Annotated in this window: 426 protein-coding genes, 17 pseudogenes and 1 other annotated feature (2 of these 444 running past the window's edge); of the genes and pseudogenes, 233 read left to right on the top strand and 210 right to left on the bottom strand. The window is 58.3% G+C overall.

Annotation, left to right across the window (positions count from 1 at the left end; genetic code table 11):
• The 5 genes and pseudogenes from gpJ to LPQ25_RS15715 all read left to right on the top strand — a co-directional run.
• Positions 1-9382 carry the 3' portion of a TipJ family phage tail tip protein gene (gene gpJ, locus LPQ25_RS15735; protein ID WP_060184316.1) on the top strand. 3323 nt of this gene lie to the left of the window's left edge, so only the last 9382 of its 12705 coding nucleotides appear in the window; its start codon lies beyond the left edge, outside the window; its stop codon occupies positions 9380-9382.
• A gap of 68 nt (positions 9383-9450) precedes the next feature.
• A complete protein-coding gene (locus LPQ25_RS15730; RefSeq protein WP_014907806.1) occupies positions 9451-10878 on the top strand; it encodes a tail fiber domain-containing protein in 1428 nt (475 codons plus the stop codon).
• A 422-nt stretch (positions 10879-11300) separates the two neighbouring features.
• On the top strand, positions 11301-12359 hold the full coding sequence (locus tag LPQ25_RS15725) for a sensor domain-containing diguanylate cyclase (RefSeq protein WP_004224164.1): 1059 nt from the start codon (positions 11301-11303) through the stop codon (positions 12357-12359).
• A gap of 354 nt (positions 12360-12713) precedes the next feature.
• Positions 12714-13406: an EAL domain-containing protein gene (locus tag LPQ25_RS15720; protein ID WP_014228923.1), complete on the top strand. Its 693-nt coding sequence runs from the start codon at positions 12714-12716 to the stop codon at positions 13404-13406.
• 633 nt (positions 13407-14039) lie between these two features.
• Positions 14040-14207: pseudogene (locus tag LPQ25_RS15715) on the top strand (isocitrate/isopropylmalate family dehydrogenase); the annotation flags it as partial.
• Positions 14208-14479: 272 nt separating this feature from the next.
• Here LPQ25_RS15715 and LPQ25_RS15710 read toward each other — a convergent pair.
• The 4 genes from LPQ25_RS15710 to LPQ25_RS15695 form a co-directional block, all read right to left on the bottom strand.
• Positions 14480-15193: an ArsR/SmtB family transcription factor gene (locus LPQ25_RS15710; RefSeq protein WP_004213085.1), complete on the bottom strand. Its 714-nt coding sequence runs from the start codon at positions 15191-15193 to the stop codon at positions 14480-14482.
• Positions 15190-15582, bottom strand: a complete 393-nt coding sequence (locus LPQ25_RS15705) for an amino acid-binding protein (RefSeq protein WP_004150798.1) — start codon at positions 15580-15582, stop codon at positions 15190-15192. The genes LPQ25_RS15710 and LPQ25_RS15705 overlap by 4 nt, the downstream gene beginning before the upstream one ends.
• A complete protein-coding gene (locus LPQ25_RS15700; protein WP_014907803.1) occupies positions 15575-15898 on the bottom strand; it encodes an antibiotic biosynthesis monooxygenase family protein in 324 nt (107 codons plus the stop codon). Before LPQ25_RS15700 ends, LPQ25_RS15705 begins: the two co-directional genes overlap by 8 nt.
• Before the next feature lie 119 nt (positions 15899-16017).
• A complete protein-coding gene (locus LPQ25_RS15695) occupies positions 16018-16194 on the bottom strand; it encodes a hypothetical protein (RefSeq protein WP_032415655.1) in 177 nt (58 codons plus the stop codon).
• Between LPQ25_RS15695 and LPQ25_RS27310 the strand changes: the two genes are divergently transcribed.
• Positions 16142-16327 (top strand): hypothetical protein, encoded by a 186-nt coding sequence (locus LPQ25_RS27310; protein ID WP_040244743.1) that lies wholly within the window; start codon positions 16142-16144, stop codon positions 16325-16327. The genes LPQ25_RS15695 and LPQ25_RS27310 overlap by 53 nt on opposite strands.
• A gap of 20 nt (positions 16328-16347) precedes the next feature.
• On the opposite strand, the gene LPQ25_RS15690 is transcribed toward LPQ25_RS27310, so the two are convergent.
• The 3 genes from LPQ25_RS15690 to LPQ25_RS15680 form a co-directional block, all read right to left on the bottom strand.
• A complete protein-coding gene (locus LPQ25_RS15690) occupies positions 16348-16575 on the bottom strand; it encodes a DUF1272 domain-containing protein (protein ID WP_004140530.1) in 228 nt (75 codons plus the stop codon).
• A 112-nt stretch (positions 16576-16687) separates the two neighbouring features.
• Positions 16688-17881, bottom strand: a complete 1194-nt coding sequence (locus tag LPQ25_RS15685) for a zinc-dependent alcohol dehydrogenase (protein WP_004140529.1) — start codon at positions 17879-17881, stop codon at positions 16688-16690.
• 67 nt (positions 17882-17948) lie between these two features.
• Positions 17949-18284: a hypothetical protein gene (locus LPQ25_RS15680; protein WP_032421220.1), complete on the bottom strand. Its 336-nt coding sequence runs from the start codon at positions 18282-18284 to the stop codon at positions 17949-17951.
• A gap of 219 nt (positions 18285-18503) precedes the next feature.
• Between LPQ25_RS15680 and LPQ25_RS15675 the strand changes: the two genes are divergently transcribed.
• The 6 genes from LPQ25_RS15675 (at position 18504) to cydB (ending at position 23180) form a co-directional block, all read left to right on the top strand.
• The gene (locus LPQ25_RS15675) at positions 18504-18689 is read left to right on the top strand and encodes a con-10 family general stress protein (protein WP_004150795.1); all 186 of its coding nucleotides are present in this window, start codon (positions 18504-18506) and stop codon (positions 18687-18689) included.
• 90 nt (positions 18690-18779) lie between these two features.
• Positions 18780-19274: a YciE/YciF ferroxidase family protein gene (locus LPQ25_RS15670; RefSeq protein WP_004148027.1), complete on the top strand. Its 495-nt coding sequence runs from the start codon at positions 18780-18782 to the stop codon at positions 19272-19274.
• 26 nt (positions 19275-19300) lie between these two features.
• Positions 19301-19807 carry a ferritin-like domain-containing protein gene (locus LPQ25_RS15665; RefSeq protein ID WP_004140514.1) on the top strand — a complete coding sequence of 169 codons (507 nt, stop codon included), beginning with the start codon at positions 19301-19303 and terminating at the stop codon, positions 19805-19807.
• Positions 19808-19823: 16 nt separating this feature from the next.
• Positions 19824-20711 carry a manganese catalase family protein gene (locus LPQ25_RS15660; RefSeq protein ID WP_004140512.1) on the top strand — a complete coding sequence of 296 codons (888 nt, stop codon included), beginning with the start codon at positions 19824-19826 and terminating at the stop codon, positions 20709-20711.
• Positions 20712-20766: 55 nt separating this feature from the next.
• The gene (locus tag LPQ25_RS15655) at positions 20767-22173 is read left to right on the top strand and encodes a cytochrome ubiquinol oxidase subunit I (RefSeq protein WP_004140511.1); all 1407 of its coding nucleotides are present in this window, start codon (positions 20767-20769) and stop codon (positions 22171-22173) included.
• Positions 22170-23180, top strand: a complete 1011-nt coding sequence (gene cydB, locus LPQ25_RS15650; RefSeq protein ID WP_226340371.1) for a cytochrome d ubiquinol oxidase subunit II — start codon at positions 22170-22172, stop codon at positions 23178-23180. Before LPQ25_RS15655 ends, cydB begins: the two co-directional genes overlap by 4 nt.
• Before the next feature lie 115 nt (positions 23181-23295).
• Here cydB and LPQ25_RS15645 read toward each other — a convergent pair whose 3' ends face one another.
• The gene (locus LPQ25_RS15645; RefSeq protein WP_004140506.1) at positions 23296-23493 is read right to left on the bottom strand and encodes a hypothetical protein; all 198 of its coding nucleotides are present in this window, start codon (positions 23491-23493) and stop codon (positions 23296-23298) included.
• A 565-nt stretch (positions 23494-24058) separates the two neighbouring features.
• Here LPQ25_RS15645 and LPQ25_RS15640 point away from each other — a divergent pair.
• The 3 genes from LPQ25_RS15640 (at position 24059) to LPQ25_RS15630 (ending at position 25994) form a co-directional block, all read left to right on the top strand.
• Positions 24059-24691: an ECs1377 family protein gene (locus LPQ25_RS15640; protein ID WP_004150791.1), complete on the top strand. Its 633-nt coding sequence runs from the start codon at positions 24059-24061 to the stop codon at positions 24689-24691.
• A 39-nt stretch (positions 24692-24730) separates the two neighbouring features.
• Positions 24731-24910 (top strand): hypothetical protein, encoded by a 180-nt coding sequence (locus tag LPQ25_RS15635; RefSeq protein ID WP_004140501.1) that lies wholly within the window; start codon positions 24731-24733, stop codon positions 24908-24910.
• Positions 24911-25307: 397 nt separating this feature from the next.
• A complete protein-coding gene (locus tag LPQ25_RS15630) occupies positions 25308-25994 on the top strand; it encodes a KPN_01159 family EAL domain c-di-GMP phosphodiesterase (protein ID WP_004150790.1) in 687 nt (228 codons plus the stop codon).
• A gap of 112 nt (positions 25995-26106) precedes the next feature.
• Here LPQ25_RS15630 and LPQ25_RS15625 read toward each other — a convergent pair whose 3' ends face one another.
• Positions 26107-26271, bottom strand: coding sequence for a hypothetical protein (locus LPQ25_RS15625; protein ID WP_020804938.1), 165 nt, complete (start codon positions 26269-26271; stop codon positions 26107-26109).
• Positions 26272-26304: 33 nt separating this feature from the next.
• Entirely contained in the window at positions 26305-27813 is a 1509-nt protein-coding gene (locus tag LPQ25_RS15620; RefSeq protein ID WP_004140497.1) for a UbiD family decarboxylase, read from the bottom strand.
• Positions 27814-27933: 120 nt separating this feature from the next.
• Between LPQ25_RS15620 and LPQ25_RS15615 the strand changes: the two genes are divergently transcribed.
• Positions 27934-28824, top strand: a complete 891-nt coding sequence (locus tag LPQ25_RS15615; RefSeq protein WP_004150788.1) for a LysR substrate-binding domain-containing protein — start codon at positions 27934-27936, stop codon at positions 28822-28824.
• A 6-nt stretch (positions 28825-28830) separates the two neighbouring features.
• Here the strand turns inward: LPQ25_RS15615 and LPQ25_RS15610 are convergent, their stop codons facing one another.
• Both LPQ25_RS15610 and LPQ25_RS15605 read right to left on the bottom strand, forming a co-directional pair.
• Positions 28831-30615: a sensor domain-containing diguanylate cyclase gene (locus LPQ25_RS15610; protein WP_014907801.1), complete on the bottom strand. Its 1785-nt coding sequence runs from the start codon at positions 30613-30615 to the stop codon at positions 28831-28833.
• A gap of 73 nt (positions 30616-30688) precedes the next feature.
• Positions 30689-31897, bottom strand: coding sequence for an HD-GYP domain-containing protein (locus LPQ25_RS15605; protein ID WP_004140494.1), 1209 nt, complete (start codon positions 31895-31897; stop codon positions 30689-30691).
• Positions 31898-32199: 302 nt separating this feature from the next.
• On the opposite strand from LPQ25_RS15605, the gene fraE reads away from it, so the two are divergent.
• The 4 genes from fraE to LPQ25_RS15585 all read left to right on the top strand — a co-directional run bounded on the left by fraE (position 32200) and on the right by LPQ25_RS15585 (position 35941).
• Entirely contained in the window at positions 32200-33243 is a 1044-nt protein-coding gene (fraE, locus tag LPQ25_RS15600) for a fructose-asparagine asparaginase (protein WP_014907800.1), read from the top strand.
• Between the two features lie 661 nt (positions 33244-33904).
• Entirely contained in the window at positions 33905-34819 is a 915-nt protein-coding gene (gene lpxP / locus LPQ25_RS15595) for a kdo(2)-lipid IV(A) palmitoleoyltransferase (protein ID WP_004148038.1), read from the top strand.
• 89 nt (positions 34820-34908) lie between these two features.
• Complete coding sequence (leuE, locus tag LPQ25_RS15590; RefSeq protein ID WP_004150783.1) at positions 34909-35547, top strand: leucine efflux protein LeuE; 639 nt, start codon at positions 34909-34911, stop codon at positions 35545-35547.
• Between the two features lie 130 nt (positions 35548-35677).
• A complete protein-coding gene (locus tag LPQ25_RS15585; RefSeq protein ID WP_004140489.1) occupies positions 35678-35941 on the top strand; it encodes a DUF2534 family protein in 264 nt (87 codons plus the stop codon).
• A gap of 58 nt (positions 35942-35999) precedes the next feature.
• Here LPQ25_RS15585 and LPQ25_RS15580 read toward each other — a convergent pair whose 3' ends face one another.
• The 4 genes from LPQ25_RS15580 to LPQ25_RS15570 all read right to left on the bottom strand — a co-directional run bounded on the left by LPQ25_RS15580 (position 36000) and on the right by LPQ25_RS15570 (position 37489).
• The gene (locus tag LPQ25_RS15580) at positions 36000-36125 is read right to left on the bottom strand and encodes a hypothetical protein (protein ID WP_004140488.1); all 126 of its coding nucleotides are present in this window, start codon (positions 36123-36125) and stop codon (positions 36000-36002) included.
• A gap of 117 nt (positions 36126-36242) precedes the next feature.
• Positions 36243-36296 carry a hypothetical protein gene (locus LPQ25_RS27430; RefSeq protein ID WP_139155684.1) on the bottom strand — a complete coding sequence of 18 codons (54 nt, stop codon included), beginning with the start codon at positions 36294-36296 and terminating at the stop codon, positions 36243-36245.
• Positions 36297-36316: 20 nt separating this feature from the next.
• On the bottom strand, positions 36317-36418 hold the full coding sequence (locus LPQ25_RS15575) for a YoaK family small membrane protein (RefSeq protein WP_004150782.1): 102 nt from the start codon (positions 36416-36418) through the stop codon (positions 36317-36319).
• Positions 36419-36475: 57 nt separating this feature from the next.
• Positions 36476-37489 carry a sensor domain-containing diguanylate cyclase gene (locus LPQ25_RS15570; protein ID WP_004176549.1) on the bottom strand — a complete coding sequence of 338 codons (1014 nt, stop codon included), beginning with the start codon at positions 37487-37489 and terminating at the stop codon, positions 36476-36478.
• A 300-nt stretch (positions 37490-37789) separates the two neighbouring features.
• Here LPQ25_RS15570 and LPQ25_RS15565 point away from each other — a divergent pair, with 300 nt between their 5' ends.
• Positions 37790-38029: a putative hemolysin gene (locus tag LPQ25_RS15565; protein ID WP_004176548.1), complete on the top strand. Its 240-nt coding sequence runs from the start codon at positions 37790-37792 to the stop codon at positions 38027-38029.
• Here the strand turns inward: LPQ25_RS15565 and LPQ25_RS15560 are convergent.
• Together LPQ25_RS15560 and LPQ25_RS15555 are read right to left on the bottom strand one after the other, a co-directional pair.
• Positions 38019-38375, bottom strand: coding sequence for a DUF488 domain-containing protein (locus tag LPQ25_RS15560; protein ID WP_004150779.1), 357 nt, complete (start codon positions 38373-38375; stop codon positions 38019-38021). The genes LPQ25_RS15565 and LPQ25_RS15560 overlap by 11 nt on opposite strands.
• A complete protein-coding gene (locus LPQ25_RS15555; RefSeq protein WP_004150778.1) occupies positions 38362-38871 on the bottom strand; it encodes a 2-thiouracil desulfurase family protein in 510 nt (169 codons plus the stop codon). Before LPQ25_RS15555 ends, LPQ25_RS15560 begins: the two co-directional genes overlap by 14 nt.
• A 145-nt stretch (positions 38872-39016) precedes the next feature.
• Here LPQ25_RS15555 and LPQ25_RS15550 point away from each other — a divergent pair, with 145 nt between their 5' ends.
• A complete protein-coding gene (locus LPQ25_RS15550; RefSeq protein WP_014907799.1) occupies positions 39017-39709 on the top strand; it encodes a CTP synthase C-terminal region-related (seleno)protein in 693 nt (230 codons plus the stop codon).
• A gap of 31 nt (positions 39710-39740) precedes the next feature.
• On the opposite strand, the gene LPQ25_RS15545 is transcribed toward LPQ25_RS15550, so the two are convergent.
• Positions 39741-40916: a CynX/NimT family MFS transporter gene (locus tag LPQ25_RS15545; protein ID WP_014907798.1), complete on the bottom strand. Its 1176-nt coding sequence runs from the start codon at positions 40914-40916 to the stop codon at positions 39741-39743.
• A gap of 107 nt (positions 40917-41023) precedes the next feature.
• On the opposite strand from LPQ25_RS15545, the gene LPQ25_RS15540 reads away from it, so the two are divergent.
• Positions 41024-41818, top strand: a complete 795-nt coding sequence (locus tag LPQ25_RS15540) for an AraC family transcriptional regulator (RefSeq protein ID WP_004140469.1) — start codon at positions 41024-41026, stop codon at positions 41816-41818.
• Here the strand turns inward: LPQ25_RS15540 and LPQ25_RS15535 are convergent.
• The 3 genes and pseudogenes from LPQ25_RS15535 to LPQ25_RS15525 form a co-directional block, all read right to left on the bottom strand.
• Positions 41802-42248, bottom strand: coding sequence for a DUF441 domain-containing protein (locus LPQ25_RS15535; RefSeq protein ID WP_002901080.1), 447 nt, complete (start codon positions 42246-42248; stop codon positions 41802-41804). The two genes, LPQ25_RS15540 and LPQ25_RS15535, sit on opposite strands and share 17 nt — an antisense overlap.
• A gap of 117 nt (positions 42249-42365) precedes the next feature.
• Complete coding sequence (locus tag LPQ25_RS15530) at positions 42366-42866, bottom strand: YbaK/prolyl-tRNA synthetase associated domain-containing protein (RefSeq protein ID WP_002901088.1); 501 nt, start codon at positions 42864-42866, stop codon at positions 42366-42368.
• 95 nt (positions 42867-42961) lie between these two features.
• Positions 42962-43118, bottom strand: a pseudogene (locus LPQ25_RS15525) (hypothetical protein).
• On the opposite strand from LPQ25_RS15525, the gene LPQ25_RS15520 reads away from it, so the two are divergent.
• Positions 43113-44249, top strand: a complete 1137-nt coding sequence (locus LPQ25_RS15520; RefSeq protein ID WP_014907796.1) for a glycosyltransferase family 9 protein — start codon at positions 43113-43115, stop codon at positions 44247-44249. The pseudogene LPQ25_RS15525 and the gene LPQ25_RS15520 sit on opposite strands and share 6 nt — an antisense overlap.
• A gap of 170 nt (positions 44250-44419) precedes the next feature.
• Here the strand turns inward: LPQ25_RS15520 and LPQ25_RS15515 are convergent, their stop codons facing one another.
• A complete protein-coding gene (locus tag LPQ25_RS15515; RefSeq protein WP_002901096.1) occupies positions 44420-44662 on the bottom strand; it encodes a DinI family protein in 243 nt (80 codons plus the stop codon).
• Positions 44663-44932: 270 nt separating this feature from the next.
• On the opposite strand from LPQ25_RS15515, the gene LPQ25_RS15510 reads away from it, so the two are divergent.
• Both LPQ25_RS15510 and LPQ25_RS15505 read left to right on the top strand, forming a co-directional pair.
• Positions 44933-45352, top strand: a complete 420-nt coding sequence (locus LPQ25_RS15510; protein ID WP_002901192.1) for a translesion error-prone DNA polymerase V autoproteolytic subunit — start codon at positions 44933-44935, stop codon at positions 45350-45352.
• A 2-nt stretch (positions 45353-45354) separates the two neighbouring features.
• Positions 45355-46620 (top strand): Y-family DNA polymerase, encoded by a 1266-nt coding sequence (locus LPQ25_RS15505; RefSeq protein WP_004183665.1) that lies wholly within the window; start codon positions 45355-45357, stop codon positions 46618-46620.
• A gap of 6 nt (positions 46621-46626) precedes the next feature.
• Here the strand turns inward: LPQ25_RS15505 and LPQ25_RS15500 are convergent, their stop codons facing one another.
• Complete coding sequence (locus LPQ25_RS15500) at positions 46627-47532, bottom strand: LysR family transcriptional regulator (protein ID WP_004140447.1); 906 nt, start codon at positions 47530-47532, stop codon at positions 46627-46629.
• Between the two features lie 166 nt (positions 47533-47698).
• On the opposite strand from LPQ25_RS15500, the gene LPQ25_RS15495 reads away from it, so the two are divergent.
• Positions 47699-48448, top strand: a complete 750-nt coding sequence (locus LPQ25_RS15495; RefSeq protein ID WP_014907795.1) for an SDR family oxidoreductase — start codon at positions 47699-47701, stop codon at positions 48446-48448.
• Here LPQ25_RS15495 and LPQ25_RS15490 read toward each other — a convergent pair.
• Positions 48445-49659, bottom strand: a complete 1215-nt coding sequence (locus LPQ25_RS15490; RefSeq protein ID WP_014907794.1) for an MFS transporter — start codon at positions 49657-49659, stop codon at positions 48445-48447. The genes LPQ25_RS15495 and LPQ25_RS15490 overlap by 4 nt on opposite strands.
• A 175-nt stretch (positions 49660-49834) precedes the next feature.
• On the opposite strand from LPQ25_RS15490, the gene LPQ25_RS15485 reads away from it, so the two are divergent.
• Positions 49835-50716 (top strand): LysR family transcriptional regulator, encoded by an 882-nt coding sequence (locus LPQ25_RS15485; protein WP_014907793.1) that lies wholly within the window; start codon positions 49835-49837, stop codon positions 50714-50716.
• Between the two features lie 70 nt (positions 50717-50786).
• On the opposite strand, the gene LPQ25_RS15480 is transcribed toward LPQ25_RS15485, so the two are convergent.
• A complete protein-coding gene (locus LPQ25_RS15480; RefSeq protein WP_014907792.1) occupies positions 50787-50906 on the bottom strand; it encodes a hypothetical protein in 120 nt (39 codons plus the stop codon).
• 67 nt (positions 50907-50973) lie between these two features.
• On the opposite strand from LPQ25_RS15480, the gene LPQ25_RS15475 reads away from it, so the two are divergent.
• A complete protein-coding gene (locus tag LPQ25_RS15475; protein WP_004179388.1) occupies positions 50974-51285 on the top strand; it encodes a hypothetical protein in 312 nt (103 codons plus the stop codon).
• Positions 51286-51406: 121 nt separating this feature from the next.
• On the opposite strand, the gene LPQ25_RS15470 is transcribed toward LPQ25_RS15475, so the two are convergent.
• Complete coding sequence (locus LPQ25_RS15470; RefSeq protein ID WP_002901230.1) at positions 51407-51889, bottom strand: glutathione peroxidase; 483 nt, start codon at positions 51887-51889, stop codon at positions 51407-51409.
• Positions 51890-52047: 158 nt separating this feature from the next.
• Here LPQ25_RS15470 and LPQ25_RS15465 point away from each other — a divergent pair, with 158 nt between their 5' ends.
• Positions 52048-52611, top strand: coding sequence for a hypothetical protein (locus LPQ25_RS15465; RefSeq protein WP_004190861.1), 564 nt, complete (start codon positions 52048-52050; stop codon positions 52609-52611).
• A 45-nt stretch (positions 52612-52656) separates the two neighbouring features.
• Here the strand turns inward: LPQ25_RS15465 and LPQ25_RS15460 are convergent, their stop codons facing one another.
• Positions 52657-53940 carry a YeaH/YhbH family protein gene (locus LPQ25_RS15460; protein ID WP_004152363.1) on the bottom strand — a complete coding sequence of 428 codons (1284 nt, stop codon included), beginning with the start codon at positions 53938-53940 and terminating at the stop codon, positions 52657-52659.
• A gap of 85 nt (positions 53941-54025) precedes the next feature.
• Positions 54026-55960: a protein kinase YeaG gene (gene yeaG / locus LPQ25_RS15455; protein ID WP_002901234.1), complete on the bottom strand. Its 1935-nt coding sequence runs from the start codon at positions 55958-55960 to the stop codon at positions 54026-54028.
• A gap of 416 nt (positions 55961-56376) precedes the next feature.
• Between yeaG and LPQ25_RS15450 the strand changes: the two genes are divergently transcribed.
• Complete coding sequence (locus LPQ25_RS15450) at positions 56377-57123, top strand: MipA/OmpV family protein (RefSeq protein ID WP_002901236.1); 747 nt, start codon at positions 56377-56379, stop codon at positions 57121-57123.
• A gap of 91 nt (positions 57124-57214) precedes the next feature.
• A complete protein-coding gene (locus LPQ25_RS15445) occupies positions 57215-58069 on the top strand; it encodes an aldo/keto reductase (protein ID WP_004213141.1) in 855 nt (284 codons plus the stop codon).
• Positions 58070-58125: 56 nt separating this feature from the next.
• Here the strand turns inward: LPQ25_RS15445 and LPQ25_RS15440 are convergent, their stop codons facing one another.
• Both LPQ25_RS15440 and gapA read right to left on the bottom strand, forming a co-directional pair.
• Positions 58126-59010, bottom strand: coding sequence for a D-hexose-6-phosphate mutarotase (locus LPQ25_RS15440; protein ID WP_002901240.1), 885 nt, complete (start codon positions 59008-59010; stop codon positions 58126-58128).
• A gap of 74 nt (positions 59011-59084) precedes the next feature.
• Entirely contained in the window at positions 59085-60080 is a 996-nt protein-coding gene (gene gapA / locus LPQ25_RS15435; RefSeq protein WP_002901243.1) for a glyceraldehyde-3-phosphate dehydrogenase, read from the bottom strand.
• Between the two features lie 338 nt (positions 60081-60418).
• Here gapA and msrB point away from each other — a divergent pair, with 338 nt between their 5' ends.
• Entirely contained in the window at positions 60419-60832 is a 414-nt protein-coding gene (gene msrB / locus LPQ25_RS15430; RefSeq protein ID WP_002901246.1) for a peptide-methionine (R)-S-oxide reductase MsrB, read from the top strand.
• 43 nt (positions 60833-60875) lie between these two features.
• Entirely contained in the window at positions 60876-61154 is a 279-nt protein-coding gene (locus tag LPQ25_RS15425; protein ID WP_002901249.1) for a YeaC family protein, read from the top strand.
• A gap of 94 nt (positions 61155-61248) precedes the next feature.
• Here the strand turns inward: LPQ25_RS15425 and yajD are convergent, their stop codons facing one another.
• The 5 genes from yajD to sppA form a co-directional block, all read right to left on the bottom strand.
• A complete protein-coding gene (gene yajD, locus LPQ25_RS15420; RefSeq protein ID WP_002901254.1) occupies positions 61249-61593 on the bottom strand; it encodes an HNH nuclease YajD in 345 nt (114 codons plus the stop codon).
• 160 nt (positions 61594-61753) lie between these two features.
• On the bottom strand, positions 61754-63007 hold the full coding sequence (locus LPQ25_RS15415) for a chitinase ChiD (protein ID WP_002901255.1): 1254 nt from the start codon (positions 63005-63007) through the stop codon (positions 61754-61756).
• Positions 63008-63177: 170 nt separating this feature from the next.
• Positions 63178-63819, bottom strand: a complete 642-nt coding sequence (gene pncA / locus LPQ25_RS15410) for a bifunctional nicotinamidase/pyrazinamidase (RefSeq protein ID WP_004892853.1) — start codon at positions 63817-63819, stop codon at positions 63178-63180.
• Positions 63820-63828: 9 nt separating this feature from the next.
• Positions 63829-64848 (bottom strand): asparaginase, encoded by a 1020-nt coding sequence (gene ansA, locus LPQ25_RS15405; protein WP_004176535.1) that lies wholly within the window; start codon positions 64846-64848, stop codon positions 63829-63831.
• Between the two features lie 138 nt (positions 64849-64986).
• Positions 64987-66840: a signal peptide peptidase SppA gene (gene sppA, locus LPQ25_RS15400; RefSeq protein ID WP_014907790.1), complete on the bottom strand. Its 1854-nt coding sequence runs from the start codon at positions 66838-66840 to the stop codon at positions 64987-64989.
• Positions 66841-67005: 165 nt separating this feature from the next.
• Between sppA and LPQ25_RS15395 the strand changes: the two genes are divergently transcribed.
• The gene (locus LPQ25_RS15395) at positions 67006-67557 is read left to right on the top strand and encodes an NAD(P)H nitroreductase (protein WP_014907789.1); all 552 of its coding nucleotides are present in this window, start codon (positions 67006-67008) and stop codon (positions 67555-67557) included.
• A 735-nt stretch (positions 67558-68292) separates the two neighbouring features.
• On the opposite strand, the gene phoC is transcribed toward LPQ25_RS15395, so the two are convergent.
• Positions 68293-69039: an acid phosphatase PhoC gene (gene phoC, locus LPQ25_RS15390; RefSeq protein ID WP_004214265.1), complete on the bottom strand. Its 747-nt coding sequence runs from the start codon at positions 69037-69039 to the stop codon at positions 68293-68295.
• A 225-nt stretch (positions 69040-69264) separates the two neighbouring features.
• Between phoC and selD the strand changes: the two genes are divergently transcribed.
• The 3 genes from selD to LPQ25_RS15375 all read left to right on the top strand — a co-directional run bounded on the left by selD (position 69265) and on the right by LPQ25_RS15375 (position 73419).
• The gene (gene selD, locus LPQ25_RS15385) at positions 69265-70308 is read left to right on the top strand and encodes a selenide, water dikinase SelD (RefSeq protein WP_004176528.1); all 1044 of its coding nucleotides are present in this window, start codon (positions 69265-69267) and stop codon (positions 70306-70308) included.
• Between the two features lie 4 nt (positions 70309-70312).
• Positions 70313-72259, top strand: coding sequence for a DNA topoisomerase III (locus tag LPQ25_RS15380; RefSeq protein WP_004148065.1), 1947 nt, complete (start codon positions 70313-70315; stop codon positions 72257-72259).
• A 179-nt stretch (positions 72260-72438) separates the two neighbouring features.
• Positions 72439-73419, top strand: coding sequence for an NAD(P)H-quinone oxidoreductase (locus LPQ25_RS15375; protein ID WP_014907788.1), 981 nt, complete (start codon positions 72439-72441; stop codon positions 73417-73419).
• Positions 73420-73462: 43 nt separating this feature from the next.
• On the opposite strand, the gene gdhA is transcribed toward LPQ25_RS15375, so the two are convergent.
• Together gdhA and LPQ25_RS15365 are read right to left on the bottom strand one after the other, a co-directional pair.
• Positions 73463-74806 carry an NADP-specific glutamate dehydrogenase gene (gene gdhA, locus LPQ25_RS15370; RefSeq protein WP_004176526.1) on the bottom strand — a complete coding sequence of 448 codons (1344 nt, stop codon included), beginning with the start codon at positions 74804-74806 and terminating at the stop codon, positions 73463-73465.
• Between the two features lie 182 nt (positions 74807-74988).
• Positions 74989-75399, bottom strand: a complete 411-nt coding sequence (locus LPQ25_RS15365; RefSeq protein ID WP_004183673.1) for a pyrimidine (deoxy)nucleoside triphosphate diphosphatase — start codon at positions 75397-75399, stop codon at positions 74989-74991.
• An 86-nt stretch (positions 75400-75485) separates the two neighbouring features.
• Here LPQ25_RS15365 and LPQ25_RS15360 point away from each other — a divergent pair, with 86 nt between their 5' ends.
• Positions 75486-76109 carry a CDP-alcohol phosphatidyltransferase family protein gene (locus LPQ25_RS15360; protein ID WP_002901398.1) on the top strand — a complete coding sequence of 208 codons (624 nt, stop codon included), beginning with the start codon at positions 75486-75488 and terminating at the stop codon, positions 76107-76109.
• A gap of 51 nt (positions 76110-76160) precedes the next feature.
• On the opposite strand, the gene LPQ25_RS15355 is transcribed toward LPQ25_RS15360, so the two are convergent.
• The 8 genes and pseudogenes from LPQ25_RS15355 to xthA form a co-directional block, all read right to left on the bottom strand.
• A complete protein-coding gene (locus tag LPQ25_RS15355; RefSeq protein WP_014907787.1) occupies positions 76161-77468 on the bottom strand; it encodes a sulfurtransferase in 1308 nt (435 codons plus the stop codon).
• A 93-nt stretch (positions 77469-77561) separates the two neighbouring features.
• Positions 77562-78194, bottom strand: a pseudogene (locus LPQ25_RS15350) (ATP-binding cassette domain-containing protein).
• Positions 78194-79729 carry an ABC transporter permease subunit gene (locus LPQ25_RS15345; RefSeq protein WP_015874684.1) on the bottom strand — a complete coding sequence of 512 codons (1536 nt, stop codon included), beginning with the start codon at positions 79727-79729 and terminating at the stop codon, positions 78194-78196. The pseudogene LPQ25_RS15350 and the gene LPQ25_RS15345 overlap by 1 nt, the downstream one beginning before the upstream one ends.
• Positions 79702-80880, bottom strand: coding sequence for an ABC transporter substrate-binding protein (locus LPQ25_RS15340; RefSeq protein WP_014907785.1), 1179 nt, complete (start codon positions 80878-80880; stop codon positions 79702-79704). The genes LPQ25_RS15345 and LPQ25_RS15340 overlap by 28 nt, the downstream gene beginning before the upstream one ends.
• 2 nt (positions 80881-80882) lie before the next feature.
• Positions 80883-81443 (bottom strand): carboxymuconolactone decarboxylase family protein, encoded by a 561-nt coding sequence (locus LPQ25_RS15335; protein ID WP_004140393.1) that lies wholly within the window; start codon positions 81441-81443, stop codon positions 80883-80885.
• Positions 81440-82150 (bottom strand): TVP38/TMEM64 family protein, encoded by a 711-nt coding sequence (locus tag LPQ25_RS15330; protein ID WP_004151923.1) that lies wholly within the window; start codon positions 82148-82150, stop codon positions 81440-81442. Before LPQ25_RS15330 ends, LPQ25_RS15335 begins: the two co-directional genes overlap by 4 nt.
• Positions 82137-82793 carry a TVP38/TMEM64 family protein gene (locus LPQ25_RS15325; protein ID WP_014907784.1) on the bottom strand — a complete coding sequence of 219 codons (657 nt, stop codon included), beginning with the start codon at positions 82791-82793 and terminating at the stop codon, positions 82137-82139. The genes LPQ25_RS15330 and LPQ25_RS15325 overlap by 14 nt, the downstream gene beginning before the upstream one ends.
• Before the next feature lie 213 nt (positions 82794-83006).
• Positions 83007-83813: an exodeoxyribonuclease III gene (gene xthA, locus LPQ25_RS15320; RefSeq protein WP_002901486.1), complete on the bottom strand. Its 807-nt coding sequence runs from the start codon at positions 83811-83813 to the stop codon at positions 83007-83009.
• 438 nt (positions 83814-84251) lie between these two features.
• On the opposite strand from xthA, the gene astC reads away from it, so the two are divergent.
• The 6 genes from astC (at position 84252) to spy (ending at position 91104) form a co-directional block, all read left to right on the top strand.
• Positions 84252-85472 carry a succinylornithine/acetylornithine transaminase gene (gene astC / locus LPQ25_RS15315; protein ID WP_002901489.1) on the top strand — a complete coding sequence of 407 codons (1221 nt, stop codon included), beginning with the start codon at positions 84252-84254 and terminating at the stop codon, positions 85470-85472.
• Positions 85469-86503: an arginine N-succinyltransferase gene (astA, locus tag LPQ25_RS15310; protein WP_226340337.1), complete on the top strand. Its 1035-nt coding sequence runs from the start codon at positions 85469-85471 to the stop codon at positions 86501-86503. Before astC ends, astA (LPQ25_RS15310) begins: the two co-directional genes overlap by 4 nt.
• Complete coding sequence (gene astD, locus LPQ25_RS15305) at positions 86500-87978, top strand: succinylglutamate-semialdehyde dehydrogenase (protein ID WP_004151922.1); 1479 nt, start codon at positions 86500-86502, stop codon at positions 87976-87978. Before astA (LPQ25_RS15310) ends, astD (LPQ25_RS15305) begins: the two co-directional genes overlap by 4 nt.
• Positions 87975-89300: an N-succinylarginine dihydrolase gene (gene astB, locus LPQ25_RS15300; RefSeq protein ID WP_004179412.1), complete on the top strand. Its 1326-nt coding sequence runs from the start codon at positions 87975-87977 to the stop codon at positions 89298-89300. Before astD (LPQ25_RS15305) ends, astB (LPQ25_RS15300) begins: the two co-directional genes overlap by 4 nt.
• A 9-nt stretch (positions 89301-89309) precedes the next feature.
• A complete protein-coding gene (astE, locus tag LPQ25_RS15295; RefSeq protein ID WP_014907782.1) occupies positions 89310-90275 on the top strand; it encodes a succinylglutamate desuccinylase in 966 nt (321 codons plus the stop codon).
• Positions 90276-90618: 343 nt separating this feature from the next.
• Complete coding sequence (gene spy / locus LPQ25_RS15290) at positions 90619-91104, top strand: ATP-independent periplasmic protein-refolding chaperone Spy (RefSeq protein ID WP_014907781.1); 486 nt, start codon at positions 90619-90621, stop codon at positions 91102-91104.
• A gap of 87 nt (positions 91105-91191) precedes the next feature.
• On the opposite strand, the gene cho is transcribed toward spy, so the two are convergent.
• Positions 91192-92055 carry an excinuclease Cho gene (gene cho, locus LPQ25_RS15285; protein ID WP_014907780.1) on the bottom strand — a complete coding sequence of 288 codons (864 nt, stop codon included), beginning with the start codon at positions 92053-92055 and terminating at the stop codon, positions 91192-91194.
• Between the two features lie 100 nt (positions 92056-92155).
• Positions 92156-92983, bottom strand: a complete 828-nt coding sequence (gene nadE / locus LPQ25_RS15280; RefSeq protein ID WP_004151921.1) for an ammonia-dependent NAD(+) synthetase — start codon at positions 92981-92983, stop codon at positions 92156-92158.
• 282 nt (positions 92984-93265) lie between these two features.
• Here nadE and osmE point away from each other — a divergent pair, with 282 nt between their 5' ends.
• From osmE to chbG, 8 genes are all read left to right on the top strand, one after another.
• Complete coding sequence (gene osmE, locus LPQ25_RS15275; protein ID WP_002901544.1) at positions 93266-93604, top strand: osmotically-inducible lipoprotein OsmE; 339 nt, start codon at positions 93266-93268, stop codon at positions 93602-93604.
• Between the two features lie 278 nt (positions 93605-93882).
• Positions 93883-94203, top strand: coding sequence for a PTS N,N'-diacetylchitobiose transporter subunit IIB (gene chbB, locus LPQ25_RS15270; RefSeq protein ID WP_002901547.1), 321 nt, complete (start codon positions 93883-93885; stop codon positions 94201-94203).
• A 19-nt stretch (positions 94204-94222) separates the two neighbouring features.
• Positions 94223-94339, top strand: a complete 117-nt coding sequence (locus tag LPQ25_RS15265) for a hypothetical protein (RefSeq protein WP_014907779.1) — start codon at positions 94223-94225, stop codon at positions 94337-94339.
• Positions 94340-94350: 11 nt separating this feature from the next.
• Positions 94351-95709, top strand: a complete 1359-nt coding sequence (chbC, locus tag LPQ25_RS15260; RefSeq protein ID WP_004148091.1) for a PTS N,N'-diacetylchitobiose transporter subunit IIC — start codon at positions 94351-94353, stop codon at positions 95707-95709.
• Between the two features lie 53 nt (positions 95710-95762).
• Positions 95763-96110: a PTS N,N'-diacetylchitobiose transporter subunit IIA gene (gene chbA / locus LPQ25_RS15255; RefSeq protein ID WP_004140356.1), complete on the top strand. Its 348-nt coding sequence runs from the start codon at positions 95763-95765 to the stop codon at positions 96108-96110.
• A gap of 27 nt (positions 96111-96137) precedes the next feature.
• On the top strand, positions 96138-96962 hold the full coding sequence (chbR, locus tag LPQ25_RS15250) for a transcriptional regulator ChbR (RefSeq protein ID WP_002901552.1): 825 nt from the start codon (positions 96138-96140) through the stop codon (positions 96960-96962).
• A 110-nt stretch (positions 96963-97072) separates the two neighbouring features.
• Positions 97073-98419 carry a 6-phospho-beta-glucosidase gene (locus LPQ25_RS15245; protein ID WP_004148093.1) on the top strand — a complete coding sequence of 449 codons (1347 nt, stop codon included), beginning with the start codon at positions 97073-97075 and terminating at the stop codon, positions 98417-98419.
• 12 nt (positions 98420-98431) lie between these two features.
• Positions 98432-99190: a chitin disaccharide deacetylase gene (chbG, locus tag LPQ25_RS15240; RefSeq protein ID WP_004179430.1), complete on the top strand. Its 759-nt coding sequence runs from the start codon at positions 98432-98434 to the stop codon at positions 99188-99190.
• A 57-nt stretch (positions 99191-99247) separates the two neighbouring features.
• Here chbG and katE read toward each other — a convergent pair whose 3' ends face one another.
• Positions 99248-101506: a catalase HPII gene (gene katE, locus LPQ25_RS15235; RefSeq protein ID WP_014907778.1), complete on the bottom strand. Its 2259-nt coding sequence runs from the start codon at positions 101504-101506 to the stop codon at positions 99248-99250.
• 205 nt (positions 101507-101711) lie between these two features.
• On the opposite strand from katE, the gene cedA reads away from it, so the two are divergent.
• Positions 101712-101951, top strand: coding sequence for a cell division activator CedA (gene cedA, locus LPQ25_RS15230; RefSeq protein ID WP_004151919.1), 240 nt, complete (start codon positions 101712-101714; stop codon positions 101949-101951).
• A 58-nt stretch (positions 101952-102009) separates the two neighbouring features.
• Here cedA and LPQ25_RS15225 read toward each other — a convergent pair whose 3' ends face one another.
• From LPQ25_RS15225 to hxpB, 4 genes are all read right to left on the bottom strand, one after another.
• A complete protein-coding gene (locus tag LPQ25_RS15225) occupies positions 102010-103401 on the bottom strand; it encodes an L-cystine transporter (protein ID WP_015874688.1) in 1392 nt (463 codons plus the stop codon).
• 135 nt (positions 103402-103536) lie between these two features.
• A complete protein-coding gene (locus LPQ25_RS15220) occupies positions 103537-104127 on the bottom strand; it encodes a metal-dependent hydrolase (protein ID WP_002901611.1) in 591 nt (196 codons plus the stop codon).
• Positions 104128-104218: 91 nt separating this feature from the next.
• Positions 104219-104980 carry a 2-dehydro-3-deoxy-D-gluconate 5-dehydrogenase KduD gene (kduD, locus tag LPQ25_RS15215; protein WP_014907776.1) on the bottom strand — a complete coding sequence of 254 codons (762 nt, stop codon included), beginning with the start codon at positions 104978-104980 and terminating at the stop codon, positions 104219-104221.
• A 149-nt stretch (positions 104981-105129) separates the two neighbouring features.
• Positions 105130-105798, bottom strand: coding sequence for a hexitol phosphatase HxpB (hxpB, locus tag LPQ25_RS15210; protein ID WP_004140335.1), 669 nt, complete (start codon positions 105796-105798; stop codon positions 105130-105132).
• Positions 105799-105986: 188 nt separating this feature from the next.
• Between hxpB and LPQ25_RS15205 the strand changes: the two genes are divergently transcribed.
• Positions 105987-106523 (top strand): YniB family protein, encoded by a 537-nt coding sequence (locus tag LPQ25_RS15205; protein WP_002901627.1) that lies wholly within the window; start codon positions 105987-105989, stop codon positions 106521-106523.
• A gap of 29 nt (positions 106524-106552) precedes the next feature.
• On the opposite strand, the gene yciA is transcribed toward LPQ25_RS15205, so the two are convergent.
• The 5 genes from yciA to LPQ25_RS15180 form a co-directional block, all read right to left on the bottom strand.
• On the bottom strand, positions 106553-106951 hold the full coding sequence (gene yciA / locus LPQ25_RS15200; RefSeq protein ID WP_002901629.1) for an acyl-CoA thioester hydrolase YciA: 399 nt from the start codon (positions 106949-106951) through the stop codon (positions 106553-106555).
• A gap of 99 nt (positions 106952-107050) precedes the next feature.
• Positions 107051-109234, bottom strand: a complete 2184-nt coding sequence (locus LPQ25_RS15195) for a TonB-dependent siderophore receptor (RefSeq protein WP_041169040.1) — start codon at positions 109232-109234, stop codon at positions 107051-107053.
• A 271-nt stretch (positions 109235-109505) separates the two neighbouring features.
• Positions 109506-110045: a septation protein A gene (locus tag LPQ25_RS15190; RefSeq protein ID WP_002901631.1), complete on the bottom strand. Its 540-nt coding sequence runs from the start codon at positions 110043-110045 to the stop codon at positions 109506-109508.
• A gap of 54 nt (positions 110046-110099) precedes the next feature.
• Positions 110100-110843, bottom strand: coding sequence for a YciC family protein (locus tag LPQ25_RS15185; protein WP_014907774.1), 744 nt, complete (start codon positions 110841-110843; stop codon positions 110100-110102).
• Positions 110844-110868: 25 nt separating this feature from the next.
• On the bottom strand, positions 110869-111282 hold the full coding sequence (locus LPQ25_RS15180; protein ID WP_002901633.1) for a YkgJ family cysteine cluster protein: 414 nt from the start codon (positions 111280-111282) through the stop codon (positions 110869-110871).
• 269 nt (positions 111283-111551) lie between these two features.
• On the opposite strand from LPQ25_RS15180, the gene ompW reads away from it, so the two are divergent.
• A complete protein-coding gene (ompW, locus tag LPQ25_RS15175) occupies positions 111552-112190 on the top strand; it encodes an outer membrane protein OmpW (RefSeq protein ID WP_002901634.1) in 639 nt (212 codons plus the stop codon).
• 84 nt (positions 112191-112274) lie between these two features.
• Here ompW and ybiX read toward each other — a convergent pair whose 3' ends face one another.
• The 3 genes from ybiX to LPQ25_RS15160 form a co-directional block, all read right to left on the bottom strand.
• Positions 112275-112952 (bottom strand): PKHD-type hydroxylase YbiX, encoded by a 678-nt coding sequence (gene ybiX, locus LPQ25_RS15170; RefSeq protein ID WP_004140326.1) that lies wholly within the window; start codon positions 112950-112952, stop codon positions 112275-112277.
• A 48-nt stretch (positions 112953-113000) separates the two neighbouring features.
• Positions 113001-115286, bottom strand: coding sequence for a catecholate siderophore receptor Fiu (locus tag LPQ25_RS15165; RefSeq protein ID WP_004176501.1), 2286 nt, complete (start codon positions 115284-115286; stop codon positions 113001-113003).
• A gap of 309 nt (positions 115287-115595) precedes the next feature.
• Positions 115596-116303, bottom strand: coding sequence for an SDR family NAD(P)-dependent oxidoreductase (locus tag LPQ25_RS15160; protein WP_226340338.1), 708 nt, complete (start codon positions 116301-116303; stop codon positions 115596-115598).
• A gap of 118 nt (positions 116304-116421) precedes the next feature.
• Here LPQ25_RS15160 and LPQ25_RS15155 point away from each other — a divergent pair, with 118 nt between their 5' ends.
• Positions 116422-116694 (top strand): hypothetical protein, encoded by a 273-nt coding sequence (locus LPQ25_RS15155; protein WP_041168973.1) that lies wholly within the window; start codon positions 116422-116424, stop codon positions 116692-116694.
• 35 nt (positions 116695-116729) lie between these two features.
• On the opposite strand, the gene LPQ25_RS15150 is transcribed toward LPQ25_RS15155, so the two are convergent.
• Positions 116730-117677, bottom strand: coding sequence for a quinone oxidoreductase family protein (locus LPQ25_RS15150; protein ID WP_004190773.1), 948 nt, complete (start codon positions 117675-117677; stop codon positions 116730-116732).
• Positions 117678-117751: 74 nt separating this feature from the next.
• On the opposite strand from LPQ25_RS15150, the gene LPQ25_RS15145 reads away from it, so the two are divergent.
• The gene (locus tag LPQ25_RS15145) at positions 117752-118210 is read left to right on the top strand and encodes a MarR family winged helix-turn-helix transcriptional regulator (RefSeq protein ID WP_002901718.1); all 459 of its coding nucleotides are present in this window, start codon (positions 117752-117754) and stop codon (positions 118208-118210) included.
• 42 nt (positions 118211-118252) lie between these two features.
• Here the strand turns inward: LPQ25_RS15145 and LPQ25_RS15140 are convergent, their stop codons facing one another.
• Positions 118253-119161: a LysR family transcriptional regulator gene (locus LPQ25_RS15140; protein WP_004179448.1), complete on the bottom strand. Its 909-nt coding sequence runs from the start codon at positions 119159-119161 to the stop codon at positions 118253-118255.
• Between the two features lie 128 nt (positions 119162-119289).
• On the opposite strand from LPQ25_RS15140, the gene LPQ25_RS15135 reads away from it, so the two are divergent.
• From LPQ25_RS15135 to LPQ25_RS15125, 3 genes are read left to right on the top strand one after another with little or no spacing between them, the layout of a single operon-like run.
• Positions 119290-120600, top strand: a complete 1311-nt coding sequence (locus LPQ25_RS15135; RefSeq protein WP_009309106.1) for an MFS transporter — start codon at positions 119290-119292, stop codon at positions 120598-120600.
• A gap of 14 nt (positions 120601-120614) precedes the next feature.
• Positions 120615-121703, top strand: a complete 1089-nt coding sequence (locus tag LPQ25_RS15130) for a tartrate dehydrogenase (RefSeq protein ID WP_002901724.1) — start codon at positions 120615-120617, stop codon at positions 121701-121703.
• 2 nt (positions 121704-121705) lie between these two features.
• Positions 121706-122965, top strand: coding sequence for a glycerate kinase type-2 family protein (locus tag LPQ25_RS15125; protein WP_004892790.1), 1260 nt, complete (start codon positions 121706-121708; stop codon positions 122963-122965).
• Positions 122966-123181: 216 nt separating this feature from the next.
• Here LPQ25_RS15125 and trpA read toward each other — a convergent pair whose 3' ends face one another.
• The 5 genes from trpA to LPQ25_RS15100 are packed head-to-tail and all read right to left on the bottom strand — an operon-like array spanning position 123182 to position 129713.
• Positions 123182-123991, bottom strand: a complete 810-nt coding sequence (gene trpA, locus LPQ25_RS15120) for a tryptophan synthase subunit alpha (protein WP_002901728.1) — start codon at positions 123989-123991, stop codon at positions 123182-123184.
• Positions 123991-125184 (bottom strand): tryptophan synthase subunit beta, encoded by a 1194-nt coding sequence (trpB, locus tag LPQ25_RS15115; RefSeq protein WP_004148107.1) that lies wholly within the window; start codon positions 125182-125184, stop codon positions 123991-123993. The genes trpA and trpB overlap by 1 nt, the downstream gene beginning before the upstream one ends.
• A 9-nt stretch (positions 125185-125193) precedes the next feature.
• Positions 125194-126552 (bottom strand): bifunctional indole-3-glycerol-phosphate synthase TrpC/phosphoribosylanthranilate isomerase TrpF, encoded by a 1359-nt coding sequence (gene trpCF / locus LPQ25_RS15110; RefSeq protein ID WP_234599472.1) that lies wholly within the window; start codon positions 126550-126552, stop codon positions 125194-125196.
• A 3-nt stretch (positions 126553-126555) separates the two neighbouring features.
• A complete protein-coding gene (gene trpD / locus LPQ25_RS15105) occupies positions 126556-128151 on the bottom strand; it encodes a bifunctional anthranilate synthase glutamate amidotransferase component TrpG/anthranilate phosphoribosyltransferase TrpD (protein ID WP_014907769.1) in 1596 nt (531 codons plus the stop codon).
• Positions 128151-129713: an anthranilate synthase component 1 gene (locus LPQ25_RS15100; protein WP_004190758.1), complete on the bottom strand. Its 1563-nt coding sequence runs from the start codon at positions 129711-129713 to the stop codon at positions 128151-128153. Before LPQ25_RS15100 ends, trpD begins: the two co-directional genes overlap by 1 nt.
• A gap of 33 nt (positions 129714-129746) precedes the next feature.
• Positions 129747-129842, bottom strand: a sequence feature (Trp leader region).
• 159 nt (positions 129843-130001) lie between these two features.
• Between LPQ25_RS15100 and rnm the strand changes: the two genes are divergently transcribed.
• A complete protein-coding gene (rnm, locus tag LPQ25_RS15095) occupies positions 130002-130865 on the top strand; it encodes an RNase RNM (RefSeq protein WP_014907768.1) in 864 nt (287 codons plus the stop codon).
• Between the two features lie 16 nt (positions 130866-130881).
• Positions 130882-131501 (top strand): annotated as a pseudogene (locus LPQ25_RS15090) (L-threonylcarbamoyladenylate synthase).
• Positions 131502-131522: 21 nt separating this feature from the next.
• Here the strand turns inward: LPQ25_RS15090 and LPQ25_RS15085 are convergent.
• Positions 131523-132431, bottom strand: a complete 909-nt coding sequence (locus LPQ25_RS15085; protein ID WP_004179459.1) for a DMT family transporter — start codon at positions 132429-132431, stop codon at positions 131523-131525.
• 111 nt (positions 132432-132542) lie between these two features.
• On the opposite strand from LPQ25_RS15085, the gene gcvA reads away from it, so the two are divergent.
• Complete coding sequence (gcvA, locus tag LPQ25_RS15080; protein ID WP_004176482.1) at positions 132543-133439, top strand: transcriptional regulator GcvA; 897 nt, start codon at positions 132543-132545, stop codon at positions 133437-133439.
• Positions 133440-133720: 281 nt separating this feature from the next.
• Positions 133721-134623 carry a 23S rRNA pseudouridine(2605) synthase RluB gene (gene rluB, locus LPQ25_RS15075; RefSeq protein ID WP_002901746.1) on the top strand — a complete coding sequence of 301 codons (903 nt, stop codon included), beginning with the start codon at positions 133721-133723 and terminating at the stop codon, positions 134621-134623.
• A 60-nt stretch (positions 134624-134683) separates the two neighbouring features.
• Here the strand turns inward: rluB and cobO are convergent, their stop codons facing one another.
• Together cobO and LPQ25_RS15065 are read right to left on the bottom strand one after the other, a co-directional pair.
• Positions 134684-135274: a cob(I)yrinic acid a,c-diamide adenosyltransferase gene (gene cobO / locus LPQ25_RS15070; protein WP_002901749.1), complete on the bottom strand. Its 591-nt coding sequence runs from the start codon at positions 135272-135274 to the stop codon at positions 134684-134686.
• On the bottom strand, positions 135271-136032 hold the full coding sequence (locus LPQ25_RS15065; RefSeq protein WP_004196459.1) for a YciK family oxidoreductase: 762 nt from the start codon (positions 136030-136032) through the stop codon (positions 135271-135273). The genes cobO and LPQ25_RS15065 overlap by 4 nt, the downstream gene beginning before the upstream one ends.
• On the opposite strand from LPQ25_RS15065, the gene LPQ25_RS15060 reads away from it, so the two are divergent.
• Together LPQ25_RS15060 and sohB are read left to right on the top strand one after the other, a co-directional pair.
• Complete coding sequence (locus LPQ25_RS15060; protein ID WP_004148112.1) at positions 136027-136242, top strand: hypothetical protein; 216 nt, start codon at positions 136027-136029, stop codon at positions 136240-136242. The genes LPQ25_RS15065 and LPQ25_RS15060 overlap by 6 nt on opposite strands.
• Positions 136243-136286: 44 nt before the next feature.
• On the top strand, positions 136287-137333 hold the full coding sequence (gene sohB, locus LPQ25_RS15055) for a protease SohB (protein WP_015874691.1): 1047 nt from the start codon (positions 136287-136289) through the stop codon (positions 137331-137333).
• Between the two features lie 47 nt (positions 137334-137380).
• On the opposite strand, the gene LPQ25_RS15050 is transcribed toward sohB, so the two are convergent.
• Positions 137381-137632, bottom strand: a complete 252-nt coding sequence (locus tag LPQ25_RS15050) for a YciN family protein (RefSeq protein ID WP_002901761.1) — start codon at positions 137630-137632, stop codon at positions 137381-137383.
• A 406-nt stretch (positions 137633-138038) separates the two neighbouring features.
• On the opposite strand from LPQ25_RS15050, the gene topA reads away from it, so the two are divergent.
• From topA to LPQ25_RS27425, 5 genes and pseudogenes are all read left to right on the top strand, one after another.
• Entirely contained in the window at positions 138039-140636 is a 2598-nt protein-coding gene (gene topA, locus LPQ25_RS15045; protein WP_002901763.1) for a type I DNA topoisomerase, read from the top strand.
• 345 nt (positions 140637-140981) lie between these two features.
• The gene (cysB, locus tag LPQ25_RS15040) at positions 140982-141956 is read left to right on the top strand and encodes an HTH-type transcriptional regulator CysB (RefSeq protein ID WP_002901772.1); all 975 of its coding nucleotides are present in this window, start codon (positions 140982-140984) and stop codon (positions 141954-141956) included.
• 245 nt (positions 141957-142201) lie between these two features.
• Positions 142202-142369, top strand: a complete 168-nt coding sequence (locus tag LPQ25_RS15035) for a YmiA family putative membrane protein (RefSeq protein ID WP_002901776.1) — start codon at positions 142202-142204, stop codon at positions 142367-142369.
• 388 nt (positions 142370-142757) lie between these two features.
• Positions 142758-145303 (top strand): annotated as a pseudogene (gene acnA / locus LPQ25_RS15030) (aconitate hydratase AcnA).
• Entirely contained in the window at positions 145294-145428 is a 135-nt protein-coding gene (locus LPQ25_RS27425) for a hypothetical protein (protein WP_442788040.1), read from the top strand. The pseudogene acnA and the gene LPQ25_RS27425 overlap by 10 nt, the downstream one beginning before the upstream one ends.
• Positions 145429-145474: 46 nt before the next feature.
• On the opposite strand, the gene ribA is transcribed toward LPQ25_RS27425, so the two are convergent.
• Complete coding sequence (gene ribA / locus LPQ25_RS15025) at positions 145475-146077, bottom strand: GTP cyclohydrolase II (RefSeq protein WP_002901778.1); 603 nt, start codon at positions 146075-146077, stop codon at positions 145475-145477.
• 163 nt (positions 146078-146240) lie between these two features.
• On the opposite strand from ribA, the gene pgpB reads away from it, so the two are divergent.
• The 5 genes from pgpB to yciH all read left to right on the top strand — a co-directional run bounded on the left by pgpB (position 146241) and on the right by yciH (position 149883).
• Positions 146241-147008, top strand: a complete 768-nt coding sequence (gene pgpB, locus LPQ25_RS15020; protein ID WP_002901779.1) for a phosphatidylglycerophosphatase B — start codon at positions 146241-146243, stop codon at positions 147006-147008.
• 135 nt (positions 147009-147143) lie between these two features.
• Complete coding sequence (locus LPQ25_RS15015) at positions 147144-147452, top strand: LapA family protein (protein ID WP_002901780.1); 309 nt, start codon at positions 147144-147146, stop codon at positions 147450-147452.
• Positions 147453-147458: 6 nt separating this feature from the next.
• On the top strand, positions 147459-148628 hold the full coding sequence (gene lapB / locus LPQ25_RS15010; RefSeq protein ID WP_004140292.1) for a lipopolysaccharide assembly protein LapB: 1170 nt from the start codon (positions 147459-147461) through the stop codon (positions 148626-148628).
• A 191-nt stretch (positions 148629-148819) separates the two neighbouring features.
• Positions 148820-149557, top strand: coding sequence for an orotidine-5'-phosphate decarboxylase (gene pyrF, locus LPQ25_RS15005; RefSeq protein ID WP_014907762.1), 738 nt, complete (start codon positions 148820-148822; stop codon positions 149555-149557).
• Complete coding sequence (gene yciH / locus LPQ25_RS15000; RefSeq protein WP_002901782.1) at positions 149557-149883, top strand: stress response translation initiation inhibitor YciH; 327 nt, start codon at positions 149557-149559, stop codon at positions 149881-149883. Before pyrF ends, yciH begins: the two co-directional genes overlap by 1 nt.
• 131 nt (positions 149884-150014) lie before the next feature.
• On the opposite strand, the gene osmB is transcribed toward yciH, so the two are convergent.
• From osmB to LPQ25_RS14965, 7 genes and pseudogenes are all read right to left on the bottom strand, one after another.
• Positions 150015-150233 carry an osmotically-inducible lipoprotein OsmB gene (gene osmB, locus LPQ25_RS14995; RefSeq protein WP_002901783.1) on the bottom strand — a complete coding sequence of 73 codons (219 nt, stop codon included), beginning with the start codon at positions 150231-150233 and terminating at the stop codon, positions 150015-150017.
• Between the two features lie 275 nt (positions 150234-150508).
• Positions 150509-151258 (bottom strand): DNA-binding transcriptional regulator YciT, encoded by a 750-nt coding sequence (yciT, locus tag LPQ25_RS14990; RefSeq protein ID WP_002901785.1) that lies wholly within the window; start codon positions 151256-151258, stop codon positions 150509-150511.
• Positions 151259-151329: 71 nt separating this feature from the next.
• The gene (locus LPQ25_RS14985) at positions 151330-151509 is read right to left on the bottom strand and encodes a YciZ family protein (RefSeq protein ID WP_002901786.1); all 180 of its coding nucleotides are present in this window, start codon (positions 151507-151509) and stop codon (positions 151330-151332) included.
• A gap of 158 nt (positions 151510-151667) precedes the next feature.
• On the bottom strand, positions 151668-153602 hold the full coding sequence (locus LPQ25_RS14980) for an exoribonuclease II (RefSeq protein ID WP_002901787.1): 1935 nt from the start codon (positions 153600-153602) through the stop codon (positions 151668-151670).
• Positions 153603-153683: 81 nt separating this feature from the next.
• Positions 153684-154841, bottom strand: coding sequence for a carboxymuconolactone decarboxylase family protein (locus LPQ25_RS14975; protein WP_014907761.1), 1158 nt, complete (start codon positions 154839-154841; stop codon positions 153684-153686).
• Positions 154842-155031: 190 nt separating this feature from the next.
• Positions 155032-155820, bottom strand: coding sequence for an enoyl-ACP reductase FabI (fabI, locus tag LPQ25_RS14970; protein ID WP_004140277.1), 789 nt, complete (start codon positions 155818-155820; stop codon positions 155032-155034).
• Positions 155821-156018: 198 nt separating this feature from the next.
• A pseudogene (locus LPQ25_RS14965) lies at positions 156019-156560 on the bottom strand (HutD/Ves family protein).
• Positions 156561-156807: 247 nt separating this feature from the next.
• Here LPQ25_RS14965 and LPQ25_RS14960 point away from each other — a divergent pair.
• Entirely contained in the window at positions 156808-158187 is a 1380-nt protein-coding gene (locus LPQ25_RS14960) for a purine-cytosine permease family protein (RefSeq protein WP_014907759.1), read from the top strand.
• A gap of 44 nt (positions 158188-158231) precedes the next feature.
• On the opposite strand, the gene sapF is transcribed toward LPQ25_RS14960, so the two are convergent.
• The 6 genes from sapF to LPQ25_RS14930 all read right to left on the bottom strand — a co-directional run bounded on the left by sapF (position 158232) and on the right by LPQ25_RS14930 (position 164759).
• Complete coding sequence (gene sapF, locus LPQ25_RS14955) at positions 158232-159041, bottom strand: putrescine export ABC transporter ATP-binding protein SapF (protein ID WP_004140269.1); 810 nt, start codon at positions 159039-159041, stop codon at positions 158232-158234.
• Between the two features lies 1 nt (position 159042).
• The gene (sapD, locus tag LPQ25_RS14950) at positions 159043-160035 is read right to left on the bottom strand and encodes a putrescine export ABC transporter ATP-binding protein SapD (protein ID WP_004140266.1); all 993 of its coding nucleotides are present in this window, start codon (positions 160033-160035) and stop codon (positions 159043-159045) included.
• On the bottom strand, positions 160035-160925 hold the full coding sequence (sapC, locus tag LPQ25_RS14945; protein WP_004151901.1) for a putrescine export ABC transporter permease SapC: 891 nt from the start codon (positions 160923-160925) through the stop codon (positions 160035-160037). The genes sapD and sapC overlap by 1 nt, the downstream gene beginning before the upstream one ends.
• On the bottom strand, positions 160912-161877 hold the full coding sequence (gene sapB / locus LPQ25_RS14940) for a putrescine export ABC transporter permease SapB (RefSeq protein WP_002901816.1): 966 nt from the start codon (positions 161875-161877) through the stop codon (positions 160912-160914). The genes sapC and sapB overlap by 14 nt, the downstream gene beginning before the upstream one ends.
• A complete protein-coding gene (gene sapA / locus LPQ25_RS14935; RefSeq protein ID WP_015874697.1) occupies positions 161874-163517 on the bottom strand; it encodes an ABC transporter substrate-binding protein SapA in 1644 nt (547 codons plus the stop codon). The genes sapB and sapA overlap by 4 nt, the downstream gene beginning before the upstream one ends.
• Positions 163518-163850: 333 nt before the next feature.
• Positions 163851-164759, bottom strand: a complete 909-nt coding sequence (locus tag LPQ25_RS14930) for an SDR family oxidoreductase (RefSeq protein WP_014907757.1) — start codon at positions 164757-164759, stop codon at positions 163851-163853.
• 107 nt (positions 164760-164866) lie between these two features.
• Between LPQ25_RS14930 and LPQ25_RS14925 the strand changes: the two genes are divergently transcribed.
• A complete protein-coding gene (locus LPQ25_RS14925) occupies positions 164867-165709 on the top strand; it encodes a helix-turn-helix transcriptional regulator (protein WP_014907756.1) in 843 nt (280 codons plus the stop codon).
• Here LPQ25_RS14925 and LPQ25_RS14920 read toward each other — a convergent pair.
• Positions 165676-167997: a helix-turn-helix domain-containing protein gene (locus tag LPQ25_RS14920; RefSeq protein ID WP_014907755.1), complete on the bottom strand. Its 2322-nt coding sequence runs from the start codon at positions 167995-167997 to the stop codon at positions 165676-165678. The genes LPQ25_RS14925 and LPQ25_RS14920 overlap by 34 nt on opposite strands.
• Before the next feature lie 171 nt (positions 167998-168168).
• On the opposite strand from LPQ25_RS14920, the gene LPQ25_RS14915 reads away from it, so the two are divergent.
• Both LPQ25_RS14915 and LPQ25_RS14910 read left to right on the top strand, forming a co-directional pair.
• A complete protein-coding gene (locus LPQ25_RS14915; protein ID WP_002901900.1) occupies positions 168169-169338 on the top strand; it encodes a M20 aminoacylase family protein in 1170 nt (389 codons plus the stop codon).
• Between the two features lie 25 nt (positions 169339-169363).
• The gene (locus LPQ25_RS14910) at positions 169364-170755 is read left to right on the top strand and encodes an MFS transporter (protein WP_014907754.1); all 1392 of its coding nucleotides are present in this window, start codon (positions 169364-169366) and stop codon (positions 170753-170755) included.
• On the opposite strand, the gene pspF is transcribed toward LPQ25_RS14910, so the two are convergent.
• Positions 170746-171735 (bottom strand): phage shock protein operon transcriptional activator, encoded by a 990-nt coding sequence (gene pspF / locus LPQ25_RS14905; RefSeq protein WP_009309090.1) that lies wholly within the window; start codon positions 171733-171735, stop codon positions 170746-170748. The two genes, LPQ25_RS14910 and pspF, sit on opposite strands and share 10 nt — an antisense overlap.
• A 152-nt stretch (positions 171736-171887) precedes the next feature.
• On the opposite strand from pspF, the gene pspA reads away from it, so the two are divergent.
• From pspA to LPQ25_RS14875, 6 genes are all read left to right on the top strand, one after another.
• Positions 171888-172556, top strand: a complete 669-nt coding sequence (gene pspA, locus LPQ25_RS14900; RefSeq protein WP_002901908.1) for a phage shock protein PspA — start codon at positions 171888-171890, stop codon at positions 172554-172556.
• Between the two features lie 55 nt (positions 172557-172611).
• Positions 172612-172836: an envelope stress response membrane protein PspB gene (gene pspB / locus LPQ25_RS14895; RefSeq protein ID WP_002901911.1), complete on the top strand. Its 225-nt coding sequence runs from the start codon at positions 172612-172614 to the stop codon at positions 172834-172836.
• A complete protein-coding gene (gene pspC / locus LPQ25_RS14890) occupies positions 172836-173195 on the top strand; it encodes an envelope stress response membrane protein PspC (RefSeq protein WP_002901913.1) in 360 nt (119 codons plus the stop codon). Before pspB ends, pspC begins: the two co-directional genes overlap by 1 nt.
• 28 nt (positions 173196-173223) lie before the next feature.
• Positions 173224-173442, top strand: a complete 219-nt coding sequence (pspD, locus tag LPQ25_RS14885) for a phage shock protein PspD (protein WP_002901915.1) — start codon at positions 173224-173226, stop codon at positions 173440-173442.
• A 102-nt stretch (positions 173443-173544) separates the two neighbouring features.
• Positions 173545-174942: a YcjX family GTP-binding protein gene (locus LPQ25_RS14880; protein WP_002901917.1), complete on the top strand. Its 1398-nt coding sequence runs from the start codon at positions 173545-173547 to the stop codon at positions 174940-174942.
• Positions 174939-176000: a TIGR01620 family protein gene (locus LPQ25_RS14875; RefSeq protein ID WP_014907753.1), complete on the top strand. Its 1062-nt coding sequence runs from the start codon at positions 174939-174941 to the stop codon at positions 175998-176000. Before LPQ25_RS14880 ends, LPQ25_RS14875 begins: the two co-directional genes overlap by 4 nt.
• 89 nt (positions 176001-176089) lie before the next feature.
• Here LPQ25_RS14875 and LPQ25_RS14870 read toward each other — a convergent pair whose 3' ends face one another.
• Entirely contained in the window at positions 176090-176944 is an 855-nt protein-coding gene (locus LPQ25_RS14870; RefSeq protein ID WP_002901974.1) for a LysR substrate-binding domain-containing protein, read from the bottom strand.
• Positions 176945-177102: 158 nt separating this feature from the next.
• On the opposite strand from LPQ25_RS14870, the gene LPQ25_RS14865 reads away from it, so the two are divergent.
• The 3 genes from LPQ25_RS14865 (at position 177103) to LPQ25_RS14855 (ending at position 181284) form a co-directional block, all read left to right on the top strand.
• Complete coding sequence (locus tag LPQ25_RS14865; protein WP_014907752.1) at positions 177103-178416, top strand: 6-phospho-beta-glucosidase; 1314 nt, start codon at positions 177103-177105, stop codon at positions 178414-178416.
• A 172-nt stretch (positions 178417-178588) separates the two neighbouring features.
• Complete coding sequence (tyrR, locus tag LPQ25_RS14860) at positions 178589-180130, top strand: transcriptional regulator TyrR (protein ID WP_002901979.1); 1542 nt, start codon at positions 178589-178591, stop codon at positions 180128-180130.
• A 101-nt stretch (positions 180131-180231) separates the two neighbouring features.
• Positions 180232-181284, top strand: a complete 1053-nt coding sequence (locus tag LPQ25_RS14855) for an AbrB family transcriptional regulator (RefSeq protein WP_004176450.1) — start codon at positions 180232-180234, stop codon at positions 181282-181284.
• A gap of 70 nt (positions 181285-181354) precedes the next feature.
• Here the strand turns inward: LPQ25_RS14855 and tpx are convergent, their stop codons facing one another.
• Positions 181355-181861 carry a thiol peroxidase gene (tpx, locus tag LPQ25_RS14850; protein ID WP_004152131.1) on the bottom strand — a complete coding sequence of 169 codons (507 nt, stop codon included), beginning with the start codon at positions 181859-181861 and terminating at the stop codon, positions 181355-181357.
• Between the two features lie 102 nt (positions 181862-181963).
• Between tpx and ycjG the strand changes: the two genes are divergently transcribed.
• Positions 181964-182929: an L-Ala-D/L-Glu epimerase gene (ycjG, locus tag LPQ25_RS14845; protein WP_014907750.1), complete on the top strand. Its 966-nt coding sequence runs from the start codon at positions 181964-181966 to the stop codon at positions 182927-182929.
• Here the strand turns inward: ycjG and mpaA are convergent.
• Entirely contained in the window at positions 182926-183633 is a 708-nt protein-coding gene (gene mpaA / locus LPQ25_RS14840) for a murein tripeptide amidase MpaA (protein ID WP_004152134.1), read from the bottom strand. The two genes, ycjG and mpaA, sit on opposite strands and share 4 nt — an antisense overlap.
• 72 nt (positions 183634-183705) lie before the next feature.
• Between mpaA and LPQ25_RS14835 the strand changes: the two genes are divergently transcribed.
• Positions 183706-183822, top strand: coding sequence for a hypothetical protein (locus tag LPQ25_RS14835; protein ID WP_004148146.1), 117 nt, complete (start codon positions 183706-183708; stop codon positions 183820-183822).
• Complete coding sequence (locus LPQ25_RS14830; protein WP_004176446.1) at positions 183819-185435, top strand: peptide ABC transporter substrate-binding protein; 1617 nt, start codon at positions 183819-183821, stop codon at positions 185433-185435. Before LPQ25_RS14835 ends, LPQ25_RS14830 begins: the two co-directional genes overlap by 4 nt.
• Before the next feature lie 250 nt (positions 185436-185685).
• Here LPQ25_RS14830 and LPQ25_RS14825 read toward each other — a convergent pair whose 3' ends face one another.
• Entirely contained in the window at positions 185686-185865 is a 180-nt protein-coding gene (locus LPQ25_RS14825) for a hypothetical protein (protein WP_014907748.1), read from the bottom strand.
• Positions 185866-186544: 679 nt separating this feature from the next.
• Positions 186545-187084: pseudogene (locus tag LPQ25_RS14820) on the bottom strand (DUF3577 domain-containing protein).
• A gap of 633 nt (positions 187085-187717) precedes the next feature.
• On the opposite strand from LPQ25_RS14820, the gene tssB (LPQ25_RS14815) reads away from it, so the two are divergent.
• The 8 genes and pseudogenes from tssB (LPQ25_RS14815) to LPQ25_RS14785 form a co-directional block, all read left to right on the top strand.
• Positions 187718-188209: a type VI secretion system contractile sheath small subunit gene (tssB, locus tag LPQ25_RS14815; RefSeq protein WP_014907745.1), complete on the top strand. Its 492-nt coding sequence runs from the start codon at positions 187718-187720 to the stop codon at positions 188207-188209.
• Between the two features lie 41 nt (positions 188210-188250).
• Positions 188251-188328 (top strand): annotated as a pseudogene (locus LPQ25_RS27420) (hypothetical protein); the annotation flags it as partial.
• Positions 188316-188927, top strand: a pseudogene (locus LPQ25_RS14810) (DUF2345 domain-containing protein); the annotation flags it as partial. The pseudogenes LPQ25_RS27420 and LPQ25_RS14810, both read left to right, overlap by 13 nt.
• 1 nt (position 188928) lies before the next feature.
• Complete coding sequence (locus LPQ25_RS14805; RefSeq protein WP_014907743.1) at positions 188929-189978, top strand: T6SS immunity protein Tli3 family protein; 1050 nt, start codon at positions 188929-188931, stop codon at positions 189976-189978.
• The gene (locus tag LPQ25_RS14800; protein ID WP_223274112.1) at positions 189968-190450 is read left to right on the top strand and encodes a T6SS effector phospholipase Tle3 domain-containing protein; all 483 of its coding nucleotides are present in this window, start codon (positions 189968-189970) and stop codon (positions 190448-190450) included. The genes LPQ25_RS14805 and LPQ25_RS14800 overlap by 11 nt, the downstream gene beginning before the upstream one ends.
• Positions 190362-190610, top strand: a complete 249-nt coding sequence (locus LPQ25_RS14795) for a PAAR domain-containing protein (protein WP_015874708.1) — start codon at positions 190362-190364, stop codon at positions 190608-190610. The genes LPQ25_RS14800 and LPQ25_RS14795 overlap by 89 nt, the downstream gene beginning before the upstream one ends.
• Complete coding sequence (locus LPQ25_RS14790) at positions 190610-191050, top strand: hypothetical protein (protein WP_015874709.1); 441 nt, start codon at positions 190610-190612, stop codon at positions 191048-191050. The genes LPQ25_RS14795 and LPQ25_RS14790 overlap by 1 nt, the downstream gene beginning before the upstream one ends.
• 131 nt (positions 191051-191181) lie before the next feature.
• A pseudogene (locus LPQ25_RS14785) lies at positions 191182-191478 on the top strand (IS21 family transposase); the annotation flags it as partial.
• 81 nt (positions 191479-191559) lie between these two features.
• Here the strand turns inward: LPQ25_RS14785 and LPQ25_RS14780 are convergent.
• Positions 191560-192444: a LysR family transcriptional regulator gene (locus tag LPQ25_RS14780; protein ID WP_015874710.1), complete on the bottom strand. Its 885-nt coding sequence runs from the start codon at positions 192442-192444 to the stop codon at positions 191560-191562.
• 172 nt (positions 192445-192616) lie between these two features.
• On the opposite strand from LPQ25_RS14780, the gene LPQ25_RS14775 reads away from it, so the two are divergent.
• From LPQ25_RS14775 to LPQ25_RS14765, 3 genes are all read left to right on the top strand, one after another.
• A complete protein-coding gene (locus tag LPQ25_RS14775) occupies positions 192617-193753 on the top strand; it encodes an alpha/beta hydrolase (RefSeq protein ID WP_014907741.1) in 1137 nt (378 codons plus the stop codon).
• 72 nt (positions 193754-193825) lie between these two features.
• Complete coding sequence (locus tag LPQ25_RS14770; protein WP_004179500.1) at positions 193826-195028, top strand: MFS transporter; 1203 nt, start codon at positions 193826-193828, stop codon at positions 195026-195028.
• Between the two features lie 78 nt (positions 195029-195106).
• Positions 195107-195976 (top strand): aldo/keto reductase, encoded by an 870-nt coding sequence (locus tag LPQ25_RS14765; protein ID WP_226340340.1) that lies wholly within the window; start codon positions 195107-195109, stop codon positions 195974-195976.
• Between the two features lie 24 nt (positions 195977-196000).
• Here LPQ25_RS14765 and LPQ25_RS14760 read toward each other — a convergent pair whose 3' ends face one another.
• The 7 genes and pseudogenes from LPQ25_RS14760 to LPQ25_RS14730 form a co-directional block, all read right to left on the bottom strand.
• Entirely contained in the window at positions 196001-198199 is a 2199-nt protein-coding gene (locus tag LPQ25_RS14760; protein WP_004183743.1) for a glycoside hydrolase family 2 protein, read from the bottom strand.
• Positions 198189-200882 carry a hybrid sensor histidine kinase/response regulator gene (locus LPQ25_RS14755; RefSeq protein ID WP_234599471.1) on the bottom strand — a complete coding sequence of 898 codons (2694 nt, stop codon included), beginning with the start codon at positions 200880-200882 and terminating at the stop codon, positions 198189-198191. The genes LPQ25_RS14760 and LPQ25_RS14755 overlap by 11 nt, the downstream gene beginning before the upstream one ends.
• Before the next feature lie 2 nt (positions 200883-200884).
• Entirely contained in the window at positions 200885-201319 is a 435-nt protein-coding gene (locus tag LPQ25_RS14750; RefSeq protein WP_004179506.1) for a globin, read from the bottom strand.
• Positions 201316-202710 (bottom strand): DUF3131 domain-containing protein, encoded by a 1395-nt coding sequence (locus LPQ25_RS14745; RefSeq protein ID WP_014907738.1) that lies wholly within the window; start codon positions 202708-202710, stop codon positions 201316-201318. The genes LPQ25_RS14750 and LPQ25_RS14745 overlap by 4 nt, the downstream gene beginning before the upstream one ends.
• Complete coding sequence (locus LPQ25_RS14740; RefSeq protein WP_004203929.1) at positions 202695-204242, bottom strand: DUF3131 domain-containing protein; 1548 nt, start codon at positions 204240-204242, stop codon at positions 202695-202697. Before LPQ25_RS14740 ends, LPQ25_RS14745 begins: the two co-directional genes overlap by 16 nt.
• The gene (locus tag LPQ25_RS14735) at positions 204239-205570 is read right to left on the bottom strand and encodes a DUF3131 domain-containing protein (protein WP_014907737.1); all 1332 of its coding nucleotides are present in this window, start codon (positions 205568-205570) and stop codon (positions 204239-204241) included. The genes LPQ25_RS14740 and LPQ25_RS14735 overlap by 4 nt, the downstream gene beginning before the upstream one ends.
• Positions 205567-207382: pseudogene (locus LPQ25_RS14730) on the bottom strand (glycosyltransferase). Before LPQ25_RS14730 ends, LPQ25_RS14735 begins: the two are co-directional and overlap by 4 nt.
• Positions 207383-207657: 275 nt before the next feature.
• Between LPQ25_RS14730 and opgC the strand changes: the two are divergent.
• From opgC to LPQ25_RS14705, 5 genes are read left to right on the top strand one after another with little or no spacing between them, the layout of a single operon-like run.
• Positions 207658-208875 (top strand): OpgC domain-containing protein, encoded by a 1218-nt coding sequence (gene opgC, locus LPQ25_RS14725; RefSeq protein WP_014907735.1) that lies wholly within the window; start codon positions 207658-207660, stop codon positions 208873-208875.
• Between the two features lie 10 nt (positions 208876-208885).
• On the top strand, positions 208886-209785 hold the full coding sequence (locus LPQ25_RS14720) for a hypothetical protein (RefSeq protein WP_015874714.1): 900 nt from the start codon (positions 208886-208888) through the stop codon (positions 209783-209785).
• Positions 209786-209793: 8 nt separating this feature from the next.
• Positions 209794-211008, top strand: coding sequence for a PP2C family protein-serine/threonine phosphatase (locus tag LPQ25_RS14715; protein ID WP_014907733.1), 1215 nt, complete (start codon positions 209794-209796; stop codon positions 211006-211008).
• Positions 210998-211336: an STAS domain-containing protein gene (locus tag LPQ25_RS14710; protein WP_004183770.1), complete on the top strand. Its 339-nt coding sequence runs from the start codon at positions 210998-211000 to the stop codon at positions 211334-211336. The genes LPQ25_RS14715 and LPQ25_RS14710 overlap by 11 nt, the downstream gene beginning before the upstream one ends.
• Positions 211337-211355: 19 nt before the next feature.
• Positions 211356-211799: an ATP-binding protein gene (locus LPQ25_RS14705; RefSeq protein WP_014907732.1), complete on the top strand. Its 444-nt coding sequence runs from the start codon at positions 211356-211358 to the stop codon at positions 211797-211799.
• 71 nt (positions 211800-211870) lie between these two features.
• Here the strand turns inward: LPQ25_RS14705 and ymcF are convergent, their stop codons facing one another.
• Positions 211871-212059 (bottom strand): cold shock small protein YmcF, encoded by a 189-nt coding sequence (gene ymcF / locus LPQ25_RS14700; RefSeq protein WP_004183775.1) that lies wholly within the window; start codon positions 212057-212059, stop codon positions 211871-211873.
• Between the two features lie 301 nt (positions 212060-212360).
• Positions 212361-213275, bottom strand: coding sequence for a LysR family transcriptional regulator (locus LPQ25_RS14695; protein WP_015874717.1), 915 nt, complete (start codon positions 213273-213275; stop codon positions 212361-212363).
• A 108-nt stretch (positions 213276-213383) separates the two neighbouring features.
• On the opposite strand from LPQ25_RS14695, the gene LPQ25_RS14690 reads away from it, so the two are divergent.
• Positions 213384-214145: an SDR family NAD(P)-dependent oxidoreductase gene (locus LPQ25_RS14690; protein WP_040146303.1), complete on the top strand. Its 762-nt coding sequence runs from the start codon at positions 213384-213386 to the stop codon at positions 214143-214145.
• Positions 214146-214361: 216 nt separating this feature from the next.
• The gene (locus LPQ25_RS14685; protein WP_004224331.1) at positions 214362-215894 is read left to right on the top strand and encodes an HD domain-containing protein; all 1533 of its coding nucleotides are present in this window, start codon (positions 214362-214364) and stop codon (positions 215892-215894) included.
• Between the two features lie 198 nt (positions 215895-216092).
• Here LPQ25_RS14685 and LPQ25_RS14680 read toward each other — a convergent pair whose 3' ends face one another.
• Positions 216093-216659: a DJ-1/PfpI family protein gene (locus LPQ25_RS14680; protein WP_014907729.1), complete on the bottom strand. Its 567-nt coding sequence runs from the start codon at positions 216657-216659 to the stop codon at positions 216093-216095.
• A gap of 640 nt (positions 216660-217299) precedes the next feature.
• Between LPQ25_RS14680 and tssB (LPQ25_RS14675) the strand changes: the two genes are divergently transcribed.
• The 23 genes and pseudogenes from tssB (LPQ25_RS14675) to LPQ25_RS14560 all read left to right on the top strand — a co-directional run bounded on the left by tssB (LPQ25_RS14675) (position 217300) and on the right by LPQ25_RS14560 (position 247529).
• Complete coding sequence (gene tssB / locus LPQ25_RS14675; protein WP_004176434.1) at positions 217300-217791, top strand: type VI secretion system contractile sheath small subunit; 492 nt, start codon at positions 217300-217302, stop codon at positions 217789-217791.
• Positions 217792-217833: 42 nt separating this feature from the next.
• Positions 217834-219378, top strand: coding sequence for a type VI secretion system contractile sheath large subunit (tssC, locus tag LPQ25_RS14670; RefSeq protein ID WP_014907727.1), 1545 nt, complete (start codon positions 217834-217836; stop codon positions 219376-219378).
• Positions 219379-219387: 9 nt separating this feature from the next.
• A pseudogene (gene tssK, locus LPQ25_RS14665) lies at positions 219388-220729 on the top strand (type VI secretion system baseplate subunit TssK).
• A pseudogene (tssL, locus tag LPQ25_RS14660) lies at positions 220726-221407 on the top strand (type VI secretion system protein TssL, short form). The pseudogenes tssK and tssL overlap by 4 nt, the downstream one beginning before the upstream one ends.
• A gap of 24 nt (positions 221408-221431) precedes the next feature.
• On the top strand, positions 221432-223114 hold the full coding sequence (locus LPQ25_RS14655; RefSeq protein ID WP_234599515.1) for an OmpA family protein: 1683 nt from the start codon (positions 221432-221434) through the stop codon (positions 223112-223114).
• Between the two features lie 4 nt (positions 223115-223118).
• Complete coding sequence (gene hcp / locus LPQ25_RS14650) at positions 223119-223610, top strand: type VI secretion system effector Hcp (protein WP_002902160.1); 492 nt, start codon at positions 223119-223121, stop codon at positions 223608-223610.
• A 263-nt stretch (positions 223611-223873) separates the two neighbouring features.
• Positions 223874-226528, top strand: a complete 2655-nt coding sequence (gene tssH / locus LPQ25_RS14645) for a type VI secretion system ATPase TssH (RefSeq protein ID WP_015874721.1) — start codon at positions 223874-223876, stop codon at positions 226526-226528.
• 1 nt (position 226529) lies between these two features.
• Positions 226530-229220 carry a type VI secretion system Vgr family protein gene (locus LPQ25_RS14640; protein WP_014907723.1) on the top strand — a complete coding sequence of 897 codons (2691 nt, stop codon included), beginning with the start codon at positions 226530-226532 and terminating at the stop codon, positions 229218-229220.
• An 11-nt stretch (positions 229221-229231) separates the two neighbouring features.
• Entirely contained in the window at positions 229232-229633 is a 402-nt protein-coding gene (locus LPQ25_RS14635; RefSeq protein ID WP_223170026.1) for a DUF4431 domain-containing protein, read from the top strand.
• A gap of 17 nt (positions 229634-229650) precedes the next feature.
• A complete protein-coding gene (locus LPQ25_RS14630; protein WP_015874724.1) occupies positions 229651-231573 on the top strand; it encodes a LysM peptidoglycan-binding domain-containing protein in 1923 nt (640 codons plus the stop codon).
• Positions 231570-232091, top strand: a complete 522-nt coding sequence (locus tag LPQ25_RS14625; RefSeq protein ID WP_023157869.1) for a hypothetical protein — start codon at positions 231570-231572, stop codon at positions 232089-232091. The genes LPQ25_RS14630 and LPQ25_RS14625 overlap by 4 nt, the downstream gene beginning before the upstream one ends.
• A gap of 168 nt (positions 232092-232259) precedes the next feature.
• Positions 232260-233372 (top strand): annotated as a pseudogene (locus LPQ25_RS14620) (IS3 family transposase).
• Positions 233359-234429, top strand: a complete 1071-nt coding sequence (locus LPQ25_RS14615; protein WP_014907718.1) for a TIGR02594 family protein — start codon at positions 233359-233361, stop codon at positions 234427-234429. The pseudogene LPQ25_RS14620 and the gene LPQ25_RS14615 overlap by 14 nt, the downstream one beginning before the upstream one ends.
• Before the next feature lie 186 nt (positions 234430-234615).
• A complete protein-coding gene (locus LPQ25_RS14610) occupies positions 234616-234951 on the top strand; it encodes a hypothetical protein (protein WP_015874730.1) in 336 nt (111 codons plus the stop codon).
• 747 nt (positions 234952-235698) lie between these two features.
• Positions 235699-236907, top strand: coding sequence for a hypothetical protein (locus LPQ25_RS14605; RefSeq protein ID WP_032430730.1), 1209 nt, complete (start codon positions 235699-235701; stop codon positions 236905-236907).
• Positions 236904-240357 (top strand): annotated as a pseudogene (locus tag LPQ25_RS14600) (ImcF-related family protein). Before LPQ25_RS14605 ends, LPQ25_RS14600 begins: the two are co-directional and overlap by 4 nt.
• On the top strand, positions 240357-241955 hold the full coding sequence (gene tssA, locus LPQ25_RS14590; RefSeq protein WP_015874732.1) for a type VI secretion system protein TssA: 1599 nt from the start codon (positions 240357-240359) through the stop codon (positions 241953-241955). The pseudogene LPQ25_RS14600 and the gene tssA overlap by 1 nt, the downstream one beginning before the upstream one ends.
• Positions 241956-241985: 30 nt before the next feature.
• Positions 241986-243041 carry a polymorphic toxin type 44 domain-containing protein gene (locus tag LPQ25_RS14585; RefSeq protein ID WP_014907714.1) on the top strand — a complete coding sequence of 352 codons (1056 nt, stop codon included), beginning with the start codon at positions 241986-241988 and terminating at the stop codon, positions 243039-243041.
• Positions 243038-243508: a hypothetical protein gene (locus LPQ25_RS14580; RefSeq protein ID WP_015874733.1), complete on the top strand. Its 471-nt coding sequence runs from the start codon at positions 243038-243040 to the stop codon at positions 243506-243508. Before LPQ25_RS14585 ends, LPQ25_RS14580 begins: the two co-directional genes overlap by 4 nt.
• Before the next feature lie 76 nt (positions 243509-243584).
• Positions 243585-245339 carry a type VI secretion system baseplate subunit TssF gene (tssF, locus tag LPQ25_RS14575; RefSeq protein ID WP_004190505.1) on the top strand — a complete coding sequence of 585 codons (1755 nt, stop codon included), beginning with the start codon at positions 243585-243587 and terminating at the stop codon, positions 245337-245339.
• On the top strand, positions 245303-246388 hold the full coding sequence (tssG, locus tag LPQ25_RS14570; protein ID WP_004190503.1) for a type VI secretion system baseplate subunit TssG: 1086 nt from the start codon (positions 245303-245305) through the stop codon (positions 246386-246388). The genes tssF and tssG overlap by 37 nt, the downstream gene beginning before the upstream one ends.
• A complete protein-coding gene (gene tssJ / locus LPQ25_RS14565; protein WP_004176417.1) occupies positions 246366-246908 on the top strand; it encodes a type VI secretion system lipoprotein TssJ in 543 nt (180 codons plus the stop codon). Before tssG ends, tssJ begins: the two co-directional genes overlap by 23 nt.
• Positions 246909-247034: 126 nt before the next feature.
• The gene (locus LPQ25_RS14560; protein ID WP_014907712.1) at positions 247035-247529 is read left to right on the top strand and encodes a hypothetical protein; all 495 of its coding nucleotides are present in this window, start codon (positions 247035-247037) and stop codon (positions 247527-247529) included.
• 66 nt (positions 247530-247595) lie between these two features.
• Here LPQ25_RS14560 and bdcA read toward each other — a convergent pair whose 3' ends face one another.
• Positions 247596-248309 carry an SDR family oxidoreductase gene (gene bdcA, locus LPQ25_RS14555; RefSeq protein ID WP_014907711.1) on the bottom strand — a complete coding sequence of 238 codons (714 nt, stop codon included), beginning with the start codon at positions 248307-248309 and terminating at the stop codon, positions 247596-247598.
• 73 nt (positions 248310-248382) lie between these two features.
• Between bdcA and LPQ25_RS14550 the strand changes: the two genes are divergently transcribed.
• Positions 248383-248976 carry a TetR/AcrR family transcriptional regulator gene (locus tag LPQ25_RS14550; protein WP_014907710.1) on the top strand — a complete coding sequence of 198 codons (594 nt, stop codon included), beginning with the start codon at positions 248383-248385 and terminating at the stop codon, positions 248974-248976.
• A 4-nt stretch (positions 248977-248980) separates the two neighbouring features.
• Here the strand turns inward: LPQ25_RS14550 and LPQ25_RS14545 are convergent, their stop codons facing one another.
• Complete coding sequence (locus tag LPQ25_RS14545) at positions 248981-249736, bottom strand: SDR family NAD(P)-dependent oxidoreductase (protein ID WP_004151596.1); 756 nt, start codon at positions 249734-249736, stop codon at positions 248981-248983.
• A 158-nt stretch (positions 249737-249894) separates the two neighbouring features.
• On the opposite strand from LPQ25_RS14545, the gene LPQ25_RS14540 reads away from it, so the two are divergent.
• The gene (locus LPQ25_RS14540; RefSeq protein ID WP_015874735.1) at positions 249895-250773 is read left to right on the top strand and encodes an AraC family transcriptional regulator; all 879 of its coding nucleotides are present in this window, start codon (positions 249895-249897) and stop codon (positions 250771-250773) included.
• A gap of 50 nt (positions 250774-250823) precedes the next feature.
• Here LPQ25_RS14540 and LPQ25_RS14535 read toward each other — a convergent pair whose 3' ends face one another.
• Positions 250824-251030 (bottom strand): YdgH/BhsA/McbA-like domain containing protein, encoded by a 207-nt coding sequence (locus LPQ25_RS14535; protein ID WP_004212334.1) that lies wholly within the window; start codon positions 251028-251030, stop codon positions 250824-250826.
• 25 nt (positions 251031-251055) lie between these two features.
• Positions 251056-251985, bottom strand: coding sequence for an aromatic alcohol reductase (locus tag LPQ25_RS14530; protein ID WP_014907708.1), 930 nt, complete (start codon positions 251983-251985; stop codon positions 251056-251058).
• Positions 251986-252123: 138 nt separating this feature from the next.
• On the opposite strand from LPQ25_RS14530, the gene LPQ25_RS14525 reads away from it, so the two are divergent.
• On the top strand, positions 252124-253029 hold the full coding sequence (locus LPQ25_RS14525; RefSeq protein ID WP_004190483.1) for a LysR family transcriptional regulator: 906 nt from the start codon (positions 252124-252126) through the stop codon (positions 253027-253029).
• A 19-nt stretch (positions 253030-253048) separates the two neighbouring features.
• Here LPQ25_RS14525 and LPQ25_RS14520 read toward each other — a convergent pair whose 3' ends face one another.
• Positions 253049-253972 carry a LysR family transcriptional regulator gene (locus LPQ25_RS14520; RefSeq protein ID WP_014907707.1) on the bottom strand — a complete coding sequence of 308 codons (924 nt, stop codon included), beginning with the start codon at positions 253970-253972 and terminating at the stop codon, positions 253049-253051.
• Between the two features lie 87 nt (positions 253973-254059).
• Here LPQ25_RS14520 and LPQ25_RS14515 point away from each other — a divergent pair, with 87 nt between their 5' ends.
• Together LPQ25_RS14515 and LPQ25_RS14510 are read left to right on the top strand one after the other, a co-directional pair.
• Positions 254060-254929, top strand: a complete 870-nt coding sequence (locus LPQ25_RS14515) for an MBL fold metallo-hydrolase (protein WP_014907706.1) — start codon at positions 254060-254062, stop codon at positions 254927-254929.
• Positions 254922-255833, top strand: coding sequence for an NmrA/HSCARG family protein (locus LPQ25_RS14510; protein WP_014907705.1), 912 nt, complete (start codon positions 254922-254924; stop codon positions 255831-255833). Before LPQ25_RS14515 ends, LPQ25_RS14510 begins: the two co-directional genes overlap by 8 nt.
• A 56-nt stretch (positions 255834-255889) precedes the next feature.
• Here the strand turns inward: LPQ25_RS14510 and LPQ25_RS14505 are convergent, their stop codons facing one another.
• The gene (locus tag LPQ25_RS14505) at positions 255890-256438 is read right to left on the bottom strand and encodes a TetR/AcrR family transcriptional regulator (RefSeq protein WP_004179582.1); all 549 of its coding nucleotides are present in this window, start codon (positions 256436-256438) and stop codon (positions 255890-255892) included.
• 88 nt (positions 256439-256526) lie between these two features.
• On the opposite strand from LPQ25_RS14505, the gene LPQ25_RS14500 reads away from it, so the two are divergent.
• Positions 256527-257561, top strand: a complete 1035-nt coding sequence (locus LPQ25_RS14500) for an NADP-dependent oxidoreductase (RefSeq protein ID WP_014907704.1) — start codon at positions 256527-256529, stop codon at positions 257559-257561.
• 44 nt (positions 257562-257605) lie between these two features.
• Here the strand turns inward: LPQ25_RS14500 and LPQ25_RS14495 are convergent, their stop codons facing one another.
• Positions 257606-258781 carry an aminotransferase class I/II-fold pyridoxal phosphate-dependent enzyme gene (locus LPQ25_RS14495; RefSeq protein WP_234599468.1) on the bottom strand — a complete coding sequence of 392 codons (1176 nt, stop codon included), beginning with the start codon at positions 258779-258781 and terminating at the stop codon, positions 257606-257608.
• A 220-nt stretch (positions 258782-259001) separates the two neighbouring features.
• Here LPQ25_RS14495 and LPQ25_RS14490 point away from each other — a divergent pair, with 220 nt between their 5' ends.
• From LPQ25_RS14490 to LPQ25_RS14480, 3 genes are read left to right on the top strand one after another with little or no spacing between them, the layout of a single operon-like run.
• Positions 259002-259808, top strand: coding sequence for a MetQ/NlpA family ABC transporter substrate-binding protein (locus tag LPQ25_RS14490; RefSeq protein WP_014907702.1), 807 nt, complete (start codon positions 259002-259004; stop codon positions 259806-259808).
• 8 nt (positions 259809-259816) lie between these two features.
• A complete protein-coding gene (locus tag LPQ25_RS14485) occupies positions 259817-260830 on the top strand; it encodes a methionine ABC transporter ATP-binding protein (protein ID WP_014907701.1) in 1014 nt (337 codons plus the stop codon).
• Positions 260823-261491 (top strand): methionine ABC transporter permease, encoded by a 669-nt coding sequence (locus LPQ25_RS14480; protein WP_014907700.1) that lies wholly within the window; start codon positions 260823-260825, stop codon positions 261489-261491. Before LPQ25_RS14485 ends, LPQ25_RS14480 begins: the two co-directional genes overlap by 8 nt.
• A 28-nt stretch (positions 261492-261519) precedes the next feature.
• Here LPQ25_RS14480 and LPQ25_RS14475 read toward each other — a convergent pair whose 3' ends face one another.
• From LPQ25_RS14475 to LPQ25_RS14465, 3 genes are all read right to left on the bottom strand, one after another.
• The gene (locus LPQ25_RS14475) at positions 261520-262719 is read right to left on the bottom strand and encodes an amino acid aminotransferase (protein WP_014907699.1); all 1200 of its coding nucleotides are present in this window, start codon (positions 262717-262719) and stop codon (positions 261520-261522) included.
• Positions 262720-262757: 38 nt separating this feature from the next.
• On the bottom strand, positions 262758-263372 hold the full coding sequence (locus LPQ25_RS14470) for a YitT family protein (RefSeq protein WP_234599467.1): 615 nt from the start codon (positions 263370-263372) through the stop codon (positions 262758-262760).
• A 251-nt stretch (positions 263373-263623) separates the two neighbouring features.
• Complete coding sequence (locus LPQ25_RS14465; RefSeq protein WP_002902405.1) at positions 263624-264103, bottom strand: Lrp/AsnC family transcriptional regulator; 480 nt, start codon at positions 264101-264103, stop codon at positions 263624-263626.
• Between the two features lie 334 nt (positions 264104-264437).
• On the opposite strand from LPQ25_RS14465, the gene LPQ25_RS14460 reads away from it, so the two are divergent.
• Positions 264438-265817 carry an amino acid permease gene (locus LPQ25_RS14460; protein ID WP_014907698.1) on the top strand — a complete coding sequence of 460 codons (1380 nt, stop codon included), beginning with the start codon at positions 264438-264440 and terminating at the stop codon, positions 265815-265817.
• A gap of 250 nt (positions 265818-266067) precedes the next feature.
• Positions 266068-266814 (top strand): hypothetical protein, encoded by a 747-nt coding sequence (locus LPQ25_RS14455; protein WP_014907697.1) that lies wholly within the window; start codon positions 266068-266070, stop codon positions 266812-266814.
• A gap of 112 nt (positions 266815-266926) precedes the next feature.
• Here the strand turns inward: LPQ25_RS14455 and LPQ25_RS14450 are convergent, their stop codons facing one another.
• The 3 genes from LPQ25_RS14450 to LPQ25_RS14440 all read right to left on the bottom strand — a co-directional run bounded on the left by LPQ25_RS14450 (position 266927) and on the right by LPQ25_RS14440 (position 269182).
• Complete coding sequence (locus LPQ25_RS14450; RefSeq protein ID WP_004176404.1) at positions 266927-267121, bottom strand: hypothetical protein; 195 nt, start codon at positions 267119-267121, stop codon at positions 266927-266929.
• 236 nt (positions 267122-267357) lie between these two features.
• Complete coding sequence (locus LPQ25_RS14445; RefSeq protein ID WP_014907696.1) at positions 267358-268476, bottom strand: oxidoreductase; 1119 nt, start codon at positions 268474-268476, stop codon at positions 267358-267360.
• Entirely contained in the window at positions 268439-269182 is a 744-nt protein-coding gene (locus LPQ25_RS14440) for a DeoR/GlpR family DNA-binding transcription regulator (RefSeq protein ID WP_014907695.1), read from the bottom strand. Before LPQ25_RS14440 ends, LPQ25_RS14445 begins: the two co-directional genes overlap by 38 nt.
• Before the next feature lie 279 nt (positions 269183-269461).
• Between LPQ25_RS14440 and zntB the strand changes: the two genes are divergently transcribed.
• From zntB to dbpA, 3 genes are all read left to right on the top strand, one after another.
• Positions 269462-270445 (top strand): zinc transporter ZntB, encoded by a 984-nt coding sequence (zntB, locus tag LPQ25_RS14435; protein ID WP_004148192.1) that lies wholly within the window; start codon positions 269462-269464, stop codon positions 270443-270445.
• A 316-nt stretch (positions 270446-270761) separates the two neighbouring features.
• Complete coding sequence (gene ynaL, locus LPQ25_RS27305) at positions 270762-270956, top strand: proline-rich small protein YnaL (protein ID WP_049245346.1); 195 nt, start codon at positions 270762-270764, stop codon at positions 270954-270956.
• A gap of 14 nt (positions 270957-270970) precedes the next feature.
• Positions 270971-272344: an ATP-dependent RNA helicase DbpA gene (gene dbpA, locus LPQ25_RS14430; RefSeq protein WP_014907694.1), complete on the top strand. Its 1374-nt coding sequence runs from the start codon at positions 270971-270973 to the stop codon at positions 272342-272344.
• A gap of 45 nt (positions 272345-272389) precedes the next feature.
• On the opposite strand, the gene ttcA is transcribed toward dbpA, so the two are convergent.
• The 5 genes from ttcA to nifJ form a co-directional block, all read right to left on the bottom strand.
• Complete coding sequence (ttcA, locus tag LPQ25_RS14425; protein ID WP_002902422.1) at positions 272390-273325, bottom strand: tRNA 2-thiocytidine(32) synthetase TtcA; 936 nt, start codon at positions 273323-273325, stop codon at positions 272390-272392.
• 233 nt (positions 273326-273558) lie between these two features.
• Positions 273559-273993, bottom strand: a complete 435-nt coding sequence (gene uspF, locus LPQ25_RS14420) for a universal stress protein UspF (protein WP_004140161.1) — start codon at positions 273991-273993, stop codon at positions 273559-273561.
• Between the two features lie 81 nt (positions 273994-274074).
• Positions 274075-274287: a KTSC domain-containing protein gene (locus LPQ25_RS14415; protein ID WP_002902432.1), complete on the bottom strand. Its 213-nt coding sequence runs from the start codon at positions 274285-274287 to the stop codon at positions 274075-274077.
• A 143-nt stretch (positions 274288-274430) separates the two neighbouring features.
• On the bottom strand, positions 274431-275555 hold the full coding sequence (gene ompK37 / locus LPQ25_RS14410) for a porin OmpK37 (RefSeq protein WP_014907693.1): 1125 nt from the start codon (positions 275553-275555) through the stop codon (positions 274431-274433).
• Positions 275556-275911: 356 nt separating this feature from the next.
• Positions 275912-279439 (bottom strand): pyruvate:ferredoxin (flavodoxin) oxidoreductase, encoded by a 3528-nt coding sequence (gene nifJ / locus LPQ25_RS14405; protein WP_014907692.1) that lies wholly within the window; start codon positions 279437-279439, stop codon positions 275912-275914.
• 362 nt (positions 279440-279801) lie between these two features.
• Here nifJ and LPQ25_RS14400 point away from each other — a divergent pair, with 362 nt between their 5' ends.
• Positions 279802-280065, top strand: coding sequence for a putative hemolysin (locus tag LPQ25_RS14400; RefSeq protein WP_004140155.1), 264 nt, complete (start codon positions 279802-279804; stop codon positions 280063-280065).
• A 45-nt stretch (positions 280066-280110) separates the two neighbouring features.
• Here LPQ25_RS14400 and hslJ read toward each other — a convergent pair whose 3' ends face one another.
• From hslJ to LPQ25_RS14385, 3 genes are all read right to left on the bottom strand, one after another.
• Positions 280111-280551, bottom strand: a complete 441-nt coding sequence (gene hslJ, locus LPQ25_RS14395) for a heat shock protein HslJ (RefSeq protein ID WP_002902513.1) — start codon at positions 280549-280551, stop codon at positions 280111-280113.
• A gap of 122 nt (positions 280552-280673) precedes the next feature.
• A complete protein-coding gene (locus LPQ25_RS14390) occupies positions 280674-281663 on the bottom strand; it encodes a 2-hydroxyacid dehydrogenase (RefSeq protein WP_002902515.1) in 990 nt (329 codons plus the stop codon).
• A 147-nt stretch (positions 281664-281810) separates the two neighbouring features.
• Complete coding sequence (locus LPQ25_RS14385) at positions 281811-282311, bottom strand: DedA family protein (RefSeq protein WP_002902516.1); 501 nt, start codon at positions 282309-282311, stop codon at positions 281811-281813.
• Positions 282312-282517: 206 nt separating this feature from the next.
• Here LPQ25_RS14385 and LPQ25_RS14380 point away from each other — a divergent pair, with 206 nt between their 5' ends.
• Genes LPQ25_RS14380 through LPQ25_RS14370 form a run of 3 tightly spaced genes read left to right on the top strand, consistent with a single transcriptional unit; the run spans position 282518 to position 285670 of the window.
• Positions 282518-285157 carry a YdbH family protein gene (locus LPQ25_RS14380; RefSeq protein WP_004151589.1) on the top strand — a complete coding sequence of 880 codons (2640 nt, stop codon included), beginning with the start codon at positions 282518-282520 and terminating at the stop codon, positions 285155-285157.
• A complete protein-coding gene (locus LPQ25_RS14375) occupies positions 285154-285339 on the top strand; it encodes a YnbE family lipoprotein (RefSeq protein WP_004140145.1) in 186 nt (61 codons plus the stop codon). The genes LPQ25_RS14380 and LPQ25_RS14375 overlap by 4 nt, the downstream gene beginning before the upstream one ends.
• A gap of 7 nt (positions 285340-285346) precedes the next feature.
• Positions 285347-285670, top strand: a complete 324-nt coding sequence (locus LPQ25_RS14370; protein ID WP_002902522.1) for a YdbL family probable chaperone protein — start codon at positions 285347-285349, stop codon at positions 285668-285670.
• Here the strand turns inward: LPQ25_RS14370 and feaR are convergent, their stop codons facing one another.
• Positions 285671-286573, bottom strand: coding sequence for a transcriptional regulator FeaR (gene feaR, locus LPQ25_RS14365; protein WP_014907691.1), 903 nt, complete (start codon positions 286571-286573; stop codon positions 285671-285673).
• A 235-nt stretch (positions 286574-286808) separates the two neighbouring features.
• On the opposite strand from feaR, the gene LPQ25_RS14360 reads away from it, so the two are divergent.
• The 3 genes from LPQ25_RS14360 (at position 286809) to LPQ25_RS14350 (ending at position 290350) form a co-directional block, all read left to right on the top strand.
• A complete protein-coding gene (locus LPQ25_RS14360) occupies positions 286809-288308 on the top strand; it encodes an aldehyde dehydrogenase family protein (RefSeq protein WP_014907690.1) in 1500 nt (499 codons plus the stop codon).
• Between the two features lie 124 nt (positions 288309-288432).
• Entirely contained in the window at positions 288433-289323 is an 891-nt protein-coding gene (locus LPQ25_RS14355; protein ID WP_004183840.1) for an oxidoreductase, read from the top strand.
• 43 nt (positions 289324-289366) lie between these two features.
• The gene (locus tag LPQ25_RS14350) at positions 289367-290350 is read left to right on the top strand and encodes a zinc-dependent alcohol dehydrogenase family protein (RefSeq protein ID WP_004173216.1); all 984 of its coding nucleotides are present in this window, start codon (positions 289367-289369) and stop codon (positions 290348-290350) included.
• 2 nt (positions 290351-290352) lie between these two features.
• On the opposite strand, the gene tynA is transcribed toward LPQ25_RS14350, so the two are convergent.
• Both tynA and paaZ read right to left on the bottom strand, forming a co-directional pair.
• On the bottom strand, positions 290353-292620 hold the full coding sequence (gene tynA / locus LPQ25_RS14345; RefSeq protein WP_004190410.1) for a primary-amine oxidase: 2268 nt from the start codon (positions 292618-292620) through the stop codon (positions 290353-290355).
• A 473-nt stretch (positions 292621-293093) separates the two neighbouring features.
• Positions 293094-295139, bottom strand: coding sequence for a phenylacetic acid degradation bifunctional protein PaaZ (gene paaZ, locus LPQ25_RS14340; RefSeq protein WP_014907688.1), 2046 nt, complete (start codon positions 295137-295139; stop codon positions 293094-293096).
• Between the two features lie 286 nt (positions 295140-295425).
• On the opposite strand from paaZ, the gene paaA reads away from it, so the two are divergent.
• The 14 genes from paaA to LPQ25_RS14270 all read left to right on the top strand — a co-directional run bounded on the left by paaA (position 295426) and on the right by LPQ25_RS14270 (position 307015).
• The gene (paaA, locus tag LPQ25_RS14335) at positions 295426-296355 is read left to right on the top strand and encodes a 1,2-phenylacetyl-CoA epoxidase subunit PaaA (RefSeq protein ID WP_002902764.1); all 930 of its coding nucleotides are present in this window, start codon (positions 295426-295428) and stop codon (positions 296353-296355) included.
• 11 nt (positions 296356-296366) lie between these two features.
• Complete coding sequence (gene paaB, locus LPQ25_RS14330) at positions 296367-296654, top strand: 1,2-phenylacetyl-CoA epoxidase subunit PaaB (RefSeq protein ID WP_002902768.1); 288 nt, start codon at positions 296367-296369, stop codon at positions 296652-296654.
• Between the two features lie 7 nt (positions 296655-296661).
• Entirely contained in the window at positions 296662-297417 is a 756-nt protein-coding gene (paaC, locus tag LPQ25_RS14325) for a 1,2-phenylacetyl-CoA epoxidase subunit PaaC (RefSeq protein WP_002902769.1), read from the top strand.
• 11 nt (positions 297418-297428) lie between these two features.
• Positions 297429-297926, top strand: a complete 498-nt coding sequence (gene paaD, locus LPQ25_RS14320; protein WP_004183846.1) for a 1,2-phenylacetyl-CoA epoxidase subunit PaaD — start codon at positions 297429-297431, stop codon at positions 297924-297926.
• A 7-nt stretch (positions 297927-297933) separates the two neighbouring features.
• Positions 297934-299004, top strand: coding sequence for a 1,2-phenylacetyl-CoA epoxidase subunit PaaE (paaE, locus tag LPQ25_RS14315; protein WP_014907686.1), 1071 nt, complete (start codon positions 297934-297936; stop codon positions 299002-299004).
• Complete coding sequence (gene paaF, locus LPQ25_RS14310; RefSeq protein WP_014907685.1) at positions 299001-299768, top strand: 2,3-dehydroadipyl-CoA hydratase PaaF; 768 nt, start codon at positions 299001-299003, stop codon at positions 299766-299768. Before paaE ends, paaF begins: the two co-directional genes overlap by 4 nt.
• Before the next feature lie 2 nt (positions 299769-299770).
• Positions 299771-300559, top strand: a complete 789-nt coding sequence (gene paaG / locus LPQ25_RS14305) for a 2-(1,2-epoxy-1,2-dihydrophenyl)acetyl-CoA isomerase PaaG (protein ID WP_114507465.1) — start codon at positions 299771-299773, stop codon at positions 300557-300559.
• Entirely contained in the window at positions 300560-301984 is a 1425-nt protein-coding gene (gene paaH / locus LPQ25_RS14300; RefSeq protein WP_014907684.1) for a 3-hydroxyacyl-CoA dehydrogenase PaaH, read from the top strand.
• On the top strand, positions 301974-302396 hold the full coding sequence (gene paaI / locus LPQ25_RS14295; protein WP_002902876.1) for a hydroxyphenylacetyl-CoA thioesterase PaaI: 423 nt from the start codon (positions 301974-301976) through the stop codon (positions 302394-302396). The genes paaH and paaI overlap by 11 nt, the downstream gene beginning before the upstream one ends.
• Positions 302396-303601 carry a 3-oxoadipyl-CoA thiolase gene (pcaF, locus tag LPQ25_RS14290; RefSeq protein WP_048336754.1) on the top strand — a complete coding sequence of 402 codons (1206 nt, stop codon included), beginning with the start codon at positions 302396-302398 and terminating at the stop codon, positions 303599-303601. The genes paaI and pcaF (LPQ25_RS14290) overlap by 1 nt, the downstream gene beginning before the upstream one ends.
• A gap of 26 nt (positions 303602-303627) precedes the next feature.
• Complete coding sequence (gene paaK, locus LPQ25_RS14285) at positions 303628-304944, top strand: phenylacetate--CoA ligase PaaK (protein ID WP_004148224.1); 1317 nt, start codon at positions 303628-303630, stop codon at positions 304942-304944.
• A 119-nt stretch (positions 304945-305063) separates the two neighbouring features.
• Complete coding sequence (gene paaX, locus LPQ25_RS14280) at positions 305064-305990, top strand: phenylacetic acid degradation operon negative regulatory protein PaaX (protein ID WP_014907682.1); 927 nt, start codon at positions 305064-305066, stop codon at positions 305988-305990.
• 9 nt (positions 305991-305999) lie between these two features.
• Positions 306000-306596, top strand: a complete 597-nt coding sequence (gene paaY / locus LPQ25_RS14275; protein WP_002902883.1) for a phenylacetic acid degradation protein PaaY — start codon at positions 306000-306002, stop codon at positions 306594-306596.
• Positions 306597-306604: 8 nt separating this feature from the next.
• Positions 306605-307015: a GFA family protein gene (locus LPQ25_RS14270; protein WP_024940864.1), complete on the top strand. Its 411-nt coding sequence runs from the start codon at positions 306605-306607 to the stop codon at positions 307013-307015.
• Positions 307016-307051: 36 nt separating this feature from the next.
• Here LPQ25_RS14270 and azoR read toward each other — a convergent pair whose 3' ends face one another.
• Positions 307052-307657: an FMN-dependent NADH-azoreductase gene (azoR, locus tag LPQ25_RS14265; protein WP_002902889.1), complete on the bottom strand. Its 606-nt coding sequence runs from the start codon at positions 307655-307657 to the stop codon at positions 307052-307054.
• Between the two features lie 261 nt (positions 307658-307918).
• Here azoR and hrpA point away from each other — a divergent pair, with 261 nt between their 5' ends.
• The gene (hrpA, locus tag LPQ25_RS14260) at positions 307919-311764 is read left to right on the top strand and encodes an ATP-dependent RNA helicase HrpA (RefSeq protein ID WP_228975730.1); all 3846 of its coding nucleotides are present in this window, start codon (positions 307919-307921) and stop codon (positions 311762-311764) included.
• Positions 311765-311811: 47 nt separating this feature from the next.
• On the opposite strand, the gene LPQ25_RS14255 is transcribed toward hrpA, so the two are convergent.
• The 6 genes and pseudogenes from LPQ25_RS14255 to LPQ25_RS14230 all read right to left on the bottom strand — a co-directional run bounded on the left by LPQ25_RS14255 (position 311812) and on the right by LPQ25_RS14230 (position 318115).
• Entirely contained in the window at positions 311812-312486 is a 675-nt protein-coding gene (locus tag LPQ25_RS14255; RefSeq protein ID WP_004151576.1) for an O-methyltransferase, read from the bottom strand.
• Positions 312487-313866 carry an efflux transporter outer membrane subunit gene (locus LPQ25_RS14250; RefSeq protein WP_014907680.1) on the bottom strand — a complete coding sequence of 460 codons (1380 nt, stop codon included), beginning with the start codon at positions 313864-313866 and terminating at the stop codon, positions 312487-312489.
• Complete coding sequence (locus tag LPQ25_RS14245; protein WP_002902965.1) at positions 313863-314948, bottom strand: HlyD family secretion protein; 1086 nt, start codon at positions 314946-314948, stop codon at positions 313863-313865. Before LPQ25_RS14245 ends, LPQ25_RS14250 begins: the two co-directional genes overlap by 4 nt.
• A gap of 28 nt (positions 314949-314976) precedes the next feature.
• Positions 314977-316629, bottom strand: a pseudogene (locus LPQ25_RS14240) (MFS transporter).
• Positions 316629-317060, bottom strand: coding sequence for a MarR family winged helix-turn-helix transcriptional regulator (locus LPQ25_RS14235; RefSeq protein ID WP_014907679.1), 432 nt, complete (start codon positions 317058-317060; stop codon positions 316629-316631). The pseudogene LPQ25_RS14240 and the gene LPQ25_RS14235 overlap by 1 nt, the downstream one beginning before the upstream one ends.
• A gap of 107 nt (positions 317061-317167) precedes the next feature.
• Positions 317168-318115: a LysR family transcriptional regulator gene (locus LPQ25_RS14230; protein WP_009308991.1), complete on the bottom strand. Its 948-nt coding sequence runs from the start codon at positions 318113-318115 to the stop codon at positions 317168-317170.
• 100 nt (positions 318116-318215) lie between these two features.
• On the opposite strand from LPQ25_RS14230, the gene LPQ25_RS14225 reads away from it, so the two are divergent.
• Positions 318216-319214, top strand: coding sequence for an aldo/keto reductase (locus tag LPQ25_RS14225; protein WP_014907678.1), 999 nt, complete (start codon positions 318216-318218; stop codon positions 319212-319214).
• Between the two features lie 155 nt (positions 319215-319369).
• On the opposite strand, the gene LPQ25_RS14220 is transcribed toward LPQ25_RS14225, so the two are convergent.
• Both LPQ25_RS14220 and LPQ25_RS14215 read right to left on the bottom strand, forming a co-directional pair.
• Entirely contained in the window at positions 319370-320644 is a 1275-nt protein-coding gene (locus LPQ25_RS14220; RefSeq protein WP_004151574.1) for a Glu/Leu/Phe/Val family dehydrogenase, read from the bottom strand.
• A gap of 212 nt (positions 320645-320856) precedes the next feature.
• A complete protein-coding gene (locus LPQ25_RS14215) occupies positions 320857-321003 on the bottom strand; it encodes a hypothetical protein (RefSeq protein ID WP_004224524.1) in 147 nt (48 codons plus the stop codon).
• Positions 321004-321172: 169 nt separating this feature from the next.
• Between LPQ25_RS14215 and LPQ25_RS14210 the strand changes: the two genes are divergently transcribed.
• Genes LPQ25_RS14210 through LPQ25_RS14185 form a run of 6 tightly spaced genes read left to right on the top strand, consistent with a single transcriptional unit; the run spans position 321173 to position 328684 of the window.
• Positions 321173-322378, top strand: coding sequence for an aspartate aminotransferase family protein (locus LPQ25_RS14210; RefSeq protein WP_004176366.1), 1206 nt, complete (start codon positions 321173-321175; stop codon positions 322376-322378).
• A gap of 18 nt (positions 322379-322396) precedes the next feature.
• Complete coding sequence (gene astA, locus LPQ25_RS14205) at positions 322397-323419, top strand: arginine N-succinyltransferase (RefSeq protein WP_074424911.1); 1023 nt, start codon at positions 322397-322399, stop codon at positions 323417-323419.
• Positions 323410-324876 carry a succinylglutamate-semialdehyde dehydrogenase gene (astD, locus tag LPQ25_RS14200; protein ID WP_004210329.1) on the top strand — a complete coding sequence of 489 codons (1467 nt, stop codon included), beginning with the start codon at positions 323410-323412 and terminating at the stop codon, positions 324874-324876. Before astA (LPQ25_RS14205) ends, astD (LPQ25_RS14200) begins: the two co-directional genes overlap by 10 nt.
• A gap of 21 nt (positions 324877-324897) precedes the next feature.
• Complete coding sequence (gene astB / locus LPQ25_RS14195) at positions 324898-326238, top strand: N-succinylarginine dihydrolase (RefSeq protein ID WP_014907674.1); 1341 nt, start codon at positions 324898-324900, stop codon at positions 326236-326238.
• A gap of 10 nt (positions 326239-326248) precedes the next feature.
• Positions 326249-327244 carry a succinylglutamate desuccinylase gene (gene astE / locus LPQ25_RS14190; protein ID WP_032410294.1) on the top strand — a complete coding sequence of 332 codons (996 nt, stop codon included), beginning with the start codon at positions 326249-326251 and terminating at the stop codon, positions 327242-327244.
• 9 nt (positions 327245-327253) lie between these two features.
• Entirely contained in the window at positions 327254-328684 is a 1431-nt protein-coding gene (locus LPQ25_RS14185) for an amino acid permease (protein WP_002903059.1), read from the top strand.
• Positions 328685-328892: 208 nt separating this feature from the next.
• Here the strand turns inward: LPQ25_RS14185 and LPQ25_RS14180 are convergent, their stop codons facing one another.
• Positions 328893-330218: an MFS transporter gene (locus LPQ25_RS14180; protein WP_004176354.1), complete on the bottom strand. Its 1326-nt coding sequence runs from the start codon at positions 330216-330218 to the stop codon at positions 328893-328895.
• A gap of 380 nt (positions 330219-330598) precedes the next feature.
• Here LPQ25_RS14180 and LPQ25_RS14175 point away from each other — a divergent pair, with 380 nt between their 5' ends.
• The gene (locus LPQ25_RS14175; protein ID WP_014907672.1) at positions 330599-331399 is read left to right on the top strand and encodes a YdcF family protein; all 801 of its coding nucleotides are present in this window, start codon (positions 330599-330601) and stop codon (positions 331397-331399) included.
• A 61-nt stretch (positions 331400-331460) separates the two neighbouring features.
• Here the strand turns inward: LPQ25_RS14175 and LPQ25_RS14170 are convergent, their stop codons facing one another.
• Positions 331461-331598 (bottom strand): hypothetical protein, encoded by a 138-nt coding sequence (locus LPQ25_RS14170; RefSeq protein WP_014907671.1) that lies wholly within the window; start codon positions 331596-331598, stop codon positions 331461-331463.
• Here LPQ25_RS14170 and aldA point away from each other — a divergent pair.
• Positions 331597-333036, top strand: a complete 1440-nt coding sequence (gene aldA, locus LPQ25_RS14165; RefSeq protein ID WP_004151568.1) for an aldehyde dehydrogenase — start codon at positions 331597-331599, stop codon at positions 333034-333036. The two genes, LPQ25_RS14170 and aldA, sit on opposite strands and share 2 nt — an antisense overlap.
• A 48-nt stretch (positions 333037-333084) precedes the next feature.
• Here the strand turns inward: aldA and gap are convergent, their stop codons facing one another.
• Positions 333085-334083, bottom strand: a complete 999-nt coding sequence (gene gap / locus LPQ25_RS14160; RefSeq protein WP_002903227.1) for a type I glyceraldehyde-3-phosphate dehydrogenase — start codon at positions 334081-334083, stop codon at positions 333085-333087.
• Positions 334084-334365: 282 nt separating this feature from the next.
• Here gap and LPQ25_RS14155 point away from each other — a divergent pair, with 282 nt between their 5' ends.
• Positions 334366-334524, top strand: coding sequence for a YqaE/Pmp3 family membrane protein (locus LPQ25_RS14155; protein WP_002903230.1), 159 nt, complete (start codon positions 334366-334368; stop codon positions 334522-334524).
• 34 nt (positions 334525-334558) lie between these two features.
• Here LPQ25_RS14155 and LPQ25_RS14150 read toward each other — a convergent pair whose 3' ends face one another.
• The 4 genes from LPQ25_RS14150 to LPQ25_RS14135 all read right to left on the bottom strand — a co-directional run bounded on the left by LPQ25_RS14150 (position 334559) and on the right by LPQ25_RS14135 (position 337097).
• Positions 334559-334951 carry a DUF1398 domain-containing protein gene (locus tag LPQ25_RS14150; RefSeq protein WP_004224558.1) on the bottom strand — a complete coding sequence of 131 codons (393 nt, stop codon included), beginning with the start codon at positions 334949-334951 and terminating at the stop codon, positions 334559-334561.
• Between the two features lie 250 nt (positions 334952-335201).
• A complete protein-coding gene (yedF, locus tag LPQ25_RS14145) occupies positions 335202-335435 on the bottom strand; it encodes a sulfurtransferase-like selenium metabolism protein YedF (RefSeq protein ID WP_002903233.1) in 234 nt (77 codons plus the stop codon).
• Entirely contained in the window at positions 335432-336640 is a 1209-nt protein-coding gene (gene yedE, locus LPQ25_RS14140; RefSeq protein WP_014907670.1) for a selenium metabolism membrane protein YedE/FdhT, read from the bottom strand. The genes yedF and yedE overlap by 4 nt, the downstream gene beginning before the upstream one ends.
• A gap of 103 nt (positions 336641-336743) precedes the next feature.
• Complete coding sequence (locus LPQ25_RS14135; RefSeq protein WP_004179665.1) at positions 336744-337097, bottom strand: DUF1304 domain-containing protein; 354 nt, start codon at positions 337095-337097, stop codon at positions 336744-336746.
• A 236-nt stretch (positions 337098-337333) separates the two neighbouring features.
• Here LPQ25_RS14135 and LPQ25_RS14130 point away from each other — a divergent pair, with 236 nt between their 5' ends.
• A complete protein-coding gene (locus LPQ25_RS14130; RefSeq protein WP_004179667.1) occupies positions 337334-337813 on the top strand; it encodes a hypothetical protein in 480 nt (159 codons plus the stop codon).
• 69 nt (positions 337814-337882) lie between these two features.
• On the opposite strand, the gene ydfZ is transcribed toward LPQ25_RS14130, so the two are convergent.
• Positions 337883-338086 carry a putative selenium delivery protein YdfZ gene (ydfZ, locus tag LPQ25_RS14125; protein WP_004151566.1) on the bottom strand — a complete coding sequence of 68 codons (204 nt, stop codon included), beginning with the start codon at positions 338084-338086 and terminating at the stop codon, positions 337883-337885.
• A 311-nt stretch (positions 338087-338397) separates the two neighbouring features.
• On the opposite strand from ydfZ, the gene LPQ25_RS14120 reads away from it, so the two are divergent.
• On the top strand, positions 338398-339426 hold the full coding sequence (locus LPQ25_RS14120; RefSeq protein WP_004179669.1) for a CorA family divalent cation transporter: 1029 nt from the start codon (positions 338398-338400) through the stop codon (positions 339424-339426).
• A 13-nt stretch (positions 339427-339439) separates the two neighbouring features.
• Here LPQ25_RS14120 and LPQ25_RS14115 read toward each other — a convergent pair whose 3' ends face one another.
• Positions 339440-340612, bottom strand: a complete 1173-nt coding sequence (locus tag LPQ25_RS14115; RefSeq protein WP_014907668.1) for a MalY/PatB family protein — start codon at positions 340610-340612, stop codon at positions 339440-339442.
• A gap of 51 nt (positions 340613-340663) precedes the next feature.
• Positions 340664-342256, bottom strand: coding sequence for a maltose/glucose-specific PTS transporter subunit IIBC (gene malX, locus LPQ25_RS14110; protein ID WP_048336755.1), 1593 nt, complete (start codon positions 342254-342256; stop codon positions 340664-340666).
• A gap of 172 nt (positions 342257-342428) precedes the next feature.
• Between malX and LPQ25_RS14105 the strand changes: the two genes are divergently transcribed.
• Positions 342429-343457, top strand: coding sequence for a Mal regulon transcriptional regulator MalI (locus LPQ25_RS14105; protein ID WP_004148253.1), 1029 nt, complete (start codon positions 342429-342431; stop codon positions 343455-343457).
• Between the two features lie 39 nt (positions 343458-343496).
• On the opposite strand, the gene LPQ25_RS14100 is transcribed toward LPQ25_RS14105, so the two are convergent.
• Both LPQ25_RS14100 and manA read right to left on the bottom strand, forming a co-directional pair.
• A complete protein-coding gene (locus LPQ25_RS14100) occupies positions 343497-345056 on the bottom strand; it encodes a YdgA family protein (protein ID WP_004190339.1) in 1560 nt (519 codons plus the stop codon).
• Between the two features lie 86 nt (positions 345057-345142).
• The gene (gene manA, locus LPQ25_RS14095) at positions 345143-346321 is read right to left on the bottom strand and encodes a mannose-6-phosphate isomerase (protein ID WP_002903312.1); all 1179 of its coding nucleotides are present in this window, start codon (positions 346319-346321) and stop codon (positions 345143-345145) included.
• Positions 346322-346522: 201 nt separating this feature from the next.
• On the opposite strand from manA, the gene fumA (LPQ25_RS14090) reads away from it, so the two are divergent.
• Together fumA (LPQ25_RS14090) and fumC are read left to right on the top strand one after the other, a co-directional pair.
• Entirely contained in the window at positions 346523-348169 is a 1647-nt protein-coding gene (gene fumA / locus LPQ25_RS14090; protein ID WP_002903313.1) for a class I fumarate hydratase FumA, read from the top strand.
• A 339-nt stretch (positions 348170-348508) separates the two neighbouring features.
• Positions 348509-349909 carry a class II fumarate hydratase gene (fumC, locus tag LPQ25_RS14085; RefSeq protein ID WP_002903315.1) on the top strand — a complete coding sequence of 467 codons (1401 nt, stop codon included), beginning with the start codon at positions 348509-348511 and terminating at the stop codon, positions 349907-349909.
• Here fumC and tus read toward each other — a convergent pair.
• The 4 genes and pseudogenes from tus to rstA form a co-directional block, all read right to left on the bottom strand.
• Positions 349899-350829, bottom strand: a pseudogene (tus, locus tag LPQ25_RS14080) (DNA replication terminus site-binding protein). The gene fumC and the pseudogene tus overlap by 11 nt on opposite strands.
• Before the next feature lie 75 nt (positions 350830-350904).
• Positions 350905-352206 carry a two-component system sensor histidine kinase RstB gene (gene rstB / locus LPQ25_RS14075; RefSeq protein ID WP_004140030.1) on the bottom strand — a complete coding sequence of 434 codons (1302 nt, stop codon included), beginning with the start codon at positions 352204-352206 and terminating at the stop codon, positions 350905-350907.
• A 256-nt stretch (positions 352207-352462) separates the two neighbouring features.
• Positions 352463-352825, bottom strand: a complete 363-nt coding sequence (locus tag LPQ25_RS14070) for a hypothetical protein (RefSeq protein ID WP_002903374.1) — start codon at positions 352823-352825, stop codon at positions 352463-352465.
• Positions 352826-353067: 242 nt separating this feature from the next.
• A complete protein-coding gene (gene rstA, locus LPQ25_RS14065) occupies positions 353068-353787 on the bottom strand; it encodes a two-component system response regulator RstA (protein WP_002903377.1) in 720 nt (239 codons plus the stop codon).
• A 128-nt stretch (positions 353788-353915) separates the two neighbouring features.
• Between rstA and LPQ25_RS14060 the strand changes: the two genes are divergently transcribed.
• On the top strand, positions 353916-354251 hold the full coding sequence (locus tag LPQ25_RS14060) for a GlpM family protein (RefSeq protein ID WP_002903379.1): 336 nt from the start codon (positions 353916-353918) through the stop codon (positions 354249-354251).
• On the opposite strand, the gene folM is transcribed toward LPQ25_RS14060, so the two are convergent.
• From folM to ydgH, 3 genes are all read right to left on the bottom strand, one after another.
• Positions 354248-354970, bottom strand: coding sequence for a dihydromonapterin reductase (folM, locus tag LPQ25_RS14055; RefSeq protein ID WP_015874751.1), 723 nt, complete (start codon positions 354968-354970; stop codon positions 354248-354250). The genes LPQ25_RS14060 and folM overlap by 4 nt on opposite strands.
• 36 nt (positions 354971-355006) lie before the next feature.
• Positions 355007-356389, bottom strand: a complete 1383-nt coding sequence (locus tag LPQ25_RS14050; RefSeq protein WP_014907665.1) for an amino acid permease — start codon at positions 356387-356389, stop codon at positions 355007-355009.
• A 177-nt stretch (positions 356390-356566) separates the two neighbouring features.
• Positions 356567-357517, bottom strand: a complete 951-nt coding sequence (gene ydgH / locus LPQ25_RS14045) for a DUF1471 family protein YdgH (protein ID WP_002903384.1) — start codon at positions 357515-357517, stop codon at positions 356567-356569.
• A gap of 521 nt (positions 357518-358038) precedes the next feature.
• Between ydgH and pntA the strand changes: the two genes are divergently transcribed.
• The 3 genes from pntA (at position 358039) to LPQ25_RS14025 (ending at position 361304) form a co-directional block, all read left to right on the top strand.
• Positions 358039-359568: a Re/Si-specific NAD(P)(+) transhydrogenase subunit alpha gene (gene pntA / locus LPQ25_RS14035; RefSeq protein WP_004148265.1), complete on the top strand. Its 1530-nt coding sequence runs from the start codon at positions 358039-358041 to the stop codon at positions 359566-359568.
• A 10-nt stretch (positions 359569-359578) separates the two neighbouring features.
• The gene (gene pntB / locus LPQ25_RS14030) at positions 359579-360967 is read left to right on the top strand and encodes a Re/Si-specific NAD(P)(+) transhydrogenase subunit beta (protein ID WP_002903386.1); all 1389 of its coding nucleotides are present in this window, start codon (positions 359579-359581) and stop codon (positions 360965-360967) included.
• Positions 360968-361115: 148 nt separating this feature from the next.
• Positions 361116-361304 carry a YdiH family protein gene (locus LPQ25_RS14025; protein WP_002903388.1) on the top strand — a complete coding sequence of 63 codons (189 nt, stop codon included), beginning with the start codon at positions 361116-361118 and terminating at the stop codon, positions 361302-361304.
• 109 nt (positions 361305-361413) lie between these two features.
• On the opposite strand, the gene uspE is transcribed toward LPQ25_RS14025, so the two are convergent.
• The 3 genes from uspE to ogt form a co-directional block, all read right to left on the bottom strand.
• Positions 361414-362364: a universal stress protein UspE gene (uspE, locus tag LPQ25_RS14020; RefSeq protein ID WP_002903391.1), complete on the bottom strand. Its 951-nt coding sequence runs from the start codon at positions 362362-362364 to the stop codon at positions 361414-361416.
• Between the two features lie 138 nt (positions 362365-362502).
• On the bottom strand, positions 362503-363255 hold the full coding sequence (gene fnr, locus LPQ25_RS14015; protein WP_002903394.1) for a fumarate/nitrate reduction transcriptional regulator Fnr: 753 nt from the start codon (positions 363253-363255) through the stop codon (positions 362503-362505).
• Positions 363256-363449: 194 nt separating this feature from the next.
• Positions 363450-363965 carry a methylated-DNA--[protein]-cysteine S-methyltransferase gene (gene ogt / locus LPQ25_RS14010; RefSeq protein WP_004224598.1) on the bottom strand — a complete coding sequence of 172 codons (516 nt, stop codon included), beginning with the start codon at positions 363963-363965 and terminating at the stop codon, positions 363450-363452.
• A gap of 292 nt (positions 363966-364257) precedes the next feature.
• On the opposite strand from ogt, the gene LPQ25_RS14005 reads away from it, so the two are divergent.
• A complete protein-coding gene (locus tag LPQ25_RS14005; RefSeq protein ID WP_002903398.1) occupies positions 364258-364416 on the top strand; it encodes a hypothetical protein in 159 nt (52 codons plus the stop codon).
• Between the two features lie 32 nt (positions 364417-364448).
• On the opposite strand, the gene abgT is transcribed toward LPQ25_RS14005, so the two are convergent.
• The 3 genes from abgT to LPQ25_RS13990 all read right to left on the bottom strand — a co-directional run bounded on the left by abgT (position 364449) and on the right by LPQ25_RS13990 (position 368850).
• Positions 364449-365975 (bottom strand): p-aminobenzoyl-glutamate transporter, encoded by a 1527-nt coding sequence (gene abgT / locus LPQ25_RS14000; RefSeq protein ID WP_014907663.1) that lies wholly within the window; start codon positions 365973-365975, stop codon positions 364449-364451.
• 119 nt (positions 365976-366094) lie between these two features.
• Positions 366095-367540 carry a M20 family metallopeptidase gene (locus LPQ25_RS13995; protein WP_004176321.1) on the bottom strand — a complete coding sequence of 482 codons (1446 nt, stop codon included), beginning with the start codon at positions 367538-367540 and terminating at the stop codon, positions 366095-366097.
• Positions 367540-368850: a M20 family metallo-hydrolase gene (locus LPQ25_RS13990; protein WP_009760675.1), complete on the bottom strand. Its 1311-nt coding sequence runs from the start codon at positions 368848-368850 to the stop codon at positions 367540-367542. Before LPQ25_RS13990 ends, LPQ25_RS13995 begins: the two co-directional genes overlap by 1 nt.
• Positions 368851-369016: 166 nt before the next feature.
• Here LPQ25_RS13990 and LPQ25_RS13985 point away from each other — a divergent pair, with 166 nt between their 5' ends.
• Positions 369017-369925: a LysR family transcriptional regulator gene (locus LPQ25_RS13985; protein ID WP_014907661.1), complete on the top strand. Its 909-nt coding sequence runs from the start codon at positions 369017-369019 to the stop codon at positions 369923-369925.
• Between the two features lie 101 nt (positions 369926-370026).
• Positions 370027-370590 carry a DNA endonuclease SmrA gene (gene smrA, locus LPQ25_RS13980; protein ID WP_004143055.1) on the top strand — a complete coding sequence of 188 codons (564 nt, stop codon included), beginning with the start codon at positions 370027-370029 and terminating at the stop codon, positions 370588-370590.
• Here the strand turns inward: smrA and LPQ25_RS13975 are convergent.
• A complete protein-coding gene (locus LPQ25_RS13975) occupies positions 370587-371393 on the bottom strand; it encodes an IclR family transcriptional regulator domain-containing protein (protein ID WP_004151560.1) in 807 nt (268 codons plus the stop codon). The genes smrA and LPQ25_RS13975 overlap by 4 nt on opposite strands.
• A 169-nt stretch (positions 371394-371562) precedes the next feature.
• Between LPQ25_RS13975 and LPQ25_RS13970 the strand changes: the two genes are divergently transcribed.
• Genes LPQ25_RS13970 through pcaC form a run of 6 tightly spaced genes read left to right on the top strand, consistent with a single transcriptional unit; the run spans position 371563 to position 376627 of the window.
• A complete protein-coding gene (locus LPQ25_RS13970; protein ID WP_002903522.1) occupies positions 371563-372249 on the top strand; it encodes a 3-oxoacid CoA-transferase subunit A in 687 nt (228 codons plus the stop codon).
• Positions 372250-372259: 10 nt separating this feature from the next.
• Entirely contained in the window at positions 372260-372916 is a 657-nt protein-coding gene (locus LPQ25_RS13965; protein WP_004151559.1) for a 3-oxoacid CoA-transferase subunit B, read from the top strand.
• 10 nt (positions 372917-372926) lie between these two features.
• Complete coding sequence (pcaF, locus tag LPQ25_RS13960; RefSeq protein WP_004179693.1) at positions 372927-374129, top strand: 3-oxoadipyl-CoA thiolase; 1203 nt, start codon at positions 372927-372929, stop codon at positions 374127-374129.
• A 9-nt stretch (positions 374130-374138) separates the two neighbouring features.
• A complete protein-coding gene (locus LPQ25_RS13955) occupies positions 374139-375491 on the top strand; it encodes a 3-carboxy-cis,cis-muconate cycloisomerase (protein WP_014907660.1) in 1353 nt (450 codons plus the stop codon).
• Positions 375481-376245 carry a 3-oxoadipate enol-lactonase gene (pcaD, locus tag LPQ25_RS13950; protein ID WP_004151556.1) on the top strand — a complete coding sequence of 255 codons (765 nt, stop codon included), beginning with the start codon at positions 375481-375483 and terminating at the stop codon, positions 376243-376245. The genes LPQ25_RS13955 and pcaD overlap by 11 nt, the downstream gene beginning before the upstream one ends.
• Complete coding sequence (gene pcaC, locus LPQ25_RS13945) at positions 376238-376627, top strand: 4-carboxymuconolactone decarboxylase (protein WP_004143067.1); 390 nt, start codon at positions 376238-376240, stop codon at positions 376625-376627. The genes pcaD and pcaC overlap by 8 nt, the downstream gene beginning before the upstream one ends.
• Positions 376628-377216: 589 nt before the next feature.
• Here pcaC and LPQ25_RS13940 read toward each other — a convergent pair.
• From LPQ25_RS13940 to LPQ25_RS13930, 3 genes are all read right to left on the bottom strand, one after another.
• Positions 377217-378833: a mechanosensitive ion channel family protein gene (locus LPQ25_RS13940; protein WP_014907659.1), complete on the bottom strand. Its 1617-nt coding sequence runs from the start codon at positions 378831-378833 to the stop codon at positions 377217-377219.
• Between the two features lie 163 nt (positions 378834-378996).
• Positions 378997-380649: a class I fumarate hydratase FumA gene (gene fumA / locus LPQ25_RS13935; RefSeq protein WP_015874758.1), complete on the bottom strand. Its 1653-nt coding sequence runs from the start codon at positions 380647-380649 to the stop codon at positions 378997-378999.
• Between the two features lie 54 nt (positions 380650-380703).
• Positions 380704-382215, bottom strand: a complete 1512-nt coding sequence (locus LPQ25_RS13930; protein WP_004148278.1) for an anion permease — start codon at positions 382213-382215, stop codon at positions 380704-380706.
• 641 nt (positions 382216-382856) lie between these two features.
• On the opposite strand from LPQ25_RS13930, the gene LPQ25_RS13925 reads away from it, so the two are divergent.
• The gene (locus LPQ25_RS13925) at positions 382857-385634 is read left to right on the top strand and encodes a flavocytochrome c (RefSeq protein ID WP_004892288.1); all 2778 of its coding nucleotides are present in this window, start codon (positions 382857-382859) and stop codon (positions 385632-385634) included.
• A 67-nt stretch (positions 385635-385701) separates the two neighbouring features.
• Positions 385702-386652: an FAD:protein FMN transferase gene (locus LPQ25_RS13920; RefSeq protein ID WP_004179712.1), complete on the top strand. Its 951-nt coding sequence runs from the start codon at positions 385702-385704 to the stop codon at positions 386650-386652.
• On the opposite strand, the gene dcuR is transcribed toward LPQ25_RS13920, so the two are convergent.
• Positions 386633-387352: a two-component system response regulator DcuR gene (gene dcuR / locus LPQ25_RS13915; protein ID WP_004176303.1), complete on the bottom strand. Its 720-nt coding sequence runs from the start codon at positions 387350-387352 to the stop codon at positions 386633-386635. The genes LPQ25_RS13920 and dcuR overlap by 20 nt on opposite strands.
• Positions 387349-388965 carry a sensor histidine kinase gene (locus tag LPQ25_RS13910; protein ID WP_004179714.1) on the bottom strand — a complete coding sequence of 539 codons (1617 nt, stop codon included), beginning with the start codon at positions 388963-388965 and terminating at the stop codon, positions 387349-387351. Before LPQ25_RS13910 ends, dcuR begins: the two co-directional genes overlap by 4 nt.
• 155 nt (positions 388966-389120) lie before the next feature.
• Here LPQ25_RS13910 and LPQ25_RS13905 point away from each other — a divergent pair, with 155 nt between their 5' ends.
• The 4 genes from LPQ25_RS13905 to LPQ25_RS13890 all read left to right on the top strand — a co-directional run bounded on the left by LPQ25_RS13905 (position 389121) and on the right by LPQ25_RS13890 (position 393565).
• Positions 389121-389477: a hypothetical protein gene (locus LPQ25_RS13905; protein ID WP_004176301.1), complete on the top strand. Its 357-nt coding sequence runs from the start codon at positions 389121-389123 to the stop codon at positions 389475-389477.
• A 163-nt stretch (positions 389478-389640) separates the two neighbouring features.
• Entirely contained in the window at positions 389641-390561 is a 921-nt protein-coding gene (locus LPQ25_RS13900) for an N-acetylmuramic acid 6-phosphate etherase (RefSeq protein ID WP_004183912.1), read from the top strand.
• 309 nt (positions 390562-390870) lie between these two features.
• Positions 390871-392481 carry a malate dehydrogenase (quinone) gene (mqo, locus tag LPQ25_RS13895; RefSeq protein WP_228975728.1) on the top strand — a complete coding sequence of 537 codons (1611 nt, stop codon included), beginning with the start codon at positions 390871-390873 and terminating at the stop codon, positions 392479-392481.
• A gap of 157 nt (positions 392482-392638) precedes the next feature.
• On the top strand, positions 392639-393565 hold the full coding sequence (locus LPQ25_RS13890) for a LysR family transcriptional regulator (RefSeq protein ID WP_002903632.1): 927 nt from the start codon (positions 392639-392641) through the stop codon (positions 393563-393565).
• Here the strand turns inward: LPQ25_RS13890 and mdcH are convergent.
• From mdcH to LPQ25_RS13845, 9 genes are all read right to left on the bottom strand, one after another.
• Positions 393555-394457: a malonate decarboxylase subunit epsilon gene (gene mdcH / locus LPQ25_RS13885; RefSeq protein WP_015874762.1), complete on the bottom strand. Its 903-nt coding sequence runs from the start codon at positions 394455-394457 to the stop codon at positions 393555-393557. The genes LPQ25_RS13890 and mdcH overlap by 11 nt on opposite strands.
• The gene (locus LPQ25_RS13880) at positions 394457-395074 is read right to left on the bottom strand and encodes a malonate decarboxylase holo-ACP synthase (protein ID WP_004183919.1); all 618 of its coding nucleotides are present in this window, start codon (positions 395072-395074) and stop codon (positions 394457-394459) included. Before LPQ25_RS13880 ends, mdcH begins: the two co-directional genes overlap by 1 nt.
• A 3-nt stretch (positions 395075-395077) precedes the next feature.
• Positions 395078-396037 (bottom strand): AEC family transporter, encoded by a 960-nt coding sequence (locus LPQ25_RS13875; RefSeq protein ID WP_004148291.1) that lies wholly within the window; start codon positions 396035-396037, stop codon positions 395078-395080.
• Between the two features lie 136 nt (positions 396038-396173).
• The gene (mdcE, locus tag LPQ25_RS13870) at positions 396174-396974 is read right to left on the bottom strand and encodes a biotin-independent malonate decarboxylase subunit gamma (RefSeq protein WP_009308934.1); all 801 of its coding nucleotides are present in this window, start codon (positions 396972-396974) and stop codon (positions 396174-396176) included.
• On the bottom strand, positions 396974-397807 hold the full coding sequence (locus LPQ25_RS13865; RefSeq protein WP_004143105.1) for a biotin-independent malonate decarboxylase subunit beta: 834 nt from the start codon (positions 397805-397807) through the stop codon (positions 396974-396976). Before LPQ25_RS13865 ends, mdcE begins: the two co-directional genes overlap by 1 nt.
• Positions 397800-398099 (bottom strand): malonate decarboxylase acyl carrier protein, encoded by a 300-nt coding sequence (gene mdcC, locus LPQ25_RS13860; protein ID WP_004143106.1) that lies wholly within the window; start codon positions 398097-398099, stop codon positions 397800-397802. Before mdcC ends, LPQ25_RS13865 begins: the two co-directional genes overlap by 8 nt.
• A gap of 17 nt (positions 398100-398116) precedes the next feature.
• Positions 398117-398959, bottom strand: a complete 843-nt coding sequence (locus LPQ25_RS13855; RefSeq protein ID WP_004143107.1) for a triphosphoribosyl-dephospho-CoA synthase — start codon at positions 398957-398959, stop codon at positions 398117-398119.
• The gene (gene mdcA / locus LPQ25_RS13850) at positions 398959-400614 is read right to left on the bottom strand and encodes a malonate decarboxylase subunit alpha (RefSeq protein ID WP_004176297.1); all 1656 of its coding nucleotides are present in this window, start codon (positions 400612-400614) and stop codon (positions 398959-398961) included. Before mdcA ends, LPQ25_RS13855 begins: the two co-directional genes overlap by 1 nt.
• A 224-nt stretch (positions 400615-400838) precedes the next feature.
• Positions 400839-401873 carry an AI-2E family transporter gene (locus LPQ25_RS13845; protein WP_234599466.1) on the bottom strand — a complete coding sequence of 345 codons (1035 nt, stop codon included), beginning with the start codon at positions 401871-401873 and terminating at the stop codon, positions 400839-400841.
• A 442-nt stretch (positions 401874-402315) separates the two neighbouring features.
• Between LPQ25_RS13845 and kpnE the strand changes: the two genes are divergently transcribed.
• Together kpnE and kpnF are read left to right on the top strand one after the other, a co-directional pair.
• Positions 402316-402678, top strand: a complete 363-nt coding sequence (gene kpnE / locus LPQ25_RS13840; RefSeq protein ID WP_004179723.1) for a multidrug efflux SMR transporter subunit KpnE — start codon at positions 402316-402318, stop codon at positions 402676-402678.
• Positions 402665-402994: a multidrug efflux SMR transporter subunit KpnF gene (kpnF, locus tag LPQ25_RS13835; protein ID WP_002903683.1), complete on the top strand. Its 330-nt coding sequence runs from the start codon at positions 402665-402667 to the stop codon at positions 402992-402994. Before kpnE ends, kpnF begins: the two co-directional genes overlap by 14 nt.
• A gap of 43 nt (positions 402995-403037) precedes the next feature.
• Here kpnF and LPQ25_RS13830 read toward each other — a convergent pair whose 3' ends face one another.
• The 4 genes from LPQ25_RS13830 to LPQ25_RS13815 all read right to left on the bottom strand — a co-directional run bounded on the left by LPQ25_RS13830 (position 403038) and on the right by LPQ25_RS13815 (position 406990).
• Positions 403038-403154 (bottom strand): hypothetical protein, encoded by a 117-nt coding sequence (locus tag LPQ25_RS13830; protein ID WP_004224649.1) that lies wholly within the window; start codon positions 403152-403154, stop codon positions 403038-403040.
• A 13-nt stretch (positions 403155-403167) separates the two neighbouring features.
• Positions 403168-403980 carry a trypsin-like serine peptidase gene (locus tag LPQ25_RS13825; protein WP_002903687.1) on the bottom strand — a complete coding sequence of 271 codons (813 nt, stop codon included), beginning with the start codon at positions 403978-403980 and terminating at the stop codon, positions 403168-403170.
• 938 nt (positions 403981-404918) lie between these two features.
• The gene (gene asr, locus LPQ25_RS13820; protein WP_014907653.1) at positions 404919-405338 is read right to left on the bottom strand and encodes an acid resistance repetitive basic protein Asr; all 420 of its coding nucleotides are present in this window, start codon (positions 405336-405338) and stop codon (positions 404919-404921) included.
• Positions 405339-405502: 164 nt separating this feature from the next.
• Positions 405503-406990: a carboxypeptidase M32 gene (locus LPQ25_RS13815; protein ID WP_002903695.1), complete on the bottom strand. Its 1488-nt coding sequence runs from the start codon at positions 406988-406990 to the stop codon at positions 405503-405505.
• 216 nt (positions 406991-407206) lie between these two features.
• Between LPQ25_RS13815 and LPQ25_RS13810 the strand changes: the two genes are divergently transcribed.
• Positions 407207-407299: a KPN_01571 family protein gene (locus LPQ25_RS13810; RefSeq protein ID WP_004206050.1), complete on the top strand. Its 93-nt coding sequence runs from the start codon at positions 407207-407209 to the stop codon at positions 407297-407299.
• Positions 407300-407329: 30 nt separating this feature from the next.
• On the opposite strand, the gene LPQ25_RS13805 is transcribed toward LPQ25_RS13810, so the two are convergent.
• Entirely contained in the window at positions 407330-408580 is a 1251-nt protein-coding gene (locus tag LPQ25_RS13805) for an MFS transporter (protein ID WP_004190291.1), read from the bottom strand.
• A gap of 130 nt (positions 408581-408710) precedes the next feature.
• Here LPQ25_RS13805 and LPQ25_RS13800 point away from each other — a divergent pair, with 130 nt between their 5' ends.
• From LPQ25_RS13800 to bioD, 3 genes are all read left to right on the top strand, one after another.
• On the top strand, positions 408711-409613 hold the full coding sequence (locus LPQ25_RS13800) for a LysR family transcriptional regulator (RefSeq protein WP_014907652.1): 903 nt from the start codon (positions 408711-408713) through the stop codon (positions 409611-409613).
• A 123-nt stretch (positions 409614-409736) separates the two neighbouring features.
• Positions 409737-410957: a sugar metabolism global transcriptional regulator Mlc gene (mlc, locus tag LPQ25_RS13795; RefSeq protein ID WP_002903701.1), complete on the top strand. Its 1221-nt coding sequence runs from the start codon at positions 409737-409739 to the stop codon at positions 410955-410957.
• A 127-nt stretch (positions 410958-411084) separates the two neighbouring features.
• Positions 411085-411780: a dethiobiotin synthase gene (gene bioD / locus LPQ25_RS13790; protein WP_002903703.1), complete on the top strand. Its 696-nt coding sequence runs from the start codon at positions 411085-411087 to the stop codon at positions 411778-411780.
• On the opposite strand, the gene clcB is transcribed toward bioD, so the two are convergent.
• The 6 genes from clcB to LPQ25_RS13760 all read right to left on the bottom strand — a co-directional run bounded on the left by clcB (position 411733) and on the right by LPQ25_RS13760 (position 418154).
• Positions 411733-413028 carry a voltage-gated ClC-type chloride channel ClcB gene (gene clcB / locus LPQ25_RS13785; RefSeq protein ID WP_015874769.1) on the bottom strand — a complete coding sequence of 432 codons (1296 nt, stop codon included), beginning with the start codon at positions 413026-413028 and terminating at the stop codon, positions 411733-411735. The two genes, bioD and clcB, sit on opposite strands and share 48 nt — an antisense overlap.
• Positions 413029-413161: 133 nt before the next feature.
• Positions 413162-413770, bottom strand: coding sequence for a Tat proofreading chaperone DmsD (gene dmsD / locus LPQ25_RS13780; protein WP_004209765.1), 609 nt, complete (start codon positions 413768-413770; stop codon positions 413162-413164).
• Positions 413771-413811: 41 nt separating this feature from the next.
• Positions 413812-414669 (bottom strand): DmsC/YnfH family molybdoenzyme membrane anchor subunit, encoded by an 858-nt coding sequence (locus tag LPQ25_RS13775; protein ID WP_014907651.1) that lies wholly within the window; start codon positions 414667-414669, stop codon positions 413812-413814.
• Between the two features lies 1 nt (position 414670).
• Complete coding sequence (locus LPQ25_RS13770) at positions 414671-415288, bottom strand: DMSO/selenate family reductase complex B subunit (protein WP_004152235.1); 618 nt, start codon at positions 415286-415288, stop codon at positions 414671-414673.
• A 10-nt stretch (positions 415289-415298) separates the two neighbouring features.
• Positions 415299-417734, bottom strand: a complete 2436-nt coding sequence (gene ynfE / locus LPQ25_RS13765; protein ID WP_014907650.1) for a selenate/tellurate reductase subunit YnfE — start codon at positions 417732-417734, stop codon at positions 415299-415301.
• Between the two features lie 150 nt (positions 417735-417884).
• Positions 417885-418154, bottom strand: coding sequence for a DUF1161 domain-containing protein (locus LPQ25_RS13760; RefSeq protein WP_002903714.1), 270 nt, complete (start codon positions 418152-418154; stop codon positions 417885-417887).
• Between the two features lie 101 nt (positions 418155-418255).
• Here LPQ25_RS13760 and LPQ25_RS13755 point away from each other — a divergent pair, with 101 nt between their 5' ends.
• Positions 418256-418966, top strand: a complete 711-nt coding sequence (locus tag LPQ25_RS13755) for a YnfC family lipoprotein (protein ID WP_014907649.1) — start codon at positions 418256-418258, stop codon at positions 418964-418966.
• On the opposite strand, the gene speG is transcribed toward LPQ25_RS13755, so the two are convergent.
• Both speG and LPQ25_RS13745 read right to left on the bottom strand, forming a co-directional pair.
• Complete coding sequence (gene speG / locus LPQ25_RS13750; RefSeq protein WP_002903719.1) at positions 418960-419520, bottom strand: spermidine N1-acetyltransferase; 561 nt, start codon at positions 419518-419520, stop codon at positions 418960-418962. The two genes, LPQ25_RS13755 and speG, sit on opposite strands and share 7 nt — an antisense overlap.
• Positions 419521-419598: 78 nt before the next feature.
• On the bottom strand, positions 419599-419940 hold the full coding sequence (locus LPQ25_RS13745) for a DUF1283 family protein (RefSeq protein ID WP_002903720.1): 342 nt from the start codon (positions 419938-419940) through the stop codon (positions 419599-419601).
• 118 nt (positions 419941-420058) lie between these two features.
• Between LPQ25_RS13745 and LPQ25_RS13740 the strand changes: the two genes are divergently transcribed.
• The 4 genes from LPQ25_RS13740 (at position 420059) to LPQ25_RS13725 (ending at position 424242) form a co-directional block, all read left to right on the top strand.
• On the top strand, positions 420059-420421 hold the full coding sequence (locus tag LPQ25_RS13740) for a YnfA family protein (RefSeq protein WP_004219442.1): 363 nt from the start codon (positions 420059-420061) through the stop codon (positions 420419-420421).
• Positions 420422-420534: 113 nt separating this feature from the next.
• Positions 420535-421818 (top strand): MFS transporter, encoded by a 1284-nt coding sequence (locus LPQ25_RS13735; RefSeq protein ID WP_002903724.1) that lies wholly within the window; start codon positions 420535-420537, stop codon positions 421816-421818.
• A gap of 263 nt (positions 421819-422081) precedes the next feature.
• Positions 422082-423545 carry a mannitol dehydrogenase family protein gene (locus LPQ25_RS13730; RefSeq protein WP_014907648.1) on the top strand — a complete coding sequence of 488 codons (1464 nt, stop codon included), beginning with the start codon at positions 422082-422084 and terminating at the stop codon, positions 423543-423545.
• A gap of 265 nt (positions 423546-423810) precedes the next feature.
• On the top strand, positions 423811-424242 hold the full coding sequence (locus LPQ25_RS13725; protein ID WP_196534511.1) for a universal stress protein: 432 nt from the start codon (positions 423811-423813) through the stop codon (positions 424240-424242).
• A 50-nt stretch (positions 424243-424292) separates the two neighbouring features.
• On the opposite strand, the gene LPQ25_RS13720 is transcribed toward LPQ25_RS13725, so the two are convergent.
• The gene (locus LPQ25_RS13720; protein ID WP_002903730.1) at positions 424293-424979 is read right to left on the bottom strand and encodes a GntR family transcriptional regulator; all 687 of its coding nucleotides are present in this window, start codon (positions 424977-424979) and stop codon (positions 424293-424295) included.
• Between the two features lie 91 nt (positions 424980-425070).
• On the bottom strand, positions 425071-425820 hold the full coding sequence (gene ydfG, locus LPQ25_RS13715) for a bifunctional NADP-dependent 3-hydroxy acid dehydrogenase/3-hydroxypropionate dehydrogenase YdfG (protein ID WP_002903733.1): 750 nt from the start codon (positions 425818-425820) through the stop codon (positions 425071-425073).
• A gap of 130 nt (positions 425821-425950) precedes the next feature.
• On the opposite strand from ydfG, the gene dcp reads away from it, so the two are divergent.
• The gene (gene dcp, locus LPQ25_RS13710) at positions 425951-427996 is read left to right on the top strand and encodes a peptidyl-dipeptidase Dcp (RefSeq protein WP_014907647.1); all 2046 of its coding nucleotides are present in this window, start codon (positions 425951-425953) and stop codon (positions 427994-427996) included.
• A 77-nt stretch (positions 427997-428073) separates the two neighbouring features.
• On the opposite strand, the gene LPQ25_RS13705 is transcribed toward dcp, so the two are convergent.
• Entirely contained in the window at positions 428074-428460 is a 387-nt protein-coding gene (locus LPQ25_RS13705; RefSeq protein WP_002903735.1) for a nuclear transport factor 2 family protein, read from the bottom strand.
• Positions 428461-428487: 27 nt separating this feature from the next.
• Here LPQ25_RS13705 and LPQ25_RS13700 point away from each other — a divergent pair, with 27 nt between their 5' ends.
• Entirely contained in the window at positions 428488-429330 is an 843-nt protein-coding gene (locus tag LPQ25_RS13700; protein WP_071888826.1) for an AraC family transcriptional regulator, read from the top strand.
• 50 nt (positions 429331-429380) lie between these two features.
• Here LPQ25_RS13700 and LPQ25_RS13695 read toward each other — a convergent pair whose 3' ends face one another.
• Positions 429381-430055 (bottom strand): SOS response-associated peptidase, encoded by a 675-nt coding sequence (locus LPQ25_RS13695; protein WP_014907646.1) that lies wholly within the window; start codon positions 430053-430055, stop codon positions 429381-429383.
• Between the two features lie 171 nt (positions 430056-430226).
• On the opposite strand from LPQ25_RS13695, the gene LPQ25_RS13690 reads away from it, so the two are divergent.
• A complete protein-coding gene (locus LPQ25_RS13690; RefSeq protein WP_004219446.1) occupies positions 430227-430355 on the top strand; it encodes a hypothetical protein in 129 nt (42 codons plus the stop codon).
• 54 nt (positions 430356-430409) lie between these two features.
• A complete protein-coding gene (locus LPQ25_RS13685) occupies positions 430410-430532 on the top strand; it encodes a small membrane protein (RefSeq protein WP_004143611.1) in 123 nt (40 codons plus the stop codon).
• Here the strand turns inward: LPQ25_RS13685 and LPQ25_RS13680 are convergent.
• The 3 genes from LPQ25_RS13680 to LPQ25_RS27300 all read right to left on the bottom strand — a co-directional run bounded on the left by LPQ25_RS13680 (position 430529) and on the right by LPQ25_RS27300 (position 431669).
• Entirely contained in the window at positions 430529-431164 is a 636-nt protein-coding gene (locus tag LPQ25_RS13680) for a helix-turn-helix transcriptional regulator (protein WP_014907645.1), read from the bottom strand. The two genes, LPQ25_RS13685 and LPQ25_RS13680, sit on opposite strands and share 4 nt — an antisense overlap.
• Before the next feature lie 67 nt (positions 431165-431231).
• Positions 431232-431354 (bottom strand): hypothetical protein, encoded by a 123-nt coding sequence (locus LPQ25_RS13675; RefSeq protein WP_004148318.1) that lies wholly within the window; start codon positions 431352-431354, stop codon positions 431232-431234.
• Between the two features lie 219 nt (positions 431355-431573).
• On the bottom strand, positions 431574-431669 hold the full coding sequence (locus LPQ25_RS27300) for a YnaM/YnfT family protein (RefSeq protein ID WP_271229884.1): 96 nt from the start codon (positions 431667-431669) through the stop codon (positions 431574-431576).
• Here LPQ25_RS27300 and LPQ25_RS13670 point away from each other — a divergent pair.
• The 3 genes from LPQ25_RS13670 to LPQ25_RS13660 all read left to right on the top strand — a co-directional run bounded on the left by LPQ25_RS13670 (position 431629) and on the right by LPQ25_RS13660 (position 433324).
• Positions 431629-431730 carry a hypothetical protein gene (locus LPQ25_RS13670; RefSeq protein ID WP_223174880.1) on the top strand — a complete coding sequence of 34 codons (102 nt, stop codon included), beginning with the start codon at positions 431629-431631 and terminating at the stop codon, positions 431728-431730. The two genes, LPQ25_RS27300 and LPQ25_RS13670, sit on opposite strands and share 41 nt — an antisense overlap.
• 442 nt (positions 431731-432172) lie before the next feature.
• Entirely contained in the window at positions 432173-432646 is a 474-nt protein-coding gene (locus LPQ25_RS13665; protein WP_004183942.1) for an Hsp20 family protein, read from the top strand.
• Positions 432647-432811: 165 nt separating this feature from the next.
• Complete coding sequence (locus LPQ25_RS13660; RefSeq protein WP_014907644.1) at positions 432812-433324, top strand: 2-oxo-tetronate isomerase; 513 nt, start codon at positions 432812-432814, stop codon at positions 433322-433324.
• A gap of 20 nt (positions 433325-433344) precedes the next feature.
• On the opposite strand, the gene LPQ25_RS13655 is transcribed toward LPQ25_RS13660, so the two are convergent.
• A complete protein-coding gene (locus LPQ25_RS13655) occupies positions 433345-434562 on the bottom strand; it encodes a diguanylate phosphodiesterase (RefSeq protein WP_004892184.1) in 1218 nt (405 codons plus the stop codon).
• A gap of 400 nt (positions 434563-434962) precedes the next feature.
• On the opposite strand from LPQ25_RS13655, the gene LPQ25_RS27415 reads away from it, so the two are divergent.
• On the top strand, positions 434963-435082 hold the full coding sequence (locus LPQ25_RS27415) for a small membrane protein (RefSeq protein ID WP_004195995.1): 120 nt from the start codon (positions 434963-434965) through the stop codon (positions 435080-435082).
• Positions 435083-435112: 30 nt separating this feature from the next.
• Here LPQ25_RS27415 and kbvR read toward each other — a convergent pair whose 3' ends face one another.
• Positions 435113-435724 (bottom strand): LuxR family transcriptional regulator KbvR, encoded by a 612-nt coding sequence (gene kbvR, locus LPQ25_RS13650; RefSeq protein WP_002903816.1) that lies wholly within the window; start codon positions 435722-435724, stop codon positions 435113-435115.
• A 310-nt stretch (positions 435725-436034) separates the two neighbouring features.
• Between kbvR and LPQ25_RS13645 the strand changes: the two genes are divergently transcribed.
• The gene (locus LPQ25_RS13645; protein ID WP_014907643.1) at positions 436035-436970 is read left to right on the top strand and encodes a helix-turn-helix domain-containing protein; all 936 of its coding nucleotides are present in this window, start codon (positions 436035-436037) and stop codon (positions 436968-436970) included.
• A 26-nt stretch (positions 436971-436996) separates the two neighbouring features.
• On the opposite strand, the gene LPQ25_RS13640 is transcribed toward LPQ25_RS13645, so the two are convergent.
• Genes LPQ25_RS13640 through ltnD form a run of 5 tightly spaced genes read right to left on the bottom strand, consistent with a single transcriptional unit; the run spans position 436997 to position 441998 of the window.
• Positions 436997-438361 (bottom strand): GntP family transporter, encoded by a 1365-nt coding sequence (locus tag LPQ25_RS13640; RefSeq protein ID WP_014907642.1) that lies wholly within the window; start codon positions 438359-438361, stop codon positions 436997-436999.
• A 57-nt stretch (positions 438362-438418) separates the two neighbouring features.
• Complete coding sequence (locus LPQ25_RS13635; RefSeq protein WP_004183945.1) at positions 438419-439201, bottom strand: HPr family phosphocarrier protein; 783 nt, start codon at positions 439199-439201, stop codon at positions 438419-438421.
• Positions 439202-439205: 4 nt separating this feature from the next.
• Complete coding sequence (gene otnC / locus LPQ25_RS13630; RefSeq protein ID WP_002210516.1) at positions 439206-439826, bottom strand: 3-oxo-tetronate 4-phosphate decarboxylase; 621 nt, start codon at positions 439824-439826, stop codon at positions 439206-439208.
• Positions 439819-441084 carry a 3-oxo-tetronate kinase gene (gene otnK / locus LPQ25_RS13625; protein WP_004224682.1) on the bottom strand — a complete coding sequence of 422 codons (1266 nt, stop codon included), beginning with the start codon at positions 441082-441084 and terminating at the stop codon, positions 439819-439821. The genes otnC and otnK overlap by 8 nt, the downstream gene beginning before the upstream one ends.
• An 11-nt stretch (positions 441085-441095) precedes the next feature.
• A complete protein-coding gene (gene ltnD, locus LPQ25_RS13620) occupies positions 441096-441998 on the bottom strand; it encodes an L-threonate dehydrogenase (RefSeq protein ID WP_002903955.1) in 903 nt (300 codons plus the stop codon).
• Positions 441999-442258: 260 nt separating this feature from the next.
• Here ltnD and LPQ25_RS13615 point away from each other — a divergent pair, with 260 nt between their 5' ends.
• The gene (locus LPQ25_RS13615) at positions 442259-443020 is read left to right on the top strand and encodes a DeoR/GlpR family DNA-binding transcription regulator (RefSeq protein WP_002210513.1); all 762 of its coding nucleotides are present in this window, start codon (positions 442259-442261) and stop codon (positions 443018-443020) included.
• 20 nt (positions 443021-443040) lie between these two features.
• Here LPQ25_RS13615 and LPQ25_RS13610 read toward each other — a convergent pair whose 3' ends face one another.
• Positions 443041-443901 carry a broad-spectrum class A beta-lactamase SHV-11 gene (locus tag LPQ25_RS13610; protein ID WP_004176269.1) on the bottom strand — a complete coding sequence of 287 codons (861 nt, stop codon included), beginning with the start codon at positions 443899-443901 and terminating at the stop codon, positions 443041-443043.
• 297 nt (positions 443902-444198) lie between these two features.
• Between LPQ25_RS13610 and LPQ25_RS13605 the strand changes: the two genes are divergently transcribed.
• Complete coding sequence (locus tag LPQ25_RS13605; protein ID WP_014907641.1) at positions 444199-444459, top strand: hypothetical protein; 261 nt, start codon at positions 444199-444201, stop codon at positions 444457-444459.
• Between the two features lie 86 nt (positions 444460-444545).
• Positions 444546-445634 carry an AAA family ATPase gene (locus tag LPQ25_RS13600; RefSeq protein ID WP_014907640.1) on the top strand — a complete coding sequence of 363 codons (1089 nt, stop codon included), beginning with the start codon at positions 444546-444548 and terminating at the stop codon, positions 445632-445634.
• 30 nt (positions 445635-445664) lie between these two features.
• Here LPQ25_RS13600 and LPQ25_RS13595 read toward each other — a convergent pair whose 3' ends face one another.
• Together LPQ25_RS13595 and LPQ25_RS13590 are read right to left on the bottom strand one after the other, a co-directional pair.
• On the bottom strand, positions 445665-446930 hold the full coding sequence (locus LPQ25_RS13595; protein WP_014907639.1) for an MFS transporter: 1266 nt from the start codon (positions 446928-446930) through the stop codon (positions 445665-445667).
• Positions 446931-446984: 54 nt separating this feature from the next.
• Complete coding sequence (locus LPQ25_RS13590) at positions 446985-450092, bottom strand: beta-galactosidase (RefSeq protein ID WP_014907638.1); 3108 nt, start codon at positions 450090-450092, stop codon at positions 446985-446987.
• A 196-nt stretch (positions 450093-450288) separates the two neighbouring features.
• On the opposite strand from LPQ25_RS13590, the gene LPQ25_RS13585 reads away from it, so the two are divergent.
• Positions 450289-451353: a LacI family DNA-binding transcriptional regulator gene (locus LPQ25_RS13585; protein ID WP_004176254.1), complete on the top strand. Its 1065-nt coding sequence runs from the start codon at positions 450289-450291 to the stop codon at positions 451351-451353.
• Between the two features lie 254 nt (positions 451354-451607).
• Positions 451608-452048: a GNAT family N-acetyltransferase gene (locus LPQ25_RS13580; protein WP_004176252.1), complete on the top strand. Its 441-nt coding sequence runs from the start codon at positions 451608-451610 to the stop codon at positions 452046-452048.
• A 52-nt stretch (positions 452049-452100) separates the two neighbouring features.
• Here LPQ25_RS13580 and LPQ25_RS13575 read toward each other — a convergent pair whose 3' ends face one another.
• Together LPQ25_RS13575 and ftrA are read right to left on the bottom strand one after the other, a co-directional pair.
• Positions 452101-452316: a DUF4177 domain-containing protein gene (locus LPQ25_RS13575; RefSeq protein WP_004205985.1), complete on the bottom strand. Its 216-nt coding sequence runs from the start codon at positions 452314-452316 to the stop codon at positions 452101-452103.
• A complete protein-coding gene (gene ftrA, locus LPQ25_RS13570; protein ID WP_014907637.1) occupies positions 452285-453382 on the bottom strand; it encodes a transcriptional regulator FtrA in 1098 nt (365 codons plus the stop codon). Before ftrA ends, LPQ25_RS13575 begins: the two co-directional genes overlap by 32 nt.
• 67 nt (positions 453383-453449) lie before the next feature.
• On the opposite strand from ftrA, the gene LPQ25_RS13565 reads away from it, so the two are divergent.
• From LPQ25_RS13565 to urtB, 4 genes are all read left to right on the top strand, one after another.
• On the top strand, positions 453450-453848 hold the full coding sequence (locus LPQ25_RS13565) for a rhodanese-like domain-containing protein (protein ID WP_002904247.1): 399 nt from the start codon (positions 453450-453452) through the stop codon (positions 453846-453848).
• 148 nt (positions 453849-453996) lie between these two features.
• Positions 453997-455100: a cobalamin-independent methionine synthase II family protein gene (locus LPQ25_RS13560; protein WP_004148338.1), complete on the top strand. Its 1104-nt coding sequence runs from the start codon at positions 453997-453999 to the stop codon at positions 455098-455100.
• A 171-nt stretch (positions 455101-455271) separates the two neighbouring features.
• Positions 455272-456543 (top strand): urea ABC transporter substrate-binding protein, encoded by a 1272-nt coding sequence (urtA, locus tag LPQ25_RS13555; RefSeq protein WP_234599465.1) that lies wholly within the window; start codon positions 455272-455274, stop codon positions 456541-456543.
• Positions 456544-456604: 61 nt separating this feature from the next.
• Positions 456605-457340 carry the start of an urea ABC transporter permease subunit UrtB gene (gene urtB / locus LPQ25_RS13550; protein ID WP_234599464.1) on the top strand. It continues 839 nt past the right edge of the window, so the window shows 736 of its 1575 coding nt (coding positions 1-736); it begins with the start codon at positions 456605-456607; its stop codon lies off the right edge, out of view.

Here is a 457340-nt window from a genome sequence, read left to right as displayed (position 1 = left end):
GTACATTACCTCTCCTGGCGGGCTGGCTGTCGATGGTGCGGCGTACCGTTTCATCATGCTGCGCTTTCGTAAAACCGGCAAACCAGTTTGGGCAGGTGAGATCCGCTGGGTGTCTGCCGGCGAAAACTTCAATAATACGAAGCGATACATTGTTGCTGAGCCGGAATATGCCGATGGGGTGGCAACCCTGACGGTGCGTGATATTCCGTGGACAGGGAACATTGATCGTATTCGCCTGGACCTGACGAACCAGCAGGATGCCAGCAACTTTATCGAATTCGACTGGATCGCCGTTGGCCGGCCAGCACCCGGCGCCAGTACGGCGGCTCTGCAGGATGTGCGCAGTACGCTGAGTAACGCGCTGACCGCCGAAGCACAGGCACGCAGCACGCTGGCGGCGCAGATGCGTGGCTCCTATGATGGGAGCGATCTGGAGAAAGTCACCTCCGGGCTGCTGTACCAGGAAAAAACCGCGCGCGTTACCGCCATCTCGGCGGAAGTTAAGGCCAGAGAGTCCCTGCAGACGCAGTTTAACGACAACAAAGCTGCTGTTTCTGGTGAACTGAGTTCTCTGACGACAGAGCAGAGCGCGCAGGCGAGCCGTATCGGTGGCCTGGAAACCAGCCTCGGGAAAAAAGCCGATGCGGCCGCGCTGACGTCCCTGACGCAGAAAGTTGAGCAACAGGGCGCCACGCTGACATCTCAGGGCGCCGCGTTAACATCGCTCACTAACCGGGTTGGCCAGACGGAAACGGGCCTGGCTGGTACGAATGAGGCACTGAGCGGGCTGCAGTCTGTTGTTACCCAGCAGGGCGACAGGATAACCAGCCAGGGTCAGTCCATCACGAAACTGACGAGCGATTTGGGCACGACAAATGCCGCGCTGGCGAAGAAAGCCGAAGCGGCTGCGGTCACTGCCTTAACGCAGCAGGTAGAGCAAAACGGACGGGATATTCGCAGCAATACTGACAGCATCACCAGCCTGTCGAATCAACTGGTCAATGGCCAGCCGAATCGCTGGTCCCGTCGACTCTATCCGGTGCAGCTGGCTAACGCCGGGACAGTCCCGTCATTCAGCGATGTTCGCGCTGTGGCACCAACGGTAGTGGATGAGGTGGCCGACGCGGCCAAACTGGACTTTACGTCCGCCGGCAGCTATCTGATCGCGCTGTATTCCTGCCAGGTGAAAGTGGCCGCAGATACCACCATCACACTGGCGCCCGGCGCCAGGGTTTTTGATGATACCGGCGCCATATTTGTGAATGGGGTTCAGGTCGCCTGGGGTAACGCCAGCTGGAATACCGTCAGTTTTGAACTGAAAGCCGGCTGGAACACCGTTGAGTTTCTGGTGAATCAGTGGACCGGCCAGGCGTATATCAACCTGGGCCTGAAGCTGTCAGACAAGGTTGCCGAGATGTACTCCGGTCTCGGGGTTTCCGCGCTGGCAAACGCAGCCGGCGTGCTCAGCTCGAATGTCAGCCAGATTGGCAACGAGGTGGTCAGCAATTCGCAGAGCATCACCCAACTCCGGAATGCGCTGACGCAGACAGACGCGAACGTGGCCAGCAAAGCGGATCAGACGGCGATGAACTCGCTAACCGGACGAGTGGAGAAGACGGAATCCGGGCTGACGGCTGCTAACGCCAACATTACCTCGCTGAAATCCGCTGTACGGGCCGGAAACGCATCAGGCGGAGATTTAATTCCCAACCCGACATTTGACCCGGCTTACGACCAGATGGGGTTTAGCGTCGTATCCACGACGGCTGAGGAGGTCCCTCCTGGCTGCCCGTATGGTTATGCGGCCAGAATTGCCAGCCGGGATCACCATCCTAACTTTGCCGCGTTCCCGGCCACGCTTAACGATGTGATTGAGATCAGCGCACTGGTTGCCTGCGGCGCCGGCACGGCGAATTTTAATCTGTATGTTGGCACCGCCGTTCGGCCAGATACGAGCACCGGTGCGCCACTCATGGCGGGGGGCGGAAAATCACCTTCCGCGACCTGGCAGAGAACCACCTGGCGCTTCAAGGTCACGCAGGCGATGGTAGACAGGGGTTATATCCGCCCGTTCCTGCAGATCTCGCAGAACAGCCCGTATGGCACCGTATGGTTCGTTACGGACTGGCATATGCGAAATGTGACAGCGGCGCAAAAGGTTCAGGATACTGCGGATGCCACGGCGGCGGCGGTTGACTCGCTGACCACCACCGTGACGCAACAGGGTAATCTGCTGACCTCGACCGGCAACCGGACAACCCAGCTGGAAAACGGGCTGGCCACCACCAATGCCGCAGTGGCCAAAAAGGCTGATGCGACAGCGGTGCAGGATTTGACCAATACCGTCACACAGCTGGGCAACGATCTGACTGCTGCGAACAGCGCCATCACGAAACTGACCGGAAATCTGGCGAATACCGATAAAGCGCTGGCGCAGAAAGCCGATGCGACTGCGCTGGCCACGCTCGACACGAAAGTGACGCAGCAGGGTAAAACGCTGGAGAGCCAGAGCAATTCGCTGACGAATCTGTCGAACAGTCTCTCGCAAGTTGCGGCAGATATCGATGCCAGCGGTCAGATACCGGGTAACCTGGTCGTGAATCCCTCATTTGAACGCGGGCTGGATGGTTATACCGGGCGGTCAACCGCGACCAGTGTGGTGGAGGTTTCCGCTCCTCACAGCGGGACGCGGGCGCTGAAGGTTGATCCGGGGAGCGTGTCTCCGGGGCAATACATCCCGTTTGTTCAGGGGCGAACCTATGAAATCGGGGTGTGGGTCAAGGAACCCGGAGCGACGACGGATAATGGCGCGGGGAACAACAAGTTGCGGATCGGTAACTCTGCCGGCCAGCCGGTCTTTGAGCGTCCGTACAACAGCGGCACGGTGGGGACAAACTGGACCCTGGTTTCCGGTCGCTGGAAAGCGACGGAGACAGCCAGCCTGCCGGTGACGCTGAGCAACTATCTGATTAGTGGCAGCCGCTACTTCGATGATTTTTACGTCACTGACGTTACCGACCGGGTAGACATCGATGCCACCGCCGGCGCCGTTACCGGACTGACGAGCCGGGTCAGCACAGCGGAAGGGGCTATCACCTCGCAAAGCCAGCAGCTGACGAACCTGCAGAACAGCCTGAACACGACCAACAGCAATGTGTCGAAGAAGGCCGATGCAACGGCACTGACTTCGGTCGATAACCGGGTGACAGAGGCGGAAGGGAAACTGACCACACAGAGCCAGCAGCTGACAAATCTGGCGAATGTGCTGACGGCCACCCGCAACGCTGGCGACAACCTGATCCCGAACTTTGATTTTCTACAGGGCAGCACTGCCTGGGATATTCAGTATCCAGCCGGTGTGACTTTTGGCGATTTCGGGGACGGGAAAGCGGGGGTCCGGCTGAACCGGACGACTAACACCAGTCCGGGGATCTTCTCCAACAACAACAAGCCGGTGCCGCTGAATGGCCAGCGCAAGTACCGCGTGGTGGTGAAGGCCAAAGGTGTTTCCGGCGCGATGAGTCTGCTGATCCGTCGCCAGAACAAAATCGGCCAGACGGACAGTACGTATGAGGATAAAACGGTCACGCTGACCACTGACTGGCAAACCATCACCTGGGAAACCGGATTGACGGCTGCCGGCGCGGACGGGCAGAACTTCAAACTTTATTCTCATCCGACAAACGGTGAAATCTGGCTCGATTCCGTCCGGGTTTTTGATATCACCGATGAAACCAACATCAAGGCGACCAGCGATGCTGTTTCGTCTCTGACCGGGACGGTGACGAACCAGGGGAACACCCTGACATCACAGGGGCAATCCATCACGGCGCTGAATAACGCGCTGGAAGGGGTCAAAGGCGATGTGGCGAAGAAGGCTGATGCGTCGGCGGTCAGTTCACTGACCAACCGGGTTACCCAGACTGAAAAGGATATCCGTAGCCAGGCCGACAGCCTGACCAGGCTGAATACATCGCTGAAGCAACAGGCAACACGGGGAGCCAATGTACTGCCGGACGGCAGTTTTGAATCCTATGCCGTCGGCGATGTTCTCAGTAATGCCCGCGCTGTTATCACCAGTGAAGCTGCGCACAGCGGGACCAAAAGCCTGCGTGTTACGCGCAGTACGGAGTACAACCCGAACGCGACGGATAATAACGATACCCATATCTTTTCTGGTATGCAGGTTCGCGATAATGCGGTCTATTACGTGGAGGCGTGGGTTAAGTTGCCGGCTGGCTCGACCGCCGATCCGACCGTTTATATGGTGCTAGGATTTTCCTTCCAGGATTCTGCCAATGGCTGGTCGTGGCCTGGCCTGAACGTGAAAGTCTCCGAGTTGTCGGTGGACAACTGGACAAAGGTCAGTGGCTATCTGACCAACAACCGAACCGCACTGAAACAGGCAATGGTGAGGATCTCCATCCCGAATACACCAAAAGTTCGCCTGGGTGACGCCTTCCTGATTGATGATCTGATCATCACTGACGTGACCGATGCGAAAGCGGCGCTCGATGCCGCCGATGCGAATGCGCAGGCGCTTTCCAGTCTGTCCGCGTCAGTCACGCAGAACGGGAAGAATATTACGTCTCAGGGCAGCGCGATCACGAAGCTGCAGTCGGATGTGACGCAACTTGGTAAGGATATCAGCGGCAAGGCCGATGCCAGCGCGCTGACGAATCTGACGACCCGCGTGACGGCTACCGAAGGCAGCCTGAAATCGCAGGGAGACAGCCTGACCAACCTGCAGAACAGCCTGAACACGACTAACAGCAATGTGGCGAAGAAGGCTGATGCAACGGCGCTGCAGAGCCTGCAGAACACCGTTGAACAGCATGGCAGGGATCTGACCACGCAAAGCAGCGCGCTGACGAACCTGGAAAACAACTTTTCCTCCCTGGCCGTTGGCGGGACCAACCTTATCCGCAATGCGGACACACTGGAGGGTTGGAGCAGCCGCCACGCCACAGAGACGTATCTGGGCGACCGCGTGGCATACACCCGGCTGGCGAAAGGTGCATCCGGTTATATCCAGCTGGATGAACAGACGCTGGATGTTACCGGGCGTACTGAATTTGTATTCAGCTTCTATGCGAAAGGTGCCTATAACGGACAGGAAATGGCGAGTTATTTTTATAACCCGTCGAACACTACCACCACGGAAACCAGCCAGGGGGTTAAAGGCGGGGCCGGTGACGGCAAGGCGGTCACGAAACTGACCACCGCATGGGCGCGTTACTGGGTGAAATGGGTTATTCCTGCCACCAGTGGCACCAAACGGCTGATTGCCGCGCGTCTGGAAAGCGCGACGTCTGCCGACAAAGAAGTCTGGCTCTGTCGCCCTCAGCTGGAAACCGGGACCGTGATGACTGACTGGTCACCGAGTCCGGATGATGCGGCCAGCGGTATTACCGCGAACACATCGGCCATTAACAGCCTCACCAGTCGGGTGACGAATGCCGAGGGGCAACTGACCGCGCAGTCTCAGAGCATCACGAATCTGCAGAACAGCCTGAACACCACCAACAACAACGTGGCACAAAAGGCCAGCGCGCAGTCGGTGAGTGATCTCACCAGCCGGGTCACCAGTGCGGAAGGCAAAATCACCTCCCAGGGGCAGGCTATCACGAAGCTGCAGGGCGATTTGAGCAGCACCACCGATAAGGTCAACACCAAAGCGGATCAGACGGCGCTTAACGCGCTGACTGGCCGGGTGGAGAAAACCGAGGCAGGCCTCACGGCAGCCAACAGCAACATCGTCAGCCTGACGGCGGCGGTGAACGCCGGGAATGCTGCCGGGGATGATTACATCCCAAACCCGTCATTTGATCCGGCGTATGACCGCATGGGTTATGACGTGGTGGAGACCACTGCTGCAGGTGTGCCGGCTGACTGCCCGTTCAGGTATGCCGTCCGGCTGGCCGGGCGAGACCATGTGCCAAAAATCAACAACATCGCTGTGACGCCGGGCGACGTTTACGAAATGTCTGCTCTGGTAGCGTGTGGTACCGGCAGCGCTGACTTTAATTTCTACATCGGTCGGGCCACCACTGCTACTGGTGGTATTGGGGCGAGAGCGTCCGGGGGAAACACCAAGACCACCACCGCGTGGAAACGAGCCACCTGGCGCTTTACTGTGCCGGCAGACACGAACTTCCTGCGACCGTTCCTGCAGGTTAATCAGAGCAGCCCGTTCGGCACTGTCTGGTACGCTGCCGACTGGCATATGCGTAACGTGACGGCGGCGAACAGTGCGCAGAAAACCGCAGATGCGACCGCAAAAGCGGTGGATTCACTGACCACCACGGTTAGCCAGCAGGGCGATACGCTCAGCAGCATCGGCACGCGGACCACCTCGCTGGAGAACAGCCTCCGGTCGACAAACGATACGGTGAGTAAAAAGGCTGACACGACAGCGGTGACGCAGCTGCAGGGCACGGTGACGCAGCAGGGGAATGACATCGCGGCAGCCAACAGCGCGCTGACAAAACTCAGCAGCGATCTGGCCACGACGAATGCGAATGTGAACAAAAAAGCGGACGCAAGCGCGATGAACACCCTGCAGAACCAGGTCACTGAGCAGGGCAAAACACTCAGTGCGCAAGGGGATTCTCTAACGCAACTTAGTAACAGCCTGAGCCAGACGGCAGCGGATATTGACGCCAGCGGGAAAATGCCGGGCAACCTCATTGTCAACGGCAGTTTTGAGCGCGGCGCGGCGGGCTTTACCGGCTGGAGCAGTACCGCGACGGTGGCCGATTTACAGGTTCCGCATTCGGGTAACAAGGCGCTGAAAATGTCCGCCGGCCAGTCGAACCTGGTCGGGCAGGAAATCAGTATCACGCAGGGTCGTACCTACCGCATGGGGGTATGGGCGAAGCAGGACCCGGGAACCACGATTAAAGATGCGGGTAACACGAAGTTTCGTGTGGCCGACAGCACTGGCCTGCTGGTCGGCTCAAACTACGGACCGTTTAGTTCTGGCTGGCAACTGGTAACGTTTGACTGGAAAGCCACGAAGACCACGACGGCCAGTTTCCAGCTGACGACCTTCCTCAGCGCGGGGGCAATGTATTTCGATGATTTCCATGTCCTCGATGTTACGGATGAAAAGGATATCGCAGCTAATGCCGGGGCCATTTCTCAGATGAATACCCGCGTCACCGCTGCTGAAGGGGCTATCACCACCCAGGCGCAGCAGCTGACGAAACTCAGCGGCGATCTGGCCGTCACGAATGCGGCGGTCAGTAAGAAGGCCGAGCAAAGCGCTGTCACCGGGTTGACCACCCGGATGACGTCTGCCGAGGGTAAACTGGATTCGCAGTCGCAGCAGCTCACCAGTCTGCAGAACAGCCTGACCACGATGAATACTGAGCTGGGTAAAAAGGCTGACACGTCCGCGGTGAGTTCACTGACCGGTCGCGTAAGCCAGGTGGAAAACACCATCACCAGCCAGTCGCAGAGCATCACGTCGCTGACCAGCACCATCAATACCATCCGCACTCAGGGAGCTAATCCGTGGGTTGACGGTACGTTTGAAAGCTACAGCGATGGCCAGGTGCTGGGCGGGAACGGCACAGCCGTTGTGGTGGCGTCTCAGAAATTCACCGGCAATAAGAGCCTGCAGGTGAGTCGAGGAGCGAACAATAACGGCAACAGCGATAAACAGCTTGGGAGCTGGCAGTCAGTCCGTGAGGATGCGAAGTTCCGGTTTGAGTTCTGGGCTATGATGCCGGCGGATCAGGCGCCATCCTCCGGGTGGACAACGCTGGTCGGCATTAACTCACTGAATGCTGCCGGTCAAAACTCCTGGCAGTCGGCGGTCACTGTCAGCGAAGCCGCTCTTGGTGCGCGTGATAAGTGGGTGAAATTGACGGGTATTGCCAGTAACAACGGGGGTGGGAGAACACGCGCAGTGGTCTGGATCTCTACCCGTGGCGCCTCCGGCAGCGGCACCCCCGGTTATTCGCTGTATATCGACGATCTGGTTATCACGGATGTTACCGATGCGAAAGCTGCACAGGATGCCTCTGACGCGACGGCGAGTGCCGTGAGCGGTCTGACGGCTCGCGTAACGGATGCTGAAGGGAAAATCACCGCCCAGGCGCAGCAGCAGACGGCACTGGCCACGAAAGTGGATAATGCCAACTCCCGCGTCGATAACATGGCGAAGACGCTAAGCGACAGCCAGAGCACACAGGCCAGCCTGAATACCTCGCTTCAGTCGCAGATTGACGCGCAGGCGGCCGCCAACATCAAAAACCAGACGACGCTGGACAACACGATTAAATCGGTGGCCAGTATCACCAGTACCCAGCAGACGCATGCAACGGCACTGGAGGCGCTGGCAACGCAGCAGACGACCCTGACATCCAGTGTCGGGGATCTCAGCGCTTCCGTTCAGAACACCGCCAAAACCGTGGCGGATGTGAATGGTACGGTGAGTTCGCTGTGGTCGATGAAGGTTGAGACGGTTAACGGGAAGAATGTTGGCGCGGGGATTACGCTGGGCAGCAATGGTGAAACGAGCGACATGATCCTCTACGCTGACCGCTTCTCGCTGTTTAACCGTAATAATGCGACGGCTGTTCCGGTGATGGTTGCCGAAGGCAATGAGCTGTATATCGATACGGCACGTATCAAAAACAGTTCCCTGACCTCAACCAAAATCGCGGACGGTTCCATCACGAACGCGAAGATCGGCAACGAGATCCGCTCGAATGACTTTGTTGACGGGTCACGCGGCTGGCGTATCGCCAAGGATGGCTCTTCGCAGTTCAACAACGTGATCGTTCGCGGTGCGGTTTATGCGACTGACGGCTGGTTCCAGGGGACGGTATATGCGAACCACATCGAGGGCGACATCGGGTCATTTGCGATCAACATCGCTCAGCACCGCACGCGCAAGGTGCCGAAGGCTACATGGCAGTGGTTTGAGCTGGCCCGGTTCCGGCGGCAGAATTTCGACCAGGTGATCAATATTCGCGGTGGACTCCTCCAGACGGATAGCATCACTATCGACGGCGGCGCGAAACTCAGAGCGGGGATGTCCTACGCGCCAGGGGCTGACGGCGGACTGAATCCTGGCTATCTGTCGTATGCAATGCTTCTTCGTGGCACAGGCGCTACGTCTGGTGGCGGCAGTATGGAGCTAGGCATTGAGCTTATGTATGAAACAGGTGGAGCAACACGCCTGTTAACGGCGCAAGAGTCAATGAACGTAGACAACATGTCATTTGTCGTCCCTGCCGGTACTGGCGACGCTGTTCTGCGATATGGCTGTTACCTGGACCGTAACGGACAGATGGTATTAACCATCCTCTCAAGATTCGACGCCTTCGCCGCGCGCAATAACAACGTAATTCGCGGTTCATCAACCTGATAACAATATATGGCCCCGCAAGGGGCCTTTTCTTTTTCCAGGGAAAACCATCCAGGAGGAACTTTATTATGGCGATGTATGAAGTCGGTACCGTCACGGGTGCCGCGTCGCAGGCACGGGTGACAGGTGCGACAACAAAATGGTCACAGGAGGCGCTGGGGATACTGCCCGGGTCGATTCTAGTGGTCTACCGCAGCGGTAGTGCTGACCTGTATGCGATCAAATCCGTGGACAGCGACACGCAACTGACGCTGACCCGGAATATCACCACCGCATTTTCCGGTGCCAGTTACGGCATTATTACCGCTGAAACCGCCAGCACCTCGTCGTTTGCTAACCAGCTGGCCAGCGCGTTTGCATTCTGGCGTAGTGTAGTGGAGGGCTGGTCGATGGCCCTGACCGGCAGCGGCAATATCACCCTGACTGACCCGATCACAGGAAAGCAGGTGACCGTGCCGGCGATAGCCGGGATGGCGAAGGCCTCGGATCTTAACGCGCTGGCAAAACTCACCGGAGGAAACAAACTCGACGGCTCGCAGGTTATAACCAGCGATAATGCCGGTTTTATACTCGGTAAGAACTCAGATCTGGCTCTGCTCAAAAAACAGGGGCAAGGCGGGACAATTGCCGTTGGCTCGGGAACACCGTTTAGGGTTCAGCGTTCAAGAGCGACCACTGTATCACCGGCAGACACCTTTGATGACATCCTCGTTATTGGCACCAATAACCAGACGACGTTGCCCGGAGATTTGGTTGTCGGTGGTGGTTTCGATAATACGGCAAAGGGCAAGCTGTATTCCCAGGCGTTAGAGCTATCGATGAGCACGCCATACATCGACTTTCATTTCAACGGCAGCATCGCCGACTTTACCGCCCGCATTATCCAGGACCGGCAAAACAGACTAAATATTCAGGGCAATGCCAGCTTGTTAGTTACCGATGGCAATTTAACCGCTGGCTCAACAATGCCCGGCAATATCGCAGTCGGCCAGCAGGTCACCGCCGCACCTGTGCGGTCTCAGATGTTGGGAAGAGGCGCTTACGGCGACCCGGACGGCGCATACGTGCAAATGTACATGGAGGAGAAGGTCGGCACTGAGCACCGGATCGTGCTGTACTCTGACGGTTTCGGAAGAACCGATGCCTGGCTATTTCGGCCTGGCGGCACAATCACCACCGGCAAAGGTGACGTCATGACTACCGGTTCTGACGTTCGTCTGAAAGACGGGTTTACAGAACCTCAGGAAGGGGCCTCCAGGCGCATTAATGCGCTGGGGGTATGCGAGTTCAATATGAAAGGCGAAACGCGCCGGAGGCGTGGTTTTATCGCTCAGCAGGCTGAAAAAGCTGATGATCTGTATACTTTCCTCGGCATCGAGCAGGAGATCGATGGCGAAAAATTCAGGGTGATGAATGTTGATTACACGGCCATCATCGCCGATTTGGTAACAGTGGTGCAGGATTTGATTAGGCGAGTTGACGCACTAGAAAGTTGAGGAGCATAAAAAATCCCCCGGAGGCACTTGCCGGGGGCAACTGTAACGACATTAATTGCTGTGTACATCACAGAATAATTTGGAGTAAACGATAAGTAAGTTCAAGTAAATTTTTACTGGTCAGATGTTGTGTCGTTGTTTAATAATCTACCAAAATTAATAATGCAATAGTGATAAATCCTGTTGGGTTTTTATGTTTAAGGATATAATCCTAAAGTATTGCCTTTCATTAGATTTAAAACGTACAGATAGATTCAAGAAAATGGATGCAAAATGTTATTATTGATACGTTTATCAATAATTGAAGTGCAATCTTGTAATTTTCACATCCATGTTATAACTTTGTAATGCAGGGCGGTTTTATCTTGTAATTTAGTGGTTTAAAGTGATAGCGGCTCTTAGTGATTTATAATAGGCTTTCTATGTTAACAAAATTCCCAGATGAAAAATACATATCTGACAGAAATTCATCGTTTATTAAAAGAGTATATTTCTTACGTCAGATAGGTGTCGTTCTTTGCTTTCTTCCTATATATTCAGTCCTCCAGGAACAGTCACATCAAAAAATAACGATAGCCCTGTTAATTTTGAATGCACTCATCTGGCCATCGGTTGCTTATCTGGCAAGCATGATGTCGAAGGATATGCTGAGTACTGAAAAAAAGAATATGGTACTCGATTCATTCTGGGCTGGTATCTGGATAGCCGTAATGCAAGCTAGCCCAATTCCATCATTATTCATAATCTCCGTTCAAATAGCTGATCGCTATGCTGCTGGTGGATGGAAAATTTTAAAACCAGCATTAACGTGGATGATGATTAGTTTCGTGATAGTTTGGTTAGCAAATGATTTCAGATATACTATAGAATTCAGCACCCGAACGGTATTGCTTTCTTTACCGTTGGCAACCTGTTATCCCATAGTGTTGAGTGTTGTTTCAAGGCACTTATCTATAAAGTTGAGGAAAAGAAGGGAGTTACTGGAAAAACAGGCGCTGATGGATCCTGGCTTAGATCTGCCAAATCGCCGATTTTTTGAGCAAAAAATGGAAAGTGCTTTTCGTGCGACGCGTAAAAAGAGAATTCATTCTTATCTTATGCTCATTGATGTTGATAATTTTAAAAAAATTAATGATACATATGGTCATGAAGTAGGTGATGCGGTGTTATCTCGTATATCAACAATATTACGAGAGTGCGCTGGCGAGAAGGATGTGCCAGCAAGATTTGGTGGCGATGAGTTGGCTATTATTGTTAACAACAGTAATAGCAAGCTTGTTATAGCCATGGTTGATATAATTCAGGAAAAAATTAAAGATCTTTCATTGCCTTCTCATAAAGATATGTACTGTACTGTCAGTATCGGTATTTCTTGTGCAGAAAATAAAGAATCAATTATCGAGTGGATCAAAGAGGCTGATCAAATGCTATATGAAGTTAAACGTAATGGGAAGAATGGATATTGCATGCCGAATAATTGAAGATGAAATGATTTATTTTCTTATGATGTTATACCTATAAATGTTTAAGATGGTTTATTATCGGCATTATCATCGCAGATAAATTTCTTCGGAACCTCAGACACCTTCTCAACTAACGTTTGATATCTGGCACTAAATTATTAGTATTTAATAACACATTGATTTTATTGTGATTTATAATGAAATCATGTTTCTATTTTTACCTTTCACTTCATTTGATTTGAATTACCGATCAATTTGTGGCGTGTGATAGGTTTTGCCTATTGTTCGATCATGATCGATCATTTTAAACTATTTCTCTTTCATTTATAATTATGACACGATTAGGAATATTCTTAGTTCCGGTGTTTTTTTATGTTAAAGAACAGTGTGGAAATAGAATCCTGCAGGTTTGTTTTAGAACCATCTTACAAAAAAGATGGTTCTATTCATTCTTGGGAAATTCTCACGAAAAGTGTTAAAAAAAAGAACGCTAATGATTATCATGCTAATGAAGGTCTTTTTTGCTTCAGTTCGCTAAGCGATAAAGAAAAAATCGATGTGTTTAAGAGACAGATATTGACAATTGAAAAGCTTGATGCATCAAAATTGAAGTTCAAGCCAGTTTCGTTGAATGTTGACAGTCTTATTAGCGATTGTATTTTGAACGATAAATATATTGGTGATTACTTAAAAAACCAAAAAAACATTGCTTTTGAGATTAACGAGTATTTTCATGAATTCAATACTAAATGCTGTATGGTTGACTTAAAGTGTCTTTCAAAATTGTGTCCAGTATGGCTGGATGATTTTGGAAGGGGCTTAACAAGTTTAACAATTATTGATATGTTTAATTTTGAATGTATAAAAATTGATAAAGATTATTTCTGGGAAATACAGAGTGAGAGCGAATTCTTTAAAAGAATAAATAAAATAAAATCATACTGCAATTTCGTGATTGTTGAGGGAGTTGAGACAATAGAACAAAAAAATAAAGTACATTCTGTTGTTGATTGCGCTTGCCAGGGAAGGTTGTGGATGAGTGATTACTATTATGTTGAGATTTAAAATAAATGACAACAAAAGATGATAAATGTCCATTTTGTGGTGCAGTTTTAATTAATGAGGACCACTGCCACAGCTGCCATGCATTTAAGATTAAAGGCTATGTATCAAGAGACGCACGCAAGACAATTAATTTGATATCTATCTGCACATCTTTACTGGTAGCGCTCTTTGGGATCTTGGTTGTGTTTCTGGTATCTTTCGGTATCGGGACATATATTGCTATCATTGCGTTTTCTCTTATTTTATATTTTATTATGAAAAGGATTCTGCATATAAAAGAAGAACAAAAAGGGAAGATGGTTTGGAAAAGAGCAATCATTACATGGTAGGTAGTAATTAAATAATATAATGGCGCTGCTTGTTCCAATGCAAGCCTCGGATTCCGAGGCTTTTTTATTTTCTTTTCAAATCATGAGTTATAACACCGGAGATATTTAACCCGACTCACAGGGAGTAAGTATTATTGGCTAATAATTCACTATCCAGATGAGCTGAAAAACTCAAAGCCAGTTATCAAAACTGAAAATATACTAATGAATTTCAATAGGTTAGGGCTTAGGTTAAACACATTAATAACGTATCAAAAATACCTATTTTCTATTTAAATCAACAAGTAATGATGTTATTGGTTAACTACTGCTGCGCCACATGCAGTGGTTCGAAGCCGCAGACCTGATCGTTAAAGGCATGGAAGGCGCTATCGCCGCCAAGACAGTGACCTATGACTTCGAACGTCTGATGGAAGGCGCTAAACTGCTGAAATGCTCAGAGTTTGGCGACGCGATTATCGCGAACATGTAATCCCGTTGGTGGATTAAGTAAAAGCGGGAGCCGATGGGCTCCCGTTTTTTTTCGCCTTCAGGCAATTATTCTGCCGGACGCATGAAGCATTAGGCGATGGCGAATGTCCCGCAGCGCAACGTTCAACAAAGCTATATACCTCATGACAGGGAGAGATCCATTTGCCGTAAGAGCTCGCATGAAAACGGATTGCACGCCAGGCGTCATACTGATGGCCCGACCGGCTTAAACCGGTGCCGTTCGGCGAAAATGTGCTGTAGCCTAAACTCAGGCTATCCGCTCACTTTCAGATTAAACAGCCGGGACAGCGCCGCTTTGCCGCTATCCGTCACTTGTACTTCCCGATATCCCGGCGCGCGGGTTATCCATCCTTTTTGCAGGAACAGCGTCATTAGCGCCGAGCCAGCATCGCCGCCCAGATGAAAACGTCTTTCGCTCCAGTCGAGACAGGGGCAGCAAGGCTTACGCCGTGGGCGGGCGTTAAACACTGCGCCAAGGCGTTCAAGCTGGGTTTTACCGGCTGACGTCAGGGCCAGGCCATCTGCCGCCAGCCATTTTTCCCTCAGCATAAATTCATAAATATTGACCGCCAGCTCGCCCGCCAGATGATCGTAGCAGGTCCGGGCGTAGCGAAGATTAACCGGCGTGCTGGGGAGAAGCGTCTTATGCGCTTGCATAGAGACGCCCATCAGGTTTTCCAGCAGCCCGGCAATATGCGAGCCCGCCAGGCGGTAATAGCGGTGGCGCCCCTGCGCGAGACACACCACCAGTCCGTTGCTGAGCAGCCGGGCAAGATGGCCGCTGGTGGTGGAGGCGGACACCTCGGCGACCGTACTGAGTTCGGTTGCCGTCCATGCGCGCCCGTCCATCAGCGCGCAGAGAATACTGACCCTTGACGAGTCAGAGAGGGCGGAGGCCACCATCGCCATAGCGGTTTCCAGCGCCTCCTCTGGCTCACTGTCTTGCTGCGGTTTCAGGAGATTCATTCAGAAAGTATGGCCCATTTTTTGGTCACTTCCGCTGCCCGGGCGTCATCATCGGTAAGGAGAATGAGCCGGTTACGGTGGTCGCTGTACTGTACCAGAATATTAATACCATTATGGGCCAGGGTGTCCGCGATGTCTCCCAGTTCCCCAGGACGTTCCTGAGGTAACTTTCGTATCAGAGGACGGCATACATTGCTGACCGTAAAGCCGGCCTCGGTCAGCACCCTGCGGGCTGTCTCACCGTCTTCCACCAGAAAATGCGCATGTCCGGCATCAGGCGTGGTGAATACGCCGCCGCCTTCGAGCCCCACGCCGTTGTTACCCAGCGCCATACCCATTGCGCCAAGCGAGCCCGGCGAGTTGCTGAGAATCACGTGAATGTCATACATCTGACTGTGCTCCCCGATCCGATGTGTAATCCCGGAACACGCGGGCGACGCGTATTCTGTAGTATGAAAAAATCGATGCTTTGCCTTCGCGCTGGGCAGCCAGATGCCGCTCATTTTGCTGCCAGTTGGCCACCGATGCTTCATCTTCCCACCAGGATAGCGAGAGGATTTTGCCGGGCGTACTCAGGCTCTGAAAGCGCTCAATGGCAATAAACCCCGGCGTGTCTGAAAGCAAAGGCGTCAGCCCGGCCGCCAGCTGAAGATATCTTTCCTGTGCTTGTGGTAAGGCGTCGGCCTCAAAAAGTACCGCAATCATAAGTCTGCTCCGTGGTGAATTTCCCTGCAGTCTACTGACGGTCAGAGCAGGAAGCTTCGGTGTGCAGCGAAATATGCCTGGCAGGAGATCAACGATTGCAACGGAAATGCTCCCAGGCGTTATTGCGATGGTGAATAAAAAAGAACGCCAGCCATGCGATACGGCAGCCTGAGCGCACAGGGCTGGCTGAGTTTTAGTGAAATCGCGATGTGGGGGGATAAACCCTGACGGCTGCGGCTATCGATGAAAGCGATCGCCGACGGGCAGTACGGGCGGGGAAGACGTTTTACTGACATGCAGAATATGAACCCGGAAACGCTCGCCCGGACTAGCGAAGCGCCGCCGGGCAATAATCGAAAGAGCACGTTGTCTGCCACCGGTCACGCCTTCAGGCTCCGCGCTCTCCTCGGGCGTGGATTTTTACCTTAGCCGGGAGACCTGCGTCTCGCCTACTGTGCATGGCGGCGCAGGGTGGAGGCGGGGTGGCGCCGCAGCGCCTCTTCGGGACGCACAGGGCGCCGCACCAGTTCGCCGCCGCAGTTCGGGCAATGTCCGTTCAGTCGCGTCGTCATGCAGTCCCGGCAAAAGGTGCACTCGAACGAGCAGATAAACGCCTCGGGTGAGTCTGGCGGCAGATCTTTATCACAGCATTCGCAATTCGGACGTAACTCGAGCATCAACTTCTCCTCTGGTGAACGGCTATATCAGCGACGGCGGGCCAAAGCACGCTATGTTTATATCATGCCGCGATCGGTCCGCCGAGAATTTCCTTGCGCGGTAATCGCCTTGTCAGAGGGTCGCCTTCCCGGGCTGCATTCCCGGTACGAGGATCACTTTGCGGCACGCCTCTTCACGTTTCTCAAAGATCTGATAGCCGCGCGCGGCCTCCTCCAGCGGCATATGGTGAGTGACAATCTCCTCCGGGGTAAGCAGCCCTTGCTCAATAAGCGCCAGCAGATCCGGCAGCCAGGCGTGGACGTGGGTTTGTCCCATCCTGAAGGTCAGTCCTTTATCAAAGGCATCGCCAAACATAAAGCCGTGGATGAAACCGGCGTAAACCCCGGGTACGCTGACGATGCCGCCGCGGCGCACGGCGGCGATGCACTGGCGCAGGGCTTTTCCGCTGCTCCCCTCGATTTTCAGGGTGCTGAGGACGGTTTCCGTAAGGCTACCTTTCGCCTCGAAGCCCACGGCGTCGATCACCGCGTCGACGCCGCGATGGCCCGGCGTGTTATCGATAATCCACTGCGCAGGATCGTCATGGTGGTCAAAGTTTATCGGGATCGCGCCATAGCGTTGTTGCGCGAAATCGAGTCGGTAATCGTTATGATCGATGATAAATATCTGTTCTGCGCCATTGAGCCTGGCGCAGGAGGCGCAGAGCAGTCCTACCGGGCCGGCGCCAAAAATAGCCACGCTACTGCCGGGTTTGACCTCGGCGTTTTTAACCGCCTGCCAGGCGGTGGGCAGAATATCTGACAGAAACAGCACCTTTTCATCGGGTAAGGTGTCTGGCACTTTAAACGGTCCGGTATTGGCTTTGGGGACCCGTACATATTCCGCCTGGCCGCCCGGGATCCCGCCGTACAAATCGCTATAGCCAAACAGCGCCGCCGGTGGCGAAATGCCTTTTCGATTGAGCGTCGCTCCCTGGCCGCTATTGGTGCTTTCGCAGGCGGCATACTGCTGCAAGCGACAAAAGAAGCAGTCTCCGCAGGCGATGACAAACGGGATAACCACCCGGTCGCCTTTGCGGACCGCGGTGACCTCGGAACCGGCTTCCACCACTTCCCCCATAAATTCATGGCCGAAAATATCACCATGGTGCGTGCCGGGGATCTTTCCGCGGTACAGATGCAGATCGGAACCGCAAATCGCTGTCGCGGTGACGCGCAGAATAATATCGTCCGCTGCCTCAAGAGCCGGGTCAGGCATGGTGTCGACGCTGACATGATGCGGGCCGTGATAAGTGAGTGCTTTCATAGAATATTCTCCTCGAGAGAAAGGTTGACAGCATGCGGTTCTTCGGCCTGGTGAACGGCTGCTATCGTCACCGATAAATCATCGTAAAAAATAAAGCGTAGAGTACTAATAATGGAACTGCGTGATATTCCAGGAGCTGAATATATTCCACGCTTCGCTTATTTAGCAGCTGGTTTGTTGAGGTTATTTGCCTATTGCCCTTATGTGTGCCAGTATTAATCGGGCATGATATTCGCTCCATTTTGTTTGCTAGCCGCTTCCCCAGCGGCTTTTTTTTATCCGTAAAATCAGGGAAAATTCTTAATTTCCGTCTGGCAAAGGGCAATGCTGCCGCTTCGTTATATAACCCAACGGTAGTAATCCTCCGGTATAGATAATTCTTTGCCGCAGAGGTGATCTGCATACATTATTTCCCTGAACACAGTGAGTTAGCGGCAAGGTGCCGTTTGGTTATTTTTGAGGTGTCTTGTAGAATTATTCCGAATTACTGCTAAAAGGTGTCGAAAAAACGGAATAATAATTTGACTAACCAGCATTACCCGCTAGATTTAAATATCGAACGACGAGTGATACGGAATATTTTCGTATCGTACTGACATAACCGATATACATGAGGTGAAATATGGCAGAGCATCGTGGTGGTTCCGGTAATTTTGCTGAAGACCGTGAAAAAGCTTCTGAAGCAGGTCGTAAAGGTGGTCAGCACAGCGGCGGGAACTTTAAAAATGATCCGCAGCGTGCGTCCGAAGCGGGTAAAAAAGGCGGACAGAATAGCCACGGCGGTGGCCGCAAGTCCGATAATTCCTGATTATCCTTTTCCTTGCACCCTGAAGTGAAAGTATCTCCTGCGAGTCTGTCACAGACTCGCAGTTATTTTCTGACTCCAGAAGGTATTTCTATGAATATGAAAAGCATTGAAGATGTATTTATACACCTGCTCTCAGATACCTACAGCGCAGAGAAACAATTAACCCGCGGGCTGGCTAAACTAGCCAGAGCGGCGTCCAGTGAAAAACTCAGCGCGGCGTTCAATGCTCATCTTGAAGAAACCCAGGGCCAGATCGAACGTATCGACCAGATTATTGAACAGGAATCCAACCTGAAAATCAAACGCATGAAATGCGTGGCCATGGAAGGATTAATCGAAGAAGCTAATGAAGTCGTTGAGAGCACGGAAAAAAATGAGGTACGTGATGCTGCATTAATTGCCGCTGCGCAAAAGGTCGAGCATTACGAAATTGCCAGTTACGGTACTCTGGTCACCCTGGCAGAGCAGTTGGGCTATAAAAAAGCAGCCAAACTGCTTGCCGAAACCCTGGAAGAAGAAAAACAAACCGATGTGAAATTAACCGATCTGGCGGTAGGTAATATTAATAAGAAAGCGGAAAAATAAACTCTCCCTGACACGAGGAAATCACGATGAATCACGTTGAACATTACCATGACTGGCTACGAGATGCGCATGCCATGGAAAAACAGGCAGAGTCCATGCTGGAATCAATGGCTGGCCGTATCGATAATTATCCGGATCTCCGTGCCAGAATCGAACAGCATGTTAACGAGACCAAACGGCAAATTACCGTGCTGGAAGAGATCCTCGACCGCAATGAGATTTCGCGCTCGGTGATTAAAGATTCGATGAGTAAAATGGCGGCTCTCGGCCAGTCCATCGGCGGGATGTTTCCTTCCGATGAAATCGTCAAAGGCTCGATCAGCGGGTACGTTTTCGAGCAGTTTGAAATCGCCTGCTATACCTCTCTGCTGGCGGCCGCTGAAAAAGCGGGCGATACCGCCTCCATCCCAGCCATTGAAGCCATCCTGGCGGAAGAGCGGGAAATGGCCGACTGGCTGATTAAACATATTCCTCAGACTACGGAGCAGTTTCTCCTGCGTTCAGATGCTGACGGCGTAGAAGCGAAAAAATAACCCAGGAGGCAGGCCTATGTTTCGTCATGTGAAACAACTGCAGTATACCGTACGCGTTGCTGAACCGAATCCGGGGCTCGCGAATTTACTGCTCGAACAGTTTGGCGGCCCTCAGGGCGAGCTGGCCGCCGCGTGTCGTTATTTCACCCAGGGATTAAGCGATGACGATCCCGGCCGCAAAGATATGCTGATGGATATCGCGACAGAGGAGTTGAGCCATCTGGAGATCATTGGCACTTTGGTCGGCATGCTGAATAAAGGCGCCAAAGGAGCCCTGGCGGAGGGCACCGAGAGCGAGGCGGAACTCTATCGTTCGCTCACCGCCAACGGCAATGACAGCCATATTACATCCCTGCTGTACGGCGGCGGTACCCCGCTGACCAACTCGGCGGGCGTGCCGTGGACGGCGGCCTACATTGATACTATCGGCGAACCCACCGCCGACCTGCGGTCGAATGTCGCGGCGGAGGCGAGGGCGAAGATCGTCTATGAACGCCTGATCAACGTGACCGACGATCCTGGCGTGAAAGACGCGCTGGCCTTCCTGATGACCCGCGAAGCGGCGCATCAGCTCTCTTTTGAGAAGGCCCTGCAGTCGATTCGCAACAACTATCCACCGGGCAAACTGCCGCCCATTAGCGAGTACGCTAACACCTACTACAATATGTCTGAAGGTGGAGAAGTACGCGGCAGCTGGAACAGTGACAAACACTTCGATTATGTCAAGGATCCACAGCCGGCCGTAGATGGCGGAGATGGCAGTGCTTCTGTCGGCCTGACGCCAGAGCAGGAAGCGCTGTGCAAAGCGATGCTGAAGCGAACGCAGTCTGACCCGCAGGGCGATCCTTTGACTGGCGCCGAACTCGGCGCCGGGAAGCAAAACACTTCATCATCGGCTAAGTGATGTTCGCATGAGCCCCGGCTGCGGCCGGGGCGATTCACAATGATGGGTGTGGAATATGTTTGAATTCGACGCGTTTCATCTGGCCCGATTGCAATTCGCCTTTACCGTATCCTTCCATATCCTCTTTCCGGCCATCACCATCGGCCTTGCCAGCTACCTTGTGGTGCTTGAGGGGATGTGGCTGCGAACCCGGGATAATGTCTGGCGTTCACTCTACAATTTCTGGCTGAAAATCTTTGCCGTCAATTTTGGCATGGGCGTAGTCTCCGGATTAGTCATGTCCTATCAGTTCGGCACCAACTGGAGCGGATTTTCCCAGTTCGCTGGCAGTATTACCGGCCCGCTGCTGCTGTACGAAGTGCTGACCGCCTTCTTCCTTGAAGCGGGATTCCTCGGGGTGATGCTGTTTGGCTGGAATAAAGTGCCGCCAGCGCTGCATTTTTTTACCACCTGCATGGTGGCGCTTGGCACGTTGGTTTCTACCTTCTGGATCCTTGCCTCCAATAGCTGGATGCAGACGCCGCAGGGTTTTATCATCGAAAATGGCCATCTCATCCCGCAGGACTGGCTGGCGATTATCTTTAACCCCTCTTTTCCGTATCGCTTGTTCCATATGGCGATAGCCGCGTTTCTCAGCAGCGCCATGTTCGTCGGGGCGTCTGCCGCGTGGCATCTTCTGCGCGGCAACGACTCGCCGGCCATCCGCAAAATGCTGTCGATGGCGATGTGGATGGCGCTGCTGGTGGCGCCGATCCAGGCGGTGGTGGGGGATATGCATGGTCTTAACACCCTTGAGCATCAGCCGGCGAAGATCGCGGCCATCGAAGGGCACTGGGAAAATCGCCCCGGCGAGGCCACGCCGCTGCTGCTGTTTGGCCTGCCGGACATGGAGCAGGAGCGGACCCGCTATGGTCTTGAGATCCCCGCTCTCGGTAGCCTGATCCTTACCCACAGCCTGCATAAGCAGGTGCCGGCCCTGAAAGACTTCCCGAAAGAGGACCGACCCTATTCGCCCGCCGTCTTCTGGTCGTTTCGCATCATGGTCGGGATGGGCGTGTTGATGATCGCCTTAGGGATCTGCAGCGCCTGGCTGCGCTATCGGCGGCGGCTGTACCACTCGCGTCCCTTCCAGTGGTTTGCGCTCTGTATGGGGCCCGCCGGTCTTATTGCCCTGGTCGCCGGGTGGGTGACCACCGAGATGGGCCGCCAGCCGTGGGTGATATACGGGTTGCTGCGCACGCGGGATGCGGTGTCGTTGCACAGCACCCTGCAGATGGCCATCAGCCTGCTGGTATTTATCGTGGTTTACTGCGCCGTGTTTGGCGTGGGGTATTACTACATTTTCCGGCTTATCAAAAAAGGGCCGCAGCCGGTGACGGAGCTGACCTCGCAAACCGCAGGCACCCCGGCGCGTCCGCTCTCAGCGGCTGAGCCGGTGCGTGATGAGGAGAACGCATCATGAGCATCGATATCTCGGTGATTTGGTTTGTCATCATTGTCTTCGCCACGCTGATGTATATCGTGATGGATGGTTTCGATTTAGGTATTGGGATGCTGTTCAGCGTGGTGCATGATGGCGAAGAGCGCGATGTGATGGTCAACAGCGTCGCCCCCGTCTGGGATGGTAACGAAACCTGGCTGGTGCTCGGCGGGGCAGGGCTGTTCGGCGCCTTTCCGCTGGCCTATGCGGTGATCACCGATGCGCTGGTTATCCCGCTGACGGCGATGCTCATCGGCCTGATTTTTCGCGGCGTGGCCTTTGAATTTCGTTTTAAAGCGGTTCCCACGCATCGCATCTTCTGGGACTATGCCTTTGCCGGCGGCTCGCTGTTGGCGACCTTCAGCCAGGGGATTGTCGTCGGCGCGTTTATCAACGGCTTTGCGGTGGCTGACCGCCGCTTCGCCGGTTCGACGCTGGACTGGCTTACCCCTTTCAATCTGTTCTGCGGTCTGGGGCTGGTGGTGGCCTATCTGCTGCTGGGCACCACGTGGTTGATTATGAAAAGCGAAGGCGCGCTGCAGCAGCGGATGCGCGAGCTGACCCGCAAGGTACTGCTGGCGCTGATGGTGGTGATTGCGGTGGTCAGCGTCTGGACGCCGTTGGGCTGGCGCTACGTGGCGGAACGCTGGTTTACGCTGCCCAATTTCTTCTGGTTCGTGCCGGTGCCAATTCTGGTGTTGGCTCTGAGCCTGTGGATCTGGCGCCTGAGCGCGCGCCCCGCCAGCCACGCCCGTCCCTTTATCCTGACGCTGGGCCTGATATTCCTCGGCTTCAGCGGGCTGGGGATCAGCGTCTGGCCGAACATTATTCCACCGCATATCTCCCTGTGGGATGCCGCTGCGCCGCTCTCCAGCCAGGTATTTATGCTGCCGGGGGCGCTGCTCATTATCCCGGTGATCCTGATGTATACCGCCTGGAGCTACTACGTCTTTCGCGGCAAAGTCTCCGGCAGCGAGGGCTATCACTGAGCCTGATTCGCGCCGGCAGGTGAGGATTTGCTGGCGCGTCGCGCCGTCCGGTCAGGGATGACCGAGAGGGATGCGCACAAACCGATGATCTGCTGCAACGACTCGGGCCGGGTGTTTATGCCTTCGGCGGCTTGATCTTAATAATAAATCGTTCGTTAACCCGGGTGATCCTCGCGCCAATATCGCCAAACTCGGTGGCGATTTTAAAAAAATCGTCCGCGGCGACATCAAAATCGAGCTCAATCTTCGGGTGTTGTCCTGTCGCCAGTAATTCATAGAAATGGTCAAGGCTGCGGGCTTTTTCGCTAGGCATCTTATTTCTCCATGGTAAACCAATCTGCAGGGGTTTTATTGCTTACGGCGCTTTTACGGATTATTCAGCAGGATGACAAACGTGCCTGATATAAAATTATGCAATGACAGTAAGAATGAGGCAGGGCGAGGTTATTCCGTGTTGTTAAACCGCGTGGCGACGCGTTGTCCGCCATACCATGACGGCAGAGACGACCCTGCGGCGCCGGTTGATGATAGACATTTTTTGATGACAAATTAATGACAATAAAATGAATCTGTCCGGGCTCGGGATGGCATCGTGCTAAATAATTTTATTCTGTGGCTGGTAAGGTGGTTGTTAACTACTTTATGGTGATGGAGCGTCTTTTTTAGGGCCAACGGCGAGGGAACAACGATGCAATTACTTGATTTATTCGCAGGCTTATTATGGTTAAGCAGCGTTATCTTCCTGCTGTTTGTTCTTGATGTGATCATCACCCGTTATCTTTATCGTAAATAATCGACAACGACAGCGGCGTTGGGCATAGGGACGGCGTCGGAGGATGATAATATAACCCGCGGACTGATTCAGAAAGGAATGCGCGGTGGCCGGGAGAATTGATTACGATATTGAAAAATACCAGTTTACCGAAGCCGGTGAGACGCCACGGCTCCGGGAGCAGTGGCGCGAAGTATACCTGGAGTGTCGTCAGCTGCGGGCCGGGGCAGAGGAGCGCCTGCGCATTGCGTTACTGAACGTCGACTATGTCACCAGCTTCGAGCTGCCTTTTCGCCTGCTGCTGGTGCGCGCGCCGCAGCTAATCGCCGATGTTCGCGAGACGTTGCAGCTTAGCCGTAAAGCCGCCGTTTTCAACGGCAAACGTTACGGCTGCGTCTATAGTTTGAAACAGGATTTACAGGCTGTCCCGGAAGCCTTTCATTACCGCCTGGCAAACCGCATTCGTCGCGTCGATGCAACCGGGCTGACGGCGGCCCCGTACCAGCAGATTGCCCGGGAGATAAAGCCGGCCCGGGAGCGGCTCCGCCAGGCGCTGAACGCCGGCCTGCCGGTCACCGCTCTCGACGCCTTGTTCTGGTTCGGCAGTCAGCGAGTGGCGGCGGACATCGCGCAGTTGCGCCGGTCCGGCATGGCGATTGTCACGACGGAGGTGGAGGTCAGCGACAATTTGTTCAATACCACCCGACGAGTGCCCGTTTACCGCCTGGCCAGCGAGTGAATCGGCAACCTTTCGCCCAGCCGTTGCCTCTGCAGACAGTTGACCATTGCCCCGTCGAACCAGACGCACAGCCCTCTGGCGACAGGCCGCGGGGCCGGTTCCAGCCATGCGCTGGCGATGAGCATGAGGAGCATTAGCGCCAGCGGAACCATGTATTTTCTTTTCACTGCCCTTTATCCGCTGCGCCTGTTCTGCCAGCAAGGTAGCGGTAAAGTATGACGTTTCGTTGACCGGGGCAGCGTTTTTATTATTGGCAAGCGGTTGCGTTGGGCCAGAGATTATTCATCTTTTGGCATACGAGAGGACGAAAACTGGCGGCTTGTATTTTTGATTTTTATTACACCACGCTTTTTTTTGCCGCCGGGGAAAAGCGTAATGTGGCTACGACTGGATGCGGCTCGTCATGTAACTGGCTGGTTTGAAACAATATTTTAATTGTTGTCTAAACGCATGCGACAGCGGTGGCTAATTTATATTAATTCACTTTACCGATCAATAAATTATATGTTGATAGTTTTTAGCTATCGAATGTTTCTTATCGATCATTTTAAACTATTTTTGTTGGCGGGAAATATATGACATGCTTTAACCCTTTCTTATTTTTGGTATTTTTTAAATGGTTGAAGAAAACGCGAAAAATACCTCCTATCGCTTCGTACTGGAGCCCGCTATTAGCGATGATGGCAGCTGCCACTCGTGGGAATTGCTCACTAAAGATATTATAGCACCCGCACGAAATAACGCCTCAGCGCCCGCGTTTTCTTTCTCCACGCTTACCGAAAGCGATAAGCTTGCACTATTTACCCGACAAATCGAGTTGCTTTCCGTATTTGATTTTTCCCTGGTCGATAATAAGCCGATCTCGCTCAATATCGATGATTTATTAAGCCATTTTATTCTGACGGACCGCTATCTCTGCGATTTTCTGCGCTCGTGTAAGCATATTGCTTTGGAGATAAATGAGAATTTTCATGAGTTTATCGCCGGCCGCGAGCTGACGGCGCTAAGCACGCTGGCGGCGCTTTGTCCGGTCTGGCTGGATGATTTTGGTCGCGGGCGAACCTCCTTCCCGCTGCTGGAGAGATTCCGCTTCGATTGCGTCAAAGTGGATAAGGATTACTTCTGGGATAAAGAAAACGACCCCGCTTTGCCCGGTCTGTTGCAGTCTATTCATACCCTGACCGGCCATGTGATCGTTGAGGGTATCGAAACCGAAAAGCAAAAACGGTTAATCACTTCTGCCGGGGACATCATAGGTCAGGGCCGCTACTGGAAGGAAGAATATATTTTTCTTTGCGGTTGAGGGTCGACCGGGGGCTGGTTTCGGTTACCTGCTATTCTTTTATTATCCAGTTTTAAATACCCCCTTTGCTACAGATAGTCTTTATTAGCGCAGTGATAAGCGCCTCTCTTTTTTATGAAGGATCATTCCCTGTAAATACCCCCATGCGTAACGCCCCGATCGCCATTTCGACGTAAGCCAGGTGCTGATTTCTGAGCTGCGCGAGCTGGTGAAAAAAGATCTCGCCGCTGCGATCAATTAATCCTGCCTGCGCCATCCGCTCAGGATCGCGCGGCAGGGAAAAATGCCGCCGTTTACCGGCGGCTATTGCTTATTTTGCGCTACCCTGGTTTTTTTCCAGCCGGGCGAAATACTCCGGTGCAAACGGGCGCGGATCGACGTCGGCAAACGGCGCGCGCTCAAAGTGCGATTTCAGCGCCCAGGGAACCGTGCAGTCAAAAATGGTCTTGCAGCTGATGCCATTTCCACGGATCGACGGGCTGTATTCCGGCGTCTGGGACGGATCCAGCTGGTGACCGCGAATGCCGGGGATTGTCGTAATGCTGACGTCCCCCTGCATGCGGGTGGTCATCGCCCACAGGATATCGTCGCTGTCAAAGATGTCGACATCTTCATCAACCAGAATAATATTTTTTAGCTCGGAATAGGTCGCCAGCGCCAGCAGCGCGGCCTGCCCCTGCCGGCCTTCATCGGCGGGTTGACGTTTTTTCACCTGCAGGATCCCGAGGAACTTACCGCCACCCGCGGTGTGGGCGTAGACATTTTGTAAAAAGCCCGGAATGGCGGCCTCGACGGCATTCCAGATACTGGCTTCCGTTGGCAGGCCGGCGAGGGTGGTATGCTCTTCCCCCGGTCCCACCAGGGTCTGCAGAATCGCATTGTTTCGCATGGTCACTGCTTTGACTTTGATTACCGGCAGCGACGGATTAGCGCCGCCGCAGTAGCCAGGAAATTCCGGCATCGCGTGGCCGCTATTGGTGTGCTGATCCTCTCTGACGCGCACGCCAGGCAACAGCTCACCTTCGATAACGATCTCGGCGCGGGCGATGGCTTTCTCCGGGACGCTGACGCCCTGAACCAGCTCCACCGGACGTTGACGCAGCGCGCCGGCGACGCCCAGCTCGTTATAGCCGAACGGCGTGGTAGGGGCTTCGAAGCAGGCGCCAATATAGATGGCCGGATCGAGACCCATATTGATGGTTATCGGCAGCGGTTTGCCGGCGGCCTCGGCCTTCTGGCGAAACACTTCGATATGGCGGCCGGCGGCAAGAAACATCGACAGCTCATCCCGGCCCTGAACGCACAAGCGGTGGATGGTGACGTCGGTCAGCGAGGCGTCGTCGGGATCGCTGGCCAGCGCCAGGCCCAGGCAGAAGAAGGGGCCGGCGTCGATAGGGGTGTTGGTGGGCGCCGGAAGCAGGGTGCGCAAATCAAAATCCGGATCGTCGGCCAGAAAGATCTGTTCCTGGCAGGGGGCGCTGCTGGCCGGGACGACCACCGGCGCGACCGGTTTTTTCACCGCCTTACCCACTTCAAGGGCCAGCTGCGAGGCTTCGCAGCCCAGCAGCAGCGCGGCCCGCTGGCGGCTGGCGTGCATACCCACCAGAATGCGCGAGTGTGGATAACCCTTAATATTGTTAAACATCATCGCCGGCCCGATGCGAGTGGGGCGCTTCACGGTGCCGCCCGCGCCGATATGGCGATAAACACCGGCCAGCTCGGCGTTAGGGTCAACCGGATGATCGGTTTCGAGATACTGATTGTCATGCTGTTGCAGCAGCGCGATGGCGTCGCGCAGATCCTGAATCGGTGCGGTCATGATGTTCTCCTTAGCGTATCGATGCGCACAGTATGCTTCGCAGGCTAATGGTTATCAATTGCATCATTTATGCTTTATTGATAAGCTTTTTCTTATCAATTTGTAGGGAGGAGTCCTACCATGTCCTTGCGAGCGTTACGCCATTTTGTGGTCGTTGCCGAAGAGTTGCATATGCACCGGGCGGCGGAGCGGTTACATATCGCCCAGCCCGCCCTCAGTCAGCAGATTAAGCAGCTTGAGCAGCGCCTGGGCGTGGTGCTCTTTTCCCGCGCTAACCGCCGTCTGACTCTGACCGCCGCGGGCGAGGCCTTTTTACACAAGACGCGGCTGGCGCTGGAAATGGCCGATCAGGCGGTGCTGGACGCCCAGCGCACCGCGCGGGGCGAGCAGGGGAGGCTGCATTTGGGGTATGTCTCCAGCGCGATGTACGACAGTAAACTGCCGGGGCTCCTGCGCCGGCTGCGCGCCGACTGGCCGGGGATTGAGCTGTCGCTGGTGCAGGGGGATGTGCAAATGCTCTACGAAGCGCTGTTGGATCTGCGTCTGGATATCGCCATCATCCGCGCGCCGCTGGCCTCGCCGCCGGACGCGCTGGTGGTCAGGCCGTTTGTACGTGAAAAGCTCTGCCTGGCGCTCTATCAACAGCATCCGCTGGCCGGCGTGGGCGCGCTTAATCTGGCCTCATTGCGCACTGACAACTGGATCTCGCTTGACGATCCGCAGGGCACCGGACTGGAGCAGGTTTTTATGGATGCCTGTCGCGTCGCAGGCTTTACGCCGCAGGTGGCGCAGCGGATTAACGACGTTACCTCGATGATTAGCCTGGTCTCCGCCGGGGTGGGAGTGGCGTTGGTTCCGCTCTCGGCGCGGGCCTTACGCCTTGATAACGTGGTGTATATCGATCTCCAGGATCGGCTGGCGGAGAGTGAGCTGAGCATGGTTTACCACCGCCATATTCGTTCGGCGGTGGTAAGGAAAGTTATCTCGCTGCTTAATACCGCTGAGCGATAGTCCCGGTTAGCTGGTCTTCAGGCGGCCAAAGCTGACAATCCTTGAGCGGCCCAGCTCTTTCGCCCGGTACAGCGCGGCATCCGCCGCGCGCAGCAGACTATCGCTTTGGGTGTGCTGCGGGTAGCTGGCGATGCCAATCGACACATCCACTTGGCCTATCTCGGTCAGACCATCGCGCAGCGTCATATTGCGCACCTGGGTGTAGATCTCGCTGGCGCACTGGTGCGCCCCGGCTTCGTCAATCCCGGGGAGCAGCACTAAAAACTCCTCGCCCCCGTAGCGGAAAGCCATGCCGATATCGCGCACCGCGCGCTGCACAATGGTCGCAACGCTCTTAATCACCAGATCCCCAGCCTCATGGCCATAGCGATCATTGATGGTTTTAAAATGATCGATGTCGATCATCAGACAGCTCAGCGGAGTATGGGTATGGACCGACAGCGCCATCTGCGAATGCAGCGCTTCGTCAAGATGATGGCGGTTACGCAGGCCGGTCAGGGAATCGAACAGCGCTTTTTCCAGCAGGGCGCTGCGCAAACGCTGATTGGCCAGCGCCAGGCCCAACGCTTCCGCCATCAGCTCGAGATAGGCCCGGGAAGGAGCGTCACTGGCGGTGACGTTCTGGAAGGTCAGCAGGCCAATGGCTTCGCCCTGGGCGATGAGCGGTACGCAGAGCGACTGGCCGGCGTGCGTCTCCGGCAGATGATAGCAGGTGATATCGGGCTCGCCCTGCACCGGCGGATGGCTGAGTCCCCGCCGTATCGCCCAGCAGTCGTCGGGAGAAAAGGGCGTCGTCTCACCGGCGGGCGACAGCCACTGCGCTACGCAGCGCATCTGCCAGGGGTCGGTATCCAGAACATACAGTTTACCGGGGATCGTCGGGGCGATATTCGGCGCAAACCGCTCCGCCACCTTAATCACATCCTCAATGGTTTCACAGCCCTGCAGCCGTTGAGTCATACGCGCCAGCAGCTCGCGGATCGCCCAGTCGGCGTCGCGCTGCTGCTCCAGCCGCTGACGGGCCAGGCCGTTCTCGCGAAAAATGCGGATCGCCTGAGCCATGTCACCAATCTCATCCACCTGGGTAAAGTGCGGCGTCTCTACCGCATAATCCTGGGAGGCGAGACGCTGGACCACGTCGCTCAGGCGAACCACCGGGTAGAGCACCCGGCGTTTGAGAATGAAGCCGAGGACGAACAAAAACATCATGGCGGTCAGGCCGACCATGATTTCCGACAGCGTACGCCAGATCCGCGAGCGCTCGGTGGCCTGGTCGATAGCGACGGCGGCGCGATGCTCAAGCATCTGGCGGAAGCGATCGATCTGCGTCTGCATGCGCTCCAGTTCAGTCTCGTACGCGGTGCCGTACAGCACCGCGATGGCCGCTGGCGCATCGCCGCGAGCGACATGCGCCAGGGCCGCCTGCTGTTCATCCTGTAGCTCATCGGCGATCCGCAGGCCATCCTGGAGCAGCGCCAGCTCCTCGCGGCTGGCGCCGTTATCTTTCAGGCCGCCCAGCCGCTGCTCTATGCTCTTGTCGGTCTGCTGCAGCTGCTGATATTGCGTAAGCGTCTCCGGCGAAGGCTTTATCACGTACAGCCGGGCGAGGTCAGACAGCGCCCAGGCGTCGTTTTCCATCTCGTCGGAGAGGGTATCAAAGACCTGGCGCTGCTGTACCGCCTGGCGTTCGACGCGGTCGGCGCTGGAGGCCATGAGCATAGCGCTCCCGGAAGCCAGCGTCAGGCCAACGGTGATCCCGTAAGCCCAGTTAGTGATGGTGGCGATTCTCACCGTGAATTTCCTTGCATGCAGATGAAGCTGTTTTGATTATAGAACTCCGCCCCCGCCACGACGGCGGCCCGCTTCAGAGGCGGCGCTCGCTATGCAGAGGGGCAAGGGTCTGAAGAATGATGGCGTGTAGCGTTTCCGCATGGTGGCGCAAAACGAGGAAGACATCGCTATCCAGAGCGCCATTTATAACATCCGCTTCCATAATCTGTAAGGCTTCCTGCCAGGCCATCCCTTTACGATAAGGGCGATCTTCGGTCAGCGCGGTGAAAATATCGGCGATGGAGATAATCCGGTCGGCGAGGGTCAGGTGCTCCTTTTCGAGATGCAGAGGGTAGCCGCTGCCGTCCATTTTTTCATGATGATTCGAGGCCCAGTTAATGATGTCGCCGAGCTCGCTATAGTCGCTGAGAAGTTCGCCGGTCATGTAGCTGTGCTCCCGCACCTGACTCAGCTCCTCATCATCCAGCTCGCCCTCTTTTTCGAGAATGGAGAGTGGGATATAGACCTTGCCAATATCGTGTAGATAGCCGGCTATCTGAATTTGCTGGCAGGTGGGCTCCGGCAGCTGCATCCAGCGGGCAAGCTGGCGGGCGATTTCCCCCACCATGATGCTATGGGTGGCGGTAAAGCTGCTGTAGGTGTCGACGATTTTGGCAATCAGCAGGCAGACATCCTTCAGACCGTGAATATCCAGATAGCGCGTGTTGATGGGGCCAATAATCTCCAGCAGCCGCTGAATATGGCCGGGGTGAAGGTGCTGCCAGAAGTTCGCATTTTCAGCGACCTCGCACAGGATATCGCAGAGCGGCGGATCGATCTCCCGATGCAAAGCGACGAACTGTTCCACCACCGCCCGCGTGGGCCAGGCGGCAACGTGGCTATCGGCCGGCAGCAGCCGTTCAAAGGCATCAGCGAAATAGACAATGTGCTGTTCGCGGGAGCCCCGGTGGTTCGGGCTAAAATGGTGATCGCGAATAAAGGGAACGATGGGCTGGAAGGTCGCTAATCCCTCCAGCATCGCCACACCCTGGCGCTGATGCGGGTCGTGGATATTATCGATAGCATCCAGCGAATGAATGGTGCGTTTATCCCCCAGCACGCCGATATCGTGCAGCAGCGCGGCGCAAAAAATGGTCTGCTGCCGTTCGTCAGGCAGTTCCAGCCTTTGCGCCAGCGTCAGGGCGATTAAGGCCGTTCGTTGCATATGCCGGTGCAGTTCAGGGTTAATGATCTGGATGACTCTGGTGGTCAGCATCAGGGCCGACTTCAGGGCAATACGCATCTCTGTTCTCCGTTCGCGTGACCTGGCGGGCAAAAATGCTCTCGCCGGTGACGGAAGTGTCGATAATCTGATCGCAATGCGTGTTGTGTGTTGCTGAACAGGTAAATCCTCAGAATGTTTTGGTTCATAGCTCTGCCCGTTTCAGATCCAGTGGTGCACCAGAGTTGGGCGATATCGTCCTAAGAACCTTATTATTGTCTGATAGTTAACCATTTCCCCCCCAGAAAAGAAATGAATTCTGGCAAGCCCTTTGCATTAAGCAAGCGTAAGTTTGATTAATGTCTATGAAGGGAGTGACCTGTATGAATTTTAGAGCATTACTTGCCATTGCGTTATTGACGATGAGCAGCCTGGCGTTTAGCGAGACGCGTCTTCCGCATATTGTTATTTTAGCCACCGGCGGAACGATTGCTGGTTCGGCGGCCAGCAATACCCAAACAACCGGCTATAAAGCCGGGGCGATTGGGGTGCAGACGCTGATTAACGCCGTGCCGGAAATGAGTAAAATCGCTCACGTCGAGGGCGAGCAGGTGGCCAATATTGGCAGTGAGAATATGACCAGCGATATTATTCTCCAGCTCTCGAAGCGGGTGAATGCGCTATTGGCTCGGGGCGATGTCGATGGCGTGGTGATCACCCATGGCACGGACACGCTGGATGAAACCCCGTATTTCCTCAATCTGACGGTGAAAAACAACAAGCCGGTGGTCTTTACCGCGGCGATGCGCCCGGCGACGGCGATCAGCGCCGACGGGCCGATGAACCTGCTGGAAGCGGTCACGGTCGCCGCCGATCCTGATGCCCGGGGACGCGGGGTAATGGTGGTGCTTAACGACCGCATCGGCGCGGCGCGCTTTGTCACCAAAACTAATGCCACTTCGCTGGATACCTTCCGGGCGCCCGAGGAGGGCTATCTTGGTGTCGTGGTGGGCGGAAAACCCCAGTTCGAGACGCGGGTGGATAAAATTCACACGCTGCGCTCGGTGTTCGATGTGCGTCAGCTGAAGGTTCTGCCGAAGGTGGTGATTATTTATGGTTACCAGGACGATCCGGAGTATATGTACGATGCGGCGATCGCCCATCATGCCGACGGTATTATCTACGCCGGAACCGGGGCGGGGTCGGTGTCGGTACGTAGCGCCGCCGGTATCAAAAAAGCGCAGCAGGCGGGCATCGTGGTGGTGCGAGCCTCTCGTACCGGCAGCGGCGTCGTACCGCCGGATGACAGCCAGCCCGGGCTGGTGGCCGACTCCCTCAACCCGGCAAAAGCGCGTATACTGCTGATGACCGCGCTGACGCAGACTAAAGATCCGCAGCTGATTCAGCAATATTTCCATACCTACTGATCCTCTGCGGCGAGGGCGGTGTTCACACCCTCGCCGTGCTTTCTTCTCAATGACCTGGCTTCCATGCAAATCGATGGCGGATGATTGCCCATCATTCACTCCACCTGTGTTTCCCACGAGGCGTAAAGAAATATTTTTTATTGTCCGGCGGGCACAGTATTTCAATGCACCGCGCTTATTTTAAAAGCAGGTTTAAATAAGTCTATTCTTAATTGTTGTCTTAAAGTCGTTTTAATCTTTCTTATGCTGACGGATTAAAAAAGATGCATTTCGCAGTGGGACGCGTTTAATACTCGCTTTGACAGACTACGATGCATCCCAACGCGGTCAGACCGCCGATCGCGCGGCTCAGCGGACGCCTGCCACCGGCGGCCAGGGCCGCACTGCGGCAGCTTTCGGTTGTTTTCGTTAGTAACGCTGATGATTAGCGTGAAAATGATATGCATGATGAATATATTAAGCGTGGTTCAAGATTTAAGTTTACATTTAGTAACATATGTGCCGCAATTATGTTTTTTTGTCAGCTTGCTGTTTTTTACTTGCCGGAGGGAATTTCAGCGGATTAGTATTGTCGAACTTGCTGTACGTACCGCCTAATGATGATAAATGGATTCTGTTTTCCTTAAGCGTTACCACATAATTAATGTTTACAGGAAAAATCATGGCCTGCGTATTTAATAAACAACTTTTACACCCGCGTAACTGGCTGACCTGGTTCGGGCTCGGCATCCTCTGGTTAATCGTGCAACTGCCTTATCCGCTGCTGCATTTTATCGGCACCAGCGCTGGTCGCCTTTCCCGTCGCTTTCTTAAACGCCGCGAACATATCGCCCGGCGTAATATCGAACTCTGCTTCCCGGACATGTCGCCAGCGGCGCGCGAGACGCTGATCGATCAAAACTTTATGTCGCTGGGAATGGGGCTTATCGAAACCGGCATGGCCTGGTTCTGGAGCGACGAGCGGGTCAAAAAATGGTTTGATGTCGAGGGGTTCGCCAACCTTAATCACGCGCTTAGCGGTGGGAAAGGGGTAATGGTCGTCGGCGTGCACTTTATGTCGCTGGAGCTGGGCGGGCGCGCGATGGGGCTGTGTCGGCCAATGATGGCCACCTACCGGCCGCACAACAGCCCGCTGATGGAGTGGGTGCAAACCCGCGGTCGCCTGCGTTCGAACAAAGCGATGATCGATCGCAACAATCTGACCGGTCTGGTGCATGCCTTGAAATCCGGTGAAGCGGTGTGGTTCGCGCCCGATCAGGATTACGGTCCCAAGGGCAGCGTCTTTGCACCTTTTTTCTCCGTCCCGCAGGCGGCGACCACCAACGGCACCTATGTCCTGTCCCGCTTATCGGGCGCGAAAATGTTGAGCATCAGCATGGTACGTAAGCTGGATCGCCGGGGCTATAGCCTGCATATCAGCGAGGTGATGAATGACTATCCGGGTGAGGATAAGCAGATCGCCGCCGGCTATATCAACAAGGTTATTGAGCGCGAGATCCTGCGCGCTCCCGAGCAGTATCTGTGGGTACACCGTCGTTTTAAAACCCGACCGCTGGGCGAACCTTCCGTCTATTAACCTTCCCGCACAGGCTGCGCTTTCAAAATCCCGACAGTTGGGGTAACGTGAGCCGGATCATGTTTTAGTCGTGCGCGAAGGAGTGCAGAGTGTTCGCTGAGTTTGGTGTTCTGAATTATTTAACCTATCTGGTCGGGGCGGTGTTTATCATCCTCGTTCCTGGCCCTAATACGTTTTTCGTGCTGAAAACGGGCATTGCCCACGGGGTGAAGAAAGGCTATCTGGCGGCGGCGGGCGTCTTTATTGGCGACGCAGTGCTGATGTTTCTGGCCTTCGCCGGGGTGGCGACGCTGATTAAAACCACGCCAGTGTTGTTTAACGTCGTGCGCTATCTCGGGGCAATTTACCTGCTGTGGCTCGGGGGCAAAATGCTCTATGCGGTGCTGACCCAGCGCGACGGCCAGTCCGACGCCAGCGCGGAGCCGGCGAGCGCGATCCTCAAGCGCTCCCTGACCCTGAGCCTGACCAATCCGAAAGCGATTCTGTTCTATGTGTCGTTTTTCGTGCAGTTTATCGATGTCAACGCCAAAACCCCCGGCGTGGCGTTCTTTATCCTGGCGCTGACCCTCGAGGTGATTAGCTTCTGCTATATGAGCTTTTTGATCCTCTCCGGCTCGTTTGTCACCCGCTACGTCAAAACCCGCAAGAAGCTGGCTAAACTTGGCAACAGCCTGATTGGTCTGGTTTTCGTCGGGTTCGCCGCGCGCCTGGCTACCCTGCAGTCCTGATCCCCACGGGCCGGTTACCCGCTGACCGGCCCGCCGTCTCTTATTCTGCCCTGTAACAAAAACCCTTCATTTTTTATTGCATTGGTGTTACATATACAGCCGTTTATCGCTCAGCAAAAAGGAAGCCCCGATGATTCTGCAAAAACTCCTCAGCAATAAAAACTGCAAAAAATACTGTCTGTCGCTCGCGGTGGTGTTTGCTATCGCGCTGGCGGTAGTGGGGCGGGCGACCTTCGGGGGCGTGGTGAGCGAGTACAATATGCCGTACTCAGAGTGGACGACGTCCATGTTCTTCCTGCAGGGGGCGATGGTAACGGTTTACAGCATTGTCTTTACCGCGCTCTTTGCTATCCCCCTCGGCTTTATTTTCCTCGGCGCCGATCGTCAGGATTAAGCGTCAACGGGCGAACCGCGGTTCGCCCTGTCTTATCGGCTATCAACAGCGTGAAGCATTAGTCGTCGTCATGATAGTGATGATGGTGGTGGTGGCGATGGGGATGATATCCATCGTCAATAATGCATCCCGATAACAGCGTGCACAGCGCAATAATCAACGGTAACACGATCGGTTTTTTCATCCTTACTTCTCCCGCTATTCTTATTCCCCGGGGCCGAGAATGCCGCGGCGGATAACGTGAGTGTAAAGGGTTAACTTATTGATGGGATAGGATAAATCCGCAATATCGCCGCGGCGATCACCACCAGCCAAACTGGGTGCCGGCCACCGCCACGATGGCGACGACCAGCATGATAATGGTGCTTTTTTTCATTATGCCCCACCCGGCGCCGCATAGCCGCCGACAAAAAACCAGCCGAGAAAGACGACGGCGATGATAAAGATCGCCACCGGGAAAAGAATACCCAATTTCATGATTGTGTCCCTGTGCCCACGAATGATGCCCTGCATGATACTGGATATCGCGGTACTTTAGTCAATATGAATGAAATTCTCCTGGCGGCGGGACTTCTTATCCTGGTACATCGCCTCATCGGCAGCGCGTAAGGCCGCTTCAACATCGATACTCTGCGGATCGCAGGTGACCACCCCGAAGCTGGCGCCCTCATAGTCGATACGCTGTTCGCCGAGGAAGTAGACGCCGCACAGAGCCTGACGCAGGGACGTGACATACGCCTGCTGTGCGGCAGGCTGCTGGGCGCTACCGACGATCAAAAACTCATCGCCGCCAAGGCGGCCAACGATATCTTCCCGGCGCGCGACAGCGGTGAGTCGTTTGCCGACCTGCACCAGAAAGCTGTCGCCGCACGGATGGCCGAACCGATCGTTAATGGCTTTGAAACCATCGAGATCGATAAAAATAAGCGAGACCTGCTGCTGCTGGGCACGGGCGGAGGCAAAGCGTAACGCCAGCTGCTTAAACAGCGCGCGGCGATTGGGAAGCTGGGTGAGCTCATCGGTAGACGAGTGCAGCTCCAGCGCGACGTTTGCCGCCTGCAGCTGTTGCACCAGGGTGTCTTTTTCCACGTAGTGGGAAATGAGCTTCGCAAACAGGCCCATGACCTGTTCGCCTTCGAGGTTATAAGGCTGTTGTTGCCGGCTGGTGGCGCAGAGGGTGCCGAACAGAGAGCCGTCGGCCAGGCGGACGGGAATGCTTAAAAAAGTAGCGATTCCCAGCTCCTGGGCGGCGATGCAGGAGTGCCAGCGGTTGGCAACGTCATTGCTAAACGTACACTGATCCTCAAGGGCGCGTTTGCACAGGGATTCATCCCAGGGGACGGAAAATCCTTCCGGGATCTGCATTTCGCTGCTGTTGTGGGCGAACATGATCTGCTGCCGCTGGGCGTTGGTATCAATGCGGGTGAGGTAGGTGGACTCCATTCGCGTCACCGCCTCCAGCATCTCCAGCAGCTGGCGCACCAGGGTTTCCAGGGACTGTTCCGCAGCGAGGGTTTGCGACACCCGGGCAAGAATAAAATCTGACATGAATAATACAGCTCCAGCACGCCAAACGTCACCCCAGCATATTGGGCTGCAAACGGACATCAGCGTCAAATAAACAGTGATATTTTTAAATTTATCACATCTGTCTGGGGAATACTTGTCCACGCGGTGGGAAAAAAAGCCCCGTCGGGGGCGACGGGGAAAAACTCATTGATTATGGAATGATCTGTTCTCTGGTCAGTTCGAGAACAGGGCTACTCTACGGGGGAAAAGTGCAGGCAAGATGGAGAAAACGTGGAGATTCAGGCTAAAATCCCCGGGCATTCAGGAAAGGGAGGAACAATGAAAAAGTTACTGGCTATTCTGCCACTGGTATTAGCCGGCTGTGCCCAGCCGCAGCCCACTGCGCCGACGAAAACCATCGGCATGCCCAACCCCGCGGCGGTATACTGTCAGCAATCCGGCGGCACCCGGGTGCCGGTGCAAACGCCGCAGGGCGTCAGCACCCAGTGCAAACTACCCAGCGGCGAAACCCTCGACGAGTGGGCGCTGTGGCGCCGGGATCATCCGGCTAAATCGTAACCGGCAGGGCCGCCAGCCAGGCGGCCAACACCCGGGCATGATTCTGCTCGGTGTTCTTCGCAGCGTACAGCAGCGTCAGCGGCTGGCGTTGCGCCAGCGCCGCCAGCCGCAGGCCCGTTTCGCGATGGGCGTCGAGCTCCTGACGATAGCGCTGGCTGAAGTGGGCGAAATCGATCGCCTCGCCGTGAAAGGCTTTGCGCAGCTCAGCGGAAGGCGTTAACTCCTTACACCACTCATCACAGGCCAGCGCCTCTTTTTTAATCCCCCGCGGCCAGAGACGGTCGACCAGCACCCGATAGCCGTCGCTGCTTTCCTGCGGGTCATACACCCGTTTACACTGAATCATCATCCTGCTCCTTCTGTGCCATCCAGGCGAGCAACTGCGGGATTTGCCCGTCGGAAAATACCGTGATGCCGTGTGCGCGGAGTAGGTCGGCGGCCACGCCGGCGCCCGCTTTGCGCCGTCCGCGAAAGGAACCGTCATAGACAAACTGGCTGCCGCAGGTAGGGCTGCCGTCGGTGAGTAACGCTGCCTGACAGCCCGCTTCCCGGGCGGCGCTGAGCGCCAGCCAGGCGGCCAGCTGATAATGTTCGGTGACGTCGCGGCCGTCGCTTTCCACGATCCGCGCCCGTCCGGCAAGCACATCGCCGCCCGTGCCGCCGAGGATCTCCGCCGGCAGTCGGGGCGTAGGCAGACCGGCCGCCAGCTCCGGGCAGTGGATCACCAGCCGCCCCGCCTGCTGCCAGCGGGACAGCGTCGCCGCCAGCTGTGCCTTCTCACTACCGTTATACCGCACCTGGAATCCCATCAGGCAGGCGCTGACCAAAAGCTTATTTTTCATTCTCTCTCCCCTACGCGCTTTTTCCAGTATACCTCACCCGTCGGCCACGGCGGTGGGGTGAAAATAAGGATTGTGTTCCACAGGCGGGATCGCTATTCTGACGTGCCTTGTGCTGTCCGTCTCGTCCAGACATAAGGAACCTGCTATGAAAACTCCTTTACGCCTCGCCCTTGTCGGCGATTATCACCCCGATATTGTTGCCCATCAGGCCATTCCCCTGGCGATAGACGATGCCGCCGCCGTGCTGGAGCAGCCGGTGAAATATGACTGGCTCGTCACCCCGTCGATCGCCTCCGGCGAGGCGCTGGCGGAGTACGATGCCATCTGGGTCGTTCCCGGCAGCCCGTATCGTCACCCGGAAGGCGTGTTTACCGCGATCCGCTATGCCCGGGAAAACAGCATTCCTTTCCTCGGCACCTGCGGCGGCTTTCAGCACGCGGTGATTGAATACGCCCGCAACGTGCTCGGCTGGCAGGACGCCGGACATGCGGAAACCGACAGCGAAGGGCGGATGGTGATCGCTCCCCTCAGCTGCTCGCTGGTGGAGACCTCTGCCGTCGTCGAGCTGCGGGCGAATACGCTGATTGCCCGCGCCTATGGCCGGGAGAGCATTGAAGAGGGCTACCACTGCCGGTACGGCGTGAGCAGCGCGTTTGCGGCGGAGCTGGAGCAGGGCGATCTGCGCGTCACCGGCTGGGATGAAGAGGGTGAGATCCGCGCCGTCGAGCTGGTGACGCACCCGTTTTTTGTCGCCACCTTGTTCCAGCATGAGCGTCACGCGCTGGACGGGCGTCCCGCGCCGCTGGTGCAGGCGTTTCTCCGCGCCGCGGCACAATAATTCCACCGGCAGCGGGCGCTGCCGGTCATCTTCAGGGGTGAATTTCCCGGTCACGTCCGGCGAGCGCGCCGCAGAACGCCATCACCAGCGAAATCAGCGCCACCGCCAGCAGCGGAATATGCCAGTCGCCATTGGCATCATGGATCCTGCCCATCAGCGGCGGCCCGCAGGCGGCCAGCAGATAGCCGACGCTCTGCGCCATCCCTGACAGCGCCGCGGCCTGATGCGCCGAGCTGGCGCGCAGGCCGATAAACGTCAGGCCGAGGATCATGGTGGCTCCGGAGCCAAAGCCGAACAGCAGCGTCCAGCCGATCGCCAGCTCAGGCAACAGCCACAGCCCGGCGGCGCTGATGGCGCACATCAGGGCGACCAGCACCGCGATCCCGCGCTGGTCGCGCAGCCGATGCAGGATCAGCGGTATCGCCAGGCCGGGCGCGGCGGTCGCCAGCTGCAGCAGGCCATGCAGCGAGCCGGCCTGCGCTTCGCTATAGCCCATACTCTGCAGAATCGACGGCAGCCAGCCGATAATCACGTAATAGACCAGCGAGTTGATGCCGAGGAACAGCGTCACCTGCCAGGCCAGCGCCGACCGCCAGATCCCCCGGTTATGCATAGCGCCTGAGCCGGTCAATGGCGTCTCCGCCCGGCGCCGGGACTGCGGCAGCCAGCTGAGGAGCGCCAGTAGCGGGAAGACCATCAGCAGCAGCAGCGCCCCGCGCCAGCCGAATCCGGCCATCGCCACGGGGACCACCAGCGCCGAACCAAGCGCCGCCGCGCCGCCCATCGTCAGGGAATAGGCGCCGGTCATCCGCGCGACATGTTGCGAGAAATCCCGTTTAATCAGCCCGGGCAGCAGCACGTTACCCAGCGCAATGCCGCAGCCGATTACCGCCGTGCCGATAAACAGCAGCGCAGCGGAGGGCAGGGAGCGCAGGGCAATGCCGGCGCAGATCAGCAGCATCGCCAGCAGCAGGCTGCGTTCCATGCCGAACCGGCGGGCAACCCCTGCCGCCAGCGGCGAGACAAGGCCAAAGGCCAGCAGCGGCAGGGTAGTGAGCAGCCCGGTCTGCGCGGTGGTCAGGCCATAGTCGCTACGAATCGCGTCCAGCAGCGGCGCCGCGCCGGTGAAGACCACGCGCAGGGTGGTGGCGATGAGCAGGATACCGGCAATCAGCAGCGCGGGGCGGCGGCCGGTAGAGGAGATCACAGAAGACATATCATTCTCAAGGTAACTAACGAGGGGGGTTACGATAGCGGCTTTGTCCCTCGTTTAAATCAAGCTAAAATGACAGATTATCGCTAATATCGGACAATATGATGATTGGACTGGGGCTGGATGGCTATGAACCGGACAGTGGCCACGAATCGGCCATTGCCTTTCGTATCCGGGTGGTGGAGGCGGAGCAGTATATTCCGGCGCATTCCCACCGTAAGGGGCAGCTGATCCTTGCCCTGCACGGCGCCTTAACCTGCGAGGTGGAGAACGCAATGTGGATGGTGCCGCCGCAGTATGCGGTGTGGGTTCCGGGGCAGCTGTCCCACAGTAACCGCGCTACCCCCGGCGCCCAGGTATGCTTCCTGTTCATCGAGCCGGGCGCCGCGCCGATGCCGGATCGCTGCTGTACGTTAAAGATTTCCCCGCTGGTGCGAGAGCTGATCCTTACTCTGGCGGAGCGCGGCGGAGAGTCGCTGGCCGCCCCCGCCACGGCCCGGCTGGTGCAGGTTCTGTTTGATGAGCTGCCCCGCCAGCCGCAGGAGCACCTGCAGCTGCCGGTATCAAACCACCCGAAAATTCGTCAAATGGTGACGATGATGGCCGAGGATCCGGCGCGCTGGCAGACCCTGAGCCAGTGGGCGGCGGTGTTTGCGATGAGCGAGCGGAATCTGGCCCGCCTGGTAGTGCGCGAAACGGGGCTGAGCTTTCGCCGCTGGCGCCATCAGCTGCAGCTGATCCTCGCGCTGCAGCTGCTGATTCGCGGGCAGACGGTGCAGCAGACGGCTCAGGCGCTGGGCTACGATTCCACCACCGCCTTCATCACCATGTTTAAAAAAGGGCTCGGGCAGACACCGGGCCGCTATCACGGTAGCCTGGCTACGACTTCCCAATAAACAATGAGATGATCCCGGCGGCAATCAGCGGCCCGACCGGGACGCCGCGAAACAGGGCGACGCCGAGTACTGTACCGACCAGCAGCCCGGCCACCAGATGCGGCTGGGAGCCCATCAGGGAGACGCCGCGCCCGCCGAGCCACGAAACAAACACCCCGACCGCAATCGCCAGCAGCGATTTCCAGTTCATAAAGGAGTGGATCAGCGTCGAGGGCGGCAGCGTGCCGCTGGCGATAGGCGCCATCACGCCGATGGTCAGAATAATGATCCCGACGGTCAGTCCCTGTTTCTCAACCCAGGGAAAGAAGGCGTTCAGCGGCGTGACGCGCACGATAATCAGCACGAGGATGGAGATCGCCACGGTGGTGTTATGACTGATAAAGCCGAGCGCCGCCAGACCCAGCAGGATCAACAGGGTGGTATCAAACATGTACAGAGGTCCTTGCCAAAATAAGAATGCCAAAAAATATCCCGCTTACTCTACGCATCGTGGCGTGAATAAACAGGATTTTTACGCCATGCGGCGGAAATCTGGGCGGATGCCCGGTTAGCTAAGACGGCGAAAGGTCGCGATCTCTGGTCGGGCGATATGTAAATAGTCTTCGGTGTCGAGAATGATCGACCGGTCCAGGCGCCCGGCGTTAAAGGCGATTTGTGGAAAGCGTTCAAACAGCAGCGGGTCCGCCACCAGCCGCAGCGCCGGATGGAAACTGAAGGGGGGAATGGCGCCGAACACGCAGGCGGTGAGGGCCTCCACCTCCGCCGGGCTGGCCAGCGAGGCTTTGCTGCCGCCGATATGCCGGGCCAGGCTGGCGAGGTCGGCCTGCCGATCGGCGGCGAGGATCGCCAGCACATGCTGGTTGACGCCGTTTCCTTTCACTTTACAGACTAACGCTTTCGCGCCCTGGCCAAGCGCGGTGCCGCGGATTGCCGAGACGGCTTCGCACTGACCGACCGCCTCGTGCGCCATCACCCGGTAGCGGGCCCGGTGCTCGTCGAGCAGCGCGCACAGCCGCTGGTGGATATTACCTTCTACTGCTTCAAGCATAGCGTCCTCCTGACATCATAAAGCAGCCAGCTTAGCGCTGTTGCGCCGGCCTGCCAACGGTGGGCCGGGAAATTCACCATTCGCTCATTATTACTTCACAGTGCTGTGGTGCAATCCCGCAGGCGCAGATGAGTTTTGTAAATAAAAAAAAGAATGATTTTCATTTTCAATCGAACTTTTTTTATTTCGCTCAGTCTCTATCGGACGACACAGAATATTAATAATTGCCGTAATGAGGTTAGGATGATGCACGATGCAACCATGCAGGGTTCCCCACGCAAGAAATTTAATAAAATAAGGGAGCTCAACAGACGGCGGAATTACTTTACTAAGAAAGTACGTAATGCCCTGCGGGTGGGGGTGGCGAAAGCACTCTGGGATCGCCGACGCCGTCAGCCGGTAGATTTGTCGTCTGCGAAAACCGTCCTGTTGATGCGCAATGAGGGGGCGGTCGGCGATGTAGTGGTGGATTCCGCGCTGGTGAAATGCCTGCATCAGTCAGGCTATATCGTTGATTTTTTGCTGACGACCTCTAACAGCCAGGTGATGCGTTATAACCCGCGGATCCGCCATATTTATGAAGCTGACCCGGTCACGTCCGCCGATTTTTTGCGTAAATTTAATCATAACGTTCCTCGCGACGTTATTAATGAACTGGCTAATAATAAGTACGATATTATTATTGATCCTTCGCTGTTCGATATTCCCGTGCATCGCCTGCGGCTTTTCCGACAAATAAAAGCCAAATCAGTGCTCGGGTTTAATAAATGGCCATCGATTAAGCACTACTCCCACTCTTTTGATTTTGACTGCCAGCGCTGGCACGTGACGAAAACGTTCGAGCTGATCGCCGATTATCTCCAACTGGACACCCGCGGGCTGGACGCTTACGACCTGGCGGTGCCCGGGCCGATTATGCAGGAGGTGGCGCAGTATCTGGCGTCGCTAAGCGGAAAAGCGGTGGTGATTAATATTTTTGCCGGCCATGCCGACCGCAGTCTCTCGCAGACGCAGCTGGCGGAACTGCTCGACAAACTGCTGGCCCGCCATCCGGGGAGCGCGGTTATTCTGCTCGATCACCGGCGCGAGATCCGCATCCCGCTACCGCCGGAGGTGGTGATTAACCCATTTAACACGTTACACCATGCGATGGCGCTGATCGCCCAGGCGGAGCTGATTATCTCCCCGGACACCTCGGTGGTGCACATGGCGGCGGCGTGGAACAAACCGCTGATCGCGGTCTATAAGGACGTTCTGCTTAATAACCGGCTGTGGGCCCCGGGCTATGACAACGCCAGGCAGATCATTGTTAAATGCGGGAAGGTCCATCAGCATCGCGGGCTAGTGGATAGAATTATAGCGGCGCTACCGGAGACGCTGTGAGGCGATGAGGGGAGACAGGTAGGGCTCACCTGCTGGCCGTATGCAAGAGCCAGCAGGTGAGCGAAGGTTGCATTGCCAGTCTGCAACCGCCGCTATTGTACTGTTGCCCGCGGCTCTGCCACATCCGGGAAAGCTCTTAAAGAGGTGGTCGCCGCGACTGACGGGCGGGATCACTCTTCAGTGAGCCACATATCCGCCTCTTCAAACATCTCCTGCACCGTGCGGCTGATCAGCTCTTTTTCATGCTTGCTGGCGTCGGTGTTGATCGCCGGCAGCGTCATCATCGGCTTCACCCGCACTTCCGCCTCCGGGAAAATGCGCTGCATGCGTTTGGTCAGCTCGTTAAGAATGGCCTCTCTGGCGCCCGGCAGCCCGGCAAAATTGCGCTTGTCATAAATCAGTTCCACAAACATCTTCTGTCCTCTGTATGCTGATCGCGGGCGATAGTTTTACTGTATTAATGTACAGTGTCAAGCGAATGCCGCGGCGCTGCGCATCTACCACCTCGCGCGGCGGGCGGGCTGCGCGCAAAAGCAGCAAACGGTTCGCTGGCGCTGAAGAAGACCCCTATTGACATCAAGGAGTTATTTCAGTGCTGGCGATTGATAGCTGGAGCCGATATTGACCGGTAAAACTGGCAAAACTACTGTATATATATTCAGTATTGTGTGGTGGGTTGAAAAATGAACGTTTACACGCCGGTTGAGCTACGTCAGATTGTCTCCTTTCCCTTTTTTGCCGACCTGGTGCAGTGCGGCTTTCCCAGCCCGGCTCAGGACTATGTTGAAAAGCGAATCGACCTCAACGAGCTGCTGGTGCAGCATCCCAGCGCGACCTATTTTGTCAAAGCCGCTGGCGACAGCATGATCGATGCCGGCATTGACGAAGGCGATCTGCTGGTGGTGGACAGCGCGCGTAAAGCGGAGCATGGCGATATCGTGATTGCCGCCGTCGGCGGCGAGTTTACGGTAAAGAAGCTGCAGCTTCTGCCGCGGGTGCAGCTTAATCCGATGAACCCGGCCTATTCGCCCATCGTGGTCGGCCGCGAGGAGACGCTCGATATTTTCGGCGTCGTAACCTACATCATCAAGGCGGCGGGCTGATCATGTTCGCGCATTGTGATGTGAACGCCTTCTATGCCAGCTGTCAGACCGCCTTCCGGCCAGACCTGAAGGGGCGGCCGGTGGTGGTGCTGTCGAACAACGACGGCTGCGTGATCGCCCGCTCGGCGGAGGCGAAGCCGTTTGTGAAAATGGGCGAACCCTACTTTAAGCAGAAGGCTGCGTTTCTTCGCCACGGCGTCGTGGCGTTTAGCAGTAATTATGAGCTGTATGCCGACATGTCCAGCCGGGTGATGGCCACCCTGGAAGAGCTCACCCCGCGCTGCGAAATTTACAGTATCGATGAGGCCTTTTGCGATGTCAGCGGTGTGCGTCATTGCAGAGATCTGACCGATTTTGGCCGCGAAATCCGCGCCACGGTGCTGCAGCGTACCCATCTGACGCTGGGCGTTGGCATCGCCCCGACCAAAACCCTGGCGAAGCTGGCCAACCACGCGGCGAAGCAGTGGCCGCGGCAGACGGGCGGGGTAGTGGACTTGTCCTGCCCGCAGCGGCAGCGAAAGCTGATGGCGCTGCTGCCGGTGAGCGAGGTCTGGGGCATCGGGCGGCGGATCGGCAAAAAGCTTGAAGCGATGGGGATCGGCACGGTACTCCAGCTGGCGGAGAGCGATATCCGCTTTATCCGCAAGCACTTCACGGTGGTGCTCGAACGAACGGTACGGGAGCTGCGCGGCGAGCCTTGCCTGGCGCTGGAGGAGTTTGCCCCCGCTAAGCAGGAAATTATCTGCAGCCGCTCGTTCGGGGATCGGATTACGGCCTATGAGGATATGCGCCAGGCGATCTGCAGCTATGCCGCGCGGGCAGCAGAAAAGCTGCGCGGTGAGCATCAGTACTGCCGGTTCGTCTCCGCCTTTGTCAAAACCAGCCCCTTCGCGCTGAATGAACCCTATTACGGCAACAGCGCCTCGCTAAAGCTGCTGACGCCGACCCAGGACTCCCGAGATATTATCGCCGCGGCGACGAGCTGTCTGGATGCCATCTGGAAAGCGGGGCATCGCTATCAGAAGGCCGGCGTGATGCTCGGCGATTTCTACAGCCAGGGCGTCGCCCAGCTGAATCTGTTCGACGAGCTTGCTCCGCGGCACAACAGCGCCAGACTGATGCAGGTTCTCGATCAGCTGAATGCGAAAAACGGCAGGGGGGCGCTCTATTTTGCCGGCCAGGGGATCCAGCAGCAGTGGCAGATGAAGCGAGAGATGCTCTCGCCGCGCTACACCACGCGATACGGCGACCTGCTCCGCGTCAGATAACGCGCGCTATCCCTGCACCGCGGCCGGAAAAACCGCCGCCAGCCAGTCAATAAAGACGCGGAGCCGGGGCGGGACGTGCCGGTGCCGGGCATAGACAACGTGAAAAGGATAGGGGGCCGGGCGCCAGGCGCTGAGGATCTCCACCAGTTCGCCGCTCGCCAGCGCCGGTTTCAGCGAATAGGTAAAGGTCTGCACAATGCCTAAGCCGGCCTCGCCGGCGGCAATATGCGCGTTGCTCTCATTGATGCCGAGATGGGGCTCTGTCTTCAGCTCGGTGCTGACGCCGTGACGCGTAAAGCGAAACGGAAACGCTCTGCCGCTGGCCGGCGACAGATAGCTGATGAGCCGGTGGCCATGATGTAGTTCATCCGGCGAGGCGGGGGTGCCGTAGCGCTGAAGATAGCCAGGGGTGGCGCAGGTGACCAGCGTCGCCTCGCCGATTTTACGGGCGATCAGCGTCGAGTCTTCCATCGGACCGCCGCGGATGGCGCAGTCAATATTGCCGCTGATGAGGTCCGCGGGCTTATCGGCCACCTGCAAATCGATACGGATATCCGGCCAGGAGGTCATAAAGTCCGCCAGCAGCGGGATCAGCACATCGCACGCGGTCGACCCGCCGATGGCGATCCGTAGATGGCCCTTCGGCTTATTGCGGGCGGTATTGAAAGACGCGTCGATCTCTTCCAGGTCTTCCAGCAGACAGCGGGCTTTTTCATAGTACTCCCGTCCTTCCGGCGTCACGGTAATACGCCGCGTGGTGCGCTGCAGGAGGGAAACCCCAAGATGCGCCTCCAGTTGCTGAATGGTTTTGCTGAGGGTGGCGTTGGGCATATTCAGCGAGTCCGCGGCGCGGGTAAAGCTGCCGGCTTCGACAACGCGAGTGAAGGCTTTGAGAGCTGAAAACCGGTCCATTATTCGCTTTATCCTGGTTACTGGAGGTCATTATCCACCGAGGGGAAGAGTGTTTTTCAGATTAGGCCATTTTTCCGCCTCGCCGGGACGATTACAGTGCTTTCCATACCCGGCGGGGCGCTTTCGCGAGCCTGGCCTGTTTATACTCTAACCAAGGAAATGCACCATGAGCAAAAAACTTGCGGATAAAGTGGCGTTAGTCACCGGCGGCAGCGCCGGGATTGGCCTGGCGTCGGCGAAAGCGCTGGCGGAGCAGGGCGCGAAGGTGTACATCACCGGCCGCCGTCAGGAGGAGCTGGATGCGGCGGTAAGATTCATCGGACCCGCCGCCCGCGGGATCCGCGCCGACGCCGCCGTGTTAAGCGACCTTGACGCGGTATTTGCGACCATTGCCGAAGAGGCCGGCCGGCTGGATGTGCTGTTCGCCAATGCCGGCGGCGGGGATATGCTGCCGCTGAGCGCCATCACCGAAGCGCACGTCGACCGAATTTTCGCCACCAACGTGCGCGGGGTGGTGTTCACCGTGCAAAAAGCGCTGCCGCTGCTCACCGACGGCGCCTCGGTGATTTTGACCGGCTCTACGGCGGCGGTAAAAGGGACGGCTAACTTCAGCATCTATAGCGCCAGTAAGGCCGCGGTACGCAGCCTGGCGCGCTCCTGGGCGCTGGAGGTTAGCGACCGCGGGATCCGCATCAATGTGGTCAGCCCGGGGCCGGTACGTACCCCGGGTCTGGGAGGGCTGGTGGCGGAGGCGGACCGCCAGGGCTTGTTCGATGCTCTGGCGGCCGGCGTACCGCTCGGGCGGCTGGGCGAGCCGGAGGAGATTGGCCGGACGGTGATATTTTTAGCGTCGGATGAGTCGAGCTTTATTAACGCCGCGGAGATCTATGTCGACGGCGGGCTGGCGCAAATCTAAGCGCCTGCCGTCGCCGCACTGACCTGACCGGGCAGAGGCGCTTTCAGCAGGGCGATCAGCAGCGTACTGCCCACCATGATCCCCGCCGCCAGCCACACCATTCCCGACAGGCCAGCTGAGGCGATCAGCTGGCCGCCGACAAACGCCCCGGTGCCGATGGCGGCATTAAAAATGGCCACATAAATGGCTGACGCCGGCTGGGCGACAGCGCCCGCGCTGCGCAGCAGCCAGGTCTGTAAGCCGACGAACACAATCGCGATGCCGGCGCCCCACAGGGCTAACAGTAGCCCGCTAAAACAGAACGGCAGTGGCGCAAGACGGGCGGCGCCAAGGAGCGCCAGCGCGCCCCCGCTCAGCAGCAGCGCAGCGAAAATCAGCCCCTTCAGATGACGATCGATAAGCTTACCCGCGATAACGTTACCCAGCAGCCCGGAAACCCCTGACAGCAGCAGGCCGGAGAGAGCGGTCGCCGGGACTCCCTGCAGATTTATCAGCAGTGGTTCAATGTAGGTGAAGGCGGCAAAGTGAGCGGTAATGATGCAGGCCGTGGCGCCATACAGGCCACCGAGCAGCGGATTGCGGAAGATATCGCGATAAACACGCAGCCTGACGGGGGCAGGGGCGGCCAGCGGGGGCAGCGTCGAGCACAGCACCGCAGCGGCGGCTAGTGACAGCAAGGCCATCGACATAAACGCGAGTCGCCAGCCCGCCAGGGTGGCGATAAAGCTCGCCAGCGGCACCCCCACTACGCTTGCCGCTGACACGCCGCCAAAAATCATCGCCGTGGCCAGCCCCAGCCGGTGCGGCGGCACCAGCTGCGCGGCGACAATGCCAATTAAGGCCCAGAAGGCGCCATGCGCCAGGGCGCCAATCATGCGGGCGCTCATCAGGGCGAACATCGAATAAGACCGGGTTGCGGCGAGGCAGGAAAGCGCGAGGATCAGCATCAGCCCGACCAGCAGCGCCTTGCGGGAAATACGCACCGGCATTGCGCCGGAAAGCAGAGCCGCCAGGGCGCCTACCCAGCTATAGGCGGTGACGGCGAGGCCCACGCCGGATTCCGTCTGGTGAAAATCCGCCGCCAGGGCGCTGAGCATGCCCACCGGCGCCAGTTCGCTGGTGACGATCGAAAAGGCGCAGATCCCGAGCGCAACGACGGCAATCCAGACGCGCGCCGGCGCCGGGTGGAGGGGTAAAGCAATCTCTTTCATATCAGGCGTATCCTTAGGAAAGGAGCGTTCCGCGCGGTGCACGGACGTTCAGGTGAGGAGAGAGCAGGCGACCGGATGGCCTGGTTGTCTCCGCGAATGGCGTGCAGTATCATCCCTGCGAAAATGATAAAAAAGAGCGGAAAACGGAGAGCCGTTTTCCATATATGGAAAATAGATGACCGCAGAATTCCACTGGGATGATGCGCGCATATTCCTCGCCATCGCCCGGGCGGGAACGCTGAGCGGCGCCGCCGACAAGATGAACATGGGGATTGCCACGCTCTCCCGCCGGCTGGATCGGCTGGAGCAGGCGTTGAACGTTCCGCTCTTCAGCCGCCATCAGAGCGGCTACCGCCTGACCGACGATGGCGAAGCCCTGCTCGCGCGGGCGGAGGCGCTGGAATACGCTGGCCTGGCGTTCGGCGAAGCGGCGCAACTGCAGGGGCATGTCGCCGGGGTTGTTCGCCTGGCCACCTCGGATAACCTGGCCACGCATTTTATTCTGCCCTCCCTGAAAGGGCTCCTGGACCATTATCCCGAGCTGCGGGTGGAGGTGCTGAGCGGCGTGCAGCCGGTGAACCTGCACCGTCGGGATGCCGATCTGGCGATCCGCATGGTCAAGCCTGAGGCCGGGCATCTGACGTTAAAGCGGCTGGGGACGGTGGGGTTTGGCGTCTATGGCGCCGCCGACTGTCTGGTCGGCGCGGACGGCCTGTCGCTGAGCGAGGCGGACTTTGTGGGGTGGCCGGAAACTCACCAGCACCTGCCGGCCGCCCAATGGATCACGCGCACCCTGCGCGGCCGGCCGTGTAAAGTCGAAGCCAATACGCTCGTGGCCCAGGTTTCCGCAGTATCCGCGGGACTCGGATTGGGCGTCCTGCCGCACTTTATGGCGCGGGCCAGCGGCCTGCAGTGCCTGCAGCCGGAGATCGGCGCGGATCAGACCCTCTGGCTGGTGATGCATTCTGACCTGGCCGGATCCAGACGCGTGCGGGTTCTCGCCGACCATCTCATCGCTCTCTTTGCGGACCATCAAGATCGGCTGGCGATGCCCTGAAGGGGCGCGGCTTGGGCGTGTATCGATAAGACTGCCCGAGGCTGACGAGCCACGATTTTTTCCGCGCCAGCTAACAGTGATACTCGCCGCGCAATATTCGGCCCAATGCTGCCCCGCAGTCGAAAATACTGCAGAGTGAGAGGATATCCCCGTCCGGCAAAATAATTTTGTGTTGTTGCCAGCGCGGCATTGTTGCGCTCCCCCAGAAATGCCTGTCGATGTTAGGGTGAGACGTTTATCACTACAGGAGAACGCAAATGATTGTCAGGACCTGGCACGGCTGTGTGCCATTGCAACATGCTGAGGGGTTTGCCCGCCACCTTGAGCGGACCGGCGTGGAACACGCTCAGAGCATCGCCGGCAACCGGGGGGCGCTGGTGCGCCAGGAAAACCAGGGCGAATGGGCGCATTTCTTTCTTGCCACCTACTGGCAGGATCTCGCGGCGGTCAAAGCCTTCGCTGGCGAAGACTATCACGTCGCGGTCACCTATCCGGACGACGAAGCATTCGAACTCCTCTCCGACCCCTATGTGTTTCAGCATGAAGTCGAGGTCGTGTCGCCGCTGTAGGCTGATGACCGGGCAGGTGGAAGTTTGGCCAGCAGCAGGCGGTTGCTGGCTGCGCGAGAGCGACGTCTACCTTGTATGGGCAGCCAGCCGCCGCTGGGTGAACGTGGCATGATGGGAACACTCAGCGCGTGAGGGCCGCGACAATGGAGGCTTCCATTTTCTCCGGCGTCGTGAACGGCGCAAAACGCGTGAGGGGTGTGCCGTCGCGACCGATGAGGAACTTGGTGAAATTCCACTTGATCCGTCCGCCGAGCACGCCGGGCAACGCTTGTTTCAGATAACGAAACAGCGGGTGTGCGGCGGGGCCGTTGACGTCCACTTTCTCAAACATCGGGAAGCTCACGCCGTAGTTAACGTGACAAGTCTGCTCGATTTCATCCGCACCGCCGGGTTCCTGCTTACCAAACTGGTTGCACGGGAAACCAAGCACTACCAGCCCCTGAGCCGCGTACTTTTTGTAGAGCGCTTCCAGGCCAGCGTATTGCGGTGTGAAGCCACAATGGCTGGCCGTATTCACCACCAGAACCACCTTGCCAGCATAGTCAGCCATGGAGAGGGGCTGGCCGCGCAGGCGGGTAGCCGTCAATTGATAAAAAGGGGTCATAGCAGGCTCCTGAGAGTAGAAACAGTTCAACGCTGACGATCGCGCGAATGTTTGAAGCAGATTAGGCAGTTATGATACACAGGGTTAGGGATTTGTACCTGGAGTGTTAAAAAAACGCCAGATGTCATAGAGAAAATCGCGAACAGGAACGGCTGAAAATGATGAAATATGTCTTATCGCTGGTGGTGGTGGCGATACTCGCAGGATGTACCAGCACGCCAAACTTGCCGCCTCGGGATACCATTGTGGCGATGAAACCCACAGAGTCCGGTATTGTCGCCAGCTCAGCGAAATACAGTTACCGCTTTGTCCGTGACGGTGTGCCTCAGGAATATCAGCGTTATAAGACCTTTTATGAACGCTTTCACCAACAGGCTTCCGGCGTGCGGGTTAACTTTGTCGTGGTACAACATGAGGTGACGGCGGAATATCTGGTGGTGATGGATCAGCGCAAATTGGATGCCGGGCAGCATAGCGAGCTGGTGAATCAGTATCATGCGGTGCAAATTGATAACGATCGCCTCGGGGTGTTGTTTAAAGCGACAGGATTTTGGACTGCATCGGACGCGTCAGATCTGGCCGCCGCCTACCAGTTAGCGCACCCCGTTGTGGTATCAATCAATGATAAGACCAAAACGATTAGCTCGCTTGGCGCCGTTGCCCTGGCCCCGTTGTTTCCGTTTTACATGATGTATGGATGTGCCACCGGGCCTTGTGTCTGAGGAAAACAGCCAGCAAGTCACTCGACTCACTGGCTGAGTATTTAATTAAGCTTCACTTTTAGATGACTGCTTATGAAACAGTTCGCGGAATACCGGGTAGATATCCTCCTGGTCGCGAATATGCTGCATGGCGAAATTATCAAAGGTCGCCTGCAGGTGTTCATACTCGCGCCACAGGGTCTGATGCGCCCGGCGGGTAATTTCGATATAGCTGTAATAACGCACCACCGGCAGAATTTTCTTCGCCAGCAGTTCGTGGCACAGCGGGGAGTCATCGGCCCAGTTGTCGCCATCCGACGCCTGGGCGGCGTAGATGTTCCACTGCGCCGGATCATAGCGGGCCTGCACTACTTCATCCATCAGCTTCAGGGCGCTGGAGACAATGGTGCCGCCGGTTTCCTGAGAATAGAAGAATTCGTGCTCATCCACCTCTTTTGCCTGGGTATGGTGGCGGATATAGACCACGTCGACGTTTTTATAAGTCCGGCTGAGGAACAGATACAGCAGGATATAAAAGCGCTTGGCCATGTCTTTGGTGGCCTGGTCCATCGAGCCTGAGACGTCCATCAGACAGAACATCACCGCCTGGCTGGAAGGCTCCGGCCGTTTTTCGTAATTTTTGTAGCGTAAATCAAAGGTGTCGATAAACGGCACCCGCTCTATTTTAGCCCGCAGTTCGGCAATCTCTTTGCGCAGGCGCTCCTCCTCCAGTAGCTGCACCGGTTCGCTGCGGCTGATGGCTTCCAGATCCTCCTCCAGGGCGCGCAGTTCACGACGCTTGCCGGCGGTCATCGCCGTACGGCGGGCCAGCGAGTTCTGCAGTGAACGTACCACGCTGATGTTGGCTGGCACCCCATTGGAGGTAAAACCCGCGCGATGGGTTTTAAACTCATTCAGCTGCCGGTGCTGGTTTTTCTTCAGGTTCGGCAGGGCCAGATCTTCAAATAACAGATCCAGGTATTCATCTTTCGAGATCTGGAAGACAAACTCATCCTTTCCTTCACCATCGGCGCTGGCTTGCCCCTGACCGCTACCGCCGCCGCCGCCACCGCCCTGCGGGCGCTCAATGCGGTCGTTTTGCACAAAATGGTCGTTGCCCGGGTGGACGCGGTTGCGCAGGCCGCCGCGACCCTGATGAAACATCGGCTCGTTGATATCGTCCGTCGGGATCGAGACGGATTCTCCGCTCTCAATATCGGTCACCGAGCGCTTGTTGATGGCCTCGGAGATCGACTGTTTAATCTGCGCCTTATAACGGCGCAAAAAGCGCTGGCGGTTGACGGCGCTTTTGTTTTTCCCGTTCAGGCGTCGGTCTATGAACCAGGTCATATGCCCTCCTGTACTGCATTAGCCAACTTTACTTATCATCATTCAGCTGCAGTTGACCCGGCGGCGTGCCGCCGGGTTGGACGCATCAGGACGATTTACGAACCCGCAGGTACCACTCGCACAGCAGGCGAACCTGTTTGCGGGTGTAGCCTTTCTCCATCATGCGGTCGACAAAGTCGTCATGTTTTTTCTGCTCATCGGTTGAGGTTTTGGCATTAAACGAAATGACCGGCAACAGCTCTTCGGTATTGGAGAACATTTTCTTCTCAATAACCGTGCGCAGTTTCTCATAGCTGGTCCAGTTCGGATTACGTCCGCTGTTGTTGGCTCTGGCACGCAGCACAAAGTTGACGATTTCGTTACGGAAGTCTTTCGGGTTGCTAATCCCGGCTGGCTTCTCAATTTTCTCCAGCTCGGCATTCAACGATTCACGGTCAAACAGCTGCCCGGTGTCCGGATCGCGGTATTCCTGATCCTGGATCCAGAAGTCAGCGTAGGTGACATAGCGATCGAAAATGTTCTGTCCATACTCGGAGTAGGATTCCAGATAAGCGGTCTGGATCTCTTTGCCGATAAACTCGGCGTATTTCGGGATCAGATAGCCTTTGAGGAATTCCAGATAGCGCTCGGCCTGCTCCTGTGGGAACTGTTCGCGCTCAATCTGCTGCTCCAGCACATAGAACAGATGCACCGGGTTAGCGGCCACCTCGACGTGGTCGAAGTTAAATACCCGAGACAGGATCTTAAAGGCAAAGCGGGTGGAGAGCCCGTTCATCCCTTCATCAACCCCGGCGTAATCGCGATACTCCTGATAGGACTTCGCTTTCGGGTCGGTATCTTTCAGACTTTCGCCGTCATAGACCCGCATCTTCGAGTAGATGCTCGAGTTTTCCGGCTCTTTCAGGCGCGACAGAATCGAAAAGCGCGCCAGGGTTTCCAGGGTGCCCGGGGCGCAGGGCGCATGGGTCAGCTCACTGTTGTTGAGCAGTTTTTCATAAATGCGGATCTCTTCGGAGATACGCAGGCAATAAGGCACCTTGACGATATAGACTCGGTCGAGGAAGGCCTCATTGTTCTTGTTATTACGGAAGGTCACCCATTCCGATTCGTTGGAGTGAGCAAGGATGATCCCGTTAAACGGCAGGGCGGAGATCCCTTCGGTGCCGTTATAGTTACCTTCCTGGGTGGCGGTCAGCAGCGGATGCAGCACCTTAATCGGCGCTTTAAACATCTCGACGAACTCCATAATCCCCTGGTTGGCGCGGCATAGCGCACCGGAGTAGCCGTAGGCGTCCGGGTCGTTCTGCGCATAGTGTTCCAGCTTACGGATATCCACCTTACCGACCAGCGCTGAAATATCCTGGTTGTTTTCATCACCCGGTTCGGTTTTGGCGATGGCAACCTGCTCGAGAATCGATGGCCAGACTTTAACCACGCGGAATTTAGTGATATCGCCGCCAAACTCGTGCAGGCGCTTGGCCGCCCACGGCGACATAATGGTGCCGAGATAGCGGGTCGGGATGCCATACTCTTTCTGGAGGATCTGCGCATCTTCCTGCGGATTGAACAGGCACAGCGGGTGATCGTTGACTGGACTGCGTTCGCCGTTGGCGCTCAGCACATAGATGGGCACGCGCTGCATCAGCGCTTTCAGCCGTTCAGCCAGCGACGATTTACCACCGCCCACCGGCCCCAGCAGATAGAGGATCTGTTTCTTCTCTTCCAGCCCCTGGGCGGCATGCTTGAGGTAGGAAACGATCTGCTCAATGGCGTCTTCCATACCGTAAAACTCTTCAAATGCCGGATAGCGTGCGATAACCCGGTTTGAAAAGAGACGGGATAGCCGCGGCTCGAGAGCCGTATCAACCATGACGGGTTCACCAATGGCCATCAACAGACGTTCTGCCGCATTGGCATAGGCACTGCGATCTTGCCGGCAGATGGTAAGAAACTCCTGCAGTGTGAACTCTTCGTCCTTGGCAGCTTCGTAGCGCTGGCGATAGTGATCGAATATATTCATGGCATGCCGTCCTTTCGTTTTTTAGCACAGGTTGAGAGCCGTTCATATGAATAGTGGGGGCCCCCGGAAGACATAAGCTGAACATCGCTCTCCTGGTATCCAGCAACCCTTATGCCAGGTTGCGGGTGGGGTAGCGTGAATGTGCCCGGCAATTACACCTTCTAAATTTAAGCGTAGATGCATTTAGAAATCTTGCATGGCGCAGAAAATCAATTTCAATGACATATCAATAACTCATCCTGAACATGACGCTTTTTGATTCGTTGGGACGTAAAGTTGTCATCGGGCTGTCACCGGATGGTAAGAGAAGGGTGGCAAAGTGAACGATTTGTGTCATATCGGGTAAAGAATTTGAGGCATGAGACCTACGACGGTACACTGCACGGGCTGATTATTTGACAACGGGAATATGGATTGTGACTAAAATCAAACTTCTGGCACTCGGCGTGCTGATAGCGACGTCCGCCAGCGCGGCGCATGCCGACGGGAAGTTCACTCTTGGGGCTGGCGTAGGGGTCGTTGAGCATCCGTATAAGCAATATGATGCGGATGTCTATCCGGTGCCGGTCATTAGTTATGAGAGCGAAAACTTCTGGTTCCACGGTCTGGGCGGGGGTTACTACCTGTGGAATGACACCAACGATAAACTGTCGATTACGGCCTACTGGTCGCCAATGTACTTCAAGCCGGGCGACAGCGACAGCGAGCAGATGCGTCGACTGGATAAACGTAAATCGACCGTGATGGCCGGTCTTTCTTATGTCCACAACACGCCCTATGGCTTCCTGCGCACGACGATTGCCGGCGATACGCTGGATAACAGCAACGGTATTAACTGGGATCTCGCCTGGCTGTACCGTTACACCAACGGTAACCTGACGCTGACGCCGGGTATTGGCGTGGAGTGGAACAGCGACAATCAGAACGAATACTACTATGGTGTCTCCCGGCACGAGTCGCGCCGCAGCGGCATGCGCAGTTATGACCCGGACAGTAGCTGGAACCCGTATCTGGAACTGTCGGCTAACTATCGCTTCCTTGGTGACTGGAGCGTTTACGGCGTGGCGCGCTACACGCGTCTGTCGGATGAAATTACCGACAGTCCGATGGTGGATAAATCCTGGAGCGGTCTGATCTCCACCGGGATCACCTACACCTTCTGATTGTGCATTCTTACAGTGCGCTTCATGCATCAAAACAGGGCCTTGCGCCCTGTTTTGCTTTATGGTGGTGCATACGGTTAAGGAGGAGAAGATGGTGAAAAAAACAGTACGCTTCGGCGAGCAGGCGGCAGTGCCGGCCATCGGGCTGGGCACCTGGTATATGGGCGAACATGCGGCGCAGCGTCAGCAGGAAGTGGCTGCACTGCGGGCGGGCATCGACCATGGACTGACGGTGATCGATACGGCGGAAATGTACGCCGACGGCGGGGCGGAGGAAGTGGTGGGCCAGGCGATCCGCGGTCTGCGCGACCGGGTAGTGCTGGTCTCCAAAGTCTATCCCTGGCATGCCGGCAAAGCGGCGATGCACCGCGCCTGTGAAAACAGCCTGCGCCGGCTGCAGACCGACTATCTCGATATGTATCTCCTGCACTGGCGCGGGGATATCCCGCTGCAGGAGACGGTTGAGGCGATGGAGAAGCTGGTGGCCGAGGGCAAGATCCGCCGCTGGGGCGTCTCTAATCTGGACACCGAGGATATGCAGGCGCTGTGGCGGACGGCGGATGGCGAGCACTGTGCAACCAACCAGGTGCTCTACCATCTCGCATCGCGGGGCATTGAATACGATCTCCTGCCCTGGTGCCAGCAGCACAGTCTGCCGGTGATGGCCTACTGCCCGCTGGCGCAGGCGGGGCGCTTACGCGATGGACTTTTTCAGCATAGCGATATCATTAATATGGCTAACGCGCGGGGGATTACGGTAGCGCAACTGCTGCTCGCCTGGGTGATTCGTCATCCGGGAGTGCTGGCGATCCCGAAAGCGGCCAGTATTGAGCATGTGGTGCAGAATGCCGCAGCGCTCGATATCGCCCTCAGTGGGGAAGAGCTCGCGCAACTGGACCGCCTCTATCCGCCGCCGCAGCGAAAAACCCGGCTGGATATGGTTTAACCCATCGTTCACGGCAAAGAAAAACAAAAGCCCCGTTACCAACGGGGCTTTTGCTATTAGCGTTTTTTCACGCTGATGGTTTGCGCCAGGCGAGAGGGCGTCTCTTCGCTGGCTTTCTGCGGCTGGGTTACGCAGCAGGTTTCGACGCAAACGAAGGTTTTGTAGCCATCGTCCGGCATATCGCCCATGCTGACGGACAGCGCCGGGCCCGGGTTCCAGGCCACCACATTGTGCTGATGATGATGCACCACGTCGATAGTGCGGTTTAGCGCGTCGTCATGGATCACGCTGCAGCTGTCGGCGTTGAGATAGACGCGATCGGTGCGGTCCGGGAAGGTCTGCACGCCGTTGCTCAGAACGCCTTCTTCGGCATTGTTCACTTTATCGATATAGCGCTCGCCAAGACCGCTCACCTTCACCGCCGCGATATCGCCGACGTTGAAATAGCTGTGCAGGGCAGAGGTGGTCTCGAATTCACCGTGGGCTTCCAGCTCGATTTCACAGGTCTTGCCCAGCTTAAAGCGGGCATAGAGGGTGAACTCGTGCGGCCAGAGCTTCATGGTTTCAGCGCTGTGCTGGAGCGCAAAGGTCAACATTACGCCGCTGTCGTCTTCGTCATGACCTTCCAGGGTCCATGGCAGATTGCGGGCAAAGCCGTGCGACGGCAGACCTTGCTGCGCAGAAGGACCAAACCAGGGCCAGCAAATCGGCACGCCGCCGCGCAGGGCGACGCCCTGTTTAAACGGGGTGTTGTTGCTCAGCCACAGAACTTCTTCTTCACCGGCGGGTTTCCAGGAGAGCAGGTGCGCCCCCTGCAGCGCCACAGAGGCTTTCACCTGCGGATGGTCGATGACAATCAGCTCCAGGTCGTCCAGCTGGCGACGGGAGATCACGGGAGAAATGGTTTCATTCACCGGGAGAGCAAAAATTTTATTTATCATTGTGCAATCCTATCTCTGCAGACAAAAAAAAGAGCGACCGAAGTCGCTCTTACAGATTACTTTTTCATCTCAACTTATTTGGAGATGTGGGCAATCAGATCCAGAACTTTGTTGGAGTAGCCGGTTTCGTTGTCGTACCAGGAAACCAGTTTCACGAAGTTGTCGTTCAGTGCGATACCCGCTTTAGCATCGAACACGGAAGTGCAAACTTCGCCGTTGAAGTCGGTAGAAACAACGTCGTCTTCGGTGTAACCCAGAACGCCTTTCATAGCGCCTTCAGAAGCGGCTTTGATGGCTTTCTTGATTTCTTCGTAGGACGCTGCTTTTTCCAGACGAACGGTCAGGTCAACAACAGATACGTTCGGAGTTGGAACGCGGAACGCCATACCGGTCAGTTTGCCGTTCAGTTCTGGCAGTACTTTACCTACTGCTTTAGCAGCGCCGGTAGAGGACGGGATGATGTTCTGAGCTGCGCCGCGGCCGCCGCGCCAGTCTTTGTGAGACGGGCCATCAACGGTTTTCTGAGTAGCGGTGGTAGCGTGGACGGTGGTCATCAGGCCTTCAACGATACCGAAGTTGTCGTTGATAACTTTAGCCAGCGGCGCCAGGCAGTTGGTGGTGCAGGAAGCGTTGGAAACGATGTCCTGGCCAGCGTAAGCGTCGAAGTTAGCGCCGCGAACGAACATCGGAGTGTTGTCTTTGGACGGGCCAGTCAGAACGACTTTTTTCGCGCCAGCGGTGATGTGTTTACGAGCGGTTTCGTCGGTCAGGAAGATACCGGTTGCTTCAGCAACAACGTCAACACCAACTTCGTCCCACTTCAGGTTAGCCGGGTCACGTTCAGCGGTAACACGGATTTTTTTACCGTTAACGACCAGATGACCGTCTTTCACTTCAACGGTACCGTCGAAACGACCGTGAGTGGAGTCATACTTCAGCATGTAAGCCATGTACTCTGCGTCTAACAGGTCGTTGATTGCAACGATCTCGATGTCAGAACGTTTCTGAGCAGCACGGAAAACAATGCGACCGATACGGCCAAAACCGTTGATACCTACTTTGATAGTCATATATTCCACCAGCTATTTGTTAGTGAATAAAAGGTTGCCTGTAAAATTACAAAAACCTTACGCAGCGTCAAGCGGAATCGTGTCAATCATTGCGACAAATCAATCCTGAGCAGACCTTTGCGCGATTGATTTGCCTCACTTTCCCTTTGAGCCCAATTCCATGTGGGGGCTGCGCGCGGAATTTTAAAGGGCATTTAAGATAAAAACGTGATTTAAGTCACAATTATCTGGCTGCCTGTGGGCACCGGATAAGTTTAGAACAAAAGTGTACGCTTCATTGTTAATGTTTTGTTAGAATTGGAGCGAAAGTAGTCCATTGCAAAGCGAGATGTAAGCCCATGGCGAATAAACCCACCCCGGAAGAGCTGAAAAATGGCTTGAGCGAAATGCAGTTTTACGTGACGCAGCATCATGGCACCGAACCGCCTTTCACCGGACGGCTGTTGCACAACAAGAAAAATGGCGTGTACCACTGCCTGGTGTGCGATGCGCCGCTGTTTAACTCCCAGACTAAATACGACTCCGGCTGCGGCTGGCCGAGCTTCTACGAGCCGGTAAGCGCGGAGGCCATTCGCTATCTGACCGACAATTCGCACGGCATGCAGCGCATTGAGATCCGTTGCGGAAACTGTGATGCCCATCTCGGCCACGTGTTTCCGGATGGTCCGCAGCCGACCGGCGAGCGCTATTGTGTCAACTCGGCATCGCTGAGCTTCACCGATGAGCAAAATGGCGAGCAAATCAAGGGTTGAAGAAACGATTCAGCAAATTATTCCAGGCGGAGGTGAGCGGAAGATGGATATTGAGCAAATTATCGACAGTATGACGCCGGAAGTGTATCAGCGTCTGGCGACGGCGGTAGAGCTGGGAAAATGGCCGGATGGCGTCGCGCTGACGCCGGAGCAGAAGGAAAATAGCCTGCAGCTGGTGATGCTCTGGCAGGCCCGGTATAACACCGACGCCCAGCACATGACCATCGACACCAGCGGGCAGATGGTAATGAAGAGCAAACAGCAGCTGAAAGAGGATTTTGGCATCGTGCCGAAGCCGATCGCCACCGTTAAACTGCAATAAACCGCCGGCCGGCGGTGAGACGTTCCGGCGTCGGGTAACCGCGCGCCGGATGGCGTCATGTCGAATGACCGCGTCCGGCGGTCAGCCGCTTCGCTTACTTTTTGTTCATCATCGCTTTCAGATCGGCAAACGGGTTGTAGGTGGCCTCGCCGACGCTCTTTTGCGCATCTTCTCCTGCCACCACCGTGGAGCCATACTGATCGGCTTCGGTGTACTTGGAATGTTCGTGATCGTGACAGTACAGGCACAACATCTCCCAGTTGCTGCCATCTTCCGGGTTATTGGAGTGGTCGTGATCGATGTGGTGCACCGTCAGCTCGCGCAGATTGGAGTAGACAAACTCCCGTGAGCAGCGTCCGCACACCCAGGGAAAAAGCTTGAGCGCCTTTTCGCGGTAACCCACTTCCAGACGTGCGTAATTTTTGGGGATATAGGCCATGGCCCCCTGCCTCCTGTCAAACGGTTAAGCTGCGCCAACCCCTGGCGCAGCGGATAACAGGCATCATAACCTATCCCGGGCGGCGCGATATACCTGCATTGCAGGCGATGCTGCCTGCGTCACGCCTCCCGGTGCCGACGATGCGGCGGAACAGCCATGATTAGTGTTTGATCCCCAGCGATTCCGCCAGCTGACGGGCCAGCTGATTCTGGTCATCGGCGCCATATTCCCAGAACATGGCCCCGGCGAGGCCCTTCGCCTTGATATAGTCCGCCTTAATGGCTACCGAGCGCGGGTTCTCATAGGAGAGGGCGAACAGCGGCTTGCCCTCTGCGGACTGCACCGACAGCCACGGAACCTTCGCCTCATCGTCCCAGTGCTCGGTAAAACGCTTTTGCGGATCGTTGAGCAGTTTGCCCACGATATCATTGTATTTCACATAGGTGTCTTTGCTCAGGTCATAGCCCAGCGAGGCAAACAGCGCGATCTGTTGTGGCCCAAAATAGGGCTGGGTGACCGGATTGTTTTGCGCATCCGCTTTCGTCCAGTCAATCCCCGGCTCGACCGCCCGTTTCGGTACCCGGCCATAAAAACCAATCCCGAGGTTCATCTGGCTGGGTTTAAGCCCGGCGGCCAGGTAATTGTTGACCACAAAATCGGCGCTGTATTTATCCGCTGCGGCGACCGTCGGCCAGTGGCTGGAGTCATACAGATTCGAGTTGAAGTACTGCGTGCCGTAGGCCATGTCGTAGGTCATCAGGTTGATGTAGTTCAGCACCGGGGCCACCGCTTTGACGTCCACCCAGCTTTTCGGGCTCTCAGCATTGGCGCCCACGGCGATAGTCACCAGCTTTTGCTCACCGACTGCCTCACGCAGCGATTTCAGCAGGGCAGTGAAGTTGTCGCGGTCAGCCGGCTGGCTGGCCACCAGTCCCCAGGCGCCGTTGACCGGAAACTCCCAGTCGAGGTCAATGCCGTCCAGACCATATTGCTGGATGATTTTCTGCGCGGAACGAATAAAGACGGCGCGACTTTCTGCGGTCGCCGCCGCGCCGGAGAAACCACGCGCGCCCCAGCCGCCGACCGACAGCAGGACTTTGAGGTCCGGATTCTGTTTACGCAGGGCGGGGAGCTTTTGCAGATCCGCCTGCACCTTCGGCGACAGCCAGATCTCGTGCAGATGAGCAGGATCCTTCAGGGCCGCATTGGTCTCGTCTTTTTCATCGTTATAGATAAGGCCAAACGAGTAGTTGAGATGGGTGATCTGCCGGACGTCCAGCTTATCGATATCACCGCCCGGCCCGGCGGTGACGTCGCCGCCGCCGTTAAAATAGCCGACGGACATCAGCGGTTGGGCAGAGAGCGCGGAAGCGCAAAGCAAGGGCAAAGCTGCCAGCAAGGGCAAACGTTTCATAGTGGTTCCTCTTTGACATAAAAATAACCACGCCACGGAAATGGCGTGGCGAAAAAACAGCCTTGCCAGACTAGCAGCAATAACCTGTTGAAACTGCGAGAGAGTTCAATTTATGGACAATAGCGAGGCGGCAGAAGAAGACCCGGCGCGAGGGCGCCGGGGGGAAGGGATCAGGCCTGAGTTTCCCGCCAGTCGTCGAGGGTATAGAGCGTGGCGCCCGCGGCGGCCATCTCCATAAACGCCTGGCTGCTGTCCTGCGGCTGCAGATTTACGCCGCGACAGCCGTCGGTGATGACGTTGACCGCGTAGCCCAGCGCCAGGGCATCCAGCACGGTGAACTTAACGCAGTAATCGGTGGCGAGGCCGAGAACGGTCAGCTCCACGATCCCCTGACCACGCAGCCAGCCGTCCAGTTCGGTTTTCTGCCGGTGACCGTTGTCAAAGAAAGCGCTATAGCTGTCGATGATCCGGTTTTGCCCTTTGTGGAACACAGCGGCGATCGCCTGCTGCTTGAGCAGCGGATGCAGCGCCGCGCCTTCGCTGTGCTGCACGCAGTGATCCGGCCAGAAAGTTTGCGCCAGGCCGTCCAGCTCGCCCTCGGTGTAGGGTTCCACCTGGTGCTGGCTGGCGAAACTGCCGTGATCCGCCGGATGCCAGTCCTGGCTGGCGACGATGGGCTCGCCGCGCGCCAGGCTCCAGTCGATAAGCGCATTGGCTACGTCGACGGTACTGTCGCCTTCAGGAACGGCCAGCGCGCCGCCGGCGCAAAAGTCGTTCTGCAAATCAACCAGTAACAGCGCTCGATGTGCCATACGTCCTCCTTAAGCCTCGTCGGGGGTGAGTTCGCCACGCAGATTTTGCTGCATCGCCGCGCGAATGGCGTCAACGTCCAGCTGCTGGCTAAGCAGATAGTGTAGCTTGGTCAGCGTCGCTTCCACCGTCATATCGAAACCACTGATGACCCCCGCCTGGGCGAGGGCGTTGCCGGTGGCATAGCCGCCCATGTTCACCTTTCCGGACATGCACTGCGTCAGATTGACCACCACAATACCGCGCTGGCTGGCTTCCGCCAGCACCTGAATAAATTCGCCATTCTGTGGGGCATTGCCGACGCCATAGGAGCGGAGGATCAGCGCTTTCACCGGTTGGCGCAGAAAATTACGCACCACGTCGGCGGAGATGCCGGGGTAAATCGTCACCACGCCAATCGGCTGCGGAGTGATGGGGTGCACGATAAGCTCTCCGCTACCCTGCGGCGCCGGCGGAGTACCGAGACGGCGAATATGGATCCCGGCCTCCAGCAGCGGGGCAAGGTTTGGCGAGGCGAAAGCGTCGAAGCCGTCGGCATGGGCTTTGGTGGTGCGGTTGCCGCGGAACAGTCGATTGTTGAAGAACAGCGCCACTTCGTTAATCGGATAGTTGGCGGCGACGTACAGGGCGTTGAGCAGGTTAATCTGACCATCGGAACGCAGCTCGGCCAGCGGGATTTGTGACCCTGTCACAATGACCGGCTTACCAAGGTTTTCCAGCATGAACGACAGCGCCGAGGCGGTAAACGCCATGGTGTCGGTTCCGTGGAGGATCACAAAGCCATCATACTCCTCATAATGGCTGCGGATATCGTCGGCGATATGCTGCCAGTCCTCGGGGGTCATATCGGATGAATCCATCAGCGGATGGTATTCATGGATCGTGAAGTCCGGCATCTCCGGACGATGGAACTCCGGCATCAGCGCCAGCTGACGCTGCAGATGGCCGGAAACGGGTACATAGCCGTGTTCAGAGCGCTGCATACCGATGGTCCCACCGGTGTAGGCAACGTAAATCGATTTTTTTTGCATAGCATCGCTTAGGTTGGTCGTAGACAGGCGCAGTATAAAGAGACGCAGGAAAAAATACAGCGTCGGTCGCGGGCTTTGTGGCAGTGTTGGCAGGAGAGGGAAAAAGGCTGCCCCGGGAGACGGGGCAGCCGCTGCGTATTAACGGATGTTAGCGCAGGTCAGGCAGAAGGCATAGCGATTCTGCGGGTCGTTAAACGCCGCCAGCTTGTCGCTCTCCGCTTTCACCGTCTCGGCCGCCGCGGCGACCGGCGCAGGCAGCCAGGCCTGAATGGCCGCCGGCAGCGAGGCGCGTACCGAGCCGGTCAGGCTGTCCAGCACCATCGAGAAGAAGGTCGGCTCTTCCTGATAGTAGTTGAGGTGCCAGGTTTTCAGCTTCGCCAGCTCGGCGGCTTTGGCCACCGCGTCGTCGAAGTCGCCGAGGCTGTCGACCAGGCCGTTGGCTTTGGCATCTTCCCCGGTCCAGACGTGGCCCTGGGCAATCTGATCGATTTTCTCCGGCGTGCTCTTGCGGGCGTTAGCCACCAGGGTGATAAAGCGCTGATAGCCATTCTCAATGCTCAACTGCATCAGCTGCTGCACTTCCGGCGGCAGCGCTTTGGTGCTGGAGACATCCGCCAGCGGCGACGTGGCGACGCCGTCGGTGTGGACGCCAATCGACCCGAGGGTATTTTCCACGGTGTTGATCACCCCAAAGATGCCAATGGAGCCGGTGAGGGTGCTTGGGTTCGCCACGATGTAATCCGCTGGGGTGGAGATCCAGTAGCCGCCGGACGCCGCCATGCCGCCCATCGAGACCACTACCGGTTTACCGGCGGCTTTGGCTGCCGCCAGCTCTTCACGAATGATTTCCGAAGCGGTTACGCTGCCGCCCGGGCTGTTTACGCGCAGAACGATGGCCTTAATTTTCGGATCGAGGCGCGCATCGCGAATTTGCGCTGCGGTGGTGTCGCCGCCGACGTTGCCCGGGGTCTCTTCACCGTCCATGATGGCGCCGTTGGCGAAGATTACCGCGATGGCGGAACCCTGATCAGACGGCGTCTTCACGTTGTAGTCGTAATAGCTGATTGCCCGGTAATTGTTATCCGCTTTGCTCCAGCCAAACTGTTTGGTCAGCGCCTTTTCCACTTCCGTGGAGGTCGCCAGCTCATCCACCAGCTTATTGTCCAGCGCATATTTCGCCGTATCGCCGCCCACCTTACGCAGGCCATCGATAATGCCCTGGGCGCCCGGGAAGAGCTGCTGGGCGGTGATCTGGCGGTTGGCGGCAATGGTGTTGAGGTAGTTCTGCCACAGTTCGCCAATCCAGCGGCTATCCGCTTCGCGGGCGGCAGGGGACATATCATCGCGGATGAATGGTTCGACGGCGGATTTATAGGTGCCGACGCGGAAGACATGGGTGGAGACCTTCAGCTTATCCAGCAGCGATTTGTAATATAGCCCGTTGGTAGCGAAGCCGTGCAGGTCTACCTCGCCCTGCGGCGAGAGCCAGATTTTGTTGGCGAAGCTCGCCAGGTAGTACTGGCCCTGGCTGTAGCTGCTGCCGACGGCATACACCGGTTTGCCGCTATCGCGGAATTCGCGCAGCGCTTTGCCGATGTACTGCATGGATGGCTGGTCGCCGCCGACGAAGTTTTTCAAATCCAGCACAATACCGGTGATATTGCGGTCATCCTTCGCCTGGCGAATGGTCTGCACGATATCGAACAGGGAATTCTCCTGCAGACGGTCCGAGCTGGCGCCAAACAGCTGGCGGCCAATCACGCCGAGCTTGCTGCTGGCGGATGGTTTATCCACCACCACGCCGGTAATATCCAGCAACAGCGCGCCGCGCACGGCATGTTCGCTGGTGGTACTGCTGAACTGGCTCCAGATGCCGATACACACCAGCACCAGCACCAGGAAGATCGCATTGAGGGCCAGTTTGCGAATAAAGTTGAGTATCCGCCACGTCCATTTAAAAAAGCTGGCAATCAGTCGCCAAAGGGTTCGCATGTCTTCTCCCTAACGTTATCTAAAAAGGGCAGGCCGCAGGGGCCGCCGCGTCTGGCTATCCTAAAGAGTGAGCCGTCGGTTGTCAGCAGGAATCACCGACCGCGCTGTAACAAAATCCTTGTGCATGTTAATTTTATGAAAAATGACATCACAGGAGTTATACAGATGGATGCTCTCGATCTACTGCTTAATCGCCGCAGCGCTTCCCGCCTGGCGGAACCTGCCCCGGCGGGCGAACAGCTGGAAAACATTCTGCGCGCCGGGCTGCGCGCCCCGGATCATGGCACCCTGCAGCCGTGGCGCTTCTTTATTATCGCCGATGACGGCCGCGAGCGCTTCAGCCAGTTGCTGGAAAAAGGGGCCAGAGAGGCCGGCCAGGATGAGAAGGGAATTGAGAAAGCCCGCAATGCGCCGTTCCGCGCGCCGCTGATTATTACCGTGGTCGCGCGCTGTGAAGACCACCCTAAGGTGCCGCGCTGGGAGCAGGAGATGTCCGCTGGCTGCGCGGTGATGGCGATGCAGATGGCGGCCCTGGCTCAGGGATTCAACGGTATCTGGCGCAGCGGAGCATTGACCGAGAGTCCGGTGGTGCGGGCCGGCTTCGAGTGCCGCGAACAGGATAAAATTGTCGGCTTCCTCTATCTGGGGACGCCGCAGCTAAAAGCCTCAACCGCCATTGCCCTGCCGGATACTGCGCCGTTTGTGACGCGATTCTGAGTCGGTGCTTATTATGCCGGGTGGCGGCTGCGCCTTACCCGGCCAACGCATCCGGCTCTGATTGTCTGTAGGCCCGCGCAAGCGCAGCGCCGCCGGGCAAGGACAGCGGGCACAGAGCCGATTTTGTGCCGGGCGGCGGCTGTCGCCTTACCCGGCCTACGTTCGTACGACCTGTCGTTAATTTATTCACTTTTCTTGCTGAAACTGCCGGTGCTGACGGCCTCAACATCGCTGAGACGTTCCCGGCAGGCCGGGGCAGCCCGCATGGATGCGGGCTGAGGGCCGTGTTTTGCAGGGACGCTGCCTCGGCCCGACCCGAAGCCTGCAGGGATAAGTCGAAGGGACCGCGCAGCGGCGATTTTGCTGGCCGGAGCCCGGGGGTACAGGGGGCGGCGGCGACTGGCCGCCCCCTGTGCGCTCCCGGCGCCATGAGTGACATAACGCAGACGATTAACCGGGAGCGCAAACTACGCTGAAGCCACAGATAACATAAACAACCACACTGCAGTGCTTCCCCTCACCCTGGCCCTCTCCCGGAGGGAGAGGGGACCGTCCTGCTGGCCGCGCAAGCGCAGCGCCGCCGGGCGATGGCAGCAGGCTCGGAGCCGCATCTATGTCGGGTGGCGGCTCGCGCCTGACCCGGCCTACAACCCCTACCATTCGAATCAATCGCGGTTTTTGTAGCCCGGACAAGGCGCGCCAGGCGCCGCATCCGGGAATGCAACGGCGATGACGTTACTTCTCCCTTTTCGCGAATTCATCTTTGGCTTTCTGCAACTGCTGCTGGAAGGCCGGGTTGGTGTGCAGCGTAGCGACCACCGCGGAGCCGACGATGCGCGCCGCATCGACATCGCTCTGCCAGTGATAGCCGCAGATCACCCGGCTCTCGCCGAGCTCATAGCCGCGCTTCAAAATTTCGTTTTGCCGCTGCGGGTTGATCTCCGCCAGCACCAGGGCGGTGGCCCAGCCGATAGAGGTATGCCCGGACGGGTAAGAGCCGTTTTTCGCCAGCTTGTCCTGTTCGGTGGTGTTGCAGGTGGAGACGCCATAGAACGCAAACGGGCGAATGCGCATGTATTTCTCTTTCGCGCTGCGGGTCGCCAGGTCGCCGGCGTCTTCAATCATATTGGTCAGCAGTTTGTGAAGCTGCGGCGCGTCTTTCTCGGTAATCGGCGAACCAAAGGCGCTGGAGAAGGCGTTGGCCACGCCGCCCGCGCTGAGGTTGGCATCCTCTGCCGCCAGCTTCCCGCGCTCGGTATTGCGCAGCAGACGTCCTTGCTCATACATCGCCTGATCGTTTAAAAATGCGATACTGCCCACCGCCGGCGGTGGTGGCAACAGCGCCAGGCTGTCGATGGCCTGGGCATTGGTCAGATAGTAGAGATCGGGCTTGGTGGTGACATCGTTCCCGGGGGGAACCAGAGCAAAGGCGTTAACGGAGAAGAAACTGGCCAGGCAAAGGGCAAGAACACGCTTTTTCATTAGAATTTCCTTACGTCATAATCATTCCAGAGAAGACAGTCCTGTGCTGTCACATTTCTGTCATCTTTAAGTAAAAGTGAAAATGGTCGGGAAAAAATTGCCGTGTCTCGCAAAAACGGCTTTTTGTCTGCTTAATGAGCAACCATACGCGATTTCAGACTGTCGTACTTACCACCCTGGCGTTTGGGCGCTAACATAGCGGGATTGCAATGACAGGAGATGTCCATGAGCGAGCAAGCCATTCGTTTAACGCAATACAGCCACGGAGCCGGTTGTGGTTGTAAAATTTCCCCGAAAGTGCTGGAAACTATCCTGCATAGCGAGCAGGCGAAGTTTGTCGACCCAAACCTGCTTGTCGGCAACGAAACCAGCGATGATGCCGCCGTTTACGATCTCGGTAATGGCACCTCGATCGTCAGCACCACCGATTTCTTTATGCCGATTGTCGATAACCCGTTCGACTTTGGCCGTATCGCCGCCACCAACGCCATCAGCGATATTTTCGCTATGGGCGGGAAACCGATTATGGCGATTGCCATCCTCGGCTGGCCGATCAACACCCTGGCGCCGGAAATCGCTCGCGAAGTGGTGGAGGGCGGGCGCTTTGCCTGCCAGCAGGCGGGGATCGCGCTGGCGGGCGGCCACTCCATTGACGCCCCGGAGCCGATCTTCGGTCTGGCGGTCACCGGCGTGGTGCCCACCGAGCGCATCAAGAAAAACAGCACCGCCCAGGCGGGTTGCAAACTGTATCTTACTAAACCGCTGGGGATCGGCGTACTGACCACCGCGGAGAAAAAATCGCTGCTCAAGCCAGAGCATCAGGGACTGGCGACGGAGACCATGTGCCAGATGAACCTCGCCGGCGCCGCGTTTGCCGCCATCGACGGGGTGAAGGCGATGACCGACGTCACCGGCTTTGGCCTGCTCGGCCACCTCAGCGAGGTGTGCCGCGGGGCCGGCGTGCAGGCGCAGCTGCGCTATGCCGATATCCCGAAACTGCCGGGGGTGGAGGACTATATCGCCGCCGGCGCGGTGCCGGGCGGCACCGGGCGCAACTTTGCCAGCTACGGCCATCTCATGGGCGAGATGCCGACGGAGTGGCGGGATCTGCTGTGCGATCCGCAGACCTCCGGCGGTCTGCTGCTGGCGGTGACCCCGGAGGCGGAGGCGGAAGTTCAGGCCGCCGCGGCGGAGTTCGGCATTAAGCTGGCCGCCATCGGCGAGCTGGTGACCGCCCGCGGCGGGCGACCCATGATCGAGATCCGTTGATTCGATGCGGTTGTTTATTGCAGAAAAACCGAGTCTCGGTCGGGCTATCGCCGATGTGTTGCCTAAACCGCACCGCAAAGGCGATGGCTATATTGAGTGCGGCAACGGGCAGGTGGTCACCTGGTGTATCGGCCACCTGCTGGAGCAGGCGCAGCCGGACATCTACGACAGCCGCTATGCCCGGTGGAATCTCAACGATCTGCCGATTGTGCCGGAGAAATGGCAGCTGCAGCCAAAGCCCTCGGTCACCAAACAGCTGAATGTCATCAAGCGCCTGCTCGGCGACGCCGAGGAGGTTATCCACGCCGGCGACCCGGACAGAGAAGGGCAGCTGCTGGTGGACGAAGTACTCGACTACCTGCAGCTGGCGCCGGAGAAGCGTCAGCAGGTGCAGCGCTGTCTGATTAACGATCTCAACCCGCAGGCGGTGGAGCGGGCGATCAACCGTCTGCGCGCCAACAGCGAGTTCGTGCCGCTCTGCGTGTCGGCGCTGGCGCGGGCCCGCGCCGACTGGCTGTACGGCATCAATATGACCCGCGCCTACACCCTGCTGGGGCGCAACGCCGGCTATCAGGGGGTGCTCTCGGTGGGGCGGGTGCAGACCCCGGTACTTGGCCTGGTGGTCCGTCGCGATGAAGAGATTGAAAATTTCGTCGCCAAAGATTTCTTCGACGTGAAGGCGCATATCGTCACGCCGCAGGAGGAGCGTTTTGTCGCCACCTGGGTGCCGAGCGAAGCCTGCGAACCTTACCAGGATGAAGAAGGGCGCCTGCTGCATCGTCCGCTGGCCGAGCATGTGGTTAAGCGCATCGAAGGCCAGCCGGCAATCGTGACCGGCTATAACGATAAGCGCGATTCCGAACCCGCGCCGCTGCCGTTCTCGCTGTCGGCGCTGCAGATTGAGGCGGCCAAACGTTTCGGCTTCAGCGCGCAGAACGTGCTGGATATCTGCCAGAAGCTGTACGAAACCCACAAACTCATCACCTATCCGCGTTCGGACAGCCGCTATCTGCCGGAAGAGCACTTCGCTGGCCGCCATGCGGTGTTGAATGCGATTGCCGTCCATGCGGCGGACCTGCTGCCGCAGCCGGTAGTGGATCCGGAGATCCGCAACCGCTGCTGGGATGATAAAAAGGTCGACGCGCACCATGCGATTATCCCAACCGCCCGCAGCAGCCAGGTGAAGCTCACCGATAACGAAGCGAAGGTGTACACCCTGATCGCCCGCCAGTATCTGATGCAGTTCTGCCCTGACGCAGTGTTCCGCAAATGCCAGATTGATCTTGAGATCGCCAACGGCAAGTTTGTCGCCAAGGCGCGTTTTCTGGCCGAGGCGGGCTGGCGGACGCTGCTTGGCAGCAAAGAGCGCGATGAAGAGAACGACGGCACGCCGCTGCCGGTGGTGGCCAAAGGCGATGAACTGCTGTGCGAGAGGGGCGAGGTGGTGGAGCGTCAGACCCAGCCGCCGCGCCACTTTACCGACGCCACGCTGCTGTCGGCGATGACCGGGATTGCCCGCTTCGTGCAGGATAAAGATCTGAAGAAGATCCTCCGCGCCACCGACGGCCTCGGCACGGAAGCTACCCGCGCAGGGATTATCGAGCTGCTGTTCAAGCGTGGTTTCCTGAGCAAAAAGGGGCGCTATATCCACTCCTCGGAGGCCGGCAGGGCGCTCATTCATTCCCTGCCGGAGATGGCCGGGCGACCGGACATGACCGCCCACTGGGAGTCGGTGTTGACGCAGATCAGCGAGAAACAGTGCCGCTATCAGGACTTTATGCAGCCGCTGGTGGGGACGCTGTATCAACTGATCGATCAGGCGCGCAGCACGCCGGTGCGTCAGTTCCGCGGCCTGGTGGCGCCGGGCGGGGCGAAGAAGTCGTTCAGCAAAGGTAAAGGGAAGCCGAAAGGCAAAAAAGCGGCAGACGATACCGCGCCGCCGCCGCAGTAACCCGCCGGTGGTCGCGAGGATGCGTTACCCCGCGGCCACCGCTTCTCCGCCAGTCAGGCCAATGGTCTACACTAAACAGCCGGGAAGAGCCTGGACGCGGGGCCCCTGAGCAGGGGATGCCCGCTGCGCTTTTCCTGATGCCGATGCCCCATTTCTCTCACAGGCGATAAGGAGGACCCGTGAAATATATTGCTATCAGCCAACCGGGCGGCCCGGAGGTATTGCAGATCCGCGAAGGGGAGATCCCCACCATCGGGGAGCATGAGGTGCTCATTGAGGTGAAGGCGGCGGGCGTCAACCGGCCGGATATTCTGCAGCGCCAGGGTCTGTATCCCATGCCTGAGGGCGTCACCCCCGTGCCCGGCCTGGAGGTGGCGGGCGTGGTTGTTAAGGTCGGCGCGCAGGTCACAGCGTTTATGCCCGGCGATCGCGTTTGCGCGCTGACCAACGGCGGCGGCTATGCCGAATACTGCGCCGTGCCGGCAGGCCAGACGTTGCCGATCCCGGCGGGCCTCAGCTTTAGCGAAGCGGCCGCCATTCCGGAAACCTTCTTCACCGTCTGGGCGAACGTCTTCCAGCTGGGTAAGCTGCAGCCTGGCGAAAGCATTCTGGTCCACGGCGGCGCCAGCGGGATTGGCACCACCGCGGTCCAGCTGTGCCACGCGCTGGGGATGACCGTCTATGCCACCGTCGGCCAGGACGAAAAAATTGCTGCGCTACGTCCCTATGCTACGGCGATTAACTACAAAACAGATGATTTTGCCGAGAAAATCGGCCAGCTGACCAACGATGAAGGGGTGGACGTCATTCTGGATATTGTTGGCGGCCCTTACTTTAACCGCAACCTTGGGCTACTGAAAAAGGATGGACGACTGGTCATCATCGGCTTTATGGGCGGGCGAATCGCTCATGAGGTTGATATTCAGACTCTGATGCTCAAGCGAGCCACCGTCACCGGCTCGACCATGCGCGGCCGGACGGCGGCGGAGAAACAGCAGATTGCCGAGGCGCTGCGCCGCCACGTCTGGCCGCTGCTTGAGGCAGGGAAATGCAAGCCGCTGATCTACGCCAGCTACCCGATGGCGGAGATTGCCGAGGCCCATGCCTGTCTGGACAGTGGTCAGCATCTGGGGAAAGTTGTGATCACGATGACGTCGTGAGACGCATCCCGGCGGGCTGCCGCCGGGATGGAGTTAGGGGTGGTTAAATCACGCCCTGGGCCAGCATGGCATCCGCAACCTTCACGAAACCGGCGATATTCGCGCCGCGCACGTAGTTGGTCTGCTTCGCTTCGCCGCCGTACTGCACGCAAGCGTGGTGGATATCCAGCATGATGTGATGCAGACGGGCATCCACTTTTTCCGCTTTCCAGCCCATGCGCGCGGCGTTCTGCGCCATCTCCAGACCGGAAGTCGCCACGCCGCCGGCGTTGGCCGCTTTGCCCGGGGCAAACAGCACGCCAGCTTCCAGGAACAGGTCGGTTGCGGCGATGGTGGTCGGCATGTTGGCGCCTTCCGCCACGGCCTTGACGCCATTGGCAATCAGCTGGCGGGCGGCATCGACGTCCAGTTCGTTCTGGGTCGCGCAAGGCAGGGCAATATCCACCGGCACTGACCACGGCTGCTGGCCTTCAAGATAGGTGAGGCCAAATTCGCGGGCGTAATCGGCCACGCGGCCGTGGGCACGCTCTTTAATGTCGATCAGGCGGGCCAGTTTTTCTTTGGTGAAGCCCGCTTCGTCAACGACGGTGCCGTTGGAGTCGGAGGCCGTCACCACCCGCGCGCCAAGCTCCATCGCTTTCTCAATGGCGTATTGCGCGACGTTGCCGGAGCCGGAAACCGCCACGCGAGCGCCTTCGAAGCCGAGGCCGTGACGTTTGAGCATCGCTTCGGTGAAGTAGATCAGGCCGTAACCAGTGGCTTCCGGACGGATCAAGCTGCCGCCAAAGGAGAGTCCTTTACCGGTGAAGACGCAGGCGCTGTTGTTGGAGAGCTTGCGCATCATTCCGGCCATAAAGCCGACTTCGCGACCGCCGACGCCGATATCGCCCGCCGGTACGTCGGTATCCGGGCCAAGGTGGCGATAGAGTTCGGTCATCAGCGCCTGGCAGAAACGCATCACTTCGCCATCGCTCTTGCCTTTAGGGTCGAAATCGCTGCCGCCTTTCCCGCCGCCCATCGGCAGAGTGGTCAGGGCGTTTTTGAAGGTCTGCTCGAAGCCAAGGAATTTGAGAATCGACAGGTTAACCGACGGGTGAAAACGCATCCCGCCTTTATACGGGCCGATGGCCGAGTTGAACTGCACGCGCCAAGCGCGGTTGACCTGGACCTGATTGCGGTCGTCCACCCACACCACGCGGAACTGGATCACGCGCTCCGGTTCCACCAGACGTTCCAGCAAAGCAAGCTGACGATAGCGCGGATTTTCCTCAAGGAAAGGCCACAGGGTGGTCATCACCTCCCGGACGGCTTGAGCAAATTCGGTTTGATGAGGATCGCGCTGTTGAACGCGGGTGAGAAAGCCTTCCAGAGTGCACGTCTGATCCATAGATATCAGTTCCCCTTATGGTTGTGGTTGCATGTATTTATTATGATTCGGTCCTTGAAAAAACCGATTTTCCGACTATAACACCGCTAATCCTTAGGCAAGCAAGGAAAAATTGAGCCGACAACAAAATTTATAATTGCCCGCTCGTCATAACTAAAAGCGATGACGAGGCGGCGGGCGGATCAGCGGACGGAAAGGGTGGGGCGCTGGGCGATAAAGGCGTGCAGCAGAGGAATATCGGCCGGGGCGAGATCGAGGGCCAGCGCTTCTGTGGGAAGGCACCAGCGCAGCTGAGTGTGATAGTGGGCCAGCGGCGTGCCCTGAAAGTGCGGCACCCACCAGGCGTGCAGATGGATCCGGCGGCCGGAGACCTCCCGCTGATGGCTAGCGATATAGCAAGCTGGGCGGGCGATGATGCCCATCTCCTCCTGCAGTTCGCGGGCCAGCGCCTGCGGCTGGTTTTCACCCGGCTCCACTTTGCCGCCGGCGAACTCCCACATCCCCGGCTGGTCGGCGTGGGGCGGACGCTGCGCCAGCAGAATCTGGCCATCCTGTTCAATAATGGCGGCGACAACATCAATCATTTTTAGCATAAGCATCAAGGTTAATAAGACGAATATGGCCTATTATCACCGCCATAGACCGTAACTGACAACCGCCAACCCTGCTGGAGACCTTCGTGCTTGATAGCCACCTGCATCCGCGCCTTAAACCCCTGCTTAACGCTGTCGCCGGCGCCCTTGACCGCCCCGGCATCTCACCGGACGGGCTGACGCTGGTTGGTTTTGCCATCGGCGTGCTGGCTCTGCCCTTTCTGGCGCTGGGGTGGTATGGCGCGGCGCTGGCGGCCATTCTCCTTAACCGCCTGCTGGATGGCCTGGACGGCGCTCTGGCGCGGCGGCGCGGGCTCACGGACGCGGGCGGCTTTCTCGATATTGCGCTGGATTTTCTCTTTTACGCCCTGGTGCCGTTCGGCTTTATTCTGGCGGATCCGCTGAACAATGCCCTGGCGGGCGGCTGGCTGCTGTTTGCCTTTATCGGCACCGGCAGCAGCTTTCTCGCTTTTGCCGCCCTGGCGGCCAGGCACCAGATCGCCAATCCCGGCTACGCCCATAAATCGCTGTACTATCTCGGGGGACTGACGGAGGGGACGGAGACCATCCTGCTGTTTGTCCTCGGCTGCCTGTTTCCGGCGCATTTCGCCTGGCTGGCGTGGCTGTTTGGCGCGCTGTGCTGGCTGACGACGGCGACGCGCATCTGCAGTGGCTACCAGACCTTAAAGCGGGTAACGACCACAGCGTAAACGGGGTATCGCGCGTCGCCGACAAAGGGCGACGCGCTGAGGCGGGGCGAGTTACTGACTGCTTTCCGGGCCGCGCTCTCCGCGGGCCACCGGATTGTGCGGGTTGCTGCTCCATTCGTACCAGCCGCCGTCGTACACCGCGACGTGCGGCCAGCCCATGGCGCGGGCATACATAAAGGTTTCCGAGGCCCGCCAGCCGGTCCCGCAATAGAACGCCACTTGCTGGCTCGGCAGAATGTTCCACTGGCGCCACAGGGCAGCGATATCGTCGGCGCTGCGCATGGTGCCGTCCGGGTTATGGAAATCCTCCATGTGCGTGGAGTCGCTCCCGGCGTGGCCCCAGCGGGCGCCAGCGATGTCGCCCTTCGGCTTGATATAGCTGTAGCCGCTGGTGGTGCCGATAAACTCCGGCCACGAGCGGACGCTGACCAGCGAGGCGTCCTGACGATGCAGCAGCCCGCGGGCTTGTTCGGTATCCAGCATCAGCTGCGGCTGGCCGGGGATCGGCGCGCCGAAATCAGGCGCCGGCTGCTGCGCCGGCGGCATGCCGCGCTCTACCGGCAGCCCGGCGTCGGACCAGGTCTGCCAGCCGCCGTCAAGCAGGCGCACGTCTTTGACCCCGGCGTATAGCATGATCTGCGCCACCCGCGCTGCGGCGTAGACGTCGCGACCATAGAGGATCACCGTGGTGTCATGCCGGATGCCGTGCTTCGCCAGCATCGCCTTCAGCTGCGCGTCGGACACTTTATTCCACAGCGGTTCGCTCTCCACCTCATTGGTATCGATATAGCCCGCGCCAGGGATATGGCTCAGCAGATAGAGCTTCGGCGCTCCCCAGGCGGCTTCAAACACTTTCCAGTCGCCTGCCGGGGCGGCGGCGACCGCTTTCCCTTGCTGTAGGTCGTGCAGCCACTGGGGGTAGACCAGCTGTTCAAAGTGCGGCAGCTTTTGCAGACGGTCGGTCTGGCTCAGCGCATCGCTCAGGGTGCTGAGCCGGGTGAAACCCGTTTGTTTCAGCCGCGCCGCGACGCTGGCGTTATCCTCCGGGCTGCCGTACAGCGCGATGGGGGTATCGGACTGGAGCTGGTGCTGCTTAGCCCAGGCGCGCAGCTGATCGTCGCTCATGGCGCCGAGCCAGCGGGCGGAAAGATTGAGGGCCTGCGGCTCATGGCCTTCCGGGCCGTTGGCGCGCTGCGGCCAGCCGTTGTAATAAGCGCTGAGCCGGGTGTCGATGGCCACGCCGTGCTGCTGTTGCAGGTGGAAGAGAGTGAGCGCTGGCATGGTTTCAGCGGCGCAGGTAGTGGAAGCAGCAAGCCCCATGAGCAGGGCGAGTGCGGTCAATTGAGAAACACGTTTCATCGAAATGCCCGACGGTAAAAAGTGGAGGGCGTATTCTCCGCTCGCCAGGCGCCGATTTCTTTGCGGTAACGCAGGTTTGCACGCTATTGTCCTTCATTGCCAGCGCTCCATCGCCAGGCAGCGCCCCGTCGGCGGGCAGTCCTCGCGATCGTGGGTCACCAGGATCGCCGGAATGGCCTGGCGGGCCAGTTATTCAAAGACCCAGCGGCGGAACCCGGCGCGCAGGCTGGCATCCAGGCGGCTGAAGGGTTCATCGAGCAGCAGCGCCTCGGGGCGCGCCAGCAGGGCGCGCAGCAGGCTCACCCGCGCCCGCTGCCCGCCGGAGAGCGTGGCCGGATCGCGCGGGGCGAAGCCCGCCAGCCCGGCGCGGCTAAGCGCTTCCTCCACCGCGGTTTTTCGCGCCTCGCCGCGCACGTTCTCCGGCAGCGCCAGCTGTAAATTTTGCCCGACGCTGAAATGGTCGAACAGTAACGGGTCCTGAAACAGAATGCCGATGCGCCGATGCTCTGTCGGCAGCGTATCGCAACGCCGTTTGTTGAGCCACAGTTCGCCTCGGGCGCGAAAATCGCCGGACAGGGCGCCAATCATCCAGGCAAACAGTGTTGATTTCCCGCTACCGGAGGGGCCCATCAGCGTCAGCACCTCCCCCGGGGCTACCGAAAAGGCGACCTCCCGCAGCAGCGGCTGGCGTCTCACGCTCAGAGTCAGATGGTTTACGGTTAGCACTAGCGAAGTCCTCGTCGATAGCGGCCTGCCAGCCAGGCCAGCAGAGCCGTTAGGGTAAAGCATACCGCCGGCAGCAATAATTGCCACAGCGCCTGAGCGGCGAGCGTCTGCGCCTCGCCGCCGCTGCTGAGCGCCACCGCCTGGCTGGTGAGCGTCGGAATTCGGCCAGCCCCCAGCCATAGCGTTGGCAGATACTGCGCGATGCTCACTGAGAAGCCCACCGCCAGGGCGGTCAGCAGTGGGCGAGTTAGCGAAGGCAGGGTCAGCAACCAGAAAATACGCGTCGATCCCCAGCCGAGCGTGCGGGCGACAACCGTCAGCCGCGGATCGCGCTGGCGCCAGGCCGGGCGCAAAATAAACAGCATCCAGGGCACCACCCACAGCAGATGGCCCCACAGGACGGTCCACCAGTCACCGTCAAGCCAGGCATACAGCGCCAACCGGTACTGGCCGTCGGCCAGCGGCAGGGCCGGCAGGACCAGCGGTAGCCAGACCCAGCCATCGCCTCGCGCCGGGCCGCAGGCCAGCCACAGCAGGCAGACAGCCGCGCCGAGGGCGCAGGCCGCCAGCGCCAGCCCAAGGCTGTTGCCCAGAGCATCCATCTGCGGCGGCGCCGAGCGCGCCAGCCCCGCCAGCAATAGCGCGCCCAGCAGACCGCTCAGCGGCAGCAGCGCCGCCAGCAGGCGGCTGGGCAGGGCATGAGGATGCGGGTGACGAACACCGTGCAGATCGGGCTGGTACTGGCGCTGTAGCCGCCATCCGCCCCAGGCGACCAGCGCCAGCCCGCCGAGGATCGCCATCAGCAGCAGGCTGGCCAGCGCCCCTTTGGCCTGCTGCAGCTCATCGCCCTGGCTTAACCATTGCCACGCCAGCACGGCGAGGGTGGGCGGATTGCCGGGCCCCAGCACCAGGGCGACGTCTACCGCCGACAGGCTCCAGGCGGTGGTGGCCAGCAGCACCATGCCGAGGGCGGGCAGCAGGGCGGGCAGCACCAGCCAGCGCAGGCACTGCCAGCGGCCGTAGCCGAGGCTCTTCAGGGCGGTCGCCTGGTCGGCGAGGCGTTTCTCTCCCAGCAGGCCATAGATCACCCACAGCACAAAGGCGCTCTCTTTCAGGGCCATCGTCAGGCCAAGCCCAATGCCGTACCGGTCGACCGGCGGCGTCAGAAACGGCAACTGCTGCCAGAGCCAGCCCCCTTCGGCGAACAGCAGCAGCGCCGCCGTCGCCAGGGCGAGATGGGGCACCGCCAGCAGCAGCGGCAGACGGGAAGCCAGCCGCCGCCAGCGGGCCGAAGGCCAGAGGGCGGCGACGATGGTCAGGGCGATCAGCAGCGCGCCGCCGACGGACAACAGCGTGGAGACGAGCGTGGCGGCCAGCGCCTGGCCCAGCTGCGGGTCGGCGAACAGCGCCCGCCAGTGGGCCGGGGAGCGCGCAGCGCCCACCAGTTCCCCGGCGGCGGGGAGCAGCGGCAGATAGATCGCCGCCATCGCCCCCCAGGCCAGCAGGATCAGTGGGTACCGTAGCGGCGCAGCCATTCCTGCTCCAGCGCGTCAACCCATGCCGCGTGAGGCTCGGCAAGCACCGGCGGCAGATCCTGCGGCAGGGCTGCCGCCAGCGCCTGGCGCTGGCCGTCAGGCAGACGCTGCGGATCCAGTACGCTCGGATCGCCCCAGACGGCGGCATCGGCCTTGCGCAATTGCGCCTCAGGGGAGAGCAGGAAATTGGCCACTACTTTGGCGCCAGCGACAGCGCGGGCGTTAGCCGGGATGGTAACGAAATGGACGTTGCCGAGGGTCCCCGCGGTAAAGCCGAAGCTGGAGCTGTCCGTCGGTAATTCGCCGCTGGCGGCTTTCTGCCGGGCGTGCAGCGGGTTAAACGTCAGCGACAGGCGGAGGGTGCCCTGGTTGAGCATGGCGTCCATCCGCGCCGGCGACGCCGGGAAATCCTTGCCCGCCCGCCACAGGGCCGGGTGCAGCGCATCGAGATAGCGCCACAGCGGGGCGGTGACCGCCGCGAAGGTCGCCGGCTGCGGCGGCTGGCGCAGGGCGGCTGGCTGGTCGGTGAGCGCGATCAGCAGTTGCTCCAGCAGGGCGGTACCGGTGAAGTCCGGCGGCCGCGGGTAGGTTACGCTGCCCGGATGGGCTCTGGCGAAGGCCAGCAGCGCCTGCGGGCTGGTGGGCGGCTGCGGCGTTTGTCCGCGGCGGGCGATAAACGTCAGCTGGGCGCTGCCCCACGGCGACTCCGCGCCCTCGGTGGCGACTGAAAAATCTTCCCGTACCGGCTTTTGCAGATCGACATAGCGCCAGTTGGGCAGCGATTCGGCCCAGCCGGTGAGCAGCAAGTTGGCCTGTTTAAGCGTGCGAAAGTTTTCGCCGTTGATCCACAGCAGATCCACTGACCCGCCCTGGCGACGACCGGCCTGCGCCTCGGTCTGGATGCGTTTCACTGCGTCGGCGGCGTCGGCGACAGGCACAATACGCAGGTCGATTGCGTAATAGCGTTTGACCTCTTCGCTGACCCACGCCAGATAGCGATTGACGGCCGGGTCGCCGCCCCAGGCGTTAAACCAGACGGTCTGTCCGCGGGCTTCCGTCTGAATCTGCCGCCAGCTGTCGTCGGCATTAACCGCCAGCGGCCAGAGCAGCAGCAGGCACAGACAGAGGCTGTAATCACGCAAACGGCGCATCGTTACTCCTTATTCTGCGAGGAAGAGGTGGGTATCTGGCACAACCCCTGAGCCGGGATCGCCATCGCGGCATTGAACCGCGCTGATAAATTTTGCAGGCCGATCAGGGCGGTCAGCTCGGTGAGCGCCCGGGCGTCAAAATGCGCGGCCATCGCCCTACGCAGGGCATCATCCACCGCCGGCGGCGTCTGGGTGGCGGCTTCGGCATAGGCCAGCGCCAGGCGCTCTTTTTCGCTGAACAGCGTACTGCTGCGCCAGTCGGCGACCGCCAGCAGCTTGTCCTGGCTCCCGCTCCGCGCCGCGAGGGTCATGCTGGTTATATCGATACAGAATTCGCAGTGGCACAGCTGGGCGATGCGTGCGCTGACCAGCGAGCGCAGCACCGGATCCAGCGGCGAGCGGCGGCGTTCAATATAGCCCACGAACAGCGAAACCAGGTAAAACAGCCATGGGATCCGTCCCCACCAGCGAATGGGGCTCAGCACCTGGCCGTAATGCCGGCGGTGCAGCCAGGCCTGCGGACGAAGGATCAGGGGGACAGAATCCAGCGGGGGTAAGCTCATGGCGACGATCTCTTATGACGTTCACGGTAAATATTTTTGGCGATAGAGATGACCACCGCCAGGGCAAAAAGCAGCGAAAGCCCGGTGGCCAGCCAGAAGGTGCCCCCGGTGAGCAGACTCCCGGCCCAGGAATAAACGATAGTCGCCGGGAGCTGGCCCACGCCGGTGGCCAGCATAAAGGGCCAGAAGCGCAGCGAGGTTAGTCCGGCGGCATAGCTGACCGGGTCAAACGGGACAAACGGCAGCAGGCGGCAGACCAGGATCGTCTGCGGGCCAAAGCGGGTGAAATAGCCGTCGGCACTGCGCAGCACCGCGCGGCCGGTGAGTTTCTCCACCACTTCGCGCCCCAGCGCTCTGGCGATGCAGAAGCAGAGCCCGGCCCCGACCATGGCGCTGAACCACGACAGCGCCCCGCCCCAGAAGGCGCCGAACAGGGCGGCGTTCGCCAGGGTAATCAGGAAAGCCGGCAGCGGAGCGACGATCGCCTGGAGGATCATCAGCGCAAATGAGACCAGCGCGGCCTGCGGCCCCCAGGCGGCGATAAACCCTCTGACCTGCTGAGGATCCAGGGAGGCTAACGCCGTCAGACTCTGCTGCAGAAAGGTACGCCCGCCAGGGAACCACAGCCAGGCGGCCAGAGCGGCGGCGACCACGACGGCAAGGGCCAGCCGGGCGCGGCGCAGGTGACGGCGATCAGGTTGGGTCATGGCGCACCCCCTCACTGCACGCCGCCACGCGACAGGCGCGGGCAAACCGTTTACCTATCTGCACCAGGGCAAACAGCAGCCCGCCGGCGAGGCTCAGTTTGAGCGCGAAGGCGAGGGTCACCCCCTCGCGGGCCAGTTCGCTGGCCATCACCGAATAGATGACCAGACCCGGCAGGGTGGTCACGACCGAGATCAGGGTAAAGGGCCAGAAGCGGATCGCCGTCAGGCCGTAGGCGTAATTCTGAATATTGTAGGGAAAGAGCGGCACCAGGCGGGTGAGGATCAGGAAATCGCAGCCGCTGTGGGCGATACCGCGCTCAATCGCCTGAAAGACGGTGGTATGGCCGACATAGCGCTGCAGCAGATCGCGTCCAAGCCAGCGGGCGATTAAAAACGACAGCGAAGAGGCGAGGGTGGCGGCGGCAAACGAGAGCAAGGAGCCTGTTAGCGGGCCGAAGAGCATCCCGCCGGCGATCACCAGCAGGCTGCCGGGGATCAGACACAGGGTGGCAATGATAAACAGCGCAGCATAGACCAGATATCCCCAGGCGCCCTGATGGCGGAGGGTGTCCTGAAGCAGATGCAGGTGAGTCAGCAGATCGTGGAGACCGACGCGGTGGCTGATAACGGCCAGCGTGGCCACCAGCGCGAGAAGTCCCAGCCCTTTACCAATGGCCGGATGACGGCTTCTTTTGCATGAGAGGTGCTCCTGTACAGTCTGGACGCAGTGGACATCAAAAAGTGCGCGCGACAGTATCCTGTTCCGACGACCGTCACAATGGTTTACCGTCGCTTTGTTGATTTTGCTCAGGAAATTCTGCCCCCCGCACAGCGGGAGGCGAGAGAAGGGCGTGAATTATGGCCGGAAGGTGGCCCACACCGGCGCGTGGTCGGACGGTTTTTCCATCCCGCGGATCTCGTAATCGATCCCGGTTTCCACGCAGCGCTGCGCCAGAGGCTGGCTGGCCAGCAGCAGATCGATGCGCAGCCCACGGTTATCGTCGAAGCCTTTGGAGCGGTAATCAAACCACGAGAAATGCTCATGATTGTCGGGGTTAGCCTGACGCCAGGTATCCACCAGGCCCCAGCCCAGCAGGCGGTCCATCCATTCCCGTTCTTCCGGCAGGAAGGAACATTTGCCGGTGCGCAGCCAGCGTTTGCGGTTCTCTTCACCGATACCGATGTCCAGATCGGTAGGACTGATGTTCATATCGCCCATGATCAGCACCGGATTCTCTTTGTTGAGTTCGGTCTCCAGATAGTTCTGCAGATTCTGATAGAACGCCGCTTTGGCCGGGAATTTGGTTTCATGATCGCGGCTTTCACCCTGCGGGAAATAGCCGTTAATCACTGTGACGTTGCCGAAGGGCGACGGGATCTCCGCCATAATGATGCGGCGCTGAGCCTCTTCGCCATCGTCCGGGAAACCGCGGCGGACGGCAATCGGCGTCTCTTTGGTCAGCAGCGCGACGCCATAATGGCCTTTCTGCCCGTGATAAAAGACGTTATAGCCGAGCCTGGCGACCTCTTCGAGAGGGAACATGTCGTCGTGAACTTTGGTTTCCTGCAGGCCAATCACGTCCGGCTGGTGTTTTTCGACGATGGCGGCCAGTTGGTGTGGGCGGGCACGCAGGCCGTTGATATTAAAAGAGACGAATTTCATAGTCGCTGCCACTGTGCAAGGTGAATAGTGCAGGGATGGTAGCAGAAATTCGCCAGGCTGGCTGCCACCGGATGCGTCATTCTGCCAATCGCTGCGCATGAGCGTGCCGTGGGTGCCCCTTTTGCGGGCATGCCGCGCCAAAAAAGGGCAAATAGCTACGATAAATTTCGCAGAGGATCACAATTACAGAATTATATCTTACCATTGCATAATTTATCTTCTTTAATCACTGTTTATCCCCCTTTGTCGGATGCTTATTCACTAAATATGCATTTTATGTGAATAGCGTTCGGCTGTAACCCATTGATTCTGCGTTATCTCATCCGATTTATGCATTTTTATCGCTGGCTGGCACGAACCGTGCAATCTACATTTACAGCGTGATAACTCATATTTATTAACATTATTGCTACTTTTAATTTACCGGAAGAGGTCGATATGTCTCAGTCAATTACGCGTAACCACTTTGATGAATGGATGATGCCGGTCTACGCGCCAGCGGCGTTTATTCCGGTGCGGGGCGCCGGGTCACGGCTGTGGGATCAGCAGGGCAAAGAGTATATCGATTTTGCCGGCGGCATCGCCGTGAACGCGCTGGGGCATGCCCATCCGCGTCTGGTGCAAGCCCTGACCGACCAGGCCGGCAAGTTCTGGCATACCGGCAACGGCTACACCAATGAGCCGATCCTGCGTCTGGCCAAAATGCTTATCGATGCTACCTTCGCCGACCGGGTCTTCTTCTGTAATTCCGGCGCCGAGGCCAATGAGGCAGCGCTCAAGCTGGCGCGTAAATATGCCCACGATCGCTTTGGCAGCGAGAAAAGTGGCATCGTCGCCTTTCAGAACGCTTTCCACGGGCGGACGCTGTTCACCGTCTCGGCGGGCGGTCAGCCGGCCTATTCCCGGGATTTCGCCCCGCTGCCGCCGCAGATCCAGCATGCCGTATTTAACGATCTCGAGTCGGCAAAGGCCTTAATCAATGACCAGACCTGCGCGGTGATCGTCGAGCCGGTGCAGGGCGAAGGGGGCGTGGTGCCGGCCAGCGTCGAGTTTTTACGCGGCCTGCGTCAGCTTTGCGACCAGCACAACGCCCTGCTGATTTTCGATGAAGTGCAGACCGGGGTCGGGCGCACCGGCGAGCTGTATGCCTATATGCACTACGGCGTGACGCCCGATGTGCTGACCACCGCCAAAGCGCTGGGCGGTGGTTTCCCCATTGGCGCGCTGCTGGCGACAGAGGCCTGCGCCAGCGTGATGACCGTCGGCACCCACGGCACCACCTACGGCGGTAACCCGCTGGCCGGGGCGGTGGCCGGCGAACTGCTGTCGATCGTCAACACCCCGGAAGTGCTCTCCGGCGTCAGACAGCGCCACCAGTGGTTTTGTGAACGCCTGCAGGCAATTAACGCCCGCTATGGCCTGTTCAAGGAGATCCGCGGCCTGGGACTGCTGCTCGGCTGCGTGCTAAACGACGCCTGGGCCGGGAAGGCGAAAACCCTCAGTAACCTGGCGGCGGAAGAGGGGGTGATGATTCTGATCGCCGGCGCCAACGTGGTGCGTTTCGCGCCGGCGCTGAACGTCAGTGAAGAAGAGGTGAACAGCGGGCTGGATCGCGTCGAGCGGGCCTGCGCGCGTTTCGTGGCAGGAGTCTCATCATGATGGTTATTCGACCAGTGGAGCCGGGCGATTTGCCCGGGCTGCTGAAGCTGGCAGCGGAGACCGGCGGCGGGCTGACCTCGCTGCCGGTGGATGAAGCGACCCTCGCGGCGCGGATCGCCCGCTCGCAGCAGACCTGGCGCGGCGAGCTACCGAAAAGCGAGCAGGGCTATGTCTTTGTGCTGGAGGAGAGCGAAAGCGGCGCGGTGGTGGGCATCTGCGCGATCGAGGTGGCGGTGGGGCTCAACGATCCCTGGTATAACTACCGGGTCGGCACCCAGGTCCATGCCTCGAAGGAGCTCAACGTCTATCAGGCGCTGCCGACGCTGTTTCTCAGCAACGATCATACCGGCAGCAGCGAGCTGTGCACCCTGTTCCTCGACCCGCAGTGGCGCAAAGAGGGCAATGGCTATCTGCTGTCGAAATCACGCTTCTTATTTATGGCCGCCTTTCGCGAGTGCTTCAATGAGAAGGTGGTCGCCGAGATGCGCGGGGTGATTGACGAGCAGGGCTACTCGCCGTTCTGGGAGAGCCTGGGCAAACGCTTTTTCGCCATGGAGTTTTCCCGTGCCGACTACCTGTGCGGCACCGGACAGAAGGCTTTCATTGCCGCCCTGATGCCCAAGCATCCGCTGTATATCGATTTCCTTTCCCCTGAGGCACAGGCGGTGATCGGCAAGGTTCATCCGCAGACCGCCCCGGCCCGGACGGTGCTGGAGAAAGAGGGGTTCCGCTACCTGAACTACATCGATATTTTCGACGGCGGCCCGACTCTGGAGTGCGACATCGACCGGGTGCGGGCGATCCGCAAAAGCCGTCTGGTGACCACCAAGGCAGGTGAAACCTCGCCCGGTGACTGGCCGCTGTGCCTGGTGGCGAATGAACAGTATCACCAGTTCCGCGCTCTGCTGGTGCATGCCGATCCGGATGGCGACACCCTGACCCTCAGCGCCCGCGAACTGGATATGCTGAAGTGTCATGCCGGCGACCAGGTGCGCATGGTGCGCCTGATCCCTGAGGAGAAAACTGCATGAGTCTGTGGATTAACGGCGAGTGGCGGCCCGGCCGTGGGCCAGGTTTCAGTAAACAGGATCCGGTTAACCTGAAGGTTGTCTGGCAGGGCGAGGCGGCGGATGCCGGGCAGGTTGCCGAGGCGGTGGCGGCTGCCCGCCAGGCGTTCCCGTCCTGGGCGCGGCTGCCGTTTGCCGCCCGTCAGGCGATCGTTGAAAAGTTTGCCGCTCTGCTGGAAGCCAGTAAGGCGGAGCTGACGGCGGTTATCGGCGCCGAGACCGGAAAGCCGCGCTGGGAGGCGGCCGGGGAAGTGACGGCGATGATCAACAAGGTGGCGATCTCGGTGAAGGCCTACCACGTCCGCACCGGCGAACAGCACAGCGACCTGCCCGACGGCGCCGCCACGCTGCGTCACCGGCCGCACGGCGTACTGGCGGTGTTTGGCCCCTATAACTTTCCCGGCCATCTGCCGAACGGGCACATCGTGCCGGCGCTGTTGGCGGGCAATACCGTGGTCTTTAAACCCAGCGAACTCACCCCGCGCAGCGGCGAAGCGGTGGTGAAACTATGGCAGCAGGCCGGCCTGCCCGCCGGGGTGCTCAACCTGGTGCAGGGCGGTCGGGAAACTGGCGAGGCGCTCAGCGGCCAGGCGGATATCGACGGACTGCTGTTTACCGGCAGCTCAACCACCGGTTTTCATCTGCATCGCCAGCTGGCCGGGCAACCGCAGAAGATCCTCGCGCTGGAGATGGGCGGCAATAACCCGCTGATCGTCGACGATCCGCGGGACGTGGATGCCGCGGTGCATCTGACCATCCAGTCCGCCTTTATTACCGCTGGCCAGCGCTGCACCTGCGCCCGGCGTCTGCTGGTCCGACGCGGAGAGGCGGGCGATGCCTTCCTCTCCCGGCTGGTGACGGTGAGCCAACGGCTGATCCCGGCGGCGTGGGACGCCGAGCCGCAGCCGTTTCTCGGCGGGCTTATCTCTGAACAAGCCGCGCAGAAAGTGCATCAGGCCTGGCTGCAGCGGGTCGCCGCTGGCGCGGTCACCCTGCTGGAGCCGCGGTTATTGCAGGCCGGGACGTCGCTGCTAACGCCGGGGATTGTCGACATGAGCGACGTGGCCAATGTCGAAGATGAAGAGGTGTTTGGCCCGCTGCTTGGGGTCTGGCGCTACGACACTTTCGAGGAGGCGATTGCCTTAGCCAACGCCACCCGCTTCGGCCTCTCCTGTGGGTTAATCTCTCCGGAACGGGAGAAGTTTGATCGACTGCTGCTCGAGGCGCGGGCAGGGATAGTTAACTGGAACAAACCGCTGACCGGGGCGGCGAGTACCGCGCCGTTCGGCGGCACCGGGGCGTCCGGTAACCATCGTCCGGGGGCCTGGTATGCCGCCGATTATTGCGCCTGGCCGATGGCCAGCCTTGAATCGCCGACCCTGACGCTGCCCGCCAGCCTGAGCCCGGGGCTCGACTTTCTGGCCGGGGAGGCGTCATGACCGCCCGCGAAGTCAACTTTGACGGTCTGCCCGGGCTAACCCATCACTACGCCGGGCTCTCCTTTGGCAATGAGGCTTCCACCCGGCATCGCTATCGGGTGTCTAACCCGCAGCTGGCGGCCAAGCAGGGGCTGAAAAAAATGAAAGCCCTCGCCGACGCTGGCTACCCGCAGGCGGTGATCCCGCCGCAGGAGCGTCCCAACGTGCCGCTTCTGCGCCAGCTGGGCTTTAGCGGCAGCGATGAGCAGGTGGTGGCCCGGGTGGCGCAGCAGGAGCCGGATCTGCTGTCGGCGGTGAGTTCGGCCTCGGCGATGTGGGTGGCGAACGCGGCGACGGTGTGTCCCTCCGCCGATTCGCTGGATGGCCTGGTGCATCTGACGGTGGCGAATCTGCAGGATAAATTCCACCGCGCCAGCGAAGCACCGACTACAGAGGCGCTGCTGCAGGCGATTTTCCCCGACCGCACGCGATTTGCTATCCACCCGGCGCTGCCCGCCTCGGCCTGGTTTGGCGACGAAGGGGCGGCGAACCATAATCGTCTCGGCGGCGAGTATGGCGCTCCCGGCGTCCAGCTCTTTGTCTATGGCCGCCGCCGGGGGAGCGAGGAGGCGCCGCGTCGCTATCCGGCGCGGCAAACCCTTGAGGCCAGCCAGGCGGTCGCGCGCCTCAATCAGGTCAATCCCCGCCAGCTGATCTTCGCCCGCCAGCATCCGGCGGCGATCGACACGGGGGTTTTTCATAACGACGTCATCGCGGTGAGCAACCGTCAGGTCCTGTTCTGCCATGAGCAGGCCTTTGCCGACCAGACCGCGCTTCTCCAGCAGCTGGCGCAGCGGGTGCCGGGTTTTACGCCGCTGGTGGTTCCCGCCAGCCGGGTCTCGGTGGCAGAGGCGGTTGCCACCTATCTGTTCAACAGCCAGCTGGTGAGCCGGGCGGATGGCAGCATGGCGCTTATCCTGCCTCAGGAAGCGCAGGAGCATGCCGGCGTCTGGGAATACCTCAATGAGCTGCTGGCCGGGGATAACCCTATCGCCGACCTGCGGGTGTTCGATCTGCGCGAGAGCATGGCCAACGGCGGCGGTCCGGCGTGCCTGCGCCTGCGGGTGGTGTTGACGGCCGAGGAGTATCAGGCGGTCAATCCGCACGTCCTGATGAACGATACGCTGTTTGCCACCCTTAATGACTGGGTGGATCGCTACTATCGCGATCGTCTCACCCAGGCCGACCTCGCCGACCCGCAGCTGCTGCGGGAAGGGCGCGACGCGCTGGATCGGTTGACCCAGATCCTGCAGCTCGGTTCGGTTTATCCATTTCAGCAATAAGGGGGCGCGGTGGAACATTTTCTGGCATTAACCCTGGCGGGGCGTTTGCCCCACCATTTTCACGGCGAGACGGCCCATTTCCGCTGGCACTGGCTCGGGGAAGGGATCCTTGAGCTGACGCCGCATGCGCGCTGCGAGCGCGGGCTGGTACTTTCCTGCGCCATTCATGGCAACGAAACGGCGCCGGTGGAGATAGTCGACCACCTGGTGCAGCGACTGGTCCGGGAGGCGCTCCCGCTGCGCTGGCGGCTGCTGGTGATCGTCGGCAATCCACCAGCGCTGCGGGCGAATAAGCGCTATCTGCACAGCGATATGAACCGCATGTTTGGCGAGCGCTGGCGGCAGTTTCCGCTCAGTGAGGAGACGCAGCGGGCGCAGCGGCTGGAGCAGGCGGTGGCCCGCTTTTATCGCGACCACGATGGTCCGCGCTGGCACCTCGATCTGCATACCGCGATCCGCGGGTCGCTACATCCGCGCTTCGGCGTGCTCCCGGCCCGCGATACGCCGTGGGAGGAGGATTTTCTTCACTGGCTGGGCGGCGCCGGGCTGGAGGCGCTGGTGTTTCATCGCCAGCCCGGCGGGACCTTCACCCACTTCAGCTGCGAACGGTTCGCGGCGCTGGCCTGCACCCTTGAGCTGGGCAAAGCGCTGCCGTTGGGGGAAAACGATCTGACGCAGTTTGCCGCCGTCCAGCGGGCGCTCTCCCGGCTGCTGGTGGGGGATCTGGCCATTGCCGACGCCCCAGCGCCGCTGCGCTACCGGGTGGTACAGCAGCTAACCCGCCATAGCGATGATTTCCGCTTGCATATGGCGGATCAGACGCTGAACTTCACCCCCTTCGAACCCGGCACGCTGCTGGCGGAGGAGGGCGAGACGCGGTATGTGGTGGGGCCTGAGACGGAGTATGTTCTGTTTCCTAACCCGACGGTGGCGAAAGGACTGCGCGCCGGCCTGATGCTGGAGAAATTATCCTGAGGGCAAGCCGTCCGCCGGGCGGCCTGCTTTATTGCGCGCGTCTTTTTTCGCCATCTTATTTTTTCGTGCTCCAGTGTAAATTTGCAGATTATTCCTGGTAAAATGCTTTGTTTTTAATCTTCCCTACTTTATACTCTCCATAATTGCTCTGCAAAACAGTAAGTTATTTATTTTTTATTGCAATTCTTCGGCTAAATTCCTTATTTTCTCCATAATTGGCGAGAAACTGTTTTTTACACTTTCATTGTTTTACTCTTGCTCTGACTAATTGACGATTAACGTCGTAAAGTTAATCTCGTCAACACGGCAACGCGCCGTAAGAATAACATAAAGTAAGGATTGAATGATGAAGAAACTCACTGCACTGTTTGTTGCCTCTACTCTGGCTCTGGGCGCGGCTAACCTGGCACACGCCGCCGAAACCACCACCGCGCCGAGCGACAGCAAGCCGATGATGATGCATCATAAAGGCGGCCCGGGTCAGCATGACATGATGTTTAAAGGCCTGAACCTGACCGATGCGCAGAAGCAGCAGATCCGCGACATCATGAAGAGCCAGCGCGAAAATATGAAACGTCCGTCCCTTGAAGAACGCCGCGCGATGCACGATCTGATCGCCAGCGACACCTTCGATAAGGCGAAGGCGGAAGCGCAGATCGATAAGATGGAAGCGCAGCATAAAGCGATGGCGCTGTCCCGCCTGGAAACGCAGAACAAGATCTACAACATTCTGACCCCAGAGCAGAAAAAACAGTTCAATGCTAATTTTGAGAAGCATCTGACAGAACGCAACGCGCCGGCAGGTAAAATGCCTGCACCTGCTGAATAATGTAGCGCACTGAATCAAGACCGCCGGTCTTGCCCAATAATGCCATCAGGCGTTGGGCAGGGCCGGCGGTTTTTTATTGGTGGCTTCTCAGCCAAGCGGATGCAGCGGATAGTCTCCGCTGAGCAAAGGCTTACAGAGGATCTTGTAACCATCCTGGTCAAATCCGGCGGGCAGACGGGTCAACTCCGCCGCCTGGTCGAGCGATTCAACGGCGCCCAGCCACAGCCAGTTATGAATGACGTGATACTGCGTCATGTCCGAGCCGCGCTCCTCCAGCGCCACGGGCCCCGCCCACGGCCAGCACACCAGCTGCAGTCTGCTCATCTGCGCCAGCAGGCGCTCTCTGTGCGCCTCCACGCTCTCCTTTCCACAGCAGGCCCCGGCGCAGCGGCCCAGCGCGGAGCGAAAGCAGGCGCGGCCGCGGCTGAGTGGTTCCAGACCAAGCAGGCCATAACAGAGGCGCTGTTCGTCAGCGAGGCTCTGCAGCATCTGCAGCGCCGCTCGCCGGTTGGCGAACAGGCCATAGAGATGCTGCTGGTGCGAGAAATCAACCTCACGGGCATAGACAATCTGCGGCCGGTCGTCCGCAAGTAGCCAGGCGCAGAGCTGCTTGTTACGCCGTAGCCGCTTGTTAAACAGCGGCTGCTGCTCTTTAATCAACCGCGCCTCCAGCAGCAGCGCTCCCAGCTCGCCAGCGGTGCGCTGCCAGGTGATACGCCGCGACTGACGCAGCATCGCGGCCTCTTCAGGGGTGCGCAGGTGGGATAACACCCGGCTGCGGAGGTTGACGCTCTTACCGATATAGAGCGGCATCGTGTCGCTGTCGCCGTAAAACTGATAGACGCCCGGCAGCTTCGGCAGCGCCTCCAGCCACGGGCGAAGATGTTCGGGATATTCATAGATCGCCGCCGCCTCAAACTCGAGACGCGGGGCTGATTGCTTTCTGGCCACAATAACTCCTGGTACTGTCTATCTATCCAGTATAGCAGGCCATTTTTGCGGCGAAAAGGACAAAAAATAACCCCGGCGCAGGCCGGGGCGGGGGGAGAGACTATTTTTTCCAGAAATCGTCAAAGACGGTGATCGGCGGCCGACGCTTGTGTTCGGTTTTCAGATACCAGCCCTCGATCGTTTTGGCAATGCTCGGGTCCAGCGTTTTGCCTTCCAGATAATCGTCGATGTTCTCGTAGGTGACACCCAGGGCCACTTCATCCGGCAGGGAGGGGCGATCGTCTTCCAGGTCGGCGGTGGGCAGCTTCTTATACAGATGTTCCGGGCAGCCGAGATGGGCCAGCAGCTGTTTGCCCTGACGTTTGTTCAGGCGGAAAATTGGGTTGATGTCGGTGCCGCCGTCGCCATATTTGGTGAAAAAGCCGGTAATCGCTTCCGCCGCATGGTCGGTACCGACCACAACTCCTTTGGTCATTCCGGCGATGCTGTACTGGGCCTTCATTCGCTCACGGGCTTTTTCATTTCCGCGAACGAAGTCGCTCAGTTCGATGCCTGCTTCGCGCAGCGCCTGTTCGCTGGCCAGCACCGCAGCTTTAATATTGACTGTCAACACCCGGTCAGGCTGGATAAATGCGATGGCGTCCTGGCAGTCCTGCTCATCAGCCTGCACGCCATAGGGTAAACGGACGGCGATAAACTGCAGGCTACTGTCGCCGGTTTCGGCACGCAGTTCGTTAATCGCTATCTGGCACAGTTTTCCCGTCAGGGTGGAGTCCTGACCGCCGCTGATACCCAGCACCAGCGATTTAATAAACGGGTAGGTCTGCAGGTATGACTTCAGGAAATCGACGCTGCGGCGGATCTCGCCTGCGACATCAATCTGCGGCTTAGCGCCCAGCGCCTGAATAATCTCTTGTTGTAGCGTCATCGCGCCCTCCGAAAGTGAATCTGTTTGGCAAGCTGTTGGCTTAAAGCTACCTCTTTGCCGCTGAAACGACAAGGACCGGGGTTTTGACTGCCGGAAAAGAAGGCAATCAATGACATAGGTTTTCATTATAGATGCTGTACCGCGCATTGCGCCGCCGTCCGACGTCGGCAGATCAATCCTGTTTACGCAATAACATAACCTGACATGATTTCGCTGTTCGGCTTGAAAAATAACACTATTTATTCCAGGCTTATCGTTACACAGTAGAAAAGAGGAACCAAAATGAACAAAAGCTTAGCAGGAATACTGGGCGTCACCGTCGCGTTAACCTTACTGGCGGGCTGTACCGCTTACGATCGTACCAAAGACCAGTTTACCCAGCCGGTGGTGAAAGATGTGAAGAAAGGGATGTCGCGTCAGCAGGTGATGCAGATCGCCGGCAAACCTTCAACGGAAGTCACCATGGTCCATGCCCGCGGCACCTGCCAGACCTATATCCTCGGTCAACGAGATGGTAAAGTTGAAACCTACTTTGTGGCCCTCGACGAAACGGGTCACGTCATGAACTCCGGCTACCAGACCTGCGCCGAGTATGATACCGACCCGCGCAACGCCAGGTAAGCTTCCTACTGTTTACTGACTTCTACGTAAGCCCGACCACTGGTCGGGCTTTTTTGTGAGTCATGATGCTTATTTAATTGCGCGAATTATTTGGATGAAAATGTGAGGGTAGTCAAAACCGGAGGTCAATGAGAGACAATTCTGTTCAACAGCGAATTATCCTGGCGGCTCAGCTTGCCGTATACTCAACTCATAAACAGAATTAACCGGATGTTACCAGTCTTACCGGCTCTCAGCGGTTACTGAAGGCCCTGGTCTCACACATTGAGGAAGCGTTCATGGAAAAGAAACACATTTATCTCTTCTGCTCGGCAGGCATGTCCACGTCACTGCTGGTCTCCAAAATGCGGGCGCAGGCGGAAAAATATGAAGTCCCGGTCATTATTGAAGCCTATCCCGAAACCCTCGCGGGCGAAAAAGGGCCGGAAGCCGACGTAGTATTATTAGGGCCACAAATTGCGTATATGTTACCGGAAATTCAGCGCCTGCTGCCGAATAAACCGGTTGAAGTTATCGACTCCCTTCTCTATGGCAAAGTTGATGGTTTAGGGGTATTGAAAGCCGCCGTCGCGGCTATTAAGAAAGCTGCAGCACAATAATTTTAACTTTTAAAACTCGATGTATTTTGACGCCTGGCGGCTGCCTGTTGCCGGACGTCAAAAAATAATGAGTTTATTTTCCCGTCAAAGAGTAATTTCATACATCATCGCCGTAATAGTTTATTGCGGCTTTTAAGGGTATTGACTATGAGTAAAGTGATCGATTCGCTTGAAAAGGTACTCCTTCCTTTTGCAGTGAAAATAGGAAAGCAGCCGCATATTAATGCAATAAAAAATGGATTTATTAAATTAATGCCGTTGACCCTCGCCGGGGCCATGTTTGTGTTAATTAACAACGTTTTTCTGAGCTTCGGCGAAGGCTCTTTCTTTTATTCCATGGGCATTCGCCTGGATGCCTCCACCATTGAAACCTTAAACGGCTTTAAGGCTATCGGCGGAAACGTCTATAACGGCACCCTCGGGATTATGTCGCTAATGGCGCCGTTCTTTATCGGCTCCGCGTTGGCGGAAGAGCGCAAAGTTGACCCGATGGCAGCTGGCCTGCTGGCGGTGGCGGCCTTCATGACCGTGACCCCGTATAGCGTGGGCGAAGCCTATGCGGTGGGCGCCAACTGGTTGGGCGGGCAGAACATCATCTCCGGGATGATTATCGGTCTGGTCGTTGCGGAACTGTTCACCTTCGTGATCCGTCGCAACTGGGTGATTAGACTGCCGGACAGCGTGCCGGGGTCGGTATCACGCTCTTTCTCAGCGCTGATCCCGGGCTTCTTGATCCTCTCCATCTTCGGCATTATTTCGTGGGCCCTGGCGAGCTATGGCAGCAACTTCCACCAGATCATCATGGACTCTATCTCGACGCCGCTGGCGGCGATGGGCAGCGTGGTTGGCTGGGCATACGTTATCTTTAACTCTCTGCTGTGGTTCTTCGGTGTGCACGGTTCTCTGGCGCTTACCGCCCTGGATAACGGCATCATGACGCCGTGGGCGCTGGAAAACATCGCGCTGTACAACCAGTACGGCTCTGTTGATGCGGCCATCGAAGCGGGCAAACAGTTCCACTTCTGGGCTAAGCCGATGCTCGACTCCTACATCCTGCTGGGTGGCTCCGGGGCGACGCTGGGTCTGATTATCGCCATCTTTATCGCTTCTCGCCGCGCTGACCATCGTCAGGTTGCTAAGCTGGCGCTGCCGTCAGGCATCTTCCAGATTAACGAACCGATTCTGTTTGGTCTGCCGATCATCATGAACCCGGTGATGTTCATCCCGTTCGTGCTGGTTCAGCCGATTCTGGCGGCCATTACGCTGGCGGCCTACAGCCTGGGGATTATCCCACCGGTGACCAACCTGGCGCCGTGGACTATGCCGACCGGTTTGGGAGCGTTCTTTAACAGTAACGGCAGCGTTGCCGCCCTGCTGGTGGCCCTGTTCAACCTTGGCGTCGCTACCCTGGTCTACCTGCCGTTTGTGGTGCTGTCGAATAAAGCGCAGACCGTTATCGAGCAGGAAGAGAGCGAAGAAGACATCGCTAACGCACTGAAATTCTGATACCGCGCGGTACGGGCAGCGTCCCGTACCGCCTGATAAATGAGGGAAATATTATGTTTGATCTGGACAACATCGACGCGGTAGAGACCCCGGAAAATGACCTCGAAGAGGTAGTGATGGGGCTGATTATCAACTCCGGACAAGCCCGTAGCCTGGCCTATGGCGCGCTGAAGCAGGCGAAGCAGGGCGACTTTGCCGCAGCGAAAGCGATGATGGAGCAGTCGCGCCAGGCGCTCAGCGAGGCGCATCGCGTGCAGACCCAGCTTATCGAAAGCGACGAGGGCGAAGGGAAAATGAAGGTCAGCCTGGTGCTGGTGCATGCCCAGGACCATCTGATGACCTCCATGCTGGCTCGTGAGCTGGTGGCCGAATTGATTGAGCTGCACGAGAAGGTACAATAGGCCATCGCGACGATGAGGCAGCCCAGAATGATGACCACCGAGATCAGTACCGCCCGAGAACAACAGCTGTTCAACGGGAAGAACTTTCATGTGGTCATCTATAACAAAACGGAAAGCGTGAGCGGGCTTCACCAGCATGATTACTACGAATTTACCGTGGTGTTAACCGGGCGCTATTACCAGGAGATCAATGGCAAACGGGTGCTGCTGGAGCGCGGGGATTTCGTCTTTATCCCGATGGGCTCGCACCACCAGAGCTTTTACGAGTTCGGGGCGACGCGCATCCTTAACGTCGGCATCAGCAGACGCTTCTTTGAGAAACACTACCTGCCGCTGCTGCCGTTTGGTCTGGTGGCTTCGCAAGTCTACGCCGTGCAGAGCGCTTTTCTCGGCTACGTTGAGTCGGTCATCGCCTCACTCAATTTTCGCGAAACGGAATTTGACGAATTTATCGAGCTGGTCTCCTTTTATGTCATTAACCGTTTACGCCACTATCGTGAAGAGCCGGTTGCCGACGTGACGCCGCAATGGTTAAAAAATACCGTGGAAGCCATGCATGATAAGCTGAAATTCGGTGAAGGCGCTCTCGAAAATATGGTTCGCTTATCCGGAAAAACGCAGGAATATTTAACCCGGGCGACCCAGCGCTATTATGGTAAAACGCCGATGCAGATAATTAATGATATCCGTATCAACTTTGCCAAAAAACAGCTGGAAATTACCAATTATTCGGTGACGGATATTGCGTATGAATCAGGTTACAGCAGCCCGAGCTTGTTTATTAAAACCTTTAAAAAACTGACGTCGTTTACGCCGAGCAGTTATCGCAAACATTTGACCAGTATTAATTAAACCCGCGCGGCGTTCGCCGCCAGGTTTATACCGAAAATCATTCAAGTTAACTGTCCGCATTGTTGCGGAGAGCGGCCTGCGTCCAGGCGCAGCGCCTAAGGGAGAAAAAGATGAGCCAGAAATTAAAAGTAGTCACTATTGGCGGCGGCAGCAGCTATACCCCGGAATTACTGGAAGGATTTCTGAAACGTTATCATGAACTGCCGGTAAGCGAACTGTGGTTGGTAGACGTCGAAGAGGGCCAGGAGAAGCTCGATATTATCCACGCGCTGTGCCAGCGGATGGTGGAAAAAGCCGGCGTGCCGATGAAAGTCTATAAAACGCTGGATCGCCGCGCAGCGCTGCAGGGCGCAGATTTCGTCACCACCCAGCTGCGCGTGGGCCAGCTGAAGGCGCGTGAAAAAGATGAGCGCATCCCGCTGAGTCACGGCTACCTGGGTCAGGAGACCAACGGGGCGGGCGGGTTGTTTAAAGGACTGCGCACCATCCCGGTGATTTTCGATATCGTGAAAGATGTGCAGGAAATTTGCCCCGACGCATGGATCATCAACTTCACCAACCCGGCGGGCATGGTCACCGAGGCGGTCTATCGCCACACCAATTTCAAACGCTTTATCGGCGTGTGCAACATTCCTATCGGCATGAAGATGTTCATCACCGACGTGCTGCAGCTGAGCCCGAGCGATGAGCTGAATATCGACCTGTTTGGTCTGAACCACCTGGTGTTCGTCCGCGACGTGCTGGTTAACGGCGTCTCGCGCTTCGATGAACTGCTGGACGGCGTGGCCTCCGGCCGTCTGACCGCGAACTCGGTGAAAAACATCTTCGACCTGCCGTTTAGCGAAGGGCTGATCCGCTCCCTGCGCCTGATCCCATGCTCTTACCTGCTCTACTACTTTAAGCCAAAAGAGATGCTGGCGATTGAGATGGGCGAGTACTACAAAGGCGGTGCGCGCGCCCAGGTGGTGCAGAAGGTGGAGAAACAGCTGTTCGAGCTGTATAAAAACCCGGATCTTAACGTTAAGCCGAAGGAGCTGGAGCAGCGCGGCGGGGCCTATTACTCTGATGCCGCTTGCGAAGTAATCAATGCCATCTATAACGACAAGCAGACTGAGCACTATGTGAATATCCCGCATCATGGTCATGTCGATAATATCCCGGCGGACTGGGCGGTAGAGATGAGCTGCACCTTAGGCCGCGACGGCGCGAAGCCGACGCCGCGCATTACTCATTTCGATGAGAAGGTGTTAGGGCTTATCTACACCATCAAGGGGTTCGAAGTGGCGGCCAGCCAGGCGGCGATCAGCGGTGAGCTGAACGATGTCCTGTTGGCGCTGAACTTAAGCCCGCTGATCCATTCCGATCGTGACGCCGAACAGCTGGCGCGGGAGATGATTCTGGCGCATGAAAAATGGCTGCCGAACTTTGCGGCGACGATCGAAAAACTAAAATCGTAACGGGAGTAGCAAATGGAACGCGTATTGATCGTCAATGCCGACGACTTCGGCCTCAGTAAAGGGCAGAACTACGGCATTATCGAGGCCTGTCGCAACGGCGTGGTGACATCGACCACCGCGCTGGTCAACGGCGCGGCCATTGACCACGCCGCCCAGCTGAGCCGCAGTACTCCGGAGCTGGCGGTCGGTATGCACTTTGTACTGACGCTGGGCGAGCCGCTGTCGGCCATGCCGGGATTAACCCGCGATGGCCGGCTGGGCAAATGGATCTGGCAGCAGGCGGAAGAAGATAGCCTGCCGCTGGAAGAGATCGCCCACGAACTGGCGTGTCAGTACCGTCGTTTTGTCGAACTCTTCGGCCATGAGCCGACGCATATCGACAGCCATCACCATGTGCATATGTTCGCCCAGATTTATCCCATCGTCGCGGCCTTTGCCCGCGAGAAGGGCATTGCGTTACGCATTGACCGCCAGGTGGCGGCGCAGAGTGAGCTCGACCAGCAGGCGGCGCGCAGCAGCGCCGGCTTCAGCAGCGAGTTTTACGGCGAAGCGGTCTCTGAGGAACTGTTTCTGCAGACGCTGGATGCCTCCATTGCCCGCGGGGAGCGCTCCCTGGAGGTGATGTGTCATCCGGCTTATGTCGATCGGATCATTATGGGCAGCGCCTACTGCTATCCGCGACTGGATGAGCTTGATGTGCTGACATCTGCCTCGCTGAAAGCGGCGGTGGCCGACCGGGGTTATCGTCTGGGAACCTACCGCGACGTGTAAGCCCGACGGGGGAAAGGGAAAGTGAATCAAGCCCGGCACAGCGTGCCGGGCTTTTTACTACGCCGGAATAGCGGCGATTTTCGGGCTTCTCGACCACACGCGGTGGGCCGTCATCAGGGCGAGCAGTTTGTCCGCCGCTGGCGTGTCGAGCGCATCGGTGACGATGACCCCCTCTTCACCTTGGGTCGGGACTTGCAGAACGGACGTCAGCTGCCGCGCATCCCCTGCCAGCAGGATCGGCTTCAGATGTTTATAGGCTTCCAGCAGGTAATAGCGCGCGTCACCGCTCTGACTCAGGGCGCTGAGGTCGCCGCCGGGCACCACCACCGCATCCACCGTCAGCGACGGGGAGCCGGCGAAGGTGCCGGCGATCGGCAGCGGAGAACCATCGTCGGCAATGACTTCGCCCATTCGCGAGTAGAGCAGCTTGCTGTGCACGCCCTGGGCCTGCAGCGCCTGCAGGAGCTGAACCAGATCCTGCGCTGAGGTGCGTTCGTTGAGCAGGACTGCCACCACGCGACCTTTCACATCTCCTTCGGTGTCGGCGTAGAGGCTGAGGCTGGGGTCTTTCTCCACGCCATTGACCGGGGCGGGCAGGGTAATGTTGCGCTGATCGTCGCTCAGTTCGATCCCTAAGTTCGCCCCAACCGCTTCCGCAAGCTTAGTATCAATGTGGGCCAGATGGTCGACCACCCGCTCGCGGATCCAGGTGCGGACCACTTTGCTGAGTTCGAAGCTGAAACCATCGATAATATGATGCTGTTCAATCGGCGTCTGGCTCAGCCAGAACAGACGCGGCTGGGCGTAATATTCGCCGAACGAAGGGCTGCGCTGGCGGATTTTTTCGCCGTCGACGCGCTCGGCGAGGGACTCAAAGCCACCGCGTTTGGCGGCAGGCGGCGTCTCGCGCGGCCAGTTGTCGTTAATCGAGTTGGGCTCGTAGTTGGCCGGATTGGTGTCAATGTCCATCCGGTGCATCCCGTCACGCTGGAAATTATGATACGGGCAGGTCGGACGGTTGATGGGGATTTCATGGAAGTTCGGCCCACCCAGGCGGCTAATTTGCGTATCGGTGTAAGAGAAGAGACGCCCCTGCAGCAGCGGATCGTTGCTGAAATCAATGCCCGGGACGATATGTCCGGGATGGAAGGCCGCCTGTTCATTTTCGGCAAAGAAGTTATCCGGGTTGCGGTTGAGGACCATTCTGCCAACCCGCTGCACCGGCACCAGCGCCTCGGGGATCAGCTTGGTGGGATCGAGCAGGTCGAAGTCAAAAGCAAATTCATTCTCTTCGGGGATCAATTGCAGGCCAAGCTCAAATTCCGGGTAGTCCCCGGCTTCGATGGCCTCCCATAGATCGCGGCGATGAAAATCGGGGTCGCGGCCGGTCAGCTTCTGCGCTTCATCCCACACCAGCGAGGCCTTGCCGGCGACCGGTTTCCAGTGAAAGCGAACGAAGGTGGCTTTGCCCTCGGCATTAATCAGACGGAAGGTGTGGATCCCGAAGCCTTCCATGGTGCGATAGCTGCGCGGGATGCCGCGATCCGACATCGCCCACATCACGTTGTGCAGCGTTTCCGGCTGCAGGGAAACATAGTCCCAGAAAGTATCGTGGGCGCTCTGCCCTTGTGGGATGGCCCAGTGGGGTTCAGGCTTCACGGCGTGGACAAAGTCGGGGAACTTCATCGCGTCCTGGATGAAGAAGACCGGTGTGTTGTTGCCCACCAGGTCAAAAATCCCTTCGTCAGTGTAAAACTTGGTAGCGAAGCCGCGAATATCACGGACGGTGTCCGCCGACCCCGCGCCGCCCTGCACGGTGGAAAAGCGTACAAACACCGGGGTGATTTTATCGGCTGACGAAAGAAAATCGGCTTTAGTCAACGCAGCCAGGCTTTTGTAGGGCTGGAAGTAGCCGTGGGCGGCAGAGCCGCGGGCATGAACGATACGCTCCGGAATACGCTCGTGGTCAAAGTGGGTGATCTTCTCCCGCAGGATAAAATCTTCCAGCAGCGTTGGGCCGCGGCTACCGGCGCGCAGCGAATTCTGATCGTCAGCAATGCGCACGCCCTGGTTGGTGGTCAGCGGAAAATCTTCCCCCCCTTTGCGTTGCGCCTCCAGGGAATCCAGTTTGCTGTTATGAGTATCGGGCGCTTTCAGGCTGCCTGGGGCGGTGGGTTCGACGCCCGGAGCGGTAGGTTTCGGCGTGGGGCGCCACTCCCGATCGTCCGGCGCCAGCGAATCGAGACCCGGCTGCGCTTCCTCGCTGTCGTGGACCGGTGCCTGCTGTTGGTGAGGGTTCGGGTGCTTATCAGACATTACTCGTCTCCTGCTTTCATTGCTAAAAGTGGTCGTTGATAGACCAAAACCCTTCTAACTATAGAACATTACGCTGTCTGCGCCCGGCGAGGGGGCAGGGAGTTATCCTAAAATGCGCATCGGCGGCGAAGGGGCGACGAACGGGGCCACAATCGGCTATGATAGAGGTTTCTGTTTCCCGCTATGTTTAGTGAATCCATTTGTTATGAAACCATTGCGCCAACAAAATCGCCCTGTCATTAGCTACGTGCCGCGCGTGGAGCCTGCGCCCCCGGAACATGCCGTGAAAATGGACCATTTTCGCGATGTCTGGATTTTGCGCGGGAAGTATGTCGCTTTTCTGCTGATGGGGGAGCATTTCCGTCGCTCACCGGCATTCAGCGTGCCGGAGTCGGCGCAGCGCTGGGCTAACCAGGTGCGTCAGGAAGGTGAGATTGAAGCCTGAGTCGGCTGCAGAAATAAAAAAACCGCTGAATGATCAGCGGTTTTTTTGTGCTTGCCGTTTAGCGATGCGCCAGTTCGGCTTCTTCCTCACTATCGAAGATCGACTTGTCGGTCTGGCGCAGCCACTGGCTGGTCAGCGTCCCGGCGGTCATTGAGCCGTTAACGTTCAGCGCGGTACGCCCCATATCGATCAGCGGTTCGACGGAGATGAGCAGGGCTACCAGGGTCACCGGCAGGCCCATCGCCGGCAGGACGATCAGCGCGGCGAATGTCGCGCCGCCGCCCACCCCGGCGACGCCCGCCGAGCTGACGGTGACGATGCCCACGAGGGTGGCAATCCACATCGGATCCAGCGGGTTGATGCCCACGGTCGGCGCGACCATCACCGCCAACATTGCTGGATAGATACCAGCGCAGCCGTTCTGGCCGATGGTGGCGCCAAAGGAGGCGGAGAAGCTGGCAATCGACTCCGGTACGCCGAGACGACGGGTTTGCGCCTCAACGTTCAGCGGAATGGAGGCGGCGCTGGAGCGGCTGGTAAAGGCGAAGGTGATCACCGGCCAGACTTTACGGAAGTACTTCAGCGGGCTGACGCCGTTAATCGCCAGCAGCAGGCCGTGGACGACAAACATAATACCCAGCGCAATGTACGAGGCTACCACGAAGCTGCCAAGCTTGATGATGTCCTGCAAATTCGACCCGGCAACCACTTTGGTCATCAGGGCCAGCACACCGTAAGGGGTCAGCTGCATGACCAGACGAACCAGCTTCATTACCCAGCCCTGCAGGGTATCGATCGCGGTCAGCACGCGCTGGCCTTTTTCCACATCCTCTTTCAGCAACTTAAGCGCTGCGACGCCGAGGAACGCCGAGAAAATGACGATGCTGATGATGGAGGTTGGGTTAGCCCCGGTCAGGTCAGCAAACGGGTTCTTCGGCACGAAGGAAAGGATCAGCTGCGGGACGCTGAGATCCGCTACTTTCCCCACATAGTTGCTCTGGATGGCGTTCAGACGGGCGGTCTCCGCGCTGCCCTGGACCAGACCCTCGGCGGTGAGGCCGAACATATTGGTCACCAGCACGCCAACCAGGGCGGCGATCAGGGTGGTGAACAACAGAGTACCGATGCTCAGGAAGCTAATTTTCCCCAGCTGCGAGGCATTGTGCAGGCGGGCCACCGCGCTAAGGATAGAGGCGAAGACCAGCGGCATAACAATCATTTGCAGCAGCTGGACGTAACCGTTGCCGACGATATTGAACCACTGGATGGAATCCTTCAGCACCTGGCTGTCAGACCCGTAGATCAGCTGCAGCGCCAGACCAAAGACCACGCCAGTCGCCAGACCGACCAGCACTTTTCTGGCCAGGCTCCACTGTTTATGGCGTGTTTGCCCCAGCGCAAACAGTAATACGGCGAACACGACTACGTTCGCTATTAATGGAAAGTTCATCCCCGTTCTCCTGATATTTTTATAACCTGGGCTGGTGGATAACCAGCTCTTATGACGGCAAGGTTAGCAGAAGGCGTTATCAAGGACTTATATTCAAATGGAATGGGTTATAACCAAATGGCGTTTTCCGCCGCTTTATCGCCCACTCTGGTGACTTATAAAGCGATTGAAGGTGATCTGCAGGGAATTGATCACCCCGGATGACCAGCGTATCGCGCTGTTGTCCGCCAGCGTCTGCGGCATCCAGACGGCATAGACGAACAGCGCCATACACAAGGCGCGTTCGAGCTGATTGCCCTTGCGCGGCGCAAGGATCGGCAGCCGGAAGCGCCAGCGACAGGGCCACAGCAGCGGCACACCGGCGGGGGTGAGCATATCGGCGAGAATGTGGCTGAGATAGCCCAGCACCAGGCCCTGGAGAGCGTCTGCCGGGACAATCCAGCTGTCAGGCACTTTCAGATAGAACAGCGTCAGCGCGCCAAAGACGGCCAGCAGGCTGTGGGTGAAGCCGCGGTGACCAAAGGCCCGCGCCACGGGCTTTGAGATCCAGCTCAGCCGTTGGCCAAGAAACGACTTTGGGTGATCGATGTCCGGCAGCAGGCAGGTCAATACCGCCGAGGGCACAATATGCCACCAGTCGCCCTGCGCCAGCACCGGCGTTAACTCTGCGTTTTTGGCAAATACTGCGCAGGCGATTGAAAAGAAGAGATGGCCTTCCGCCGTCATGATAACACACCCTAAACTGTCGATTCATACAGTATAGGGTTTTTATACAGTGTACGGAAGAGGTGACGGTGTAACTCTTTGTCACAAACTCTCAGCGCGCCAACCATCCGCCATCGACGGCCAGCGTATAGCCGTTAATATAGTCGGCCGCTGATGAGGCGAGAAACACCACCGGCCCCTGCAGGTCTTTCGGCGCTCCCCAGCGACCAGCGGGAATGCGCTCGAGGATCGCCTGGTTACGCTCTTCATCTTCGCGCAGCGCCTGGGTGTTATTGGTGGCCATATACCCGGGCGCTATGGCGTTGACGTTGATACCCTGGCCCGCCCATTCGTTGGCCAGCAGACGGGTCAAACCCAGCACGCCGCTTTTCGAGGCGGTGTAGGAGGGGACGCGGATCCCGCCCTGAAACGAGAGCATCGAGGCGATGTTAATGATTTTCCCGCCTTCCCCCTGGCGAATGAACTGCCTGGCGACCGCCTGGCTGAGAAAGAAAACCGCTTTGAGATTCAGGTCGATCACCGCGTCCCAGTCGCTTTCCGTGAAGGTCAGGGCATCATGGCGGCGGATAATTCCGGCGTTGTTGACCAGAATATCGACCCGGCCCATCGCCGCCACCGCCTGGTCGACCAGACCGCTCATATCATTCTCTTGGCTGAGATCCGCCTGAATGGCGTGAAAGCGGCGGCCCAGCGCCAGCATCTGGGCGGCCGTATCATGGGGAATTTTACGGTTGATGCCGACGATATCGCACCCGGCCTGCGCCAGGCCCAGCGTCATTCCCTGTCCCAGGCCGGTATCGCAACCGGTCACGATGGCGACCTTACCCGTCAGGTCGAAGGCGTTCAGTACCATATTCACCTCTGTCAGCTGATCTACTGGCGTACGATGACGCCACCTGTGACCAGCATAGAGGGAGGAAAACAAAATTACAATTAAAATGAAACAATGTTTTGATTTTGTTGCCGGCGGCGTGACAGCGATTGTTGCACCCGCCAGCGGTCTTAACCGAGCAAGTTCTCAGCAGTGAGTGCCAGCAGTGACGGAAGCTTGACGTCCGCCAGCGCAAAGCGCGGGTCGCGGCTGTTCTCCGCTTCCGGCACCACGATAGACCGCATGCGCGCGGCTTTGCTGGCGATCATGCCATTGACCGAATCCTCCAGCGCGACGCAGCGCTGCGGGTCGACTCCCAGGGCAGCGGCGCAGTTGAGGTAGACCTGCGGGTGCGGTTTGCTCCAGGGTAAATGCTCCGCAGAGGCGAGAGCATCAAACTGGTCGCGCAGTTCAAACATATCGAGCACTTTCTCCAGCATCATCAGCGGCGAGGCCGAGGCCAGGCCCACCTTTAAGCCCTGAGCTTTACACAGGGCCACTGCCTCGCGTACGCCCGGCAGCAGCGGGCGTGAGGCTTCCACCAGCTCAATGGCGCGACGAATAATGCGCGCGGTAGCTTCCGCCCGGTCTACGCCGTGCCACGGCTGCTGCGCGTACCACAGATCCACCACCAGGTCGATTCGCAGACCGAGCAGGTCGGGCAGTTCATCGCGGCGACGGGTATCCACTCCCAGGCTCTCCATGACCTCGACCTCCGCCTGATCCCAGAGCGGCTCCGAGTCAATCAGCAACCCGTCCATATCAAATATCGCGGCCTCAATGCGGCGCTTCGCTGACATATGTCCTTCTCCTGTTGCGTAATCAGATAAACGAATCGGCAATCATGGTATATCATACCGCGCATTATTGGGCGAAACTCGCCGTGGCAGATAGACTTATACCCGACATACTCGGGGGAGCGAGGGAAGCCAGCGCCACGCAACAGGCAGCAGGCGAACCTCCAACGCGTCTTTAACAAGGGGAACTCATGACGTACCAACAAGCTGGACGCATAGCGGTTATCAAACGCATTTTAGGATGGGTTATCTTTATTCCCGCCGTGCTGTCGACGCTGATTTCTGTGCTCAAATTTATGTATGAGCACAGTGAAAAGAAACCCGGCATTGATGCGGTAATGATGGATTTTGCGCACGTGATGATTGAAATGATGCGCTTTAACACGCCGTTCCTGAACTTTTTCTGGTACAACTCGCCGCTGCCGGATTTTCACCATAGCCTGAACATCGGTTTCTGGATCATCTTCATTCTGGTGTTCGTCGGCATGGCCCTGCAGGCTTCCGGCGCGCGAATGGCGCGGCAGGCGAAATTTCTCCGCGAGGGGATTGAGGATCAGCTGATCCTCGAGCAGGCCAAAGGCGCAGATGGGTTAACCCGCGAGCAGCTCGCTGAACGCATTGTGGTACCGCGCCATACGATCCTGGTGCAGTATTTCCCACTGTACGTGCTGCCGGTGATCGTGATTGTCATCGGTTACTTCTTCTTTTCGCTGCTGGGCTTTCTGTAAGTCAGGTGCCCGGCAAGCCGGGCACCTTCTTATTCCGCTGGCAGAGGACGTGGTTTTCCCTGATTATCAACGGCAACGTAGATAAACAGCGCCTCCGTCGCCTTGTAGCGCTGGCCAATCGGTTCTGAAGAAACTTTTTTCACCCACACTTCGATGTTAATTGTCACCGAGGTGTTGCCGCGCTTCACGCAGCGGGCGTAGCAGCACACCACGTCGCCAACGGCGACCGGGCGTAAAAAGGTCATCCCATCCACCCGCACGGTCACCACGCGACCCTGGGCGATCTCTTTGGCCATAATGGCGCCGCCAATATCCATCTGCGACATCAGCCAGCCGCCAAAAATATCCCCGTTGGCATTGGTATCCGCCGGCATTGCCAGGGTGCGTAAAACCATTTCGCCCTTTGGGGCGAGATCTGTTGTTGTCATGCTCTACTCTGTTGTGGTCAAAGACGATCAGCGGGATGCTACTATGAAAATAGCGCAGTGAGAATAGGGGAATACGCCCGCTGGCGCGGGCGCGGTGGTTCAGAAGGAGAGGGTAACGCCGGCGTAATACGCGCGGCCAGGCTCATTGTAGGTCGAGGCGCCGGCATTTTCGCGATACAGTTGTTTATCAAATAGATTACTTATTCCGGCATTCAGGCGAATATCCCGGTTCAGCTGATACTGAGTACCAATACCCACGATGGAATAGGCGCCAACCTCGGTGGTGGCAAGGGTCCCGGTTTCGTTGCGGATCTCCGCATACTGACGCGGCTTCTGACGGCCATAAAGCGTCCAGTTCACATTCGCAGACAGGGCGTCGTTTACCTGCCAGTCGAGCATCGTGTTAACGGTATATTTCGGGATAACCGACAGCGGGTTGCCAGTCTCTTTACTTTCAGATTTGAGCATCCAGGTGGCATTGGTCCGCCAGCTGAGGACATCTCTCAGCACCGGGATCAGCAGATTTCCTTCCAGCCCCTCGACCACGGCTTTGCCGCCGTTCTGCCATTGCAAAATATTATTGCCGCTGGAGGTATAGCCCAGTACCTCTGTTCCGGAGACGATTTTGTTTTTGTAATCGTTGCGAAACCAGGTGACTCCGGCAGCGTAACCATTAAGGTTAAATTCGATACCGATCTCTTTGTTGATACTGATCTCCGGGTCGAGGTCAGGGTTACCCAGCAGGTAGCAGCTGCCTTCAGCGATCGTGTTTGGACAACCGTTGCCGCGGGTGGAGAGCAAATATCCTTTACTGGATTGATAGAGGTTTGGCGCTTTAAACACGCGCGCGATACCGGCCTTCAGCGTGAACATATCGCCGAGCTCCTGGGACAGATTGAGGCTGGGGCTCCAGTTACTGCCAAACTGATTATGATAATCGAAGCGAATGCCGGGGATCAGGTTGGTGCCGGGCACGGCTTCGATATTATCTTCCAGATAGATACCGGTGAGGGTGGCGCTGTTTTTGGTACTGCGTTGCGTAGGGTCGCCCGAGGTCCCAGGGATAGTCTCGCCGTTGCTGTTAGTGGCCTGCATCGATGCCGGGTCGTCGAGCTGATCATGGTTCCATTCCATTCCCAGCGTCAGCGTCTGGTCCGCCAGCCAGAAGAAAGGCACATTGAATTCCGAGGTAGTACGCCAGGATTCCAGACGGCTGGTGGCATAATCTTCACTGTTGATCATGCCTTCGACGCGGCCGGTAGAGCCTTCCTGCAGGCGGGTATTGTTGGTTTTCTCGTAGTAAACACCGGCTTTGGACTGGCCCCAATCCCATAGACCGTTGTAGGTCAGTCCCCAGGACTGGCGATAGAGGCGATTAGTTTCGTGGCCGTACAGGGAGTCCACCAGCCCGTTCGGGCTAAGATTGCCGTTGCTGTACTGGGTATCGCCAGCATAGATATTCCCCTGACGGCTATAGGCGTAGCTGAAATCGAGGATCTGTTGCGGGGTCATTTTCCATGACAGTAGCGCGTTAATGTCTTTATTGCGGACCCCTTCGCGCCCCGCAGCGTAAGAGCCGTTTTGCGCATGGTTAATATCCCAGGCGTCGGGTTCCGTTTTATTGATATTGCCATACAGGCGCATCGTCAGCGCCTCGCCGGCCAGTGGGCCGCTGAGATTGAAGTTAGCGCGATTGGTCGTGCCTTCTTTGTTGTTTTCCGGCTGGTTGGAGAAGAAAGACAGCGAACCGTGCCAGGTGTTGGTCGGACGTTTGGTAATGATATTGACCACTCCGCCCGCCGCGCCGGAACCATAGCGCGCGGCTGCCGGACCGCGGAGAACTTCAATCCGTTCGACCATTTCGGCAGGTACCCAGTTGCTGTCGCCCCGGGTATCGCGTTCGCCGCGCCAGCTATAGCGAACCGCGTTACGTGACGTGACCGGTACCCCATCTATCAGGATCAGGGTGTTCTCCGGCCCCATGCCGCGGATATCAATCTGGCGGTTGTTGCCCCGACTGCCGCTGGCGCTGTTGCCGGTCAAGTTCACCCCGGGCATTTTACGGATGATGTCTGAGAGATCGTTGACCGGCGGCTGCTTAGCAATATCCTCAGCCGTGATAATCGACACCCCGGGCTGTTGCTTAAGCGCCTCTTCCGCCGTACTGCGCACAATCATCGTTTCGGTATCTTGTTCTGATTCTTCAGCAAAGGCGTTAGGGGCGAGGAGACTGGATATAACCAGCGCCAGGGTCGTGGGCACAGAATATTGCGGCGATCTCATGTAAATATCCTTTTCAAAACAATACAAAATGAGATCGAGAATATTAATGATAACAATTATCATTACAATGTAACGAGATGAATCTCCATAAAATCCTCACAATTACCGCAACTTTTTATGCAGTTGAGAGAAATCGTGAAGAGAGCCTACACAGTGTGGCCGGGAAGCTGTCAGCGTATGCGCTGAGGTTGTGTGGTTGCAGGGAATGTTTGCCAGTGCAGTAAGCTTATAGGGGGCGAGCGCGGCGCGCGATGGCGCGCCGGCGGAGGGGTTAGTGGTGGTCGTCCTGCGGCATATGACGGTAGATGTAGATCCCGCTCAGCAAGGTAAAGACCAGCGTGAGGGCGGTTAAACCAAAGACCTTAAAGTTAACCCAGATATTCTGCGGCAGCCAGAAGGCGATATAGATATTGGCCAGCCCGCAGAGAATAAAGAACACCGCCCAGGCCAGGTTAAGTCGCGACCAGACCTGCTGCGGCAGGCTCAGCTCTTTACCCAGCATGCGCTGGATCAGCGGCTTTTTCATCACCCACTGGCTGAACAGCAGCGCGCCGGCGAACAGGGCATAGATCACCGTCACCTTCCATTTAATAAACTCATCATTATGGAAGAAGATGGTTAACCCGCCGAAGACGGCCACCAGCACGAAGGTGATCAGCGCCATTTTTTCCACTTTCCGGTAGCGCACCCAGCTGTAGATCAGCACGACGGCGGTCGCCACAATCAGCGCCGTGGTGGCGGCGTAGATATCGTAAAGCTTATAAAAGGCAAAGAAGACCACCAGCGGTAAAAAATCCAGAAACTGCTTCATACATCGATCCCGTCTTTCAGGACGGACCGGGGAAGGCCCCGGTCCTGGTTAAAATTAGCTGCGGATAAGCATATACACGCGGAATAAATAGATCAGCAACAGGGCGGAAATCAGGTTGCTGATGGTATTAATCACCACCGCGCCGACGTTTGGCGTCAGGGCGGCAAAGCTGGAAGCAAACAGTAACAGCAGGGTTTTCGCCACCAGCCAACCGATAATAGCCGGCGCCACCAGCCGCAGATTGGCCCACGCCAGGCGCATGCTGCTGCGCATGGCGCCGAGGATGCCCATTTTGTCCTGTACCAGCATGATCGGCGCAAAGGCCAGCACGATGGCCAGCAGCACGCCGGGCACCAGCACCAGCATCATCCCCATCTGCACCAGGAAGGTGGTGAACAGGATCAGAAGCAGCAGCTTGGGCAGCACCGGCGCCGAGGCGCCGATGGCGCGCAGGGCGCTAACGCGATGACCGGCGGAGATCAGCTGGATCAGCAGCAGGACGCCGCCGACGAGGATCGCATTACCTACCAGACCCGAGAAGGTTGATGCCGCCGAGGCGCGCAGCAGAACCTGCTGCTGCTCCGGCGTCATGTTCTGCACCAGCTCGAAAAGCCCGGCGCTACCGGCGAGGTTATCGCCTTCGCTGAGTATCGACAGCTGCTCGTCGCTGGGTGAAAAGGCATAGCCAAGTACTACCGTAATAAACGCGCACAACAGCGCAATCAGTAAAATAGTAATGAACTGATTACGAAAAAAATTCCCGGTGTCACGGTAGACGGACTTCGCCGTGATAGACATGCATTCTCCTTGAGTGTCGCAGGTGTTAACTAGCCGGCGATTGTACCGCAAATCGTTCCGTCGTAGCACTCTCTGCGCCGGTCAGGGCAGGTATATCTTTGTAAAGAGGCCGCAATGGTGGCAGGCCGTAGCGCGCCCGCGCCCGGTTGCAGGCATCGTTTTCCTCGCCATTTTCCCCGGACATGGCGAATTCGCGACACGGCGAAGGCCGGTTTTCATAAATAGTGCAGTGAACGGCGTCGCCGATATCGCCAGACAGGGCCGCGCAGCGGCTCTGGCGCTGATTGGTGCCGCTCATGCAGCGCAGGAAAGGGGTCAGCGGTTCGGTCAGCGCGGAGGGCACCAGGCCGCCCGCATCGTCGGCTTCCGCCCAGTAGAAAGAGACTCGAAAATACGCACAACAGGCACCGCACGTCATGCACGGGTTGATTTCACTCATAATTACACCTGAAAAAAACGCATCAACACAGATTGTCGGCAGTTAACTTATCCAGCCGCCTCAGCGACGGCAAGAGGGGCAGAAATAAATTTTTGCGCGAAAAGTGAAAATTGATGTGCGAACAATTCAAGGCATTGCGATCGGTAGCGAAAATTAATCTGGATCAATAAATGTTAAATCTGAGGACTTAGTGTGATCTAAAACAGATCAAACGTAACTCGTTATAGGTATATTTGGCCGCGCTGAAAAACCATAATGAGGAAGTGGATATGAAGAAGTTAGCAGCGGCGGCATTGATTCTTGGCACGCTTTCTACCGGCAGCGTCTGGGCGCATGAAGCGGGTGAGTTTTTCATTCGTGCCGGGACCGCCACCGTCCGACCGACGGAGGGCTCTGACAATGTGTTAGGCAGCCTTGGCAGTTTCAACGTCAGTAACAATACCCAGCTGGGTTTAACCTTTACCTATATGGCGACCGATAACATTGGCGTGGAGTTGCTTGCCGCGACGCCGTTCCGCCATAAGGTCGGCACCGGGCCAACCGGGACTATCGCCACCGTCCATCAGCTGCCGCCCACCCTGATGGCGCAGTGGTACTTTGGCGATGCGCAAAGCAAGGTGCGCCCGTACGTGGGGGCCGGTATCAACTACACCACCTTCTTTAATGAAGACTTTAACGATACCGGCAAGGCGGCCGGGCTTTCCGATCTGAGCCTGAAGGACTCCTGGGGCGCGGCGGGGCAGGTCGGCCTTGATTATCTGATTAACCGCGACTGGCTGCTGAATATGTCGGTGTGGTACATGGATATCGATACCGATGTGAAATTCAAAGCCGGCGGCGTGGACCAGAAAGTCAGCACCCGTCTGGATCCGTGGGTGTTTATGTTCTCCGCAGGCTATCGGTTCTAAATTCTTCTGTAAACTGGCCAACGGATGGCCAGTTCATTGTCTCGTCACACCTGTCTGCCGCAAGCCTCTGTCATCAACAGCGGATCACACTTCCGTCCACTGGCGCAGCAGGTTGTGATACATGTTGAGCAGGGAGAGGACCTCTTCTCCGTCGCCAAAGCGGGCCTTCAGAGACTGGATGGTGCGGTCCAGGTCGTAAAGCATCGCACGCTGCTTATCGTCGCGGACCATCGACTGGATCCACAGGAAAGAGGCCTGGCGGACGCCGCGGGTGACCGGGGTGACGCAGTGCAGGCTGCTGGCGGGATAGAGCACCAGATGCCCGGCCGGGAGCTTCACCCGATGTTGGCCATAGGTGTCTTCAATCACCAGTTCGCCACCCTCATAGCTCTCCGGATCGCAAAGGAACAGCGTCGCTGACAGATCAGTGCGCATCCAGCCCGCCTCGCCGTTCTGGCGAACGGCGCCATCGACGTGAAAACCATAGGTCTCCCCTGGCCCATAGCGGTTAAACAACGGCGCGGAAATCGTCCGCGGCAGCGCGGCGGAAAAAAACTGCGGATGGCCGCGCAGCATATCGAGCACAGCGGCCTGCAGGCGGGCATACAGCGGCGTTCGGGTATCGATCTGCTGGTTCTGTTTGACGGCCGCCCCCTGGCTACCCACCGTAACCCGCCCGTCGACCCACTCGGCCTGCGCCAGCTGCCGGGTAAATTCCGCCACCTGGTCTGTCGATAGCACGTCAGGAATGTGATACATCATCGCGGTGTTCTCTCTAAAAGGTGGGGCGCAACGGCCCCACGCGCAGACTCAGAAATGGACGTTCGCCGTCAGCATAAAGGTCCGGGGTTCGCCCGGATGATAGCGATAGCCGCTCTTGTTGATGGAGGCCACGTAATCGGTATCAAACAGGTTATACATATTGAGCTGCAGATCGAGGTTGCTGTTGACCCGATAGCCCAGTTTGGCGTCGGCAACCCAGTAGCCCTCGGTGTGATCCGGGGTACCGACTGCACCATCGCTGCCCCGGCGCAGGCTTCCGACATAGCGCACACCGCCGCCGACGGACAGATCGCTGGTGGCCTGATACTGCGTCCACAGCGTAAAGGCATGTTTCGGGGTGTAGGCCAGGGCGGAAGATCCATCCTGTGCAACGTTCTGTCCCTCCGTCACTGTCGCATGCTGCTGAGTGTAGCCGGCGATAATCGTCCAGTCCGGGGTCAGGTTTCCGGTCGCGGAGAGTTCATACCCCTCCACGCGCTTTTTGCCGTACTGCGACCAGGTTCCGTCATCGTTGGCGGCCACTTCGTTTTCAATATCGGTGCGGAATAACGCCGCGCTGAGCAGCAGACGGTTGTCGAAGATTTGCCACTTGGTGCCCAGCTCGCTGGATTTCGCCTTCTGTGGCTTAAAGTCGGTCCGGTTAGCGCTGTTGCCGCTGCCGCTGGCGGCCAGGGCGAAGCTGCTGCCTCCCGGCGGCTGCTGTGAGATGGCGTAGTTGACGTAGACATTGCCCTGCTCGGTTAAGCGGTACAGCGCCCCGGCTTTCCAGTTAACCAGATTGCCGGATTTAGCGGTATCGACAGTGGTGACCGGGCTGCCGGTCGACTGTCCGGGCGGGCAGGCGATAGCCCCGCGTCCGCTGCCGCCGCAGGCGGTGGCGCTGTCATATTTGGTATGGTAATTGTCGAGACGCAGCCCGCCGTTGATCTCAATCCGCTCGGTCAGCGTCAGCGTATCAAAGGCATAAATCCCGAAGGTATCGGTCTGGCCGTTGGCGTTCGCCCCGTTTCTGTCCAGCCCGCCAATCGACAGGTTGCTCACCGGATGGTAGAGATTCACCGCCGGCGCGGTCCTGGCGTTAACGCCATAGTTGGTCTGGTTTTCCCGGGTAAACTCCACGCCGGCGCTGACGTCATGGCCTATCGAGCCAGTATTGAAAGTCGAGGTGATATTGGTCTGGTTGGTCAGAATACGGTTGCTGACATCTTTGGTATTAACCAGACGCGACCAGCTCCAGGTGTTGACGTCATTGATATCGGGGGCGGTGATATTGTTCGCGCCGCCCATCACCGCGGTCAAAAGATACTCCTGTTTCACTCGCGACCAGCGGGTGGTATTGCGCACGGTGGTATTCTCCGTCAGATCGTGTTCGAAGCGCAGGGTACCGCTGTCGGTAGTAGATTTATCGTAATCGGAGTCGGTGCCATAGAAATTGCTGGTATCGACCTTCCCGGCGGAGTTGAGTGCGGCATACTTCGGCGAAGGCGCCGAATAGCCCGGCAGGCCGACGGTAGGGATCCCGCCATCCGGGGTGTTGTTCTGCCGGACGTGCAGATAGTTCAGATACAGACGAGTTGGGGTATCAAGGCCGAAGGCCAGCGACGGTGCGATGCCATAGCGTTCGTTTTCAATGCGGTCCCGACCAGCGTCATGCGTTTTTTCCCCCATCAGGTTCAGACGGAACGCAGCGTTGTCGCTAAACGCCTGGTTCAGGTCGAGAGTGCCCCGGCGCGACCAGGCGCTGCCGATGCTGGCCGAGCCGTCGATCCCGGAGTCAAGGCGCGGCTGCTTGCTGATCATATTGATCGAGCCGGAGGGCGCGCTGCGGCCATAGTCCGTGCCGGCGGGCCCTTTGATGACTTCCACCTGCTGGGTATTGAAGGTATCGCGCGTCACGCTACCGATGTCGCGAATGCCGTCCACATAGATGCTGTTAGAGGTATCCACGCCGCGCATAAAGATGGCATCCCCGGTGGTTGAGCTGCCATTCTCCCCGGCATAAAACGCCCCGACGCCGGGAACGTTTTTGAGGGCGTCAGTCAGGTTGGTGACGCCCTGATCTTTAATCACCTGTTCCGGGATCACGGTGATGGTGCGGGTGGTATCGACCAGCGGTTTATTGAACTTGGGATCGGCGGAAGCGCCGGGGGAGTAGAGTGAAGGCGGAGCGGCTTCCACTACCAGCGTCTCTTCACTATTTTTGACCGAATTTTCCGCTGCGATGCCTGCTGCCGGCGAGGCTCCCAGACACAGACCTGTAAACAATGCCAATGAGTTGAAACTGCCGAAAGGCAGAGAAGCGTTTTTTTCCATGATAAATGCAGGCTTATTTTTTGTTATGAGCACATATCACACCGCGCAAAAGCGACGTTATTCGTCGTCTGGCTTGCGCTGACCCGGTGTGATTCTATAAATGATAAAAAGAATAGTTATCATTTGCCTTAATATTTACATAGAAAAGTTGACCTTAAAACAACTTTCTTCACTTCGATTTACATAATTCACATTTTTTGAACGATAAAGCGGAAATATAGGGAATGTGCTGCAGAATAAGGTCGGTAGCAAGCCGCGCCGGGCGGGGTTAACTTCCGGGCGGCCATATGATGGTTGTTCCGGCACGGATCACCAGGGCACGGTACGGCCCTGGTAATCGAGATACTCCAGTCCCGGACGTTGCCGTTTGTCGAGCAGGACGTTCACCAGGCGTGGGATCGTCTCTTCGATGGTCAGCGGGGCATCTGCCCCGCCGAGCTCGGTGCGGATCCATCCCGGGGCCATCACCACCAGCGGATGGGAGGCCGAGGTGGGGCGAGCGGCAAAGCTGCGCATAAACATATTCAGCGCAGCTTTACTCCCGCGGTAGAGTTCCCGCTGGCCGGTAAGGTTATTGGTCAGGCTCCCCTGGCCAGAGGACATCACGCCGAGCAGCCCCTGCGGTTTAACTGCCTGCTGCAGGCGCTCGATAACCCGCATCGGCGCCAGGGCATTGGTGAGCATCACCTGGTAAAACTCCTCGGTGGAGACGTCGCCAATGATCTGCGATGGGTCACGATTGGTGGTACCGGCGTTGACAATCAGCATATCGAGGCTTGCCGGGGGAAGCGTCGCCTGCAGAGCGGCCAGTTGGGCTTCATCGCGAATGTCGAGCGTCGCCAGGCGTAGCCGCAGGGGATGCGTCTTGGCCAGGTCGTGGAGCGGCGTGTGGGATGATAAATCGCGCACGGTGCCGATGACCTCCCAGCCGTGCTGCAGGAACGTCGCCGCCATAGCATGGCCAAGGCCGCGCGAGGCGCCGACGATGAGGATAGTGTTGTGCTGATCGGATTTCATGATGTCTCTCGCTGCAGAAAGGAGGTCTTCACTATAATCAGGCCCGAGATCGGGCGGAAGACGCCGCCAGTGCACTCATATCTTGCAGCAAACGCCCTGTCTGGCGACTGGAGCGATAATGAACGATCCCGATTTTAATTTGCTGGCGGCCCTCGATCCGCTGCCGGTCAGTACCGAGGTGATTACGGTTTCGCAGGCGTGGCATCCGCGTCTGGAGCAGGCCCCGGCCACCGCTGGCTGCGGCAGCGGTTGCGTGAGGTGTGTCGCGAATAAAAAAAGCCCGCACAAGTGCGGGCAAAAATACTGGAAGCAATGTGAGCAATGTCGTACTAAATACCCGAGTGATTTACTCAACTATTCAGTGATGAGAAAGATAATATTTCTCATTTAAGATATCAACCCCATCTTTTGTGCGGAAGCGATTTTTTATCCGAGGGTGAAAACCGTGCGCTTCTGGCTGTCGTCCTGCGGCCAGGCCGCCGCGATCTCCTGCAGTGGCCGCGGGGTGGTGGCGATGGTCAATTTCCCCGGCACCGCCGCCTGCAGCATTTCACCGGTCGCCGCCAGCAGTTGCGATACCGACAGGCTACCGATACCGCTGCCCATCAGCAGGAGCGGGGCGGAACGCAGCACTGCGCCATTTAACGCGATATCGGCGCCAGCCAGGGAACCCACCTGCACATAGCGCACCGGACTGCCGGCAGGGGTATATTTCGCCAGTGCCGGCAATAATAATTCCGCGCTGTGTCCCCACAGGTAATCGATGACCACATCGATCTGCGCGGCGCTGACCGCTGAAAATTGCCCGCTCAAGGTTTTATCATCAGCGGTTAACTGAATACACTCATCGGCGTCCAGCGCCGCGAGCGACTGCGCATTGCGCCCGGTTGCAATGATTTTTTTCGCCCCCAGATAGCGGGCAATCTGTACCGCCAACTGACCGGCGCTGCCGGTGGCGCCATTAATCAGCACCGTTTCGCCGGCCTGAAGCTGGGCGCGTGTCACCAGCGATGCCCACGCGGACATACCGGGGTTGGCCATCGCCGCCGCCTGGATATCATCGAGCGCATCCGGCAGCGGCAGACAATTCTGCAGGGCGACCGGCGCCCGCTGCGCCATACTGCCGAAGGGGGCGGTGGGGAAGGCGAAGTAGACGCGCTGGCCCTGAGGTGTGGTGCCGACGCCATCGATACCGGGCACAAAGGGCAGATTGCCGTCGAAGCTGTAATGGCGTCCGGATGCCCGGGCCTTAACCACATGGCTTATCGCGGCGGCGCGGACGTCAATGAGCGTCTGGCCGGGCGCGGGCTGCGGGTCGATAAAATCGGCCCAAACCGGGCCTTCTGCGAGATCAAAAACCACGGCTGCTTTCATAAATTATCTCCTGTCGGGAATTATGTGTAAAATACACATATTGTTTTGCAGCACTATACGCGGAAAATTAATACATGCAAGATGCACATAATGACTACGACATTACCGACTTTCACGGCGCGCTGCTGGATATCATCAGCGTAATGAACCAGCCGCTGCGCGATGAGCAGATCCTGCAGGCAGCCGGCATCCAGCTGGAACAGATGCTGTTTCCGCTGCTTGTGGCAGTAGGGCGCCATGGCCCGGTGGGAGTGGTTGAGCTGGCGGATCATTTAGGGCGCGATTACACCACCGTCAGCCGCCAGGTGAAAAAACTGGAAGCCCAGGGACTCGCCTGTAAGCAACCGAACCGTCATGATCGACGGATCAGCGAAGTGACGCTTAGCGCCAGCGGACAACAGATGATCGACAGTATTGCGGTAGCGCGGCGGCGGTTAATGAATCAGGTGCTGGCGCAGTGGCCGGAAGATGAAGTGCAGGCGCTGTTTCGCTTAACGCGCAAATACGCCGACAGTTTGCAGCAACCAGGCTAAATTCTCGTGTGTTGCCGCCTGGCGCAACAATCAGCTTTTGCGTCACAACTCACGGGTCAGTTCGTCGATGTTGTCGGAAAGTATCTCCAGCAGGGATCTCACATAGAGAGTGTTGTTTCCCTGATGCCACATCGCGCTGAGGGGGAGCCCTTCGACATGCTTTTTCGGCGTGAGCGCAAGGTATTTCACGCCGTCGGCATTCATGTCTTTATAGGACGCTGGCACCAGAGCAATGCCGAGTCCTGCGGCAACAAAACTCAGGATAGTCTGCTTCTCTTCAGCATACTGCGCGATGACAGGCATGCTGCCCCCCTCTTTGAAAATATTCATTGTCAGGTCATGGCTGTGACGCCGGGTGCGTCTTTCCGGCAAGATAACCGGCTCGTGTCGGAAATCATCGATACTGACTTCGTCATAACTGACCAGCCGGTGATGAGCGGGCACGGCGAGCACGCAGGTTTCATTGGCGATAAAACGCGCTGTCAGCGTGGCATCAATATGTTCCGGCGGGCGCACAAAAACCACATCCAGCCACCCTGAAATGAGTCGGGGGATAAGTTTGTGAGATTTATCTTCTGTAAGATGAATATCTGCTTCAGGAAAACGCCTGACAAAAAGATTAAGCAATTCAGGAAGTAATCCTTTGGCTGCGCTGTCGATAGCCCCGATCCGCAACGTTCTTTTCTGCAACAGGCTATTTTTCCGGAATCGCTGCCGTAGCGCATCGAAATCAGCAATGACCGTTTTGGCCTCATTTAAAAAGGCGGCGCCTTCAGGTGTTAGCGACACGTTGCGGGTCGATCGATTCAGTAGCCTGATCCCCAAATCATCTTCCAGTAGCTTAATAAAGCGACTCAGTGACGCAGGCATCATTTCGAGTTTACGGGCAGCCCGGCCAAAGTGAAGCTCATCACCTAACACCACAAAGCAACGTAGCTGATTTATATCCATCTTTTCACCAAAACCTGATTATACAAATTATTTATATAAAGCCGTGCCGATGATAAAGCGGTTCAAAACTTCATACTGGGATTATTACAAAACGATAACAACCCTACATCACTATGGAGCATCCCGTCATGAAAAACGACCTCGAAAAGAAGGTGATGCGTAAGGTTACCCTGCGCATTATTCCTTTCATCATGCTGCTGTACTTCATTGCCTTCCTTGACCGCGTCAACATTGGCTTTGCCGCCCTGACCATGAATCAGGATCTGGGATTTTCACCCACCGTTTTTGGTCTGGGCGCTGGCATTTTCTTCCTGGGTTATTTTCTGTTTGAGGTACCGTCAAACTTAATTCTTCATAAAGTGGGCGCCCGCATCTGGATCGCCCGCGTCATGATTACCTGGGGATTCGTCTCTGGCTGCATGGCTTTTGTGCAGGGCACGACGAGCTTCTACATTCTGCGTTTTCTGCTCGGCGTGGCGGAAGCCGGTTTCTTCCCGGGGATCATTCTCTATCTCAGCTACTGGTTTCCTGCCGCCAGGCGTGCGCAGGTCACTGCCATCTTTATGGCCGCAGCTCCCCTGTCGACAGCACTGGGATCGCCGGTTTCGGCCGCACTGCTGGAGATGCATGGCTTCCTTGGCTACGCCGGCTGGCAGTGGATGTTTGTACTGGAAGCTTTGCCGGCGCTGGTGCTCGGTGTTGTGGTTCTGTTCTTCCTGACGGATCGTCCGGCCAAGGCCAAATGGCTGACTGATCAAGAGCGTGCCTGGCTGGAAAACGCCATGCAAGACGAGGAGCGGGCACGGGCGGCAAAACAGAGCCATTCCAGCGCATGGCGAGGGCTAGCGGATATACGCGTCCTGGCGCTGGCGCTGGTCTATTTCGGTACCTCAGCCGGGCTGTATACGCTTGGCATCTGGTCCCCGCAAATCATTCGCAGTTTCGGTGCTTCCTCGCTGGAGATTGGTTTCCTGAACGCCTTTCCGGCGGTGATCGGCGTCATCGCCATGATCCTCTGGGCGCGTCATTCCGATCGAACCAAAGAGCGCAGCTGGCACGTCATTGGCGCCTGCCTGCTGGCGGTTGCCGGGCTGATATACGCCGGTAATGTCAGCACATTGTTTACCGTAATGGTCGCCTTAACGCTGGTCACCGTGGGGATTAGCGCATCAAAACCCCCTTTGTGGAGCATGCCAACCCTGTTCCTCAGCGGCCCGGCTGCGGCCGCTGGCATTGCCGCTATCAACTCCATCGGCAACCTCGGCGGTTTCGTTGGCCCGATGATGATTGGCGTGATCCGCGAGCAAACCGGTAGCTACAGCTGGGGCCTGTACTTTGTCGCCGGATTGCTGGCGCTCTCGGCCCTCGTGGTCATGATTCTTTCTGCCAGAGCGAACAAATCGCCGACGGCAGAGCTTCCACATCCTCATACTCATTAACTGGAGAAGTAACGATGCGTCACTACAAAATTGCTGCCATCCCTGCGGACGGTATCGGACCGGAAGTCATTTCGGCAGGTATTGAAGTCTTGCACGCGCTGACGCGCCACGATCCGCAACTGAAATTTGATATAGAGACCTTTGACTGGGGGTCAGACTATTACAAAAAACATGGCGTGATGATGCCGGAAGAAGGGCTGAACATGCTGAAAGCATTTGATGCCATTTACTTCGGCGCGGTGGGGGCCCCGGATGTCCCTGACCACATCACACTCTGGGGCCTGCGGCTGCCTATTTGCCAGGGCTTTGACCAGTACGCCAATGTGCGACCCACCAAAATTCTGCCGGGCGTCACTTCACCGCTGCGCAACCGCGGGCCTGGCGATCTTGACTGGGTCATCGTGCGCGAAAACTCCGAAGGTGAATATTCTGGTAACGGCGGCCGTACCCACCGTGGTTTACCTGAAGAAGTCGGTACCGAAGTGGCAATCTTTACCCGTGTTGGGGTGACACGCATTATGCGCTATGCCTTCAGACTGGCACAGTCTCGTCCACGTAAACTGCTGACCGTGGTGACCAAATCCAACGCCCAGCGCCATGGTATGGTGATGTGGGATGAGATTGCCGCTGAAGTGGCGCAGGAATTCCCGGATGTGCAGTGGGACAAAATGTTGGTCGATGCCATGACGCACCGTATGACGTTGCATCCCCAGACCCTGGATACCATCGTTGCCACCAATCTGCACGCCGATATCCTTTCCGATCTGGCTGGCGCGCTGGCGGGTAGTCTGGGCGTAGCGCCGACCGCGAATATTGATCCTGAACGCCGCTTCCCTTCCATGTTCGAACCGATCCATGGTTCCGCATTCGATATCACCGGCAAAGGGATTGCGAACCCCATTGCCACTTTCTGGACCGCGGTACAGATGCTTGAACATCTGGGCGAACGCCATGCCGCTGCGCTGATTATGGAAAGCATTGAGTATGTGTGTGAAAAAGGCATTCTGACGCCAGATGTCGGTGGCTCAGCCAATACCGCGGAGGTGACACGCGCCGTGGTGCACTACATTGACGCTAAAGCTGACATTGCCGAGACCGCATAACCATGAATAACGAACAGGCTGCAGAGATCCTGCAGGATATCTTTCAACATGCGGTCAACAGTGCCCGCGCCGGGCCGGTGACCCTGGCTAACCTGCCGGAAAAACCTCGCGGCCGTTGTGTGGTGATCGGTGCGGGTAAAGCGTCCGCGGCAATGGCGGCTGCCGTGGATGCGGCCTGGCCGGATGTGGCGGTGTCGGGCGTGGTGGTGACGCGTTACGGTTACGCGGTTCCTGCGGGCCGCATCCGCATTATTGAGGCGGCTCATCCCGTATCAGATGCCATGAGCGAGGTTGCCGCAATGCTGATTGTGGAGACGCTGCGCGGTTTAACTGCCGATGATCTGGTGCTGGCATTGATTTCAGGGGGAGGGTCGGCGCTGATGGCGCTGCCCGCCCCGGGGTTAACGCTGGCAGATAAGCAGACCATCACCCGGGCCCTGCTCCATAGCGGGGCCAGCATCAAAGAGATGAATCTGGTACGTCGTCATCTCTCAGCGGTGAAAGGCGGAAAGCTGGCGACCATGGCGCAACCGGCGCGCATCGTATCACTGATTATCAGCGATGTGCCTGGCGATAATCCGACGGACGTAGCGTCTGGCCCCACCGTTGCCGATAACAGCGCACCACGTGATGCGCTCCGGGTACTGCAGCGGTATGGCATTGCGATCCCGAAGCCCGTTAGCGAACGGCTAAACCAGCCGGCCGGCCCGGTGGAAAACGCCGCGACAGGCGAGGTCAGGCTTATCGCCACGCCGGCGATGGCGTTAGCGGCGGCGGCTCTGGCCGCACGACAACATGGGTTCACCCCCCTTATTTTGGGGGATGCTATAGAAGGTGAAAGCAGGGAAGTGGCGGTGGTCATGGCCGGTATGGCGAAATCGGCGAAGCAGTATGGTCACCCGATTTCAGGGCCTGCTGTGCTGTTGTCAGGTGGCGAAACCACGGTGACAGTAAACAACACTCAGCCTGGAAAAGGGGGCCGCAATACCGAGTTTTTACTCAGTCTGGCCTGTGCGCTCCAGGGGGAACACGGTATCTGGGCCATGGCGGGAGATAGCGATGGTATTGATGGCACAGAAGATGCCGCAGGTGCGATCGTCTTCCCGGATACGCTTGCGCGCGGCAAGCTGAGCGGTCTTAATGCAGTGCAATATCTGGATGGCCATGATAGTTACTGCTATTTTCACGCGCTTAATGATTTGCTGATCACCGGCCCGACGTTAACCAACGTCAATGATATTCGGGCAATATTGATTGCCTGACTGTATCGCTCTCCTGTGCCAGGGAGCGATATTTTTCCCTTTCAACATAGTTCAAATCTTCGGTATCCGCCCGCCATCCATTTCCACGCTAAAGCGCATCGCCTGGCGTCAAGGTGTCGATCATCGGTCCGTCTGATGTGTTGGCGTGCAAGATGACATGGAAAGGAAGGTAACGCGTGGAAATCGCCGCCTGGCGCGATGCCAGGCGGCTGATGGTCAGGCGGTTTTGGTCGCTGCCTTCAGGCTCTGGACGAAGGCTTTCAGCTCGTCGAGCATGGTCTGCGGCTCATCGAGGTGGCGTTCGATGATTTTGACGATGGCGGAACCGGAGATAGCCCCGGCGGCTCCGGCGTCAATGGCGGCGCTCACCTGCTCCGGCGCGGAGATACCAAAGCCCTGCAGCGGCGGCGCGGCGTGATATTCCGCCAGCTTCTCCACCAGGTGGTGCAGCGGCAGCGCGGCGCGATTTTCCGCACCCGTCACTCCGGCGCGCGACAGCAGATAGGTGTAGCCGCGGCCATAAGAGGCAATCTGGCGCAGTAAATCGTCATCCGCATTGGGCGGGCAGATGAAAATCGGCGCGATGTTATGGCGCATCGCCGCCTGGCGGAACGGGGCGGACTCTTCCACCGGCACGTCGGCCACCAGCACCGAGTCGACGCCGACGCGGGCGCACTGGGCATAGAACGCATCGATGCCCGGGCTGAAGACGAGGTTGGCATACATCAGCAGGCCGATTGGGATGGTCGGATGCTTCTGGCGGATCGCCGCCAGCATCTCAAAGCACTGCGCTGGGGTCACTCCCGCGGCGAAGGCGCGCAGGGCCGCGCCCTGGATGGTCGGGCCGTCCGCCAGCGGGTCGGAGAAAGGGATCCCCAGTTCAAGGGCATCGGCGCCGCCTTCGATCAGCGCATCGATAATTTTCAGCGACTGCTCCGGTCCCGGATCGCCAAGGGTGACAAAGGGGACGAAGGCGCCTTCCTGGCGATTTTTCAGTTGGGCAAACAGCGTCTCATAGCGTTCCATCAGATTTCCCCTCGCGCTTTCAGGATGTCATGTACGGTGAAAATGTCTTTGTCGCCGCGGCCGGAGAGATTAACCACCAGCAGCTGCTCTTTTTCCGGGTTCTCGCGCATCATCTTCAGCGCGTGGGCCAGAGCGTGAGAGGACTCCAGCGCCGGGATAATCCCTTCGTGGCGGGAAAGCGCTTTAAACGCGTCCAGCGCTTCGTCGTCAGTGATCGACACATAGTCAGCGCGACCGGTGCTGTTCAGAAACGCGTGCTGCGGCCCAACGGACGGGAAGTCCAGCCCGGCGGAAATGGAGTAAGACTCTTCGATCTGGCCGTCGGCGGTCTGCATCATCGGCGACTTCATACCGAAGTAGATCCCAACGCGGCCATGCTTCAGCGGCGCGCCGTGCTCGCCGCTCTCGATACCGTGTCCGGCGGGCTCCACGCCGATCAGGCCGACGTTGGTTTCCTCGATAAAATCAGCGAACATGCCGATGGCGTTTGATCCGCCGCCGACGCAGGCGATCACCGCGTCCGGCAGGCGGCCCTCTTTTTCAAGGATCTGCGCTTTGGTCTCTTCGCCAATCATGCGCTGGAATTCACGCACAATCGTCGGGAACGGGTGCGGACCGGCGGCGGTGCCCAGCATATAGTGCGCCTTTTCGTAGCTGCCGGACCAGTCGCGCAGCGCCTCGTTACAGGCATCTTTCAGCGTGGCGGAGCCGCTGTGCACCGGGATCACCTCGGCGCCCATCAGGCGCATACGGAACACGTTCGGCGACTGGCGCTCGACGTCCTTGGCACCCATGTAGATACGGCATTTCAGGCCGAGCAGGGCGCTGGCCAGCGCTGAGGCGACGCCGTGCTGGCCGGCGCCGGTCTCGGCGATAATTTCGGTTTTGCCCATCCGTTTGGCCAGCAGAGCCTGGCCCAGCACCTGGTTGGTTTTGTGCGCGCCGCCGTGCAGCAGATCTTCGCGTTTCAGGTACAGGGTGGTGCGGGTGCCATCGGTCAGATTCCGGCATTTGGTCAGGGCCGTCGGACGACCGGCGTAGTTTTTCAGCAGGTCGGTGAATTCCGCCTGAAAGGCCGGGTCCTTCTGCGCGCTGACAAAGGCTTCTTCCAGCTGGCGCAGGGCGGGCATCAGGATCTGCGGCACATACATGCCGCCGAATTCGCCGAAGTAGGGGTTCAGTAAAGTGCTCATTATTGCTCCTTAATATGCGCGCAGCGTCTGGAATACCGAGGCCAGCTTGCTGGCGTCTTTAATCCCGGGTTGCGACTCTACGCCTGAATTGAAATCGAGTCCGGCACAGCCGCTTTTGGCCGCTTCCACACAGTTATCGGCGCCGAGGCCGCCCGCCAGCATGACGTTGCGCAGATCCTGGCCCTGCAGCAGGCTCCAGTCAAAGCGCTGGCCGCTGCCGCCCTGGCCGTTGTCGAGCAGGTACTTGTCGACATGGCGGAGCGTACGGGCCGGGAAGGTTTCGCCGACGCTCAGCGCTTTCCAGATGCGGACGTTGTCCGCGAGGGCGTCGCGCAGCGCGTCGATATAGGCCTGGTCTTCATCACCGTGCAGCTGCACGGCGGCCAGCCCCAGAGCCTGCGCGCGGGCGACCACCTCCTCCAGCGGCGCATTGCGGAAGACGCCGACGTACTGCAGCGGCGCAGCGGCGATCACCGCTTTGGCCTGGGCGTCATTCACCGCTCGCGGCGAGGTCGGGACGAAGATCAGCCCACCGTAAATGGCGCCGGACTCCCAGGCCACCTGGGCATCCTGCGGGCGCGTCAGGCCGCACACTTTGTTCTCGCCGAGCAGCACGCGTTTAACCGCCGCTTCCAGATCCGCCTGCTCCATCAGGGCGGAGCCGATCAGGAAGCCGTTGGCGAAGTGGCTCAGCTCGCGCACTTCGGCATAGGTATGGATGCCGGATTCGCTGATCACCGTGACATCCGGGCCGAGACGCGCCGCCAGCTGACGGGTGCGGTTAAGGTCAATCGACATATCGCGCAGGTCGCGGTTGTTAATGCCCACCACCTTCGCCTTCAGGGCGATGGCGCGCTCCAGTTCCTCTTCATTGCTGACTTCGGTCAGCACGCCCATATTCAGGCTGTGAGCCACCGCCGAGAGCTGACGATACTGTTCATCGTCGAGCACCGAGAGCATCAGCAGACAGGCGTCGGCCTGATAGTAGCGCGCCAGGTAGATCTGGTAAGGGTCGATGGTTAAGTCCTTACACAGGATCGGCTGCGGCGCGACCTGGCTGACGATCGGCAGGAAATCGAAGCTGCCCTGGAAATATTTCTCATCACACAGCACCGAGATCGCCGAGGCGTAGTGCTTGTAGATGCTGGCGATCGCTGCCGGATCGAAATCCTCGCGAATCAACCCCTTCGACGGTGAGGCCTTCTTGCACTCGAGAATAAACGCGGTGCGGGTGCCGGCCAGCGCGTCATAGAAATTGCGCTGCGTCGGAACGATCTCATTTTGAAAACTGGCTAACGGTTGTTGTTGTTTGCGGGCTTCCACCCAAATCGCTTTGTCGGCAACGATTTTTGCTAAAACGGTTTGCATTCTTTACCCTCTTGCCGCTAAGGCGGTCACTCTGTCATAGGCCGCGCCGCTGTGCAGCACATCCAGTACCTGCTGAGCGTTAGCTTTCAGATCTTCATGCCCGTGTAAACGCATCAACATGGCGACGTTGGCGGCGACGGCGGCTTCGTGAGCGGCTTCACCTTTACCTTGTAGCAAGCGCGTCAGAATGTCACGGTTTTCTTCCGGGGTGCCGCCCGCCAGCTGCGCCTGATGGTAAGGCGTCAGGCCGAAGTCGTCGGCGGTCAGCTGATAGCTTTTAATTTCTCCATTATGCAGTTCGGCCACCACCGTAGGCGCATGCAGTGAAACTTCATCCATCCCACCGCTGTGCACCACCGCCGCGCGCTGATAACCCAGCACGCGCAGGGTCTCGGCGATCGGCAGCACCAGTTCCGGGCTGTAGACGCCAATCAGCGCCAGCGGCGGATGCGCCGGGTTGATCAGCGGCCCCAGCACGTTGAACAGGGTGCGGGTCTTCAGCTGCTGACGGACCGGCATCGCGTGGCGGAAACCGGTGTGGTACTTCGGCGCGAACAGGAAGCAGACGCCCAGCTCATCAAGCGCGGCGCGGGATTTATCGGCGTTCATATCGAGATTAATGCCGAAGGCCGCCAGCAGGTCAGAAGAGCCTGATTTACTGGAGACGCTGCGGTTGCCGTGTTTCGCCACTTTTAACCCGCAGGCCGCAGCGACAAAGGCGCTGGCGGTGGAGATATTGATGCTGTTGCTGCCGTCGCCACCGGTGCCAACGATGTCGGCAAACAGGTAGTCCGGGCGCGGGAACGGCGCGGCGTTTTCCAGCAGCGCGGTAGCGGCGCCGGCAATTTCCTGCGGCTGCTCGCCGCGCACTTTCATGCTGACCAGCGCGGCGGCCAGTTGCTCAGGCTTCACTTCGCCGCGCACGACGGCGGAGAACAGCTGGTGGCTCTCCTGCTGGCTCAGGGGTTCCGCCTGGTACAGTTTCTCAAGGATCGGCTGGAGGGTGTTGGTATGCTCCAGCTTCTGCAGCGCCCAGGCCAGGGTCTGCTCCAGCAGCCGTGCGCCCTGGGTGGTGAGGATCGATTCCGGGTGGAACTGGAAGCCGCACACCCGATCCGAATCGTGACGCACCGCCATCACCATACCGTTGAAATTGGCGTTAATCGTCAGCCCGGCGGGAATATTGCTGCCGACCAGCGAGTGGTAGCGCGCCACCGGCAGCGGGTTAGCCAGACCGGCAAACATCGCCTGGCCGTCGTGCTCAATGCTGGAGGCTTTGCCATGGAGGATCTCCCCCGCCTGGCCGACATAGCCGCCGTAGGCTTCGACAATGGCCTGGTGGCCGAGGCAGATGCCGATGATCGGCAGCTTGCCGCGCATACGGGTCAGTAGCTCCGGCATGCAGCCGGCTTCGCTTGGCGTACCCGGGCCCGGGGAGAGCATCAGCACCGGGTTGTCCATGGTGGCCAGACGCTCAATCAGCGCCTGCGCCGGAACGGAGTTGCGATAAATCACTACGTTATGGCCGTTGGCGCGCAGCTGGTCTGCCAGGTTATAGGTAAAGGAATCGATATTATCGAGCAGCAGAATGTCAGCCATCAGAAAATCTCCTTCGCGTGATGGGCCTGGGCAATGGCGCGCAGCACCGCGCGGGCTTTATTTCGGGTCTCATCCGCTTCCGACTGGGGAACCGAGTCGAGCACAATGCCGGCTCCGGCCTGGACGGTAGCGATACCTTCCTGCACGTAGGCGGAACGGATGACGATGCAGGTGTCGAGGTCGCCGTGGGCGGTGAAATAGCCCACCGCGCCGCCGTAGCTGCCGCGGCGTTTACCTTCGGCGGCGGCAATCAGCTGCATGGCGCGGACCTTCGGCGCGCCGCTGAGGGTGCCCATATTCATGCAGGCGCGATAGGCGTGGAGGACGTCGAGATCCTGACGCAATTCGCCTACTACACGGGAGACCAGATGCATCACGAAGGAGTAGCGGTCAACCTTGGTTAAATCAGCGACATAGCGGCTGCCCGGGGTGCAGATGCGCGCCAGGTCATTACGCGCCAGGTCCACCAGCATCAGGTGTTCGGAAAGCTCTTTATGATCGGTGCGCATTTCCAGCTCGATGCGGCTGTCGAGGTCGCGATCCAGCGAGCCGTCGGCGCGGCGGCCGCGTGGCCGGGTGCCGGCGATGGGGTAGATCTCAATCTGACGGCTGACGGCATCATACTTCAGCGAGCTTTCCGGCGAGGCGCCGAACAGGGTGAAATCATTGTCCTGCATAAAGAACATGTACGGGCTGGGGTTGCTCTTCTTCAGCACATCATAAGCGGCCAGCGGCGATGGGCAGGGCAGCGAGAAGCGGCGGGAAGGAACCACCTGGAAGATTTCCCCGGCGCGGATCGCGCGCTGCATTTTGCGCACCACCGCGCCGTACTCTTCATCGCTCTGGTCAACGTCGCAGCGCATTTCGGCCACGGTGGTAACCGGTAGCGGCGCCGGCGGCTCGTTCAGCTGCTGACGCAGCTGGCTCAGGCGCTGCTCCAGGCGCTGTTTTTCACTCTCCAGCGGGGTGAACAGGCTGGCCTGAATGCGGGTATGCTTGGTCTGATGGTCGATGACCAGCAGGGTTTCCGCCAGATAGAAGCAGTAGTCCGGGCAGGTGGTGTCGCTTTGCAACTGGGGAAGATCTTCAAAACCGGCCACCAGGTCATAGGCGAACAGGCCGCCGAAGAACATCGCTTCGCGCTCGTTGTCCGGAACGCTCACCAGCTCCTGCAGGAGACGGAAGGCGTCAAACACCGACAGTGAGCAGAGACGGGCGTCTTCATCGAGCAGGGCGCTGACGGCCGGGAAGGTCAGGATGCGGCCGTTGGGCTGGCGCTGATTGTTGATCCCGGAGGGCAGCGCGCCGTCCAGTAGTTCCAGCAGCGCCGCGCCGTTGGCGGAGAGGGCCTGAATAGTGACAGTGTCACCAAGGGCCGTAATGCGCAGCGCGCTATCGACCAGCAGTAGGCTTTTTAAGTCATCTTTGCTGTCGATGTCAGCGGATTCCAGCAGCAGCGTCGCCGGACGGGCGCCGCACAGTTGGTGGAATAACGCCGTCGGGTTCTCCCGGTAGATGGCGTCGCTGGTGAGAAGCTCGAGTGCCGGTTTGGATGTTTGCATTATTGTTCTCGCCTGTTCGTATTATTTTTGTCCAATAAAAAGCCCGCTCATTGGCGGGCCGGGTATCTGTATGCTGAATGCAAAACGCGATCACGCCGCCCGTCGTCAGGAGGTGCGCCACCAGCTGTGCAGAGTGATAAAGTGCATTTTCATCGTGATACCCCTTCATGTGAACTTGCGTACTAGTTAACTAGTTCAATGGAATAAAGTCAACCCTTGTTTGCAGATTTTCTCTGCCTGTCGGTATGATAATGCGCTTATTTACGTTGATGTCCAGCAGGAGTCCTTTTGAGCGACAGCCAATACGCAGTGATTTACGATCTGCACAGCCATACCACCGCCTCTGACGGGCGGCTGACTCCGCAGGAACTGGTCCATCGCGCCCATGAGATGCGCGTCGGCACCCTGGCGATCACCGACCATGACAGCGTGGCGGCGATCCCGGCGGCCCGGGAGGAGATCGCCCGCGCCGGATTACCCTTGACCCTGGTGAACGGCGTCGAGATTTCCACCCTCTGGGAGAATCACGAGATTCATATTGTGGGTCTGAATATTGATATTGCGCACCCAACGATGACCGCCCTGCTGGAGGAGCAGAAAGCGCGGCGCCAGCAGCGCGGTCAGATGATTGCCGAGCGCCTGGAGAAGGCGCGGATCCCCGGCGCCTGGGAAGGGGCGCTGCGACTGGCGGACGGTGGCGCCGTCACCCGCGGCCATTTTGCCCGTTTTCTGGTGGAGGCCGGCCATGCGAAAAACATGGCGGAAGTCTTCAAAAAATACCTTGCCCGCGGGAAAACCGGTTACGTGCCGCCGCAGTGGTGTACAATAAAACAAGCGATTGATGTGATTCATCATTCTGGCGGCAAGGCGGTGATTGCCCATCCCGGGCGCTACGATCTCTCCGCCAAGTGGTTGAAGCGGCTGTTGACCCACTTTAGCGAGCAGGGCGGTGATGCCATGGAAGTGGCCCAGTGTCAGCAGGCGCCCCATGAACGCGCCCAGCTGGCCACCCTGGCCGTGCAGTTTGGTCTTCTGGCGTCGCAGGGATCCGATTTTCATCAGCCCTGCGCGTGGATCGAACTTGGCCGTAAGCTCTGGCTTCCTGCCGGCGTGGAAGGCGTCTGGCACAGTTGGGAAGCGGCCGCCGAATAAAAATTGAGAGGGAAGTATGAGCCAGTTTTTTTATATCCATCCGGATAACCCGCAGGCGCGGTTGATTAACCAGGCGGTGGAGATTGTGCGTAAGGGCGGGGTGATCGTTTATCCTACCGACTCCGGCTACGCGCTGGGCTGCAAAATTGAAGACAGGGGGCGATGGAGCGGATCTGCCGCATTCGTCAGCTGCCGGACGGCCACAACTTTACCCTGATGTGCCGCGATCTGTCCGAGCTGTCAACTTACGCTTTTGTGGATAATGTGGCGTTTCGCCTGATGAAAAACAACACGCCGGGCAACTACACCTTTATCCTTAAGGGGACCAAAGAGGTGCCGCGTCGGCTGTTGCAAGAGAAGCGTAAAACCATCGGCATGCGCGTCCCGTCTAACCCCATCGCTCAGGCGTTGCTCGAGACCTTAGGCGAGCCGATGCTCTCTACGTCGCTGATGCTGCCCGGCAGCGACTTTACTGAATCCGACCCGGAAGAGATCAAAGATCGTCTGGAGAAAGTGGTGGACCTCATCATTCACGGCGGTTTCCTTGGGCAGCAGCCGACCACGGTTATCGATCTCACTGAAGACACCCCGGTGGTGCTGCGCGAAGGCGTCGGCGACGTGAGGCCGTTTCTCTAAGGCTATCTGCCGGGCGGTGCATCATGCGCCGTCCGGTACCCCGCGTTTTCGCCCCGACGGCACGATAATCATCCATAGCGCTACACAAACCAGCAGCGCGCCGAGAATCAATCCTTCCTCCACTGTCTCTCCGAGGCAGAGATAGCCCCACAGCGCCGCAAAAGGTGGGATCAAAAAGGTCACCGACAGCGAACGCAGCGGCCCTATATCTGCAATCAAGCGGAAGTAGAGAATATACCCTGCCGCCGTGCAGACCACGCCCAGCATGACTATCGCTATCCACGGCAGACTCTGCCGCCAGTCTACGGCTGGCCCATGCCAGCAGGACCAGAGAAAGAAAGGAAACAGAAACAGCGTGGCGCCGACCTGGCTACCCAGCGCGACGCGTTCAGCCTCGAGGCCGCCTCGCTGCTGGATCCAGCGGCGGGTCAGAAAGCCGGCCAGACCGTAACAGGCGGTCGCGGTCAGGCAGGCGCCAATCCCCGGCAGCAGCAGGGCGGCGCTAAGGCCAGATGTCGGGCGCGCGATCACCGCCACGCCAATGGCGCCCAGTATCGCGCCGCCGCCTTTGCGCAGGGTTAACGGTTCTGCAAAGCATAACGCGCCGATCAGCACCCCCATCATCGGCGCCGTGGCGTTAAGCGTGGCGGAGTACCCTGCCGGCAGCCATTGCGCGGCAAGGCAGTACATGAGAAAAGGAAGGCCTGAATTAATGACCCCCAGCTGCAGAGTGGATGTGAATTTTCCCTGATACCCGCTCCATTTACCCTGCACGCCGAGTAACAGCCCGAGCGCGATAGCGGCGAACAGTACGCGAAGAAAAGCGCTGTTCAACGCCCCGAAGGCCGGGGTGGTGATGCGCATAAACAAAAAGCTGGCGCCCCAGAGGGCGGCGAGCAGCAGCAGGCGGCCATAGTCGATAACACGCATGATTGACTCCTTGTAGTCACGAAGGAAGTCAACTGTAGAACCCACGTGCAGCGTGCGACAAACGCGTTATGCTTACATGATTAAGTTTTTCTTAACTGAGGTTCCATACCCATGAAACTCCCGCCGCTGAATGCGTTGCGCTGCTTTGAGGCGGCGGCGCGGCTGCTCAGCCTGAAGCTGGCCGCCAGTGAGCTTTGCGTCACGCCCAGCGCCGTCAGCCAGCAGATTGCCCGCCTTGAGGAGACGCTGAATGTCCCGCTATTTATCCGTACTCCGCGACGGTTACAGTTAACGGCGGTGGGAGAGATCTACCTGCGGGCCGTTCAGCCGGCGTTTCATCAGATAGCCGCCGCCACCCAGCGCCTGCAGGTGCCCCCGGGACCAGAAAAGGTAGCTATCAGCTGTACCAGCGGCTTCGCCATTCAGTGGCTGCTGCCGCGGCTGGCTGATTTTGAACGACGCTATCCGCAGATAGAGATCCAGATCGGCACCACCAACCGGCGAGTGGATTTGCTGAGTGAAGGGATCGATTTTGCCGTGCGTCATGGTGTCGGCGGCTGGCCGGAACTGCAGGCTTACCGCCTGCTGGATGACGATCTGATGCCGGTCTGTAGCCCGCAACTGATTGCTCCGCGCCGGACGCTCACCGATGCGAGCGATCTACTGCAGTATCCGCTGCTGCACGATGAACATCGTGAAGACTGGGCGCTGTGGTGTGAGGCCGTGGGGCTGGCGCCGCACTTCGCGCGGCGTGGGCCGGTGTTCACTGATTCCAACGGCGTGACGGAGGCGGCGTTCGCCGGTATGGGGATGGCATTGCTGCGACGCTCATTCATAGCGCCTGCGCTGACGCAGGGGCGGCTGGTTAATCCTCTGGCGCAGCCCATCGCCTGTCCGCTGGCCTATCATCTGGTTTACCACGAGACCGCGCTGCTGGCGCCTGCCAACCGCTGTTTTCGCGACTGGCTGCTTGGCCAGCGCCCGGCCGTTGCTGAGGAGCGCGCGTAGTGAGGGGGGCGCTGTCCGATAAAGATCTGTATGCGTGAATGGGCACAGGAGAATGAGGAAAATCTGTTCCATACTAAAGACGGGGCGCGGCGAACAGAAGCTTTCCCGACGAAGTTAGTGTAGTATGTTCGGCCACGAATACGGGCTCGCGGTGGATATCCTGATCGCGCCGACGAGACTTTACGTTAAAAGTATATACGTAACAATGAGTTGTGCTTTTGGCCTCATTGTTTCATAAAGCATACCAGACGCCTGGGAAGGCGACACCTTAAGGAAGCTCAATGAGCGAGAAACTGCAAAAAGTGCTGGCCCGCGCCGGCCACGGCTCCCGCCGTGAAATTGAAGCGAAAATCGAAGCTGGCCGCGTCAGCGTCGACGGCAAAATCGCCACCCTCGGCGATCGTGTGGAAATTGTCCCTGGTTTAAAAATTCGTATCGATGGTCATCTGATCTCGGTGAAAGAGTCTGCCGAGCAGATCTGCCGCGTGCTGGCTTACTATAAGCCGGAAGGCGAGCTGTGCACCCGTAACGATCCGGAAGGACGCCCGACGGTGTTTGATCGTCTGCCTAAACTGCGCGGCGCGCGCTGGATTGCCGTTGGTCGTCTGGACGTGAATACCTGCGGCCTGCTGCTGTTCACCACCGATGGCGAACTGGCCAACCGCCTGATGCACCCGAGCCGTGAAGTCGAGCGTGAGTACGCCGTTCGCGTTTTCGGCCAGGTGGATGATGATAAGCTGCGCCAGCTGTCGCGCGGCGTACAGTTAGAAGATGGTCCGGCAGCGTTTAAAACCATCAAATTCACCGGCGGCGAAGGGATTAACCAGTGGTATAACGTTACCCTGACCGAAGGGCGTAACCGCGAAGTGCGTCGCCTGTGGGAAGCGGTCGGCGTGCAGGTCAGCCGTCTGATCCGCGTGCGCTACGGCGATATTCTGCTGCCGAAAGGCCTGCCGCGCGGCGGCTATACCGAGCTGGACCTGGCGCAGACCAACTACCTGCGCGAGCTGGTGGAGCTCACGCCGGAAACCAGCTCTAAGGTTGCCGTCGAGAAAGACCGTCGGCGGTTGAAAGCCAATCAGATCCGTCGGGCGGTGAAGCGTCACAGCCAGACCAGCGCTAATCCGCGCCAGGGTAACAACAGCAACCGTCGTTCCAGTACTCGCAATAAGACTAACGGTTAATGTTATGCGTTCCGGTGACTTGCCGCCGGAACGCTTACTTCCTTCCGCGCTATCAGGCCCTCAGTAGTCTATCCCCATCTGCGCTTTAATCCCGGCATCAAATGCATGCTTGACCGGACGCAGTTCGCTGACGGTATCGGCCAGTTCAATAATATCGCGATGACAGCCGCGGCCGGTGATGATCACCGACTGATGGGCAGGGCGCTCACGCAGGGCGCTCAGCACCGACTCCAGCGGCAGGTAATCATACGCCACCATGTAGGTCAGCTCGTCCAGCAGCACCAGATCGAGCTGGTCGTCAGCGAGCATACGGCGGGCATGCTCCCAGACCGCCAGGCAGGCGGCGGTGTCGCTGTCGCGATCCTGGGTGTTCCAGGTGAAGCCGGTGGCCATCACCTGAAATTCGACGCCGTGAGGCTCCAGCAGATTACGCTCGCCGTTAGGCCAGGTCCCCTTGATAAACTGGATCACGCCGACTTTTTTGCCATGGCCGACGGCGCGGGTCGCGGTGCCAAAGGCGGCGGTGGTTTTGCCTTTGCCGTTGCCGGTAAAGACCATCACAATGCCGCGCTCGTCCTGGGCCGCCGCCACCCGGGCGTCAACTTTATCTTTCAGCCGCTGCTGGCGTTCGCGGTAGCGTTCATCACTCATTGGGCAATTCCTGGTTTACGTCCCGGTTGGGCGTCGAAGGTCATTCCCGTCTTGCGACGACTGTCGTCACCCATCAGCCACAGATAGACGGGCATAATGTCAGCGGGGGTTTTCAGTTTCAGCGGATCTTCCGTCGGGAACGCGCTGGCGCGCATTCCGGTGCGAGTGCCGCCGGGGTTGATACAGTTTACCCGCAGGTGGCGGCTTTGATACTCGTCGGCCAGCACCTGCATCATCCCTTCGGTGGCGAATTTGGAAACGGCATAGGCGCCCCAGTTGGCGCGGCCCTGACGACCGACGCTGGATGAGGTGAAGACCAGCGAGCCCGATTCCGAACGGAGTAATAAAGGAAGAAGCGCCTGGGTCAGCATAAAGGTGCCATTAACGTTCACCTGCATCACCTGCTGCCAGACCTCCGGCTTCTGCTCTTCCATTGGGCAGATGTCGCCGAGCAGGCCAGCGTTATGCAGCACGCCGTCAAGGCGGGGATAGTGCATGCTGATCTGCTGCGCCAGCTGCTGGCACGCCTGGGGCGTACAGGTGAGCAGGTCGAGGGTAAACCAGCGAGGGGGAATACCACCCTCACGCTCAATCTCCTGGGCGACGGTGCGCAGTTTGTCGTCGTTGCGACCCAGCAGGATAACGCTGGCGCTATAGCGCGCGTAGGTCAGGGCCGCTTCACGACCAATCCCGTCGCTGGCCCCGGTGACCAGGATGATGCGATCTTTCAGCAAGTGACGTTGTGGTTGATAATGCACGGCAACTCCTTGGGCGATCGGTTCCCGATCGCGCTTCATCTTTGGTATCTCACTTTTGCGCTGTTATGCCTGAAAGCGCCCGCCATTGCAATCGGCGAAGCGGAAAGTATTCACAAAATTAATATCTTGCAACGATTTCAGCCGCGCGAAAAAAAACGGAATCCGCTGCGCAGAGAACACAAAGCACAAAGACTTCTCGCCAGCGGCTGAGGTACACTGTGCAGCAACGTCAGTGCTTTACACAAGGTGAAAACGTGGAATTACTTGCTCAGTACGGCTTATTTTTAGCCAAGATCGCGACGGTTGTCGTCGCCATCGCGGTGATTGCCGCTATTATCGTCAACCTCGCTCAGCGCAAGAAGCAGCGCGGCGAGCTGCGGGTGACCAATCTTAGCGAGCATTATAAAGAGATGAAGGAATCGCTGGCGGTGGCGCTGCTGGATGGCCCGCAGCAGAAGCAGTGGCATAAGGCGCAGAAGAAAAAGCAAAAACAAGAGGCGAAGGCGGCCAAAGCGCGGGCGAAGCTGGGTAATGCCGAGCCGGAAGGCAAGCCGCGTGCCTGGGTGCTGGATTTCAAAGGCAGTATGGATGCCCATGAGGTCAATAGCCTGCGGGAAGAGATCACCGCGGTACTGGCGGCGGCGAAAGCGCGCGATCAGGTGGTGATTCGCCTGGAAAGCCCCGGCGGGGTGGTGCACGGCTACGGTCTGGCCGCCTCTCAGCTGCAGCGCTTGCGCGACAAGCAGATCCCGCTGACGGTGGCGGTCGACAAAGTGGCGGCCAGCGGCGGCTATATGATGGCCTGCGTGGCGAACAAAATTGTCTCGGCGCCGTTTGCGATCCTTGGCTCTATTGGCGTGGTGGCGCAGATCCCGAACCTGCACCGCTTCCTGAAGAATAAAGATATCGATATCGAACTGCACACCGCCGGGCAGTACAAACGAACGCTCACCATGCTGGGCGAAAATACCGAGGAAGGGCGGCGCAAGTTCCGCGAGGATCTCAATGAGACACATCATTTGTTTAAGGATTTCGTCCACCGGATGCGTCCGGGACTTGATATTGAGCAGGTGGCCACCGGCGAACACTGGTACGGGGTGCAGGCGCTGGAAAAAGGTCTGGTGGATGCGGTTGAAACCAGCGATGAGCTGCTGCTGGGGCTGATTGAGAGCCACGAGGTGATCGGGGTGCGTTATCAACAGCGTAAGAAGATGCTCGACCGCTTTACCGGTAGCGCGGCGGAGAGCGCCGATCGGCTTCTGCTGCGCTGGTGGCAGCGCGGTCAAAAACCGCTGATGTAAATAACATAACGCGAGGCCTGGGCCTCGCGTTATTGTTTTCACCGGTCTTAATCGACCAGGTGGTACTTGTCCGACAGCTCGTGAGCAAGATACTTAAACATGTTAAATACCGCTGTACTCTTTGGCGTCGGTAGTCCCTGCTCATCAAGGTAAAACTCACCGCTAAACACCAGGACATTGTTGCGCTGAACGACGTCGGTGGCTTCGATACCGGCTAACGTATCCTCATGTTCGCGAATAAGTTTGTTGGCTTTTTCGAGCAGCGTCTGGCGATCGATTGGTTGGGTTGTACCTTGCATAACGGACTCCTCTTTTTCTCCGCGCGTAGTTTACGCCGCGCGGCGGCGTGGGGCAAATTTTCCATGCATAAATCAGGGGTAATGGTAACCAGTGGAGAAACAGCCGTTTACTGGCGGGATTTGCTTTTGCATGCTAATAAAGTTGCGTAACGAATTTTATCAGGTACAGTGTGACGCTTTCGGCGATCTGGCAACAGATTTGCTTGACATTCGGCCAAAAATTCTTCGTGCTATGTCACCTGACGAGAAAAAGTCAGCAAACTCAAGCGCCTGGTTTTACGGAGATGAAACGGGTGTTCAGGGTTGATATTCACCGACGGTGCCGCAACATATGAGGCAGTCGCCAGTGGAGGGTGTATGAATGTGCGATGTATTCCTGGATGAATCAAATTAGGTAAAGGTGAATATGGGTAAAGCTCTCGTTATCGTTGAGTCCCCGGCAAAAGCCAAAACGATCAATAAGTATCTGGGTAATGACTACGTGGTGAAATCCAGCGTCGGTCATATCCGCGATTTGCCGACCAGTGGATCAGCTTCCAAAAAGAGCGCCGACTCTACCGCCACCAAAGGGGCTAAAAAGCCTAAAAAGGACGAACGTAGTGCTCTGGTTAACCGTATGGGCGTGGACCCATGGCATGACTGGAATGCGCACTATGAAGTACTTCCGGGTAAAGAAAAGGTAGTTTCAGAACTCAAACAGTTGGCGGAAAAAGCTGACCACATCTATCTCGCAACCGACCTTGACCGCGAAGGGGAAGCCATTGCCTGGCACCTGCGGGAAGTCATCGGCGGCGATGAACAGCGTTACAGCCGCGTGGTGTTCAATGAGATCACCAAAAACGCTATTCGTCAGGCCTTTGAAAAGCCGGGCGAACTGAATATCGATCGGGTTAACGCCCAGCAGGCGCGTCGTTTTATGGACCGCGTGGTGGGCTATATGGTTTCGCCGCTGCTGTGGAAAAAAATCGCCCGTGGTCTTTCTGCCGGGCGCGTGCAGTCCGTCGCGGTCCGCCTGGTGGTGGAGCGTGAACGTGAAATTAAAGCGTTCGTCCCGGAAGAGTACTGGGAAGTCGACGCCAGCACCACCACGCCGGGCGGTGACGCCCTGCCGCTGCAGGTGACCCATAAGGACGATAAGCCGTTCCGTCCGGTCAGCCGCGATGAGACCATGGCGGCGGTATCGCTGCTGGAAAAAGCCAGCTACAGCGTACTGGAGCGTGAAGATAAGCCGACCAGCAGCAAGCCGGGCGCGCCGTTCATCACCTCCACCCTGCAGCAGGCGGCCAGCACCCGTCTGGGCTTCGGCGTGAAAAAGACCATGATGATGGCTCAGCGACTCTATGAGGCAGGGCACATCACCTATATGCGTACCGACTCCACCAACCTGAGTCAGGACGCGCTGAACATGGTTCGCGGCTACATCAGCGACAAATTTGGCAAAAAATATCTGCCGGATAGCGCGAACCAGTACGCCAGCAAAGAAAACTCGCAGGAAGCGCACGAAGCGATTCGTCCGTCTGATGTGAACGTGCTGGCGGAAACGCTGAAAGATATGGAAGCGGATGCGCAGAAGCTTTATCAGCTGATCTGGCGCCAGTTTGTCGCCTGTCAGATGACGCCGGCGCAGTACGACTCCACCACGCTGACCGTGGCTGCGGGTGATTTCAAACTGAAAGCGCGCGGTCGCACTTTACGTTTCGACGGCTGGACAAAAGTCATGCCGGCGCTGCGCAAGGGCGATGAAGACCGGACGCTGCCGCTGGTCAAACAGGGCGACCGCCTGAGCCTGGTGGAGCTGACGCCTGCGCAGCACTTTACCAAGCCGCCGGCGCGTTTCAGCGAGGCCTCGCTGGTGAAAGAGCTGGAAAAACGCGGGATTGGCCGTCCGTCGACCTACGCGTCGATCATTTCGACCATTCAGGATCGCGGCTACGTGCGGGTGGAAAACCGTCGTTTTTACGCCGAAAAAATGGGCGAGATCGTTACCGACCGGCTGGAAGAAAACTTCCGCGATCTGATGAACTACGATTTTACCGCGCAGATGGAGGATCGCCTCGACCAGGTTGCGAACCACCAGGCCGAGTGGAAAGAGGTGCTGAACCACTTCTTCGGCGATTTTACCACCCAGCTGGCGACGGCAGAGAAAGATCCGGAAGAGGGCGGCATGCAGCCGAACCCGATGGTGCTCACCAGCATCGACTGCCCGACCTGCGGCCGTAAAATGGGGATCCGTACCGCCAGCACCGGCGTTTTCCTCGGCTGTTCGGGCTATGCCTTGCCGCCGAAAGAGCGGTGCAAAACCACCATCAACCTGGTGCCGGAGAACGAAGTCCTCAACGTGCTGGAAGGCGATGACGCGGAAACCAACGCGCTGCGAGCCAAACGTCGCTGCCAGAAGTGTGGGACGGCGATGGACAGCTACCTTATCGATCCTAAGCGTAAGCTGCACGTCTGTGGTAATAACCCGACCTGCGACGGCTACGAGATTGAAGAGGGCGAATTCCGCATCAAGGGCTATGACGGCCCGGTGGTGGAGTGCGAGAAGTGCGGGTCTGAAATGCACCTGAAAATGGGGCGTTTCGGTAAGTACATGGCCTGTACCAACGACGAGTGTAAGAACACGCGTAAGATCCTGCGCAATGGCGAAGTGGCTCCGCCGAAGGAAGATCCGGTGCCGCTGCCGGAGCTGCCGTGTGAGAAGTCTGACGCCTACTTTGTGCTGCGCGACGGGGCGGCGGGCGTCTTCCTGGCGGCCAACACCTTCCCGAAATCACGGGAAACGCGTGCGCCGCTGGTGGAGGAGCTGTACCGCTTCCGCGATCGTCTGCCGGAAAAACTGCGTTATCTCGCCGATGCGCCGCAGCAGGATCCGGAAGGCAATAAAACGCTGGTACGCTTTAGCCGTAAAACCAAGCAGCAGTACGTGGCGTCTGAAAAAGAGGGCAAAGCGACCGGCTGGTCAGCTTTCTTTATCGACGGTAAGTGGACGGAAGCCAAAAAGTAATGGCGTTCGTTCGGGCAGGAAAAGCGCGCTTTTCCTGCTCAGGCGACCGGCAGAGAGAGTGCATTTCTCTGCCGTGTCGTCTTCCCCTCTTTGCGTTAATTTCCTCCCCTTATAACCACCTATATTATTTTTCGTTAGCGTCTATACAGTGTTGATATAAATGATATAGTGGTTATAGTTAATGCCTTTTTTATTATTAAAACGTCTTATACATCATCGCTTTCAGGATGCATTGCGGCGCCACTATGGCCAACTGCCGGGAGCCCAGGGCCTTCATCGGCGACAAGTTGCCTGAACGTAAAGTGTATTAAGCGGCTTCATTTTACGCGCAAACGGATATCAGCCATGAAACTACAACAGCTTCGCTACATCGTTGAGGTGGTTAACCATAACCTGAATGTTTCATCCACCGCCGAAGGGCTCTATACCTCCCAGCCGGGTATCAGTAAGCAGGTCCGCATGCTGGAGGATGAGCTGGGCATTCAGATCTTTGCCCGCAGCGGTAAACACTTAACCCAGGTGACGCCGGCCGGGCAGGAGATCATCCGCATCGCCCGCGAAGTGCTGTCGAAAGTCGATGCCATCAAATCTGTCGCCGGAGAGCATACCTGGCCTGACAAAGGGTCTCTTTACGTCGCCACCACCCATACCCAGGCGCGCTATGCGTTACCGGGAGTGATCAAGGGGTTTATTGAACGCTACCCGCGGGTGTCGCTGCATATGCATCAGGGCTCGCCGACTCAGATTGCGGAGGCTGTGTCGAAAGGCAATGCCGATTTCGCCATCGCCACCGAGGCGCTGCATCTGTATGACGATCTGGTGATGCTGCCATGCTATCATTGGAACCGGTCGATTGTAGTGACCCCCGAGCATCCTCTGGCCACCAAGGGCTCGGTGTCCATAGAGGAACTGGCCCAGTATCCATTGGTAACCTATACCTTTGGCTTTACCGGCCGCTCCGAACTGGATACCGCGTTTAACCGTGCGGGCCTGACGCCGCGCATTGTTTTTACCGCCACCGATGCCGACGTCATCAAAACCTATGTTCGCCTGGGGCTGGGGGTAGGGGTAATCGCCAGCATGGCGGTGGATCCGGTCTCTGACCCGGATCTGGTGAAGCTGGATGCGAACGGTATTTTCAGCCACAGCACCACTAAGATAGGTTTCCGCCGTAGCACCTTCTTACGAAGCTACATGTATGATTTTATTCAACGTTTTGCTCCCCATTTGACCAGGGACGTGGTAGATACCGCGGTGGCTTTACGCTCGAATGAAGATATTGAAGCGATGTTCAAAGATATAAAACTTCCGGAAAAATAACCCTGAAAATAATAATGGCACTCCCTGCGAGGAGTGCCATTAACTATGATGGACTGTATTTAACAACTTAAACCTCGAACCAATCACAAAATTAATAATTTTTGGCAACACGTTTTTCATTATGCCCGCCGCGATCAAATAACCGGTTAAATATATTCCATCAGGCCTAAATTCACTGGATTAATCTTTTATCCATAATTAAGATTTATCTGTACCTGATGATTTGAGCAATTGGTGGTGACAATATGATAAGTAATATCGATTACATGAAACTGGCGATGTCATACGAGAATGACAAAACCGAAATCGATCCCGTTCTGCGTAGTCGCGTATGGGGCGTAGTGTTGGTAGGGTTGGCGATGTTCTGGAGCATCATCGCGCTCACCATCTGCAACATCTGGATTGTCAGCTAAAGCTGTAGGTCATCGTTGTAGATACATGTCATTTTTATGACAGTGAAAGGAAACTGTAATATAAAATCAGTGACCGGCAATACAGGGAGAATATATTTTGCCGCTGGATTCATCCAACCTGAAATCACTCACCAGAGCTAATCACTGCCAGCTGGCCGATTAGCTCTTTTTTTGTCCTCGTGTACTAATACAATATCGGCATACGCCCTCTTTGCACTATTTTGGTGCTATTTCGCCTGCTCTCGGATAATTCCCGTTTCCTCTCTCTCTGTCTCGTCGTATTTAGCAATTTGGGTTGTTATCAAAGTGTTATGCTCAGTATGTGTTATCTTTAATGGAGACCCTGAGGAGAATCAGGGTATGCCATCCCTGAGATAAAGGAGGAGCTATGTCGTCAACCCTACGAGAAGCCAGTAAGGACACGCTGCAGGTCAACGATAAAACCTGGCATTACTACAGTCTGCCGTTGGCGGAGAAGCAGCTGGGCGAGATCAGTCGACTGCCCAAGTCGCTGAAGGTGCTGATGGAGAACCTGCTGCGCTGGCAGGACGGTGACTCGGTAACTGAAGAAGATATTCGCGCCCTGGCCGGCTGGCTGCAACAGGCCCATGCCGACCGGGAAATCGCCTACCGTCCGGCACGCGTCCTGATGCAGGACTTTACCGGCGTGCCGGCGGTAGTGGATCTGGCCGCCATGCGCGAGGCGGTGAAACGCCTTGGCGGCGATACGGCGAAGGTTAATCCGCTATCGCCGGTTGACCTGGTGATCGACCACTCGGTGACCGTTGACCGCTTCGGCGACGACGAGGCCTTCGAAGACAACGTCCGCCTGGAAATGGAGCGGAACCACGAACGCTACGCTTTTCTGCGCTGGGGGCAGCAGGCCTTCAGCCGCTTCAGCGTGGTGCCGCCGGGCACCGGTATTTGCCACCAGGTGAACCTGGAATACCTTGGCCGGGCGGTCTGGAGCGAGGAGGTGAACGGCCAGTGGATGGCGTGGCCGGATACGCTGGTGGGCACCGACTCCCATACCACCATGATTAATGGTCTTGGCGTGCTGGGCTGGGGCGTGGGCGGGATTGAAGCGGAAGCTGCTATGCTGGGCCAGCCGGTGTCAATGCTGATCCCCGATGTTGTGGGCTTTAAGCTCAGCGGCAAACTGCGCGAAGGCATCACCGCCACTGACCTGGTACTGACGGTTACCCAAATGCTGCGTCAGCATGGCGTCGTCGGCAAGTTTGTTGAATTCTACGGTGACGGCCTGGATACCTTACCCCTTGCCGACAGGGCGACCATCGCCAATATGGCGCCGGAGTATGGCGCCACCTGTGGCTTTTTCCCTATCGATGACGTAACGCTCAGCTATATGCGTCTCAGCGGCCGTAGCGAAGAACAGGTCGCGCTGGTGGAAGCCTACGCTAAAGCCCAGGGCATGTGGCGCCAGCCTGGCGATGAGCCGGTCTTTACCAGTACCCTGGCGCTGGATATGAGCAGCGTCGAAGCGAGCCTCGCCGGGCCGAAGCGACCGCAGGATCGCGTGGCGCTGGGCGATGTTCCGAAAGCCTTCGCCGCCAGCGGCGAGCTGGAGGTTAACCACCTTCAGCGTCAGCGTCAGCCGGTTGACTATACGCTGAACGGGCATCACTATTCGCTACCGGATGGCGCGGTGGCTATTGCAGCGATTACCTCCTGCACCAATACCTCTAACCCCAGCGTGTTGATGGCCGCCGGTCTGCTGGCGAAAAAAGCCGTCGAACGCGGCCTGCAGCCGCAGCCGTGGGTGAAAGCTTCCCTGGCCCCAGGCTCGAAAGTGGTGTCGGATTATCTGGCCCATGCCGGCCTGACGCCTTACCTCGACCAGCTCGGCTTCAATCTGGTGGGATATGGTTGCACCACCTGTATCGGTAACTCCGGTCCATTGCCTGAACCTATCGAAGAAGCGATCAAAAAAGGCGATCTGACCGTCGGGGCAGTGCTCTCCGGTAACCGTAACTTCGAAGGGCGTATTCATCCGCTGGTGAAAACCAACTGGCTGGCCTCGCCGCCGTTGGTGGTCGCCTATGCGCTGGCGGGGAACATGAATATCGACCTCACCCGCGAGCCGTTGGGACAGGGCAAGAATGGCGAGCCGGTCTATCTGAAAGATATCTGGCCGAGCGGGGAGGAGATTGCCCGCGCGGTGGAACAGGTCTCCACCGAGATGTTCCGCAAAGAGTACGCAGAAGTGTTTTCCGGCACTGAGGAGTGGAAGGCGATCAAGGTGGAGGCGTCAGATACCTACGACTGGCAGGAGGACTCGACCTATATTCGCTTGTCGCCGTTCTTTGACGAGATGGGCGCCGAGCCGCTGCCGGTAGAGGATATTCGCGGCGCGCGGATCCTCGCCATGCTGGGCGACTCAGTCACCACGGACCACGTTTCGCCTGCGGGGAGCATTAAAGCCGATAGTCCGGCAGGCCGCTATCTGCAGGAGCATGGGGTTGCCCGGCGCGACTTTAACTCCTATGGTTCCCGTCGCGGTAACCATGAGGTGATGATGCGTGGCACCTTCGCCAATATCCGCATCCGTAACGAAATGGTCCCAGGGGTGGAAGGGGGCATGACCCGCCATCTGCCGGATCCTGAACCGATGGCGATTTACGATGCGGCGATGCTGTACAAGGCTGAGGGCACACCGCTGGCGGTGATTGCCGGTAAGGAGTATGGCTCAGGTTCCAGCCGTGACTGGGCGGCGAAGGGCCGCGCCTGCTGGGGATTCGGGTAGTGATCGCCGAGTCCTTCGAGCGTATCCATCGTTCCAACCTGATCGGAATGGGCATTTTGCCGCTGGAGTTCCCGCAGGGCGTCACCCGCAAAACGCTGCGGTTGACCGGGAAGAGCGGATTGATATCAGCAATCTGCAGTCGCTTCAGCCTGGCGCTACGGTGCCGGTGACCCTGACTCGCGCTGACGGCTCGCAGGAAGCGATCCCTTGTCGGTGCCGTATCGACACGGCGACAGAACTCACCTACTACCGCAACGACGGCATCCTGCACTACGTTATTCGTAATATGCTGTGAAACAAAGGGCCAGCATCGCTGGCCCTTTTTCGGTTATTCCACCGGTTTATTCCGTCGGCTTGCTGTTCAGCAGATGGCCCATCTTGGCGGCTTTGGTGTCCAGATAGTGAGCGTTTTTCGGGTTACGCCCGACGATCAGCGGCACCCGCTCCACAATGTTGATCCCGGCTTCGGTAAGAATTTCCACTTTTTTCGGGTTATTGGTTAATAACCGCACCTGCTCAACGTTGAGCAATTTGAACATGTCGGCGCACAAGGTGAAATCGCGCTCATCGGCGGCGAAGCCAAGCTGATGGTTCGCTTCGACAGTGTCGTAGCCCTGATCCTGCAGCGCGTAGGCGCGGATCTTATTCAATAAACCAATGTTGCGTCCTTCCTGGCGGTGATAGAGCAGGATCCCCCGACCTTCTTCAGCGATATGCGACAGGGCCGCTTCCAGCTGAAAGCCGCAATCACAGCGCAGGCTAAACAGGGCATCGCCCGTCAAACACTCTGAATGTACGCGGGCGAGGACCGGCGACTGCCCTGATATATCGCCATACACCAGCGCGACATGATCCTGTCCGGTTGCCAGTTCTTCAAAACCCACCATCAGGAAATCGCCCCAGGGGGTTGGCAGTTTGGCTTCTGCCACACGTTTAAGCTGCATGTGATTCTCCAGATTCTGTCAGCACCTGACTGTGCTTTCTGTTTCCCGCTATTTTGCCACAACGCCTGGACGTTCTCCTAATCGCGAACGGTTAGCCGTGTGGAAAGCGCACAAACGATCTACTTTCCGCTATGATGTTCATCTACAAGGAGAAGGAGAGAAAATGCTGTTGATAGCCCGACGAACTGCTCTCGCGGCGGCGCTGCTGCTGGTTATGCCCCTCACGGTCTGGCTTTCCGGGTGGCTGTGGCAGCCTGGACTGCCGGTTGCCATGTTGAAAAGCCTGTGGTGGGTGACGGAAACGGTGACCCAGCCGTGGGGAATTATCACTCATGTCGTGCTTTGCGGCTGGTTCCTCTGGTGTCTGCGCTTTCGGCTGCGCGCGGCGTTGATCCTGTTCCTTATCCTTGCCGCCGCTATCCTGGCGGGACAGGGGGCGAAATCCTGGGTCAAGGCGCGGGTCCAGGAGCCGAGACCGTTCGTCATCTGGCTGGAAAACACAAGGCAGGTGCCGGTGACGCAATTCTACGCGTTAAAGCGTAAAGAACGCGCTAAACTGGTGCATGAACAGCTGGCGCAGGCGCAGGACATTCCGTCATTTTTACGCAAACACTGGCAGAAGGAGACGGGGTTTGCTTTCCCGTCAGGTCACACCATGTTTGCCGCCAGCTGGGCGTTACTCGCTGCGGGGCTGCTGTGGCCGCGTCGCCGCTGGGGCACAATCGCGGTGCTGCTGGTGTGGGCGACGGCGGTGATGGGCAGTCGCCTGGCGCTGGGCATGCACTGGCCGCTGGATCTCATCGTCGCCACGCTGATCTCCTGGCTGCTGGTCACGGTGGCCTGCTGGCTGACGCAGCGCCTTTGCGGGCCGCTCTCGCCGCCCGGAGAAGAGGCGCAGGATATTAAAAAACGGATGCCTGAAGCGGAATAATGTTGATTTTAGCGGCATCCGACCGCATATCCTGAAGAGTTGCCATGCTTTTTCATTCCACCGCTGCGGCGAAAATGATACTTTATAGGGCTGAAAGCGGGCTTTTTTCGCGCAACCCACATAACGGGAAGTCATGTGAAATATTTACTCATTTTCTTACTGGTGTTAGCAATCTTCGTCATTTCAGTGACGCTGGGGGCGCAGAATGACCAACAGGTCACTTTCAACTATTTACTCGCTCAGGGTGAATTCCGCATATCGACGCTGCTGGCGGTGCTGTTTGCCGCGGGCTTTGCCATTGGCTGGCTGATCTGCGGCCTGTTCTGGCTGCGGGTGCGTGTCTCACTGGCGCGCGCGGAGCGGAAAATTAAGCGTCTTGAGCATCAGATTGCCCCCGTCAGCCCGGCGGCTGTCGACGCAGGCGTGCCTGCGGTGAAGGAATAACCTCTTATGCTGGAGTTGTTGTTTCTGCTTTTACCCGTTGCCGCCGCTTACGGCTGGTACATGGGGCGCAGAAGTGCACAACAGTCCAAACAGGACGATGCGAGCCGCCTGTCGCGAGATTACGTGGCGGGGGTTAACTTCCTGCTCAGCAACCAGCAGGATAAAGCCGTCGACCTGTTCCTTGATATGCTGAAAGAGGATACCGGTACCGTTGAGGCGCACCTGACGCTCGGTAATTTGTTCCGTTCGCGCGGCGAAGTCGACCGCGCGATTCGAATTCACCAGAGCCTGATGGAAAGCGCGTCGTTAACCTACGATCAGCGCCTGTTGGCGGTGCAGCAGCTGGGACGGGATTATATGGCCGCCGGACTGTATGACCGCGCGGAAGACATGTTCAAACAGCTGGTGGATGAGACCGATTTCCGCCTCGGCGCGCTGCAGCAACTGCTGCAGATTTACCAGGCGACCAGCGACTGGCAGTCGGCTATTGAAGTGGCTGAACGGCTGGTGAAACTGGGGAAAGAGAAACATCGTGGCGAAATCGCCAACTTCTGGTGCGAACTGGCCCTGCAGCAGATGGCAGCCAACGATCTGGATAAAGCGATGGCGTTGTTGAGAAAAGGCGCCGCCGCGGACCGCAACAGCGCCCGGGTATCGATCATGATGGGCCGGGTGTGGATGGAAAAGGGCGACTACGCCAAAGCGGTGGAGAGCCTCGAGCGGGTTATCGATCAGGATAAAGAGCTGGTGGGTGAAACGCTGGAGATGCTGCAGACCTGCTACCAGCAGCTCGGCAAAACCGATGAATGGGAAGTTTTTCTGCGCCGCTGCGTGGAGGAGAACGCCGGGGCGACCGCCGAACTGATGCTGGCGCAGATCCTTGAGCAACGGGAAGGCGTCGAAGCGGCGCAAAACTACGTCACCCGGCAGCTGGAACGCCACCCGACCATGCGCGTCTTCCATAAGCTGATGGACTACCATCTCAACGAAGCGGAAGAAGGGCGGGCGAAAGAAAGCCTTGGGGTGCTGCGAAACATGGTTGGTGAGCAGGTGCGCAGCAAACCACGCTATCGCTGCCAGAAATGCGGGTTTACCGCTCATACACTCTACTGGCATTGTCCGTCCTGCCGCTCGTGGGCGACCATTAAACCCATTCGCGGTCTCGACGGCCAGTAAAGCCAAAAAAAAGCCCTCCGTTAGTTACAACATACTTATCGCTTCACTCCTCTCCAGGCGCGGCCCCGGCAGCGCCATCGTCCGGTCAGGGCAGGTACGGCAGTCTGTTATTTTGTTCGCTTCACAGGTAGAATGCTGCCCGTTTACCTTTTTTGCGCCACCCCGGCGCCCATCAACACTAAGGTCTGGTCATGACGTCTACAGCTATCCCATCTTCCCGCGCTGTCACATCCTCTCCCGTTGTGGTTGCGCTCGACTATGATAATCGCGATAAAGCGCTGGCATTTGTCGACCGCATCGACCCGCGCGACTGCCGCCTGAAGGTGGGCAAAGAGATGTTCACCCTGCTGGGCCCGCAGTTTGTCCGCGATCTGCATCAGCGTGGGTTTGAGGTGTTCCTGGACCTTAAGTTTCACGATATTCCCAACACCACCGCCCGCGCGGTGGCCGCAGCGGCTGAGCTGGGCGTATGGATGGTGAATGTCCATGCTTCCGGCGGCGCGCGAATGATGACCGCCGCGCGCGAAGCGCTGCTGCCGTTTGGCAAAGATGCGCCGTTGCTGATCGCTGTCACGGTGCTCACCAGCATGGAGTCCAGCGATCTACAGGATCTGGGCATTACCTTATCTCCGGCTGACTACGCGGCGAAGCTGGCGGCGCTGACCCAACGCTGCGGCCTTGAAGGGGTGGTGTGTTCAGCCCAGGAGGCGGTGCGCTTTAAGCATGAGCTGGGGCAGGCGTTTAAGCTGGTGACCCCGGGGATTCGTCCGCAGGGCAGCGACGCTGGCGATCAGCGGCGAATTATGACTCCTGAGCAGGCTCAGGAAGCTGGGGTAGACTATATGGTGATTGGTCGCCCGGTTACTCAGTCGGCGGATCCAGCCGCGACGCTGCGGGCGATCAACGATTCTCTGCGCAAGGGGGCATAATGAGCGATTCCAACAGCCGTCTGGTCTACTCCACCGAAACCGGGCGTATCGACGAGGCGAAACCGGCGCCGGTGCGCCCGAAAGGCGACGGCATTGTGCGGATCCAGCGCCAGACCAGCGGCCGCAAGGGCAAAGGCGTCTGTCTGATTAGCGGGATTGATGCCGATGATGCTGCGCTAACCGCTCTGGCGGCAGAGTTGAAAAAAAAGTGCGGCTGCGGCGGCGCGGTGAAAGATGGCGTGATCGAGATCCAGGGCGATAAGCGGGATTTACTCAAGTCGCTGCTTGAGGCGAAAGGGATGAAGGTCAAGTTAGCCGGTGGCTGATCGCTATTTTCCCTCTGCACCAATGGTCTGGTTGAAATAACAAGGCCGCGGTAAATGCCGCGGCCTTGAATGATTTAACGTGCGTAAGTCAATTCGTGTGAATTATTCTTTTATTTCGTCAGATAATTAAATTATTTGCCGACCTGGTGACCAATAATACCACCGACTGCTGCGCCACCCAGGGTACCGAGCGCGCTACCGTCAGTTAACACCGCACCACCGATAGCGCCGGCGCCAGCGCCGATAGCCGTGTTACGATCGCGTTTAGACATGTTAGAGCAAGCGCTCAGAGACATTGCTACAGTGACAGCCAGAACGACAGCAGCCATTTTTTTGCTCGTTGAAGTCATCATTTTTTTTCTCCTGAATAATCTATTCATGGATTACAGCGCTCCTTTAAGCATAGCCTGATAAAGCAGCTTTAGGGCAATTCCATGAAGTTAAGGTGCGCAGGTGTCACGAAAATCACGCAGGTGATAGTCACTTCCTGTTATATCGCTAATAATAATTTTACTTTTTTTAAAATTTATCGTCAGGTAAAAAGTCTTAATTAGCGGCTCGGAATACTCTCAGAGCGATAAAGCGCCCCTTCCGGCGCTTTGGCAGGAGATGGGGCGGCGGAGGATCAGATGTAGGGCACGATATCGACGGTCAGGCCGCTGCGGAGCAATTGTTCGCGACAGGCGTCCGGTAAGCGATCGTCGGTAATAACGCGATTAAAGCGGCCGGCGGGACCGAGCGGATAGGGATGTACCGCGCTGAATTTTGAACTGTCGCTAAGAATAATTGCCTCACAATGCTTCTCCAGCACGGCGTTCACCACGTCCGCACGCATCATATCGCGGCCGGTAAAGCCGGTTTCCGCCTGCCAACCGTCGATCCCGATGAAGGCTTTGCTGAAATGCACCTGCTGGATGAACTGACGGGTTAGCGGACCGACCATACTCTCACTGCGTTTCTGATAAATTCCGCCCAGCAGGATCACCTCTCCTGGGGTCTCTTTCAGCAGATGGGCGATATAGCTGCTGACGGTAATGATGGTGATATCGCCGCGCTCGGCCAGCGTACGCGCCAGCAGGGCATTGCTGCTGCCGTTTTCGATAAATACCGTTTCACCGGTATTCACTAGCGCCGCAGCCCGGCTGGCCAGCTCACGCTTAATGGCGAAATGGGTCATCATGCGGGTTTCGACATCTTCGCTGTCCAGCGGTACGGCATAGCCATGAGTACGGCGCAAATAGCTCTGCTTTTCCAGCAAATTCAAATCCTGACGAATAGTAACCTCAGAGACACCGGTCATCTTCGCCAGATCGGCGACGCTCATGCGGCCTTTATCGATGACCACTTGCAAAATACTTTGTTGTCGGGCGTTCATAGCAACATCACTGTTAGGGGGCTATATGGCGAGCAACCGGTCCATATGGCCGGCTGCGGCATGGCTGATATTCAGATTTCCCAGGGCGCCTTGGGTTGGTTTTGTTGTTCAGCATCGTCCGCCGCCAGCGCCAGCAGCTCCGCTTTGAGGATCTCCAGATTATGGATCGCAGAATGGTAATCACCGGCAACCAGAATATCCAGCACGGTATCGATACGTTGAGCGAGCAGGTGGGCATTCACATCTGACATGGCATTATCCTGGTAACAAAAACGAATGAAATCAATGATGCTAAAAATGAATGAAAAAGAGAAGCGAAAAAAACGCACAACCTTAATCGGTGCGACGGAAATGGCTTGATAGAGAGGAAAGAAGCAGCGGTTCCCGCAGGAACCGCTGTGAAGGGGCGTCAGACCGCCGGACGCGCAATAATGCTGCGGGTTTCCATGCGAACTTCAGCGATAGTGACATCGATAACGTCAGTCACTTTATAGACTACTTCACCTTTGATCTGCACGGTACCGTTCTCCTGACTGCACACCAGTTCGTCGCGCACGGCGTGGAGGAACGGGGCCGGAATAAAGGCGACCGCGCCATTGTCCACCAGACGCACGCGCATCCCGCCGCGGCTGACGTCGATGATCTCCGCCGCGAAGCGGGTATCGGTCCCGGCTTTATCGTTGAGGAAACGGGCGTACAGCCAGTCGGCGACGTCGCGCTCGGCCATCCGGTTGAGACGACGGCGCTCCGCCATCTGCACGGTGGCTTCATCCTGGGGACGCGCAATGGTCTCGCCTTTAATGATGGCTTTCAGCAGACGGTGGTTGATCATGTCGCCATACTTACGGATCGGCGAGGTCCAGGTGGCATAGGCTTCAAGCCCAAGACCAAAGTGCGGGCCCGGCTCGGTGCTGATTTCCGCAAACGACTGGAAGCGGCGAATGCGGCTGTCGAGGAAACCGGTCGGCTGAGCGTCCAGTTCCCGGCGCAGCTTGCAGAACCCTTCCAGGGTGAGCACTTCCGTCGGGTCGACGTGCACATCATGGGTTTTCAGCAGGGCGGCCAACTGCTCGGTGTTCGCCGGGTCGAAACCGGTATGAACGTTATAAACGCCGAAGCCGAGCTTGTCGCGCAGAACGCGGGCGGCACAGATGTTGGCGGCGATCATCGACTCTTCGACAATGCGGTTGGCAATGCGACGCGGTTCCGCGACGATATCCAGCACTTCGCCTTTTTCGCCGAGAACGAAACGGTAGTCCGGACGGTCTTTGAACACCAGCGCATGGGTCTGACGCCATTCGCTACGACGCTGGCACACGTCCTTCAGCAGCGTAATTTGCTGCGCGATCGCCTCGCTGTCCGGCTGCCAGCTGCCGCGGCCTTCCAGCCAGTCAGAGACGTCGTCATAGGCCAGCTTGGCTTTCGATTCGATGGTGGCGGCAAAGAACTCGATATTGTCTTCGATGGTGCCATCGGCCGCCAGAGTCATCCGGCAGGCCAGCACCGGGCGCACTTCGTTAGCACGCAGGGAGCAGAGGTCGTCCGACAGCTCGCGCGGCAGCATTGGAATGTTGAAGCCCGGCAGATAGTTGGTAAAGGCGCGCACTTTTGCGGCGTTATCCAGCTTGCTGCCTTCGGCAATCCAGGCGGTCGGGTCGGCAATGGCGACCGTCAGCAGCAGTTTGCCATCAGCAGTGGACTCGGCATACAACGCATCGTCCATATCTTCGGTGCTGGCGCTGTCAATGGTGACGAAGTCGAGGGCGGTTAGGTCGCGGCGCGTCAGCCCCTCGTCGAGCATCTCGGTGGCGACGCCGTCCGGTGCCTCTTTCTCAAGATTATGGCGCGCCAGGGTTACCCACCATGGGACGAAGTGGTCGTCGCTAAAAGTGATGAACTGGGTCAACTCCGCGTAAAATCCGCGGTCGCCTTTTAATGGATGACGGCGCATCTCGGCGACGGCCCAGTCACCCTGTTTAAAATCGTGCTCAACGCCGCGGGCGGCGCGGCAGGGAATGGCGTCTTTCAGCAGCGGATGGTCAGGAACGATAGCGAGGCGATCGTCTTTCTTCTGGACTTTACCGACAAAACGAGTCAGGAAGGGCTCAACCAGCGATTCCGGCTCGGCGCTTTCGCGTTCTTTTTCAGAATGGATCACCGCGACGATACGGTCGCCATGCATCACTTTTTTCATCTGCGGCGGCGGAATGAAGTAGCTCTTCTGAGCGTCCACTTCGAGGAAGCCAAAGCCCTTTTCCGTGCCCTTAACGACCCCTTCCGCGCGCGGCGTCTGGGAATGCAGTTGCTGTTTAAGCTGCGCTAGCAGCGGGTTATCCTGAAACATAATTAGGTATTTTCGTGGCTAAAAGAGCGGCTGACATTTTTACGCGAATATGCCTGCCGCAGCAAGCGCTGTTTCAGCAATTTACGTCTGCTGACGCACGTTGCCGAGGGCGATTTTCAGACGATTCATCCATCCGCAGAGCCCGCTCCAGATCAACAGATCGATTGCTTGTTGCTCAGAGAGTCGATATTCCGCGAGGGGCGTTAACTGGGCGGCGCTAAACCGGTCAGGCGAGCGGGTTAACAGCTGCACCGCGGTCACGAGAGACCGGGCCTGAGGATGCTGCTGGAGCCAGTGATGGAGGGCCTGGTCGCCCTCCCGCAGATGGCTGGCGAACTCCTTTTCACCCTGCCAGTGGGGGAGCCAGGCGTCAAAACAGGTGGGGCTGCCATTGGTGCGCGCCGTGAGTAAGGCGACCTGCGGGCCAAAGGTATCATCCGTGCTGAGCTGGCGGATCAAGATCTCCAGAGGCGCGAATAACTGTGGGTCGCAGGCCAGCAGCGGCGCCAGCTCGCCCAGACCGGGCAGCGACTGCCAGCCGGCGATGCGCCGCTGACGCTCATCATCGGCATACTGCAGGTCGGGATCCGCAATGTCTGCCTGCCATGCTCCCGGCGGCGGGGCGAACAGTTCCGCGGGTGCCTCCTCTTGCTGGGGCATACCGGGGATCCAGCGCACCGGAAAGCCCTGGGCCGCCTGCAGGACGGCAATCGCCCGCGCCTGGAAGCCGACGAATCCGATAATCTGGTTGAACAGAATAATGTCCCGACTGGTTAAGCCCACTTCGTCCAGCTGGCTACGGGAGAGAGCGTTAATAACCGAGGGCGAACCGGCAAGCTGACGAGCATATTGCGTGATTTGCGCCAGACGACGGTTGCTCTCGCGCGAGGAATCGGGGCCTGGCAGGGGAGCAAGGCGGGCGGCGTAGTGGTTACACAGCCGCTGGACGCCGTAGACCTGGGCGACGGTGAGCGCGGTGCTGAGTCGATCGTAAGCGGTAAAGGTCTGCAGGCGACTCACCGCCACCTGGTCGGGAAACAGCAGTTCGGCCAGCTGGCGTGCGGGGTGTAGCCAGTCAGCGTGGGCACGTAGCCAGGCGGCCGGCAGCGTCAGGTCCAGCAAAAAGCGGTCTTCAACATGGGCGGCTTCAGGGACGAGCGGCAGGACATCCACCGGGCAGATTGTTGACTGGGTTTCGTGATACCAGTGATTTTTGCCATTCACGCGGCGTGGCTCCATGGGCTTTCCTTGTTCGGTATGTGGCGAACCGCCGTTCCGCGGATCGTTTATGCAGAACTATCCTGGCGTAACCCGGAAGCAGGAGAAAATATTGATACGTGCTAACAAATAGCCGATTGGAATAACAGGTGGGGCGTAAGGCGTGGGGGATGGAAGAACCCTCCTCACCGGGGCGAGGAGGGGAAGGAACTTATTTCAGTTCCAGCTCGTTCATGGCGGCGATATTGAACCCGCCGTCAACGTGAACGACTTCACCGGAGATCCCCGCAGACAGGTTGGAGCACAGGAAGGCTGCGCTGTTACCCACATCTTCAATGGTGACGGTGCGACGGATCGGGGTGACCGCTTCGCAGTGCGCCAGCATTTTACGGAAATCTTTAATACCGGACGCGGCCAGCGTACGGATAGGACCGGCAGAGATGGCATTGACGCGAACGCCTTCCGGACCCATGGCGTTAGCCATATAGCGGACGTTAGCTTCCAGAGAGGCTTTGGCCAGACCCATCACGTTATAGTTCGGGATCGCGCGCTCTGCGCCCAGGTAGGAGAGCGTCAGCAGAGCCGAACCCGGGTTCAGCATGCCGCGGCAGGCTTTGGCCATTGCCACGAAGCTGTAAGCGCTGATGTCGTGCGCGATTTTAAAGCCGTCGCGAGTGACAACGTCAACGTAGTCGCCGTCTAACTGGTCAGCCGGGGCAAAACCGATTGAGTGGACGAAACCATCGAATTTTGGCCAGACTTTTTCCAGCTCGGTGAACAGCGCGGTGATGCTCTCATCTTCAGCAACGTCGCACGGCAGCACAATGTCAGAACCCAGCGCGGCAGCAAACTCTTCTACGCGACCTTTCAGTTTCTCATTCTGATAGGTGAATGCCAGTTCCGCGCCTTCGCGGTGCATTGCCTGCGCGATGCCGTAGGCGATGGACAGTTTGCTGGCGACGCCAGTGATCAAAATGCGCTTACCGGAAAGAAAACCCATAGCTTTAATCCTTATCGTTATTGCTTATTTTTACTTTAACAATCATAACGTTAACATTGTTATTTCAAAATAACTCAAATTTAGCCGGGAATTATATCCCACTGACGACCCCTTGTGTCACGATATTTTTCAGCCGGTCCGCGCCGCGCGGGGCAAAAGTACATCGCGATAGCTGCAGTATATCATCTCTCCTGACGATTATTTGAGCGCGATCTCCGCCAGCAGCAGGCGTCCATTGCTGCCCAGGGGACGCAGATTCCGCGGGGATCCACCGCGCCAGCAGAGGCCGCTGCCGGCCGCGCAGCGTCGCCCGGCCAGATCCCACTCGCCTTGTAGAACATAAGCTACCCCTCGCTGGCAGGGCATTGCAGGTCGCTAACGACCTGAACTGTCGCCGACGCGCGCCCGCGCTGAGTCATGATATTGAAGTCCAGCCCTGGCGCAACGATCCCGACGCTGGACAGCGCCCATTCGCCGGGGAAAGCCCACGGCTGCCAGAGCGCGAGCGGTTGGTCGATATTCTCGCCACACAGCCGTAGCGGCTGCCCCGCCAGCAGAGTAATGACCCGGTCGACGCCAGGAAAGGGGGAGAAAGGGCCATCCGCCTGCAGGGTGGCAATACTCGCTCGCCAGAGAAAAGGGGCATCTGGAGCGGGTACGCAGATGATTTCGCGCGTCTCTCCGCCACCGTTTTTCCACGGCGTTACGGGGAGCGTCGAAAGTTGAAAAGGGACCATCATGGGCAGCATACCTTAGTTAATCGCTTCCGGCGTCAACAATAAGCACCGCCTTGAGCTAGTTTAGTAACTTTCTGCAATACAAATATTTTACATATTCGTCACAAAGTGAGAGTGCATGCAAGGCGCTGAGTTGTCAATGCTTGTATATACAAGAACGATTGAGTGAGGTGATATTAATAACTTGAGTGAGGAACCTATGTCTTCGTTTTCGTCTACAGACGGGCAGTCAAAGAGCAATTATGCTGGAATGAGTGAAAGGCGGTCGATTGATTACATCCCGGAAAGCGAACGGCATGGACACCCTTTTAGCCAGTTCACCCTTTGGTTTGGCGGCAATCTGCAAATTACGGCGATTGTCACTGGCGCTTTAGCCGTTGTGCTGGGCGGCGATGTAGTGTGGTCTCTGGTCGGGCTGCTGGTCGGTCAGATGCTGGGGGCGGCGGTGATGTCTCTGCATGCGCTGCAGGGACCGCGACTGGGACTTCCGCAAATGATCCTTAGCCGCGCCCAGTTTGGGGTTTTTGGCGCGGTGGTGCCGCTGGTGCTGGTTTGCGTCATGTATATCGGTTTTTCTGCCAGCGGCACCGTATTGGCCGGGCAGGCAATGGCCAAACTACTGAATATCAGCCACGTAGCCGGGATGCTGATATTCAGTGCGATTATTATCGTTATCGCCGTCCTCGGTTATAAGGTGATCCACAAGCTGGGCAAACTGGCGAGTATCGTCGGAATTCTCGCCTTCGTTTATATGTTCATCACGCTGCTACTTTCGGCCGATCTCAGTGCGCTCGCGCACAATAACCATTTTTCGCTGCCGACGTTTTTATTAGCCGTATCGCTCTCCTCATCGTGGCAGATCGCTTTTTGCCCCTATGTATCCGACTATTCGCGCTACCTGCCACGCGATGTTTCCGCCACGAAAACGTGGTGCTCAGTGTTTTTCGGCACCGTATTTGGTACCCAAACGTCGATGACGCTCGGGGTTCTGACAGCGGCCATTGCCGGCAGCGCGTTCCCTGGTCATGAGGTGAGCTATCTGGTGGGATTAGGTAAGAGTCAGGCGATGGCCATGGTTATCTATTTCGCCATCTGTTTTGGTAAAATTACCTTCACTACCCTCAATGCGTACGGCAGCTTTATGTCGCTGACCACCATTGTTTCCGCCTTCCGCCGGCAAACCGTGCTGTCGCAAAAGTGTCGCATTGCATTCGTGGTGCTGATGGTGACGGCTTCCTGCATTATCGCGTTGCTTAGCGAACCCGCTTTCTTAAAGCATTTCACGCATTTTCTTCTGTTTCTGCTGGCGTTCTTCGTGCCGTGGAGCGCCATCTGTCTGACGGATTATTATCTTATCTCGAAGGGCGCCATCGATATTCCGGCGCTAAGCGACCCGCAGCAACGCTACGGGTTCTGGAACCTGTACGCGATCACCCTGTTTATCGTCGGTGTGCTTATCCAGTTGCCGTTCATTGAGAACCCGTTGTTCCATGGTTCGCTCACGTGGATCTTCGCCGGTAACGATGTCTCATGGATAATAGGCTGGTTTGGCACCGGGGTTCTTTACTACGCGCTGCGCCGCTTTGACCGCCGGTCGCTGCCGGCGCAGAGTCTTTTCCCTTCCACCTGAATGACAAGGGCGGCGTGAGGGCCGCCCCTGCCGTTGCCTGCCAGCTATTTCCCGTCTTTGCGCCAGGCGTCGGCGGTGAGGGCTTCCCCGAAGTGGCCGGCGATCAGGCGCCGGGTCAGGTCGTGCAGCGGCGAGGCCAGCACATCGGCAGTGCTGCCGCGCTCGACCACTTCGCCGTTATGCATCACCAGCACCTGATCGCTGATGTGTTTCATCATTCCCAGGTGCTGGGTGACATAGATATAGGAGATGCCCTGTTTCTCCTGCAGCTCCAGCATCAGGTTGATAAGCTGGGAGCGCATCGACATATCCAGCGAGGCCAGCGCCTCATCGCAGACGATAACCTTCGGGCGCAGGATCAGCGCCCTGGCGAGGCCGAGACGCTGCTTCTGACCGGGCGCCAGCATATGGGGGTAGTAGCTGACGTGGTCCGGCAGCAGACCGACCATGCGCAGGGTGTCGATTATCTGCTTCTGCCGCGCCTCGGCGTCGAGATCGGTATTCAGTCGCAGCGGAAAATCGAGGATCTGCGAGATGCGCTGGCGCGGGTTTAGCGAGGTCGACGGATCCTGAAAGATCATGCGAATCTTCTGGCTGCGGTAGGAGTAATCCCCAAAAGTCAGCGGATGATCGTCAATCAGCAGTTCGCCGCTGGTGGGTTCCACCATGCCCGCCAGCATCTTCGCGAGGGTCGATTTCCCGGAGCCGTTCTCGCCGATAATCGCCAGCGTCTGCCGTTCACGCAGGGTAAAACTCAGCGGCTTAACCGCCTCAACCGTCTGACGGTGAAACCAGCCGGTGCGGTAGCGAAAGGTCTTACTGAGTTGGCGAACTTCCAGCAATGTTTCGACCATTTCACTCTTTCTCCATGTTCAACGGGAAATGACAGGCGTACAGATGGTTGCGCGCCCCGGTAAGACGCGGCGTTTCGATACACTCGCGCTGGGCGTACGGGCAGCGCGGCCCTAGCCGACAGCCGATAGGCAACTGCTCCAGCAGCGGGATCGCTCCAGGCAGGGTGTTGAGGCGACTTTTATGCGGCATGGCGCTACCGAAATCCGGGATCGCGCGGATTAACGCCTGGGTGTAGGGGTGATGTGGGAGAGTGATCAGCTCTTCGCTGGGCCCGCTCTCCACCGTCTGCCCGCAGTACATGACGTTGATTTTATCCGCCCATTTGCTGAGCATTTGCAGGTCATGGCTGATCAGCAAGATGGTGGTGTTGTTGTTCTGGTTGAGCCGCGTCAGCAGGCGAATAATCTGCGCCTGGGTGGTCGGCTCCATGGCGTTGGTCGGCTCGTCGGCAATCAGCAGACGCGGCTGGTTGGCCAGGGCGATGGCGATCATCACCTTCTGGCACTCGCCCTCGGTCAGCTGATAAGGGAAGCTGCGCATGGCATCTTTGTGATCTTTAATGCCGACGCGGTGCAACAGCTCGATGGCCCGGCGCTTGCGCCAGCCCAGCCGTTGCCACCAGCGGCCCTTGTAGGTCCAGCCGGGGATACTCTGAATCAGCTGCTGGCCGATGCGCTCAGAGGGATCGAGGCACGACTGGGGCTCCTGAAAAATCATCGACACGTTATGGCCGATCAGCTTCCGGCGCTCGCGGTTCGACAGTCGCAGCAGGTCAATGTCATCGAAGCGCATGCGGTCGGCCGTGACCCGCCAGTTGTCTTTGGTCACGCCGCAGATAGCTTTGGCAATAAGGCTTTTCCCGGAGCCGGATTCCCCCACCAGGCCGCGGATTTCGCCTTCGGTCAGCGTCAGGCTGACGCGATCGACGGCTTTTACCCAGCCTTCGCTGGTTTTAAATTCAATGGTTAAGTGACGAATATCGAGTAACGGCATTATTCTACCCCGGCAATGATCGCCCGGCGAATACCGTCGCCCAGCAGGTTGACCAGCAGTACGCTGAGCATAATCGCCGCCCCGGGGAGCATCACGGTCCACGGCGCCACATAGATAAGCTCCAGCGCATCGCCCAGCATGGCTCCCCATTCCGGCGAAGGCAGCTGGGCGCCGAGATCAAGAAAGCCCAGCGCGGCAATATCCAGAATGGCCATCGACAGGGCGCGAGTGATCTCGGTCACCAGGCCGGAGGCGATATTGGGCAGGATGGCGAACAGCAGAATATTCAGCGTCGAGGCGCCGTCGAGGCGGGCGGCGATGATGTACTCTTTCTCCAGCTCATCGTGGACCATGCTGTAGACGGAGCGCACCATGCGCGGCAGCAGCGCCAGCCAGACGGCGAACATCGCATGGCTGAGATGCGGCCCGGCAAAGGCGACGACGATAATCGCCAGCAGCAGCGAGGGGATGGAGAGCAGGGTGTCGAGGATATGGTTCATCACCGCCGAGCGCAGGCCGTGGGTCGATCCGGCAATCACGCCCAGCACCAGACCAAACAGCGTGGCGCCGAGGGTGACGACAAAAGCGCCGCCGACGGTGGGCGCCGCGCCGCTCAGCAGTCGGCTCAGCACATCGCGGCCGAGGTCATCGGTTCCCAGAAAGAAGGAGACTTCGCCATAGCGCGACCACGACGGCGGCAACAGCTGGTAGCCGAGGAACTGCTGGTCGATGCCGTAGGGGGCGAACCAGCCGCCGAAGACGCAGAGCAGCAGCAGGCCCGCGCAGCCGTACAGACCGATCATCGCCGTGGTGTCGCCATAGAACTTACGCCATACGGTGCGCAGCGCGCCGGGCGGACGCTTTTCCAGATAAACGCTATCGTAGGGCATACCATTCCTTATGTTTCAGTGGGTTAGCCATGGCACCGAGAATATCGGAAATCACGTTGACAATAATCACCAGCGCGCCAATCACCATCACTCCGGCGGAGATCGCCGCGTAGTCCTGCTGGCGAATGGCGTTGATCAGCCAGCGGCCCAGTCCAGGCCAGCTGAACACCATCTCAGTGATCATCGCCAGGGTGAGCATGGTGGAAAACTGCAGGCCGAGACGCGGGATCACCGGCGGCAGGGCGTTGTGCAGCACATGGCGCAGTAGAATTTTGCGTCGCGACACGCCGCGGGTGGCGGCCGCTTTTACATAGTTAGTGTCATACACCTCGCTGGTGCTAATGCGCATCAGGCGGATCACTTCAGTGGTGGGGGCGACCGCCAGGGTCAATACCGGCAGCACCATATGCCGGGCGGCGCTGACGATCATCTCATGGCGCCACGGCGAGTCCGAAAGCCAGGCGTCGATCAGCGCGAAACCGGTGACGTTTTTCACCTCATACAGCAGATCGAAGCGACCGGAGACCGGAAGCCAGCCGAGGGTCAGGGAAAAGAAGAGGGTCAGGAGCAGCGCCAGCCAGAAGACCGGGATCGAGAAACCGACCAGCGCGACGGCGCTGATCAGGGTATCGGGCCATTTATTGCGCATTACGCCGGCGATCATCCCCACCGGAATGCCTATCAGCAGGGCAAAGCCGAAGGCGAGGATGCACAGCTCCATGGTCGCCGGGAACACCTCGCGCAACTGCTCAGAAATCAGCTGGCCGTTAATGCTGGAGACGCCGAAATCCCAGTGCAGCACCCCTTCAAACCAGAACAGCCACGCATTCCACAGGGAAGCGCCCTGCAGTGGGGCATGAGGGGTGAAATAGCTCAGGCTGAAACCGACAAAGGTCAGAAAAAAGAGGGTGATCAGCAGCAGCAGCAGACGGCGCAGGGTAAAAATAATCATGGCTTTTTCACCTCTTCGGTATTTTCCCTCGATACGCCAGCGAACGAAGCGTTACCGAAAGGGCTGAGCACCAGGCCTTTCATATCATAGCGGTAGGCCTGCAGCCGCAGCGACGAGGCCAGCGGCAGGACCGGCAGTTCGCGGGCGAGGATCCGCTGCGCCTCTTTGTAAGCGTCCATCCGCGAGGAGAGCTGCTGCGAGAGCAGCGCTTTTTGCAGCACGTCGTCAAACTCCCGGTTACACCAGTGGGCAAAGTTGGTTTGCGAGGCGATGGCCGCGCAGCTCAGCAGCGGTCGGAAGAAACTGTCCGGATCGTTACTGTCCGTCGCCCAGCCGGAGAGCGTCAGGTCGTGGCTCATGTCCATCAGGCGCGCCTCCTGGAAACGTCCCTCTACCGGCACAATAATCACCTTAACGCCAATCTGCGCCATATCCGCCTGGATAAGCTCCGCCGTTTTCAGCGGGCTGGGATTCCACGCCTGCGAGCTGGTGGGCACCCACAGCTTGAGGGTCAGGTTTTCCAGCCCCAGGGCTTTCAGGCGGGCGCGGGCCTCCTGCGGATTATATTCGGTAATTTTAGCGTCATTATCGTAGGCCCACGAGGCCCGCGGCAGCATGGACGCCGCTGTCTCCGCGGTGCCATAGTAGATGGACTGCATCAGGCGCTGGTTGTTAATCGCCAGCGCCAGGGCATGGCGCACCTCAGGGTTATCCAGCGGCGGCTTGGCGGTGTTGAAGGCCAGCCAGGCGATGTTCATTCCCGGGCGCAGCGTCAGGCGCAGGCGCGGGTCGTCACGCAGGATCGTCAACTGGCTGGCGGCTGGCCAGGCCAGCACGTCGCATTCTCCGGTCAGCAGTTTCGACAGGCGGCCGGTGCCGCCGGAGCCAAGGTCGACCACCACCTGGGGCATCAACGGTTTGCCGCGCCAGTAGCCGGGGTGGCGCTGCAGGCGAACATATTGTCCGGAGCGGTAATCGGATAGCTGGAACGGGCCGGTGCCAACCGGCTGGCGGTCCAGTTGCTCCTGGCGGTCGTCCTGCGTTAAGCGGGCGGCATATTCGGCAGAGGTAATTGACGCATAGTGGGTGGCCAGATGCCAGAGGAACGAGGCGTCCGGCCGCTTGAGGCGAAACTCCACGGTCTGATTATCCAGCTTGCGGACGCTCTCCACGCTGTCAGCAAACTGCAGACTGTCGAAGTAGGGGAAGCTGCTGCCGTTGACGTTGTGCCACGGATGGTCGCGGTTAAAAATACGGCCAAAGGTAAAAATGACGTCATCGGCATTAAAGTCCCGCGTCGGGGTAAACCACGCCGTGCGTTGAAACGGGACGTGGCGGCGCAGGTGAAAGCGGTAGGTGGCGCCGTTATCGAGAACTTCCCAGCTCTCCGCCAGCTCGGGGACCAGCCGGTAGGTATAGGGATCGACGTCAAGCAGACGATCGTAGATCTGAGCGGCCAGCGTATCGACAATCAGGCCGCTGCTGACTTTCTGCGGGTTAAAGGTATTAACCTGGCCGCTGACGCAATAGACGAAACCGCTATCGCGGATATCGGCGCGGTCGGGGAGCGCAGGGGCGGCAAAAGCTTGCCCACACAGCACGGAAACGGCTGCCAGGAGAGATGACAATTTCAGGCGCATATTTTCTGTTTGATTATAGAGCTGAACTCTATCTTATTAAGATTAATAGACATTCACCACCGCCTTCAACAAGCCTGAGGGATAATGCGGTTACCGGGTGCGTATAGTATTCAGTCAATTGATTAAAATAGTCGCGGAACCGAGTCTGTATAGTGAAACATGGTAACTTTTTATCGCCGATATCGCCAGTCAGCTCTGTTTGGCCGCGGTTGACCAAACGGCGACGGCGTGCGGACGCTAGAGAATAGATTCAGTATAGCGGGGAGAAAGCCGATGACCCGACGGGCGACTAGCCGTACCCGTCGGGTGTGATACAGGGGGAGCGTGTTTCGATTATTGTGACAGTGTCACTTTATGATAGTCCATGTTCTGCAGGTCCTCCAGCAGCCCGGGGCCAACCGGCTGCCACTGCAAGCGCTCGCGGGTCCATGCCGAGCTGGCGCGCAGGTCAAGGGCGGTGAACGGCGCAAACCAGCCGAACCAGGCGTCGACCTGCGACTCATCCAGGTGGGTCAGCGGCAGGTTTAATCCGTGGGCAATTACCGCGGCAATATCGCGTAATGCGATCCCCTCTTCGGCCACCGCATGATAGCGCTCGCCGGCCGCGCCCTGAAGCAGCGCGCTGACATACAGACGTGCGACGTCATCGACATGGGCGGCTGACCAGCGGTTGCTTCCCTCGCCGCGCAGGGCTACCGCCCCGTTGGCGATCGCGCGTTCGATGTAGCAGGTCAGCAGTCCCTGACGCACGGTGTCATGCACCTGCGGTAAGCGGACCACCCTGACATCCACTCCCGCCTCCAGCAACTGCTGGCCGGCGAGCTCTGAGGCGGTGCGCGGGCTGGGGTGCGCTGAGTTGAAGAACGACTCCCGGGCCGGGGCGCCGCTCCCGTCGTCGCCCATCAGCGTGCCGGAGGTGATCACCAGCGGCCGCGTGCTGCCTCGCAGCGCCTGGCCCAGGGCCAGGATCGCCTGGCGGTCTTTCTCGCAGTTAGCGGCAAAGCGGCTGAAGTCGTGGTCGAAGGCGGTATGGATCACCGCGTCGGCGTTCCCGACGCCAGCCAGCAGCGACTCCGGGGCATCCAGCGTGCCGCGATGCACCTCGGCGCCGGCCGCCTTCAGGGCCTGTGCGGTGCTTTCGCTGCGCGCGAGGCCGATAACCTGATGGCCCGACGCCTGCAGCGCCGGAAGAATACGTGAGCCGATAAATCCGCTCGCGCCGGTAAGAAATATACGCATCATGGATCTCCTGAATGGGTTTCAGGCGTATCCTACCTGCGATGTCATACTATAAAAGTAGAGACATTATCGGGGTATAAATTCTAACAGGCAGAACCCACAGGCAGATGATGAACACTTCTGACAACCATGCTTTAGGCGATTTTCTCCGCGCCCGCCGCCAGCGTCTCGATCCGGCAACGTTTGGCTTCCCGGCGGGACGCCGGCGCACCCCGGGGCTGCGCCGCGAAGAGGTCGCGCAGCTCGCCAGCATCAGCCCGACCTGGTATACCTGGCTTGAACAGGGGCGCGGCGGGGCGCCTTCCCGCGAGGTGCTGGAGCGGATCGCCCGCGGTCTGCGGCTGACCACCCCGGAGCGCGAGCATCTGTTTATTCTCGCCTTTGGCCATCCGCCGCAGACGCGTCTGACGGTGACGGATGATATGACGCCGCGGCTGCAGCGGGTGCTTGACGCTTTCACCATTCCGGCGATTATCCGCACCGCCAGCTGGGACGTCATCGCCTGGAACGCGCCGGCGGCCAGGGTGCTGACCGACTACAGCCAACTGCCGCTGGCGGAGCGCAACGTGCTGCGCCGCCTGTTTACCCGGCCGGAGGCCCGCTGCACTCTGGAGGACTGGCAGAGGGTGGGGCAGCTTATCGTCAACGCCTTCCGCGCCGACGTCACGCGGATGGGCGCCACGAAAGAAACTGACCAGTTGATCGCGGAGCTCAGCCAGCAGAGCGTCGAGTTCGCCCGTTTTTGGCAAAGCCATGACGTCGCCGTTCATGGAGAAGGCTATAAGCGCATTAACCACCCGCAGATGGGTCCGCTCGACCTGGAATTTACCTCCTTTGCCGTGGAGGGCCGTCCCGATCTTTCCCTGCTGGTCTTTAATCCGGCAACGACGGAGAGCCAGCGGAAAATTCACGGTTTACTTCAGGGGGCGGGATCCGCGCCGGAGGAGAGCTGAGGGGTAAATTCATACAGCACCAGCGCATTGCTCTGCAGCGAGTCGATCCGCAGCCAATAGCCATCGAGCCTGGCTTCATCCACGCTGAGCGCCGGACGGGCCTGATGCATCAGCCACTGATAATCCTCGGCGTCAGGGCCGCTGCGGCTGCGAAAGGCGTCCACCAGCGGGAACAACGCGCCGTGGTGCTGATCGAACAGGTGCTGTTTGATGCGCCAGCTGCCATCCAGGCCCTGCAGCCGCACGCTGTAGGGCTGGCTGAAGCGCTGGATAAAGGCCGCTTCGCTGGAGAGCCAGGGATTGTAGACCACCGTATTGCGCAGCAGCAGCTGGTAGTGACCCTGGTGGTGGAGCAGCAGCAGGTTTTTATCGTGAACCAAGATCTCGCCGCGCAGCCGCCGCCAGAGCCAGAGTACCCAGTAAACCGGGCGCGGCAGGCCGTGCAGATAGTGCAGCGCCAGGCTGGAGGTATCGAGCTTGCCGTTGGCGCGAGCTTCGCCCTGGAGGCCTGAATTTAACCAGAAGCCCGCCAGCCAGACCTGGTCCGCCACCCCCAGCAGATTATCCATCAGCAGCGCGCCGCGAAAAAAGCGGCCGTTGGTATCCCGCGTATCGCCGGTCAGCGTATTCCAGGAGAGCAGCCACAGCGGCAGGTTGAGCTGACGCTGGCGCAGGGCGCTGTGGATCTGCCGCAACTTGTGCAGCGGATAATGTTCACTGGAGGCCAGGCGGCTGCTGTCAACCTGGGCCAGATCCAGCTGTTCGTTGGCATCTGCCTGGCAGGCGAGAAAATCCGCCTCTGCCAGCAGCGGCGAGTGGAACAGCGGATCGTTCCCGGGATCGCTGGGAGCAAAGCGGTGCCAGATCCCCAGCTGCGGCTGCGGCAGCAGGCGATGAAGGACCCCGCGCTGCTGCCGCCAGGCGGCCTGGCGCGCAGCTTCGCTGGCCTGCGGCGACCAGTGCCAGACAAAGCGCCAGCTGTTGAGCGTGGCTGGCGGAAAATGGTTGGCGGCGAGCTGCAGGAAGCGCTGCAGCAGGTCACTGCGGGTGGTGACGCCGGTGTGCAGGATCACCTGCCAGCCCATCGCCGCCAGCCAGCTAAAAATCTGCTGCAGGTTGTACCAGCAGGCGTAGCCGGCCATCTGCGGATCGTCCCAGCCGGTGCCGAACAGCCGACTGCTGAGAAAGGGATCGTTGATATCGATGGCATACACCGGCAGGGCGTGGTGCAGCTGTTCGAGTTCCCGGCGCACATCTTCGCGCAGCAGATCGTCCAGTTCGCGCACGGTCACCACCATCCGGGTATGGCGCAGCGCTACGGGGCGCGCTGGACGATCGCGCAGATTGATCTCCCGGGTCTGCGGTGGGTTGATCGGCAGGGGGGGACTTTCCCGGTCGCGTGGTTCCGGCTCATTGAGTCGCGCATACAGCCGGTCGGCCGCCACCGGCTGCCAGCGATCGGCCTGCGGCGGGCGCGGTCGGGCAAGCTCCAGAGGATGCTGTTCACGATACTGGCGCGGCGTCACGCCGTGCTGGCGCTTAAACAAATCGCTCATCATTCGCGTACTGGCGAATCCCTGTTCGCGGGCGATTTGCTGGACGGTTTTGCGGGTGGTTAATAGCTGGTCGGCGGCGTGGCGCAGGCGCAGCGCGGTGAGGTACTGGACAAAACTTACCCCGACCTCTTTGCGAAATAAGCGTGACAGCCAGGCCTCGGAGACAAATTCCGCGGCCGCCACCTCCTGCAACGAGAGGCGACGCTGATAGTTAGCGTCGATCCGCGCCACCACGCTGGCTATTCTCCGGCTCCATTTTTCGGTATCGCGCCGGGGCGTGGAGGCGATGGGCTGGCTAAAGCGCGTGGCCAGCAGCAGCGCTATCTCACTCAGCCAGCGGTTGGCCTCCAGTCGGTAATGGCCAGGATGATTGACCAGGCCGCTCACCAGCAGCTGGCGCATCAGGCGACGCAGGCCGTCATCGGCATCCCGGGTGCGCGGCGTTATCTGGTAATCGACGGCAAAAAAGGCATTATCGAGGCGGGCCAGCCAGCTGGCGGAGAGGGTGAGGATCATCACGGCGTTGGCCCCGGCGCTGCGCAGGCTCCAGCGACGGTTGCGGTTAACGATCGCCAGCCCGTCGGCGACGAGCGGCTGCGACGCACCTTCCGCCACCGCCAGATTTACGCTTCCCTCCAGCACCCACAGCAGCGTCAGCAGATCGCTTTCCTGCTGGGTCAGCTGACGCACATCGCGTACGGTGACGCTAAAGTCGCCTGAATGCTGCTCCACATGGCTCTCCTCTGTAGACAAAAAACAACCGGTTGTTTTTTGTCATAACCGATATGTATGAAAAACACTCATTGATTTTTCGTCAATATAAAACAAAAAAGCGCGCCTGCAAGCTGAGCCACCCGCATAAACTCGAAAGTGTCGTGCAAACACAACACAGGAATAACAAAAATGACACATCCGTTGCTAGAAGCATTGCAGGTTAACGAGGCGCAATTTATCGCTCTGCGTCGTCGGTTCCACCAGCAGCCGGAGATCGGCTTTGAAGAGCACCAGACCAGCAGCGAGGTCGCCCGACTGCTTGGCGAGTGGGGATACGAGGTTCACCGCGGCCTGGCGGGCACCGGAGTGGTGGGCACGCTGCGCGTCGGCGAGGGGAAAAAACGCCTTGGCCTGCGGGCGGATATGGATGCCCTGCCGATGCAGGAGCGGAGCGGTAAGCCGTGGGCAAGCCAGGTTGAAGGGCGCTTTCACGGCTGCGGCCATGACGGGCACACCACCACGCTGCTCTACGCAGCTGAATACCTGGCGCGCACCCGCCAGTTTACCGGCACGCTGCAGCTGATTTTCCAGCCCGCGGAAGAGTTGCTGTACGGCGGGCGGGTAATGGTCGAGGACGGTCTGTTTGATCAGTTCCCCTGCGACGCCATCTTCGGCCTGCACAATATGCCGGGTCAGCCGTTGGGCAAGATCGGCCTGCGCGACGGGGCGATGATGGCCTCCTCCGATACGCTGCATATTGAAGTGAAGGGCGTTGGCGGCCACGGCGCGGTGCCGGAGCATACGGTGGATGCCACGCTGGTGGCCTGCCATATTACCCTCGCGCTACAGTCCATTGTCTCGCGCAATATCACCCCGTTTGAACCGGCGGTGGTGACCGTCGGCAGCATCCAGGCCGGTCATGCGCCCAATATCATTAACGATCACGTGCTGATGAAGCTCACGGTGCGCACCCTCAATGAGCAGGTGCGCGAGACCGTGCTGCAGCGGATCCATGATATCGCCGTGGCCCAGGCGGAGAGCTTCAATGCCACCGCCACGCTGACCCACGTCAACGGCAGTCCGGTGTTGCGTAACGATCCGGCGACGAACGCCATGGTGCGGGAGGTGGCGACAGCGCTGTTTGGCGCAGAGCAGGTGGGCGAGGTGAAGCCGTTTATGGGCAGTGAAGATTTTGCCTTCATGCTGGAGCAGCACCCGCATGGCAGCTATTTCACCATCGGCGCCGGCGATGAGCCGGATCGCTGCATGGTGCATAACCCGGGGTATGACTTCAACGACGCGCTGTTGCTGACCGGCGCGGCGCTGTGGTGCGGCCTGACGGAACGCTATCTGCGCTAATCACGAGAAACGGGAGGGCCATGCGATGAGCACTGTCACAATAAGCGACACCCCGTTTGTCGGCAACGATCGCCTGCTGGTGGGGATTGTGTTAAGCGTTTTAACCTTCTGGCTGTTCGCCCAGTCGGTGATTAACGTGGTGCCGGCGATGAAAAGCAGCCTTGATATCTCTCTTGAAACCTTAACCCTGGCCGTCAGTCTCAGCGCGCTGTTCAGCGGCTGCTTCGTGGTCGCCAGCGGCGGCCTGGCGGACAAGTTTGGCCGGATGCGGATGACCACCCTCGGGCTGGGGCTGAGCATCGTCGGCAGCGCCATGCTGGTGGTCGCTCAGGGACCGGGGCTGTTCCTCGCCGGCCGGGTGCTGCAGGGGCTGTCGGCGGCCTGCATTATGCCGGCGACGCTGGCGCTGATTAAGACCTGGTATGAGGGGCGTGCGCGGCAGCGGGCGGTCAGCTTCTGGGTCATCGGCTCGTGGGGCGGCAGCGGTCTCTGTTCCTTCGTTGGCGGGGCTATCGCCACCGGACTGGGCTGGCGCTGGATCTTCGTCTTCTCGATCGCCGTTGCCCTGCTGGCGCTGTTTTTGCTGCGCGGCACGCCGGAGAGCCGCAGCGCCAGCGCCAGCCAGCATAAGCTGGACGTCGGCGGTCTGCTGAGCCTGATTGTTGCGCTGGTGCTGGTGAATCTGTTTATCAGCAAGGGCCACGGCTGGGGCTGGAGCAGCCCGCTGTCGTTGACCATGCTGGCCGGGACGCTGGCGGCGGGGACGATATTTATCCGCAACGGCATGCGCAAAGGCGAGGCGGCGCTGATTGATTTTGCGCTGTTTCGCAATCGGGCCTACGGTGCGGCAGTGCTGTCGAACTTTCTGCTCAATGGGGCGATTGGCACTATGATGATCGCCAGCATCTGGCTGCAGCAAGGGCACCACCTGACGCCGCTGGAGAGCGGGATGATGACCCTCGGCTATCTGGTGACCGTCCTGGCGATGATCCGGGTCGGCGAGAAGCTGCTGCAGCGCTATGGCGCCCGGCTGCCGATGATGGCCGGTCCGGTGTTGACCGCTATCGCCATCGCGCTGATATCCTGCACCTTTCTCGAAAAGGCGCTGTATATCGGGGTGGTGTTCGCCAGCAACGTGCTGTTTGGCCTCGGGCTGGGCTGCTACGCCACGCCATCGACGGATACCGCGGTGGCCAATGCCCCGGAGAACAAAATCGGCGTCGCCTCGGGGATCTATAAGATGGGCAGCTCGCTGGGCGGGGCGATGGGTATCGCCGTGACAGCGTCACTTTTCGCGCTGTTTTTACCGCTGGGCATGGCCCATGCCGCCCAGTATGCCCTGTGGTTTAACGCCGTCTTATGTCTGGGGGCGATGGCGGTGAGTGCGCTGCTGCTGCCGCGCGCCTCTCACAGCTGATGCTTTTTCAGCAGCGCGCGGAGCTGGTGATAGGTTAATCCCAGCAGCTCCGCCGCCTGCTTCTGATGATACTTCGCCTGCTCCAGACTCCGCTGCAGCAGGCGTTTTTCCTGCTGGAACTGGAAATCGCGCAGATCCAGCGGTAGCGCGGGCAGCTCATCGCCGGGCGCGGCTTCCGGCGGAGAGCCGGGGGACTGACGAAAAGGGTTAATAATAATCGCGTCCAGCTCATGTTCGCTGTCGCCGTGGCGATACACCGAGCGCTCAACCACGTTCTTCAGTTCGCGAATATTCCCCGGCCAGCGGTAGCCGAGCAGCGTCGCGGTCGCTCGTTCGCTAAAGCCGGGAAACAGCGGCAGACCGAGTTCGCGGCACATCTGGATGGCAAACTGGTTGGCGAGCAACATGATGTCGCTCTGCCGGTCGCGCAGCGGGGGGAGCTGTACCACGTCGAAGGCCAGGCGGTCGAGCAGGTCGGCGCGAAAATGACCTTCCTCGACCATCTGCGGCAGGTCAGCGTTGGTGGCGCACACCAGCCGGACGTTAACCTGCAGCGGCTGGCTGCCGCCCACGCGCTCCAGCTCGCCATATTCAATCACTCTTAACAGCTTCTCCTGCACCAGCATTGGGGCTGTCGCCAGCTCATCGAGAAACAGCGTCCCGCCGTCGGCGCGCTCGAAGCGCCCGGGATGGCGCTTGCTGGCCCCGGTGAAAGCCCCGGCTTCGTGGCCGAACAGCTCCGAGTCGAGCAGATTATCGTTCAGCGCCGCGCAGTTCAACGAGATAAACGGCCCCTGCCAGCGGCTGGAGAGGTAGTGGAGACGGTTAGCGATAAGCTCTTTCCCGGTGCCGCGCTCGCCGATGACCAGCACCGGTTTATCCAGCGGGGCCAGCCGGGAAACCTGTTCCAGCACCTCGAGAAAGCTGTTGGCCTCGCCCAGCAGATTATCCTTGTACTGCGCCATGATGAATTTCGCCATTAAGTAGTGTAATTAACCAGGTGACTGTAGCAATGCCCAGCACGTTTCGCAACCACCCTGTTTAAAATCAATAAGATAAAAAGTTGGCACGCCATTTGTATTAGCTAAGCCACAGGTGAATGCCTGAAACCAGAACTATGAGGATTGAAATTATGGGTATTTTTTCTCGTTTTGCCGACATCGTGAACGCCAACATCAACTCCCTGCTGGAGAAAGCGGAGGACCCGCAAAAGCTGGTGCGTCTGATGATCCAGGAGATGGAAGACACGCTGGTTGAGGTGCGTTCGACATCGGCCCGCGCGCTGGCGGAAAAGAAACAGCTGTCCCGTCGTATTGAGCAGGCGGTCGCCCAGCAGGCGGAATGGCAGGAAAAAGCCGAGCTGGCCCTGCGCAAAGAGAAAGAGGATCTGGCCCGGGCGGCGCTGATCGAAAAACAAAAGCTGACCGACCTTATCGCTCAGTTGGATCATGAAGTGCAGCTGGTGGATGAAACCCTGGCGCGGATGAAAAAAGAGATTGGCGAGCTGGAGAACAAACTCAGCGAAACCCGCGCCCGTCAGCAGGCGCTGGCGCTGCGCCATCAGGCGGCGAGTTCGTCCCGCGATGTGCGTCGCCAGCTGGACAGCGGTAAACTGGATGAGGCGATGGCGCGCTTTGAATCCTTTGAGCGTCGCATCGATCAGATGGAAGCGGAAGCGGAGAGCCACCGCTTTGGCAAGCAGCAGACGCTGGATCAGCAGTTTGCCGAACTGAAAGCGGACGATGAAATCAGCGAGCAGCTGGCGGCGTTGAAAGCCAAAATGAATCAGTCCAACCAGTAAGTATGATTGCGCGGCGCGGCGTTGCGCCGCGGCTCACCCCCTGTAAGGAGTACACATGAGCATGCTTTTTCTCGCCATTCCGCTGACGCTGTTTGTGCTGTTTGTTCTGCCGGTCTGGCTGTGGCTGCACTACAACAATCGCGGCGCCAACGGCAGTCTGACGCAAAATGAGCAGCAACGGCTGCTGCAGTTGACCGATGACGCGAAGCGGATGCGCGAACGCATTCAGGCGCTGGAAGCGATCCTGGACGCCGAACATCCGAACTGGAGGGACAAATAATGGCCGGGCTGGATCTGAATAAAAAACTGTGGCGTATCCCGCAGCGCGGGATGGTAAAGGGCGTCTGCGCGGGCATTGCTCAGCATCTTGATGTCCCGGTGAAGCTGGTGCGCCTGATTACCGTGCTGGCGATGATTTTCGGCCTCTTTTTCTTTGTCCTGGTGGCCTACATCATTTTGACTTTTGCTCTGGATCCGATACCGGACAGCGAGCTGTACGGTCATAAAGCGCCGAGCAATGGCGATCTGCTGGCCGCCGTGGATGCCGAACTGGCCTCCGGTGAACAGCGTCTGCGTGAAATGGAGCGGTATGTGACCTCCGACACCTTTACGCTGCGCAGCCGCTTTCGCCAGCTGTAAACCCTGTTTCTAACGAATGAGGCAACGCATGAATAGCAAATGGCAACGCGCCGGGCAGCAGGTGAAACCCGGTCTGAAAATCGTCGGTAAGCTGGCGCTGCTGACCGCGCTGCGTTATGGCCCGGCGGGCGTTGCCGGCTGGGCGGTTAAATCGGTCGCGCGTCGGCCGCTGAAAATGCTGCTGGCGGTGGCGCTGGAGCCGCTGCTCAGCCGGCTGGCCAACCGCGTCACGCGCGGGATGAAATAATGCCGCCGTGGGGAAGGCGCAAAAGGATTAACGTTGTCCTGCTTATCCCCGGCAGATAGCTTATGATGACGAGACATACCTTCAGGGCATAACGGACTGGCGATGAAGCGACTGAAAACTGAATTGAATGCGCTGGTCAACCGCGGGGTTGACCGGCATTTACGTCTGGCGGTGACCGGCCTGAGCCGGAGCGGTAAAACGGCGTTTATCACCGCGCTGGTCAACCAGCTGTTGAATATCCACACCGGCGCCCGCCTGCCGCTGCTGAGCGCCGCACGCGAAGAGCGGCTGCTCGGCGTCAAGCGCGTGCCGCAGCGGGACTTTGGCATTCCCCGATTCACCTACGACGAAGGGCTGGCCCAGCTGTACGGCCAGCCCCCCATGTGGCCAACCCCGACGCGCGGGGTGAGCGAGATCCGTCTCGCGCTGCGCTACCGTTCGAATGACTCCCTGCTGCGCCATTTTAAAGATACCTCCACGCTGTATCTGGAGATTGTCGACTATCCGGGCGAGTGGCTGCTCGACCTGCCGATGCTGGCGCAGGATTATCTGAGCTGGTCGCGACAGATGACCGGGCTCCTGCAGGGACAGCGTGCGGAGTGGTCGGCCCGCTGGCGGCAGCTGTGCGCCGGGCTGGATCCGCTAGCCCCTGCCGACGAGGCTCGGCTGGCGGATATCGCTGCCGCCTGGACCGACTATCTCCACGCCTGTAAGCGTGAAGGGCTGCACTTTATCCAACCCGGGCGCTTTGTCCTGCCCGGAGAAATGGCGGGCGCGCCGGCGCTGCAGTTTTTCCCGTGGCCCGACGTCGACGCCGTCGGCGAAGCCAAGCTGGCGCAGGCCGATAAACACAGCAACGCCGGCATGCTGCGCGAACGTTACAAATACTATTGCGAAAGGGTGGTGAAGGGGTTCTACAAAGAGCACTTCCTGCGCTTCGACCGGCAGATTGTGCTGGTGGACTGTCTGCAGCCGCTCAACAGCGGGCCGCAGGCGTTTAACGATATGCGTCTGGCATTGACCCAGCTGATGCAAAGTTTCCATTACGGGCAGCGCACCTTGTTTCGCCGGTTGTTCTCGCCCGTCATCGACAAGCTGCTGTTTGCCGCTACCAAAGCCGATCACGTCACGATCGATCAGCACAGCAATATGGTGTCGCTCCTGCAGCAACTGATTCAGGACGCGTGGCAGAACGCCGCCTTTGAAGGGATCAGTATGGATTGCCTGGGGCTGGCGTCCATTCAGGCGACCCAGAGCGGGCTGATTGAGGTGAACGGCGAGAAAATTCCCGCCCTGCGCGGCAATCGCCTGAGCGACGGCCAGCCGTTGACCATCTATCCCGGTGAGGTGCCGGCGCGCCTGCCGGGCCAGGCCTTCTGGCAGCAGCAGGGATTTCAGTTTGAAAACTTTCGTCCGCAGGTCATGGATGTCGATCGGCCTTTGCCGCACATTCGTCTCGACGCGGCGCTGGAATTTTTGATTGGAGATAAACTGCGATGAGCGAACCGTTAAAACCGCGGATTGATTTTGATGGGCCGCTGCAAGCGGAGAAAATTCCGCCGCTGAAAGGCGCTCGCGCCTTCGACACCCTGGAGGCCGACAACTTCGCGCCAGCGCGGCTGGTGACTGGCGAAGAGGAAGAGGGGGCGGCGGAAGCGGTGGTGGAGTCGGTTCTGCGACCCAAACGCAGCCTGTGGCGGCGGATGGTCAGCGCCGGACTGGCGATCTTCGGCGTCAGCGTCGTGGCGCAAGGCGTGCAATGGACGGCTAACGCCTGGCAGACCCAGGACTGGATTGCGCTGGGCGGCTGCGTCGCCGGGGCGCTGATCGTCGGGGCCGGCGTCGGATCTGTGGCCACCGAGTGGCGCCGTCTGTGGCGACTGCGCCAGCGCGCCCACGAACGCGATGAAGCGCGCGATATGCTGCACAGTCACGCGGTCGGTAAAGCGAAAGCGTTTTGTGAGAAGCTGGCGCAGCAGGCCGGGCTGGATCAATCGCATCCGGCGCTGCAGCGCTGGTATGCCGCGATCCACGAAACGCAAAGCGATCGCGAAGTGGTGAGCCTTTATGCGCAGCTGGTGCAGCCGGTGCTCGATGCCCAGGCGCGGCGGGAAATCAGCCGTTCGGCGGCGGAGTCGACGCTGATGATTGCCGTCAGTCCGCTGGCGCTGGTGGATATGGCGTTTATCGCCTGGCGGAACCTGCGGCTGATCAACCGAATCGCCACGTTGTACGGCATTGAGCTCGGGTATTACAGCCGTCTGCGACTGTTTCGCCTGGTGTTGCTCAATATCGCTTTCGCTGGCGCCAGCGAACTGGTGCGCGAGGTGGGCATGGACTGGATGTCGCAGGATCTGGCGGCCCGGCTGTCGGCGCGCGCCGCGCAGGGCATTGGCGCCGGCCTGCTGACCGCCCGTCTCGGGATCAAGGCGATGGAGCTGTGCCGCCCGCTGCCGTGGATCGCCGATGATAAACCGCGACTCGGCGATTTTCGGCGCGAGCTGATTGGGCAGTTGAAAGAGACCCTGCAGAAAAGCAAAACCCGCCCGGAGAAGTAACCTCCGCTCAGAGACATTGCCGGGCGGCGGCTTCGCCTTGCCCGGCCTTCGACGTCAAGCTCTGGCACGCGCACCCTGGCAATATTCGATTAGGCGCATTCCGCCGCCAGCCACTCGCTGAAGGCGCGAAAGCGCGGGCGGGAACGGTTCTCCTGCGGACAAATCAGGTCATAGCCAAAGGGCGAGGGCGCTTCATTTTCAGACAAGGCCACCAGCCTGCCTGCGTCGAGCAGCGGCTGGATCAGCGTTTTACGCCCCATCACCACGCCGAGTCCATTGAGCGCCATCTCGATGGCCAGCGAGTGGTTATTCACCGCGTAATACCGGCCGTCAAAAGGTAACGCCTGTCCGCTGTGCTGGCACCACAGGCGCCATTCCGCAAATTGATCCTGTACGTCGGTGGATTCGCACGCATGGATCCAGACGAGCGCCGCCGGGTCGCCGCCGCTCAGCGGACGATACTGCTGGCGATAACGCGGGGAGCAGACCGGGAGCAAACTTTCCGCCATCAGCCGCTGTTGATAAAGATCGGGATAGCGCGTGGCGCCGTAGTAAATTGCCAGATCCACCCGCTCCTCGTTAAAATCCATCACCCCGGCGCGCACGCGAAACTGCAGATTCAGTCCCGGCCATTGCGTCTGAAAGCGCGGCAGACGCGGCATTAGCCACAGATGGGCCAGCGTCGGCGCAATACCAATATGCAGCGTGCCGCGCAGATCCTGATCGCGAATATCCTCAATTTCATCGTTAATCGCCCGCAGCGAATGGCTTAACGTCGCCAGCAGCCGCTTACCTTCCTCTGTCAGCGCCAGTTTACGCGTCATGCGGATAAACAGGCGAAACCCGATGTGCATCTCCAGCCTGCGGATCCGATGGCTGACCGCTCCCTGGGTTAGGTTCATTTCATGCGCGGCAAGGGTAAAGCTCAGGTGACGGGCGGTCACCTCAAAGGTCTGCAGCAGCGCAAGGATGCTTTGTTGCTCAAGCACAGATTGTCTCCCTTATGCATTAACTGAGTTCATGCATAGGCCGATTTAATTCGTTTGTTAGGCCAGTTTTGCCGGTTTTAAATAGTTATATCGTAACTAAACCGAGGTATACCATGTCAGGACTCAAAATTGTGGTGATTGGCGGTGGCTCCAGCTACACCCCGGAACTGATTGAAGGTTTGCTCAACCGCTATCATGAAATGCCGGTCGCTTCGCTATGGCTGGTGGACATTGAAGAGGGCAAAGAGAAAGTCGAGATTATCGCCGGACTGGCGCGGCGAATGATCGCCAAAGCCGGGCTGACTATTGAAGTGGTGGCCACCCTTGACCGGGAAAGCGCGCTGCGCAATGCCGATTTCGTCTGCTCGCAGTTTCGCGCCGGCTGCCTTGACGCCCGCATCAGCGATGAACGTATCTCCCTCAAGTATGGCTTGATCGGCCAGGAGACCAATGGCCTTGGCGGCTTCGCCAACGCCTGTCGCACCATTCCCATCGCCCTGGAGATCGCTGCCGATATGGAGCGACTGTGTCCCGACGCCTGGCTGCTGAACTTTACCAACCCGTCGGGGATGGTGACCGAAGCGATCCTGCGCCACAGCCGCATCAAAGCCGTCGGCCTGTGTAACGTGCCGGTGATTATGCAAAAAGGGATAACCACTCTGCTGCAATGCGCTGACGAAAAAGAGGTGGTGATGCAGGTCGCCGGCCTGAACCACTTTATCTTCGTGCGCCAGATCCTGCACAAAGGTAAAGAATGGCTGCCGGAGGTGATAGCCGAGATCAACGCCGGTCGGGATCCGCTGGTGCCGCGCAACATTCCGCCGTTCCGTTGGCCGTCGCATCTGCTGCAGGGCTTAGGCATGATCCCCTGCGCCTATCTGCGTTATTACTACATGAAAGACGATCTGCTGCGCCAGGAGCTGGCGGAGGCGGGCGGCGAAGGAACCCGGGGGGAAGTGGTTAAGCAGCTGGAAAAAATCTTGTTTGACCAGTACCGCGACCCTCACCTGGCGGTCAAACCGAAGGCGCTGGAAGGGCGCGGCGGCCAGTACTATTCCGAGGCGGCCTGCGAGCTGATGAATGCCATCTACAACGACAAGCGGATTATCATGCACGTCAATACGCGTAATAACGGCGCCATCAATGGCCTGCCGGATGACTGCGCGGTAGAGGTCAGCTCGCTGATTACCGCTTCTGGTCCGCTACCTCTCAATGTGGCGCCGTTCCCGGAAGATACCCTGCGTTTGCTGCAGCTGATGAAATCATTTGAACGGCTGACTATCGAGGCCGCGCTCACCGGCAACCGCCACACCGCATGGCGTGCTCTGATGCTGAATCCGCTGATCGTCAGCGGCGAGAAGCTCGAACTGGCGTTGGATGAGGTGATCGCTGAGAACCGTCAGTGGCTGCCTGCTTTCCACGCCTGACCCAAGACTCACCGGCCGCCTGGCCGGTGATTTAACCACTGACCGTCTGACTTTACGCCACAGCGCCCATTTTTCCGCCACACTGTCAATAATTGTTGACAGTTAGCTTCCCGAAAACCCATTCCTGGCCTATTATTCTCCCGTCATTGGCACTTTTAGGGTGAACACTCCCATGCGTCTTGAAGTCTTTTGTGAAGACCGTCTCGGTCTGACTCGTGAATTGCTCGATTTGCTGGTGCTGCGTGGTATTGACCTGCGCGGTATCGATATTGACCCTATTGGCCGAATTTACCTCAATTTCGCCGAACTGGAATTCGCCACGTTCAGCAGCCTGATGGCTGAGATCCGCCGTATCGCCGGCGTGACGGACGTGCGCACCGTGCCGTGGATGCCGTCTGAACGTGAACACCTGGCGCTCAGCGCGCTGCTGGTAGCGATGCCGGAGCCGGTGCTGTCGCTGGATACCAAAGGTCGGGTGGAACTGGCGAACCCCGCCAGCTGCCTGCTGTTTGGCCAAAGCCAGGCGAAGCTGCGTAACCACCCGGTGGCCCAGCTGATCGCCGATTTTAACGTTCAGCGCTGGCTGGAGAGCAGCCCGCAGGAGACGCATGCGGAGCATGTGGTGGTGAATGGGCAGAACTACCTGCTGGAAGTGACTCCGGTCTATCTGGAAGGCGAGCATAACGAGCGAGTGCTGACCGGCGCCGTGGCGATGTTGCGCTCAACCGTGCGCATGGGACGCCAGCTGCAGACCATGACCAGCCAGGATACCAGCGCCTTCAGTCAGATCCTCGCGGTGGGGCCGAAAATGCGCCACGTGGTGGAGCAAGCGCGCAAGCTGGCGATGCTCAGCGCGCCGCTGCTGATTGTCGGCGACACCGGCACCGGTAAAGATCTGCTGGCCCATGCCTGCCATCTGGCCAGTCCGCGGGCGGGCAAACCCTATCTGGCGCTCAACTGCGGCTCCATTCCCGAGGACGCGGTCGAGAGCGAGTTGTTTGGCGACGCGCTGCAGGGCAAGAAGGGCTTCTTCGAGCAGGCCAACGGCGGCTCGGTGCTGCTGGATGAAATTGGCGAGATGTCGCCGCGCATGCAGACCAAGCTGCTGCGCTTTCTCAACGACGGCACCTTCCGCCGCGTTGGCGAGGATCATGAAGTGCACGTCGATGTGCGGGTGATCTGCGCGACGCAGAAAAACCTGATCGAGCTGGTGCAGAAAGGGCTTTTCCGCGAAGATCTCTACTATCGCCTCAACGTCCTGACGCTGTATCTGCCGCCGCTGCGCGATTGCCCGCAGGACATCATGCCGCTGACGGAGCTGTTCGTGGCCCGCTTTGCCGACGAGCAGGGGATCCCGCGGCCGAAGCTCTCTGCCGATCTCAGTACGGTGCTTACCCGCTACAGCTGGCCCGGCAACGTCCGCCAGCTGAAGAATGCCGTCTATCGCGCACTGACCCAGCTGGAAGGATTTGAGCTGCGTCCACAGGACATTCTGCTGCCGGACCATGACGTTGCCTCGCTGCCGGTGGGCGAGGAGGCCATGGAAGGGTCGCTGGACGACATCACCCGCCGCTTTGAGCGCTCGGTGCTGACCCAGCTCTATCGCAGCTACCCCAGCACACGTAAGCTGGCGAAGCGGCTGGGGGTGTCGCATACCGCCATCGCCAATAAGCTGCGTGAATATGGTCTGAGTCAGAAAAAGGGCGACGAATAATCCCGCCAGGCCGGCGACTCACGTCGCCGGCATCCCGGCCTGCAAAGCGGGCCAAACCTGTATATACTGGTTTTTTAATCCTTTTTCCGGGGTGGTGCATCTTGGCGTCGCGTCGCGCGATCGGGCACTGGCTGATATTGCTGCTGCTCTCTGTTCTCTTTTCCTCGCTGCTGTTACGAATACACCTGCCGGCAGCGCTGCTGCTGGGGCCGCTGATCGCCGGTCTCATTTTGAGCCTGCGCGGGGTGAAGTTGAGCATCCCTCGCCCCTGTTATCTGGCGGCGCAGGCCATTGTCGGCTGCATGATCGCCCGGGCGATTAATCCCTCTGTTTTTGGCGTGCTGTTCAACAACTGGGCGCTGGTGCTGGCGATCCTGTTGACCACCCTGGCGATAAGCGGCCTTACCGGCTGGCTGCTGGTCCGCTACAGCGCGTTGCCGGGCGCCACTGGCGCCTGGGGAAGCTCTCCCGGCGGCGCGTCGGCAATGGTGGTGATGGCCCAGGAGTACGGGGCCGATGTGCGGCTGGTGGCGCTGATGCAGTATCTGCGGGTGCTGTTTGTCGTCGGCGCGGCGGCGCTGGTGGTGCGCTATGCCCTGGGCAATGAAGCACAGGAAATGACTCAGGATATTGTCTGGTTTCCATCGTTGACCCTGAATTTCCCTTTCACGCTGCTGCTGACGGCGGTGGCCTGTTGGCTGGGCATGCGGCTGCGCATCCCCTCCGGGGCCATGCTGCTGCCGATGCTGCTTGGCGCCCTGGCCCAGGGCGGCGGCTGGCTGATGCTGGAGCTGCCGGAGTGGCTGCTGGCGATGGCCTATGCGGTGCTGGGCTGGACGGTGGGGCTCCAGTTTAATAAAGCCATTTTTCTGCTGGCCCTCAAGACGCTGCCGCAGATTATCGCCTCCATCCTCGGACTGATCCTGATGTGCGCCCTGATGGCCCTTGCCCTGACCCACATTCTGCAGATGGACTTTATGACCGCCTATCTGGCCACCAGCCCCGGCGGGCTGGACACGGTGGCGATTATCGCCGCCGGCACCCGGGCGGACATGTCGTTTATTATGGCGCTACAGACGCTGCGGCTGTTTACCATTTTGCTGACCGGCCCGGCGATGGCGCGGGCTATCTCCCGCTATGCGCCGCGGCAATAAAAAGCCCTCGCAGAGCGAGGGCTGGGCAGATCGAATGTCCGCGAGCGCGATGCGCCCGGGCAATCTGTTATCAGGCTTTCAGGGCGGCCAGCGCGGCGTCGTAGTCCGGCTCTTCGGTGATTTCGTTCACCAGCTGGCTGTAGACGACCTGATCGTTTTCATCGATAACGACCACCGCACGGGCAGCCAGGCCAGCCAGCGGACCGGTGGCGATGGCGACGCCGTAGTCAGCGAGGAAGGACGCGCCGCGCAGCGTGGACAGGGTGACCACATTGCTCAGGCCTTCCGCGCCGCAGAAGCGGGACTGGGCGAACGGCAGGTCAGCGGAAATGCACAGCACTACGGTGTTGTCCAGTTCAGCGGCCAGCTGGTTGAATTTACGCACTGATGCGGCACACACGCCGGTATCAATGCTCGGGAAAATATTCAGTACTTTACGTTTGCCGGCGTACTGGCTCAGCGCGACGTCAGAGAGATCTTTGGCGACCAGCGTAAACGGCTGCGCTTTAGCGCCTGCCTGCGGAATGGTGCCCTGAACAGAAACGGGGTTGCCCTGGAAATGCACGGTTTGTGACATGGTTATCTTCCTGTTTACATATAGTTAACGTCGCGAGTAGTGTATGACATCCGCCAGCTACACGGCAAACCCTATTTAACATTTACCAGAGAGGACAAGGGAATGCGTAACGTGCGAGTGTATGAGGAAGCCTGGCCGCTCCATACCCCTTTTGTGATCGCCCGCGGTAGCCGCAGCGAGGCAAAAGTGGTGGTAGTGGAACTGGAAGAGGACGGCGTGAAAGGGGTAGGCGAATGCACACCCTATCCCCGCTATGGCGAGAGCATCGCCTCGGTCATGGCCCAGGTGATGGCGATCGGCGAGCAACTGGAGGCGGGGCTTACCCGCGAACAGCTGCAGCGGCTGCTGCCGGCAGGCGCCGCCCGCAATGCCATTGACTGCGCGCTATGGGATCTGCAGGCCCGGCGCGAAGGCAAAACCTTGGCCCAGCTGTTGGGCGTGGCGTTGCCTGACCGGGTGATTACCGCCCAGACGGTGGTCATTGGCACGCCGGATCAGATGGCGGCCAGCGCCGCGGCGCTGTGGCAGGCAGGGGCCCAGCTGTTGAAGGTGAAGCTCGACGATCGACTGATCAGCGAGCGGCTAATCGCTATCCGCCAGGCGGCGCCGGAGGCTACGCTGATTGTTGACGCCAATGAGTCCTGGCACAGCGAGGGGCTGGCGGCGCGCTGTCAGCTGCTGGCGGACCTCGGTGTGGCGATGCTTGAGCAGCCGCTCCCCGCCGACGACGACTCGGCGCTGGAAAACTTCGTTCATCCGCTGCCGATTTGCGCCGACGAGAGCTGCCACACCCGGGAGAGCCTGCCGCGGCTGCGCGGGCGCTATGAGATGGTCAATATCAAACTGGATAAAACGGGCGGCCTGACCGAAGCGCTGGCTCTGGCCGGGGAGGCGGAACGGCAGGGATTTGAACGGATGCTGGGCTGTATGCTCTGCACCTCGCGCGGGATCGCCGCCGCGCTCCCTCTGGCGCCGCTGGCGCGCTTCGCTGACCTCGACGGCCCGACATGGCTGGCGGTGGACGTTGAGCCGGCGCTGCTGTTCAGCACCGGCGTGCTTCATCTTTAAGCCTGCCAGCGCAGCAGATCGGTCATCGCCGGCAGGTAACGCTCCGTTGCCTCGTCGGCGGAGACCGGCGGGAACTCGGCGGTGATGCAGGGGAGTCCGATATCGGCGCACCAGCTGCCAAAGGAGCCCGGCGTGTCGTAGCCCACGCTGCCCACCAGCGGCAGGGAGAAGGCGTCGGCCAGCCAGCGACCCAGCGGGCTGTGGCCCGGATCTTCGATGCAGGCCAGCGGATCGTGAAAGGAGACTACCCACGCCGGATGAATCTGATGGATCAACTGACACAGGGCCTCGGTCTCCCGTTCCGAACCCGGCTGCTCGCCGGTCAACAGCACCACGTCGCGCTCCGCCGCCGCGCTATTCCAGCGGTAAACCGTTTCCCCTTGCTTCCAGTTGGCTGCCGGAAAGTTACGGTTGAGGTCAACGCCGCGGGCATTGGCGCGCAGCCCGAGCTGACAGCCGTCAGGATTGACCGTCAGCACCACGTGGTGGCGGCGCAGCTCGGGTTTCAGGGTGCGCAGGGCGCAGGAGAGGGTCACAATCGACGAATTCTCATCACCGTGGGTACCGGCAATAATCAGCCCGCTACGGCTGTCGGCCTGCGGCGCAGGAAACCACAGCAGCGGCGCGCCCAGTTCCGAGCTGCCATACTGCCGGGTTCCCGGCGGAAAGTCGCCGCGCTGCGGGCGAGGACGTGAAATAGACATAGGGCTTCCTGTGTGTCGTTATTATTTAGTGTTGGCGAAAAGCGTATCGGGATCAAACCCATTCCCTGAGGCGTGAAATCCGACGGCACATCAATTTTCTATCATATGTCGTTTGCAATTTCAGGAGATGAAACAAATAATTATCGCTCTGTTGGCGGTATTTTTTTCATTTTAAAGGGGATCTTATGAAGTATCCTGTCGCTTTGACATGCGGCGCGCTGTGGTTAGCCAGCGTATCTTCTCTGGCCTGGGCGGCTGACGTACCGCCGGGCACGGTACTGGCGGAAAAACAGCTGTTAGTGCGCCATATCAAAGATGAACCCGCCTCGTTAGATCCCGCCAAAGCGGTGGGCCTGCCGGAAATCCAGGTGATCCGCGATCTGTTTGAAGGTTTAGTCAATCAGGATGCGAAAGGCAACCTGGTTCCAGGCGTAGCGACCCGCTGGCAGAGCAACGATAACCGCGTCTGGACCTTTACCCTGCGTGATAACGCCCGCTGGTCCGACGGCACGCCGGTTACCGCCGAAGATTTCGTCTATAGCTGGCAGCGTCTGGTGGATCCGAAAACCACTTCGCCGTTCGCCTGGTTCGCGGCGCTGGCGGGGATCGCTAACGCGCAGAACATTATTGACGGCAAAGCCGCGCCGGAGACCCTGGGAGTCACCGCCGTCGACGCCCACACCCTGCGGGTGCAGCTGGATAAACCACTGCCGTGGTTCAGCAACCTGACCGCCAGCTTTGCCTTCTATCCGGTGCAAAAGGCGAATGTCGACAGCGGGGCGAACTGGACGCGGCCCGGCAGCCTGGTGGGCAACGGCGCCTATGTTCTGAAAGACCGCGTGGTCAATGAGAAGCTGGTGGTGGTGCCGAACACGCACTACTGGGATAACGCCAAAACGGTGATCCAGCAGGTCACCTTTGTGCCGATTAACCAGGAGTCCGCCGCCACCAAGCGCTATCTTGCAGGGGATATCGATATCACCGAGTCTTTCCCGAAAAATATGTACCAGAAACTGCTGAAGGATATTCCGGGGCAGGTGTATACCCCGCCGCAGCTGGGTACCTACTATTACGCTTTCAATACCCAAAAGGGGCCGACGGCGGATGAGCGGGTACGCCTGGCGCTGAGCATGACCATCGATCGCCGGGTGATGGCGGAGAAAGTATTGGGGACCGGGGAAAAACCGGCCTGGCGCTTCACGCCGGACGTGACGGCGGGCTTCACCCCCCAGCCGTCACAGTTTGAGAGCATGAGTCAGGCTGAGCTTAATGCCCAGGCGAAAGCCCTGCTGGCTGCCGCTGGCTATGGCCCGAATCGTCCGCTGAAGCTGACGCTGCTGTATAACACCTCTGAGAACCACCAGAAAATTGCCATCGCGGTGGCGTCGATGTGGAAGAAAAACCTCGGCGTGGAAGTGAAGCTGCAGAACCAGGAGTGGAAAACCTATATCGACAGCCGTAACACCGGCAATTTCGACGTGATCCGCGCTTCGTGGGTAGGGGACTACAACGAGCCGTCCACCTTCCTGTCGCTGCTGACCTCCACCCACAGCGGAAATATCTCGCGCTTTAACGATCCGGCGTACGACAAAATCCTCGCCCAGGCGGCGGTAGAGAATTCGGCCAAAGCGCGTAACGACGATTACAACGCGGCGGAAAAGATCATTATGGTCAAAGCGCCGATCGCGCCGATCTACCAGTACACTAACGGCCGATTGATTAAGCCGTGGCTGAAAGGCTACCCGATCACCAACCCGGAAGATGTGGCCTACAGCCGTACCATGTATATCGTGAAGCACTAACCGGTACTGGTTGCCTGATAACGCAAGGTAACCACGTATAAACCCAGAGCTGGCGCGTCTTGCCGCGCCAGTTTCTCCTTCTGTAGGGCGTCGCGCAGCGGTATTCGCCTGCTGTGTCGGTGGGGGGCGGGCAGCGGAAGCATATAGAGCGATGAACGTTCGGCGGCGGTACACAGACTAAAGCCCGTCTGGCGCATTGCGGCGCCAACCGTATCGGGAAGGTTAATTTCGACGGGCTGTAGCAGCAGGCTCATCCGGCCGGTTTCGGTTTGAGTTCTACTAGAGTGTAGCGCTGCTGGCGCTCGGTAAATTGCGGCGTAAAGGGGGCTACACCGGTATTGGCGGAAACAGGCAACGGTTTCTGGCGTAGAGCGCAGTGGCTAATAAACAGGGCGAAAACATACAGTAAACACAGAGCGTCATTCTTCATGGCGAGGCATCCGGCAGAAAATGGTGTTCATCCTGCAAGTAGCGTGACTCTCGGATGGCCGATCTTGCTTAGTGTTCCGGCAATTTTTTTCTCATTACTGTTTTGTAATTATTATTTTTTATGCATGTCAAGGCTACGAGAAAATACTGTTAAAAAAATAAATCGAGCTCTTTTAATTCTGTGTTCAATCATATTGTTTATTTCGAAGATGTTAACGAATGGTTTTGTCAATGAAGTCTTTGATATTAGTGTTGCTAAAATTGCTTATGTTGGGTGGACTTTTTCAATCTTATTTTCTATCCCATTTTTTGTGATTGCTTCCTATTTTAGTTGTATGGCTATAGGGGCGGTAACTGATTCATCGCGGGTTAAAAGAATTAAAATACCTTCGATGGTGCATACTTCAATTCTTTGTCTGTCAGGTGTTTTTTTTAATTATCGGTTATACTTCCTATTTCATTAGCGCTGGTGGATTGTTTAATGCTGTGGCGAAAGAAGTTTACCGTTATGATACCAGAAGCTCTTTTCAATGTAATGATAAATACTGGATTATTCCTGAATTAGGTAGAGAAGCCAGATATCTGATGGACACACCAAATAATTATAGAGCGATATAAATTGAAAACAATTCTGTTCATGTGACTGCTGTGGTGTGTAAGAAAGATGGTGGTTATACCCGTTATCCTATTGAAAGTGCAGAAGATATATTAAAAAATCCCGCTTCCAAAGGAGCCTGACTGTCACCACTTATTGGACGTTGAATCTGGATATGCCGTCGATGCTGGAGCTTCCGGCGACGTGTCTTCAGCCTGTTCAGATGATTTGGACTTCGCCTGATAACCCTCCTCGCCATCGATTTTAATCCAGTGGATAAAGATAGCCAGGCCTTCAGGCTTACATCCTGCTTCCTGGCATATTTCCCTTTGGTATGGGTATAAATATCGGTCCACAAATCGCCGAGACTAAAGCCAATCAGCACTTTTTTCCCGGCGTCCACGGCATCATTGTAGCGGCGGATCAGATGTTACGCCTCATCGCCTGAAACCCGAATATCAAAATAGCGATATTCCGGTTTGGTGGTAGGACCGTTCAGTGCCGCGATGGCGCACGCAAGGAAGCTGTCGCCTTTTTTAGGGTGCACGTCGCGGATGCGGCGGAGATAGTCCAGACCGTTAATTTGCAGGGTAAAGTACGGCGCAGGGGGCGTTGAGGTTGTCATGGCTGACCCCCTGAAGTTGATAAAAAAGGGAACAGTGTCGAAGGAGCTGTTACTGGCATTGAAACCATCCGCATGAGGACATTGACTCGTTGTGCGAGAAAGCTGTCCTGGATATAGCCCGGCGATCCGCAGAATGCGAACCGGCCGTGATGCCAGGGACGCTGACGCCAGCGCGGCGGAAAATAGCGTCATGTGGCAACGATGCGCAGCGGCGTAGGAGAGGGAGGAGCATGCGTCAGGCTCCCGGCCATGTACGTTGAGCGCAAACAGCGAACATGATGGTTCCCTGATAGTTGTCCTCTGAATAGTTTATCCCGCTACAGCGATAAATGTGATTGCTCCATCGCGACGCTGGCGTAAAGTTTATTCAGTGATGCATTTTATTTTTTCGTTGCAGGGATATCAGGTGTATATATTTATCTTACATTATTTATCAAAATAATCATTGGTGGGTGATATAGGTCCCGGTATTGAATATTCATGATGCTTTATCTTTTGAATTGAATTGTTGACTTGGTGAATAAATTAAATTCTTAACCTGTTAAGTTGATCGGTAATCTACTTTTGTTTTATCATCATTCCGTTTTATTCCCGCTAATATTCAATGATCCTTCCTCAAGGAAAGGAACTGTTATGGCTGTTACGTTCCAGAACGAAGTGCCCAAAGCGCGTATTAATCTCAAATTATCACTTCATACCGGCGGAGCGCAAAAGAAGGTTGAACTACCACTAAAGCTGCTTACCATCGGCGATTTTAGTCATGGGAAGGAGAACCGGCCTTTATCGGAAAGAGAAAAAATCCAAGTCAATAAAAATACTTTTAACAGCGTACTTTCGGAATTTAGCCCGGAAGTAAACCTCTCGGTGCCGAATACGCTGGCCGGCAATGGTGAAGAGGAGAACGTCAGACTGCGTTTTACCGATATCAAAGATTTTGAACCGGAGCAGATTGCCCGGCAATTTCCGCAGCTCCGCGCCATGCTGGCGACGCGTAACTTATTACGTGATCTCAAATCCAATCTGCTCGATAACGCCACTTTCAGAAAAGAGCTCGAGACAATCCTGAAAGATCCGGCGCTGTCCCAGGAATTACGCGGCGAAATGAGTGCGCTTGCTCCGAAATAACCGGGGGCGCGTCTGTTAATGGATTAACCGGGAAAATGCTAATGTCTGTTACCACAGAAAACAGTCCTGTCCAGGGGCAAACCACGCTACAGGAAAACACGGCGGGAGAGGCATGGTACTAGTGAGCGGCGAAGATATGCAGCTATCAGCCAGTGATAATATGACGCTGACGGCGGGTAAACAGCTAGATGTCGGTGTGCAGAAGGACTTTACGCTGGCGGCCGGTAAACAACTCAGCCTGTACAGCCGTGAAGGGGCAAAACCGTTCAGCTCGCAAAACGATATTGATATTCAGGCTCAGGGTGAAAATATCACCACTTGGTCGACACAGGACACGCATATTTCGAGTGGCAAGAAACTGGTCGTTACGGCACAGGATGAACTGACGCTGGTCTGTGGAGGCTGCTATATCAAAATCAAAGGCGGGAATGTTGAGATTGGTGGACCGGGTAAACTGCTGTTTAAGAATACGGGCATCAGGAAAGCGGGCACTGGCAATATGCAGGGGGGGATGAAGTCGTTTGAGCCTTCAACATTTGATGAGAAATTTATAATCAGAAATGCGCTAACAAAAGAACCCATGCCTGGCAGGGCATACAAAATCACTATGCCAGATGGTTCTGTTATTTCCGGTGTGACAGATGATTCTGGAGCGACGTCACTCAATTCATCTGATGTTATCGACAATATGATTATCAGCTTGGTTAAGGCGAATTAAGATGAGATGGAATCAGTCAGACAGAAAAGTGCTTACAATTATAGCCATTGTCGGTGTGCTCCTCTATGTCATTTATAAAGGCATGCAGTTCCTGGCAGGGGCCAGTATGGGGGCCAGTTTTGGAGTGGGCCTGGGAGGAATGAGTGGTTCTCAAAAGGTTGAAGTGTCGCGGAAAGTTGAAACGGATGCTCCGCCACAAATTATTTATCGCATAGATAAAAATCGATACTTGACGCTGGAAAACTACATATCCTGTGATAAGGGTGGACAGGTATATTACAATGACTCTCAGCGGGGAATAAAAACACACCTGGGATGGGATATCGAATTTTATGATTTTTCCTATCGCCGGGGAAATAATTTAGTAGCTTATAAAGGCTCTGTTATTAATGGGGCAGATAATGGTTATCTGGCACTCCCCGGCGCATCTACCAGACAATATTGTGGTAGTGGAAGGTCAGAGCGAGGTTGTCCTTTGTTTTTCTTCTTTTCAGCAGATCATGGAAAAACCTTTATCTATAAAATTATAGCTGAGGAGTATAGTACCCCTGAACGGTTCAGTAAGCTTAAAGTGGTAGTGGCTAATGATGGGGTTTATTTAAAAGATGAGTCTCAAACAGAGAGTGTATTTTCTCACCCTATAGGTCTTCGCGATCTTCATTCAGTGAATAAATTAATATTTTCAGACGGAAAATTAATCAGTGTTTATGATGATTGGCAGAAAAAAGTTCATGAGTTAGTGAGAAAAGAACTGATAAGAAAAAAAATGCCTTATGCAAATGATTATGGACCCACATTTCATATATTCGACTATATCAGAAAATTAACACCTCCTAAAACTCATGAGGAGAGAAATTTGATGGCAAATGAATTGTCAGATATTCGAATCAGGATTGAGGATGAGGTTTATAGTCACAGGATTGATTTTCCGAAACTTTCAACGAAAAGTATCGATGCTAAATATCTATGTAATAAAAGCATTGAAGCTAAAATCATCACATATACCAATGAGTCAAATGGGAAAAAGGAGGTGGTAAAAAATGAACAGTGATTCTGAACCCATCCGGGAACTTGAATGTAAATTTGATGATAATTGGCATCCGTCCTGGTACTCATTTCCATCTCATAAAAATTGCCAGATCAAAGGCGATTGTGATTTACCACCACATTTTCCTGGTATTATTATACTTGTACACGCTGTAAACTCGACAGGAGAGTGGTTTTCAATTGCGGAGAATAAACTTTGCGAAGGCCTGAATAAGAGGCTTGGATTAAACGGGGCAGATTATAAACTGGAGGCCAAAAAATATCTTTCTGACGATAAAATAAATTCTGAACCTCTAGTGTTCCGAGATTTACCTGAAGTTGATAAAATAAGTCTCCAGTTATTCGTTTTTACTGGGGGTATTCCTCACCTAAATAAAGGATTAACAAATGGGGAAGTTTGTCGTCGTTTTAGGGGACGTGACTTCGCACGGTGGCAAAGTCACATCAGCCTCATCCAGCTTCGATATATTCGGTAATAATGCCGCACTTTTGAATGATACCGTAAGTTGCCCGAAACACGGTATGAATAAAATTATTGAATGCGATGTTTCTGCGTATGAAGAAAACGGGCGTGGGATTGTATTGCATGGCTGTAAGACACAGTGTGGTGCGAGTCCGGATATGGAGGTTGGCTGATGGGATGGTCTCTGCCGGAAGTGCCTGAAAAAGATCAGGCACCATCCTGGTCACCGTGGATCTGTCTGTTGATTATTATTCTCGGACTTTTCACTGGGCTGCTTATTGCGGTGCTGAAATCACTAACGACAGGGTTACTTTCATTGAGCAGTGGGGCTTGGTTACCACTGACGATCAAGACCTTTGCGGGAATTTCGGCAGCCATCGCGGTCTATACTTTCAGCCAGGAAATGCTAGCAATTCGTGTCTGGAACTGGAATGAGTGGTGCAGGAACATGCGCCTGAAGTGGCGTTTACGTGCACAACAGCATCTTGTCATTCTCAGCCATGTTTTCATCACTGCCGATACGGGATTGTTAGGTCGGCTTGCAAATACGCAGGAAGGGGGAGAGACCTGGAACGCGACGGCACGGAATTTCTCCCTGAAGGACGCGGGCTGATACGTCATCTTAAACAGCAGCATTATCTTGCTGCTCAGGCTTGCCTTTACTATCCGGTTTACCCCTGTTTTTCTTTACGAGCAGCGTGAGGCTCTGTCTGTAGACTTCGGCTGATATCCTGCCCCTGTGCCTCTGTCCGCGCCGGCAGCCGGTTCGATAAAAAACAGGGGTCAAAAGCCGCTGTACGTCACTGGCGGACGCACAAAGATCCTCCTGAAGCAGCAGGGACAGCATGTATTAGCCGGCTGAAGGCGAGACCAGCGCTTATGCCAACGACGCTGTTGGCAATGCTGCAGGATAAATATCCCGGTCAGTCCCCCAACAGTCTCCGCTGGATAATGCAACGGCGGGGCCGCGAACGGACGTTGCAGTACGGTGCAGAGCAGGAGTTTATGTTCCGCCAGCGGCATCAGGGCCTGTGTGGCCTGGGTCGGAAATGAGTGAAAATGCTGAGCACAGCGCCAGTCACCGGCCGCTACCGGTTGCCTGCTGCCTGCAGGCAACCTCAGCTACATTCGCAATGTATCAATGACCGCTCTCAGCGCGGGCGACACATTGCGGTGCGGGTAATAGAGATATGAACCTTCCAGACGCTGGCTATAACGCTGGAGCACCCGGATAAGTGTGCCCTGGGCTAGATCGTCGGTAATCAGCTCTTCCGGGACATAGGCCAGCCCCAGACCGAGCCTCGCCGCTTTGGCCTCCATATAGCTATCGGCGAAAGCCCACTGTCCCTGAGGCGGGTGGGTGATTTTTTTGCCATCCACATTAAGTTCCCAGGCGTAAAGGCTACCGTCGCCGAACTGATAAGCGATGCAGGGGTGGGCGACTAAATCGGCGGGCGTTTGTGGAAAGCCGTAGCGGCGAAAATGTTCCGGGGTACCCACCACCGCCATCTCCATATCGGGCGAAATGCGTACCGCAATCATGCCGCTTCCGACTTCCGGGCCCAGACGCACGCCCGCATCAAATCGCTGCGCAATAATATCGACAAACCGGCTTTCGCTGATCAGTTCCAGTCTGATATCGGGATAGCGTTGTTTAAATACTGCCAGCTTCGGCAGCAGGACTTTATCAATGGCATGCTGGCTGGCATTGATGCGTACCGTACCGGAGGGCGTTTGACGATAGTGGGCCAGCGTGGCGAGTCCCATATCTAAGGCGTCGAAACCGGATTCGACATTGTGATAGAGCTGCTCACCCGCCTGAGTGAGCGACAACCGGCGGGTGGTACGCACCAGAAGCTGAACGCCCAGCCGCTCTTCAAGTTCACGAACCGCACGGCTTACCCCGGACTGCGCCAGGCCAAGTCGTTGCGCTGCGGCGGTAAAACTGCCTTCCCGCACCACCTGCATAAACAGATAGAGGTCATTATAGTTTTCCCGTTTCGCCATTCTCCCGCCTCGTCACCCAGATGCCATTTAGAACAATATGGTATTAATTTTAGCATTTTTCAGCCTCTAATCAGAACCATTACTGCTGGCTACACTAAGCGCACGACAACAAAGCACAGCAGCTTTGTCTACTGAAGACTTGCATTGATCACGTTTATTTAGGGGAATTTTGATGACGGTTTTCACCAAAAAACTGACAGCCGCGATACCCGCCATGCTGCTTTGCGCCTCATTAACTGGAGTCACAACGATGAGCTCTGCTGAGACAACTAACCCGAATGCGCCTGTTTCAATGATTGAAAAATGGGACAAAACTTTTGCTGAGAGTTCGAAAGTGGATCACCGTAAGGTGACCTTCCTGAACCGCTACGGGATAACCTTAGTTGGCGATCTCTACCTGCCGAAGGATCGCGGTGAACGCAAACTGGCAGCCATTGCCGTGAGCGGTCCCTTCGGCGCGGTAAAAGAGCAGTCCAGCGGCCTGTATGCCCAGACGCTGGCCGAACAGGGGTTTGTCACCCTGGCGTTTGACCCATCCTATACGGGCGAAAGCGGTGGCTACCCACGCAACGTGGCCTCACCGGATATCAATACCGAGGATTTTAGTGCCGCGGTGGACTTTCTGGGCCTGCAAAAAGAGGTGGATCGCAACCGTATCGGTTTGCTCGGCATTTGTGGCTGGGGCGGTATGGCCCTAAACGACGCGGCGATGGATACACGCGTCAAAGCGGTGGCGACCAGCGTAATGTATGACATGAGCCGCGCGATGGGGCATGGAGTGGGCGATGGCAAAGACCGCTATACCACTGCCGATCGTCGCGCCGTACTGCGCTATCTGAACGTGCAGCGCTGGAAAGATGCGGCAAACGGCACCTTCGTCACCGGTGGGCATGACATTTATGTTGATGATAAGGGCAACGTCAGCGCTGCCGATCGTATTTTGCCGGAAACCTTGCCCGCCAACCCCAACCCGGTCCTGAAAGAGTTCTTCGATTATTACCGTATGCCGCGTGGTTTCCATGCGCGTTCGGTTAATTCAACCGGGGCCTGGAATGCGACGATGCCGCTGTCGTTTATGAATATGCCGCTGCTGAGTTACGCCAGCGAAGTGACTATTCCGACGCTTATCGTGACCGGCGAAAAAGCCCATTCACGCTATTTTGCCGAAGATGCCTTTAAGGCCATCGGCAGTAAAGAGAAAGCGCTGGTGATTGTCCCAGGCGCAAACCACGTCGATCTCTATGACAACGTCGCGGGCAAAATTCCCTTTGCGACGTTCGCGCAATTTTTTAAAACCAACCTGAAATAGATCTCCTGTGCCGGAGACATCCCCAAAGCCGCCACGCGCCTGCGGGCGGCTTTGTCTTGTCGGAGAGAAATAATGTCTGCATTAGGTCACACCCGGGCACACTGGAGCGGCGTCCTGGCGATGACGCTCTGCGTATTTGTGCTCATTGCCTCAGAATTTATGCCGGTCAGTCTGTTGACACCCATCGCGGGTGATTTACACATTACCGAGGGATTAGCCGGTCAGGGCATTGCGCTTTCTGGCGCGCTGGCGGTACTGACCAGCCTGACGATATCCCGTCTTACCGGATCGCTGGACCGTAAATGGCTGCTGCTGGGGCTCACGGCGTTGATGGCAGCCTCTGGGGTGATTATTGCCCTGGCGTCCAGTTTCCCGGTTTATATGCTGGGCAGAGCGCTCATTGGGATCGTCATCGGCGGCTTCTGGTCGATGTCGGCGGCAACGGCCATTCGGCTGGTGCCGCAACGCCAGGTCCCCCGCGCACTGGCCATCTTTAACGGCGGCAACGCGCTGGCCACCGTTGTGGCAGCGCCGCTGGGCAGCTACCTGGGGGCCACCGTCGGCTGGCGCGGCGCCTTTTTATGTCTTGTCCCGCTGGCGGTGCTGGCCTTCGTCTGGCAATGCATTAGCCTGCCGTCGATGAAAAGTCCGCGCGCACCACAGCGGCAGGGATCGGTGCTGCGTCTGTTCCGTCTTTCTACGCTATCCCTGGGATTGCTGGCCTGCGGACTGTTCTTTATGGGACAGTTTACCTTATTTACCTATGTGCGACCGTTTCTGGAGACGGTGACCCAGGTCAGTCCTTCTGGTCTGTCCCTGATATTGCTGACAATGGGTATCGCCGGTTTTATCGGCACGCTGCTTATTACGACCGTTCTGAATGCCCGATTTTATCCGACGCTGGTGGCTATCCCGTTGTTAATGGCCGCAATTGCCGGAACGCTTCTGCTGGCCGGACACCACACGGGATCGGTCGCCGTACTGTTAAGCCTGTGGGGGCTGCTGGCGACGGCGGCGCCCACCGGCTGGTGGACATGGATTGCGCGGACGCTGCCCGAGGATGCGGAGACGGGCGGCGGGCTGATGGTCGCCGTGATCCAGCTATCGATAGCCCTCGGGTCAACGGTAGGCGGCCTGGTGTTTGATAGTCTGGGATGGCACAGCACTTTTGCACTGAGCGGTCTGTTACTGCTGGGCGCGGCAGGGGTGACTTTTCTGCTCTCTGTCAAAATCAGATCATCTCAGCGCACTGCGATTAATGAATTGAATGCATAAGTCAAATCAGGAATGACAGGCTAATCGTGACCGCGTTCCTGTCTTACCATGGTGTTTTAACATGAGGGGAGCTTCACCGTGGAATATTCAGTATTAAGTAACGCTCGCAAAATGCCGATGCTGGGTTTCGGCGTTTTCAAGGTGACCGATAAAGCGGAGTGTAAGCAGGCGGTGTTGAACGCCATTCGCATCGGTTATCGCCTCATCTATACCGCTGCCGTCTACGATAATGAAGATGCGGTGGGTGAGGCCGTGCGCGAAGCCATCGCCGAAGGTCTGTGTACCCGCGAGGCGCTGTTTATTACCTCCAAACTGTGGGTCCAGGACATGGCCAACACCGGGATGGCGAAAGCCGGGATTGCCGCGTCATTAAAAAAATCGGGCCTGGAATACTTTGATCTTTATTTGCTACATCAGGCGATGGGCGATTATTTCAGCGCCTGGCGTGCGCTGGAAGAGGCCTATGAGGCCGGTACCCTGAAAGCGATCGGCGTCTCCAATTTTTACCCCCATGTGTTAGCTAACTTCTGCGAAACTGTCAGAATTAAACCAATGGTGAACCAGGTTGAACTGCATCCTTATTTCGCGCAGCCCGCGGCGCTGGAAGCCATGAAGCATTATCACGTTCAGCCTGAAGCGTGGGCGCCGTTAGGCGGTGGCAGACATAATCCGTATCAAGATGCATTGCTTCGGGGGATCGCCGATGCGCACCAGAAAACCATTGCGCAGGTTGTTCTGCGGTGGAACGTGCAGCGTGGCGTCACGGTGATCCCTAAATCCACCCGCCAGGAGCGCATTGAAGAAAATTTTGCTATCTGGGATTTCGTATTAACAGATAACGAAATGGCGCAAATCAGCGCCCTGGATTTAGGCTATGTTGGCGAAGCGGTAAAACACTTCAACCCTGAGTTCGTTCGCGGATGTCTGGGGGTGAAAATCCACGACTGACCGCGGCACCGATTGGCTCCATCTTCATCTCCCCGCCTGCGCCGCGGCGACGGGCTCGGTATGCTGGTTAGCACCCACGTGTTTGCCGCGACGGTTGTCAATGCGGTAGACGATCGTCACGGGCTGCGGGCCGGCGGGGGTGACGGTCAACTCCCTGACCATTTGGCCAGCGTCGGGCGGCAGGGTCAGCGAGGTTTCTCCCTGAGCGAGCATCTGGCCATTTTGCCTGACCTGCCAGGTCAGGCGGCAATCCTCGCAGGCTGCCCAGGTATCGTTAATCGCCCACAGGCGCACCGTCGCCGGGCTTCCCTGACGCCAGCTGGCGGTCACCGGCTCGATGGACGGCAGGATCGGCTGATAGGCGCGCTGCAGGGCATAGTAACCGGCCTTCGGCTGGCGCAGATAATCCACCACCCCCCAGTTGATGGAGGGCCATGTCTCGACAAACATAAAGTGGAACAGGGCGGTCACCGGCTGATAACGCTGGCGGCGATAGCTCTCCGCCGCCAGCGCCACCAGCCGGGCCTGATATGCTTGGGTGTTTTCAATCATCTCCTGAATATTGTTGCCTCGTGGAATACCGGCAAATTTAAAGGTCTGGAAAGGCTGAAAATTATGGTACTTCCATCGCACCCAGCCGGGGTCGTCGGCAGCGGTGGTTTTCGGCCACAGCAGACGGGCCGGGATAATGGTCTTCAGGGTGGAGAGCCGGGGCAGCGCCTGGGCGCCAAACTCGGTAATAATCCCGGTTTTCGCCGGGGCGAGCAGGTCGCGCAGGGTGCCGAAATACCACCCTGCCCAGTAGTGCTCTTCGACAGCGGAAAAGCGATGCACGATGCGGGAGGTGTCTTCCGCCAGCGCATCGCCCACCCGCTGCGTCAGGGTCTGGTTTAAGGTTTTACGCCAGTCGGGGAAGCGTTTCTCCATCCACGGCGAGTTCCACGGCGGCTCGTTGTGACCGCCCCAGACAATAATCGCCGGTGAATTGCCGAACTGGTCCATCATCGCCCGGGTCTGGCGCACGGCGTTATCGGCGAAGGCGGCGCTGTCATCATAACCCCACTGCAGCGGGACATCCTGCCAGATCATCAGTCCCATCTCATCGGCCACCTCATACAGCGCGCGGCCCGCCACGTGGCCGTGTACACGAATGGCGTTGGCGTTCATCGCCGTGACCAGTCTGAAATCCCGACGATACTTTTTCCGCGTCATGGTGCTCAGCCACGGCGAGCCAATATAGTTGCTGCCCTTGATGAACAGCCGTCTGTCATTGATGCGCCAGCCCTGATTATCCGCCAGCGCTTCCACCTTACGTAATCCGGTGCGGGTGACGGCGGTATCCATGATCCCCCGCTTATCCACGAGGGTGGCGCGCACGCGGTACAGGTTCGGTTTACCTGTGCCCACCGGCCACCAGAGCTTTGCCGAGGGCATGGGCAGCGAGACGCGCAGAGTGCCTGCGGTATTCTCCAGGGTGACCGCAAAGGCCTGCTGAAAAGGCGGGCCGGAAAAATTGTCCGGAGTGGCCGTCAGGCGCAGCGTGACGGGGCCGGGCGTCACGGCCCGATAGCGGATTTCGGCACGCAGCATGGGCTTCTCCAGCCCCTGTTGCCAGTCCGGGCGCAGGATCACCTCGTCGATAGTGACGCCGCGGCTCAGATGGAGCTTCACCGGCGCCCAGATCCCCCCGGAGTTGGCATCCTGCCCCTGAACCGACCAGGCGCCGCCCGGACGGGTATCGTGCTGATTGAGGATCCCTTTCATCAGCGTCTTGTGCAGTGGCCAGATCTTTTGCGGGTCTTCATAGGGGCTGTCGACCCGCACGGCGAGCTGATTATGGCGGCGAACGGCCCCGGTGATGTCCACCGGGAAGCGCTGAAAATAGCCTTCGTGCCGGGTCAGCGTCTTGCCGTTGAGCGCCACCTCGGCAAAGTAATCGACGCCGTCAAACACCAGCGTAGCCATGGCGTCCGGCGTCAGGCCATGCAGGGTAAATTGATGGCGATACCACAGGGCGCCCTGATGATCGTATCCGGCGCTGTACCAGTTTGCCGGTACCCGCAGCGTGCGCCAGTCGCCGTCCGAAGCCTGCGCGCCGGCGAAGGCGCTGTCGTTGGCGTCATGCACCCGCCATTGTCCGGCCAGTGACCAGGTCACCGGCGCAGAACCGGCGTGCGCCAGCGGCAGGCAAATGACCAGCAGCAGAAGACGTCTAGCGATCATGGGGAACCTCCTGCGTTCTGCGGCGCAGCCACAGGTGGCAGCCCGCGATCGCCTCGGTCAGCGCGTCGCGCAGGTCGCCCGGCACGCTTTGGTCTGGCGAGGCCGCCTGGCTCTCCAGCCGCTGGAGCACACTGGCAAGGCGTTGAAAACCAAGGGTGGCGGCCTCGCCGCGCAGTTTGTGGGCGGCGCGGCGCCATGTCTCCCGGTCATTGGCGTCAATGGCGTGGTTGAGGGCGGCGGCCGCAGCATTAAGTCCTGCAGCGAAGAGTCCCAGCAACTCCTCGACAAGCTCAGGATCGTCGGCGCACTGTTTCAGCAGGCGGGCTTCGTCCGGCAGGCCTTCCTCTTCCTCCGGCGCGCTATCTTCCGCCGCGCCGACGCGGGCGATGGCTTCCCGTAGCGCCTCCTGGCTCACCGGCTTAGCGATATAGCCGTCAAAACCCATCGCCAGACAGCGTTCTCTATCGCCCTGCATAGCGTGGGCGGTCATGGCAATCGCGGGCTGATGTTGCCTGCCCAGCGCGTGGGTCTCTTCCCGCAGCAGGCGGATGGCGGTTTCACCGTCCATCTCCGGCATTTGCAGATCGATCAGCAGAAGATCCCAGCAGGCTGCGCGCCAGCGCTCCAGCGCTTCCCGACCATTGTTCACTACCTCGCAGCGATGACCCAACTGCTCCAGCAGTCGTCTGGCGACCTTCTGGTTTACCAGGTTGTCCTCGGCGAGCAGGATATTTAGCCCGGTCTGGTCCCTGACCGGTTGCGCAACGGGGGCAGGCGTTGTCGTCGCCACCGGCGTGGGCACCAGAATGCCGGCGATAACCTGATGCAGTTCGCGCTGTGCCACCGGTTTATGCAGATAGTGGGCAATGCCGATGCGCTTAAGCATATTGGCGTCAAAATGACGGCTCATGGAGCTGAGCATAACAATCTGGTTTTGCCTGGCTTCAGGCAAAGCGGAGAGCTCCAGCGCCAGGGATACGCCGTCCATATCCGGCATCTGCGCGTCCAGCAGGATCAGCGGCCATGGCGGGCCTTCGGCGGCCCGGCGTAGCGCCTCGCCAGCGTTGTTCACGCAGGTTGGCATCAGTCCCATCTGGCGAAGCATGGCGTCAAGCAGGCGCAGGTTGGTGCTGTTGTCGTCAACCACCAGCACCCGCTGGTGGTTGAAGCGGCTCAGCGGGGCGCTACCGGAGGCCGCGGCGTTCAGGCCTTCCAGCGGCAGGGTGAAGGCAAATTCGCTGCCTGCCCCAGGCTGGCTCTCCACCGTCAGCTCACCGCCCATCAGGCTGACCAGGCGGGCCGAAATGGTTAACCCCAGTCCGGTGCCGCCGTAGCGACGGGTGGTGGAGCTATCGGCCTGGCTGAAGGCCTCGAAGATCGCCTTTTGCTTCTCCGGGGCAATGCCGATGCCGGTATCGCGAATGCGAAAGCGCCAGCGGTTGTCGTCCTCGGCCGGCGCTATCGCCAGCAGGACCTCCCCCTGATGAGTGAACTTCAGGGCATTACCCAGCAGGTTGGTCAGGATTTGCCGCAGCCGGGGGCCATCGACGATCAGCACCTCAGGCACCGCAGGGGAGAAATCCACCAGCAGCTCAATGCCCTTTTCGCTGGCGGCAGGCATATGCGGGCGGATCAGCGACTGAACAAAAGGGCGGATCTCCAGCGGCTCTACGTCCACCTGCATCTTGCCCGACTCAATGCGTGAAAAATCAAGAATGTCATTGATAATGTGCAGCAGCGACTGGGCTGAGCTCATCACCAGCGAAAGGTACTCTCGCTGCTCCGCGGTCAGCGGCGTGTCGAGGCAGAGCTGCGTCATGCCGAGAATGCCGTTCATCGGGGTGCGGATTTCGTGGCTCATATTGGCGAGGAAGGCGCTTTTCGCTTCGTTCGCCTCGCGGGCCTCCTTCGCCGCCTCAATGGCCAGCAGCTCTGCGGCTTTACGCCGGGTAATATCCTGCAAGGTGCCGATCACCCGCTCTGCCTGCTGCTGCATGTTAAGGGTGACGATCTGCCCCGAGAGCAGCATCCAGCGCCAGCCCTGCGTCGGGTGCTGGACGCGAAGCTCACATTCAAAAACCGGCATGTGCTCGTTTTGCGAGGCGATCATCGCCTGCTGCAGAGTGGCGCGATCGTCCTCGTGGACCAGGTTGAGCATAAAGCGCAGCGGAAAGCGCCACTGCGCCCGCGACTGGCCGACCATCGCCAGCAGGGTGTCATTCACCTGCAGGCTGTCGCCGGAGACCTGCCAGTCCCAGATGCCGATCTGGATCGACTCCGCGGTGAATAAAAAGTCATCATGCAGTTGATGACGCGAACGCCGGGCCTCGTCAAGCTCGGTGATGTCGGTATGCAGGCTGACAATCCCGCCATCCGCCAGCCGCTGATGCTGAACGTAAATCCGGCGGTTGCCCGACTGGCGGACCTCGCAGTGGTTCGTCTGGCGGCAGTTGCGGATAATCGCCTCGCGCAGCGTCTGTTGCCGGCCTGGGTCGATGTTGTATCCGGCATCGATAAACTTCTCCGCCAGGCTCTCAAGAGAGGCGCCGACGGCGAGCCAGGGCGCGATCGTTGGATAAAACAGCGCCACCTTATCATTCCAGGCCTGCAGTCGTTCGCGCTCATCGTAGATCATCACCGCCGAGGGCAGGAGGTTAAGGTCGTTACGGTTAGCGGCATGCATGATTACTGGCCAACAGTTTGATAGTGGAGCTCCGCCTGGCGGCGCAGATACTCGAGCCCAGGGGCGATTGCCATTGCCCATGCGGTGAGGATCTCCTCATCGCACAGCGGATCGCAGGCGCGGACGGTTTTGAGCATCGCTTCCCGCCAGAGGGCAAAAAACCGCGGCGGTAGACGCAGGCCTTCCTCGCTTTGCGCTCGCGCCAACCGTTCCAGAAAATCGGGTACAAAGAGGTCGCCGTTGACCGCCAGCATGGCGAAAAAGCTCTTAAAGATCATCTGCTGGCCTTCCTCGCCGGAGCGTTGGGAGAAGTGCTGCTCGGTTTCCGGTGACATATGGATAAAGGTGCTGTAGAAGGCCTGGAAGAAGCGCTGTTTGTCGTGCTCTGGTACGACGCGATTCAGGCTGGCTTCAAAGAGATCGCGATAAAACTTCATGGTGCGCTCCTTATGACCCGTTCGCCCGGCAGGCAGCGTCGGGGCGGGTTAAATTCGTCCGTCGCGCGGTGGGCAAAGTAGCTGTTGTCATCCGCGAGGCCGTTTTTGAACAACGGCCCGGCGTTGTGTTTGTAAAACAGCGCCTCCAGCACCATGGCGTTGGTGGAGAGGGTGAGGGTGGCGTTGACGTCGCCGGTGGCCTCGACCCGTCCTTCAAACCAGCCGCGCTGCGGGTCGTTAAGATGGGTAGTGACCGCCATCAGCGCATCGGTATACTCGGTTTCCCAAAGCGTCCACAGGACAAAGACCGCTTTGGTGGTCACCTGCGCCAGCCGGGGGTAGTACTTCCCGTCGTCCCCGAGCGTATTCCAGGCGTAGCCATTCCCCCAGACGGTGTCTTCCACGTGCCAGGGCGCCTGGGTAAGCGAAAAATCGGCCCGGGCGGTAAGCACCTTATCCTGCGTCCAGCGCGTTTTCTGGCTGAGCCATATCCCTTCCGCCCGCTCGCGCATGGCTTTTTGCGCCATCTCCGGCACGCCGGGCGGCTGCCAGCCGAACTCCAGTCCAGGCAGCATGGCGGGCAGAGTAGAGAGCACTACGGGTTGCCAGGTGGTTCGCGGGTCGCGGTCGTCAACGGCGAGGCGGCGCTGATAAATAATCACATGGCGCGCCGGGGGGGAGAGGGCCTTGCCGGCCGGAAATCCCCACAGGCGAAACGCGCTGGCGGCGTATTCACTGTCTCCCAGCCGGAGCTCCTCGCGGATCGTCCGCTGACCGTTCTGCAGTGAGGCGGACCACAGCTCCCCGTCTTTATCGATAACCGGACAGAAGTTCCAGCGCAGGACAATTTTATCAATGTATTCACCATACTGCGGCGCGCGTTCGGCGGTGAGCCGCAGGGCGAGCATCAGTCGGGCCATATCTTTTGCTGACCAGCCGCTGGCCGCCGGTTTGCCGCTGAAGTCGACAGGGGTCGCCGTCTGAGTGGAGTATAGCCTGCCCGGCGAACCGCCGTCGGTCAGCGTCAGGCGATTGAGGGTGCCGAGCAGGGGCGTCAGGCGGGCGTCGAATTCCGCTTCCTTTACCAACCCCAGCTCTCTGGCGGCGAGCAGGGCGATAAGGGTGTCGCCCATCTGCCATAGCGTTGCGCGGGGCTGTTTGTCGCTGCCGTTGACCAGGCCGGTTTGCGGCTGGGTATTGTTCTCGACGTACCGCCAGGCGATCTGCGCCCACGAGCGCTCCTGCGGCGTCAGGCTGCTGATGCGGGCAGTGGTGTGCCAGCCGCCTTTGGTCAGCCAGCGCCACCCCGCGCCTTCGCGATAAAACAGCGCCAGGGCGATAAGAAAAAGGACGACGGCGATGGCCAGCCAGCGGGCTAGGGTTTTAAGCATTGCGCGGTCACCGGCGGAAGTTTAACGGGCTCGTCAGCCTTGCAGGCGGCACACTGGCAGGCCTGGCAGGCGGGTTTGGTGCGCTGCGTGGTCCCGGTCTGCTCGCACCATGTTTTGACGGCGGGGGTGTTGCTCAGGAACGGGCGATTGCGCGGGCCGTTATTGGGTTCAAAGAGATCCACCAGCTTCTTGTCCCACAGCGACGGGGCGAAATCGCGGTTTTTCGGGTTGTCGCTGGAAAACTGCAGCAGTTTTCCCTCCTTTTTAAATAGCAGTGCTTCCAGCATGATGCCGTTGTTGTTGGCGGTAAACTCATTGATTGGCCCGTCGCCGTTCTCATACAACCCCTCGTAATAGCCTTTTCCCGCTTCGTTCGCGTTTTCAATGGCGTCCAGCAGACGATCGGTATAGGGCGAGTTCCACAGCACCCACATCCCCATCGCCGCTTTGAGCGACACGGCGGCGCTATTCGGTACGAACTGGCCTTTGTCGGTTATGGTGTTCCAGTTAAACCCGTCGCTGAACACGGTGTCATAGACAAAGTACGGGGATTTATCGAGCTGATGCTCGGAGCGGGCGGTGAGGATCCCGGTGATGGCGTAGCGATTCTCCTGGGCCTGGTAGACCCGGTCAGCGAAGTTTTTCATCCAGGGATGGGAGTACTCGCGCGGGCTGTTGTTCCGGTCACCAGGGTTATCAAAGCCAAACTCCATGCCATACAGCACGTAGGATTCACTGACCACATAGTTATGCTGGCTGGTTTGCCGTGGGTCGCGCGAATCATAGGGGACCAGCACGCAGTAAATCTCCGCCAGCTCGTAGGGCTGCGGCCGGCTGGCCTGACAGGTGTTAAATCCCCACAGCTGAAAGCCCGCCGCGCCGTACTCCTCGTATCCCAGACGGCCTTCCTGAACGTATTTGGGCTGGCCGTTTTCCAGATACGCCCCGTACAGCGTGCCGCAGGGATCGACCACATGGCTAAAATCCCACCCCAGCACCACATTATCGATGCTGTTGCTGTATTCCGGATAGCGCTCCTTGATCACCTTCAGCCAGATCAGCATTCTGCCGATATCCAGCGCCGAAAAGCCGATTTCACCCGGCTTGTTCTGGTAGTTAACCTTTTGTCCGCTTATCGTGTTATAGGCTTTGTTGGGTAGTTCGTTACGGAATAAATCGAGCTTATTCAACGTGGCGAGAAACTTCAGCATCCGACGGTCGAACTCCGCCTTATCAATAATCCCCAACTCACGGGCTGCGGTCATCGCGGCCAGATAGGAGGCGCTGTCCCACATGGTGGTGGAGGGGTATTTGTTTACCGCATTGACCAGCCCGGTGGTGGGCTGAAAGTTGGCGACGAAGTATTGCCAGGCGTTTCTGGCGATAGTCATCTCTCTCGGCGTCAGCTCCCCGCTGCGCGGGGCGTATTCCGCAGCCGGCAGACCGGTCGCGGCCTGCGCGCCGGAGAGCGAGAGCCACAGCGCCATGAGTCCGGCCAGCAGGGGAAAACGGGAAAAATAGGTCAGCTTCATGGCGTTGCTCCTGCTGAGGACGAGGGTAGAGGGGCAGGGCTCAGGCAGGCCAGACACAGCATCTGCCCCCGGGAAATGTAGGCCAGGCTTTCGAGCACGATCGCGTTGGTATCGCCGTCAATAACGTCGTTGACGCTGCGGTTGAGATTTAACCCTCGCTGCCAGCCCTTGCCCGGGACCTGCAGCGTCTGCACCTGCTGGCGCAGCGCCTCGCTCCAGCTATTACGGAACAGGGCGTACCAGGCAAAGGCGGTGCGGGTGGAGGTGATCGCCGATTGCTCCGGGGCGGCGCTGCGTGGGGCGAAGGCGCTCTGCGGCTGCCGGTCCGCCAGCGCGCTGGCATAATCCGGCGCGGGCTCGGCGTAGTCAGTGCTGATCGGCGGCTTGCTGACCCTCAGGCTATTACGGCGCTGCTGGATTTGCATGATGCGCCAGGCGATCTCCGCACTCTGCGCGTCAAAGCCCAGCTCAAGTCCGGTGAGCAGGTACGGCAGGCTGATCAGCGAAGGCTGCTGACCCCAGGGCGTGCGCAGCCCCTCGTCGGGCACCATGATGCCGTCGATATCGATCATCTGCTGCCCCTGCGGCGGGTTGGTCACCGCCAGCCCCGCCGCGCTGTCGATCAACCGCAGCGTATGGCTGGCGTACAGCCGGTAGCCAAAGCTGTCCCGCGGTTCATCCGCCGCCAGCGCCCAGTGGTGCAGCGGCGCCGCGGCCTGGCTGGCGGGGCTGTTGCTGATGAGCGCGCCGACCCGCCACTGATTAAACAGATCCCGCACCGCGGCGGCGTGCTGAGGATAGCGCCAGAGCAGGGTTTGCAGGGCGGTGAGCAGGCGTCCCATACCGATGGCGGAGGAGTCCGGGTTGCCGAGGATATGCAGCGTGTCGGCATGGTACTGAGCGGCGGGCAATCCCTGGGCGTTGAGGGGCAGTTGACCGAGGGTAAACAGGGCGGCGGCAATGCGCTCATCACCTTCGGCGGCGGTCACAATATGCAGCTGCTCTGCGGCGACCACGGCGAAAAGATAGCTGCCGACGCTCCACAGGCTGAGCCAGGGTTCGCCATCGTGCGCGTTGGCCAGGCCGTTTGGCTGGGTATTGTTGACATAATACTGCCAGGCCACCCGCGCCCAGATCGCCTCGTCAAAGGTCAGCTCGCGCGGGGGAGGGAGCGGCGGAAAATCCTGGCTCAACGTCATCCCGCCGCTGCTCTCGACGCGCGCGGGCATTTGTTTTTCCACCCACACGACAATCGCAAAACCCAGCAGGAAGCCAATGAGGATAGTGAGATAGCTGCGCGCGGATAGCAGGGCGTCGCGGATCCTCATCGGCTCGCCTCCTGCTCTTCGGGGGCGTCCACATGGCGGCGAAGATCAGTGGCAGCATGGCGGCAATATTCACCGCGCCCCAGAAAATGTTGATGACGTACCCGGAGGGTCGTCAACCTGACCGCGCGCCACCTGAATACCGCCCCATATCAGCCCCGTGAGGGTGAGCAAAACGATGGCAATTTGCGGCTTGACGAGATAGAGAAAACGGCCCGTCTGTCGCTCTTTCGGCGTAACGTGAAATTTGATCTGCTCCCCGCGCAAAACGGTGTCCAGCGCCCGCAGATTCATCGAGAAAAAGGAGAGGTAAGAGGCCCGGCCGTCCCAGGCAGAAATGCCCCAGGTGCCGAACATAAAGGCCAGTTCGGAGACAATAAAAAAGGGTAAAAAGTGCAGATAGAAAGGGGTAGACCACGCCGACACCGGCGGAATGCCGGTGAAGAGATAAATAACTGGCGAGATCAGGAATACGGTGTTCCACACGCAGGCCAGATACGACCAGAAGGTGGTCGCGTACATCAGCGTTTGCGGCAGCGAGAGTTTAAAGCGGCGTCGGTTGAAGATGTTGTCATGGAACAGGATATCCAGCGATCCGGCGGCGTACTTAAAGCGCTGGATCATCCACGTCAGCATATCCTGCGGAGAGAGCATTTTCGACTCAATCCGCGGGTGCATTACCGAGCGCCAGCGGCGGGCAGCGTCGCCGTGCAGCAGGATGGAGGTATAAATATCTTCCGAGACGTGGAACTTATAGGGCGTCAGTTCAGTATCGAAGGCAACGTGGGGGCGCATGGCGTCCTGCAGCGCTTCCCGCGTTGCCGGGTCATGAATATCCCGCGTATGACGCGCGATTTCGGCGTCAACGCTCCAGACGTAGCTGCGCAGCGCCGCCTGCATCACCGCTTCCCGTCGGTGAACGGAGGCGGCGCCACAGCAGAACGCGGCGTTAGCCCAGTTGCGGCGCCGTAAAATCACGTCGTAAAACATGCGCGGATCGTTGAAAAAAGGATCGCGACCAATGGTCACCGGACCGACGATTTTCTGCGCCAGCCAGCCCACGCCATAGCCTGCACCGCCTGCTTTACGCCGCAGCCAGCTCGCCAGATCCTCTCCTTCCGGGAGATCGAAAAACCATTGTGGGGTCTGCACCCAGGCGACGTCCGGATCGCGAAAATAGCCGAGCGTGTGGCTCAGCAGGGTCGGGAAAACGCGGGTATCGGCATCACAGATGATCAGAAAGTCGCCATCGGTATGTTCCAGCCCGTTGCGCAGGTTACCGGCCTTGTAGCCGATATTGCTCTGACGGGTGATATAGTTCGCCCCCTCCTGCTCGCAGACCTCCTTCATCTCCGGGCGACGCCCGTCGTCAAGGACATGCACTTTATAATCGAGCGGACCGGGATAGGTCATCTGCATGGCGTCACGGATCGACAGCCTGACCAGCTCCACGTCTTCGGAATAGGTGGCGATAAACAGATCGACTTTAATCGGCCTCGACTCCACCGCTTCATCCGCGCGCAGACAGTCGTTGATCTCCGTCGGGGGGACCCCTGGCGGAGGATCTTTTTCCTGCCATAAATTAATGGTGAACAGAACTGTGCCAATCCACGCCAGGGTTTCCGCCAGCACCAGAGGGATCGCATACCACAGTGCGTCAGTGTTTAAGGACGCGGTCCAGCGCCAGTAAAGATAATTAGCGCCAAGCACCAGGGCGGCCACAGCTAATACCTGCCAAATCATTCTCACCCAGCGCGGGGTGCTGAGCGGTTCAGGCGGTCGGCGATGTTCAAAACGGGAAAAATAAAAATCCATAGCAAGGATATCCTGATTCCGCGCTGGGTTTGAATGACAGGTCTGTTATCGATTGGGGCGTTCTGTAGAACGCACAGGGGCTTATAAATAACAGTAAAGTGAGTGTAGATGGTGGCGCAAAAATTTCAACAGCGCGAACTGATAGTCACCGGGATGACCTAACATAGTGTGATACACGCCGGCGGAATTTATAAAACGAACATTGCAAGATAGCCCATTCTACACTATCTAAATAATTTATAATAAATGTTGCAGGGTAGACGGCAGGATCCCTAATGAGCCAGGTTGCTTCAGCGATTTCGCAAAAAGAAACTCATAAATCAATGCTCTGGCGTTACTCTCTGACCGGGGATCGCGACCTGCGTATCGACTTTATGCGCGGTATTGCTCTTGTGATGATGGTGGTGGCGCATACCGAAGTGATGTCGATATTTAATATTTTCAGCTGGGAACGATTTGGTTTGACCACCGGTGCCGAGGGCTTTGTGATCCTGTCCGGCTTCATGTTAGGGATGCTAAATCGTGTCAGATTACAAAAGGCAGTATTACTGACGGTGAGCTGGGGGCTTTATCTTCGCGCATGGAAAATATATCAGGTTAATATTATTATTATTGTCTCTTTTCTTTTGCTGAGATATTTGCCTTATATTAATGTCTATGAAGTCACTCATTTTACCGACCGCTTTTCCGGGACCAGTTGGTCGCTCTATCCGCTAACCCCGCAAATAAAAGAGACGTGGTTTAACATTATCCTCTATCTGCAGATTGGCCCGCATCAGACGCAGATCCTCGGACTCTATATTTTTTTGTTATTGCTCAGCCCGCTGTTTCTGGGAATGCTGCAAAAGGGTCACGTCTACCCCTTACTGGGCGCCTCGCTGCTGATATACGGCTGCTGGCAACGCTGGCCGATACGGGTCACGCCCTGCGAATTTGAATTCGCCTTTCCCCTGCTGGCCTGGCAATTTATCTTTGTGCTGGGCATGTGCTGCGGCTGGTACAAAGCGGAACTGATCTCTTTCGCCCGCACGCCGCCCGGCAAAGTCGCCGTGGCGGCGCTGGTGTTCATCGCGCTTATCCTTGCGTTTGTCGCCCAGAACCATACCAATCCTTTTATGCCGCCCGCGCTGCTGATGCACGTAATCCCGCCGGCGGATTTTAACGCCTTTTACCATACCTGGGCGGCGAAAAACGGCCTCGGTCCGGTACGGATCCTCAATGATGTCAGTCTGATGGTCACCATTTATCTGCTATTGACCTGGTGCTGGCGCCCCCTTAACCGGCTGGCAGGCTGGTTCCTGATCCCGCTCGGGCAGCGTTCGCTCTACACCTTTATTTTGCATGTTTACATCGTACTCGCCGTAAGCCAGCTGGTTACCTTCGATCTGTGGCGCCAGGCGTGGATAGAGAACACCTTGATTCATGCCGCCGCGCTGGGCGTACTGTGGCTGATGGCCAAATACCGCGTCGCCGCACGCTGGATACCTAACTAAGGAAGGGCAAATGCGGGAGAAATATATGCTGGCCTGCGCGCTATGGTGCGCCATCGCAGGTGCGGAAGGCGCAGAGAAGAACGACGCACAACCGCTGCGTGATAAAAATGGTGAACCGGTGCAGGCCGGCGTGTTTACCAGCCGCTGGGGACGGCTTTTTTCCGGGAATGACAAGGTGTTTTCGGGAGCGCTGAGCTTTAGTTCGGGTTTAAAAGAGCAGTGGATGACCGTCCCCAACAGCTCAGACAGCGCAGAACAGAAGAAAAAATATAATCAGACTCTGAATCTTAGCCTGCAATACTCGCCCTACAGCTTCTGGTTCGCCAACGTGACATCCCGTTTACCGGTGACTGACACCAGCCGCTATACCGCCGATTTTCGCTATAGTTTTGGCTACGACGACTGGCATGCCAACACCTTCAGCCTGGTTTACAGTAACTATGGCGATAACCACTTCTGGACCTCGGGCAGCAAGCGTCACACCTATTTTGAGCAGGGGGCGATTACCCTGGCGTATAAGTTTTCGCTGCCGAAGCCCATGGAGCATGCGCTGTTGATTAACAAAGGCGACGCCATCATGTGCCAGGCAGGCTACAGCTGGGTGCCGCGTTATTACGATCTGGAGAGTAACGATATCCGCAAAAACAAAAATGTGCTGCTTGGGGGGTGTGGATATACCTTTAAACAACATTTTTTTGTGCGCGCCACCGCGTTCTGGTATCCGGACAGTAGTCAGCAGCAGCCGTGGAATGGCGATTATAGTTACAGTTTTGGCTACGCGAGCTATACGCCGGGATCGTTCTCTGTGCAGTATGCCAACTATGCCGGTACCCGCTACCCGAGGCATGACAGCGGCAGCGGCAAGTTTCGTGAAGGCACGATCAGCCTTATCTGGTTCTTGCCGATTTAGGAGGCGCGATGTCGGCACAGCACGTCCTGATTGTTGAAGATTCGCTGGTTTATCGTCGGCTGCTAAGCCGAATGTTGACGCAGTGGGGTTATATCGTTAGTGAGGCGGAAAACGGCGTCGACGCGCTGGCGATCCTGGAAAACCAGCCTGTCAGCCTGGTGATAAGCGACTGGGAGATGCCGGAGATGAATGGCCTGACGCTATGTCGGGAAATTCGCCGTCGCCAGTTTGGTCGCTATGTTTATCTGATATTGCTCACCGCCCGCGAAGACCCTGGCGATTTAACGCAGGGGTTTGAGGCAGGGGCCGATGATTTTCTCAGCAAACCGGTAGAGCAGAGCGAGCTGCGGGCGCGGCTGCACGCCGGGGCGCGGATCCTCTCCCTTGAAGCCGACCTCGCCGCGCGCAATACGCGGCTAAGTGAAGCGCTGCGGCAGATTGAACAGGATCTGGAGCTGGCGGCGCGCATTCAGCAATCGGTTCTCCCGGCTCATCAGCTGTGCTATCAGGGTTTTTTCTCCGACTGGATTTTCCTGCCGTCGGCCTGGGTATCGGGGGATATTTTTAATGTGTTCCCGCTGGGGGAGCATCTCGGATTTTACTGCGTGGATGTCTCCGGACACGGCGTGGGGGCGGCGATGATGTCGCTCGCCGTCGCCCGCCAGTTTTTGCATGGCAGGGCCGTTGAGCGCTTTCTTTTTACGGCAGACAACCAGCCGGCGTCGCCGGCCGAGGTGGTGGCGATCCTCAATGGTCGTTTTTGCAGTGACGAAACAGAGATCGTCAGCTATTTCACGTTGATCTATGGCGTGATCGACCTGCAGACCGGTGCGGGCAAACTCTGTCAGGCCGGGCATCCCACGCCTTTTATCGTTAGCCCGGACGCTACCGTCCGCCCGGTCGGCAGCGGCGGGGCGCCGGTGGGGTTGATAGACCATCTCTCGTGGGCAGATGTCAGTTTTTCGCTGGCGCCGGGAGAGCGGCTGTGCCTGTTCAGCGACGGTATCACCGAATGTGAAAACCGGAGCGGTGAACAGTTTGGCGAGGCGCGCTTGCAAGCGTGGCTGCAGGACAGCGTGACGCAGCCGCTGCCCGCGCTGCTGCCGCGTTTTGCCCGGCACCTGATCCGCTGGCGCAGTGGCGACGCGCAGGAGACCCAGGCGATGGCCGATGATGTTTCACTCTTGATTATTGAACGTACAGGGGACAGTGATGAAAATTGAAACTGAACGGCAGGCCTCGGTGACGATCCTGACGCCGGCGGTGCGTCGGCTGGATGCTTCCGTCGCGGTAGCCTTTAAGGCGGCAATCGCCCAGGAGATAGGCGAAGATAGCACTGATCTGATTGTTGATTTCAGTAAAATCGATTTTATCGACAGCAGCGGTTTGGGAACGCTGGTTTCCCTGATGAAAATGATGAACGGTAAAGGAGAAATGACACTGTGCGCGCTGAACCCCGGCATTCGCAATATGTTTACCCTGACCAGGATGGATCGTATTTTTCGTATTTGCGAGGATCGCACTTCAGCCCTTGCGCAGTTCAATCCGTGACGCGCCCGTGAATAACGTCATGAATTTTCCTGCCCAACTCAGCTCGCTATCAACGCTGGCGGCGTGGCTGGCTCAACAAATGGCGCCGCTGTCCGTCGGGGAGGAGTGGCGCTTCGCGCTCGATCTTGCCGTCTGTGAGACGGCCACCAATATCATTCGCTATGCGTTGCATGAGGATCGGCAACGTGTTTTTCGTGTCGAATTTATCGCAACGGAAGACCGGGTGACGCTGCGCTTTATTGATGCGGGAGAGGTCTTTCCGGCCGAGCGCCTGGCGCTGGCGCGTGGCGATGAGCGCTTCGATGTCGATCCGTTAGCGGAAAGCGGCAGAGGTTTGCGGCTTATTCTGCGCGCGGTGGACTATTTTAATGTGGAAACCCGCGCCGGGGAGAATGTGACGACCCTGATAAAAGCGTTGCCGGATGCCGTTCTTCGCCATTCCACCGACGATCGCGTCAGGTGAAGGAACAGAGCTTGCCCCCAGGTGAATCCCCGGGGGAATTTTCCCGCCCGCGTTCACCCTCTTCATCCGTCTTATGGCTGGGCCTGAGCGGTGGACAGCGCGCCCAGGTGATAAGGGCGAAGAGTATCTAACGTCATCATGGCTGATTTGCAGAAAATGCATTTCGCACCAAAAGGGTTTTTTTCAGTGACGTCAAACTGGGACGTTCTGTACTGGGAGCCATGGCAGCATGGGCATCTAAAATGGATATGTTCGATCATAATGTAAACCTTGTATGGGTGATGTTCTGTTGAAAAGACAATGGTCGTTTTCAGGAAAATTAACGCGGCTGATTTTAGTTGGTGGTAAGCCGGGTTTTGTGTCAGATGGCGGACTTTTTAAGGAGTCGACAAGGATCTGACAGGGCCTGTTTACAGAAAAAGCAAACTACTAACGGGACTGCTCAAAGGAAGGTGGTATCAGGGATAACGCCTGGAGATGAGAACACGTACTTAGATAATAACTTTTCGTCTGGTAAATCGACTTAACGATTAACGCACGAGCCGCAAATAATAGCAAACATTATTTTAGCCTTCCGGATGCCTGCTGCGCCAGGGGCGCCTTCATCAGCACCGTCACCCAGTCGATAAATACCTGTACCCGGGCAGAGAGCTGCCGGCTGCTGGGGTAGAGCAGGGAGAGCGGCAGCGGCGCAGGGCGAAAATCAGCCAGCACCTCCGTTAATACTCCGGATGCCAGATCGGCCTCAAGGCGGGATAAGGGTGCCTGATACAGGCCAAAGCCAAGCCTTGACGCTTCGGCGCCGACGTCGGCATCGGAGGTCAGCAGCCGACAGGGCAAACTGACCTCGGTCTGGCGACCATCCAGGGTAAAAGTCAGCGGCAAGGTACGGTGCGTGCGCGCTGAAACAAAACCGATCGCCACGTGTCCCGCCAGCCCGTCAATCGTATGCGGGGTGCCGTACCGGGCGAGGTAGGCCGGGCTGGCGCAGGTGATCTCCTGTAGCCTGGCGAGCGGCCGGCAAATCATCTCGCTGTCGGGAAGATGGCCGCCGCGAATGACGCAATCCACCCCTTCGCGGACCAGATCGACGTCGCGCTCGCTTTCGCCTATCTGTAACGTAATGGCCGGATAGCGGGCGAGAAACTGCGGCAGCGCGGGCAGCAGCAGGGTTCGCGCCAGATTGCCCGCCACGTCCACCCGGATGGTGCCGGAGATGCTCCCCCCGGCGCTGCGGTTGGCCTCCTCCAGGGCCGCCAGGATGGACACGCAGCGCTGATAATACAGCGAGCCCTCCGCCGTCGGCTGCACGTGCCGGGTGGTGCGCTGCAGCAGGCGCGCCCCAAGGCTAGCCTCCAGCGCCTTAATGGCTGCAGTCGCCACCGGCCGGGAAAAACCCAGATCCGCGGCGGCGGCGCTGAACGAACCCCGTTCGACGATGCGCACGAACAGGGTCAGGGTATCCAGTTTATCCATGGCATTGTTCCAGCTGGCAAAACAATCCTGTCGCGCCATGCGGTCTTATCGTCGGCATTCAGAGGCCTATAATCGCTCATGTTTTCAGCAGAGATAAAAGGGGGAAACATGAACAATAGCGCAAAAATCGCCCTGGTGACAGGCGGCAGCCGCGGCCTGGGGCGCGCAACCGTTGAAGCGCTGGCTCAGCGCGGCGTGAACGTGGTATTGACCTACAACGCGCATTTTGCCGAGGCGAACGATGTGGTCGCGCGGGTTGAAGCTCAGGGCTCGCGGGCGATCGCGCTGCCCTTCAGCGCCGGCGAAACCGACACCTTTGACGGGTTTGTCAGCGCCTTTCAGGAGGCGCTGACGGAGCTGGGGGCCGATCGGTTTCATTACCTGGTTAATAATGCCGGCAATGCCAGCGGCATGGGGTTTCTGAATGCTACCGAATCGGAGTTCGATGCGCTTTATCGCATCCATGTGAAGGGGGTTTTTTTCCTCAGCCAAAAATTATTGCCGCTGCTGGCGGATGGCGGGCGAATTGTGAATATCTCGTCCGGACTGACCCGTATCGTGATGGCGAACCGGGCGCCCTATGCGATCATGAAATCCGCGGTGGAAACCCTGACCCGTTATATGGCGTTTGAGCTGGGCGGCCGCGGGATCACGGTGAACTGCGTAGCGCCGGGCGCCATCGCCACGGATTTCAGCGGCGGGGTGGTGCGGGATAACCCGCAGGTCGCTCAGGCGGTAGCGAACATGACGGCGCTGGGCCGACCTGGCCTGCCAGAGGATATCGGGCCGATGATCGCCTCGCTGTTATCCGATGATCATCGCTGGGTGAATGCCCAGCGCATTGAGGTTTCCGGGGGAATGCGCATCTGAGCGAAGAAAACCGGGGCTGTTTTCATCCGTAGTCAATCGATATGTCAGTGGATGCCGATATAGCGCGACGCTGTGGAGAGATAAGGAAATTATGATCTGCCGCGTTGCTCGTTAAATATTAGTGATTGACCTTATTGCCTGAATGCGCAAGATTATTGTTGAATAAACAATCAATATGCTAAATATATTTAATGCACGTATGAAAGGATTTAAGATATGGATTTTGAAAATGAATTGACCAGTAAGATCCTTGATCCCATTCACGGCACTATTCGTTTGACGACACTCGAGATTGCCTTTATCAATCACCCCCTTTTCCAGCGCTTACGCAACATTAAACAGAACTCTTTTTTATATAAGGTGTTTCCCTCTGCGGTGCACAGCCGCTTCGAACACTCTCTCGGGGTGCTGCATTTATCAAGTGAAATACTCAATAATTTACGCCTGAATGCGATACGGTATCAAAAGAAATATGATGATGGCCATGTGTTTGGTCATATCGATCAGATACCAAAACACAACATTCAGGAGTTGAGACTCGCTGCCCTGATGCATGACATCGGGCACGGGCCGGTATCCCACCAGTTTGAGAGTTTTATGCCTGGTAAGCACGAATTCTCCGATGTTCTCCCCACAGCCTACCATTCAATCATTGATGTATTAAGCAAGCCAGAACAGAAAGTTGAACATGAACAGCTTTCGCTGTTGTTCAGCCTGATGATTTACCATGATCTGAGAAAACAAGGTAAGGTCGATGACGAAATAAATATCGAAAATGTGTTAAAAATCATCGAAAAAAGATACGGTGACCAACAGATCATTGAGGAAATTAATGGAAAGGCAACAGATATCCTGCCGTTAATGACCTCGATCATCTCTTCCTGTCCGATCGATGCCGACCGGATGGATTACTTGCTCAGAGATGGCTATTTCTCCGGCGTCAAGTGTGGCATCTACGATTACAATCGCTTGTTTATGTCAATTGTCCCGGTCGAGGAACAGGGAAAATTGTACCTTGCTTACAAAGAGAGTGGGATTGATTCGATCGCTGAGTTTATTGGGGCGCGCTCCAGCCTTTTCTCGCAGGTGTATTACCATAAAACAAACCGCGCCTTTGCGACGATGTTGAGCACATTATGTGAGATTATGCAAAGCAAGGATCCACAAAATGTCATTATCGCTGACGTTACCGACCGTATCGTTGACCATAGCGATGAAAGCTTCATCGACGCGCTGAAGGATTTTTATTTGGCGTGCAGTGATGATTATTTTTTGAATGACAAGGTTGGTGAATGGATAGATATCAGCGATACCGAGGCGGTTAATAAAAAAATACTTGATGACATTATTAACCGACACCCATGGTCGAAGGTCTATGAGGCCAAACACTCTGTGTATAAAGCTAACATCGCTGACAAGGAAAATAAGGCGTGGAAGAGTCAACTCACCGGGTTATTGACTTCTGTATTACAGCCTCATTTCAAACCACATGAATTTGCCGTTGATATTGTCTCCGACTGCGCCTTTAAAGACCTGGATAAAACCGAAGTTAAGCTTTTGGTGAAAGATCTTAAGAACCGCTACGAAATAAAACCGTTAATTGAATGTGGTGATAAGTTAAATCAGTATCAAATCATCAAATATTGCATTCGGGTATTTGTTGACCGCGATATCAAAGAACGCGTAACTCCTGAAATAATCTATAAAATCAATGAAATAGTGGTCAAGCAGATCGCGTTGCTGAATTGATGATGCCCGTCAGGGCAGCGATAAATTTTTCAGGGGCTGGTTTTTTAACCGGCCCCTGAAGATAAGCGGTAAATCGTGGCGCATCCCCGCCATCGGTATAACTTACAACAGCGCGTTTACCCGAGACTAAACACCGCGCTGAGGCATAGATTCCCGCAGGGGAGCGGGTGGCTCAACAAAAACGCCGGCTCAGTATGGTTATTCCGCCAGCAGGGCGGCGAATTTCGCCAGCCACTGTGGATGAGCCGGCCAGGCGGGGGCGGTAACCAGGTTACCGTCCACATGCGCCTGGTCGATACCAATATCCGCATAGTGCCCGCCGCTCAAACGCACTTCCGGGGCGCAGGCGGGATAGGCGCTGCAGGTGCGGCCCTGCAGAATACCGGCGGCGGCCAGCAGCTGCGGGCCGTGGCAGACGGCGGCGATAGGTTTACGCGCGGCGTCGAATGCCTGTACCAGTTTAATAACCTCCTCGTTCAGGCGCAGATACTCCGGCGCCCGGCCGCCGGGGATCACTAGCGCATCGTAGTTCTCGGCCTTTACTGCGGCGAAGTCAGCGTTCAGCGTGAAGCGATGGCCCGGCTTTTCGCTATAAGTCTGGGCGCCGTCAAAGTCATGGATTGCGGTCATGACATAGTCGCCAGCGGTTTTATCCGGGCAGACGGCATCGACCTGGTGGCCAATCATCTGCAGTGCCTGAAAAGGAACCATCGTTTCGTAATCTTCGGCATAATCGCCGACCAGCATTAGGATTTTCTTGCTCATCTTTGTGTCTCGTTGTGGGCGAAAGGTGTCTTAGATATAGCCTGGCGACTTGCAGAATGCGAACCGTTCAGGATGCCGACGACGGTGTCGTGTGCGTCTTGTAACCGGGCTCATGTTTTTTTGCTAACGACAACTTTGTTCGACATCGCGCTGTGGCTCGTTATCCGCAAAAAATCGGTTTGTGGGGAGTAAGGGGAGCAGAAGAATATTGTTACCGTTTAGATTTCGCGCCTGCACTATTAAGCGTCCGCCGCGAAGGGGCAATCGGATGGAAGCCAGATATTTTCCCTCTGAGTAATTTATTGCGTTGTTACGCTAAATTTGCATAATGAGCGAATTATATTGCCCCGGTCGTCTCTATGGTTTCCTTTATTCATCCGCTTAATGTTTTAGCCCGCCTTATAGTATCCATTGCAAACATTCCTTTGGTGCATTATTTATTGAATTTATCATTGACGGCTGTTACACATTTTAAATATTGATATTCATGGTGCTTTTATTTTCGTGGTGAAAGGGGGTGTTTATGAATAAATATAATTATTAGGTGGTTAAGTTGATCGTTAATCCATTTTTGCTTTATCATCGTCACGTTTCACATCAATATATCTTCAATAATTATTTCTTAAGGAAAGGAACTGCTATGGCTGATACGTTCCAGAATGAAGTCCCCAGGGCGCGCATTAATCTCAAATTATCTCTTCATACCGGCGGCGCGCAAAAGAAGGTCGAACTGCCGCTCAAACTGCTTACCATTGGCGATTTTAGTCATGGTAAGGAAAACCGGCCTTTATCGGAAAGAGAAAAAATCAACGTCAATAAAAATAATTTTAACAGCGTACTTTCGGAATTTAGCCCGGAAGTTAACCTCTCGGTGCCGAATACGCTGGCCGGCAATGGCGAAGAGGAGAACGTCAGACTGCGTTTTACCGACATCAAAGATTTTGAACCGGAGCAGGTTGCCCGGCAAATTCCGCAACTCCGCGCCATGCTGGCGATGCGTAATTTATTACGCGATCTCAAATCCAATCTGCTCGATAACGCCACTTTCAGAAAAGAGCTTGAGGCAATCCTGAAAGATCCGGCGCTGTCCCAGGAATTACGCGACGAAATGAGTGCGCTTGCCCCGAAATAAGTGCGGGGCAAGTCTGTTAATGGATTAACCGGGAAAATGCTAATGTCTGTTACCACAGAAAACGCCCCTGTTCAGGGGCAAACCACGCTGCAGGAAAACAGCGCGGGCGAGGGCGTTTACGCCTCGCTGTTTGAAAAAATTAATCTCACCCCGGCGTCTCGCCTCGGGGATATCAACGACTTTCTGGACGATGCCGCGCTCTCCGAGGCGCCGGCGGCGGAACGTCTCACCGCGGCGATGCAGGTGTTTATGGAACGCATCCGTCAGTCCGGCCAGCGGGTGGAAAAGCTCGACAAAACGCTGATCGACCACCATATCGCCGAGCTGGATTTCCAGATAAGCCGTCAGCTGGACGCGGTGATGCACCATCAGGAGTTTCAGCAGGTCGAATCCCTGTGGCGCGGCCTCAAACAGCTGGTGGACAACACCGACTATCGGCAGAACGTCAAAACGGAGATCCTCGACGTCGCCAAAGACGATCTGCGCCAGGACTTTGAGGACGCGCCGGAGCTTATCCAGAGCGGCCTCTACTGGCACACCTATACCGCGGAGTATGACACTCCCGGCGGCGAGCCGATCGGCTCGGTGATCTCGGCCTATGAGTTCGACGCCAGCCCGCAGGATGTGGCGCTGCTGCGCAATATCTCCCGCGTCTCTGCGGCCGCCCATATGCCGTTTATCGGCGCCGTCGGCCCGGCCTTCTTCCTGAAAGAGACCATGGAAGAGGTGGCTGCCATTAAGGATATCGGCAACTACTTCGATCGTGCGGAATATATCCGCTGGAAGGCGTTTCGCGAAACTGACGATGCCCGCTACATCGGTCTGGTGATGCCGCGCGTGCTGGGTCGTCTGCCGTACGGTCCGGACACCGTGCCGGTGCGCAGCTTCAACTATGTCGAGCAGGTGAAGGGCCCGGACCACGAAAAGTATCTCTGGACCAGCGCGGCGTTCTCCTTCGCTTCCAATATGGTGAAGAGCTTTGTCAATAACGGCTGGTGCGTGCAAATTCGCGGTCCGCAGGCCGGCGGCGCGGTGAAAGATCTGCCCATCCATCTGTACGATCTGGGCACCGGCAACCAGGTGAAAATTCCTTCCGAGGTGATGATCCCGGAAACGCGGGAGTTTGAGTTCGCCAGCCTGGGCTTTATCCCGCTGTCGTACTACAAAAATCGCGATTACGCCTGCTTCTTCTCGGCCAACTCCGCGCAGAAACCGGCGCTGTACGATACCGCCGACGCCACCGCCAACAGCCGTATCAACGCGCGTCTGCCTTATATCTTCCTGCTGTCGCGCATCGCGCACTACCTGAAGATGATCCAGCGCGAGAATATCGGCACCACCAAGGACCGGCGTCTGCTGGAGCTGGAGCTGAACACCTGGGTGCGGAGCCTGGTGACCGAAATGACCGACCCCGGCGACGAGCTGCAGGCCTCCCATCCGCTGCGCGATGCCAGCGTGGTGGTGGAAGATATCGAGGATAACCCGGGCTTCTTCCGCGTGAAGCTGTACGCGGTGCCGCACTTCCAGGTCGAGGGGATGGACGTCAATCTGTCGCTGGTTAGCCAGATGCCAAAGGCGAAGGCGTAGGTTCGGACGATGATGAAAACGGAACGTCCGTTGTGGGGCCGGGGCATTATGGTGTCGCCTCAGCATTTTCAACAGCAGGCTGCGTATGCAGCCTGGACTGCGGAAGTGATTGCCCGGATGGGTCTTAACCACCCCTGGGGAGTGGTTGAGGCGACCTTCGAACCAGAGATGCTCAAACTGGGCCGCCTGCAGGCTCACAGGCTGCAGGTCCGGTTCCAGGATGGCACGATGATTGATACGGACAATGCCGATGCGCTGCCGTCCGCGCTGTCGCTGGACGGCGCGTCCGGCGAGGCGGTGATCGTGCTGGCGCTGCCCCTGATGCAGGCGAATGGCGGCAACTGTCTGAAGCCGGAGGAGGTGGCCGAAAGGCCGGTGCGCTTCCGCCAGCGCTGGCGCGATGTCCGCAACCAGTTTGGGGATGATACCCGGCAGATTGCCGTCATACAGCCGGAGCTGATCCTCCGCTTCGCCCACCAGGACAACAGCGATTACCTGACCTGTCCGCTTGTTCGCCTGCAGCGGGACTCGCAGGGGGCCTGGCTTATCGACGAGACGTTTCTCCCGCCGCTGCTGCAGATCCAGGGCAGCCGCTGGCTGGCGACGCAGCTTGAACAGCTGCTCGTCCAGCTCCGGGCTCGTCTGACGCGCCTGATGGCCATGCGTCGCGAAAGCAATGAACGGATGGCTGATTTTGCCGTGGCTGATGTCTCTCTGTTCTGGTTGCTGAATGCGCTGAACAGCGCCGAGCCGGTGCTGGGGTACTTTCTGCGTTACCGGCAAAGCCCGCCGGAACGCCTCTACCCGGAGCTGGCGCGCCTGGCTGGTAGCCTGCTGACCTTTTCGCTCACCCATCAGGCGAATGCCGTCCCGATCTATCAGCATGACCAGCTGAACGCGGTTTTTCCGCCGCTGTTTGATTTACTGAGCGACCTGCTGGAGGCGAGCCTGCCATCGCGGGTGGTGGCGATTGCGCTGGAGCATGATGTCCGGCTGCACTTCTGGCAGGCGCGTCTGCACGATGCCCGGCTGCGGGAAGGGCTGATTACTACCTGTCGGTTCGTTCGTCGGTACCGGTCGCCCAACTGCAGGAGCAGTTTCCGCGCCAGTGCAAAGTGGGCAGTCCGGATCATGTCAAAGCCATCGTCAACTCCTCGCGGACAGGGGTGCCCTCACGCCATTGCGTCATGTGCCGGCGGCGATCCCGCTGCGTCTGGAAAATCAGTATTTCAGCCTCGATGTGTCCCACCCTCTGGCAACGGAAATGCTGCAGAGCGGCACCTGTATGTTTTACGTCCCGGGGATGCTCGGTGAGCCTGAACTTGAACTTTTTGCGGTACTACGAACGTGAATGAGCCTAAACGCGGCAACGCCGCGTCCATTGATATTGATGCGCTGCTGCAGAACACCTGGCTGCAGGTTATCAGCCTGCGCCACGGCCCGCAGTTCCGCGATGAGGAAGGGTACACGCTATGGCAGCGCTGTATTGCTGATGTCGAGCGCGTGCAACATGAGCTGAAGGCGAGCGGGCTTGATGACGCCAGCTGTCAGCATATTCTCACCGCCCAGTGCGCGCTGCTCGATGAAGCAGTGAAAGGTCGCGGCGTGGAGGATGAGGCCTGCCTGCAGTGGTATGACATTCCGCTGCAGGGGCACTTCCTCGGCACCATGGACGCCGGCGACACCCTGTGCGAGCGGATGCGTGATGTGTTGCGTGAACCGGCGCCCAACCTGGCCGTGGTCACCTGTTTTCAGCGGGTGATGCTGCTGGGTTTTATTGGCAGCTTTCGCTCCCTCCACGACCCGAGCGCCTGAAGCTGGTCAACGCGCTCGGTGAGCGTGTTCCTCCTTTTCAGTGCCCGGCTACCGCTCCCGTACTGGTAGAGAGTCGCGCCGGTCTGGGGATAAGCGGCTGGCTGGCCCCATGGCCGGTACGTATTGGCCTGAGCGTGGTGGTGGTACTCGCCCTGTGGTGGGGCTCAACCACTGGCTCGATCACCTGCTGCTGACCTTGTTACCGGGGAGGTGAAATGAGCCCGCGCAGCAGCGTGGGCTGGCGCTGTGGGCCAGTCTGCTGAGTGCGCTGGTGTGCCTGCTATTTTTGCCGGTTCCCCGCTGGGGGGCGTGGCTCATTCTGCTGGTCACGCTGGCCCTGATCATCGGGATCTGGCGCATCGCCAGTCGTCGTACCGGACGTAACGTCGCATCAACCCTGGCCCCTCTCCCGGAGGGCGCTTATCGCCAGCCGGTGGTCCTCGTTTGCGGCGACCTGCCGTGTGTCTGGCCGCCAGCGTCACCGGTGCGAGTCGTCAAACAGGGCTGCTGGATCCGCGTGGAAAAGACGGAGGATCTGCAGCAGGTCGCGCGCCAGGTATTGAGCCAGCGGCCGGAATGGGGGCCTCAGCTGTCGGTGCTGCTCTGCGTCTGCCCGCAGCGGCATGCGCAAAGCGATGCGCTGACCAGCGCTCTGCTGGCCCTGCGCTGGCAACTCAGCCAGCTGCGTCAGCAGACGGGGTATGCCGTACCGCTGGCGCTGCAGGGGCAGGTGGGCAGCGCGATGAGTCGCGACCTGTTGTGGCAGGCGGCGATACCGGGTGAAGCGGTGAAAGTCTGGCAGCCCTCCTGCGCCCCCTGTTCCGTACCGGCCTGGGTAAGCGCCGGCGGGGCGGCCGCGCTGGAGCAGCAGGTGCTGATGAACAGCCTGATGGGCTGGTTTGAACAGCACGTCCATGCCGTGTTGACGGAAGAGAATACCGACCTGCCACCTCTGCCCCCTGCGGCCGTGCTGTGGGGCCTCGGGCCCTCGCTGCCTGGAAGTCTGGCATCGTCGGCCTGGACGACGTGGTTATCCCGACATAGCGGCCTGTCGCGGGTAGCTGGCTGGCAGCCTGGCGAGAGCGACACCGGGGACGCTTCAGCTTTGCCGGAATTCATCCTGCCGCAGTTACCGGCGGGACGGGGACTCACGCCACGAGGCTGGGCCTGGCGCGCGGCGCTCGCGATTTTCACCCTCGCGGCTGTCGCCGCGCTGCTCAGCAGTGGCTGGAACAATCGACAACTGCTGCAGCGCGTGGGCGTCGATATTGCCCGTTATGAGCGGATTGCGATGGATGATTATCGACCAAAAGCCAGCGCTGTCAGGGTGCTGCGTGAAGATGCCGCGCTGCTCGATAGCTGGGCGCGTAACGGCGTCCCGCTGCGCCTGAGTCTGGGCTTGTATCACGGGGAGCAGATTCGCCTGCCGTTGCTGGAGGCGATTCGCGGTTACGTGCCGCCTCCGCCTCCGCCCAGGCCGGTGCAGCACGTCGCGCCGGATGTCATCCGCCTTGACAGCATGTCGCTATTCGATACCGGGAAATGGGTACTGAAGCCTGGTTCGACAAAGCGGCTGGTCAGCTCGCTGATGGACATTAAGGCCAGGCCCGGGTGGCTGATCGTGGTGGCGGGTCACACCGACAGCGTGGGTGAGGAAAAAGCCAACCAGCTATTGTCGCTGAAACGTGCCGAATCGGTCCGCGACTGGATGCGCGATACCGGCGACGTGCCGGACAGCTGCTTTGCCGTTCAGGGCTATGGCGAAAGCCGACCAATTGCAACAAACGATACGCCGGAAGGCCGTGCGCTGAACCGTCGTGTCGAAATCAGTCTGGTGCCGCAGGTAGACGCCTGCCGGTTACCGGACCAACCCTCTGCGTCATCCCAGGATGATGGCGCTTCACTACACAATGGAGAGTAATTCCATGGCAATTCCTGTTTATCTTTGGCTGAAAGACGACGGCGGCGCGGACATTAAAGGGTCTGTCGACGTTCAGGATCGTGAAGGCAGTATCGAAGTGGTGGCCCAGGAGCATAACCTGTACATCCCGACCGATAACAACACCGGCAAACTGACCGGCACGCGTATTCATACGCCGTTCCTGTTCACCAAGGAGATCGACTCCTCCAGCCCCTACCTGTACAAGGCGGTGACCACCGGCCAGACCCTGAAATCCGCCGAGTTCAAGTGGTACCGAATCAACGATGCCGGCCAGGAAGTGGAGTATTTCAATACCAAACTTGAGAACGTCAAGGTGGTGAAAGTGAATCCCCTGATGCACGACATCAAAAACCCCGCCTACGAGAAGCACAACCATCTGGAACAGATTGAGCTGCGCTACGAGAAGATCACCTGGACCTATAAAGACGGCAACATCATTCACTCCGATAGCTGGAACGAACGCGCCACCGCGTAATTGCCGTCATATTTCGCGCCGCTGGCGCGCAGGCGACGTTCGCTCATCCCGGCCGCATCGTTATCTCTGCGGCCGGGGATTATTGCGGGCGATCGCCTGATGCGGGCAGCGTTTCTCTGCCCGCCGTTTTTTGCTGAGCGCCTGAGATACGGGTTCTCAGCAAAGAAAAACACAATCTGTCTGCCTGACCTTGTGCGCTTGGGGTTCCTGTTCAGGAACAGCGACGGGCGGTAGCGTGTCCGGAAACAATAAGAGAGGATCTCATGGAAAATCCAGCCAGCCTGTTACGCCGTCTTAATCCCTGCTGTGCCCGCGCAATGGAGGGGGCGGCCTCCCTGTGCCAGACCCGGGCGCATGCCGAGATCCTGCCCGAGCACTGGCTGCTCAAGCTGCTGGAACAGGGGGAAGGCGATCTGACGGTGCTGGCGCGGCGCTATGAATGGGATATGGATGCGCTGTGGCAGGATCTGCTGAGCTGGCTGGATAAACAGCCGCGCTCGGTACGTCATCGTCCCCAGCTCTCTCACCATACCCTGAGGCTGATGCAGGAGGCCTGGCTGATTGCCTCTCTCAGCGGCGAAGCGCAGATCCGCAGTGTTCACCTGCTGATGGCGCTGGTTGAAAAACAGAATCTGATCCAGTGCGATGGCCTGTGGCCGCTGTTAACGCTGGGCCAGCGTCAGCTGGAACGCCTGCGCCCCTTGCTGGATGCCCAGTCCGACGAACGTCCGCCAGCGCAGCAGGAAGCGGCGCTTGCGCAGCCCCATGGCGGGGACGTGGAATTTGTGGGGCGTCCCGCGGGCAGCGAACTGAATGCGGATGGGCTCAACCCGGCGCTGCAGAACGCGCTGGACAAATTCACTCTCGACGTCACCGCCAAAGCCAGAGACGGCCTGATTGACCCGGTGTTCGGACGTGACACGGAAATCCGCCAGATGGTGGATATTCTCTCCCGTCGACGTAAAAACAACCCGATCCTCGTCGGTGAGCCGGGCGTGGGCAAGACCGCTCTGGTGGAAGGCCTGGCGCTGTGCATTGCCGAAGGCAACGTCCCCGACGCGCTGAAGCCGGTGTCGGTGCGCACCCTCGACCTCGGTCTGCTGCAGGCCGGCGCCGGGGTCAAAGGCGAGTTCGAGCAGCGGCTGAAAAATATCATTGAGGCGGTACAGCAGTCGCCTTCGCCGGTGCTGCTGTTTATCGACGAGGCGCACACGATCATCGGCGCGGGTAATCAGGCGGGCGGCGCGGATGCCGCCAACCTGTTGAAGCCGGCTCTGGCCCGGGGCGAGCTGCGGACCATCGCCGCCACCACCTGGAGTGAATACAAGCAGTACTTCGAGCGCGACGCCGCGCTGGAGCGCCGCTTTCAGATGGTCAAGGTGGATGAGCCGGACGACGACACCGCCTGCCTGATGCTGCGCGGCCTGAAGTCCCGCTATGCCGACCACCACGGCGTGCATATCACGGATGATGCGGTGCGCGCCGCCGTGACGCTGTCACGACGCTATCTCACCGGTCGCCAGCTGCCGGACAAGGCAGTGGATTTACTCGACACCGCTTCCGCCCGCCTGCGTATGAGTTTGGATACCGTGCCTGAGCCGCTGACCCGCATGAAGGCGCAGCTCACCGCGCTGGCGATGGAGAAGCAGGCGCTGCTGGAAGATATTGCGCTGGGCAACAGCGCCCGCGGCGATCGGCTGGCGGCCATTGAGCAGGAGGAGATCCGCCTTATTCTGGCGCTGGATACCCTTGAAACTCAGTATGGTCAGGAGCTGCAGCTGACGGAAGCGCTGCTCGCCTGCCGCCGCGATATCTCCCGCCAGGCGGAAATTAGCGATCTACAAACCGCGCTTATCGCCGTCCAGCAGGGCAATCCGCTGCTCGGGCTGGACGTCGACGTCCGCACCGTGGCGACGGTGATTGCCGACTGGACCGGCGTGCCGCTCTCCTCGCTAATGAAAGATGAGCAGACGGAGCTGCTGAGTCTGGAAGAGAGTCTCGGCAAACGGGTGGTTGGCCAGGAGGCGGCCCTGAGCGCTATTGCCCGGCGCCTGCGCGCCGCGAAAACCGGCCTGACGCCGGAGAACGGTCCGCAAGGGGTGTTCCTGCTGGTCGGGCCGAGCGGCACCGGCAAAACGGAAACGGCGCTCGCCCTGGCCGATGCGCTGTTCGGCGGCGAGAAAGCGCTGATCACCATCAATCTCTCCGAGTACCAGGAGCCGCACACCGTCAGCCAGCTGAAGGGTTCTCCGCCCGGCTACGTCGGCTACGGCCAGGGCGGGATCCTGACCGAGGCGGTGCGCAAACGCCCCTACAGCGTGGTGCTGCTCGATGAGGTGGAAAAGGCCCATCGCGATGTGATGAACCTGTTCTACCAGGTCTTCGACCGGGGGGTAATGCGCGACGGCGAGGGGCGTGAAATCGACTTTCGCAACACCGTGATCCTGATGACCGCCAACCTCGGAAGCGACCTCCTGATGCAGTTGCTGGATGAACAGCCGGAGGCCAGCGAATCAGACCTGCACGAGCTGCTGCGCCCGGTGCTGCGCGGCCACTTCCAGCCGGCGCTGCTGGCCCGCTTCCAGACGGTGATTTACCGTCCGCTGCCGGCGGGAGCGCTGCGCGCCATTGTCGGCATGAAGCTCGGGCAGGTAAGTCAGCGTCTGGCTTGCCATTACGGAATCACCACCACCCTCAGCGAGAGCCTGTTCGACGCGCTGACCGAGGCCTGCCTGCTGCCGGATACCGGCGCCCGTAACGTCGACAGTCTGCTCAATCAGCAGATCCTGCCGGCACTGAGTCAGCAGCTATTGAGCCATATGGCGGCGGGGCAGAAACCGCGCCAGGTGACGCTGGGGTATCACGAAGAGGAAGGCGTCGTGATGGCGTTTGACGAGGGGACAATATCCGATGAGTAGCGTGAAATCGTTGTTGTTCAGCCATAACCACCACCTGCTTTCGGTGAAGGGATGTGAAGCCGGGCTTGATGTGCTGGCCTTCGAGGGCGATGAAGCCCTGAGCCAGCCGTTCCGCTACCGTATTGAATTCACCAGCGCAGACCATGCCATCAGCAAAGAGATGATGCTGATGAAGGCAGCCTCCCTGACGCTGCAGGCGCCGGTGGCTCAGGGCTTCGGCATCAATGTTCAGCAACCCGTGCGGGTGATCCAGGGCGTGGTGACGGGGTTTGAACGGCTCAGTACCTCCAGGGATGAAACGCACTACGCGCTGACGCTTCAGCCGCGCCTGGCGCTGCTTAACCGCTCGCACCAGAACGCCATTTACCAGGACCAGTCCGTTCCGCAGATTGTGGAAAAAATCCTCCGCGAGCGCCACGGCCTGCGCGGTCAGGATTTTCTGTTCTCGCTGACAAAAACGTATCCGCGACGCGAGCAGGTGATGCAGTACGGCGAGGATGACCTGCGCTTTATCACCCGGCTGCTGGGTGAGGTGGGGATCTGGTTTCGGTTTACCGCCGACACGCGGCTGCACATCGACGTCGCTGAGTTCTGCGACAGTCAGCAGGGCTATGAGAAGGGGCTGACGTTGCCTTCGGTCCCGCCGTCAGGGCAGCAGTCGGCCGGGGTGGACGCGGTGTGGGAGATGGCATGTCGCCACCGCGTCGTGGAGCAGCAGGTCAGTACCCGCGACTACAACTACCGCGAGGCGACGGCGGACATGAACGCGCAGGTGGATGTCACCCGCGGGGAGACCACTACCTTTGGTGAGGCTTACCACTGGGGAGATAACTACCTGACCGCGGGGAATGTCCATGACCGCCATCCGGCGCCGGAGTCCGGGGCGTTTTACGCCCGGCTTCGGCATGAGCGTTATCTTAACGGCCAGACCCGGATGCAGGCCACCACCAGCTGCCCGACGCTCTGCCCGGGACAGGTGCTGAAGGTCACCGGCGGAGAGGAGGTGGCCGGGGAGTTTGCTGATGGCGTGCTCGTCACGGCGATGCACAGCCACGCCCGGCGCGATGCCGACTTTGCGGTGGAGTTTGCCGGCATACCGGACAGCCCGGACGTCGGCTACCGGCCTGAGCCCGGCGCGCGTCCGGTGATGGCCGGGACGCTGCCGGCCCGCGTGACCAGCACCCGGGAAAACGACACCTACGGGCATATCGACAAACACGGACGCTACCGGGTGAATATGCTGTTTGACCGGGCGCGCTGGGAAACCGGTTTCGAGAGCCTGTGGGTCCGCCAGTCGCGGCCGTATGCCGGAGACACCTACGGCCTGCACCTGCCGCTGCTGGCCGGGACGGAGGTGGCGATTGGCTTTGAGGATGGTAACCCTGACCGGCCGTATATCGCGGGCGTGCTGCACGACTCGGCGCACGGCGACCACGTCACCATCCGCAATGACAAACGTAACGTCCTGCGCACCCCGGCCAACAACAAAATCCGCCTCGACGATGAGCGCGGAAAAGAGCATATCAAGGTCTCGACGGAGTACGGCGGTAAGAGCCAGCTGAACCTCGGCCATCTCGTGGATGCTGAAAAGCAGCCGCGCGGCGAAGGCTTTGAGCTGAGAACCGACAGCTGGGGCGCTATCCGGGCACAGAAAGGGATATTTATCAGCGCGGACGGACAGGTGCAGGCTCAGGGGCAGGTGCTGGATATGGAGCCGGCGGTCAGCAATCTGGCCGAAGCCCGGGAGCAGATGATGTCCATCTCCGGTGACGCGCAGAAGGCGACCGCGAACCCGGCCGATCTCCAGGCGCAAATTACCCTGCTGGAGCAGCAGCTGACAGACCTCAAAAAATCGGTACTGCTGGTCAGCGCGCCGGAGGGGATAGCGCTGACCAGCGGGGAGCACCTGCAGGTCTCAGCCGGGCATAACCTGATTGCCACAGCCGGAAAGAATGCAGACGTCAGCGTGGTGAAAAATCTGTTCATCGGGGTGGGCAGTGCGCTGAGCGTGTTTGTGCGAAAGCTTGGGATCAGGCTGATAGCGAATCAGGGACCGGTACAGATGCAGGCGCAGAATGACCTGATGGCGCTGCTTGCCCGGAAGGAAATCAGCATTGTCAGCACGGAGGATGAAATCAAAATCATCGCGAAGAAGAAGCTGACCCTGAATGGTGGGGGGAGTTATATCAGACTTGATGCAAATGCGATTGAATCTGCTACTGCAGGCGAATATCGCACGAAAGCAGGATATTACGGGCGTCAGGAAAGCGCTTCTGAAAAAGTCAAAATGCCTGTATTTCCTGTAATGGAGCCTGGAGAGCACAGTTTACGTTTTGCTTTTCCAGGTGCGGATAGTGTCAGCCAGAGTATGAACTGGCTGATAAATCAGCCGTACAGTATTTCTGATAGCGCTGGAAAAATTCTGTCTACCGGAACAGTAGACACTTCAGGTCGTTTTCCCAAAATAGTACTTCCTGAAAGCGATACATTAAATTTAATCATTGGCCGAGAAACTTGGAGTAAAGAGGAGCTTTCTGTCTCATCAACTGAAGACGACAGTATGGAGGATTTTGAGGATGAAGCACCTGATGCCGATCTTCATTTAAGTGAAATGGGTTTTGAAGATGATAGAACATCAGCATTGACTGAATCAATGATTTCAACTTTATTAAGTTTAACAAAGGATAGTTGATAGTGTTAAGTATGCTTATGAAACTTATGTTGAGTCTGGTTATCTTATTTTATAGCTTCGGTGTATATGCTGCATGCCTGAAAGAGGGGGATAAGATTGTACTCACAGGAGTAATGAAAGAAGAAATATTTTACGGCCCCCCAAATTGGGGGGAAGATAGGGCGCATGACGAAAAATTACTCTACTGGATCCTGCATATAAATAGTCCGCTAAAGTGCGTGGTTGATGCTAATACTGAGCAAAAAGGTTGGAACAGCAATATTCAGCTCATTGTTAGTGGTGATGATTATAAAACTAAACGCAATCTACTTAATCACCATGTCACTGTAGATGGAAAAATTATGCTTGCTGTCACAGGCTATCATATGACTTCCGTCTTATTAAACGACACCAGCTTTCAGCCAACAGAATAAAATAAAAAGGATGATCTATGAGATTTATAAAAGCGACATACCATCTTGAAACCAAGACGGTTGAGTACGAAGCTGGTGATGGGACTCGTTTGCTAAAAACTGCAGGGACATTAAACTGGAGATTTAACAACCCCGGAAATATTATGGCATTGCCTGATGCAAGTAAGCAAAAAGGGCGAATAGGTGCCGGCACTGTATATAATCCGAAAGAAAATACATTTGCGATTTTTTCCAGTATTGAAGCTGGGGAGCGTGAGAAATGTGCATTATTGAGGCGAAAATACCGAAATGACACCATATCTGAGATGATGTCGCAGTATGCTCCTGAAACCGCAGGTAATGATCCCGTAGCTTATGCTAACTTTATAAGTTCAGAGAGTGGCGTTGCAAAAGATAAAAAAATATCTGACTTGAATGATAAAGAATTCGGCAAAGTTGTGGATGCGATCAGTAAAAAAGAAGGTGGCCTGAAGGCTGGTACTGAAAAATGGGTATATGTGACAAACTTGACGGTTTCAGACGGCTCTCGCCCAATTGCTAATGTGCCATTTAAGGTAACACTAGGAAGTACTAGCTACGAGTGGAAAACAGACGTTTACGGCAAGCTAAAGACAATTATTCATACCAAACAAGGAATGGTTATTGTCGTCAAATATACTAATTCTGCTGGAAAAGAGGATGTTGTTTATTCAGCTGTTGCTGGGGATGAAACGAAGAATATACTGCTCACGCGAAACTTTTCTCAATTCTCTGCAAAAACACTTGCCGAGACTCCCAAAGTGCCACGTGAGAAGAGCGCTCTGAAACCGATAGATTATATAGTCATGCCAGGAGATTCTCTATCAAAAATTGCCAAACGTTATAAGACAAGCACTGATGAAATTGCCAAAAACAATAATATAAAAGATGTGAGTAAGATCTTCCCTGGTCAACACTTGACGATTTATGGTGCCAAAACTAATAGCCCCTTAATCTATATCGTTGTACCTGGTGACACGCTGGCGAAGATCGCAGCACAATATGGCGTAACTGTTGATGAACTCGCTCGTTGGAACAATATCGTAGATCTAAACAAAATCTATCCAGGTCAGTCGATATTGATTTCAAATGATGCAAACTGCTCAAAAGGTAGCAGCCCTGTCTTAGTCTCTGACAAACAGGCACCCAAACCTCAGCCCCCAGTTAGTAGAACTTCACCCAATGTGCAATCGGTCAATTTAGATAAAAAAACACTGGAATCAGTAGGTTCTAAAAAATCGGATAAACCGATAGCCTTGCTTCCCCATGATCAGAGAGAGGCACCATGGATGGCGATTGCAATCCGCGAGGTTACGGAATGGCATGGAACAGGAGAGAAGAAAATCACTGATAATTATCATAATCTTACGGGTTCTAAAGGGTCATTGGGTAGTACGGCATGGTGTGCTTCGTTTGCAAATTATTGCTTGAAAGAAACAGGGTATGACTACTCCAGGAGTTTTACAAAGTCTTCTCAATTTCCAGTTTATGATAAAACTAAGTTTATCGAGATAAAAAATCCTGTATATGGTGCATTGATGGTCTTTCGTACTTATGTCGAATCAAGTGATGAATTTACAGGCAATGGACATGTAACATTTGTGTATGGAAAAACGAGTAACGGTGATATTGCTGGCTTAGGCGGAAATCAAGGAGGTAAAGCATATGGTGGAGGTACTATTAAGTTATCGATGTATAGTACCACGAAACCAACATCTAGATTCAGCATGACTGTTAGAAAAAAAAAGGAAACTCCTGTGTATCAAAAATTTTATAAATATTATATACCTGTCGCGTATAAAGAATATTATTCAAAAAATTCAGCGGAATTACCTATAGTTGATGTTGACGATGTAAACAATAATTTATTCGGGTTTGATAGCAAAACTAAATCTGTGAAAGATGAAGGTGGCGGTCGATGAAAAATTTTATAGGTATAAGTATGCTACTGTTGTTGTCATTGAGAGTGATGGCAGGTGATCCCGGAGGAATATCCTTACTTGTAAAGGCATTGCCTTCTGCAAGTGATTATAAATATGTCCTTGATGGCTTTTTTAGAAATTATTACGGTGTGGACAATCCTCACACTCCTTCGTGCGATCAAAATGATTATACTCCTTATATTGACAACGTATATTTGAATACGCTCCCAAAAGGTATTGATGACAATATATTAATAAAATCCATAACAGACTTATCATCCAGAACTCAGATTGCCAAAATATTATCATCTTACTCTGATGATCAAGTTTCTGGATTTGATGGAGTTCTTTTTTATGCAGTGAAAGATAATAAATTATTTATTTATACGTTCGATTCAAAAGCCCCTGGGCATATCTTTACGAATGAGTTGAATGTTGATGGAATTATTAGCTATAAGCTTTTAGGAAGGTCCATTTGCCAATCTATAAGATCAAAGATACTCCCTTCCAGTCCTTAATGATATTGGGGTCAGTTGTTTTGTTTAGATACATTTCATTAATCATAAGTATGTTGTGTTTTTCAAGCGCCATTGCTGGGGAAATGTCATGTAAGCATCCCGGTAAAGCGGACCATTCACATTTAGAGATCTTCCTGCATACTGATTATGTTCCTGGAGGAGATCGCCATGCGCAAAGCCCGATTCACCGAACACCAGATCATCGCCGTTCTGAAGTCCGTCGAAGCCGGACGCACCGTCAAAGATGTGTGCCGCGAAGCCGGGGATTTCTGAGGCCTCGTACTACAACTGGAAAGCGAAGTTCGGCGGTATGGAAGCCTCTGATATCAAAAAGATGAAGGACCTCGAAGATGAAAACCGCCGGTTGAAACAGATGTTTGCGGACCTGAGCCTCGAGTGCCGCGCATTGAAAGACGTTATTGAAAAAAAGCTTTAAAACCAGCGATAAAGCGTGAGCTGGTCAGCTATCTGACCGCGCAGTTTGCCATGAGCTTACGTCAGGCATGCAGTATATTGTCGTTGAGCAGGACGGTATTTCGTTATCAGCCTGATACGCAACGTGATGAGCCAGTCATTATGGCGCTGACCGTGGCGGCTGAACGCTATCCGCGATACGGATTTGAAAAGCTTTTTCATGTGCTGCGCAGGCAGGGCAAAAGCTGGAACCATAAGCGCGTTCACCGGATTTACTGCCTGCTGAAACTGAATTTTCGCCGTAAGGGAAAACAGCGCCTGCCAGTGCGCAATCCGGTTCCGCTGGTGACGCCAGAGGCGATGAACCAGAGCAGGTCCATCGATTTTATGCACGATGCGCTGGTGTGCGGCAGACGCTTCCGGACCTTCAACGTGGTGGATGATTTTAACCGCGAAGCACTGGCGCTCGAAATTGACCTGAATATCCCGGCGCAGCGGGTCGTGAGAGTGCTGGACAGGATCGTGGCAAACCGCGGATATCCGCTAAAGATGCGGATGGATAACGGTCCGGAACTGGTCTCGCTGACGCTGGCACAATGGGCAGAAGAGCATGGTGTGATGCTGGATTTTATCAGGCCCGGCAAGCCAACGCAGAATGCCTTTATCGAACGGTTCAACCGGACATACAGAACAGAAATACTGGATTTTTATCTGTTCAGAACACTGAATAAAGCACGGGAAATTACAGAGCGCTGGCTGGCTGAATATAACGGCGAGCGCCCCCACGAATCCCTGAATAACCTGACGCCGGAAGAATACCGGCTGATGGCTGAAACCCCGGAAATCTCAAAAAGTGCGTGGAACTAAAACGGGTGCGCTTACACCAGGAGATTCTCTATCAAAAATTGCCAAACGTTATAAGACAAGCACTGATGAAATTGCCAAAAACAATAATATAAAAGATGTGAGTAAGATCTTCCCTGGTCAACACTTGACGATTTATGGTGCCAAAACTAATAGCCCCTTAATCTATATCGTTGTACCTGGTGACACGCTGGCGAAGATCGCAGAAAAAAATGGTGCGAATGTTGACGATATTGCGCGTCAGAATAATATATCAGACCCTAATAAAATATATCTAGGGCAATCAATTTCTATAAGAAAAAATGGTAACAATACTGCGGTCGAGTCCGATAACTCAGCAATTAATCCTCCAACCTCAAAAACAGTGAGTAAAAAACAACTGCAAAACAAAGAAGTAAATTCCAATAAAAAAACGCTGGAATCAGTCGGAGGAAAAAATTCCGGTAATCCGATTGCGTTACTTCCTCATGATCAGCGAGAGGCTCCGTGGATGGCGGTTGCATTCGAGGAGGGAGATACTCGATGGAAATGGGGGCGTGTAAAGGAAGGCGATGGCGGAATAAACTACCATAAGAAGACAGGCATTAATATGTCATCAATGGTTGGTGACTCTAATCCGTGGTGTGCTTCTTTTGTAAATTATTGCCTTAAAGAATCTGGGTATTCAACATCTGGTAGCGCCAGTTCTCAATCTTTCTCGAAAAATAAAAGTTTTATAAAAGTGTCTCAACCTATATACGGCGCAATAGTCGTTTTGCGGAAAAAAGGATCTTGGAAAGGGCACGTTGCTTTTATATACTGTCTTTTTGAGGATGGAGAAATAGGTGTGCTTGGCGGAAATCAGGGAGATAGTGTAACAATAAACCCGTTATATCAAGTTTATATCAATGGACGGTTACATTATGAGTTGATAGGGTTCTATGTACCTAATTCATATTATTCTTATGCACAAAAAATAATAAATTCGGGCTCGAGAGAAGCAGCGATTTCTAATATTGCAGAGTTGCGTGAAAGCCTTGGAGCCAATCTACTCTCGAAAGAGGATGGAAGAACAAGGTGATAAAAAAATTTAATACTGGAGGTGATGTGAAGTATTATTATGTTTTAGCATTGTTACTTGGTTACAGTTCATGTGTACTGGCAGAAGAGTGTATGGATAACTCAAATATAGATTCTCTAAGACAGGTTTTCAAAAAAAATAATAAGAAGTTGTTGATTGAAATGTCTTCAAAAGAAATGAGGCGTTATGTTGAAAGTGATTTACTTATCAAAAATAAATACAGTACACATTGTCAATGTATCTGAGGTTTACTATGGCTGGGGAGTGGACAAAAAATCAAAGTATCCTGTTAACACATCGGCAGTTTTCCCAAATGAAAAAGTGTGTGTATGGAATGTATCTTTTGCACTACCAGAGTCTATTAGAAAAAAATGTGATGATGATGGTGCTTATGGGTATTTTCTTGAATTTAAGAAAGTTAATGGGAAAACAGTTCTATATAACTTTACCTCTTTGTTTGATTCTCTTCCCGACGGAACTTTAGCTTGCAAAGCTGCCAATAAATTTATGCTGCAAAAATAGCTTGTGAGTATTGATGTAAGCATATCGCCCTAAATTAAGGGTGTTGTTGATTAATCATTATTCAGCGCTCTTGCTGCTTTTTAGGTTGTGTTGCATATTATTTTGTAGCCAATAAACTCTATTTTTACTAAAAATCCAATCTTTTCTACAAAGTGGGAAGGTAATTCTGGTAAGCATTTACTGGTGATGAAAAAGGAAATCAACCAGAATAATACTGCAGAGTATTTATCTGTAAAACAGGTGACAAAGGGTAAGGATGATTGCATTTCAAATGATTATATTATTGACTGTGAAATGGATATTAATCTGAATGGGGGGTAAAAGAATCAGTTGAAATAAACAGTAGCTTTACCAATGACGAAGGCACTGTTTTATTTGCTTATAAATTGGATGTATTGGTGGGATAGACCCAGTTACTGTCAACTATTTCGCGTATAAAATGGATTGAAATATGCCCTACGAGGGGAAGAGAATATCATAGTTGAAAACGGTAGGTGTGGTGGAGAAAACCCTCCGATTCCTGATTATAATTAAAAAAGACAAGTCTCTGTTAAATTACATGCTGAAAAAAAATGGAAGGCCACTTCAACGACAAAAGTAAACTAGCACGTTGATTTCTGTTTTTTACCAAAAAGGATGGTCGTATGTATAAGTGTGAGTTTGCTAATGAAAGAAATATAATGTGGTGAGTTTTTGTTTCGCCTGCATATCAAGCTAATTTAGCCATCCTGTAATATGAGGAAATTAATGCCATATACACTTAAACATTTGCCAGAACGCTACCCCAGACCTAAGCCTCTGAAATTTTCTCGTTGGCTTGTTGCTCTGGTTGTCATGCTTTCAGTCAGTATTATCATAATGCGTATATTTGGGCGTTATGTTGAAAATCTGTACTTCTGGAGATTAGCTTTAGGTTTTCCTGTTGCTTTGTGGAGTGTCTTGCTTTCTTCTCGTCTGCTTGTTTGGTCTTTACAGGATAGCAAAGCAAACGCTTTTGACAAACAGCGAGAACAGTGGATTCTTCGAGAAACCCGTAAGGCACGGCGTGCATTACAAGTGCTGAGTGCAACATTTATTACCGGCCACTCATCAGTTGCTCAGAAAGATACCGCTATTGCTATGCAAAACAACGACAGCATTATTGTTTCACAGGTCGGCCGGGATGGTAATGAAAGCGCCAGAATGAGCCAAATTTCTTCCAGCCCGCAGGATTCTATGGAATTCGTGATAATGAATATTTTTTCGCAGATGATTGCAGATATTCCTTTTACACAAATCCCTGATAAATGCCCACTAGTAGTAGTTTTTGATGTAACAACATCGCTGCCTTTGGAGAACATTCGCCATTACTGGGATGAGGCATGGCAAAAGAACAATATCACTTTTCCTGTTGAACACGTTGAAGGGCGTGGTCTTAGTGTAATTGACCGCTGGTTAAATGAACGTATTAAAGATAAAGCAATGTTATTGATCGTTGGCCTCCAGATTGATCCGGTTGTTACAAACAATACTGCTGAAGCGGCTGTTGCTCTACTTCTTGGCAACCGCCTAACGCAAGAGGCGCTTGACCCCCTCGCATTACTACACCGGCCAGATGCTGCTCCCTCAGGTGAACTTAGCGAAGGGATGAGGATGGCCGCCTGGAACGTCCCGCTAAAAGAAAGTATGGTGAAAAATTTATGGCTCGCTGGAATGACAGGTGAGCAACGTGCAGAAGCGATTGGATGTCAGAATGCACATCCTGCGCAGTGCGTAAAAGATGAGGCTGTCATTTCACTCGATATATCCATGGGGAATGCTGGAGCCGCTGCACCCTGGCTGGCTATTGCTGCCGCCACTGAAATCGCCCGACAAACACAATCCCCGCAGATGATTATCTGCGGGGATACCACTCAGAAAGTGCTATGGAGCACGCTTATTACCCCGATAGCTTCAAGACAGGAGATGGATCTGTGAAGTTACTTTTAGCACCGAAAACTACGGAAGGTCGCTATCTTTCAGTCGTATTCATTCTCTTTTTACTCTTGGCTGCAATGACATTTATCGTCTGGAAACATCCTGACATGGCCGGACTTGAGGGCGATAGTCAGCAGCAGAATTACTGGCTTATTGGTGGGTGCTGCATTACCGGATGTATCTTTATCATGTTAGTTATGCTCCTGTGGACAGCTCGCAGTGCCGGTAAAAAGGAGTTTGAGGCGCTCCTGGATGTCACTCGTGGTGATGACAATAAGAGAAAAGATGAGAGTGAAAACATCTCTGTTTCTCCAGCAGTGGTGATGTGTGCCAGGATTCGTGACCATCTGCGAACCCGAATTGGAATTCACTGGCGGCGCAAAGTCCGCCTGCTTTTAGTCACCGGCGACGAGGCGGCAATCGAACAACTGGTGCCTGGCCTGCGTCAGCAGCACTGGCTTGAAGGCAACCGCACCGTGCTGATTTACGGCGGCAGCCTTGCATCGGAGCCTGACCGAGAAAAATACATCGCGCTGCGCAAGCTGCGCCGTGGCCGTCCTCTGGACGGAATTGTGCGGGTGATGCCGTCGTCTCTCACCCTGACGCCGCAGATAAGCGAGAGCGACCTGCACGGGCTGGAAAAAATCAGCGAACTGCTGGGCTATGCCGCCCCGGTCTGGTTGTGGAAACTATGCGATAGTGAGTGGCCGCAGGCTGACCGCGCGGTGCAGGCGGTAGGGGTTAGCTTCCCGTTGCGCGCTACCGAGGACGATGTCGCCCGTCAGCTTGCGCAGATGCTGCCCACGCTGCGGGAGCAGGGGATGCGCCAGATCGCGGAGGAGACCCGCCACGACTTTCTGCTGCGTCTGGGACAGCAGCTTATCGACGGGGGGATCGCGCAATGGCGCTGGCAGCTGGCGCCGTGGCTGACCGCCTCGCGGCAGCGGCTTGCGCTGCGAGGCCTGATGTTTAGCCTGCCAGAGCCTCGTACCGTAGATCCGTATCAGGAGGCGGATACCTCGCCTGTGGGCCAGCCTCATCTCCTGACGCTGCCCGCCACCTGGCTGGGGATCGTCGATGACTGCCGCCGTTTACGCGGGCATCACGTGGGAATGGCGTGGGAGCGGGGCCTGGCGTGCGGTCTGCTGGCCATCCTCGGCCTGTGGGCGGCGGGACTGCTGCTCTCCTTTGCCCTCAATTACAGTCAGATTGCTTCGGTAGCGGGAAAAGCCCGCGACCTGGTGGCCCACCCCTCCGTTTCTGACTATCAACTGACGGCCCTCCATGCCCTGCGCAATGAGGCCGGCCGTCTCGTGCACGATGGGCAGAAGGGGGCGCCCTGGTATCGGCGCTTTGGTCTGGACCATCATCAGCAACTATTAAACGCCGTCCTACCCTGGTACGGTGTGGCAAATCATCGCCTGATACGTGACCCGGCCAATGCCGCGTTGCAGCAGGCGCTCAACGCGCTGGTCAACTCCGCCCCCAATAGCGACCAACGAGCCAAGCTGGCGAAACCGGGCTATGACCAGCTGAAAGCCTGGCTGATGATGGCTCGTCCGGATAAAGCCGATGGCGCATTTTTTGCGCAGACCATGAAAACGGTCCAGCCGACGCGAATGGGGATCTCGACCGGTCTGTGGCAAAGTCTGGCGCCGGATTTGTGGGCCTTTTATCTCTCCCTGCTGCCCGAGCGGCCAGAGTGGAAGATCATCCCGGATGCGCAACGGGTGAGTCAGAGCCGTCAGGTTCTGTTGCAGCAGCTAGGTCGCCGCAATGCCGAAAGCACCTTATATGAGAACATGCTCAAATCCGTGCGTCGTAATTTTGCCGATGTATCGCTGGAAGACATGACCAGTGGCACCGATGCGCGCCGGCTGTTTACCACCGATGAAGTGGTCCCGGGGATGTTTACCCGCCAGGCATGGGAAGGCGGCATTCAGCAGGCCATTGATAAGGCAGCCAGCTCGCGCCGGGAGGAAATCGACTGGGTGCTGAGCGATTCGCGCAAAACGGTGTCGACAGACCTGTCGCCGGAGGCGCTGAAAGCGCGTCTGACCCGACGCTACTTCACCGATTTCGCCGGCAGCTGGCTGAATTTTCTCAACAGTCTGCGACTTAATCCGGCGACCAATATCGCCGATGTTACCGACCAGCTCACGCTGATTAGCGATGTCCGCCAGTCGCCGCTGATTGCCCTGATGAATACCCTTGCCTGGCAGGGGCAGGCGGGGCAACAAAGGGAGGGGCTGTCGGACAGCCTTATTAAATCGGCCAAAGATCTGGTGGGCGGGAAAGACAAGCCGGTCATCGACCAGTCGGCAGCCGGCCCGCAGGGGCCTCTGGATGACACGTTCGGCCCACTGCTCCAGCTGATGGGGAAAAACACGGGCAGCAACGTCATGTCGGCCGATAGCACCCTGAGCCTGCAAACCTATCTGACCCGTATCACCCGCGTGCGCCTGCGCCTGCAGCAGGTTGCGAATGCTTCCGATCCGCAGGTGATGATGCAGACCCTGGCGCAGACCGTCTTCCAGGGGAAAAGCGTCGACCTGACCGACACGCAACAGTACGGTAGCCTGATTTCGGCAAGCCTTGGCGAAGAGTGGAGTGGCTTCGGTAATACTCTGTTTGTGCAGCCGCTGACTCAGGCCTGGGAAACCGTGCTTCTGCCGTCGGCGGCCAGTCTGAATGATAAATGGCGCCGCTCGGTGGTCGCCAACTGGCACACCGCCTTTGACGGACGCTTTCCGTTTGCCGCCAGCAAAAGCGACGCCTCCCTGCCGATGCTGGCTGAGTTTGTGCGCAAAGACAGCGGGCGAATCGAACGTTTTCTCACGACGGAGCTGAACGGTGTCCTGCATAAAGAAGGTAGTCAGTGGGTGCCGGATAAGGTCAACAGTCACGGCCTGGTCTTTAATCCGGCCTTTCTGCGCGCGATCGACCAGCTAAGCCAGCTGTCCGACATTCTTTTCACCGACGGCAGCCAGGGGATCAGCTTTGAGTTACAGGCCAGGCCTGCCCGGAGGTTGTCGAGACACAGCTGACGATAGACGGCCAAAAGCTGCGCTATTTCAATCAGATGGCCGACTGGCAGACTTTCCGCTGGCCGGGGAGACGTATAAACCCGGCACTCTGCTGACCTGGACCACCGTCAATGCGGGAACGCGTCTGTTCGGTGACTACAGCGGTACCTGGGGCTTTATTCGCTGGCTGGAGCAGGGTAAACGCCATCCGCTGGATCGCAGCCAGTGGATGATGAGCTTCTCCGCTCCGGATGGCCGCACCCTGCAGTGGGTATTGCGCTCCCAGCTTGGGAGTGGCCCGCTGGCGCTTCTGGCGCTGCGCGGATTGACCCTGCCGGATCAGATTTTCACTGTCGATGCGGCTGAGAGCGCACAGGCCCTGACGACGGGGGTAGGGAATAGTGACATGGATGAGATGGAATAATGAGCATTTTACAAAATTTGGTTGCCGCCAGTCAGTTGGATGAAAGCGTACTGCGCCAGCAGGCCCGGTCACGTCAGGCGCAGTGGCAGTCCTGGCTTTCGCCAATCAGTGATAGCCAGCCCACCGGGAGCGATCCGGGCTATGACGATGATTTTCAGCGTATCCGCGAGGAGGTCAATAAGATCTCCGGTGTCGATACCGTACTGATTTGCCAGTTGGCTGGACAGTTACTGGCAACAACAAAAGATATCCGGATTGTTACCTATTACTGCTGGGCCCGTTTGCACCAGGACGGGGAAGCTGGCTTGGCCGATGGGCTGGAGCTGCTGGCAGGCTTGCTGCAACGATATGGTATGCAGCTTTATCCGCAGCGCGACCGTAGCCGCAAAGCAGCCATCGAGTGGCTGGCGGGTACTCGTATCTTAGACAGTCTTTCACTTTTTCCAGAAGTTGTGCGGGAGGACGCAAGGCGTACCGTCGGCGCGCTGCTTCTCATTGATGATTGTCTGACGACAGAACCAGAAACATCACGGCCAGATCTGCAAGCACTCTGGGGTGCACTGGAGTCTCGTTTGATAAAGGGCGGGGGAGTCGATGCGGTGGTGCCGCAGAACGTCGGAAACCGGGGGCTGGCTCAAACCGCTTCACGCATGGCTGAATACGAAGCGCCGGTTCTCAGTAACATCACCTCCGGTCAGGATCTGCTGGCCCAGGCGCGAACCCTGACAGCATATCTGCGTGTTCAACCCGATGGCTGGCTTGCCGCACATCGGCTAATGAAAAGCCTTCGTCATGACACCTTGACAATCATCCCTGCGCCTGATGCTGAAGGAAAAACACGTATCGAGCCTCCCAGAGCAGATCAGCGTGCCATGCTCAAGCGGCTGTACCTGCAACAGAGCTGGTCGGAGATACTGGAACAGGCGGACAGTACCTTCTCACGTGGCGCTAACCACCTCTGGCTTGACCTGCAATGGTATATCCATCAGGCGCTGGTGAGGTCGGGTCAGGATGTGCTGGCCGATATTATAATTGCCGATCTGAAAGGATTGCTGCGCCGTCTCACCGGGCTTGAAACATTAGCTTTTAACGACGGCACACCCTTTGCCGATGAGGTCACGCTGAACTGGATAAATCAGAGTGTCCTCGACGATATGTCCGTCTGGCAGGATGAGCCAGTATCGGCTGCCAGCGGCGCTGATAACGACATTCTGGCCCTTGAACCTGAAGCGCTCGAGAAGGCTGACACTGACGGTCTCGATGCTGCACTCCACTGGATTCAGACGCGCCCGGGCACTGAATCCACTAAAGAAAAATGGCTGTTGCGCCTGCTTATGGCCCGCGTGGCCGAACAAAAGGGGAAGAATGACCTCGCGCTCTATCTTCTGCGAGAACTCGACGATGCGGCGGGATCAATCACCCTCACGCAGTGGATCCCAGCCCTGTTGTTCGAGATTAAATCGCGACGGCTCAGGCTACTGCGCATGAAAGCCACGCGCAGCGAGAGTGAAAAGTTACGATTGCAACCGGAGATGGATCAATTGCTGGCAGGTCTGATTGCGCTCGATCCAGCCAGTAGCGCGGTGCTTTGCGGCTAACAGAACGGAAACTGACACTAAGGAGAACATATGGCAGCAAAAGGTTTTTATCTGGTACAGGGAGACAGAACGACCTGCGGCGGAAGAATCACTACAGGCGCAGAAGATCACACTCTGTTTGATAAACCTGTTGCCCGGGAGCAGGACAGCGTCACTTGCGGAAAGCACGCAGGGCTATACAAGATTGCCGGTGGCATCGACAACGATACCATTCATGGCCGGCGAATGGCCGGAACCCTCGACAGCTGTAGTACTTGCCCCTGTAAGGCGAAGTTTATTCCATCAATGATGAATGATACTTATGAGAAAGGAGGTGAATGCATAACTACTTTATTTTCACTCGATGGGCTTATGGCATCTTTACAGGAACCCTATAAGAATCTTCATCCAGAAAATAAGACTGAACGACAGTGTACTCACACAGATGGGGCGATTAAAGTTGCAGAATATATACTAAGTGAAATAAAGGCGAATGTCAGAAGCGATACGGCAGAAACAATACGATATTTAATCGACGAAGATTTTATAATAAAAAGACTTACTGAATGGAATAAACTTCCCTTTTATGCAAGGCTGGGGCCGCCCCCTAAAACAGATTTACTTGCTGCAATGGCTATTTGGTATCAGACCGTGAAAACAGGTTCAATCTGGGATCATAAACCGAAGATCCGCGATTTTTTTTCATCCGTTGCAGTAGCACGACCACTTCCCAGGAAAGGAAAATCATCAAAGTCTTATTATCATAAGTTTAAACAGCATGATTATTTTTATGATGTTTGGTCAAACATACATTATGGTTATGTTGGACGTAGTGTCGGTTTTTCTGAAGCAATTCTCTTGAAAGGGTCCACTTGGGAACAAAACATGACGCCAGGTGCCATGGGGGATGATACCATGGATGACATTACTAGCATGAAAATAGGGTTTAATCTATTTTATGAACATGGGAAATTTGCTGAGACGTTGACGGCAGATAATATTCTTTGCGTTTTAGAAACAACACCTGGCGCGCACCTTCCTCACTCAAGAGAAAATCATTGGTGCTGGAATACAGATAATCCAGAAAAAAGTGACGAATCATTTTGAAAAAAACAAAAACGTTAACGGGTATTTCTTTATTTATAGCGGTGTTAGTCCTTGTCGCTCATTTTATTCCGATAAGGCCAGTCGTTGTTATTATAAATAACACTAACGAAACTATATTCGTATATGCAGGTGAGAGTATATATAATGTCGAACCTGAGCCTGACGAAGTCGCGCGTATAGTACGATCAAAGCCTGAAATTATAGCACCTGGAAAAAGAGTTAAGATTAAAGCTTCGTTTACATCTCTGATTAGGAAAGATGCAGCGCTCGACATTGGTTGGAGGGTTGGTGGTCAATACGAATATAACGCTGCAGGTAGCGGTGGTCAAAATTTTATTCTTTCTTCAAAAGAGGGCGTGTGCTACGCATCGATTTATATAAAAGATGATTTTTTTAAGGGCGCGATTAAAAATGGTTCAAGCAATAAATGTTTAAAAAAAATAAAGGCATTTAATTATAAGTATTAATTCAGGTGTTATAAAGGTTATTTTTTTAGTTGCCAGTTTCAAAATCTGATGATTGAAAGGAAATCAATATTAATTTATGGACGATTTAACCCTGCGTTATTACGACGCTGAAATGCGCTACCTGCTGGAAGCGGGTGAAGAGTTTGCCCGCGCTCATCCTGAGCAGGCGGCAATGCTCAATCTCGACAAAGCGGGCGCTCGCGACCCCTTTGTCGAGCGTCTGTTTGAAGGTTTTGCCTTCCTGATGGGCCGCATGCGCGAGAAACTCGATGACGATCTGCCTGAGCTGACCGAAGGCGTGGTCAGTCTGCTGTGGCCACATTATTTACGTACCATTCCCTCGATGTCGGTCGTGGAGTTCACCCCCGACTGGCCGGAAATGAAAGAGCCGATGACGATGGCCAAAGGCTTTGAAGTGCTTTCCCGGCCGATCGGTGAAAAGGGCACGCGCTGCCGGTACACCACCACCAAAGCGATCGCTCTGCAGCCGTTATCCCTGGAGCGCGTCCAGCTGGCCACCGATACGGATGGCCGGTCGGTGATCACGCTGCGCTTTACCTGCAGCCAGCTGACGGACTGGCGCCGGGTCGATCTCAGTCATATCCCGCTGTACTGCAACGCCGATGCGCCGCTGGCCTGCGCCATGCACGAGGCCTTTACCCTCAATGTGGCCCGGATGTGGCTGCGCATGCCCGATGAGGTGGACAGAAGGCCGCTGGACGGGTATTTCAGCGCGCTTGGATTTGGCGAGGATGACGGCCTCTGGCCTGAAGATGGCCGCAGTTTTCGCGGTTACCAGCTGCTGCTGGAGTATTTTACCTTCCGCGAAAAGTTCATGTTCATCGATCTGCGCGGGCTGGAGACGGTGGTTTTTCCGGCCGGACTGGCGTGGTTTGAAATCGACGTCGTGCTGGCGGAACGCTGGGAACATGACTTCCGCTTCAGCGAAAAGCAGCTGCGCCTGCACTGCGTGCCAGTGATCAACCTGTTTCCGCTGGAGTCCGATCCGCTGACCATCAATTCCCTGCAGACCGAATACCCGCTGCGCCCGATGCGCGTGCAGGACGGCCACACCGAAATTTACACCGTCGATTCCGTGATCTCCTCACACCAGCAGGTTTACGCGCCGTTCTCAAGTTTTCGCCACAAAGGCGGCATGATGCGTCATGACGCGGCGGACTATTACTATCATACCCGGGTGCGCCGTGGCCCCTCCGGGCTGTACAACACCTGGCTTATCGTCGGCGGAGAAGCCTTTGATAATCATACCGTACCGGAAGATGAAAGCCTGTCGCTGACCCTCACCGGAACCAACGGCCAGCTGCCGCGTCGCGCGCTGCAGAGCACCGTGCTCGATACGGTGATGAAAACCACTTCCGCCAGTATTGCAGTGCGTAACCTCTGCGCGCCGACGCTGCCGTGCTATCCCCCCGCCCAGGACCGTTTTCACTGGCGGGTGCTGAGCCATCTGGGCAGCAGTTTTCTTTCCCTGATGGATAACGCGGAGGTCCTGCGCGGCACCCTGGCGCTGTATGAATGGACCGACAGCGAGATGAATCGTCGGCGTCTGGAAGCCATCCTCGACGTGAAGCACCGCGCAACAGAGCGCTTTGCACAGGGCCATCTGGTGCGCGGCGTACAGATTGAAGTCACCCTCGACAGTCACGGCTTTGCCGGACGAGGCGATATATGCCTGTTTGGCGAGATGCTTAGCCGCTTCTTCGCGCTCTACACCGACATCTACTTGTTCAACCGCCTGATTATCATTCTGCAACCAACCGGAGAACGACTGGAATGGGAAGAGAAGCACAGCCGCCGCATTCCCGGCTGACCCCGCGACTGGAGGCCGACCTGCCGCGGATCAATTTTTACCGCTTCTGCCAGCTTCTGGAAAAACGGCGTCCCGGCCAACCGCTGATGGGGGGAACCAGCCATCCGGCTGACGATCCGGTGCGTTTTTACCCGCATCCGGGAATGGGATTTCCCGCCAGCGAACTGAAAGCCGTGGAATACGATGAGGCCGATGACAGCAGGCCGCCGGTCATTCGCACCACCTTTATGGGGTTGTACGGTGTCGATTCGCCGCTCCCGACGGCATATCTCGATGATATCGCCCAGCACAGGGAAGGGCATGAAGCGCTGCAGGGCTTACTGGATATCTTCAGCCACCGGATCATGACGCAGTTTTACCGCATCTGGCGGAAATACTCCTGGCCCGCCACCTTTGAGCCCGGCGGCACCGATCGTCTCTCGCAGTCGCTACTGGGCCTGGCGGGGCTGGGCATCCCCGGCACGACGCAGCATATCGCCTCGCCGGCGTCGCGCTTTCTGGCGCTAACCGGCGTGCTGCGTCAGCCGGGCAAAACCCAGCAGGGGATCCAGGCGCTGGTCACCCTGCTGGCCCCGGAGACCACCGTCAGGGTGAGCCCGTACAGCCTGCGTCCGGTGGCGATCAGCCAGCCGCTGGGGTTTTACGGCGATGACGACTTCTTCCTGGACGGCAATACGCCGCTGGGTGACGAAGCGATGGATGCCAGCAGCCAGCTCCTCGTCGCCCTTACCACCGACAATCCCGCGGAGGCGCAGGGCTGGAAGCCTGACGGCCCGCTGTTTCGGGACTTTCTCATCCTGCTGCGGGTATACCTCGGCTGGCGATTCCGGGCCAACATCACCCTGACCGCGCCGACCCGACTGCTGGCTGTCCCGCCGCTGGGGGACGAGCCGTTCTGGCTCGGTATGAACGGCGTGCTGGGCGTGGGTGAGGGCGAGAGTGAGGGCGATATTCCTCAGACCTTTACCACCGAGCTGGGTACCTATACGGGCCTGCAGCCTGCCACCTTTCTACAAGGAAACCGACGTGTTACGTATAAGTTTGACTAAAACCGCCTGTCTGCTGCCCCTGCTTGCGCTTTGCCTGAGCGGATGCGGACTCACCCAGCGCGTCTCGGAGGGAACAAAGTCTGCCTTCAACGCCGTTTTTTATAAGAAAATTAATACGCTGCATCTGGACTTTACCGCGCGCGAAGCGCTCAACACCGATGCCAGAGAGAATCACTCGCTCTCTGAACCGGTGGTGGTGCGCATCTATCAGCTTAAAGATCGCCAGACCTTTGACCGGCTGGTTTACCAGCAGCTGCTGGAGGAGGGGGATATTCTGCTCGCCGCCGATCTCCTCGCCAGTCGCGATGTGGTGATCGGTCCCGGAGGGGACGCCAGTCTGAATATGCCGCTGGAAGCGGAGGCGACGTTCGTGGCGGTTGTCGGCCTGTTCCGCCATCCGGACACACAAAGAAATACCTGGAAGCAGGTGCTGGCGCGTGAGGAATTGGATCCGGACAAGCCGCGCATTTTCACCGCCGAACACAACCAGCTACGGCTCAGGCCTGAAGCGGCGAAGTAACATAAAAAAACAAACATTTGCGGCGGGGCCATCGCGCCAGTTCGCCCTCAATCTTCGTAACCAGCGAACGGGCGATAACCATCTTCATCCAGCCCAACCGGTTTCATCACAGCACAGGGAGATAACGTGACAGCGAGGGAACGTTTTTTTAAGAAACTGCAGCAACAGCAAAATCCGCGGCGGACAGCGGCCCTCGACGGGTCGGCCGCCGCGGATATCGCCAGGTTTCGTCAGCAGATGGCGGAGCTGGCTCAGCAGATAAGTCAGTGGTTTGATGGAACCGGTATTGAGGTGGTGATTTCGACCCGCCATCTCCACGACCTGAGTACCCTTGGCTACAGCCTCAACAGCGGCATCTGCCGCTACGATATCCCGGCCATTCGTCTGCAAAACGGCGAGCGCAGCGTCAATATCGTGCCGCAGCAGCTGTTGGATGGCGTGGAAAAGGGGATCGTGACCCTGAGTCTTGAGGCGCCCGACGGCGCGGGCTCCCGGGAGGTGTTTTATCTGAGCCTGGCCCCGGAGGAGGGCTGGATGATCCGCAAGGCGCACCAGTCCCCGGAAGCGCGGCGTATGCTTACCGAAGATCGCTTTTTTATGGCGGTCGACAGCCTGGCCTGAAGATCCCTGACAGGCGATGACGTCCCCGCGGCGGCGGTGCAAAGCGCGCATCGCCGCCCTGAGGTATCAGGCGCCAAACGCTCCGTCGATGGTGTGCATGGCGCCAGTGACAAACGATGCCTCCGGACCGGCCAGCCACGCCACCATTCCCGCCACCTCTTCCGGACGGCCATGGCGCTTAATGGCCATAAAGCTGTGCATCAGCTCTTTCATCGGGCCGTTCTCCGGGTTGGCGTCGGTATCAATTGGGCCGGGCTGGACGACGTTGACCGTGATGCCGCGCGGGCCAAAATCCCGCGCCAGGCCGCGCGCCAGACCCTGCAGGGCCGATTTGCTGACCGCATAGGCCGCCATTCCCGGCACTGGCATGCGATCGCCATTGACCGAGCCGATGACAATAATGCGCCCGCCTTCCGGCATGCGGCGCGCCGCTTCGACGGAGGCATGGTAGGGGGCGTGAATATTGATGCGGAACAGGCGATCGATGGCATCGCTGTCCTGCTCGAGAGCGTCACCGAAAAGCGCGATCCCGGCATTGACCACTAACACGTCCAGCGGGCCGCTGTCGCGGACCAGGCTTATCACCGCATCGCGATCGGCGCTGTCCGCCTGCACCGCCGTGCTGCCGGTCTCTGCCGCCAGCCGCTCGGCCGCTTGCGGCGAACCGGAATAGCTAAACACCACCGACGCGCCATCGGCGACAAAACGCCTGACGATCGCCGCGCCAATTCCCCGACTCCCGCCTAAAACCAGCACTGATTTGTTGTGAAACGCTGTCATATCCCACACCTCATGATATTGTAGTGATGATTACAATATGCTGTGGCTAAACAGGCTGTCAAGGATTAATATAGTGACCACTACAAAACCAGGGCGCACTCCGGGACGTCCCCGCCAGTTTGATGCGGAACAGGCCATTGAAACGGCGCAACGCCTCTTCCACGCGCGAGGCTACGACGCGGTGAGCGTGGCCGATCTGACCCAGGCTTTCGGCATCAACCCCCCGAGCTTTTATGCCGCTTTTGGCAGTAAGCTCGGGCTGTATACCCGCGTCCTGCAGCGCTACAGCCAGATCGGGGCCATTCCCATCGATGCCCTGCTGCGAGACGACCAGCCGGTGGCGGCGTCGCTCATCGCCGTACTGCAGGAGGCGGCTCGCCGCTATGTGGCCGATCCGGCCGCCGCCGGCTGCCTGGTGCTGGAGGGGGGACATTGTCAGGATGCTGATGCCCGGGTGGCGGCAGGCGAATGGCATGCTGCGGCAAGAGCCAAAATCCAGCAGTATATCGCCCGCCATCGCCCACAGGACGCGCTGCGGGTGACTGACTATATGGATACGCTGATGCTTGGCCTGTCGGCGAAAGCGCGGGAAGGGGATAGTCTGCCGCGTCTTCTGGAGACCGTGCGGCTGGCAGGCCTGGCGCTGGAGCGCATCCTGCCAGCCTGAGTCGTCAGATGGTTTGTCCGCCCGACACCTCGATCCGCTGGGCGGTTACCCAGCGGTTATCGTCGCGTAGCAGGCTGGCGATCATCGGCCCAATATCCTCGGGAACGCCCACCCGTCCCAGCGCCGTCATGGCGGCAAACTGCGCGTTTACCTCTGCGTCGTCCCGCACCAGCCCACCGCCAAAATCGGTGGCGATAGCGCCGGGGGCGATGGTATTGACGGTGATGCCGCGCCCGCCCAGCTCGCGGGCCATGTACACGCTCAGCATCTCCACAGCCGCTTTGGCGGCGGCGTAGGCGGAGAAGCCAGGATAGGAGACGCGGGTCAGCCCGGAGGAAAAGTTAACGATCCGCCCGCCGTCTGCCAGCAGCGGCAGCAGGGTTTGTACGAGGAAAAATACCCCCTTAACGTGGACGTTAAACAGCCCGTCGAACTGCGCTTCGCGCGTTTCGGCCAGCGGGGCGAATTCGCCGTGCCCTGCGTTATTGATCAGGTGGTCGAAAGTGGCCCGCCCCCAGACGCTGGCCAGCGCGCTGCCGAGGCTGTCGGCGAAGGCCGGGAAGCTGGCGGTTTGCGCCATATCCAGCGGTAGGGCGATGGCCTTGCGGCCCAGGGCGCGGATGTCGGCGACCACCGCTTCCGCCTGTTCGAGACTGCCGCGGTAGGTGACGATGACATCCCCACCCTGGCGGGCGATATCCAGTGCAGTCTGACGGCCAAGGCCGCGGTTGGCGCCGGTAATAAGTGCAATTTTAGTCATGTTCGGTCCTCTCTGGTATGTGGAGTCCTTACAATAGGAGAGGCTCACCGGGCCGGGTTGCCCAATCCTTGTTATTTTTTGCCCATTTCTCTCCGTTCACTCCCTTTTGCCGGGAAATAGCGCATACTCAGGCTTTAAAACTTGCCTGAAAGGATCTTATGCGCGACGCTCTGTTCGATCTCTGCCGCCGGTTTGCCGATGCTCATGTCGATAGCAGCGGGGTGGCAGTTACCCCGGTTCCCGGTATTACTCTGGTGCGGGCCCTGCATCCTGGTGACCTGCAGGCGGCTATCGCCAGGCCGCTGGTGGCCATGCTGCTCCAGGGGCGTAAGAGCGTGACCACCGGCCTGGCAAGCTTTGACTATGGCCCGGGCGAGGCGATGGTGATCGCCGCGGATGTTCCCACTACCAGCCTGATCACCGAGGCCAGTCAGCGTTTTCCCTATTACGCGCTGGTGCTGGAGCTGGACCTGGCTATCCTGCGCGAGCTGCAGGAGGCCGGGCCGTCAGGGCCGGATGAGGCGCCCCGCGTTGGTATCGAACCGATGAACGCCGATGTGACGGATGCCGCTTACCGGCTGGCAAGGCTGTTTGATCAACCGGGGGCGCTGGCGGTGCTGGGGGAAGGTCTGCGGCGGGAGCTGCATTACTGGCTGTTGCAGAGTGTCCATGGGCCGGCCATCCGGGCGCTGGGCGCCGTAGACAGCCATTCGGCGCGGATCCGTCGGGCGGTGGCGATGCTGCGCCGGGATTTTATGCAGCCAGTCAGCGTCGACGCGCTGGCCGACGCCGCCGGGATGAGCGTCTCTGTCTTTCACCGTCATTTCCGCGCCATGACCACGCTGTCGCCGCTGCAGTTTCAGAAGCAGTTACGCCTGATCCACGCCCGCCGCCTGATGCTGGCGGAAGGGATGAGTATTGCGCAGGCTGCCGGGGAGGTGGGCTATATCAGCGTGTCGCAGTTCACCCGGGAATACGCTCGCCTGTATGGCGCGCCGCCGGGCCGCGATCGTCGACGGGAAAAAATGAGCGCCTGACCTGGCGCGCGGGCTGCCGGTAGCTCATCCCTGAGCCTGACGCCGGTGCTTTATTCCGCGATTTTCGCCGTGATATGCACTTTGTTGCCCATTCGCGCTTCAGTGATGCGATAGGTAGTCACGCCCTCGCGGGCGGCCTGCTGGCGGATTTTGCTCTCCGCATGGTCCAGGGTATCGCCGGTGGCGGTGATGGTTCTGGCATTTGCCGCCAGGGGCAGCAGACAACTCAATACGATCAGTGGAATTAACTTGTTCATCGTCATTCTGTCCTGTGAGAGAAAATCAGCGCGCGGTCTGCAGCCAGCCGGCAATGTCCTGGGTCGGCAGCTGGTGGCGGGCATTCCAGGTGTCGCCCATCGGCCACCACACGCCATCCCCCCGGGCGAAGGCGGCGCGATAGCGCAGCATGGCGTCATCCGGGTCTGTCCGCAGCTGCTCCAGCAGGGCGGGCAGGGTGTGGACGGCTTTGCTGAACGTCTGCTGCGTTACGCGCTCCACGGTATCCGCCAACTGCCGGTAAGAGGTCGTTTCGCCGGCAACAAACACCACCTCGTTGACGATCCGCGGCTGATGCAGATAAATCGCCGTGGTCAGGCGGCCAATATCCGCCGGTGAGGTGACGGTCACCTGGGTATCCCAGCTGCCAAGGGCGTGAAGGGTTCGGTTGGATAAATTCACTACATCGAAGTCTGGTTCGAAGAGAAAGCTGGTAAACATCCCGGTGGAGACAATGACCCACTCCGTGGCCCGCTGCGCGCGCAGCAGGGTTCGGACATCGTACTGCTCGTCCCAGACCGGCTGACCGCTGCCTTTGCCTACCACATCGTAATTGACGCCAAACTGCCAGGGAAAATAGCGGGGTACCCCGGCCGCCAGCACCGCGCGGGTAATTTTCAGCTGTGTCCCCGGACCGGCGACAAACCCCATGCAGTTAATCACGGTGGTGAATCCACGAAACTGATCGGCCAGCGTCTCCATGGCGCTACCGGCGATGTCGACGGCGAGGAAGGTGGCTCCGGCGTCGGCCAGCGCCTGATGGTTTGCCGACCGCAGCTGGCCGGCTTCATCCCAGGCCGCCGGCGAGACGATGACCGAGACCGTGCCCTGGCGCTCGATTACCGCAGGCACCAGCGCATCAAGAACGGCGGCGCCCAGTTGTCCCGCTCCCAGCACCAATACCTTTTCCGCATGATTAAGATTATCAGTTTTCATTTTAACTCCTTGCTCAGTTAAGCCTTGTGTTGATGGGCTACAGGCTCAGTGTAGGGGGACGGTCGACATTCGATAAGTACAGCGTTTCGGGTTAGACTGTTCGTAATAATGGGATAATGAGCGCCGGGGGGTAACGAAATGGACAAACTGGATGCCATGCAGGTCTATGTTGCGGTCGTGGATGCCCACAGCTTCGCCCGCGCGGCGGAGGTGCTCGGGCAGCCGCGCTCCACGGTATCGCGGGTGGTGAAGGAGCTGGAAGCCTGGCTCGGGGCGCAGCTTCTCCAGCGCACCACCCGCAAGCTCAGCGTGACGGCGGAGGGTCGCCGGTATTATGAGGAGTGTAAAAGGCTGCTGGCCGAGATGGCGGCGATGGAAGCCTCCTTTCCCGGGCGCTCGGCTCAGCCCGCCGGGCGGTTCAAGGTAGGGATGCCGCAATCCCTTGCCCGCCACTGCATTCTGCCGAGGATCGGCGAGTTTTTGCAGCAGTATCCCGATCTGGAGCTGATCCTCTGCTCAAGCGACAACGTGGAAGATATTATTCAGGAGGGATTCGACTGCGTGATCCGTACCGGACGGATCGAAGATTCCACCACCCTGGTGGCGCGTCCTCTGGCCCGCTACCGCTGGATGGTCCTCGCCTCGCCGGCCTGGCTCGCGGCCCACGGCCGGCCGCAGAGCATCGACGAACTGCACCAGCATCGGGCGGTGGGCTACCTGAATCACCGTACCGGGCGGACCATCGACTGGCTTTTCTCCCTCGATGAAGGCGACTGCGCGATCCGCATGCGGGAGACGCTGGTGGTCGACGATACCGATGCCTACATTCAGGCTGGCATTCAGGGGCTGGGCCTGATCCGCGTCGCCAGCTATCTGGCGCAACCTTATCTGCAGAGCGGGGCGCTGGTCGCCTGTCTGGAGCAGGCCGCTTCTGATCTTCCCTTGTCGCTGGTCTATCCGCAAAACCGCTATCTGCCGCCGGCGGTGCGCGCGTTTTATGACTGGAGCAGGCGTGTGCTGCAACCCCCGCACAGCGAGGCCTGATGCCGGGGCATCGGCCCGGTTATTGGCCGCGCATGGCCTGTTTTAACATCGTCACCAGCCAGTTCAGCGCCGGATCCTGCGCCCTCCGTTTGTGCCGCAAAATGCACAGCGTAAATTCCGGATACGCTACCGGCGGAGCGTCCGCGCGCAGCGCATACTGCGCCTGCCAGCGCTGCGCCAGCCCCTGCGGGACGGTGGCGAACAGCGGCAGGGTGGTCAGCAGCAGGGGAAAGGTGGAGAAATTCTGCGTGGCAAAGCGCACGCGCCGCGCGAGTCCCTGGCTGGCGAGCTGGCGGTCAATTTCACCGTGGCCGGTTTCGCGATAGGCCACCATCACATGTTCCCAGGCGACAATGTCGCTCACCGACAGCGGCCCGCGGCAGGGGATCTGCTGCGGCGACCACAGGGTGGTGACTCCCATGGACATCACCGGCTCGCTGACGATCTCCCCACGGCTCTGTTTGTTGACAGACACCGCGACATCAATGCGCTCCTCCTCCAGCAACTGGCGAACCTGGAAGGGGTCGGCGGCTATCGACTGCAGTGAGACTCCGGGCGCCTCCTGCATCAGCCCGGGTAACAGCGGGGGCATCAGCCAGTGTTCGCTCCAGTCGCTGAGGCCGATGCGAAAAAGCTGCTGCGCGCGCGCCGGGACGAACTCTGCGGCGCCAAACATCGCCGAATGCAGGTTTTCCATCAGCGGCTGCAGGTCGGTCATCAGCGCTTGCGCCCGCGGCGTCGGCAGCATGCCTCTGGCGCTGCGCACGAACAGCGGGTCGTCAAACATCTCTCGCAGCCGTTTCAGCGCCCCGCTGATAGCCGGCTGGCCAAGATGGAGCACCTCTGCGGTGCGGGTGACGCTCCCTTCGCGGTACAGCACCATCAAGACTGTCAACAGATTCAGATCGATACGACTAAAATCATTTTCAATGATTTTGTTCATTATGATAATCAATTTGAATGTGGGTTATCCCGGCAGCATAGTGAATATCACCCCGATAAATCAACCAGCGCAATGCGCGCGGAGGGAGTGATGCAAACTTACCAGACAGGCGATAGCCTGATTTTCAAAGTGCCGGAGCGCGAGATTTCCCTGCAGCCGGCAGCGCTCTATCCAGAGGCGTTCCCGGTAGCGGAGGCGGAGGCCGTTATTCAGCCGATTGCGCTGTCAATCCACAGCTGGGTGGTGCAGACCCCCTACGATCTGATTGTTATCGATACCGCCACCGGCAATGGTCGGGAGCGCGGGGGCAATCCGCTCTATCATCAACTTAACACGCCGTATCTGGAGAATCTCCGCGCCGCGGGGGTGAACCCGGAGGACGTGACCCTGGTGCTACTGACTCACCTGCATACCGACCATGTCGGATGGAATACCGTCTGGCAGGACGATCGCTGGGTGCCGCTGTTTCCCAACGCCCGCTATCTGTGCTCGGCAAAAGAGCTGTCGCGGGTGAAAAACAGCGAACGCTACCGGGCGCTGTGGCTTGACAGCCTGCTGCCGGTGATTGAGGCCGGCCAGCTGGAGACCGTCGATGTGGCGACCCGGCCGCGGGTCGGCGGTCGGATCGACTTTATTCCCACCCCCGGCCACAGTCCGGACCATGCCGCGCTGGTCCTCGCCGCCGGAGATGACTACGCCTGTTTCTCCGGCGATCTTCTGCATTCCCCGATCCAGTTTGCCCATCCGCAGTGGAATTCAGCGTTCTGCGGCGATCCCCGGCAGGCGGAAGTCTCGCGACGGGAGATGATGGCGTGGGGGGCAAGCCATCATGCTCAATGGTTCACCGGGCATTTTGCCGGGCCTTCCTGCGGCTGGCTGGAGAAGGATAAGCAAGGTGACTATCGCTGGCGAGAGGCCGGGAAACAGGCTGCAGATAAGGGGAACAGTGATGAATAATGCGCAAAGCGTGTTGGTTTTTGGCGCCACCGGTCAGCAGGGCGGCTCGGTGGCGCGGGCGCTGCTGCACCGCGGCTGGCGGGTTCGGGCGCTGGTCAGGGATCCTTTCTCCGCCGGGGCCGCTGCGCTGGCGGCGCGGGGAGCCGAGCTGGTCGTGGGTACCTTTGAAGACCGGGCGGCAATGCGGTCGGCGATGGCCGGGGTCGACGGCGTCTTCAGCGTCCAGCCCAGTTCGCCGGGAGGGACGGTGACCGATGAGCAGGAGGTACGCTACGGGATAACCATCGCCGATCTCGCCGTCGAGTGCGGGGTGAAGCATCTGGTGTACAGCTCCGGCAGCGCGACGGGGGAGACGCCGACCGGCGTAGCGCATTATGACACCAAAGCGGAAATTGAACGGCATATTCGCCGCCTGCCGCTGGCGGCGACCATCGTGCGGCCCGCCACCTTTATGGAGCTGCTGGTGATGCCTGGTTTTGGCCTTGATGAAGGTCGTTTTCAATTTTTTATGTTGCCGGAGGGGAGAATGCAGGTGCTGGCGGTGGAGGATATCGGCCATCTTGTCGCGGCGGTTTTTGCCGCGCCGGCGCGGTTTGCCGGCAAGACGTTCGAGATCGCCAGCGACAGCGTGACCGGTCGTCAGCTGGAGTTGTTATTCTCCGCGGCGGCGGGACGGCCGATCCCCTATTCGCGATTTTCCGACGAGGTGCTGGCCGCCAGTCCTTTTCTGCACAAGCTGACCGGGCTGGTGGACGACGGGCGGCTGGCCGGGCACGCCGACCTCGACGCCCTGCGCCAGCTGCACCCGCAGCTGCACACCTTCGCCGGCTGGCTGGCAGGCCCCGGCCGTCCCGCCTTCGAGCGGGCGCTGACCAGCGGGGCTCGCTGGGCGTTTGATCGTTAAAGGCTGGTGTTCTGGTTACCCGCCAGGCGCGCTGTCTCGTCGGTGACCGGCCGCCGCTAGCCGGCAGTCAGGATCGCGTCGGCCAGCACCGCTAAAATCCGCTCTGCGCGCGGGGCATGGGACGGTTGCTCCCGCAGCCAGGCAAGCGCGGCGATCAGATCGAACAGCTCCTCTCCGCTGAGATCTGGCCGTGCCAGCCCGGCCTGCTGTGCGCGGGTAAGCAGCGACGTACCGGCGGCGCGCAGGGCAACGCAGGCGCTGTGCAGGGCGGACTCAGGATCGTCGATGGCGCTCATCAGCGGGGCGATGATCCCGCGATGCTGATGGGTAAACGCCACGCTCTCGGCCAGCCACTCCAGCAGCGCCGCGGCAGGATCGGCGGCGAGCAGAAGCGACTCAGCCCGGGCGGTTAGCGCCGCAAAGCGGCTGCGGAGCAGGGCTTCCAGCAGGCTGTCGCGGTTGGGAAAGTGGCGATAGAGGGTTCCCATTCCGACGCCCGCCCGGCGGGCGATATCGCGCAGCGAGGCCTCAGCGCCTTGCTCCACAAAGACGTCCCGGGCCACCTCGATCAACAGGTCATAATTTTTTCTGGCATCAGCTCTCATTGGCGTTCCTTGACAATCGGAGCACTGCTCCATATATTCGGAACAGTGCTCCGTTAAATATAACGCATTTCCATATGAGGAGAAAGCGATGTCGACGCAGATGATGAAGGCTGTTCAACAGCACGCCTTTGGCGGGCCGGAAGTCCTGAGCTATGAGGATGCGCCCATGCCGGTGCTGCAGGCCGGCGAGGTGCTGGTGCAGGTGCACGCGGTGGGCGTGAACCCGCCGGACAGCTATCTGCGCGATGGCTATCAACAGCTGCCCCCGGAGTGGCGGCCCGAGGTCCGCTTTCCCTTGATCCTCGGGACCGATCTCTCCGGGGTGGTGGTGGCGCGGGCGGATGACGTCCGGGAGGTGGCGGTCGGCGACGAAGTGTATGCTATGGCGCGTTTTCCCGAAGGGGCGGCAGGGGGCAGCCGCGCTTACGCCGAGTACGTTAGCGTGCCGGTCAGCGACCTCGCTCGCAAACCCCTAACCCTGATCCATCAGCAGGCTGCCGCGGTGCCGATGTCGCTCCTCACCGCCTGGCAGTTCATGATCGATCCCGGGCATGAGGTGGCGAATCCGCTGCAGCCGGGGCCGCATCGGCCGGTGCCGCTGGCGGGTAAACGCGTCCTGGTCAACGGCGCGGCAGGGGGAGTCGGTCATTTCGCCGTGCAGCTGGCGAAGTGGCAGGGCGCCGAGGTGATTGCCGTCGCCGCGGGCCGCCATGAAGCCTTTTTACGTCAGCTCGGCGCCGATAGCGTTATCGACTATACAACCACCGCAGTGGAGGAGACGGTGCGTGACCTGGATCTGGTCATTGATGCGCCGGGCGGGCCGGCCAGCGGCCGTTTTTTGCGTACCCTGCGACCCGGCGGCGCGCTGTACCCGATCTTTCCGCTCGGCTTTGCCGGGGCGGAAGAGGCGCGACAGCGCGGAGTGACGGTCTCCACCACCCAGGTACGCTCCAGCGGCGCGCAGCTCGCCCGGCTTGCCGACCTGCTGGACGCCGGGATCATCCGGGTTGCAATTGACAGCGTTTTCCCCCTTGCGCAGGCGCAGATGGCGCATGAGCGAGCAGCGCAGGGGCATCTTGAGGGCAAAATCGTGCTGTCGGTGATGGACTCGTCAGCCGGGTAATCCCCGACGGCCAGGGTTGCGTTTTTGCTTCTCCCGGCGGCGGACTAAAACAGCGCCAGCCGGGCAAGACGGTCCAGCGCGTTGCTCAGCGCCTCGTCCCCTGCGGTCAGGCTGATGCGAATAAATCCTTCTCCCCCTGCGCCAAAACCCGTGCCCGGCGCCACCAGAATATGCGCTTCCTGCAGCAGCAGGCGGGCAAACTCCTGCGAACGGTAGCCGGGCGGCACGCCGAGCCAGAGGAAGAAAGTGCCTTGTGCGTCACGCGCCGGCCAGCGCAGCGCGGCTAGTCGACGCAGAACCCACTCCCGACGTTGATGATAGACCGCCGTCAGCTGCGTAATCCGTTCGGCCGGCAGGTTGAGCGCGGCGATCGCCGCATCCTGAATCGCGCCAAACACCGTACTGTAGCTATGGGTGTGCAGCTTTTTAAACGCCCGGATAATCGAGGCGTTGCCGACCGCGAAGCCGAAGCGCCAGCCGGCCATATTAAAGGTCTTGGAAAAAGTATAGGTTTCCACTCCCCATGCTTTCGCGTCGGGCTGGGAGAAGAGGCTCAGCGGCGCATCGCTGGCCGCGCTGCCGATGGCCGCATAGGCAAAATCATGGAGGATCGGCACCTGGTGACGACGAGCAAACTGCAGCGCGCTGGCGAACAGCGCCGGCGTGGCGAGGGCGCCGGTTGGATTATGCGGATAGTTAAGCACCACCAGCCCGGCCTTGTCAGCGACTTCCCGGGGAAGATCGTTAAAATCCGGCAGGAAATGGTTCTCCGCCCTGAGAGGCAGGCCATAAAACGCCGCCTGGGACTGCAGCGCCGCCGAGCGGTAAATCGGATAGCAGGGATCGGTGGAGATGAGGTATTGCCCGGGGCTGAGCAGCGCCCGCGGGATGCCGCCTATACCGATATGCGACCCCTGAAACACGGCGACTTCGCTGTGCGGATCGAGTTCCACATCATACTGCCGGCGATAGAACCGGGCGATCGCCTCGCGGACCTGTGGTTTGCCCCAGAACGACGGGTAGCCATGGTTTTCACGACGATGAATAGTGCTCTGCAGCGAGTCGATCACTTCCGGCGGGGTGGGTTGATCCGGACTGCCGCTGGAAAGATCGATCAGCGGCAGCGCTTCGGTGTTGACCTCCGCGGCCAGTTTTTCCAGCAGGCTGAACAGATTCTCTTCCAGGGCGTCCACCAGCGGCGAAGCAGTAAAATCAGGCATAACATTCCCGGTTTAAATCACGAATAATTAACCATCTTTAAGGGATTTATAGCGGCTGGCTAAATAACAATATACGCAAAAGATTCTTGTTTTTAAGATATGTCGGTATAGCAAAAGTTAATGAGGAATTAGCAAAAGGAAATTCGGCGTTCTGGCTTACAACCCACAGTCGGCTGTGATTTAATCGTTCAATATCGCCAACCCTCCAGGAAAATACCTTATGAACAAGTCAGTTGCGCGCGGGATCGCTTTCGCCCTGTTGTCGGCCACCTCTTTTTATGCCGCCGCCGACGCTCATCTTATCCGCGTCGGCTTTAACCCCGGGCCGTATAAAGAACAATTTGAGAAAGGCGTCGCGCCCTATTTATTGAGTAAAGGGTATAAAATCGAATATAAGGATTTCAGCGACGGTATTCAGGTGAATGACGCGGTAGCCCGCGGCGATATCGAAGCGAATATTATGCAGCATCCGGTATATCTGAAAGCAATTAATGAGCGGCTGGGGATCGATAACGTGGGCATTGTGCAGGTCCCCACGCCGCCGATGGGGCTGTATGGTGGGAAACTGACCACCCTGGGGACCCCGGCGGCGGGCACCGTCGTGTCGGTACCAAACCAGCCGTCAAATGAATATCGCGCGGTACTGGTGCTGGAGAGCCTTGGCTGGGTGAAAATTAAACCAGACAGCGATCCGGCCACTTTTTCGCAGCGTAACATCGTAGATAATCCTTACAAAATTGTCCTAAAAGAGATGGATAATGCCCAGCAGGTTCGCGCTCTGCCGGACGTCGACTATGGCCTGATTCAGGGCAATTTTGCCGTCTCCAGCGGTATGTCCCTGACCTCGGCCTTAAAGCTGGAAGCAGCCACCAGCCATTTTATTAATGTCGTGACCGTCGCCGGTAAAAATCAGAAGGCGCAGTTTGCCAAAGATATTATCGATGGCTACCACTCGGCCGAGTTCAAAAAATATATTCTCAGCCATCCGCAGTATGATGGTTACCTGCTGCCTGACTATTTAAAATGAATAACGCGATGATAGAATTTCGCCACGTCAGTAAAAGCTTTTCCAGGAAAGGACATCCGGTTCTGGCCTTGCAGGATATTAATCTCAGCATTGAGCGAGGCGATATTTTTGGCATTATTGGCTACAGCGGGGCAGGAAAAAGCACCTTATTACGGCTGATTAATCGTCTGGAAACGCCTGGCGAGGGCGAGGTACTGTTAAACGGCGAGCCGCTACAGGACTGCAGCGGCCAGCGCCTGCAGGCCATCAAAAAAGATATCGGCATGATCTTTCAGAATTTTAATCTGCTGAATTCGAAAACCGTTTTTCATAACATCGCCATCCCGCTTATTTTACAGGGGCGCGACAAGGCCTTTATCCAGGCGCGGGTGGCGGAACTGCTGGCGTTCGTCGATCTGAGCGACAAAATCCACAGCTACCCTAATGAGCTGTCGGGCGGACAAAAGCAGCGGGTCGGTATTGCCCGGGCGCTGGCCACCAACCCGTCGGTCCTTCTATGCGATGAAGCCACCTCGGCGCTCGACCCCCACACTACGGTGCAGATCTTACTGCTTTTGCAGGAGATTAATCGTCGGTATGGCATCACCATCGTACTGATCACCCATGAGATGTCGGTGATCCAGAAAATCTGTCACAAGGTGGCGGTGATGCAGGCGGGCCGTATCGTTGAACAGGGGGCGGTTTTTGATCTCTTTGCTCAGCCGCAGCATCCGGTCACTGCCAGTTTCGTGCAGTCGGTGGTGCACGACCGCCTGCCGCAGCGGGTGGCGTCGTTCCTGCAGCGCGATAACGGCGCCCGGGCTTTACGCCTCGAATTTGTCGGCGCGACGGCGCAGCAGCCGATTATTAACCACCTGATCCGCGAGTATGCTGTCGAGGTGAATATCCTGTTTGCCAGCATGTCTGAAGTTCAGGGCCGGATTCTGGGATTTATGATTGTGCAACTCCTCGGCGAGCCTGACGAAACCGACCGCGCCATCACCCATCTGGCCGATGCAGGAGTGAAAATCACCCATGTTTGATCTTATTGATACCGCCATTACCGGCGATCAGTTTCTGCTGGCGCTGCATGACACGCTGATTATGGTCGCCGTCTCGCTGGGCTTTGGCGCGCTGATCGGCGTACCGTTAGGGATTTTGCTGGTGGTTTGCCGTCCCGGCGGCATCGTGGCCAACCCGGTGGTGCATCAGGCGCTGAATCCGCTGATTAACGTGCTGCGTTCGCTGCCGTTTATCATTTTGCTGATTGTGATCCTGCCCTTTACCCGACTGCTGGTGGGCACCACTATCGGCACCGCGGGGGCCATCGTGCCACTGATCGTTTTTGTCGCCCCCTACATTGCCCGGCTGGTGGAGAGCTCACTGCTGGAGGTGGATGAGGGGATCCTCGAAGCCGCGGATGCGATGGGCGCGACCCCCCTGCAGACGGTCTGGCATTTTATGCTGCCGGAGGCGGCAGCGTCGCTGATTCTGGCCCTTACCACGGCGACCATCGGTCTGCTCGGCGCCACCGCCATGGCGGGTACAGTGGGCGGCGGCGGGATCGGCGACCTGGCGATCACCTACGGCTATCAGCGTTTCGACGCCTTTGCCACTCTCACCACCGCCCTGGTGCTGATTGTTATTGTCCAGCTTATTCAGACGCTGGGGACCCGCCTGGCTCGCCGGCTGCGTCGCGATTAATCGCTCTACCGCGCCGGGGTTGACCCGACTAGCGTGCGCAGACCGCGGCGAAGGCGCTGGCTACCCGCGCAATATTGCCGTGGTTGAGCCCGGCCACGCAGACCCGACCGCTGGCGATCAGATAGATGCCATGCTCTTGACGCAGAACGTCTACCTGATCGGCGCTAAAGCCGGTGTAACTGAACATGCCGCGCTGGGTCAGCAGATAGGAAAAATCCCCCGCCGGCAGGGCTGCCTGCAGGGCCTTCACCAGCGCGACGCGCATGGCGCTGATGCGGGTGCGCATGGCCTCCACTTCTTCCTGCCACAGGGCATTCAGCTCGGGATCGTTGAGCACCTGCGACACCACCTGGGCGCCAAACCCCGGCGGGCTGGAGTAGTTGCGGCGCACGGTGGCTTTCAACTGGCCCAGCACGCGCCCGGCGGCATCGGCGTTGTCACAGACCACCGACAGGCCGCCGACGCGCTCGCCGTACAGCGAAAAAATCTTCGAGAACGAGTTGCTGACCAGCGCCGTCAGCCCGGCGCTGGCGATGGCGCGAATGGCATAGGCATCTTCATCCAGCCCGCGGCCAAAGCCCTGGTAGGCAATATCGAGGAACGGGATCAGCTCCCGGACGATCACCACCTCAATCACCCGATCCCACTGCTCGGGGGTGAGATCGGCCCCCGTCGGATTATGGCAGCAAGGATGGAGCAGCACGATGCTGCGCGGCGGGAGCTGCTGGAGGGCGGCAAGCATGGCGGGGAAATTGACCCCGCGGGTGGCCCTGTCGAACCAGGGATAGGTATGCACCTCGAAGCCCGCCCCGGCAAAGATGGCCACATGGTTCTCCCAGGTCGGATCGCTGACCCAGACCGCGGAGTCGGGGAAGTAGCGCTTGAGGAAATCTGCGCCCACCTTCAGCGCGCCGGAGCCGCCCAGCGTCTGGATGGTGGCGATGCGTCCGGCACGCAACGCCGGATGATGTTCGCCAAACAGCAGGGTCTGGACGGCGCGGCGATAGGGCGCCAGTCCCTCCATCGGCAGATAGAGGCTGGCCTTTTGCAACTGGCTCTGCAGCCGGTCAGCGGCCTGACGGACCGCCTCCAGCTGAGGAATGATGGCCTGCTCGTTATAGTACAGCCCGATGCTGAGGTTAACTTTGTCTGCCCGGGGATCCTGTTGAAAGGCTTCCATCAGGGACAGGATAGGATCGCCCGCGTAGGCGTCAACGTTCTGGAACACAGTGGTTACTCCTGAAATGACCGTTAAAGGTGAAGCCATTACACCGCATAGCGTCCGGGGCGGTGGTTCATGGCGATAATCGAATTCAAAATCACGGCGCCGAGGACAGAGACCAGCAGCATCGGCAGGCTAACCACCCACAGCGAGGCGGTGACGATGCAGGCGTCCACTACCATCTGGAATTTACCGGCGCGGATGCCGCTTTTATCCTGCAGATAGAGGGCCAGAATATTGACGCCGCCGAGACTCGCTTTATGGCGGAACAGCACCACAAAGCCGATGCCGACCATGATGTTGCCGAAGAGGGTGGCGTAATAGGGGTTCAGGCGATCGACATGGATAAAGTAGCCGTGCAGGTCGGAGAACAGCGACACCAGTCCGACCGCGCAGAAGGTTTTCAGCGTGAAGGCGGCGCCCATCCGCCGGACGGAGAGCCAGTAGAAGGGCAGATTAATGGCGAAGAAAACCACGCCGAACGGCAAGTGGGTGGCGTAGTGGATCAGAAAGGCCATGCCCGCCGTCTCGCCGGTCAGGGCGCCAGCCTGGCGAAAGAGGATAATGCCAAAGGAGATCATCAGCGTGCCGAACAGCAGCGCCAGGGCATCCTCCAGCCAGGTGTGGGTCAGTTTTTCAGGGGAAAGGACGTTATCCATAAATAAGCACTATCTTTTCGTTAACAAGGATAAGCTCTTGTTTGCAAAAATCGCACCAGAGGAGCGTGCCCTGGCGAGCGTTTGCGGAAAAAATAGCCGTGGTTTAGCCTAACCTGTTGTTCTGACAGGAAGAGGAAATTGCACGGGTCGTGCGTTTTATGGTTTCCGAATGCGTGAATTGTGCGAATTTGCCGCTTGTCGCGCATTGTCTGGCCCCGCGTCTGCACCAGCGCAGGGCACTGTGCCCCGGTTCAGCGCAGCGGGGTCGTGCCCGGCATCAGCTGGCCGTTCTCTTTAAGGCGGTTGAGCACGACGGCGGTTTTCAGATGGGCCACCCCTTTGTTTTGCGCCAGAATATGGCTGATCAAATGGCTCAGACCGGGCAGGTCCGGGACCGTTACCCGCAGCAGATAATCGGCGTCGCCGGTGGTTTTCCAGGCGTCCAGAATGGCGTCCACTTCACTGAGCATCTGATGAAAGCTCTCCACGCATTGCGGGGTGTGATTCAGCAGACGCACCTCAATCAGGCCAAGCATCTCCTGCCCGGCTGCATCCGGCGCCAGACGCGCATGGTAGCCGAGGATAAGCTGTGCCTGTTCAAGGGCGATACGGCGGCGCGAACACTGGGAAGCGGACAGGCCGATAAGCTCGCTCAGCTCCTGATTGGTTAAACGGCCATTGGCCTGCAGCAGGGTAAGTATTTTCAGATCATAGTCGTCGATGTTGTACATAGTGGCCACTAGCGGAACGTAAAAGTGGCTACCAGCCTAACAGTTTTTTGCCTGGCGTGAAGCCTGAGCGGACGGCGGCAAACCGGATGCACCAAAACGGGTCGGGTTCATGCATTAATCCGCTCTTTTTCTCATGATCTGTGCGTTATCTGGCCAGTTTTCGCGTGTGATGCGCCAGGTCGGCGCCGACATGACCAGCTACCGGAACTGATTTGAAAAGAATATTTGAATATATTTCAATTAATTAATTTTTGTCTGACGCTGCAAGGCGCTCCGCTGGCCTGAAAGTTGCTACCGGCGAACGTGACTTTTTACAGACAGGGGCAGGTCAGAGATGACAACGCAGCAAGAGCATCAGTTAAAACGCGGGTTAAAAAACCGCCACATCCAGTTGATCGCCCTCGGGGGGGCGGTCGGCACCGGACTGTTTTTAGGTATCGCGCAAACGATCCGTATGGCAGGCCCGTCGGTCCTGCTGGGGTACGCCATCGCCGGGGTTATCGCTTTCTTTATCATGCGTCAGCTTGGCGAAATGGTGGTAGAGGAGCCGGTGGCGGGGTCGTTCAGCCATTTCGCCAACCGTTACTGGGGGCCCTTCGCCGGGTTTATGTCCGGCTGGAATTACTGGGTGTTGTACGTGCTGGTAAGCATGGCGGAGCTGACGGCGGTGGGGATCTATATTCAGTACTGGTGGCCGGAGGTACCCACCTGGCTGTCGGCGGCGATCTTCTTCGTGGCGATCAACGCCATCAACCTGACGCACGTCAAAGTGTATGGCGAGCTGGAGTTCTGGTTCTCGATTGTCAAAGTGGCCGCCATCATCAGCATGATCGCCTTTGGCTGCTATCTGTTATTTAGCGGTCACGGCGGCCCGGCGGCGACGGTGGCCAACCTGTGGCAGGACGGGGGATTTTTCCCTAACGGCATCACGGGCTTGGTGATGGCCATGGCGGTGATCATGTTCTCCTTCGGCGGGCTTGAGCTGGTGGGGATCACCGCGGCGGAAGCCGACGAACCGCATAAAACCATTCCCAAAGCCACCAACCAGGTGATCTACCGTATTCTGCTGTTTTACGTGGGGTCGCTGGCGGTCCTGCTGTCACTCTACCCGTGGCGGAACGTCGTGGAAGGGGGAAGCCCCTTTGTGCTGATCTTTCACGCCATTGACAGCAATATTGTGGCCAACGCCCTCAATCTGGTGGTGCTCACCGCCGCGCTGTCGGTCTACAACAGCTGCGTCTACTGCAACAGCCGGATGCTGTTCGGCCTGGCTCAGCAGGGCAACGCCCCGCGTGCGCTGCTGCGGGTGAACCACCGCGGGATCCCATTGACCGCCCTGGCGGTATCCGCCGTCGCCACGGCGCTTTGCGTGGTGATTAACTATGTGATGCCCGGGAAAGCCTTTGCCCTGCTGATGGCCCTGGTGGTGGCCGCCCTGGTCATCAACTGGGCGATGATCTGCATCACTCATCTTAAGTTCCGCCGCGCCATGCAGCGGGCGGGGAAGGTAACGGCTTTCCAGAGTTTCGCCTATCCCCTGACAAACTGGCTGTGTCTGCTGTTTCTCGCCGCGATCCTCGGGGTGATGTATCTGATCCCGGACATCCGCATCTCCGTCTGCCTGATCCCGGTATGGCTGCTGATCCTTGCTGCAGGCTATCTGCTGCGCAGGAAAAGCGCGCCGGCGCCGGTGGCGGCGCTTGAGGAGCGTTAATCTGCGACGCCCTGCCTGGCGGCAGGGCGATATTATTGCGCTGAAAATATATAGCGCCAATATATAGGATGGTTTATATAATTACGATAAATGATAACTAACAATATCACGCTGAATATAAATTAGAATGTGAGGAGACCGCGCGCTTTTTATTGATCTTGCGTACCGCTTTGCTACTATCCAGCCGGCATTGAGACTGTATTTAATAATGCCTGGAAATGGAATAGTAAAAACCATAATGGAGTAGGGTATGAAGCATGTGCACAAGCTGGCCTGGATAGGCCTGTTCGTCAATATTATTATCTGTTTTGTCGCGCGTAATTTATTACTCGATGAAGGACAACTGAATTTCCATCGTGGGGTGGACAGCATGTGGTCCTGGCTGGTGCTGGCCCTGTTTATTGCCGTGGTGGTTCAGGCGATCAGCATAATGCTGTCAGGCCGCTACCCTTATCTGGCCATCGTCCTGGCGTTTGTTGGCGGTATCGTGATGGTGCCCGCCAGCGTGATCTTTCTGGTGGGTAGTCTGTTCAGCTTGCAAACGCGGATTAACGCCGGATTTACGCCCTGGCGATCAACCACGGCAGTGGGCGAGGCTGATAACCAGCAGCTATTAACCTTTAATGCCTCAGGCTTTTATCCCCAAGGGGCGCTGGCGCTCATCGCCGGGATCATTATTTTAATGATTGGCATGGGGATAGGCGGAGTATTTATTGCCGCTGGTATTGTTGCGCTGTGCAATGGCTATCGTCTGCAAAATCGGGTGGTGATTGGCGTGAGCGGCGAGTCGATGATATTTACGCCGGGGCTCTATGCCGATACCTACGTTATTCCCTTGCGGGATGTTGCCGTAGTTGAACGCAGCAATAATGATGCGAAAGTCCGACTGCTGATCCGTTCCAGCGGCAGAAGCTTCACGTTGCGTAAAAAACTGCTCGCCGGCGATAAGGTTAATGACGCCTTCGCCGCCATTCTGGCAAAACTGACTACCGTTTAATGCTGGCAGAATAGAGAAGCCGCCAGGCGGCGCGAGGCGTCCTGGCGGTGAAAGGTGGGGTTAGCCTGCGCGGCTACCGCAGCAGCTTGTCTCTTACGAACAGCACTGCCTGTTAATCCACGTTAGTAAAATAATCGCGCGCGGCGGTCTCGACGCGTTTCGCATCCAGCCCGGTCTTCTCAGTGATCTGTTCGATAAACGATTTAAATTTTTCGCTCATCACGTTACCCCCTTCCCAGTGGGCGACGTAAAATTTGCACTGATAGCGATAAAAATGGAGAGTGGTATCTCCTAACGTGTAATACATGCGCTTCTCCTGTCCGGTAGTACGGTTGCCGCGTCCACAGCGTCAGCAACCTCTTTCTCATTACGATCGATCTGCATTCTATCCTCCTCCCAATTGGCTGAAATTTCCAGCGGTGCTTTGCGCCATGGAGCAGGATAAAGCAATGTTAATCTGCGGATAGATAGTGATTTTTTCTAAGGTGGCGCAAAAGTAGCGGTTACCTGCGGGCCGCGCAGGTAACCGGAGAACAGGGCGGATTAGCGCAGCGTGTTGCGCTCGTCGTCGGACAGGTCCAGGGTCTGCACCATACCACTTTCAGCAGAGCGCACCGCCGCTTCCAGAACGGCCATCACCGCCAGCGCTTCCACCGGCGGCACCGGATTGGCGATCTGGCCCTTCAGCGCATCGCGGATCAGCATATAGTACTGGCGCTGATCGCCCTGCGGGGTAGCCTGCGCGTGGGCCTGCAGCGAGGCATCATAGATAACCAGCGGGTCGTCATCCTGGCCCCAGCCGGCGCTGCCCGGTACCACGCCCGCCAGCAGCTGGCTCTCCTGTTGGTCGGCCCGCGCTTTGATAACGCTACCTTTATCGCCGTGCACGGTGAAGCGCGACGAGCCGCCCGCGACCAGCATGCTGCAGTGCAGGATCACTTTATGCGCCGGGTAGTTTAATACCACATGCGCCCAGTCGTTGATCTCCGCGCCGTCGCGCAGGGTGGCTATGTTACCTTGCACCGACTGCGGCAAACCAAATAGCTGCAGCGCCTGGTCGATCAGGTGCGGCCCCAGGTCGAACCACAAGCCGCTGCCCGGGACGTTCTGCTCGCGCCAGCGGACGCGGACTTCCGGGCGGAAGCGGTCGAAATGCGACTCGAAGTGTTTCACCGCGCCGAGGGTGCCTTGCTCAATCACCTGACGGATCCCGAGATAGTCGCTGTCCCAGCGGCGGTTATGGAAGACGGAGAGCAGACGCTGTTTCTCCTCCGCCAGGGCGATCAGCTCCCGGGCCTCCTGCATATCGAGGGTAAAGGGCTTATCCACCACCACATGTTTGCCGGCGTTCAGCGCCAGGCGGGCCAGCGGGGCGTGCGTGGCGTTAGGGGAGGCGATGACCACCAGGTCAACGTCCGGATGCTGGACCGCTGCTTCCGGGGAGGCGATCACCGTGACGTCCGGCAGGTCGCGTTTGACCTTCTCTTCATCGCGGGAAGCGACGAACGCCAGGTTCAGCCCCGGCACCGAACGGATAAGCGGCGCGTGGAAGGTCTTACCGACGAATCCGTAGCCAATCAGGGCGATATTTATCGTGTTGTTACTCATCAGGTTCTCCACGTTGTTAAGCGTCAGCAATATGTACAGAGAGGACGGGATCATCCCCCAGCTCAGCCCAGGGACGATCAAGAAAAAGATGGTGAATGTCGCTGAGCCCGGCCACCCGCCACGGTTCGCAGCGGTTGAGTTTGGTATGGTCCGCCACCAGCCAGTGCTCGGCGCTGGCGGCCAGCATGGCGCGTTTAACGTCGGCATCAGCTTCCTGGCTGGCGCTCAGCCCCAGCCCGGCATGGAGCGCGCAGGCACCGAGAATGGCGATATCGGCCCGGTAGCGGGTGACCAGCGACAGGGTGGCGCTGCCGGCGAACAGCCGTTGTTTACTATCCCACTGGCCGCCAAGCAGGATCAGCTGGATATCGGCACGGTCGCTGAACAGCTGAGCGATATCCAGAGAAGCCGTGATCACGGTCAACGGCCCTTTCAGCTGGGCTGCCACCGCCAGCAGCGTGCTTCCGGCGTCGAGAAACAGCGTCGAGCCAGAGGGAATGCGCGCGGCGACCTGCTGACCCAGGCGCTGCTTGGTCTGGGTGAGAAGAGCGTTTCTGCCCTGGCGCGTCATGGCCGGGACGTTAAGGGCGATGGCCCCGCCGTGGCTTTTCTGCAGCACGCCCTGTTGTTCCAGGTCGCTCAGATCGCGGCGAATGGTATCGGCCGACACCTGCAACTCTGCAACCAGTTCGCTGATGCTCAGCTGACCGGTTTCGCTAAGCCTGTCGAGAATATGTTTTTGCCTGGCGAGCTTATGCATGGCCATTGACTCCGCAAATTAACGCAATAAACAGCATAATACAGCAAGAAGTTGCAAAATAAACGGCAAAACGTCGCTCTGTATGTGTTGAATCGTGAAGAACTTGATTTCACTAAGTTTTAACGTTAAATGAGGGGAGCGCCGCGACCGGGGGCGAAAGCGCTTTTCAATGAAGCGACTAGGCCTGTATTTCCGGGTCATTAAAAGCAAGAATGCGCGCTTTCGCGTACCTTATAGAGAAGGCGCGTAATTTAGCAGATATGGATTAACGGAGGTTGAGTGGACGCGATTAAAGGCTCGGAGTTGCAGATACCGGACGCGATCTTCGCGTGGGTGCTCGACGGGCAGGGGGGCGTTAAGCCGCTCGCCGATGACGATATTATCGACAAAGACAAGCCTTGCTGGCTGCATCTCAACTATACCCATAGCGACAGCGCCGACTGGCTGGCGGCCACCCCGTTGCTGCCCAATAACGTACGCGATGCCCTGGCGGGGGAGAGCACCCGGCCGCGGGTGACGCGGATCGGTGACGGGGCGCTGATCACCCTGCGCTGTATCAACGGCAGTACCGATGAGCGGCCCGACCAGCTGGTGGCGATGCGCCTGTATATGGATGAGCGGCTGATCGTCTCCACTCGTCAGCGCAAAGTGCTGGCGCTGGACGATGTGCTGGGCGACCTGAAGGAAGGTAATGGCCCGACGGACGGCGGCAGCTGGTTGGTGGAGGTCTGCGATGCGTTGACCGATCATGCCAGCGAGTTTATCGAACAACTGCACGATCGCATTATCGACCTGGAAGACGACCTGCTCGATCAGCAGGTGCCGCCGCGCGGATTTCTCGCGCTGCTGCGTAAGCAGCTGATTGTGATGCGCCGCTATATGGCGCCGCAGCGCGACGTTTATGCCCGGCTGGCCAGCGAGCGGCTGCCGTGGATGAGTGACGATCAGCGGCGGCGAATGCAGGATATCGCCGAGCGGCTGGGGCGCGGTCTGGATGAGATCGACAGCTGTATCGCGCGGACGGCGATCATGAGCGACGAGATCGCCCAGATTATGCAGGAGTCGCTGGCGCGGCGGACCTATACCATGTCATTGATGGCGATGGTGTTTCTACCCAGCACCTTTTTAACCGGCCTGTTCGGCGTCAACCTCGGCGGGATCCCTGGCAACAGCTGGCATCTGGGGTTTAGCCTTTTCTGCTTGATGTTAGTCGTTGTCATCGGTGGTGTTGCGTGGTGGTTACATCGCAGTAAATGGCTGTAAAGAATCGCCTTTTAGCGGCTGTAGTGCCGGGAAAACCCGGCAATGTTTGAGCGAAATCAATAAACCATCTACCCATTCAGGGCAATATCTCTCTCGCAGGTGAATGCAACGTCAAGCGATGGGCGTTGCGCTCCATATTGTCTTACTTCCTTTTTTGAATTACTGCATAGCACAATTGATTCGTACGACGCCGGCTTTGTTGAGTCGGCTTTTTTTTTGCGCTCTCCGGACCAGCTTCTACCCTTACTAAGACACCCGACGGTTTCTGGCCGTTGACGCCTGCGGGTACGCCCGTATCACTCTCCGGGAGGCCTCTATGTATTACGCTTCAGAGCTGACAGCCCAGTCTATCCCTATCTCGCCCGAGCCGAACGATCCGGCTCCTTTACCCGATCCACGACCGCGTCCGCAGCCCCAGCCCGATCCGCCGCCTGACGAAGAGCCGATTAAATTGTCGCATCAGGCGCGGAGATCTGCGAGGATACGCGCCTGCAGATTGTCTGCCTTTTAATACGAGAATACATTGTGACCGCTTTTTCTACCCTGACTGTTTTACCTGCCGCCCAATTAGCCAACCTTAACGAGCTGGGTTATCTGTCGATGACCCCGGTTCAGGCCGCCGCCCTGCCGGCGATCCTCGGGAGGAAAGATGTGCGCGTGCAGGCAAAAACCGGCAGCGGAAAAACGGCCGCATTTGGGCTGGGTCTGCTGCAGCATATCGATCCGGCGCGCTTCGAGACCCAGTCGCTGGTGTTGTGCACGACCCGCGAGCTGGCCGATCAGGTCGCCGGCGAGCTGCGCCGCCTGGCGCGCTGCCTGCCGAACATCAAGATTCTGATGCTCTGCGGCGGGCAGCCCTTTGGCGCCCAGCGAGATTCCCTGCAGCATGCCCCGCATATTATCGTCGCCACCCCGGGCCGTCTGCTCGATCATCTGCAGAAGGGAACGGTCTCCCTTGACGCGCTGCAGACCCTGGTGATGGACGAAGCGGACCGCATGCTCGATATGGGCTTTAGCGATGCCATTGATGAGGTGATCCGCTTCGCACCGGCTGACCGGCAGACGCTGCTGTTTTCTGCTACCTGGCCGGCGGCAATCGCGGCGATCAGCGGCCGGGTGCAGCGCAATCCGCAGACCATTGAGATCGACACTGTCGACGCGCTCCCGGCGATTGAACAGCAGTTCTTTGAGGTTTCCCGCCACGGTAAGATTGCCCTGCTGCAGCGCCTGCTCAGCCAGCATCAGCCCGCATCCTGCGTGGTGTTCTGCAATACCAAACGCGATTGCCAGGCGGTCTGCGATGCGCTCAACGCCGCCGGGCAGAGCGCCTTGTCGCTGCATGGTGACCTTGAGCAGCGCGATCGCGATCAGACGCTGGTGCGCTTCGCTAACGGCAGCGTCCGGGTTCTGGTGGCGACCGACGTCGCTGCCCGCGGTCTGGACATCAAATCCCTGGCGCTGGTGGTGAATTTCGAGCTGGCCTGGGATCCGGAGGTGCATGTTCACCGCATCGGCCGTACCGCCCGCGCCGGTGAACAAGGGCTGGCCATCAGCTTCTGTGCGCCGGAAGAGGCGCAGCGCGCCACTATTCTGGCCGACATGCTGCAGCTTTCCCTGAACTGGCTGCCGGCGCCGACGGGCAACACCATCGCGCCGCTGACGGCGGAGATGGCGACGCTGTGTATCGACGGCGGGAAAAAGGCGAAAATGCGCCCGGGAGATGTGCTGGGAGCCCTGACCGGGGATATGGGCTTTGATGGTGCCGATATCGGCAAAATTACCGTCCACCCGGCCCACGTCTATGTGGCGATCCGCCAGAATATGGCGCAGAAGGCGTATAAGCAGTTACAAAATGGCAAGATCAAAGGTAAATCCTGCCGCGTACGACTGCTGAAGTAAGGGCAGGAGAGTGCGTCTCAGGCGGCTGCCTGAGACGCGTGAGGGTTATTTCACTTCCACTACGTTCAGACGCAGCTCATCGAGACGGGCGTCTTCTTCTTCCGGCTGCCAGCCGGCGGGCTGCAGGGGAATATCTTCCCGGTCAAACGCCAGATCGCCACCATCCACCACCTCTGAGCCGTGGGTGATGCCTTTAAAATCAAACAGATTGACGTCGCTCAGGTGCGAAGGCACCACGTTCTGCATCGCGCTGAACATGGTTTCAATGCGCCCAGGATAACGCTTGTCCCAGTCGCGGAGCATATCGGCGATCACCTGGCGCTGCAGGTTTGGCTGCGAACCGCACAGGTTGCACGGAATAATCGGGAAGCCTTTGGCCTGGGAGAAGCGCTCGATGTCCTTTTCCCGGCAGTAGGCCAGCGGGCGGATGACGATGTGTTTGCCGTCGTCGCTCATCAGCTTCGGCGGCATCCCTTTCATTTTGCCGCCGTAGAACATATTCAAAAACAGCGTCTGCAGGATATCGTCGCGATGATGGCCGAGGGCGATCTTGGTCGCCCCAAGCTCGGTGGCGGTACGATAGAGGATGCCGCGACGCAGGCGAGAGCACAGCGAGCAGGTGGTTTTTCCTTCCGGGATCTTCTCTTTGACGATGCCGTAGGTGTTCTCTTCGACAATCTTGTATTCAACCCCCAGCTGCTCCAGATACGCCGGCAGAATATGCTCCGGGAACCCTGGCTGCTTCTGATCGAGGTTCACCGCCACCAGCGAGAAGGAGATGGGCGCGCTTTTCTGCAGATTGCGCAGGATCTCCAGCATGGTATAGCTGTCCTTGCCGCCTGAAAGACAAACCATAATGCGGTCGCCCTCTTCAATCATATTGAAGTCGGCAATCGCCTCACCGACGTTGCGGCGCAGACGTTTCTGCAGCTTATCGATGTTGTACTTTTCTTTTTTACTGATTTCTTGGTTTTGCAGCATGTAATAGTGGCTCAATTCATAGTGTGGCATCAGAAGAGCACGCATTCTGCCAGCCGCTGAACAACGTGGCGCTGGCGCGTAGCAATTATTGAGGTTTGACAGGCAACCGTGGCGTGTATGGTACGGATTCAGGGGCGGAATGTCAGCATCTTTCCGGCACTTTCGGCAGCGAGCATCCAGGCGGGGGCGGCTGATGCGGAAATAAAAAGCCCGCCGGGCGGCGGGCTGCGGCGTTAGCGGACCACCAGTACCGAGCACTCGGCGTGACGAACCACCGCGGCGGCGTTGGAGCCCAGCAGATAAGTTGTGATATCCGGCCGGTGCGAAGCGATGATCACCAGGTCGGCTGGCAGCGACTTGGCCAGCGCAAGGATTTTATCTTTTGGCGATCCTTCCGCGACGTGAAAATGCATCCGGTCTTCCGGGATGGAGAACTGCTTCGCGATCTCTTTCAATTGCGTTTCAGAACCCTCACGCAGCTCGTCCATGCCGGGAAGCTCAGCGGTATAGGCCATTCCCAGTGAGGCATAATAGGGCAGAGAAGGGATCACGGTGAGGAAATGCACCTCGGCGTCGTCAATCCGCGCTTCCGATTCAACGTGACTGATAATGCGTTCAGTAAATTCTTTATCAGAGATATCGATAGGGACAAGAATCATTCTGCTCATAAAACCTCCTGTTTTAGTATCCCTTCATATTGTACGGTATTAGGGCACGTTTTGTATCATGACCGCAGTCACACTTTGACATTAACGTAGCTTGCGTTCGGGAAATTTTCCTTTGATCACCCCATCATAATACCGGCCTTTTGACACCACCTGTAAAAAATCATGAAAAATACGCGGTGGGACCCCGGTATATTGTAATGGCGGCTGGTGATAGAAATAGATTTCCAGTGTGGCGGAGGCGTCATCGTAGGCGACGGAGATAATTCGGGAAGATTTTACCGGATGGTGGTGCATGATGGACGTCCTCGGGCAAGCACTGACAGGCCATGACTATATCATTAAACGGACGGCTATTTTAGTCCGCGAGATATAGCGTTTTGTTTTATCTGCAGCGAGGCGGGAGGGGGAAAGCCCGCCGGAACCGGCGGGCAGGCGCATCAGAACTGGTAAACCAGGCCCAGGGCGACGATGTTATCGGTAGAGATACCGTTGTCTTCGTAGAATTTGTCGTTACCATCCAGCAGGTTGATTTTGTAATCAACATAGGTGGACATATTACGGTTGAAGTAATAGGTCGCGCCAACGTCCATATATTTGACCAGATCTTTATCGGCATAGCGGCCGTTATTGTACAGATCTTTGCCTTTGGACTGCAGGTAGGAGATGGCCGGACGCAGGCCGAAGTCGAACTGATACTGCGCGGTGACTTCGAAGTTTTGCGTTTTATTGGCCACGCCGTCATTGCCGTACGGGGTCATATTGCGGGTTTCAGAGTACATGGCCGCCAGGTAGATATCGTTGGCGTCGTACTTCAGGCCGGCGGTCCATGCTTCCGCTTTATCGCCGCGCGCGTTGGTCTGGGTCATCTGATCGTTAGTACGGTCAGACGAGGTGTAAGCTGCCGCCGCGCTGATGCCCATGCCGAAGTCGTAGGAAGTGGAGAGGCCGAAACCATCGCCATTGTCGAAGCGAACATCGCTGTCGCTGCTGCGGTTATTGGTGCCGACGTTGATATCCTGCGCGTTCTGGCCTTCGTTTTTGCCCTGATACTGCAGGGCGAAGTTCAGACCCTCCACCAGACCGAAGAAATCGCTGTTGCGGTAGGTTGCGACGCCGTTGGCGCGGCCTGCCATAAAGTTATCCGCATAGGTGTAGGAGTCGCCGCCGAACTCCGGCAGCATATCGGTCCAGCCTTCAACGTCGTACAGCACGCCGTAGTTACGACCGTAGTCGAAGGAGCCGTAATCGCCCACTTTGATACCGGCGAATGCCAGACGGGTCCACGCCTGATCGCTGGAGGTCTCGGTGTTGTTGGCCTGAACGTTATATTCCCACTGGCCATAGCCGGTAAGCATATCGTTGATCTGGGTTTCGCCTTTAAAGCCAAAACGTAAATAAGTTTGATCGCCGTCTTTTTTCGAGTCGCTGGAGAAATAATGCAGACCATCTACCTTGCCATAGAGATCTAATTTATTCCCGTCTTTATTATAAATTTCCGCCGCATGCGCGGCACCGGCGGCTAATAAAGCCGGAATAACGAGGGCCAGTACTTTTCTTTTCATGAAGAAATTCCTTTAACTGTTTTTATGTTTTAACTTCCGGGTGGGAAGTGAACTCATGCTAAAGGAGCGGTCTGAGATCCGGTAAGACTCAATTGTTACGATATAAGTAAAATCTAAAATAAATAATACCAATGAAATGGTGATAATTATGCTGAATGCATTTATAGATAATATACAAAATAAAAATTATACATGCCCGGGCTAATCACGTATTATTTGCGCGTTATATGCCTTTATTGTCATGCCAATAATTTATTGTTGCCGTCTCATTCTGCGGAATGATGTTGTTTATCGGTAAAACGACAAGCCCGAACGTTGTGTTCGGGCTTTTTTTATGGACAAAGGTGACGGGGCGGTTAACCTTCGCTTGGCGATTTCTCCGCTTTGCCAGCCAGCTGGGCGAGGAAGTCATAGCGCTTCTGCAGATCGGCGGCGGCGTCTTTCCACAGTTGCTCCGCCACTTCCGGCTGCTGGGCGTTCAGGCGACGGAAGCGTTGCTCATTGAGCAGCGTCTCAGCCAGGGCGTCTGACGGCGGGCGGGAGTCCAGCGCCAGCGGGATCTTGCCTTCTTCCGCCCGACGCGGGTCGAAGCGGTAGAGCGGCCAGAAGCCGGTGGCGGTCAGCTGACGCATCTGGTCGTGGCTGAGCGCCAGATCGTAGCCATGCTCTTCGCAAGGGCTATAGGCGATGATCAGCGATGGCCCCGGATAGGCTTCCGCTTCCTGAATCGCTTTTACCGTCTGGTTCAGCTGCGCGCCCAGCGAAATTTGCGCCACATAAACATGACCGTACATCATCATGCTGACGCCCAGATCTTTACGCGCCTTGCGTTTGCCATGCTCGCCAAACTTAGTCACTGCTCCCAGCGGGGTGGCTTTTGACGCCTGCCCGCCGGTGTTGGAGTAACACTGGGTGTCCAGCACCAGAATATTGACGTTTTCCGTCAGGCTCAGTACATGGTCCAGGCCGCCGAAGCCGATATCGTAAGCCCAGCCGTCGCCGCCGATCAGCCAGACGGATTTCTCCACCAGCGCGTCGGCATCGGTCAGCAGCTCTTCAGCTCCCGCCACGCCGGCCAGCGCCTGACGCAGGGCCGCCACCTGTTCGCGGCGAACTTCCGGCGTCGCCTCGGCGTGCAGCGCCGCGTTCAGCTCTGCCGGCAGCTTGTCGGCGAATTCGCTCAGCAGGCGCAACACGCGCTGGCGATGCTGGTCGACGGTCAAGCGGAAGCCGAGCCCGAATTCGGCGTTATCCTCAAACAGCGAGTTGGCCCACGCCGGGCCGCGGCCGTTGGCGTCGGTAGTGTACGGTGTCGAGGGCAGGTTGCCGCCGTAAATGGAGGAGCAGCCGGTGGCGTTGGCAATCAGCATTCGGTCGCCGTACAGCTGGGTCAGCAGTTTGATATACGGCGTTTCGCCACAGCCCGAGCAGGCGCCGGAGTATTCAAACAGCGGGCTGATCAGCTGTGAGGTGCGAATATCAATGCGCTCCAGTTTGCTGCGGTCGATTTCCGGCAGGTTGAGGAAGTACTCGTAATTGACCTTCTCCTCTTCCACATGCTCCAGGCGGGACATCATATTGATGGCCTTGATCTCCGGGTTCTGGCGGTCTTTCGCCGGACACACTTCGACGCACAGGTTGCAGCCGGTGCAGTCTTCCGGGGCGACCTGCAGAACGTATTTCTGCCCGCGCATATCGCGGGATTTCACATCCAGCGAATGCAGGCTGGCAGGGGCGTTCTCCATCTCTTCCGGGGCGACCACTTTGGCGCGGATCGCCGAGTGCGGGCAGGCGGCGACGCAGTGGTTGCATTGAGTACACAGCGCTTCCTTCCAGATGGGGATCTCTTCGGCGATGTTGCGTTTCTCCCAGCGGGTGGTGCCCATGGGCCAGGTGCCGTCCGGCGGCAGGGCAGAGACCGGCAGCGCATCGCCGAGGCCGGCCAGCATCGCGGCGGTAACCGTTTTGACGAAATCCGGCGCGGCGTCGGAGACCACCGGCGGGCGGTTCGGACTGCTGGCGTTCACCGGCTGGAGCGGTACTTCCGCCAGTGATTCACGGGCCAGGGCCAGCGCCTGCCAGTTGCGCTCCACCAGCTCCTGACCTTTGCTGCTGTAGCTTTTGGCGATGGCTGCCTGCAGTTCCGCCAGCGCGCTATCACCCGGCAGGATCTGGGTTAAATGGAAAAAGGCCATCTGCATCACGGTATTAATGCGCGCCCCGAGGCTGCATTCGCGGGCGATCTTTGCCGCGTTGACCACGTAAAAACGCGCTTTTTTCTGATTCAGGGTGGCCTGGACTTCCTGGGGCAGGCGGGACCAGACCTCATCGGCGCTGTACGGCGTGTTGAGCAGGAAAATGCCGCCGGGCTTCAGCCGCTCGGCCATCTGGTATTTATCGATAAACTGCAGCTGGTGGCAGCCGACGAAATCAGCCTGCGAAATCAGATACGATGAACGAATCGGTTTTTCGCTGACCCGCAGATGCGAGACGGTGAGGCCGCCCGCTTTCTTCGAGTCATAGACAAAATAGCCCTGGGAGAACCATGGGGTCGAGTTGCCGATGATTTTGATGTTGTTTTTGGTGGCTGACACGCTGCCGTCGCTGCCGAGGCCGTAGAACAGGGCCTCGAGCTTGGCCTCTGCCGGCAGGGTATTTTCGCCCAGCGGCAGCGACAGGTTGGTCACGTCATCATAGATCCCGACGGTAAAGCGCGGCTTCGGCTGGGCGGCCTGCAGTTCACTGAATATCGCCAGCACGCATTCCGGACCAAACTCCTTGGAGGAGAGACCGTAGCGGCCGCCGATAGTGCGCGGTAGCGTCTCGCGCTCGCCGCGGTTAAAGGCTTCCGCCAGGGCGGTCATCACGTCGAGGTAAAGCGGTTCGGCAAGCGCGCCGGGTTCTTTGGTGCGATCCAGTACGGCAACCGCGCGGGCGCTTTCCGGCAGCGCCGCCAGCAGGTGGGCGGCGGAGAACGGGCGATAGAGGCGGACTTTTAGCACGCCGACTTTCTCGCCGCGACTCAGCAACTCATCGACCACCTCTTCGCAGGTGCCGATGGCCGAGCCCATAATGAAGATCACGCGCTCTGCCTGCGGGTGGCCGTAAAACTCAAACGGTTTGTACTGACGGCCGGTGGCGGCAGCGAAATCGTCCATCGCTTTCTCGACATGGTCATACACCGCGTCGTACCACGGATTGGTGGCCTCCCGGGACTGGAAGTAAGTGTCGGGGTTGGCCGAGGTTCCGCGGATCACCGGGTGTTCCGGATTGAGCGCGCGCTGGCGATGCTCAGCGATCTTATCCTGCGGCAGCAGGGCGCGAATAGTGTCATCCGCCAGCGGGGCGATTTTGTTGATTTCGTGCGAAGTACGGAAACCATCAAAGAAATGAATAAACGGCACCCGGCTTTGCAGGGTGGCGATATGCGAGATCAGCGCGAAATCCTGCGCTTCCTGGACGCTGCTGGCGCACAGCATGGCGCACCCGGTCTGGCGGACGGCCATGACATCGGAATGGTCGCCGAAGATCGACAACGCATGGGTAGCGACAGTGCGGGCGGCGACGTGCAGCACAAACGGCATCAGCTGGCCGGCCAGTTTGTACAGGGTGGGGATCATCAGCAGCAGGCCCTGCGATGAGGTAAAGGAGGTGGAGAGGGCGCCGGTCTGCAGCGCGCCATGTACGGCGCCAATGGCGCCCGCCTCCGACTGCATTTCGACCACGCGGGGAACATCGCCCCAGACGTTTTTCAGCCCATTGCCGGCCCAGGCGTCAGCCTGTTCCGCCATCGTTGAACTGGGCGTGATCGGGTAGATGGCGATAACTTCACTGGTGCGAAACGCGACGGAAGCGACCGCGCCATTACCATCAATCGTAATCATATGAAGACACCCTTACATTGCGCAAAAGAATGGACGCGTGAAACCGCGACGCGCCCTGTAATTATATAAGGGGTAGTTTAGCAAACCGCTGACCCCGCCATTTTTGCATTTGTGTCCTCAATGCGCCGGGTACCCGTGACCAGATCAATATTTTGCGTGGTTCGCGGAGAAAATGGCTGCCTGCCGGGAGAGGAACCACCTGCGCCGGGCGACATGGCCGAGGCAGATCAAGCTTTAGGCGAAAATTTGCTAGAAAATGTTAATGAGGCGCATAAATACGTACTTCCCCTCTCGACGCCGCCCGCCACGCTGCCTATTATTCTGGGGTTTGCTTTTTTAAGACGTTTCCGAGGGGAGAGAGAATGCGAGCTGCGATGTTAGTAGGATGTGCGGCGCTGTTGCTGTCCGCGTGCAGTAGTGAACCCGTTCAGCAGGCCACGGCGGCGCACGTCACGCCGGGAATGCGGGCGGCGATGAGCGACGCCGGTCAGGCCAACTGCGCCATGATAGGCGGCTCGTTATCGGTGGCTCGTCAGCTCGATGGTTCGGCGATTGGCATGTGCGCGCTGCCGAACGGCAAACGCTGCAGCGAGCAGGCGCTGGCGGGCGGCAGCTGCGGCTACTAACAGCGGCCCCGTCGCGGGGCAGCGTCAGCGGCACCTCAACGCCGGCTAGTGCATCAGGTCGGCGAGCTTATAGACCAGCGTCTGGTCGGCGGTCGCCAGCGTCAACTGGTTTTCCGTCAGATCGACCTGCGCACCCTCGCGCAGCATCTTGTCGATCGTCGCATCCAGGGTATTGAGCTGGGCGTCGTGGCACAGCATCCGGGTCATCGCCAGCGATTTGACCTTCAGCTCGCCGTCCGACACTTTACCTTCCCCGCTAAAGCCGTTGCACATATTGCCGGATACATACATCTTGCCCGTAATAGCCATCTTCTCACCGAAGCTCAGCTCCAGCGGCCGGTCGCTGGCGTTGACCGCCTGGCCGTTGACGCTGGTCAGCACGAAACGATGATGCTGCAGCTGTTCCGCACCGGTGGACACTTTACTGTTATAGACACAGCCGGACAGCAGCATACCTGCCGCCAGAAGCGCCGCAAATTTGTTCATTTTCACTCCAAAACATTCACATAACTAATAAAACCAAGCCAGTGTAACGGTATCGCAGCGGGGATCTGTGGGGATTATCTGAATGTGCTCCCCCCGGGAGAGGAGCACAAAAGGGAAAGGCATTAGACGATGGCGTTCGGACAGGTTTCGCCGTTGGCGACCTGCTGCAGGTTACCCAGAGTGGTCTCCGAAATGCTGATCAGCGCCTCGGCGGTGAGGAACGCCTGGTGGCCGGTAAACAGCACGTTATGGCAGGCGGAGAGGCGGCGGAAGACATCGTCCTGGATCACGTCGTTGGATTTGTCTTCAAAGAACAGATCGCGTTCGTTCTCATAAACGTCCAGCCCAAGCGCGCCAATTTTCTGGTGCTTCAGGGCGTCGATGGCCGCCTGGGAGTCGATCAGGGCGCCGCGGCTGGTGTTGATCACCATCACCCCGTCTTTCATCTGATCGAAGGCTTCGCGATTGAGCAGGTGGTAGTTTTCGTCGGTCAGCGGACAGTGCAGGGAGATCACGTCCGATTCCTTGTACAGCGTGGCGAGGTCAACATATTCTACCCCCAGCTCCAGCGCGGCGGCGCTTGGGTACGGGTCGAACGCCAGCAGGCGCATGCCGAAGCCTTTAAGGATCCGCAACATCGCTACGCCAATTTTCCCGGTGCCGATCACCCCGGCGGTTTTGCCGTACATGGTGAAGCCGGTGAGGCCTTCGAGGGAGAAATTGGCATCACGGGTACGCTGGTAAGCGCGGTGGATGCGGCGGTTGAGCGACATCATCATACCGATCGCATGCTCAGCGACCGCTTCCGGAGAGTAAGCTGGAACGCGCACGACGCGCAGGCCAAGCTCCTTTGCCGCCTCAAGGTCGACGTTGTTAAACCCGGCGCAGCGCAGGGCGATATATTTCACCCCGTGGGCCTTCAGCTCTTCCAGCACCGGGCGGCTGCCGTCGTCATTGACGAAGATACATACCGCTTCGCAACCGTTGGCGGTTTTGGCAGTCTTCGCTGTCAGCAGGAAATCGAAGAATTCCAGTTCAAAGCCGTATGCATCATTAACGTGCTGCAGGTACTTTTTATCGTACTGCTTCGTACTATAAACCGCGATTTTCATAAGACTTTTCTCCAGTGATTATACCGTCACGGTAGCATATTTAAAATAATCGTACAATTATTAAAAAATAGTTTAATGAGAGGGTGCTAATCCTAATTCTAGAGCATATCGCGGACTTGCGGAATCTCTTTGAAAGACAAAGTTTTTTCACCACAAACTGAGGCTGAAAGCGCCGGGGGCGAGCAGCAGAAGCGGCCACAGCAGACCGGAGCTGACGTTAGCCAGCTGAAACGACCACAGCGGCAGACTGCTGGCGCCGCTAACGAAGGGCAGCGTAGCCCTCAGGGGAGAGAGAAAGCGGCTGAAAAAGATAGCCCACGGGCCATAGCGCTGAAAGAAGAGGCGGCTGCGGGCCAGACGCTCGGCGGTCAGCCAGCGTAGATGGGTGAGGCGATGACGGTAGCGAATGCCCAGCCGCCACGATAGCCAGAATCCGCCGATGGCGCCGAGGCTGGCGCTGGACCACATTAACAGGAAATGTCCGAGGCTGGCGGAAGCGAATGTTCCCAGCAGCAGCAGGCCGGAGGTGCCGGGGATTGCCAGCGAGACCAATGCGCAGGATTTAGTGAAGGTAAGCAGAAAAACAATCAGCAATACCCATGGATAGTGGTCCTGTGCGCTCTCTATGAGCGAGATAATTAACGACACCGCCTCTCCCGCAAGCTATTCCCGTCTGGCTGGAGTGTGGCAGGGGCGACTTAAACAACAGTTAAATGATAATGGCCGAACGTCGCGCCGCGAGTCCGGCTGGCAACTATGCTTTAACAGGCCGTAAACTTTCACTCACTGGTCGAACGTGTCACAATGGACGCCTTTCGGCTTTTACTTATGTTGAATCAGGATATTAACTGCCCATGAAGGGTAAATATAAAGCCGCCATCGCGCTGGTGTTAGTTCTGGTGTTATTGCCGCTAACCCTGCTGTTGACGCTAACCCACTGGGTGCCGACGCTGGCGGGCATCTGGCTGCCCGTGGGCACGCGTATCTCTTTGCAGGAGAGCCCGCGCCTGACGCGGTCGGCCCTGCTGATCCCCGATCTGCGTTATCTGGTGGGCGACTGTGAAATCGCCCGGGTGACCGATGCCCGTCTCTCGCGTCCCAGCCGCTGGCGGCTGCATATTGGCCAGTTGGAGATCAACAGCGCCTGCCTGAGCAAACTGCCGGCCAGCGATCCCTCTCCCGGTTCACCGCGCACGCTTGCCGAATGGCAATCGATGTTGCCCTATAGCTGGTTAACCATTGACAATCTGCGGCTGTCGCCGTGGGAGAAATGGCAGGGGCGGCTGGTAATGTCATTAACGCCTGCGCAGCAGGATATCGGCTTTGCCGGGAAGGAACTGAGTCTGCAGGCGCGCCTGCGCGGCCAGGCGCTCACCGTCAGCCAGTTCAGCGCCCGGCTGACTGACGATCAGCCGCCGGTGAAGCTGGTGGGGACCTTCCATCTGCCGCTGGTGCCGGATGGTCTGCCGGTCGACGGCCAGATGCAGGGCACCTTCGAATTCCCGCAGACTGCGGAATGGATCGATGCTGAGCTCGAGTGGCAGCACAATCGCGGCCAGCTGCTGGTCACCCCGCGGGGTGAGGTAGAGCCTATTCTGGACCTGCCGTGGGAGATCACTCCGGAGCGGATCACCATCAGCGACGGCCGCTGGCGCACCCGTTACGAGGCGTATCCGCTGCGCGGGCGGGTGGCGCTGTCGGTGGGTAACTGGCAGCAGGGCACCGAACAGATGATCGTCAGCGGTCGCCTGAATGTTCTCACCGAGGGGCATGCCGGGAAGGGCAATGCGGTACTGAATATTGGTCCGGGCAAGCTGAGCATGGATAACAGCGATCTGCCGCTGCGGCTCACCGGTGAGGCCAAGCTGGGGGAGATGATACTATACGCGGCGCTGCCGGCTCAGCTCAGCGGGCCGCTGATCAGCCCGCAGTTGGCTTTTCACCCCGGTGCGTTGCTGCGTTCGCGCGGGCGGGTGATCGACGCGCTGAATATTGACGAAATCCGCTGGCCGCTGGCCGGGGTAAAGGTCACCCAGCAGGGCGTCGATGGCCGCCTGCAGGCGATCCTTCGCGCCCATGAGCAGCAGATGGGCGACTTTACGCTGCATCTGGACGGTCAGGCGAGCGATTTTCTGCCCGACAGCGGCCGCTGGCAGTGGCGCTACTGGGGCGAGGGACATTTTACCCCGATGCAGGCGCGCTGGGATGTGAAGGGCAGCGGGGAGTGGCGCGACAATGCTATTACCCTGAGCAGCCTCTCCACCGGCTTCGATAAGCTTGAGTACGGCACAATGCGGGTCAGCACCCCGCGTCTAACCCTCGAGCAGCCGATCCGCTGGCTGCGCGATGCTGAGCATCCGCGCTTGACCGGCGCGCTGTCGCTGGACGCCGCCAAAACCACCTTCTCCGGCGGCAGCTATCTCCCGGCCTCAACGCTGAAATTCGCCCTCGACGGTCGGGACCCGACGTGGTTCCAGTTCACCGGCGCCCTGCATGCCGAGGCTATCGGTCCGGTGCGTCTGTCCGGGCGCTGGGATGGCGAACGGCTGCGCGGCCAGGCGTGGTGGCCAAAACAGTCGCTAACGGTGTTCCAGCCGCTGGTGCCGCCGGACTGGAAGATGAACCTGCGCGAAGGCAGTCTCTACGCGCAGGTGGCCTTCTCGGCGGCAGCCGGGCAGGGATTTGAGGCGGGCGGCCATGGCGTCCTGAAGGGCGGCAGCGCCTGGATGCCGGATAACCAGATCAACGGCGTCGACTTCGTCCTGCCGTTCCGCTTCAGCGACGGTCACTGGCAGCTGGGCACCCGCCGCCCGGTCTCCCTGCGCATTGGCGAAATCGTCAACCAGGTCACCGCGCGTAATCTGACGGCGGACCTGCAGGGCACCTGGCCGTGGAGCGAGGCCAATCCGCTGCAGCTCAGCGACGTCAGCGTCGATCTGTTAGGCGGGAAACTGACGCTGCTGCAGCTGCGTATGCCGCAGCGCGACCCGGCGTTGATCCGCCTGCAGCATATCTCCAGCAGCGAACTGACCAGCGCCGTCAAGGTGAAACAGTTCGCCATGTCCGGCGCGGTGAGCGGCGCGCTGCCGCTGTGGCTGGAGAATAATCAATGGATCATCCACGACGGCTGGCTGCGCAATGACGGACCGATGACCCTGCGGCTGGATAAAGACACCGCCGATGCGCTGGTGGCGGATAACGTCTCCGCCGGGGCGGCGATTAACTGGCTGCGCTATATGGAAATCTCCCGCTCGTGGACGCAGATTAACCTCGATAATCTGGGCGTGTTGACGCTTAAGGCCAGCATCAACGGCACCAGCCGGGTGGAAGGGAAAAGCAGTACCGTGCATTTAAACTACGCTCATGAAGAGAATATTTTCGACCTGTGGCGCAGTTTGCGCTTCGGCGACAATTTACAGGCGTGGCTCGAGCAGAATGCTACGCTGCCCGTACGGCGCTGTACGGACGGTAAGACATGTAAGGAACCTAAATGAAGAAGCTGTTACTGGCCATGGTGGCGTCAATGCTGCTCGCCGGCTGTACGCCGCGCATCGAAATCGCGGCGTCGAAAGAGCCCATCACCATCAATATGAATGTCAAAATTGAGCATGAGATCCATATCAAGGTCGATAAGGATGTGGAAAACCTGCTCAAATCCCGCAGCGATTTGTTCTGAGGCGACGATGAGAAAACGACTGTTAACCGCGGCGCTGACGCTGGCTTTACTTAGCGCGCCCGCGCTGGCGTTGACCCTGAGCGAAGCGCGCCAGCAGGGACGAGTGGGGGAGACGCTGAACGGCTATCTCGCGCCGCTGCGTCAGGATAAAGAGACGCTGGCGCTGGTAAAGCAGATTAACGCCGCGCGCAGCGAAAGCTACCAGCAGCTGGCGGATGACAACAATCTGCCGGTGGATGAAGTGGCGAAAATGGCCGGGCAGAAGCTGGTGGCCCGCGCGCAGCCCGGGGAGTACGTCCAGGGATTGAACGGCCAGTGGCTGCGCAAATAATTAGCGACAGCGCTTGCGGTATTGCCCCGGGGTGACGCCAAAGCGCTGCTTAAAGGCGGTGGAGAAATGGCTGTGGTCGCTGAAGCCCCAGCGGTAGCCGATCCCCGCCAGCTTTTCATCGTCATGGACGTTCTGTAACGCCTGGGCACACAGATCCAACCGCCGGTTCTTAATATACTGCGCCACCACCAGCCCCTGGTCGGCAAACAGCCGGTACAGGCTGCGTACCGACATGCCCGTCTCGCTGGCCAGCCACTCCGGACGCAGATGCTCCGACTGAATGGACGCATCGATTAACGCAATAATCTTCTGAAACTGCTTTACCCGCCGGGAAGGGGCAGGATCGCGCTGATGCAGCACCGGGCGCAACAGGCAGGCGATCGCCTCCAGCGCGGCTTCGCTCTCGCTGGCGGAGAGCGTCGTGCCGCCCATGCTTTCCAGCAGCAGTCGCTGGCTGAGCTGGACCATTGGCAGAGATTTGTCCAGCCGGCAGGCGGTAGTGATGTCCCCTGTGGGCGCCACCCGCTGGCGCGGCAGCAGCAGCGAGGCCTGACGCGAAGTCTGCTGCCAGACGATGGAGCATGGGCGGGCGGCGTCGATTAACGTGATATCGCCTGCCGCCAGCGTCACCTGGCGATCGTCCTGTTCGATGATGGCTTCGCCGGCGAGCTGAAACACGGTATAGAACCAGGCGTCGTTATCGCGTTTTATCTCATTGCGCGTGCGGTAGAGATTGACGCCGGCGGCGGTGACGGTACTGACCTTGAGGCTGCCGGCGTAGCGGGCGTCAATCTCGCCGTGGAAACTCTCCTTCAGCGGCCGGGCGGCGAAATGGCCGCAGACCTGATTGATCGTCGCCAGCCAGCGCTGATACGCCAGCCCCCCCTCTGCCGTGGTCATCATTCGCCCTTCTCCTGTAATAACAATGTTTCCGCATTGTTGCATTTGTGTCGCCTCAGGCAAGGGCGCGATGGCGGGTATATGAAAGAACTATTACCCGCGGCACATTTCTGCGAGGGCAGACGACGGAATTGCGGCGACTGTCACAGCGGCGCAAACGAATGTCACAGAGAAAAAAGCGCCAACCGCCAACCAGACATAGACTGAAAGCACTATCCGCGAAGAATAAGGAAAGGGTATGTCCACCTCACAGATAGCGCTGCTTGCCAGCGTCCAGCAGTTTTTAGACCGTCAGCATGGCCTGTATATCGACGGCGCCCCCTGCGCCGCGCAGAGCGAAAACCGGTTAACCGTCTGGGATCCGGCCACCGGGCAGGCGATTGCCACCACCGCCGACGCCAGCCCGGCGGATGTCGACCGGGCGGTGATGTCCGCCTGGCGCGCTTTTGTCGATCGCCGCTGGGTCGGGCGCACCCCGGCTGACCGTGAACGCATCCTGCTGCGTTTTGCCGATCTGGTGGAGCAGCACGGCGAAGAGCTGGCGCAACTGGAAACCCTCGAGCAGGGGAAATCCATTGCCATCTCCCGCGCCTTTGAGGTCGGCTGCACCCTGAACTGGATGCGCTACACCGCGGGGCTGACCACCAAGATCAGCGGCCGGACGCTGGACGTTTCGATCCCGTTCCCGCAAGGGGCGCGTTACCAGGCGTGGACCAAAAAAGAGCCGGTCGGGGTGGTGGCGGGCATCGTCCCGTGGAATTTCCCGCTGATGATCGGCATGTGGAAGGTCATGCCGGCCCTGGCGGCGGGCTGTTCGATCGTCATCAAACCCTCGGAAACCACCCCGCTGACCCTGCTGCGGGTGGCGGAGCTGGCGACCCAGGCGGGCATTCCTGACGGGGTGTTCAACGTGGTCACCGGCAGCGGCGCCGGCTGCGGCGCGGCGCTGACCGCCCATCCGCAGGTGGCGAAGGTTAGCTTTACCGGCTCGACGGCGACCGGGAAACAGATTGCCCGCGTGGCTGCCGACCGCCTGACCCGCGTGACGCTGGAGCTGGGTGGCAAGAATCCGGCGATTGTGCTCAAAGACGCCGACCCCCAGTGGGTTATTGAGGGGCTGATGACCGGAAGCTTCCTCAATCAGGGGCAGGTCTGCGCCGCCAGCTCGCGGATCTACATCGAAGCGCCGCTGTTTGACACCCTGGTCAGCGGCTTCGAGCAGGCGGTGAAATCGCTGCAGGTGGGGCCGGGGATGCAGGAGACGGCGCAGATCAACCCGGTGGTCTCCCGGGCCCACTGCGACAAGGTGGCGGCCTACCTCGAAGAGGCTCGCCAGCAGAAGGCAGAGCTCATCAGCGGCAGCGCCGGACCAGATGCGGGAGGGTACTATATTCCGCCAACGCTGGTGGTAAACCCCGACGCCGGACTGCGTCTCAGCCGTGAGGAGGTTTTTGGCCCGGTGGTGAACCTGGTGCGAGTGGCCGATGGCGAGGAGGCGCTGCGCCTGGCCAACGACAGCGATTTTGGTCTGACCGCCAGCGTCTGGACCCGCGATCTGACCCAGGCCCTGAACTACACCGACCGTCTGCAGGCGGGAACGGTATGGGTCAACAGCCATACCCTGATTGACGCCAACCTGCCTTTCGGCGGCATGAAGCAGTCTGGTACCGGCCGCGATTTCGGCCCTGACTGGCTCGACGGCTGGTGCGAAACCAAATCCGTCTGCGTGCGCTACTAGCCCTCCGTCGGGGAAGGCGAAAGGCTTTTCCCGACGCGCCGCTTGCCGACCTCCGGTCTTTCTCGCTACTGTGGAGGGCAATCTTTGCCTAATCTGGGCGGTGAATCATCAGGAGGTCTTCGGCATGACAGCATTTCCTAAGGTTGCGCTAATTGGTCCCGGCGCCATCGGCACCACGATTGCCGCCGCCCTGTTTGAGAGGGGGAGGGCGCCGATGGTCTGCGGGCGTACCGCCCATTCGGCGCTGGTGCTGCGCACTGACGAGGGTGAGATCGTGGTGCCCGGCCCGGTGCACACCGACCCGATGGCGATAGCCGCCCCCTTCGACCTGGTCTTTGTCGCGGTGAAAACCACCCAGACGGAGGCCATCGCCCCCTGGCTGACGGCCCTGTGTTCCCCTGACACCGTGGTGTGCGTGCTGCAAAACGGCGTTGAGCAGCGCCAGCAGTTTGCCCCCTTGACCGGCGGCGCGACGGTGCTGCCGTCGGTGGTCTGGTTCCCGGCGCAGCGCGATGCCGATGCCTCTGTCTGGCTGCGCGCCACGCCGCGCCTGACGCTGCCGGATCTGCCGGGGGCAGAGCGGGTGCAGCAGGCGCTGGCGGGAACCCGCTGCGCGGTGGACCTGGCGGCTGATTTTACCACCGTGGCCTGGCGCAAACTGTTGCAGAACGCGGTTGCCGGGCTGATGGTGCTGACCGGACGACGCGCCGGGATGTTCGCCCGGGAGGACATCACTGCCCTCGGACTGGCTTATATGCGCGAATGCCTGCAGGTGGCGCGGGCGGAAGGGGCCGCCCTGAGCGACAACGTGCCGGAGGAGATTATCGCCGGCTTTCATCGGGCGCCTGCCGACTTAAGCACCTCGATTATGATCGATCGCCTCAATGGCCGACCGCTGGAGTGGGATATTCGTAACGGCGTGGTGCAGCGTCGCGGGCGTCAGCACGGCATTCCGACGCCGCTCAGCGATATCATCGTGCCGTTGCTGGCGGCGGCCAGCGACGGCCCGGGCTGACCCGGGCTGGCGCGGGTGCGAGCCACTGGAAGCGGGATCTGCTATGATCCCGACTTTCGTTGTCTGGAGCCAGTCGATGTTCAACGACGCCATTGTTTATGACCGCTACGGGCCGCCGGCCGCCGTGCTGACCCTGAAACGCCTGCCGCTGGCGCCGCTGGCGGGCGGACGGGTGCGGGTCAGGATGCGCTTTGCCCCGGTGAATCCTTCGGATCTGATCCCCGTGACCGGCGCCTATCGCCACCGCACCCGACTGCCGGCCGTCGCCGGCTATGAAGGCCTTGGCGAGGTGGTCGCCGCGCCATACGGCAGCCGGCTGGCCGCGGGCCAGCGGGTGCTGCCCCTGCGCGGGGGCGGCACCTGGCAGCGGTTTATCGATCTGGATGAGACCTGGCTGGTGCCGGTGCCGCCGGCAGTTGACGATCTGCTGGCCGCCCGCGGGTATATCAATCCGCTGACGGCGATGCTGATGCTCAAGCGCTGGCCGGTTGCCGGAAAACACCTCGTGCTGACCGCGGCATCGTCCTCCTGCGCCAGTCTGCTGGGGCAGTGGGCGCTGGCGATGGGCGCCCGCTCGGTGAGCGGGATTATTCGCTCGCCGCAGCACCGGGCGCGCCTGGAACAGGCCGGGATCTATCCGATCCTCGATACCGACCGGGCGCTGATGGAGAAGGTCAGCCAGCACAGCGATCTGGTGTTTGACGCGGTGGGCGGCGAACTGGCGAATACGCTGCTGTCGGTGCTGCCCGGGTCGTCGACCCTGATCTCCTATGGGCTGTTATCCGGGCGGCCGCTGACCCAGACGCGCGGTAGCGCGACGGTGCGCAAGTTTCATCTGCGGGAGGCGCTGCCGACACTCAGCGTGGCGGCGTGGCGGGCAGCGTTCGACGAAATCTGGCAGCGCCTGCCGACGACCTCCCAGCCGCCGGCCCAGCGTATAGCGTTGAACGACTGGCGGGCGGCGATTGCCGCCGCCGGCCAGCCGGGAAGAGGCGGTAAGATCCTGCTGGATTTCACCGCCGGTTAAGATTACTTTTTCTTTTCGCCCAGAGTAGGGGTTTCGTCAAAGAAGTTCCACGGCTTGAGCAGCGCGTGCGCCCACTCGGTCGGCATGATCGGCCACTCTTCGGCGCGCGCCACGTGGGTGGTGCCGGTGGTGATCCACACGACGTCATCGTGGTTAGTCAGCGACTCATCATCCTTCGCGTACTGGCCCAGGCCGGTATCGTGGGCGGAACGGTTCGGGTATTTCCCTTCCGGATATCGCTCTGTCGGGTGGTAGCGCGTCACCCACAGCTGTTTATCCATAAAGCTCAGGCGATGATATATCCACTCGTCCGGGGCGAATTTGGCACCGGTCGCCGCCGGGTGCGTGCCGCCGGCGTAAGGGATAATCTGGTATGAGACCGGGTTGCCCATGCGGTTCTCTTTGCTGGTGTTGCTCAGCAGGCGGATAGTGCCCGGGTCGAATTTCTGCGCCGCTTTTTGCTCGCTGTCAATCGTGTACTGATTCACCTGCATAGTACTGGTGCGCGGGCCGCCGGCGGTGTTGGGCTTCACTTCCGGGTCCATCGCCACCAGGGTGTTGTTCTCGCCGTCCACATCGAGGTCGAGGCGGAAGTTATAGATGTGCTGGTGAGTGGTGCCGACAATATTATGGTCGATCAGCGTTCCGTAGCGGGTATCCTCTTTGGCGCTGGGGTCATGCATGGTCTTCGCCAGCACGCCTTTCACCGCTTCAATGCCGGTGGCGCCAGCGTCGATACCGATGGTGCCGTTGTCATGGAACACCCAGTCAAAGATATAGTCGTAGTTGCCGACGGTGCTGATCCAGCGCACCACCAGCTCCCGGCGTTCGGTGCTGACGTTGGGTTTGCCCATTTCCAGGTGCTTATACTCAGGCCCGGCATAGCGTTCGAATATGGCCACCGCGCCTGGAATAGTGGTTGGTTTGCCGGTGTAATCGGCGATAGTTTCGTCCAGCAGTACCGCATTTGACGGCGCATCTTTACCGCGAACAATTGGCGACGTCAGGGTGCCCATGCCGTAATCGCCGGAGTCGAGGTAGGCTTTGAAATACCAGCCGACGTCCGGGTCGCCGTAGGGGACGATCATCCCGCCGAGGGAACCTTCATACATCACCTGGCGTTTTGTGCCGTTATCGTTGTAGGTCACCGTTGACAGAATTGGTCCGACGCGCGAGTTAAGACGCAGGTGGAAATCCCAGTTCTGCCAGTGAATGGTATCGCCGGTAATGGTGTAGTTTTTGCCTTCCGGTTCGGTTATCTCCAGCGGTTTCACCGCCGGGGCGTTGCGGTCGCGACCATCATAAGGACGGGGCTCCATTGGGACCGGGATCACCGGACCTTCTTCGATTTTGATGATTTTCTTCGCTTCAAGGTCGACCACCGCCACCAGGTTTTCAATCGGGTGCGCCCAGTAGTTGCCGTCGCCGGTATCCAGATAACTGACCACCTTCAGCAGACGCGCATCCTGCTGCAGGCCATCTTTGCCATCAAAAAAGCCAACGGTGAGCGGGGTGGTGACCACTTTGCCAGGATCGGTAATACCGTGCTTTTTCAGCACCTCAGCGAATTCGCTGCTGGCATTGATGATGTTCTGCACGCTGACAAAATCATCGAGCAGCACCATCCCGTGGGCGCCTTTGATCGGCGTCCAGGAGAGGATTTTTTTGTTTTGCAGATCGACCACGGCTTCAATGACGTGTTTGCCATCGAGCATCACCACATCGGCAGTGCGGGGAGCATCGACCGGCGTTCCCTGCAGGGCAAAGGCCCATACCGCCGCCTTGTCCGGCTCGTGTAAGGAAATCTCAGTAAAGCGGGTATTCGGCTGAAACTCCGGCGCGGCTTTGACAATGGTCACCGCTTCACTGATTTCCGCCGCCGAGAGCGAGTTTAACGGGTGCGGGCGCTTTTCCACCTGGAAGGTCTGATCGAGACCGGACTGGAAGACATCGTTGATAAAGGTATCGGAAACCCAGGCTTTACCTTCCTTCATTACCACAGGCACCGGTAGGTCAAGGGATTTACCGTTGACGATCGCCGTTTTGGCGCCGGGCTTTACTTTGACGTAAGCGCCGTCTTTTATCAGGGTGAACATTTGCGCGTAGTCATCCCACTGCACATCGGCGCCGAATTCCTGCAGCGTTTTATCCAGCGGTACCATGTGGGCTTCGCTACCGTGAGCGAAGACCGGTGATTGCCAGGCGCAAACCACCGCCACGGCCAGCGCCAGCGCGGTTTTACGAGGAGAAAATTTCAAGCCATTTGCCATTGTGACCTCATCTTATTGTTGTGTTGTCTCTTGCCGCTGCGAATGTCGGCTTTGTCATCCTTAAGCTACCAGCCAGCGGTGCCGGGGCGTTTGTTTGCTTTTGCCAGCTTGTTTGTCAGTTTTGCCAGACGGGCGTAAAAAATGCCTCCGCAGAGGCATTGAGAATGTGCGCTGATTTTTTTGCCGGGTGGCGGCTGACGCCTTACCCGGCCTACGGTCCGTGCGGCCTGCCGTTAATTTATTCACCATTCTTGCTGGCCCGAGCCCGGGGTACAGGGGCGGCGGCGACTGGCCGCCCCTGTGCGCTCCCTGCGCTATGCCAGGCATAACGCAGACGATTAACCGGGAGCGCAATGTGCGCTGAAGCCACAGATAACATAAAGGACTTCCCGGGGCGAAACCGTTGCAAACCGATTGCTGTATCAATGGCTAAAGGGTCGGCCAACAGAGCGCCAGCGATCTATTTTTCGCTATCACGCCGGGAAATCTCCCTGTTGACGCGCCACCAGGGTCAGAATGGAATACAGCGCCACCGCCTGCTGGTGCTGATTGAAAATCTCCACCGCCCATTCCACCACGCCGGTGGCTTTCTCATCGGCGCTGCGCTGACGTTTGACCGTTTTCCGCTTACAGGTCAGGCGAACCTGAATGGTGTCGCCCGGTTTGACCGGCTCAATAAAGCGCAGGTTTTCCATCCCATAGTTGGCGATAACCGGCCCGACGCCGGCATCGACGAACAGCCCGGCCGCGGCGGAGATCAGGAAATAGCCGTGGACCACCCGCTCGCCAAAAATCGACTCGGCGGCGGCGATTTTGTCCATGTGCGCGTAGAAATGATCGCCGCTCAGGCAGGCGAAGTTAACGATATCCGCTTCGGTCAGGGTTCGGCGCGGGGTTAATAAGCTGTCGCCAGGCTGAATCTCTTCGAAATATTTGCGGAACGGGTGAATGCGGTCTTCGCTCACCTGGGCGCCGCGCACCCACTGCTGGCCGATGGTCGCCAGCATCGTTGGGCTGCCCTGGACCGCGGTACGCTGCATATAGTGTTTCACCGAACGCAGCCCGCCAAGCTCTTCTCCGCCGCCAGCGCGGCCGGGACCGCCGTGCACCAGCTGCGGCAGCGGCGAACCGTGGCCGGTTGACTCGACCGAGGACGCCTCGTTCAGTATCTGAATACGGCCATGGGCGCGGGCGGCGCCGAGGATAAACTCGCGCGCCAGCTCGCCGCTGGCGGTGACCAGCGTCCCCGCCAGACTGCCGCCGCCGGCGCGCGCCAGCGTCAGCGCATGCTGGCGGTCGCGATACGGCATCAGCGTCGCCACCGGACCAAAAGCTTCAATGGCGTGAACCACCGGCGTTTCATCCGGCTGTGAGCAGTACAACAGGGTCGGCGGGAAAAATGCGCCGGCCGCGCTGAGATCCGCCTCTCCACCGAGCAGTACTTCGCAGCCAGCGGCTATCAGCTTATTGACGCTCTCCTGTACGTCCTGACGCTGTTCGCTATTAACCAGGGCCCCCATCTTAACGCCCTCCTGCGCAGGGTCACCGATGGTTACTTTATGCAGGCGGGAGATCAGTGCATCGCTAACCGCATTAATCTGAGCCAGTGGCACAATGATTCTGCGGATAGCGGTACATTTTTGCCCGGCTTTCGCTGTCATCTCGCGGACCACTTCCCGAATAAACAGCGCGAATTCCGGTTGCTCCGGAGTGACGTCTTCGCCTAACACGCAGCAGTTGAGTGAATCTGCTTCCATGGTAAAGGGAATGGATTTGGCTACCAGGTTAGGGTGCGCCCGTAGCTGCTGGCCGGTGGCGGCTGACCCGGTAAAGGTCACCACGTCCTGGCTATCGAGGTGGTCGAGCAGATCGCCCGCGCCGCCGCAAATCAGGCTGATGGCGCCCTCCGGCACCAGGCCGCTGTCGACAATCGCTTTCACCATTGCCTGGGTGAGCTGGGCGGTAGCGGTGGCCGGTTTAATGATCGCCGGCATACCGGCAAGCCACGTGGGCGCCAGTTTTTCCAGCATTCCCCAGCAGGGGAAGTTGAAGGCGTTGATATGGACGGCGACGCCTGATTTCGAGGTTAGCACATGACGCGCGGCAAAACCGCCCTGTTTGGAGAGCGGGATGAGCTCGTCTTCCGGCCACAGGATATCGTCCGGTAATTCTCGACTACCGAGCCCGGCATAGGTGAAAAGGGTACCGATACCGCCTTCAATATCCACCCAACTGTCGGCGCGAGTGGCGCCGGTTTGCGCGGAGATGGCGTAGAACTGGTCTTTCTGCTCCAGCAGGTGTTTCGCCACCGCTTTCAGCATCGCGCTGCGTTCAATAAAGGTCATCGCCTGCAGGGCTTTACCACCGCGCTCAATCGCGAAGCGGCGCGCCTGCGCCATATCCAGGCCTTCACTGGTCACCTCCCAAAGCGCCGCGCCGGTGATGGCGTGATGGATAGTACGGGCGCGGCCCCGGCCGGTCTGCCAGGCGCCGGATAAGTAGCTGGCTAACTGCTGCATCGCAAATCTCCAAATGTGTTACGTGTGATATCTATAAATAGTTCTTTTATGAATCATAAAATGCAAGCCCGTATTTAATAAATTATTAACATTGTGATCGCGATGGGGTTACGCCTTATGCTTAAATTACTGTATTTATTGTGGTTTACAAAAGATTTTGCGGAGATTATCACAAAAAGAGCAAACAAAATTTGTGGTTTTATTTAACCAATATGTAACCTTCAATAAACAAAGTGATTCACATAAATGTTTTTGTTGTGAATATCGGAATCATAAAGGTGATGACGTGACAGAAGAACAACGCTTTGACCAGCGCATCGCGCAGGAAACGGCCATCGAACCGCAGGACTGGATGCCGGATGCCTACCGTAAGACCTTGATTCGGCAGATAGGCCAGCACGCGCACTCGGAGATCGTCGGCATGCTGCCGGAAGGCAACTGGATCACCCGCGCGCCGACGCTGCGCCGCAAAGCGATCCTGTTGGCTAAGGTACAGGATGAGGCTGGACACGGGCTGTATCTCTATAGCGCCGCGGAAACCCTTGGCTGCGCCCGGGAAGACCTGTATCAGAAGATGCTCGACGGGCAGATGAAATACTCCTCCATTTTTAACTACCCGACCCTCAGCTGGGCGGATATCGGCGTGATCGGCTGGCTGGTCGATGGCGCGGCCATCGTCAACCAGGTGGCGCTGTGCCGGACCTCCTACGGCCCCTATGCCCGGGCGATGGTCAAAATCTGCAAAGAAGAGAGCTTTCACCAGCGTCAGGGTTTTGAAGCCTGCATGGCGCTGGCGCAGGGCAATGAGGCGCAGCGGCAGATGCTGCAGGACGCCATTAACCGCTTCTGGTGGCCGGCGCTGATGATGTTTGGCCCTAACGATGACAACTCGCCGAACAGCGCCCGCAGCATGGCGTGGAAAATCAAACTGCACTCCAACGACGAGCTACGTCAGCGCTTCGTCGACAATACCGTGCCGCAGGTAGAGATCCTCGGTATGACCGTCCCGGACCCGGATTTGCAGTTTGATGAAGCCAGCGGCCACTACCGCTTCGGCGAAATCGACTGGCAGGAATTTAACGAGGTGATTAGCGGCCGTGGCATTTGCAATCACGAGCGGTTGGCCGCCAAGCGTAAGGCCTGGGAAGAGGGCGAATGGGTGCGCGAAGCCGCGCTGGCCCATGCGCAAAAACAGCAGGCCCGCAGCGCGGCATGAGGAGAGACAACATGAGCAAAGTTTATTGGCCGTTATATGAAGTGTTCGTTCGCAGCAAACAGGGGTTATCCCATCGTCACGTCGGCAGTCTGCACGCTGCCGATGATCAAATGGCGCTGGAGAATGCCCGTGATGCCTACACCCGCCGCAGCGAAGGCTGCTCAATTTGGGTGGTGAAGGCCAGCGAAATCGTTGCTTCGCAGCCGGAAGATCGCGGCGAATTCTTCGACCCGGCGGAAAGCAAAGTCTACCGTCATCCGACTTTCTATACCGTGCCGGACGGCATGGAACATATGTGAGGCGGCGATGAATAACCCTAACCCCGTAGCCACCTACGCCCTGCGGCTTGGCGACAATGGTCTGGTTCTGGCCCAGCGTTTAGGCGCCTGGTGCGGACATGCTCCCGAGCTCGAGATCGATCTTGCGCTGGCCAATATCGGCCTCGACCTGCTCGGCCAGGCGCGCAATTTTTTAAGCTATGCCGCCGAGCTTAACGGTTGCGGCGACGAAGATACGCTGGCTTTTGGCCGCGATGAGCGCCGGTTCAGCAACCTGCTGCTGGTGGAGCAGCCAAACGGCAATTTTGCCGACACTATCGCCCGCCAGTTCTTTATCGACGTCTGGCATGTCGCCCTGTTCAGCCGGCTGGTGAACAGCCGCGACGCGCAGCTGGCGGCCATTGCCGCTAAAGGGCTGAAAGAGGTGCGTTACCACCAGCGCTTTAGCCGCGGCTGGCTGGAGCGTCTGGGTAACGGCACCGAATTATCAAATCGCAAAATGCAGCAGGCGGTCGACAATCTGTGGCGCTTCACCGGCGAACTGTTCCTGGCTGATGAAGTGGAGCTCAGCCTGGTTGAGCAGGGCATTGCGGTTGATCCGCGTGAACTGCAGGCCGAATGGCAAAGCGCGGTACACACGGCGCTTCTCGACTCCGGCTTACAGATCCCGCAGGAAGCGGCCTTCCGCAGCGGCGGCAAACAGGGGCTGCACAGTGAACATCTCGGCCCGCTGCTGGCGGAGATGCAGTATCTGCAGCGTTCGCATCCCGGACTGCAGTGGTAAGTGAGGTGACTATGCAACGTCTTGCCGATATCGCTCCTGCAGAGGTTCGCACCATCTGGGGATTATTAAGCGCGATCCCGGATCCGGAAGTGCCAGTACTCACCATCACCGACCTTGGTATGGTGCGCAGCGTCGCGCGCCATGGCGACGGCTGGGTGATTGGCTTTACCCCGACCTATTCGGGCTGTCCGGCGACGGAGCATCTGCTGGGGGAGATCCGCACGGTCATGAGCGAGCATGGCTTTCAGCCGGTACATATCGTCCTGCAGCTGGATCCGCCGTGGACCACCGACTGGATGAGTCAGGATGCCCGCGAGCGCCTGCGCCAGTACGGCATCAGCCCGCCCCAGGGGCACGCCTGCCATGCGGACATGCCCGTTGAGGTGAGCTGTCCGCGCTGCGGCAGCGCCCATACCTCGCTGATAAGCGAATTCGGTTCCACGGCCTGCAAAGCGCTCTATCGCTGCGACAGCTGCCGGGAACCTTTTGATTACTTTAAATGTATTTGAGGTTGCCATGACGACGTTCCATTCGCTTAAGGTGGCGAGAGTCGAGCCGGAAACCCGCGATGCGGTGACCATCACTTTTGCGATCCCGCAAGCCCTGCAGGCGGAATACTGTTTTCGCCCGGGCCAGCATCTGACGCTAAAAGCCCGTCTGGGCGGCGAAGAACTGCGCCGCTGTTACTCCATTTGTCACAGCCGCACGCCAGGCGAAATTAGCGTCGCGGTCAAAGCCATCGACGGCGGACGCTTCTCGCGCTACGCCCAGCACGATATCCAGCAGGGTATGGAGCTGGAGGTGATGGTGCCGCAGGGGCATTTCGGTTATCAACCGCAGGCCGAACGGCAGGGAGAATATCTGGCGATTGCCGCCGGCTCCGGGATCACGCCGATGATGGCGATCATTAGCGCGACGCTGGCGACCGAGCCGCAAAGCCGCTTTACGCTGATCTACGGCAACCGCAGCAGCCATAGCATGATGTTCCGCCAGGCGCTGGCCGATTTAAAAGACCGCTATCCGCAGCGCCTGCAGGTGATCCACCTGTTTAGCCAGGAGTCGATGGACAGCGATCTGCTACAGGGGCGCATTGACGGCGACAAACTGCGCCAGCTCGCTGACCATCTGCTGGATTTCAGCCGTTTCGACGAGGCCTTTATCTGCGGTCCGGCGGCGATGATGGACGAGGCGGAAGCGACGTTACGTGAACTTGGCGTAGCGGAGAAATCGATTCATCTCGAACGCTTTAATACCCCAGGCGGCAATGTGAAGCGCGCTGCCGGCGTGCAGGCGGAAGGGCGCACGGTGACCATCCGCCAGGACGGGCGCGATCGGCTTATCGCCCTCAGCGCCGAAGACGACAGCATCCTGGATGCCGCATTGCGTCAGGGCGCCGATCTGCCGTTCGCCTGTAAGGGCGGGGTATGCGCCACCTGTAAATGTAAAGTGCTGCGCGGCGAAGTGGCGATGGCCGCCAATTACAGCCTGGAAGCGGATGAGCTGGCGGCAGGCTACGTGCTGAGCTGCCAGTCGCTGCCGACAAGCGGCGACGTGGTGGTCGACTTTGACGCGCGGGGGATGGCATGAGTGACCTGCTGATCCACCGTCATGGCCGGGTGCTTCAGTTGACGCTGAACCGCCCGCAAGCCCGCAACGCGCTGAACAATGCCTTATTAACCCAGATTGCCGAGGCGCTGGAGGCCGCGGCAGTTGATGACAGCGTCGGCGTCTGCGTTATTCGCGGTAACGCGCGTTTTTTCGCCGCCGGGGCTGACCTCAATGAAATGGCGGAAAAAGATCTGCCTGCCACCCTGGATGATATTCGCCCACGGTTATGGGCGCGAATCGATGCTTTTACTAAGCCGCTCATCGCCTCGGTCAACGGCTACGCGCTCGGCGCCGGCTGCGAGCTGGCTCTGCTGTGCGACCTGATTGTCGCCGGGGACAACGCCCGCTTTGGCCTGCCGGAAATTACCCTCGGCATTATGCCGGGCGCGGGCGGCACCCAGCGGCTGATCCGCAGCGTTGGCAAGGCGCTGGCCAGCCGGATGGTGCTGAGCGGCGAGAGTATTGACGCCCGCCAGGCGCAGCAGGCCGGGCTGGTCAGTGATATCCATCCGGCGGCGTTAACCGATGAGTATGCCCTGAAACTGGCAACCACCATTGCCCGCCATTCGCCGCTGGCGCTACGGGCGGCAAAACAGTCGCTGCGCCTGTCGCAGGAAGTCAGCCTGCAGGCCGGTCTGCAACAGGAGCGCCAGCTGTTTAGCCTGCTGAGCGCCACCGAGGACCGCCGCGAAGGCATCGACGCCTTCTTACAAAAACGTACCCCGGAATTTAAAGGACGCTAATCGTGGAAGCTATCATTCTCAGCGCAGTGGAGCAGGGCGTCATGACCATTACCCTCAATCGCCCGGACCGCCTCAACAGTTTTAACGATCTGATGCATCACCAGCTGGCGGAATGTCTGAAGCAGGCCGAGCGCGATGATGGCGTGCGCTGCCTGCTGATCACCGGCGCCGGCCGCGGTTTTTGCGCTGGCCAGGATTTGAACGACCGCAATGTCGACCCCAGCGGCCCGCCGCCGGATCTTGGCATGTCGGTAGAACGCTTTTACAACCCGTTAGTGCGCCGTCTGGCGGCGCTGCCGAAACCGGTCATCTGCGCGGTTAACGGCGTGGCCGCCGGCGCGGGCGCTACCCTGGCGCTGGGCTGCGATATCGTGCTGGCCGCGCGTTCGGCCAAATTTGTGATGGCGTTCAGCAAGCTCGGCCTGGTGCCGGACTGCGGCGGCAGCTGGTTCCTGCCGCGGGTGGCCGGCCGTGCGCGCGCGATGGGGCTGGCGCTGCTGGGCGACAGCCTCAGCGCGGAACAGGCCGCGCAGTGGGGGATTATCTGGCAACTGGTGGACGATTCAGAACTGGCGGATACCAGTCTGCAACTGGCGCGCCATCTGGCGGCGCAACCGACGTTTGGTCTTGGGCTGATTAAAAAGGCGCTGCTGGCTTCTGAAACCAACAGTCTCGATGCGCAGCTGGACCTGGAGCGCGATTATCAGCGTCTGGCCGGGCGCAGCGATGATTACCGCGAAGGGGTCAGCGCGTTTCTGGCCAAACGGCCACCACAGTTCAGCGGGAAATAGATGATGACGACATCCTTAGTCAACGTGGCGGTGATCGGCAGCGGCACCATGGGGGCCGGCATCGCCGAAGTGGCTGCCGCCGCCGGGCATCCGGTGCGTATTTTTGATATTAACCCTAAGGCTGTAGACCTGGCGATAGAGGGTATCGCCGGGCGCCTGGCGTCACGCGTTGCGCGGGGCAAACTGGCGTCAGAGCAGGCCGATGCGCTGCTGGCGCGCCTGCATCCGGCCCACGATTTAGCCGCACTTGCCGATGCGGATTTAGTGATCGAAGCGGCCTCTGAACGGTTGGAGGTCAAAACGGCGCTGTTCACGCAGCTGGCGGCGATCTGCGCGCCGTCAACGCTGTTGACCAGTAATACCTCGTCTATTTCGATTACCGCTATCGCCGCCGGGGTCAAAAACCCGGAGCGGGTGGCCGGACTGCACTTTTTTAATCCGGCGCCGGTGATGAAGCTGGTCGAGGTGGTGAGTGGTCTTGCGACCTCCACAGAAGTGGTGGAGCAGCTGTGCCAGTGCGTAAGCGGCTGGGGGAAACAGCCGGTACGCTGCCGCTCAACGCCCGGTTTTATCGTTAACCGCGTAGCGCGTCCGTTCTACGCTGAGGCCTGGCGCGCGCTGGAAGAGCAGGTCGCCGCCCCGGAGGTTATCGATGCCGCTTTGCGTGACGGCGGCGGTTTTCCTATGGGACCGCTGGCGCTGACGGACCTGATTGGCCAGGACGTCAACTTCGCCGTGACCTGTTCGGTGTTTAACGCCTTCTGGCAGGACCGCCGCTACCTGCCATCGCTCCTCCAGCAAGAGCTGGCGCTGGCCGGGCGGCTAGGTAAAAAGAGCGGCCACGGCGTCTATCGCTGGCCCGCTGAGATACTGCCGGACGCGGCGCTGCCGCCGGTAATGATGGGTGCTGAATCCGTTACCGTCAGAAGTGACAACGTCACTGAATTAGACGATGTCTTGCTGCTGGAGACTGAAGGCGAGACCGCCCTGGCGCTGAGTATTAAGCATCACCGCCCGGTGGTGGTGTATGACCTGTGCGCCAGCGATACGGTGGTGCTGGCCGCAGCGGCGACCAACGCGCCTGCGGCCACTGATAAGGCCGTGCATTACTTCCAGCAGCAGGGCAAGAAAGTGCTGCGTATTGCCGATTATCCCGGCCTGCTGGTGTGGCGCACGGTGGCGATGCTGATTAACGAAGCGCTGGATGCGGTGCAAAAAGGCGTCGCCAGCCCGCAGGATGTCGATACCGCGATGCGCCTTGGCGTCAACTATCCGCATGGCCCGCTGGCATGGGGAGAACGCCTTGGCTGGCGGCGGGTGCTGCAACTGCTGGAGAACCTGCAACACCATTATGGCGAGGAGCGCTATCGCCCCAGTTCCCTGCTGCGCCAGAAGGCGCTGATGGAGAAGCACCATGAGCAATGATCCGTGGCGCAACGCGCGCGTGATGTACGAAAAAGATACCTGCGCCAGAAAGATGGGGATCGAACTTATCGAAATGGACGACGGTTTTGCGCAGATGAGTATGACCGTCTCGGCGGACATGCTTAACGGCCATCAAACCTGTCACGGCGGTCAGCTATTTACGCTTGCCGATACCGCTTTCGCCTACGCCTGTAACAGCCAGGGGCTGGCGGCGGTGGCCTCGGCGGCAAGTATTGATTTTCTTCGTCCGGCGTTTGCCGGCGACCGGCTGGTCGCCACCGCCAGAGTCAAACAGCAGGGCAAGCTGACCGGCGTCTACGACATCGAAATTGTTAATCAACAGCAAAAGATTGTGGCCCTGTTCCGCGGCAAATCACACCGCATCGGCGGCACAATCACGGGAGACGTGTAATGCGCGACGCCTTTATTTGTGACGGGATCCGTACGCCGATTGGCCGCTACGGCGGCGCGCTGGCCAGTGTGCGCGCCGACGACCTGGCGGCGATCCCGCTGCGTGAGCTCCTGAGTCGTAATCCCGGGCTCGACCCGGCAGCAATTGATGATGTGATTTTCGGCTGTGCGAATCAGGCCGGGGAAGATAACCGCAACGTGGCGCACATGGCGACGCTGTTGGCCGGTTACCCGCATACCGTGCCGGGCACCACGATTAACCGCCTGTGCGGATCGGGTCTGGATGCCATCGGCTTTGCCGCCAGGGCGATCAAAGCCGGCGATGCCGATCTGCTGATTGCCGGCGGCGTGGAATCGATGTCGCGTGCGCCTTTCGTGATGGGAAAAGCCAGCGCGCCGTACCAGCGTCAGGCGGAACTCTTTGATACCACGATTGGCTGGCGTTTTGTGAACCCGCTCATGGCGCAACACTTCGGAACTGACAGCATGCCGGAAACGGCCGAGAATGTAGCTGAATTGTTAATTATCAGCCGGGCCGATCAGGACGCTTTCGCCTGGCGCAGCCAGCAGCGCGCGGCGCAGGCCCAGCGCGACGGCATTCTGGCGCAGGAGATTGTGCCGGTGCAGATTGTCGGCCGGAAAGGGGCGGTTAGCGACGTGCGCGAGGACGAGCATCCGCGCCCGGAAACCACGCTTGAGCAGCTGGCGAAACTGAAAGCGCCGTTCCGCCAGGGCGGCGTCATTACTGCGGGCAATGCTTCAGGCGTCAACGATGGCGCCGCGGCGCTGATCATCGCCAGCGAACAGCAGGCCGCTATCCAGGGGCTCACGCCGCGGGCGCGTATCGTGGCGATGGCGACGGCGGGTGTCGAACCGCGCCTGATGGGACTGGGGCCGGTACCGGCGGTGCGTAAAGTGCTGGAGCGGGCGGGACTCAATATTAACGATATGGATCTGATTGAGCTGAATGAGGCCTTCGCCGCCCAGGCGCTGGGGGTGCTCAGACAGCTCGGCGTGCCGGACGATGCGGCGCACGTGAATCCCAACGGCGGCGCCATCGCGTTAGGCCATCCGCTGGGCATGAGCGGCGCGCGGTTAGCGCTGAGCGCCAGCCTTGAGCTGCAACGCCGGGGCGGGCGCTATGCGCTGTGTACGATGTGTATTGGCGTGGGTCAGGGCATTGCCATGATCCTCGAGCGAGTGTGAGCTAATTTACCTGCGAGTACCCTACAATGATAACTACTACAAAATTAGATCCGATTGAAACCGCATCGCGTGACGAACTGCAGGCCCTGCAAACCCAGCGCCTGAAATGGACGCTGAAGCATGCGTACGAAAATGTGCCGATGTATCGCCGCAAATTCGACGCCGCTGGCGTGCACCCTGACGACTTTCGGGAATTAAACGATCTGCAAAAATTCCCCTGCACCACCAAACAGGATCTGCGCGACAACTATCCCTTCGATACCTTCGCGGTGCCGATGGAGCAGGTGGTGCGCATTCACGCCTCTTCCGGCACCACCGGCAAACCGACGGTGGTGGGATATACGCAAAACGATATTGATAACTGGGCCAATATTGTCGCCCGTTCGCTGCGCGCGGCCGGTGGTTCAGCAAAAGATAAAATTCACGTCGCCTACGGCTACGGCCTGTTTACCGGCGGCCTTGGCGCGCACTACGGCGCGGAACGTTTGGGCGCGACGGTGATCCCGATGTCCGGCGGACAGACCGAAAAACAGGCGCAGCTGATCCGCGATTTCCAGCCGGATATGATCATGGTGACGCCGTCCTACTGTCTGAATCTGATTGAAGAGCTGGAGCGCCAGATGGGCGGCGATGCCCGCGGCTGTTCATTGCGGGTCGGCGTCTTTGGCGCTGAGCCGTGGACGCTGGCGATGCGCGCGGAAATCGAGCGCCGGCTGGGGATCACCGCCCTGGATATTTACGGTTTGTCGGAAGTCATGGGACCGGGCGTAGCGATGGAGTGTCTGGAAACCGTTGACGGCCCGACTATCTGGGAAGACCACTTCTTCCCGGAAATCGTCAACCCGGACGACGGTACGCCGCTGGAAGATGGCGAGCATGGTGAGCTGCTGTTTACCACCTTGACCAAAGAAGCGCTGCCGGTGATCCGCTATCGTACCCGCGATCTGACGCGCCTGCTGCCGGGAACCGCGCGGACCATGCGCCGCATGGATCGCATCAGCGGACGCAGCGACGATATGCTGATTATCCGCGGGGTTAACGTCTTCCCCTCGCAGCTGGAAGAGGAGATCCTCAAGTTTGAACACCTGGCGCCGCACTATCAGTTAGAGGTCAATCGCCGAGGTCATCTGGATTCGCTGGCGGTGCGCGTTGAGCTGAAAGAGAGCGGGCTGGCGCTGAGTCATGAACAACGCTGCCAGATTTGCCATCAGTTGCGTCACCGTATTAAGTCGATGGTCGGGATCTCCACCGATATTACTATCGTCAACTGCGGCAGCATTCCGCGCTCGGAAGGGAAAGCCTGTCGGGTATTCGACCTGAGAAAAGCGGTGGTTAGCGGTTAATCCTCTCTCCGGCTGCGTGGCTGCGCGGCAGGCACCCGGCTGAAGCGTTTGCGCCGTCAGCCGGGGAGTTTCCTGTGCTATGATTCATAAAGGAAAAATATAACAACAGAATGAATCAGATGAGTAAACTCGACGCCTTTATTCAACAAGCGGTGACGGCGATGCCCATCAGCGGCACGTCATTAATTGCCTCGCTGTATGGCGACGCTTTATTACAACGCGGTGGGGAAGTGTGGCTGGGCAGCGTCGCGGCGCTGCTGGAAGGATTAGGCTTCGGCGAGCGCTTCGTACGCACCGCGCTGTTTCGCCTCAATAAAGAAGAGTGGCTTGATGTTGTCCGCATCGGCCGGCGCAGCTTCTATCGCCTGAGTGATAAAGGGCTGCGCCTGACCCGGCGCGCGGAGCATAAAATTTATCGCGCCAGTGCCCCGGAATGGGACGGTACCTGGCTGCTGCTGCTTTCGGAAGGCCTGGAGAAAAATGTGCTCGCCGACGTTAAAAAGCAGCTGCTGTGGCAGGGGTTTGGCGCGCTGGCGCCGAGCCTGCTGGCCTCGCCGTCGCAAAAGCTGACCGATGTCCAGTCTCTGCTCCACGAAGCGGGCGTCGCCGAAAACGTCATCTGTTTTGAAGCCCATTCGCCGCTGGCGCTCTCCAGGGCGGCCCTGCGCAGCCGGGTGGAGGAGTGCTGGCATCTCACCGAACAAAATGAGATGTACGAGGCGTTTATCGCCTTGTTCCGACCTCTACTGCCGCTGCTGCGCGATTGCGACCCGTCAGAGTTGACGCCGGATCGCTGTTTCCAGATCCAACTGCTCCTTATCCATTTCTATCGCCGGGTGGTGCTCAAAGACCCGCTGCTGCCGGAAGAGCTCCTGCCGGCGCATTGGGCAGGGCAAACCGCCCGCCAGCTGTGTATCAATATTTATCAACGCGTGAGTCCCGGCGCGCTGGCGTTTGTCAGCGAGAAAGGTGAGAGCTCGGTGGGCGAGCTCCCGGTGCCGGGTCCGCTCTATTATCAGCGCTTTGGCGGTTTGCCGGGCGCATAAGGAGGTTGCATGCCGATATATCAGATTGATGGGCTGACGCCGGTGGTGCCGGAGGAGAGTTACGTTCACCCGACCGCGGTGTTGATTGGCGACGTGATCCTCGGCAAAGGGGTCTATGTTGGGCCCAACGCCAGCCTGCGCGGCGACTTCGGGCGCATCGTGGTCAAAGACGGTGCCAATATTCAGGATAACTGCGTGATGCATGGCTTCCCCGGCCAGGATACGGTGGTGGAAGAGGAGGGCCATATCGGCCACGGCGCTATTCTGCACGGCTGCGTGATTGGCCGCAACGCGCTGGTGGGCATGAGCGCGGTGATTATCGACGGGGCGGTCATTGGCGAAAACAGCATTGTCGGCGCTTCGGCCTTTGTCAAAGCCAACGCCGAGATGCCCGCCAACCATCTGATTATCGGCAGCCCGGCAAAAGCGATTCGCACCCTGAGCGAACAGGAGCTGGCGTGGAAAAAACAAGGTACCCGTGAATACCAGGCGCTGGTGGAACGCTGTAAGCAGACGCTGCACCAGGTGGAGCCATTACGGGAAGTCGAAGCAGGGCGTAAGCGGCTGGCGTTTGATGAAAACCTGCGGCCAAAAGCCGCAACCTGAGGGGTAAAATTATGGCAGAGAAATTATCCGCTCACTGTCACTGCGGTGCGGTGGCGTTTACCGTGGAACTCAGCGACGGCTTCAACACCGTTCGGCGCTGTAACTGCTCATATTGTCGCATGCGTGGGGCGGTCGCGGTCTCTTCGCCGCGTTCAGGAATAGAGGTGGTACGCGGAGGGGATAAGCTCACAGAGTATCGCTTTAATACAGGGGAAGCCGTGCACTTTTTCTGCTCGGTATGCGGGATCTACACCTTTCATCAACGGCGATCAAACCCACAGCAGTATGGGGTGAATGTGGCCTGCATTGACGGCGTTTCGCCTTTCGATTTCCCTTGCGTGGAGGTCAACGACGGCGTGAATCATCCAAAGGATGGCGGCGGAGGCGTGGTGGGGTATTTACGCTACGAGAAAAAGTAAAACTCTCCTCCCGCAGGAAGCGAGAGGAGTGAAATATTAGGCTGCAACCACGCTGTCGATGGCCGCTTTCGCGTCAGACTGCGCTTTGGCCGCGACTTCCGGGCCGTAAGCGATACCTTCGGCGAACACAAAGTTCACGTCGGTGATGCCGATGAAGCCGAGGAAGGTGGACAGGTATGGGGTGACCAGGTCGGTCGGAGTATCTTTATGGATACCGCCGCGGCTGGTAACGACGACCGCGCGTTTACCGGTTACCAGACCTTCCGGCCCTTTCTCGGTGTAGCGGAAGGTGACGCCGGCGCGAGCCACCAGGTCGAAATAGTTTTTCAGCTGCGTCGGGATGTTGAAGTTGTACATCGGCGCAGCGATAACAATCACATCATTGCCTTTCAGTTCGGCGATCAGCTCGTCGGAAAGGGCCAGCGCTTCCTGCTGACGCGGAGTCAGCGGCGCGTCGCTCGGACGCAGGGCGCCAACCAGTTCGCCATCCAGAACCGGGATCGGATTGGCGGCCAGGTCACGCACGGTGATCTCATCGCCAGGGTGTTTTTCCTGCCATTGTTCAACAAAATAGTCGGAAAGCTGACCAGATTGTGAGTACCCTGCCAGAATACTGGATTTCAGAACTAATACTTTGCTCATGGGAGTTTCCTTTTTTTAATGTGATTGACGGGTCAATGCCCTGGTGCTTGTTGACACTGTATTCACAATCGCGCCACAGAGATAGCGCAATATATCGAATCCTATGTTCAGATTTTTTGAACAAGGCACGAATGACACAGATGTGGTACTCTAAGGCAATACTTCAAAAGAGATTTTCCCGGCAGAGCTCTGCCCGATAACGCTATGACAGAACAACAAAAAATCACCTTCCCCCAGCTTTATCAACAGCTCGACGGCCTGATGCTGCGCGACAAAACGCGCTTTGCCCGCCGTCTGCACGGCGTGAAGAAGGTTAAAAATCCTGAATCGCAACAGGCCATTCTGCAGGAGATGGCGCTGGAGATAAGCCAGGCAGCCGGTAAAGTCCTGCTGCGCGAAGCGGCGCGTCCGGCCATCACCTATCCGGAAAACCTGCCGGTTAGCCAGAAAAAACAAGAGATTCTCGAGGCGGTGCGCGACCACCAGGTGGTGATCGTCGCCGGGGAGACCGGTTCGGGTAAAACCACCCAGCTGCCCAAAATCTGCATGGAGCTGGGGCGCGGGCTGAAAGGACTCATCGGCCATACCCAGCCGCGTCGCCTGGCGGCGCGGACCGTCGCCAATCGTATTGCCGAAGAGCTGCAGAGCGAGCCGGGCGGCTGCATCGGCTATAAAGTCCGCTTCAGCGACCACGTCAGCGAAAACACCATGGTTAAGCTGATGACCGACGGTATCCTGCTGGCGGAGATCCAGCAGGATCGTCTGTTGATGCAGTACGACACCATCATTATCGATGAGGCGCACGAGCGCAGTCTGAATATTGACTTTCTGCTCGGCTATCTGAAAGAGCTCCTGCCGCGCCGCCCGGACCTGAAAATCATCATTACCTCGGCGACCATCGACCCGGAACGTTTCTCAAAGCATTTCAATAATGCGCCGATTATCGAAGTCTCCGGGCGGACTTACCCGGTGGAAGTGCGCTATCGGCCGATAGTGGAAGAGGCGGACGATACCGAGCGCGATCAGTTACAGGCGATCTTTGATGCGGTTGACGAACTGGGGCGCGAAGGGCCCGGCGATATTCTGATCTTTATGAGCGGTGAGCGGGAAATTCGCGATACCGCCGATGCGCTGAATAAGCTGGATCTGCGCCATACCGAAGTGCTGCCGCTGTACGCCCGCCTGTCCAACAGCGAGCAGAACCGCGTCTTCCAGCCGCACAGCGGGCGGCGCATCGTGCTGGCGACCAACGTGGCGGAAACCTCGCTGACCGTGCCGGGCATTAAGTACGTTATCGATCCCGGTACTGCGCGTATCAGCCGTTACAGCTACCGCACCAAGGTGCAGCGCCTGCCGATCGAGCCGGTTTCCCAGGCGTCCGCCAACCAGCGTAAGGGCCGCTGCGGCCGCGTTTCGGAAGGGATCTGTATTCGTCTTTATTCAGAAGACGATTTCCTGTCGCGCCCGGAATTTACCGACCCGGAGATTCTGCGCACCAACCTGGCGTCGGTCATCCTGCAGATGACCGCCCTGGGCTTAGGCGATATCGCCGCCTTCCCGTTTGTCGAAGCGCCGGATAAGCGCAATATCCAGGACGGCGTACGCCTGCTGGAAGAGCTGGGCGCCATCACCACCGATGAGCAGGCCACCGCCTATAAGCTGACGCCGATGGGCCGCCAGCTCAGCCAGCTGCCGGTGGACCCACGTCTGGCGCGGATGGTGCTGGAGGCGCAGAAGCACGGCTGCGTGCGGGAAGCGATGATCATCACCTCCGCGCTGTCGATCCAGGACCCGCGCGAGCGGCCGATGGACAAACAGCAGGCCTCTGACGAAAAACATCGCCGCTTCCACGATAAAGAGTCCGATTTCCTCGCCTTCGTCAATCTGTGGAACTACCTCGGCGAGCAGCAGAAGGCGCTGTCGTCGAATCAGTTCCGCCGCCAGTGCCGGGTCGATTTTCTTAACTATCTGCGCGTGCGCGAGTGGCAGGACATCTACACCCAGCTGCGCCAGGTGGTGAAAGAGCTTGGCCTGCCGATCAACAGTGAGCCGGCGGAATATCGCGAGATCCATACTGCGTTGCTGACCGGTCTGCTGTCGCACATCGGCATGAAGGATGCCGATAAGCAGGAGTTTACCGGCGCGCGCAACGCCCGCTTCTCTATTTTCCCGGGTTCCGGCCTGTTTAAAAAGCCGCCGAAGTGGACGATGGTTGCGGAGCTGGTCGAGACCAGCCGCCTGTGGGGGCGTATTGCCGCCCGCATTGAGCCGGAGTGGGTGGAGCCGGTAGCGCAGCACCTGATCAAGCGCTCATACAGTGAGCCGCACTGGGAGCGGTCGCAGGGCGCGGTAATGGCGACGGAAAAGGTCACCGTTTACGGCCTGCCGATCGTCGCCGCGCGTAAGGTCAACTACAGCCAGATCGACCCGGCGCTGTGCCGCGAACTGTTTATCCGCCATGCGCTGGTGGAGGGCGACTGGCAGACGCGTCACGCTTTCTTCCGCGATAACCTGAAGCTGCGGGCGGAAATCGAAGAGCTGGAGCATAAGTCGCGCCGCCGCGACATCCTGGTGGATGACGAGACGCTGTTCGAGTTCTACGACCAGCGCATCAGCCACGACGTCATCTCCGCCCGCCACTTCGATAGCTGGTGGAAGCGGGCCAGCCGTGAAACCCCGGATCTGCTCAATTTTGAAAAGAGCATGCTGATTAAAGAGGGGGCGGAGCAGGTCAGCAAGCTGGACTACCCGAACTTCTGGCATCAGGGCAACCTCAAGCTGCGGCTTAGCTACCAGTTTGAACCGGGCGCTGACGCCGACGGCGTGACGGTGCATATTCCGCTGCCGCTGCTCAACCAGGTGGAGGAGGCCGGATTTGAATGGCAGATCCCTGGCCTGCGTCGCGAGCTCATTATCGCGCTGATAAAATCGCTGCCGAAGCCGGTACGGCGCAATTTCGTCCCGGCTCCCAACTATGCGGAAGCGTTTCTTGGCCGGGCGGCGCCGCTTGAGCTGCCGCTGCTCGATTCGCTGGAGCGCGAGCTGCGTAAGATGACCGGCGTGACCATCGACCGCGAAGCCTGGCAGTGGGATCAGGTGCCCGATCACCTGAAAATCACCTTCCGGGTGGTGGATGATAAAAACAAGAAGCTGCAGGAAGGGCGCTCGCTGCAGGCGTTGAAAGACGCCCTGAAGGGCAAAGTGCAGGAGACGCTGTCGGCGGTCGCTGATGACGGTATTGAGCAGAGCGGGCTGCATATCTGGAGCTTTGGCACCCTGGCGGAAAGTTACGAACAGAAGCGCGGTAACTATAAGGTGAAAGCCTGGCCGGCGCTGGTGGACGAGCGCGACAGCGTGGCCATCAAGCTGTTTGATAATCCACAGGAACAGCAGCAGGCCATGTGGCGCGGTCTGCGTCGCCTGCTGCTGCTCAACATCCCGTCGCCGATTAAGTATCTGCACGAGAAACTACCGAATAAAGCCAAGCTTGGGCTCTACTTTAACCCGTACGGCAAAGTGCTGGATCTGATTGACGATTGCATCTCCTGCGGTGTTGATAAGCTTATCGACGAGGCGGGCGGTCCGGTGTGGACGGAAGAGGGCTTTAGTCAGCTGCACGATAAAGTGCGAGCCGAGCTCAACGACACGGTGGTGGAGATCGCTAAACAGGTCGAGCAGATCCTTACCGCGGTGTTCAATATCAACAAACGGCTGAAAGGCCGGGTGGATATGACCATGGCGCTGGGGCTGTCGGATATCAAAGCGCAGATGGCGGGTCTGGTGTATCGCGGCTTTGTCACCGGCAACGGTTTCCGCCGTCTTGGCGATACGCTGCGCTATCTGCAGGCGATTGAAAAGCGTCTGGAGAAGATGGCTATCGATCCGCACCGCGATCGGGCGCAGATGCTTAAGGTGGAGAGCGTGCAGCAGGCGTGGCAGCAGTGGCTGAATAAGCTACCGCCGAACCGCCGTGAGGACGACGATGTCCGCGAGATCCGCTGGATGATCGAGGAGCTGCGGGTCAGCTTCTTCGCCCAGCAGCTAGGCACCCCGTATCCTATCTCGGACAAGCGAGTGTTGCAGGCGATGGAGCAAATTACCCCATAGCCTGGCTGGTTGTCCCCGGTGGCGCTGCGCTTACCGGGGCTACTTGCTTAAGCGTTTACCCACGCCAGAGTAAAGCCGTCCCAGCCTTTAGTGCCCACGGTTTGCAGCGCCGTTGCCGTCAACCGTGGCTCGGCGCCCATCATCTCAATGAACTGACGCACGCCCTGAACGCGCTCGTCGGCGCTCTGTGGGTTGACCACTTCGCCGTCGCGTACCACGTTATCGCCAATAATTAAGGTTCCTGGGCGGGAATAACGTAGCGCCCAGCGCAGATAATGGGGGTTATTCGGCTTATCGGCATCGATGAAGATCAGATCGAAAGCGGGACATTCGCCAAGCGACTCCAGGGACTGTAGCGCGGGTCCCTCCCGTAGCGTGACCCGCTGGTCAACGCCCGCCAGCTGCAGATTCTCCCGCGCCACCTGGGCATGATGCGCGTCGGCCTCCAGGGTGAGGAGTTGGCCGTCTGCAGGAAGCTCGCGCGCCATCCAGATGGTGCTATAGCCGCCGAGGGTGCCGATCTCCAGTATCCGCTTAGCCTGGGTTAGCCGTACCAGCAGGGCGAGAAACTGACCCTGATTGGCGGCGACATCGTGTGCCGGGAGCCCGGCACGATGGTTGTTTTCCAGTACCCGATCGAGCACAGGATCGCCGGGAATTAAGGCCTTAATCAAATAATTGTCTACTGCCGACCACTGTTGTTGCATATGACGCTTCCCCATTTAGCTCCCTGATGAGTCAGACCAGCCGCCTCCCAGCGCCCGGTACAGAGCGATCTGCGCCAGCAGCAGGTTGTTCTTCACCTGCACCACGCTAAGCTGGGTGGAGAACAGCGTTCGCTGGGCATCAAGCACATCCAGATAAGAAGAGTAGCCGTTACGGTAGCGGTTTTGTGCAATACGTAAGGTTTCCTGGGCAACGGTCTCTTGTTCCTGAAGCTCGGTTAACTGTTCGCCATAGCGACTGATGGCGTCCAGGCTGTCATTGACCTCTTTGAACGCGCTGCGCACCGTTTTCTCATAGCTATAGAGCGCCTGGTTGCGCTGGGCCATGGAGACGTCCACCTGGGCATTTAACGCCTGGCGGTTTAGCAGCGGCGCCAGAATACTGCCGCCAAGACTCCACAGCCGCAGCGGGTTGTCCAGCAGATCCGGCAGCGTCCGGTCCTGCAGGCTGCCGGTAGCGGTCAGGTTAATAGAGGGCAGCAGCTGCGCCTGCGACGAGGCCAGCGTGGCGTCGGCGGCCACCAGCTGGCGCTCGGCCTGAGCGATGTCCGGACGGCGGTTGAGCAAGGTGGACGGCAGCTGCGACGGCAGACGCAGCGGGGTAAGCTGGGCGAACTCGCCGCGTTTTACCGCGCCAGGGTTATCGCCGAGCAGCACGCTGAGCGCATTTTCCTGCTGCGCAATCTGGTGCTGTAGCGGCGGGATCTGCGCCCGCGTTGACCGCAGCTCCGAATCCGCCTGCATCAGCTCAAGGCGTGAAGTATACCCGGTTTCAAACTGACGTTTGGCCAGGCGCCACGCGTCTTCCCTTGATGTTAGCGTCTGCTGGGTCACCCGCAGCTGCTCATCCAGCGACAGCAGCGTAACGTAGCCAACGGCCACCGAGCTGGCGACGCTCAAATTGGCGGCGGCGGCGGCGGCTTTCTGCGCCTCAAGGCTGGCCCCGGCGGCGTTGGCCGCGCTGCGGTTCGCTCCCCAGATATCGACATCATAGCTGGCGGTCAGGCCGCCCTTATACAGTGTGCTGTGGATCGGCAGGCCGGTGGCGGCGGACTGCGTCCGGGCGCGGGTGCCGGTGAGGCTGGCGTCCAGTGACGGAAACAGGCTGCTGTCGGCGGCGTAAGCGCGCGCCTGATACTCATTCACCCGCTCGCGGGCGATCAGCACATCGCTGTTATAGCGCAGCGCCTGGTCGACATACTGATTGAGGGTACTGTCATGAAAATTGCGCCACCATACGCCCTCCACCGGGCTGGCCGGGCCAACGTCGGCCCGCCAGGCGGCAGGAATGGTCAGGGTCGGCTGTGCGCGCTGCACATCGGCGGATTGACAGCCGACCAGCGCCAGAACGATAGCAAGGGCGACCGGGCGGATCATGGTTGTTTCTCCGCACGGGTATCAATAGTCACCTGCACCGACATCCCCGGCCGCAGGCGTTCGCTGTTGTTTTGCCCGTCGTTGACCGTAATACGCACCGGGATGCGCTGGGCGATCTTGACGAAATTGCCGGTGGCGTTGTCCGGAGAGATGGCGCTGAACTCCACCCCGGTCGCCGGGGAGATACTCTGCACCTTGCCGTGGAAGGTCTCGCCGTTGAGCGCGTCTACGGTGAAGGTGACCGGCTGGCCAACGCGTACTTCGGCCAGCTGGGTCTCTTTGAGGTTGGCAATCACCCAGTGCTGCGGCGGAACCAGCGAGGTCAGATGGGTCCCGGCGCTGACATAGGCGCCAAGACGCACCGAGATCTGCCCCAGCTGGCCGCCGGTGGGGGCGATAATCTGGGTATTCTGCAGGTCGATCTGCGCCAGCTCAAGCGCCGCTTTGGCGCTGGCCACGTCGGCCTCCAGCGAATCGCGATTGACGATGGTCGATTCACGGTCCTGGCGCGACATCTCCAGCGCCGCTTTCGCCTGCTCAATATCCGCCGCCCCTTGCGCCGCGCTGGCCCGCGCCGAATCACGTTCGCGGATCGACAGCGAACCGTCGGCGGTTAACTGCTGGATGCGTTTTAAATCGGCCTGGATTTTCAGATTCTGCGCGCGGGCGTTTTGCAGCGCGGCTTCATTCTTGGCGATCGTCGCCTCGGCGCTTTTGCGCTGTTGCAGGTTATTGCGCAGCGCGGCCTCTTTCATCGCCAGGGTAGCCTGGGCCTGATGCACCCGCTGTTTATAGATGCGATCGTCTATCTGGAACAGCACCTCGCCCGGCTGGACAATCGCGAAATCTTTGACGTTGACGGCAGTGATATAGCCGTTGACCTGCGGGCTAATAAAGGTGGTCTGCCCGCGCACATAGGCGTTGTCGGTAAACTGGCTATGACGAGTGAACGGCGGCAGTTGCCAGGCGTAGAGGATCACCAGCACGCCGACGAGGCCTATCGCCGCGGCGGTAAAAATGGAAACCACGCGAATATTATTCCGGGTGTTGGCCTGTTGTTTGGCCGCATCCTGCTGACTCATAACGACTCCAGAGATGAAATGATGATAATTATTTGCTGCCGGTAGCGCGTTGCAACGCGATACGGGCAGTCAGTCGTAAGCGAATTAAGCGCCAGAAAACCCACACTAGTGTCCCGGCGGAGATCGCCGCCGTCAGCAGATAGGTATCATTCCAGGCGAGAATATTGGCCTGCAGCGTCGCGGCGTTTTGCAGCAGGGTGGTGGCCTGAACGTTGAGTAGCGTACTGTCGCCAATCTGGCTCTGATACATCTGGCTGTACTGCTGCAGCCGCTCGACGATCAGCGGGTTCAGGGTGGTTATCTGGTCCGCCAGCTGGCTGGAGTGGAATTTCTCACGCCAGGTCTGGAAGGTGCCGAGGATCGCCGAGCCGAGCAGCCCGCCAATGTTCTGGCTCATGCCGAACAGCACCGAGAAGCTGACCAGGTTGCGCGGGTCGGCAAACACGCCGCCAATCCCGGCGAGCATCGCCGGGGCCAGAAAGAAGGCGCTGCCGAAGCCGAGTAAAAACTGGCTGAACATTAATTGTTCCGGACGGGTGAGGGCGTTGGACTGGCTGTCGAGCAGCGAGGCTATCATGATCAGCGCCAGCGCGGTGGCGGTCGGCCAGTAGAGCTTCTGCGGGTTGAGCGTCAGACAGCTGGCAATGATCCCGCACAGAATACCGGCGAAAATCGACCACGCGAGGTTAGTCATCTGTTCGTTTTGCAGGCCAACGTACTGCAGCCAGCCGATGACCCCGGTGTTCTGCTCCGCCAACACGATGCGGATCAACAGCATAATCAGGCCCAGACGCACGATGCTGCCGCTGGAGAGCCATTTGGTATTGAGCAGGGGGTTGCTGCGGTTATGCTCGAAGGTAATCGCAGCGACGATCAGTATTACCGCCGCCGCCAGCGCCCAGCCGATCCACGGCGCTTCAAACCACCACTCGAGCCGCCCCAGCGACAGCACGGCGCACACCAGCGCCATGCCGGGCGCCAGCAGAAAGAAGGTAATGAAATCTTTTTTTTCGAACACTTTTTTACGATCGCTTGGCGGCAGTTTTAGCGCGATGACGCAGGCCAGCGACACCAGCGCCAGGCCCAGCTCAAAGAAGTAGAGACCGCGCCATTCATCGGTCTGCAGCAGTTCGGTGGAAAAGAGGCGCGCCAGGGGAATGGCCAGCGACGAGCCGGTGATGCCGATAGTCAGCCCTTTCAGGCGATGGCGGGCAGGCCAGGCCTGTACCTGGTAGTAGATCCCCAGCGAGCTGAGCGCCGCGGCCACCATGCCATGGGCGGCGCGAACCATCATCGCTGAGCTGAGATCGTTGACGAAGAGGTGGAAAAAGGTGACCAGCACATAGAGCACCAGAAAGCCTTCGGTGAAAGCGCGCAGGCCAAACTGCTGGCGGAATTTCACCAGCAGCAGGTTGATGGAGACGTTGGTCATCACGTATACCGCCGGCAGCCAGGCGATTTCTGTCGACCAGGCGGCGAAGGTACCCTGCAGCAGCTGCAGGTTGGCGGTGACCACTGCGTTGCCCAGCGCGCCGGTGAGACATACCAGCAGACCGACCACGCCGTAGGCGAGGCGTTTCGCCGGACTGTGCAGCGGCGTCGACGGCGAACCGAGCAGAGCCGGTTTTTCATGCGGCGCCCAGTCATGCGGGGCGTAGGGGTTATCCTGGCGACGGGGCATTATTTCTTCTCCACTTCGCGCAATAGCTTTTCCAGCACCCGCTGGGTTTGCTCCTGCTCCTGTGGGGTAATCGCCGTCAGGATCTCTTCGCGCAGATCGTCAGCCACCGTTTTGACCTGTTCATAGAGGGCCTTCCCTTTGTCGGTGACCACCAGCAGTCGCTTACGTTTGTCGCTGGCGGTGGTGACGCGCTCAACCAGTCCGAGGGCGACCAGACGATGGATCAACGGCACAATGGTCGGGCTCTCCACCCCCAGCTCCTGCGCCAGTTCGCTTTGCGACAGCGGCTGCTGGTGGCGGGCGATGGACGCTACCGCCACCCAGCTGGCCTGGCTGAGACCGAGATTTTTCAGCCGACGATTGACCGCCAGCCGCCAGTGGTGCGCGGTGAGGTATAAAAGATGAGAGAAGGTAAGCTGTCGATTGTCCATAGGTCGTCTGTCAATATCGTTAGAGCTCTAACGATTTTATGCCGGATAACCGCCGGAGTTCAAGATGAAAGATAGAAATTGGTTAACGGTATGTACGTTAATTGTAGTTAATCTTCCGGCCGCGATCCGTGTCGTGCGGTCTGCTGACCAAGGATATTTTTATTCTGCGCCATCACCCAGGCGATAAAGGCCCGCAGGGGGGCGGGAATATGTTTCCGGCTTGGGTAGTAGACGCAGAAATGGTCGGCAGGATAGCGGTAGTCGGGTAACAAATGGACCAGGCTGCCCGCGCTCAGCTGCTGCGTCACCAGCGACTGATAGACAAAGGCGATGCCTAATCCGCTCTCCGCGGCCTGGATCATTGCGCTATCGGCATCGACGACCAGATCGCCTTTAACCGCGACCTCGCTAAGCTCGCCGCTGGGGCCAATAAACTCCCAGCGGTACTTCTCCCCACCAGGAAAACAGCGGTTAATGCAGCGGAAATTAACTAAAGACTGCGGGGTGTCGGGCTCTCCGGCTTCGCGTATATAGTCCGGGCTGGCCACCGGGATCAGCGATAGTTTCTCGCCAAAGGGGATGGCAATCATCTCTTTGGGCACATCCTGCGAATAGCGAATGCCGGCGTCAAAACCGGACTCGATAATATTGACTTTCCGATCGGTGGCATACAGTTCGAGCGTCACATTGGGACAGGCGTTTTTAAAGGCGATAAAATAGTCTTGAAAAAACAGGTCAATAACAATGCGCGGTAAATTAACTTTCACCACGCCTTCCGGAGTCAGACGGTGATAATTCAGACTGTCCACCACCCGGCGATAATCATTGACCACCGGCGTTATATTATTAAGAAATTCCTCACCCACTGCGGTTAATGACAAACTGCGCGTTGAGCGATTTAGCAGGCGCACGCCTAACTTTTCTTCCAGATGATTAATAGCGACAGTAAGGGCCGGTGGGGAAAGGTTTAACGCTTTAGCGGCCTGACGAAAACTGCCATGTTTCACTATGAGTATTAATATTTCTATTTGTTGCAGATCGGGCAAGGTTTTCATTGTTAATTTCCAGCTAACACCGCGTTCGGAATAGATTAATTGTTATCAATATGAAAGGGAAGTATATATTTAATGCCATTCAGCAATTAAGGAAAATAAGATGAAAACACGTTATCTTGGAAAAGAGAAGTTTCAGGTTTCCGCATTAGGTCTCGGATGTATGGGGATGAGTTTTGCCTATGGCGGCGCTGAAACGTCGCAGGCGATAAATACGATCCATACCGCCATGGACATGGGCGTGACCTTCCTGGATACCGCCGAAGTATATGGTCCTTTCGATAATGAAGTTCTGGTCGGAAAAGCGATTAAAGGTTTTCGCGATAAGGTGCAGATTGCCACCAAATTTGGATTTCGTATTTTGCCGACCGGCCAGGGTCTGGAGCGGATGGCCGGCGTTGACAGCCGTCCGGCACATATTCGCGAATCAGTGGAAGGGTCGCTGAAGCGACTGAATGTCGAGACCATCGATCTGCTCTATCAGCACCGCGTCGATCCCGCGGTACCGGTGGAAGAGGTGGTGGGCACTATGGCCGATCTGGTTAAAGAGGGTAAAATTCGCCATATCGGTCTGTCGGAAGTATCTGCTCAGACGCTGCGCCGGGCCTGCAAGGTACATCCGATCGCTGCCGTGCAGACGGAATATTCGCTATGGAGCCGCGAGCCGGAGGGCGATATTCTCCACACCTGCCGCGAGCTGGGGGTCGGCTTTGTGCCATACAGCCCGCTTGGCCGCGGCTTCCTGACGGGGACAATTACCGATCCCGGCGTTTTGGCAGCGGATGATTTCCGCCGCCATCTGCCGCGCTTCCAGGCCAAAACCATGCGCAAAAACCAGCTGCTGCTTGAGCGCCTTCAGCAGGTGGCCACCCGCTATGACGCGACCCTTGCGCAGATTGCCCTTGCCTGGGTGATGAGCAAAGGCGAGGATATCGTGCCTATCCCGGGGGCGAGGAAAATTGCTCACCTGCGCGACAATGCCGGCGCCGCGAATATTACCCTCGCGCCGGAGGACATCCTCACCATCGAACATATTTTCACTGCCGACAACGTCACTGGCTTACGCTATACCCAGGGCGACTTTGATTTAATCGAAAAATAATCCCCTGCGGGCAGCGGATGGTTATTACTTGCGTGACGTTGTCACCTTTACCGAACTACTCCTCGTCAGATAGCGCACATCCTCGGCGGTTAACGGCGCGGCAAAGAAAAAAAGGGGCGGCGCAAGGCCACCCCTGATGCGGTTGCTGATGGGGATCAGCCCGGGTAGATGCCGCGGTCTTTACGCGCCATCAGGATGCGCTCGCAGGCCACGATATAGGCGGCGGTGCGCAGCGTACACTCTTTCTCGGCGGCTTTATCCCAGACGTGCACGATAGCGTCGGTCATAATGCGGTCCATTTTGGCGTTGATCTCCTCTTCGCTCCAGAAGAAGCTGGCCATGTCCTGTACCCACTCAAAGTAGCTGACGGTCACCCCGCCGGCGTTGCAGATAACGTCCGGCACCACGATCACGCCGCGCTCGGCCAGCACGTCGTCCGCTTCCGGATAGGTTGGGCCGTTGGCCCCTTCCAGCACCAGTTTGCAGGTCAGCTTCTCAGCGCGCTCGCGGGTGATTTGCCCTTCCAGCGCCGCCGGGATCAGGATGTCCATCGGGGTGGTCCAGAAGGCGTCTTTATCGATCTCCTGGGCGCCCGGGAAACCGGCAATCTGCTTTTTCTCCGCCTGCCAGGCGGTGAGGGCGGCCATATCGATTCCGCCTTCGTTATACAGGGTCGCGGTATGATCCTGAATAACCACGATACGAGCGCCGACGCCGGCGAAAAGGCGGGCCGCTTCGCTACCGACGTTACCAAAGCCCTGCAGCGCCACTTTGGCGCCTTCAATTTCGATACCGGCGCGACGGGCAACTTCCCGGCCGGTGACAAACACGCCGCGTCCGGTGGCTTTTTCACGACCGAGGGAGCCGCCGAGGTGGATCGGTTTGCCGGTGACCACGCCAGTGATGGTGGTGCCATGGTTCATGGAGTAGGTGTCCATCATCCATGCCATCACTTTGCCATTGGTGCCGACGTCCGGCGCCGGAATATCTTTCTGCGGCCCGATAATAATGCCGATTTCGCTGGTGTAGCGGCGGGTCAGACGCTCCAGTTCACCTTCCGACAAGGAGAAGGGGTCGACGCGGATGCCGCCTTTGGCCCCGCCGTAAGGAATATTGACCGCGGCGCACTTAATGGTCATCCAGGCAGAAAGTGCCATGACTTCGTTAAGATCGACATCCGGATGGTAGCGAACACCACCTTTACCCGGTCCGCGCGACAGATTGTGCTGAACGCGATAGCCCTCGAAGTGGCGGATGGTGCCGTCGTCCATTTGCACAGGAATGTCGACGATCAGCGCGCGCTTCGGATGGCGCAGGGTTTCCACCCAGTAGGCAAGATCGCCGAGATAAGGCGCGACGCGGTCGATCTGGCGCAGGTAGGTGGTCCATGGAGATGTACTACTTTCAGATGCGTAAGATAACTTTTCCATAAGAGTCCTGTTTCTCAGTGTTATTTATGTCGTGTAAAACCGTGGAATAGCTACAGCAGTAAACTCTGTGCAATGAATGGTATCACCAATTTTATAAAGCGGTATTTGACGGCAATTCCGATTTTTAAATTTTTGTTAGATTTTTTATTTTTTAAGTGAATAACTACGCACGTCAACCACCCGCAAGCTGTGCATTTTAATTCACTTTTTATTCACTTAAGTGCATAAGAAAATATTTTTTCTATGTTTTTCATTATCTTGATGATCTTCAAAAAGTGAATAAATTGCTTTTGCCCGTATTGACAATCTTGTTGTTCACAGGCCAGCATTAGCCCACACAACAACATGGCATTAACCATGAATTAACAATTACCCGTAAAAAGAATAGGGCTTTATTTTTCTGTGGTGAATATTTTTACCATCGCAGCGGGCGCGCTCGTGCCCAAAATAAGCCGAGGGGGAGGGTTAATGTCGATTGTCCAACGCGACGGGAGCGTTTTCCGTCGTCTTACGTTCCGGAGATAAATTATGTCAGGCAGTATGACTCGCGAAGATTTTGACGCTTACCTGGTTCCCTGTTTTGCCCCCGCGCCGTTTATTCCGGTCAGAGCGGCGGGCTCCCGCGTCTGGGACCAGCAGGGGAAAGAGTATATCGATATGGCGGGCGGCATCGCAGTGAACGCCCTGGGCCATGCTCACCCGGCGCTGGCTCAGGCCCTGCAGGATCAACTGGCGAAACTGTGGCATATCGGCAATGGCTATACCAACGAGCCGGTGCTGCAGCTGGCAAAAACCCTCGTGCAGTCGACCTTTGCCGACAAGGTGTTTTTCTGCAACTCCGGCGCCGAAGCCAACGAGGCGGCCCTTAAGCTGGCGCGGAAATATGCCCACGATAAGTTTGGCGGTGAAAAAAGCGAAATCATCGCCTTCAACCACGCCTTCCATGGCCGCACGCTGTTCACCGTCTCCGTTGGCGGCCAGCCGAAATATTCCAGCGATTATGCTCCGCTGCCGCAGGGCATTACCCATCTGCCCTATAACGATATCGAGGCGGTCACCGCGGCGATCTCCTCGCGCACCTGCGCGGTGATCGTCGAGCCGATTATCGGCGAAGGCGGGGTGATCCCGGCGGACCCGGCGTTCCTGCAGGCGCTGCGTACCCTCTGCGATCGCCATCATGCCACCCTGATATTCGATGAGGTGCAGACCGGCGCCGGGCGTACCGGCCATCTCTACGCCTACCAGCATTACAACGTCGTCCCGGACATCCTCACCAGCGCCAAAGGGCTGGGGGGCGGCTTCCCGATCGGCGCGATGCTGGCGAAAGAGGCCTGGGCGCAGGTCTTCCAGCCAGGCACCCATGGCACCACCTTCGGCGGCAACCCGCTGGCGGCAACCGTCGCTAACGCCGTGCTGGCCCATCTCGATGCGCCGCTGCTGGCGGGCGTTGGCGAGCGCCATGCGCTGATCGTTGACCAGTTGAATGCGATCTCTGCCCGTTACGATGCGTTCAGCGCCGTGCGCGGCACCGGTCTGCTGATCGGCGCTGAGCTGGCGGGGCCGCTGCGCGGCAAGGCCAAAACGTTGACCAACCTGGCGGCGGAAGAGGGGCTGATCGCCCTGATTGCCGGCCCGGACGTGCTGCGCTTCGCGCCGGCGCTCAATATCCCGCTGGCGGATATTGCGGAAGCCTTCGTGCGCCTTGATCGCGCCGTTGCCCGCTTAACCCGCTAACCGGGAGGACGGCCTGTGATGCTATTTCGTCCCGTACGGGAAAACGATCTCGACGACATCGTCCGCCTCGCCGCGCGGGCGGGGGTCGGCATGACCTCTTTACCGCATGACGTCGGGCGCCTGGCGGCCCGGATCCGGCGCAGTATCAAGACCTTCGCCGGCGAACTACCGCGCAGCCAGCAGGGTTTCCTGTTTGTGCTGGAGGACACCGCGCTGGCGCGGGTGGTGGGGGTGAGCGCCATTGAGGTCGCAGTGGGCCTGGATGAGCCGTTTTACAATTTTCGCATTCAGAAAACGGTGCGCGCCTCGAAAGCGCTGGGAGTCTATAAGCCCCAGGAGCTGCTTAATCTCAGCTATGACCACACCGGGCATAGTGAGCTATGTACGCTGTTTCTCGACCCGGCGTATCAGCGCAACCGCAATGGTCTGCTGCTCTCCAAGGCGCGCTTTTTATTTATCGCCGCCTTTCGCGAGTGGTTCTCCCCGCACCTGTTTGCCGAACTGCGCGGCTGCAGCGATGAGCAGGGACAGTCGCCGTTCTGGGATGCGCTGGGCCATCATTTCTTCGACATCCCGTTCGCCGATGCCGACCGGCTGACCGGCACCGGCATGAAAACCTTTATTGCCGAACTGATGCCGGCGTACCCGATCTATATCTCACTGCTGCCGGAAGCGGCCCGCGGGGTCATCGGTCAGGTGCATCCCAATACCGCCCCGGCGCGGGCGATCCTCGAGAAAGAGGGTTTCAGCTGGCGCGGCTCGGTGGATATTTTCGATGCCGGTCCGGTGCTGGAGGCGGACACCGATCAGATCCGCGCCGTGCGCGACAGCCAGCGCCTGCCTCTCCGGCAGCTGATGGGCGACCTGCCGGCGCCGACCCTCGTCGCCAACGGTCAATTCGACAACTTTCGGGCGCTGCTGGTGGCCCACGAAGAGCAGGTCTCGCTTGACAGCGCCGCGCTGGACGCGCTGCAGGTCAGTGAAACCGACCGCGTTTATACGGTAACCCTGAATCCAGAGGACAACAGATCATGGCGGTAAAAGCACAGTTTATAGCCGGGCAGTGGCTGCCAGGCAGCGGCGCAACGATGAGCAAACTGGCCCCGGAGGATCAGTCGCTGCTGTGGCAGGCGGCCAGCGCGGGGGCTGACGACGTCCAGGCGGCCTGCGCCGCGGCGCGCGCGGCGTTTTATCCCTGGTCGCACCGGCCGCTGGCCGAGCGTATTGACGTCGTACAGCGTTTTGCCGCGCTGCTGGAGACGCATAAAGAGGCGCTGGCGACCCTGATTTCCCGCGAGACCAGCAAGCCGCTGTGGGAGACCCGCACCGAAGTGCAGGCGATGATCGGCAAGGCCGCGATCTCCATCGAAGCCTATCACCAGCGGACGGGCTTTCATGAGTCGACGCTGCCGGACGGTAAAGCGCTGCTGCGCCACAAACCGCACGGCGTGATGGCGGTCTTTGGCCCCTACAACTTCCCGGGCCACCTGCCCAACGGACATATCATTCCGGCGCTGATCGCCGGGAACACCATTGTGTTTAAACCCAGCGAGCTGACGCCGGCTACCGCTGAAATGACCGTCCAGCTGTGGCAGCAGGCGGGCATCCCCGACGGGGCGATCAACCTGCTGCAGGGCGGAAAAGCCACCGGCCAGGCGCTGCTGGAAAATCGTGATATCGACGGCGTGCTGTTCACCGGCAGCGCGGCGGCCGGTTTCCACTTCCATCGCTACTTCGGCGGCCAGCCGGAGAAGATGCTGGCCCTCGAGATGGGCGGCAACAACGCACTGATCGTCGCCGACGTGGCCGATATCGATGCGGCGCTGCATGTGATTATCCAGTCGGCGTTTATCTCTGCCGGGCAGCGCTGCACCTGCGCGCGCCGGCTGATCGTGCCGCGCGGCGAGCAGGGGGATGCGCTGCTGCAGCGGCTGGTAGAGGCCAGCGCGCAGATCCGCGCCGGCAAGTGGGATGATCAGCCGGCGCCGTTTATGGGCGGGGTGATCTCTCTCGACGCTGCGCAGAACATGCTGGCGGCGCAGCAAAAACTGGAGGGGCTCGGCGGCAAGGTGCTGCTGCGCATGCGCCAGCCTGACCCGCGCTCCACGGTGCTGACCCCGGGGATCGTCGACGTCACCGGTATTGAGGTGCCGGATGAAGAGTACTTTGGCCCGCTGCTGACGATTATCCGTTACGACGGCTTCCCGGAGGCGATTCGCCTCGCCAATCAGACCCGCTATGGCCTGGCCGTCGGGCTGATCTCCAGCGATGCGGCGCAGTTTGATCAGCTGGCGGACGAGGCGCGAGCCGGGATCGTCAACTGGAACAAGCCGCTGACCGGCGCATCGAGTAAAGCGCCGTTTGGCGGGGTGGGCGCCTCCGGCAACCATCGCGCGGCAGCGTGGTACGCCGCCGATTACTGTGCCTGGCCGATGGCCTCTCTGGTCAGCGATACGCTGACGCTTCCGGCGACGGTATCGCCGGGCCTGCCATTCTGATAACGGATCCTGTGAGGACATATGTCTGGTTTTGAAGCAAACTTTGATGGCCTGGTCGGCCCGACGCACCACTACGCCGGACTCTCCGTCGGCAATGAAGCCTCGCAAAATAACCGCGATGGTCTCTCTAACCCTAAAAAGGCGGCGCTGCAGGGGCTGTATAAAATGAAAGCCCTGGCCGACCGCGGCTTCGTACAGGGCATTCTGCCGCCGCAGCCGCGGCCGAATCTGCGTCTGCTGCGCGAAGTGGGTTTCCAGGGCAGCGATGAGCAGGTTATCCGGCAGGCGGCCCACGCGGCGCCGCAGCTGCTCTCCGCCTTCAGCTCCGCCTCGTCGATGTGGACCGCCAACGCGGCGACTGTCTCACCGTCGGCGGACAGCGCCGATGGCAAAGTCCATTTCACCGTCGCCAACCTGAACAATAAGCTGCACCGTATGCAGGAGGCACCCACCACCTCGGCGATCCTTGGCGCCACGTTCGCCGATCCGCGCTACTTTGCCCACCATGCGGCGCTGCCGCAGCATGGCGACCTCGGCGATGAAGGGGCGGCCAACCATAACCGCTTCTGCCGGGAATATGACCGGCAGGGGGTGCAGTTTTTCGTCTATGGTCGACGCGCCAGCGGCGGTATCGCCCCGATGAAGTATCCGGCGCGGCAGACCCTCGAGGCCAGCGAAGCGGTGGCCCGCCTGCATCAGCTGGATCCGCGCTACACGGTGTTTGCCCAGCAGGCGCCGCAGGCTATCGATCGCGGCGTGTTTCATAACGACGTCATTGCGGTCAGCAATCGCCATGTGCTGTTTCACCATCAGCAGGCGTTTGTCGATCAGGCGACAGTGCTGGCCACGCTGCGGGCTAAAAGCGACAGTCTGGATATCCCGTTCACCAGCGTGGAAGTGCCGGACGAGCGGGTTTCGCTCGACGACGCCGTGGCCTCTTACCTGTTCAACAGCCAGCTGCTGAGCAAACCAGACGGCAAGATGCTGATCGTGGTGCCGGAGGAGTGCCGCCAGCGGGAAAACGTCTGGCGCTATCTCAGCGATCTCGCCGCCGATAGCGCATCGCCGATCGATGAAGTGGCGGTCTTTGACCTGCGGGAAAGCATGCGCAACGGCGGCGGCCCGGCCTGTCTGCGGCTGCGAGTGGTGCTCAACGAGGCGGAGCGCCAGGCGGTCAACGCCCATAGCCTGATGAACGACGAACGTTATCAGCAGCTGACGGCATGGGTGGAAAAACACTATCGCGACCGGCTGCATGCCCGCGATCTGGCGGACCCGCAGCTGCTGCGCGAGGTTTATCAGGCGCTGGATGAGCTGACGCAGATCCTGCGCCTCGGCGCGGTCTATGATTTTCAGCGTTAAGGAGCGGCAGATGGAGCACCTGGTTAACGATTTACTGCACTGCCGCCTGCAGGCGTGGACCTTTCCGGCGGGCATCGAGGCCCGCTGGCTGGGCGAGGGCATTTTACAGCTGCTGCCGACGGCGCCGTGGCGCCGGGCGACGATCCTCTCCGCCGGCGTGCATGGCAATGAGACCGCGCCGATTGAACTGCTGCTGCAGCTAACCCACGATCTGAGCCAGGGGCGGCAGCCGCTCACGCAGGCGCTGCTGATCGTCTTTGGTAATCTGCCGGCGATCCGCGCCGCGCGCCGCTATCTGCATAACGACCTGAATCGCCTGTTCGGCGGCCGCCATCTGGCGGTCACCCCGGGAAATGAGTCGCGGCGGGCTTTTGCGCTGGAGCAGGCGGTGCAGGCCTTCTATCGCGCCGCCGATGCGGCGGGGCCGGTCAACCGTGGTCATCTCGATATGCACACCGCCATTCGCGGATCGCTGTATCGCCAGTTTGCGCTGCTCCCGGCCCACGCCGGGGATTTTTCGCCCGATTTCTATCAGCTGCTGCAGGCCAGCGGGATGGACGCCGTCGTGCGCCATACCGAAGCGGGCGGCACCTTCACCCATTTCACCTGCGAAAAGTTCGCCGCGCAAAGCGCCACCCTGGAGCTGGGGAAAGTGATGCCGTTCGGCGCCAACGATCTCAGCCTGTTCGCCGCCGCCGACGCGGCGATCCGGGCCTGGATCGCTGATGCGCCGCTGCCGCCGCGCGACAAAGCGCCGGTGGACTACTTCCTGGTCGAGGAGAGCATCATCAAGCGCGAGGGGGAATTTACGCTTAATCTCGCGGCAGACGTTGAAAACTTCACCGCGCTCCCGGCAGGGTATGAGATCGCCCGCCAGGCAGAGAAACGTTGGGTGGTGCAGGCCCGGGCCCCCTATATCCTCTTTCCCAACGCCGGGGTCGCCACCGGCCAGCGCGCCGGGCTGTTGCTCCGCGCCGCTGCCCTTCGTCTCCCGCAACCAGCCTGAGGAAACACCATGACTGAACATCAACATCAGGCGTCACCTGCCGCCGGAGGTGAAGGCGCGTCACAGCTTAAGCGCGGGCTCAGCGCCCGCCATATCCAGATGATTGCCCTCGGGGGCGCCATCGGCACCGGGCTGTTTATGGGGGCGGGGCGCAACATCGCCGTCGCCGGCACCTCGATCCTGGTTATCTATGTGCTGGTCGGGTTCTTTACCTATATGGTGATGCGGGCGATGGGCGAGCTGCTGCTCACCCGCCATGACTACCGCTCGTTTGCCGACTTTGTCGGCGAGTATCTCGGGCCGCAGGCCAGCTTTTACCTCGGCTGGACCTACTGGCTAAGCTGGGTGGTGACCTGTATCGCCGACGTAGTGGTCTGCGGGAGCTATATGCAGTACTGGTTCCCGGAGCTGTCGGCGTGGATGCCGGCCCTCAGCATGCTGGCGATTCTGTTCCTGCTTAACCTGCTGTCGGTGAAAATGTTTGGCGAGGCGGAGTTCTGGTTCGCCCTGATCAAGGTGATCACCATTATCGCCCTGATCGGCACCGGCGGCTGGATGATTGCCACCGGCTGGACCTCCCCGGACGGCGTGACGGCCTCCCTCAGCCATCTCACCGACCCGACGGCCTTTATGCCCCACGGCATCACCGGCTTTTTCGCCGGCTTCCAGATAGCGATCTTCTCCTTTACCGGCATTGAGCTGCTGGGCACCATGACGGCGGAGACCCGCGATCCGCAGCGCATTTTGCCCAAGGCGATCAATGCTCTGCCGCTGCGGATTATCATCTTCTATCTGCTGTCGATGGTGGTGATCATCGCTGTCGCCTCGTGGCCGGGGGTGTCGGCGGAGACCAGCCCCTTCGTGACGCTGTTCGCCAAGGCCGGGCTGCCTGCCGCCGCGGCGGTAATTAACTTTGTGGCGCTGACCTCGGCGATGTCCTCGGCCAACAGCGGGGTCTTCTCCAGCACCCGCATGCTGTACGGCCTGTCGGTGGAGAAGCATGCGCACTGGCAGTTTCGTATCCTGTCGCGCAGTACCCGCATTCCGGTGCGCAGCCTGCTGTTCTCCTGCTTCTGCATGCTGATCGGCACGCTGTTGCTGTTTCTGGTGCCGAACGTGATGACCCTGTTCACCATCGTCTCGACCCTGGCGGCGATTATGGTGGTGTTCAGCTGGGGGATGATCCTCGTGGCCTATCTGGTTTACCGCCGTCAGCGTCCGGACCTGCACGCCGGGTCGATCTTTAAGATGCCCGCCGGGGTGGTGATGAGCTGGGTGAGCCTGCTGTTCTTCGCGTTCGCTATCTTCATCATGATCTTTGACCCGGACACGCTGCTGGCGCTGTTGGCTTCTCCGCTGTGGTTTATCGCGCTGTGGGGCTTCTGGAAGCTGAAGCAGCGGCGCGAGGGGCAGCTTCAGCTGGACAACCAGAGCGCCTGACACCCGCCGGTCCTGGCGGCCGGCTAAGCAGGGGGGAAGACTTGACGCCTGTTTGTGCCCGGTGACGGCTGGCGCCTTACCGGGCCTACTGTCTTACCGGGCCAGGGATAAGCGGTATCCCCCGCGGCGCGATCTCCCCCCAGGCCCGCGCAAGCGCAGCGCCGCCGGACGGGATAGTCGGCGCCGTAGTAGCCCTGGCGGGCTGCGGTCAGGCGCTTTCCGCCCGGGAGGGGGCCGTGCTCAGCGCGGACTTCATCCGGCTGGCGCAGAATATCGCCAGCAGCGAAATCGCCACCGTAACGCCCAGATAAACGGCCACCGGCCGCCAGTCCCCGTCATATTTTGCCAGCAGACCGGTGGCGATAAGCGGCGCGGTGCCCCCGGCCAGCGCGGCGCCCAGCTGGTAGCCGAGGGTGATCCCGGTATAGCGCACATTGGCGCTGAAAATCTCAGAGCACAGGGTGCCTAGCACCGCGGTTACCGGCGCCCACAGGATGCCGAAGGCAACGATCGTCGCCAGCATGATGCCCCAGCCGGTGCCGGTGTCGAGCAGCAGGAACCACGGGACGATAAACAGCCCCAGCAGCACCACGCTCAGGGTGTACATCTTTTGCCGACCCACCTTGTCTGACAGCAGCCCCATCAGCGGGATCATCACGGTGGCCACCAGCGCGCCCAGGGTCACGGATTCCAGCGCCTGCGACTTCTGATAGCTCAGGGTGGTGGTGGCGTAGCTGACTACAAAGGTGGAGAAGATATAGAAGGGGGCGGTCTCCACCACTTTCAGGCCGGCGGCGATCAGCACTTCCCGCCAGTGGTGCTTGAGCGTATCGCGCAGCGGGGCCTTCGCCACCTGGCCGGATTTTTTCACCTGCTTAAAGGCGGGCGTTTCGTCGATATCTTTGCGGATCCACAGGCCGAGAAAAACGAGGACGGAGCTGAGCAGGAACGGTATGCGCCAGCCCCAGGCGAGAAACTGCGCCTCATCGAACAGCGTCATCAGCGAGACGATAAATGTCGCCATCAACATGCCGATGGTCACCCCGGCCTGGGGAATGCTGCCGAAAAAGCCTTTCCGCTTTTCCGGCGCGTATTCATAGGCCAGCAGCAGCGCGCCGCCCCATTCGCCGCCGATACCCATGCCCTGAATAATGCGCAGAGTAATCAGCAGGGCCGGCGCCCAGAGGCCCACCATCTCGTAGGTGGGCAGCAGGCCGATCGCCACCGTGGCGCTCCCCATCAGCGACAGGGTCAGCACCAGCGTCTTCTTGCGGCCGATGCGATCGCCGATATGGGCGAAAATCACGCCGCCGATGGGGCGGATAAAAAACGTCAGCGAGAAGGAGAGCCAGGAGAGGATCAGGCCGATAACCGGGTCGACCATCGGAAAGAAGATTTTGTTGAACACCAGCGCGGCGGCGGTGCCATAGAGAAAATAATCGAACCATTCGATGGCGCTGCCTGTCAGGCTCGCGATCAGTACCTTCTTGTTTTTCTGCAGAATGGATGCAGTGTTGTCTTGTGGATTGCTCATTACGAAACGTTCTCCCGCCACGGTAGATAGGTCAGGTGTCACTCTGTACGAGCAGGGTGCAACCTGATGTGAAAAGGTTGTGTAATTGTTAAGCAACTTAGGGTTGAAGGTTACAATTGGCAAGTTTATGGCTGGCAAACTGGGCATTATGGCGCGCTTAGAACTGGTATAACCGCGACGCTATTTTTTATTTTCCACCTGATTTTGCTGTTTTTTGTTATTTTCATAGTGAGTTGTTCAGGTGCAACCCGCCTGTTTTTAGATGTTTCTTGTTATTTCAAAATGGTTACAAATCGACGCCGCTATGCCTCCCGGCAGGCGGCGTTTATGATAGCGAAAGCATCCTCTCCGCTCGGCTGAGAGAGGATTAAGGAGACAGAATGGCAGAACAATTTCCTCCGCTGTCGGCAGCGACGCTGGCGGCGGCTAACCAGGTCGGCGCCTGGCTGGCGCAGGACGATCTGGCGACGCTGCCCGCGCTGCCGCAGGTGGACGTGGTAGTGCTGGCCGGCAACGCCGTGATCCCAACCATCGACGCCGCCTGCCGTCTGGCGGCGGCGCAGGCGGTCCCGCTGCTGATCAGCGGCGGCGTGGGACATTCTACGGGCTATCTCTACGAGGCGGTGCGCCAGGATCCCCGTTACCGTACATTGCCGGTGGATGGCCGCCCGGAAGCGCATGTTCTGGCCGACATTGCTCATGACTACTGGCACATCCCCCATTCGCGGCTGGTGGTGGAGGACCAGTCAACCAACTGCGGTGAGAACGCCCGTTTTACCCGGACCACGCTGGAGAGCCGGGGGCTCGCCCATCGTCGCGGGATCGTCATTCAGGACCCGACTATGCAGCGGCGAACCATGGCTACCTTCGCCCGCGTCTGGCAGGGGGCGACGACGCCGCCGCAGTGGTTGAGCTTTCCCGGCTGCTCGCCGGTGCTGGAGCAGACCGATGGCCAACTGGGGTTCGCGGGCGGCGGAGCGGGGCTCTGGCCGGTCACCCGCTACCTGGGGCTGCTGCTGGGCGAGCTGCCGCGCCTGCAGAATACCCCTGAAGGGTACGGTCCGCGGGGAAAAGACTTCATCAGCCATGTCACCTTCCCGCCGGAGATCCTCGACGCCTGGCGACAGCTGCGGGAGGACGCCCAGCTTGCCGGGGCGCTGCAGGCCCGCACCCTCGGCTGAAAAATGCCCGTTTACGGCAGATTCGTCGCAAACGGGCAATTTGTGTTATTAAAATGTAACCTCAAGCGGGCATTTTTGGCCCGTTTTTATGAATCAGCTCACAGAACTGCGTCAATGTGCTGCCGAACAGCGGCTTATCCGCCTGATATTTAACAAAAAAATCACCTGTTAAATACAAATGCACCACAGGAGCAGCCATGACAGCACCCGTTCAACACCCGATGTATATTGATGGCCAGTTCGTTTCCGGTCGCGGCGACGGCTGGATCGACGTGCTTAACCCGGCGACCGAAGCGCTGCTGTCGCGGATCCCGGACGGGACTGCCGAAGAGGCACGGCTGGCGATTGACGCCGCCGAGCGCGCCCAGCCCGGCTGGGAAGCGCTGCCGGCCATTGAGCGTGCGGGCTGGCTGCGCAAAATTGCCGCCGGTATCCGCCAGCGTGCCGACGAGATCGCCGGGCTGATTGTCGCTGAAGGCGGCAAGATCCAGCAGCTGGCGGCGGTGGAGGTTGCGTTCACCGCGGACTATCTCGACTATATGGCAGAATGGGCGCGCCGTTACGAAGGTGAGATCGTGCAGAGCGATCGCCCGGGGGAGAATATCCTTGTCTTTAAACGCGCGCTGGGGGTGACCACCGGGATCCTGCCGTGGAACTTCCCGTTCTTTCTTATCGCCCGCAAGCTGGCGCCGGCCCTGATCACTGGAAATACCATCGTCATTAAGCCCAGCGAATTTACGCCCAATAATGCCATCGCCTTTGCCGAGATTGTCCATCAGGTTGGGTTGCCGAAAGGGGTCTTTAACCTTGTGCTTGGCCGCGGAGAAACCGTTGGCCAGGAGCTAGCCGGCAATCCGAAGGTGGCGATGGTCAGCATGACCGGCAGCGTGGCGGCGGGAGAAAAAATTATGGCCGCTGCGGCGAAAAATATCACCAAAGTGTGCCTCGAGCTCGGCGGCAAAGCGCCTGCCATTGTAATGGACGATGCGGATCTGGAGCTGGCGGTGAAAGCGGTAGTGGACTCGCGGGTGATTAACACCGGGCAGGTGTGTAACTGCGTCGAGCGGGTCTATGTTCAGCAGGGAATATACGACCGCTTCGTCAACCGCCTCGGTGAGGCGATGAAGGCCGTCCAGTTTGGCGACCCGGCGACGCGAGATGACATCGCGATGGGGCCGCTGATCAACGCGGCGGCGCGGGACCAGGTGGCGGGCAAAGTGGCGAAGGCGGTGGCGCAGGGGGCGCGGGTGGCGCTGGGCGGTCAGCCGCTGGAGGGCAAAGGCTATTTTTATCCGCCGACCCTGCTGCTGGATGTACGTCAGGAGATGGACATTATCCATGAGGAAACCTTCGGTCCGGTGCTGCCGGTGGTGGCCTTTTCGACCCTCGATGAGGCGCTGGCGATGGCCAATGACAGCGATTATGGCCTGACCTCCTCAATCTATACCCGCGATCTGAACGTGGCGATGAAAGCGATTAAGGGACTGAAGTTTGGCGAAACCTATATCAACCGTGAGAACTTTGAGGCGATGCAGGGGTTCCACGCCGGCTGGCGTAAGTCGGGGATCGGCGGCGCAGATGGCCGCCACGGCCTGAATGAGTACCTGCAGACCCAGGTGGTCTATCTGCAGGCCTGAGGCACTCCACACAGAACCGGCGGACAGCGCAGGCTGTCCGCCGTTCACTTAGCGGGCAAATTTCTCCAGCACGCGGATCAGTTGGGTGACAAAGCCGTATTCGTTATCGTACCAGGCGACGGTTTTCACCAGCTGTACGCCGCCGGCCTCCACAATCTCCAGCTGGGTAGCATCGTAGATCGAACCGAAATGGCTGCCGATGATATCGGAAGAGACGATCTCCTCTTCGGTGTAACCAAAGGATTCATTGCCCTCAGCCGCCTGCCTCATCGCCTGATTGACCTCATCCGCAGTCACCTTTTTCTCCAGCACCGATACCAGCTCCGTCACTGAGCCGGTTTTGGTCGGTACGCGCTGGGCATGGCCTTTCAGCTTACCGCTCAGGGCAGGGATCACCAGGCCAATGGCTTTTGCCGCGCCGGTAGTGTGCGGGATAACGTTTTCCGCCGCCGCCCTGGAGGCGCGCAGATCTTTACCGCGCGGCCCGTCCACCAGCGACTGGGTGCCGGTATAGGCGTGGATGGTGGTCATGGTGCCTACGGTGATGCCGAAGGCATCCTGCAGAACTTTGGCCATCGGCGCCAGGCAGTTGGTGGTGCAGGAGGCCACGGAGATGATGGTGTCATCCGGGGTCAGGGTGTCATCGTTGACGTTGTAGACGATGGTTTTCATCTCGCCGGCGGGGGCGGAAATCAGCACTTTGCGCGCGCCGGCCTGGAGATGGGCTTGCGATTTCTCAGCCGAGGTGTAGAACCCGGTACACTCCACAATCACCTCGGCGCCTGCCGCCTGCCATGGAATATGCTGCGCCTCTTTTTCGGCATACACCGTAATGGTTTTGCCGTTGACGATCAGCGCATCTTCGGTAAAGTCGACGCTCCACGGGAAGGGGCCGTAGTTTGAATCATGCTTCAACAGGTAGGCCAGCACCTTTGGCGAAGTGAGGTCGTTGATAGCCACCACTTCCAGGCTGCTGTCGACTTCTAATAAACGACGTAACACCAGACGTCCGATACGACCAAATCCATTAATCCCAAGTTTACTCATGGATATTCTCCGGTTGGTAAAACGACTCGATGTGATGAAACTCCTCCAGGCTTAGCCCTGTCCCCCTGATTGGTCAACTGACAATCTGTGCGCTTTGCCAGGGCCTGCGGGCCGGAGAGGGGAAAAGTGAATGTTTTCCCGGTCTTTTTTGCCCGTGACGGCAGGGAATGATTTTTGTTACCAGAGATGAGGGGGCTGCCTGCTGGCGAAACGACGAAAAGCGTCTATGCTTAACTATTGAATAGCTTAGTAAAAAATTGACGTTAGACGAAGGGAGAGGTTATGGGATTCTGGAGAATCGTTTTCACTATCATTCTGCCGCCGCTGGGTGTGCTGCTGGGAAAAGGCTTCGGCTGGGCGTTTATTCTCAATATCATTTTGACCCTGCTGGGCTATATTCCTGGCCTGATCCACGCCTTTTGGGTGCAGACCCGCGATTAAAGGCTGACCCTCGCCGCCTCCCCCTGAGACCGGCTCAGGGGGGCATCAGGCACTCTTTATATAACAGCGTATTATCCTTCGACCAGTAGTGCCGGGTCTCCTCTTCCAGATCGACGATCCACTTAAACACCCCGGCGCTGGCGAGATCCCGGCAGTACTGTTCAAAGTTAATGGCCCGGGCAAAGTGGCGGATAACGGCGGCCCTGGTCAGACAATGGCTGGCCTCAGCGCGAACGCGCAGCAGCCCGCGGGCGCTTTTTACCGAGACCACCTCGTCGTTTGCCATTACGAAATTCATATTGCCGGTGGAGACAAAATAGATGTAGTAGGAGACCTGATGCCGACGCAGTTCATTGGCGAAGGTGGCATAGTCGGCGTCAGAACGCGCTTGCTCAAAAAAATGACCCAGCCTGACCAGCAGTTCCATTTCGATCCTTATCGTGTCGCTGTGTGCGGCTTTGGCCGATAGCGGCAGAAACCATTCACTAAATAACTTATTCGCATTTTAATAATATAGGCGCGTTATATTAATGGTTATTGCGTAACTGGAACACGGTTTCAAGTGTTACAATCTATTGCAATCGTTTGGCTACCTGGTCAGCGATGCGTAAGCGAACGGCGAGGCGGGAACGAGGAGACAAGCGCCGGCGGGGAAGGCCGCCGGCGGGAAAACGGCGCTACTTCTGAATCAAATAGCGAATGGTTGGGCCATCCTGTTGAATATCCAGCACCGTGTAGCCGTGGTTCCTTGCATCAAGCGGAATGTTATTGATCGACTGCGGACAGTCGCTGACCACTTCGAGGATCTCGCCTTTTTGCAGGGAAGGCATTGCCTCCAGGGTAGCGACCGCCGGATACGGGCAGGGTTCGCCGACCATATCCAGGCGATAATCAGGGATGATGTTTTTCATGCGCTCTCCTTCACGGTCCGGACCGCCGCCTGGCGGCGGAAAAAATGTCTCTCCCAGGCGATCACCAGCAGCAGGGCGATCAGCAGCAGTAGATAGGTGGCCAGTAGTCCGCCAAAGGGACCGAAGGCGTTCAGCAGGTTGACTTTCTGCCAGTGGGTGGCGAGCGGGGCGGCGATATCGTCCCAGCACCAGGCGAGCAGCGTTGAGCCGATGACGTTGCCCAGCCCAACCCACCAGTAGTGAACCTGGCCCTCCACCGCCCGGTACATCCAGCCGGTCTCACAGCCGCCGGCCAGCACGATGCCAAAGCCAAATAGTAGCCCGCCAATCGCCGCATTAGGACCGGCCCACATAATTTTCGGCGCCATCCCCAATTGCACATAGCTGAAGATACCGATGGCGCTCGCCGCCATGCCGAAGATAATCGCCTTCGCCATCACCGTCCGGCCGGTGATCCACATATCGCGAAAGGCGGAGGTAAAGCAGATCTGCGCGCGCTCAATAAGCAGGCCAAAGGCAATGCCAAACAGCATCGCCAGGCCGAGCGCCGGGTGGTCTGCGGCGGTGAGCAGGCCCCAGCCGATCATGGCGAAAAAGACCACCATCCCCTGGCGGAAACGGCGGCGCGCCTGCTGCGGTTTTTGGGTTAAGGGCGAGGCGGCGGACACTTTTTGCATTTTTACCGGGATGCGAAAAAGGGGCAGCAGCGTGAAGCGGGCGCCAAACCAGGAGCCGATGGCGGTGGCGATGGCAAACAGCCAGGCGTGCAGGGAGAACTGCGGAATGCCGGTGAAGAAGGCCGCCAGGTTGCAGCCCATCGCCAGCCGTGCGCCGAACCCGGCGATGATGCCGCCCGCCACGGCCTGCGCAATGCGGATCCGGCTGCGTGGCAGGCGCAGTTTGACGTTATTCGCCCACAGCGCGGCGGCCAGGCAGCCGCCGAACATGCCGATGATCATCCTGCCATCGATGCGGGTCAGCGGCGACCCTTCGAGATGTATCAGCTGGTAATAGCCCCACTGTTCGCTGTGGACGCCCAGCAGCTGCAGCAGCTGACCACCCCAGCGGGTGAATTCGCCGGTCACCGCCCAGAAGGTGCCGGTGATGCCAAAATAGTAGGTAGAGAGAATGCCCGCGGCAATGACCGCCGGGACAGGAGACCAGAACCGGATAAGCCAGGCCTGTTTGAAGGATTGCCATGTCATAAAAATGCCTCTGAACTCAGAAGGTATTAACGGTCGATGACCGACCAAAGGGGGCAAATAGTACCCGCCTTAGCGCCTGCTTTCTCTGTTTTGGATCAAGGCCCTACGCTTGCGTCAGCACGGCAACCAGCGCCAGCAGCGCGGGCAGCGCCTGAATATAGAGAATTTTGCGGCTGGCGGTCAGCGCGCCGAAAATCCCGGCGGCCAGCACGCAGGCCAGGAAAAAGATAACCACCTGCACCCCCGGCGCCCCCAGCCACAGCCCCCATGCCAGGCCGGCGGCCAGAAAGCCGTTATACAAGCCCTGGTTGGCCGCCAGCACCCGGGTCTGCCGGGCGAAATCGGCGCTGAGGTTAAAGGCCCGGCGCCCGGCGGAGCCTTCCCAGAGAAACATCTCCAGCACCAGGATGGCGAGATGAATAATAGCGACCAGCGCAACGAGGAGAGTGGCTAACACAGCGGTCCTTAACGATTAGGGGAATGTTTCTCCAGTATAACCGCAGGCGCTCACCAGGCGAGAGGACGACTGCTATAGTGCAGATAGCGTCATATTTTCCCGCCGCGAAGAGCGTCGGTTTATCTGATTGCCCTTTGGTTTAGCTAAGCGGTGCTAGCATGCCGGGTTCTTTTTACGGGTATGGCATAGGTTACTGAATGGTAAATAAATTATTGATTTTGTTATCAGGGCTACTAATGGTTGCCATGCCGTCGGCGCAGGCCGGGGAATTAAACCTCTATTCGATGAATACCGGTTCCTATGTCTATCATATGACGGGTAACCACGGACAATATAACGAACATTTCAATAACAACTTTTTCTCGGTGGAGCGCAAGTTTTCTCAGGATTCAAAATACAGCGTGCTGGTCGGAACGATGAAAAACAGCTTTGACGATCGCTGCCTGACCCTCGGCGTGCGCCGCGACTGGCTGAAAAACGATACCGGCTGGGTACTGAAAGGGGTGTATGCCTATACCGGGGAATTTTTCTTTGATGCCTTCAGCCACTGTGGGGATTCCGGCACCTACCGCACCGCCAAAAAAATCACCGGCATCGGTTTTTCGCCCTACCTCTATCATGGCCTGCAATATAATTTCACCGATTATTTCGGTGTGGAAGGCGGCATTATTGTGCCGGCGATCTTTGTGATGAGTGTTCAGTGGAGCTTTCGCTAGACGCTTTATTTCCCGGGAAAAGAGCAGGCCACCACAGGTGGCCTGATACTAACGACCTGGCGGCAGGAATTAATGAAAGCCGAGACGGATCAGATCCAACGGGCAGAAGCGGCCCTCGCAGCCGTCGATTTCAACGCAGTCCGCCCGGCGCAACTGCTCAGCGGTTTTCCCCTCGCCATGGATAGCTTTAATCACGCCCGTCGTCCCGTTACCGGCGATCATTACCATGCTGCCGGTAGCAATAGCGTTACGATTACGGTCATAGGTTTTCATGGTCTCCTCCTCAATAAACCTGGGTGAAAGCAATGATTAAGCGCGCAAATTAATACCGCTTTCTGCCTAAAAAAGTTTTGAGGATAATCAAATTTATTTTAATAACCACCTGAGCATAAAGGCAAGAAGACCTTCTGTTCGCCTCCATCGCATCGCCTGCGCGGCGAGGGGATGAAGCGTGATACTGGCCGTCATATGTCAGCCAGGTTACTGTTTTATGACCAGATTATTAACCTTGCCAGCCCGCGGAAAATAGCGAAAGATGGCAATATTCGGGCATCAACGGTGCCAGTGCCTGTCCTGAGGGAGCCATGAGTCAAGACGTCACCGCGAAGATGTTAAAGCCCGATTTTGATAGTGAAGTTTCCGGCCTGGTGCATGGCTATTTGTTTCATGAACAGCGCCCCCCGCAGCCGATCGCCTCTGGCGAGGTATGCGCCCGCTATCAGGCGCTCGCCGATGACAAGGCGTTTATCTGGTTACACCTGAATCTTAATCACGCCACCGCCGAGAAATGGTTAACCAGCCACTTTCCGGTGGCCGATTTTTTCTTCGAGGAGATCCGCAGCGGCTCGCACACCACCCGCATTGAGCGACAGGGGGAAAATCTGTTCGCTGTGCTTAACGATGTGCTGTTTCGTCCGCAGGATACCAGCGCGGAAACCGCCACGCTGTGGCTCTACTGTAGCCCCAGGCTGGTGGTGACGGCGCGCTTCAAACCGTTGCGGTTTATCGAATGGATGCTGCCGCGCTTGCAGACGCTCAGGGTGAACACGTCTACTGAGCTGCTGGCCTTTCTGCTGGAGGAGCAGGAGGAGGTGCTGGAGCAGGTCGTCCGCCAGGCCAGCCGCCATGTTGACCTTATTGAAGAGCGTCTTCTGAGCAATCACGTGCAGCGCAATCGGGCCGATCTGGCGCGGCTACGGCGGATGCTTTTACGCTTCCAGCGGCTGCTGGCGCCGGAGCCGGCGGCGATGTTCCGGCTGCTTAACCGGCCGCCGGCGTGGATGGATCGCGCGGTGGTGCAGGCGTTTCGTCAGTTCACCGAAGAGTTTAGCGTGGTGCTTAACGATCTGTCGGGCCTGATCGAGCGCATCAGTCTGCTGCAGGAGGAGATTGGCGCCCGCCAGCTGGAGCAGAGCAATCGCACCCTCTATACCCTGACGGTGATCACCGTCCTCGCGCTGCCGATTAACATCGTCGCCGGTTTTTTCGGCATGAACGTCGGTGGGATCCCGCTGGCAAGCAACCACCACGGGTTTATCCTGCTGGTGGTGATTGTCGCTGTCTTTACCCTCGGCGCCGGTTACCTGGCGTTTCGCCGGCGCGATGACCTGTAGATTGCGCGTCGAATCAGCTGAGGCTGCGCAGGGCGGCAATCAGTCCTTCGACACAGCGTTCCAGCTTCTCGCGCGGGCAGCCGACGTTGAGTCGCAGAAAGCCGTTGCCCTCAGGACCATAGGTATAACCCGGCATAATCGCCACCTTCTGTTCGGCGATCAGCGCCTGCTGTAGCGCGCGATCGTCAACGTTGAGCGGGCGCAGGTCGATCCATGCCAGGTAGGTGGCCTCCGGCGGCTGCCAGCAGAGCGCGGGGAAGGCGTTGTTGAGCGTGTCGGCGACATAGCGCATATTCGCCTGCAGGTAGTCGCGCAGGGCATCGAGCCAGGGAGCCCCGTCGCGGTAGGCGGCGATATGGGCGACCAGCGCCGGCACGGAAGGGGAAGAGAGCCCGTCGCGACCCTTTAGCGCCTGCAGGTAGCTGTCGCGCTCGTTCTCTTCGGGGATAAAGCCGTAGGCCCCGGTAAAGGCCGGAATATTGAAGCTCTTCGAACCGGAGGTGAACAGCGCCCATGGTCCCTGAGCGACCTCGCTCCACGGGATATGGCGGTGTTCGCTCCAGGTCATGTCCATATGAATTTCGTCGCTAATCACCCTGACGCCATGTCTTTGACACAGGGCCGCCATGGTCTCCAGCTCCTCGCGACGCCAGACTTTCCCCGTTGGGTTGTGCGGGCTGCACAGCAGCAGCAGGGTATTCTTTGGCTCCGCCAGCGCCGCCTCCAGGCGCTCCATATCGCAGCGCCACCGATTATCCTTCAGGATCAATGGCACCGGGGCAATCCGCCGCCGGTTAGCGGTGATGGTGTTATAGAACGCATCGTAGGCAGGGGTGTGGACCACGATGCCGTCGCCTTCTTTCGACCACTGGCGGATGGTTTCCGCCACCATATAGATAACCGACGGTCCGTAGACCACAGATTGCGGATCGATGTCGCTGTTAAAGCGGCTGGCGTACCAGTGGGCAATCGCCCCGAGAAACGCCTCGTTGCGCCAGCGGCTGTAGCCGAACACCCCGTGGGCCAGCCGCTGGCTGACGGCGTCGAGAATACAGGGCGCGGTGGCGAAATCCATATCGGAAATAGTGAACGGCAGCAGATCGGCGGCGCCAAACCGGTCGGCGACATAGTCCCATTGCGTGCACCAGGTGCCGTGGCGATCGATAGGGGTGGCAAAATCAAACATTGGAGCTTCCTTAGCGAGCGCCCCCTCCGTAGCGGAGGGGGACTAGTGGGATCAGGCCTGCACGGTATTCATCAGCGTGGCCATCTCATCTTTTACCGACTGTACCTGCGGGCCAATAACCACCTGCAGATTATGCTGGTTGAGCTGTACCACCCCGATGGCGCGATGGGCTTTCAGCGCGGCGGCGTCCACTTTGCTCATATCGTGCACCGACAGGCGCAGACGGGTAATGCAGTTATCCAGCGAAACAATGTTCTCTGCGCCGCCGAGCGCCGCCAGAATCGCCGGTACGTTATACCCGGATTTGCCGATGGTACCGGCGACGGCTTTCTCCACGCTGGCGGCAGTGTCGATGTCGCGGCCCGGCGTTTTCAGATTGAAGCGGGTGATGGCGAAGCGGAAGATGGCATAGTAGACCGCGAACCAGATAGCCGCCACTACCGGCACCAGATACCACTTGGTCGCCAGGCCATGCAGAATGCCAAACACCACGAAGTCGATGATATTGCCGTCGGTGTTGCCGATGGTTACCCCGAGCACCGCCATGATGGTAAAGCCGAGACCGGTCAGCAGCGCGTGGATGACATACAGGACCGGCGCGACAAACAAGAACAAGAACTCCAGCGGCTCGGTGGTGCCGCCGACCACGCAGGCGATGACCCCGGAGATCAGCAGGCCTTTAATTTTATGTCGGTTTTCCGGACGGGCGCAGTGGTACATCGCCAGCGCGGCTCCCGGCAGGCCGCCGAGGAATGCCGGCATTTTACCCTGCGACAGGAAACGGGTGGCGCTTTCGGCGAAGCCGTGGGTCGTCGGACAGCTCAGCTGCGCCTGGAAGATGGTCAGCGCGCCGCTGACGCTGTGGCCGCAGACGTCGAGAGTGCCGCCGGCTTCGGTAAAGCGGATCAGCGCCACCAGAATATGGTGCAGGCCAAACGGCAGCAGCAGTCGCTCGCCGGTGCCGAAGATCATCGGCCCCAAATCCCCGGCGCTGTTGATCATCTTCCCGAGGGCGTTGATCCCCATAGCGAAGACTGGCCACACCAGCGGGATCGCCAGCCCGACCAGCCCCAGCACCACGGTGGTGACGATCGGCACGAAGCGGGTGCCGCCGAAGAAGGCCAGGGCGTCCGGCAGGCGAATGTTATGGAAGCGTTCATGCAGCAGCCAGACGATAATCCCGGCGATCACCGCCCCGAGGATCCCGGTATCGATTGACGGAATGCCGATAATGTTCTGGATATTGTTGGCCTTCAGGATCGCGGCGTCGGTGGTGGGCAGAATACCCTTCGCGGTCAGCCAGAAGTTGACCGCCAGGTTCATGACCGCGTAGCCAACGAAGCCGGCGAAGGCGGCGACGCCTTTGTTCTCTCGCGCCAGACCCAGCGGGATGGCGATACAAAACATGACCGGCAGGAAGCTGAAGGCAAAGGAGCCGACCTTGCTCATCCAGATAAAGATGGCCTGCAGCAGCGGCATATCCAGCCACGGCAGCAGAGTCAAAACATCGTGACTGCTTAGCGAGCTGCCGATCCCCTGCATGATCCCGCAAAACGAGAGCAACGCTACGGGCAGCATGAAGGTTTTTCCCAGCTGCTGGAAAAATTCCCATAAGGTGATTTTTGGTGCTGTTTTCGCCGTCATAGCACGGTTCCTGATTCATAAGTGGTCGGGAGAACTAATGCCACGGCAAGATAAAACGTTTTATCACTTTTTAGTGCGATAAAAATCACATATTCAAGCGATAATAAGGTTTATAAAGATCGCACAATGATAAAACGATTTATCGACAGGCAAGGGAGTCAGCCAGCAGGTTATGGCTATCGCAAAAAAGATCACCATCAATGATGTGGCGCTGGCTGCCGGCGTCTCCGTGAGTACCGTTTCACTGGTACTGAGCGGCAAAGGGCGCATCTCCAGCGCCACCGGCGAGCGGGTTAATCAGGCTATCGAACAGCTGGGATTTGTGCGCAATCGTCAGGCGGCCTCGCTGCGCGGTGGGCAGAGCGGGGTGATTGGCCTTATCGTCAGCGACCTGTCAAAACCGTTTTATGCTGAATTAACCGCCGGCCTCACCGATGCCCTGGAGAGGCAGGGGAAAATGGTATTTCTCACCCAGGGAGGCCGCAGCGGCGAGAAGATGGCCCAGCGGTTTGATACGCTGGCGGCGCAGGGGGTGGACGGGGTGATTATCGCCGGGGCGATCGACCGCGGGAGCGAGCTGCGCGAGCGTGCGGCGGAGGCGGGGGTGCCGCTGGTGTTTGCTTCCCGCGCCAGCTATCTTGACGATGTCGACCTGATCCGCCCGGACAACATGCAGGCGGCGCAGCTGGTGACGGAGCATCTTATCCGCCGCGGCCATCAGCGGATCGCCTGGCTCGGCGGGCAGAGTGCTTCGCTGACGCGCGCCGAGCGGGTCGGCGGCTATTGCGCCACCTTGCTGAAATACGGCCTGCCGTTTCACAGCGAATGGGTGCTGGAGTGCGAGTCCAGCCAGAAGCAGGCGGCGGAGGCGATGACCGGCCTGCTGCGCCAGAATCCGACCATCACCGCGGTGCTGTGCTACAACAACGTGGTAGCCACCGGCGCGTGGTTCGGTCTGTTACGGGCTGGAAGACAGAGCGGGGAAGATGGCGTCGAGAGCTACTTTGAGCAGCGGGTGGCGCTGGCGGCGTTTGCCGACGTGCCGGAGGCCGCCCTCGACGACCTGCCTCTCACCTGGGTGACCACCCCGGCGCGGGAGATGGGGAAAAGCCTGGCGGATTCGATGCTGCGGCGGCTGGAAGAGGGGACTGGCGAGACGCGAAACCAGATTATGCCCCCGCGGCTGGTGACGCGAAAATGAGGGAGACGGCGCGCGCTGGCCGTCTCCTGTACCGATAAGTTACGGCTGCGGGGCGGCGTCGTCCTGCTGAGGAGCGGCGTCATCCTGCTGCGGCTGGCCTTCCTGCGGCGCGCTGTCCGGCAGCGAAGGCGCTTCCAGACCAAACATCGCGGCAAAGTCTTGCAGCGGCATTTTCTGTCCGTTCAGCGTCACCTGGCCGTTCGCGTACTGCAGACTGCTGCTGATGGCGTTATCTTCCATGGTGGTAATGCGGAACATCTGGCCCATCGCCGCCAGGCCTTTGACCTGCTGATCGGCGAGTTTGGCGGCATCGGCCGGCTGATAGCCTTCCAGACCGGCGATCTTAGTCATAAACTCCGTCGCCATATCCACCGGGATCACCACTTTGCCGTCCAGGGACTGCACCACGCGATCCAGGCTGTCCGCCAGGGTCTGCGGCGGAGCGGTCACCTGGGCCGGATCTTTCAGCAGAACCGAGAGGTTGAGGGTGCTTTCGCCTTTGGCATTGCGCCAGCTCAGCGGAGAGATGGTCACCGACGGGTTGCCTTTGAGCAGGATCGGCAGCGCATTGAACAGCGTTTCGGTGAGGGCCTGCTGATACAGCTCCGGATTCTGCGCCAGCTCCGGTTTCGCCAGCAGCGCCTGAGACTGCGCGCTGTACTGCTGACTGAACTGGTGCCACGCCTGACCGTCGACGTTATCCACTTTCAGCGTGAGTTTGCCGCTGCCCATATCCTGCCCCTGCAGCTTGAGGCTGTTGACGGTGTAGTTCACCTGGCTGTTCACGCCTTTGCCGTCCTGGGTCAGCGTCGAGCCGCCGTCCAGCGCCATGCCGTCGATCAGCGCCAGCTCTTTGCCTTCGACGCTGATGGCCAGTTTATCGAGGGTCATTTTTTGCTGGCCGATACGTTCGTTGAAGCTGGCCAGCTCGGTGGCGCCGTCGGTGGTCAGGTTGACGAAGCGCAGCTGTACCTTCTGATTATATTCGTTGAGCGCATCGATCTGCCCGCTGCCGGCCTGGCCCTTCAGGCTGATGTTTTTGCCGTCGCGGTCGGCGTCGAGCTGGAACTGACCGCCGCTGAAGGTGACTTTCTCATCGCCTTTAGCGTAGTCGAGGGCGTTAAGGACGATAGCCGACTGGCTGTCGCCGCTGTAGGCAATGCGCGTATCGACGGTAAAGGGGGTGTCGCCTTTGGCTATCTCGAACAGCGCCTGGCTGGCGTCGTTTTTCACCAGCGTGGTGTGGACGGAAGCCATTGCCGGCGCCAGATTAAAGGCTTTTAACGAGGCCAGCGGGAAGGGGCCATGATCGACCACTTCGTCAAGCACCACGCTCTGCCCGGCGGCCAGCCAGCCGTTAGCCTGACCGGCGATCGGCTTCACCACCAGCTGCAGATGGCTGCTGAACAGCCCGCGCTGGTAGTCCTGATAGCTCAGCTCCAGACCTGACTCCGGCGCGCTGCTGCGCAGCTGGGCGTTTGCCTGCTGCACCATATCGGCGATCCGGCCTTCCAGCTGTTTACCAGTGAACCAGGCGCCGCCTGTCCATACCACGCCCAGCGCCACGATGACTCCTGCTGCGACCAGCGATTTTTTCATAGCATTTATCCATAAATGAAGCCAGGCGGAGAGACCGCCTGGCTGAGTTATCACCAACAGTAAGCGCGACCTGAAGGGGCAGTCGCTTACTGGAGCTTATTGAAAACGCGCGCCACGCGGCCGCGGCCGCTGACCTGCACCGGCGATTCACTGGCGGCCACGAAGGCCGACTCGCCCGGCTTGAGGGTCAGGCTCTGGTCGCCTTTGCGCAGTACGGCTTCGCCGTCGACGCAGAACACGATCGCCGCGCTTGCCTGGGCCAGATCGCTGGCCTCGGCGGAGAGGTCATGCAGGGAGAAGGCAAAATCTTCCACCGGGATCGGGAAGTCGAGTTCCGCGCCGTGACGCTGCGGCTGGGTCAACAGCTCACCCGCCGGTTTAGCCTCGAACTTGACGTTAGCAACCAGCTCAGGAATATCAATGTATTTCGGCGTCAGGCCGGCGCGCAGTACGTTATCCGAGTTGGCCATCACCTCCAGCGCCACCCCCTGCAGATAGGCGTGCGGCGTTTCAGCAAACAGGAACATCGCTTCGCCTGGGTTCAGCTTCACTACGTTCAGCAGCAGCGGGGAGAAGAGGCCGCTGTCGTCCGGATAGAATTCCGCGATCAGGCGGATTGTCTGCCACGGTTCGCCTTGTTCACGGGCCAGTACGTCGCGCAGCACCTGCAGCGCCTTGGCCTTTTCCTCACCCTGCATATTTAGCAGGCTGGCAAACAGCTGGCTCAGGTGAGTCGCGTCCGGCTGCTGCAGGAAGGCGCCGATTGCCGGATGCGCGCTAGCCACCGGCTGCAGCAGGGTGACAATCTCGCTGAACTCGCGAAATGCATTCATCGCCAGGAACGGCGTCAGGGCAAAAACCAGCTCCGGTTTGTGGTTCGGATCTTTGTAGTTACGCTCGGCGGCGGAGAGCGGGATACCGGCGGCGTTCTCGCGGGCGAAACCTTCTTCCGAGGCCTGCTTGTTGGGATGCACCTGAATTGAGAGCGGCTGAGCGGCGCACAGTACCTTAAACAGGAACGGCAGTTCACCAAAGCGGGCGGCAACCTTGTCGCCGAGCAGAGCGGCTTTATCCGCGTCAATCACCTCGCGCAGCGAACGCGGCTGGCCGTCGGCCGCCAGGATCTGCGAACTGCTCTTCGGATGCGCCCCCATCCACAGCTCTGCCATCGGCAGATTGTCCGGGTTGGCGATGCCATAGAGTTCGGTTAAGGCGGTGTGGCTTCCCCATGCATAGTTCTGCACGGCGTTAATCAGCTTTTGCATTCTCAATCCCTGTTTCAAACAAAGTAAATTTTATCGCCCTATTAAACCAGCAAACGGTGGAGAAGCAACTGCTGAAAGAAAAAGTCGTCCTTGTCTCAGTTTTTGTTAAAAAATTGTGTAAGATTGTTCGACTCGCTTTTCTACAGGCACATGGAGTCCCTGCCTGAAACATAATCAGCCAAAGCAGTAAGTGAGAGTACAATGTCGAATAAACCGTTTGTTTACCAGGATCCTTTTCCGCTCAAAAAGGATGACACCGAGTATTATCTCCTCAGCAGTGATTACGTCTCCGTCGCCGAATTCGCCGGCCAGGAAGTGCTAAAAGTTGACCCTCAGGCGCTGACCCTTCTGGCGCAGCATGCTTTCCACGACGCCTCCTTTATGCTTCGCCCTGCGCATCAGCAGCAGGTGGCGGATATCCTTAACGATCCGGAAGCCAGCGAAAACGATAAATACGTCGCGCTGCAGTTCCTGCGCAACTCGGATATCGCCGCCAAAGGTATTCTGCCCACCTGCCAGGACACCGGCACCGCGATCATCATGGGTAAAAAAGGCCAGCGCGTGTGGACCGGCGGCGGCGATGAAGCCGCCCTGGCGCAGGGGGTGTACAACACCTATATCCAGGACAACCTGCGCTACTCGCAGAACGCGCCGCTGGATATGTATAAAGAGGTTAACACTGGCACCAACCTGCCGGCGCAGATCGATCTCTATGCTACCGATGGCGATGAGTACAAATTCCTCTGCATCGCCAAGGGCGGCGGCTCGGCGAACAAAACCTATCTGTACCAGGAAACCAAAGCGCTGATCACCCCGGCGAAGCTGAAAAATTACCTCGTCGAGAAGATGCGCACCCTCGGTACTGCCGCCTGTCCACCGTACCATATCGCCTTCGTGATCGGCGGTACCTCGGCGGAAGCGACGCTGAAGACCGTGAAGCTGGCGTCCACCAAATACTACGATGGCCTGCCGACCGAAGGTAACGAGCACGGCCAGGCGTTCCGCGACGTGCAGCTGGAGCAGGAGCTGCTGCTGGAGGCGCAGAACCTTGGTCTCGGCGCGCAGTTCGGCGGGAAATACTTTGCCCACGATATCCGCGTGATCCGTCTGCCGCGTCACGGCGCTTCCTGCCCGGTAGGGATGGGGGTTTCCTGTTCCGCCGACCGCAACATCAAAGCCAAAATTAACCGCGACGGCATCTGGATCGAGAAGCTGGAGAGCAACCCGGGGAAATATATCCCTGAGCATCTGCGCCAGGCCGGGGAAGGCGAAGCGGTGAAGGTAAATCTTAACCAGCCGATGAGCGAGATCCTGGCGCAGCTGTCGCAGTATCCGGTGTCCACCCGCCTGTCGCTGAGCGGGACTATCATCGTCGCCCGCGATATCGCCCACGCTAAGCTGAAGGAGCTTATCGACAACGGCGAGGCGCTGCCGCAGTACGTCAAAGATCACCCGATCTACTACGCAGGTCCGGCCAAGACGCCGGACGGTTACGCCTCCGGCTCTTTGGGGCCGACTACCGCAGGCCGCATGGACTCTTACGTTGATCTGCTGCAGTCCCATGGGGCGAGCAAGATCATGCTGGCGAAAGGCAACCGCAGCCAGCAGGTCACCGACGCCTGCCACAAACACGGCGGCTTCTACCTCGGCAGCATCGGCGGCCCGGCGGCAGTGCTGGCCCAGCAGAGCATCAAGAGCCTCGAGTGCGTGGCCTATCCGGAGCTGGGTATGGAGGCTATCTGGAAAATTGAAGTGGAGGATTTCCCGGCCTTTATCCTCGTTGATGATAAAGGCAATGACTTCTTCCAGCAGATCCAGACCTCGCAGTGCGCCCGCTGCGTGAAGTAACCCAGGCCGCCCTTCGGGGCGGCGCTGGTCGATGACAAACCTGATTTCGTTAGGGTGAGCGCCTTTCTGCCGGGTAGCGGCTTTCGCCTTACCCGGCCTACGAAAAACAGCAATATCAATAAGTTATGCAGTTCTCTGTAGGCTCGCGCAAGCGTAGCGCCGCCGGGCAATCCCGACGATTGCATTTTGTCAGCGGTCTGGGCCGCCCCTCGGGGCGGCTTTTTTTATGTCGCTTCGCGGCACGAACCACCAAAACAACTTATCAATCTGGCCAATACTTAGTCTTTTAAGCAGGTGAGCTTTGTCGCTATGACGCACTTTTCATCCAAGGAGAAAGTAATGACAACGCATCGCAGTGAAAAAGACTCGATGGGCGCCATCGAGGTCCCGGCCGATAAACTCTGGGGCGCCCAGACCCAGCGCTCGCTGGAGCATTTCCGCATCTCGACCGAAAAAATGCCCGGGGAGCTGATATACGCCCTGGCGCTGACCAAGCGGGCGGCGGCGAAGGTTAACCAGGATCTCGGACTGTTGACGGCGGAGAAAGCCGGGGCGATCGTCGCCGCCGCTGACGAAGTGCTGGCCGGAAAGCACGCGCAGGAGTTCCCCCTGGCTATCTGGCAGACCGGCTCCGGCACCCAAAGCAATATGAATATGAACGAGGTGCTGGCCAACCGCGCCAGTGAACTGCTCGGCGGAGAACGGGGGATGGCGCGAAAAATTCATCCCAATGACGATGTGAATAAGAGCCAAAGCTCAAATGATGTATTCCCCACCGCCATGCACGTCGCGGCGCTGATTGCCCTGCGGGAAAAAGTGATCCCGTCACTGCAGGCGCTGCGGGCGACGCTCAATGAAAAAGCGGTGGCCTTCAGGGATATCGTCAAGATCGGCCGCACCCATCTGCAGGACGCCACGCCGCTCACCTTAGGCCAGGAGATCTCCGGCTGGGTGGCAATGCTGGACCATAGCCTGAAGCACATTGAAGCCAGTCAGCCGCATCTTGCCGAGCTGGCGCTGGGCGGGACGGCGGTAGGAACCGGGCTGAATACCCATCCGGAATATGCCGTACGGGTGGCGGCCGAGCTGGCGTCGCTCAGCGGACAGCCATTTGTCACCGCGCCGAACAAATTCGAAGCGCTGGCCACTGTGGATGCCCTGGTCCATGCCCACGGCGCGCTGAAAGGCCTGGCGGCCTCGCTGATGAAAATCGCTAACGATGTCCGCTGGCTGGCCTCCGGCCCCCGCTGCGGCATTGGTGAAATCGCCATCCCGGAAAACGAGCCAGGGTCATCGATTATGCCGGGCAAGGTTAACCCAACCCAGTGCGAAGCTCTGACCATGGTCTGCTGCCAGGTGATGGGCAACGACGTGGCGGTGAATATCGGCGGTGCTTCTGGTAACTTTGAGCTTAACGTCTATCGCCCGATGGTCATCCACAACTTCCTGCAGTCGGTGCGTCTGCTGGCGGATGGTATGGCGAGCTTTAACGAGCACTGTGCGGTGGGTATTGAACCGAATCGCGAGCGGATCAGTCAGTTGCTCAATGAGTCGCTGATGCTGGTTACTGCGCTGAATACCCATATCGGCTACGACAAGGCGGCGGAAATCGCTAAAAAAGCGCACCATGAGGGGCTGACTCTCAAAGCCTCGGCGCTGGCGCTGGGCTACCTGACGGAAGCCGAATTCGACAGCTGGGTGCGCCCGGAAGAGATGGTCGGCAGCCTGGCTATTCGCTAGCCAGCCAGAGGTGCAGGCGCGGGATAAGCAATCTCAGCGACTGCGCCTCCGGTTTGTAGCGATACTGCACATTGTCGGCATCATAGTTCAGCAGCTCGCCAATATCCGGTACGCTGACCCCCCGGCTGCCGGACATCAGGGCGATCAGCGGGCTGGGGCAGGCGTACTGTACCTGTTTCTGCTCGCCGGCGTACCAGACGCGGGCGATCGGCTGGACTTTCACCGGTCGTTTTATTTTCAGCCGCGCCCGCTGCGGCAGGGCGGCGATATCCTGATACTCCCTTTCCAGTTTGCTCTGCCACTGCTCCCGGGTCCACGGCGGCACCGCCCGCGGCGCTTGCAGGCTTTTCTCCAGCATCATCAACACCTGGTCGCGGGTCAGATTCTTGATGACGTGCTTATTGGCCCAGCCGAAGCGGATGGTGCTCGGGTCGACGAGGGGCGTCAGCGTGCGGTAGGCGCTAAGGGTGATCAACCCGGCAAATGACGGTGTACCCACTCAAAACGGGCGGTGGGGGCAGGCCGGAGTCGACGGTGACGATCTTCTCGAAGGTGGCCTTCAGGGCATTGATATGCTGAATACGCGCCAGCAGATCCTGCTGCTCCGCGGCGGTAACCTGCAGGCAGATAGCCCCCGGCAGGCGTACGGCGGCCTTGCTGCTGCGGTTTTCCGATTGCTGCTGGATAAACAGATGGCTGTAGTGGCGCAGGGCGCGCGCCAGGGCCGTCTTGCCGATGTGCTGCACCACCGGAATAGTGGCCAGCGGATCGTGCTCGGCATCCTTACCGATCGCCGGCAGTTCAAATACCCGGCCCGCCAGCAGACGGCAGTCACTTAACGCCTGCTGGAGCGCCTGCAGCTCCAGCTCGATCTGGCGAAAGGTATTATTCAGACGTTCAACGAGGTCGTAGCTGGCCATTATTACCACCTTAGTTACAACATACTATTAGATTTTTGCAGCATACCCAGCCCGCGGCTTCTGCGCAAGTTTTATTCAGGCAGAGGTGAAATCAGGCAGCTGATGATAGACCGGCCAGCTAAAGCAGAAGCGGGCGCCGCCGAGAGGGCTGGCCTCGCAGCGCACCTCGCCGCCCATCGCCTGGGCGATACTGTGGACAATCGCCAGGCCGAGGCCGCAGCCTCCTGTCGCCCGGTCCCGGCTGGGGTCAAGGCGGACAAAGGGCTCAAACACCCGCTCGCGCTCCTCGGGGGCGATTCCCGGGCCGTCATCCTCAACCAGCAACGATGCGCGCGAACCCTGCAGCGTCAGGCTGACCGCCACCCGCTGGCTGCTGTAGCGCAGGGCGTTGTTGACCAAATTATCCAGCACCCGCTCCATCAGTCGCATATCCAGCGCGCCGTAGTTACCGTGGGTCAGCGTCGCCAGGGCGACCTCGCGCTGTGGGTTAACCATCTGGATATCCTCGACGTGATCGCTGATCCAGGCGGGAAAATCGGGAGTCGTCAGGCTGAGCTCCGTCTGCGGGCGGTCGAGGCGGGCGTAGGTCAGGAGCTCTTCAATCAGCGCCTCCAGCTGACCGATATCGCGGTTCAGCGCCTGCGATTCCGCCTCGCTGAGATTCTCGCTCATCTCCAGACGGTAGCGCAGGCGTACCAGCGGTGTCCTGAGTTCATGGGCGATGCCGTCAATCAGTTGCTTTTTGCTGGCAATAAGCGCATTAATGTTATCGGCCATTTGGTTAAAGGCTACCCCGAGCCGCTCGAAGCTGGACATACTGTCGAAGTGAATGCGCTCGCTGAGGTGACCTTCGCCAAAGCGCTGGGCTGCCGTCTCAATGCGCAGCATGTCCTGCCAGTGCGGGCGCATCCAGATAAACACCGGAAAGGCCAGAGAGATAGCAATAAACGCCATCAGCGCCACGTCCAGCAGGCGCATCTCATGCAGAAAATAGAGATAGGGCACCGGGCCCACCGACAGCACATAGTGGCTGCGGGGAATGCGCTGAATAAAGGTGTACTGATCGTCGAGGGCGACGATATCGCCGGCGCGCAGGTGCTGCATCGAGCTTTCCGACAGCTTAAATTTGCTGATCGGCTCAATGTGCAGATCAAACGATAAATTCAGGTCCAGCTCTTTAAGGGTCTTACTCCAGTCGCGCGGCGGTATCTCCCGCAGCTCGCTGCGCATCAGATACAGCGAGCTTTTCATCAAATCGTCAAGCGACTGCCGTCCGGCGCGCTCCGCGGTAAATTTATAGACCAGACCGACCAGCATGGTCATCACCAGAAAGCAGACGAAGAGCAGAAGATAGAACTGCACGAACAGCTTTTTCATTACATTACCGCGTATTCAAGAGAAACCTGTCTGGCGCCCCAGGGGCATCTTCTGCGCGACTGGGAGTCAATGTTATCGATATCCCCGGGCGAGGCGCGGGGAAATCATAGATACGCTATCAAAGCAGGGTTTATGCCCCCTGACAATAGCCAGCCTGGAGACAGAACGGTGAAAAGGTGACAGTGTCACTCGATGCGGTGATTTCTTCACCCTCGGGGGGAGCAGGGCAATCGTATTTTGTGCGTCGATGGATACGCTACTCACGATAATAAGGAATGTCTACCGGATAGGTGGTCGTCAGACTCAGCAGCCGACAGCGCACCAGTTTTTCCGTTTCGGCATACCAGTAAGCAAACTCGCCGGTGGTCTGGTGGTAAATCATCTGATCGAGGTTGGCAAACGGGATCACCAGCAGCGGCCCCTGGCGAACGTGGCCGCCGCCGGTTTCAAAGTGATGCTGCCCCCAGGATTGCTGGGTATGTTCATAGCGATGAAGGATCACCTCGATTTGCCCGCGCTGCGGACAGAGGAGTCGAATATCGGCGTTGTCGAGGGAAAAAGCCCAGCCAGAGAGAGAAGTGAACAGTGAGAGTGCCAAAAGTACAACGTATTTCATCATGCAAAAGTCCTGTGTTTTCAGGCTTTATGCCACTCTGACAGCGGTAAGTCCTTGAGCACAATCATATTGAGGAGTTATGTGATGGGGTTCTGTACGGCTAATTCTATTGATTTAATCAATATGACAAGTTCCGGTGATGAATGTGCGCGCCAGGGACGAACGCAGCAGGCAGCAAACGTGATAACTTTGCCGCCGGCGAGCGCGCAATGAGCGGGCCCCTCGCAGGGCCGCAGAAGGGCTGCTTAGTTATCCCAGGCGTGAGGGGCGAACAGGTAGCCTTTGTTGCGAACGGTCTTAATACGATAGGGCTCCGTGGCGTTGTCGAGCAGTTTTTTGCGCAGGCGGGAGATAGCCACGTCGACGCTGCGATCCATCCCGTCATAGGTAACGCCGCGTAAATTTTTCAGCAGTGCGTCGCGGTCCATAATCTGCCCGGCGTGGGTGGCCAACTCCCACAGCAGATCGAAATCGGCGGTCGACAGGGCGACGTTTTCTCCGCCAAGCAGCACCTGGCGGTTGACCGGGTCAATGGTCAGCGAGCCGAAGGAGATGGTTTTATGTGGCGTGAGCGTTGAGGAGGCGGATCCGGCGCCTGCCGGAGCAATATGCTGGCGCAAATGCAGACGCAGTCGCGCGAGAAGTACCGCTGGCGGGGTGGTTTTCAGAATATAATCGCTGGCGCCCATCTCCAGGGAGAGGATATGGTTCATATCGCTGTCGAGCGAAGTCAGCAGGACAATCGGCCCTTGCCATTGCCCGCGCAGATCGCGACAGAGCGTCATTCCGTCCTTGCCGGGCAGCATAATGTCCAGCAGCACCAGATCCGGTTTCTCCCGCGCGATCACCTCCTCAGCGCGGTCGCCGCGAGGCTCGACCACCACATCCATATCATGCTTGCCGAGATAGGCGGCGATCAGCGTGCCTACCTCAGGGTCATCCTCAACAAAAACGATTTTATTCATGTCTATTGCACATCAGTAAAAGAAGTAACATACACCGCACTTATTTTACCCGCCATTACTCTTTTATAAACAGCGTTAAATCCGCTATGCTGCCCTAACTTATTGATTCACTGTTAAGGCATACGGGCATGGGGCTGTTAATCAAAGGGCTGTTGGGAGCGCTGGTGGTGGTGCTGATTGGCGTGCTGGCGAAAACCAAAAACTACGCTATCGCTGGCCTGGTCCCGCTGTTTCCCACCTTTGCGCTCATCGCCCATTATATTGTCGCCAGCGAGCGGGGGATCGAAGCCCTGCGCGCGACCATCGTTTTCGGCATGTGGTCGATTCTTCCCTATTTTATCTATCTGCTGTCACTGTGGTATTTCACCGGGATCATGCGCCTGCCGTTGGCGCTGGCAGGCGCAGTGGGATGCTGGGGGCTGTGCGCCTGGCTGTTAATCCTCGGCTGGAGCCGTTTCCACTAGCGCAGCGGGCGGCCGCCGTCGACAGCGAATGAGCGGCCGGTAACGTAGCGGCTGGTAAACAGGTAATCGATGAGATCGCTAATCTCTTTTTCGCCAGGGGCGATTTTCATCAGCGATTTATCCAGCGCCTGCTGACGATAGGCCTCGTCGTCACCCTCATTAAACATGATTAGCGACGGCGCGATGGCGTTGACCTTAACCTCTGGCGCCAGCTTGCGAGCGAAGGAGCGGGTCATGTTATCCAGGGCGGCTTTGCTGGCGGCATAGGCGATATGTTTGTCGCTCCCGCGCTCCACCACGTAATCGGTGATATGGATAATGTCGCTGGCGGCATGGCCGTGGCCGCGCAGCAACGCCTCCAGCGCATGGTTGAGCAGATAGGGGGCGTGGACGTGGATCTGCATCATGCGGTTGATGACGGCGCTCAGCGGGACGCCCGGCTTTTCCGCCATCCAGTCGCTGGCGTTATGGATGATGGCGCGCAGACCGTCGGTGTGTGATTTGACCGCTTCAGCGAAGGTCAGAATGCCGTCATCGCTGCTAAAATCGGCCTGCAGGCAGAGCGCGCCCGCTTCGCGCAGGCCGTCAATCGCCGGATAGGGCGTACGATAGCTGACGATAACCGGCTGGCGCTGCTGCAGAAAATGGTGTGCCAGAGCGAGGCCGATGCGGCGGCCTGCTCCTGTGATCAGAATCGGGCGGGGCTGTTGTTCAGCCATGGGTATCTCCTATGCGTTCTGCGGCAGGGCGACCGCTTACCCCACCAGCATCCACGTTGCCGGCAAAGCGGCAACCAGCAATAAACCAATTAGCGCCACTTCGCGGCGTTTGAGCGAACGATCGTGCTGGTGCGTACGTCGGGCGTACAAAAAGACCAGAAGACCCGGAGCGTAAAGTACCACCGACAACAGCAAATGCACAGGCCCCGACGCGTATAATAACCATATGCCATAAATACAGGCGCCGATAGCCACCGCTTTATGCAGCGGGCGAGTGGCGATTTTCAGCAGAAAGGCGCCGACCAGCAGATAAGGCACGAGAATCATCTCAGAGGCAATGGTCAGCAGCGTGCCGTAGTCCGATCCGGTCAGCCAGATCAGCACCAGCGATACCTGAACGCTGATATTGGTCAACCACAATGAGGCGGAGGGGGCGTTGTTGCTATTCTGACGGGCAAACAGGCGCGGGAAGGCTTTATGAGTGGCGGCGAGGAAAGGCACCTCCGCGGCCATGATGGTCCAGCTGAGATAAGCGCCGCACACCGACACGATCAGCCCGGCGGCAATGACGATCTCCCCCCACGACCCCATCAGCCTGACCATCAGTCCCGCCATCGACGGGTTACGCATTTCGGCCAGTTCGCTGCGCGGCACAACGCCCAGCGACAGCAGGGTGACCAGCAGATACACCGCGAGGGCCGACAGCACCGCCAGCAGCGTCGCGCGGCCAACGTCGCGCTTGTGTCGCGCCCGCGCGGACACGACTACCGCCCCCTCCACGCCGATAAACACCCACAGGGTGATCAGCATGGTGTTTTTGACCTGCTCCCATACCGGCACGCCCAGCGCCAGGCCGCTAAAATCGAGGCGGAACGTATCCAGCTGAAAGGCCAGGGCGGCGAGCGCGACGAAGGCGCCCAGCGGCAGAAGCTTGGCGAGGGTGGCCACCAGGTTAATCCCCGCTGCCGTCTGGACACCGCGCAGGACCAGAAAGTGGACGACCCACAGCAGAACCGACGCGCCAACGATAGACTGCCAGGTATTACCATCGCCAAACAGGCGCAGCTCAGGGGTATCGGTGAAAAAACTGAGCGCCGAAAAGACGATAACCAGATAGGAGACGTTGGCGATCACCGCGCACAGCCAGTATCCCCAGGCGGAGCAGAAGCCGATCAGTTCGCCGAATCCTTCGCGAGCGTAGGTGAAGATCCCGCCGTCGAGGTCGGGACGAATACGGGTCAACAGCAGCATGGCGAAAGCGAGAAACAGGATCCCGACGCCGGTGATGGCCCAGCCAATGAGCAGAGCGGAGGGGCTGGCCACGGCAGCCATATTTTGCGGCAAACTGAATACGCCAGCGCCGAGCATTGAGCTAAGGACCAGGGCGGTCAGGGCGCTCAGGCCCAGTTTCTTTTCCATTGCATTCCCGAGGTGAAAATGGCTGTTCCAGAATATTTATTTTGCGAAATCGCATAAAAATGGAGGATTGCGCTAAGGCGCGGGATTTTACGGAGTGTCCGGGGGCCATGCAATGGCGGGGGATGAAAAAAAATGAAAAGGCGGCAATGCGCCGCCTTTTTAGCCAGCCAGCAGCGATTATTTGTACAAATCGGCGCTGATGGTGATGTTGCCGCCGCGTTCCTGCCACTGGCGGGTGATGTGGTAGTACTTCGCCCCTTTCTTCGCCGCGCGTTTCGCCGTCTGATAGGAGATTTCGGTCATGTTGCCGTAGTTGCCGGTGAACTGGATGTTATCGAACGGCACCATTTGCGCCGCAGTCACTTTGTTCACTTCTTCGACCTTAGTGCCGTTCGGCAGGGTGACAGTGTAACGTCCACCTTTCGAAGACTGAGTCTCAAAGAAACGCCCAACGCCGGTACCCGAACCCACCGCGGCGGTGGTGGCAACGCCCGGAATTTCCACGTTCTTCGCCGCTTCGCCGCCTTTGGCCAGCGCTGCGCGGCCAGCTTCAGAGTCAGCCGGGATCGCGTCCGGGCTCTGCAGCACGCGTTTTTCAGCATCTTTTTTGTAGATATAAGCGGTAATGCGCTGGTTGCCGCCCTGGTTGGCGTCAACCTGGCGGACGATAAAGAACGCATAGGCGCCTTTTGCTTTCGCCGCTTTGGTGATGGCGTCGTTGACTTCCGGCTGGCTGCGATAGAAGCCCTGAACGGTGACGGTGTCGTAAGGCATCAGCTCAACGGCCTGATCTTTCGGCAACTCCATCACGCCGTTGATAATGCGATTCTTCGGCGCATCCGCTTTCGGCGCGTCTTCTTTATAAAGGTCAGCCGTGACGCGCCAGTTGCCGCCATTGCCGTAGTCCGACGTGTCGACAACATAGAATGAGGCCGCGCCGTCTTTGTCGGCTTTGCGCGATACTGCCTGTACCGCATCGCCAATGGCATTAAACCGGCCGGTGACGACAACGCGATCGTAGGGCTTCAGCGCAGCCGCCTGCTCCGGGGTCAACTCGGTCGCTGCATGGGCAGACAACGTGGCGGTTGTCAGGAGAGCAGACGCCAGGAGGGTGTTTTTAAGCTTCATAAAAATAATCCTTTGCCTTGCGCAAACCATATACTGGTGTTGTTGTTGACTGAAAACGTTTGATTATTGCATTTAATCGCCGTGACTGTCTGCGTCAATTTTTGCTTGCCGCCCGAATCGTATACTACGGAAAGATAACATTTTTCGATATGTTGAAAAAACAGGCGCTTGACCAGCAAAAACGATAATCAATACCACTTTTATTAGTTAATATAATGTTAACACAATGATCTCAATGGCGATAAATGGCGTTTTATACCGCAGGATAAGCGGATTATCAGGCCTGGGCGGCAAATTCAGGTAAATATTGCTGCCCGGACCCATCTGAGCTGACAATAAGCAATAAAATCAAAATTTGTGTTTTATCGTAGTAGATCACAATCGGTATTTTCAGTAGGTTATAAAAAGTTTGTTACTGTTTCATTTTGTAGACAGCGAAAGATGGCGAGGAAGATTTTGCCGTTCTGGCGTTGTTGGGCAGAAAAGTAAACCATCATCAAAAACCGATGGAAGGGAAAACTATGCGTATTGGTGTACCACAAGAAAGGCTAGCCCAGGAGACCCGGGCCGCCGCCACGCCGAAGACCGTTGAGCAATTGCTCAAACTCGGCTTTAGCGTCGCGGTAGAAAGCGGCGCCGGGAAGCTGGCCAGCTTTGACGATGAGGCCTTTGCCGAGGCAGGAGCTGAAATCGTGACCGGCGACGAGGTATGGCAGTCTGATGTCATCCTTAAGGTCAATGCTCCGAATGACGATGAAATTGCCCTGCTGAATCCGGGGACCACGCTGATTAGCTTTATCTGGCCGGCGCAAAACCCGCAGCTGATGGAAAAACTGGCGGCCCGTAATATCAACGTAATGGCGATGGATTCCGTGCCGCGTATTTCCCGCGCCCAGTCGCTGGATGCGCTCAGCTCAATGGCCAACATCGCCGGGTACCGCGCTATCGTTGAAGCGGCGCATGAATTTGGTCGATTCTTTACCGGGCAGATTACGGCGGCAGGCAAGGTTCCGCCCGCCAAGGTGATGGTCATTGGCGCCGGGGTAGCCGGGCTGGCGGCGATTGGCGCCGCCAACAGCCTGGGCGCTATTGTTCGCGCCTTCGATACCCGTCCGGAAGTGAAGGAGCAGGTGCAGAGTATGGGTGCCGAGTTCCTCGAGCTGGACTTTAAAGAGGAAGCGGGCAGCGGCGATGGCTACGCCAAGGTGATGTCTGAGGCCTTTATTAAGGCTGAAATGGCGCTGTTCGCCGCGCAGGCGAAAGAGGTCGATATCATTGTCACCACGGCGTTAATCCCGGGCAAACCGGCGCCGAAGCTGATCACCCGCGAAATGGTCGACTCCATGAAATCGGGCAGCGTGGTGGTCGATCTGGCCTCGCAAAACGGCGGCAACTGTGAGTACACCGTACCGGGCGAAGTGGTGACCACCGCCAACGGCGTGAAAATCATCGGTTACACCGATCTTCCTGGCCGTCTGCCGACCCAGTCCTCCCAGCTCTACGGCACCAACCTGGTGAACCTGCTGAAGCTGCTGTGCAAAGAGAAAGACGGCAATATCGTTATCGATTTCGATGACGTGGTAGTGCGCGGCGTGACCGTTGTTCGCGAAGGTGAAATCACCTGGCCGGCGCCGCCGATTCAGGTCTCCGCTCAGCCGCAGGCCGCGGCGAAAAAAGTGGAAGCGCCGAAAGAAGCGGTGAAACCGGCGTCGCCGTGGCGCAAATATGCGCTGATGGCGCTGGCGATTATTCTCTTCGGCTGGCTGGCCAACGTGGCGCCAAAAGAGTTCCTCGGCCATTTCACCGTCTTCGCGCTGGCCTGCGTGGTGGGTTACTACGTGGTGTGGAACGTCTCCCATGCGCTGCATACGCCGCTGATGTCGGTGACCAATGCCATTTCGGGCATTATCGTGGTTGGCGCGTTGTTGCAGATAGGCCACGGCGGCTGGGTCAGCTTCCTGAGCTTTATCGCGGTGCTGATCGCCAGCATTAATATTTTCGGTGGTTTTACCGTGACTCAGCGCATGCTGAAAATGTTTCGCAAAGGATAAGGGGTAGCACATGTCTGGTGGATTAGTAACGGCTGCATACATTGTTGCTGCAATCCTGTTTATTTTCAGCCTGGCGGGCCTGTCGAAACACGAAACGTCGCAGCAGGGCAACTATTTCGGCATCGCCGGGATGGCCATTGCCCTGATCGCTACCATCCTGGGGCCGGACGCCGGCAACGTCGGCTGGATTATTCTTGCGATGGTGATCGGCGGGGCGATCGGTATTCGTCTGGCGAAGAAGGTCGAGATGACCGAGATGCCGGAGCTGGTGGCTATCCTGCACAGCTTCGTGGGGCTGGCAGCGGTGCTGGTGGGTTTCAACAGCTACCTGCAGCATGAAACCGGTATGGAGCAAATTCTGGTCAATATTCATTTGACCGAAGTGTTCCTCGGGATCTTCATCGGCGCGGTGACCTTCACCGGTTCGGTGGTGGCGTTTGGTAAATTGCGCGGCAAAATTTCCTCCAGGCCGCTGATGCTGCCCAATCGCCATAAGCTGAACCTGGCGGCGCTGGTGGTTTCCTTCATCCTGATGGTGATTTTTGTTCGCTCTGACAGCACCGGCACCCAGGTCCTGTGCCTGCTGGTGATGACCGCGATCGCGCTGGCCTTTGGCTGGCACCTGGTGGCCTCTATCGGCGGTGCGGACATGCCGGTGGTGGTCTCGATGCTCAACTCCTACTCGGGCTGGGCGGCGGCGGCGGCGGGCTTTATGCTGAGTAATGACCTGCTGATCGTCACCGGCGCGCTGGTGGGCTCTTCCGGCGCCATCCTCTCTTACATTATGTGTAAGGCGATGAACCGCTCCTTTATCAGCGTGATCGCCGGGGGCTTCGGCACCGATGGTTCCTCCAGCGGCGGCGATGAAGAAGTGGGCGAGCATCGCGAGATTAGTGCCGAAGAGACGGCGGAGATGCTGAAAAACTCGCACTCGGTGATCATCACCCCGGGCTACGGTATGGCGGTGGCTCAGGCGCAGTATCCGGTAGCAGAAATTACCGAGAAGCTGCGGGCGCGGGGTATCAAAGTTCGCTTTGGTATTCATCCGGTGGCCGGGCGCCTGCCGGGGCATATGAACGTCCTGCTGGCGGAAGCCAAAGTGCCTTACGACATCGTGCTGGAGATGGATGAGATCAACGACGATTTCAGCGACACCGACACCGTGCTAGTGATCGGCGCCAACGATACCGTCAACCCGGCGGCGCAGGACGATCCGAAGAGCCCGATCGCCGGCATGCCGGTGCTCGAGGTGTGGAAAGCGCAGAATGTGGTGGTCTTTAAGCGTTCAATGAACACCGGTTACGCCGGCGTACAGAACCCGCTGTTCTTTAAAGAGAACACTCATATGCTGTTTGGCGATGCTAAAGCCAGCGTCGATGCGATCCTGAAAGCGCTGTAATGTAACATAATTGTTTTACAACGTTTGTTTATAAGCCGTCTCCTGTGAGACGGCTTTTTTATATGCAGGGAGATACCTGGAATTGTTCATAAAATAAGCGGCAAGAGGTGATATAATGTTCCGGTTCTTACATCAGACAGAGGATATTATGGATACCGAGTTAACCCCAACGCAGATGGCCATCGAATTCTTACGCCGCGACCCCACCGTCATGACCCCAGCGCAGTATCTGAAAAAACTTAAACTGCTGGAGCTGGAGTTTGCTGACCTGATGGCGCTCTCCTCGCTGGAGCTGAAAGAAGAGATCGATCTGGCCTGGCGTCTGGGTATCCACTAAGCCATTCTCGCTGGACAGTGACAGGGGCCGCCAACGGCCCTTTTTTTGTGCCTGGCTGGCAGCAAGCAAAAAAATCCCCCGCGAGGCGGGGGAAGATGAGTGGTAGCGGTTAATCGTCGTCGTCGTCGTCCAGTTCCACCGGCGTCTGGTAGGCCTCCGGTTTCAGCACCAGCAGGTCACAGCGCAGGTGGTCGACAACCTGTTCCGCGGTATTGCCGAGGAACGCCGCCGACAGGCCGGTACGTCCGACCGTTCCCAGCACCACGATCCCCGCCTGCAGATGCTCGGCGAGGTCCGGGATCACCTCTTCAGGCAGTCCTTTTTCGACGTGGGTGAATTTTTCATCGATGCCAAACTTCTGCCGCAGCGCTTTCATCGCCAGCAGATGCTGGCCGCGAATGGCGTCGTTGTAGACGCTGGGATCAAAATCCGGCAGTTCTATCGCGATATTGATCGGCGTCACCGGGTAGGCACCGATCAGGTGCACTTCAGTGTGGTTGACTTCTTCCGCCAGCGACAGCGTCTCGCGAACCAGCTTCTCGTTAAGGGTGTTGTGATAATTCTCTTCACTGGCGAGATTGACGGCGACCAGCGCTTTGCCGCCTTCCGGCCACGGCTGGTCTTTGACCATCCACACCGGGCAAGGGCATTTACGCAGCAGATGCCAGTCCGTCGGGGTAAAGATCACCGCCTCCAGTTTGTCGTGCTGGTGGGCCATCTTCAGCAGCAGATCGTGTTTCTCACTGACCACCTCCTGAATAATCGCTTCGAAGGGACGGTTGTGCCACACCACTTTCACGTCAATCGGCACGCCCGATTCCAGGTAGAATTTCGCCTGCTCGCGGATCCAGGCCGTTCGTTGGGCAATGACGCCCTGGCGCATTGCCGTCCGCTCGTCCGGCGACAGCAGGGTGGTCATTTCATAGGAAAAATCATAGATCGGTAAAAAGGCTTTGATGCGTCCACCAATCCGTTGGTGCAGGTACACCGCTCGCCTTAGCGCCGGCTGGTCGTCCTGGTTAGGATCGATTACTACCAGCATGCTCTGATACTTCGCCATACAGGGTCTCCTTACAACTGCAGCTACCGTCAGTTATTAAAAAGATAACCTATATGGATGAATTGAAACAGGGGAGGAGCCTGGTCAGATCAACAAATCTGAAAAAATTGCCGATCGTGACCAGGTATTGCGCAGAGATTAAGCGACGTTGCGCGCCTGCCCGGCCAACTGGGCCAGCAGATCGCTGTTTTCAATAGTGATATATTTGCCTTTCACCGCCAGCATGCCGCTTTTCTGAAAACGGCCCAGCAGACGGCTGATGGTTTCGACGGTGAGGCCGAGATAGTTGCCAATATCGCCGCGGGTCATGGTCAGCCGGAACTCACGTGGTGAGAAGCCGCGCTGGGCGAAACGACGAGAAAGGTTATAGATAAACGCGGCCAGGCGCTCTTCGGCATTCTTTTTGGAAAGCAACAGGATCATATCCTGGTCGCCTTTAATCTCGCCGCTCATCAGGCGCATCATCTGCTGACGCAGATTGGGCATTTTTCCGGAAAGATCGTCAAGGGTTTCGAAGGGGATCTCGCAGACCATCGAGGTTTCCAGCGCCTGCGCAAAGCTCGGGTGCAGACCGGTGCCGATGGCGTCAAAGCCCACCAGGTCGCCCGCCAGATGGAAGCCAGTGATCTGCTCATCACCTTGCTCGGTGATGGTATAGCTTTTGATGGTCCCGGAGCGAATAGCGTACAACGACTTCAGCTCATCACCGGCTTTGAACAAGGTTTGACCTTTCTGGATAGGCTTTTTCCGCTCGATAATATTATCCAGCTGATCAAGCTCATGCTCGTTCAGAGTAAAGGGGATGCAGAGCTGGCTAATGCTGCAATCCTGACAATGGATTGCACAACCGCCAGACTGAATGCGTCGAATAATTCGCTTCTCAGGGATCATATGTCTGCTCAGGCCTTAATTGATATTGGTCAATTTTAACATCTTTTTGATCAGCAGGTAAGTCTTCAGGCCCGGAAACACGTAATATCAGCAGGGTAAATCAAATCGACTGTGTATCTATTTGATTAAAAACAGATTATTACGCCACTTTTGATTGTAAAATTACCTGAAAATTCCAGAAAAGGCATTTTCAGTCAAAGCAACAGATAGCCCTCATGACGCAAAAGCCACTCTTTACGCTGTACGCCGCCGGCATAGCCGGTCATGGTGCCGTTGCGCCCGATGACCCGATGGCAGGGCACCACGATACTCACCGGATTGGCGCCATTGGCGGCGCCCACCGCGCGCGCGGCGCCGGGACGACCGAGCGCCTCGGCCAGTTGGCCGTAGTGCATCACCTGGCCACAGGGGATATCGCGTAACGCCTGCCAGACCTGGCGCTGAAAAGGGGTGCCGGCGGTGGCGGTAGGCAGAGTCTCGATAATGGCTAAATCGCCGGCAAAATAGTCGCTCAGCTTACTGCTGAGACCGCCGGGATTGCGGCAGTCGACGCGCTGATAGCCTTCCCGACGATAGTGTACGTCGAGCAGCGTTTCCATCCGATCGCGGTGCTCGTCCCACTCGACGGCGCGCAAATTAAACTGTTCGTCGCAAAGCACCCACAACGGCCCCAGCGGGGTATCCATTTTATCCTGCAGCAAGGTCAACATCGTTTCTGTCATCCACCATCGTACATGAGAGGCACACGATACCACGCGCTGACGGCAGTCAACTATACTCCCAAAAGGTAAAACCGCATCGCCAGATAGCACGGCGGGCTATCCGCCGTGGAGGCATTCTGCGATCGCCACGATGATTTATTTTTGGATCGATCCTGGCGGGTTACCGGACAGGGTTTTTGCTACTTTTAAGCTGACGACGTCGGTCCTCCGCGCCGCTGTGCGCGCTCGGGAAAGTGCTACCGCGTCGGCGCGGCGCGGTTAATAACTCAGAGGTGGAGCTATGCAATATATACTGACTGGCGTAATCGTACTGATCTTCAGCGGTCTGGTTATTCACGGTATGTCGCTGTTGCTTGAGCGGGGGTATCGCGCGCTTTTCGGCATATTCGCCGGAGCCGGGGAAGCGACCCGTAAGTTCAAAGTGAAGATATCGCGTTAAGCTAAGGCGGCCGTCCCTGGCGCATCGGTGGGTTAAGACAGCCGAGGATAGATGCCAGGGCCGATCGGCAGTCCCACCAGATACCAGCCCACCAGCAACAGCAGCCAGACGGCGAGAAAAATCAGCGGGTAAGGGAGCACCAGCGAATAGTAGGTGCCGAGGCGGGCATCCGGCCGGTAGCGCTGTAGAAAGCCGAGAAACAACGGCACAAACGGTGACACCGGCGCCAGCGGCAGCACCGATGAATCAGCGATACGAAACAGGATCTGCGCAAACGCCGGGTGAAAGCCCAACAGCATAAACATTGGCACGAAGATCGGCGCCAGAATCGACCAGATGGCCGAGCCGCTGGCGATAAACATACACAGAAAAGCCGACAGCAGCGCAAGGCCGACAAACGCCGGAACACCGTTCATGCCTGAACTCTCCAGCAGGTCCGTCAGACCGACGGCCATAAACTTGCCCATGTTGCTCCAGTTGAACATCGCCACGAACTGCGCCAGCGGGAAGACCATCACGATAAACCCGGCCATCTCTTTCATCGGCTCAATCATCAACTGCGGCAGGTCGGCCTGGCGGCGAATTTTGCCGGTGGCGATGCCGTATGCCAGCGACACGACAAAGAAGAAAAAGATAATTAGCGGCACGATGCCTTTGATAAACGGCGAGGGCATGACCGTATGCTGAACCGGATCGCGAAGAATACCGTTTTCGGGGACCACCATCAGGGCGATGACCGCCACGAATACCAGCGTCGCCACGCCGGCGATGCGCAGGCCGAACCGCTCCGCGGGCGTCAGCGTCTGCAGCTTTTCATCACGACTGCCTTGCCACTGGCCCAGCCGCGGCTCGACCAGCTTATCGGTGATCAGTCCGCCGACGAGCGTCAGAACGATCACCGAGGTCGCCATAAAGTACCAGTTGTCGATCACACTGACGTGCAAAGAGGCATCGATGGACTTTGCCGCCTCGGTGCTGATCCCGGAGAGCAGCACGTCGGTGGTGACAATCAGTAGATTGGCGGTAAAGCCGCAGCCCACGCCGGCTATCGCCGCCAGCAGACCAGCGACAGGATGCCGACCGACGGCAAGAAACATCAGCGCTCCCAGCGGCGGCATAATCACCAGCGCCGCATCGGAAGAGATATGGCTGAAAAAGGCGATAAACAGCACCATATAGCTGGCATAGCGGGCGCTGACGTGCGAGGCCATCTTGACCATCAACGCCGGTAACAGGCCCACCCGCTCGGCAAAGCCGGCGCCCAGCACCAGGGCGAGGATCGCCCCCAGCGGCGCGAAACCGCTGAAATTTTTAATCACGTTCGGCAAAAACCAGTGCAATCCTTCCACGCTGAGCAGGTTTTTGACCACCACCCGCGAACCGTCAGTTGGGTTTTGTACCCCAACGTTGAGGGCGGAGAGGATTGCCGTGGCAGCGATCAGCACGGCGATGAGATAGATAAACAGCAAAAACGGGTGCGGGACCTTGTTACCGATCTTCTCTACCCAGCCATAGCGCTTTCCGCCGGGGGAAGATGACGGTATGGATGACATACTCATGGGCATTCCTCTGTTGTCGTTGTTGTGTTGGGCAGGCCTGCTCCCGTACTGCCGGCGGTTATTATGGGCGGTGCGTGCCGCGATCCGGTCAGCGTTGGCCAGGAGTAGCCTCTAAGTGGTTATCGTAAAACGGACGGACTCACCTCCGCCGGGATCGGGCAACGATAGGGGCGTTCGGCCAGTACCTGCCTGAGCTCTTGCTGGCTGGCCTCCAGCAGGGCGCTGTCGCTGAATAAACGGATGGCGGTCGCCGCGAGGACTTTCCCCGCCAGCAACATCCCTTTATGGGCAATGGAGGTTCTGCCCTGGCTCACCAGCTGCCAGCTGTGCAGCGGGGTACCCACCGCGAAGCACGGGCTGAAGCACTGGGCCACCGGCGCTTTCCAGCTAACATCGCCGACGTCGGTGGATCCGGCGAGGACGTTATCCGTGGCCGCCCAGGGCGCCACCTCATCAATCAGCAAGGTGTCGCGGTGGCGACGAGCGAACGTTTTGCCTTCCTCGCCACTGGTGCCGGCAATATTGTTCAGGCTGTTGTTAATATCATTGGCGCTGAGAGTGGCGCGGATCGCCGCGGCAAAAGCGCGTTCCTCGTCGCTCCAGGCGGGGGTACCGTAATGACAGACCGCCTGATACATCGCCGCCTCAAGCGTGCGGTTGGGCAGATAGCTGGAGCAGGCTTTTTCAAAGCGGCAGCTGACCTGGGTCTCGGTCATCAGCGCGGCCCCCTGGGCAATCTTCTCTATGCGGGCGAAGATTTGCTCAGCGTCGGCCATCTCCGGCGCGCGGATCAAATACAGCACTTCCGCCTGCGCCTGCACCACGTTGGGCGAGACGCCGCCGGTATCGGTAATGGCGTAATGGACGCGCGCCTTCTCGATGATATGTTCATTGAGGAAATTGCTGCCGGTGGTCATCAGGGTGACGGCATCCAGCGCGCTCCGGCCCAGGTGCGGCGAATTAGCGGCGTGGGCCGCGGTGCCGGTAAATCGCCATGCCGCCTGAATGTTGGCGAGGGTGCGGGTGCTGAACATCCCGGCCCAGGCTTCCGGATGCCAGGTCAGCGCCGCATCGACATCATCAAACAACCCTTCGCGCACCATAAAGGTTTTTCCCGAACCGCCTTCCTCGCCAGGACAACCGTAGAAGCGCAGAGTGCCGCTGTCGCCGTGCTGCTGCAGCCAGCCTTTGGCGGCAACCGCCGCGGCGAATGCCGCGGTGCCGAGCAGATTGTGCCCACAGCCGTGGCCGTTGGCTCCCGGTGTCAAGGGCGTCGGTTCCGCGCTGTGGGCCTGCTGGCTGAGTCCCGCCAGGGCGTCAAATTCGCCGAGCAGGGCAATGACCGGTTGGCCCTCACCGACGCTGGCGATAAAGGCATTCGGGATCCCGCCAGCATCGCGGGTGAGCTGAAAACCTTCCGCCTCCAGGGCGTCGGCCAGCCGTTGGGCTGACCAGAACTCCTCAAAGCGGGTCTCCGGGTGGTCCCAGATGTCGTCGGCGATGGCGCAGTAAGTGTCGCGTTGTGCCTCAACCACCTCGTCCACAAACTGAAAAATGGCTTCCATTACACCCCCCGCTGCCAGGGAAAGTTAAGCGCGACGCGCGCCAGGGTTTCGACCGCTACCGCCATCACGCTCTCGTCGAAGTCAAACTTTTCGTTGTGGTGACCGGCGCTGAGTTCAGTGCCGAAAATCATGTACGAGGCGAGGCCGCCGCGCGCCTGGACCCGGGCCATCATCAGGGTGGCGTCTTCCGAGCCCGCCGGGGCGGCGATGCGATCCACCGCCTGTTGCACGCCGGGCACCCGGGCGGCCTGTTCGCGCAGATAGTCCACCCACGCCGGCGACGGTGCGCTGGCGGTCGCCGCGCCCATCATGCGCAGTTCGTAGCGGGCTTCGTACATCGCCGCAGCCCCGGCGACGACGTGCTGCGCCCGCTCGAACACGTACTGATTAATGGCTTCGCTTTCGCCGCGGGTTTCCACTTTTAACAGCGCGGAAGAGGGCACCACGTTGCGCCCGGTACCGGCCTGCATCACCCCGACGTTGACCCGCGAGGCGCCGGCGCTGTGCGGCGGGATGGCGTGCAGGCCAAGGGCGGCCTGGGCGGCGGCCAGCAGCGCGTTGCGCCCGTCCTCGGGCTTGCCGCCGGCGTGGGCGGCCACGCCGCTGAACTGCACGTCGAATTTGGTGGTGGCCATAAAGTTGTCTCCACCGCAGACGACGGTACCTGCCGGGACGCCGGTCCCGATATGGATCGCCGTGAAATAATCCACGTCATCAACCACGCCGGCGGCCACCATCGCGCGGGCGCCGCGGGTACCCTCTTCAGCAGGCTGGAAAATCAGTTTAATGACGCCATTGAGCTGGGCGGCATACTGCTTGAGCACATGCGCCAGCCCCAGCCCGATGGCGGTATGGCCGTCATGGCCGCAGGCGTGCATCATGCCGGCGTTGCAGGAGGCGAAATGATCGCGATGGGGGCGGTGGCTATCGTCATGCTGTTCGTTGAGATCGAGGGCATCCATATCGACGCGAAAGGCCAGGGTTGGTCCGGGCCGCCCGGTGTCGAGCGTGGCCACCACGCCGGCGAAACCGCCTTCAAACGCCGGCAGCCAGCGCTCCGGCGCGCCCTGTTCGCGGGCGCGTTCGAAAGCCTGGGCCAGGGTCTCCTCGTCCGGCAGCCCCATCCGGCTGTCGGCATCGATGACGTCGCGGCCTAGCGCCAGCTGATAGCCTAGCCCGTCAAGAATATCCGCGACCTTACTGGCGGTGCGAAACTCCAGCCAGCCGGATTCAGCGTGCAGGTGAAAATCACGGCGCCATTGGGTCATGGAGGGCGCCAGCTGGCGGAGGTATTCATCAAGTTGCGGCATAGCTTATCCTGTCATAAGTAAAAAATGTGACGGCGTTCACGATGTGATAGCTTTTGTTTATCACTGACGCGCTACAGGCCTTAACACCCTTAACCTGCCACAGCCTGATGGATTACAGTAGATGTCATTTTCTTCTGTCTGATAAGCAACGGTTATCACTAAAAGCATGGCATTTCAGATTAAATTTCATCAAATTCGCGCCTTCGTCGAAGTAGCCCGGGAAGGCAGTATCCGTGGCGCCAGCCGGGCGCTGGCGGTCTCGCAGCCGGCGCTGACCAAAGCGATTAAAGAGCTGGAGGAGGGGCTTTCCGCCCAGCTGTTCGTCCGCCGCAGCCAGGGGGTGGCGTTAACCGACAATGGCGAAAGTTTTTATCAACATGCGAGCCTGATCCTTGAGGAGCTGCGGGCGGCGCAGGATGAACTGCTGCAGCGCCAGGGGGAACAGGCCGGGCAAATTAATATTGGCCTTGGCGCCAGCGTCGCCCGGTCGCTGATGCCGTCGGTGATCTGCCGCTTTCATCAGCAGCATCCGCAGGTGAAGGTGCGGATCATGGAGGGTCAGCTGCTGGCGATGATTAATGAGCTGCGCCAGGGGGAGCTGGATTTCACCATTAATACCTATTACCCCGGGCCGTACGACCATGAGTTCAGCTTTGAGAAACTGTTTGAGAAACCGTTCGCGGTGTTCGCCCGCGCGGGCCATCCGGCGGCGCAGGCCACCTCGCTGGGGGAGTTGATGGATCACCACTGGACCATGCCGACGCCGCGCGGCAGCTACTTCAAGCAGCTGCAGGAGCGCTTCGAACAGCTGGGACGGGAGCCAAAGGTGGGGATCGTCTGCGAAACGTTCTCATCCTGCATCAGCCTGGTGGTGAAAAGTGATTTTCTCAGCATCCTGCCGGTGGATCTGGGCAACGACCCGCTGATGGCCGACAAACTGGTGATGATCCCCATCCGTGAAGTGTTACCCACCGCCACCTATTATCTGATCCAGCGGCGCGATACCCGGCAGACGCCGCTCACGGCGTCGTTAATCACCCTGTTCCGCCGCCAGAGCCGACAATTGTTTCCTTAATCGTCCGTCGCGCTCACTTTGCCAGCGAACGCGGCTAAACGCGTTGAGAGGGGAGCGCGAGGCGGCTATAGTAGCTGGCGACAGCCGCTGGAGGAGAGCCCATGAACCTTGATGACAAATCCCTGTTTCTTGACGCCATGGAAGATGTCCAGCCTCTGAAACGTAACAATGACGTGCACTGGCATCCCGGGCGTAACAGCCGGGCCCCGCAACGCGTCGATACCCTGCAGCTGGATAATTTTCTCACCACCGGCTATCTCGATATCGTGCCGCTCGCCACGCCGCTGGAGTTTAAGCGAGAAGGGCTGCAGAGCGGCGTGCTGGATAAGCTGCGGCGGGGGAAATACAGCCAGCAGGCGAGCCTCTCCCTGCTGCGCCAGCCGGTGGAACAGTGCCGGCAGATGCTCTTCGCCTTTATGGTGCAGGCGCAGAAAGAGGGGTTACGCAATGTGCTGATCGTTCACGGCAAAGGCCGCGACGACCAGTCCCACGCCAATATTATCCGCAGCTATCTGGCGCGCTGGCTGGAAGAGCTGCCGGAGGTGCAGGCCTTCTGCGCCGCGCTTCCGCATCATGGCGGCAGCGGCGCCTGCTATGTTGCGCTGCGTAAATCGGCGCAGGCGAAGCAGGAGACCTGGGAGCAGCACGCCAAGCGCAGTCGTTAGCGCAGAAGCAGCGTCAGCTCGCGGGCGGCTTTTTGCAGCTCCGGCAGCACGCGCTCGATCATCTCGCGGGCCGTCATCTGGCCCGCATGCACCCCGACGTTGAGCGCCGCCTGGACCTGCCCCTGAGCGTTAAACAGCGGGACCGCGAGGGAGCGCAGCCCCATCTCCAGCTCCTGATCGTTGAGGGCATACCCCTGCTGATGCACCCGTTTCAGTTCGGCGCGCAGCTTCGCCACCGAATCCACCGTCTGTGGGGTATAGCGGATCATGGTCACCCGGGCCAGCATATCGTTGAGCTTCTCCTCCGGCTGATGGCTCAGCAGCACCCGGCCCATCGAGGTCGCCCACGCCGGAAGGCGACTGCCGATATCCAGGTCGATGGTCATAATCCGCGAGCTGGAGGCGCGGGCGATATACAGGATATCGTCGCCGTCGAGGGTCGCGATGGAGCAGGACTCATTGAGCATTTCGCTCAGATGCCGCAGCACCGGCTGCGCCGAACGCGCCAGCGGCGTCGAGGCCAGCCAGGCGTGGCCCAGCGCCAGGATCCGCGGCCGCAGCTGGAAATTCTTACCGTCTTCGGCATACACGAACCCCAGCTTGCTCAGGGTATACAGGCAGCGGCGCACCGCGGCGCGCGGGATGCCGGTCTTCTGACTGATCTGTGAGATAGACAGCAGGGGCCGCTGCGGTGTGAACGCCTGAATCACCTCCAGACCCCGCGCCAGGGAGGCCATAAAGTTAGGATCGCCTTTAAACGGATCGCCGTCGCCGGTCAGTAAATCGTCTGGATGCTTGTCCATTTCTGTTCCCCATATTTGCCATCGATCACATTCTTTCGCTAAAGATAACCGATGTTCGATTATCGCACCATATTTCGATTATCGCCCTTGACCGACATCGTTAAGCGGGTCACATTTTGTGCGAACAACGAATAAAAGTGCGATTACCGCACATCACTGGAGCGACCTGATGATTGATAAAAGCGTATCGACGCTGAGCGAGGCCATCGCCGGGATCCACGATGGGGCGACTATTATGATCGGCGGCTTTGGCCCCGCCGGCCAGCCGACCTTTCTGATTGACGCCCTGATTGACCAGGGCGCTCGCGACCTGACCATCATAAATAACAACGCCGGCAACGGGGAAGTGGGTCTCGCCGCGCTGCTCAAAGCGGGCCGGGTGCGCAAAATGATCTGCTCCTTTCCGCGCCAGGTGGATTCGCAGATTTTCGATGATCTCTACCGTCGCGGCAAAGTGGAGCTGGAGCTGGTGCCGCAGGGCAACCTCGCGGCGCGGATCCAGGCGGCCGGCGCCGGGCTGGGGGCGGTATTTACCCCCACCGGCTACGGCACGCCGCTGGCGGAAGGCAAGGAGACACGGGAAATCGACGGTCGCCACTACGTGCTGGAGTACCCGATCAAAGCCGATTTCGCGCTGATTAAAGCCCACCAGGGCGACCGCTGGGGCAACCTGGTCTATCGCAAGGCGGCGCGCAACTTTGGCCCGATCATGGCGACAGCGGCGAAAACCACCATCGTAGAGGTCTCGCAGCTGGTGGCGCTGGGCGACCTCGACCCGGAAAACATCATCACCCCCGGCATTTTCGTCCAGCGCGTCTTCTCGCTGGAAAACCTGACTGCCGCACAACGCGCCTGAGGAGCCCGACATGCAAAAACTGACCCGTGACGAAATGGCCCAGCGCGTGGCCCGCGATATTCCCGAAGGCGCTTACGTCAACCTCGGTATCGGCCTGCCGACCCGCATCGCCAATTACCTGCCCGCCGACAAAGAGGTGTTCCTGCACAGCGAAAACGGCCTGCTGGGGATGGGGCCGAAACCGCAGCCCGGGGAAGAAGATCCCGAGCTGATCAATGCCGGTAAAGAGTATGTCACCCTCCTGCAGGGGGGCTGCTATTTCCACCACGGCGACTCCTTCGCCATGATGCGCGGCGGCCATCTCGATATCTGCGTGCTGGGGGCCTATCAGGTTTCCGCCAGCGGCGACCTCGCCAACTGGAGCACCGGTGCGCCGGATGCGATCCCGGCCGTTGGCGGGGCGATGGATCTGGCCATCGGCGCCCGCCAGGTATTTGTGATGATGGACCACCTGACCCGTGACGGCGAGTGCAAGCTGGTGGCGCAGTGCAGCTACCCGCTGACCGGCGTCGGCTGCGTCAGCCGGATCTATACCGACCTGGCGGTGATCGACATCACCGACCGCGGCCCGGTGGTGCGGGAAATCTTTAACGGCCTCTCTTTTGAAGAGCTGCAGCGCATCACTCCGGTGGCGCTGACCTTTCAACAACTGGCGGAAAGCGCGTAAGGAACCTATGATGAATCAGGCATTTATCTGTGATGCGGTGCGTACACCCTTTGGCCGTTTCGGCGGTGCCCTGGCGACGATGCGCGCTGACGACCTGGCGGCGCTGCCGCTGAAAGCGCTGCTGGCGCGGAACCCGGGACTGGATCCCTCGCGCATTGACGATGTGATCTTTGGCTGCGCCAACCAGGCCGGGGAAGATAACCGCAACGTGGCGCGGATGGCGCTGCTGCTGGCCGGCCTGCCGGAGAGCGTGCCCGGGAGCACCATCAACCGCCTGTGCGGTTCCAGCCTTGACGCGATCGGCGTCGCGGCGCGGGCGATTAAAAGCGGGGAGACGCAGCTGATGATCGCCGGCGGGGTGGAGAGCATGTCCCGCGCGCCGTTTGTGATGGGGAAGGCGGAGAGCGCCTTTAGCCGCAGCATGCAGATGGAGGATACCACCATCGGCTGGCGCTTTATTAACCCGCAGATGAAAGCCCTGTACGGCGTGCATTCCATGCCGGAGACGGCGGAAAACGTCGCCGATGAGTTTGCCATCTCCCGTGCCGATCAGGACGCGTTCGCCTTACGCAGTCAGTTGCGCACCGCCGCGGCGCAAGAGGCGGGGCGTTTCGCCGATGAGCTGATCGCCGTCCAGGTGCCGCAGCGCAAAGGCGAGCCGCTGCTGTTTAGCCGCGATGAGCACCCGCGCAGCACCTCGCTGGAGGCGCTGGCTAAACTGCGCGGCGTGGTGCGCGCCGACGGCAGCGTTACCGCCGGTAACGCCTCCGGGGTTAACGACGGCGCCTGCGCGCTGCTGCTGGCCAGCGAGACGGCGCTGTCGGCTAACGATCTTCAGCCGCTGGCCCGGGTGGTCGGCGTGGCGACGGCGGGCGTTGCGCCGCGGATCATGGGGTTTGGCCCGGCGCCGGCGGTGCGCAAGGTGCTGGCGCAGACCGGCCTGACATTAGGCCAGATGGATGTCATTGAGCTGAATGAAGCCTTCGCCGCGCAGGCGCTGGCGGTGACCCGTGATTTGGGCTTACCGGACGATGCCGCCCACGTGAACCCTAACGGCGGGGCGATTGCGCTGGGCCACCCGCTCGGCGCCTCCGGCGGCCGGCTGGCGATGACCGCGGCTTATCAGCTGAAACGGACCGGCGGTCGTTACGCCCTGTGCACCATGTGCATCGGCGTCGGACAGGGGATCGCCCTGATTATTGAACGCGTTTAAGGAGCCAGAATGAGTTTGTTGACCCCGATGCTGCGCAGCAGTCCGCTAACCGACTGGTTCAGCGACGTGCAGCGGGTGCAGGGCATGCTGGATTTTGAAGCGGCGCTGGCGCAAGCGCAGGCCGCCTGCGGGATGGTGCCGCCGGAAGCGGTCGGGCCAATTGTGGCGGCCTGCCGCCACGAGGCCATCGATTTTGCCGCGCTGGGCGAGGCGGCGGTGGGAGCCGGTAACCTGGCGATCCCACTGGTGAAACAGCTGACGGCGCAGGTAAAAGCGCAAGATCCCGAGGCTGCGCGCTACGTTCACTGGGGCGCTACCAGCCAGGACGCCATCGACACCGGACTGGTTCTCCAGCTGCGCGGGGCGCTGGATGCCGCTGAGACTCTGCTTGAGCAGCTGTTGGCGGCCCTGGCTCTCCAGGCGGATCGTTATCGCGATACCGTGATGCCGGGACGGACCTGGATGCAGCACGCGCTGCCGGTGACCTTTGGCCTGAAGCTGGCGGGCACCCTCGACGCGCTCCTGCGCTGGCAGCAGCGACTGCGCGAGATGCGTCCGCGACTGCTGGTGCTGCAGTTCGGCGGCGCCGCGGGCACTCTGGACGCGCTAAAAGAGAAAGGGCCGGCGGTTGGCCTGGCGCTGGCGCAGATCCTCTGTCTGTCGCTGCCGGATACTCCGTGGCACAGCCAGCGCGATCGGCTGCTGGAGGCGGGCGCCTGGTTCGCCGGCGTCTGCGGCACGCTGGGGAAATTCGCTAACGATTTCTCCCTGCTGATGCAGACCGAAGTGGCTGAGGTCGGCGAGCCGGTGGCGGAAGGCCGCGGCGGCTCGTCGACGATGCCGCATAAGCGCAATCCGGTGGCCTGCGCGGCGATCCTGACCGCCGCCCAGCGTACGCCGGGGCTGATGGCGACGCTCTACGCCAGCCAACTCCAGCAGCATGAGCGGGCGCTGGGCGGCTGGCAGGCGGAGTGGGAGACCCTGCCGGAGCTAATTACCCTGGTGGGCGGGGCGTTGGCGCAAAGCGAGGCGCTGGTGCGCGACATGCAGGTTTTCCCGCAGAAAATGCGCGCCGATCTCGATATCACCCATGGGCTGATTATGGCTGAGGCGGTGACTCTGGCGCTGGCGGAATTCATTGGCAAAGCCGAGGCGCATCATCATATCGAGGCGCTGTGCCGCCAGGCGCTGGACCGTCACTGCCCGCTGGTCGATCTGCTCGCGGCTGACCCACAGGTCAGTCAGTATCTCTCTCGTGAACGCTTAACCACGCTGCTGGACCCGGCAACGGCGACCGGCAGCGCCGAACGCTTTGTGCGCCAGGTGCTGGCGCGTTATCAGGAGCAACGTGATGAATCTTGATTATCAACTCGACGGGCCGGATGGCGCGCCGGTTATCGTCCTCTCCAATTCGCTGGGCACCACCCGGGCGATGTGGCAGCCGCAGATCGAGGCGTTAACCGCCCATTTCCGGGTGCTGCGCTACGACACGCACGGCCACGGTAAAACGACGAAAAATGGCAAAGTGACCCTCGCCCAGTTGGGTGAGGATGTGATTGCGCTGCTCGATCACCTGAATATCGACCGCGCCTGGTTCTGCGGGATCTCGATGGGCGGTTTGACCGGCCTGTGGCTGGGACGCTTTGCGCCGGAGCGTTTTCATGGTCTGGCGGTCGCCAACACCGCGGCGCGCATTGGCGATCAGGCCAGCTGGCTGTCGCGGGCGCGGGCCGTACGTCAGGAGGGGATGGCGGTGGTGGCCGCCGGAGCGGCAGACCGCTGGTTTACCCACGCGTTTCGCCAGAAGGCGCCGGAGGTGGTCGAGGCGCTTTGTCACCAGCTGACCCATACCGATGCTGAAGGCTATGCCGCCTGCTGTGAGGCGCTGGCCGCCGCCGACCTGCGGGGCGAAGTGGGGCAGATCCCGCTGCCGACGCTAATCATCGCCGGGGAAAGTGACCCTGTCACCACGGTTGGTGACGCTCATTTCCTGCAGCAGCAGATCCCCGCCTCCGAGGTGGTGGTTCTGGCGGCATCGCATCTGTCTAACATTGAGGCGCCGAAAAGCTTTACTTCGGCGCTGCTGAGCTTTTTCCAGGGGGAACGCCATGGATGATAAACAGCGCTATCAGGACGGGATGGCGGTACGGCGCAAAGTATTGGGCGACGCCCACGTCGACCGTACGCTGCAGCATCTGACGCCGTTGAATGATGAGTTTCAGGACTTTATTACCCGCTATGCCTGGGGCGAGACCTGGACGCGTCCGGGGCTCGATCACCATACCCGCAGCATGATCACTATTGCCATGCTGATCGCTCTCAATCGCGAGGCGGAGCTGAAGATGCATCTACGCGCGTCGTTTAACAACGGGGTGACCCGCGATGAGCTGAAAGAGCTGATCATGCACTCTGCGCTGTACTGCGGGCTGCCGGCGGCCAATGCCACGATGCATCTGGCGCAGCAGGTGTTTGACGACATCGACGCCGCGCAGGGTTGAGTCGTCGTCCGAGTCGGCTTGCCCGGCAGTCGTTGTAGGCCGGGTACGGCGCCGATAGATTGCCCTCCGGCGCAGCGCTTGCCGGGCCTGGGAAGCAAAGATCGCCTGTAGACCCCGTAGGCCGGGTAAGGCGCAGCCGCCACCCGGCGAAATAAAGGCACAACCGGAAATGTCCCTGTTCGCACTATGTTTGGCAGGGCTACAACTTCTATGTTAATTCCGGGCAGATTGCGCTCCCGGTTGATCTTCTGCGTTCTGTCTCTTATGGCGCAGGGAGCGCACAGGGGGCGGCCAGTCGCCGCCGCCCCCTGTACCCCCGGGCTCCGGCCAGCAAAATCGCCACTGCGCGGTCCCTTCGACTTATCCCTGCAGGCTGCGGGTCGGGCCGAGGCAGCGTCCCTGCAAAACACGGCCCTCAGCCCGCATCCATGCGGGCTGCCCCGGCCTTCCGGGAACGTCTCAGCGATTTTGAGGCCGCCAGCACCGGCAGTTTCAGTCGCGCAAATGGGTAAATGAGTGACAGGCCGCACGAACCCCTGGCCGGGTAAGGCGCAGCCGCCACCCGGCGGAAATGCCGCTACGTTAACCCTTATTTCTCAGGCTCCTGCGGCGCGACGGCCGGGGCGGCGTACCAGGCTTCCTGCGGTACCACTACCGCCGCCTTTGGCTGCATCACAAAGTTCGGCGACATAATCTGCACGCCGAATTCGTTAAACACATCAATAATGCTGCTATGCAATGCGTTGCGGCCATCCGGCAGCTTGGTTGTGGGGAGTAAGCGCACCTGCAGCTCATACGAGGTGTACCAGTCAAGCAATCCCAGCTTACGCACCACCGGCGCAATTTGCTGATCGATCCCCGGGGTGCGTCTCGCCGCCAGCTCCAGCAGCGCATGGACCTGACGCCACGGCGTATCGTAGCCGATGGTGACGCTGGTGGTGAGGTTGACTCCACCGTCGGCGCTTTCGGCGCTGAGATTAATAATTTTCCCGCTCACCACCACCGCGTTCGGGACGGTAACGATGTAATTTTCGCGGGTGAGAATTTTGGTCGCCAGTACGCCAATCTCGCTGACCTGACCCTCATTATCGGCGAGGCGGATCCAGTCGCCTTTGCGCAGCGCCCGAGAGTAGATCAGCACCAGGCCGCTCATCGCATGGGTCATCACTCCGGTTGACCCGAGGGTCAGCATCAGGCCGAAGAACACGCTAATGCCTTTGAAGGCGAGAGAGTTGGCGCCGGGAAGGAACGGGTAGGCGGCGGAGAGGGCAAACAACCAGATGACCACCGAGATAAGTCGACGGGTGGCGCTAACGGTCTCCGGATGAATGCCGGGAACCTGAATGCGGCCGGCGGCGACCTGGTCGAGAACCACCTTCACCAGGCGAATGATAAGCCAGGTGAGAAGGAAAATAAGCACCACGATCATCAGCCCCGGCAGGGAGGCGACAATCGACAGAGTGAGGTCGCGGATCACCCCCAGCGACCAGTCGCCCAGCGATTCGCTCCACACCCGCGTCCAGGGAAACAGGCTGAAGGCCCAGCTCAGCCAGAGATAACAGGCCAGCATGCCGAGAAAGATGACCAGCACAGCATAGAGTCGAACTTCAATATTGCCGAGATAGCGCCGCCAGTGCTGGGGTATGGCGCTACGTTTTTCGAGGATCTGCAGCAGGAAAAAGCGTCGCACCCGCCGCCAGGCGCGGAAGGCACCGTAGTGGAACAGCGCCAGCAGCAGCGCCCCGGCCAGGGCTTTACCGGCGGAGATGAACAGATAGCGGTTGTTGAACTGCTCCTGGAGGCTGGTGCGCTGGGCTTCCATACGCGCCAGCACCCGCTGGGCTGCCTGGTCGAGGGTTAAATCATCGCCCTCGTCGAGATCCGCCTGGCTCAGCAGCAGCACCGGTTTGCCGTTCATCAGCAACAGTCTGCCTGGCTGACCATAGCGGATAACCGGCACGACCCGCAGCGGCTGGCGAATATCATCTTCGGTGAAGGCGCGCAGGGCGCTGCGGGTGCGCAAAACGCGCTCTTCGGGCGTGGTCTGGCCAAAGGTGGCCTGCAACATAACGACAGGTTGGTGGAAAATCGTGACCGTGCGTGCCTGCTCGCGCGCGGTTGGCTGCTGTCGCGGTTCGGCGGCCAGCGCCGGCTGGAGCACCAGCAGCGCCAGCGCCCAGAGGATAACGATGCTCATCCTGTTCATTGAGGCACCTGAGATAAGAATTATTGTTATTTTTCAGTAAAAAACGGAGGGCTTGTAGTTGAGCATAGCCTGGTGCGAAGTGAATTCAAGCTGGGGAAACGCGGACATAAAAAAAGCCGTCGCCCAAACGGCGACGGCCTGATATCAGCGTCAGAGGATAGCGTTAGCCGTGCTGTTTACAGCCCGCGCACTGCTTATTCTGGATCTGCTGGAAGAAGTCGTTGCCTTTATCATCGACGAGGATAAACGCCGGAAAATCTTCCACTTCGATTTTCCAGATAGCTTCCATCCCCAGTTCCGGATAGGCCACGCACTCGAGGCTCTTGATACTCTGCTGGGCGAGCACTGCCGCCGGGCCGCCGATGCTTCCAAGGTAGAAGCCGCCGTGTTTATGGCAGGCATCGGTCACCTGCTGGCTGCGGTTGCCTTTCGCCAGCATCACCATGCTCGCGCCGTGGGACTGCAGCAGATCAACGTAAGAGTCCATGCGGCCGGCAGTGGTTGGGCCGAGGGAGCCGGAAGCGTAACCGGCTGGCGTTTTTGCCGGGCCCGCGTAGTAGATCGGGTGATCTTTGACGTACTGCGGCAGCGCCTCGCCGTTGTCGATAAGCTCCTTCAGCTTGGCGTGGGCGATGTCGCGGGCCACGATAATGGTGCCGTTAAGGCTCAGGCGGGTGGAGACCGGATGTGCCGACAGCTGCGCCAGGATCTCGCTCATCGGCTGATTCAGGTTGATGCTTACCACCTCGCCTTCGCCGGCCTGACGCAGATGCTCAGGAATATATTTTCCCGGATTGTTCTCCAGCTTCTCGATCCAGATACCGTCGCGGTTGATTTTCGCTTTGATGTTACGGTCGGCGGAGCAGGAGACACCCATGCCGATCGGGCAGGAGGCGCCGTGGCGCGGCAGACGGATCACCCGGATATCGTGGGCGAAGTATTTCCCGCCGAACTGCGCGCCGAGGCCGAGGTTCTGCGCTTCCTGCAGCAACTCCTGCTCCAGCTGCACGTCGCGGAACGCCTGACCGTGTTCGTTACCTTCGGTCGGCAGACCGTCGTAATAGCGGGTCGAGGCCAGTTTGACGGTCTTCAGCGTCGCTTCCGCTGAGGTGCCGCCGATCACAAACGCGATGTGGTACGGCGGGCAGGCGGCGGTGCCGAGAGTGCGCATCTTCTCAACGAGGTAGTTTTTCAGCTTCGCCGGGGTGATCAGGGCCTTGGTTTCCTGGTACAGATAGGTTTTGTTGGCGGAACCGCCGCCTTTCGCCATGCACAGGAACTTATATTCTTCACCGTCGACGCTATAGAGATCGATCTGCGCCGGCAGGTTGGTGCCGGTGTTAACCTCTTTATACATATCCAGCGGCGCGTTCTGTGAGTAGCGCAGGTTATCTTCGGTATAGGTGTTGTAAACGCCCTGCGCCAGGGCGGCTTCATCGCCACCGCCGGTCCAGACGCGCTGGCCTTTTTTCCCCATGATAATCGCGGTCCCGGTATCCTGGCAGGTGGGCAGCACGCCCTTGGCGGCAATTTCCGAGTTGCGCAGGAACTGCAGGGCGACATATTTATCGTTATCGCTGGCTTCCGGGTCGAGCAAAATCGAGGCGACCTGTTGCTGATGGGAGACGCGCAGCATAAAGGCGGCGTCGTGGAAGGCCTGCTGAGCGAGCAGGGTCAGCGCCTGCGGCTCAACTTTCAGGACCTGCTGGCCGTCAAATTCGGCGACGGAGACGTGCTCTTTGCTGAGCAGATAGTATTCCGTATCGTCGTGCGCCAGAGGAAACGGATCCTGATAAACAAACGGTTTAGTCGACATAGTCACTTACTCCATAAAGATAAAAACCGCCGGGGTAGTCCCGGCGGTTATGAATCAGAACATCATGGACATCCACGGATAGCCGATCAGCAGCAGGGCGGCCAGGAAGATGGCGCCAAAGATGGTGCCGAGGCGCCAGTAATCTTTGGTCGGCAGGTAGCCGCTGCCGTAGTAGATTGGGCTTGGGCCAGTACCGTACGGGGTGATGATCCCCATCACGCCCAGCGAGGTGACCATCAGCAGGACAAACACTTCCATATTCATTCCCGGGATAGTCGAGGCAATGGTCAGCATGGCCGGCAGCAGCGCGGTGGTGTGCGCGGTGGTGCTGGCAAACAGATAGTGCAGCAGGTAGAACGCCAGCAGCAGGACGATGGTCGCCATCCCCGGGGAGATGCCGCTCATCAGCGCGCCGCCCTCTTTACCCAGCCAGGCGATAAAGCCGGTGGAGGAGAGGCCGTCGGCCAGTGCCACCAGGGTGGCGAACCAGACAAAGGTGTTCCATGCCGCTTTGTTGTTGGTGATATCGCTCCAGGAGAGCACGCCGGTCCACAGCATCAGCACGATAACCAGCAGGGCAGCCAGCGCCGGTTCGATCCAGTCGGCGGCGAAGATCCACATCATCAGCGCGAAGCAGACGAATACCAGCAGCAGAATTTCATTGCGCGACAGTTTGCCCAGTTTTTCCAGTTCACGCGCGGCCCACAGCGGCACTTCGTTATTGACTTTCACTTCCGGCGGGTAGAACCAGTAGGCCAGCAGCGGCATGGCCAGAATCAGCAGGATACCCAGCGGCAGGAAGGCGATGAACCAGGTGCCCCAGGAGATATTGATGCCAACAATGCTTTTGACCAGCGCCAGGGCCAGCAGGTTCGGGGCCAGAGCCGACAGGAACATCGAGCTGGTAATACAGGCGGCGGTGATCGCTACCCACATCAGATAGGAACCGATTTTACGTGCGCTCGGATCGTTTGGCTTTGAACCGTACAGCGGCGGCAGGTTAGCGATAATCGGGTAGATAGTCCCCCCGCTGCGTGCGGTGTTAGACGGCGTAAACGGCGCCAGCAGCAGATCCGCGAAGGTGATGGCGTAGCCGAGCGTCAGGCTGCGACGGCCAAGATATTTCACCAGAATCAGCGCCAGGCGGCGGCCGAACTGCGTTTTATCGTAGCCGGCGGCGAACATGAACGCGCCGAAGATAAGCCACACGGTGGAGTTGCCGAAGCCGCTCACCGCCCACTTAAAGGAGGCGCCAGCCATTTTGAAGCCTGGCGCGGCCATCTGATCCGGGCTGAACAGCAGCCACTGGCTGCACAAGGCAATAACTACCACGCCGGTGATACCGATAACGGCGCCGGGCAGCGGTTCAAAAATCAACCCGACGATCACCCCGACAAAGATAGCGAAGTAGTGCCAGGCGTACGGCGGCAGGCCTTCGGGGACCGGGACGAACAATAACAGCACGGCAACGATAATCGGCAGCGCCATCATCAGGAGAGGTTTTTTATTCGCAGTCGTTGGCTTGACTGCACCGGCAGGCGGTATGGTTGTCTTTTTCTCTTTCATAATGAGTATCTGCAAGTTGTTGAAAATAACGTCTACGCCAGCGTCTTGCTCAGTGGTTTCTTTAATTACAAAAGTTACTTTAGTTTTTATTTTGCGTTTCTGAGTATCGACAGGGCGCTTATTTAACGCGTTTTATGAGGCGTTAAATTAAATTTGTTGGTTATTTATATATTGCGCTTTCAATGGCCGTTGCAATTGATCAAGATCAAGAAAAGCCGGTGATTTCACTATTTTTTTATTATCAGTATAACCCTATGTGATGAGATGTTATTTTGGCGAAAATATCGATAGATGTTAAAAGCAAAATGAACAATAAATGCTGAAATTATTTTCTGTTTTAGTATCTTAATGATTTTATTGTATTTTTTGTTGTTTCCTTGTCATTGTTTATGTTAACAAAAGTATCCTAATTGTTATCACGCATTTGTATTATGTAAATGCTATTTATTATTTTAATAATACAATAGAGGTAGCGATGTTATTGCTGGGGTTAAATAGTTTTATAACTAACGTAATTGGTTTAGTAATTAAAAAAGGCGCTATATTATTGGCATGACAACAGGAATTAAAAAACCAAAACCATTAATGATTCCGTCACCCCATTCTGAGCTTTTAATATTTTAAAATCTGGAGCGTAACTTATGACCAGTAACGAACGTATTTTGCAGCCATTTACTTTACCAAATGGTACCGAGCTGAAAAACCGTTTGCTCATGGCGCCAATGACCACCTGCACCGGTTATTTCGATGGTACCGTCACCAGCGAGCTGGTGGAGTACTACCGCGCGCGCGCCGGAAGCATCGGTACCATTATTGTCGAGTGCTGCTTTATTGATGACTACGGTCTGGCCTTCCCGGGAGCGATCGGCATCGATAATGATGAAAAAATTGCCGGCCTGGCGAAAATCGCTGAGGCGATCAAAGCCGAAGGTTCAAAAGCGATTCTGCAGATCTACCACGGCGGCCGTATGGTCGACCCGCAGCTGATCGGGGGGCGCCAGCCGGTGGCGCCGAGCGCTATTGCCGCGCCGCGTGAGGGCGCCGCCATGCCGCGGGCGCTGAGCGGAGAAGAAGTGGAAGGGATGATCGCCAAGTTTGGCGACGGCGTTCGTCGCGCCATTCTCGCCGGTTTCGACGGGGTCGAAATTCACGGCGCCAACACCTATCTCATTCAGCAGTTCTATTCGCCGAACTCCAACCAGCGCGATGACGAGTGGGGCGGTAGCCGCGACAACCGCGCCCGTTTCCCACTGGCGGTGCTGGATATTACCCACAAAATGGCCCGCCAGTACGCCGACGATGCCTTTATCATCGGCTATCGCTTCTCGCCGGAGGAGATGGAGGTCCCGGGGATCCGCTTTGACGACACCATGTATCTGCTGGAAAAGCTGGCCGCCCGCGGTGTCGATTATCTGCACTTCTCGGTGGGCGCGACCCTGCGTCCGTCTATCGTCGATACCAGCGACCCGACGCCGCTGATCGAGAAATACTGCGCGATGCGCTCTGACACCCTCGCCCAGGTGCCGGTGATGGGCGTCGGCGGGGTGGTGAACGCCGCCGATGCCGAGCAGGGCCTCGATCACGGCTATGACCTGATTGCGGTAGGCCGCGCCTGCATCGCCTATCCGGACTGGGCGTCACGTATCGCAGCCGGCGAAGAGCTGGAGCTGTTTATCGACAGCACCCAGCGTGAAGCGCTGCACATTCCGGAACCGCTATGGCGTTTCTCGCTGGTGGAAGCGATGATCCGCGACATGAGCATGGGCGACGCCAAATTTAAACCGGGGATGTTTGTTGAGACCGTCCACGATGACGCCAATGAGCTGGTGATCAACGTCAGCCTCGAAAATGACCATATTGCCGATATCGAACTGGCGGCGAGCCCGGTCCAGACTGTGGAATTCACCACCAGCTTCGAAGAGATCCGCGAACGTATTCTCACCGCCAATACCCCGCACGTCGATGCCATTTCCGGGGCCACCAGCCAGAGCGAGGCGGTGAAAAAAGCGGTCGCCAAAGCGATGCTGAAATCGAGTAAAGCGCTGGCGGCGGAAGAGGGCGGCAATGACGCCGCGCCGAAAAGCTATGATGTGGTGGTAGTCGGCAGCGGCGGCGCCGGTCTGGCGGCAGCCATTCAGGCACACGACGAAGGGGCCAGCGTGCTGATCGTTGAAAAAATGCCAACCATCGGCGGGAACACCATCAAGGCTTCCGCCGGGATGAACGCCGCGGAAACCCGCTTCCAGCGCGTGAAAGGTATCGAAGACAGTAAAGAGCTGTTCTATCAGGAAACCCTGAAGGGCGGCCACAACAAAAACAACCCGCAGCTGCTGCGCCGTTTCGTTGAAAACGCGCCGCAAGCCATTGAGTGGCTGGCGGACCGGGGCATTATGCTCAACGACATTACCACCACCGGTGGGATGAGCATTGACCGTACCCACCGCCCGCGCGACGGGTCAGCGGTCGGCGGCTATCTGATTAGCGGCCTGGTGCGCAATATCACCAAACGCGGTATTGACGTCCTGCTGGATACCTCGGTGGAAGAGATCCTGATGCGCGGGGATGAGGTTAGCGGTGTACGTCTGATCAACGACGAAAAAGAGGTCATTGAAGTACAGACCAAAAGCATCGTAGTGGCCACCGGCGGCTTCAGCGCTAACAGCGCGATGGTCGTGAAGTATCGTCCTGACCTTGAAGGCTTCGTCACCACTAACCACAAAGGGGCTACCGGGAGCGGTATCGCGTTGCTGGAACGCATCGGCGCCGGCACCGTGGACATGGGCGAAATTCAGATTCACCCGACCGTCGAGCAGCAGACCTCGTATCTGATTTCCGAATCGATTCGCGGCGGCGGCGCTATTCTCGTTAACCAGCAGGGGAACCGCTTCTTCAACGAGATGGAGACCCGCGATAAAGTCTCGGCGGCGATTATCGCTCTGCCGGAACACTTTGCTTACATCGTCTTCGACGAGCATGTGCGGGCGAAAAACAAAGCTGCCGACGAGTACATCGCCAAAGGCTTCGTCACCAGCGCCAGCTCACCGCGGGAACTGGCGGAGAAACTGGGGATGGATTACCATGCCTTCCTCGCCACCCTCGAGTGCTATAACGGGGCGGTGGAAAAACAGCATGATGAACAGTTTGGCCGGACCACCGCGCTGCGCGCGCCGATTAACGAAGGCCCGTTCCACGCTATTCGCATCGCCCCCGGCGTGCACCACACCATGGGCGGCGTGACCATTAATACCGATGGCGAAGTGCTGAATGTGGCGCAGCAGCCGATTCGCGGCGCCTACGCCGCCGGTGAAGTGGTGGGCGGGATCCACGGCGGCAACCGTATCGGCGGTAACGCGGTGGCGGATATCATCATCTTCGGTACCCTCGCGGGCCATCAGGCGGCGAAACGTGCCAGAGGATAACCTGTAACCTTGCTCCTGCCGGGTTGGCGCTTTCGCCGCCCGGCTTGCCCCTTCTAAGGAGAGCCCGATGTCCGATAACCGCGTCTATAGCTACTCCGCCGTGTTGATGGGCTCGCCCATCCTGCTCAAACTCTGTTCCCACGATGAGGCGATGGCCTCCCGCGTTTTCCAGCTTATCAAGCGCTACGAAGACCTGCTCACCGTTAACCGCGCCGAGTCGCAGGTGATGGATATCAACCATGCCGCCGGGCGTCATCCGGTCACCGTCAGCCGACCGGTCTTTCAGCTGATCCAGTGCGCCAAAGCCGCCAGCATGGTGCGCGACAGCGCCTTTAACCTCGCCATCGGCCCGCTGGTGAAGCTGTGGCGAATTGGTTTTCACGGGCACAGCGTGCCTGACGCGGCTGATATCAGAGCCCGACTGGCGCTGACCCGCCCACAGGAGGTGATCCTCGATGAGGCAACCTGCAGCGTGTTTCTCCAACAGCCGGGGATGGAGCTGGATCTCGGGGCGATCGCCAAAGGTTATATCGCTGACCGCGTGCGCGATTATCTCCGTCAGCAGCAGGTGGAGAAGGCGCTGATCAACCTCGGCGGCAATGTGCATACCCTCGGCGAATGGGCCATTGGCCTGAAAAAACCATTTGCCGACGCGCAGGCGCTGATCGGTTCCCTGACGGTCAACGGGCAATCGGTAGTCACCTCCGGGACCTACGAGCGCTATTTCGAACAGGATGGCAAACGCTGGCACCATATTCTCGACCCGCGCAGCGGTTATCCGCTGGACAACGAACTCGACAGCGTGACGGTCATTTCCGCGGATTCTTTAGACGGCGACATCTGGACCACGCTGCTGTTCGGCCTCGGCGTGGAGAAGGGCTGCGCAGCGCTGCGTCAGCGGCAGGATATCGACGCGATTTTCGTTACCAAAAATCGCGACATTATTCTCTCATCGCCGCAGCGGCTGCGTTTTGCGCCGCTGGACAGCGGCTATCGGGTTATTGACTGTACTGCTTAAGCAAACTGTACTGTTCGGCGACCAGACGGTAGCGATAGACCGGCCGCCCGGTAGCGCCGTAGTGGATAGTGGTATAGAGAATATTGATCTGCGCCAGCCAAATCAGATATTTGCGGCAGGAAACGCGGGAGATATTCACCGCCGCCGCCAGCTCATCGGTAGAGAATTCGACATCCGGATGGGCGTCAATCCACTGGCAGAGTGTGCGCAGCGTTTGCGCGGTTAATCCTTTAGGCAGCTTGCGCGCGTCGCTGGCCTCCGGCGCGCCGCCGTGCAGCAGGCGGTCGACATCGGCCTGTTCGTAATAGGGCTGGCCGGTTATTAGCTTGCGCTTCTCCCGCCAGGTGGTGAGCGCCTCTTCAAAGCGCGGAAACTGGAAGGGTTTGATCAGGTAATCGACCACCCCGTAATGCATCGCGGTCTGTACCGTGGCGGCATCCGCCGCCGAGGTAATCATGATAACGTCGATGGCGCGACCCGACTCGCGGATGGTCGGCAGGAGATCGAGCCCGCTGTCCTGCTGCATGTAGACATCCAGCAGCACCAGATCGATCTCCTGCTGCGGATCGTTAATCATCTCCTGGGCCTGACTGAGCGTCGAAGCGCTCCCGCTGCAACGAAAGCCGGGAACCCTTGCCACGTACAGGCGATTCAGTTCGGCCACCATGGCATCATCGTCAACAATTAAAACATTTATCACGCAGGTTTCCTTTTACTATCCCAGGGGAGATGAACAAAAAATTGGGTAAATACGCCGGGTTCCGATTCGACGGCGAGGGTGCCGCCGAGCTCGCGCAACTGCTGGTTAGCAAGAAACAGCCCGACGCCGCGATTCTCGCCTTTGGTGGAGAAGCCTTTGTTAAAGATAGCGTCGATGTTGTTCTCCGGGATCCCCGGCCCATCGTCGCTCACTTCACCGCTTAGCCAGCCGTCCTGGTAGTGCAGCAGCAGGCCGATCTCACCCTCCGCCTGGCCGCACATGGCGTCCAGCGCGTTCTCAATAAGGTTGCCCAGCACCGTCACCAGCACCGTGACCTGTTTCTCGTTTGGACAATCCGGCACCAGGCTCTCCTCCGCCAGCGTCAGGGTAAAGCCGCACTCTGTGGCGCGCTGAATTTTACTTATCAGGAAGCCGGCCACCACCGGGGATTTAATGCGGTGCTGAATGTCGCCGATGTCCGCCTGGTAGCGGTGGGCGGTCTGCAGCACGTATTCCTCGAGTTTGCCGTAGCTTTTCATATTCAGCAGACCGAGGATCACGTGCAATTTATTCATAAACTCATGGGAGGTGGTGCGCAGGGCATCCACATAGCTCATCATGCCGTCCAGTCGCTGCAGCAATTGGCTGACCTCAGTTTTATCGCGGAAGGTACAGATGGCGCCGACCACCGCACCCTGGCTGCGAATGGGCACTGTATTGCCGATCAGCAGCAGACCATTGCACCCCAGTTCGCGGTCGTACATTGGCTCGCCGCTCTGCAGTACGGTCTGCAGATCGTCGAGCAGGGGGCTGTGAACGAGAGTCTTATCCGGGCCGGAAAAGAGGATCTCTTCCGCCGCGGGGTTGATGAGATTTACCTCGCCATGGGCATCGACCGCCACCACCCCCTCCTTGAGGGCGTGAAGCATGGCCTGACGCTGCTGAAACTGGGTGGATATTTCGTGCGGCTCCAGCCCCAGCAGTACGCGCTTCAGGCCGCGAACCAGGCTCCAGGTGCCCAGCGCGCAGACCAGCGCGCTGAACAGGATGGTCAGCAGCACGTCCCAACGGCTGTTGGCGATCTGTTCGTCCACTTTACTCAGTGAAATGCCGACCACCACCACGCCGATTTGCTGATGCCGTTCGTTGAACACCGGCGTAAACACCCGTAGCGCCGGGGCCAGCACCCCGTGGTTGATGGCGACATTCTCTTTCCCCTGCAGCGTCGGCTGAATATCGTGGCCGATGAACGGTTTGCCGATGATTGAGCTGTCCGGATGCGAATAGCGAATACCCTGCATATCGGTGACGATAGCGTACAACAGGTCGTTGCGGCGGGTAATGGCCTGCGCCAGCGGCTGAATGATCTGCTGCTGCGGGGGCGCCTCCAGTCCGCGCTTCACCTGCGGCATATCGGCCATGGTGCGCGCCACCGCCAGCGCGGTTTCTTTCAGACCGTCGCGGGTGGCGTTGCTGATCTGCATATACCACAAGGCATACACCAGCAGCAGCACGGCGCCGATGACGCTGCCGATCATCAAGGACACGGCGGTGCTCAGCTTTAACGGTAAGGCGCGTTGGCGAACGCGAGGCGGGTGCTCTGAAGCCTTCATGACGACCCCGGGTAGATTCAGTGAAAGATTATTATCGCCGATAGCGCGGCATACATAAAGCCGTGTAATCAAAGCAAAAGGCCGCTTTTGCTACGGCAGACTCCTCCTGCGCGCGGTACACTGCGGCTTTTCGCCACAGGCTTAAGGGAGACACTATGGAACTGGCTTCTCTGGTCCGGGATATCCTCCGGCAGCGGCACGTTGAACGTCTGGCGCAGCATCGTGAACAGGATAATGAAGCGGAAGCAGAGTGGGAGATCGCCCGCTGGCGGCATCGCAGCGGGGTGGTGATCCAGCGCCGCTATGAGCTCGAGATCGCGCAGCAGGATAGCGCATCCTGCCCGGAGTGCTGGATTGACTGGCAGGTTATCGACGCCGCCGGCCAGGAGATCAACCCGATGCGCAAACAGTTTTATAACCTTTGCCAGCAATCCTTCTGGCTGGCTATGCAGGCGGGTGGTGAAGATGAGACCTCAGACAGGATCGCTCAGATAACCGACAATCACCCGTAAACGCGCGTTGGGGACGGTAAACTGTGACCCCGACGGCGGTAAAGTGCAGAACATTCCACTTATAGTGGCGGCAGAGGTTAAATAGTCCTGATGAATATAAGGATATGCATCAGGCCGCTGATTTTGCCGAGATGCGCTTTTTCTGTCGTAAATGGAGGTTGTTATGAGCAGTTCGCTAACCGCGTCAATGCAGGCTCGTCGTCACCCGGAGACCACCCACATCGATCGCCTCGCCACCGCCGATATGCTGGCGATGCTGCATCAGGATGATAAGCAGATATCGGAGGCGGTCGGCGCCTGTCTGCCGGATATCGCCCGGCTGATTGATATCGCCACCGCGACGATAAGCCGGGGAGGGCGCCTGGTCATTATTGGCGCCGGCGCTTCGGGCCGGACGGCCATTGAGGCGGTCAGCGACTATTCACCGGAAGGTAAACACGCGCTGGTGGGGCTGATTGCCGGTGGGCAGACGACGGCGATGGCCGAGCGGGAGACTGCAGCGAATAATTATGACCTGGGCGCCTTTGAGCTGCAGTCGCTGGACTTCAGCAATCGCGATATGCTGCTGGCGCTGACCGTCAGCGGCAAGACGCCATGGGTGTGGGGGGCGATGCGCCACGCCTGGTCGCTGGGCGCCCCGATAGCGGTCATCACCCAGCAGCCGACCAGCGAGGCGGCGCAGCTGGCGGATATCATTATTGCTCCGCAGACCGGGCCGGAGGCGGTGGCGGGGTTAGCCAATCCGAAGGCTCAGTTGGCCCAGAGGCAGATCGTCAATATGCTGACAACCGGACTCGCCATCCGTGACGGTCGGGTGTACAGCAATTTGCGGGTGGACGTGCAGGCTGACAATTCGCACTGGGCGGAGCGGCAGATAGCGATTGTGATGGCGGCCACCGATTGCACGCGCAGTGAAGCAAAGGCCGCCCTGGCCAGCTGTCATCAGCACTGCCGCACCGCGATCCTGATGCTGCTCAGCGGGCTTGACGCCTGGCACGCGCGGGAGCTGCTAACCAAACATCACGATCATCTGCGCCTCGCCCTGCGTGAAGCCCAGCGTAGCGCTGTCACTCCCGCCCAGTAATCCCTTCTCTGCCAGGCGCGCGATGAGCATGCGCGCCTGGACTTTTGTAATTAAAGAAATTCTTAGCTTTTATTTTACCCGGCAATAGATATTGAATTTTCGACCTTATTTTTTTATCCGTCTTCGCTCTATTTTTAAAATTGATTTTTTAAGTTAAATAACTGTTTGGTTTAAAATGCGAGAGTGTAAATGATATTTTAAAATAAAGTAAAAGTGCGTTAATATGCTGCCTCTTATGACCGTGTGCTACGTGATAATTCTATTATGCCTGCAATGAAAAAAACGATTATTTCCTTAACCGCATTAGCGATGTTCGTCAGCGCGGCGACGCATGCTGAAGCGGATACCTCGAAAAAAACCGACTTCCTGCTGATTGGCGGCGGGATCATGAGCGCCTCGCTCGGCACCTGGCTTCAGGCGCTGCAGCCGGACTGGGATCTGACCATGGTGGAGAAACTGGACGGCGTGGCGCTGGAGTCTTCCAACGGCTGGAATAATGCCGGTACTGGCCACTCGGCGAATATGGAGCTGAACTATACGCCGGAGCGGGCGGACGGGTCGATTGACGTCAGCAAAGCGCTCGATATTAACGAGCAATTTATGATTTCCCGTCAGTTCTGGTCGGCACAGGTGAAACGCGGTATTTTGCACGATCCGCACTCGTTTATTAATTCCACGCCGCATATGAGCTTCGTCTGGGGTGATAATGTGGATTATCTGCAGAAGCGTTATAACGCGCTGCAGCAGACCACCTTATTCCAGGGGATGAAATTCTCCACCGATCACGCGCAAATTAAACAGTGGGCGCCGCTGGTGATGGAAGGCCGCGATCCGCAGCAGAAAGTGGCCGCCACCTGGACGCCGGTGGGTACCGATGTCAACTACGGCGAAATCACTCGCCAGCTGATCGGCAGCCTGAAGAAAAATAACCACTTCACCCTGCAGACCTCCTCTGAAGTAACGGATTTCAAACGTAATGCCGACAACTCCTGGCACGTAACGATTAAGAATGTGCAGAGCGGGGAAGCGCGGACTATTGACGCCAAATACGTCTTTATCGGCGCCGGCGGCGGCGCGTTGAAGCTGCTGCAAAAAACCGGTATTCCGGAAGCGGACAACTATGCCGGCTTCCCGGTGGGCGGCTCGTTCCTGATGACCGAGAACCCGGCGGTCACCGCGCAGCACCTGGAGAAAGTGTATGGCCAGGCTTCAGTCGGCGCGCCGCCGATGTCGGTGCCGCACCTTGACGCTCGTTACCTCGACGGTAAGCGCGTGGTGCTGTTCGGGCCATTCGCCACCTTCTCGACCAAGTTCCTGAAAAATGGTTCGTTCTTCGATCTGCTCAGCACTACCACCACCAATAACGTGCTGCCGATGACCCACGTCGGTCTCGACAACTTCGATCTGGTGAAATACCTGGTTAGCCAGGTGATGCTCAGCGATGATGACCGTTTCGCTGCGCTGAAAGAGTACTACCCGGACGCGCGTAAAGAAGACTGGAAACTGATCCAGGCCGGCCAGCGCGTACAGATCATCAAGAAAGACGCAGAGAAGGGCGGCGTGCTGAAGCTCGGTACCGAAGTGGTGGTCGATCAGCAGAAAACCATTTCCGCGCTGCTCGGCGCTTCGCCGGGGGCTTCCACCGCCGCGCCGATCACCCTGAACGTGCTCAAGCAGATGTTCCCGCAGCAGTTTAACTCGCCGGAGTGGCAGAGCCGCATTCACGCTATTGTGCCGAGCTACGGCCAGAAGCTGAACGGTAACGTGGCGCTGACCCAGCAGGTTTGGGATGACACCGCTGCGACCCTGCAGCTGACGAAACCGCCGGTGATCCAGATGCCAGCGGCTGCGCCTACCGCGACCGCCAAGCCGGCAGAGACGCCGCGCGAGGCCTCGCCGCAGCACGATATGGCGCTGTAAAAGCAAACTCGACAGTGAACAAAAGGGAAGACCATGGTCTTCCCTTTTTTGCGTTATTTACCGGCTGAGGCCGCGCGCTGCCTGCAACTTTGGCGTCATAAAAGATATACTGGTTTGAATTGAAATAAGAAAATTAAACCAGGAGTGTGGAAGGGCCATGCAAGAGGATATTAACCAGGAGATCACCTTCCGCAAGCTGTCGGTCTTTATGATGTTTATGGCGAAAGGTAATATCGCCAGAACCGCCGAAGCGATGAAACTCAGCAGCGTCAGCGTTCACCGCGCGCTGCATACCCTGGAAGAGGGGGTGGGCTGCCCGCTGTTTGTCCATAAAGGGCGCAACCTGCTGCCGCTGCAGGCGGCGTGGACGCTGCTTGAATACTGCCAGGATGTGATAAGTCTGATGAACCGCGGGCTCGAGGCGACGCGCAAGGTTGCAGGCGTCGGTCAGGGGCGGTTGCGCATCGGTACCCTCTATTCTCTGACCCTGGAAACCGTTCCGCGCATCATTATGGGGATGAAGCTGCGTCGCCCGGAGCTGGAGCTGGACCTGACGATGGGTTCAAATCAGATGCTGCTGGATATGCTGGAAGACGATGCCCTCGATGCCATCCTGATCGCCACCAACGAAGGGGAGTTCAATAATACCGCTTTCGACGTGGTGCCGCTGTTTGAGGACGATATTTTTCTCGCCGCCCCGGCGACTGAACGGCTGGATGCCTCACGGCTCGCCGATCTGCGCGATTACGCCGACCGCAAGTTTGTTTCGCTGGCGGAGGGGTTCGCCACCTATGCCGGATTCCGGGAAGCATTCCATATCGCCGGCTTCGAGCCGGAGATCGTCACCCGGGTGAATGATATCTTTTCGATGATAAGCCTGGTGCAGGCTGGCGTCGGTTTTGCCCTGCTGCCGGGGCGGATGAAGAAAGTGTATGAGAAGGATGTACAGCTGCTAAAGCTGGCGGAACCCTACCAGATGCGCCAGCTGATCTCTATCGTCTATTCGCACCATCGCGAACGCGATGCCGACCTGCTGGCGCTGGCAGCGGAAGGACGGATGTACGCCCGCAGTATTAATCGCTAAGCCGCTGCGCCAGATGGCGGGCGACGTCCAGGCCGCTGCGCTCCAGCGCAATGGTCTCCCCGCGCCAGCCCGCCTGGCGGGTCAGGCAGGTGAGCACCCCCCCGGGGGGCATCTCAATGGCTAAGCGCGCATCGCGCTCATCGGCGGCGACCATCGCCTCCTGCCAGTGGACCGGGCGCGCCATGTTCATCGCCAGATCGTCGGCGATCCGCTGCGGATCCCACAGCACGCGCGCCGTCGAGCCGCTTAAATAGGCGCACCGTGGGCGCCTTAAGCTGGCGCCGGCAAAAGCTTTCGCCAGCTCAGCGGCGGGTTTATCCAGCAGCGCGCAGTGCGACGGGACGCTGACCGCCAGCCGCTGGGCTTTACTGGCGCCAGCCCGCAGCGCCAGCTGCGCCACCTCGGCCATTGCCTCATCACGGCCCGCAATCACGAACTGCGTTTCGGCGTTCAGGTTGGCGAGATAAACCTCGTGGCCCTGCATCAGCGCCTCAACCCGCGGGCGGGTCAGGCCCATAATCGCCGTCAGTCCGTAACCTTCAGGATACGCCTGTTCCATTAAGTCCCCGCGCAGGGCCACCAGCCGCAACGCGCTGGCGAAATCGAGCGCGCCGGCAATCACCGCGGCCGGAAACGCGCCGATAGAGAGGCCGCTGACCATCTGCGGATCCACGCCCTGACGCTGTAGCTCGCGCGCCCAGGCGACACCGGCGATCAGCAGACAGAGCTGGACCGCACGGGTGTGTTGTAGCGCATCGGCGCTATCGAGGGTATCGACTTCATCCCCCAGCACGGCGCGCGCCTGGGTGAGGATTGCCTCGCGATCGGGGATCATCGCCAGCATGCCGGGACGCTGGCCGCCCTGACCGGGAAAGGTAAATAAAATCTTCATTATTCCTCCCTGTGCCACGGCGTCGCGGTTAAGCGCGCGCCGCGGGACGTTTTCAGCAGCGCGCGCCCGTCGCGCAGCCATTCATTAAGGGCGAAGGCGCCGTACGGCGTTTCGACCTGGGTATCAGCGCGGCATGGGAGTTGGGCCACCCGGGTCTGCCATTCCAGCAGCGCCTCGCGGTCCAGCGGCTGTGGCGCGCGGATCAGCAGATCCAGATCGCTGGCCGCATGCAGCACCGGGATCTCGGTTGCCAGCGCGTAGCCGGTACTGCCGGTGACGCCCCAGCCCCAGGGCCAACGGTGTAAGGTGAGGGCGATAGCCCCCTGGACCGGCGGCTGCGAGACAAACGGCGAGCAGAGTAATGCTTCGCGCTCGACAAGCATCTCCGGGGTGACGCTGCGCACGATATTGCGCGCCTGTACCCAGCCGGCGGCGCGCTGCTCGCGCTTCATGCCCCGCACCCCAACCGGGACGCGGGCCTGGTCGTCAACGTCGCGCCTCACCACCACCGGCAGCGCGGCTCGCCACTGCTGAGCCACCCACGGCTCGGCAATGTCTTCCAGGGCGCTGGCGTGGTTTAACCAAACTAAATCGTGGGGACGCGGCGTTGCTGACATGGTTTACAGTCCTGAAGTCAAAGAGATAAACAGCGGTAGCGACAGGATACACAGAACCGAGCTCAACAGCAGCACGGCTTCAGCATCCGGAGACTGTACGCCGAAGCGGTTGCCGAAGACCACGCCGAAGAAGCCGGCGGCCAGGGCTATCATCAGGATCGCGGTAATGGCAATGGAACCGTGCAACCCAAGTAACATCACCAGACCCCAGGCAATAAACGGCTGCACCAGCAGTTTCACGATGGTTGATGTAGCGATCAGTGCATTGAGCTGCAGTTTACGCGCCGACAGGATCACCCCGGTGAGGAACAGCGCGGCGGCGGTGGCAGCCAGGCCCAGCGGTTTGATCGACGCCAGCAGCAGGTCCGGCATTTTAATGCCGATCGCGGAAAGCACCACCCCAAGCAGCGGGCCCCAGACGATCGGTTTTTTCACCGAACGCCACATCAGCACCGGCAGCATCGCCAGCGTAGAACCGCTGTTTTCTCCCGCGGCGCGGGCTTTTTCACGTTCCAGAATCAGCAGGCAGAACGGGGTCATCAGCACCGAGCCGCAGGCGATAGAGACCGCTACCGACAGTGAGGTTGACGCGCCTTCACCCAGTACGCTGCCGAGGATCGGCAGACCTAACGCGGCATAGTTTGGCAGGGCGACGGTGAGGGTCAGCACCGCGGCATCCTGCGGCGTGCGTTTGAACACGCTGGTGGCGAGGAAGTAGATCGCGGCATAGGTGATCCACATCGCGCCGGTCAACACCAGCACCAACGGCGACTGGGCGACGATACCGGCCCACGGCGTTTGTACCGTCGCGCTAAACAGCGTGGCGGGTAAGGCAAAATCCATTACAAAAATATTAAGCAGCGAGACGTTTTTGTTATCTACCATCCCGGCCTTACCGGCCCAGAAGCCCAGCAGCATAATGACGAAAATCGGGGCAAGAGCATGAATAATCACATAAGTCATAAATCACCTGTAAATAAGATAGAGTACTGGCGCGATTGTTATTTTTTCTAAAAGCCGTCCCTACCCGGCGCGGTTATTACGCGCTCCGGGGGACGGCTTCCGGCAGGTTTTCTTCTACTACTTACGTACGAACGTTTTACCAGCTGGCGCGCATGCGATCGCGGACCAGCTGCGAGCTGCGGCGGTTTTCCGCGCCCAGACGGCACTTCAGTGAGGTATCGGTGCGCGCGTCAGCGATGGCGTCGCGCAGCGTGTTGCTGACCAACGACAGATCGTGGTCGTCAGGGGCATCCGGATTATTAATATCCAGAAGGGCGGAGAGCAGGCCGAGCGTCGCATAGTTGCTGACGTCGTAGGCCATTGGCGGAATGGTAGCCGCCAGTTTCTCCAGCGCCTCTACGGTACGCAGCGTAATGCGCGCCGCCGACGCTTTACCCATCGCGTGGATCAGCACGCCGCTATCGTTAAAGGCGATCAGGCGGTTGGCCTGGTAGCCGTGGGCCAGAAACGCCCCGGACATCGCTTTGCCGACGATCAGGCCAATTACCGGGTGGCCGGCCAAACGGGCTTTGGCATAAGCGCCAGCCGCCCCGGCCAGCGCCTGGTGAATGCCGAAAGCTTCTTCGCGGCGGCCATAGGCCTGGCTTGGCACATCGATCACGGCGACGATCGGCCGTTTGACTGGCTGGTCGGCGTCGGCGGCAATGGTTTCATTAACCACTTTCGCCAGCGTCCAGCCTTCCAGCAGGCCAACTTCGCCGCCGGCGGCGCGCGGGTAGTGGTTGTTAGCATCCGGGACCACGGCGATAAAACGCACGTTTTCGCCATTAATCTGGCCGTCTGCCACCTGGACGGAAGGGCACAGGCCGCTCATCAGCGGCGCGTCGGGCGCCAGTTTGTTCAGCCACAGCGCGGCGCGGTTTGGGAACTGACTCATTATTTATCCTCCCGGGCAAAAAGCTGTTTAATCTGCGCGGTATCCGCCTGCTGGCGGGTGTCGAACTGGCTCAAGCGACGCAGATAATCGTCATAGTTGTCGCTGCGGTGCTGTACCGGTACGCCTTTGGCGATCGCCTCATTCATTGCGGTTTTAACGGCGTTAACGCCATCGTTAACCAGCGCGTCGACCAGTCCGCTGGCGGCGCGAATTTCGCCGCCGGTCATGCTCCAGATAAACGGCCGGTTGCGGGAGTCGTACTCTTCAATGCCGGCTTCCTGCTCGATAACCTGCGGGCCGTTGAGGCCGAGACGGGCTTCACGAGTGACAATGAGATAGCTGCACAGCGCGGCGGCGATAGACATACCGCCAAAGCAGCCGACGGTGCCGGCGATGATGCCGACTACCGGCGTGTAGCGGCGCAGATCGACAATCGCCGCGTGAATATCAGCGATGGCGGCCAGACCGAGGTTGGCCTCCTGCAGACGTACGCCGCCGGTTTCGAGGCACAGCACCGCCTGCGTCGGGATACCGTTGCGGTTATCTTCCGCCGCCAGCTCCAGCGCGGCGGCCATTTTGGCGCCGGACACTTCGCCCATACTGCCTCCCTGGAAGGTGCCCTCGATGGCAATCACCACCGCAGGCTGGCCGTTGATCGTGCCTTTGGCGACCACCATACCGTCGTCGGACTGCGGGACGATGCCCTGGGCGCCGAGCCACGGCGACATAATACCGTCAAACGGATCCAGCAGTTCGCGGTAGCTGCCGTCGTCCAGCAGGGCGTGGGCGCGTTCGCGAGCGCGCAGTTCGATAAAGCTGCGATCGTTACGCATGAGCGGCCTCCTCAAAAACCTGTTCAATACGAATACGGGCGACGCCCGGCGTGGCGCCGAAGTCGTGGATAATCAACTGCCCGGCGGGCAGGCCGTTGATCAGGTTCAACCTGTCGAACAGCGCCTGCCAGCGCGCCTGGCTGTTATCCACTGAGGTGGTGATCTGTACGTTGAGCGTGGCGCTCTGTGCGGCGGTATAAAGTACTTCCATATCGCCTGAACCCACGACTCCTGCCAGCGCTCTGCCGCTCAGGGCGCGGCTGGCAGGAAATGACAATGTAATCTGTTCCATAACATCCTCTGAATGCGTTAGCCGGCAACTCTGTCGAGAAACAGGGTGGCGGCAAGGAGATCGGCGGCGCCTCCCGGCGAGGCGTTTAGCGCCAGCATGATTGCGTCCAGGCGGGCCAGGGCGGCGCGCCCGGCGAAACTGGCGCAACCGCCAGCCGCCAGCACCTCGCAAGCGCCTTGCTGCATGGCCTGCAGCCCGGCCATACCGGCGCGCGACAGCACGCAGGTATCGCTCAGCGAGGTCATGATGGCCATCAGCGCATCAAGCTGCGCCTGCGGCTCACTGGCGCCTCGCGCCCGGCTGTGCTGCAGTTGCGGCAGCGCCAGGCGGGTGATATGCGGGAAACCACACTGCGCTTCCTCGCGGGCGCCTGGCACCTGCCAGCGGCGGCTGGCGCGAAGCCCTTTACTAAAGCTTTTCGGCGCGAAGCCGTCGGGCAGGCGGGCGAGGGCGGCGGCGGCGTCGGCGATCGCCTGTGACTGACCCTCTCCACCCAACATCGCCACCGCGCTGACCAGCAGGCCTAGCGCCCAGATAGCGCCGCGGTGGGTGTTAACCCCACCCGTCGCCAGCATCATCTGCGCTTCGCCTTCGCGGCCAAGGCGGCCGACGGTTTCGCGCAGGGCGATGTCCGCCGGGCGACGCCAGCTTTGCTCGGCCAGCGCGTGAAAGGTCGGCTGCAGGCTGCGGGCGGAGCGCTCCATCAGCGCCAGATTCAGGTCCTGATGCGCGCCGTTGCCGCGGCTATCCACCAGACCCGGTTTCGGGCTCAGACGGGCTTCGTCAATCAGACAGGCGCTGGCGGTATGCGCCAGCCAGCTGACGCGGCTTTCTGCGTGCAGGGGGGAGAGATTTTTCATTACCAGCTCCGGAATTTTGCCGGTGGGTTGTACAGTCCGTCGGACCACTCCACCAGGTCGGCGACGCTGCCGGCGGCCAGCAGGGAGCGGGTGGCATCGCTGCGGCGAATCCCGAGATCTTCCGGGTAGACCACTTTGCCGCTCTGACGCAGCGCGGCAACGCGTTTGGCGTCCACACCAAGGCCGATATCGGTGATCCCGGCCACCGCGGCGACCATCGCCCGGCGCTCTTCAAGGCTCTCCGCACGGTACAGGTAGGCGATACCCTCTTCGGTCAGGACGTGGGTGACGTCATCACCATAAATCATCACCGGCGCCAGCGGCATGCCGGAGGTTTTCGCCACCTCAACTGCATCCAGCGTCTCAACGAAGGTTGGTTTCACGCCGGCCTGGAAGGTTTCGACCATCTGCACCACCAGCTTTTTCCCGCGCTGCATCGGGTCCGGCTCGGTGATCATATTGAGCCATGCCGGGGTGGCGTGGCGGCGACCGTGCGGGTCGTGGCCCATGTTCGGCGCGCCGCCGAAGCCGGAAAGACGGCCGCGGGTGACGGTCGAGGAGTTAGCCAGACCATCCACCTGCAGGGTTGAACCAATGAACATATCTACCGCGTACTGGCCCGCCAGCTGGCAGAAGGCGCGGTTAGAGCGCATCGAGCCATCCGGGCCGGTAAAGAAGATATCCGGGCGGGCGCGGATGTACTCTTCCATCCCCAGTTCGCCGCCGAAGCAGTGCACGCTCTCCACCCAGCCGCTCTCGATGGCCGGGATTAAGGTTGGATGCGGATTCAGGGTCCAGTGTTTACAGATTTTGCCTTTCAGGCCGAGCTGCTCGCCATAGGTCGGCAACAGCAACTCGATGGCGGCGGTATTAAAGCCGATACCGTGGTTAAGCGACTGCACCTGATGTTCCGCATAGATGCCCTTGATCGCCATCATCGCCATCAGTATGTGTTCTTGCTTAATCAGGCGCGGATCGCGGGTGAAGAGCGGTTCGATAAAGAACGGCTTGTCGGCAACCACCACGTAATCGATCCACGAGCCGGGAATATCGACGCGCGGCAGATCGCATTCGTCGTCCACCAGTTCGTTGACCTGGGCTATCACAATGCCGTCGTGGAAGGCGGCGGCTTCCACCAGCGCCGGGGTATCTTCGGTACTCGGTCCGGTATACAGGTTGCCTTTGCGGTCAGCTTTATAGCCGGCAATCAGCGCGACGTTTGGCGACAGATCGACGTACAGGCGCGAGTAGAGTTCGATATAGGTGTGGATGGCGCCGATTTCGAGCAGGCCATCTTCCAGTAGTTGCGAAATGCGCAGGCTCTGGGTGCCGGAGAAAGAGAAATCCAGCTTGCGGGCAATACCTTTTTCAAACAGGTCCAGATGCTCGCTGCGCCCGACGCTGGGCATAATCATATGCAGGTCGTGGATTTTTTGCGGATTAACTTCCGCCAGCATGCGCGAGAGGAAATCGGCCTGTTTCTGGTTGTTGCCTTCCAGCACAACCCGGTCGCCGGGGGCGAGCAGGTTTTCCAGTACGCTGACCAACTGGTCAGTCGGGATGACCTTACCTGGCATGTTCGCCTCGGCCAGCCGCCGCTGTTTTTCCGTTCGGCGACGGTTCCAGACCCGCCCCGTCGTTTGTTCTGCATTCATTAATAACCTCCTGATTCGACAAATCGTTTTGTTTGTCCTGGTGGAGATTAGTGTGCGACGCGAGGCTATGAGCATCAATTAAGCGCGGTGGCCGATCGTTAGCATCAGAGTAACGATTCCGCCGCAACGTTTGTGATGCGGATCAATAATACATAAGGCGTAGTGGTCTACGGAGAGAGTGTAGGGCAGGGAGCAGGCCGGCGAAGCGCCGGCCTGCGGAAGGACTACTGTTTACTGACATCGCTTAATAAGAAAGCGATACTCTGCCCGCCGCTGGTCTGCTCGAGGGCAATTTTGACGATAATCGTCAACGGCACCGAGAGCAGCATGCCAACCGGACCCAGCAACCATCCCCAGAAGATTAAGGACAGGAATACCACCAGCGTCGAGAGGCCCAGCCCGTGCCCCATGATACGAGGTTCGAGAATATTGCCGAATACCAGGTTGACGATCAGGTAGCCGGCCAGCACTACCAGCGCCTCGTACAGACCACCGAACACCAGCACCTGCAGGATCGGCGGAATGGCCGCCAGCACGGAACCGATATTGGGAATATAGTTCAGCGCGAAGGCCAGTAGCCCCCACATAAAGGCGAAGCGCACATCCAGCAGCACCAGCATGCCCCAGACCACCAGGCCGGTGATCAGGCTTATCGCAGTTTTCAGCACCAGATAATGCGATACGCTGTCGATGGCCCGCTGGATGGCGCCCATGCCTTCTACTGGTCTGGACATTAACTGCTGCAGCTTAGCGGGAAGCTGCGGCACCTCCAGCAGCATAAACACCACCGTCAGCAGCAGCAGAAAAATGGAGGACATGGCGTTCGACAGCTGAGTGAGCAGGCTGGTGACCAGGGTCATTACGGCGTTAGGGTCGATGTACTTATTGAGCTCGACCACCGAAACGGTGAATCCCATACGCTGCAGCCAGGGCGCGATGGTTTGCATCGGCTCATAGAGATAGTTGCGATACTGCGGCAGGGTGCGCGCCAGCTCGTTGAGCGAGGTCCCCAGCGAGGCCAGCAGCACAATGGCTAACATAACAATCAGGCCAATCAGTAGCGAGATCGCCAGCACGCGCGGCACCCGGCAGCGGACCAGTAGCTGGACCAGAGGATTGATGATCACCGCCAGAAAAAGCGCCAGGATAAACGGGACGATTATGTCCGCCGCAAAGCGAATGCCGGTAAGGATGATCACCAGCATGCCCAACATGATGACCATCTTTAATCCGTTAAGTGTAATAATGGGTTTAGCCATAGGATCCCGACCTCAAACTTCCTTGCCTATTAACAGGTTGCGTTACATTAGCATAATGACGCTTTTTTGCAGAACAAACGCATTGAACAAAAACCGCGGCGTAAAGAATTGCAAAGTCTTTGAATTAAATGTAGCACTATGCTACAAATCTACCTGTGTTTAACTACTGAGGACAATTTTCATCCGCACCGGACGAGAAGCAACACCGCGGATAATTGTAATTTTATGGACAATCAGTTCAGGATGTATATTTTAAATCACCCCGCAGTATCCCTCACTTTTTCCCGTTTTGCCGGCGAACAGCACTGGCATTCGGCGCTATAGTCACCTTCTTTCTGCCTGAGCTGGCGCCAAGCGCACAGCGATATCTACGTCAGAAATTTTCCTGTTTACGTCTCGCGTAAACGGTAATGGATTATATTCTCAAGCAGGAGAAGGGATCATGTTTTATTGGATTTTATTAGCTTTAGCAATTATTGCTGAAATTACCGGCACCTTGTCTATGAAATGGGCAAGCGTGAGCGGCGGGCACACCGGCTTTATTTTAATGCTGGCCATGATTGCCCTGTCATATATTTTTCTTGCCTTTGCGGTTAAAAAGATTGCCCTCGGTGTGGCCTATGCGTTGTGGGAAGGGATCGGTATTTTACTGATTACCCTGTTCAGCGTGCTGCTGTTTGATGAGAGTCTGTCCCTGCTGAAAATAGCCGGCTTGACCACCCTGGTGATAGGGATCGTCTTAATTAAGTCCGGCACCCAGAAAAAAGCGTCTTCACAGCAGGAGGTGGCCCATGCAGCAGTTTGAGTGGATCCACGCCGCCTGGCTGGCAATCGCCATTGTGCTGGAAATTATTGCCAACGTCTTTTTGAAGTTTTCCGACGGCTTCCGCCGCAAGATCTACGGCATCCTGTCCCTGGCGGCAGTATTGGGCGCGTTCAGCGCCCTGTCGCAGGCGGTTAAAGGGATCGATCTCTCGGTCGCCTATGCGCTGTGGGGCGGCTTCGGTATCGCGGCGACCATCGCCGCCGGCTGGGTGCTGTTTGGTCAGCGTCTGAATAACAAAGGCTGGGCGGGGGTTATCCTGCTGGTAGCCGGCATGGTGTTAATTAAACTCGCCTGACGTCTCGCCGCCTGCAAAGCCAGGCGGCAAACGGAAACTTCCTTCACGCCTTGCCCCGCTGTAATTGTGTCAGGTGACGCTGAGGGCTGCGCAGGTTCACTGCTTTCGGCTGGCGGAAAATCATTTCCGCCAGGACGATGTCAATAATGATATTCTTCACCGGCCTCGGTCCATTACTCACCGGCAAGCGCCTCCAGCTTATCGCGAAAGCCAGTCACCGCAATGGCGCGATTGTCCGCCCGCCAGCGATCCTGCGGGCCGGGGGCCGAACTCTGCACGGCGATCACCTGCCAGCCGTCCTCCGTTTTCAGCAGCAGCGGCGAGCCGCTGTCGCCAGGCAGGGTGTCACACTGATGCGACAGTACGCTGGTTTGCGCCCACCCTGTCACGATGCAATCCTGGTGGCTGTAAAGATTATCGAGATGATCTTCAGGATAGCCAGACTGGGTAACTTTACGGTCCGCCGCCTTCAGCGCGGCGGTGAGATCGGCCTTGCTGCCCGGAAAGAGCGGGATCGGCGTAATGCCAGACGGAGCATAGCGCAGCACGATCAGACCAAAATCGGACGGCGCTGCAGCGGAAGGGACAATCCAGCCGTCGCCATCGGCTTTCAGGCGTCTGCCTAAGCTGGGATCGACTCGCCCGTCAATGCCGTGGATCTCATAGACCCAGTTGCCCTTGCGGGAAATAAAGCGCAGGGCGACCGCTTTGTCCGGCTTGCCGCGCGGGGGCGTTAACAGACAGTGGCCCGCGGTCAGCGCCAGATGCGGAGAGATGAGCGTCGCCGTACACAGATTGCCGCTGGCGGTTTCCAGCTGGCCAATCGCGTCCCACGGACTCTCCTCGGGGCGGTTCACCGCTTTGCGGTCATCGTGACCGAAAAACAACGTCTTAATATCTTTGGCGCTCAGTCCGCTATCATCGGCATGTGCGCCCAGAGGTAACAGATAAAATGAACACAGTAATAACAGAACGTCTCTACGCATATCACTCTCTGGGGAGGCTATGATGTCTATTGACAGTAGCAGGAGATTTAAGTTTTTGAAAGTAAACAATAATTCTAAACAGGCCAAACCGTATACCACATCAGCGCGCGGTGGGGTCTGGCGCTGGTAAAACCTCCTGATTTCAAGCGGTTAATACCAGTGTTCTGCTTGTGCTATTTCCGCAGAAAGTGGCGTCTTGCGCAACAAAATTCATGTATCAGAACGTACTGAATTCGGTTAATAATGCAGCAATTCATCCGTGGGATTATTCCTGGTTTGTCAGCATAATGCCCAAAAATAATACTTTTACCCACCAGATCTTCACCGGAATTCGCACTTCTTTACGCCTCTCGTAATTATTTTCAATGCGAAACATTTTCTCACCGAAAACGTTGTTACCGTCGCCCTGCTGTTGAGTAAATAGAGAGGTAGTACCGGCGATGATAGCCTGAACTCTATTTCCCCTGCGTTCGGAGGGCTTATGTCTAAAAAAGGTATTCGCGCACTGGTTTATGTTTCCCTGGTCTCAGTCGCTATCTGGGGCGCGACCGGCTATCTGGTGATGGAAGCCGTGCGTGCATTGTGATGGGCGCGCCACACGGCAAGGGCCAGGCGTGCGACATATTACGACTAACATGTCTGGCGTCTTCTGGCGCCGGACATTTTTTTGCGCCGCAGAGAGTCACAGGATAATGGGAAGCGGGGAGCGGGTCAGCGATAGCCGCACGGTATTCATTTTAATGAAAAGCTGGTAGAAGCAGCAAAATGCGAGCGCGGGATAAATAATTAAGAGAGGAAAAAACGGGTTGCAACCACTGCGCATATAATTAGCAGGATCAGGATGAGCTCAAAACGATAGCGCCGCAGCATAGTGCTCTCCAGAAAAAACGGCGCTGAAACAGCGCCGATTATTAAGAAGGTTGGTTCACCGGGAGGAATTATGCTGCCGGCTGTGCAGTCGGTTTAGCGGCCTGGTGTTTAGTGGTTTTGTGGTGTTTTTTCGCTGCCTGCGCTTTCTGGGCTGCCGGTTTAGCCGCAGCTTTGTGATGCTTTTTCGCCGCCTGAGCTTTCTGCGGAGCAGCTGGTTTAGCTGCTACTTTTTTGTGTTTTTTAGCGGCCTGGGCTTTCTGAGCAGCGGCTGGTTTAGCTTCTGCTTTTTTGTGTTTTTTGACAGCCTGAGCTTTCTGCTCTGCGGCCGGTTTTGCCGCGGCTTTGTGGTGTTTTTTGTGATGGGTGGTCTTGGCAGCCGTGCTGTGGGTGGCAGCCGGTGCCTGAGTGGTGCTTACTGCGTCAGCAGCGAAAGCGGCGGAAGAGAGACCCATAGCAGCGGCAACGACCAGAGCTAATACTTTTTTCATTCTGATATCCTCGAAAAGTTTTCTTAATTTCAACCCCACTGCGGGGCCGGTGAAATCACTATATGCTTGTCTTTTCGAGCTTTCCGTGAGTGTTTGGTATCGGCGTGTAACCGAATGTACAAGGCGGGAACGACAGGACGCGCCGGGTAGCCCGGCGCGTATGATTACAGGTAGCGAGTGGTCAGGTGCTCGCGGAAGTAGCGGCTATTAAGATCCTCACCGGTGGCCTGCTGAATCAACTGCGAGGTGGTGAAGCGGCTGCCATGCTGCCAGATATTCTGCCGCAGCCAGTCGAACAGGGCGCTGAAATCGCCTTCCTCAATATCGCGATCTAATGTCGGCAGCGCGCGGCGGGCCGCGGCCATCAGCTGCGCGGCATACATCGCGCCCAGGGTATAGGAAGGGAAATAGCCGAATCCGCCGTCGGTCCAGTGAATATCCTGCATGCAACCATCCCGATAGTTGCCGGTGGTCGACAGCCCCAGCCAGTGCTGCATTTTCTCGTCCCACAGCGACGGGATATCATCTACCTCAATCTCGCCGTCGATCAGCGCACGTTCAATTTCATAACGCAGGATGACATGCGCCGGATAGCTCACCTCATCGGCATCGACGCGAATAAAGCCGGGTTTCACCTGCTGATTCCAGGCGACAAAATTGTCCTGGCTAAAGGCCGGCCGATCGCCAAACCGCTCGCGCACCGCCGGTAACAGGCGGTTAAGAAACCGCTCGCTGCGTCCCAGCTGCATTTCAAAAAACAGGCTCTGCGACTCGTGGATAGCGGTGGAGCGGGCGAGTCCTACGGGCTGGTCGACCCACGGGCGAGGTAGATTCTGCTCGTAGCGGGCGTGGCCGGTTTCGTGGATCACGCCGAACAGAGCGCTGAGCAGGTCGTTTTCGTTGTAGCGGGTGGTGATACGCACATCTTGGGGTACGCCGCCGCAGAACGGGTGGGCGCTGATGTCGAGGCGCCCGCCGTCGAAGTCAAAGCCAAGGATACGCATCGCCTGCAGGCCCAGCTCCCGTTGTTCAGCAATGGGGAAAGGCCCCTGCGGGGCGATTAGCGTCTGCTTCGCCTGCTTCTCCACCGCCTGGCTAAGCAGGGAAGGTAGCCACGATTTGAGATCGGCGAACAGGCTGTCCAGCCGCGCGCTGGTCATATCCGGTTCGAAAATATCCAGCAGCGCGTCGTAGCGTGAGCCGCCCCTGGCATCGGCGCGGATCTGCGCTTCCTGACGGCTCAGTCTGACCACCTCGCGTAGGTTGTCGGCAAAGCCCGTCCAGTCATTGGCGGGACGCTGGCTGCGCCAGGCATGCTCGCAGCGGCTGCCGGCCAGCGATTTTGCTTCCACCAGGCTCTCCGGCAGCAGCGCCGCCTGATCGTACTGACGCTGCATTTCCCGCAGGTTGGCCTGTTCAACATCATTAAGATCCTGCTGGCGGGCCTCCTGTAACCATTGTCCCACTTTTTTATCGGTCAGAATCTGATGCTGCAGCACGCCGAGCTCGGCCAGCGCTTCGCCGCGGGCGACGCTCCCGCCCGGGGGCATCATCGCGAACATATCCCAGCCGGCGATGGCGGCGAGATGCGAAAAGCGCGACAGGCGCTGAAAGGTACGGGTAAGCTGCTGATAAGGCGTATTTTCAGTCATAGTGGCGTTCGGTCCGTGACAGGTGAATAAAGAGATTATCGCTTTGCCTCTACACTATCCTGATACGCCCGGCGGGTCGAGCGTTGCGCATAGGGGAAGGGAAAGACACATGGCGGGAGAATAAGCTCACCTCTGTGATCGGTGTGACAGAAAACGGTAACATATCGGTACTAAACTGTGATCGATTACACAGGTCTGGAGGTTCGGGGGTGGTTTATGAATCCGTTCACCTGGCTGTTTATTGCACTACTGTCCGTTGATGCCGTCAGAGAGCTGATGGGCTTGTCTTCCATAATGGGCATGTGGTGAAACGTGGCCCGCAGGCCACGTCACACGCGACTATTTCAGTCGCTGATGTAAGCAGGTGCCGGTCAACAGCGCGGCAAGGAGCAGCAGCGCGATAAACCCACCGACGCCGTTCCAGCCGTAGTGATGCCAGAATACCCCGCCTAACGTCCCGGCAAGACTTGAACCCAAATAATAGCTGAACAAATACAGCGATGATGCCTGACCGCGGGCGCGGCGGGCGCGTGGGCCAATCCAGCTGCTGGCGACGGAATGCGCGGCGAAGAAGCCAGCGGAAAACAGCAGCATGCCGATGAAAATAAGCCACAGGGAAGAAAAGAGCGTCAGCAGCAGGCCGCAGAGCATCACCGCTGTAAAGCCAAGCATCACCGGCCCGCGGCCAAAGCGTACGGTCATGGCCCCTGCCTTCGGTGAACTCCAGGTCCCGGTGAGATAAGCTACCGACAGCAGGCCTACCACCGCCTGGCTTAACGCCCACGGCGACATCATCAGCCGGTAGCCAATATAGTTAAACAGGGTGACAAAAGCGCCCATCAGCAGAAAACCTTCGACGAACAGCAGCGGCAGGCCACGGTCGCGCCAGTGCAGACGGAAGTTAATCAGCAGCGTTTTCGGTCGCAGCGAGGTCGGGCGGAAATGGCGCGACTCGGGCAGGATACGCCAGAACATAATCGCCGCGGCCAGCGCAAAGCCGCTGATCGCCGCCAGCGCCACGCGCCAGCCGAAGAAATCGGTAAAGACCCCGGTCAGCAAGCGGCCGCTCATGCCGCCGATGGAGTTGCCGCTGATATAGAGTCCCATCGAAAAGGCGACGAAACTGGGGTGGATCTCCTCGCTCAGATAGGTCATTCCGACCGCCGCTACGCCGCTCAGTGACAGGCCGATGAGCGCGCGCATAATCAGGATGCCGTGCCAGCTGGTCATCATAGTCGACAACAGTGAACAGCAGGCGGCCAGCAGCAGGGCGGTGACCATCACCGGCTTGCGGCCTATAGCGTCCGACAGCGGGCCGGTAAACAGCAAGCCCACCGCCAACATCGCCGTGGAAATTGAAAGCGAAATACTGCTGCTGGCCGGCGACACGCCAAACTCGTTCGACAGCACCGGCAGGATCGGCTGCACACAGTAGAGCAGGGCAAAGGTGGCCAGACCGGCGGAGAACAGCGCTAGAGTGACGCGCATAAACTGCGGGGTGCCACGCTTAATAAACGGATCCGGGCGGGATGCACCAGCGACGCTGACCTCGCCCGCCGGCACGGTGTCAACGGTTGTTGTACGACTCACAGAGAATTCCTTGCGTAGAAGTTGCTGCTTACCAACAGAGTGTTGTGACCATTCAGCTCACATTTTTAGGGTATGAAAATGTAAATATTCTGTCTAATATATTAATAATCTCAAATAAGACGTTTTAAATATGAATATCGAGTTGCGTCATTTGCGCTACTTTGTCGCCGTCGCTGAGGAGCTACATTTTGGCCGCGCCGCGGCGCGACTGAACATCTCTCAACCACCGCTAAGCCAGCAGATTCAGATCCTTGAGCAGCAGACCGGCGCTCGCCTGTTTGCCCGTACCAACCGCAGCGTCAGCCTGACGGCGGCCGGAAAGCAGTTTCTCGCCGATAGCCGACAAATCCTCGCCCAGGTGGATGAGGCGGCTGCTCGCGCCGCCCGTCTACACCATGGCGAAACGGGTGAGCTGCGCATCGGCTTTACCTCCTCGGCCCCTTTTATTAAGGCCGTCTCCGATACGCTATCGATGTTTCGCCAACGCCTTCCGGATGTGCATATTCTCACCCGCGAGACTAACACCCGCGAACAGATAGTGCCCCTGAGCGAAGGGGCTCTGGATTTGGGGCTGCTGCGAAATACTCAACTGCCGGACACTCTGGCGTGGGAGCGGGTTCTGCGCGAGCCGCTGTTGGCGATGGTCCCGGCGAATCACCCGCTGGCCCGCCAGCCCTCGGTCAGCCTGGCGGCGCTGGCGCGCGAGCCCTTCGTCTTTTTCGACCCGCACGTCGGCACTGGCCTGTACGACGACATCCTCGGCTTGCTGCGCCGCTACGGCCACACGCCGAAGATTGCCCAGGAGGTGGGGGAGGCAATGACGATTATTGGTCTGGTGGCCGCCGGACTGGGGGTATCGATCCTCCCGGCCTCCTTTCAGCGCGTCCAGCTCAGTGAAATGCGCTGGCTGCCGATCGACGAACAGGATGCGGTATCGGAGATGTGGCTGGTGTGGTCTAAACACCATGAGCAAGGGGCACTGGCAAAACGCTTTCGTGAGGCGCTGCTCGCCTGGAAAAGCGAGCATAATTGAGGCGAAAAGGGGCTGGAAATGTGCGGTAAATCACAAGGCTAAGTAAAAATTTGACGTTCACCGTCGAAGTGCTTCACCATAGCCGAAAGTTTATTTCGAAGCGCGAAAATAAGGGAGTCAATGGTGGTAGCGGATAGTCAACCAGGCCATATCGATCAAATAAAGCAGACCAATGCGGGCGCCGTGTATCGCCTGATTGATCAGCTCGGCCCGGTATCGCGTATCGACCTTTCCCGATTTGCGCAACTGGCGCCGGCCAGCATCACCAAAATCGTCCGCGAAATGCTGGAAGCGCATCTGGTTCAGGAGACCGAGATCCAGGAGCCCGGCAGCCGCGGCCGCCCGGCGGTGGGGCTGATGGTGGAGACCGAGGCATGGCACTATCTGGCGGTGCGCATCAGCCGCGGTGAGATCCATCTTTCGCTGCGTGATTTAAGCAGTCAGCTGGTGGTGGAGGATCAGCTGGAGCTGGCGCTCACCGACAGCACGCCGTTTCTGACGCGCGTTATCGACCATATTGATCGCTTCTTTATTCGCCATCAAAAGAAGCTGGAACGCCTTACCTCCATCGCCATGACGATGCCCGGTATTATCGATACCGAAAATGGCATTATTCATCGCATGCCGTTTTATGAGGATGTTAAAGATGTCCCGCTCGGCGAAGCGCTGGCCAATCATACCGGGGTGCCAGTCTATATTCAGCATGACATCAGCGCCTGGACCATGGCGGAATCTTTGTTTGGCGCCTCGCGCGGCGCCCGGGACGTCATTCAGGTGGTCATCGATCATAACGTCGGCGCCGGGGTGATCACCGATGGGCGCCTGCTGCACGCCGGCAGCAGCAGCCTGGTGGAGATTGGCCATACCCAGGTCGATCCCTACGGCAAACGCTGTTACTGCGGCAACCATGGTTGCCTGGAGACAATTGCCAGCGTAGAAAGCGTGCTGGAGCTGGCGCAGATGCGCATGGCGCAGTCGATGAGCTCGCTGCTGCACCAGCGTCCGCTGAGCGTGGAGTGGCTTTGTCAGGCGGCGCTGCAGGGCGATTTGTTAGCCCGGGACATCATCAGCGGCGTGGGTAATCACGTTGGGCGGATTCTGGCGATCATGGTCAATCTGTTTAATCCGCAGAAAATTCTGATTGGCTCGCCGTTCAATCTGGCGGCAGAAATTCTTTTTCCGGCAATTTCCAGCTGTATTCGGCAACAATCTCTCCCAGCCTATAGCCGGCATATTACCGTTGAAAGTACTCAGTTCTCCAACCGCGGAACGATGGCTGGCGCGGCGCTGGTTAAAGATGCGCTCTATAACGGATCCTTACTCATACGACTGTTACAGGGTTAACATTTTTTCATAGTCACACCAAAAATTGCGCTATCTCAAGCTGACCTCAGACGGCTTCACGTAGACTTTGCCCACCGTTGATTATTTCTCTCCCGTATATTTCATCGACAAAACTGTGGGGTTAGTGATGTTTAAGCGTTTCTTTATTACAGGTACAGACACCTCTGTCGGGAAGACAGTGGTTTCCCGTGCGCTGTTGCAGGCACTTGCTGCCAGAGGCAAAAGCGTGGCCGGGTATAAGCCTGTGGCGAAGGGCAGCAAAGAGACGCCGGACGGTTTACGTAACAAAGATGCGCTGGTGTTGCAGAGCGTCTCCACGCTGGCCTTACCCTATGAGGCTGTCAACCCCATCGCCTTAAGCGAAGACGAGAGCAGCGTGGCGCATAGCTGCCCGATCAACTACGGTCTGCTGTCCGATGGTTTGCAGCGTCTGGCCGCGCAGGTCGAACACGTGGTGGTTGAAGGCACCGGCGGCTGGCGCAGCCTGATGAACGACCTGCGGCCGCTCTCCGAGTGGGTGGTTCAGGAGCAGCTCCCAGTGCTGATGGTGGTGGGGATCCAGGAGGGGTGCATCAACCATGCGCTACTGACAGCCCAGGCGATCGCCAATGACGGTTTACCGCTGATTGGCTGGGTGGCCAATCGGATCAACCCCGGTCTGGCGCACTACGCCGAAATCATCGATGTCCTCAGCAAAAAGCTGCCGGCGCCGCTGATCGGCGAGCTGCCTTATCTACCGCGCGCCGAACAGCGTGAGCTGAGCCGCTACGTCGACTTAGACATGCTCGGCAACGTGATGGCGATAGATCGAATCCCGGCGTAACGTCCGCGACAGCACAGACGACACGACGCAGGTTATCAGCAGACCGGGCAGCAGCGTATACTGCCCGGTCATCTCGCAAATCATCAGGGTTGACATGATCGGCGCATGGGTCGTGGCGGCCAGAAACGCCGCCATGCCGGTCAGACCCATCATGATGGCCATTTCTTCACTTCCCGGTAGCCACAGCCTGCTGAAGCAGGCAAACAGCATGCCCATCGCCAGGCCGACAAACAGCGTCGGGGTGAAGACCCCGCCAGGCGCGCCGGAGCCGCTGCTGGCCAGCACCGCCAGCAGTTTGCAGATAAATATGCCCACCAGCAGCGCACCGGACGGCGGCAGCAGCAAATAGCTTTGCACTACGCTGTAGCCGTTGCCCCATACTGCCGGGGTGATGAGCGATAAGCCGCCGACAATTAGCCCGCCCAGCGCCAGCTGCCACGGCGGCGCCAGCTTTAGTTTAACGAACCCACGGTGGCTGTAGTCCATCAGCCAGATAAACAGCGGCCCGCACAGCCCGGCCAGCAGGCCAGTCGCCAGCATTAAGCCATAGTGCAGGGCGCTGAGGTTTTGCTGTAACACGACGTGATACAGCGGCGCGGCGCCGCCATTAAGAAACTGCGTCAACAGCAGGGCGATCACCGCCGAGATCACCACCGGCCCAAGCGAGGCCAGCATCAGCGTGCCAAAGAGAATTTCAGCAATAAACAGGCTGCCGGCCAGCGGGGCATGATAGGCGCTGGCCATCCCGGCAGCCGCGCCGCAGGCGACCCATAGCTTCCATTCACTCTGCGGCGTGAAGCGACGGGCAAACAGCGAGGCCGCCAGCGCGGCCAGCAGGATCATGGCGCCTTCCCGGCCAATCGCGCTGCCGGTCACCACGACCAGCAATGACGCCAGCGATTTCACCAGGCTTGCCGGCGTATCGAAACAGCCGTCGCCGGTCTCCAGGGCTTCCATATAATCGGTGGCGGCATGCGGACGCGCGACGCTGCGTCGTTGCCAGAGCCAGAGTAAGGTTCCCGCCGTCAGGCCGCCCAGCGCGGGGGTAACCAGCCGACGCCACGCCGGAAGCGACTGTGCGGCGTTGACCAGGCTCCCGCTGTCATTACTGAGCAACAGCGTTTCCAGCACCACCATAGCGTGGCGAAACAGCGCCACCGCCAGGGCGGCGAGAAGGCCAATCAGGGTGGCGATCAGCAGGCGGCGAAACATCACTTGCACATCAGGATAGGGATGAAGACGATGCATTAGTCACGGCGAGGTTCAGAAAACATTGGCTTATTGTGATAGGGAATAACCTTAGATGCAAAAGCGATAAGTGCGGGTGAAAGGCTGGGAAGCGGCAAAATAAAACCGCGCCGGATACCGGCGCGGCGAAGGGTTAACGATAGAGCGGTTTTTGCGCCACGGCGATCGGCAGATTCTCCTGCCACTGCGCCAGAGTCGCCTGCGCCAGCTGACCCAGCGCCTGATAGAAGGGGTGGGCGGCATGGTCGACAAAGACGCTCAGGAAACGCCCGGACCACGGCAGCAGGTGCCAGGCCAGCAGTTGAGCGAACAACGCATCCTGCTCCGTTTCGCACAACCATGCCGCCAGGAGTAGCACGGTGCCGAAATGATCTTCCGGTTCGTTGCCATCGGCCTCCAGCGCGATACCGTTCTCGCGCATCCACTGGCGCAGAGCCAGCGTGGAATCGCCAAACAGCACAGACTCTTTATCCAGCCAGACAGAGCCCCAGGGCGGCGCCGGCAGGGCCCATGGCCCGATAAACAGGCGCTGCCAGGCTTCCGGCAACGTTTCTTCAGCCGATGCGGCAAACCCTGACGCCAGCGGGGCTGCGACCGGGAAGGGCCACTGCTGCTGCCAGCTCCCGTCCTGGAAGGCGGCGACCAGCGGCGCAATTTCCGCGCTATTCGGCGCATAAGAGAACAGCGCGCCCAGGGTGCGGGCGCTTAACGCGACGGCGTCGCGATTTGGGATCGGCATCATCACTTATTCCTTTCTGCGGCGCGCGCCTGCGCGCCGTCTCATTAACCGGCAACCGCCAGACCGACGGTCATATGCAGACCATAAAACAGGCCGCGGCCAATACATTCGGCGATCAAGACCAGCAGCAGGCCGATCAGCAGCCCCGTAGCGCGCGGCGGCTGGCGGCGGATCAGCGGACATAGCCAGCAGCCGAGGCCCAGCGCCAGCAGTACCAGGCGTAGCGCCTGGAGTTTGCCGTATTCTGGCAGCAGGGTGGCCGCCTGCTGAACCGAGCTGTGAAGGGTACTGAGCCCGGCGCTTTGCATAATGATAACTGCGGCGCTGATGACCAGCGCGGCCACGCTCAGTCCGGCAAAAAACCAGCCGTTAAAGTCGACTTTCGCCAGCCGCAGCAGCAGGGCGGCAAACAGCGGCCCGCTGAGGAGCACCGTCAGAAAGAACGCGCTGGTGGTGTAGCCATTGTACCATGTTGGCACAGTATTGATTTGGTAAACCCGGGTCATTGCGAGGACAAACAGCAGCCCTAACAGCATGGCGATCGCCAGCCAGACTTTACCCAGCGTCGCCGGCATTTTTTCCAGCACCGCCAGCAGCCACCAGAATCCGCCCACGGCGAAGAACAGAGCGCCGCTGGCGATTTCGTTGCTCAGCGCCGAGGCGCCGATGCGGTTCAGCGAGTTAAACGCGCGCAGCGGTGAACCGAGATGCATCACCGAAGCAAGAAAACCAATGCCCATCAACAGCCAGATAAAAAACATATTGCGCACCAGCCGCCGCCGGGCTTCCCGTTGGTCCCCCAGCGCCAGCCAGCCAAGACCGCTGACGATGGTCGCGCCGACCACGCACTGACTCAGCACCGTAAACAGCACCAGCGGCCATTCATGCCATCCGTTTCCCATCTCACACCTCCTTCGGGTTCGCCAGGTAACCGGTGGTATCGCCACACGGCCGGGCATTGGCGTTAGGTTTGATAACGATACTCGGCCGGGTAAAGTGCGCCGACGGCAGCGGCGCTACCGCGGCCAGCTGGCCGTGCTTAGCGCGCAGTTCGGCAATTGGCCCGAAATCCAACGCCCGCAGCGGGCAGGACTCGACGCAGATCGGCTTTTTCCCCTCGGCGACGCGCTCGTGACAGCCATCGCATTTGGTCATATGGCCTTTGTCGGCGTTATACTGCGGGGCGCCGTACGGGCAGGCCATATGGCAGTAGCGGCAGCCAATGCATACCTCTTCGTTGACCACCACAAAACCGTCTTCGCGCTTATGCATCGCGCCGCTCGGACAGACCTTGGTGCAGGCCGGATCTTCGCAGTGGTTACAGGCGATGGAGAGGTAATAGGCAAACACGTTCTGCTGCCAGACGCCGTTGTCCTCCTGCCAGTCGCCGCCGGCATACTCATAGATCCGGCGGAAGCTGACCTCCGGAGTCAGGTTCTTGTAGTCCTTACAGGCCAGCTCGCAGGTTTTGCATCCGGTACAGCGAGCGGAGTCGATAAAGAATCCATATTGCGTGCTCATGGTTTACTCCTTAAACCTTCTCGATATCGACCAGGTTGGTATGCTGTGGATTCCCCTTCGCCAGCGGCGACGGGCGGTGGGTGGTCAGGGTATTCATGCAGGCGCCATGGTCGATCCGATCTCCGGTCATATTGGCGTCGTGCCAGGCGCCCTGGCCCATCGCCGAGACCCCCGGCATGATGCGTGGCGTCACTTTCGCCGGAAGACGGACTTCGCCGCGCTGATTAAAAACGCGCACCATATCGCCGTTTTTAATCCCGCGTTTTTCCGCGTCAAGCGGATTGATCCATACTTCCTGGCGACAGGCCGCTTGTAATACATCAACGTTGCCGTAGCTGGAATGGGTGCGCGCTTTATAGTGGAAACCAAACAGCTGCAGCGGATACTGGCTGCGCAGCGGATCGTCCCAGCCTTCAAATGTGGAGGCGTAGACCGGCAGCGGGCTGATAACTTCGTCTTTCTCCAGCTGCCAGCGGGCGGCAATCTCTGCGAGTCGGCTTGAGTAGATTTCAATTTTGCCGGACGGGGTTTTGAGCGGATGCGCTTCAGGATCGCGCCGGAAGTCGCGATAGGCGACGAAGTGGCCGTTCGGGTCTTTGCGCTTGTAGATGCCCATTCGCTTCAGATCCTCGTAGGCCGGCAGCGCCGGATCTTTCGCCACCATTTTGGCGTACAGATACTGCAGCCACTGTTCCTGGGTACGTCCCTCGGTAAAACGTTGATGCACGTCGTCGCCGAGTCGTTTCGCCACTTCGCTTAGGATCCAGTAAATCGGTTTGCGTTCGAACTTCGCTGAGGTGGCGGGCTGAATAAAAATCAGATAGCCCATATTGCCGGCGTAATCGTTAGGAATGATATCCTCCTGCTCAACGGTCATCAGGTCGGGCAGCAGCAGGTCGGCGTATTTCGCCGACGAGGTCATAAAGTTGTCGATAACCACAATGGTTTCGCACTTGCTTTCATCCTGCAGAATTTCGTGGGTCTTATTGATGTCGGAGTGCTGGTTGATGATGGTGTTGCCCGCGTAGTTCCACAGGAACTTGATCGGCACATCCAGCTTCTCTTTTCCGCGTACGCCATCGCGGCTGGCCGTCATCTCTGGACCGCGCGCGATGGCGTCGGTCCAGGTAAAGCAGGAGATGGCGGTCTTCACCGGGTTTTCCAGCACCGGCAGGCGCTCAATGGTGATGGTGTAGGTTGATTCGCGGGCGCCGCTATTGCCGCCGTTGATGCCGACGTTGCCGGTTAAGATCGGCAGCATGGCGATCGCCCGGGCGGTGAGTTCGCCGTTGGCCTGGCGCTGGGGCCCCCAGCCCTGGCAAATGTAGGCCGGCTTGCTCATGCCGATTTCGCGCGCCAGCTTAATGATGCGATCGGTGGGGATACCGGTTAAACGCGAGGCCCACTGCGGCGTTTTAGCGATCCCGTCGTCGCCCTCGCCGAGGATATAGGCTTTGTAATGACCATTCGCCGGCGCCCCGGCCGGGAGCGTTTTCTCGTCGTAGCCAACGCAGTATTTATCAAGGAAAGGCTGGTCCACCAGATCTTCGTTAATCAACACCCAGGCGATACCGGCCACCAGCGCGGCGTCGGTGCCGGGGCGAATGGGGATCCACTCATCTTCCCGACCGGCGGCGGTATCGGTGTAGCGCGGATCGATGACGATCATTCGCGCGTTAGAGCGCTCGCGGGCCTGCTCCAGATACCAGGTAATGCCGCCGCCGCTCATCCGGGTCTCCGCCGGATTGTTGCCGAACATCACCACCAGCTTGCTGTTTTCAATATCCGAGGTGCTGTTGCCGTCGTTACTGCCGTAGGTGTAGGGCATGGCGCAGGCAATCTGCGCAGTACTGTAGGTACCGTACTGGTTAAGCGAGCCGCCGTAGCAGTTCATTAAACGCGCCACCGGCGACGCGGAAGGCGACGAACGGGTGATGTTGCCGCCGACGATCCCTGAAGAGTAGTTAATGTATACGGCTTCGTTGCCATACTGTGCTACCACGCTCTTCAGGCGGTCGGCGAGGGTATCCAGCGCCTCCTGCCAGCTGATGCGGACAAATTTGCCTTCTCCGCGCTTGCCGACGCGCTTCATGGGATAGTTAAGGCGATCCGGATGATTGATGCGCCGGCGAATCGAACGCCCGCGCAGGCAGGCGCGGACCTGATGGTCGCCGTAGCGGTCGTCGCCGGTGTTATCCGTTTCGACGTAAACCACTTCATCATCACGCACGTGCAGCCGCAGGGCGCAGCGGCTGCCGCAGTTAACCGAGCAGGCGCCCCAGACAATGCGGGTGTTGTCGCCGGTAGCCTGTTGTACCGCCGCCGCGGCGCGGCGCAGCGTAAAGGGCAGGGTCAGCCCGCCGGCGGCCAGCGCCAGGGAGCCGAGGGCTGTAGATTTTAGTAGCGCGCGTCGGCTGACGCCGCCGGGAGATTCCTGATTCGACATTGCTCACTCCATGATAGTTATGCTGTGCGGAGAAGGGCCGCCACGTCATTAACAGACGCAGGGGTGAGCGATAATACGTTATGGGTAGCCAGTAGACCTTATCCCTGGTCAATGCAGGGATAAGATCTTTCATTTGAAACCGAAGAGGGCTTACTGAGCGTCGTTTTCGGCGGGACTGTCGCTGTTACGCGTATAGGTGATTTTGAAGGTGTCGTTGGCGCAATGACCGACCACCTGAACCCCGGGCTGGTCTGCCTGATCGTTTGGCACAATGGCCAGGCTGAAGGCGGTTTCCGGTACGCCATTGTTGATGATCTTCTGCTGGATGTCGCTTTTGACCCGTTCACAGGAGTCGGGAGCCGCCAGTACGGCCGTGGAGCACAGCAGTAGCGCAGCGCCGGTGCAGAGGGATAGTTTCATCTTACGCTCCTTATCGATGTTATCCAGATTTAAGCATAGCAGAACTGGTGTAAACAATTGTATTTGCTAATATGATCGGATGTACACAAAAGGAATCGTCTGTGAAAAGATTGTATTGGCTGATCCCGGCAGCGCTGCTGCTGACGGCATGCGACCGTAAAAGCGCCCCGGACGCCTTCACCCCGGAGATGGCGAGTTTTTCCAATGAGTTTGAGTTTGATCCCCTGCGCGGGCCGGTGAAAGATTTTAGCCAGACGCTGCTGGATGAACACGATGTGGTGGTCAAGAAGGTGAGCGCTCAGCTCTCCAGGGAAGGGTGTTTCGATCTGCTGACCCTGGAAGATGTGGAGAACAAAACCGGCGCCACGCTGCTGCTGGACGCCAACTATTACGTCGACGGGCGCACCCACGAGAAGCGGCTGCGCCTGCAGGGCAAGTGTCAGCTGGCGGAGATGCCTGCCGCCGGGGTGAATTGGGAGACGGATGATAACGGTTTTATTATCAGCGCACGCGGCAAAGAGACCACCGCCACCTACCGCTATGACAGCGATGGCTATCCGCTGGGAAAAACCACCACCGCCAAAGAGGAGCGATTTACCGTCGCCTCAACGCCGTCAAAGGATCCGCGTAAGAAATTGGACTATACCGCCATCAGCACCTTCAACGATCGCACGCTGGGCACGGTGCGTCAGACCTGCGACTACGACGATCACGACAATCCGCTGAGCTGTGAGCTGCAGGTGATCGATGAAAGCGTCCAGCCGCCGCTGACCCGCCACTACACCATTAAAAACCGTATCGATTATTACTGAGCCGTCGGCTTCAGCAGGGACGGCCCGGGCGTTTTGTGCTCGGCCAGATACTGGTGCTGGAACAGGCACATGCGGATGGTGTTGCGGTACTCGCCGTTAATGAAAAACTCATGGATCAGTTCACCCTCGACCATAAAGCCGAGCTTGCGGTAAATATGGATCGCTTTTTCATTCTCTTTATCAACGATTAAATACAGCTTATACAGATTGAGCACGGTAAAGCCATAGTCCATCGCCAGGCGTGCGGCGCGGGTGGCGAGACCTTTTCCCTGGAAGTCGGGGGAGATGATGATCTGGAACTCGGCCCGGCGGTGCACATGGTTGATTTCAACCAGCTCCACCAGTCCGGCTTTATCGCCATTGCATTCGATGACAAAGCGGCGCTCGCTTTGATCGTGAATATGTTTGTCGTACAGATCGGAGAGCTCAACGAAGGCCTCGTACGGCTCTTCAAACCAGTAGCGCATGACGCTGGCGTTGTTATCGAGCTGGTGGACGAAGCGCAAATCTTCGCGCTCAAGCGGGCGGAGTTTGACGTGTAGCGCGTCGGTCATGGAGATTCCTGTGGTCAAAACGGAAAAGGGATTACAGAAAGGCGGCGCCCGCAGGCGCCAGCGTGGTCAGGGAGCGGCTCAGGGATTGATCGCGCGGCCGGTGCGACGGTCAAGACAGCGCAGGGTGTTTGGCTCCCAGTAGGCATTGACGTTGGCGCTCTTCTGGCAGTTATCCTGCGCGTCGAAAGCGACATCGGCTTTATCCCACTCTTTTTCCGCCCGTTTGTTCACCTTCTGGCGCAGGCTGCGGGTGTCGTTCCATTGCTCTTTTTCCATCGACGCCTGCTGACGGCTCTGCGCGCTGTCGCCAGATTCAATCACCAGCCGGTCGGTGGCGGCATAGGAGCTGGAGGTGTAGACCACAGCGCTTAACGCCAGAATGGCGGTCAGGCACCAGCGTTTGTTCAGTGTCATGTTCATCACGATTTCCTTTAAGTGATGGGTTAACCCTCAGATTCAGTTTACTACAGCTTACTACAGCTCTTTTGTCGGGCATAGCCGGCAAAACAGCGTGGGGCAGAAGCTATTATCGCGTAGAATGGTTCAACGCTTTGTCTCTTTTACGAATCTTTTAATGCTCAAAACAACGCTGCTGTTCTTTGCTACCGCTCTGTGTGAAATCGTCGGCTGTTATCTACCGTGGCTATGGCTCAAGCGCGGGGCAACGCCGCTGCTGCTGATCCCCACCGCCCTGGCGCTGGCGCTATTCGTCTGGCTCCTGACGCTCCATCCGGCCGCCAGCGGGCGGGTATATGCCGCCTACGGTGGGGTGTACGTTTGTACCGCATTGCTCTGGCTGCGGGTCGTTGATGGGGTCAAATTAACCCATTATGACTGGGCGGGCGCGGCCATCGCCCTGTGCGGCATGCTAATCATCGTGGCGGGGTGGGGACGGGCCTAAGCCCGTCATGTGTGATCCCTGCCGCTTTTTTCAACCCTAATTCTTGTATGGTAGTCGACCTGTTGCCTTACTTATCAGACATCCTATTTCATATGACTCTGTAAGGAACAACGATGGCTATCGAGACTCTTGCCGCCCGGACCGGGGCGACGCCGTTACGCATCCGTCGGGTGCAGAAGATCACCCTGACGCTGCTGTTTATCGCCGGTATCGTCAACTTTCTTGACCGCTCTTCGCTGAGCGTCGCCGGGGAGGCGATACGCGCCGACCTGGGCCTTAGCGCTACCGAGTTTGGGGTGCTGCTCTCCGCCTTTTCGCTCTCCTACGGCTTCGCGCAACTGCCCTCCGGTATTTTGTTGGATCGCCTGGGACCACGGATTGTGCTGGGCGCCGGGCTGATTTTCTGGTCCGCGATGCAGGCCCTGACCGGGATGGTCAATTCGTTCTCGCATTTTATTCTGCTGCGCATTGGCCTCGGGATCGGCGAAGCGCCGTTTATGCCAGCCGGCGTGAAATCGATCAACGACTGGTATGCGCAAAGAGAGCGCGGCACGGCGGTGGGAATATTCAACTCCTCGACGGTGCTGGGCCAGGCTATCGCCCCGCCGGCCCTGGTCATCATGCAGTTGGCCTGGGGTTGGCGAACGATGTTTGTGGTGATTGGTTTAGCCGGGATCGTGGTCGGCCTGTGCTGGTATGTGGGCTACCGTAACCGTCGGCAGTTTACCCTGCAGGAGGAGGAGCAGCAGTATCTGGCCAGTGAGGAGGCGGCCCGCCCGGCGCTGAAGTTTAGCGAATGGCTGGCTCTGTTTAAACGGCGGACTACCTGGGGGATGATCCTCGGCTTTTCCGGTGTGAACTACACCGGCTGGCTGTATATCGCCTGGTTACCCGGCTATTTGCAGGCGCAGCAGGGGTTAAGCCTGGCCCGTACCGGCTGGGTGGCGGCGATCCCGTTTCTTGCCGCGGCGGTGGGGATGTGGGTCAACGGCCTGGTGGTCGATGCCCTGGCGCGCAGAGGCTACGATCAGGCGAAAACCCGCAAAACGGCGATTGTTATCGGTCTGGTGCTGTCGGCGCTGGGCACCTTGCTGGTGGTGCAATCGTCCACGCCAGCCCAGGCGGTGGCTTTTATCTCCATGGCGCTGTTTTGCGTTCATTTTGCCGGGACGTCCGCCTGGGGGCTGGTGCAGGTAATGGTGGCGGAGCATAAAGTGGCTTCGGTGGCGGCGATCCAGAACTTCGGCAGCTTTGTGTTTGCCTCCTTCGCGCCGATCGTGACCGGCTGGGTAGTGGATACGACTCACTCTTTCAATCTGGCGCTGGTGATCGCCGCCGGGGTGACCTTTGCCGGGGCGCTGTGCTACTTCTTTATCGTCAAAACTCGCATCGATTAACAACGCTCGGCGATTCGTCAACAGCAGGCCCGCAGGGACGCGCGGCCGCCATGTTCTTCTCCTCCCGTTACCTGCGCTATCCTGTCACTGCGGCGATTGCAGCCACGTGCCCCGTGCTTTATCAGGCGAGATCTTCTTGTATGGTAGTTGACAGAAATCAAAGATGTTATACCAATTGCGTGAGATGGTTGAGGCACAAAGGCATTCTCCTCGAGAGTTCTCCCCGAGAATGGTTGATGGGCTACATAACAACGAGAGTCATCATGGAAAACACCCTCTTAACCGCTAACGCCACGCTGCCGACCTACGATCGCAGCGCACTGATCCCCCGTATCGTTCATCTTGGTTTTGGCGCGTTTCATCGCGCTCATCAGGCTGTGTATGCCGATATACTGGCCAGCGAGCACGGCAGCGACTGGGGCTACACCGAAGTTAATCTGATTGGCGGCGAGCAGCAGATCGCCGATCTCCAGCAGCAGAATCTGCTGTATACCGTCGCCGAAATGTCCGCCGACGCCTGGACCGCGCGCGTGGTTGGTGTGGTGAAGAAGGCGCTGCACGCCGGGGTTGATGGTCTCGAAGCGGTGCTGGCGGCGATGTGTCAGCCACAGGTGGCCATTGTCTCCCTGACGATTACTGAGAAAGGCTATTGCCATTCGCCAGCCAGCGGCGAACTGCAGCTCGATCACCCGCTGATCGCCGCCGATCTGCATAACCCGCACCAGCCAAAATCGGCGGCGGGGGTAGTGGTGGAGGCCTTATCTCGCCGCCGGGCGGCCGGCCTGCCTGCTTTTACCGTGATGTCCTGCGATAACATGCCGGAAAATGGTCACGTGATGCGCAACGTCGTCTGCGCCTACGCCCGGGCTTTAGACGAGGATCTTGCCGCATGGATAGAGCAGAATGTCACCTTTCCGTCGACCATGGTGGACCGGATTGTCCCGGCGGTGACTGCCGAAACCCTCGATAAAATTACCCAGCTGACCGGGGTGCGCGACCCGGCCGGGGTGGCCTGCGAACCTTTCCGTCAGTGGGTGATTGAGGATAACTTTGTTGCCGGACGTCCGCAGTGGGAGAAAGCGGGAGCGGAACTGGTCGCCGACGTGGTGCCTTTCGAAGAGATGAAGCTGAGGATGCTCAATGGTAGCCATTCGTTCCTCGCTTATCTCGGCTATCTGGCCGGTTATCAGCATATCAACGACTGTATGCAGGACGATAACTACCGTCGCGCGGCGCTGTCGTTGATGCTGGACGAACAGGCACCAACGCTGAAGGTGCAGGGGGTGGATCTGTCACGCTATGCCAGTTTGCTGATTGACCGTTACTGCAATCCGGCGCTGAAGCACCGCACCTGGCAGATAGCCATGGACGGCAGCCAGAAGTTGTCCCAGCGCATGCTGGACTCAATACGCTGGCATCTGGTGCATCAGCGTGATTTTACACTGCTGGCGCTGGGCGTGGCAGGGTGGATGCGCTACGTTGGCGGCGTTGACGATGCGGGCCAGGCAATCGAGATATGCGACCCGTTGTTGCCGGTTATCCAGCAAGCGGTGGCTGCCAGCGCCGATGGCGAAGCGCGAGTCAAAGCGCTATTGGGTATTGAGGCGATTTTTGGCGTCGAATTGCCGCAGGAGTCACGCTTTGTCACGGCGGTGACCCGCGCCTACTTAGCGCTGCAGCGGCAGGGGGCTAAAGCTACCGTCGCCGCGTGGGCCGCCGCGCAATAATCTTTTTCCGGTGTCGGTCCCGGGGTCGACACCGGCTCTTCAGTTATTTCTACGATACATCCGCTGATGTCTATTTTTTGCTGACGATCGGTTTTAGCAGACGCAGAATATGATCGAACGCAATGTCTATACATAACTCTATATTTCCCTGATTTACTAAAGATAATTAGCTGTTATTTTTCCGAACAATGGCTGGTATTTCACCGCAATAATGGCATAGTTAAATTATTGAAAAAGAACTTTCTCTGCAAAAGGAGTACGGGCCATGTATAAAAAAAATTTATTGCCTGTTGATGTCTTTGAAATGGATTTAAGCGATAAAGCGGTGCGTCACGCGGAATTTCTCGCTTCGGCCGAAAATGGCGAGATCACCTTGCTCAACGTTCTGCCGAACAGCAGCCGTTCGCTATTGCGCGGTTTTACGGCGGATATTCGTAAGTTTGAAGCCTATATGAAAGAAGAGTCGGAGAAAAAAATGCGCGAGGTGGCGCGACTGTTCGCCATCCCCATGACGCGGATCCATACCCGCGTAGTCTTTGGCAACGTGCGTGACGAAATTCTGGCTATCAGTAACAACGAAGAGTTCGATGTCATTGTGATTGGTTCCCGCAAACCGGGGATCTCCACCCATCTGCTGGGCTCCAACGCCGAGTCAATTCTGCGCTACGCCAAAACGCCGGTATTGGTCGTTAGATAATCCCTTCAATGAGGACGGCTGCGTCGGCCATGCCGGCAGCCGTCTGACTCTTATTCTTCACTAAACCAGTCGCGGTTCTCCTGGCGAATCAGCAGTACGGATTCGCTGATTTCATGCAAATGGATACTCATGGCTTTTTCTACCGCCTCGGCATCGCGTTTTTCCAGCGCGGTGAAAATCTCATGATGCTGGCGCAGAAGCATCTCCGGAGAGGTGACATGGTCCAGACTCATATAGCGGACGCGATCGATGGCGGCTTTAATATTTTCCACTGTCTCCCAGGCCAGCTGACAGTCGGCAATAATCGACAGCTTCTGGTGAAATTCATCATCGAGCAGGAAAAAGTCGTTTAACTGCTGCCGATCAACGGCAATACGCTGCTGGTGAAGATTCTGTTCCAGCTGATAAAGTTGCTCTTCGTTAATCATGCCGGCGGCACGGCGAACCACCGCGCACTCGATCGCCTGGCGGACGAAGCAACCATTACGCACCTGCGACAATGAGATTTTATTGACGTAGCTACCGCGCTGGGGACGAATCTGGATAAGTCCGTTTTCCGCCAGCTTAATGAAGGCTTCGCGCACCGGCTGACGAGACACCGCAAAACGCACGGAGACTTCTTTCTCCGACAGCGGTGTACCAGGCGGGATCAGGCAGTGAACGATATCCCGGCGGAGGATGCGATAAATTTGCTGATTGACGGGTTGCGTCGGATTCAGTTGCGATTCTGCGGCCATTGATGGTTACTTTTTAGGGGGTTATGCGCACTATTTTACGCGTTTTTTGCGTTTCCGCCCATACCCGGCCCGCAGGCCGGGTGGCTGACGGTTAGCCCTGACGGTGAACGCTGAGTCCGGCAAAGCTCTGACTCACCGGCATCATCTCCAGGGTGTTGATGTTGACATGTTTCGGCAGGGTGGCGACCCACCAGACCGCCTCGGTCACATCTTCCGGCGTTAGCGCTTGGGTATTTTCGTAAGCTTTTTCGGCTTTAGCGTCATCGCCCTTAAAGCGGACGTTAGAAAACTCGGTGCCGCCCACCAGACCCGGCTCGATGTCGGTCACGCGCACCGCGGTGCCGTGCAGGTCGGTACGAAGATTGAGGCTAAACTGACGGACAAAGGCTTTGGTCGCCCCATAGACGTTTCCGCCGGCGTAAGGCCAGCTGCCTGCCGTAGAGCCGATATTGATGATATGGCCGCGATTGCGCTCCACCATCCCCGGCAGCACGGCGCGGGTCATGTACACCAGCCCTTTATTATTGGTGTCGATCATATCTTCCCAGTCTTCCACACTGGCGCGGTGCGCCGGCTCCAGACCAAGCGCCAGGCCGGCGTTGTTCACCAGCACATCGATAGCCTGCCACTCGGCCGGCAGGTCAGCAATCAGCGTCTCAATGGCGGCGCGGTTGCGGACGTCAAGTTGCGCGATATAAAGGTTATCGCCCAGCTCGTCTTTCAGCGTCTTCAGGCGCTCTTCACGACGACCGGTGGCAATCACTTTATGACCGTTAGCGATAAAACGGCGAGTAATACTTTCACCAAAACCGGCGGTGGCGCCGGTGACCATGATAATCATCTTACTGTTCCTCAACGCTTTTTGTGTTTTCATACCATAGCACGCACAGGCGGCGACCGGTAACGGAAATCATTGCGACCCCTTAAGGAGAGGCCTAATCTTACAGCATTAGCCTGTACAGGAGAGAAAGATGTCCGAACGAAACCCCTTTTTTAGCGTCAGTACGTTGCCTTACCAGGCGCCGCCGTTCGATGTGATTGACGACAGCCACTATCGCCCGGCGTTTGATGAGGGCGTCCGGCAGCAGCGGGCCGAAATTCGCGCTATTATCGACAATCCGCAGCCGGCCAGTTTCGCCAACACGCTCGAGGCGCTGGAGCAGAGTGGTCAGCTGCTGGCGCGGGTGACGCGGGTCTTTTTCGCCATGGCTGGCGCCCATACCAATCCTTATATTCAATCACTGGATGAACAATTTTCCGCCGAACTCGCCGAGCTGGGGAATGACATCTGGCTTAATGCGGCCTTGTTTCAGCGCGTGAACAGCGTCTACGAGCAGCGCGACGCGCTGGCGCTGGACAGCGAGTCCTATCGTCTCCTGACCCTGACGTGGCAACGTTTTGTTCACGCCGGGGCGACGCTGGCTCCCGAGCAGCAGGCGGCGCTGCGCACACTTAACACCGAAGCGGCTACGCTGCAAAGTCAGTTCCAGCAGCGACTGCTGGGAGCGGCAAAAAGCGGCGGCCTGGTGGTTGATTACCGGCATCAACTGGCTGGCCTGAGCGATGAGGAGATAGCGGCGGCAGCTGACGCAGCGCGTGAAAGAGGGCTTAGCGACCGCTGGTTGCTGACGCTGACCAATACCACCCAGCAGCCGCAGCTGCTTGCGCTGCGCGACCGGCAAACGCGGGAGAATCTCTTCGCCGCCGGCTGGACCCGCAATCAGCAGGGCGATGAGCATGATACGCGTGCCCTGGTACTGCGGCTGGCGGCGATCCGCGCGCAGCAGGCTGAGCTGTTGGGAGCCGCTGATTACGCCAGCTGGGCGCTGACCGATCAAATGGCGGCTTCCCCGGCGGAGGCATTGGGCTTTATGCGCCGGATAGCGCCGGCGGCGCGGGCGAGGGCGGAACGAGAGCTGGCGGACATCCAGCAGGTGATCGACAACGAAGGCGGGGGTTTTCGCGCGACGGCATGGGACTGGCTTTACTACAGCGAGCAGGTGCGGCGGGCTGCCTATGCCATTGATGACGCGCAGCTCAAACCCTATTTTGCCCTCGAGCGGGTGCTGCAAGACGGTGTATTCTGGACGGCCTCGCAGCTCTTTGGTCTGCGCTTTGTTGAGCGCTTCGATATACCGGTCTATCACCCGGATGTGCGGGTCTGGGAGATCTTCGATCACAACGGCGAAGGGATGGCGCTGTTTTACGGTGACTACTACGCTCGTGACTCAAAGAGCGGCGGCGCATGGATGGATGTGTTTGTCGAACAGTCGACTCTGCGCGCGCAGCGCCCGGTTATCTACAATGTCTGCAACTACGTCCGCCCGCAGGCAGGGCAGAGCGCGCTGCTGTCGTGGGATGAGGTGATCACCCTGTTTCATGAGTTCGGCCATACCCTGCATGGGCTGTTCGCCAGCCAGCGCTACGCCAGTCTCTCGGGGACCAATACGCCGCGCGATTTTGTCGAATTTCCTTCGCAGATCTTCGAACACTGGGCCAGCCAGCCGCAGGTGTTTGCCCACTACGCGAAGCACTACCAGTCCGGGGAGCCGATGCCGCAAGCGCTACGCGACAATATGTTGCGTGCGGCAACCTTCAATAAAGGGTACGACATGAGCGAGCTGTTGGCTGCTGCGTTACTCGATATGCGGTGGCATAGCCTGTCGACCTCGGCATTACCGGAGGAGGTGGACGCGTTTGAGCAGCTGGTGCTTCGGGAAGAGAACCTGGATCTGGCGGCGGTCCCCCCGCGCTATCGCAGCAGCTATTTCTCCCATATCTTCGGCGGCGGCTATGCGGCAGGCTATTACGCCTATCTGTGGACCCAGATGCTGGCCGACGACGGCTATCAATGGTTCGTGGAGCAGGGCGGTTTGACCCGTGAGAACGGTCAGCGTTTCCGTGAGGCGATTTTATCACGCGGGAACAGCACTGATTTAGCTGAACTGTATCGCCAGTGGCGCGGACACGATCCGCAGATTGAGCCGATGCTGAAAAATCGCGGGTTGAGTGCGTAGGGCAATTTTAGTCTGACAAGATAACCGGGCGTGCTGCCCGGTTTTTTGTCTGATCTAGTCGTAACCTTATATTTCTTTTACCTCACGCTGCCTAAATCTCTATCGCTCTCTCTCCCTTTAAGCATTAGCGTGGCTTCTTCGATACGAATGAAGCGCCCGGAATCATCTATTTCAGCGAACATATAAACTTCCATGTCCACCTCTTCTCCGCTGCGCCTGGTGCACAGAACGCGATGCCTTGTGGCATAAAGATTCCCGTTACGAAGTTCGTCATGTAACTCAATTTTAGCGAAGGCGATAATTTCCCGGAGTCTACGCGCATGCTGAGCAAAGCCATCTAATCCTTCCCACTTGTTATCAGTACGCTGCCGATAACCGGGACTAAAATAGCGACTGAGTATCCGATCCAGTGGTATCTGTTGGTGGTTGATAATGTCATCCAATACCCTAGTAATAGTAATCATTTTGATGGTTAGTCCTCTGTGAAAGCGATGAATACTTTACAATCGACTAACTGGCTTCAGTACGGTATAAAAGACATTAAACACCTCAAACACGCCAATATGCACGATCTATTGATTCCATTCGAACCGGTGTTTTCCCCCCAGGGACCCACTTTACTCGTCGCGGTACGTCAGTCTGAGGTAATACGGGAGACTCCACGCCACCATCACAGCTGTGGGCAGTTAATCGGTGCCATACGTGGGCTACTTACGGTCGATGGCGGTGATTGTCGCTGGGTGGTACCGGCAACACATGCCGTCTGGATACCGCCAGGTGTTCCGCACGGCCTGCGCTCGCACGGTCCATATTCAGGATGGAGTGTTTATGTTTCTGCCAAAGCCTGTGGCGAGCTACCTGATAAGCCATCTGTTCTCTCAATGACAAATCTGCTGCGTGAAGCGATAACGCGAGCGGCTGCATGGCAAGGTGTAGAGCTTAATGCGTCCCAAAAACGTTTAGCTGGCGTTATTCTTGATGAAATTGGTTCCCTTCCCAGGGTTAATCTTGGGCTTCCAATGCCGCAAGATAGCCGATTGCTCAGAATCGCGCAGGCGCTGTCAGCAAACCCGGACGACGGGCGCAGGTTGGAAGAATGGGCAGCCTGGGCCGGCATGTCATCACGCACGCTCACGCGACGATTCCGAGCCGAAACGGGTTTTAGCTTCAATGAATGGCGACAGCGGATACGCTTACTCAGGGCTCTTGAGCTACTGGCTGCCGGCAAGCCAGTGACGGCGATAGCGCTGGATCTGGGATATGACAATGTGAGTGCCTTCATAGCCTTGTTCCGTCGGATGTTCGGCACTACTCCAGGGCGGTATAAAATTTAATTATCTCTTCGCTGAACATGATGCGTTATCCGCCGCTTTGATTACGTTTGTCATGGGCTGAGAGGGGCAAGTAATTCGGGCCCCTGATTTTTCACATTGCCGACCGCCCGCGTTACCGGGTGCCAGGTAAAATCGTCGGCGGAAACGGCTCCGTCGCTGGCAATCTCCGCCGCTTCCGCGCCGGTGACATCCTGCCTCATCCATTCGCGGGCGGCTTCAGGCGTCAGGACCAACGGCCGACGGTCATGAATATCGACAAGACCGCGATCGGCGGCGGCCGTCACGATCAAGAATCCTTCGGCATGGTCCCCACGTTCGAACGGAGTCCGACCAATCGCGGCCATAAAAATTGGCTGGTCATCCTTACGCTGGATAAAGTATGGCTGCTTTTTATTTCCTTCCTTTTTCCACTCAAACCAGCCGTCGGCGAAGCAGATCGCCCGTCCGTGCTCCCACAGCGGCTTGAACATCCTGCTGGAGGCTGCAGTCTCAACCCGGGCATTAATCAGCGGCGGTTTATCCCACCATCCTGGCGCATAGCCCCAGTAAACGGCATCGAGATGGAGTTGCTCATCGCGTTCATTGAGGAGTAAAACTTTTGTCCCGGGCGCGACGTTATAGCGCCCGATAGGCGCCGAGTCCCAGGCAATATCTCGTTCGGCCGCTTCCACGAGATGCGCCAGGTATTCTTCCCGGCTTTGCGCTTGCGCAAAACGTCCGCACATAGCCACCTCCAGCGTGATGTCTGACTAACAGTATAGAACAGCTGCAAAACGGTGTTTTCACCTGCCCAATCACCACGCTCCTTCCACGTCAGTAGACCATTATTTCAGGCCGTCATCTTGCCTGACGTCGCGACAGTACACGCTGGGCGTTAGGCCAGGCATTGTCAGTTTATGCTTCATCGTTATTACCCTAACGCCTGTCTGATAAAGGAAATCGTTTTTACTCTTTTTATTATCTTTCAGAATTATCGCACGGAGTTTTACCTTTGTCTGAAATGGTTGTCGCTGGGTTGTATTTGAAAACATCCACCCCTTATTATTTAAAAAATCATCTTTATCTTTTAAAAGGTTGTTATGAGTAACTTACTATTATTAGTCCTGGCGGTGGTGTTATTGTTTACATCTTTGTTTTTTGGCCTGTCCTATGTTAGAGAAAGAAGAAAAATGAAGATGCGCTTTAATAAATTCCGACGTTAACCGATCCTTCCTGCGGAAAGCGCAAGAGCAACAGATGAGAATCTCGTTAACTCTTGTTTGGTAGCTATTTGGAATTTTTTCATAATATTGATTTTGTGAGAGAAGATCGTCTTATGACTGATGCCCAGTTTTTGCGCTATCTGCTGATTGTTCATTCCCGTTCTGATCGCATCGATAATATAAAGTTGTGATTTGGTCAAGGTTAACCGAGGGCATTTGACACAGCGTCTGCTGTCTTTTTCCAGCCCACCGCAACTAAATGTTGTCGACTCCGTCAGACGTTTTGCAATCTGATTTTTTACGCGGCGCAAGTCGCTGTTCATGCTGATAAAAGTGGCATCGCGTAGACAAAGTGGTAACTGTTCAACCTGCAAAGCGCTGTCGGTGGCGACGAAAATAAAAATAGACGTGTGCGGAGGGAGTTTTTTGAAAAACGGGTGGCATAGATAATGTTCACCAGCGGCCATTTCTGTGAACAGCATATCAATCGGACCTAATATATCTGTGGAATAGTCCACAACGGAATACGGTTCACGGATGTGTTCTTCTTTCGCGATCTCGCTAAGCAGTTGGCAAATTCCGCGATTAAGAAATATGTTTTCAGTGTTAATTAAAATATCAGGCATAGTCATGGCGATCGTGAAAGTTGTCATGCATTTAAAGTGGAGAACATTAAATGCGTATGCCTTTAGGATATTTCTAATAATCAACAAATGCAATAAGTCTAATTTTGGACTTTGAGCTGGCGAGTAAAATTAATGGTATATTAATCAATGGCTTATTTTTTAGCGTTGCGCGGACATGACCGCTAATTTGGCACAAACTGCTTAAATTGCTTATATTGCATGCGTTAATTCTGGTCTCAAATATATTAATCAGAGTTACTTATTCACTGTATGAATTGCTTTTTCAAAAATACCTTTTGCAGGCGCGGGTCCTTGAGGAGATTGCGCCTGAGCGAAACCTGGGGTGGTCATTGATAAAAAGGGGCGGGGTAGACCCGCCGCTGCGGAGGGTGAACAGCAACGGCGTACAACAGAATCAGTTATCAGGATTGTTGGAAATGCTTTTCCACACCATTCCCAGGCCGATCAACATCGACGCGAAGAGGGCGAACAGGGTGGTTGAGATAAAAATGCTGGTCATGGCGGTGCCTCAGAAAGTGCGTATGCAGATCATTAGGCACGGTGTCGGATGAAAGGTTCCTTACCCGGCCGGGTATATTTTCACCAGCGGCGTCCGGTTGACGGCAACAAGGCGAATGCCACGTCGAAGCGCCGCTGTTGGCAAGGGGACCCTGAGAGGCAGCCGTGTTGCTAAACGCACTGTTCATGGGGAGAATACACGACGGCAAAGGGGGAGCGATTCGGACGTTGACATCCCTTAAACAAGTTATATATACATGTCGCTTCTGTTTATTGAATGTTAAACAGCATCAGTTATGGGACTCAGAAGCGCCACAGCCCCGCCGTCGGGCGGGGTAACTTCGCCACCGGCATGCTTATTTTTCACTGAGACTGGCGAAGAAAAATTTTTTATTTCGGGTCTTGAAAAACGCGCCTTAGATATTATTTTATATAGCGGACAAGCAATGCTTGCCTTTATGTTGAGCTTTTGAATGGATATTCAGGAGGTTAATTATGGCACTCAAAACCTTGTCAGCACTCCCGGTATTTGCTGATTCTCTTTTTGCCGATCGCTTTAATCGTATTGACCGTCTTTTCAGCCAGTTAACGGGCGATACGCCGGTGGGCACTTTACCGGCTTATGATTTACAGAAAGTCGACGACAGCAATTTCCTGCTCAGCGTCAGCGTGCCTGGCTGGAAAGATGATGAGCTGGAAATAGAAACCGTAGGGGGGAATCTGCATATTTCCGGGAAACGCCAGGAAACCGATTCCTCGACAGACAGCGGTGAACGCTGGATTTATAAAGGTATCCGCCGCGCTAATTTCCAGCTCAGTTTCTCTCTTCCTGAACACGCCCAAATTAATCAGGCGCAGCTGGATAGCGGCATCTTAAAAATAGCCATCCACCAGGAGATCCCGGAGAGCGAAAAACCGCGTAAAATTGCGATCGAGAATCAGGGGCGCGTGATAGAACATAAAGTTTGATTCACCGTTGTTCCGACGATGTTACCTTAAAGGCCCGCCCTGCGGGCCTTTATCCTTTCCCCCTGAAAATATAAATGGCCTCCCGACGACAAAGAAATCGATATGCTATTCTGTTAACAGACGCAGTGAGTCTGCTATTTCTTTCAATTTCGGCGAGGAGGAAGAATGACTGACGAGATCGATAGCGACGCAAACAGTACGCATGAACTAACCGCTGAAGTGGCTCGGGCGCTGATCGCGCGCGGTTGGCGACTGACCACGGCGGAGTCCTGCACCGGAGGGAATCTGGCGGCAGCGCTCTGTGCCCAGGCGGATACCGCGGCATTTTATGATACCGGCGTAGTGACCTTCAGCGATGAAGCCAAGCGCAACGTGCTGCAGGTTCGCGCGGAAACCCTGGCGGTACACAGCGCCGTCAGCGAAACCTGCGTTCAGGAGATGTCCTCTGGTATTCTGGCGCTCGCCGGGGCCGATATCGCCATCGCCGTCAGCGGCTACGCCGGACCGGAGGGCGGGGAAGATGGTACCCCCGCCGGCACGGTATGGTTTGCCTGGAATTTTCGCGGCCAGACTGAAACCAAACGGATGTGCTTTGCCGGCGACTGTGAGACCGTGGTGGCGAAAGCGGTACGATATGCCCTGGCGGCGCTGAGCGAAAAGCTTGCCCACTGGCAGTGACGATGCCCGGGGGCGCGGCCTTACAGGTCCATTGCCTGGCGCGCTACCGGCCAGCAAATCTCCCCGATGCCGTTAAGGCAGGGTCGGGAAAAGAGAAAGCCCTGAAACAGGCGTATGCCCACCGACTGCAGCCAGCACCACTCCTCCAGGGTTTCGACACCTTCAGCCACCACCGTAATGCCAAGATCCTCGCAGCAGCGGACGACCGAGGCGACAATCGCCTGTTTGGTGCCGCTAATATGGATATCGCGCACCAGTTCCGCATCCACTTTGATTTTATCAGGCTGAAAACGGGTCAGTAACGACAGGCCGGAATAACCTGCGCCAAAGTCGTCGATGGCCAGCTTCATGCCCGCGACGCGCAGGGCTTTGAGCACCTTGCGGAACTGGTCAAAGCAGGTGATCACCTCTGTCTCGGTCACCTCGATCAGTACCTGATCCGGTCTGAGGCCGGCCGCCAGCAGGCTGTCCATCAGCCAGCCTACGGCGTCAGGGTGGTGATACAGCGATCCGGGCAACAGGTTAATCGCCAGCTGATGTTTCCCGAGCGGCAGCTGGCCGGCGAGAGCGAATGCAAACGCTTTGCTTTCAAGATCAAAACGGTAGCGATCCTCCGCCGCAATGGCGGCAAACATTTCCACGGGAGAGCCGCCGGTTGGGCTGCGGATCAGAGCCTCAAAGGAAGAAACTCGCTTTTTAGCCGGCTCGACAATAGCCTGCAGAGCAAACTGGCAAGGTTGACCGGGCAGGTGCTGCGGCGCGGCCGTACCTGACGCGGGCATCATCATCCAGCGAGAGGGCTGCAGCGGCTCGGGCAGGCAATAGCGGCCGCCGTCGGCAATGAAGGCGCTAAGCAGCCGGAACATCCGGTCGTTGACCGGTTCGGTGACCCCAAACGTGCTAAAGCGCAGAATTTCCTCCAGCGCGCCATCGGTTTCAAACAGCCGGAGATCCAGTATGCGCATTCCGGTGCCGTGAAAACGTCGGTAGGCTGAGTAATCGCGCATCAGCTCCACTACGTCGCGATGACGCGGGTCGCTTTGGATTTCGCTGAACAGCGACTCAAGTGCCTCCTCAGTCCCTTCCAGGACCTGGAAAAACTGCAGGCCGTTAAACAGCAGAATGCCGGTGATGCCAAGGGGCAAATTTTTACTGCTGGCGCGATGGACTAAAGCGTCGAGATCGACGGGCGGGCGGTCAGGATGAACCTGGCTGCGGTAAATCAGGGTGGTTAGCATAGTTGTTACGATCGCTCCCGCGGCGTAAGAACATCCGCGCTCAGCATGCAAGATGAGTATGGCCTGACCCTAAAGGAGGGCGAGGCTGATATGTACAAACATTCAACCAACCGTGATGTCCGCTACGCGGAACGCGAGCTTCACTTTGTGATTCCGTCCACTGTACAGGGAATTACACATTTGGCTATCTTTTTCTCATCCTCAATGCAAAAAGACGCTAACAGGCCTCTCATTCCCTCCTCAGACACTGGCGCTGCGTCTTATTTTACCTGTTAATATTCGCTACCAGGAATTATCCTACCATTCTATTTCCCACTCTCAAAAATGAGGCGCTGGTCTTGCCTGAATATAATCGAGTGAATATTATCACTCTAAATTAAATCCTTTTGTCAGGTTTGATATGAGCGACTTCTTTATTATTTTGTGTCTGATTTTATGTCCCATCATTTCTTTATGGAGTGGCTTTTCCTATATTCAGGAAAGGCGCAAGAGACGGTATGTTTTCCGTTCCAGAAGATGATTGTTTGACAGAATAAAATGACGAGTTGTATCAGCGTTTGGCGAGCAGTTGCACAAGGTTGTTAAACTGCTGACGGCTATTCAAATTAAATTTACTCATAATATTCTTTTTATGTGAATGAATCGTTTTGGGACTAATATTTAGCGCAGCGGCGACTTCATGCGGGCTCAGGCCAATACTGAACGCGTAAATGACTTTGGTTTGCGCGTCGCTGACCGACCTGCAGGCGCAATTAATGCAACGCCGCAGACGATTGAACGGCGGGTCTTGCCGCGGTAGCAGCGGACGCTCGATGGCGTTAGCTATCTCATCTTTCAGCCGCTGAACGCGAGCGTGAGGCGGCATAAATACCGCATGCTGCAGACAATTCGGTAAACCCTCATCTACGGTAGCGTGTTCATTGTCCGGGAAAATAAAAAGCGTATATTGTTCCGGGGCATGCTGAAAAAGATCCTGACACAAGTACCACTCCCCCGCGACCATTTCCGTGAATATCACATCAGCTTGCGCCATCGATCCTGCATCCCATTGTTGAGAAAACTGATAGTGTGGCCGCCCGGCGGCCTTCATCGCTTCATCAACCAGTTCAGCAATAGCGACTCGCAAATAGTGATTTTTTATATTGAACAAAAAATTAGTCATATAACTTCCCTGTGGGCATTAAAAAACATATCTGGATAAATTAAAGAATATAATGATGATGCGGGTACAATTTTTAGCCGTGGTAATCTAAGGGATGTTTTCCATTAATGCAATATCTGGTGGGGAAAGTGAGATAACGGTATATTGATATGCGAAAGTTCCTAATAAACAAAACCTTAAGCATATATTTGTCACTATTTAAAGCCGTTTCCCGTTTTTTTATTTTTGCGATGCATAAAAAGCTTAGTGATAGCCGCGCTCTGTTGTTAAAATTAGCGGAGGACAAGAATACAGGATGTATGCCGTACTCATGAAGCAGATGCTCTATTTGAAAATGCTGGCGTGGCTGGAGGATAATATCTATTGTAACCCGGCGATCGATGACCTGGCGCAGTATATGGGCTATTCGCGTCGGTTTGTGTACGACGTGTTTTACCAGTATGGCCAGTTACCCATCGGGCAGTATATTCGTCTGCGGCGGTTGACCATCGCAGCGGTCAGTCTGCGCTTAACACGGCAACCGATCGCCGCTATTGCCTGGCAGTTAAGCTATGACTCGCCGCAGACCTTTTCCCGGGAGTTTAAGAAGCGCTTTTCGCTCTCGCCACGTGAATACCGTTGCGCGGCGCACTGGGACACGGCAAAGCTGTTGAAAAAGTTTCACCCGGACGGAGAGAGCCTACCTCTGGCTCGTTTTTTTTCTCTGCCGGAACAGGTCTATTACGGCTATCCGATGAAGTATGAACTGCGCCTGTCGGATTTGGTGTTGCAAAGCACCGCTAAGACGAGCATCAGACAAAAGGTTGACCGTTTTTTCACCGCTGGCGGAGGCTCGCTTTCCGTACTTTCCGTACTTTCCGACTACGCCGCGGCGAGTAAAAATGAGCTTAACGTCGAGGTTAACGCTTTTGTCGGCTGTCATGAGGCGGGAAAGCTGCCCCCCGCGCTGGCCATGAACAGCTCGCTGACCACCCGGTCAGGGCTTTATGTCGGGGTTGAATTCTACGGCAGTTGGTCACGTTATGCTCGTTTATCCAGCGATCTGTATATGGAGCTGCTGCCATCCCTGGGGGTAAGTCGTCGGGATGGCTATGACATTGAATGTTTTATAACCCGCCATGCGGAAGGCGAAGAGGCAGGGGACAGGCGCTATCGCGTACGCTATTTTATCCCGGTGACGCTGTCGGCAGCGGGTCTGCGGTCTGACAGCGGTAGTGGGTCAGGGCCTGTGCCGGGGCGAAGTTAAGGTGGCCGGAGCCACCCAGGTTAACATCAAAGCGCAAACCACAGCAGCCAGGTGATGAGAAAGCCCGTCACCCCCATGATGGTTGTCAAGACGGTCCAGGTTTTGAGTCCATCCGGCACCGAGAGTCCGAGATAGCGCGTGACGACCCAGAACCCGGCGTCGTTGACGTGCGACAGCCCGAGCGAGCCGAAGCAGGTCGCCAGCGTCACCAGCACCAGCTGCAGCGGCTCCAGACCGACAACCGCCTGCGACAGCAGACCGGAGGTGGTGAGGATCGCCACGGTGGCCGAACCCTGCGAGGCTCTGAGCACCAGCGATAGCAGAAAAGCGGCGGGCATCAGCGGCAGATGTATTGTCTCCAGCGCCTCGGCTAAGGCATTACCGATGCCGGAAGCGACCAGTACGCCGCCAAAGGCGCCGCCGGCGCCGGCGACGAGGATCACGTCCGCCGACGAGGGGATCGCGCTGCCGGTGACTTCGCCCAGCTTTTTCAGGCTCATCCGCCGACGGATGCCCAGCGTCCAGCTGGCCAGGCCCAGGGAGATCAGCAGGGCGACCGGCGGGGTACCAATGACGGTCATCAGCTGGCGAACCGCGTTTTCCGGCAGCAGAAGCGCCTGACACAGCGTCCCGGAAACAATCAGCATGATGGGCACCACGATCAGCCCACCGATAACCAGCGCATTCGGCGGCGGCAGACGGGTCTGCTGCGCGTTAACCGAGAGATCCGGTACTTCCGCCGTTTGTTGCTGCTCCAGCACGTTAATCGACAGATGATAATGGCGCCGATTGATAAACCGGGCGACAAAATAGCCCACGATACCGACGACCACCGACACCCCAATCCCCGCCAGCATCAGCCAACCGACATCGCTATGCAGAATGCCTGCCGCAGCCGCTGCGCCAGGATGGGTGGGCAGCGCCACGTGGACGGTTAACATCACGCCGGCCATCGGCAGGCCAAACTTCATCGGCGACACGTGGGCGACTTTGCTGAAGCCGTAGATTAACGGAATGATGATGATAAAGCCGACTTCAAAAAAGACCGGGGTGCCGAGAATAAAAGCCACAATGGTTAAGGCGGCAATGGTTCGTTTTGCACCCAGTACGCCGGTCAACGTTTTCGCCAGCGATTCGGCGCCGCCGGACATTTCAATCAGCACCCCCAGCATTGAGCCCAGAATAATAATGCTGGCGATGTGGCCAAGCAGGCCGCCCATGCCTTTTTCAATGGTGGTTATAATTTTATCTGCCGGAATGCCGGTGGCGAATGCCACCAGCAGGCTGACGATCAGGAGCGCCACAAAAGGATGTGCTTTCGCTTTGATCACTAACAGGAGCAACAGCACTACGCTGGCTAACGCAATAAGTAACAGCGCCGATGTCGACATAGGTTTGCCTCGGGTATTAACAGGTGTACAGAGAGTTATTTTTTTAGAAAACGGCGTTTATTTTTTCCGGTAGGGCGAGAACCACCCCAGCCCGGAAAGCGTGTCTGTCCGGGGGATATATTCGCAGCCGATCCAGCCGTCATAACCGGTTTTATCCAGTAGCGCATAGAGCCACGGATAGTTTATTTCGCCCTCATCCGGTTCATGACGGTCGGGCAGGGAGGCAATCTGAATATGGCGATACTGGCCGGCATATTCGGTAATAAGATGGCTTAAATTGCCGTCCACCTTCTGCGCGTGAAACAGATCTAACTGCACCGCCAGGTTCGGCCTGTCGACCCGTTTCACCATCGCCAGCGTCTGATATTGACTGTGGTAGAGATAGCCCGGTTTGGTCTGCGGATTCAGCGCTTCGATGAGTATCCGCTTGTCGTGGCGGGCAAAGCACTCCGCGGCGTAGCGCAGATTATCGATAAGCACGGCCTCGCAGGCTGCGCGATCCGCTCCCGGCGGCACCACGCCGGCCATGATATGCACCTGCGGGCAACCGAGCTGGCAGGCATACTCCAGCGCCAGCTCAATATCGCGTCGGGCCTCCGCGCTTCTCCCGGGGATGGCGGCGAGCCCCCATTCTCCGGCGTTGACGTCGCCGGGTGGGGTATTGAACAGCACCAGCTGCAGCTGGTTCTCCTGCAGGCGCTGTCTGATTTCCCCGGCGGCATACTCATAGGGAAACAGAAACTCAACGGCTTCAAATCCCGCCCGGGCAGCGGCGGCAAAGCGTTCCAGGAACGGCAGTTCGGTAAACAGCATGGATAAATTTGCAGCGAATTTTGGCATGGTTTTATCTCAGTTCTTTCACTTCGTCAGCGGTCAGGTAGCGGATCTCGCGGTTGCCGAGGGTAAATATCAGCCGTGCGGTCTCTTCCAGTTCCTCGGTATTGTTGGTGGCTTCGCGCAGCGATGAGCCAGTAACCACCGGTCCGTGGTTGGCCAGTAAAAAGGCGTTATAGCGCGGCGCCAGCCCGGCCAGCGCCTGGGCAATACGGTCATCGCCCGGCCGGTAGTAGGGAACCACCGGGACGTCGCCGACGCGCATCACCACATAGGGGGTAAAGGGGCGGATACAGTTGTGCGGATCGAGCCCCTGCAGGCAGGAGAGCGCGGTTAGATAGTGGCTGTGCAAGTGGACGATCGCCTTGCAGGCCGGGTTGTGCAAATAGACCGCCCGGTGAAAAGTGACCTCTTTCGACGGTTTGTCGCCGGAGATCCATTCCCCTTGCAGCGTCACCACCGACAACCGCTGAGCCTGCAGTTCGCCGAGGCAGGCGCCGGTCGGCGTCGCCAGCAGGTTGCCGTCCGGCAGCAGCAGCGACAGATTGCCAGCGGAGCCGGTGGCATAGCCGCGGCTAAACAACGAGGCGCCAATCTGCACCATTTCCTCTCGCAGTTGTTGCTCAGTCATGACGAAACTCCTGCTGGGCACGGGCAAAGAACTGGATATCGCCGAAGTTACCTGACTTCAGCGCCAGGGAGAGCGGCTGGCGGGTGTCACGCACCCAGGGCACGCCAGGGGAGATGGTCGGCCCAATATGGAACGCCTCAACCCCCAGGGTCTGCGCCACAATGCTCGACGTTTCCCCTCCGGCCACAATAAAGCGGGTAAATCCTTTCGCCTTCAGGGCGGCGGCAAGGGCGGCAAACAGCTGTTCCACCCGTTCGCTGCTGGCCTTGTCGCCATACTGCGCCTGGATCCGCTGCAGCGTTTGCGGCTCGGTGGTGGCATAGATCATCGGCGCCAGCGGCGCATCGCGCTGCGCGTCCACCCAGTCAGTCAGCGTCCTGACGTAGCTCTCCAGATCGGTAAAGCAGGCGCTTAAGTCGACGGCGCGGGCGGGGGCCTGTTGACGATAGGCCGCCACCTGGCTGTTGGTCATCACCGAGCAGGAGCCCGAGAGCACCACCGCCGGGCCGACCAGCGGCATGCCGGCCTGAGCGCTTTCACCCCGGGCGCCATGGCGCTGCGCCCAGTCGCGGGCGAGGCCGATGGCGAGGCCGGAACCGCCGGAGACCAGCTTCATCTCCCGCAGCGCCACGCCCTGGGTGAGCAGATCCTGTTCGCTGAGGGCGTCGAGCACCACATAGCGCACCGCCGGATCGTTGACTGCCGCCAGCGCGGCGGCGACCGCCTCCGGCCCCCGGGCGACAATCGGCCAGGCAATCAGCGCGGCTTTTCCGCGCCCCTGGCGCTCAATTAAGCGGCCCAGGTGCGCATCCTCCATCGGCGTCACCGGATGGTGGCGCATCCCGGACTCATTCAGCAGTTGCTCGCCGACGAACAGATATCCCTGATAGACCGTGCGGCCGTTAACCGGCAGCGCCGGGGAAATCACCGTCCGCGTCTCACCCAGCTCGGCCAGCAGGGCATCCAGCACCGGGCCAATGTTGCCCTGCGCGGTGCTGTCGAAAGTGGAACAGTACTTGAAATAAAACTGCTGACAGCCCTGGGCCTGCAGCCAGCGCAGGGCCGCCAGCGACTGGCTGACGGCCATTTCCGCCGGGCAGGAGCGAGTTTTCAGGCTGATGACCACCGCCTCGCTGGTCAGCGGAAGATCGCGGGTCGGCACGCCATTCAGTTGCACCGTCGGCATGCCGTTGCGCACGAGGAAGCTGGCAATATCCGTGGCGCCGGTGAAGTCATCGGCAATGACACCAAGCTGCATGTTGTCTCTCCTCACTGTTTATGGCCCGGCAGGGTGATGCCGTTGAAAATCTTGATCACCGCGCTGTCATCTTCCCGACCGAATCCGGCATTACTGGCGGAGGTGAACATATTCAGCGCGGTGGTAGCGAGCGGCAGCGGGAAGGTCAGCGCCCGGGCAGTGTCATTCACCAGCCCGAGATCTTTGACAAAAATATCGACAGCGGATTTTGGCGAGTAATCGCCATCCAGGACGTGCTGCATGCGATTCTCAAACATCCAGGAATTACCCGCCGCGTGGGTGACCACGTCATACATCGTCTCCAGTGGGATCCCGGCGCGGGCGGCAAGCGCCATCGCTTCGGCGGCAACGGCGATGTGCACCCCGGCCAGCAGCTGATGGATAATTTTTACCGTCGAGCCAAGACCAATGTCGCTCCCGATGCGGTAGACTTTGCCGGCCACGGCGTCCAGCACCGGCGCGAGGCGGGCAAAGGCGGCATCGCTCCCGGAGGCCATCACCGTCATGTCGCCGGCGGCCGCTTTCACGGCGCCGCCCGATACCGGCGCGTCGAGCATCAATAGCTGGTACTCCGCCAGCGCCTCGGCAATGGCCTGAGCATCGGCGGAGGCGATGGTGGACGACACCATCACGACGGTGCCCGGCTTCAGATGGGCGGCGAGGCCGCTCTCGCCGAACAGGATCCCCCGCACCTGGGCGGCATTGACCACCAGCAGCACAACTGCATCCAGTTCCGCGGCGAACGGCACCGCGCTGGGGCCCGCGCCTTTGGCGCCCGCCGCCAGCAGTGCGCGACAGTTGTCGGGATTGATGTCAACGCCCCAGGTGTTCAGGCCCGCCTGCAGGCAGGCGCGGGCAGCGCCCATGCCCATTGAACCCAGTCCAATCACGCAGACGTTAGTGTGTGCAGCCATGCTGGTCTCCTTGTGAACATTAGTTAATTAATGTGATTTAATGATAGAATAAAGCGTTATCATGTGAATTTATGTGAGAGTTATCACGAATAACCCACATGAATATAAAAAATTCACAGGCGGAAAGAGGCTGCACAACGGCGATTCTTGCCCTAAAATAGCCTAAAAACAGCGGCAAAGCGCGATAACAACACCGGGTGTCGCCAGGCCCGCCGCCTGAGTGATGACGCCTGGTGTGAAAAAATGGTAAGGGGAGAGCGGTGATTCCAATCGAACGACATCAGCGTATTTTAGCCCTGGTGGAGCAGCGTGGGGCGGTAAGCATTAACGAGCTGACGGAGATCCTCGGCGTGTCCCATATGACCATCCGTCGGGACGTTAGTAAACTGGAGGAGCAGGGGCTGCTGGTCAGCGTCTCGGGCGGCGTGCGCGCCGTCAGCCGGCTGGCCGCGGAACCCAGTCATCTGGTGAAAAGCACGCTGCAGAGTGAGGAGAAACAGGCGATCGGCGCGCTGGCGGCGAGTCATATCGCCAAAAACAGTTGCATTTATCTGGATGCCGGGACTACCACCCTGGCGCTGGCGCGGGCGATCCTCGACCGGAACGATCTCCAGGTGGTCACCAATGATTTTGAGATAACCCAGCTGCTGATCGATGCCAGCCAGTGCGGCGTGATCCACACCGGCGGCACTCTGTGCCGGGAGAACCGCTCTTGCGTGGGCGAATCGGCGGCGCGTACGTTACGCCACCTGGCTATCGATACGGCCTTTATCTCCGCCAGCGGCTGGGACAGTCGCGGGATATTCACCCCTGATGAGAACAAGGTTACCGTCAAGGAGACCGTCAGCCAGGTCAGCGCGAGAAGCATCCTGCTGTGCGACAGTTCGAAATACAATCAGGTGGCCACGTTTATGGCGTTACCTTTGACCCGGTTCACCACCATCATTACCGACAGGCATCTCTCCGATGCCGCCGCCAGTCATATCGCCCGGCACGCCTGCGAGGTGCTACGGGCCGGATAACGCGCGCGGCCACCGCCGGGTTAGCGTTGCCAGTGCTCGATCAGCGCCGCGCCGATCCCGGCGATTTGCTGATTTCGCTCGGCCATGCTCGCCGGGGTATCCCGCAGATAAATCACTACAATGCGCTCTGCTTTGTTATTCGGGCCAAGCAGGGCGACAATGCCGCGCGCACCCCGTTCGCCAGCTCCGGTCTTATCGGCGATAAACCAGCCCGCCGGCAGCACGGAGCGGATCAACGGTCCGGCGACCCGATCGTCCACCATCCATTGCAGCAGCTGCCGTTGCGAACGGGCGCTCAGACGCTGGCTGGTGAGCAGCTTGCGCAGGGTCGCGGCCATGCTGGCCGGGGTAGTGGTGTCGCGGGCGTCGCCGGGAAGCGCCTCATTCAGTTCCGTTTCCCAGCGGTCAAGGCGGGTGACGTTGTCGCCGATCTGGCGCAAAAAGGCAGTCAATCCTGCGGGGCCGCCGACGGTGGCCAGCAGCAGATTGGCGGCGCTGTTATCGCTCATGGTAATGGCGGCGGCACAGAGTTCGCCGACCGTCATGCCGTCGGCAAGGTGTTTTTCGCTGACCGGCGAGTAGTCCACCAGATCCTGCTGGCGATAGTGGATCTTTCGCTCCAGCTGTTCGTCACCGGCATCCACCCGCGCCAGCACTGCGCCGCAGAGCACTACTTTAAAGGTGCTCATCATGGGAAAGCGTTCATCGGCGCGCCAGGCGGTCAGCGTGCGGCCGCTGGCCAGATCCATTTCTATCATGCCTACGCGGCCCGACAGCTGGCTTTCGCTTTGTTTAATTTGCTCAAGCGGCTGCGGGCTGGCGTGTACCGCCAGCGGCAGGGTGGCTAACAGGGAGATAATACACAGGCGAATATAACGCATAACCACAATACATCCTTGAGTGAGGGCCGATAAAGGCGAGTAAAGAAGCGACAAATAAGAATAACCCGGCGTTTTGCTGATTCACAATTCCTCTTTTTTCCTTCATCATTTGTCATCTTTTATTTCGAATAATCAATATCTAGCCCTGCCTAAGCACGCTATTTTTTGACTCAAGGCCGTGATGAACTATAAGAAAGTACTAAATACCGCACTCTGTCGGGCGTCGCTGTTTGCCGATCACCACGCCCGCCGGTCCCTGCGGTTCGCCAACGCTATATGCCATCCCGGGAGGAACTGGTGCACCCGATAATTAAGGTCATGCTGGTGGGCGGTAAGGCGGACGGGCTGTTGGTCAGCGTCGCCGATGACGCGACCGAGGTCTCGGTGACGCCTGCGCAGTACGGTGCGCTATCCGGGCAACCGTTGAGCTACCGAATTGTTAGCCAAACCATTGACGATGAACGCTATTTTTTTGGCGTTTTCAGCGACACCCATCAGGATAGCGATAAGCTGACGCGGGTCGCCCTGACCCGTGGAATGAAAAAAATGTTCTGTTAAACCCTGCCCGAAAGGGGGCGTAAGAGGGTATGCCGGGCGCCGCTGTGCTACTGTGGCAGCCTTCTATTTCCAGGGCCGGACGCATAATGATTCAGTACATTCGTATTCAAAATTTTCGCTCAGTGAAGGATATCGCGCTGGAGCTCGGGCCGCTGAACATTGTCTTCGGCCCTAACGGCTGCGGTAAATCCAATATTTATAACGCCATCCACCTGCTGACCGCTGCCGCTGAGGGCAGGCTTTCGGGGTTTATCAGCGAAGAGGGCGGTCTGGAGAATATGATGTGGTCCGGGGAGCGTTCGCCCCTCGATCGTCACCCCCGCCGGCTGCAAATCGCCTGCCGGACCGACAGCTTCGATTATGAGCTGCAGATAGGCTTCCCTGAAAAATTGCCCTATCCGACGCAATTCATGCTCGATCCTGTCGTTAAAGAAGAGAATATCTGGCTGGCCGGCTACTCCCGCCGGCCTTCCTCCCGCGTACTGCAGCGCAAGAATCAGGCGGCGTTTCTCGTCGATGTCACCGGGGAGAAAAGTACTTTCACCGAGAGTATTTATGAAAATGAGTCGGTGTTCGGTCAGCTTGGCGAGCCGCACCGTTTTCCCGAAGTGTCGCGAGTGCGGGAGACCCTGCGCCGTTGGCGGTTTTATCATGAATTCGCGATTGGCCGTCATTCGCCGCTGCGTCAGCCGGCCGTGGGTTACCGTTCGCCAGTCCTCGACAGCGATGGCCAGAATCTCGCCGCCGCCTTTCAGACCATTGTCGAGATCGGCGCGGAGGAGATTTTGCATGAAATCCTTGCCGACGCCTTTCCCGGCTGCCAGTTTTATTGTGAAAACGAGCACTCGCGTTTCGCTCTGAAAATGCGTCGCGAAGGGATCCGCCGCCCGCTGCTGGCGGCGGAGATGTCCGACGGTACGCTGCGCTTTTTGTGCCTCGCCGTCGCGCTGCTCAGTCCGCGCCCGCCGGCGTTTCTGGCGATCAATGAACCGGAGAACAGCCTGCATCGCGACATGTTGCCCGCGCTGGCCCGGCTGATTATCGAGGCCTCGCGCTACAGCCAGATCTGGCTGACCAGCCACTCGGCGGAGCTGGCGGAGCTTATCGCCGCCGGGGCGCCTTGTCAGCGCTATGCGCTGGAGAATCGCGGCGGTGAGACGCGGATTGTCGAGTGAAGCCCGTCATCCCTGACGGGGGCGCTGGAGTCAGGCGGGGCTCTGCGTCTCTGCGGTCGGCAGCAGACGGTTGCCGCCGCGTAGGGTGACGAACGAGAGCAGGGTGAAGCTCAGGGTTATGCAGCCGAGGATCAGATAGGCCTGATGGAAGCCGACGGTGTCGTACATCCGGCCCACCCAGGCGGAAAGCACCACCCCGGACAACTGTTTTGACAGATTAAAACCGATCAGGAACAGGGTGGCCGAGAGGCGCGGGTTAAAGGCGGAAGAGATATATTTAAAAGTTCCCACCAGCAGGAAGGGGATCTCAAACATATGCAGCATCTTGAGGATCACCACCTCGACTGCCGATGAGGCGAAGGACGACCCGAGAATACGCACCGACATGATCATCCCCGCGGTCAGCAGGGCGTTTTTGGCGCCGATGCGGTTAACGATGGCCGGCGCGCAGAACATGATCAGCGCGTTGAGCAACTCGCCGCCGGTGGTGACGAAGCCAAACACTTCGGTACCGCGCTGCGGACTGACGAAAAAGCTTTTGAAAAAGTTGGCGAACTGCTGGTCAAACACGTCGTAGACGCTGGCGACACCCACCACATAGACGATAAAGCCCCAGAAGCGCGGCATACGCAGCAGCTCTGCCGCCGTACGCAGCGAAAAGGCCTGGCGATTGGCGCCCAGCGCCTCGATAACCTGGGCGCTGTTGCTGCTTTCCGGCCGCGACAGCCAGAGCAGCAGACCGAGCACCAGCGCAAAGCCGGAGGCGATCCAGAAGGTGATATTGGGATCGATGCCGAACAGCACGCCGGTTATCGAGGCGCATAGCGCCCAGCCGACGCAGCCTGCGACCCGCACTTTGCCATATTCAAAGCGGTTGGCCCGGCTGACGCGTTCGATATAAGCTTCCACCGCCCCGGAGCCGCTGGAGAAAACAATCCCCAGGTAGATCCCGCCTACCAGCGAACCAGCGATAATATTCATCTGCAGCAGCGGAGAGAAAACGAAAATAAAGAATGGCGCGAACAGAATTAACAATACCGTAATGGTCCACAGCAGATGTTTGCGCAGGCCGAGCTTATCCGACATCAGGCCGAACACCGGCTGAAAAATAATGGCGAATAACGAGATAGACGAGAAAACGATCCCGGTTTCCGTTTTAGTTAAATGGTTAACGTCCGCCAGCCACACCGGAAAAAACGGGAAGTAGGCCGACATAATGAAATAGTAAAAGAAAAAGAACAGCAGGAAATAGACGAAATTATGCCGTTCTCGTGGCGCCAGTTCTGAGAATTTCATCACCATGATCCCTTGTTATTCTGTTTGTGGGGTGGGGGCTGTCGCCCCCACGGATTAAAAGCAACGCAATGAGACCTCGTACTGCCAGCGCGTTTGGCTCAGGAGCCACTGCGGCAGCACGCTGGGGGTCCAGGAGTCATCGCCTCCCACCCCCATATGCAGGCCGTCGAGGGTGATCCACACGCCGTCTTCGGCCTGCATCTTGTGCCAGTGGTCGGTCTCCATCAGCTGACGGGTGCTCCATGGCTGAACGGAGAAGTGGAAATGACCGCTGATGTGCCAGCGCCCCCAGTCCAGCGCCTGGGTATCACAGCGCAGGCCGTTTTCCGTCGGGAAGATATAGGGGGTGGTCATCGCCGCCAGCGGCTGCTCCCAGCGGGCGAAGCAGGCGCTGCTCCGCCGGTCGGGGTAGTTCTCATGCGGCCCCAGACCCAGCCAGCTCACCGGCGCCTGCTGATCCGCCACCTGGAAGTGCAGCCCGACCCGCGGCAGCGGCGGCAGGGTTTCCGCCCGTTCGCCGTCCACCGCCAACCGCAGGGTTCCGTCAGCAGTGAAGTGCATGCGCCAGTGGCTGACAATCACTACCTCTTCGCCGCGCAGGTAGTGCCAGCGGCAGTCGACGAGGGTTTCATTTGCCAGCCGCTGCGCATCGCACTGGACGCAGTGCGCCTCAAGATCGTACAGGCCGGCGCTTCTCCAGCGCTCCACCCAGGCGTTGGGGTCGATACGCTCTACTTCGCTGACCCCGATGTCGTTGTCGAGCGGCGCGCGAATAAACTGGTCACGCAGGGGGGTCAACAGCTGCTCCTGACCGCCAACCGACCAGCGGCTCAGCAGACCCGTCCGGCGATCGATGGTCCAGCATTGCGAACCGGCGCGGATCTGCCAGACCTCGTCGCTGACGATAAGATCCGGAGCGCCGGCAGAAACGGTGGGCGCCGGCAGCGCCAGCGGGGCGGGCAGGGGAAACTGTTGCCAGGCGACGCGGTGCTCCGCTTCTGACCAGGCGGTCGCCTGGGGCTGGGTCACCTCCAGCGTCAGCCACACCGCGCGGGCGCCTTCAGGCAGGATCAGGCTATCGAGCAGCGTTATCTCGTCGCTGCCCTCAGGGGGCAGCGCCAGGGTCAGGTCGCCGTGATACAGGGGTTCACCGGCCGCCTGCACCTGCCAGCGCAGCACTTCGTTATCGGTTGGGCGGAACAGGTATTCGCTGATGATGCGCACCCGCAGCGGCGAGGTCGACAGCAGCGTGAACTGAAAATACTGCTGGGCGTGCTTTGCCTCCACCAGCGACGGATGCGGCGTGCGATCGGGAAACACCAGACCGTTCATACAGAACTGGCGATCGTTAGGCTTATCACCAAAGTCGCCGCCATAGGCCCAGCCGACGCTGCCGTCGGCAAAGGTTTTGCGGATCGCCTGGTCGGCCCAGTCCCAGATAAACCCGCCCTGCAGCCGCGGGTACTCGCGAAAGGCCTGCCAGTAATCGGCGAAGTTGCCGAGGCTGTTGCCCATCGCGTGGGCGTACTCGCAAAGGATCAGCGGCCTCTGCTCACCGGGCAGGCTGATCCATTTTTTGATCCCCCATTTGGGGACCGCCGGGATCGGCTGGTCGCGTTCGACGCGGGCGTACATCGGACAGATAATATCGGTGGCGGTGGTATCCGCGCCGCCGCCCTCGTACTGCACCGGACGGCTCGGATCGTTGCGTTTCAGCCAGTGGTACAGCGCTTCGTGGTTGCCGCCACCGCCGGACTCGTTGCCCAGCGACCAGATGATAATGCACGGATGGTTGCGGTTGCTCTGTACCATCCGGGTGACGCGGGCGCTGAAGGCTGGCAGCCACGCCGGATCGTCGGACAGCCGATTCATCGGCACCATCCCGTGGGTTTCAATATTGGCTTCATCGACCACGTACAGACCGTAGCGGTTGCAGAGTTCATACCAGCGCGGCGCGTTGGGATAGTGCGAGCAGCGTACGGCGTTAAAGTTGTTCTGCTTCATCAACAGAATGTCCTGCACCATATCCGCCTCGGTGACCACCTGCCCGCGCAAATGATGATGCTCATGGCGGTTAACGCCGCGGATCAGCAGCGGTTTACCGTTGAGACGCAGCAGGCCATCGGCAATCTCGATGCGGCGAAAACCGATGTCCCACGCTTCGGCCTCCAGCAGTTCGTCGCCGCGCCACAGGGTGACCACGGCGCGATAACAGTTCGGGGTTTCCGCGCTCCAGTGCGCCGGCGTCGCCACCGCCAGGGAGAAATCGACCCGTTCCGCGTAGTGGCCGCGCTCATCCACCGTCGGGGTACCTAACGGCTGCCGCCCGGCGGCGATCTGCTCCTCGCCGCGCCACAGGCTAACCCCGACGCTGAGCCCGGCAAGCGCCGCCTCAGTCGCTTCGACGGTCGCCTGGACCTGCAGAGTGCCGTCGCGATAGAGGGCGTCAAGGGCTGGCGTCAACTGCACGTCGCATAGCCGTTGCTGCGGCTTATTCAGCAGCCATACCGAGCGGAAAATACCGCTCATCCGCCACATATCCTGGTCTTCCAGCCAGCTGCCGGCGCTCCAGCGCATGACCATCACGCACAGGCGGTTGTCGCCCGGACGCAGAAAGGGGCTGAGATCGAACGCCGCCGGCAGGCGACTGTCCTGCGAATAGCCGACCCACACGCCATTGCACCACAGATGAAACGCCGAGTTGACGCCATCGAAAATAATCTGCGTTTGCCCGTTCTCGCGCCATGTGTCCTCAACCGTAAAGTGCAGGGAGTAGCAGCCGGTCGGGTTATCCTCCGGCACCCGCGGTGGGGTGGTGTCGATGGGATAGCGGACGTTGGTGTAGATCGGCGCGTCATAGCCCTCCATCTGCCAGTTGGAAGGCACAGGCGTGCCGCGGCAGTCCGGTAGATCCTGCGTCAACCACTGCGCATCGACGGCAAACGGGCTACGGGCGTAAGAGAACTGCCACTCGCCGTCCAGTTGACGGCGGCGGGATGAAGGTAGGTTATCGCGGGCGGCAAGCTCATCGCGCCAGCTGGCGAAAACGGGATGCGCTGGCAGGCGGTTAAGGTGGGTAATGGTCTGGTTCTGCCAGTCTTCACGGGCGAGGACGGCGTGAAAGTCAGGAGTGTGGCTGCGGCCGGTATCGCTAATTTGCATATTAAACCCCGGTAAGTCAGAAATTGTCGTTCGCTAAACAGGATGGTTAACGTTATCGGGTAATTTGTTTTGTCCAGCAATCTCGGGGGAATCGAAATTAACAGACGATCACGAAAGCGGGGGAGAAGCGCTGTTTTTTGTCGCGCGTTAAACATAAATTGTTAGCGCACGACATTGTTATTGCTGAGGAGAAAAGATGCCGCGTCGTACCGCAACCCTGGAGGATGTCGCCCGCGCCGCGGGCGTGTCCCAGCAGACGGTCTCCCGGGTGCTGAACCGTCCTGAGGTGGTGTCAGCCCGCACCCGCGAGCAGGTGATCCGCGCGATGCAGGCGCTGCACTATGTGCCTAACCGCTCGGCGCAGCTGCTTGCCGGCAAAGCGGCGCCCTCCATCGGGCTGATTACCGCCTCGCTGACGCTGCACGCCCCCTCGCAGATCGCCGCCGCGATAAAGAGCCATGCCAGCCTGCATCAGCTGGAAGTGGCGATAGCGATGCCGGCGCAGGCCGATTTTGTCGCGCTGCAGGCCCGGCTGGACGAGCTGCGCGCCCAGCATATTCGCGGGGTGATCGTCAGTCTGCCGCTGGAGAGCGCCACTGCCGAGCGGCTGGTGCAAGACAATCCGGATATGGCCTGCCTGTTTCTCGATGTCTCCCCGGAGGCCGATGTCTGCTGCGTGCGCTTCGACCACCGCGACGGCTGCGGGGCCTGCGTGCGCCACCTGTGGGAGCTGGGGCATCGCGAATTTGGTCTGCTGGCGGGACCGGAAAGTTCGGTTTCCGCCCGTCTGCGTCTCGCCAGCTGGCGCGAGGCGTTGCACAGTCTGAATATTGCCCGCTCTACTACGGTGTTTGGCGACTGGAGCGCCGCCAGCGGCTGGCAGAAAACTTTCGAGCTCCTCCATCTGCAGCCGCGGATCAGCGCCATAGTGGTGGCAAACGATCAGATGGCGCTCGGCGTGCTCAGCGCGCTGGCCCAGCTCAATCGCAGCGGCAGCCGGGCAGTATCGGTGACCGGCTACGATGACACCGCCGACAGCCTTTACTTCCAGCCGCCGCTCACCACGGTGGCGCAGGACTTCGATCTGTTGGGCAAAAGGGCGGTGGAGCGGCTGATTGCCCTGATGGCGGCCCCGCAGCTGCGGATCCGCGAGCTGCTGCCGACCCGGCTCATCGTGCGCCAGTCGGCCTGGCCTGTCGCCGCCGCGGAGGACCGGCAGCAGACCCTGGCGCAGCTGAAAGCGCTGGTGGAGAAGCTTTAGCTGCTGGTCGTTGAGGCTTTATTGAAGTTGAGCATGCTAACTTCGGCAGCAAACGTAGAGAGGTAAAGCTTATCTGTCTGCGAAAAATGCAAAACACAATCTATCCATGCAAGCATTGATTTACCGCCAGTCATATGGCGGTTTTTTTTTGCCCCTTCCACCCTGTACCGACTGCTTCAGTCCGGCTTTCCATCTGGCATATCCTGCCGCGGCATGCTAGATCTTGCTTCCGGGAGACGACGGGAGACAAGGTCATGATGGTGATTGAGGGTAAAGAGGCGATCGCGCGGGTGGACTGGCAGCGAGTGCGAACGATCATCGCCGAGGCCGGGCTGAATGAGCGTGATGTTCAGCAACTGGAGCAGGCGTTCCGCCAGAGCACCTTCTGCTGGTTTGGCTATGAGAACGGTCAGCTGATTGCCGTGGCGCGAGCCATCAGCGACTGCACCTGGAGCAGCTATCTGGCGGATGTGGCGATCGTCCCCGCTCGTCAGGGACAGGGCTACGGGCAACAGCTGATGCTGGCCATCCGGGAGCAACTCCTGCCCTTTGGCAAAATATTTATCTATGCGGTGGCCGATAAAATTACGTTTTATCAGCGCTTTGGCTTTGCCATGTTGACTACCGGCATGGTCTGCGCCAGCGAGGAAGGCATGCAGAAAATGCAGGAGCAGGGCTATATCCGTCAGCCCTGAAAGGTGACGCTTAGAAACGCCTGGCTTAAACGTGTAAACCAGGCGCAGGCTGTCAGAGGGGGCGTTCGAGCACGAAAAGATACGCTTCCCGCGACCAGAACAGGGCGGTACGGCGGCGCTCCACCGACATGGTTTTCACTTCCCATCCCTCACGGGTATAGCTGCTGAGAAACTGGCTCATTTTGTCAGGGTCGGCCTTGGCTTCGCCAAAAAACAGACTGCCCAGCAGCCCCTCTTTATAGATCACTACCCGACACTCTTTCTTCATCATCGACCCTCCTGGCGACCGGTTTACTGTGGCCGTCTATTGTCCGTGGCTGCGACGATTTTGCAATCGGAGAAGGCGTAAACTGTTTACGGTACTGCAGCGGGCTGAGCGCGAAGTGCTGGCGAAAATGGTGGCGCAGGGTGCCGGCGCTGGCAAACCCGCAGCGCTCAGCGATCTGATCGATGCCCATCGTGCTCTCCGTCAGGTGCTGGCGGGCGCGCAGCAGTCGTTCCTCCAGCAGCCAGCGGGCGGGCGTTTTACCGGTGGCCTCCTCAAAGCGGCGCAAAAAGGTGCGCGTCCCCATGCCGGCGCGCTGGGCGAGGGAAGCGACGGTATGGCTGGCGGCAAGATGCTGGTGCAGATAGTCAAACAGCTGACCGAGGCGCAGGCTCTCCCGGCTGCGGGCTACCGGGCGCAGGACATGCTGCGCCTGACCGCCGTCGCGATGGGGAGAGACGACCAGGCGGCGGGCGACGACGTTGGCGGCTTCGCTGCCGAAATCTTCACGCACCAGATGCAGACAAAGGTCGATCCCCGCCGCGCTGCCGGCGGAAGTCATCAGCAAAGCATCGCCCACGTAAAGGACGTCCTCCACCACCTGGATCTGCGGAAAACGGGACTGCAGCGCCGCGGTGTAGCGCCAGTGGGTTGTCGCCTGGCGGCCATTGAGCAGCCCGGCGGCGGCGAGAACGAACACCCCGGAACAGATAGAAATAATCCGACATCCGCGGGCGTGGGCGGAAGCCAGCGCGGCGCACAGCGCCTCGGGGACCGGGGCGTCGACGCCGCGCCAGCCGGGGATCACAATCGTATCCGCCTGGGCGAGAAGTTCAGGACCGCCGTCGGTCATCAGGCGGATGCCGCCGGTGGCGCACAGCGGCCCTTCATCGACGGCGGCGACGGCGAACTGGTACCAGTTGTCGCCCATTTCCGGGCGCGGCAGGCCGAAGATCTCCACGGCTACGCCAAACTCAAAGGTGCACAGGCCATCGTAGGCGAGGGCGACCACCTGATGACGTGACGGTGTCACAGAAGGGGTTGTCAGGATGTTAGCGTTTTCTGTCATGGTTGTCGGCAGATCAAGGTGATGGGCGTCAGTAAAGTAGTGTTATCACAGACAAGGAGAAGACGCCATGAGTGTAGTAACCCAATTTCCCCCTGCCACCTCCGCTGAGGCTATCCGCTGGTTCAGCCATAAGCTGCATCTTGAGACCGACTGCGCCGATGTGCACAGCGCCCAGCGTGCCGGCGAGGTCGACTTTGTCCTGCTGCACGTGGTCGGCAGCGAGGAAGCTTTCGCCAGACGTCACCTGCCAGGCGCGCAGCATCTCCCGCACAGCCAGATCACCGCCGAGCGAATGGCGGCCTGGCCGGCGGAGACCCTCTTTGTGGTCTACTGCGCCGGGCCGCACTGCAACGGCGCTGACGTTGCCGCGCTGAAGCTGGCCGAGCTGGGGCGGCCGGTGAAAATGATGCTCGGCGGACTCACCGGCTGGGAAGATGAGGGCTATGCGTTTGTTTCCGGTAAATGAAAATTTTTCATGTACCATGAAATATTCTCGTTTGCGACCCACCACTCTGCATGCCAGTATCTGGACATATAGCCATCCAGAAGTCTAAAAATTCAAATAATGAACTATCACGGTGGGCAACTAACGCGCCCACCGCTAAGGAGACAGCATGCAACGTCAACAGGCCCCGTTCCGCGCAGACATCGTCGGCAGTTTTTTGCGCCCGGACAGCATTAAACAGGCGCGTCAGCAGCTGGCTGAGGGGATTATCGACGCCGCTCAGCTACGCGAGATTGAGAATAACGCGATCCGTCATCTGGTTCAGCAGCAATGCGACTGCGGCCTGCATGTGGTCACCGACGGTGAGTTTCGTCGCGCATGGTGGCATTTCGATTTCTTCGATGGCCTGCAGGGCGTTGAACGTTACGATGCCGAGCAGGGGATCCAGTTCAACGGCGTGCAGACCAAAGCGCACGGCGTTCGCGTCACCGGCAAGCTGGCGTTTGGCGACCACCCGATGCTGGAGGATTTCCGCTATCTGAAAAGCATCAGCGGCGACGCGCAGCCGAAGATGACCATTCCCAGCCCGAGCGTGCTGCACTTCCGCGGCGGGCGGAAAGATATTGATGCCACGGTCTACCCGGATCTTAGCGACTACTTCGACGATCTGGCCACCACCTGGCGCGACGCCATCCGCGCGTTTTATGACGCCGGCTGCCGCTATCTGCAGCTGGACGATACCGTGTGGGCCTATCTGTGCTCCGATGCCCAGCGCCAGCAGGTACGTGAGCGCGGCGAGGATCCGGATGCGCTGGCGCGTATTTATGCCCGGGTGCTGAACCAGGCGCTGGAGGGTAAGCCGGCCGATCTGACGGTGGGCTTGCACGTCTGCCGGGGTAACTTCCGTTCAACCTGGATCTCGGAAGGCGGTTACGAGCCGGTTGCCGAGGTGCTGTTTGGCAGCGTTAATGTCGATGCCTTCTTCCTGGAGTACGACAACGACCGCTCCGGGGATTTCGCGCCGCTGCGCTTTATTCGTCCCGGCCATCAGCAGGTGGTCCTCGGGCTGATCACCACCAAAAACGGCGAGCTGGAGAATCCGCAGGGGGTAAAAGCGCGACTCGCCGAGGCTGCGCAGTATGTGCCGCTCGAGCAGATCTGCCTCAGCCCGCAGTGCGGTTTCGCCTCCACTGAAGAGGGGAATGCCCTCAGCGAAGACCAACAATGGCAAAAGGTCCGTCTGGTGACCTCCATCGCCGCCGACGTCTGGTAATTGCTTTCTTAGCGCAGCGTTGCACCGTGATGAGGCAACGCTGCCATCCTCTTCGCCACTATCGCCCACCTGCTCCGCATCCTGCTGTTTTCACAACCTGGCACCTTTTTTGCCTTATCACCTCTGGTTAGCTGTTAATTCTTTATTTTTTGCGCTACTCAGGAGTGAATCATGCAACGTAGAACGTTATTAAAAGCTTTTGCACTCTCCGCCTCTGTTATGGCTATGGGTCTCTCCTTTCAGGCCTATGCCGCCGACGCCATCAAAGTCGGGATCATGCATTCGCTCTCCGGGACGATGGCGATTTCCGAAACGCCGCTGAAAGACGTCGCGCTGATGGCCATCGACGACATCAACGCCAAAGGCGGGGTGCTGGGCAAGAAACTGGAGCCGGTGGTGGTCGACCCGGCCTCCAACTGGCCGCTGTTTGCCGAGAAGGCGCGCCAGCTGCTGGCCCAGGATAAAGTGGCGGTGGTGTTTGGCTGCTGGACGTCGGTCTCGCGTAAATCGGTCCTGCCGGTGTTTGAGGAACTGAACGGCCTGCTGTTCTACCCGGTGCAGTACGAAGGGGAAGAGATGTCCCCCAACGTCTTCTATACCGGCGCGGCGCCTAACCAGCAGGCTATCCCGGCGGTGGAATACCTGCTGAGCGAGGACGGCGGCGGCGCTAAACGTTTCTTTCTGCTGGGGACGGACTACGTCTATCCGCGCACCACCAACAAGATCCTCCGCGCCTTTCTGCATGCCAAAGGGATCCAGGACAAAGATATCGAGGAGGTCTACACCCCGTTCGGCTACAGCGATTACCAGACCATCGTCGCCAATATCAAAAAATTCGCCGCCGGTGGCAAAACGGCAGTGGTCTCCACCATCAATGGCGATTCCAACGTACCGTTCTACAAAGAGCTGGCTAACCAGGGTCTGAAAGCGACCGATGTACCGGTGGTGGCGTTCTCGGTGGGGGAAGAGGAGCTGCGCGGCATCGATACCAAACCGCTGGTCGGCAACCTCGCGGCATGGAACTACTTTGAGTCCGTCGATAATCCGACCAACAAAGCCTTTGTCGCCGATTATCGCGCGTATGCCAAAGCGCACAAGCTGCCGAATGCCGATACGGTGGTGACCAACGATCCGATGGAAGCGACCTGGGTGGGCCTGCATATGTGGGCGCAGGCGGTGACCAAAGCGGGCACCACCGATGTTGACAAAGTACGCGAGGCGATGGCCGGGCAGACCTTCAACGCGCCGTCCGGATTTACCCTGACCATGGATGCCACCAACCACCATCTGCATAAGCCGGTGATGATCGGTGAAATTGAAGGCAACGGCCAGTTCAACGTGGTCTGGCAGACCGATGAGCCCGTTCGCGCGCAGCCGTGGAGTCCGTGGATCCCCGGTAACGATAAGAAACCTGACCATCCGGTGAGAACCGTCAGCCAGTAAGCGCCACGGCCGGCGGGGCTGGAGCATAGCGCCCGTCGGCCGCTGACCAGAGGAGAACGACATGAACGCATTGCGTCTCATGAATGTGTTGGCGCTATTGCTGACCTTGCTGCCATGGCGGGCGCAGGCCGCGGAGGCGGACGACTTCGTTGCCGCCAGTCGCAGCCAGCAGGCGCAGCTGTTGAGCCAGTGGGCGGCAGCGCCGCAGGCGGATCGTCTGCCGCTGCTGCGGGCGTTGACCACCGAGAGCCTGGTGATGGACGACGGAAAACATGCTTTCCGCACCCGACTGGGCGGATTACAGCCATTGGGCGCTGTCGCCGCGCCGCAGGGCGAAACCCGGCCGGTCCGTCTGACCAACCGGCTGCGCAATCTGGCTGCCGGCGCGCTGGCCAGCCACCTTATTTTAAGTGACAACGTCACAGAGCGAGCTTCCGCCGCACGAACGCTACAGCGGGAAGCGACCCCGGCCATGGCCGCGCTGCTGCAACAGCGGCTGCAGGCGGAAACCAATGATAAGGTGCGGGGCCTGCTGGAGGTGGCGCTGGCGCGCCTGCAGCTCACTCAGCCTGAAGCCAGCGCGCGGCTGGCCGCCGTGACGCTGCTCGGTCATTCCGCGGACCCGGAAACCCAGGCGCTGCTGATCCCCTTTACCGATGCCCAGCATGAGCCGGATGCGGCGGTGCGCGAGGCGGCCAGCGATAGCCTGCAAAAGATCAAACATCGTCTGCTGCTCGGCGATCTGTTGGGCCAGGCCTTTATGGGGCTGTCACTGGGATCGGTGCTGCTGCTGGCCG

This window comes from Klebsiella sp. KPN54798 (assembly GCF_021184225.1).
Classification (GTDB): Bacteria; Pseudomonadota; Gammaproteobacteria; order Enterobacterales; family Enterobacteriaceae; genus Klebsiella; species Klebsiella pneumoniae.
Note: the sequence above shows the minus strand (reverse complement) of the source record. Positions and strands in the feature narration are given on the sequence as shown.

Bases quoted from the DNA above. Each gene is read 5' to 3' on its own strand.
- LPQ25_RS15730 (WP_014907806.1), top strand. From the start codon at position 9,451: ATGGCGATGTATGAAGTCGGTACCGTCACGGGTGCCGCGTCGCAGGCA.
- LPQ25_RS15725 (WP_004224164.1), top strand. From the start codon at position 11,301: ATGTTAACAAAATTCCCAGATGAAAAATACATATCTGACAGAAATTCA.
- LPQ25_RS15720 (WP_014228923.1), top strand. From the start codon at position 12,714: ATGTTAAAGAACAGTGTGGAAATAGAATCCTGCAGGTTTGTTTTAGAA.
- LPQ25_RS15710 (WP_004213085.1), bottom strand. From the start codon at position 15,193: ATGAATCTCCTGAAACCGCAGCAAGACAGTGAGCCAGAGGAGGCGCTG.
- LPQ25_RS15705 (WP_004150798.1), bottom strand. From the start codon at position 15,582: ATGTATGACATTCACGTGATTCTCAGCAACTCGCCGGGCTCGCTTGGC.
- LPQ25_RS15700 (WP_014907803.1), bottom strand. From the start codon at position 15,898: ATGATTGCGGTACTTTTTGAGGCCGACGCCTTACCACAAGCACAGGAA.
- LPQ25_RS27310 (WP_040244743.1), top strand. From the start codon at position 16,142: ATGAAAGCGATCGCCGACGGGCAGTACGGGCGGGGAAGACGTTTTACT.
- LPQ25_RS15695 (WP_032415655.1), bottom strand. From the start codon at position 16,194: ATGTCAGTAAAACGTCTTCCCCGCCCGTACTGCCCGTCGGCGATCGCT.
- LPQ25_RS15690 (WP_004140530.1), bottom strand. From the start codon at position 16,575: ATGCTCGAGTTACGTCCGAATTGCGAATGCTGTGATAAAGATCTGCCG.
- LPQ25_RS15685 (WP_004140529.1), bottom strand. From the start codon at position 17,881: ATGAAAGCACTCACTTATCACGGCCCGCATCATGTCAGCGTCGACACC.
- LPQ25_RS15680 (WP_032421220.1), bottom strand. From the start codon at position 18,284: ATGCAGATCACCTCTGCGGCAAAGAATTATCTATACCGGAGGATTACT.
- LPQ25_RS15675 (WP_004150795.1), top strand. From the start codon at position 18,504: ATGGCAGAGCATCGTGGTGGTTCCGGTAATTTTGCTGAAGACCGTGAA.
- LPQ25_RS15670 (WP_004148027.1), top strand. From the start codon at position 18,780: ATGAATATGAAAAGCATTGAAGATGTATTTATACACCTGCTCTCAGAT.
- LPQ25_RS15665 (WP_004140514.1), top strand. From the start codon at position 19,301: ATGAATCACGTTGAACATTACCATGACTGGCTACGAGATGCGCATGCC.
- LPQ25_RS15660 (WP_004140512.1), top strand. From the start codon at position 19,824: ATGTTTCGTCATGTGAAACAACTGCAGTATACCGTACGCGTTGCTGAA.
- LPQ25_RS15655 (WP_004140511.1), top strand. From the start codon at position 20,767: ATGTTTGAATTCGACGCGTTTCATCTGGCCCGATTGCAATTCGCCTTT.
- cydB (WP_226340371.1), top strand. From the start codon at position 22,170: ATGAGCATCGATATCTCGGTGATTTGGTTTGTCATCATTGTCTTCGCC.
- LPQ25_RS15645 (WP_004140506.1), bottom strand. From the start codon at position 23,493: ATGCCTAGCGAAAAAGCCCGCAGCCTTGACCATTTCTATGAATTACTG.
- LPQ25_RS15630 (WP_004150790.1), top strand. From the start codon at position 25,308: ATGGTTGAAGAAAACGCGAAAAATACCTCCTATCGCTTCGTACTGGAG.
- LPQ25_RS15620 (WP_004140497.1), bottom strand. From the start codon at position 27,813: ATGACCGCACCGATTCAGGATCTGCGCGACGCCATCGCGCTGCTGCAA.
- LPQ25_RS15615 (WP_004150788.1), top strand. From the start codon at position 27,934: ATGTCCTTGCGAGCGTTACGCCATTTTGTGGTCGTTGCCGAAGAGTTG.
- LPQ25_RS15605 (WP_004140494.1), bottom strand. From the start codon at position 31,897: ATGCGTATTGCCCTGAAGTCGGCCCTGATGCTGACCACCAGAGTCATC.
- fraE (WP_014907800.1), top strand. From the start codon at position 32,200: ATGAATTTTAGAGCATTACTTGCCATTGCGTTATTGACGATGAGCAGC.
- lpxP (WP_004148038.1), top strand. From the start codon at position 33,905: ATGGCCTGCGTATTTAATAAACAACTTTTACACCCGCGTAACTGGCTG.
- LPQ25_RS15585 (WP_004140489.1), top strand. From the start codon at position 35,678: ATGATTCTGCAAAAACTCCTCAGCAATAAAAACTGCAAAAAATACTGT.
- LPQ25_RS15580 (WP_004140488.1), bottom strand. From the start codon at position 36,125: ATGAAAAAACCGATCGTGTTACCGTTGATTATTGCGCTGTGCACGCTG.
- LPQ25_RS15575 (WP_004150782.1), bottom strand. From the start codon at position 36,418: ATGAAATTGGGTATTCTTTTCCCGGTGGCGATCTTTATCATCGCCGTC.
- LPQ25_RS15570 (WP_004176549.1), bottom strand. From the start codon at position 37,489: ATGTCAGATTTTATTCTTGCCCGGGTGTCGCAAACCCTCGCTGCGGAA.
- LPQ25_RS15565 (WP_004176548.1), top strand. From the start codon at position 37,790: ATGAAAAAGTTACTGGCTATTCTGCCACTGGTATTAGCCGGCTGTGCC.
- LPQ25_RS15560 (WP_004150779.1), bottom strand. From the start codon at position 38,375: ATGATTCAGTGTAAACGGGTGTATGACCCGCAGGAAAGCAGCGACGGC.
- LPQ25_RS15555 (WP_004150778.1), bottom strand. From the start codon at position 38,871: ATGAAAAATAAGCTTTTGGTCAGCGCCTGCCTGATGGGATTCCAGGTG.
- LPQ25_RS15550 (WP_014907799.1), top strand. From the start codon at position 39,017: ATGAAAACTCCTTTACGCCTCGCCCTTGTCGGCGATTATCACCCCGAT.
- LPQ25_RS15540 (WP_004140469.1), top strand. From the start codon at position 41,024: ATGATGATTGGACTGGGGCTGGATGGCTATGAACCGGACAGTGGCCAC.
- LPQ25_RS15535 (WP_002901080.1), bottom strand. From the start codon at position 42,248: ATGTTTGATACCACCCTGTTGATCCTGCTGGGTCTGGCGGCGCTCGGC.
- LPQ25_RS15530 (WP_002901088.1), bottom strand. From the start codon at position 42,866: ATGCTTGAAGCAGTAGAAGGTAATATCCACCAGCGGCTGTGCGCGCTG.
- LPQ25_RS15520 (WP_014907796.1), top strand. From the start codon at position 43,113: ATGCACGATGCAACCATGCAGGGTTCCCCACGCAAGAAATTTAATAAA.
- LPQ25_RS15515 (WP_002901096.1), bottom strand. From the start codon at position 44,662: ATGTTTGTGGAACTGATTTATGACAAGCGCAATTTTGCCGGGCTGCCG.
- LPQ25_RS15510 (WP_002901192.1), top strand. From the start codon at position 44,933: ATGAACGTTTACACGCCGGTTGAGCTACGTCAGATTGTCTCCTTTCCC.
- LPQ25_RS15505 (WP_004183665.1), top strand. From the start codon at position 45,355: ATGTTCGCGCATTGTGATGTGAACGCCTTCTATGCCAGCTGTCAGACC.
- LPQ25_RS15500 (WP_004140447.1), bottom strand. From the start codon at position 47,532: ATGGACCGGTTTTCAGCTCTCAAAGCCTTCACTCGCGTTGTCGAAGCC.
- LPQ25_RS15495 (WP_014907795.1), top strand. From the start codon at position 47,699: ATGAGCAAAAAACTTGCGGATAAAGTGGCGTTAGTCACCGGCGGCAGC.
- LPQ25_RS15490 (WP_014907794.1), bottom strand. From the start codon at position 49,659: ATGAAAGAGATTGCTTTACCCCTCCACCCGGCGCCGGCGCGCGTCTGG.
- LPQ25_RS15485 (WP_014907793.1), top strand. From the start codon at position 49,835: ATGACCGCAGAATTCCACTGGGATGATGCGCGCATATTCCTCGCCATC.
- LPQ25_RS15480 (WP_014907792.1), bottom strand. From the start codon at position 50,906: ATGCCGCGCTGGCAACAACACAAAATTATTTTGCCGGACGGGGATATC.
- LPQ25_RS15475 (WP_004179388.1), top strand. From the start codon at position 50,974: ATGATTGTCAGGACCTGGCACGGCTGTGTGCCATTGCAACATGCTGAG.
- LPQ25_RS15470 (WP_002901230.1), bottom strand. From the start codon at position 51,889: ATGACCCCTTTTTATCAATTGACGGCTACCCGCCTGCGCGGCCAGCCC.
- LPQ25_RS15465 (WP_004190861.1), top strand. From the start codon at position 52,048: ATGATGAAATATGTCTTATCGCTGGTGGTGGTGGCGATACTCGCAGGA.
- LPQ25_RS15460 (WP_004152363.1), bottom strand. From the start codon at position 53,940: ATGACCTGGTTCATAGACCGACGCCTGAACGGGAAAAACAAAAGCGCC.
- yeaG (WP_002901234.1), bottom strand. From the start codon at position 55,960: ATGAATATATTCGATCACTATCGCCAGCGCTACGAAGCTGCCAAGGAC.
- LPQ25_RS15445 (WP_004213141.1), top strand. From the start codon at position 57,215: ATGGTGAAAAAAACAGTACGCTTCGGCGAGCAGGCGGCAGTGCCGGCC.
- LPQ25_RS15440 (WP_002901240.1), bottom strand. From the start codon at position 59,010: ATGATAAATAAAATTTTTGCTCTCCCGGTGAATGAAACCATTTCTCCC.
- gapA (WP_002901243.1), bottom strand. From the start codon at position 60,080: ATGACTATCAAAGTAGGTATCAACGGTTTTGGCCGTATCGGTCGCATT.
- msrB (WP_002901246.1), top strand. From the start codon at position 60,419: ATGGCGAATAAACCCACCCCGGAAGAGCTGAAAAATGGCTTGAGCGAA.
- LPQ25_RS15425 (WP_002901249.1), top strand. From the start codon at position 60,876: ATGGATATTGAGCAAATTATCGACAGTATGACGCCGGAAGTGTATCAG.
- yajD (WP_002901254.1), bottom strand. From the start codon at position 61,593: ATGGCCTATATCCCCAAAAATTACGCACGTCTGGAAGTGGGTTACCGC.
- LPQ25_RS15415 (WP_002901255.1), bottom strand. From the start codon at position 63,007: ATGAAACGTTTGCCCTTGCTGGCAGCTTTGCCCTTGCTTTGCGCTTCC.
- pncA (WP_004892853.1), bottom strand. From the start codon at position 63,819: ATGGCACATCGAGCGCTGTTACTGGTTGATTTGCAGAACGACTTTTGC.
- ansA (WP_004176535.1), bottom strand. From the start codon at position 64,848: ATGCAAAAAAAATCGATTTACGTTGCCTACACCGGTGGGACCATCGGT.
- sppA (WP_014907790.1), bottom strand. From the start codon at position 66,840: ATGCGAACCCTTTGGCGACTGATTGCCAGCTTTTTTAAATGGACGTGG.
- LPQ25_RS15395 (WP_014907789.1), top strand. From the start codon at position 67,006: ATGGATGCTCTCGATCTACTGCTTAATCGCCGCAGCGCTTCCCGCCTG.
- phoC (WP_004214265.1), bottom strand. From the start codon at position 69,039: ATGAAAAAGCGTGTTCTTGCCCTTTGCCTGGCCAGTTTCTTCTCCGTT.
- selD (WP_004176528.1), top strand. From the start codon at position 69,265: ATGAGCGAGCAAGCCATTCGTTTAACGCAATACAGCCACGGAGCCGGT.
- LPQ25_RS15380 (WP_004148065.1), top strand. From the start codon at position 70,313: ATGCGGTTGTTTATTGCAGAAAAACCGAGTCTCGGTCGGGCTATCGCC.
- gdhA (WP_004176526.1), bottom strand. From the start codon at position 74,806: ATGGATCAGACGTGCACTCTGGAAGGCTTTCTCACCCGCGTTCAACAG.
- LPQ25_RS15365 (WP_004183673.1), bottom strand. From the start codon at position 75,399: ATGCTAAAAATGATTGATGTTGTCGCCGCCATTATTGAACAGGATGGC.
- LPQ25_RS15355 (WP_014907787.1), bottom strand. From the start codon at position 77,468: ATGAAACGTGTTTCTCAATTGACCGCACTCGCCCTGCTCATGGGGCTT.
- LPQ25_RS15345 (WP_015874684.1), bottom strand. From the start codon at position 79,729: ATGGCTGCGCCGCTACGGTACCCACTGATCCTGCTGGCCTGGGGGGCG.
- LPQ25_RS15340 (WP_014907785.1), bottom strand. From the start codon at position 80,880: ATGCGCCGTTTGCGTGATTACAGCCTCTGTCTGTGCCTGCTGCTGCTC.
- LPQ25_RS15335 (WP_004140393.1), bottom strand. From the start codon at position 81,443: ATGAGCTTACCCCCGCTGGATTCTGTCCCCCTGATCCTTCGTCCGCAG.
- LPQ25_RS15330 (WP_004151923.1), bottom strand. From the start codon at position 82,150: ATGACCCAACCTGATCGCCGTCACCTGCGCCGCGCCCGGCTGGCCCTT.
- xthA (WP_002901486.1), bottom strand. From the start codon at position 83,813: ATGAAATTCGTCTCTTTTAATATCAACGGCCTGCGTGCCCGCCCACAC.
- astC (WP_002901489.1), top strand. From the start codon at position 84,252: ATGTCTCAGTCAATTACGCGTAACCACTTTGATGAATGGATGATGCCG.
- astA (WP_226340337.1), top strand. From the start codon at position 85,469: ATGATGGTTATTCGACCAGTGGAGCCGGGCGATTTGCCCGGGCTGCTG.
- astD (WP_004151922.1), top strand. From the start codon at position 86,500: ATGAGTCTGTGGATTAACGGCGAGTGGCGGCCCGGCCGTGGGCCAGGT.
- astB (WP_004179412.1), top strand. From the start codon at position 87,975: ATGACCGCCCGCGAAGTCAACTTTGACGGTCTGCCCGGGCTAACCCAT.
- spy (WP_014907781.1), top strand. From the start codon at position 90,619: ATGATGAAGAAACTCACTGCACTGTTTGTTGCCTCTACTCTGGCTCTG.
- nadE (WP_004151921.1), bottom strand. From the start codon at position 92,983: ATGACGCTACAACAAGAGATTATTCAGGCGCTGGGCGCTAAGCCGCAG.
- osmE (WP_002901544.1), top strand. From the start codon at position 93,266: ATGAACAAAAGCTTAGCAGGAATACTGGGCGTCACCGTCGCGTTAACC.
- chbB (WP_002901547.1), top strand. From the start codon at position 93,883: ATGGAAAAGAAACACATTTATCTCTTCTGCTCGGCAGGCATGTCCACG.
- LPQ25_RS15265 (WP_014907779.1), top strand. From the start codon at position 94,223: ATGTATTTTGACGCCTGGCGGCTGCCTGTTGCCGGACGTCAAAAAATA.
- chbC (WP_004148091.1), top strand. From the start codon at position 94,351: ATGAGTAAAGTGATCGATTCGCTTGAAAAGGTACTCCTTCCTTTTGCA.
- chbA (WP_004140356.1), top strand. From the start codon at position 95,763: ATGTTTGATCTGGACAACATCGACGCGGTAGAGACCCCGGAAAATGAC.
- chbR (WP_002901552.1), top strand. From the start codon at position 96,138: ATGATGACCACCGAGATCAGTACCGCCCGAGAACAACAGCTGTTCAAC.
- LPQ25_RS15245 (WP_004148093.1), top strand. From the start codon at position 97,073: ATGAGCCAGAAATTAAAAGTAGTCACTATTGGCGGCGGCAGCAGCTAT.
- chbG (WP_004179430.1), top strand. From the start codon at position 98,432: ATGGAACGCGTATTGATCGTCAATGCCGACGACTTCGGCCTCAGTAAA.
- katE (WP_014907778.1), bottom strand. From the start codon at position 101,506: ATGTCTGATAAGCACCCGAACCCTCACCAACAGCAGGCACCGGTCCAC.
- cedA (WP_004151919.1), top strand. From the start codon at position 101,712: ATGAAACCATTGCGCCAACAAAATCGCCCTGTCATTAGCTACGTGCCG.
- LPQ25_RS15225 (WP_015874688.1), bottom strand. From the start codon at position 103,401: ATGAACTTTCCATTAATAGCGAACGTAGTCGTGTTCGCCGTATTACTG.
- LPQ25_RS15220 (WP_002901611.1), bottom strand. From the start codon at position 104,127: ATGACGGCGGAAGGCCATCTCTTCTTTTCAATCGCCTGCGCAGTATTT.
- kduD (WP_014907776.1), bottom strand. From the start codon at position 104,980: ATGGTACTGAACGCCTTCGACCTGACGGGTAAGGTCGCCATCGTGACC.
- hxpB (WP_004140335.1), bottom strand. From the start codon at position 105,798: ATGTCAGCGAAGCGCCGCATTGAGGCCGCGATATTTGATATGGACGGG.
- LPQ25_RS15205 (WP_002901627.1), top strand. From the start codon at position 105,987: ATGACGTACCAACAAGCTGGACGCATAGCGGTTATCAAACGCATTTTA.
- yciA (WP_002901629.1), bottom strand. From the start codon at position 106,951: ATGACAACAACAGATCTCGCCCCAAAGGGCGAAATGGTTTTACGCACC.
- LPQ25_RS15195 (WP_041169040.1), bottom strand. From the start codon at position 109,234: ATGAGATCGCCGCAATATTCTGTGCCCACGACCCTGGCGCTGGTTATA.
- LPQ25_RS15190 (WP_002901631.1), bottom strand. From the start codon at position 110,045: ATGAAGCAGTTTCTGGATTTTTTACCGCTGGTGGTCTTCTTTGCCTTT.
- LPQ25_RS15185 (WP_014907774.1), bottom strand. From the start codon at position 110,843: ATGTCTATCACGGCGAAGTCCGTCTACCGTGACACCGGGAATTTTTTT.
- LPQ25_RS15180 (WP_002901633.1), bottom strand. From the start codon at position 111,282: ATGAGTGAAATCAACCCGTGCATGACGTGCGGTGCCTGTTGTGCGTAT.
- ompW (WP_002901634.1), top strand. From the start codon at position 111,552: ATGAAGAAGTTAGCAGCGGCGGCATTGATTCTTGGCACGCTTTCTACC.
- ybiX (WP_004140326.1), bottom strand. From the start codon at position 112,952: ATGATGTATCACATTCCTGACGTGCTATCGACAGACCAGGTGGCGGAA.
- LPQ25_RS15165 (WP_004176501.1), bottom strand. From the start codon at position 115,286: ATGGAAAAAAACGCTTCTCTGCCTTTCGGCAGTTTCAACTCATTGGCA.
- LPQ25_RS15160 (WP_226340338.1), bottom strand. From the start codon at position 116,303: ATGAAATCCGATCAGCACAACACTATCCTCATCGTCGGCGCCTCGCGC.
- LPQ25_RS15155 (WP_041168973.1), top strand. From the start codon at position 116,422: ATGAACGATCCCGATTTTAATTTGCTGGCGGCCCTCGATCCGCTGCCG.
- LPQ25_RS15150 (WP_004190773.1), bottom strand. From the start codon at position 117,677: ATGAAAGCAGCCGTGGTTTTTGATCTCGCAGAAGGCCCGGTTTGGGCC.
- LPQ25_RS15145 (WP_002901718.1), top strand. From the start codon at position 117,752: ATGCAAGATGCACATAATGACTACGACATTACCGACTTTCACGGCGCG.
- LPQ25_RS15140 (WP_004179448.1), bottom strand. From the start codon at position 119,161: ATGGATATAAATCAGCTACGTTGCTTTGTGGTGTTAGGTGATGAGCTT.
- LPQ25_RS15135 (WP_009309106.1), top strand. From the start codon at position 119,290: ATGAAAAACGACCTCGAAAAGAAGGTGATGCGTAAGGTTACCCTGCGC.
- LPQ25_RS15130 (WP_002901724.1), top strand. From the start codon at position 120,615: ATGCGTCACTACAAAATTGCTGCCATCCCTGCGGACGGTATCGGACCG.
- LPQ25_RS15125 (WP_004892790.1), top strand. From the start codon at position 121,706: ATGAATAACGAACAGGCTGCAGAGATCCTGCAGGATATCTTTCAACAT.
- trpA (WP_002901728.1), bottom strand. From the start codon at position 123,991: ATGGAACGCTATGAGACGCTGTTTGCCCAACTGAAAAATCGCCAGGAA.
- trpB (WP_004148107.1), bottom strand. From the start codon at position 125,184: ATGAGCACTTTACTGAACCCCTACTTCGGCGAATTCGGCGGCATGTAT.
- trpCF (WP_234599472.1), bottom strand. From the start codon at position 126,552: ATGCAAACCGTTTTAGCAAAAATCGTTGCCGACAAAGCGATTTGGGTG.
- trpD (WP_014907769.1), bottom strand. From the start codon at position 128,151: ATGGCTGACATTCTGCTGCTCGATAATATCGATTCCTTTACCTATAAC.
- LPQ25_RS15100 (WP_004190758.1), bottom strand. From the start codon at position 129,713: ATGCAAACATCCAAACCGGCACTCGAGCTTCTCACCAGCGACGCCATC.
- LPQ25_RS15085 (WP_004179459.1), bottom strand. From the start codon at position 132,431: ATGCGTGTTATCGACTATGGCCGCCTGCTGCTGCTCGCCGCCCTCTGG.
- gcvA (WP_004176482.1), top strand. From the start codon at position 132,543: ATGAAACTCCCGCCGCTGAATGCGTTGCGCTGCTTTGAGGCGGCGGCG.
- rluB (WP_002901746.1), top strand. From the start codon at position 133,721: ATGAGCGAGAAACTGCAAAAAGTGCTGGCCCGCGCCGGCCACGGCTCC.
- cobO (WP_002901749.1), bottom strand. From the start codon at position 135,274: ATGAGTGATGAACGCTACCGCGAACGCCAGCAGCGGCTGAAAGATAAA.
- LPQ25_RS15060 (WP_004148112.1), top strand. From the start codon at position 136,027: ATGCACGGCAACTCCTTGGGCGATCGGTTCCCGATCGCGCTTCATCTT.
- LPQ25_RS15050 (WP_002901761.1), bottom strand. From the start codon at position 137,632: ATGCAAGGTACAACCCAACCAATCGATCGCCAGACGCTGCTCGAAAAA.
- topA (WP_002901763.1), top strand. From the start codon at position 138,039: ATGGGTAAAGCTCTCGTTATCGTTGAGTCCCCGGCAAAAGCCAAAACG.
- cysB (WP_002901772.1), top strand. From the start codon at position 140,982: ATGAAACTACAACAGCTTCGCTACATCGTTGAGGTGGTTAACCATAAC.
- LPQ25_RS15035 (WP_002901776.1), top strand. From the start codon at position 142,202: ATGATAAGTAATATCGATTACATGAAACTGGCGATGTCATACGAGAAT.
- ribA (WP_002901778.1), bottom strand. From the start codon at position 146,077: ATGCAGCTTAAACGTGTGGCAGAAGCCAAACTGCCAACCCCCTGGGGC.
- pgpB (WP_002901779.1), top strand. From the start codon at position 146,241: ATGCTGTTGATAGCCCGACGAACTGCTCTCGCGGCGGCGCTGCTGCTG.
- lapB (WP_004140292.1), top strand. From the start codon at position 147,459: ATGCTGGAGTTGTTGTTTCTGCTTTTACCCGTTGCCGCCGCTTACGGC.
- pyrF (WP_014907762.1), top strand. From the start codon at position 148,820: ATGACGTCTACAGCTATCCCATCTTCCCGCGCTGTCACATCCTCTCCC.
- yciH (WP_002901782.1), top strand. From the start codon at position 149,557: ATGAGCGATTCCAACAGCCGTCTGGTCTACTCCACCGAAACCGGGCGT.
- osmB (WP_002901783.1), bottom strand. From the start codon at position 150,233: ATGACTTCAACGAGCAAAAAAATGGCTGCTGTCGTTCTGGCTGTCACT.
- yciT (WP_002901785.1), bottom strand. From the start codon at position 151,258: ATGAACGCCCGACAACAAAGTATTTTGCAAGTGGTCATCGATAAAGGC.
- LPQ25_RS14985 (WP_002901786.1), bottom strand. From the start codon at position 151,509: ATGTCAGATGTGAATGCCCACCTGCTCGCTCAACGTATCGATACCGTG.
- LPQ25_RS14980 (WP_002901787.1), bottom strand. From the start codon at position 153,602: ATGTTTCAGGATAACCCGCTGCTAGCGCAGCTTAAACAGCAACTGCAT.
- LPQ25_RS14975 (WP_014907761.1), bottom strand. From the start codon at position 154,841: ATGGAGCCACGCCGCGTGAATGGCAAAAATCACTGGTATCACGAAACC.
- fabI (WP_004140277.1), bottom strand. From the start codon at position 155,820: ATGGGTTTTCTTTCCGGTAAGCGCATTTTGATCACTGGCGTCGCCAGC.
- LPQ25_RS14960 (WP_014907759.1), top strand. From the start codon at position 156,808: ATGAGTGAAAGGCGGTCGATTGATTACATCCCGGAAAGCGAACGGCAT.
- sapF (WP_004140269.1), bottom strand. From the start codon at position 159,041: ATGGTCGAAACATTGCTGGAAGTTCGCCAACTCAGTAAGACCTTTCGC.
- sapD (WP_004140266.1), bottom strand. From the start codon at position 160,035: ATGCCGTTACTCGATATTCGTCACTTAACCATTGAATTTAAAACCAGC.
- sapC (WP_004151901.1), bottom strand. From the start codon at position 160,925: ATGCCCTACGATAGCGTTTATCTGGAAAAGCGTCCGCCCGGCGCGCTG.
- sapB (WP_002901816.1), bottom strand. From the start codon at position 161,877: ATGATTATTTTTACCCTGCGCCGTCTGCTGCTGCTGCTGATCACCCTC.
- sapA (WP_015874697.1), bottom strand. From the start codon at position 163,517: ATGCGCCTGAAATTGTCATCTCTCCTGGCAGCCGTTTCCGTGCTGTGT.
- LPQ25_RS14930 (WP_014907757.1), bottom strand. From the start codon at position 164,759: ATGATGCGTATATTTCTTACCGGCGCGAGCGGATTTATCGGCTCACGT.
- LPQ25_RS14925 (WP_014907756.1), top strand. From the start codon at position 164,867: ATGAACACTTCTGACAACCATGCTTTAGGCGATTTTCTCCGCGCCCGC.
- LPQ25_RS14915 (WP_002901900.1), top strand. From the start codon at position 168,169: ATGACACATCCGTTGCTAGAAGCATTGCAGGTTAACGAGGCGCAATTT.
- LPQ25_RS14910 (WP_014907754.1), top strand. From the start codon at position 169,364: ATGAGCACTGTCACAATAAGCGACACCCCGTTTGTCGGCAACGATCGC.
- pspF (WP_009309090.1), bottom strand. From the start codon at position 171,735: ATGGCGAAATTCATCATGGCGCAGTACAAGGATAATCTGCTGGGCGAG.
- pspA (WP_002901908.1), top strand. From the start codon at position 171,888: ATGGGTATTTTTTCTCGTTTTGCCGACATCGTGAACGCCAACATCAAC.
- pspB (WP_002901911.1), top strand. From the start codon at position 172,612: ATGAGCATGCTTTTTCTCGCCATTCCGCTGACGCTGTTTGTGCTGTTT.
- pspC (WP_002901913.1), top strand. From the start codon at position 172,836: ATGGCCGGGCTGGATCTGAATAAAAAACTGTGGCGTATCCCGCAGCGC.
- pspD (WP_002901915.1), top strand. From the start codon at position 173,224: ATGAATAGCAAATGGCAACGCGCCGGGCAGCAGGTGAAACCCGGTCTG.
- LPQ25_RS14880 (WP_002901917.1), top strand. From the start codon at position 173,545: ATGAAGCGACTGAAAACTGAATTGAATGCGCTGGTCAACCGCGGGGTT.
- LPQ25_RS14875 (WP_014907753.1), top strand. From the start codon at position 174,939: ATGAGCGAACCGTTAAAACCGCGGATTGATTTTGATGGGCCGCTGCAA.
- LPQ25_RS14865 (WP_014907752.1), top strand. From the start codon at position 177,103: ATGTCAGGACTCAAAATTGTGGTGATTGGCGGTGGCTCCAGCTACACC.
- tyrR (WP_002901979.1), top strand. From the start codon at position 178,589: ATGCGTCTTGAAGTCTTTTGTGAAGACCGTCTCGGTCTGACTCGTGAA.
- tpx (WP_004152131.1), bottom strand. From the start codon at position 181,861: ATGTCACAAACCGTGCATTTCCAGGGCAACCCCGTTTCTGTTCAGGGC.
- ycjG (WP_014907750.1), top strand. From the start codon at position 181,964: ATGCGTAACGTGCGAGTGTATGAGGAAGCCTGGCCGCTCCATACCCCT.
- mpaA (WP_004152134.1), bottom strand. From the start codon at position 183,633: ATGTCTATTTCACGTCCTCGCCCGCAGCGCGGCGACTTTCCGCCGGGA.
- LPQ25_RS14830 (WP_004176446.1), top strand. From the start codon at position 183,819: ATGAAGTATCCTGTCGCTTTGACATGCGGCGCGCTGTGGTTAGCCAGC.
- LPQ25_RS14825 (WP_014907748.1), bottom strand. From the start codon at position 185,865: ATGAAGAATGACGCTCTGTGTTTACTGTATGTTTTCGCCCTGTTTATT.
- tssB (WP_014907745.1), top strand. From the start codon at position 187,718: ATGGCTGTTACGTTCCAGAACGAAGTGCCCAAAGCGCGTATTAATCTC.
- LPQ25_RS14805 (WP_014907743.1), top strand. From the start codon at position 188,929: ATGAGATGGAATCAGTCAGACAGAAAAGTGCTTACAATTATAGCCATT.
- LPQ25_RS14800 (WP_223274112.1), top strand. From the start codon at position 189,968: ATGAACAGTGATTCTGAACCCATCCGGGAACTTGAATGTAAATTTGAT.
- LPQ25_RS14795 (WP_015874708.1), top strand. From the start codon at position 190,362: ATGGGGAAGTTTGTCGTCGTTTTAGGGGACGTGACTTCGCACGGTGGC.
- LPQ25_RS14790 (WP_015874709.1), top strand. From the start codon at position 190,610: ATGGGATGGTCTCTGCCGGAAGTGCCTGAAAAAGATCAGGCACCATCC.
- LPQ25_RS14780 (WP_015874710.1), bottom strand. From the start codon at position 192,444: ATGGCGAAACGGGAAAACTATAATGACCTCTATCTGTTTATGCAGGTG.
- LPQ25_RS14775 (WP_014907741.1), top strand. From the start codon at position 192,617: ATGACGGTTTTCACCAAAAAACTGACAGCCGCGATACCCGCCATGCTG.
- LPQ25_RS14770 (WP_004179500.1), top strand. From the start codon at position 193,826: ATGTCTGCATTAGGTCACACCCGGGCACACTGGAGCGGCGTCCTGGCG.
- LPQ25_RS14760 (WP_004183743.1), bottom strand. From the start codon at position 198,199: ATGATCGCTAGACGTCTTCTGCTGCTGGTCATTTGCCTGCCGCTGGCG.
- LPQ25_RS14755 (WP_234599471.1), bottom strand. From the start codon at position 200,882: ATGCATGCCGCTAACCGTAACGACCTTAACCTCCTGCCCTCGGCGGTG.
- LPQ25_RS14750 (WP_004179506.1), bottom strand. From the start codon at position 201,319: ATGAAGTTTTATCGCGATCTCTTTGAAGCCAGCCTGAATCGCGTCGTA.
- LPQ25_RS14745 (WP_014907738.1), bottom strand. From the start codon at position 202,710: ATGCTTAAAACCCTAGCCCGCTGGCTGGCCATCGCCGTCGTCCTTTTT.
- LPQ25_RS14740 (WP_004203929.1), bottom strand. From the start codon at position 204,242: ATGAAGCTGACCTATTTTTCCCGTTTTCCCCTGCTGGCCGGACTCATG.
- LPQ25_RS14735 (WP_014907737.1), bottom strand. From the start codon at position 205,570: ATGAGGATCCGCGACGCCCTGCTATCCGCGCGCAGCTATCTCACTATC.
- opgC (WP_014907735.1), top strand. From the start codon at position 207,658: ATGAGCCAGGTTGCTTCAGCGATTTCGCAAAAAGAAACTCATAAATCA.
- LPQ25_RS14720 (WP_015874714.1), top strand. From the start codon at position 208,886: ATGCGGGAGAAATATATGCTGGCCTGCGCGCTATGGTGCGCCATCGCA.
- LPQ25_RS14715 (WP_014907733.1), top strand. From the start codon at position 209,794: ATGTCGGCACAGCACGTCCTGATTGTTGAAGATTCGCTGGTTTATCGT.
- LPQ25_RS14710 (WP_004183770.1), top strand. From the start codon at position 210,998: ATGAAAATTGAAACTGAACGGCAGGCCTCGGTGACGATCCTGACGCCG.
- LPQ25_RS14705 (WP_014907732.1), top strand. From the start codon at position 211,356: ATGAATTTTCCTGCCCAACTCAGCTCGCTATCAACGCTGGCGGCGTGG.
- ymcF (WP_004183775.1), bottom strand. From the start codon at position 212,059: ATGATCGAACATATCCATTTTAGATGCCCATGCTGCCATGGCTCCCAG.
- LPQ25_RS14695 (WP_015874717.1), bottom strand. From the start codon at position 213,275: ATGGATAAACTGGATACCCTGACCCTGTTCGTGCGCATCGTCGAACGG.
- LPQ25_RS14690 (WP_040146303.1), top strand. From the start codon at position 213,384: ATGAACAATAGCGCAAAAATCGCCCTGGTGACAGGCGGCAGCCGCGGC.
- LPQ25_RS14685 (WP_004224331.1), top strand. From the start codon at position 214,362: ATGGATTTTGAAAATGAATTGACCAGTAAGATCCTTGATCCCATTCAC.
- LPQ25_RS14680 (WP_014907729.1), bottom strand. From the start codon at position 216,659: ATGAGCAAGAAAATCCTAATGCTGGTCGGCGATTATGCCGAAGATTAC.
- tssB (WP_004176434.1), top strand. From the start codon at position 217,300: ATGGCTGATACGTTCCAGAATGAAGTCCCCAGGGCGCGCATTAATCTC.
- tssC (WP_014907727.1), top strand. From the start codon at position 217,834: ATGTCTGTTACCACAGAAAACGCCCCTGTTCAGGGGCAAACCACGCTG.
- hcp (WP_002902160.1), top strand. From the start codon at position 223,119: ATGGCAATTCCTGTTTATCTTTGGCTGAAAGACGACGGCGGCGCGGAC.
- tssH (WP_015874721.1), top strand. From the start codon at position 223,874: ATGGAAAATCCAGCCAGCCTGTTACGCCGTCTTAATCCCTGCTGTGCC.
- LPQ25_RS14635 (WP_223170026.1), top strand. From the start codon at position 229,232: ATGCTTATGAAACTTATGTTGAGTCTGGTTATCTTATTTTATAGCTTC.
- LPQ25_RS14630 (WP_015874724.1), top strand. From the start codon at position 229,651: ATGAGATTTATAAAAGCGACATACCATCTTGAAACCAAGACGGTTGAG.
- LPQ25_RS14625 (WP_023157869.1), top strand. From the start codon at position 231,570: ATGAAAAATTTTATAGGTATAAGTATGCTACTGTTGTTGTCATTGAGA.
- LPQ25_RS14610 (WP_015874730.1), top strand. From the start codon at position 234,616: ATGTTGAAAGTGATTTACTTATCAAAAATAAATACAGTACACATTGTC.
- LPQ25_RS14605 (WP_032430730.1), top strand. From the start codon at position 235,699: ATGCCATATACACTTAAACATTTGCCAGAACGCTACCCCAGACCTAAG.
- tssA (WP_015874732.1), top strand. From the start codon at position 240,357: ATGAGCATTTTACAAAATTTGGTTGCCGCCAGTCAGTTGGATGAAAGC.
- LPQ25_RS14585 (WP_014907714.1), top strand. From the start codon at position 241,986: ATGGCAGCAAAAGGTTTTTATCTGGTACAGGGAGACAGAACGACCTGC.
- tssF (WP_004190505.1), top strand. From the start codon at position 243,585: ATGGACGATTTAACCCTGCGTTATTACGACGCTGAAATGCGCTACCTG.
- tssG (WP_004190503.1), top strand. From the start codon at position 245,303: ATGGGAAGAGAAGCACAGCCGCCGCATTCCCGGCTGACCCCGCGACTG.
- bdcA (WP_014907711.1), bottom strand. From the start codon at position 248,309: ATGACAGCGTTTCACAACAAATCAGTGCTGGTTTTAGGCGGGAGTCGG.
- LPQ25_RS14545 (WP_004151596.1), bottom strand. From the start codon at position 249,736: ATGACTAAAATTGCACTTATTACCGGCGCCAACCGCGGCCTTGGCCGT.
- LPQ25_RS14540 (WP_015874735.1), top strand. From the start codon at position 249,895: ATGCGCGACGCTCTGTTCGATCTCTGCCGCCGGTTTGCCGATGCTCAT.
- LPQ25_RS14535 (WP_004212334.1), bottom strand. From the start codon at position 251,030: ATGAACAAGTTAATTCCACTGATCGTATTGAGTTGTCTGCTGCCCCTG.
- LPQ25_RS14530 (WP_014907708.1), bottom strand. From the start codon at position 251,985: ATGAAAACTGATAATCTTAATCATGCGGAAAAGGTATTGGTGCTGGGA.
- LPQ25_RS14525 (WP_004190483.1), top strand. From the start codon at position 252,124: ATGGACAAACTGGATGCCATGCAGGTCTATGTTGCGGTCGTGGATGCC.
- LPQ25_RS14520 (WP_014907707.1), bottom strand. From the start codon at position 253,972: ATGAACAAAATCATTGAAAATGATTTTAGTCGTATCGATCTGAATCTG.
- LPQ25_RS14510 (WP_014907705.1), top strand. From the start codon at position 254,922: ATGAATAATGCGCAAAGCGTGTTGGTTTTTGGCGCCACCGGTCAGCAG.
- LPQ25_RS14505 (WP_004179582.1), bottom strand. From the start codon at position 256,438: ATGAGAGCTGATGCCAGAAAAAATTATGACCTGTTGATCGAGGTGGCC.
- LPQ25_RS14500 (WP_014907704.1), top strand. From the start codon at position 256,527: ATGTCGACGCAGATGATGAAGGCTGTTCAACAGCACGCCTTTGGCGGG.
- LPQ25_RS14495 (WP_234599468.1), bottom strand. From the start codon at position 258,781: ATGCCTGATTTTACTGCTTCGCCGCTGGTGGACGCCCTGGAAGAGAAT.
- LPQ25_RS14490 (WP_014907702.1), top strand. From the start codon at position 259,002: ATGAACAAGTCAGTTGCGCGCGGGATCGCTTTCGCCCTGTTGTCGGCC.
- LPQ25_RS14485 (WP_014907701.1), top strand. From the start codon at position 259,817: ATGATAGAATTTCGCCACGTCAGTAAAAGCTTTTCCAGGAAAGGACAT.
- LPQ25_RS14480 (WP_014907700.1), top strand. From the start codon at position 260,823: ATGTTTGATCTTATTGATACCGCCATTACCGGCGATCAGTTTCTGCTG.
- LPQ25_RS14470 (WP_234599467.1), bottom strand. From the start codon at position 263,372: ATGGATAACGTCCTTTCCCCTGAAAAACTGACCCACACCTGGCTGGAG.
- LPQ25_RS14465 (WP_002902405.1), bottom strand. From the start codon at position 264,103: ATGTACAACATCGACGACTATGATCTGAAAATACTTACCCTGCTGCAG.
- LPQ25_RS14460 (WP_014907698.1), top strand. From the start codon at position 264,438: ATGACAACGCAGCAAGAGCATCAGTTAAAACGCGGGTTAAAAAACCGC.
- LPQ25_RS14455 (WP_014907697.1), top strand. From the start codon at position 266,068: ATGAAGCATGTGCACAAGCTGGCCTGGATAGGCCTGTTCGTCAATATT.
- LPQ25_RS14450 (WP_004176404.1), bottom strand. From the start codon at position 267,121: ATGTATTACACGTTAGGAGATACCACTCTCCATTTTTATCGCTATCAG.
- LPQ25_RS14445 (WP_014907696.1), bottom strand. From the start codon at position 268,476: ATGATCCCGTCCTCTCTGTACATATTGCTGACGCTTAACAACGTGGAG.
- LPQ25_RS14440 (WP_014907695.1), bottom strand. From the start codon at position 269,182: ATGCATAAGCTCGCCAGGCAAAAACATATTCTCGACAGGCTTAGCGAA.
- ynaL (WP_049245346.1), top strand. From the start codon at position 270,762: ATGTATTACGCTTCAGAGCTGACAGCCCAGTCTATCCCTATCTCGCCC.
- ttcA (WP_002902422.1), bottom strand. From the start codon at position 273,325: ATGCTGCAAAACCAAGAAATCAGTAAAAAAGAAAAGTACAACATCGAT.
- uspF (WP_004140161.1), bottom strand. From the start codon at position 273,993: ATGAGCAGAATGATTCTTGTCCCTATCGATATCTCTGATAAAGAATTT.
- LPQ25_RS14415 (WP_002902432.1), bottom strand. From the start codon at position 274,287: ATGCACCACCATCCGGTAAAATCTTCCCGAATTATCTCCGTCGCCTAC.
- ompK37 (WP_014907693.1), bottom strand. From the start codon at position 275,555: ATGAAAAGAAAAGTACTGGCCCTCGTTATTCCGGCTTTATTAGCCGCC.
- nifJ (WP_014907692.1), bottom strand. From the start codon at position 279,439: ATGATTACGATTGATGGTAATGGCGCGGTCGCTTCCGTCGCGTTTCGC.
- LPQ25_RS14400 (WP_004140155.1), top strand. From the start codon at position 279,802: ATGCGAGCTGCGATGTTAGTAGGATGTGCGGCGCTGTTGCTGTCCGCG.
- hslJ (WP_002902513.1), bottom strand. From the start codon at position 280,551: ATGAACAAATTTGCGGCGCTTCTGGCGGCAGGTATGCTGCTGTCCGGC.
- LPQ25_RS14390 (WP_002902515.1), bottom strand. From the start codon at position 281,663: ATGAAAATCGCGGTTTATAGTACGAAGCAGTACGATAAAAAGTACCTG.
- LPQ25_RS14380 (WP_004151589.1), top strand. From the start codon at position 282,518: ATGAAGGGTAAATATAAAGCCGCCATCGCGCTGGTGTTAGTTCTGGTG.
- LPQ25_RS14375 (WP_004140145.1), top strand. From the start codon at position 285,154: ATGAAGAAGCTGTTACTGGCCATGGTGGCGTCAATGCTGCTCGCCGGC.
- LPQ25_RS14370 (WP_002902522.1), top strand. From the start codon at position 285,347: ATGAGAAAACGACTGTTAACCGCGGCGCTGACGCTGGCTTTACTTAGC.
- feaR (WP_014907691.1), bottom strand. From the start codon at position 286,573: ATGATGACCACGGCAGAGGGGGGGCTGGCGTATCAGCGCTGGCTGGCG.
- LPQ25_RS14360 (WP_014907690.1), top strand. From the start codon at position 286,809: ATGTCCACCTCACAGATAGCGCTGCTTGCCAGCGTCCAGCAGTTTTTA.
- LPQ25_RS14355 (WP_004183840.1), top strand. From the start codon at position 288,433: ATGACAGCATTTCCTAAGGTTGCGCTAATTGGTCCCGGCGCCATCGGC.
- LPQ25_RS14350 (WP_004173216.1), top strand. From the start codon at position 289,367: ATGATCCCGACTTTCGTTGTCTGGAGCCAGTCGATGTTCAACGACGCC.
- tynA (WP_004190410.1), bottom strand. From the start codon at position 292,620: ATGGCAAATGGCTTGAAATTTTCTCCTCGTAAAACCGCGCTGGCGCTG.
- paaZ (WP_014907688.1), bottom strand. From the start codon at position 295,139: ATGCAGCAGTTAGCCAGCTACTTATCCGGCGCCTGGCAGACCGGCCGG.
- paaB (WP_002902768.1), top strand. From the start codon at position 296,367: ATGAGCAAAGTTTATTGGCCGTTATATGAAGTGTTCGTTCGCAGCAAA.
- paaC (WP_002902769.1), top strand. From the start codon at position 296,662: ATGAATAACCCTAACCCCGTAGCCACCTACGCCCTGCGGCTTGGCGAC.
- paaD (WP_004183846.1), top strand. From the start codon at position 297,429: ATGCAACGTCTTGCCGATATCGCTCCTGCAGAGGTTCGCACCATCTGG.
- paaE (WP_014907686.1), top strand. From the start codon at position 297,934: ATGACGACGTTCCATTCGCTTAAGGTGGCGAGAGTCGAGCCGGAAACC.
- paaF (WP_014907685.1), top strand. From the start codon at position 299,001: ATGAGTGACCTGCTGATCCACCGTCATGGCCGGGTGCTTCAGTTGACG.
- paaH (WP_014907684.1), top strand. From the start codon at position 300,560: ATGATGACGACATCCTTAGTCAACGTGGCGGTGATCGGCAGCGGCACC.
- paaI (WP_002902876.1), top strand. From the start codon at position 301,974: ATGAGCAATGATCCGTGGCGCAACGCGCGCGTGATGTACGAAAAAGAT.
- pcaF (WP_048336754.1), top strand. From the start codon at position 302,396: ATGCGCGACGCCTTTATTTGTGACGGGATCCGTACGCCGATTGGCCGC.
- paaK (WP_004148224.1), top strand. From the start codon at position 303,628: ATGATAACTACTACAAAATTAGATCCGATTGAAACCGCATCGCGTGAC.
- paaX (WP_014907682.1), top strand. From the start codon at position 305,064: ATGAGTAAACTCGACGCCTTTATTCAACAAGCGGTGACGGCGATGCCC.
- paaY (WP_002902883.1), top strand. From the start codon at position 306,000: ATGCCGATATATCAGATTGATGGGCTGACGCCGGTGGTGCCGGAGGAG.
- azoR (WP_002902889.1), bottom strand. From the start codon at position 307,657: ATGAGCAAAGTATTAGTTCTGAAATCCAGTATTCTGGCAGGGTACTCA.
- hrpA (WP_228975730.1), top strand. From the start codon at position 307,919: ATGCTGCGCGACAAAACGCGCTTTGCCCGCCGTCTGCACGGCGTGAAG.
- LPQ25_RS14255 (WP_004151576.1), bottom strand. From the start codon at position 312,486: ATGGGGAAGCGTCATATGCAACAACAGTGGTCGGCAGTAGACAATTAT.
- LPQ25_RS14250 (WP_014907680.1), bottom strand. From the start codon at position 313,866: ATGATCCGCCCGGTCGCCCTTGCTATCGTTCTGGCGCTGGTCGGCTGT.
- LPQ25_RS14245 (WP_002902965.1), bottom strand. From the start codon at position 314,948: ATGAGTCAGCAGGATGCGGCCAAACAACAGGCCAACACCCGGAATAAT.
- LPQ25_RS14235 (WP_014907679.1), bottom strand. From the start codon at position 317,060: ATGGACAATCGACAGCTTACCTTCTCTCATCTTTTATACCTCACCGCG.
- LPQ25_RS14230 (WP_009308991.1), bottom strand. From the start codon at position 318,115: ATGAAAACCTTGCCCGATCTGCAACAAATAGAAATATTAATACTCATA.
- LPQ25_RS14225 (WP_014907678.1), top strand. From the start codon at position 318,216: ATGAAAACACGTTATCTTGGAAAAGAGAAGTTTCAGGTTTCCGCATTA.
- LPQ25_RS14220 (WP_004151574.1), bottom strand. From the start codon at position 320,644: ATGGAAAAGTTATCTTACGCATCTGAAAGTAGTACATCTCCATGGACC.
- LPQ25_RS14215 (WP_004224524.1), bottom strand. From the start codon at position 321,003: ATGGTTAATGCCATGTTGTTGTGTGGGCTAATGCTGGCCTGTGAACAA.
- LPQ25_RS14210 (WP_004176366.1), top strand. From the start codon at position 321,173: ATGTCAGGCAGTATGACTCGCGAAGATTTTGACGCTTACCTGGTTCCC.
- astA (WP_074424911.1), top strand. From the start codon at position 322,397: ATGCTATTTCGTCCCGTACGGGAAAACGATCTCGACGACATCGTCCGC.
- astD (WP_004210329.1), top strand. From the start codon at position 323,410: ATGGCGGTAAAAGCACAGTTTATAGCCGGGCAGTGGCTGCCAGGCAGC.
- astB (WP_014907674.1), top strand. From the start codon at position 324,898: ATGTCTGGTTTTGAAGCAAACTTTGATGGCCTGGTCGGCCCGACGCAC.
- astE (WP_032410294.1), top strand. From the start codon at position 326,249: ATGGAGCACCTGGTTAACGATTTACTGCACTGCCGCCTGCAGGCGTGG.
- LPQ25_RS14185 (WP_002903059.1), top strand. From the start codon at position 327,254: ATGACTGAACATCAACATCAGGCGTCACCTGCCGCCGGAGGTGAAGGC.
- LPQ25_RS14180 (WP_004176354.1), bottom strand. From the start codon at position 330,218: ATGAGCAATCCACAAGACAACACTGCATCCATTCTGCAGAAAAACAAG.
- LPQ25_RS14175 (WP_014907672.1), top strand. From the start codon at position 330,599: ATGGCAGAACAATTTCCTCCGCTGTCGGCAGCGACGCTGGCGGCGGCT.
- aldA (WP_004151568.1), top strand. From the start codon at position 331,597: ATGACAGCACCCGTTCAACACCCGATGTATATTGATGGCCAGTTCGTT.
- LPQ25_RS14170 (WP_014907671.1), bottom strand. From the start codon at position 331,598: ATGGCTGCTCCTGTGGTGCATTTGTATTTAACAGGTGATTTTTTTGTT.
- gap (WP_002903227.1), bottom strand. From the start codon at position 334,083: ATGAGTAAACTTGGGATTAATGGATTTGGTCGTATCGGACGTCTGGTG.
- LPQ25_RS14155 (WP_002903230.1), top strand. From the start codon at position 334,366: ATGGGATTCTGGAGAATCGTTTTCACTATCATTCTGCCGCCGCTGGGT.
- LPQ25_RS14150 (WP_004224558.1), bottom strand. From the start codon at position 334,951: ATGGAACTGCTGGTCAGGCTGGGTCATTTTTTTGAGCAAGCGCGTTCT.
- yedF (WP_002903233.1), bottom strand. From the start codon at position 335,435: ATGAAAAACATCATCCCTGATTATCGCCTGGATATGGTCGGCGAACCC.
- yedE (WP_014907670.1), bottom strand. From the start codon at position 336,640: ATGACATGGCAATCCTTCAAACAGGCCTGGCTTATCCGGTTCTGGTCT.
- LPQ25_RS14130 (WP_004179667.1), top strand. From the start codon at position 337,334: ATGGTTGCCATGCCGTCGGCGCAGGCCGGGGAATTAAACCTCTATTCG.
- ydfZ (WP_004151566.1), bottom strand. From the start codon at position 338,086: ATGAAAACCTATGACCGTAATCGTAACGCTATTGCTACCGGCAGCATG.
- LPQ25_RS14120 (WP_004179669.1), top strand. From the start codon at position 338,398: ATGAGTCAAGACGTCACCGCGAAGATGTTAAAGCCCGATTTTGATAGT.
- LPQ25_RS14115 (WP_014907668.1), bottom strand. From the start codon at position 340,612: ATGTTTGATTTTGCCACCCCTATCGATCGCCACGGCACCTGGTGCACG.
- malX (WP_048336755.1), bottom strand. From the start codon at position 342,256: ATGACGGCGAAAACAGCACCAAAAATCACCTTATGGGAATTTTTCCAG.
- LPQ25_RS14105 (WP_004148253.1), top strand. From the start codon at position 342,429: ATGGCTATCGCAAAAAAGATCACCATCAATGATGTGGCGCTGGCTGCC.
- LPQ25_RS14100 (WP_004190339.1), bottom strand. From the start codon at position 345,056: ATGAAAAAATCGCTGGTCGCAGCAGGAGTCATCGTGGCGCTGGGCGTG.
- manA (WP_002903312.1), bottom strand. From the start codon at position 346,321: ATGCAAAAGCTGATTAACGCCGTGCAGAACTATGCATGGGGAAGCCAC.
- fumA (WP_002903313.1), top strand. From the start codon at position 346,523: ATGTCGAATAAACCGTTTGTTTACCAGGATCCTTTTCCGCTCAAAAAG.
- fumC (WP_002903315.1), top strand. From the start codon at position 348,509: ATGACAACGCATCGCAGTGAAAAAGACTCGATGGGCGCCATCGAGGTC.
- rstB (WP_004140030.1), bottom strand. From the start codon at position 352,206: ATGAAAAAGCTGTTCGTGCAGTTCTATCTTCTGCTCTTCGTCTGCTTT.
- LPQ25_RS14070 (WP_002903374.1), bottom strand. From the start codon at position 352,825: ATGATGAAATACGTTGTACTTTTGGCACTCTCACTGTTCACTTCTCTC.
- rstA (WP_002903377.1), bottom strand. From the start codon at position 353,787: ATGAATAAAATCGTTTTTGTTGAGGATGACCCTGAGGTAGGCACGCTG.
- LPQ25_RS14060 (WP_002903379.1), top strand. From the start codon at position 353,916: ATGGGGCTGTTAATCAAAGGGCTGTTGGGAGCGCTGGTGGTGGTGCTG.
- folM (WP_015874751.1), bottom strand. From the start codon at position 354,970: ATGGCTGAACAACAGCCCCGCCCGATTCTGATCACAGGAGCAGGCCGC.
- LPQ25_RS14050 (WP_014907665.1), bottom strand. From the start codon at position 356,389: ATGGAAAAGAAACTGGGCCTGAGCGCCCTGACCGCCCTGGTCCTTAGC.
- ydgH (WP_002903384.1), bottom strand. From the start codon at position 357,517: ATGAAGCTTAAAAACACCCTCCTGGCGTCTGCTCTCCTGACAACCGCC.
- pntA (WP_004148265.1), top strand. From the start codon at position 358,039: ATGCGTATTGGTGTACCACAAGAAAGGCTAGCCCAGGAGACCCGGGCC.
- pntB (WP_002903386.1), top strand. From the start codon at position 359,579: ATGTCTGGTGGATTAGTAACGGCTGCATACATTGTTGCTGCAATCCTG.
- LPQ25_RS14025 (WP_002903388.1), top strand. From the start codon at position 361,116: ATGGATACCGAGTTAACCCCAACGCAGATGGCCATCGAATTCTTACGC.
- uspE (WP_002903391.1), bottom strand. From the start codon at position 362,364: ATGGCGAAGTATCAGAGCATGCTGGTAGTAATCGATCCTAACCAGGAC.
- fnr (WP_002903394.1), bottom strand. From the start codon at position 363,255: ATGATCCCTGAGAAGCGAATTATTCGACGCATTCAGTCTGGCGGTTGT.
- ogt (WP_004224598.1), bottom strand. From the start codon at position 363,965: ATGTTGACCTTGCTGCAGGATAAAATGGATACCCCGCTGGGGCCGTTG.
- LPQ25_RS14005 (WP_002903398.1), top strand. From the start codon at position 364,258: ATGCAATATATACTGACTGGCGTAATCGTACTGATCTTCAGCGGTCTG.
- abgT (WP_014907663.1), bottom strand. From the start codon at position 365,975: ATGAGTATGTCATCCATACCGTCATCTTCCCCCGGCGGAAAGCGCTAT.
- LPQ25_RS13995 (WP_004176321.1), bottom strand. From the start codon at position 367,540: ATGGAAGCCATTTTTCAGTTTGTGGACGAGGTGGTTGAGGCACAACGC.
- LPQ25_RS13990 (WP_009760675.1), bottom strand. From the start codon at position 368,850: ATGCCGCAACTTGATGAATACCTCCGCCAGCTGGCGCCCTCCATGACC.
- LPQ25_RS13985 (WP_014907661.1), top strand. From the start codon at position 369,017: ATGGCATTTCAGATTAAATTTCATCAAATTCGCGCCTTCGTCGAAGTA.
- smrA (WP_004143055.1), top strand. From the start codon at position 370,027: ATGAACCTTGATGACAAATCCCTGTTTCTTGACGCCATGGAAGATGTC.
- LPQ25_RS13975 (WP_004151560.1), bottom strand. From the start codon at position 371,393: ATGGACAAGCATCCAGACGATTTACTGACCGGCGACGGCGATCCGTTT.
- LPQ25_RS13970 (WP_002903522.1), top strand. From the start codon at position 371,563: ATGATTGATAAAAGCGTATCGACGCTGAGCGAGGCCATCGCCGGGATC.
- LPQ25_RS13965 (WP_004151559.1), top strand. From the start codon at position 372,260: ATGCAAAAACTGACCCGTGACGAAATGGCCCAGCGCGTGGCCCGCGAT.
- pcaF (WP_004179693.1), top strand. From the start codon at position 372,927: ATGAATCAGGCATTTATCTGTGATGCGGTGCGTACACCCTTTGGCCGT.
- LPQ25_RS13955 (WP_014907660.1), top strand. From the start codon at position 374,139: ATGAGTTTGTTGACCCCGATGCTGCGCAGCAGTCCGCTAACCGACTGG.
- pcaD (WP_004151556.1), top strand. From the start codon at position 375,481: ATGAATCTTGATTATCAACTCGACGGGCCGGATGGCGCGCCGGTTATC.
- pcaC (WP_004143067.1), top strand. From the start codon at position 376,238: ATGGATGATAAACAGCGCTATCAGGACGGGATGGCGGTACGGCGCAAA.
- LPQ25_RS13940 (WP_014907659.1), bottom strand. From the start codon at position 378,833: ATGAACAGGATGAGCATCGTTATCCTCTGGGCGCTGGCGCTGCTGGTG.
- fumA (WP_015874758.1), bottom strand. From the start codon at position 380,649: ATGTCGACTAAACCGTTTGTTTATCAGGATCCGTTTCCTCTGGCGCAC.
- LPQ25_RS13930 (WP_004148278.1), bottom strand. From the start codon at position 382,215: ATGAAAGAGAAAAAGACAACCATACCGCCTGCCGGTGCAGTCAAGCCA.
- LPQ25_RS13925 (WP_004892288.1), top strand. From the start codon at position 382,857: ATGACCAGTAACGAACGTATTTTGCAGCCATTTACTTTACCAAATGGT.
- LPQ25_RS13920 (WP_004179712.1), top strand. From the start codon at position 385,702: ATGTCCGATAACCGCGTCTATAGCTACTCCGCCGTGTTGATGGGCTCG.
- LPQ25_RS13910 (WP_004179714.1), bottom strand. From the start codon at position 388,965: ATGAAGGCTTCAGAGCACCCGCCTCGCGTTCGCCAACGCGCCTTACCG.
- LPQ25_RS13905 (WP_004176301.1), top strand. From the start codon at position 389,121: ATGGAACTGGCTTCTCTGGTCCGGGATATCCTCCGGCAGCGGCACGTT.
- LPQ25_RS13900 (WP_004183912.1), top strand. From the start codon at position 389,641: ATGAGCAGTTCGCTAACCGCGTCAATGCAGGCTCGTCGTCACCCGGAG.
- mqo (WP_228975728.1), top strand. From the start codon at position 390,871: ATGTTCGTCAGCGCGGCGACGCATGCTGAAGCGGATACCTCGAAAAAA.
- LPQ25_RS13890 (WP_002903632.1), top strand. From the start codon at position 392,639: ATGCAAGAGGATATTAACCAGGAGATCACCTTCCGCAAGCTGTCGGTC.
- mdcH (WP_015874762.1), bottom strand. From the start codon at position 394,457: ATGAAGATTTTATTTACCTTTCCCGGTCAGGGCGGCCAGCGTCCCGGC.
- LPQ25_RS13880 (WP_004183919.1), bottom strand. From the start codon at position 395,074: ATGTCAGCAACGCCGCGTCCCCACGATTTAGTTTGGTTAAACCACGCC.
- LPQ25_RS13875 (WP_004148291.1), bottom strand. From the start codon at position 396,037: ATGACTTATGTGATTATTCATGCTCTTGCCCCGATTTTCGTCATTATG.
- mdcE (WP_009308934.1), bottom strand. From the start codon at position 396,974: ATGAGTCAGTTCCCAAACCGCGCCGCGCTGTGGCTGAACAAACTGGCG.
- LPQ25_RS13865 (WP_004143105.1), bottom strand. From the start codon at position 397,807: ATGCGTAACGATCGCAGCTTTATCGAACTGCGCGCTCGCGAACGCGCC.
- mdcC (WP_004143106.1), bottom strand. From the start codon at position 398,099: ATGGAACAGATTACATTGTCATTTCCTGCCAGCCGCGCCCTGAGCGGC.
- LPQ25_RS13855 (WP_004143107.1), bottom strand. From the start codon at position 398,959: ATGAAAAATCTCTCCCCCCTGCACGCAGAAAGCCGCGTCAGCTGGCTG.
- mdcA (WP_004176297.1), bottom strand. From the start codon at position 400,614: ATGAATGCAGAACAAACGACGGGGCGGGTCTGGAACCGTCGCCGAACG.
- LPQ25_RS13845 (WP_234599466.1), bottom strand. From the start codon at position 401,873: ATGGCTAAACCCATTATTACACTTAACGGATTAAAGATGGTCATCATG.
- kpnE (WP_004179723.1), top strand. From the start codon at position 402,316: ATGTTTTATTGGATTTTATTAGCTTTAGCAATTATTGCTGAAATTACC.
- kpnF (WP_002903683.1), top strand. From the start codon at position 402,665: ATGCAGCAGTTTGAGTGGATCCACGCCGCCTGGCTGGCAATCGCCATT.
- LPQ25_RS13825 (WP_002903687.1), bottom strand. From the start codon at position 403,980: ATGCGTAGAGACGTTCTGTTATTACTGTGTTCATTTTATCTGTTACCT.
- asr (WP_014907653.1), bottom strand. From the start codon at position 405,338: ATGAAAAAAGTATTAGCTCTGGTCGTTGCCGCTGCTATGGGTCTCTCT.
- LPQ25_RS13815 (WP_002903695.1), bottom strand. From the start codon at position 406,990: ATGACTGAAAATACGCCTTATCAGCAGCTTACCCGTACCTTTCAGCGC.
- LPQ25_RS13810 (WP_004206050.1), top strand. From the start codon at position 407,207: ATGAATCCGTTCACCTGGCTGTTTATTGCACTACTGTCCGTTGATGCC.
- LPQ25_RS13800 (WP_014907652.1), top strand. From the start codon at position 408,711: ATGAATATCGAGTTGCGTCATTTGCGCTACTTTGTCGCCGTCGCTGAG.
- bioD (WP_002903703.1), top strand. From the start codon at position 411,085: ATGTTTAAGCGTTTCTTTATTACAGGTACAGACACCTCTGTCGGGAAG.
- clcB (WP_015874769.1), bottom strand. From the start codon at position 413,028: ATGCATCGTCTTCATCCCTATCCTGATGTGCAAGTGATGTTTCGCCGC.
- dmsD (WP_004209765.1), bottom strand. From the start codon at position 413,770: ATGATGCCGATCCCAAATCGCGACGCCGTCGCGTTAAGCGCCCGCACC.
- LPQ25_RS13775 (WP_014907651.1), bottom strand. From the start codon at position 414,669: ATGGGAAACGGATGGCATGAATGGCCGCTGGTGCTGTTTACGGTGCTG.
- LPQ25_RS13770 (WP_004152235.1), bottom strand. From the start codon at position 415,288: ATGAGCACGCAATATGGATTCTTTATCGACTCCGCTCGCTGTACCGGA.
- ynfE (WP_014907650.1), bottom strand. From the start codon at position 417,734: ATGTCGAATCAGGAATCTCCCGGCGGCGTCAGCCGACGCGCGCTACTA.
- LPQ25_RS13760 (WP_002903714.1), bottom strand. From the start codon at position 418,154: ATGAAACTATCCCTCTGCACCGGCGCTGCGCTACTGCTGTGCTCCACG.
- speG (WP_002903719.1), bottom strand. From the start codon at position 419,520: ATGACCGACGCGCTACACGTCAAACTCCGCCCGCTTGAGCGCGAAGAT.
- LPQ25_RS13745 (WP_002903720.1), bottom strand. From the start codon at position 419,940: ATGAACATGACACTGAACAAACGCTGGTGCCTGACCGCCATTCTGGCG.
- LPQ25_RS13740 (WP_004219442.1), top strand. From the start codon at position 420,059: ATGGTTCAACGCTTTGTCTCTTTTACGAATCTTTTAATGCTCAAAACA.
- LPQ25_RS13735 (WP_002903724.1), top strand. From the start codon at position 420,535: ATGGCTATCGAGACTCTTGCCGCCCGGACCGGGGCGACGCCGTTACGC.
- LPQ25_RS13730 (WP_014907648.1), top strand. From the start codon at position 422,082: ATGGAAAACACCCTCTTAACCGCTAACGCCACGCTGCCGACCTACGAT.
- LPQ25_RS13725 (WP_196534511.1), top strand. From the start codon at position 423,811: ATGTATAAAAAAAATTTATTGCCTGTTGATGTCTTTGAAATGGATTTA.
- LPQ25_RS13720 (WP_002903730.1), bottom strand. From the start codon at position 424,979: ATGGCCGCAGAATCGCAACTGAATCCGACGCAACCCGTCAATCAGCAA.
- ydfG (WP_002903733.1), bottom strand. From the start codon at position 425,820: ATGATTATCATGGTCACCGGCGCCACCGCCGGTTTTGGTGAAAGTATT.
- dcp (WP_014907647.1), top strand. From the start codon at position 425,951: ATGTCCGAACGAAACCCCTTTTTTAGCGTCAGTACGTTGCCTTACCAG.
- LPQ25_RS13705 (WP_002903735.1), bottom strand. From the start codon at position 428,460: ATGATTACTATTACTAGGGTATTGGATGACATTATCAACCACCAACAG.
- LPQ25_RS13700 (WP_071888826.1), top strand. From the start codon at position 428,488: ATGAATACTTTACAATCGACTAACTGGCTTCAGTACGGTATAAAAGAC.
- LPQ25_RS13695 (WP_014907646.1), bottom strand. From the start codon at position 430,055: ATGTGCGGACGTTTTGCGCAAGCGCAAAGCCGGGAAGAATACCTGGCG.
- LPQ25_RS13690 (WP_004219446.1), top strand. From the start codon at position 430,227: ATGCTTCATCGTTATTACCCTAACGCCTGTCTGATAAAGGAAATCGTT.
- LPQ25_RS13685 (WP_004143611.1), top strand. From the start codon at position 430,410: ATGAGTAACTTACTATTATTAGTCCTGGCGGTGGTGTTATTGTTTACA.
- LPQ25_RS13680 (WP_014907645.1), bottom strand. From the start codon at position 431,164: ATGACTATGCCTGATATTTTAATTAACACTGAAAACATATTTCTTAAT.
- LPQ25_RS13665 (WP_004183942.1), top strand. From the start codon at position 432,173: ATGGCACTCAAAACCTTGTCAGCACTCCCGGTATTTGCTGATTCTCTT.
- LPQ25_RS13660 (WP_014907644.1), top strand. From the start codon at position 432,812: ATGACTGACGAGATCGATAGCGACGCAAACAGTACGCATGAACTAACC.
- LPQ25_RS13655 (WP_004892184.1), bottom strand. From the start codon at position 434,562: ATGCTAACCACCCTGATTTACCGCAGCCAGGTTCATCCTGACCGCCCG.
- LPQ25_RS27415 (WP_004195995.1), top strand. From the start codon at position 434,963: ATGAGCGACTTCTTTATTATTTTGTGTCTGATTTTATGTCCCATCATT.
- kbvR (WP_002903816.1), bottom strand. From the start codon at position 435,724: ATGACTAATTTTTTGTTCAATATAAAAAATCACTATTTGCGAGTCGCT.
- LPQ25_RS13645 (WP_014907643.1), top strand. From the start codon at position 436,035: ATGAAGCAGATGCTCTATTTGAAAATGCTGGCGTGGCTGGAGGATAAT.
- LPQ25_RS13640 (WP_014907642.1), bottom strand. From the start codon at position 438,361: ATGTCGACATCGGCGCTGTTACTTATTGCGTTAGCCAGCGTAGTGCTG.
- LPQ25_RS13635 (WP_004183945.1), bottom strand. From the start codon at position 439,201: ATGCCAAAATTCGCTGCAAATTTATCCATGCTGTTTACCGAACTGCCG.
- otnC (WP_002210516.1), bottom strand. From the start codon at position 439,826: ATGACTGAGCAACAACTGCGAGAGGAAATGGTGCAGATTGGCGCCTCG.
- otnK (WP_004224682.1), bottom strand. From the start codon at position 441,084: ATGCAGCTTGGTGTCATTGCCGATGACTTCACCGGCGCCACGGATATT.
- ltnD (WP_002903955.1), bottom strand. From the start codon at position 441,998: ATGGCTGCACACACTAACGTCTGCGTGATTGGACTGGGTTCAATGGGC.
- LPQ25_RS13610 (WP_004176269.1), bottom strand. From the start codon at position 443,901: ATGCGTTATATTCGCCTGTGTATTATCTCCCTGTTAGCCACCCTGCCG.
- LPQ25_RS13600 (WP_014907640.1), top strand. From the start codon at position 444,546: ATGATTCAGTACATTCGTATTCAAAATTTTCGCTCAGTGAAGGATATC.
- LPQ25_RS13595 (WP_014907639.1), bottom strand. From the start codon at position 446,930: ATGAAATTCTCAGAACTGGCGCCACGAGAACGGCATAATTTCGTCTAT.
- LPQ25_RS13590 (WP_014907638.1), bottom strand. From the start codon at position 450,092: ATGCAAATTAGCGATACCGGCCGCAGCCACACTCCTGACTTTCACGCC.
- LPQ25_RS13585 (WP_004176254.1), top strand. From the start codon at position 450,289: ATGCCGCGTCGTACCGCAACCCTGGAGGATGTCGCCCGCGCCGCGGGC.
- LPQ25_RS13580 (WP_004176252.1), top strand. From the start codon at position 451,608: ATGATGGTGATTGAGGGTAAAGAGGCGATCGCGCGGGTGGACTGGCAG.
- LPQ25_RS13575 (WP_004205985.1), bottom strand. From the start codon at position 452,316: ATGAAGAAAGAGTGTCGGGTAGTGATCTATAAAGAGGGGCTGCTGGGC.
- ftrA (WP_014907637.1), bottom strand. From the start codon at position 453,382: ATGACAGAAAACGCTAACATCCTGACAACCCCTTCTGTGACACCGTCA.
- LPQ25_RS13565 (WP_002904247.1), top strand. From the start codon at position 453,450: ATGAGTGTAGTAACCCAATTTCCCCCTGCCACCTCCGCTGAGGCTATC.
- LPQ25_RS13560 (WP_004148338.1), top strand. From the start codon at position 453,997: ATGCAACGTCAACAGGCCCCGTTCCGCGCAGACATCGTCGGCAGTTTT.
- urtA (WP_234599465.1), top strand. From the start codon at position 455,272: ATGCAACGTAGAACGTTATTAAAAGCTTTTGCACTCTCCGCCTCTGTT.